405 protein-coding genes, 13 pseudogenes and 3 riboswitches (2 of these 421 only partly in view) are annotated in these 461,373 nt (G+C 62.3%); of the genes and pseudogenes, 192 read left to right on the top strand and 226 right to left on the bottom strand.

Going from position 1 to position 461,373, the window contains the following annotated elements; translation table 11 throughout:
- The 9 genes from F8N82_RS10880 to F8N82_RS10840 form a co-directional block, all read right to left on the bottom strand.
- Positions 1–397, bottom strand: partial view of an aldehyde dehydrogenase gene (locus F8N82_RS10880; protein WP_038995285.1) — the beginning only. It extends 1,097 nt beyond the left edge of the window; 397 of the gene's 1,494 nt are visible here — the first part of the coding sequence; it begins with the start codon at positions 395–397; the stop codon falls past the left edge of the window.
- 16 nt (positions 398–413) lie between these two features.
- The gene (gene argE / locus F8N82_RS10875; RefSeq protein WP_038995283.1) at positions 414–1,577 is read right to left on the bottom strand and encodes an acetylornithine deacetylase; all 1,164 of its coding nucleotides are present in this window, start codon (positions 1,575–1,577) and stop codon (positions 414–416) included.
- Positions 1,570–2,244: a DUF1028 domain-containing protein gene (locus F8N82_RS10870; protein ID WP_038995282.1), complete on the bottom strand. Its 675-nt coding sequence runs from the start codon at positions 2,242–2,244 to the stop codon at positions 1,570–1,572. The genes argE and F8N82_RS10870 overlap by 8 nt, the downstream gene beginning before the upstream one ends.
- 10 nt (positions 2,245–2,254) lie before the next feature.
- Positions 2,255–2,665 carry a RidA family protein gene (locus F8N82_RS10865; protein ID WP_038995280.1) on the bottom strand — a complete coding sequence of 137 codons (411 nt, stop codon included), beginning with the start codon at positions 2,663–2,665 and terminating at the stop codon, positions 2,255–2,257.
- Positions 2,665–3,981: a flavin-containing monooxygenase gene (locus F8N82_RS10860; RefSeq protein WP_038995279.1), complete on the bottom strand. Its 1,317-nt coding sequence runs from the start codon at positions 3,979–3,981 to the stop codon at positions 2,665–2,667. The genes F8N82_RS10865 and F8N82_RS10860 overlap by 1 nt, the downstream gene beginning before the upstream one ends.
- A 176-nt stretch (positions 3,982–4,157) precedes the next feature.
- Entirely contained in the window at positions 4,158–5,345 is a 1,188-nt protein-coding gene (locus F8N82_RS10855) for an HlyD family efflux transporter periplasmic adaptor subunit (RefSeq protein WP_052251483.1), read from the bottom strand.
- Positions 5,335–7,494, bottom strand: coding sequence for a type I secretion system permease/ATPase (locus tag F8N82_RS10850; RefSeq protein WP_038995278.1), 2,160 nt, complete (start codon positions 7,492–7,494; stop codon positions 5,335–5,337). The genes F8N82_RS10855 and F8N82_RS10850 overlap by 11 nt, the downstream gene beginning before the upstream one ends.
- A complete protein-coding gene (locus F8N82_RS10845) occupies positions 7,484–8,758 on the bottom strand; it encodes a TolC family protein (RefSeq protein WP_038995277.1) in 1,275 nt (424 codons plus the stop codon). The genes F8N82_RS10850 and F8N82_RS10845 overlap by 11 nt, the downstream gene beginning before the upstream one ends.
- Positions 8,758–15,195, bottom strand: coding sequence for an Ig-like domain-containing protein (locus F8N82_RS10840; protein ID WP_095163043.1), 6,438 nt, complete (start codon positions 15,193–15,195; stop codon positions 8,758–8,760). Before F8N82_RS10840 ends, F8N82_RS10845 begins: the two co-directional genes overlap by 1 nt.
- Before the next feature lie 216 nt (positions 15,196–15,411).
- Between F8N82_RS10840 and F8N82_RS10835 the strand changes: the two genes are divergently transcribed.
- Positions 15,412–15,933: a GNAT family N-acetyltransferase gene (locus F8N82_RS10835; protein ID WP_052251482.1), complete on the top strand. Its 522-nt coding sequence runs from the start codon at positions 15,412–15,414 to the stop codon at positions 15,931–15,933.
- Here the strand turns inward: F8N82_RS10835 and F8N82_RS10830 are convergent.
- Entirely contained in the window at positions 15,918–16,889 is a 972-nt protein-coding gene (locus tag F8N82_RS10830; protein ID WP_038995273.1) for a DNA-binding protein, read from the bottom strand. The genes F8N82_RS10835 and F8N82_RS10830 overlap by 16 nt on opposite strands.
- A gap of 178 nt (positions 16,890–17,067) precedes the next feature.
- On the opposite strand from F8N82_RS10830, the gene F8N82_RS10825 reads away from it, so the two are divergent.
- On the top strand, positions 17,068–18,027 hold the full coding sequence (locus F8N82_RS10825; protein WP_038995272.1) for a site-specific integrase: 960 nt from the start codon (positions 17,068–17,070) through the stop codon (positions 18,025–18,027).
- A gap of 23 nt (positions 18,028–18,050) precedes the next feature.
- Here the strand turns inward: F8N82_RS10825 and F8N82_RS10820 are convergent, their stop codons facing one another.
- Positions 18,051–19,214, bottom strand: coding sequence for a glycerate kinase (locus tag F8N82_RS10820; protein WP_038995271.1), 1,164 nt, complete (start codon positions 19,212–19,214; stop codon positions 18,051–18,053).
- Between the two features lie 283 nt (positions 19,215–19,497).
- On the opposite strand from F8N82_RS10820, the gene F8N82_RS10815 reads away from it, so the two are divergent.
- Both F8N82_RS10815 and F8N82_RS10810 read left to right on the top strand, forming a co-directional pair.
- Complete coding sequence (locus F8N82_RS10815) at positions 19,498–20,136, top strand: DUF1120 domain-containing protein (protein WP_038995270.1); 639 nt, start codon at positions 19,498–19,500, stop codon at positions 20,134–20,136.
- A gap of 46 nt (positions 20,137–20,182) precedes the next feature.
- A complete protein-coding gene (locus F8N82_RS10810) occupies positions 20,183–20,830 on the top strand; it encodes a DUF1120 domain-containing protein (protein WP_038995269.1) in 648 nt (215 codons plus the stop codon).
- Here the strand turns inward: F8N82_RS10810 and F8N82_RS10805 are convergent, their stop codons facing one another.
- Positions 20,831–21,931: a sugar diacid recognition domain-containing protein gene (locus tag F8N82_RS10805; RefSeq protein WP_038995268.1), complete on the bottom strand. Its 1,101-nt coding sequence runs from the start codon at positions 21,929–21,931 to the stop codon at positions 20,831–20,833. It lies immediately after the preceding gene.
- Between the two features lie 161 nt (positions 21,932–22,092).
- On the opposite strand from F8N82_RS10805, the gene F8N82_RS10800 reads away from it, so the two are divergent.
- Together F8N82_RS10800 and F8N82_RS10795 are read left to right on the top strand one after the other, a co-directional pair.
- Entirely contained in the window at positions 22,093–23,427 is a 1,335-nt protein-coding gene (locus F8N82_RS10800) for an MFS transporter (RefSeq protein WP_038995267.1), read from the top strand.
- Between the two features lie 127 nt (positions 23,428–23,554).
- Positions 23,555–24,562 (top strand): aldo/keto reductase, encoded by a 1,008-nt coding sequence (locus F8N82_RS10795; RefSeq protein ID WP_038995266.1) that lies wholly within the window; start codon positions 23,555–23,557, stop codon positions 24,560–24,562.
- Here the strand turns inward: F8N82_RS10795 and nahK are convergent.
- The 3 genes and pseudogenes from nahK to F8N82_RS10780 form a co-directional block, all read right to left on the bottom strand.
- Complete coding sequence (gene nahK / locus F8N82_RS10790) at positions 24,540–27,119, bottom strand: hybrid sensor histidine kinase/response regulator NahK/ErcS' (RefSeq protein WP_052251480.1); 2,580 nt, start codon at positions 27,117–27,119, stop codon at positions 24,540–24,542. The two genes, F8N82_RS10795 and nahK, sit on opposite strands and share 23 nt — an antisense overlap.
- Positions 27,049–27,357, bottom strand: a pseudogene (locus F8N82_RS10785) (nitric oxide-sensing protein NosP); the annotation flags it as partial. The pseudogene F8N82_RS10785 and the gene nahK, both read right to left, overlap by 71 nt.
- A gap of 269 nt (positions 27,358–27,626) precedes the next feature.
- Positions 27,627–28,177, bottom strand: a pseudogene (locus F8N82_RS10780) (porin); the annotation flags it as partial.
- Between the two features lie 351 nt (positions 28,178–28,528).
- Between F8N82_RS10780 and F8N82_RS10775 the strand changes: the two are divergent.
- Entirely contained in the window at positions 28,529–29,599 is a 1,071-nt protein-coding gene (locus F8N82_RS10775; protein WP_038995263.1) for an enoyl-CoA hydratase/isomerase family protein, read from the top strand.
- A gap of 16 nt (positions 29,600–29,615) precedes the next feature.
- Entirely contained in the window at positions 29,616–30,767 is a 1,152-nt protein-coding gene (locus F8N82_RS10770) for an acyl-CoA dehydrogenase family protein (protein ID WP_038995261.1), read from the top strand.
- Here F8N82_RS10770 and F8N82_RS10765 read toward each other — a convergent pair.
- Both F8N82_RS10765 and pedF read right to left on the bottom strand, forming a co-directional pair.
- Positions 30,762–33,923, bottom strand: coding sequence for a hypothetical protein (locus F8N82_RS10765; RefSeq protein ID WP_038995259.1), 3,162 nt, complete (start codon positions 33,921–33,923; stop codon positions 30,762–30,764). The genes F8N82_RS10770 and F8N82_RS10765 overlap by 6 nt on opposite strands.
- A gap of 87 nt (positions 33,924–34,010) precedes the next feature.
- Complete coding sequence (gene pedF, locus F8N82_RS10760; protein WP_038995258.1) at positions 34,011–34,448, bottom strand: cytochrome c-550 PedF; 438 nt, start codon at positions 34,446–34,448, stop codon at positions 34,011–34,013.
- Positions 34,449–34,707: 259 nt separating this feature from the next.
- Between pedF and exaA the strand changes: the two genes are divergently transcribed.
- Together exaA and F8N82_RS10750 are read left to right on the top strand one after the other, a co-directional pair.
- Positions 34,708–36,579, top strand: coding sequence for a quinoprotein ethanol dehydrogenase (gene exaA / locus F8N82_RS10755; RefSeq protein ID WP_038999366.1), 1,872 nt, complete (start codon positions 34,708–34,710; stop codon positions 36,577–36,579).
- A 78-nt stretch (positions 36,580–36,657) separates the two neighbouring features.
- Positions 36,658–37,296 carry a pentapeptide repeat-containing protein gene (locus tag F8N82_RS10750; RefSeq protein ID WP_038995257.1) on the top strand — a complete coding sequence of 213 codons (639 nt, stop codon included), beginning with the start codon at positions 36,658–36,660 and terminating at the stop codon, positions 37,294–37,296.
- Here F8N82_RS10750 and F8N82_RS10745 read toward each other — a convergent pair.
- The gene (locus F8N82_RS10745) at positions 37,293–37,919 is read right to left on the bottom strand and encodes a response regulator transcription factor (RefSeq protein WP_038995256.1); all 627 of its coding nucleotides are present in this window, start codon (positions 37,917–37,919) and stop codon (positions 37,293–37,295) included. The two genes, F8N82_RS10750 and F8N82_RS10745, sit on opposite strands and share 4 nt — an antisense overlap.
- Positions 37,920–38,080: 161 nt before the next feature.
- On the opposite strand from F8N82_RS10745, the gene F8N82_RS10740 reads away from it, so the two are divergent.
- The 3 genes from F8N82_RS10740 (at position 38,081) to F8N82_RS10730 (ending at position 40,752) form a co-directional block, all read left to right on the top strand.
- Entirely contained in the window at positions 38,081–38,746 is a 666-nt protein-coding gene (locus F8N82_RS10740; RefSeq protein ID WP_038995255.1) for a response regulator transcription factor, read from the top strand.
- A 546-nt stretch (positions 38,747–39,292) separates the two neighbouring features.
- The gene (locus tag F8N82_RS10735) at positions 39,293–40,354 is read left to right on the top strand and encodes a 3-deoxy-7-phosphoheptulonate synthase (protein WP_095163046.1); all 1,062 of its coding nucleotides are present in this window, start codon (positions 39,293–39,295) and stop codon (positions 40,352–40,354) included.
- 116 nt (positions 40,355–40,470) lie between these two features.
- The gene (locus F8N82_RS10730) at positions 40,471–40,752 is read left to right on the top strand and encodes a peptidylprolyl isomerase (protein WP_010226518.1); all 282 of its coding nucleotides are present in this window, start codon (positions 40,471–40,473) and stop codon (positions 40,750–40,752) included.
- 42 nt (positions 40,753–40,794) lie between these two features.
- Here the strand turns inward: F8N82_RS10730 and F8N82_RS10725 are convergent, their stop codons facing one another.
- Together F8N82_RS10725 and F8N82_RS10720 are read right to left on the bottom strand one after the other, a co-directional pair.
- Positions 40,795–43,893: a DUF1566 domain-containing protein gene (locus tag F8N82_RS10725; protein WP_038995250.1), complete on the bottom strand. Its 3,099-nt coding sequence runs from the start codon at positions 43,891–43,893 to the stop codon at positions 40,795–40,797.
- Positions 43,890–45,782: a hypothetical protein gene (locus F8N82_RS10720; RefSeq protein WP_038995249.1), complete on the bottom strand. Its 1,893-nt coding sequence runs from the start codon at positions 45,780–45,782 to the stop codon at positions 43,890–43,892. The genes F8N82_RS10725 and F8N82_RS10720 overlap by 4 nt, the downstream gene beginning before the upstream one ends.
- Positions 45,783–45,940: 158 nt before the next feature.
- Here F8N82_RS10720 and F8N82_RS10715 point away from each other — a divergent pair, with 158 nt between their 5' ends.
- The 9 genes from F8N82_RS10715 to F8N82_RS10675 all read left to right on the top strand — a co-directional run bounded on the left by F8N82_RS10715 (position 45,941) and on the right by F8N82_RS10675 (position 56,509).
- Complete coding sequence (locus F8N82_RS10715; RefSeq protein ID WP_224793830.1) at positions 45,941–47,767, top strand: extracellular solute-binding protein; 1,827 nt, start codon at positions 45,941–45,943, stop codon at positions 47,765–47,767.
- Positions 47,764–48,822, top strand: coding sequence for a microcin C ABC transporter permease YejB (locus tag F8N82_RS10710; protein ID WP_038995248.1), 1,059 nt, complete (start codon positions 47,764–47,766; stop codon positions 48,820–48,822). Before F8N82_RS10715 ends, F8N82_RS10710 begins: the two co-directional genes overlap by 4 nt.
- Positions 48,822–49,844 (top strand): ABC transporter permease, encoded by a 1,023-nt coding sequence (locus tag F8N82_RS10705; RefSeq protein WP_038995247.1) that lies wholly within the window; start codon positions 48,822–48,824, stop codon positions 49,842–49,844. Before F8N82_RS10710 ends, F8N82_RS10705 begins: the two co-directional genes overlap by 1 nt.
- Before the next feature lie 30 nt (positions 49,845–49,874).
- The gene (locus F8N82_RS10700; protein WP_038995245.1) at positions 49,875–51,266 is read left to right on the top strand and encodes a sigma-54 interaction domain-containing protein; all 1,392 of its coding nucleotides are present in this window, start codon (positions 49,875–49,877) and stop codon (positions 51,264–51,266) included.
- A 234-nt stretch (positions 51,267–51,500) separates the two neighbouring features.
- The gene (locus F8N82_RS10695) at positions 51,501–52,892 is read left to right on the top strand and encodes a GntP family permease (protein WP_038995244.1); all 1,392 of its coding nucleotides are present in this window, start codon (positions 51,501–51,503) and stop codon (positions 52,890–52,892) included.
- 10 nt (positions 52,893–52,902) lie between these two features.
- Complete coding sequence (gene hbdH, locus F8N82_RS10690) at positions 52,903–53,673, top strand: 3-hydroxybutyrate dehydrogenase (RefSeq protein ID WP_038995243.1); 771 nt, start codon at positions 52,903–52,905, stop codon at positions 53,671–53,673.
- A gap of 57 nt (positions 53,674–53,730) precedes the next feature.
- Positions 53,731–54,210, top strand: coding sequence for a serine protease inhibitor ecotin (gene eco, locus F8N82_RS10685; protein ID WP_038995242.1), 480 nt, complete (start codon positions 53,731–53,733; stop codon positions 54,208–54,210).
- A 26-nt stretch (positions 54,211–54,236) separates the two neighbouring features.
- Positions 54,237–56,198, top strand: a complete 1,962-nt coding sequence (locus tag F8N82_RS10680; RefSeq protein WP_038995241.1) for an acetoacetate--CoA ligase — start codon at positions 54,237–54,239, stop codon at positions 56,196–56,198.
- Positions 56,199–56,233: 35 nt separating this feature from the next.
- Positions 56,234–56,509: a peptidylprolyl isomerase gene (locus F8N82_RS10675; RefSeq protein WP_007932676.1), complete on the top strand. Its 276-nt coding sequence runs from the start codon at positions 56,234–56,236 to the stop codon at positions 56,507–56,509.
- Here the strand turns inward: F8N82_RS10675 and F8N82_RS10670 are convergent.
- A complete protein-coding gene (locus F8N82_RS10670; RefSeq protein ID WP_038995238.1) occupies positions 56,506–56,766 on the bottom strand; it encodes a DUF1652 domain-containing protein in 261 nt (86 codons plus the stop codon). The genes F8N82_RS10675 and F8N82_RS10670 overlap by 4 nt on opposite strands.
- 275 nt (positions 56,767–57,041) lie before the next feature.
- Between F8N82_RS10670 and F8N82_RS10665 the strand changes: the two genes are divergently transcribed.
- The gene (locus F8N82_RS10665) at positions 57,042–59,387 is read left to right on the top strand and encodes an autotransporter outer membrane beta-barrel domain-containing protein (RefSeq protein ID WP_038995237.1); all 2,346 of its coding nucleotides are present in this window, start codon (positions 57,042–57,044) and stop codon (positions 59,385–59,387) included.
- Here the strand turns inward: F8N82_RS10665 and F8N82_RS10660 are convergent.
- A complete protein-coding gene (locus F8N82_RS10660) occupies positions 59,384–60,010 on the bottom strand; it encodes a LysE family translocator (RefSeq protein ID WP_038995236.1) in 627 nt (208 codons plus the stop codon). The two genes, F8N82_RS10665 and F8N82_RS10660, sit on opposite strands and share 4 nt — an antisense overlap.
- A gap of 305 nt (positions 60,011–60,315) precedes the next feature.
- On the opposite strand from F8N82_RS10660, the gene F8N82_RS10655 reads away from it, so the two are divergent.
- From F8N82_RS10655 to F8N82_RS10645, 3 genes are all read left to right on the top strand, one after another.
- Positions 60,316–61,047 (top strand): hypothetical protein, encoded by a 732-nt coding sequence (locus F8N82_RS10655; protein ID WP_038995235.1) that lies wholly within the window; start codon positions 60,316–60,318, stop codon positions 61,045–61,047.
- 116 nt (positions 61,048–61,163) lie between these two features.
- A complete protein-coding gene (locus tag F8N82_RS10650) occupies positions 61,164–61,982 on the top strand; it encodes an AraC family transcriptional regulator (protein WP_038995234.1) in 819 nt (272 codons plus the stop codon).
- A 79-nt stretch (positions 61,983–62,061) separates the two neighbouring features.
- The gene (locus F8N82_RS10645) at positions 62,062–62,688 is read left to right on the top strand and encodes a LysE family translocator (RefSeq protein WP_038995233.1); all 627 of its coding nucleotides are present in this window, start codon (positions 62,062–62,064) and stop codon (positions 62,686–62,688) included.
- Here F8N82_RS10645 and F8N82_RS10640 read toward each other — a convergent pair.
- Complete coding sequence (locus F8N82_RS10640) at positions 62,666–63,361, bottom strand: metallophosphoesterase (protein WP_038995232.1); 696 nt, start codon at positions 63,359–63,361, stop codon at positions 62,666–62,668. The two genes, F8N82_RS10645 and F8N82_RS10640, sit on opposite strands and share 23 nt — an antisense overlap.
- An 85-nt stretch (positions 63,362–63,446) precedes the next feature.
- Between F8N82_RS10640 and F8N82_RS10635 the strand changes: the two genes are divergently transcribed.
- The 3 genes from F8N82_RS10635 to F8N82_RS10625 all read left to right on the top strand — a co-directional run bounded on the left by F8N82_RS10635 (position 63,447) and on the right by F8N82_RS10625 (position 64,769).
- Positions 63,447–63,968 carry a DUF3016 domain-containing protein gene (locus tag F8N82_RS10635; protein ID WP_038995231.1) on the top strand — a complete coding sequence of 174 codons (522 nt, stop codon included), beginning with the start codon at positions 63,447–63,449 and terminating at the stop codon, positions 63,966–63,968.
- A gap of 62 nt (positions 63,969–64,030) precedes the next feature.
- Positions 64,031–64,381: a hypothetical protein gene (locus F8N82_RS10630; RefSeq protein WP_038995230.1), complete on the top strand. Its 351-nt coding sequence runs from the start codon at positions 64,031–64,033 to the stop codon at positions 64,379–64,381.
- A gap of 106 nt (positions 64,382–64,487) precedes the next feature.
- A complete protein-coding gene (locus tag F8N82_RS10625; RefSeq protein WP_038995229.1) occupies positions 64,488–64,769 on the top strand; it encodes a hypothetical protein in 282 nt (93 codons plus the stop codon).
- A 9-nt stretch (positions 64,770–64,778) separates the two neighbouring features.
- Here the strand turns inward: F8N82_RS10625 and F8N82_RS10620 are convergent, their stop codons facing one another.
- The 31 genes and pseudogenes from F8N82_RS10620 to F8N82_RS10470 form a co-directional block, all read right to left on the bottom strand.
- Positions 64,779–65,306, bottom strand: a complete 528-nt coding sequence (locus F8N82_RS10620) for a DUF2867 domain-containing protein (RefSeq protein WP_038995228.1) — start codon at positions 65,304–65,306, stop codon at positions 64,779–64,781.
- Positions 65,307–65,519: 213 nt separating this feature from the next.
- Positions 65,520–66,536 carry a fimbrial protein gene (locus F8N82_RS10615; protein ID WP_176470468.1) on the bottom strand — a complete coding sequence of 339 codons (1,017 nt, stop codon included), beginning with the start codon at positions 66,534–66,536 and terminating at the stop codon, positions 65,520–65,522.
- Positions 66,533–67,195 carry a fimbrial biogenesis chaperone gene (locus F8N82_RS10610; RefSeq protein ID WP_224793746.1) on the bottom strand — a complete coding sequence of 221 codons (663 nt, stop codon included), beginning with the start codon at positions 67,193–67,195 and terminating at the stop codon, positions 66,533–66,535. The genes F8N82_RS10615 and F8N82_RS10610 overlap by 4 nt, the downstream gene beginning before the upstream one ends.
- 148 nt (positions 67,196–67,343) lie before the next feature.
- Positions 67,344–68,483: an OmpA family protein gene (locus F8N82_RS10605; protein WP_038995224.1), complete on the bottom strand. Its 1,140-nt coding sequence runs from the start codon at positions 68,481–68,483 to the stop codon at positions 67,344–67,346.
- Positions 68,484–68,509: 26 nt separating this feature from the next.
- Positions 68,510–68,950: a type VI secretion system baseplate subunit TssE gene (gene tssE / locus F8N82_RS10600; RefSeq protein WP_038995223.1), complete on the bottom strand. Its 441-nt coding sequence runs from the start codon at positions 68,948–68,950 to the stop codon at positions 68,510–68,512.
- Between the two features lie 3 nt (positions 68,951–68,953).
- Positions 68,954–69,490 (bottom strand): type VI secretion system lipoprotein TssJ, encoded by a 537-nt coding sequence (gene tssJ / locus F8N82_RS10595; RefSeq protein ID WP_038995222.1) that lies wholly within the window; start codon positions 69,488–69,490, stop codon positions 68,954–68,956.
- Entirely contained in the window at positions 69,471–70,547 is a 1,077-nt protein-coding gene (gene tssG, locus F8N82_RS10590; RefSeq protein WP_038995221.1) for a type VI secretion system baseplate subunit TssG, read from the bottom strand. The genes tssJ and tssG overlap by 20 nt, the downstream gene beginning before the upstream one ends.
- Positions 70,511–72,280, bottom strand: coding sequence for a type VI secretion system baseplate subunit TssF (gene tssF / locus F8N82_RS10585; RefSeq protein ID WP_150776866.1), 1,770 nt, complete (start codon positions 72,278–72,280; stop codon positions 70,511–70,513). The genes tssG and tssF overlap by 37 nt, the downstream gene beginning before the upstream one ends.
- Before the next feature lie 23 nt (positions 72,281–72,303).
- Entirely contained in the window at positions 72,304–73,890 is a 1,587-nt protein-coding gene (gene tssA / locus F8N82_RS10580; RefSeq protein WP_038995219.1) for a type VI secretion system protein TssA, read from the bottom strand.
- Positions 73,887–77,138 (bottom strand): ImcF-related family protein, encoded by a 3,252-nt coding sequence (locus tag F8N82_RS10575; RefSeq protein WP_038995218.1) that lies wholly within the window; start codon positions 77,136–77,138, stop codon positions 73,887–73,889. The genes tssA and F8N82_RS10575 overlap by 4 nt, the downstream gene beginning before the upstream one ends.
- A 49-nt stretch (positions 77,139–77,187) precedes the next feature.
- Positions 77,188–78,321, bottom strand: a complete 1,134-nt coding sequence (locus tag F8N82_RS10570; protein WP_038995217.1) for a hypothetical protein — start codon at positions 78,319–78,321, stop codon at positions 77,188–77,190.
- Positions 78,318–78,575 carry a PAAR domain-containing protein gene (locus tag F8N82_RS10565; RefSeq protein ID WP_038995216.1) on the bottom strand — a complete coding sequence of 86 codons (258 nt, stop codon included), beginning with the start codon at positions 78,573–78,575 and terminating at the stop codon, positions 78,318–78,320. The genes F8N82_RS10570 and F8N82_RS10565 overlap by 4 nt, the downstream gene beginning before the upstream one ends.
- The gene (locus F8N82_RS10560; RefSeq protein WP_080764735.1) at positions 78,575–79,117 is read right to left on the bottom strand and encodes a DUF3304 domain-containing protein; all 543 of its coding nucleotides are present in this window, start codon (positions 79,115–79,117) and stop codon (positions 78,575–78,577) included. The genes F8N82_RS10565 and F8N82_RS10560 overlap by 1 nt, the downstream gene beginning before the upstream one ends.
- Positions 79,105–79,632: a DUF3304 domain-containing protein gene (locus F8N82_RS10555; RefSeq protein WP_038995215.1), complete on the bottom strand. Its 528-nt coding sequence runs from the start codon at positions 79,630–79,632 to the stop codon at positions 79,105–79,107. The genes F8N82_RS10560 and F8N82_RS10555 overlap by 13 nt, the downstream gene beginning before the upstream one ends.
- Complete coding sequence (locus F8N82_RS10550; protein WP_099050707.1) at positions 79,620–80,126, bottom strand: DUF3304 domain-containing protein; 507 nt, start codon at positions 80,124–80,126, stop codon at positions 79,620–79,622. The genes F8N82_RS10555 and F8N82_RS10550 overlap by 13 nt, the downstream gene beginning before the upstream one ends.
- Positions 80,127–80,134: 8 nt before the next feature.
- Positions 80,135–80,595: pseudogene (locus tag F8N82_RS10545) on the bottom strand (DUF3304 domain-containing protein).
- Positions 80,596–80,692: 97 nt separating this feature from the next.
- On the bottom strand, positions 80,693–83,020 hold the full coding sequence (locus F8N82_RS10540; RefSeq protein ID WP_150776865.1) for a T6SS phospholipase effector Tle1-like catalytic domain-containing protein: 2,328 nt from the start codon (positions 83,018–83,020) through the stop codon (positions 80,693–80,695).
- Complete coding sequence (locus F8N82_RS10535; RefSeq protein WP_224793748.1) at positions 83,008–83,469, bottom strand: DUF3304 domain-containing protein; 462 nt, start codon at positions 83,467–83,469, stop codon at positions 83,008–83,010. Before F8N82_RS10535 ends, F8N82_RS10540 begins: the two co-directional genes overlap by 13 nt.
- A gap of 97 nt (positions 83,470–83,566) precedes the next feature.
- Positions 83,567–85,882: a T6SS phospholipase effector Tle1-like catalytic domain-containing protein gene (locus F8N82_RS10530; protein WP_150776864.1), complete on the bottom strand. Its 2,316-nt coding sequence runs from the start codon at positions 85,880–85,882 to the stop codon at positions 83,567–83,569.
- Complete coding sequence (locus F8N82_RS10525; protein ID WP_150776863.1) at positions 85,870–86,382, bottom strand: DUF3304 domain-containing protein; 513 nt, start codon at positions 86,380–86,382, stop codon at positions 85,870–85,872. The genes F8N82_RS10530 and F8N82_RS10525 overlap by 13 nt, the downstream gene beginning before the upstream one ends.
- Entirely contained in the window at positions 86,382–87,185 is an 804-nt protein-coding gene (locus F8N82_RS10520; RefSeq protein ID WP_038995211.1) for a DUF4123 domain-containing protein, read from the bottom strand. Before F8N82_RS10520 ends, F8N82_RS10525 begins: the two co-directional genes overlap by 1 nt.
- On the bottom strand, positions 87,182–89,572 hold the full coding sequence (locus F8N82_RS10515) for a type VI secretion system Vgr family protein (protein WP_038995210.1): 2,391 nt from the start codon (positions 89,570–89,572) through the stop codon (positions 87,182–87,184). The genes F8N82_RS10520 and F8N82_RS10515 overlap by 4 nt, the downstream gene beginning before the upstream one ends.
- A gap of 2 nt (positions 89,573–89,574) precedes the next feature.
- A complete protein-coding gene (gene tssH / locus F8N82_RS10510; protein ID WP_038995209.1) occupies positions 89,575–92,238 on the bottom strand; it encodes a type VI secretion system ATPase TssH in 2,664 nt (887 codons plus the stop codon).
- Between the two features lie 151 nt (positions 92,239–92,389).
- A complete protein-coding gene (locus tag F8N82_RS10505; protein ID WP_038995208.1) occupies positions 92,390–92,881 on the bottom strand; it encodes an Hcp family type VI secretion system effector in 492 nt (163 codons plus the stop codon).
- A 15-nt stretch (positions 92,882–92,896) separates the two neighbouring features.
- Positions 92,897–94,612: an OmpA family protein gene (locus F8N82_RS10500; RefSeq protein ID WP_038995207.1), complete on the bottom strand. Its 1,716-nt coding sequence runs from the start codon at positions 94,610–94,612 to the stop codon at positions 92,897–92,899.
- Positions 94,613–94,619: 7 nt separating this feature from the next.
- Positions 94,620–95,303, bottom strand: coding sequence for a type VI secretion system protein TssL, short form (tssL, locus tag F8N82_RS10495; RefSeq protein ID WP_038995205.1), 684 nt, complete (start codon positions 95,301–95,303; stop codon positions 94,620–94,622).
- On the bottom strand, positions 95,300–96,655 hold the full coding sequence (tssK, locus tag F8N82_RS10490; RefSeq protein ID WP_038995204.1) for a type VI secretion system baseplate subunit TssK: 1,356 nt from the start codon (positions 96,653–96,655) through the stop codon (positions 95,300–95,302). Before tssK ends, tssL begins: the two co-directional genes overlap by 4 nt.
- Positions 96,656–96,679: 24 nt before the next feature.
- Complete coding sequence (tssC, locus tag F8N82_RS10485) at positions 96,680–98,218, bottom strand: type VI secretion system contractile sheath large subunit (RefSeq protein ID WP_038995202.1); 1,539 nt, start codon at positions 98,216–98,218, stop codon at positions 96,680–96,682.
- 35 nt (positions 98,219–98,253) lie between these two features.
- Entirely contained in the window at positions 98,254–98,757 is a 504-nt protein-coding gene (gene tssB, locus F8N82_RS10480) for a type VI secretion system contractile sheath small subunit (RefSeq protein ID WP_038995201.1), read from the bottom strand.
- Positions 98,758–99,511: 754 nt separating this feature from the next.
- Entirely contained in the window at positions 99,512–99,754 is a 243-nt protein-coding gene (locus F8N82_RS10475; RefSeq protein WP_150776862.1) for a hypothetical protein, read from the bottom strand.
- A 195-nt stretch (positions 99,755–99,949) separates the two neighbouring features.
- Positions 99,950–100,396, bottom strand: a complete 447-nt coding sequence (locus F8N82_RS10470) for a hypothetical protein (protein ID WP_038995198.1) — start codon at positions 100,394–100,396, stop codon at positions 99,950–99,952.
- A gap of 147 nt (positions 100,397–100,543) precedes the next feature.
- Here F8N82_RS10470 and F8N82_RS10465 point away from each other — a divergent pair.
- The 3 genes and pseudogenes from F8N82_RS10465 to F8N82_RS10455 form a co-directional block, all read left to right on the top strand.
- Positions 100,544–101,017 (top strand): annotated as a pseudogene (locus F8N82_RS10465) (DNA cytosine methyltransferase); the annotation flags it as partial.
- A gap of 1,014 nt (positions 101,018–102,031) precedes the next feature.
- On the top strand, positions 102,032–102,217 hold the full coding sequence (locus F8N82_RS10460) for a hypothetical protein (protein WP_141231078.1): 186 nt from the start codon (positions 102,032–102,034) through the stop codon (positions 102,215–102,217).
- 1,004 nt (positions 102,218–103,221) lie between these two features.
- Positions 103,222–103,746, top strand: coding sequence for an eCIS core domain-containing protein (locus F8N82_RS10455; RefSeq protein WP_338918702.1), 525 nt, complete (start codon positions 103,222–103,224; stop codon positions 103,744–103,746).
- 308 nt (positions 103,747–104,054) lie between these two features.
- Here the strand turns inward: F8N82_RS10455 and catA are convergent, their stop codons facing one another.
- Entirely contained in the window at positions 104,055–104,714 is a 660-nt protein-coding gene (gene catA, locus F8N82_RS10450) for a type A chloramphenicol O-acetyltransferase (protein ID WP_038999356.1), read from the bottom strand.
- A gap of 536 nt (positions 104,715–105,250) precedes the next feature.
- On the opposite strand from catA, the pseudogene F8N82_RS10445 reads away from it, so the two are divergent.
- Positions 105,251–106,013 (top strand): annotated as a pseudogene (locus F8N82_RS10445) (tyrosine-type recombinase/integrase); the annotation flags it as partial.
- 186 nt (positions 106,014–106,199) lie between these two features.
- On the opposite strand, the gene F8N82_RS10440 reads toward F8N82_RS10445, so the two are convergent.
- Positions 106,200–106,493 carry a hypothetical protein gene (locus tag F8N82_RS10440; RefSeq protein ID WP_150776860.1) on the bottom strand — a complete coding sequence of 98 codons (294 nt, stop codon included), beginning with the start codon at positions 106,491–106,493 and terminating at the stop codon, positions 106,200–106,202.
- 221 nt (positions 106,494–106,714) lie between these two features.
- On the opposite strand from F8N82_RS10440, the gene F8N82_RS10435 reads away from it, so the two are divergent.
- Positions 106,715–107,290: a hypothetical protein gene (locus F8N82_RS10435; protein ID WP_150776859.1), complete on the top strand. Its 576-nt coding sequence runs from the start codon at positions 106,715–106,717 to the stop codon at positions 107,288–107,290.
- A gap of 58 nt (positions 107,291–107,348) precedes the next feature.
- Here the strand turns inward: F8N82_RS10435 and F8N82_RS10430 are convergent, their stop codons facing one another.
- Together F8N82_RS10430 and F8N82_RS10425 are read right to left on the bottom strand one after the other, a co-directional pair.
- Complete coding sequence (locus F8N82_RS10430) at positions 107,349–107,558, bottom strand: hypothetical protein (RefSeq protein ID WP_150776858.1); 210 nt, start codon at positions 107,556–107,558, stop codon at positions 107,349–107,351.
- A 154-nt stretch (positions 107,559–107,712) separates the two neighbouring features.
- Complete coding sequence (locus tag F8N82_RS10425) at positions 107,713–108,150, bottom strand: bleomycin resistance protein (RefSeq protein WP_150776857.1); 438 nt, start codon at positions 108,148–108,150, stop codon at positions 107,713–107,715.
- Between the two features lie 361 nt (positions 108,151–108,511).
- Here F8N82_RS10425 and F8N82_RS10420 point away from each other — a divergent pair, with 361 nt between their 5' ends.
- From F8N82_RS10420 to F8N82_RS10400, 5 genes are all read left to right on the top strand, one after another.
- Complete coding sequence (locus F8N82_RS10420) at positions 108,512–108,688, top strand: DUF3606 domain-containing protein (RefSeq protein ID WP_150776856.1); 177 nt, start codon at positions 108,512–108,514, stop codon at positions 108,686–108,688.
- A 155-nt stretch (positions 108,689–108,843) separates the two neighbouring features.
- Positions 108,844–109,149 (top strand): hypothetical protein, encoded by a 306-nt coding sequence (locus tag F8N82_RS10415; protein ID WP_150776855.1) that lies wholly within the window; start codon positions 108,844–108,846, stop codon positions 109,147–109,149.
- Between the two features lie 56 nt (positions 109,150–109,205).
- The gene (locus F8N82_RS10410; protein WP_338918700.1) at positions 109,206–109,484 is read left to right on the top strand and encodes a hypothetical protein; all 279 of its coding nucleotides are present in this window, start codon (positions 109,206–109,208) and stop codon (positions 109,482–109,484) included.
- Positions 109,485–109,536: 52 nt separating this feature from the next.
- Positions 109,537–110,247, top strand: a complete 711-nt coding sequence (locus F8N82_RS10405; protein WP_338918699.1) for a molecular chaperone — start codon at positions 109,537–109,539, stop codon at positions 110,245–110,247.
- Positions 110,244–111,266: a fimbrial protein gene (locus F8N82_RS10400; RefSeq protein ID WP_224793743.1), complete on the top strand. Its 1,023-nt coding sequence runs from the start codon at positions 110,244–110,246 to the stop codon at positions 111,264–111,266. The genes F8N82_RS10405 and F8N82_RS10400 overlap by 4 nt, the downstream gene beginning before the upstream one ends.
- A gap of 18 nt (positions 111,267–111,284) precedes the next feature.
- Here the strand turns inward: F8N82_RS10400 and F8N82_RS10395 are convergent, their stop codons facing one another.
- Together F8N82_RS10395 and F8N82_RS10390 are read right to left on the bottom strand one after the other, a co-directional pair.
- Entirely contained in the window at positions 111,285–111,494 is a 210-nt protein-coding gene (locus tag F8N82_RS10395) for a hypothetical protein (RefSeq protein WP_150776853.1), read from the bottom strand.
- 13 nt (positions 111,495–111,507) lie between these two features.
- Positions 111,508–111,600, bottom strand: a pseudogene (locus F8N82_RS10390) (DUF2514 family protein); the annotation flags it as partial.
- A 244-nt stretch (positions 111,601–111,844) separates the two neighbouring features.
- Between F8N82_RS10390 and F8N82_RS10385 the strand changes: the two are divergent.
- Positions 111,845–112,579 (top strand): hypothetical protein, encoded by a 735-nt coding sequence (locus tag F8N82_RS10385; protein WP_150776852.1) that lies wholly within the window; start codon positions 111,845–111,847, stop codon positions 112,577–112,579.
- 47 nt (positions 112,580–112,626) lie between these two features.
- Here F8N82_RS10385 and F8N82_RS10380 read toward each other — a convergent pair whose 3' ends face one another.
- The 5 genes and pseudogenes from F8N82_RS10380 to F8N82_RS10355 form a co-directional block, all read right to left on the bottom strand.
- Positions 112,627–113,142, bottom strand: coding sequence for a DUF4142 domain-containing protein (locus F8N82_RS10380; protein WP_150776851.1), 516 nt, complete (start codon positions 113,140–113,142; stop codon positions 112,627–112,629).
- A gap of 446 nt (positions 113,143–113,588) precedes the next feature.
- Positions 113,589–114,053, bottom strand: coding sequence for a hypothetical protein (locus F8N82_RS10370; protein ID WP_150776850.1), 465 nt, complete (start codon positions 114,051–114,053; stop codon positions 113,589–113,591).
- Between the two features lie 165 nt (positions 114,054–114,218).
- Positions 114,219–114,368 (bottom strand): annotated as a pseudogene (locus tag F8N82_RS10365) (lysis protein); the annotation flags it as partial.
- A gap of 4 nt (positions 114,369–114,372) precedes the next feature.
- Positions 114,373–114,582 carry a hypothetical protein gene (locus F8N82_RS10360; protein WP_150776849.1) on the bottom strand — a complete coding sequence of 70 codons (210 nt, stop codon included), beginning with the start codon at positions 114,580–114,582 and terminating at the stop codon, positions 114,373–114,375.
- A 186-nt stretch (positions 114,583–114,768) separates the two neighbouring features.
- Positions 114,769–115,122, bottom strand: coding sequence for a CC0125/CC1285 family lipoprotein (locus F8N82_RS10355; RefSeq protein ID WP_150776848.1), 354 nt, complete (start codon positions 115,120–115,122; stop codon positions 114,769–114,771).
- A 256-nt stretch (positions 115,123–115,378) separates the two neighbouring features.
- On the opposite strand from F8N82_RS10355, the pseudogene F8N82_RS10350 reads away from it, so the two are divergent.
- A pseudogene (locus F8N82_RS10350) lies at positions 115,379–115,797 on the top strand (IS5 family transposase); the annotation flags it as partial.
- A gap of 402 nt (positions 115,798–116,199) precedes the next feature.
- Positions 116,200–117,132, top strand: coding sequence for a hypothetical protein (locus F8N82_RS10345; protein WP_150776847.1), 933 nt, complete (start codon positions 116,200–116,202; stop codon positions 117,130–117,132).
- Between the two features lie 395 nt (positions 117,133–117,527).
- On the opposite strand, the gene F8N82_RS10340 is transcribed toward F8N82_RS10345, so the two are convergent.
- From F8N82_RS10340 to F8N82_RS10300, 9 genes are all read right to left on the bottom strand, one after another.
- Complete coding sequence (locus tag F8N82_RS10340; protein ID WP_191626724.1) at positions 117,528–118,376, bottom strand: tail fiber protein; 849 nt, start codon at positions 118,374–118,376, stop codon at positions 117,528–117,530.
- Positions 118,377–118,562: 186 nt separating this feature from the next.
- Positions 118,563–119,072 carry a DUF2514 family protein gene (locus tag F8N82_RS10335; protein WP_150776845.1) on the bottom strand — a complete coding sequence of 170 codons (510 nt, stop codon included), beginning with the start codon at positions 119,070–119,072 and terminating at the stop codon, positions 118,563–118,565.
- Positions 119,069–119,500 (bottom strand): lysozyme, encoded by a 432-nt coding sequence (locus F8N82_RS10330; protein WP_150776844.1) that lies wholly within the window; start codon positions 119,498–119,500, stop codon positions 119,069–119,071. The genes F8N82_RS10335 and F8N82_RS10330 overlap by 4 nt, the downstream gene beginning before the upstream one ends.
- A gap of 61 nt (positions 119,501–119,561) precedes the next feature.
- Positions 119,562–120,818 (bottom strand): hypothetical protein, encoded by a 1,257-nt coding sequence (locus F8N82_RS10325; RefSeq protein WP_150776843.1) that lies wholly within the window; start codon positions 120,816–120,818, stop codon positions 119,562–119,564.
- Positions 120,819–120,836: 18 nt separating this feature from the next.
- Positions 120,837–121,901, bottom strand: a complete 1,065-nt coding sequence (locus F8N82_RS10320) for a hypothetical protein (protein WP_150776842.1) — start codon at positions 121,899–121,901, stop codon at positions 120,837–120,839.
- Entirely contained in the window at positions 121,901–125,803 is a 3,903-nt protein-coding gene (locus F8N82_RS10315; RefSeq protein WP_150776841.1) for a phage tail protein, read from the bottom strand. The genes F8N82_RS10320 and F8N82_RS10315 overlap by 1 nt, the downstream gene beginning before the upstream one ends.
- A 54-nt stretch (positions 125,804–125,857) precedes the next feature.
- The gene (locus F8N82_RS10310) at positions 125,858–126,442 is read right to left on the bottom strand and encodes a tail assembly protein (RefSeq protein WP_150776840.1); all 585 of its coding nucleotides are present in this window, start codon (positions 126,440–126,442) and stop codon (positions 125,858–125,860) included.
- Complete coding sequence (locus F8N82_RS10305; protein ID WP_150776839.1) at positions 126,439–127,221, bottom strand: C40 family peptidase; 783 nt, start codon at positions 127,219–127,221, stop codon at positions 126,439–126,441. Before F8N82_RS10305 ends, F8N82_RS10310 begins: the two co-directional genes overlap by 4 nt.
- A gap of 3 nt (positions 127,222–127,224) precedes the next feature.
- Entirely contained in the window at positions 127,225–127,926 is a 702-nt protein-coding gene (locus F8N82_RS10300) for a phage minor tail protein L (protein WP_150776838.1), read from the bottom strand.
- A gap of 196 nt (positions 127,927–128,122) precedes the next feature.
- Between F8N82_RS10300 and F8N82_RS10295 the strand changes: the two genes are divergently transcribed.
- A complete protein-coding gene (locus tag F8N82_RS10295; protein ID WP_150776837.1) occupies positions 128,123–128,353 on the top strand; it encodes a hypothetical protein in 231 nt (76 codons plus the stop codon).
- Positions 128,354–128,508: 155 nt separating this feature from the next.
- Here F8N82_RS10295 and F8N82_RS10290 read toward each other — a convergent pair whose 3' ends face one another.
- The 31 genes from F8N82_RS10290 to dnaB all read right to left on the bottom strand — a co-directional run bounded on the left by F8N82_RS10290 (position 128,509) and on the right by dnaB (position 149,193).
- Entirely contained in the window at positions 128,509–128,856 is a 348-nt protein-coding gene (locus tag F8N82_RS10290) for a phage tail protein (protein WP_150776836.1), read from the bottom strand.
- The gene (locus F8N82_RS10285) at positions 128,853–132,533 is read right to left on the bottom strand and encodes a tape measure protein (RefSeq protein ID WP_150776835.1); all 3,681 of its coding nucleotides are present in this window, start codon (positions 132,531–132,533) and stop codon (positions 128,853–128,855) included. Before F8N82_RS10285 ends, F8N82_RS10290 begins: the two co-directional genes overlap by 4 nt.
- A gap of 58 nt (positions 132,534–132,591) precedes the next feature.
- Entirely contained in the window at positions 132,592–132,954 is a 363-nt protein-coding gene (locus F8N82_RS10280; RefSeq protein WP_150776834.1) for a hypothetical protein, read from the bottom strand.
- Positions 132,955–133,004: 50 nt separating this feature from the next.
- A complete protein-coding gene (locus F8N82_RS10275) occupies positions 133,005–133,274 on the bottom strand; it encodes a phage tail assembly protein T (protein WP_150776833.1) in 270 nt (89 codons plus the stop codon).
- Positions 133,244–133,627 carry a phage tail assembly chaperone family protein, TAC gene (locus F8N82_RS10270; protein ID WP_150776832.1) on the bottom strand — a complete coding sequence of 128 codons (384 nt, stop codon included), beginning with the start codon at positions 133,625–133,627 and terminating at the stop codon, positions 133,244–133,246. Before F8N82_RS10270 ends, F8N82_RS10275 begins: the two co-directional genes overlap by 31 nt.
- On the bottom strand, positions 133,624–134,124 hold the full coding sequence (locus tag F8N82_RS10265) for a phage tail tube protein (RefSeq protein WP_150776831.1): 501 nt from the start codon (positions 134,122–134,124) through the stop codon (positions 133,624–133,626). The genes F8N82_RS10270 and F8N82_RS10265 overlap by 4 nt, the downstream gene beginning before the upstream one ends.
- 61 nt (positions 134,125–134,185) lie before the next feature.
- Positions 134,186–134,554, bottom strand: a complete 369-nt coding sequence (locus F8N82_RS10260) for a DUF3168 domain-containing protein (protein WP_150776830.1) — start codon at positions 134,552–134,554, stop codon at positions 134,186–134,188.
- Positions 134,554–135,027: an HK97-gp10 family putative phage morphogenesis protein gene (locus F8N82_RS10255; RefSeq protein ID WP_150776829.1), complete on the bottom strand. Its 474-nt coding sequence runs from the start codon at positions 135,025–135,027 to the stop codon at positions 134,554–134,556. The genes F8N82_RS10260 and F8N82_RS10255 overlap by 1 nt, the downstream gene beginning before the upstream one ends.
- Positions 135,020–135,358, bottom strand: coding sequence for a phage head closure protein (locus F8N82_RS10250; RefSeq protein WP_150776828.1), 339 nt, complete (start codon positions 135,356–135,358; stop codon positions 135,020–135,022). The genes F8N82_RS10255 and F8N82_RS10250 overlap by 8 nt, the downstream gene beginning before the upstream one ends.
- A complete protein-coding gene (locus F8N82_RS10245) occupies positions 135,355–135,696 on the bottom strand; it encodes a head-tail connector protein (RefSeq protein ID WP_150776827.1) in 342 nt (113 codons plus the stop codon). Before F8N82_RS10245 ends, F8N82_RS10250 begins: the two co-directional genes overlap by 4 nt.
- Positions 135,697–135,699: 3 nt before the next feature.
- Positions 135,700–136,185, bottom strand: coding sequence for a hypothetical protein (locus F8N82_RS10240; protein ID WP_191626723.1), 486 nt, complete (start codon positions 136,183–136,185; stop codon positions 135,700–135,702).
- Positions 136,186–136,233: 48 nt separating this feature from the next.
- Entirely contained in the window at positions 136,234–137,421 is a 1,188-nt protein-coding gene (locus tag F8N82_RS10235) for a phage major capsid protein (RefSeq protein WP_150776826.1), read from the bottom strand.
- The gene (locus F8N82_RS10230; protein WP_150776825.1) at positions 137,411–138,280 is read right to left on the bottom strand and encodes a head maturation protease, ClpP-related; all 870 of its coding nucleotides are present in this window, start codon (positions 138,278–138,280) and stop codon (positions 137,411–137,413) included. The genes F8N82_RS10235 and F8N82_RS10230 overlap by 11 nt, the downstream gene beginning before the upstream one ends.
- A 3-nt stretch (positions 138,281–138,283) precedes the next feature.
- Entirely contained in the window at positions 138,284–139,594 is a 1,311-nt protein-coding gene (locus F8N82_RS10225; protein ID WP_150776824.1) for a phage portal protein, read from the bottom strand.
- Positions 139,595–139,744: 150 nt separating this feature from the next.
- Positions 139,745–141,445 carry a terminase large subunit gene (locus F8N82_RS10220; protein WP_150776823.1) on the bottom strand — a complete coding sequence of 567 codons (1,701 nt, stop codon included), beginning with the start codon at positions 141,443–141,445 and terminating at the stop codon, positions 139,745–139,747.
- Positions 141,442–141,915, bottom strand: a complete 474-nt coding sequence (locus F8N82_RS10215) for a terminase small subunit (RefSeq protein WP_150776822.1) — start codon at positions 141,913–141,915, stop codon at positions 141,442–141,444. The genes F8N82_RS10220 and F8N82_RS10215 overlap by 4 nt, the downstream gene beginning before the upstream one ends.
- A gap of 149 nt (positions 141,916–142,064) precedes the next feature.
- The gene (locus F8N82_RS10210) at positions 142,065–142,403 is read right to left on the bottom strand and encodes an HNH endonuclease (protein ID WP_150776821.1); all 339 of its coding nucleotides are present in this window, start codon (positions 142,401–142,403) and stop codon (positions 142,065–142,067) included.
- Positions 142,403–142,591 carry a hypothetical protein gene (locus tag F8N82_RS10205; RefSeq protein WP_150776820.1) on the bottom strand — a complete coding sequence of 63 codons (189 nt, stop codon included), beginning with the start codon at positions 142,589–142,591 and terminating at the stop codon, positions 142,403–142,405. The genes F8N82_RS10210 and F8N82_RS10205 overlap by 1 nt, the downstream gene beginning before the upstream one ends.
- Entirely contained in the window at positions 142,588–142,881 is a 294-nt protein-coding gene (locus F8N82_RS10200; protein WP_191626722.1) for a hypothetical protein, read from the bottom strand. Before F8N82_RS10200 ends, F8N82_RS10205 begins: the two co-directional genes overlap by 4 nt.
- A gap of 60 nt (positions 142,882–142,941) precedes the next feature.
- Positions 142,942–143,139 carry a hypothetical protein gene (locus tag F8N82_RS10195; RefSeq protein ID WP_150776819.1) on the bottom strand — a complete coding sequence of 66 codons (198 nt, stop codon included), beginning with the start codon at positions 143,137–143,139 and terminating at the stop codon, positions 142,942–142,944.
- Between the two features lie 4 nt (positions 143,140–143,143).
- Complete coding sequence (locus F8N82_RS10190) at positions 143,144–143,467, bottom strand: phage holin, lambda family (RefSeq protein ID WP_150776818.1); 324 nt, start codon at positions 143,465–143,467, stop codon at positions 143,144–143,146.
- A 101-nt stretch (positions 143,468–143,568) separates the two neighbouring features.
- The gene (locus F8N82_RS10185) at positions 143,569–143,967 is read right to left on the bottom strand and encodes a hypothetical protein (RefSeq protein WP_150776817.1); all 399 of its coding nucleotides are present in this window, start codon (positions 143,965–143,967) and stop codon (positions 143,569–143,571) included.
- Complete coding sequence (locus F8N82_RS10180; protein WP_150776816.1) at positions 143,964–144,164, bottom strand: hypothetical protein; 201 nt, start codon at positions 144,162–144,164, stop codon at positions 143,964–143,966. Before F8N82_RS10180 ends, F8N82_RS10185 begins: the two co-directional genes overlap by 4 nt.
- A gap of 168 nt (positions 144,165–144,332) precedes the next feature.
- On the bottom strand, positions 144,333–145,019 hold the full coding sequence (locus tag F8N82_RS10175; protein ID WP_150776815.1) for a hypothetical protein: 687 nt from the start codon (positions 145,017–145,019) through the stop codon (positions 144,333–144,335).
- A gap of 10 nt (positions 145,020–145,029) precedes the next feature.
- Entirely contained in the window at positions 145,030–145,347 is a 318-nt protein-coding gene (locus F8N82_RS10170) for a hypothetical protein (protein WP_150776814.1), read from the bottom strand.
- Complete coding sequence (locus F8N82_RS10165; RefSeq protein WP_150776813.1) at positions 145,344–146,645, bottom strand: tyrosine-type recombinase/integrase; 1,302 nt, start codon at positions 146,643–146,645, stop codon at positions 145,344–145,346. Before F8N82_RS10165 ends, F8N82_RS10170 begins: the two co-directional genes overlap by 4 nt.
- Complete coding sequence (locus F8N82_RS10160) at positions 146,642–147,073, bottom strand: VRR-NUC domain-containing protein (protein ID WP_425328533.1); 432 nt, start codon at positions 147,071–147,073, stop codon at positions 146,642–146,644. Before F8N82_RS10160 ends, F8N82_RS10165 begins: the two co-directional genes overlap by 4 nt.
- Complete coding sequence (locus F8N82_RS10155) at positions 147,070–147,315, bottom strand: hypothetical protein (RefSeq protein ID WP_224793741.1); 246 nt, start codon at positions 147,313–147,315, stop codon at positions 147,070–147,072. The genes F8N82_RS10160 and F8N82_RS10155 overlap by 4 nt, the downstream gene beginning before the upstream one ends.
- Positions 147,315–147,614, bottom strand: coding sequence for a DUF1364 domain-containing protein (locus F8N82_RS10150; protein WP_150776811.1), 300 nt, complete (start codon positions 147,612–147,614; stop codon positions 147,315–147,317). Before F8N82_RS10150 ends, F8N82_RS10155 begins: the two co-directional genes overlap by 1 nt.
- Positions 147,611–147,814, bottom strand: coding sequence for a hypothetical protein (locus F8N82_RS10145; RefSeq protein WP_150776810.1), 204 nt, complete (start codon positions 147,812–147,814; stop codon positions 147,611–147,613). The genes F8N82_RS10150 and F8N82_RS10145 overlap by 4 nt, the downstream gene beginning before the upstream one ends.
- Positions 147,814–149,193, bottom strand: coding sequence for a replicative DNA helicase (gene dnaB, locus F8N82_RS10140; protein ID WP_150776809.1), 1,380 nt, complete (start codon positions 149,191–149,193; stop codon positions 147,814–147,816). Before dnaB ends, F8N82_RS10145 begins: the two co-directional genes overlap by 1 nt.
- Here dnaB and F8N82_RS10135 point away from each other — a divergent pair.
- Positions 149,192–149,512, top strand: a complete 321-nt coding sequence (locus F8N82_RS10135) for a hypothetical protein (protein WP_338918694.1) — start codon at positions 149,192–149,194, stop codon at positions 149,510–149,512. The genes dnaB and F8N82_RS10135 overlap by 2 nt on opposite strands.
- Positions 149,513–149,549: 37 nt before the next feature.
- Here the strand turns inward: F8N82_RS10135 and F8N82_RS10130 are convergent, their stop codons facing one another.
- On the bottom strand, positions 149,550–149,861 hold the full coding sequence (locus tag F8N82_RS10130) for a helix-turn-helix domain-containing protein (RefSeq protein WP_338918976.1): 312 nt from the start codon (positions 149,859–149,861) through the stop codon (positions 149,550–149,552).
- Between the two features lie 277 nt (positions 149,862–150,138).
- Entirely contained in the window at positions 150,139–150,372 is a 234-nt protein-coding gene (locus F8N82_RS10125) for a transcriptional regulator (RefSeq protein ID WP_150776808.1), read from the bottom strand.
- Positions 150,373–150,402: 30 nt separating this feature from the next.
- Here F8N82_RS10125 and F8N82_RS10120 point away from each other — a divergent pair, with 30 nt between their 5' ends.
- The 8 genes from F8N82_RS10120 (at position 150,403) to F8N82_RS10085 (ending at position 155,365) form a co-directional block, all read left to right on the top strand.
- Complete coding sequence (locus F8N82_RS10120) at positions 150,403–151,134, top strand: LexA family protein (protein WP_150776807.1); 732 nt, start codon at positions 150,403–150,405, stop codon at positions 151,132–151,134.
- Between the two features lie 124 nt (positions 151,135–151,258).
- Positions 151,259–151,510: a DUF1654 domain-containing protein gene (locus F8N82_RS10115; protein ID WP_150776806.1), complete on the top strand. Its 252-nt coding sequence runs from the start codon at positions 151,259–151,261 to the stop codon at positions 151,508–151,510.
- A gap of 353 nt (positions 151,511–151,863) precedes the next feature.
- Positions 151,864–152,181 (top strand): hypothetical protein, encoded by a 318-nt coding sequence (locus tag F8N82_RS10110; RefSeq protein ID WP_150776805.1) that lies wholly within the window; start codon positions 151,864–151,866, stop codon positions 152,179–152,181.
- A 158-nt stretch (positions 152,182–152,339) separates the two neighbouring features.
- Positions 152,340–153,191: a ParB/RepB/Spo0J family partition protein gene (locus F8N82_RS10105; RefSeq protein WP_150776804.1), complete on the top strand. Its 852-nt coding sequence runs from the start codon at positions 152,340–152,342 to the stop codon at positions 153,189–153,191.
- 6 nt (positions 153,192–153,197) lie between these two features.
- Positions 153,198–153,581, top strand: coding sequence for a response regulator transcription factor (locus F8N82_RS10100; protein WP_150776803.1), 384 nt, complete (start codon positions 153,198–153,200; stop codon positions 153,579–153,581).
- A gap of 20 nt (positions 153,582–153,601) precedes the next feature.
- The gene (locus tag F8N82_RS10095; RefSeq protein WP_150776802.1) at positions 153,602–153,871 is read left to right on the top strand and encodes a hypothetical protein; all 270 of its coding nucleotides are present in this window, start codon (positions 153,602–153,604) and stop codon (positions 153,869–153,871) included.
- Positions 153,868–154,395, top strand: a complete 528-nt coding sequence (locus F8N82_RS10090) for a hypothetical protein (RefSeq protein ID WP_150776801.1) — start codon at positions 153,868–153,870, stop codon at positions 154,393–154,395. The genes F8N82_RS10095 and F8N82_RS10090 overlap by 4 nt, the downstream gene beginning before the upstream one ends.
- A gap of 559 nt (positions 154,396–154,954) precedes the next feature.
- Positions 154,955–155,365 (top strand): hypothetical protein, encoded by a 411-nt coding sequence (locus F8N82_RS10085; protein WP_150776799.1) that lies wholly within the window; start codon positions 154,955–154,957, stop codon positions 155,363–155,365.
- A 31-nt stretch (positions 155,366–155,396) separates the two neighbouring features.
- Here F8N82_RS10085 and F8N82_RS10080 read toward each other — a convergent pair whose 3' ends face one another.
- Entirely contained in the window at positions 155,397–155,831 is a 435-nt protein-coding gene (locus F8N82_RS10080; RefSeq protein WP_224793739.1) for a DUF3224 domain-containing protein, read from the bottom strand.
- Between the two features lie 87 nt (positions 155,832–155,918).
- Here F8N82_RS10080 and F8N82_RS10075 point away from each other — a divergent pair, with 87 nt between their 5' ends.
- The gene (locus F8N82_RS10075; RefSeq protein ID WP_150776798.1) at positions 155,919–156,557 is read left to right on the top strand and encodes a hypothetical protein; all 639 of its coding nucleotides are present in this window, start codon (positions 155,919–155,921) and stop codon (positions 156,555–156,557) included.
- 25 nt (positions 156,558–156,582) lie between these two features.
- Here F8N82_RS10075 and F8N82_RS10070 read toward each other — a convergent pair whose 3' ends face one another.
- The 3 genes from F8N82_RS10070 to F8N82_RS10060 form a co-directional block, all read right to left on the bottom strand.
- Positions 156,583–156,879, bottom strand: coding sequence for a hypothetical protein (locus tag F8N82_RS10070; RefSeq protein ID WP_150776797.1), 297 nt, complete (start codon positions 156,877–156,879; stop codon positions 156,583–156,585).
- A 125-nt stretch (positions 156,880–157,004) separates the two neighbouring features.
- Positions 157,005–157,229, bottom strand: coding sequence for an entry exclusion lipoprotein TrbK (gene trbK, locus F8N82_RS10065; RefSeq protein ID WP_038995136.1), 225 nt, complete (start codon positions 157,227–157,229; stop codon positions 157,005–157,007).
- A gap of 106 nt (positions 157,230–157,335) precedes the next feature.
- Positions 157,336–157,605 (bottom strand): hypothetical protein, encoded by a 270-nt coding sequence (locus tag F8N82_RS10060; RefSeq protein WP_038995135.1) that lies wholly within the window; start codon positions 157,603–157,605, stop codon positions 157,336–157,338.
- Positions 157,606–157,731: 126 nt separating this feature from the next.
- Between F8N82_RS10060 and F8N82_RS10055 the strand changes: the two genes are divergently transcribed.
- From F8N82_RS10055 to F8N82_RS10045, 3 genes are all read left to right on the top strand, one after another.
- Positions 157,732–158,370, top strand: a complete 639-nt coding sequence (locus tag F8N82_RS10055; protein ID WP_150776796.1) for a hypothetical protein — start codon at positions 157,732–157,734, stop codon at positions 158,368–158,370.
- Positions 158,371–158,781: 411 nt separating this feature from the next.
- Positions 158,782–159,075 (top strand): hypothetical protein, encoded by a 294-nt coding sequence (locus F8N82_RS10050; protein WP_224793738.1) that lies wholly within the window; start codon positions 158,782–158,784, stop codon positions 159,073–159,075.
- Positions 159,076–159,090: 15 nt separating this feature from the next.
- Positions 159,091–160,014, top strand: coding sequence for a DNA cytosine methyltransferase (locus F8N82_RS10045; RefSeq protein ID WP_338918692.1), 924 nt, complete (start codon positions 159,091–159,093; stop codon positions 160,012–160,014).
- 5 nt (positions 160,015–160,019) lie between these two features.
- Here the strand turns inward: F8N82_RS10045 and F8N82_RS10040 are convergent, their stop codons facing one another.
- Complete coding sequence (locus tag F8N82_RS10040; RefSeq protein WP_150776795.1) at positions 160,020–160,406, bottom strand: hypothetical protein; 387 nt, start codon at positions 160,404–160,406, stop codon at positions 160,020–160,022.
- A 52-nt stretch (positions 160,407–160,458) separates the two neighbouring features.
- Here F8N82_RS10040 and F8N82_RS10035 point away from each other — a divergent pair, with 52 nt between their 5' ends.
- The 9 genes from F8N82_RS10035 (at position 160,459) to F8N82_RS09995 (ending at position 167,816) form a co-directional block, all read left to right on the top strand.
- Positions 160,459–161,433: a hypothetical protein gene (locus tag F8N82_RS10035; RefSeq protein ID WP_150776794.1), complete on the top strand. Its 975-nt coding sequence runs from the start codon at positions 160,459–160,461 to the stop codon at positions 161,431–161,433.
- A gap of 86 nt (positions 161,434–161,519) precedes the next feature.
- Complete coding sequence (locus tag F8N82_RS10030; protein WP_150776793.1) at positions 161,520–161,846, top strand: hypothetical protein; 327 nt, start codon at positions 161,520–161,522, stop codon at positions 161,844–161,846.
- A complete protein-coding gene (locus F8N82_RS10025; RefSeq protein WP_150776792.1) occupies positions 161,843–162,166 on the top strand; it encodes a hypothetical protein in 324 nt (107 codons plus the stop codon). The genes F8N82_RS10030 and F8N82_RS10025 overlap by 4 nt, the downstream gene beginning before the upstream one ends.
- Positions 162,163–162,513: a DUF4884 domain-containing protein gene (locus F8N82_RS10020; protein WP_150776791.1), complete on the top strand. Its 351-nt coding sequence runs from the start codon at positions 162,163–162,165 to the stop codon at positions 162,511–162,513. Before F8N82_RS10025 ends, F8N82_RS10020 begins: the two co-directional genes overlap by 4 nt.
- A complete protein-coding gene (locus F8N82_RS10015; RefSeq protein WP_150776790.1) occupies positions 162,510–162,884 on the top strand; it encodes an ASCH domain-containing protein in 375 nt (124 codons plus the stop codon). The genes F8N82_RS10020 and F8N82_RS10015 overlap by 4 nt, the downstream gene beginning before the upstream one ends.
- Positions 162,885–162,942: 58 nt before the next feature.
- Positions 162,943–163,176, top strand: coding sequence for a hypothetical protein (locus F8N82_RS10010; RefSeq protein ID WP_150776789.1), 234 nt, complete (start codon positions 162,943–162,945; stop codon positions 163,174–163,176).
- Between the two features lie 471 nt (positions 163,177–163,647).
- Positions 163,648–164,823: a tyrosine-type recombinase/integrase gene (locus F8N82_RS10005; RefSeq protein WP_150776788.1), complete on the top strand. Its 1,176-nt coding sequence runs from the start codon at positions 163,648–163,650 to the stop codon at positions 164,821–164,823.
- 71 nt (positions 164,824–164,894) lie between these two features.
- A complete protein-coding gene (locus F8N82_RS10000; RefSeq protein ID WP_038995126.1) occupies positions 164,895–166,481 on the top strand; it encodes an ABC-F family ATPase in 1,587 nt (528 codons plus the stop codon).
- A gap of 144 nt (positions 166,482–166,625) precedes the next feature.
- Positions 166,626–167,816 (top strand): MFS transporter, encoded by a 1,191-nt coding sequence (locus F8N82_RS09995; RefSeq protein WP_038995124.1) that lies wholly within the window; start codon positions 166,626–166,628, stop codon positions 167,814–167,816.
- On the opposite strand, the gene F8N82_RS09990 is transcribed toward F8N82_RS09995, so the two are convergent.
- Both F8N82_RS09990 and F8N82_RS09985 read right to left on the bottom strand, forming a co-directional pair.
- On the bottom strand, positions 167,810–168,841 hold the full coding sequence (locus F8N82_RS09990; protein WP_038995122.1) for an alpha/beta hydrolase family protein: 1,032 nt from the start codon (positions 168,839–168,841) through the stop codon (positions 167,810–167,812). The genes F8N82_RS09995 and F8N82_RS09990 overlap by 7 nt on opposite strands.
- Before the next feature lie 131 nt (positions 168,842–168,972).
- Entirely contained in the window at positions 168,973–169,584 is a 612-nt protein-coding gene (locus F8N82_RS09985) for an FMN-dependent NADH-azoreductase (RefSeq protein WP_038995121.1), read from the bottom strand.
- Positions 169,585–169,712: 128 nt separating this feature from the next.
- Here F8N82_RS09985 and F8N82_RS09980 point away from each other — a divergent pair, with 128 nt between their 5' ends.
- Complete coding sequence (locus F8N82_RS09980) at positions 169,713–170,621, top strand: LysR substrate-binding domain-containing protein (protein WP_038999343.1); 909 nt, start codon at positions 169,713–169,715, stop codon at positions 170,619–170,621.
- Complete coding sequence (locus F8N82_RS09975) at positions 170,614–170,973, top strand: MmcQ/YjbR family DNA-binding protein (protein ID WP_038995120.1); 360 nt, start codon at positions 170,614–170,616, stop codon at positions 170,971–170,973. Before F8N82_RS09980 ends, F8N82_RS09975 begins: the two co-directional genes overlap by 8 nt.
- Here the strand turns inward: F8N82_RS09975 and F8N82_RS09970 are convergent.
- Complete coding sequence (locus tag F8N82_RS09970; protein ID WP_038995119.1) at positions 170,966–171,412, bottom strand: DUF1294 domain-containing protein; 447 nt, start codon at positions 171,410–171,412, stop codon at positions 170,966–170,968. The genes F8N82_RS09975 and F8N82_RS09970 overlap by 8 nt on opposite strands.
- 1 nt (position 171,413) lies before the next feature.
- Positions 171,414–172,244, bottom strand: a complete 831-nt coding sequence (locus tag F8N82_RS09965) for an undecaprenyl-diphosphate phosphatase (RefSeq protein ID WP_038995118.1) — start codon at positions 172,242–172,244, stop codon at positions 171,414–171,416.
- Between F8N82_RS09965 and F8N82_RS27580 the strand changes: the two are divergent.
- From F8N82_RS27580 to F8N82_RS09955, 3 genes and pseudogenes are all read left to right on the top strand, one after another.
- A pseudogene (locus tag F8N82_RS27580) lies at positions 172,213–173,322 on the top strand (cache domain-containing protein); the annotation flags it as partial. The gene F8N82_RS09965 and the pseudogene F8N82_RS27580 sit on opposite strands and share 32 nt — an antisense overlap.
- A gap of 123 nt (positions 173,323–173,445) precedes the next feature.
- The gene (locus F8N82_RS27575; protein WP_414602491.1) at positions 173,446–174,180 is read left to right on the top strand and encodes a methyl-accepting chemotaxis protein; all 735 of its coding nucleotides are present in this window, start codon (positions 173,446–173,448) and stop codon (positions 174,178–174,180) included.
- An 84-nt stretch (positions 174,181–174,264) separates the two neighbouring features.
- Entirely contained in the window at positions 174,265–174,366 is a 102-nt protein-coding gene (locus tag F8N82_RS09955; RefSeq protein WP_080764846.1) for a DUF2599 domain-containing protein, read from the top strand.
- A 114-nt stretch (positions 174,367–174,480) separates the two neighbouring features.
- On the opposite strand, the gene F8N82_RS09950 is transcribed toward F8N82_RS09955, so the two are convergent.
- Complete coding sequence (locus F8N82_RS09950) at positions 174,481–175,719, bottom strand: DUF2599 domain-containing protein (RefSeq protein ID WP_038995115.1); 1,239 nt, start codon at positions 175,717–175,719, stop codon at positions 174,481–174,483.
- A gap of 223 nt (positions 175,720–175,942) precedes the next feature.
- Here F8N82_RS09950 and pnuC point away from each other — a divergent pair, with 223 nt between their 5' ends.
- From pnuC to F8N82_RS09910, 8 genes are all read left to right on the top strand, one after another.
- On the top strand, positions 175,943–176,509 hold the full coding sequence (pnuC, locus tag F8N82_RS09945; RefSeq protein WP_038995114.1) for a nicotinamide riboside transporter PnuC: 567 nt from the start codon (positions 175,943–175,945) through the stop codon (positions 176,507–176,509).
- Positions 176,506–177,030 (top strand): AAA family ATPase, encoded by a 525-nt coding sequence (locus tag F8N82_RS09940; RefSeq protein ID WP_038995113.1) that lies wholly within the window; start codon positions 176,506–176,508, stop codon positions 177,028–177,030. The genes pnuC and F8N82_RS09940 overlap by 4 nt, the downstream gene beginning before the upstream one ends.
- Before the next feature lie 325 nt (positions 177,031–177,355).
- Entirely contained in the window at positions 177,356–177,793 is a 438-nt protein-coding gene (locus F8N82_RS09935; RefSeq protein WP_038995112.1) for a hypothetical protein, read from the top strand.
- Between the two features lies 1 nt (position 177,794).
- On the top strand, positions 177,795–178,367 hold the full coding sequence (locus F8N82_RS09930; protein ID WP_038995111.1) for a hypothetical protein: 573 nt from the start codon (positions 177,795–177,797) through the stop codon (positions 178,365–178,367).
- Positions 178,368–178,419: 52 nt separating this feature from the next.
- Positions 178,420–179,973: a heme utilization protein gene (locus tag F8N82_RS09925; RefSeq protein WP_095163078.1), complete on the top strand. Its 1,554-nt coding sequence runs from the start codon at positions 178,420–178,422 to the stop codon at positions 179,971–179,973.
- Positions 179,974–180,037: 64 nt separating this feature from the next.
- Entirely contained in the window at positions 180,038–180,718 is a 681-nt protein-coding gene (locus F8N82_RS09920; RefSeq protein WP_038995109.1) for a C39 family peptidase, read from the top strand.
- Positions 180,719–180,751: 33 nt separating this feature from the next.
- Positions 180,752–181,498 (top strand): hypothetical protein, encoded by a 747-nt coding sequence (locus F8N82_RS09915; protein ID WP_038995108.1) that lies wholly within the window; start codon positions 180,752–180,754, stop codon positions 181,496–181,498.
- 46 nt (positions 181,499–181,544) lie between these two features.
- Positions 181,545–182,825, top strand: a complete 1,281-nt coding sequence (locus F8N82_RS09910) for a hypothetical protein (RefSeq protein WP_038995107.1) — start codon at positions 181,545–181,547, stop codon at positions 182,823–182,825.
- A 41-nt stretch (positions 182,826–182,866) separates the two neighbouring features.
- On the opposite strand, the gene F8N82_RS09905 is transcribed toward F8N82_RS09910, so the two are convergent.
- Positions 182,867–184,192, bottom strand: a complete 1,326-nt coding sequence (locus tag F8N82_RS09905) for a sigma-54 dependent transcriptional regulator (protein WP_038995106.1) — start codon at positions 184,190–184,192, stop codon at positions 182,867–182,869.
- Between the two features lie 321 nt (positions 184,193–184,513).
- Between F8N82_RS09905 and F8N82_RS09900 the strand changes: the two genes are divergently transcribed.
- The gene (locus F8N82_RS09900) at positions 184,514–184,780 is read left to right on the top strand and encodes a hypothetical protein (protein ID WP_038995105.1); all 267 of its coding nucleotides are present in this window, start codon (positions 184,514–184,516) and stop codon (positions 184,778–184,780) included.
- A 110-nt stretch (positions 184,781–184,890) separates the two neighbouring features.
- Here the strand turns inward: F8N82_RS09900 and F8N82_RS09895 are convergent, their stop codons facing one another.
- The 4 genes from F8N82_RS09895 to cobW form a co-directional block, all read right to left on the bottom strand.
- Positions 184,891–185,460 (bottom strand): vWA domain-containing protein, encoded by a 570-nt coding sequence (locus tag F8N82_RS09895; RefSeq protein WP_038995103.1) that lies wholly within the window; start codon positions 185,458–185,460, stop codon positions 184,891–184,893.
- A 95-nt stretch (positions 185,461–185,555) separates the two neighbouring features.
- Complete coding sequence (locus tag F8N82_RS09890) at positions 185,556–186,557, bottom strand: ATP-binding protein (RefSeq protein ID WP_038995102.1); 1,002 nt, start codon at positions 186,555–186,557, stop codon at positions 185,556–185,558.
- A gap of 1 nt (position 186,558) precedes the next feature.
- Positions 186,559–190,317 (bottom strand): cobaltochelatase subunit CobN, encoded by a 3,759-nt coding sequence (cobN, locus tag F8N82_RS09885; RefSeq protein ID WP_038995101.1) that lies wholly within the window; start codon positions 190,315–190,317, stop codon positions 186,559–186,561.
- Between the two features lie 3 nt (positions 190,318–190,320).
- Entirely contained in the window at positions 190,321–191,388 is a 1,068-nt protein-coding gene (gene cobW, locus F8N82_RS09880) for a cobalamin biosynthesis protein CobW (protein ID WP_038999342.1), read from the bottom strand.
- Positions 191,389–191,484: 96 nt separating this feature from the next.
- A riboswitch (cobalamin riboswitch) is annotated at positions 191,485–191,682 on the bottom strand.
- Between the two features lie 59 nt (positions 191,683–191,741).
- A riboswitch (cobalamin riboswitch) is annotated at positions 191,742–191,969 on the top strand.
- A 98-nt stretch (positions 191,970–192,067) separates the two neighbouring features.
- Between cobW and F8N82_RS09875 the strand changes: the two genes are divergently transcribed.
- From F8N82_RS09875 to F8N82_RS09855, 5 genes are read left to right on the top strand one after another with little or no spacing between them, the layout of a single operon-like run.
- The gene (locus F8N82_RS09875) at positions 192,068–192,253 is read left to right on the top strand and encodes a CbtB domain-containing protein (protein WP_038995100.1); all 186 of its coding nucleotides are present in this window, start codon (positions 192,068–192,070) and stop codon (positions 192,251–192,253) included.
- 11 nt (positions 192,254–192,264) lie between these two features.
- Positions 192,265–192,957: a CbtA family protein gene (locus tag F8N82_RS09870; RefSeq protein ID WP_038995099.1), complete on the top strand. Its 693-nt coding sequence runs from the start codon at positions 192,265–192,267 to the stop codon at positions 192,955–192,957.
- A 3-nt stretch (positions 192,958–192,960) separates the two neighbouring features.
- Complete coding sequence (locus tag F8N82_RS09865) at positions 192,961–193,362, top strand: cobalamin biosynthesis protein (protein WP_038995098.1); 402 nt, start codon at positions 192,961–192,963, stop codon at positions 193,360–193,362.
- A gap of 28 nt (positions 193,363–193,390) precedes the next feature.
- Complete coding sequence (gene cobM / locus F8N82_RS09860; RefSeq protein ID WP_038995097.1) at positions 193,391–194,137, top strand: precorrin-4 C(11)-methyltransferase; 747 nt, start codon at positions 193,391–193,393, stop codon at positions 194,135–194,137.
- 43 nt (positions 194,138–194,180) lie between these two features.
- A complete protein-coding gene (locus F8N82_RS09855) occupies positions 194,181–194,426 on the top strand; it encodes a DUF1272 domain-containing protein (RefSeq protein WP_038995096.1) in 246 nt (81 codons plus the stop codon).
- 5 nt (positions 194,427–194,431) lie between these two features.
- On the opposite strand, the gene F8N82_RS09850 is transcribed toward F8N82_RS09855, so the two are convergent.
- The 20 genes from F8N82_RS09850 to F8N82_RS09755 form a co-directional block, all read right to left on the bottom strand.
- A complete protein-coding gene (locus F8N82_RS09850; RefSeq protein WP_038995095.1) occupies positions 194,432–195,277 on the bottom strand; it encodes a CsgG/HfaB family protein in 846 nt (281 codons plus the stop codon).
- Positions 195,278–195,306: 29 nt separating this feature from the next.
- Complete coding sequence (locus F8N82_RS09845) at positions 195,307–195,726, bottom strand: curli assembly protein CsgF (protein WP_038995094.1); 420 nt, start codon at positions 195,724–195,726, stop codon at positions 195,307–195,309.
- The gene (csgE, locus tag F8N82_RS09840) at positions 195,723–196,115 is read right to left on the bottom strand and encodes a curli production assembly/transport protein CsgE (protein WP_038995092.1); all 393 of its coding nucleotides are present in this window, start codon (positions 196,113–196,115) and stop codon (positions 195,723–195,725) included. The genes F8N82_RS09845 and csgE overlap by 4 nt, the downstream gene beginning before the upstream one ends.
- A complete protein-coding gene (locus F8N82_RS09835) occupies positions 196,112–196,642 on the bottom strand; it encodes a type II secretion system protein (RefSeq protein WP_038995091.1) in 531 nt (176 codons plus the stop codon). The genes csgE and F8N82_RS09835 overlap by 4 nt, the downstream gene beginning before the upstream one ends.
- Positions 196,617–196,991 carry a type II secretion system protein gene (locus F8N82_RS09830; protein WP_038995090.1) on the bottom strand — a complete coding sequence of 125 codons (375 nt, stop codon included), beginning with the start codon at positions 196,989–196,991 and terminating at the stop codon, positions 196,617–196,619. Before F8N82_RS09830 ends, F8N82_RS09835 begins: the two co-directional genes overlap by 26 nt.
- Positions 196,992–196,996: 5 nt before the next feature.
- Positions 196,997–197,473 (bottom strand): prepilin-type N-terminal cleavage/methylation domain-containing protein, encoded by a 477-nt coding sequence (locus F8N82_RS09825; RefSeq protein WP_038995089.1) that lies wholly within the window; start codon positions 197,471–197,473, stop codon positions 196,997–196,999.
- Between the two features lie 3 nt (positions 197,474–197,476).
- Positions 197,477–199,306 carry a secretin N-terminal domain-containing protein gene (locus tag F8N82_RS09820; protein ID WP_038995088.1) on the bottom strand — a complete coding sequence of 610 codons (1,830 nt, stop codon included), beginning with the start codon at positions 199,304–199,306 and terminating at the stop codon, positions 197,477–197,479.
- Positions 199,303–199,803 (bottom strand): hypothetical protein, encoded by a 501-nt coding sequence (locus F8N82_RS09815; RefSeq protein ID WP_038995087.1) that lies wholly within the window; start codon positions 199,801–199,803, stop codon positions 199,303–199,305. The genes F8N82_RS09820 and F8N82_RS09815 overlap by 4 nt, the downstream gene beginning before the upstream one ends.
- Positions 199,803–200,351, bottom strand: a complete 549-nt coding sequence (gene pilO, locus F8N82_RS09810) for a type 4a pilus biogenesis protein PilO (protein WP_038995086.1) — start codon at positions 200,349–200,351, stop codon at positions 199,803–199,805. Before pilO ends, F8N82_RS09815 begins: the two co-directional genes overlap by 1 nt.
- The gene (locus tag F8N82_RS09805) at positions 200,338–200,880 is read right to left on the bottom strand and encodes a pilus assembly protein (RefSeq protein WP_038995085.1); all 543 of its coding nucleotides are present in this window, start codon (positions 200,878–200,880) and stop codon (positions 200,338–200,340) included. The genes pilO and F8N82_RS09805 overlap by 14 nt, the downstream gene beginning before the upstream one ends.
- 1 nt (position 200,881) lies before the next feature.
- Entirely contained in the window at positions 200,882–201,709 is an 828-nt protein-coding gene (locus F8N82_RS09800; protein WP_052251455.1) for a hypothetical protein, read from the bottom strand.
- Positions 201,660–203,360: a GspE/PulE family protein gene (locus tag F8N82_RS09795; protein ID WP_038995083.1), complete on the bottom strand. Its 1,701-nt coding sequence runs from the start codon at positions 203,358–203,360 to the stop codon at positions 201,660–201,662. Before F8N82_RS09795 ends, F8N82_RS09800 begins: the two co-directional genes overlap by 50 nt.
- 53 nt (positions 203,361–203,413) lie before the next feature.
- A complete protein-coding gene (locus tag F8N82_RS09790) occupies positions 203,414–203,950 on the bottom strand; it encodes a response regulator (protein ID WP_038995082.1) in 537 nt (178 codons plus the stop codon).
- A 229-nt stretch (positions 203,951–204,179) separates the two neighbouring features.
- Entirely contained in the window at positions 204,180–204,827 is a 648-nt protein-coding gene (locus F8N82_RS09785; RefSeq protein WP_038995081.1) for a SurA N-terminal domain-containing protein, read from the bottom strand.
- Positions 204,824–206,359, bottom strand: a complete 1,536-nt coding sequence (locus F8N82_RS09780; protein ID WP_080764732.1) for an ABC transporter substrate-binding protein — start codon at positions 206,357–206,359, stop codon at positions 204,824–204,826. Before F8N82_RS09780 ends, F8N82_RS09785 begins: the two co-directional genes overlap by 4 nt.
- Before the next feature lie 3 nt (positions 206,360–206,362).
- The gene (locus F8N82_RS09775; protein ID WP_038999340.1) at positions 206,363–206,986 is read right to left on the bottom strand and encodes an SCO family protein; all 624 of its coding nucleotides are present in this window, start codon (positions 206,984–206,986) and stop codon (positions 206,363–206,365) included.
- A 17-nt stretch (positions 206,987–207,003) separates the two neighbouring features.
- Positions 207,004–207,651: an SCO family protein gene (locus F8N82_RS09770; RefSeq protein ID WP_038995080.1), complete on the bottom strand. Its 648-nt coding sequence runs from the start codon at positions 207,649–207,651 to the stop codon at positions 207,004–207,006.
- Positions 207,648–209,627: a cytochrome D1 domain-containing protein gene (locus F8N82_RS09765; RefSeq protein WP_038995079.1), complete on the bottom strand. Its 1,980-nt coding sequence runs from the start codon at positions 209,625–209,627 to the stop codon at positions 207,648–207,650. The genes F8N82_RS09770 and F8N82_RS09765 overlap by 4 nt, the downstream gene beginning before the upstream one ends.
- A gap of 14 nt (positions 209,628–209,641) precedes the next feature.
- On the bottom strand, positions 209,642–215,518 hold the full coding sequence (mnxG, locus tag F8N82_RS09760) for a manganese-oxidizing multicopper oxidase MnxG (RefSeq protein ID WP_038995078.1): 5,877 nt from the start codon (positions 215,516–215,518) through the stop codon (positions 209,642–209,644).
- 133 nt (positions 215,519–215,651) lie between these two features.
- Entirely contained in the window at positions 215,652–216,242 is a 591-nt protein-coding gene (locus F8N82_RS09755; RefSeq protein WP_038995077.1) for a lytic transglycosylase domain-containing protein, read from the bottom strand.
- 177 nt (positions 216,243–216,419) lie between these two features.
- On the opposite strand from F8N82_RS09755, the gene gspG reads away from it, so the two are divergent.
- The 4 genes from gspG (at position 216,420) to F8N82_RS09735 (ending at position 219,605) form a co-directional block, all read left to right on the top strand.
- Complete coding sequence (gspG, locus tag F8N82_RS09750; RefSeq protein WP_038995076.1) at positions 216,420–216,842, top strand: type II secretion system major pseudopilin GspG; 423 nt, start codon at positions 216,420–216,422, stop codon at positions 216,840–216,842.
- Between the two features lie 15 nt (positions 216,843–216,857).
- Positions 216,858–218,045 (top strand): type II secretion system F family protein, encoded by a 1,188-nt coding sequence (locus tag F8N82_RS09745; protein ID WP_038995075.1) that lies wholly within the window; start codon positions 216,858–216,860, stop codon positions 218,043–218,045.
- A 38-nt stretch (positions 218,046–218,083) separates the two neighbouring features.
- A riboswitch (TPP riboswitch) is annotated at positions 218,084–218,198 on the top strand.
- A gap of 81 nt (positions 218,199–218,279) precedes the next feature.
- Complete coding sequence (locus F8N82_RS09740; RefSeq protein WP_038995074.1) at positions 218,280–218,927, top strand: TenA family protein; 648 nt, start codon at positions 218,280–218,282, stop codon at positions 218,925–218,927.
- 3 nt (positions 218,928–218,930) lie between these two features.
- The gene (locus F8N82_RS09735; protein ID WP_038995073.1) at positions 218,931–219,605 is read left to right on the top strand and encodes a TenA family protein; all 675 of its coding nucleotides are present in this window, start codon (positions 218,931–218,933) and stop codon (positions 219,603–219,605) included.
- Here F8N82_RS09735 and F8N82_RS09730 read toward each other — a convergent pair.
- Complete coding sequence (locus tag F8N82_RS09730) at positions 219,595–220,668, bottom strand: NAD(P)-dependent alcohol dehydrogenase (protein WP_038995072.1); 1,074 nt, start codon at positions 220,666–220,668, stop codon at positions 219,595–219,597. The genes F8N82_RS09735 and F8N82_RS09730 overlap by 11 nt on opposite strands.
- Before the next feature lie 165 nt (positions 220,669–220,833).
- Here F8N82_RS09730 and F8N82_RS09725 point away from each other — a divergent pair, with 165 nt between their 5' ends.
- A complete protein-coding gene (locus F8N82_RS09725) occupies positions 220,834–221,511 on the top strand; it encodes a DUF3313 family protein (RefSeq protein WP_038995071.1) in 678 nt (225 codons plus the stop codon).
- Here the strand turns inward: F8N82_RS09725 and F8N82_RS09720 are convergent.
- A complete protein-coding gene (locus F8N82_RS09720) occupies positions 221,508–221,915 on the bottom strand; it encodes an OsmC family protein (RefSeq protein WP_038995070.1) in 408 nt (135 codons plus the stop codon). The genes F8N82_RS09725 and F8N82_RS09720 overlap by 4 nt on opposite strands.
- Before the next feature lie 174 nt (positions 221,916–222,089).
- Here F8N82_RS09720 and F8N82_RS09715 point away from each other — a divergent pair, with 174 nt between their 5' ends.
- Positions 222,090–223,748 carry an alkaline phosphatase D family protein gene (locus F8N82_RS09715; RefSeq protein WP_038995069.1) on the top strand — a complete coding sequence of 553 codons (1,659 nt, stop codon included), beginning with the start codon at positions 222,090–222,092 and terminating at the stop codon, positions 223,746–223,748.
- A gap of 20 nt (positions 223,749–223,768) precedes the next feature.
- Here the strand turns inward: F8N82_RS09715 and F8N82_RS09710 are convergent, their stop codons facing one another.
- Both F8N82_RS09710 and F8N82_RS09705 read right to left on the bottom strand, forming a co-directional pair.
- Positions 223,769–225,067 (bottom strand): serine/threonine transporter, encoded by a 1,299-nt coding sequence (locus F8N82_RS09710; RefSeq protein WP_038995068.1) that lies wholly within the window; start codon positions 225,065–225,067, stop codon positions 223,769–223,771.
- Between the two features lie 68 nt (positions 225,068–225,135).
- Entirely contained in the window at positions 225,136–226,512 is a 1,377-nt protein-coding gene (locus tag F8N82_RS09705; RefSeq protein ID WP_038995067.1) for an L-serine ammonia-lyase, read from the bottom strand.
- Positions 226,513–226,658: 146 nt separating this feature from the next.
- Here F8N82_RS09705 and F8N82_RS09700 point away from each other — a divergent pair, with 146 nt between their 5' ends.
- Positions 226,659–227,594, top strand: a complete 936-nt coding sequence (locus tag F8N82_RS09700; protein ID WP_038995066.1) for a LysR substrate-binding domain-containing protein — start codon at positions 226,659–226,661, stop codon at positions 227,592–227,594.
- A gap of 49 nt (positions 227,595–227,643) precedes the next feature.
- Here the strand turns inward: F8N82_RS09700 and F8N82_RS09695 are convergent, their stop codons facing one another.
- Both F8N82_RS09695 and F8N82_RS09690 read right to left on the bottom strand, forming a co-directional pair.
- Positions 227,644–232,809 carry a dermonecrotic toxin domain-containing protein gene (locus tag F8N82_RS09695; protein ID WP_038995065.1) on the bottom strand — a complete coding sequence of 1,722 codons (5,166 nt, stop codon included), beginning with the start codon at positions 232,807–232,809 and terminating at the stop codon, positions 227,644–227,646.
- An 82-nt stretch (positions 232,810–232,891) separates the two neighbouring features.
- Positions 232,892–234,601, bottom strand: coding sequence for a sulfatase-like hydrolase/transferase (locus tag F8N82_RS09690; protein ID WP_038995064.1), 1,710 nt, complete (start codon positions 234,599–234,601; stop codon positions 232,892–232,894).
- 402 nt (positions 234,602–235,003) lie between these two features.
- Between F8N82_RS09690 and F8N82_RS09685 the strand changes: the two genes are divergently transcribed.
- The 19 genes from F8N82_RS09685 (at position 235,004) to F8N82_RS09595 (ending at position 262,483) form a co-directional block, all read left to right on the top strand.
- Positions 235,004–236,356 carry a UDP-glucose dehydrogenase family protein gene (locus F8N82_RS09685; protein ID WP_038995063.1) on the top strand — a complete coding sequence of 451 codons (1,353 nt, stop codon included), beginning with the start codon at positions 235,004–235,006 and terminating at the stop codon, positions 236,354–236,356.
- Complete coding sequence (locus tag F8N82_RS09680; protein WP_038995062.1) at positions 236,353–237,423, top strand: NAD-dependent epimerase; 1,071 nt, start codon at positions 236,353–236,355, stop codon at positions 237,421–237,423. Before F8N82_RS09685 ends, F8N82_RS09680 begins: the two co-directional genes overlap by 4 nt.
- Positions 237,420–238,166 carry a sugar transferase gene (locus F8N82_RS09675; RefSeq protein ID WP_038995061.1) on the top strand — a complete coding sequence of 249 codons (747 nt, stop codon included), beginning with the start codon at positions 237,420–237,422 and terminating at the stop codon, positions 238,164–238,166. The genes F8N82_RS09680 and F8N82_RS09675 overlap by 4 nt, the downstream gene beginning before the upstream one ends.
- Complete coding sequence (locus F8N82_RS09670; protein WP_038995059.1) at positions 238,167–238,814, top strand: CpsD/CapB family tyrosine-protein kinase; 648 nt, start codon at positions 238,167–238,169, stop codon at positions 238,812–238,814.
- Positions 238,815–238,836: 22 nt separating this feature from the next.
- Positions 238,837–239,859, top strand: a complete 1,023-nt coding sequence (locus F8N82_RS09665; RefSeq protein ID WP_038995058.1) for a polysaccharide biosynthesis/export family protein — start codon at positions 238,837–238,839, stop codon at positions 239,857–239,859.
- Between the two features lie 20 nt (positions 239,860–239,879).
- A complete protein-coding gene (locus F8N82_RS09660; RefSeq protein WP_038995056.1) occupies positions 239,880–241,469 on the top strand; it encodes a GumC family protein in 1,590 nt (529 codons plus the stop codon).
- Positions 241,466–242,554 carry a glycosyltransferase family 4 protein gene (locus F8N82_RS09655; RefSeq protein WP_038995055.1) on the top strand — a complete coding sequence of 363 codons (1,089 nt, stop codon included), beginning with the start codon at positions 241,466–241,468 and terminating at the stop codon, positions 242,552–242,554. Before F8N82_RS09660 ends, F8N82_RS09655 begins: the two co-directional genes overlap by 4 nt.
- A complete protein-coding gene (locus F8N82_RS09650; protein WP_038995054.1) occupies positions 242,551–243,921 on the top strand; it encodes an O-antigen ligase family protein in 1,371 nt (456 codons plus the stop codon). The genes F8N82_RS09655 and F8N82_RS09650 overlap by 4 nt, the downstream gene beginning before the upstream one ends.
- Positions 243,918–244,883 carry a glycosyltransferase family 2 protein gene (locus F8N82_RS09645; protein WP_038995053.1) on the top strand — a complete coding sequence of 322 codons (966 nt, stop codon included), beginning with the start codon at positions 243,918–243,920 and terminating at the stop codon, positions 244,881–244,883. The genes F8N82_RS09650 and F8N82_RS09645 overlap by 4 nt, the downstream gene beginning before the upstream one ends.
- Positions 244,876–246,012 (top strand): glycosyltransferase family 2 protein, encoded by a 1,137-nt coding sequence (locus tag F8N82_RS09640; RefSeq protein WP_038995052.1) that lies wholly within the window; start codon positions 244,876–244,878, stop codon positions 246,010–246,012. Before F8N82_RS09645 ends, F8N82_RS09640 begins: the two co-directional genes overlap by 8 nt.
- A gap of 9 nt (positions 246,013–246,021) precedes the next feature.
- Positions 246,022–247,032, top strand: a complete 1,011-nt coding sequence (locus F8N82_RS09635) for a polysaccharide deacetylase family protein (RefSeq protein ID WP_038995051.1) — start codon at positions 246,022–246,024, stop codon at positions 247,030–247,032.
- Positions 247,029–248,333, top strand: a complete 1,305-nt coding sequence (locus F8N82_RS09630; protein ID WP_038995050.1) for an oligosaccharide flippase family protein — start codon at positions 247,029–247,031, stop codon at positions 248,331–248,333. The genes F8N82_RS09635 and F8N82_RS09630 overlap by 4 nt, the downstream gene beginning before the upstream one ends.
- Positions 248,330–250,249, top strand: coding sequence for a hypothetical protein (locus tag F8N82_RS09625; protein WP_038995047.1), 1,920 nt, complete (start codon positions 248,330–248,332; stop codon positions 250,247–250,249). The genes F8N82_RS09630 and F8N82_RS09625 overlap by 4 nt, the downstream gene beginning before the upstream one ends.
- Before the next feature lie 34 nt (positions 250,250–250,283).
- Positions 250,284–250,973, top strand: a complete 690-nt coding sequence (locus F8N82_RS09620; RefSeq protein ID WP_038995046.1) for a GNAT family N-acetyltransferase — start codon at positions 250,284–250,286, stop codon at positions 250,971–250,973.
- 4 nt (positions 250,974–250,977) lie between these two features.
- The gene (locus F8N82_RS09615) at positions 250,978–252,150 is read left to right on the top strand and encodes a GNAT family N-acetyltransferase (RefSeq protein ID WP_038995045.1); all 1,173 of its coding nucleotides are present in this window, start codon (positions 250,978–250,980) and stop codon (positions 252,148–252,150) included.
- Positions 252,122–252,916, top strand: coding sequence for a ChbG/HpnK family deacetylase (locus tag F8N82_RS09610; protein ID WP_038995044.1), 795 nt, complete (start codon positions 252,122–252,124; stop codon positions 252,914–252,916). Before F8N82_RS09615 ends, F8N82_RS09610 begins: the two co-directional genes overlap by 29 nt.
- 122 nt (positions 252,917–253,038) lie before the next feature.
- A protein-coding gene (locus F8N82_RS09605; protein WP_139138795.1) for an IS3 family transposase occupies positions 253,039–254,201 on the top strand; the annotation gives its coding sequence in 2 pieces (ribosomal slippage) (positions 253,039–253,294 and positions 253,294–254,201; 1,164 coding nt in all).
- Positions 254,202–254,298: 97 nt separating this feature from the next.
- Positions 254,299–258,021: a dermonecrotic toxin domain-containing protein gene (locus F8N82_RS09600; RefSeq protein WP_038995043.1), complete on the top strand. Its 3,723-nt coding sequence runs from the start codon at positions 254,299–254,301 to the stop codon at positions 258,019–258,021.
- 115 nt (positions 258,022–258,136) lie between these two features.
- Positions 258,137–262,483 carry a dermonecrotic toxin domain-containing protein gene (locus tag F8N82_RS09595; RefSeq protein WP_038995042.1) on the top strand — a complete coding sequence of 1,449 codons (4,347 nt, stop codon included), beginning with the start codon at positions 258,137–258,139 and terminating at the stop codon, positions 262,481–262,483.
- On the opposite strand, the gene F8N82_RS09590 is transcribed toward F8N82_RS09595, so the two are convergent.
- On the bottom strand, positions 262,470–264,713 hold the full coding sequence (locus F8N82_RS09590) for a putative bifunctional diguanylate cyclase/phosphodiesterase (RefSeq protein ID WP_038995041.1): 2,244 nt from the start codon (positions 264,711–264,713) through the stop codon (positions 262,470–262,472). The genes F8N82_RS09595 and F8N82_RS09590 overlap by 14 nt on opposite strands.
- A gap of 139 nt (positions 264,714–264,852) precedes the next feature.
- Here F8N82_RS09590 and F8N82_RS09585 point away from each other — a divergent pair, with 139 nt between their 5' ends.
- The 4 genes from F8N82_RS09585 (at position 264,853) to F8N82_RS09570 (ending at position 268,713) form a co-directional block, all read left to right on the top strand.
- Positions 264,853–266,472 carry an NADP-dependent glyceraldehyde-3-phosphate dehydrogenase gene (locus F8N82_RS09585; protein ID WP_038995040.1) on the top strand — a complete coding sequence of 540 codons (1,620 nt, stop codon included), beginning with the start codon at positions 264,853–264,855 and terminating at the stop codon, positions 266,470–266,472.
- A gap of 109 nt (positions 266,473–266,581) precedes the next feature.
- Positions 266,582–267,049: a VOC family protein gene (locus F8N82_RS09580; protein ID WP_038995038.1), complete on the top strand. Its 468-nt coding sequence runs from the start codon at positions 266,582–266,584 to the stop codon at positions 267,047–267,049.
- Positions 267,050–267,136: 87 nt separating this feature from the next.
- Positions 267,137–268,330: a hypothetical protein gene (locus F8N82_RS09575; RefSeq protein WP_038995037.1), complete on the top strand. Its 1,194-nt coding sequence runs from the start codon at positions 267,137–267,139 to the stop codon at positions 268,328–268,330.
- An 80-nt stretch (positions 268,331–268,410) separates the two neighbouring features.
- A complete protein-coding gene (locus F8N82_RS09570) occupies positions 268,411–268,713 on the top strand; it encodes a hypothetical protein (RefSeq protein WP_038995036.1) in 303 nt (100 codons plus the stop codon).
- A gap of 104 nt (positions 268,714–268,817) precedes the next feature.
- On the opposite strand, the gene F8N82_RS09565 is transcribed toward F8N82_RS09570, so the two are convergent.
- The 3 genes from F8N82_RS09565 to F8N82_RS09555 all read right to left on the bottom strand — a co-directional run bounded on the left by F8N82_RS09565 (position 268,818) and on the right by F8N82_RS09555 (position 273,315).
- Positions 268,818–270,245 carry a sigma-54-dependent transcriptional regulator gene (locus tag F8N82_RS09565; RefSeq protein WP_150776892.1) on the bottom strand — a complete coding sequence of 476 codons (1,428 nt, stop codon included), beginning with the start codon at positions 270,243–270,245 and terminating at the stop codon, positions 268,818–268,820.
- A complete protein-coding gene (locus tag F8N82_RS09560) occupies positions 270,220–271,704 on the bottom strand; it encodes a sensor histidine kinase (protein ID WP_371857305.1) in 1,485 nt (494 codons plus the stop codon). Before F8N82_RS09560 ends, F8N82_RS09565 begins: the two co-directional genes overlap by 26 nt.
- A 132-nt stretch (positions 271,705–271,836) precedes the next feature.
- Positions 271,837–273,315 carry a sensor histidine kinase gene (locus F8N82_RS09555; RefSeq protein WP_038995033.1) on the bottom strand — a complete coding sequence of 493 codons (1,479 nt, stop codon included), beginning with the start codon at positions 273,313–273,315 and terminating at the stop codon, positions 271,837–271,839.
- A 237-nt stretch (positions 273,316–273,552) separates the two neighbouring features.
- Here F8N82_RS09555 and F8N82_RS09550 point away from each other — a divergent pair, with 237 nt between their 5' ends.
- The 10 genes from F8N82_RS09550 (at position 273,553) to F8N82_RS09505 (ending at position 290,336) form a co-directional block, all read left to right on the top strand.
- The gene (locus F8N82_RS09550; RefSeq protein WP_038995032.1) at positions 273,553–274,899 is read left to right on the top strand and encodes a hypothetical protein; all 1,347 of its coding nucleotides are present in this window, start codon (positions 273,553–273,555) and stop codon (positions 274,897–274,899) included.
- A gap of 35 nt (positions 274,900–274,934) precedes the next feature.
- Positions 274,935–277,160: an Ig-like domain-containing protein gene (locus F8N82_RS09545; RefSeq protein WP_038995031.1), complete on the top strand. Its 2,226-nt coding sequence runs from the start codon at positions 274,935–274,937 to the stop codon at positions 277,158–277,160.
- Positions 277,161–277,176: 16 nt separating this feature from the next.
- Complete coding sequence (locus tag F8N82_RS09540) at positions 277,177–277,647, top strand: curlin (RefSeq protein WP_038995030.1); 471 nt, start codon at positions 277,177–277,179, stop codon at positions 277,645–277,647.
- Positions 277,648–277,663: 16 nt separating this feature from the next.
- Positions 277,664–279,109 carry a curlin gene (locus F8N82_RS09535; RefSeq protein ID WP_038995029.1) on the top strand — a complete coding sequence of 482 codons (1,446 nt, stop codon included), beginning with the start codon at positions 277,664–277,666 and terminating at the stop codon, positions 279,107–279,109.
- Between the two features lie 143 nt (positions 279,110–279,252).
- Complete coding sequence (locus F8N82_RS09530) at positions 279,253–279,765, top strand: sigma-70 family RNA polymerase sigma factor (RefSeq protein WP_038995028.1); 513 nt, start codon at positions 279,253–279,255, stop codon at positions 279,763–279,765.
- Positions 279,762–280,706, top strand: a complete 945-nt coding sequence (locus F8N82_RS09525; RefSeq protein ID WP_038995027.1) for a FecR domain-containing protein — start codon at positions 279,762–279,764, stop codon at positions 280,704–280,706. Before F8N82_RS09530 ends, F8N82_RS09525 begins: the two co-directional genes overlap by 4 nt.
- A 115-nt stretch (positions 280,707–280,821) precedes the next feature.
- Positions 280,822–283,746, top strand: coding sequence for a TonB-dependent receptor (locus tag F8N82_RS09520; protein WP_038995026.1), 2,925 nt, complete (start codon positions 280,822–280,824; stop codon positions 283,744–283,746).
- A 183-nt stretch (positions 283,747–283,929) separates the two neighbouring features.
- Positions 283,930–286,176 carry a TonB-dependent siderophore receptor gene (locus tag F8N82_RS09515; RefSeq protein ID WP_038995024.1) on the top strand — a complete coding sequence of 749 codons (2,247 nt, stop codon included), beginning with the start codon at positions 283,930–283,932 and terminating at the stop codon, positions 286,174–286,176.
- Between the two features lie 226 nt (positions 286,177–286,402).
- Complete coding sequence (locus F8N82_RS09510; RefSeq protein WP_095163273.1) at positions 286,403–287,017, top strand: response regulator; 615 nt, start codon at positions 286,403–286,405, stop codon at positions 287,015–287,017.
- Positions 287,018–287,024: 7 nt separating this feature from the next.
- Complete coding sequence (locus tag F8N82_RS09505) at positions 287,025–290,336, top strand: transporter substrate-binding domain-containing protein (RefSeq protein WP_150776893.1); 3,312 nt, start codon at positions 287,025–287,027, stop codon at positions 290,334–290,336.
- On the opposite strand, the pseudogene F8N82_RS27570 reads toward F8N82_RS09505, so the two are convergent.
- The 3 genes and pseudogenes from F8N82_RS27570 to F8N82_RS09495 form a co-directional block, all read right to left on the bottom strand.
- Positions 290,311–290,742, bottom strand: a pseudogene (locus F8N82_RS27570) (methyl-accepting chemotaxis protein); the annotation flags it as partial. The gene F8N82_RS09505 and the pseudogene F8N82_RS27570 overlap by 26 nt on opposite strands.
- A gap of 105 nt (positions 290,743–290,847) precedes the next feature.
- A pseudogene (locus F8N82_RS27565) lies at positions 290,848–291,564 on the bottom strand (PAS domain-containing protein); the annotation flags it as partial.
- A 165-nt stretch (positions 291,565–291,729) separates the two neighbouring features.
- Positions 291,730–292,749 carry a LacI family DNA-binding transcriptional regulator gene (locus F8N82_RS09495; RefSeq protein WP_038995018.1) on the bottom strand — a complete coding sequence of 340 codons (1,020 nt, stop codon included), beginning with the start codon at positions 292,747–292,749 and terminating at the stop codon, positions 291,730–291,732.
- Positions 292,750–292,955: 206 nt separating this feature from the next.
- On the opposite strand from F8N82_RS09495, the gene F8N82_RS09490 reads away from it, so the two are divergent.
- Both F8N82_RS09490 and F8N82_RS09485 read left to right on the top strand, forming a co-directional pair.
- Entirely contained in the window at positions 292,956–293,495 is a 540-nt protein-coding gene (locus tag F8N82_RS09490; RefSeq protein ID WP_038995016.1) for a gluconokinase, read from the top strand.
- 99 nt (positions 293,496–293,594) lie between these two features.
- Positions 293,595–294,947: a GntP family permease gene (locus F8N82_RS09485; RefSeq protein WP_038995015.1), complete on the top strand. Its 1,353-nt coding sequence runs from the start codon at positions 293,595–293,597 to the stop codon at positions 294,945–294,947.
- Positions 294,948–295,009: 62 nt separating this feature from the next.
- Here the strand turns inward: F8N82_RS09485 and yiaY are convergent, their stop codons facing one another.
- The 3 genes from yiaY to F8N82_RS09470 form a co-directional block, all read right to left on the bottom strand.
- Positions 295,010–296,158, bottom strand: coding sequence for an L-threonine dehydrogenase (yiaY, locus tag F8N82_RS09480; RefSeq protein WP_038995014.1), 1,149 nt, complete (start codon positions 296,156–296,158; stop codon positions 295,010–295,012).
- A 71-nt stretch (positions 296,159–296,229) separates the two neighbouring features.
- On the bottom strand, positions 296,230–297,792 hold the full coding sequence (gene ilvA / locus F8N82_RS09475; protein WP_052251451.1) for a threonine ammonia-lyase, biosynthetic: 1,563 nt from the start codon (positions 297,790–297,792) through the stop codon (positions 296,230–296,232).
- A gap of 179 nt (positions 297,793–297,971) precedes the next feature.
- The gene (locus F8N82_RS09470) at positions 297,972–298,400 is read right to left on the bottom strand and encodes a PACE efflux transporter (RefSeq protein WP_038995013.1); all 429 of its coding nucleotides are present in this window, start codon (positions 298,398–298,400) and stop codon (positions 297,972–297,974) included.
- A gap of 98 nt (positions 298,401–298,498) precedes the next feature.
- Between F8N82_RS09470 and F8N82_RS09465 the strand changes: the two genes are divergently transcribed.
- From F8N82_RS09465 to F8N82_RS09455, 3 genes and pseudogenes are all read left to right on the top strand, one after another.
- Positions 298,499–299,383, top strand: a complete 885-nt coding sequence (locus F8N82_RS09465; protein WP_191626726.1) for a LysR substrate-binding domain-containing protein — start codon at positions 298,499–298,501, stop codon at positions 299,381–299,383.
- A gap of 306 nt (positions 299,384–299,689) precedes the next feature.
- Positions 299,690–301,360, top strand: a pseudogene (locus tag F8N82_RS09460) (NfrA family protein); the annotation flags it as partial.
- Complete coding sequence (locus F8N82_RS09455; RefSeq protein ID WP_080764729.1) at positions 301,360–302,082, top strand: DUF4434 domain-containing protein; 723 nt, start codon at positions 301,360–301,362, stop codon at positions 302,080–302,082. The pseudogene F8N82_RS09460 and the gene F8N82_RS09455, both read left to right, overlap by 1 nt.
- An 18-nt stretch (positions 302,083–302,100) precedes the next feature.
- Here the strand turns inward: F8N82_RS09455 and paaX are convergent, their stop codons facing one another.
- Positions 302,101–303,024: a phenylacetic acid degradation operon negative regulatory protein PaaX gene (gene paaX, locus F8N82_RS09450; protein WP_038995012.1), complete on the bottom strand. Its 924-nt coding sequence runs from the start codon at positions 303,022–303,024 to the stop codon at positions 302,101–302,103.
- Between the two features lie 76 nt (positions 303,025–303,100).
- Positions 303,101–303,697, bottom strand: a complete 597-nt coding sequence (locus tag F8N82_RS09445) for a phenylacetic acid degradation protein PaaY (protein WP_038995011.1) — start codon at positions 303,695–303,697, stop codon at positions 303,101–303,103.
- Between the two features lie 280 nt (positions 303,698–303,977).
- Between F8N82_RS09445 and paaF the strand changes: the two genes are divergently transcribed.
- The 15 genes and pseudogenes from paaF to paaZ all read left to right on the top strand — a co-directional run bounded on the left by paaF (position 303,978) and on the right by paaZ (position 319,513).
- The gene (gene paaF, locus F8N82_RS09440) at positions 303,978–304,748 is read left to right on the top strand and encodes a 2,3-dehydroadipyl-CoA hydratase PaaF (protein ID WP_038999326.1); all 771 of its coding nucleotides are present in this window, start codon (positions 303,978–303,980) and stop codon (positions 304,746–304,748) included.
- Between the two features lie 36 nt (positions 304,749–304,784).
- Positions 304,785–305,576, top strand: coding sequence for a 2-(1,2-epoxy-1,2-dihydrophenyl)acetyl-CoA isomerase PaaG (paaG, locus tag F8N82_RS09435; RefSeq protein ID WP_038995010.1), 792 nt, complete (start codon positions 304,785–304,787; stop codon positions 305,574–305,576).
- 2 nt (positions 305,577–305,578) lie between these two features.
- A complete protein-coding gene (gene paaH, locus F8N82_RS09430) occupies positions 305,579–307,096 on the top strand; it encodes a 3-hydroxyacyl-CoA dehydrogenase PaaH (RefSeq protein ID WP_038995009.1) in 1,518 nt (505 codons plus the stop codon).
- Complete coding sequence (gene paaI, locus F8N82_RS09425; RefSeq protein WP_038995008.1) at positions 307,089–307,529, top strand: hydroxyphenylacetyl-CoA thioesterase PaaI; 441 nt, start codon at positions 307,089–307,091, stop codon at positions 307,527–307,529. The genes paaH and paaI overlap by 8 nt, the downstream gene beginning before the upstream one ends.
- The gene (gene pcaF / locus F8N82_RS09420) at positions 307,526–308,737 is read left to right on the top strand and encodes a 3-oxoadipyl-CoA thiolase (RefSeq protein ID WP_038995007.1); all 1,212 of its coding nucleotides are present in this window, start codon (positions 307,526–307,528) and stop codon (positions 308,735–308,737) included. Before paaI ends, pcaF begins: the two co-directional genes overlap by 4 nt.
- Before the next feature lie 68 nt (positions 308,738–308,805).
- A complete protein-coding gene (gene paaK / locus F8N82_RS09415; protein WP_038995006.1) occupies positions 308,806–310,116 on the top strand; it encodes a phenylacetate--CoA ligase PaaK in 1,311 nt (436 codons plus the stop codon).
- Between the two features lie 399 nt (positions 310,117–310,515).
- Complete coding sequence (gene paaA, locus F8N82_RS09410; protein ID WP_038995005.1) at positions 310,516–311,505, top strand: 1,2-phenylacetyl-CoA epoxidase subunit PaaA; 990 nt, start codon at positions 310,516–310,518, stop codon at positions 311,503–311,505.
- Between the two features lie 14 nt (positions 311,506–311,519).
- Positions 311,520–311,801, top strand: coding sequence for a 1,2-phenylacetyl-CoA epoxidase subunit PaaB (gene paaB / locus F8N82_RS09405; RefSeq protein ID WP_010225256.1), 282 nt, complete (start codon positions 311,520–311,522; stop codon positions 311,799–311,801).
- Position 311,802: 1 nt separating this feature from the next.
- Positions 311,803–312,558: a 1,2-phenylacetyl-CoA epoxidase subunit PaaC gene (gene paaC, locus F8N82_RS09400; RefSeq protein ID WP_038995003.1), complete on the top strand. Its 756-nt coding sequence runs from the start codon at positions 311,803–311,805 to the stop codon at positions 312,556–312,558.
- Positions 312,545–313,078 carry a 1,2-phenylacetyl-CoA epoxidase subunit PaaD gene (gene paaD / locus F8N82_RS09395; protein ID WP_038995002.1) on the top strand — a complete coding sequence of 178 codons (534 nt, stop codon included), beginning with the start codon at positions 312,545–312,547 and terminating at the stop codon, positions 313,076–313,078. The genes paaC and paaD overlap by 14 nt, the downstream gene beginning before the upstream one ends.
- 32 nt (positions 313,079–313,110) lie before the next feature.
- Positions 313,111–314,187, top strand: a complete 1,077-nt coding sequence (gene paaE / locus F8N82_RS09390) for a 1,2-phenylacetyl-CoA epoxidase subunit PaaE (protein ID WP_038995001.1) — start codon at positions 313,111–313,113, stop codon at positions 314,185–314,187.
- A 78-nt stretch (positions 314,188–314,265) separates the two neighbouring features.
- Complete coding sequence (locus F8N82_RS09385; RefSeq protein WP_038995000.1) at positions 314,266–314,574, top strand: DUF485 domain-containing protein; 309 nt, start codon at positions 314,266–314,268, stop codon at positions 314,572–314,574.
- Positions 314,571–316,133: pseudogene (locus tag F8N82_RS09380) on the top strand (cation acetate symporter); the annotation flags it as partial. The gene F8N82_RS09385 and the pseudogene F8N82_RS09380, both read left to right, overlap by 4 nt.
- A gap of 36 nt (positions 316,134–316,169) precedes the next feature.
- A complete protein-coding gene (locus F8N82_RS09375; protein ID WP_038994998.1) occupies positions 316,170–317,411 on the top strand; it encodes an OprD family porin in 1,242 nt (413 codons plus the stop codon).
- 47 nt (positions 317,412–317,458) lie between these two features.
- Entirely contained in the window at positions 317,459–319,513 is a 2,055-nt protein-coding gene (paaZ, locus tag F8N82_RS09370; protein WP_038994997.1) for a phenylacetic acid degradation bifunctional protein PaaZ, read from the top strand.
- A gap of 10 nt (positions 319,514–319,523) precedes the next feature.
- Here paaZ and F8N82_RS09365 read toward each other — a convergent pair whose 3' ends face one another.
- Positions 319,524–320,822, bottom strand: a complete 1,299-nt coding sequence (locus F8N82_RS09365; protein ID WP_038994996.1) for an ATP-binding protein — start codon at positions 320,820–320,822, stop codon at positions 319,524–319,526.
- 6 nt (positions 320,823–320,828) lie between these two features.
- A complete protein-coding gene (locus F8N82_RS09360) occupies positions 320,829–321,530 on the bottom strand; it encodes a response regulator transcription factor (protein ID WP_038994994.1) in 702 nt (233 codons plus the stop codon).
- 155 nt (positions 321,531–321,685) lie between these two features.
- On the opposite strand from F8N82_RS09360, the gene F8N82_RS09355 reads away from it, so the two are divergent.
- The 7 genes from F8N82_RS09355 to F8N82_RS09325 all read left to right on the top strand — a co-directional run bounded on the left by F8N82_RS09355 (position 321,686) and on the right by F8N82_RS09325 (position 331,393).
- Positions 321,686–322,864 carry an efflux RND transporter periplasmic adaptor subunit gene (locus F8N82_RS09355; RefSeq protein ID WP_038994991.1) on the top strand — a complete coding sequence of 393 codons (1,179 nt, stop codon included), beginning with the start codon at positions 321,686–321,688 and terminating at the stop codon, positions 322,862–322,864.
- Between the two features lie 11 nt (positions 322,865–322,875).
- Positions 322,876–326,004 carry an efflux RND transporter permease subunit gene (locus tag F8N82_RS09350; protein WP_038994989.1) on the top strand — a complete coding sequence of 1,043 codons (3,129 nt, stop codon included), beginning with the start codon at positions 322,876–322,878 and terminating at the stop codon, positions 326,002–326,004.
- 61 nt (positions 326,005–326,065) lie between these two features.
- Positions 326,066–326,641 carry a molybdenum cofactor guanylyltransferase MobA gene (gene mobA, locus F8N82_RS09345; protein WP_038994987.1) on the top strand — a complete coding sequence of 192 codons (576 nt, stop codon included), beginning with the start codon at positions 326,066–326,068 and terminating at the stop codon, positions 326,639–326,641.
- Positions 326,642–326,896: 255 nt separating this feature from the next.
- Entirely contained in the window at positions 326,897–327,715 is an 819-nt protein-coding gene (locus tag F8N82_RS09340) for an alpha/beta hydrolase family protein (protein WP_038999324.1), read from the top strand.
- A 42-nt stretch (positions 327,716–327,757) separates the two neighbouring features.
- Entirely contained in the window at positions 327,758–328,552 is a 795-nt protein-coding gene (locus F8N82_RS09335) for an acyl-CoA thioesterase (RefSeq protein WP_038994986.1), read from the top strand.
- Positions 328,553–328,608: 56 nt separating this feature from the next.
- The gene (locus F8N82_RS09330; RefSeq protein WP_157771855.1) at positions 328,609–329,757 is read left to right on the top strand and encodes a fatty acid desaturase family protein; all 1,149 of its coding nucleotides are present in this window, start codon (positions 328,609–328,611) and stop codon (positions 329,755–329,757) included.
- A 34-nt stretch (positions 329,758–329,791) separates the two neighbouring features.
- Positions 329,792–331,393: a hypothetical protein gene (locus tag F8N82_RS09325; protein WP_038994983.1), complete on the top strand. Its 1,602-nt coding sequence runs from the start codon at positions 329,792–329,794 to the stop codon at positions 331,391–331,393.
- Positions 331,394–331,493: 100 nt separating this feature from the next.
- On the opposite strand, the gene F8N82_RS09320 is transcribed toward F8N82_RS09325, so the two are convergent.
- From F8N82_RS09320 to F8N82_RS09295, 6 genes are read right to left on the bottom strand one after another with little or no spacing between them, the layout of a single operon-like run.
- Positions 331,494–331,922, bottom strand: coding sequence for a MarR family winged helix-turn-helix transcriptional regulator (locus F8N82_RS09320; protein WP_038994982.1), 429 nt, complete (start codon positions 331,920–331,922; stop codon positions 331,494–331,496).
- Positions 331,915–332,991 (bottom strand): uroporphyrinogen decarboxylase, encoded by a 1,077-nt coding sequence (gene hemE / locus F8N82_RS09315; protein WP_038994981.1) that lies wholly within the window; start codon positions 332,989–332,991, stop codon positions 331,915–331,917. Before hemE ends, F8N82_RS09320 begins: the two co-directional genes overlap by 8 nt.
- 44 nt (positions 332,992–333,035) lie before the next feature.
- Positions 333,036–333,719 (bottom strand): ribulose-phosphate 3-epimerase, encoded by a 684-nt coding sequence (rpe, locus tag F8N82_RS09310; RefSeq protein ID WP_038994980.1) that lies wholly within the window; start codon positions 333,717–333,719, stop codon positions 333,036–333,038.
- Positions 333,720–333,731: 12 nt separating this feature from the next.
- On the bottom strand, positions 333,732–334,658 hold the full coding sequence (locus F8N82_RS09305) for an alpha/beta fold hydrolase (protein WP_038994979.1): 927 nt from the start codon (positions 334,656–334,658) through the stop codon (positions 333,732–333,734).
- Between the two features lie 45 nt (positions 334,659–334,703).
- On the bottom strand, positions 334,704–336,281 hold the full coding sequence (locus tag F8N82_RS09300) for a class I adenylate-forming enzyme family protein (protein WP_052251449.1): 1,578 nt from the start codon (positions 336,279–336,281) through the stop codon (positions 334,704–334,706).
- The gene (locus F8N82_RS09295; protein WP_038994978.1) at positions 336,268–337,866 is read right to left on the bottom strand and encodes a phosphopantetheine-binding protein; all 1,599 of its coding nucleotides are present in this window, start codon (positions 337,864–337,866) and stop codon (positions 336,268–336,270) included. The genes F8N82_RS09300 and F8N82_RS09295 overlap by 14 nt, the downstream gene beginning before the upstream one ends.
- Before the next feature lie 452 nt (positions 337,867–338,318).
- Between F8N82_RS09295 and ccoN the strand changes: the two genes are divergently transcribed.
- Together ccoN and F8N82_RS09285 are read left to right on the top strand one after the other, a co-directional pair.
- Positions 338,319–339,746 (top strand): cytochrome-c oxidase, cbb3-type subunit I, encoded by a 1,428-nt coding sequence (ccoN, locus tag F8N82_RS09290; RefSeq protein ID WP_038994977.1) that lies wholly within the window; start codon positions 338,319–338,321, stop codon positions 339,744–339,746.
- Between the two features lie 11 nt (positions 339,747–339,757).
- Positions 339,758–339,970, top strand: coding sequence for a hypothetical protein (locus tag F8N82_RS09285; protein ID WP_038994976.1), 213 nt, complete (start codon positions 339,758–339,760; stop codon positions 339,968–339,970).
- A gap of 104 nt (positions 339,971–340,074) precedes the next feature.
- On the opposite strand, the gene F8N82_RS09280 is transcribed toward F8N82_RS09285, so the two are convergent.
- Positions 340,075–342,585, bottom strand: a complete 2,511-nt coding sequence (locus F8N82_RS09280; RefSeq protein ID WP_038994975.1) for a UvrD-helicase domain-containing protein — start codon at positions 342,583–342,585, stop codon at positions 340,075–340,077.
- Positions 342,586–342,774: 189 nt separating this feature from the next.
- On the opposite strand from F8N82_RS09280, the gene F8N82_RS09275 reads away from it, so the two are divergent.
- Entirely contained in the window at positions 342,775–343,473 is a 699-nt protein-coding gene (locus tag F8N82_RS09275) for a pirin family protein (protein WP_038994974.1), read from the top strand.
- 106 nt (positions 343,474–343,579) lie between these two features.
- Here the strand turns inward: F8N82_RS09275 and pgm are convergent, their stop codons facing one another.
- From pgm to F8N82_RS09260, 3 genes are all read right to left on the bottom strand, one after another.
- Complete coding sequence (gene pgm / locus F8N82_RS09270; protein WP_038994973.1) at positions 343,580–345,217, bottom strand: phosphoglucomutase (alpha-D-glucose-1,6-bisphosphate-dependent); 1,638 nt, start codon at positions 345,215–345,217, stop codon at positions 343,580–343,582.
- A gap of 95 nt (positions 345,218–345,312) precedes the next feature.
- The gene (locus F8N82_RS09265; protein WP_038999321.1) at positions 345,313–347,574 is read right to left on the bottom strand and encodes an ATP-dependent DNA helicase; all 2,262 of its coding nucleotides are present in this window, start codon (positions 347,572–347,574) and stop codon (positions 345,313–345,315) included.
- On the bottom strand, positions 347,571–349,214 hold the full coding sequence (locus F8N82_RS09260) for a VRR-NUC domain-containing protein (RefSeq protein ID WP_038994972.1): 1,644 nt from the start codon (positions 349,212–349,214) through the stop codon (positions 347,571–347,573). The genes F8N82_RS09265 and F8N82_RS09260 overlap by 4 nt, the downstream gene beginning before the upstream one ends.
- A 121-nt stretch (positions 349,215–349,335) precedes the next feature.
- Here F8N82_RS09260 and F8N82_RS09255 point away from each other — a divergent pair, with 121 nt between their 5' ends.
- Positions 349,336–350,220: a ChaN family lipoprotein gene (locus F8N82_RS09255; RefSeq protein WP_038994971.1), complete on the top strand. Its 885-nt coding sequence runs from the start codon at positions 349,336–349,338 to the stop codon at positions 350,218–350,220.
- An 11-nt stretch (positions 350,221–350,231) separates the two neighbouring features.
- Here the strand turns inward: F8N82_RS09255 and F8N82_RS09250 are convergent, their stop codons facing one another.
- From F8N82_RS09250 to F8N82_RS09240, 3 genes are all read right to left on the bottom strand, one after another.
- A complete protein-coding gene (locus tag F8N82_RS09250; protein WP_038994969.1) occupies positions 350,232–351,635 on the bottom strand; it encodes a PLP-dependent aminotransferase family protein in 1,404 nt (467 codons plus the stop codon).
- Entirely contained in the window at positions 351,635–353,128 is a 1,494-nt protein-coding gene (locus F8N82_RS09245) for a hypothetical protein (RefSeq protein WP_052251446.1), read from the bottom strand. Before F8N82_RS09245 ends, F8N82_RS09250 begins: the two co-directional genes overlap by 1 nt.
- A gap of 494 nt (positions 353,129–353,622) precedes the next feature.
- The gene (locus F8N82_RS09240; RefSeq protein ID WP_038994968.1) at positions 353,623–354,648 is read right to left on the bottom strand and encodes a zinc-dependent alcohol dehydrogenase family protein; all 1,026 of its coding nucleotides are present in this window, start codon (positions 354,646–354,648) and stop codon (positions 353,623–353,625) included.
- A gap of 199 nt (positions 354,649–354,847) precedes the next feature.
- Between F8N82_RS09240 and F8N82_RS09235 the strand changes: the two genes are divergently transcribed.
- Both F8N82_RS09235 and F8N82_RS09230 read left to right on the top strand, forming a co-directional pair.
- A complete protein-coding gene (locus F8N82_RS09235; protein ID WP_038994967.1) occupies positions 354,848–355,762 on the top strand; it encodes a LysR family transcriptional regulator in 915 nt (304 codons plus the stop codon).
- A 255-nt stretch (positions 355,763–356,017) separates the two neighbouring features.
- Positions 356,018–357,244: an MFS transporter gene (locus F8N82_RS09230; protein WP_038994966.1), complete on the top strand. Its 1,227-nt coding sequence runs from the start codon at positions 356,018–356,020 to the stop codon at positions 357,242–357,244.
- Between the two features lie 46 nt (positions 357,245–357,290).
- On the opposite strand, the gene F8N82_RS09225 is transcribed toward F8N82_RS09230, so the two are convergent.
- The 6 genes from F8N82_RS09225 to F8N82_RS09200 form a co-directional block, all read right to left on the bottom strand.
- Complete coding sequence (locus F8N82_RS09225) at positions 357,291–358,898, bottom strand: gamma-glutamyltransferase family protein (protein WP_224793766.1); 1,608 nt, start codon at positions 358,896–358,898, stop codon at positions 357,291–357,293.
- Positions 358,882–360,117, bottom strand: a complete 1,236-nt coding sequence (locus tag F8N82_RS09220) for an amidase (protein WP_052251444.1) — start codon at positions 360,115–360,117, stop codon at positions 358,882–358,884. Before F8N82_RS09220 ends, F8N82_RS09225 begins: the two co-directional genes overlap by 17 nt.
- Positions 360,114–361,577 carry an oxalurate catabolism protein HpxZ gene (gene hpxZ, locus F8N82_RS09215; protein ID WP_200889119.1) on the bottom strand — a complete coding sequence of 488 codons (1,464 nt, stop codon included), beginning with the start codon at positions 361,575–361,577 and terminating at the stop codon, positions 360,114–360,116. Before hpxZ ends, F8N82_RS09220 begins: the two co-directional genes overlap by 4 nt.
- Before the next feature lie 120 nt (positions 361,578–361,697).
- Entirely contained in the window at positions 361,698–362,963 is a 1,266-nt protein-coding gene (locus F8N82_RS09210) for an amidohydrolase/deacetylase family metallohydrolase (RefSeq protein ID WP_038994964.1), read from the bottom strand.
- Positions 362,964–363,262: 299 nt separating this feature from the next.
- The gene (locus tag F8N82_RS09205; protein WP_038994963.1) at positions 363,263–364,228 is read right to left on the bottom strand and encodes a PDR/VanB family oxidoreductase; all 966 of its coding nucleotides are present in this window, start codon (positions 364,226–364,228) and stop codon (positions 363,263–363,265) included.
- Entirely contained in the window at positions 364,215–365,255 is a 1,041-nt protein-coding gene (locus tag F8N82_RS09200; protein ID WP_038994962.1) for an aromatic ring-hydroxylating oxygenase subunit alpha, read from the bottom strand. Before F8N82_RS09200 ends, F8N82_RS09205 begins: the two co-directional genes overlap by 14 nt.
- Positions 365,256–365,692: 437 nt before the next feature.
- Here F8N82_RS09200 and F8N82_RS09195 point away from each other — a divergent pair, with 437 nt between their 5' ends.
- Complete coding sequence (locus F8N82_RS09195; RefSeq protein WP_038994961.1) at positions 365,693–366,211, top strand: MarR family winged helix-turn-helix transcriptional regulator; 519 nt, start codon at positions 365,693–365,695, stop codon at positions 366,209–366,211.
- A 51-nt stretch (positions 366,212–366,262) separates the two neighbouring features.
- Here the strand turns inward: F8N82_RS09195 and F8N82_RS09190 are convergent, their stop codons facing one another.
- The 7 genes from F8N82_RS09190 to F8N82_RS09160 all read right to left on the bottom strand — a co-directional run bounded on the left by F8N82_RS09190 (position 366,263) and on the right by F8N82_RS09160 (position 373,877).
- Complete coding sequence (locus F8N82_RS09190) at positions 366,263–367,075, bottom strand: amino acid ABC transporter ATP-binding protein (RefSeq protein WP_052251441.1); 813 nt, start codon at positions 367,073–367,075, stop codon at positions 366,263–366,265.
- Positions 367,072–367,731 (bottom strand): amino acid ABC transporter permease, encoded by a 660-nt coding sequence (locus tag F8N82_RS09185; protein WP_038994960.1) that lies wholly within the window; start codon positions 367,729–367,731, stop codon positions 367,072–367,074. The genes F8N82_RS09190 and F8N82_RS09185 overlap by 4 nt, the downstream gene beginning before the upstream one ends.
- On the bottom strand, positions 367,724–368,365 hold the full coding sequence (locus tag F8N82_RS09180) for an amino acid ABC transporter permease (protein ID WP_038994959.1): 642 nt from the start codon (positions 368,363–368,365) through the stop codon (positions 367,724–367,726). Before F8N82_RS09180 ends, F8N82_RS09185 begins: the two co-directional genes overlap by 8 nt.
- Before the next feature lie 9 nt (positions 368,366–368,374).
- Entirely contained in the window at positions 368,375–369,232 is an 858-nt protein-coding gene (locus tag F8N82_RS09175; RefSeq protein WP_038994958.1) for a transporter substrate-binding domain-containing protein, read from the bottom strand.
- Between the two features lie 538 nt (positions 369,233–369,770).
- On the bottom strand, positions 369,771–371,111 hold the full coding sequence (locus F8N82_RS09170; RefSeq protein WP_038994956.1) for an MFS transporter: 1,341 nt from the start codon (positions 371,109–371,111) through the stop codon (positions 369,771–369,773).
- 43 nt (positions 371,112–371,154) lie between these two features.
- A complete protein-coding gene (locus tag F8N82_RS09165; RefSeq protein WP_038994955.1) occupies positions 371,155–372,696 on the bottom strand; it encodes a class I adenylate-forming enzyme family protein in 1,542 nt (513 codons plus the stop codon).
- Positions 372,697–372,698: 2 nt separating this feature from the next.
- Complete coding sequence (locus F8N82_RS09160) at positions 372,699–373,877, bottom strand: acetyl-CoA acetyltransferase (protein ID WP_095163305.1); 1,179 nt, start codon at positions 373,875–373,877, stop codon at positions 372,699–372,701.
- A gap of 137 nt (positions 373,878–374,014) precedes the next feature.
- Here F8N82_RS09160 and F8N82_RS09155 point away from each other — a divergent pair, with 137 nt between their 5' ends.
- The 3 genes from F8N82_RS09155 to F8N82_RS09145 all read left to right on the top strand — a co-directional run bounded on the left by F8N82_RS09155 (position 374,015) and on the right by F8N82_RS09145 (position 376,627).
- Complete coding sequence (locus tag F8N82_RS09155; RefSeq protein WP_038994953.1) at positions 374,015–374,587, top strand: LuxR C-terminal-related transcriptional regulator; 573 nt, start codon at positions 374,015–374,017, stop codon at positions 374,585–374,587.
- A gap of 54 nt (positions 374,588–374,641) precedes the next feature.
- Positions 374,642–375,565: a hypothetical protein gene (locus F8N82_RS09150; RefSeq protein ID WP_038994952.1), complete on the top strand. Its 924-nt coding sequence runs from the start codon at positions 374,642–374,644 to the stop codon at positions 375,563–375,565.
- A gap of 264 nt (positions 375,566–375,829) precedes the next feature.
- Positions 375,830–376,627 carry an aminoglycoside adenylyltransferase family protein gene (locus tag F8N82_RS09145; protein ID WP_038994950.1) on the top strand — a complete coding sequence of 266 codons (798 nt, stop codon included), beginning with the start codon at positions 375,830–375,832 and terminating at the stop codon, positions 376,625–376,627.
- A gap of 74 nt (positions 376,628–376,701) precedes the next feature.
- On the opposite strand, the gene F8N82_RS09140 is transcribed toward F8N82_RS09145, so the two are convergent.
- Positions 376,702–377,253, bottom strand: a complete 552-nt coding sequence (locus tag F8N82_RS09140) for a YdeI/OmpD-associated family protein (protein ID WP_095163308.1) — start codon at positions 377,251–377,253, stop codon at positions 376,702–376,704.
- 142 nt (positions 377,254–377,395) lie between these two features.
- Complete coding sequence (locus F8N82_RS09135; protein ID WP_038994949.1) at positions 377,396–378,109, bottom strand: tellurite resistance TerB family protein; 714 nt, start codon at positions 378,107–378,109, stop codon at positions 377,396–377,398.
- Between the two features lie 164 nt (positions 378,110–378,273).
- Here F8N82_RS09135 and F8N82_RS09130 point away from each other — a divergent pair, with 164 nt between their 5' ends.
- From F8N82_RS09130 to F8N82_RS09110, 5 genes are all read left to right on the top strand, one after another.
- A complete protein-coding gene (locus F8N82_RS09130) occupies positions 378,274–378,894 on the top strand; it encodes a hypothetical protein (RefSeq protein ID WP_038994948.1) in 621 nt (206 codons plus the stop codon).
- Positions 378,895–379,055: 161 nt separating this feature from the next.
- Complete coding sequence (locus tag F8N82_RS09125; RefSeq protein WP_038994947.1) at positions 379,056–379,331, top strand: hypothetical protein; 276 nt, start codon at positions 379,056–379,058, stop codon at positions 379,329–379,331.
- A gap of 200 nt (positions 379,332–379,531) precedes the next feature.
- Complete coding sequence (locus F8N82_RS09120; RefSeq protein ID WP_038994946.1) at positions 379,532–381,574, top strand: TonB-dependent receptor plug domain-containing protein; 2,043 nt, start codon at positions 379,532–379,534, stop codon at positions 381,572–381,574.
- Complete coding sequence (locus F8N82_RS09115; RefSeq protein WP_052251440.1) at positions 381,561–382,862, top strand: ABC transporter substrate-binding protein; 1,302 nt, start codon at positions 381,561–381,563, stop codon at positions 382,860–382,862. Before F8N82_RS09120 ends, F8N82_RS09115 begins: the two co-directional genes overlap by 14 nt.
- Complete coding sequence (locus F8N82_RS09110; protein WP_038994945.1) at positions 382,859–384,181, top strand: di-heme oxidoredictase family protein; 1,323 nt, start codon at positions 382,859–382,861, stop codon at positions 384,179–384,181. The genes F8N82_RS09115 and F8N82_RS09110 overlap by 4 nt, the downstream gene beginning before the upstream one ends.
- Positions 384,182–384,211: 30 nt before the next feature.
- Here the strand turns inward: F8N82_RS09110 and F8N82_RS09105 are convergent, their stop codons facing one another.
- The 3 genes from F8N82_RS09105 to F8N82_RS09095 all read right to left on the bottom strand — a co-directional run bounded on the left by F8N82_RS09105 (position 384,212) and on the right by F8N82_RS09095 (position 386,179).
- Positions 384,212–385,294, bottom strand: a complete 1,083-nt coding sequence (locus tag F8N82_RS09105) for a hypothetical protein (RefSeq protein ID WP_038994944.1) — start codon at positions 385,292–385,294, stop codon at positions 384,212–384,214.
- Between the two features lie 120 nt (positions 385,295–385,414).
- Positions 385,415–385,852, bottom strand: coding sequence for a hypothetical protein (locus F8N82_RS09100; RefSeq protein WP_038994943.1), 438 nt, complete (start codon positions 385,850–385,852; stop codon positions 385,415–385,417).
- A complete protein-coding gene (locus tag F8N82_RS09095; RefSeq protein WP_157771854.1) occupies positions 385,853–386,179 on the bottom strand; it encodes a P-loop NTPase fold protein in 327 nt (108 codons plus the stop codon).
- A 181-nt stretch (positions 386,180–386,360) separates the two neighbouring features.
- Here F8N82_RS09095 and mexE point away from each other — a divergent pair, with 181 nt between their 5' ends.
- From mexE to F8N82_RS09055, 8 genes are all read left to right on the top strand, one after another.
- On the top strand, positions 386,361–387,602 hold the full coding sequence (mexE, locus tag F8N82_RS09090; protein ID WP_150776895.1) for a multidrug efflux RND transporter periplasmic adaptor subunit MexE: 1,242 nt from the start codon (positions 386,361–386,363) through the stop codon (positions 387,600–387,602).
- 12 nt (positions 387,603–387,614) lie between these two features.
- Positions 387,615–390,794: an efflux RND transporter permease subunit gene (locus F8N82_RS09085; protein ID WP_038994940.1), complete on the top strand. Its 3,180-nt coding sequence runs from the start codon at positions 387,615–387,617 to the stop codon at positions 390,792–390,794.
- Complete coding sequence (locus F8N82_RS09080; RefSeq protein WP_038994938.1) at positions 390,791–392,218, top strand: efflux transporter outer membrane subunit; 1,428 nt, start codon at positions 390,791–390,793, stop codon at positions 392,216–392,218. Before F8N82_RS09085 ends, F8N82_RS09080 begins: the two co-directional genes overlap by 4 nt.
- A gap of 487 nt (positions 392,219–392,705) precedes the next feature.
- Positions 392,706–393,761 (top strand): tetratricopeptide repeat protein, encoded by a 1,056-nt coding sequence (locus F8N82_RS09075; protein WP_038994935.1) that lies wholly within the window; start codon positions 392,706–392,708, stop codon positions 393,759–393,761.
- 121 nt (positions 393,762–393,882) lie between these two features.
- Entirely contained in the window at positions 393,883–395,517 is a 1,635-nt protein-coding gene (locus F8N82_RS09070) for a response regulator (protein ID WP_038994934.1), read from the top strand.
- Positions 395,518–395,522: 5 nt separating this feature from the next.
- Positions 395,523–396,296, top strand: a complete 774-nt coding sequence (locus F8N82_RS09065; protein WP_080764845.1) for an endonuclease/exonuclease/phosphatase family protein — start codon at positions 395,523–395,525, stop codon at positions 396,294–396,296.
- A complete protein-coding gene (gene clsB, locus F8N82_RS09060; RefSeq protein ID WP_150776896.1) occupies positions 396,293–397,504 on the top strand; it encodes a cardiolipin synthase ClsB in 1,212 nt (403 codons plus the stop codon). The genes F8N82_RS09065 and clsB overlap by 4 nt, the downstream gene beginning before the upstream one ends.
- Positions 397,501–398,460 (top strand): lysylphosphatidylglycerol synthase domain-containing protein, encoded by a 960-nt coding sequence (locus tag F8N82_RS09055; RefSeq protein WP_038994931.1) that lies wholly within the window; start codon positions 397,501–397,503, stop codon positions 398,458–398,460. Before clsB ends, F8N82_RS09055 begins: the two co-directional genes overlap by 4 nt.
- Here F8N82_RS09055 and F8N82_RS09050 read toward each other — a convergent pair.
- Positions 398,421–400,460 (bottom strand): hybrid sensor histidine kinase/response regulator, encoded by a 2,040-nt coding sequence (locus F8N82_RS09050; RefSeq protein ID WP_038994930.1) that lies wholly within the window; start codon positions 400,458–400,460, stop codon positions 398,421–398,423. The genes F8N82_RS09055 and F8N82_RS09050 overlap by 40 nt on opposite strands.
- A gap of 53 nt (positions 400,461–400,513) precedes the next feature.
- A complete protein-coding gene (locus F8N82_RS09045; protein WP_038999307.1) occupies positions 400,514–400,951 on the bottom strand; it encodes a nucleoside deaminase in 438 nt (145 codons plus the stop codon).
- A 176-nt stretch (positions 400,952–401,127) separates the two neighbouring features.
- Between F8N82_RS09045 and F8N82_RS09040 the strand changes: the two genes are divergently transcribed.
- Together F8N82_RS09040 and F8N82_RS09035 are read left to right on the top strand one after the other, a co-directional pair.
- Positions 401,128–401,823 (top strand): type 1 glutamine amidotransferase domain-containing protein, encoded by a 696-nt coding sequence (locus F8N82_RS09040; RefSeq protein WP_038994929.1) that lies wholly within the window; start codon positions 401,128–401,130, stop codon positions 401,821–401,823.
- A 137-nt stretch (positions 401,824–401,960) separates the two neighbouring features.
- A complete protein-coding gene (locus F8N82_RS09035) occupies positions 401,961–402,761 on the top strand; it encodes a CSS-motif domain-containing protein (protein ID WP_150776897.1) in 801 nt (266 codons plus the stop codon).
- 60 nt (positions 402,762–402,821) lie between these two features.
- Here the strand turns inward: F8N82_RS09035 and hppD are convergent, their stop codons facing one another.
- Entirely contained in the window at positions 402,822–403,898 is a 1,077-nt protein-coding gene (hppD, locus tag F8N82_RS09030) for a 4-hydroxyphenylpyruvate dioxygenase (RefSeq protein WP_038994927.1), read from the bottom strand.
- Positions 403,899–404,222: 324 nt separating this feature from the next.
- On the opposite strand from hppD, the gene F8N82_RS09025 reads away from it, so the two are divergent.
- Both F8N82_RS09025 and rarD read left to right on the top strand, forming a co-directional pair.
- Entirely contained in the window at positions 404,223–405,794 is a 1,572-nt protein-coding gene (locus F8N82_RS09025; RefSeq protein WP_038994926.1) for an EAL domain-containing protein, read from the top strand.
- 60 nt (positions 405,795–405,854) lie between these two features.
- Positions 405,855–406,742 carry an EamA family transporter RarD gene (rarD, locus tag F8N82_RS09020; RefSeq protein ID WP_038994925.1) on the top strand — a complete coding sequence of 296 codons (888 nt, stop codon included), beginning with the start codon at positions 405,855–405,857 and terminating at the stop codon, positions 406,740–406,742.
- Here rarD and F8N82_RS09015 read toward each other — a convergent pair.
- The 10 genes from F8N82_RS09015 to F8N82_RS08970 form a co-directional block, all read right to left on the bottom strand.
- Entirely contained in the window at positions 406,705–408,276 is a 1,572-nt protein-coding gene (locus F8N82_RS09015; RefSeq protein ID WP_038994924.1) for a TerC family protein, read from the bottom strand. The two genes, rarD and F8N82_RS09015, sit on opposite strands and share 38 nt — an antisense overlap.
- Positions 408,277–408,490: 214 nt before the next feature.
- On the bottom strand, positions 408,491–409,690 hold the full coding sequence (gene chrA / locus F8N82_RS09010; RefSeq protein ID WP_038994923.1) for a chromate efflux transporter: 1,200 nt from the start codon (positions 409,688–409,690) through the stop codon (positions 408,491–408,493).
- A 90-nt stretch (positions 409,691–409,780) separates the two neighbouring features.
- On the bottom strand, positions 409,781–410,515 hold the full coding sequence (locus F8N82_RS09005) for a TorF family putative porin (RefSeq protein ID WP_038994922.1): 735 nt from the start codon (positions 410,513–410,515) through the stop codon (positions 409,781–409,783).
- A gap of 41 nt (positions 410,516–410,556) precedes the next feature.
- Entirely contained in the window at positions 410,557–412,299 is a 1,743-nt protein-coding gene (locus F8N82_RS09000) for an amidohydrolase (protein ID WP_038994921.1), read from the bottom strand.
- An 82-nt stretch (positions 412,300–412,381) separates the two neighbouring features.
- Positions 412,382–413,371, bottom strand: a complete 990-nt coding sequence (locus F8N82_RS08995; protein WP_038994919.1) for a helix-turn-helix transcriptional regulator — start codon at positions 413,369–413,371, stop codon at positions 412,382–412,384.
- A 128-nt stretch (positions 413,372–413,499) separates the two neighbouring features.
- A complete protein-coding gene (locus tag F8N82_RS08990; RefSeq protein WP_038994918.1) occupies positions 413,500–415,986 on the bottom strand; it encodes a TonB-dependent siderophore receptor in 2,487 nt (828 codons plus the stop codon).
- Positions 415,987–416,100: 114 nt separating this feature from the next.
- Positions 416,101–417,051, bottom strand: coding sequence for a FecR domain-containing protein (locus tag F8N82_RS08985; RefSeq protein ID WP_052251438.1), 951 nt, complete (start codon positions 417,049–417,051; stop codon positions 416,101–416,103).
- Between the two features lie 3 nt (positions 417,052–417,054).
- Complete coding sequence (locus F8N82_RS08980) at positions 417,055–417,564, bottom strand: sigma-70 family RNA polymerase sigma factor (RefSeq protein WP_038994917.1); 510 nt, start codon at positions 417,562–417,564, stop codon at positions 417,055–417,057.
- A gap of 36 nt (positions 417,565–417,600) precedes the next feature.
- The gene (locus tag F8N82_RS08975; protein WP_038994915.1) at positions 417,601–418,791 is read right to left on the bottom strand and encodes an MFS transporter; all 1,191 of its coding nucleotides are present in this window, start codon (positions 418,789–418,791) and stop codon (positions 417,601–417,603) included.
- Between the two features lie 91 nt (positions 418,792–418,882).
- Entirely contained in the window at positions 418,883–420,787 is a 1,905-nt protein-coding gene (locus F8N82_RS08970; protein WP_038994914.1) for a M14 family metallopeptidase, read from the bottom strand.
- Positions 420,788–420,860: 73 nt separating this feature from the next.
- Here F8N82_RS08970 and F8N82_RS08965 point away from each other — a divergent pair, with 73 nt between their 5' ends.
- On the top strand, positions 420,861–421,190 hold the full coding sequence (locus F8N82_RS08965) for a cupin domain-containing protein (RefSeq protein WP_038994913.1): 330 nt from the start codon (positions 420,861–420,863) through the stop codon (positions 421,188–421,190).
- A 23-nt stretch (positions 421,191–421,213) separates the two neighbouring features.
- Here the strand turns inward: F8N82_RS08965 and F8N82_RS08960 are convergent, their stop codons facing one another.
- A complete protein-coding gene (locus tag F8N82_RS08960) occupies positions 421,214–421,699 on the bottom strand; it encodes a DUF2199 domain-containing protein (RefSeq protein WP_038994912.1) in 486 nt (161 codons plus the stop codon).
- A 188-nt stretch (positions 421,700–421,887) separates the two neighbouring features.
- Between F8N82_RS08960 and mddA the strand changes: the two genes are divergently transcribed.
- Entirely contained in the window at positions 421,888–422,637 is a 750-nt protein-coding gene (mddA, locus tag F8N82_RS08955; RefSeq protein WP_052251437.1) for a methanethiol S-methyltransferase, read from the top strand.
- Between the two features lie 112 nt (positions 422,638–422,749).
- Here the strand turns inward: mddA and ureG are convergent, their stop codons facing one another.
- The 8 genes from ureG to F8N82_RS08915 are packed head-to-tail and all read right to left on the bottom strand — an operon-like array spanning position 422,750 to position 428,284.
- Complete coding sequence (ureG, locus tag F8N82_RS08950) at positions 422,750–423,370, bottom strand: urease accessory protein UreG (protein ID WP_038994911.1); 621 nt, start codon at positions 423,368–423,370, stop codon at positions 422,750–422,752.
- A 10-nt stretch (positions 423,371–423,380) separates the two neighbouring features.
- Positions 423,381–424,055 (bottom strand): urease accessory protein UreF, encoded by a 675-nt coding sequence (locus tag F8N82_RS08945; RefSeq protein WP_038994910.1) that lies wholly within the window; start codon positions 424,053–424,055, stop codon positions 423,381–423,383.
- Positions 424,055–424,600, bottom strand: coding sequence for a HupE/UreJ family protein (locus F8N82_RS08940; protein ID WP_038994909.1), 546 nt, complete (start codon positions 424,598–424,600; stop codon positions 424,055–424,057). Before F8N82_RS08940 ends, F8N82_RS08945 begins: the two co-directional genes overlap by 1 nt.
- Before the next feature lie 22 nt (positions 424,601–424,622).
- On the bottom strand, positions 424,623–425,102 hold the full coding sequence (ureE, locus tag F8N82_RS08935; RefSeq protein ID WP_038994908.1) for an urease accessory protein UreE: 480 nt from the start codon (positions 425,100–425,102) through the stop codon (positions 424,623–424,625).
- Between the two features lie 9 nt (positions 425,103–425,111).
- A complete protein-coding gene (ureC, locus tag F8N82_RS08930) occupies positions 425,112–426,815 on the bottom strand; it encodes an urease subunit alpha (RefSeq protein WP_038994907.1) in 1,704 nt (567 codons plus the stop codon).
- Positions 426,812–427,129 carry an urease subunit beta gene (locus F8N82_RS08925; protein WP_038994906.1) on the bottom strand — a complete coding sequence of 106 codons (318 nt, stop codon included), beginning with the start codon at positions 427,127–427,129 and terminating at the stop codon, positions 426,812–426,814. Before F8N82_RS08925 ends, ureC begins: the two co-directional genes overlap by 4 nt.
- A 9-nt stretch (positions 427,130–427,138) precedes the next feature.
- A complete protein-coding gene (locus tag F8N82_RS08920) occupies positions 427,139–427,441 on the bottom strand; it encodes an urease subunit gamma (protein ID WP_038994905.1) in 303 nt (100 codons plus the stop codon).
- A gap of 9 nt (positions 427,442–427,450) precedes the next feature.
- A complete protein-coding gene (locus F8N82_RS08915; protein WP_038994904.1) occupies positions 427,451–428,284 on the bottom strand; it encodes an urease accessory protein UreD in 834 nt (277 codons plus the stop codon).
- A gap of 378 nt (positions 428,285–428,662) precedes the next feature.
- Here F8N82_RS08915 and F8N82_RS08910 point away from each other — a divergent pair, with 378 nt between their 5' ends.
- The 3 genes from F8N82_RS08910 to F8N82_RS08900 all read left to right on the top strand — a co-directional run bounded on the left by F8N82_RS08910 (position 428,663) and on the right by F8N82_RS08900 (position 431,259).
- Positions 428,663–429,637: a quinone oxidoreductase family protein gene (locus F8N82_RS08910; RefSeq protein WP_038994903.1), complete on the top strand. Its 975-nt coding sequence runs from the start codon at positions 428,663–428,665 to the stop codon at positions 429,635–429,637.
- An 18-nt stretch (positions 429,638–429,655) separates the two neighbouring features.
- Entirely contained in the window at positions 429,656–430,576 is a 921-nt protein-coding gene (locus tag F8N82_RS08905; RefSeq protein ID WP_038994902.1) for a LysR family transcriptional regulator, read from the top strand.
- A 155-nt stretch (positions 430,577–430,731) separates the two neighbouring features.
- Positions 430,732–431,259: a hypothetical protein gene (locus F8N82_RS08900; protein WP_038994901.1), complete on the top strand. Its 528-nt coding sequence runs from the start codon at positions 430,732–430,734 to the stop codon at positions 431,257–431,259.
- Between the two features lie 62 nt (positions 431,260–431,321).
- On the opposite strand, the gene F8N82_RS08895 is transcribed toward F8N82_RS08900, so the two are convergent.
- From F8N82_RS08895 to F8N82_RS08865, 7 genes are read right to left on the bottom strand one after another with little or no spacing between them, the layout of a single operon-like run.
- Entirely contained in the window at positions 431,322–433,133 is a 1,812-nt protein-coding gene (locus tag F8N82_RS08895) for an ABC transporter ATP-binding protein (protein ID WP_052251436.1), read from the bottom strand.
- Complete coding sequence (locus tag F8N82_RS08890) at positions 433,130–433,948, bottom strand: ABC transporter permease (RefSeq protein WP_038994900.1); 819 nt, start codon at positions 433,946–433,948, stop codon at positions 433,130–433,132. The genes F8N82_RS08895 and F8N82_RS08890 overlap by 4 nt, the downstream gene beginning before the upstream one ends.
- A 12-nt stretch (positions 433,949–433,960) precedes the next feature.
- Positions 433,961–435,022, bottom strand: a complete 1,062-nt coding sequence (locus F8N82_RS08885) for an ABC transporter permease (protein ID WP_038994899.1) — start codon at positions 435,020–435,022, stop codon at positions 433,961–433,963.
- A complete protein-coding gene (locus tag F8N82_RS08880; protein ID WP_038994898.1) occupies positions 435,015–436,586 on the bottom strand; it encodes an ABC transporter substrate-binding protein in 1,572 nt (523 codons plus the stop codon). Before F8N82_RS08880 ends, F8N82_RS08885 begins: the two co-directional genes overlap by 8 nt.
- 10 nt (positions 436,587–436,596) lie before the next feature.
- A complete protein-coding gene (locus F8N82_RS08875) occupies positions 436,597–437,772 on the bottom strand; it encodes an LLM class flavin-dependent oxidoreductase (protein WP_038994897.1) in 1,176 nt (391 codons plus the stop codon).
- A gap of 9 nt (positions 437,773–437,781) precedes the next feature.
- A complete protein-coding gene (locus F8N82_RS08870; RefSeq protein ID WP_038994896.1) occupies positions 437,782–438,516 on the bottom strand; it encodes a class II aldolase/adducin family protein in 735 nt (244 codons plus the stop codon).
- A 12-nt stretch (positions 438,517–438,528) separates the two neighbouring features.
- Positions 438,529–439,587 (bottom strand): ABC transporter substrate-binding protein, encoded by a 1,059-nt coding sequence (locus tag F8N82_RS08865; protein ID WP_038994894.1) that lies wholly within the window; start codon positions 439,585–439,587, stop codon positions 438,529–438,531.
- 310 nt (positions 439,588–439,897) lie between these two features.
- Between F8N82_RS08865 and F8N82_RS08860 the strand changes: the two genes are divergently transcribed.
- From F8N82_RS08860 to F8N82_RS08830, 7 genes are all read left to right on the top strand, one after another.
- On the top strand, positions 439,898–441,115 hold the full coding sequence (locus F8N82_RS08860; RefSeq protein WP_095162913.1) for an acyl-CoA dehydrogenase family protein: 1,218 nt from the start codon (positions 439,898–439,900) through the stop codon (positions 441,113–441,115).
- A 30-nt stretch (positions 441,116–441,145) separates the two neighbouring features.
- The gene (locus F8N82_RS08855) at positions 441,146–442,915 is read left to right on the top strand and encodes an ABC transporter ATP-binding protein (protein WP_038994893.1); all 1,770 of its coding nucleotides are present in this window, start codon (positions 441,146–441,148) and stop codon (positions 442,913–442,915) included.
- Positions 442,908–444,746: an ABC transporter ATP-binding protein gene (locus F8N82_RS08850; protein ID WP_038994892.1), complete on the top strand. Its 1,839-nt coding sequence runs from the start codon at positions 442,908–442,910 to the stop codon at positions 444,744–444,746. Before F8N82_RS08855 ends, F8N82_RS08850 begins: the two co-directional genes overlap by 8 nt.
- A 206-nt stretch (positions 444,747–444,952) precedes the next feature.
- Complete coding sequence (locus F8N82_RS08845; RefSeq protein ID WP_038994891.1) at positions 444,953–446,107, top strand: LLM class flavin-dependent oxidoreductase; 1,155 nt, start codon at positions 444,953–444,955, stop codon at positions 446,105–446,107.
- A 12-nt stretch (positions 446,108–446,119) separates the two neighbouring features.
- On the top strand, positions 446,120–447,178 hold the full coding sequence (locus F8N82_RS08840) for an ABC transporter substrate-binding protein (protein WP_038994889.1): 1,059 nt from the start codon (positions 446,120–446,122) through the stop codon (positions 447,176–447,178).
- Between the two features lie 190 nt (positions 447,179–447,368).
- On the top strand, positions 447,369–449,612 hold the full coding sequence (locus F8N82_RS08835; RefSeq protein WP_038994888.1) for a TonB-dependent receptor: 2,244 nt from the start codon (positions 447,369–447,371) through the stop codon (positions 449,610–449,612).
- Positions 449,613–449,649: 37 nt separating this feature from the next.
- A complete protein-coding gene (locus F8N82_RS08830) occupies positions 449,650–452,109 on the top strand; it encodes a TonB-dependent receptor plug domain-containing protein (protein WP_038994887.1) in 2,460 nt (819 codons plus the stop codon).
- A 69-nt stretch (positions 452,110–452,178) separates the two neighbouring features.
- Here the strand turns inward: F8N82_RS08830 and nfuA are convergent, their stop codons facing one another.
- The 3 genes from nfuA to F8N82_RS08815 all read right to left on the bottom strand — a co-directional run bounded on the left by nfuA (position 452,179) and on the right by F8N82_RS08815 (position 456,268).
- Complete coding sequence (gene nfuA, locus F8N82_RS08825) at positions 452,179–452,763, bottom strand: Fe-S biogenesis protein NfuA (protein WP_038994886.1); 585 nt, start codon at positions 452,761–452,763, stop codon at positions 452,179–452,181.
- A 69-nt stretch (positions 452,764–452,832) separates the two neighbouring features.
- Positions 452,833–453,855, bottom strand: coding sequence for an acyltransferase family protein (locus F8N82_RS08820; protein ID WP_038994885.1), 1,023 nt, complete (start codon positions 453,853–453,855; stop codon positions 452,833–452,835).
- Positions 453,856–453,967: 112 nt separating this feature from the next.
- Positions 453,968–456,268: a fatty acid cis/trans isomerase gene (locus F8N82_RS08815; protein WP_038994884.1), complete on the bottom strand. Its 2,301-nt coding sequence runs from the start codon at positions 456,266–456,268 to the stop codon at positions 453,968–453,970.
- A 156-nt stretch (positions 456,269–456,424) separates the two neighbouring features.
- Here F8N82_RS08815 and metH point away from each other — a divergent pair, with 156 nt between their 5' ends.
- A complete protein-coding gene (metH, locus tag F8N82_RS08810) occupies positions 456,425–460,132 on the top strand; it encodes a methionine synthase (RefSeq protein ID WP_038994883.1) in 3,708 nt (1,235 codons plus the stop codon).
- Positions 460,133–460,226: 94 nt separating this feature from the next.
- Positions 460,227–460,445: a DUF2970 domain-containing protein gene (locus F8N82_RS08805; protein ID WP_010223692.1), complete on the top strand. Its 219-nt coding sequence runs from the start codon at positions 460,227–460,229 to the stop codon at positions 460,443–460,445.
- A 261-nt stretch (positions 460,446–460,706) separates the two neighbouring features.
- On the opposite strand, the gene F8N82_RS08800 is transcribed toward F8N82_RS08805, so the two are convergent.
- On the bottom strand, positions 460,707–461,373 hold the 3' portion of the coding sequence (locus F8N82_RS08800) for an ABC transporter substrate-binding protein (protein ID WP_038994882.1). 416 nt of this gene lie beyond the right edge of the window; only the last 667 of its 1,083 coding nucleotides appear in the window; the start codon falls outside the window, past its right edge; the stop codon is at positions 460,707–460,709.

Raw genomic sequence — 461,373 nt, 5'->3', positions numbered from 1 at the left:
GGCTTTCGCCGTACCAGGCGAACACATGGGCCGCGCCCGGTACGTCGATGTTCCAGGCATCCATCACCGGCTTGCCCATGCTCAGCGAGTCGAGCAAGGCTAGTTCGGCGCGGTGTTCTCGCATCAGTTGGGCAAGGCGCAGCAACACCGCTTTACGCTCGCCGGGCGCCATTTTTGCCCAGGGGCCTTGTTCGAAGGCGTGGCGGGCGCTGCGTACCGCCTGGTCCACCTCGGCCTGGCCGCACGCGGCAACCTCGGCCAGCGGCTTGCCGGTGGCCGGGTTGATTACCGCGAATCGCGCACCGCTGGCGGCCTGACAGGCCTCGCCTTCGATAAACGCGCTGTCGATCAGGCGCTGCTGTTGCGCCAGGGTGCTCCACTGGTTGAAATCGTTCACCGCAGACTCCTTGTTGTTATCGGTTGTTGGAGAGGTACTCGGCCAGGCGATCCATCAGACGGTCACAGGCCGCCATCTGCTCGACGCTGACAAATTCATCCGGCTTGTGGCCCTGGTCCATGCTGCCCGGCCCGCACACCACCGCCGGGATCCCGGCCTGGTCGAACAGGCCGCCTTCGGTGCCAAAGGCCACGGTGCTGAAGGCGTCGCTGCCGCACAGCTGCGCGACCAGTTGCGCCGCTGCGCTTTCAGGCGCAGTGGCCAGGCCCGGATAGGCGGAAATCGCTTCGAAGCGAATCGCCGTGTCGGCCTTGACTGCTTGCATGGCCGGCAACAGCGTTTGCTCCGCGTAGCTTTGCAGCTCGTCCACCACCGTTTGCGGCGCGAAGGCCGGCAAAGCGCGCACTTCGAAGTCAAAACGGCAATCGGCCGGGACGATGTTCAGCGCCGTGCCGCCGTGGACCACCCCGACTTGCACGGTGGAAAACGCCGGGTCAAAACGCGCATCGTGATGCTCCGGCGCTGCCAGGCGCTGGCCGATTTCGCCCAGGCGGCCGATCAACCGCGCCGCCTGTTCGATGGCATTGACGCCATAAGGCGCATAGGCCGAATGACACGGCGCGCCGTGGACATGGCAACGCATGGCCAGCTTGCCCTTGTGGCCGAGCACCGGCTTGAGCTCGGTGGGTTCGCCAATCAGGCACAAGGCCGGTTGCGGGATGCGCTGGGGCAGCACTTCCAGCAGGCTGCGCACGCCCAGGCAACCGACCTCCTCGTCATAAGAGAACGCCAGGTGCACCGGCTTGCGCAGGGGGCTTGCGAGGAACACCGGCACCGCCGCCAGCACCGAGGCCAGGTAGCCTTTCATGTCGGCGGCGCCACGGCCGTACAATTTGCCGTCGCGCTCGGTGAGGCTGAACGGCTCCAGCGTCCACGGCTGACCGTCGACCGGCACCACGTCGGTATGACCCGACAGCACCACGCCGCCGGCCACCGCCGGGCCGATGCTGGCCAGCAGGTTGGCCTTGGTCCGCTCGCGGTTGTAGATCAGCTCGCAGCTCACGCCCAGGTCGTGCAGGTAGTCGCGGACGAACAAGATCAGGGCCAGGTTCGAGTCGCGGCTGACCGTGGCAAAGCCAATCAGCCTGGCCAGCAGTGCACGGCTGCGCAGCTCACTCATCGCCCGGCACTCCATAGCTCGGCGCCAGGGTCGGGTTGAGAGCGCGGGTCAGGTAATCCTGCAACTGGGGTTCATAGGCGTTCCACAGTTTGCCCAGTTCGCCAATGGGGTTCTCGTCGGCCCAGTCCACGCGCAGGTCAACGATCGGCCAGACCAGCTCGCCGACCACCGACAGCGCCGCCGAGTGCACCGCCCCGGCTTCGCCACCGGCGTCCTGACCCGCCTGCAGGGCGCTCAGCAAGCGCGCGGCCAGGCAGCCTTCGCTCTTCTCGAAGGCCTCGACCATGCGCTCGATCACCGCGCTGTTGGCCAGCAGGTTACCGGCGGCCACGCATTGCTCACCGGCCACGGCGTTGTTGATGCCCAGCGCATGGTTGCCGCTGAACAGCGCGGTACGGCCCTGGGCATCGACCACCGCCACCTGGCGATACTGGCTGTAGCCGTTGCGGGTCAAGGCGCGGTCCAGCGCCTGGTGCGGCGCCAGGCCTTCGTCCAGGCCGTCGAGGATCTGCGGGCCGAGGGTCGGCAAGGTGATGTTCTGGCTCGACACCGCTCCCACACCGGTGCGCAACCACGGGCAGCGGGCGCCGACGGCGATGCTCGAGGAACTGATGGCAATGCCCAGCTGGCCGGTTTCGGCGCAGCGCCCAACGATGGAGAAGGTCATGGCAGGCTCCTTATTCGGGGATGACCGCGATCACGTCGATTTCCATCAGCCACTGCGGCTGGCCGAGGGCGCTGACCACCAGGCCCGTGGAGATCGGGAACACGCCCTTGAGCCACTTGCCGACTTCCTGGTACACCGGCTCGCGGTAGCGCGGGTCGATCAGGTAGGTGGTGGTCTTGACGATGTGGCTGAGGTCGCTGCCGGCCTCCCCCAGCAGTTGCTTGACGTTGCGCATGGCCTGCTCGGCTTGCGCCCGCGGATCACCCAGGCCAACCAGTTGGCCATTGAAATCGGTGCCCACCTGGCCGCGTACATACACGGTGTTGCCGGCACGCACGGCCTGGCACAGGTCGTTGTCCAGGGTCTGGTTCGGGTAGGTGTCTTTGGTGTTGAACATGCGAATACGGGTATGAGTAGGCATCAACGGGCTCCCATGAGGCTGACTGGCTGGCTGGACGCTTGCTGTTCGGCTTGGCGCTGCGAAGCGTCGCGATAGTTGAAGTAGGTACGCTGTTTAACGATGTGATCGGCAATGTGCTTGGCGTCGTGCCACACGCCCCAGATAAACGCCGAGCCGCGCCGCGACAGCCATGGCAGGCCGACGAAGTAGACCCCCGGCTCGCTGGACACGCCGCGCTGGTGCTTGGGCTTGCCGTTGTCTTTGAAGGCATCGACCTGCAGCCAGCTGTAGTCCACCGAATAGCCGGTGGCCCAGATGATGGTGCTGACCCCGGCCTTGGCCAGGTCGAGTTCCAGCAGCGGCTGGGTCAGGCACAGCGGGTCGGGCAGGATCTCCCGCGCTTGCGGCTCTTGCGGCAGGTCCAGGCCATTGCGGGCAATGTAGGCGTCGGCGGCATCGAGCAGCGCCAGGTAGTTTTCGTCGCCGCGGGCGATGTTCTCGGCCAGGTTGGCTTCAAAGCTGACCACGCCGTTGTCAAAGCCCTTGGTCAGGCCGACCAGGGTCATGCCCTGCTGGGCCAGCCGGCGAAAATCGACGGTGTGGCCGCCGCGCGCGCCGCTGACGGCGATGGTCACGTGTTCCTTGCCTGGCTGCATGGTCTCGGCATCCCACTCGCCGAGCACGCCCAGCCACCAGCAAAAATCACGGTTGCGATAGGCCCGTGGTGGCCGGTCGTGGGCGCCGACCGAGAGGTACACCTGCTTGCCGGCACGCTGCAGCTCATCGGCGATCTGCACGCCCGACGAGCCGGCGCCGACCACCAGCACCGCGCCTTCAGGCAACTGCTGCGGGTTGCGGTAGGCGGCCGAGTGTATCTGCAGCACGTTCGAGGCCTGCGGGGCAATCGGCGGGATCACCGGGCGTTGGAACGGGCCCGTGGCGACCACCACCTGCTGGGCCTCGATCACCCCGTCGCTGGTGTGCACGGTGAAGCCTGGGCGATCGCTGTTGCGCACGACCTGGGTGACGTCGACGCCGGTGCGGATCGGTGCGTTGAATTTTCGCGCGTAGGCTTCGAAGTAGTCGGCAACCTGCTCCTTGGCGGCGAAGGCGTCCGCGTCCAGGCCCTCGAATTCCAGGCCCGGGAAGCGGTCGTGCCAGGCCGGGCCGTTGGCGACCAGCGAATCCCAGCGGCCGGTGCGCCAGGCTTCGGCGATACGGTTGCGCTCCAGCACCAGGTGCGGCACGCCCAGGCGGCTCAGGTGTTCACTCATGGCGACGCCGGCTTGCCCGGCGCCCACTACAAGCGTATCGATTTTGGTTTTATGGGTTGTCATGTCTGCGCCCTACTGAGTTGTCCCACGCGGGTGGCCGTGGGAGGGTGTAGGTCGCATTCTGGGAGCGCGCGGGGAAACGCGAAATTATGATTTTTGTAGTTGCTAGAGAGTAAAAAACTGGGGGCTGCTTTGCAGCCCGTCGCCGGCAAGGCCGGCGATCGAGCGTGAAGCGGTCGCTAGTACAACCGTGCCTTGACCAGCGGCCGGATCAGGTAGTTGAGCACCGTGCGCTTGCCACTGAGGATATCCACCTCGGCCACCATGCCGGGAATGATCGGCAGCACTTCGTCGCCCTTCTTCAGCTGGCTGCCATCGGTCTTGATCAACACCTGGTAATAGGACTCCTTGCCGCGCGGGGTGTCTTCTTCGATGGTGTCGGCGCTGATCTGCTCCAGGGTGCCCTTGAGGTCACCATAAATGGAGAAGTCGTAGGCGGTGATCTTGACCTTGGCCGGCATGCCCGGCACCAGAAAGGCCACATCCCGCGGCTTGATCCTCGCCTCCACCAGCAAGCGTTCCTCCACCGGGATCACTTCCATGATTGCCTCGCCAGGCTGGATCACCCCGCCGCGGGTATTGATCAGCACGGTGTTGACCCGCCCGCGCACCGGCGAAAGGATTTCGGTGCGGCGCAACTGGTCCTGGCGCTGCTGGATGATCGGCTCCAGGGTGCTGAGTTCGGCCTTGCGCTGCGAACGTTCGGTATAGGCGTCCTGGAAGTAGGTGTTTTTCAGCTCTGTGAGCTTGCCGTTGAGGGTGGCGATGTCCTGGCTGAGTTTCAGCGCTTCCATCTGGCTCACGGCACGCTTGGCCACCAACGGCCGCACCAGGTCGAGCTGGCTCTGGGCCAGGCGAATCTGCGCCTGGATCGAGCGGGTGTTCTCCAGCAGCTTGCCGCGGCGCGACTTGAACAGCTCGCGCTCGGAACGGGCCAACGGGCTGTCGGGGTCAACCCCAGGGCCGAACTCGATGCGCTCCTTGCCCAATACTTCGGCATCCAGGCGGGCAATCGCCGCGCGCAAGCCGTCGGCCTGGTTGGTCGATTCCTGGACGTTGGTCAGAAAACGCGTTTCGTCCAGGCGCACCAGGGGCTGGCCGACCTCCACCAGATCACCTTCCTTGACCAGCAGGCGGTCAAGGATGCCGCCTTCCAGGCTCTGGATCTTCTGGATACGGCTGTACGGCACCACCCGGCCATCGCCACGGGTCACCTCATCGATTTCGGCCCAGGCCGCCCAGGCGATGGCGATCAGGATACAGGCCAGCAGCAACCACAACAGCGGCCGATACACCGGATGGGTGACCGCCAGCAGCGGATCGGCCAGCTCGCGGCGCAGTTTCGCCGCCTTGCGCTCAGCATCCATGTGCACCTCCTGCGGCCTGTGGGGCCTGTACCTGACTGCCCTGCACCACCTGATCGAGCGGGCCGTCCATGATCACCCGACCCTGGCGCAGGACCACCGCGCGCTCGACCAGGGCGAGCATGCTTTTCTTGTGGGTGGTGATGATCAGCGTGCGTTTGCCCAACCATTGCTGCAGGTAGTCGATTACCTGCTTTTCGCTGGTCTGGTCGAAGGCCGCGGTGGGTTCGTCGAGCAGCAATATCGGCGGGTCCTGCAGCAGCACCCGGGCCAGGCCCACGGCCTGACGCTGGCCGCCCGACAAGCTGGCGTTGCCCTGCAGCGGCATGTCCAGCCCCAGCGGATGGCCGCGCACGAAAGCCCCCAGGCCAACACCGTCGAGGGTTTCCAGCAGTTCGTCATCGCTCAGGGCGGCGCTTTCCAGGTTGAGATTGTCGCGCAGGCTGCCCTGGAACAGCGCCACTTCCTGGGGCAGGTAGCCAATACCGCGCTGGCGGTCGGCCGGGTCGATCTGGCTGAGGCTGACATCATCAAGCAGCAACCGCCCGGCCTGGGCATCGAGCAGGCCGCTGAGCAGGCGCAGCAGGGTCGACTTGCCGGCGCCGTTGCCACCGAGCAGTGCCACCCGCTCGCCGGCCTGGATGCTCAACGCTTGTATGTCCACCACCGGCGGGCTGTCAGCGTGGCTCAAACGCACGCCTTCGAGGCGGTAGTGCCCGTGCAGGTGCGGTTTGTGCACGAAGCGCTTGCCCTTGGGCCGTTCCTGTTCGGCGGCCATCAACTGGTCGAGGCCTTCCATGGCCACCTTGGTGTGCTGCCAGCGGCCGAGGATGCCAGCGGCCTGGGACAGCGGCGCGATGGCCCGTGAGGCGAGGATCGAACAGGCCACCAGGGCACCTACGGTCATGGCCCCTTCGCTGATGCGGTAGACACCGAACACCACCACACCGACGTAGCACAATTGCTGGACGATGCTTGAGGCGTAGCTCAGGGTCGAGGCCAGGGCGTGAGTCTTCATCGCCGTGCTCGACAGCTCGCCGGTCAGGGTTTCCCATTGCTGCAGGCAACGGCCTTCGGCGCGGGTAGCCTTGACCGTTTCCAGGTGTTCGAAGGCTTCCAGCAGTACACCGTTCTTCATCGCCCCTTCGCGCAGGTTCTGCCGCGAGAGGTTACCGAGCAGGCGCTGGGTCAGCAGCCCTGGCAGCACCATCAGCACACAGGCAACCACCGGAACCCAGACCACCTGGCCACCGATCAGGGCGATGATCAGCAGGAAGATCATCACGAACGGCAGGTCACTGATCAACGCGGCGCTGGAAGAGGTAAAGAACTCGCGCACCGACTCGAACTCGCGCACCTGGGTGCTGAAGGCGCCCATGGACGCAGGCTTGGCGGCGATCCTTGTGCTCAACACCCGCGAAAACAACAGGCTCGAGAGCTGCAGGTCGAGGCGTTTGCCCAGTACATTGAGCAGGTGCCCGCGCATGATCCGCAGCACGCCATCGAGGACAATCGCCAGGGCAACGCCGCTGGCCAGAATCCACAAGGTGTCGAAGGCGGCGTTGGGCACCACGCGGTCATACACCTGCATGGCAAACAGCGCCGAGGCTATCGCCAGGACGTTGGCCACCAGCGCCGCTGCGGCAACCTCGGCATAAGAGCGCCAGAGTTTTTTCAACGGCCCGAAGAACCAGTGCTCGGGCACTGCCCGGGCATAGTCCCCTACCCGCTCATCGGCCCTGAAGCGGCACTTGGCGAACACCGCCGTGCCGCTGTACAGCGCCGCCAGTTCGCTCTGCGATAAACGCTCGACACCGCCATCGCTCTGCGGCACCAGCACCTGGGCGTGCTCAGCGTCGAGCTTGACCAGCACCAGGCTGCGCCCGTCGTTGAGCAACAGCAGGGCCGGCAGCAGATAGTTGTCCATCTGCGCCAAGGGCAATTGATCGACCCGGGCAGTGATGTCGGCACGGCGCAAGGCCCGCGCCACCAAGCGCAACGGCAACCGGCCGTGCTCCAGCGCCAGGCCGTCAACCAGTTCGGCGTCGCCTAGCGGCCGGCCCATTTGCCGGCACAACAACAGCAAGCCCTCACGCAACGGGTCGTGGTTGAGTACCACGACGTTATCGGCACTCTTGTTGTCAGCTTCCATTCAAGCGATTCTCCACCAGTGGGCCCAACAAGCCGACCTGTGCGGCCGCCCGGTACTCGATGCGTTTGCGTTCGATGTGCAGGTTGATCAGTTGCCGCTCGGCCTCGAAGCGTTCGCGCTGCACATTGAGCAAGTCGATCACGTCGCGCCGGCCGACCTCGAACTGCTCGCGGTACAGCTCACTGACCTGCGCCGATTCAGTCACCTGCTGCTGCAGCGATTTCGCCCGCCAACCCAAGGTTTCGCTGTTGTCGAACAGGGTTTGCAACTGCCGGCGGATATCGCGCTGCATGGCGTCGGCGGTAAAACGCGCCGACTCCAGGCGTTGCTGAGCGGCGGTCGGGCGGCGGAAGTTGGACAGGCCCTGGAAGGTGTCCATGCGCAAGCGCAGGGCCACCACCGAGTCGCTTTCCGGGTGTCCGCCGACTTCCCGGCGCAGCGCCGAGGCTTCGATGTTAAGTTGCGGTAGCAACGACGCTTTGGCCTCGCGGACCTGGGCTTCGGCGACATTGGCATCTTCCAGGGCCTTGCGCTGCAAGGGCGCGTCGTGAATCACCCGGGTCAGGTCGCTGGACGCCAGGTAGCGCTTGAGCGACATCGGCTCGGGATCGCTCAAGGCATCGGGCTCCTGGCCGACCAGGATCGCGTACTGGTTGCGGGCGTCCTGCAAGTTGCCCTTCTCCAGCGCCAGTTGCTCCTGGGCCCGCGCGAGTTCGAGGTTGGCGCGGTCCAGTTCGCTGCGGTCGGCATAGCCATCGCCGCCACGGTCCTCGGTCATCTGGCGGATACCGCCGAGGCGCTGCAGGTGCTCGCGCACCGCCTCGACCCGGCGTTCGGCCGCCAGGACATCCAGGTAGGTCTCGACGATATCCAGCGCAGCATCGTCACGGGCTACCAGCACCGCCTCCGACAGCTTGCGCTGGGTAGCGCTGGCACTGTCGACCTTGCTGTTGACCCGGCCCCAGTCATAAAGCATCTGCGACGCGGTCAGGTCATAGACCACCTCGCCAAAATCGAACTCCTGCGGCCCGCCAGACATCGACACCGAGGGGTAATAGCCACCTTTGGCAATCTCCACTTCAGTACCGGCGCGGTCGGCTTCGGCCATCGCCGAACGCACCTCGGGGTGGATCGCCAGCCCTGCCCGGACCGCTTGGTCCAGGGGCATGGCTGGCGTAACCAGCGGCAGGCCCAGCGCCAGCAGCCAAAGGGCCACTTGCGCCTGCCGCCGTCCCTTGCGCGCGTACTGCATGCGCGCTGCCATCAGACTACAACCTGAACCGTATTGTCCTCGACAAGCAAGATGTTGGCGCCAAAGGTGTAGACGTCGTAGTTGATGCCGTTGATCGCCTGCGTGGTCCCCGTGTTCACTGCCCCGACCACATTCAGGGTGTCGTTGCTTTCACCGGTGATCTGCAAGGTGTTGTTGGCATCGGTGATGACCCCGACCTCGGCGGCGGTCAGTGTCAACACGCTGCCGGAGTCGCCTTTGCCCAGGTCGATGCGCTCGATGTTGCTCAGCGTGCCGACCCCCACCGCGTTGTAGTCCAGGTCGATGCCGTTGGCCAGCAGCAAGGTGTCGAAGCCTGCGCCGCCGTCGATACTGACAAAGTTGGTCGCGGTGATCTGCAGGGTGTCGTTGCCGTCACCCGCCACCACCTGATCCCCGGTGCCGACGTTGAAGATCAGGTCGCTGCCCGCCCCGCCATTGATGTGCTCGGAACTGCCGTTGGCGCCCGACATCACGTCATCGCCGGCGGTGCCGTTGACATCGATCTGGCCGATGTTCAGCGACAAGCCGTTGGGCACCAGGGTAATGCCATAGGCCGCACTGTCGTTGCCCTGACTGTCGGTAGACACAATGTTGAAGGAGATCTGCGAACCCAGGTTGAGGATGTCGGTGATGTTCAACCCCAACTGGGTAAGGACGGTCGGGCTCAGCAGGTTAAGGCTGAACTGCCCGGTGGTAGGGTCTGCCGCAATCGGTAGCAGTTCGACGTTCAGCGCCGGGGTAATCACCCGGATGACCAGGCTGGAATTGGCCTCGGTGGTACCGCTCAAGCCAAAGCGCGGGTTCAACGGGTTGAGGCTGACATCGACGCCGAAGGAGCCGATGGTCACCGGTTGCGCGATGCTGCCACCGATACCGATGCTCGCCACGTTGCTCGGGTTGCCGGCCGGGTCATGGCCGACCACCGAGACCTGAGCATTGAGCAACTGGTCCCAACTGAAATCGATGTCCAGGTCGGTGAGCAGGTTCAGCGAGGCCAGCCCGCTGTTATCGGCGGTCACCGTAACGTTGGCGCTCACCCCGCCGACGTTTAAGGTCACGGTCAGCTCGGTGCCGGATTCGGCAGCGATGGTCAGCAGGTTGCCTACCAGCGACAGCACCGGGGTGGCCGGTGGCACGGTGTCGATGGTGAACGGCACCGGCGTCGCGGCGGTACCGCCGTTGATGTCGGCGGTGATGGTCGAGGCGCCTTGCGGAAACGGCCCCTGGGCACCCGGTGGCGTCAGCGTCAGAATCACGTTGCCGGTGGAAATATCGCCTGCGTTGAGAGTATGGCTGACCTCGGCCTCGTAGCCGTTCTGCCCGGCGAACTTAACGGTGACCACTTGCCCGACCTGCATGGTCGGCCGCACTGCGACATTGACCTGGATGCCGTTGGCGATTTCGGCGGCGTTGATCCAGGTGTCGGCCGCTTCCGGCACGCTCAGGGTCGGGGGCGCAAGGTCCGGGGCGTTGACCGTGCCAGGCCCGCTGACGTTGCCTGCGGCGTCAACTGCGACCGCAGACACCGGCTCGCCGGTGATCAGCGGTGGCGCGAACGGCAGGCTGAAGTTGCCGCTGCCGTCGACGTTGACCGTGATCGGGTTGGCGGTGTCGCCGTTGACCACGATACGCACCTGGCTGTTCGCCTCGGCGGTGCCGGTGAGCAAGGCGCCGTCGGCGCTGATGCTCAGCACCGGTGCGCCCGGTGCGACGCTGTCGACCGTGGTGCTGGCAGGCCCGCTGTCATTGCCAGCGGCGTCCTCGGCCACGGCATTGATCACGCTACCGTTGGGCAGCGGGCTACTTGGGGTGAAGCTCCAGTTGCCGCTGCCATCGGCGGTGGTTTCGCCAATCGGGTTGCCGCTGCCATCGGTGAGAATGACCTTGGCGCCAATTTCAGCGGTACCGGAAATCACTGCGCCGTTGCTGGCATTGATCACCGGTGTGGCCGGCGCTACCGAGTCGACCGTGGTGCTGGCCGGGCCACTGCTGTTGCCGGCCGCGTCCTGGGCCACGGCGTTGACCACGGTGCCATTGGGCAATGGCGCGCCTGGGGTGAAGCTCCAGTTGCCGCTGCCATCGGCAGTCACCTGACCAATCGGGTTGCCGCCGCCATCGGTAAGGACGACCTTGACTCCCGCTTCGGCAGTCCCTTGGATGACCGCGCCGTTGCTCGCGGCGATCACCGGGGTCGCCGGCGCCAGCGCATCGACGGTGGTGCTGACCGGCCCGCTGTTGTTACCCGCCGCGTCCTGGGCCACGGCGTTGACCACGGTACCGTTGGGCAGTGGCGCGCCTGGGGTGAAGCTCCAGTTGCCACTGCCGTCGGCAGTCACCTGGCCAATCGGGTTACCGCTGCCATCGGTCAGAATCACTTTGGCGCCGGCTTCGGCGGTGCCGCTGACGATTGCCCCGTTGCTGGCATTGATCACCGGCGTGGCAGGTGCCACTGCGTCGACCGTCGTGCTGACCGGCCCGCTGCTATTGCCGGCTGCGTCCTGGGCCACGGCATTGATCACCGTGCCATTGGGCAGCGGGCTGCCCGGGGTGAAGCTCCAGTTACCGCTGCCATCGGCAGTGGTCTGGCCAATCGGGTTACCGCTGCCATCGGTGAGAGTGACCTTGGCGCCGATTTCAGCGGTCCCGGTGATGAGCACACCATTGCTGGCATTGATCACCGGTGTGGCCGGTGCTACCGCGTCGACCGTGGTGCTGGCCGGGCCACTGCTGTTGCCGGCCGCGTCCTGGGCCACGGCATTGATCACGGTACCGTTGGGCAATGGCGCGCCAGGGGTAAAGCTCCAGTTACCGCTGCCGTCGGCAGTTACCTGGCCAATCGGGTTGCCGCCGCCATCGGTGAGCAAAATGGTCGCCCCGGCTTCGGCGGTACCGCTGATCTGGGCGCCATTGCTGGGCTCGATCACCGGTGCGGCAGGTGCGACGCCATCAATGATGGTCACCGCTACAGCGCTGTCAACACCGCCTGGGTTGCGCGCCACGACGTTGACCACGGTGCCGTCAGGCAACGGCACGCCTGGGGTGAAACTCCAGATGCCGCTGCCGTCGGCAGTTACCTGGCCAATCGGGTTGCCACTGCCATCGGTGATGATAATGGTGTTGCCGGCATCGGCCGTGCCGCTGATGACCGAGCCGTTGCTGGGATCGATCTGCGGGATCGACGGCAACGAGGTGTCCACGGTGGTGGTGCCGGGTGTTCCGGTATTACCGGCCGCATCCGTGGCCGTGACATTGACCACCGTGGTGTTGGGCAACTGCGCGCCTGGGGTGAAGCTCCAGTTGCCGCTGCCGTCGGCGGTGGTTTGGCCGATGGGGCTGCCGCTGCCGTCGGTCAAGGTAACGGTGCTGTTGGCCTCGGCGGTGCCGTTGAGGATATTGCCGTTGCTCGGGTTGACCACCGGCGCTGCCGGCGGCACGGCATCTACCGTGGTGGTACCCGGGCCGCTGACGTTGCCTGCCGGGTCCTGGGCCACGGCATTGATAACCACGCCGTTGGCCAATGGCGTACCTGGGGTGAACGACCAGTTACCGCTGCCATCGGCGGTGGTCTGGCCGATCGGACTACCGCTGCCATCGGTGATGATGACCCTGGCCCCTGCCTCGGCGGTCCCGCTGATGGTGTTGCCATTGCTCGGATTGAGCACGGGTGCGGCCGGAGCAACGCTGTCCACGGTAGTGGCGGCTTGAGCGCTGGTGTTGCCGGTCGGGTCGGTGGCCGTGGCCACCACGACCGTGCCATTGGCCAGCGGGCTGCCCGGGGTGAAGCTCCAGTTGCCACTGCCATCGGCGGTCACCTGGCCAATCGGGTTGCCACTGCTGTCAGTCAGGGTCACGGTGGCACCGGCTTCAGCGGTACCACTGATGACGCTGCCATTACTCGGATTGAGCACCGGTGCCGCAGGCGCCGAGCTGTCGACAGTCACGCTGGCAGGTGCGCTGTTGTTGCCGGCGGCATCCTGGGCGACCACGTTGACTACTGTGTCATCGGCCAGCGCCGAAGCCGGGGTGTAGCTCCAGTTGCCGCTGCCATCGGCGGTCACCTGGCCAATCGGGTTGCCGCTGCCGTCGGTGAGGATCACCTTGCTGTTGGCTTCGGCGGTGCCGCTCAGGCTGTTACCGTTGCTCGGGTTGACGGTCGGTGCAGCCGGGGCGATAGCATCCACTACCGTCGAGGCAGGCCCACTGGTATTCCCGGCCGGGTCGGTGGCCACGGCGTTGACGACGGCGCCATTGGCCAACGGGCTGGCGGGGGTGATCGACCAGTTGCCGCTGCCATCGGCAGTCACCTGGCCAATCGGGTTACCGCTGCCGTCGGTCAGGGTCACGGTGGCACCGGCTTCGGCGCTGCCGCTGAGGGTAGCGCCATTGCTCGGATTGAGCACGGGTGCGGCCGGAGCGACGCTGTCCACGGTAGTGGCGGCTTGAGCGCTGGTGTTGCCGGTCGGGTCGGTGGCCGTGGCCACCACGACCGTGCCATTGGCCAGCGGGCTGCCCGGGGTGAAGCTCCAGTTGCCACTGCCATCGGCGGTCACCTGGCCAATCGGGTTGCCACTGCTGTCAGTCAGGGTCACGGTGGCACCGGCTTCAGTGGTACCACTGATGACGCTGCCATTACTCGGGTTGAGCACCGGTGCCGCAGGCGCCGAGCTGTCGACAGTCACGCTGGCAGGTGCGCTGTTGTTGCCGGCGGCATCCTGGGCGACCACGTTGACAACGGTGCCATCGGCAATCGGCGTGCCTGGGGTGTAGCTCCAGTTGCCGCTGCCATCGGCGGTGGTTTGGCCAATAGGGTTGCCATTACCGTCGCTGATGATCACCTTGCTTCCCGGCTCGGCGGTACCACTGAGGTCGCCGCCATTGCTCGGGTTGACAGTGGGCGCGGCGGGGGTCACGCCGTCGACGGTGATGCTGCCCGGCCCGCTAATGTTACCGGCAGCGTCCTTGGCCACGGCATTGACCACCGTGCCATCGGGCAGCGCTGTGGCCGGGGTAAAACTCCAGTTGCCGTTGCTGTCGGCCGTAGTCTGGCCGATCGGATTACCGCTGCCGTCAGTCAGGGTGATGGTTGCTCCGGCTTCGGCGCTGCCGCTGATTTCACTGCCGTTGCTCAGGTTGATCAGCGGCGCTGCGGGTGCTACGGCATCGACCGTGATCGAGGCCGGTGGGCTGCTGAGGCCATTGGCATCCTGGGCCACCACATTGACCACGGTGCCATCGGCCAGCGCCGTGACCGGGGTAAAGCTCCAGTTGCCATTGGCGTCGGCGGTCGCCTGGCCGATCGGGTTGCCGTTGCCGTCGCTGATGATCAGGCTAACGCCAGGCTCGGCAGTTCCCGACAGTTCGCTGCCGTTGCTGGCATTGACTTGAGGTGTATCCGGGTAGTCGGGGGACTGGACACTGACACCGGGGCTGCTGTTGCCGGCCGGGTCGGTGAGCACTACGGTGACGGTCTGGCCATCGGTCAACGGTGGGTCGAGCGGTACCTGGAAACTGCCGTCGGGGCCGATGATCACCGTCACGTCAGGATGACCATCGCCATCGGTGTCGATGGCCGCGCTCGAACCCGGTTCGCCCTTGCCGCTGACACTGCTGCCATCGGCTGAGACCTGAAGATCGCTGGCCGGTGCAGGTGCAGTGGTATCGGGGGCGTTGGTCTGGATCGGTGGGCTGCTGTTGCCCGACGGGTCGGTGACCACCACAGTCACCGTTTCACCATTGGTCAGCGGCGGGTTCAACGGCACCTGGAAATTGCCATCGGCGCCGACCAGCACTGTCGCATCCGCTTTGCCGTCACCGTTGGTGTCGACCCCGACGGTGGCGCCTGGCTCGGCTTTACCGCTCACCGAGCTGCCGTCGGTGGCCACCTGCAGCCCGCTCGCCGCAGCCGGCGCGGTGGTATCCGGTGGTGGTGCTTCTCCCCCACCGCCGCCACCGCCTCCGCCACCACCGCTGTTGGAAATCGCCACGCCCGCACCGATCACCGCCGCCCCCGCCAGCAGCATTGCGCCAAGGCCCAGGCCTGCGAAGGTGCCACCGGAGCCTGCTCCGGCAGCCGTCAGCGAGTCAAAGCCCGACGCCGCTTCTTGCCCGACGTAGGTCGCTGCCAGCACACCATCAGCCGCCACGGGGGGCAGGCTCACCGCCACCAGCCTGCCGTCATGGACCAGGAACAGCTCACTGGGTGGCTGCCCTTGGGCATAGAAATTGGCAATACGGATGCTCTCGCCGTTCTTAAGCTGTATCACCAGGTCTGCATCGCTTTTCGAATAGCTGGCGACCGCCTCCGGATCGAGATTGAGGGCGACTTCACTGCTTTCGGAGAGTTTCAGGATGCCATTGGTAGGAATTTCTGTGACAGCGGCAGACGAGACGTTTTGATTGAGGGGAGAAACCTGCGCCTGGATCGACATGCTAGACAGTCCTTTTGCCCATAGATGACCGGAGGGGTCACACTGCTGTCTGAACAAATAGCAGCTCTGGGAAAAAAAACGATTCTGGCTTTAGGCTTAATACCTAAGCGCACTTAAACGTTTATGGCGTTAGTCCAAAAGGCTTGCCGCGCTGCGGCTGTTGCGAAAAAAACGGCGATTGACGACACTGCGACGCCACCTTCAATAGCTATCGCCATGTCCCTGACCCTGCGCCTCGCCCGCGTCGAAGACGCATTGTTACTACCTGCCGTCGAGCGTTCTGCCGCCCAGGCCTTTGCCCAACAACCAGGTTTTGAATGGATTGCCCAGGGGCCGGTGATGAGCTGCGAAGAGCACCGCAGGTTCATCGACCAGGGCCATGAGTGGGTGCTGGCCGATGCCCAGGAGCAACCGCAGGGTTTCCTCTGCGCGGAGCCTGCAGGCCGTGACCTGTTCATTCATGAGCTGTCGGTTGCCCAGGCTGTGCAAGGCCAGGGCCATGGCCGCAGGTTGATCGCCGCAGCCGGCCAGTGGGCCCGCGACAACGGCTTTCAGGCCCTGACCCTGACCACCTTTGCCACGGTCCCGTGGAACGCGCCTTTCTATGCCCGCCTGGGCTTTGAGGCACTCACTGAACAGCAGCTCAGCCAGGCCTTGCAGCAACAACTGAGCCGTGAGCAGCTGCAGGGACTGACCGGCCGCTGCGCCATGCGCCTTGAGCTTCAAGCGTTGTCCTGAGTCTGCTCGCGGGCACGCTCGGCCTGGCGCAATTGGGCTTCCTGCTTGCCGATCAGTTGCAACTGTCGGCGCAGCTCGGATACCCGTTCGGCCAGGCTCAAGGCCAGGTCCTTGTTCTGTTTCTCCAGCTCATCGCGTGAACCACTGAGCTGCGCAAGTTTCACCTCCAGGCCGTGGATTTGTGCCTGCTGACGATCGCCCAGGGTCTTGAAGCCGCGCTGGGCCTCCTTGAGGGTACGGATCTGTACCAGCAAGCCCTCGTTGTCGCGGTTCAGGCGGGTCAGCTCGTCCTGCTTGACGATCAGGGTCTGTTGCAACTGGCGCACCTCTACCTGCAGCAACTGCACCTGCGCCTCGTGGCGCCGCTGATCCTGGTCGCGCTGCTCGCGGCTGGCATTGCGGTAGTGCTCCAGGGCATCCCGGGCATGCTGGTGCTTGTCTTCCAGCGAGCGGATCTGCTCGTCCTTGTCGGCCAGGCGCAGGTTCAACTCACCCACCGCCTGGTTGAGGGTGGCGTTGCGCGTCTGTTCGCTTTGCAGGGTGCTGCGGGCAGTATTCAAGGCTTCTGACTCGCTGGCCAACGCCGCAGCCTGGATCTCATGCTGCTGTTGCAGTGCAGCCAGCGCCTGCTGGCTGATCTGGACTTGCGCCAACAGGGTCTGGCGCTCCTGCTCGAAAGTGCTGCGAGCCTGCTCGATGCGCGTCTCGCCCTCCTCTCGCAACTGTTCAGCCAGTTGCTCAACCAATGTCGCCAGCGCATCACTTAGGTTTGGCGCCGCGGCGGGTACAGCTGGCTGCAGGCTTTCCAGCTCTTTCAGGTAGCGGTGAATCGTGGTTTTCGAGCCTGTATTGCCCAGTTCGATACGTACTGCATCGATGCTCGGATGCTCGCCACGGGCCAGCAGCGCCTGGCGCGCCTTGTGCACTAATGCCTTGTTGATACCGCCACGGGCCATGTGAGCTCCTACTATTTCGTACTGTGATACGTACCATGTATTTACATGCTATCTCATTGGTTCAATTTACGCTTGAACAACCTATTAATCAGATAAAATAATCACGGCTTATCGCATGTTAAAGGCTAGAATGGCGGGTAAAAGTGCCCAGAGCGGTACGTCTGCCAGGAATGAGGCAATGAATACGATCGAGCGCTACCTGCAGGCAGCGGTACGCGACAACACGCGGCGCAGCTATCAGGCCGCGGTGGAGCACTTCGAAGTGAGCTGGGGAGGTTTTTTGCCAGCCACCGCCGACAGCATCGCTCGCTATCTGGCCGATCATGCGCAAAGCCATTCGATCAGTACCCTCAAGCAGCGCCTGGCAGCGCTGGGGCAATGGCATGTCAGCCAGGGCTTCCCCGACCCGACCAAGGCGCCGATAGTGCGCCAGTTGCTCAAGGGCATTCGCACCCTGCATCCGGCAGAGCCCAGGCAGGCCGCGCCGCTGCTCATCCAGCATCTGCAAACGGCGGTTGCGGTGCTCGAAGCGCAAGCAACCCAGGCCCGTGCCCGCCACGAGCTGCCTGCGCTACTGCGCGCCAGTCGCGACAAAGCCTTGCTGTTGATCGGTTTCTGGCGAGGGTTTCGCGGGGATGAACTGGCCCGCCTGCAGGTCGAACATATCCAGGCCCAGGCAGGCGTCGGCATGTCGATCTATCTGCCGCGCAGCAAGGGTGACCGCCAGGCGCTGGGTGTGCGTCACCGCGCCCCGGCGCTCAAAGTACTGTGCCCGGTGCAGGCCTACCTGCAATGGATAGAAGTGGCCGGCATCGCCCATGGGCCGGTGTTTCGCAAGCTCGACCGCTGGGGCAACCTGGGTGAACAGGCGCTCAACAGCAACAGCCTGATCGGCCTGCTGCGGCGCATCCTTGAGCATGCGGGTGTACCGGCAGCGTTATATACCGGTCACTCGCTGCGTCGCGGCTTTGCTACCTGGGCAACCCGCAATGGCTGGGAGCTCAAGGCTTTGATGAGTCATGTCGGCTGGAAAGATGCCAAATCGGCGCTGCGCTATATCGATGCTTCGGCGTCGTTTGGCGAGCTGGCGCTGCTCGAAGGTGGCAGCAGCGCTGGGCTACTGACGGATCAGGCTTGACACAAATAGTGAAGGTGCTGGCCTCATCGCGGGGCAAGCCCGCTCCCACAGGTCTGGCGGGCGCAACTCCATAGGCGGGCAATGTCGCGGGCGCGCGCCTGGAGCAAGGCTGGCGCATTGGCACAGGCCGCCTCCAGGGTCATCGGGCCGCCGGTCAAGGCAAACGCTGCGTCGATGCCATGGGCATACAGCTGTTCATAGCCCTCGCCAAGAGTGCCGGCGATCACCACCACCGGCACGGCATGCCGGCGGGCAATCCGGGCCACGCCGAACGGTGTTTTGCCGCGCAGCGTCTGGGCATCAAAGCGGCCTTCGCCGGTAATCACCAGGTCTGCAGCCTGCACTGCCGCCTCAAGCCCGGCCAGTTCGGCCACCACTTCGATCCCCGGGCGAAAGGTCGCCTGCATGAACGCCTTGGCAGCAAAACCCATCCCGCCGGCCGCGCCACAACCGGGAATCTCACGCACATCTGTGCCCAACAGTTGCGCACAGTGATCAGCAAAGTGCCCCAGGGCCTGGTCCAGAGCCTGGACTTCCTCGGGGCTGGCGCCTTTTTGCGGGCCGAAGATGGCCGAAGCGCCATTGCTGCCACACAGGGGGTTATCGACATCGGCGGCGACTTCCAACTGCACCTCGTTCAGACGCGGATCCAGCGCGCCGGCATCGATGCGGGCAAGCTTTGCCAGCGCCAAACCGCCTTCGGCCAGCGGCTGGTCGTATTCATCGAACAACTTCAGGCCCAGCGCTCGCAACATGCCGCTGCCGGCGTCATTGGTCGCACTGCCGCCAATGGCCAGGATGATTCGCCGCGCTCCGGCATCCAGCGCCGCACTGATCAGTTGCCCGGTACCGAGGGTACTGCTGCGGCAGGCATCGCGCTGTTCCAAGGTGAGCAATTGCAGGCCACTGGCAGTGGCCATTTCGATAATCGCCGTGTGGCTGTCGGCCAACCAGCCCCAGCCCGCCTCGACCGGCTCGCCCAACGGTCCGCGCACCTGCAGGCTACGCAGCTCACCGGCACAGGCCGCCACGATGGCCTCCATAGTGCCCTCACCGCCGTCGGCCATCGGGCACTTGACCAGATGCGCCTGCGGCCACACTTGGGCAATACCCGCAGCGATCGCATCGGCCACACCTTCGGCGCTGAGGCTGTCCTTGAACGAGTCGGGGGCGATGACGATTTTCATGAGGAATTCTCCAGATTCAATTGTTCTGCATGCTGACACTTGCCCCTCCTAGGGGCGTCAGTCAAATGCACAAGAACGTGGGTACTTTTGTTTGTCACTTGGCCAACCACAGCCCCCTTTACACGGGGGCCAATCAAAAATGCTATGCACAATTTGTAATGCTTTACATTATAAATGATCGCTTAATTGTGCATAATGCTTGCCGTCCGTGAACGCAATCCCGTCAGGTCAGCGCAACCTGCAGCGGTTCCGGCAATTAAAAAACATAACCAGGACCTTACCCATGAAAAAGACTCATTTCTGGCTCGCATGCACATTGCTGAGCCTCACCAGCGTTCAAAGCCAGGCCAGTACTGCTGAGCTGACCGTAGAAGGCACCATTGTTCCCAATGCCTGCTTACCCACTCTCGACGGCGGTGGTCGCGTGGATTATGGCGTGCTGGCGGTGGGAGATCTCAGGGAAAACCAGGACTACTACATACTCCCTGAAAAGCAAATCAACTTCGCGATCACCTGTAACAGCCCCACCCTGTTTGCCGTAAAAACCACAGACAACCGCTATGACAGCAGCTTGACCGAGTCAACGAGATTTGGACTGGGCCAGCACGAGGGTCAAAGCATTGGCAATTACGGCGTAGGATCAGCCACCAGCAGAACCCAACTTGATGGCCAGCCCGCTCAGGGCACAACTTCAACCGATAACGGACAAAACTGGAACGGGCCAAGGCAAATCTTCTGGCTAGGCAATACGAGCGTGGAGCCGGGGTATCTATTGGCGTACACCCATACCACTGCTGCACCACCACCTGCCACAAGCCTGAACTCGAACCTGCTGGTCTATTCGTTTATAGACAAGCGTTTGAACATCAACAGTGATGTGCGCATCGACGGTAGCGCGACTCTCGAAATCGTTTATCTCTGACGTTAGCCGGCACCGACCGCGCCTGCTCTGCAAGGAACCGATGGCCATGAAATTAGCGTTGACCCGGGTCTGCATGTTACTGGGACTGACCAGTGTCGGTGCCATTGCCAGCACCACTGAGGTGAGCCTGACCGGAACCCTCAGCCCCTCTGCCTGTACACCCTCATTGAGCGCCAATGGCAATATTGACTATGGCTTGCTGGTAATAGACGACCTCGAAAGCCAGGGCCCCGACTATTACAAACTGCCAGAAAAGGACATCGCCTTTACAATCAATTGCGCCAGCCCTACGGTGTTCGCAGTGAAGCCGAGCGACAACCGTTTTCCCAGCAGTTCGTCCGAGCTCAGTTTTCACTTTGGCCTCGGGCTACACAACGAGGCGCCCATTGGCTACTACACGATGCGGTTTTCGGCCTCGACCATCGAACTGGATGGCCGCGAAGGTTACCCGGCCTCCTCCCGTGATTTCGGACAAAGCTGGAGCGGTGCCACAGGCGGCTATTTTGGCGACACCAACAAAGACTCCGGTTTACGCCATGCCTATACTCATTTCCCGACCAGCGACCCGGCGCCAAAACCGGCCACACGTGTAAGCGTCAAACTGTTTGTCAGCGGTTTCCTCTCCAGGCAGCTGCCTATCAACGGTGCAGTGCACCTCGATGGCAGCACGACATTGGAGATTGTTTACCTCTGATCAGGCATCAGCCGGCAACAACTGCAAGCCCAGGTACAGGCTGAGCATCCCTTCCATGCGCAATGGGTCGACCTCACTCAGCTCGGCGATGCGCTCCAGCCGGTAGCGTAAGCTGTTGCGGTGGATGCCCAGGGCATCGGCGCAGGCCTGGCTCTGGCCGTCGTGGGCGCACCAGGCACGCAAGGTGGCCAGCAACTGGCCGCTGTTGTCCTTGGCACGGATGCGCTGCAAGGGTTCGAGCAATTCGTCCAGGGCGTCGTCGTTGCGGTGGCGCCAGAGCAGCGCCGGAAGCCGTAAACGTGCCAGCGTGAGCAGTCGCTCATCGGGCAGTACCTCACGGCCGTAGGCCAGCAAGTCACGCACGCGCCGGTAACCCCGGCGCAATTGCTCAAGGCTCTGCGCCGCCGAGCCGCTGGCCAGGCGCTGGACATGCCAACCGTGACGTTGCAGCCTGTCGAGCAGGCGCGACTCGTCCAGGGCTGCGCCCGCGGGCCGGCACCAGAGCAATGACTGGCGCGCCGGGCTCACGCACCAGCTGTCCGGGTAGCGGCTCATCAGCCAGCTGGCCAAAGTTTGCGCATCATGCCCGGCTTCCAGTTCGAACAGGCAGGGAACCCGCGCCAGTTGCGGTTTCAAACCCAGTTGCCGGGCTTCGTCGACCAATCGTGGCGAATCCCCGGTACCGCCCAGCAACAAGGCCAGCAAGTCGTCGCAACGCTGCTTGCGCCATTGCTGCTCGACCTGCAAATGGCGCTGCGCCAGGAGCATTTCGGCGGTCATGCGCACCAGTTCTGCGTAGGTGCGCAACTGCTGCGGGTCGCCGGTCAGGCCCAATACGCCAATCAACCGCCCGTCGAGCAGCAGCGGCAGGTTCACTCCGGGTTGCACACCCTTGAGGCACTTGGCCGCGTCGACATCCAGCTCGACGATACGCCCATTGGCCAATACCAGTTGCGCACCTTCATGGCGAGTATTGATACGCTGCGGTTCGCCACTGCCAAGAATCAGGCCCTGGCTGTCCATGACATTGACGTTGCAAGGCAGAATGGCCATCGCCCGGTCGACGATATCCTGTGCCAGGTCATGGTCCAGTTCGAACATAAGGCTAATCCTTGTTGTCGCAATGATTGGTCGGCGGCACAGCGCGCCGCCGATAAGGCTGTGCAAAAGCACAAAGACAGCCGTGGCCGGCTCACCGAGACTCACTGCTGCAGCCGCCAAGACGCAGGCTGCGCGACAAACATAACAACAGAGAGCAAACCATGTCTAACAGCCCTGCCCCTGACCAAGGCCAAGACGTCACCCGCAACGCGCTGTACCGGCGCATTACCCTGCGGCTGATTCCCTTCATCTTCATCTGCTACCTGTTCAACTACCTGGACCGGGTCAACGTCGGCTTCGCCAAGCTGCAGATGCTCGATGCGCTGAAGTTCAGCGAAACCATCTACGGCCTCGGTGCCGGGATATTCTTTATCGGTTACGTGCTGTGCGGCCTGCCCAGCAACCTGGCGCTCAACCGCTTCGGCCCGCGGCGCTGGATCGCGCTGATGATGATCGCCTGGGGCACGTTGTCGACCTGCTTGCTGTTCGTCACCACGCCCATGGAGTTCTATGTGCTGCGCCTGTTTACCGGCGCGGCCGAAGCGGGCTTCTTCCCCGGCATCGTGCTGTACCTCTCGCGCTGGTTCCCGGCTACCCGCCGCGGGCGGATCATGGCCCTGTTCATGTCGGCGATCCCGGTCTCGGGTCTGCTCGGCGGGCCGTTCTCCGGCTGGATCCTCAACCACTTCGCCGCCGGCCAGCACGGCCTGGCCGGCTGGCAGTGGATGTTCCTGATCCAGGGCCTGCCTACCGTGGTACTGGGCGTGCTGGCGATCTTCCTGCTCAGTGACGGCTATGCCACGGCCAAGTGGCTGAGCCCGGGCGAGCGCGACATGATCAAGCACGACCTGGCGGTCGATGCGGCCAGCAGACCGGCAACCACCAGCGACAGCGTGCTGTCGGTGTTCGCCAACCCGCTGATCTGGACCTTCGGCTTCGTCTACTTCTGCATCCAGAGCGGCGTCTACGCGATCAACTTCTGGCTGCCGTCGATCATCAAAAACCTGGGTTTCAGCGATGCCCTGGTGATCGGTTGGCTCAGTGCGATCCCATATCTGCTGGCCGGTGTGTTCATGCTCCTGGTCGGGCGCTCGGCGGACCTGCGCAACGAACGGCGCTGGCACCTGGTGGTACCGATGCTGATGGGCGCCCTGGGCTTGCTGATCGCGGTGAACTTCGCCCACAGCCCGGTCATCGCCATTCTCGGCCTGAGCATCGCCACCATGGGCGCCCTCACCGGCCTGCCGATGTTCTGGCCGATGCCTACCGCGCTGCTCAGCGCTGGCACTGCAGTGGCGGGCCTGGCGATCATCAACTCGGTCGGGCAGATGGCCGGGTTCCTGAGCCCTTACCTGGTCGGTTTCATCAAGGACCAGACAGGTTCGACCGATGCGGCGCTGTATTCGCTGGCAGGGTTGATCGTGTTTGGTAGTTTGGTGACGCTGCGGGTTTCGCGGGTGCGGGCTGCTGGGGCGGTGGCTGAACCGGTGAACTGAGGCAACCCCATCGCGGGGCAAGCCCGCTCCTACAATATGTGGGAGCGGGCTTGCCCCGCGATGCTTTAAATCGGAGGTGGAACTGTGTAAAACAGATCGAATTCCAACCGCGAAGGGACTTTCGATCATGATCTACCGTCCTCTGGGCCAAAGCGGCCTGCAGGTGTCTGCACTGACCCTGGGCAGCATGATGTTCGGCGAGCCGACCAGCGCCGAAGACTCGCTGCGCATCATCGACAAGGCCTGGGACCAAGGCATCAATTTCATCGACACTGCCGACGTCTACAACGCCGGGCGCAGTGAAGAAATCGTCGGCGAGGCCATCGCCCGCAACCGCCACGACTGGATCCTCGCCTCCAAGGTCGGCTTCGGCCCCGCCGATGGCCTGCCCAACCGCAGCGGCCTGAGCCGCAAGCACATCTTCAATGCCATCGACGCCAGCCTGACCCGCCTGGGCAGCGACTACCTGGACATCTATTACCTGCACCGCGAAGACCACAACACCCCGCTGGAGGTTACCGTCAGCGCCATTGGCGACCTGCTGCGCCAGGGCAAGATTCGCCACTGGGGGGTGTCCAACTTCCGCGGCTGGCGCATTGCCGAAATCTGCAACCTGGCCGAGCGCCTGGGGGTGGCCAAGCCTGTGGTCAGCCAGCCGCTGTACAACATCGTCAACCGCCAGGCCGAACCCGAGCAATTTACCGCTGCCGCCTACCATGGCCTGGGTATCGTGCCGTTCAGCCCGCTGGCCCGAGGCGTGCTCAGCGGCAAGTACGCACCCAATGCCAGCCCCGACGCCAACAGCCGCGCCGGGCGTCAGGACAAGCGCATCCTGGAAACCGAATGGCGCCCCGAATCGCTGCAAATCGCCCAGAAAATCCACGCCTATACCCAAGCCAAGGGCGTGGGCATGGTCGAGTTCGCGATTGCCTGGGTGCTCAACAACAAGCTGATCAGTTCGGCGATTGTCGGCCCGCGCACCGAAGCCCAGTGGGACACCTACAGTGGCGCACTGGCGGTGAAGATCACGGCTGAAGACGAAGCCTTCATCGATTCGCTGGTCACTCCCGGCCACGCCTCGACCCACGGCTACAACGACAGCGCGCACTTCGTCAGCGGGCGCCTGGCGCGCTGAGTTCACTGCCCAGCAGGTGGCTGATGGCCGCCTTTAGCTTCATCGGCCGCACCGGTTTGTGCATCAGGGTGTGGCCGCACTCACGGACCTGCTGCTTGAGCTCGTTGCTGTAGTTGGCGGTGATCATCAGCGTCGCCAGCGGTGTACGCCGCTGGGCGTTGATCGCCGCCACGGCATCGACGCCATTGCGGCCGTTGTCCAGGTGATAGTCGGCGATCAGCAGGTCAGCCGGGGCGTGGTTGATCGCCACCTGACGCGCCAGGTCCTGCTCGCTCAACGCCGTCACCACCTCGCAGCCCCATTGTTCGAGCAAGGTGCGCATACCCGCGCAGATCGCCGCGTCGTTATCCAGCACCCAGATCCGCGCGCCGTCCAGGCGTTCACGCAGCGGCTCGCTCAGGTCAGGCTCAGCCACCCGCTTCGGCGTGTGCCGGCTACGCGGCACTTCGATGGCAAACACCGAACCCTTGCCCGGTACTGAGCGCAACTGCAGACGATGGCCGAGAATCCCGGCAATTTTGTCGACGATAGCCAGGCCAAGACCCAGCCCGCGGTCCTGATCTGGGCGTTGCACATCGCCGCGTTTGAACGCCTGGAACACCTCCTCGCGGCGCTCCTCGGCAATGCCGATGCCGGTGTCCCAGACTTCAATCCACAGCGCCTTGCCACGCCGCCTGCAGCCAAGCAGCACGCGGCCACGGGGGGTATAGCGGATGGCATTGCTGAGCAGGTTGCGCAGGATCCGCGCCAGTAACTGGATATCGCTGTGTACGCTCACGCCGCACGGTACATAGGCCAGGCACAGGCCTTCACTGGCAGCGGCATGGGCATATTCGGCAGCGAGATTGTCGAGCAGGTCACTGACGGCGAAGGTGGCCAAGTCGGCCTTGATCACCCCGGCATCGAGCTTGGAGATGTCCACCAAGGTGCCAAGCAGGCTCTCGACGTCATCCAGCGAGTTGCTGACATTGCGTACCAGCGCCGGGTTGGCGCTGCTCTGTTCGAGCAAGGCACTGGTAAACAGCCGCGCCGCATTCAAGGGTTGCAGCAGGTCATGGCTGACGGCTGCGAGGAACTTGGTCTTCGACAGGTTGGCCTGCTCGGCGTCCTGCTTGGCCTTGTTCAGTTCGGCGGTGCGTTCGCGCACCCGCACTTCGAGGTTCTGGTAGGCCTGATGCAGGGCCTCGGCGGTGCGCCGCCGTTCGGTGATGTCGCGGATCAGCACGAAGATCCCCACTACTTCGCCATTGGCCAGGCGGTTGGGCACGTAGGAGCGCAGCATGTAGCGCTGCTGGCCGTTGACGTGGGTTTCGGCGCACTCGAAGGTCACGCTCTCGCCGGCCAGCGCCCGCTCGATGTAGCCCTCCAGGCGCTGGTAATGCTCGGGGCTGTGCACCTCGCGCAGGTTCTGCCCGAGCATCACCCCCGGCGGCCAGCAGTACCACTGCTCGTAGACCTTGTTGGTGAACTCGTAGACCAGTTCGGCGTTGAGGTAGGCAATCAGCGCCGGCACATGGTCGGTGATCAGGCGGATCCAGCGCTCGCTTTCGCTCAGGGCTTCGGCGTGCTGGTAGCGCTCGGTGATGTCGGTGAAGGTATTGACGAAGCCGCCAGTGGGCAACGGGTGGGTGCGGATTTCGAGCATGCGCCCGTCGTACAGGCGCTGTTCCAGCTCATGCACGCAGCGGCCGTTGCCGTCGCGGCTGGCCGGGGTCAGCAAGGCCAGTTCGCTGTCGGCGATCACCTCGGTAAAGCTGCGGTGTGCTGCTATCGGCGCCAGGCCGCTGAGTTCGAGAAAGCGCCGGTTCCACAGTTCCAATACGCCATCGGCATTGACCATGGCCACACCCTGGGACAGGTTGTCGACCGCTCGTTGCAGCAGGTACGACCTCTGCGCCACCGCCTGCTCGCGGCGCCGGGTTTCGCTGTGCTTGACCTCGGTGATATCGGTAAACAGCATCACCCGCCCGCCATCCTGGGTCGGCCGTTCACTGACTTGCAACCAACGCCCGTCTTGCAGACGATACAACAGGTGCTCGTCGCTGGCCCCGCGCTGTTCTTCACTGAACAGGCCGCTGCTGTGCATCAGGCGCTTGACCTCGGCCAGGCGCATGCCGCTGATGATACGGATGCGGCTCCCGGCCCAGAACGCTTTGAAGCGGCTGTTGAACAGAACGATGCGCAAGTCCGGGTCAAACAGCACAAAGGCGTCAGAGATGCTCTCGATGGCGTCGACCAGGTGCTGGTGGGCGGTTTCGGCACGCAAGCGCGCATCGCTGAGCAAATGGTTGCTGGCCTTGAGCTCGACCAGGGTCTGGTTCAGGGCATCGGTACGTTCGCGCACCTGTTCGGCCAGCACCACCGAATGCTGGAACGCCGCATAGGAGTCGTCCGGCCGCGCCGCCCCCGATTCCAGGCGTTCGATCAGCGCGGCATTGATGCGCAGCAGCTTGTGGTTGGCCCGTTGCAGCTCGGCCAGGCGCTGGTCACTGTTCAAGTTGGCCACGGGGCCGGCCGATGGCGACGCCGGTGAAGGTCTGGTTGATGTGCATGCCATTGAACTGTTCCCCGTAGGAGTTGAAACCCAGCACGCGCTGGCTGCGCAGAAAGCTGCCGACCTCGGCCAGGCTGTCGCGGCTTTCCAGCTCCAGGCGGCGCAGGAAGCAATCGCAACCGATGGTCAGCAACAGGGGGCCAAGGCGCTGTTGCAGGGCCTGGCCCAAGGCTGGCAGGTCGTACTCGGCGGAGCAGAAGAACAGCACAAAGCCCAGGTGCGGGTGCAGCAGCTGGCTGGCGAGCTCCAGGGCGGCAAGCTCGGCGGCGCTGGCGCGCGACACGGCACTGATCACGCCCTCGGCCGGGAACTGCTGCATGGGTGCCTCCTCGGTGGCATGGATGGATGCAGGCAGTTTAGGGAGGCTCGGCAGCGGGCCGAATGCTACTTGGGTACTGGGTGTGGGTGGCATTGGTTGTAGAGCGGGTGGCCTCATCGCGGGTCAAGCCCGCACAGGCGAGTTTGACCCACGATGCCGTTACCAGGTCAGCACCGCGCCCACGGCAAAGAAGTGCCGTTGAGCCAGCTGTAGATCTGCGCCCCGCCGAGGTCGAACTGGTAGGTGATCTCGCTCTCGGTGCGCGGGTTTTCCTGGTAGGCCTTGCCCACCGCGCTGTCGTCGTTGGTATCGACCGGGTCCATGATCCCGACGGCAATGCGCAGGCCTTCCATCACCGGCGTGCGGTAGGTGATCTGCGAGGTCGGGAACGGGTACGGGTAGCCGCTGCCGATGTTACCGAACGAGACCCCGCCACCATCGACCAGGCCCAGGGTGTCACTGACCTGGCCGTAGCCTGCGAGCAGCTCGTCGAGGAGGATGAAGCCCAGGTAGTTGGGCAGAAACCCCATCTTCACCCGCGACTGGCGGCGGTCGTACTGCTCGCCCGCCCGATCGACATCGCTGTTGACGTAGAAGGCGTTGATGTAGCCGTCGGTGGAAAGGTGGTCTGCTCCTTGTCGTAGAGCATGATTTCGGCACCGGCCAGAGGGCTCAGGCCCAAGGCCGCGAGGCTGGTCAGCAAAGGCAGGAAACGGCGATTGGCATTGTTATTGTTGTGCATGGCGCTCTGCGCAAACGGGGTGACGGATGTCGGAGGCGATTATCGAAACGCGCGCCAGGCAGCCATACGCGGCCTTGGAATGGGCTCAATAGTGCTTTGGCGCCGCAGGCCCAACGCCCCGCAGACGGCGTTAATCCCCATCACTAATCCCTTGCCCGTCGGTGCCACAAGGCTAAAGTGGCAAGACCCGGTGCGTTAGGCGCGCCTACCCATGCAAAAATGCAGACTCAGCCTGCAGATTTACGGATTGTATTGGGCAAATTTGCACTGTTACGATCCTTCGATCCTCTAGCGCCTATCCAGACCGTGTTAAAACACGTGGAAAATCAATAACAAAGCAGGGAGACAGCGATGACCGCGCACGCTCAAGCGCCAACTGATGCCCAGGTACTGGCACAGGTTCGCAACCATATCGGTCACTTGACCCTCAACCGCCCCGCCGGCCTTAACGCCCTGACCCTGGACATGGTCCGCAGCCTGCAGCGCCAGCTCGACGCCTGGGCCAGCGACACGCAGGTGCACGCCGTGGTGCTGCGCGGTGAAGGCCCGAAAGGCTTCTGCGCCGGTGGCGACATCCGTTCGCTGTACGACAGCTACAAGGCCGGTGACAGCCTGCACCGGGATTTCTTCGTCGAGGAATACGCCCTCGACCTGTGCATCCACCATTACCCCAAGCCGGTCCTCGCCCTGATGGACGGTTTCACCCTCGGCGGCGGCATGGGCCTGGCCCAGGGTGCCGACCTGCGGGTGGTCACCGAGCGCAGCCGCCTGGCCATGCCGGAAACCGCCATCGGTTACTTTCCCGATGTGGGCGGCAGCTATTTCCTTTCGCGCATTCCCGGCGAGCTGGGCACCTACCTGGGCGTCAGCGGCGTGCAGGTGCAGGCGGCCGATGCGCTGTATTGCGGCCTGGCCGACTGGTACCTGGACAGCAGCGAGCTCGCCAATCTCGATGAACGCCTCAATGCCTTGAGCTTTGGTAAACAGCCGCTCAAGGACCTGCAAGGCGTGCTGGCCAAGCTCGGCACCCAGGTGCTCGAAGACGCGCCGCTGGCGCGGTTGCGCCCGGCCATCGATCACTTCTTCGCCCTGCCCGACGTTGGCAGTATCGTGGAGCAACTGCGGGCCGTGACCGTGGCCGACAGCCACGAATGGGCGGTGAAAACCGCCGACCTGCTGGACAGCCGTTCGCCGCTCGGCATGGCCGTAACCCTGGAGATGCTGCGTCGGGGTCGCCACCTGAGTCTTGAAGACTGCTTCAAGATGGAGCTGCACCTGGACCGCCAATGGTTCGAGCATGGCGACCTGATCGAAGGCGTGCGCGCGCTGATCATCGACAAGGACAAGCAGCCACGCTGGAACCCCGCCACCCTCGCCGGCCTCAGCCGCCAGCGCGTGGATCAATTCTTCGAAGGCCTCTGAGGCCTGGAGTACGCAGATGCAAGACCTGGAACTGACTGAAGAACAGATCATGATCCGCGACATGGCCCGGGACTTCGCCCGCGGCGAGATCGCCCCCCATGCCCAGGCCTGGGAAAAGGCCGGCTGGATCGACGACGGCGTCGTGAAAAAGATGGGCGAGCTGGGCCTGCTGGGCATGGTCGTGCCCGAGCAATGGGGCGGCAGCTACACCGACTACGTCGCCTACGCCCTGGCGGTCGAAGAGATCGCCGCTGGCGACGGTGCTACCGGCGCACTGATGAGCATCCACAACTCGGTGGGCTGCGGCCCCCTGCTGGCCTATGGCAGCGCCGAGCAACAACAGACCTGGCTCGAACGCCTGGCCAGCGGGCAAGTGATTGGCTGCTTCTGCCTGACCGAACCCCAGGCCGGCTCCGAGGCCCACAACCTGCGCACCCGCGCCGAACTGCAGGGCGATCACTGGGTGATCAATGGCGCCAAGCAGTTCGTCAGCAATGCCCGGCGCGCCGGGCTTGCCATCGTCTTCGCGGTGACCGACCCGGAGCTGGGCAAAAAAGGCATCTCGGCCTTCCTGGTACCCACCGACAACGACGGCTTCGTGGTCGATCGCAGCGAACACAAGATGGGCATCCGTGCCTCCGACACCTGCGCGGTCACCCTGAACAACTGCCGTATCCCGGCGGCCAACATGCTCGGTGAGCGCGGCAAGGGCCTGGCCATTGCCCTGTCCAACCTCGAAGGCGGGCGCATCGGCATCGCCGCCCAGGCTTTGGGCATCGCCCGCGCAGCGTTCGAGGCGGCGCTGCTGTACTCACGCGAGCGCATCCAGTTCGGCAAGCCGATCAACGAGCACCAGAGCATTGCCAACCTGCTGGCCGACATGCAGGTGCAGATCAACGCCGCACGGCTGTTGATTCTCCACGCCGCCCGCCTGCGCAGCGCCGGCAAGCCGTGCCTGAGCGAGGCCTCACAGGCCAAACTGTTCGCCTCGGAAATGGCCGAGCGGGTGTGTTCCAAGGCCATTCAGGTGCATGGCGGTTATGGGTATCTGGAAGACTATCCAGTCGAGCGGTATTACCGCGATGCGCGGATCACCCAGATCTACGAAGGCTCGAGCGAGATCCAGCGCATGTTGATTGCGCGGGAGCTCAAGCACTATCCGCTATAAGTCCGGCGCCGGGCCCCACGCTTCGCCCTGACGATACTCACGCGAAGCGTCACAGGCCTGGCAGGCGACGCTAGCCCGCCGATAACCACTCACATAAAGCACGTAGCCGTGGGCTATGGGGAAGATCCGGCCAACGCCGATGGACAGGCTGTAGGCGTAATCTGGATGCGGTGGGGTACCGAGAAACACCATCGCACTGCCCGACCAGTCACCCTCCTCGTCCCGCAGCCAGCCGTTGGCGCGCAGGTCTCCCCATTCGCTCCACAGTTGCCCCAAGCCGCGCTCGCCTTCGCGATGGATCACCTCGCCAATGGTGGGTAATTGCAGGCCCTCGCGCAGGCAATAGTCTTGGGCCGAGGTAAAGGTGAACAGCTGTTTCGGCGGTTTCTCGAACCACTTCAGCGGCGCTTCCAGGCGGTAGCTGGAGTCACGCCCATCGTCACCATAGGCTGTGATGAACAACGGTTGCCGCAATTGCCCAAGCAAGGTCACCTCACCGCTATCATCCACCTTGGCCAGCTCAGGTTGGTTGACTTCGAAGCGCAACGGCGGCAACAGCCCGATCGGCCTGCGCCGAAAGCGCGCACCGGTAAAGCCGGTGACGGGCGAGAAACGCCCGGTAGTCCAGCCGTTGACCTCGAACGGCTGCCAGCCCAGGGGGTTGATGACCAATTCCAGTGCGTCGAAAGTCAGGGCGTTGGCTTCCAGTGCCGAACCGTCGAAGCAGACCTTCAGTTCCAAAGTGAACTGGCTGCTGGTGATCAGTTGCAAAAGCAGCTCACGCGGGATCTCAAGGTTCAAGCCGTTGACAAGCTGCTCGGGCTCTTCCAGCGCGCCCTCGAACAGAATAGGCCTGACCGACCCGCCTTCACTGATGCCGTGCAACTGCAACCTGGCCCACTGGCCCAGGGCGATAAAGGGCCAAGGTGCGACGACGAAGTGCGCGTCGCCATCAAAATCGGCCAGATCAAGAGCGCCGTCGACCGCTTCCACCACGTGCGTATCAGGCAGTTCGTCGAGCGTTTCGATGTACAGCTCATAGGGGGTTGAGAAACGCGGGGGCTGCCCGTCGAGGGTAACGGTATAACGAATCACTACCAGGCTTTGCAGCGGGCGAATACTGGCGCCAACCACCGCCGCAGGCACCTCGAAGTCAACGATGCCTGAGGCGTTACCCGGCTTGGGCAACGAGACCCACCCGTCACTGCTGTGTTCGTCCTGCCATTCGAGGACGATTTGCTGGTCTTGCGACATGCCGTCGTATTCCACCCGCACCTGCAGGCCATCCACGGCATCCAGGGGGGCGAGTACAGCCTCCGGCGCTGCAGGCACCTGCACAGGCGGCAAGTCGATATCCAGTTCGCCCACTGTCAGGGTCAGAGGATGGGAAGAGCGTCCGGGCCGCGCAGCACTGCTGACGATGTAATTCACCTGAATCTGCTGGCCCTGGCTGGCCAGGACAATATCGCGAGACACGCGAAACTCCGTCGGCAGTTCTGCGTCTTCAACCTGGCGGCGCTCACTGGCAAAGCCCTCGTCATCGACGCCATGCCAGAAGTAGGTGATCCAGCTGCCCGGCTGCACATCTTCGCCTGGCGGGATCTCCAGTGTTGCACCCTCTTCGTCCAGGTCACCGGGTGCCAGCATGCCGTCCTGCGCCTCGAGTACCTCGGGGGCGTCGAGTAAAGGCAAGGCATCACCGATCTGCAGGAACAATGAAGGCGACCGCTCGGCATCGACCAGGTAGTAGAGCTCGGCTCGCTGGCCCCACAACTGCGTCACATGGCGCTGGGGGATGGTGTGCTCGATATAGCTGCGGCCTTCTTCGAGGTCTTCTTCGTTCAGGGTCAGCAGCTGTTCATGAAACACCCGTCCGTTGTCAAAACGCTTGCCTGACCAGATCACCCGGACCTCCTGGCCGACCCGTATCCAGGGGTAGAGCGGTATCTGCACAGTGGCGGGTGAATCGGGCACCAGGTAATTGTCTTCACTGGCTTGCTCTACCCGGGGCAGCGCCAGTGCTGTTCTGTCGTCGGTAAAGACAACCGGTACCTGGGGTGAGGCCAGGTGCGGCTGGTCTTCTCGCAGGCGATGATAGGAGACCGCCGCCATCCCGCGACCCAGCGTGCTGGCCAGCGCATTGGGCACGTTGAATATCACCGGCCCCGGGACTTGTGTCACTGGCTCTACATGCTGCAGCGGCACCGGCTCGCCATTGAAGGCAAAGCCGTCGAAAAACAGCGCCAGCGAATCACCTATGCGAAAGTGGTAGTCGTAGGTATAGACCTCCACCTGCAGATCGCGGCCGCTCAGGTCGCTAACCACCGACCGGCAACCGGTACCGCCGCCCCCTTCCCCCCTGATCGTGACACAGACCGCTGGCAGCGGGTCAGGGTTGATCGCCACGCGGATATTCACTCGCGGTGACCAGGGGCTGCGCTGCTCACCTTCGGAGCTGTTGAGCAGCTCATCAATGACACGGTAGTGCACCAGCAAGTGATTGGTGGGGGCAATTGGAGCGCGATCGCCATCGCCTGCTGCGCGAATCACATCGCCGGGCACCTGGATGGTCAAGGCGTTACCCACCTCATCGCGACGGATCAGATAGCTGAAGCGCTGGCCGCCCCACTCCACCTCGACCCGATCACGCACACGCATGCCCGGGTAGGCAGCGATGCTCAGTTCTACCCGATTGACGTTGGAGCTCGTGACCTCGGTGACATTCAACTGCGGTGCGGCCAGTTGCGAATACTCACCAGGCGCAGGCTGGCCCGGCCGGCCCAGCTTGACCAGCACCCGTATCGGCGCCGACTGTTGCCAGCCGCTGCCGGGTTGCCAGAGCGCATAGCGCACACTGACCTGGCCGTCGCCCAGTGCGTTGGCAGGAACTGAAAGGTGCACGGTGTGGCCGACTTCAACGTCACCGAGCACCCGCAATGTCAGGGGCTGCTCGCCCCAGTACAGGCGTAAACGATCGCCTGCCTGCTGGTTGGGCCAAGGCTCGATGGCGACCGCCAGCGCGCCGCTGGTGTCGAGCATTGCCAGGTTGACTCCCGCCTCGCCGGCCACCTCGTTGCCGTCGTCATCCTCGACAAGCACGACAAGGTCCTCACCCACGGGCAGGCGTACCACAGGTAGTTCCAGCAGCGAAGTCATAGGTATTCCTCCTGATCGGAAGGCCTATTCAACGCTGGAATGCAACGTTGCGAAACTGACAAAAATGCTAGGTCAGCCACCGACGCCCTATTCTTCGACGTGCACGCTGTCGAGGTAACTGCGCACCGCCCAGAGCGCCTCCTGGCTCAGGTAATCCGCCATTTTCGGCATGTACACCCGGCCGTCGCGTACCGCACCATTGCGCACCCGCTCGACAAACCACTCATCACCGGCGGCACCTTCATCGAGCAGGCGCAGGTCCGGGGCAATGCCGCCGGATTTGGCTTCAAGACCATGGCAGGCGGCGCAGTTCTGGTTATAGGCCGAGGCGCCAATGGACACCGCCTCGTCGTGGTCCTTGCTGTTGCGATAAGGGTTTTCTGCGCGCCACTGATCACCGAGTTTTTCCAGGTTGCCGGTATTGACCGCGGTTGGCGTCACGTTGCCATGGGCTATGGCCCCGGCGCTGCTCATCAGCCCGGCACTCACGATCAGGCTCAACCAGGCGTTTTTTGCTGTTCTCATTGTTCTGCCCTCGACTGCTGTTTGCACGCATCAACCTCTCGGCTGAAAGGTTGTGCCGGCATCTTAGGAATGCTCAGGCGAGGGCCCCATGCTGCTTTGGTGGCCGCGCGCTCCTCCCTTGGTAGTAGCGCTTGTGGGGCAGTGCCAAATCATGCCCGGTTTGGGAAGTTTTCCCGGTGAGGCCGGGAGATTTTCCGTATCGATCCAGGCCTTGGCGTTCCAGGCTATGCAGGCCAAAACCTTCATTGGAACTGCAACCATGACAATAAGATCGTTACCCGCCGCGCTTTCTCCGCTGTCTGGCGCCGTGCACACCGTCCTCTTGCTGGGCGGCCTGGCCCTGGCCCCGCATGCCCTGGCCAAACCGGTCAGTTGGGAAGACATCGCCGACGACCACAAGAGCACCGGCAACGTGCTGCAGTACGGCATGGGCACCAATGCCCAGCGCTGGAGCCCGCTGGCCCAGGTCAACGACCAGAACGTGTTCAAGCTGACCCCGGCCTGGTCGTACTCCTTTGGCGATGAGAAGCAGCGCGGCCAGGAGTCCCAGGCCATCGTCAACGACGGGGTGATCTACGTCACCGGCTCCTACTCGCGGGTATTTGCCCTGGACGCCAAGACCGGCAAGCGCCTCTGGACTTACAACCATCGCCTGCCGGACAACATTCGCCCCTGCTGCGACGTGGTCAACCGCGGCGCCGCCATCTATGGCGACAAGATCTACTTCGGCACCCTCGATGCCCAGGTCATTGCCCTGAACAAGGACACCGGCAAGGTGGTGTGGAAGAAGAAATTCGGCGACCACAGCGCCGGCTACACCATGACCGGTGCCCCGACCCTGATCAAGGACCAGAAGAGCGGCAAGGTGCTGCTGATTCACGGCAGCTCCGGGGACGAGTTCGGCGTGGTCGGCCAACTGTATGCGCGCGACCCGGAAACGGGTGACGAGGTCTGGATGCGGCCCTTCGTCGAAGGCCATATGGGCCGTCTCAACGGCAAGGACAGCACCCCCACCGGCGACGTAAAGGCGCCGTCCTGGCCGAATGACCCGAACACTGAAACCGGCAAGGTCGAAGCCTGGAGCCATGGCGGCGGCGCGCCGTGGCAGAGCGCAAGCTTCGACCCGCAAACCAACACCATCATCGTTGGCGCCGGTAACCCGGGGCCATGGAACACCTGGGCGCGGACCTCCAAAGACGGCAACCCGCACGACTACGACAGCCTCTACACCTCGGGCCAGGTCGGCGTCGACCCGTCCACCGGCGAGGTGAAGTGGTTCTACCAGCACACGCCCAATGACGCCTGGGATTTCTCCGGCAACAACGAGCTGGTGCTGTTCGACTACAAGGACAAGGACGGCAAGCAGTACAAGGCTACCGCCCATGCCGACCGCAACGGTTTCTTCTACGTGGTCGACCGTACCAACGGCAAGTTGCAGAACGCCTTCCCGTTCGCCGACAACATCACCTGGGCCAGCCATATCGACCTCAAGACCGGCCGCCCGGTGGAAAACCCCGGCCAGCGTCCGGCCAAGCCGGAGCCTGGGCAGACCAAGGGCAAACCGGTGGAAGTCTCGCCGCCGTTCCTGGGCGGCAAGAACTGGAACCCGATGGCCTACAGCCAGGACACCGGCCTGTTCTACGTACCGTCGAACCAGTGGAAAGAGGAATACTGGACCGAGGAGGTCAACTACAAGAAAGGCTCGGCCTACCTGGGCATGGGTTTTCGTATCAAGCGCATGTACGAGGACCACGTCGGCTCACTGCGGGCCATGGACCCGACCACCGGCAAAATGGTCTGGGAACACAAGGAGCGCTTGCCGCTGTGGGCCGGGGTGCTGGCGACCAAGGGAAACCTGGTATTCACCGGTACCGGTGATGGCTACTTCAAGGCCTTCAACGCCAAGACCGGCGAGGAGCTGTGGAAATTCCAGACCGGCAGCGGCATCGTCTCGCCGCCGATCACCTGGGAGCAGGACGGTGAGCAGTACATCGGCGTGACCGTCGGCTACGGCGGCGCGGTGCCGCTGTGGGGTGGCGACATGGCCGAGCTGACCAAGCCAGTGGCCCAGGGTGGCTCGTTCTGGGTGTTCAAGATCCCGGCCTGGGACACCAAGACAGCCCTGCGCTAAGCCCATCGCAATGCAAGCCCGCTCCGTGTTGGAGCGGGCTTGCCCCGCGATAGCTATCCCACAGCCAAGGAGATCCCCATGAAATACCTCCCGCTCTTGCTCACCCTCGCCTGCACCCCCGCTCTGGCCGATGACGACGCCCCGCTTAGGGTCAACGGCTGCACCATCGCCCCCGAAAGCCAGTGCCCCAACGCTAACCTGCGCAACGCCGACCTGAGCAACCAGGACCTGCGCAAGATGAACCTGGCCGGCGCCGACCTGCGCGGGGCGAACTTGCGTCACGCGCGCCTGGACCTGGCCAACCTGGAAAAGGCCCAACTGCAAGGCGCCAACCTCACCCGCGCGAGCCTGCAGCAAAGCAACCTGCGCCTGGCCGACCTGCGCGATGCCAAGCTGGTCGCCGTACAGGCCTGGGGCCTGTTCGCCCAGGGCGCCAACTTCGAAAACGCTGACTTAAGCGCCGCCTACCTGGAATTCGCCCGCCTCTCCGGGGCCAAGCTGCACAACAGCACACTGCAGGCCGCCGACCTGGAAATGACCTGGTTGAGCAAGGCCGACCTCAAGGGCGCCAACCTGGCCGATGCCAACCTGCAGGAGGCCAAGTTCGGCGAAAGCAACCTGGAGCAGGCCGACCTGCGCGGCAGCCGCCAGCACTACGCCAACTTTCAAGACAGCAATATGCAAGGCTGCCAAGGCTGCCCAACAACCTGGGACTAGGCCGCCACACGCAGCAGGCCCGCCTCGATCGCCAGGCGCACCATCTGCGTCTGGGAGGCGACCTGCAACTTGCTTTTGAGCAGGGTCAGGTAGTTGGACACGGTCTTGGCGCTGATGCACAGCTGCTCGGCAATCAGCCGCGGTGGCGTGCCCTTGGCCAGCATCAGGAAGATTTCGGTTTCGCGCTGAGTCAGGCCTTGAATGCGGGTAGTGCTTGCCTGACAGGCAAGGTCGGTAGCCAATGCCTGTTCAATGTAGGCATGCCCGGACAGCACCCGGCGCACCGCCTCAAGCAGCACGGCCGGGCCTGCAGCCTTGGACAGAAAGCCACAGGCCCCGGCCGCCATGGCCTGGCGCACCAGGCCAAGGTCGGTGTGCTCGCTGAAAAACAGCACGCGCAGTTGCGGCAGGCGCTGGCGCAGGCGTCGGGTGGTTTCCACGCCGCTGATACCGGGCAAGTCAAAATCCATGATCACCAGCCCCGGCAACTGCTCGCCAACCTTGTGCAGGGCCTCTTCACCGCTGCCGGCCTCGATGATCGCCATGCCCGCCAGGCCCTGTTGCAACGCAGCGGCCAGGCCCAGGCGCAGCATCGGGTGATCGTCGACCAGTAATATGGCCATCTTAGTGCTCCTGCAGGTTTGCCCCATGCTAGAACGCACGCCTGGGCGCCCGACTACTACTTTGGTACTGTTTCAGTTGTCGATGGTCGCATTTCCAAAGCGCTGCACCTGGCCTGTAATGAAGGGGTGCAGCGACAACCACAACAATAAGGTGCAAAGCCATGTACAAGATTCTGATCGCCGACGACCACCCGTTGTTTCGCGAGGCCATCCACAATGTCATCAGCGACGGTTTTCCCGGCAGCGAGGTAATGGAAACCGCCGACCTCGACAGCGCCCTGGCGATCACCGGCGATCACGATGACCTCGACCTGATCCTGCTCGACCTGAACATGCCCGGCATGCACGGCCTCGGTGGCCTGATCAACCTGCGCAACGAGGCGCCGACCATTCCGGTGGTGATCGTCTCGGCCGAACAGGACAAGCAGGTGGTACTGCAAGCCATTACCTACGGCGCCGTGGGCTTTATCACCAAGTCCTCGCCACGCTCGCAGATGACCGAGGCCATCGAGCAGATCCTCAACGGCAATGTTTACCTGCCGCCGGACATCATCCGTACGCAAAAAAGCAGCAGCCGGCGCAGCCAGGGCGAGCACCAGGGCTTTGCCCCGGAACTGCTGCAAGCCCTGACCCGCAAGCAATTGCTGGTGCTCGAACGCATGACCAAGGGTGAGTCGAACAAGCAGATCGCCTACAACCTCGACATCGCCGAAACCACGGTCAAGGCCCACGTCTCGGCGATTCTGCGCAAGCTCAACGTGCACAACCGCGTGCAGGCGATCCTCAGTGCCGGCGACATCGACTTCACCGCCTACCTGCGGCGATAGTCACGATCCATCACAATCATGCAAATTAGCCATTGAAACCTTGGCAAGGCCTGAAGTAAGCTCGGGTGCATCAACTGGAGAGTCACATGTCGCACACCACCCTCACTCACGCTCGCAACACCGGTCGCCTATCGCGCCCTGTGGCGGCGGTCGAGTGCGCGACGGCTTCCCCGGCGAGCTTTTATTTTGGGTATTGGTTTAGCCACAGGCGCCGCTGATACCCACACCGGCGCCCACACTCAAGGGGCCGCCGAACACGAGAATACTCAACCCCCGGTCGGCCCCCCGACCGGGGGTTTTGCGTTTCAGGCCCCCGGTAATTCGCGAATGACATTGAGGAACAGAACATGAACTACGCCACCTACCGTTACCAAAGCTTCAGCTTCTGGCGATTTAGCCAATCCCGTTCGGGCCAGCCTGCCGCCTCCGATCGGTCACTTGTTGGTGGCACACAAACACATGACGCCAATCCGGCCAACTGTCGAACACCTCGATAGGGCCGACAGCGCGGGCCAGACCCCGCCATCCGCCCAGGGAACCCCGAACATGCAATCGTCCAACCTCGCTCTGCCACTGTCCGAACCCACTGCTGCCAATAGTGCCGTCAGCCAACGCCTGCCGAGCCCGCTGTTGCTCAAGCAGCAAATGCCGCTCACTCCTGCCCTCACTGCCCAGGTCGCAGCCCACCGCCAGGCCGTACGCGCCATTCTTGATGGCGAAGACCAACGCCTGCTGGTGATCGTCGGTCCCTGCTCGCTGCACGATCCCCGCTCGGCCCGCGAATACGCCCAGCGTCTGGCGCGCCTGGCCATCGACGTCAGCGACCAGATGCTCCTGGTGATGCGCGCCTACGTCGAAAAGCCGCGCACCACCGTCGGCTGGAAAGGCCTGGCCTACGATCCGCACCTGGATGGCAGCGACGACATGCATGGCGGTATCGCCTTGTCGCGCGGGTTGATGCTGGCCATGCTCGAACGCGGCTTGCCGGTCGCCACTGAGCTGTTGCAACCGATGGCTGCCGGTTACTTCGATGACCTGCTGAGCTGGGCGGCGATTGGTGCGCGCACCACCGAATCGCAGATTCACCGCGAGATGGTCAGTGGCCTGGGCCTGCCGGTCGGCTTCAAGAACGGCACCGACGGCGGCGTCGGCATCGCCTGCGACGCGATCCGCAGCGCCGCCCACAGCCATCGGCATTTCGGCATGGACGTGCAAGGCTACCCGGCGATTGTCGAAACCCTGGGCAATGCCGACACCCACCTGGTGCTGCGTGGCGGCAACAAGGGCCCGAACTACGACCCTCAGAGCATTGCCCTGGCCCGCCAGGGCCTGGCCAAGGCCGGCGTTGCACCGCGGATCATGGTCGATTGCAGCCATGCCAACAGCGGCAAGGACCCGCTGCGCCAGCCGGCGGTGTTCAACGAGGTGCTGGAGCAACGCCTGCAGGGCGACACTTCGCTGGTCGGCATGATGCTCGAGAGCCACCTGTTCGACGGCTGCCAGGCGCTGGGCACGCAGCCGCTCAAATACGGTGTGTCGATTACCGATGGCTGCCTGGGCTGGGATTCGACCGAACGCTTGCTGCGTGAGGCGGCTGAGCGGTTGTAAGCCTTATCGCGGGGCAAGTCGAGGCGTCGCACCGCCGCTCCCACTTGCCCCGCGATAACTATCAGCCGACCTTCATTTGCGTTAGGCTTGGGGTTTTACCCCAAGGAGCCACTCCCATGGCCAAAGCCACTGCCCGTCACATCCTGGTTGCCACCGAAGACAAGTGCAACGAACTCAAAGCCCAGATCGAAGCCGGTGCCGATTTCGCCGAAATCGCCAAAGCCAACTCCACCTGCCCATCGAGCCGCCAGGGCGGCGACCTGGGCTCGTTCGGCCCGGGCCAGATGGTCAAGGAGTTCGACACCGTGGTGTTCAGCGCACCGGTCAACACCGTGCAAGGCCCGGTGAAGACCCAGTTCGGTTATCACCTGCTGGAAGTGACCAGCCGTCAGGACTGAGCCAACTGGCGAAAGCCGGTCCGAAATGGGCCGGCCTTCCAGTTACCTTACATATGCAGCGACATTAGCAGTCTGCTTGGAGGATACCGAACTCTGACCTGTTCTATTGTCAAAGATCCACGCTTGGGTCGAGTTAACTGCTTCACTCGTCCAGCAACTGGACTGCCAAAACGTACCTACAAGCCCGCTCCGTCCACAACGCTCCCACAATCGGGAATACTCCGCACGTGTTGGCAGGCGCCAGCCTTCTTCAGCCGCTATTTCTATTGCACGACTCCAACTCATGTTAGCTCCGTGGGTTGTAATCCTCACGCCTCCCGAACACGTTACGACGTAACTCAACTGCGCTCCAGTTCTATCACGAATGGTAATAGATGATTCACCTCTGTCTCTCATATAGACCACACCATCACTGACGAAGGGGACATATGCAATCGAGGGAGTTGAACTGGAGTAAGAGTAGGCTGGCATTCCCCCTGTGGCGCGTCTGATGAGTTGAGCCTGCGGCGGTACATTCACAGGAACTTCACCGCTAAGAAAGTAGAAGTCCGCTGGTGCCTGAATCCGGGCAACAGAGCTGTCAACTGTGAAGGCATTTCTGAGTTCCAGTTCAAGCATTGGAAACATCACTGCACGACGCTCATCAGTATCTCTGTCAAATGAAACTTTCAATTCCACTGTAAATTTACTGCCATGCTTCAGTTGCTGCAGGACATCTCGCGGTATAGACCGTGTCAACGCTTGAGTTTCGGTCAGCACATGCGCGGTCCAAAGTCTAAAACTCTCGGATGTATTGTTCGTTTTAGTACCATGAACTGTTAACCATACGCGTTGGCCTTCTTTTATAAAATCCCAAGACTCCGCTCGAAAATTAGGGTTTCCTGAAATCAGCGGAAGATTAAGCACCCCATTTCCAGCCTGTGGCAACGTGGGGCTCGAAAGCCCTGTCAAAGTCCGAATGATCAACGACAATACGGGCGACTCTGCCAGCTCCTGTCCGCTACGTTCTACGCTGTAACTGACCTGCACCGTGGTATCCGCCGGCCCGATGTTCGCCCCCACCAACGCCGCCTCGATATCAATCAGCAACGTACCACTGGCGTCACCCGCAAATGGTCCCAACTCAACCGAACCAGCAATCGCCGTGCCGCGCCAGTGCAATATGATCTGGTCGCTTTCGGCCATGCCGGCATAGCTGACCTCGACAGTCGCGCCCTCTACGGCATCGAGCGGATCCAGGGTAGCGTCGGGGGCCTCAAGCACCTTGGGCGCGCCCAGCTCTAGTGCCAGTACCCCGACCCGGAAGGAAAACACCCGCGACACCTGCCCCGGATGCCCGTCACGCTCAACGCTGTAGCTCACCTCGACACTGCCATTGAGGTTGGCCTCAACGAACACTTTCGGCACATCGAACACCAACGGCTCGCTCAGGCTGGTGATCTCGCTCTGATCGCTGGTGCTGCCATCGGCCTCACTGCCGCGCCACAGATAAGTCACCCGGTCGCCGAGCGCGATGCCTTCGTACAGAGGAATCTTCAGGCTCGCCCCCTGGGGGCCGACGGCCGCCGGGTCCAGTACACCTTCTGCCACCTCCTGTACTGTCGGCGCCTGCAGGGTGGCCTGCAGCTCGCCGATGACCAACCCGAGGGTCTCGGACCGCCGCCCATTGACCAGGTAGTAGACCTCGGCACGCCGGCCATCGAGGGCGGCGATGTACTCGCCAGGTAGACCGCGCAAAATCTCGCCCCGCTCGATCTGCCCGCTGGTGACGTTGCGCGTGTTATCGAAGTACACCTCGCCGCCATCGGCGCGGGTGCCACTGAAGACCACGGTCAGCACATCGCCAATGTTGATACCCGGGTAGGCCGCGACCCGGATCGTCGCCTCGGCAAGCGTCGGGTCGAGATGCCCGCCTTGTGCTTCAAGCACTGTCGGCGCGCGCAAGCCGACGCCGGCGCCTTCGCCTTCAATGCGCCGGGTGGTGCGTTGCGAGCTGTGCAGCGGCGGCGTGGTTTCGCCGGCCTTGACCTGGTAATAGAGCACTACCCGGCCTCCACCGCCGAGCACTTGCGCCTGGCCATTGGGCACCATAAAGGTGACCGCGCCGGGCACCCGCTCGACCTGGCGCTGCTGGCGGTGCTGAACCCGTTCACCCTCGACGGTGAAACCGTTCCAGAACAGCTCGACCCAGTTGCCTTCGGCGAAATGATGCGGATCGGTGAACACCTCAACGGTGACGTCGTCCAGGTCGAGCTCGTTGAGGTCAATGACTTCGTCCACGTACTCGTCACGGATCTTCACGTACGGTGGGTACAGCTGCGCATCACTGGCATAGACCTCGACCGTGGTCGAGGCTGACCATGGCCGCTCATCGGCATCGCGCGAACGGTTGAGTACCTCGTCGGTGACTTTCCAGGCCATCTTGATCTCGCCATCGCCAGCAGCGAGGATCAACGCTTCGTCGACCTTCAAGGTCAGGTCCCGGCCCACTTCCTGCGCTGCAAGCACATGCACCAGGGGCTCCCCGCCCCAGTCCAATTCGATGCGGTCGCGCACGCGCATGTGCTCGTAGGCGGCAATCGATACCTCGACGCCGGCGGCGGCTTCGATTGGCCCAATGCCGTTGTCGATCAGCTCATCCGCCAACCCCGCCGGCACCAGGCCCTGGTGCCCTGGCTCTTCAGCGTCATTGTCACGGCCGCCCGGACGGGTGCGTTTGACCAGCACGCGAATGGCCGCGGACTCGGACGAGTTGCCGTCCAGGTGCCAGACCGTATACGACACCTCGGCCTGACCGTCCTGCAGGCGCCGCAGCGGCACCCGCAGGTACAGGATGCCTTCCGGCGCATCGAGCTCGGCGGGCGAGAGGAAATGGCTTACCGCCAGGCTACCGCCCCAGTCCACATCGATCTCTTCGAAGGCTTGCGCACCGGCCCACAGCGCGATCCCCACGACCAGGCCGCGAGGGTCGTCGCTCAGGGCCAGGTTGACCCCGGCATCGCCAGGTACCCACTCGCCGTTGTCATCCTCGACCAGCACGTCGATCAGGTCACCCAGCGGAATCCGCAGGCGCGCCAGGTTGCGCGGCGACAGGCTCTGACGTTGTGCGCGCAGGGCAAACGGGGCTTCGGCGCGGGTCATGGTTGCACCTCATCACCACGGGATACCGATTGCTTGCGGGTCGCTGCACGTGGTCCGACTGAAAACGCCAGCGGCTCGGAGACACCGAGCTCACCGTTTGCCGGGGTAACCTGGTAAATGAGGCTCACCGTACCGCCGCTGCCCGCTTGGACCACATCGCGTGGCACGTCGAACTTCAAGGGCCGGGTCAGGCTGCTGATCGCACTGGTATCCGCCGCACTGCCGCCAGGCTCTGTGCTGCGCCAAAAAAACATCACCGGGTCCCCCACGCTGAACCGCGAGTCAGGCGCAATCACCAGGGTCGCGCCTTGACCGCCCAGCTCGGCGGGGTCCAGCAAGCCGTCGCGCAACTGTTCGACCTGCGCGGCGGCGTAAGCGTCTTGCAAAGCTTCAACCTGCAGTTCCATGGTCGGGCCCTCTTTGCCTTCGATCAATAGAGAAACGCGCAGCCGCTGGTGTGCCAGCATTTTTAGCAGCGCCGCCGGGAGTGAAAAGCTCAGCGTGCCGCGCCGCAACTCGCGCCTGCTCAGCTGATGGCTGCGGATCAGCACCACCCGCTGCTGGTTAGCCAAAATTGCACTGCACACCAGCGTCAACCTCAGGCCCAACGGGCATCCCCGGAGCAGGTCAATTTCGACCTCAAGCTCGCCGGCGTCAGCGGCAACATTGCCATTGACCGCCGCGGGTACCCGCGGCGCGTGCCATGCGCACAGCGGCACACCAAGCACCGACAAGGTCCGACGCCGCGAGCCGCGGGCATTCGGGTCATCCGGCACTGCGCTCACTTCGTAGCTGACACGCGCAGTGCCGCCAGCCAGTTCGAGCAGCTTGTCATTGGCAATCCTGAACCGTTCGGTACCCGGCACCCGGCTCAACTCACGGCTCTCTTCGATATCCACCACGCGCCCGTCTTCGGTGGTGCCGCGCCAAAGCATGCGCAGCCATTGCCCAGGGGCGAAATCCGCCGGGTAGGTCGCCACTTCCACCCAGGCATCGCCTGCGCCGACGGCCAGCAATTCGATCTGCTCGACATACTGGTCGTTGACCAGCACATAGGCCGCCGGTAGCGAGGAATTGCTGGCATACACTTCAAAAGCCTGGCTAGGCGCCGACCAGGGCAGCAGGTCAGCGTCCTGGGAGTCGTTGCGCACCTCGTCACTGACCCGATAGTCCAGGCGCAGGCTGTCGCTGTCGCCAGCATCGAGAATCTGTTGTTCATTGACCGTGAGCACGACACGCTTGTCGGCGGCCTGCGCCTGGGTGACAGTATGCAAAACCTGCTGATTGCCCCAGCGCAGTTCGATCCGGTCGCGCACGCGCAGGTTTTCGTAGCCGTCGATAGTCACGGGCACGCCCGCCGCGGCCGCAGCACCGTCCACCCCGTGCTCGATCAGCGCTGGCGGCAAGCTGGCCACAGGCAGCCCCTGATGCCCCGGCTGGCTGGCGTCGCGGTCCTTGCCGCCGGGACGGTTGAGTTTGAGCAGGATGCGGGCCGGCTCGGAGTCCTCGACATCATTGGCGCTCAAGTGCACCCGATAGAACACGGCGATACTGGCTGCGCCTTGCCCGGGCAGATGTTCAGCAGGCACCTGCAGGAATAGCGTGCTACCGACAACCGTTACACAGTCGCAGGCAACCTGCTCGCCGGCCCAGTACAGATCGACCCGCTGCCCGGCCTGCTGACCGAGCCACGGCTCGACGGCCACCACCACCCCGGCCAATGACTCGCTTTGCGCCAGGTTGATCCCGGCGTCGCCTGGAACCTCCTGCCCCGACTCGTCAGTGACAATCACCGGTATACGCTCACCAAGGGGAAAGCGCGGGCGGCTTAGCCAGCGTGGCTGGTTTGGCCCGGATAGCAGGGGGTCGAAGGGTTCTGCAAGGGTCATGACCGGTGTCCTTCTACAAGGGAGAGGGACACCCAGTTAATAGCAGTCGCAGCACGGGCGATACTGACAAAAATACCAGGTGGCGCCGAACTGCTAAGCTCAAGACACCCTCCAGACTCCCACAGGCAGGCAGGCGTTTGCGTATCGGTCACGGCATCGTGCTGGCATTTCTCCTGAGCATCGGCTGGCCGCACCCGGCGCTGTCAGCTGCCAGCCACGCCCTGACGGTTTATGGCGAAGCGCCGCGCTACGCTGCCGGCTTCCAGCACTTCGCCTACAGCAACCCAAACGCCCCCAAGGGCGGCCTGTTGCGCCGCTCGGCCATCGAGATCGGCCAGTTCGACCACATCATTCCCTATATCGACAAGGGTGTCGGTGTTACCGAGGTCGATGGCTGGCTGTATTCGCCGCTGGCGGTGCGCTCGCAGGATGAGCCCTATACGGTGTATGGGCTGGTCGCGCAGAAACTTGAACGCGATCCCGAAGGGTTGTGGCTGCGCTTCTATCTTGACCCGCGAGCGCGCTTCGCCGATGGCCAGCCGATCCGCGCCGAAGATGTGCGCTACACCTTCGAGCTGTTCATGCGCGCCGGCAATCTCAAATACCGCACCCAGTTCGCCGATGTCAGCGAGGTCAGGGTCGAGAACCCTCGGCAGATCATCTTTCACTTCAAAAGCAACCAGAACCGCACCCTGCCCCTGGACCTGGCAACCTTGCCAGTGCTGCCCGAGCACTGGTGGCAAGACCGCGACTTCGCCAATGGCGCAGGCTTCGAGGCACCGTTGGGCAGTGGCCCGTACAAGGTCGGGCGGATTGACAACGGCCGCAGCATCACCTTCGAGCGCGACAAAAACTGGTGGGGCCGAGAGCTGCCGGTCAATCGCGGCCGCTACAATTTCGACCAGCTGCGCATCGAGTACTTCGGCGACACCGAGGTGGCGCGTCAGGTGCTGCGCGGCGGCGGCTTCGACTACAACCGCGAATTTTCCGCCACCGCCTATACCCTCGGCTACGCCAGCCCCGCCCTCGACGATGGCCGCCTGCAGCGCGCGCACTTGGCCAAGGACGCGCCGCAGACCGCTCAGGGTTTTGTCTTCAACCTGCAGCGCCCGGTGTTCAAGGACCGTCGGGTGCGCCAGGCGCTGGCCCTGTTGTGGGATTTCGAGTGGAGCAACCGGCAGATGATGCGCAACCTGTACATTCGCCAGCAGAGCTTTTTTGCCAACAGTGACCTGGCTGCGCGCAGCTTGCCCGATACACAGGAGCTGCAGCTGCTCGAACCGTTGCGCGGGCAGGTGCCCGACGAGGTCTTCAGCCAGGTGTTTGACGCACCGCGCACCGATGGTTCGGGGCTGATCCGCGACAAACAACTGCAAGCCCTGGCACTGCTCGAGGCGGCAGGCTGGAAACCCCAGGGCGACCAACTGGTCAACGCCCAGGGCGAGCCACTGACCTTCACCTTCCTCAATGGCCAGGCCGGCTTCGAACGCCTGCTGCTGCCATGGAAGCGCAACCTGGCACAGATCGGCATCACCCTGGAAATCCGCCGCATCGACGCCTCGCAGTACGTCAACCGGTTGATGGCCCGCGACTATGATCTGATCGTCACCGGCTACCCGGTGTCGCCGTCGCCAGGGCTTGAGCTGTACAATTATTTTGGTTCGGCGGCGGCCAGCGACCCCGGTTCGAACAACTACATGGTGCTGCGCGACCCGGCCGTGGATCGCCTGCTCGACGGCCTGGTCAAGGCCGAGACCAAAGCCGCAATGCTCCGTTACGCCCATGCTCTGGACCGGGTGCTGAGCTGGAACTACTACTGGATCCCCAACTACTACCCGCCAGGCAGCTCGACGGTGTGGTGGAACCGCTTCGGCCTGCCCAAGGTACAGCCGAGCAACGACGAAGGCCTGGACAGCTGGTGGCAAGTCAGCCCGACGCCACTGACCAACGCGCAGATGGCCGAGCGCCTGGGGAACCGGCCATGATTGGCTATATCCTGCGCCGCCTGCTGCTGATCATCCCGACCTTGCTGATCATCCTGCTGGTCAATTTCGTGATCATCCAGGCCGCCCCGGGCGGGCCAGTGGAGCAAGCGGTGGCGCGCCTGCAGGGCATCGGCGGCGGTGCCCCCGGGGCCAGTGTCGAAACCCTGCACGCCAGCTCGCGCGCCAGCCGTGGCCTGGACCCCAAGCTGCTGGAAGACATCAAGCGTCAGTACGGCTTCGACAAATCGGCGCCCGAACGCCTGTGGCTGATGCTCACTCAATACGCCCGGCTGGACTTTGGTTCGAGCTTTTTTCGCGGCGCCAAGGTTACCGACCTGATCCTGGAGAAAATGCCGGTGACCTTGTCGCTGGGCTTCTGGGCTACGTTGATCACCTACCTGGTGTCGATCCCTTTGGGGATTCGCAAGGCAGTGCGCCACGGCACGGCGTTCGATGCCTGGAGCAGCAGCCTGATCGTCATTGGCTATGCCCTGCCCTCGTTCCTGTTTGCCCTGCTGCTGATCGTGCTGTTTGCCGGCGGCACCTCGCTGAACTGGTTTCCGGTGCGCGGGCTGGTTTCGGAAGACTTCGACCAGCTCAGCCTGCTGGGCAAGATCGCCGACTACTTCTGGCACCTGGTGTTGCCGGTGGGCGCACTGGTCATTGGCGGCTTTGCCACCCTGACCCTGCTGACCAAGAATGCCTTTCTCAACGAGATCACCCGCCAGTACGTGATCACCGCCCGGGCCAAGGGCCTGAGCGAGCAGCGGGTGCTGTACGGGCATGTGTTTCGCAATGCCATCCTGCTGGTGGTGGCCGGCATTCCCCAGGCGCTGATCAGCGTATTTTTCGCCGGCTCCCTGCTGATCGAAGTGATCTTCTCCCTCGATGGCCTGGGACGCATGAGCTACGAGGCGGCAGTGTCGCGGGATTATCCGGTGGTGTTCGGCTCGCTGTTCATCTTTACCCTGTTCGGCTTGCTGGTACGGCTGATCGGTGACCTGTGCTACACCCTGGTCGACCCGCGCATCGACTTTGCCACGAGGGCGCACTGATGTTCAGCCTGTCGCCGGTATCGCGCAGGCGCCTGCAGCGCTTTCGGCGCAATCGTCGCGGGTGGATTTCGTTGTGGCTGTTTGGCCTGTTGTTGCTGGTGAGCCTGGGCGCCGAGCTGGTGGCCAACGACAAGCCGTTGTTGCTGGGCTATCAGGGCCAGCTGTATTTCCCGGCCTTCAAACGCTACAGCGAACAGCAATTTGGCGGCCAGTTGCCATTTCAGCCGGATTATCGCAGCCAGTACGTACGCCAACTGATCGAGGGCCAGAACGGTTGGATGCTGTTTGCCCCGGTGCCCTTTGGTGCCGATACGCCGAACTACGATCTGCTGGTGCCCGCCCCCAGCCCGCCGTCAGCGGCAAACTGGCTGGGCACCGACGATCAGGCCCGTGATGTACTGGCGCGGGTGCTGTATGGCACCCGGGTGTCGATTCTATTTGCCCTGGCCCTCACGCTGATCAGCACGGTGATCGGTATAACGGCGGGCGCCCTGCAGGGCTATCACGGCGGTTGGGTCGACCTGATTGGCCAGCGTCTGCTGGAAGTCTGGTCGGGCTTGCCGGTGCTGTACCTGCTGATCATCCTCAGCGGTTTTGTCGAGCCGAATTTCTGGTGGCTGCTGGGGATCATGGCGCTGTTTTCATGGCTGGCGCTGGTGGACGTGGTGCGCGCCGAGTTTCTTCGTGGGCGCAACCTCGAGTACGTGCTGGCCGCCCGCGCCCTGGGCCTGCCGGACCGCTGGGTGATCCTGCGGCACATCCTGCCCAACGCGATGAACGCCACCCTCACCTATCTGCCGTTCATCCTGACCGGCGCCATCACCACCCTCACTGCCCTGGATTTTCTCGGTTTCGGCATGCCGGCCGGCAGTGCATCGCTGGGCGAGCTGGTGACCCAGGGCAAGCAGCATTTACAGGCGCCGTGGCTGGGCTTTACCGCCTTCTTTGCCCTGGCGTTGATCCTCTCGCTGCTGGTGTTCATTGGCGATGCCTTGCGCGAAGCCTTCGATCCACGGGCATAATCGCAGCCTTTACCCCCGGCGGAGCGGCCCATGCAGGACAGTGACAGCCTCAAGGATTATCAGCAGGTGCGCCTGCTGGCGATTCGTTCGCTGTTCGAGATCATCGAGCAGTCCAGCGAGGGTACGATCATCGTCGACCGTGATGCGCGCATCGTCTGGATGAACGAGCGCTATGCCCGGCGCTTTGGCCTTGAAGACGCCAGCAGCGCTATCGGCCAACCGTGCGAGAGCGTCATTCCCGGCAGCCTGATGCGCGAGGTGGTGAGCAATGGCCGTCCCATTTTGCTGGACATGCTCGACACCCCCAAGGAGCCGCTGGTGGTCATGCGCCTGCCGGTGCACGACGCTGCCGGCAAGCTGATTGGCGCCATCGGTTTCGCCCTGTTCGATGAGCTGCGCAGCCTTTCGCCGCTGCTCAAGCGCTACGCCAGCATGCAGCAGGAGCTGGCCTCGACCCGCTCGTTGTTGCGCGCCCGCCAGGCCAAGTACAGCTTTGCCCAGTTCATCGGCACCAGCGTCGCCAGCCTTGAGGTCAAGCGCCGCGCCCGGCGTGGCGCCAGCAGTGACTCACCGGTGTTGCTGCTGGGTGAAACCGGCACCGGCAAAGAGTTGCTGGCCCATGCCATCCATGCCGCCTCGCCGCGGGCACACAAGGCGTTTGTCAGCATCAACAGTGCGGCAATCCCGGAAACCCTGCTCGAAGCCGAATTCTTCGGTACCGCCCCAGGTGCCTTTACCGGCGCCGAGCGCAAGGGCCGCCCGGGTAAATTGCAGATTGCCGAGGGCGGTACGCTGTTCCTCGATGAGATCGGTGACATGCCGTTGCCACTGCAGAGCAAACTGCTGAGGGTACTGCAGGAGAAGGAATACGAGCCGGTCGGCTCCAACCAGATGATCCAGAGCGATGTGCGGATCATTGCCGCGACCTCCACTGACCTGCAGGCGGCCATGGCCCGTGGCGAGTTTCGCGCCGATCTGTTTTACCGCTTGAACGTGCTGCCGATTCAGGTACCACCGTTGCGCGAACGCCTGGAGGATTTGCCGGCACTGAGCGAGGCGATTCTGGAAGAGTTGGGGAGCCAGCACGAGCTGGACAATGACGCCCAGGCGCTGCTCGCCCGGCATGCCTGGCCGGGCAACATCCGCGAGCTGCGCAATGTGCTGGAACGGGTAACCTTGCTGGCCGATCAGCCGCGCCTGGGGCTGCGCGATGTTCAGGCGGCGCTGGGCGACCTGGCGCCACTGCAGGTCCAGGCTGCACCACTGAGTTATCGACAGGCGTGTGCCGATTTTGAGCGGCAGTTGCTGGAAAACACCCTGGTGCGGTGTGCCGGAAATGTGCCGCAGGCGGCGCAGCAGTTGGGGTTGGGGCGCTCGACGCTGTACAAGAAGTTGGTGGCGCTGGGTATCAAGTCTCAATAAAGAGACCGGGGTTTCCTTTTTGAGATAGTCCTCGCGGGGCAAGCTCGCTCCCACCGGGATGGCGGCGTCCCTGTAGGAGCGGGCTTGCCCCGCGAAAGCACCAGTCTCAATATAGAGACATGCACACTATCAAAATAAAATAAACACAACAAAATCAAATATTTACCTAATTGGCACGATTCCCGCTATCTCCTTCCCACCCACAAAAACAAGATGTACCCAAGGAGACACTCGATGAGTGTAATCATCGCCCTGGCAGCCCTGACGCTGCTGATGCTGGCTGCCTACCGTGGTTATAGCGTTATCCTCTTCGCCCCCATTGCCGCCCTTGGCGCGGTGCTGCTGACCGACCCCTCCGCCGTCGCCCCGGCCTTTACCGGGGTATTCATGGAAAAAATGGTCGGCTTCATCAAGCTGTACTTCCCGGTGTTTCTGCTCGGCGCCGTGTTCGGCAAATTGATTGAACTGTCGGGCTTTTCACGCTCGATCGTCGCCGCCGCCATTCGCCTGCTCGGCACACGCCAGGCCATGCTGGTGATCGTGCTGGTCTGCGCCCTGCTCACTTATGGCGGCGTGTCGCTGTTCGTGGTGGTGTTTGCGGTGTATCCGTTTGCCGCCGAGATGTTCCGCCAGAGCAACATCCCCAAGCGCCTGATCCCAGCGACCATCGCCCTGGGCGCGTTCTCGTTCACCATGGATGCGCTGCCCGGCACCCCGCAGATCCAGAACATCATCCCCAGCACCTTCTTCAACACCACCGCCTGGGCCGCGCCTTGGCTGGGCCTGATCGGCACCCTGTTCGTGTTCTGCACCGGCATGCTCTACCTGCAACGCCAGCGCAACAAGGCCCAGCGCGCGGGTGAAGGTTACGGCTCAGCATTGCGCAACGAGCCGGAAACCGCCGCCGACCTCAAGTTGCCCAACCCGCTGCTGGCGCTGTCGCCATTGCTGCTGGTGGGGGTGATGAACTTGCTGTTTACCCACTGGATTCCGGCCTGGTACGGCAAGAGCCACACCTTGAGCCTGCCGGGTATGAGCACGCCGGTGCAGACCGATATTGCCAAGCTCACGGCAATCTGGGCGGTAGAAGCGGCCTTGCTGCTGGGCATCCTGCTGGTGCTGGTGGCAGGCTTCGGCGCGATCAAGAGCCGCCTGGCCGAGGGCAGCAAAAGCGCGGTCAGCGGCGCTTTGCTGGCAGCGATGAACACCGCCTCCGAGTATGGCTTTGGTGCCGTGATCGCCTCGCTGCCGGGCTTTCTGGTACTGGCCGATGCCTTGCGCGCGATCCCCAACCCGCTGGTCAACGAAGCGATTACCGTGACCCTGCTGGCGGGTATCACCGGCTCCGCTTCCGGCGGCATGAGCATTGCTCTGGCAGCGATGTCGGACAGCTTCATTGCCGCCGCCAACGCGGCGAACATTCCCCTTGAAGTGCTGCACCGGGTTGCTGCCATGGCCAGCGGCGGCATGGACACCCTGCCGCACAACGGCGCGGTGATCACCCTGCTGGCAGTCACCGGCCTGACCCACCGTGAGGCCTACAAGGACATTTTTGGCATTACCCTGATCAAGACCCTGGCGGTGTTCGTGGTGATTGCTACGTTCTATGCCACCGGTATCGTCTAAGGAGCACCCCATGAGTCTCAACGGCAAGACAGCAGTAGTCACCGGCTCTACCAGCGGCATCGGCCTGGGCATTGCCCAGGTATTGGCCAAGGCCGGCGCCAACCTGATCCTCAATGGCTTCGGCGATGCCAGCGCGGCCATTGCCGAAGTCGCCCGCCACGGTACCCGGGTCGGCCATCACCCGGCGGACCTCAGTGACGTGGCGCAGATCGAAGACCTGTTTGCCTACGCGATGCGCGAGTTCGGCGGCGTCGATATTCTCGTCAACAATGCCGGCATCCAGCATGTGGCGGCAGTCGAAGAGTTCCCCGTGGAGCGCTGGGACTCGATCATCGCCGTCAATCTCTCGGCGGTGTTTCATGGCACCCGCCTGGTGCTGGCGGGCATGCGTGCGCGCAACTGGGGGCGGATCGTCAACATCGCCTCCGTGCACGGCCAGGTCGGCTCTACCGGCAAGGCCGCCTACGTTGCCGCCAAGCACGGGGTGGTGGGCCTGACCAAGGTGGTCGGGCTGGAAACCGCCACCAGCAATGTCACCTGCAACGCCATCTGCCCGGGCTGGGTGCTGACGCCACTGGTGCAGAAACAGATCGATGACCGTGCCGCCAACGGGGCCGATCCGCAGCAGGCCCAACACGATCTGCTGGCCGAGAAGCAGCCATCTTTGGCCTTTGTCACTCCCGAACACCTGGGTGAGCTGGTATTGTTCCTCTGTAGCGAGGCTGGCAGTCAGGTTCGTGGCGCTGCCTGGAACATCGATGGCGGCTGGCTGGCCCAGTGACGGGCAGCCTTGGACCCTGGCTGCGGCATCGTGTTTTTTTATCTGCAAGGAGGCCTTATGCGCCCACTCTCCCTCACTGCGTTGTTCACCCTGACCCTGGCAGTCGGTACTTCGGTACAGGCCGCCAGCCTCAAGGATGTGGCGCCCTACCCCGAGGCCGAAAAAGGCTTTACCCGCCAGGTGATCCACCTGCCAAAACAGGCTGACGAGTCGGCCTACAAGCTCGAAGTGCTGGCTGGCAAACAGCTGGAAGTCGACTGCAACCGCCAGCACCTGGGCGGCAGCCTGGAAGAACAAACCCTGCAAGGCTGGGGCTACAGCTATTACCGCCTGGAAAAAGTCTCGGGCCCGGCCTCGACCCTGATGGCCTGCCCGGACGGCAAGAAAAAACAGGCCTTCGTGCCGGTGGTCGGCGACGGCTTCATGCTGCGCTACAACAGCAAGCTACCGGTGGTGGTGTATGTGCCGGAAGGCGTTGAAGTGCGCTACCGCGTCTGGTCGGCATCGAACAAAGTGAAAAAAGCTACAGTGGAATAAAGCGCTCCTACAGTCCGGAGGAAGGCATGAACGAAGTGCTCTGGCGCCCAAGCGAGGCGCGTATTCAGGCAAGTCGCATGGATGCCTTTCGCCGGCAGGTCAATCAGCAGTTTGGCCTTGCGTTAAGCGACTACCCCGATTTGCATCGCTGGAGCATCGACCAGCGTGCAGCGTTCTGGCAAACCCTTGCCGAGTATTTCCAGGTTCGCTGGCAGCAGCCGGCCACCCAGGTGCTCGACGAAGGCCCGCAAATGCCCGATGCGCGCTGGTTCCCGGGCGCCACCCTGAACTTTGCCGAGCACTTGCTGCGCCGCCGTGATGCTCATCCGGCATTGATCGTGGTACGCGAAGACGGCGAGCGGCGGGTCATCAGCCATGCCGAGTTGGCCACACAGGTAGCCGGCCTGCAACGCAGCTTCAAAGCCGCCGGCATCGGCGCTGGCGACCGGGTTGCCGCCTGCATGCCCAACACCTGGCAAACCCTGGTGGCCATGCTCGCCTGCACCAGCCTCGGGGCCATCTGGTCGTGCTCGTCGCCCGAGTTCGGCACCCACGGCATCATCGACCGCTTCGGCCAGATCGAGCCAAAGCTGCTGATGGTTTGTGCCGGCTACCAGTACGCCGGCAACGCGATCGATCAGGTCGACAAGATCAACCAGGTACTGGCGCAACTGCCAACGCTGCAACAATTGCTGGTGGTGCCCTACACCCGCGCGCACACCGGCACCGACGAATTCAACTGCCAGGCCCACGTCAGCCTGTGGGACGACTTCTACCAACCCGGCGGCGAACCACAGTTCACCGCGCTGGCGTTCAATCACCCGTTGTACATCCTCTATTCCAGCGGAACCACCGGTGTGCCCAAGTGCATCGTCCACAGCGCCGGAGGCGTGTTGCTGCAGCACCTCAAGGAGCACGGCCTGCACAACGATCTGGGCGACGATGACGTGCTGTTCTACTACACCACCTGCGGCTGGATGATGTGGAACTGGCTGGCCAGCGGCCTTGCCGTGGGCGCGACCCTGGTGCTGTACGACGGCTCGCCGTTTCATCCGGGCCCTGAACGCCTGCTCGAGCTGATCGACCGCGAGCGCATCACGGCATTCGGCACCAGCGCCAAGTACCTGGCAGCCCTTGAGCAGGCCGGCCTGCAGCCACGCCTGAGTCATCGCCTGGATTCACTCAAGCTGCTGCTGTCGACCGGATCGCCGTTGTCGCCGCAAAGCTACGACTACGTCTACCGCGAATTCAAGCGCGACCTGTGCCTGGCGTCGATGTCAGGCGGTACCGATATCGTCTCCTGCTTCGTCATAGGCAACCCGCTGTTGCCGGTACGTCGCGGGCAGATCCAGTGCAAGAGCCTGGGTATGGCGGTCGAGGTCTGGGATGACGACGGTCATGCGCTGATCGGCGAGAAAGGCGAGCTGGTCTGCACCCGCAACTTTCCAGCGATCCCTTTGGGCTTCTGGAATGACCCGCAAGGCGAGCGCTTTCATGCTGCTTACTTCAGCCAGTTCCCCGGGGTCTGGGCCCAGGGTGACTACGCCGAAGAGCTGGCCGATGGCGGCATGCTGATCCATGGCCGCTCGGACGCAGTGCTCAACCCCGGCGGGGTGCGCATCGGCACCGCGGAAATCTATCGCCAGGTCGAGAAAATCCCCGAGGTCATCGAAAGCGTCGCCATCGGCCAGCGTTGGCACAACGATGTGCGGGTGGTGCTGTTCGTGCGCCTGCGTGAGGGCCTGCAGCTGGATGCCGCCTTGCAGGCGCGTATTCGCCAGGTGATCCGCAGCAACACCACGCCACGGCATGTGCCGGCGATCATCGCTGCTGTCACCGACATCCCGCGCACTATCAGCGGCAAGATCGTTGAGCTGGCGATCCGCAACGTAGTGCACGGGGAGCCGGTGAAGAACACCGACGCCCTGGCCAACCCCGAGGCCCTCGAGCAATTTCGCGACCGCCAAGAGTTGCGCGATCAGGCATAATGCGCGGTTTTTACCCGTTGCGAAGGTAGGTTGAGATGAAAGCACAGGCCCGGCATATTCTGGTCAAGACCGCTGAAGAGGCCGAACAGCTCAAGCAACGCATCGCCAAGGGCGAGGCGTTCGATGTGCTGGCCAAGAAGTATTCGACTTGCCCGTCCGGCAAGCGCGGTGGCGACCTGGGCGAAGTGCGCCCGGGGCAGATGGTCGGCGCCATCGACCAGGTGATTTTCAAGAAACCGCTGCGCACTGTGCACGGCCCGATCAAGAGCAAGTTCGGCTATCACCTGGTACAGGTGTTCTACCGCGATTAAAGGCTGTCGCGCCGCCGCTGCGCGCGTTGATTACGCAGGTTGTCAAGGTCGTTGCGCAGGCCGACGATCAAGTTGGAAATCGCCCGGCTGCTGGTCAGTTGCTCGGCACTGATGCCGGTGACCAGCAGGTCGACCCGCTCACAGCTGCGGTCGAACACCCGTACGGTCAGCGAACGATCGGCGGCCAGGGTGCACTGGCAGCGGGTGGGTAGAAAACTGCTTTCTATGATGTTGCGCAACTCCAGGGTCGAGAGCATCGGTACATCTCCTTGGCAGGTGGCGGACAGCGGTTCCGTGCTGCCCGGTTCAGCCCCAAGACTAGGCCATATTTCCCAATTGAATCAGACCCTTTCACTATAAGGACTTCACTGTTTTTGCCGCCCGAAGGCAGTAGCGGCTATTCGCCACCTAGCATTTTTGTCAGTTGTCGATATTTCTGATTGCTCTATACATCAAGGCACAACCCATCCAGCACGCACAGGGAAGCTGGATCTGCAGTGGTTAGACCCTGTTTGGAAATGGAGCCTGCCTGATGCGAACCTCGCTTATCGCGGTACTCAGCGCCCTGCCTTTCACCGCCATTGCCCAGAACCTAGTGGTTGGGCCCGGCGATACCCTCGGTGCCGTCGTCCAGACGCCGTTGATCGATGACTTCCTGATGACCGGCGGGACCCTGCAGTCCCTGGCCCAGGGCGATGCCCGCGATACGTTCAATATGTCGGCGGGGCAGATCATCGGTGCCTTTGAAGACGGTGACGTGGCGTTCTTTTCAGGTGGCAGCATCGGCCGGGTCGACATGAAGCTCGACAACAACATCTTCAGCATGTCCGGTGGCACTATCGTCGGCAACCTGGTCACCGGTTTTGGCAACGACCAGATATTTCTCAATGCCGGTAAAATCGGCGGCAACATCAGCACCAGCGGCGGCACGGATGTGTTCGTGATTACCGGTGGCGAGTTGCTAGGCGACCTGCGCGCCAGCTTCGGCAACGACTCGCTCAAATGGCAGGGCGGGGATATTCGCGGTACCGTCGACATGGGCGGTGACGATGACGTAGCCGTGCTCAAGGACCTTGGCAGCGCGGTACTGAACATCACCGTCAATGGCGGTGCCGGCATCGACCGCCTGACTTTCGATAACAGCCAGCCGGTAGGTGGCGAGCGCTACATCAACTGGGAAACCGTCAGCCTGATCAACGCCAGCCTGTTCAAGCTGGACAACACCCTGACCCTGGGTGATGCCAGCGTCGTTACGGCGCCCACCAGCCTGAGCATCGACAGCAGCAGCTCGCTGGTCTCGCGCTCCGGCACGATCAGCCCGTTCACCGCCGGCCAGCCGCTGACCGTCAACAACAGCGGGCTTATCGACCTGAGCAGCGGTGGCGACGCCCAAGGACGCCTGACCATCAACGGCAACTATGTCGGCAACGGCGGCACCCTCAAGCTCAACAGCGTGTTGGCCGGCGACGGCGCGGCATCCGATCGCCTGGTCGTCAGCCGAGGGACGATTTCTGGCACCACCAACCTGCAGATCAGCAACTTCGGCGGCGCGGGTGCCGTGACCAGCCAGAATGGCATCCAGGTGGTTGAGGCGGCCAACGGAGCCACCAGCAGCAACAGTGCCTTCGTCCAGACCCAGACCCTTTCGGCCGGCGCGTTTGACTACCGTTTGTTCAAAGGCGGAGTGACCGCCGATAGTGTCAATAGCTGGTACCTGCGCTCCACCGTAGTAGCGCCCACCCCGCTGCCGCAGCCAGAACCAGGGAACCCGGACCCGGGTACGCCTGTTGATCCTGGCACCCCGGTGGATCCAGGTACGCCTGTTGATCCTGGAACCCCGGTGGTCGTGGTCCCCCTCCCCACTCCGGCGCCGGCCCCAGGTTTGCCTGATTTGCCGCCACCCACGCCGGGCGTGAGCATCCCGCTTTACCGTCCAGAAGTCGCCGTGTATGCAGCAGCGCCACGGGCGGCAGCGCTGCTGGCGCGTTCGGCCCTGGGCACCTTTCATCAACGTCAGGGTGACCAGACGCTGTTGAGCGAGAGCGGCGCGGTTTCAGCCAGCTGGGGCCAAGCGTATGGCAACCGTTTTCACCAGAGCTGGTCGGGTACCGTCGCCCCCAGCCTGGATGGCAGCCTGTATGGCTTCAAGGTTGGCCAGGACCTGTACGCCTGGCAAAACGACAATGGCTATCGCCAGCATGTCGGCCTGTATGTCGGCCACAGCCGCTTGAACGGCGATGTCAAAGGCTTTGCCCTGGGCATCGAGGACAGTGCCGTGGGTGACCTGAAGCTCGACAGTGACAGCGTCGGCGCCTACTGGACCCTGATCGGTCCGCAGCGCTGGTACCTCGATGCCGTGGTGCAGTATTCGGACCTGGACGGCCGGGCCAAATCCGATCGGGGCGACAAGCTCGATCTGGATGGGAATGCCTGGACAGCGTCGCTGGAAGCGGGCTACCCGATTGCCCTGACGCCTGAATGGAGCCTGGAGCCCCAGGCCCAGATCATCGCCCAGAAGGTCTCGCTGGACAGCGCCAACGACCAGGTCGCCCATGTCAGCTACGACGCCCAGACTGAACTGACCGGTCGCCTGGGTGTACGCCTGGAGGGCAGCTTCAAGTCTGCCGGCATGCCGTTGCAGCCTTACCTGCAAGCCAACATCTGGCACGGCGATGGCGGCCGCGACACGCTGACCTTCGATGACATCGACCAGATCAAGACCGACTACCGCTACACGTCGCTGGAGGTCGGCACCGGCCTGGTTGCGCAAATCAACCAGAGCGTCAGCGTGCACTTCGGCATCGACTACAGCACCAACATCGACGCCCACCAACAGGAACGGGTCGGCGCCAACCTCGGCGTGCGCCTGAGCTACTAAGCCCGCCGCGCTGCCAGCAAGCCGACACCGGCGCAACTGAGCAGCGTGGCACTGACCCTGTTGAACACCCGCCGTGGGCCGGGCTGGCTGAACCAGCGCTGCAGGTAGGCGCCCAGCCAGCCATAAATGGCAATCGCCAGCCACTCCAGCAGCAGGAACATGCCACCCAGCCAGGCGAACTGCTCGGCAACCGGCACCGGGCTACCGACGCTGATGAATTGCGGCAGGAAGGCGGTGAAGATCAGAATCGCCTTGGGGTTGCCCGCAGCCACCCAAAACTCCTGGCGCGCCAGACGCAGGGCGCCACGGCTGCGCTCGCTGACCACCGCCGCCTCGCCCACCGGCGCCCGCCACAACTGCCAGGCGATATAGAACAGGTAGGCGGCGCCCAGCACCTTGACCGCCAGGAACAGGTACTCGCTGGTGTGCAGCACCACCGCCAGGCCCATGGCTGCCAGCACGATCATCCCGGCAAAGGCCAGCAACCGGCCAATCCCTGCCACACAGGCAATACGCAGGCCGTAACGGCTGGCATTGTTCAGTGACAACAGGTTATTCGGGCCGGGTGCCATGTTCAGGGCAAAGCAGGCCGGGATGAACAGCGCGAGGGTGGACAAGTCCATGGTGGCTCTCCGGTGACAGGAGCCACAAGGTTCCAGCGCACACCGTGTCGGGGTCAAGGTACAGCTGAGCGAAAAAACTGTGTTCCTGGCTATACAGATTGATCCTTTTGCAACAACAACTTGGCGCTGGGCTAAAGCGAATCGCTTGAACGAGCCCCGCGACTGATAGCAAAACAATATCAGTTTCTGCCCCGGGCTTGGCTATACCTCCCTCTGGCACATGAGTGCCCAGGTGCACGGAGACTGCACACAGGAAAGCAGCGCACCGCCACCTGCCCTGTCAACGCTCGGAAAAGGACATTTCCATGGAAAGCATCGGTGTACTCGCCACCCAGACCAACTGGAACGGCGGCCAACGTCTCACCCTCACTTCCGGCGACACCGCCACCTGCACAACCCTGAGCCCGGGACAGCTGTACGGTATCTTTATGTACAACTCGGCACAAAACCAAACCAGCGCCACGGTCAATGTGAACTGGAGCAATAGCCAGCCGCCCTGCCCGATCACCGTACCTGGCACCACGGCCAATGCGGGCCTTGCGGCAGTGGGTTTTGTCTCGGGTACCGATACCCAGACAGTCTCGGTGTCGATATCCCCCAACAGTGGCAATGCCCAGGTGGATGTCTGGCTCGGCAGCGTGAGCATGCCCACCAACACTGCAGGCCTGAACAACCAGCCGTTGCAGGCCAATGGCGATCAGTACCCGTTCAGCAAGTACAGTCGCTACTATGCGGTGCCGCCGTCAAAATGGATGAGCCTGACGATCGCCAGCAAGATCACCCAGTTCGTGTCCTGTCAGTTCCGCGAGGCCAAGGCGATCGTGTACGTGGTCAATGAAACCTCCAACGGCCTGCTGCCCAACCAGATCACCACGATCGGGCCAACCGCCAAAGAGCCCGGGGTGGTGACCATCCAGACCTCGAACATCCAGAGCATCACCTCCAACCTGCAAGGCGACGCAAGCCAATGGGTATGGATGGACGCCGACAGCCCGCAGGATTCGCAATCGGCGAGCATTGCCCTGCAATCCTTGTAACCGCGGCTGAGCCTGCGCAGACGCCCCTCCCGGCAACGTGGGGGGCGTTTTTTAGCCGGTGAATTACTCGCGGCAGCTTGATAAGCTCAAGGCTTGGCCCCTTGAGACTGACGTGCATGCACCGGGCACCTGCAAAAAACCATACCCTGTTCTGGCGTGATCCGGCCCTGCCCTATGTCGAAAGCCGACGTGCCTGCGACAGCCGTGCCTGCTACAAGGCGCACAGCCATCCGACGTTCTCGATTGGTGCGGTCGATCTGGGTTGCAGCGTGTTCACCGGCGCAGGCAAAGCGCAAACGCGCCTGTTCCCGGGCACCCTGGTGTTCGTCCCGGCGCACTGCGTGCACGCCTGCAACCCCGAACCCGGGCTGAGCTGGAGTTACCAGATGCTCCACCTGGATGCCGCCTGGTTGCAGGCCTTGCGCATGGAGTCCGCCTTGGCACCGCAGGTCCAGGGAAAACCGGCGCGAATCACCCGCAACCCTTCTACCTATGAGCGCTTCACCCGGCTCAATGAGCTGTTGTTCTCTCAAGCCACCCCTCAGGAGAAAGAGGCCGCGTTGATCGAGTTCATCGGCGATCATGACGAGCAGCGCACAGCCCCCTTGGCAAAAACGCCAACGTACCTCGACTGCAGTCTCGAAGACTTGCTCCAGCGGCTTGCGCAGGAAGACGCCGACAGCCTGCCGCTCGGTGAGCTGGCGAGCAGCGCCGGCATGGGCCGCTACCAGCTGATCCGCGCGTTCCGCGCCGCGACCGGCCTTACCCCCCACGCCTGGCAGTTGAACCTGCGCGTCAACCGCGCGCGCCAGTGGCTGCGCAAGGGCCAGGACATGGCCGATATCGCCTACCGCCTGGGCTTCGCCGACCAGAGCCACTTCCAGCGAGTGTTCAAGGCCCATACCGGGGTGACGCCTGGCTTGTACCGCGGCTGAGCGTGCAATTTTATTCAATACAACTGCGGCACCCGCTACGGACAATCAGCAGCCCTCTCGCTGAAGAAGTCCGAAATCGATGGAACAGTTCCTGATCATCGCCGCAGCGCATTTTCTCGCGTTGCTGTCACCCGGCCCTGATTTTTTCCTGGTCGCACGCACCTCGATGAGCGCCGGCTGGCTCAAAGCGACCGGCGCCTGCCTGGGCATCGCCCTGGCCAACGGCGTGTTCATTGTGGCCGCCTTCAGCGGCGTCTCGGCGCTGCAGCCAGACAGCGCGTTGTTCGTCGCCCTGCAACTGGCCGGCTGCGCCTACCTGTTGTACATCGGCGTGCTGTTCATTCGTCATGCCGGCGGTAGTTCACTGACTCAGGCAAGCGCTCACCACGCTGCGCTAAACAGTCCCTGGTTCAAGAGCCTGGTCATGGGTTTTTTGTCGGCAATCCTCAATCCGAAAAACGCCCTGTTCTATGTCAGCCTGGCAAGCATGGTTAGTGGCAGCCAGACCAGCGCCGGCTGGAAACTGCTGTACGCTGGGTGGATGTTCAGCGCGGTGCTGCTCTGGGATTTGCTGGTAGCCGCGGCCATCGGCAACCTGCGTGTGCGCAGGCGCTTTGCCCGCCTGCTGCCTTGGCTTGAGCGGGTATCGGGGGCGGTGCTGATACTCTTGGCACTCGGGGTGATCATTCACCTGGGCTGGCGTTGAGTACCGTGAGGCTGGCAAGGTCGAGCAGGCTGAACTGGCCGCTGGCCCAGCCGCCAGTGTCGATATGCCAGATGTTGCCTAGCACCCGTACCTCGCGCTGCGGGGTATGCCCGACGACCAACGCCCGCAGCCCCTCGACCGGTGTGTCATCGCCGGCATACAGGCGTTTGCGCGACCATTGGCAGACCTCCTGGACCTCGCTCGGTGGCGTGCCCGCCAGCAACTCACGCAACTGCGACCAGTGGCGGAACGGGCAATCGGCATGCAGCAGGGCAATCAGCCCGTCTGCGGTTTCAACCTCCAGCGCCAGCGGCATGCGCCGAAAGCGTTCGGCAAAGCGCGCCTGTTCATCGGCGTCCAGGGCCAGGAACCAGCCGCCGCCGGCGGCGCGGTACTGGCTGTAGTCGAGCGTACCGCCGTCAACGTGGGTGACCGCCAGGGCTTCATGATTGCCTTGCACCGCGTGAAACCACGGCCGCGCCAGCCATTCCAGGGCCTGCGGGCACTCCGGACCGCGGTCGACCAGGTCGCCGACGCTGAACAGGCGGTCCACCGCGGGATCGAAACCGATGGCCGTCAGCCGTTCCTGCAGGCGTGAAAAATGCCCGTGGATGTCGCCCACGGCAATATCGCGCCCGCGCGTGTTGGCTGTAAATCGCTCGATCCTGCGCACTACCGACTCCTCTGTTTTCAATCTGCACAGGCGTACAATGAAGCCTGTGCAGTGAACTGCGCAAGGCTGCACCTGGAGGTGAATCATGCGCCCTGCCCTGACCCTGGCCACCTTGAGCCTGCTGGCCTTCAACAGCCTGGCGCAACCTGCGGCCACGTCCAACGTCGAAGTCACCTTCGACAAACCCGAACACTTTCGCGATGCCAGCCTCGACAGCAACGGCTACCAACGCGGCGCCGATGCCTATGTCATGAAGGAGCTGAGCGCCTACCTGGTCAAGCTTGGCCAGCGTTACCTGCCGCCCGGCCAGAGCCTGCGCATCGATATCCGCGACATCGACCTGGCTGGCCAGTACGAGCCGTGGCGCGCCAATGCCTATTCGGTGCGGATCATGCGCGACGTCACCTGGCCCAGTATCGACCTGCACTATGTCCTGTCGCAACAGGGCCAGGCATTGAGCCAGGCCGATGCGCACCTGAGTGACAAGTTCTACCTGCAACGCCCGGGGCGGCGTGCCGACACAGACCGCCTGTATGCCGAAAAGGCCATGCTCCAGGAATGGTTCCGCAAGCAGTTCAGCGTGCAGCATCAGACCTCGGGCTTTTAGCCATCAGCTGGTATGCTGGCGATTTTCCAGCCGTCGGATGACGGCAGCAAGCAAGGACGCTTATGCGCAAACGATCTCGCCCCTGGAGTAGCGACGACCTGGGGGGCCTGGCCTTGGGCATCGCTGCTGTGCTTGGCGCAGTGTGGCTGACCCTGTCGAGCTGGATGGACCTGGAGCGAGGCTCGACGCGCATCCCCCGCGGCGGCCGGACCGGGTCCGGATACATCACCTACTACGCCGACCTGCAGCCGCAGGCATTCCACGACACCCTGGTGTTAAACCTGTGGTTTGCCGGCGCATTGCTGGTCGTCGGCCTGGTGTTGTTCTGGGTGGTGTCTAAAATGCGCCGGCACCTGCGATACGGGGGCATCGGCCAAAGACGACGCGACCGCGTTCATCGGCCCGGACGGTGATAGTCGCAGTGTCGACTTTGAGCGGACAGTAACGCCGAACCTGCCCGTGCCCAAGCGGTCCAAACCTTAGAGCCTGTTGTTGTCAACAGTGCCAAGGAGGATACCCATGGTCACCCACTACAAGACCGCCGGCCACCTTGCTTGCGGTCACCACGGCAAGAACCTGACCGCGACCACCGAACTCAATCGGGTCAAATGCCGCAGCTGCCGCAACACCGATGCGTTCAAGACGGCCCGCAAGGACCAGCGCAATGCCGCGCGCCGCGCGCGCAGAGCCAGCACTCAACACGCTTCCAGCGATTGGCGCAGCGCCTGGATCGAGCGCCTGAGCGCCCTGCCCGGCCGCCAGCGTTTGCCACGCGGGTTCGCTGGGCAAGGCTTCGTCTGAGGCAAGTCCCTACCTGGCGCGGATCAAGCGTTTGAGGGCGATGGGCGCGATAAACCGGTGAAACGGCGCCACCGGCAGCATGTACAACCGGCCGAGGCGATTGTGGGTGTGCACCACGGTGGACACCACAATCTCGCGGCGGTTGTCGGCGCCCAGGGGTAGGCGCAGTAATGAAATGTAGACGTCCAGGTGCTTGTCACGGTCGACCAGCAGCACTTCATCCGGGCTATTGCTGATCAGGGTGAAAATCCCGACTCGCTCATTGACCTGGTAAGACGCCTCGTCGCGCTGCAGGTCAATTCTCGACAAACGCCCCAGGTCTTTCAGCCCCAACAACTGCACGATGCGATTGCGCAGCACCATCAGGTTGTCGATCCATCGCGGCATGCTGCTCATCAGCTGCAGAAAATGGCCCAGCGCCGTACGCTCGGCGTTGGCCACCTGCGCCCGGTGAGCGTCAACGAAATCCGCACCGGCCAGTTGCAGGTGGATCCGCGCATTGCCTGGTACCGCACAGCCTGTGATGAGCTTGGTCATCTGCGGGTTTCCTTATGGGCAGGGACGAAAACCGCCCGTCTCGCAATAAAAGCCCGGCTGCATTGCAGGTCGCTGACGATCAGTTCTGGCACCAGCGCGTTCATCTTGAACATCGGGATTTCCCTAAAAGGTAAAGACTGACCTGGCCGCGGTGCTTGTTGCTGAGCACGCGGGCCTCCCTGGCAAGCGGCGAGTCTACAACAGCGCTGCCGCTTACTTGTAGAAAATATCCAGGGTCGCGCCGGCATTGAACTCGCCAAAGGTCGGCGTCGCGGTCATCCATTTCAGGCGTGCCAGGAAGTTATGCGTATTGGTGGTCGAGGTGGTCTTGGGGGTCAGCACGAACTCTTTCTTGAAGAACAAGGCACGCTGGTCGTCTTCGTTGATCAGGCTGATGCCCACCGATTTGTTGTCGGTCGGAATGAGGGTGTCCTGCGCCGCGTTCAACGTCGCGGTCAACGGCTCCAGGTAACCGCCCAGGCCGTAGGCGGCATTGCAGGTGCGCTGTTCGGTGATGGTGAACGGCACCTCCTTGATCGTTGCGCCGACCTTGGCGCCTGAGGTACGGATCGCACCGAAATTGATAACACTCGGCTGGATGGTGATCGACGACTCGCAAGGCAGGTAGCGAAATTTGTTCAAGCCGTTGACGGTGACGTTGTAGCTCTCGCCGGGCCGCACACCGCCAACCCCGTCAAACTGGAACGCCCGGTAGTTGGCAAGTGAAGTGATCGGCCCTTCCTTGTTATCGCCTGCTGGCGACTTCTTGACGAAGAACAACGAGTAGGTCATGGCTTTGCTTTCTTTTTGCCAGCCGCAAGTATCACCTGTTGGACAGCCGGCCACAGTCCAACCGATGTCCAGCTTTCCACCAGTTAGGGAAGAGTACAAATAGTCTTTACCTTGGTAAGTGACGCCGATTTCGATGTCCTTGCCAAGATCGACCCTGTTCGGGTTCATGTAAAAGTAAATTTTTTCACTAGGGCTGCCCTGAAAGTCCACCCAACACTCGACGCTGATGCTTTGCGTGGGTTGTCGCCAAAGAATTGTGCCGGCAGGCAACGAGTTGGGAATGGCGGTGGTATCGGTAATGGTGGTCGTGTCATTGATGAGCGCCGAACCGGTCTTCTGGCATTTCAGCGCATAGCTATCAGGAATGCTCAAAAAAAACAAAACGCCAATAAAAAGTAACTGTCTGCTAAACATGGCAACGCCTTCCGGAATAATCACAACTGCAGCTCGCTTCGACGCGCATGGGCCAGCCCGGCGTCGCTGATAAAGGCGTACGCCACCTGGCTGACGGGCCGGTCGCAGTCGCTCACAGGCAATGGATAGGTTGAAAACGGCGCAATCATCAGATGATCAATGACCTTGCCGCAGGCGGCGCCTGAATGATCAAGCAAACCGACCTCGGTCAGGGTGAGGTAATACGGCGAATCGTTGCGCGCTTCATAGCTGTCGCCTGCAATTGCAGACCAGCGCAGTTGCTCCACAGCCTCCTTGACCGAGCCGGGTATTTGCGGCCGGTAGAACAACTTGAGGTTGTGCTGCAAGGCAATCGCCATGGCGTTGCTGTCGGCGGTTTTTTTCGGAATCTGCAGCACTTTGAGCAACAGCAACGACTCCCGGTCATCAGGCAGGCCAAGCCCCTGGTAGAGGATGTCGGTCGATGCCTTGCTGTTGGCGGGAATGAGCAGCAGTGGCTTGGAAACAGCCATCGGCAGCTCCCGGGTGTCCTGCTGGTCACCCCAACCGAGCTTGACCTGCACCAGCGCCGGCTCATCGGCCTGGTTGACGATAATCACCGGCAGTTGCTTCTGGTTGCCCTCGAAGATGAACCGGGTGAAGCCGTCGAAGGTAATCGACGCCCATGCTGAAGCGCTGGCCATCAAGACCAGAAGGATGCCGATTGAAGTGATGAACCTGCGAAGTGCTGCACAAGCGCTGAGATCGAATTTCATCCGCCGATAATGGCGTGGCCCAGGCCCGGCATGTATCAGACGATTCTTAAAGGATTAAGGTGCATAACGCTTTTTGCTACCCTCGCCCCCCCGCCGTAGATTGCCCGCAAGCCCCGACTTCCGGCACCAAGCGGATATCGACCCGTCGATTGGCTGCCCGGCCGGACTCAGTGTCATTGCGGGTAACCGGTTGACTGGCGGCGAAGCCCTGGACAGCAAAACAGCTGTCGGGGATATCGCCCATCCGCTGCATCCAGTCACGTACTGCTGAGGCCCGAGCCTGCGACAGTTCAAGGTTTTTCGCTACATCGCCGGTGGCATCGGCGTGCCCTGCAATGACAATCAACCAGCCCGGATGGACCTTGATTCCGAGCAGCGCGTTGACCAACACTTTGGTCGAGCCGGATTTGAGTTCAGCGCTGCCGGCGTCGAACAAGCTCAGGCTATCCAGCTGAACGGGCTCAGGCATGACGCGTTTATTGGCCTCAACAGCTTGCCAGTGCTTCCAGCCAAACCAACCGGCCAAGGCGATCACAGCAGTGATCACGAGTAATCCAAGCGTAATTCTACCTCGCCTGATTCGCCGCTCTGCGGCCAACGCGAAAGGGTTCTGCGCAGGCGGCATGACCACAACGGGCATCACCAAGGCGGGTTCAGGCACTCTTGTGAGCTGCGGCACCATCATGCTTGGAGAACTGCTGCGCTGCATACGTTGCATCAAATTGCCGACCTGCTCCAGCAACGCCTGAAACGTCGGTACGGGGACCTGCACCTGGCAATTCAGTTGCTGGTTCAAGCGTCTCAATTCAACTTCCAGGTAGGCTAATGCGGATACGCTTGAAACGCCCCACTCAACGGTCCTTAACAGTGGCTGCAGTTGAGAGAACAACCACCCCAGGATGTCGAGGCGAACGGGTGGCGAAGTCGGCCATAAACGCGGCCATTCACCGACGAGCGCAGTGATCAGCGCAACACCCTCGGCCATGCCAGCCGGACCGTGACGATGACTGCGTGCCAGAGCAAAGGAGGCGGCGGTTTGCAGTTCAGCACCGTTCTGCTCGAACAACCGCAGGCACAGCGCCTCGACTTTGACCCAATCCACGTCCGGGCAGGCCGGGTGGTTCAGTTTGACCAGTTCATCGTGCAGTACCTTGAACCCGTCGAAGCCGTGCGGGTCACCGCCCAGGCGGACACGCATTTCAAACAACGCCGTCATCCAGCCTCCCTTCCTTCATCGAATGTTCACGACTTCGACAGATAGCTCTGCCGCTTGAGGTGCCGCACCAGCACCTTTCCTTCAGGCGCCAGCGTAGTACCGAAGCTCACCCGCCTACCGCCTTTGAGCTGTACGTCCAAGGTGTACTCAAGGTGGCCAGGACGCGACTGCGGTAGCAATACGACGTCGACCGCTGCCAGGCGCGGCTCGAACTTGAGCAAGGTGTTGACCATGGTGCTCATCAGCCCATGTGCAGAGCCGGGCAACCCCTGCAGGATCATCCCCATGTCTGGCAGGCCGTAGTCCGGTAAGTGAGCAAGCGTCCCCGCTCGGCTATTGAGAATACGTTGCAGGTTATCCAGCACCGACAGGGTCTGTTGATCCTCTTCACCGACTTGATTCAGTTCCAACTCACCCTCAAAGTTCTGCAGCAGCAGTTCATAGAGCGAAGGATTCGACTCGGACACACTTCACTCCTTGACCAACGGTCGTAAGCTCAGACGGTTGTCACCCAGTTCGATTACTCGCGGCTTATCGGGATCAAGCTCGTTTCGGCTCAAGGTCAGGCGCCAGGTGTTGAGGTGGGTATCGGGGGAACGGAACAGCGCTACCACCGTCACGAACTGCGCGCCCTGGTCCATCGGCATGCTCAGTTGCGCGCCCTCGCCGGGTTTCACCACCAGAGTGCGCTCATTCAGCAGGTCGGCACTGAGCACGCTGTCACCTTGGCTGAGCAGGCTATCGTAGGTAGCCTTCTCGACAGCCCGGTCGCCACGCAGTTGGTAGACCCGCACCAGGGTCGGCACTGAAAGCCCACTCATGTCGGTCTTGTCCGTGTTCAGCGCTACCCGACCACTGAAGTCAAGGTGCAGGGTTTTCACCTGCGTGTAGAAAATCGCCTTGGCGGTGGCAGTGGTGCTATCGGCCACGGTTTGGCTCAAGCCACAACCGCCCAGCCATGCACTGACCGCTGCCAACGTCATGAAATTAGAAGCGGTACGCCACATGCTGTGTTTCCCTGTGTTGAGGATTGATCTGCAGACCTTGATAGCGGCCCAGGTTGATAGTGATGATGTCCTGCTCCGCCACCCCCAGCACTGCGGTCATACCCAGCTTCGAAGAGGTAACGCCCAGCACAGGTGCTGGCAGATGGCGTACAGGTAGCGACAGTTGCAGCTTCGCCGTGCAGCGCCAGCCCAGGTATACCCGCAGCAGCACCAGCAAATCGCTGTGTAGCTGGCCGCCCGGCAACCAACCGCTGACCTCTTGCGGGTCTTGGGTCAACAACGCCAGGTGCAATTGGCTATTGGCATCCCAGCCGACACTTCCCAACGGAGTGCTCTGAGACAGACTCACTGGATGATCGCTGGACAAGCTGGCCGACTGCGTCAGGGCAACTTTTTGCGGCCAGTGCGCAGTCACCTGTGCAGTTGTGTTGGGCGCCAGCAGTTTGACCAGCGCAACAATCCCCTCGGCATTGCGGGTAGGCAAGCGCATTACACTGAGCAGTGCCAAGAAACGCGACATGGGGGTGGCGATACGCTCGGCGGTGCCGGGAATCCCAAGTCCGATCAGGCCCAATAAGCACTGCGACGTCGCGTCAGTCCCCCCAGCTTCGAACGTGGCGGGGTAGGAGTACTTACGCCAGATGCGGTAGAACTGGGTAAATACCCGGTGATTGAAGATATCGAGAAACGCCGCTAGCGCTTCGTGCCCTTCCCGGCGCTGGGCAATGTCATCCAGGTAGGCGGTTGGCAACGGCGAATCGACACCGTAGAGCCCAAGCAGGCGCGTGCGCACCGTGGCTGGCCGGTGCGCGAAGGCTTCATCGGTCTCGATCGCCTTCAGTTCGCTAGCCGGAAAGCCCATGCCGGGGTCGGGTCGAAAACGCACCGCGTCGTCCGCCGGATGCGCAGAACTGCCCAAGGGCGGCCGGTCCGGCAACGCTTGTTCCAGCAACTGGCAGAAGCGATACAGGTTGGCCTCGGCCACCTGCTGTTTCAGCGTCTGCAGCAACTCATCGGCCTTCAACCGGGAATTCGCTGGCTGTGATTCTCGTTCCATCGCAGGCACTTCCCGGTCGGTTGCAGGATCAATGTAAGCTGGTTACACAGGTGAATATCGGCGTACAGGGCAAAGAAGCGGTTGAGCATTTCACCAAACAGGCTGATGTCACCCTCCCCCGAGAAGCCATTGGCGTCCAAGGTGACCTCGATGCCCACCCCTCGCAGCAGAAAGCCTTTTTCGAAACGCTGAATCAGGTGGTGGTTGACATCGACAATTGCCTCCAGGCGACGTCGGTTCATCTCGCTGGCGGTCCAGTCATATAGCGCCAAGGTGCCGCGCAACACTTCAGCACTGTCGAGCATGGGCAGGAAATTGGAGCCCAGATGACTGAGCACGCGCCAGTGGAAGCGATCACGGTTTGGCGGGTAACAGGGCAAGGTCGGCGCAGACAAGTTACGCACCCGCATGCCGGTTTGGGTGGACTGCACCACAGTATCGAGCAATGTGCCTTGCAGCGCCTTGCGAGGCAGCTGACCGTTGGTGCCCGTCAAGCGTAGTGACAGGCTTTCACGCACCTGCAGCGTGTCTTTATCAAAACCCTCACCGCCGAGGATCAGCCAGGTATCGTGCAGGCCATTGGCGCCGCGTTTCAGGCGAGTATGAAAGTACCGTTCCGGTGCCTCGTCCCGTAGCATCCCGCCTTTGTGGCGAAAGCTGGTGAAGGGGACATAGTCCTGGCGCTCAGCATTTTTCGAAGCGGTGACCCGGTCCACTGAATAGATTTCGGTATGGCCGTCCTGCAGCCGCATGGGGCGCAGCAAGTAGTCACTCTGCAAGGGCTGCAGGGTCAACGGATCAGCTTCCAGCGCGAACAGGTTGATGACCGGCACGGCATGCAAGCGGATATGCTCGGCGCTGGGTGAAAACGCATGCGGCCACGGCTCGCTCAAGACCACGTCCAGTTCAAACCAGGGCGTACCCGCAGCAAGGTCCAACTGTTCCAGGCCACACAGGGTCACGAACATGAACTTCTCGCGAAAGGTGAAATACTCCAAAAGCAGCTGATAACCACTGAAAGCGCTATCGCCTTTGGGCCATAGGAGGTCGTCGTCGGCAAACCCCTTGGGCTTGAAATGACCATCAAGCGCCCGACGCTCCGGCTGCCCTGGCAAGCGCACATACATGGCCTGGCTGTTCAGCGTCAGAGCTTGATGCAGTGCGCTCGCTAACGCGGCATCGGCATTGAGGTACAACGGCAATCGACTGAGATCTATCTGGCCCCAATCCGTCAACCCGCCGCAGGCAAAGCGCAGTCGCAACAGCGAGCGTCCGTCCGGCTCGTGCCCCAGGCGCAGGGACTCCAGCACGAGTGGATGGAGTGTCAACGCCTGAGTGGTGGTGTAGCGACAACGGGTGCGCTGCGGGCCGATGGGCTGCGACAACACCTCAAACCCCTTGGCGATCACCTCGCTGCGCTTCATTTGCTCCAATTCGGGCACCAGTTCGATCACCGACAGCGAGGGAATGGTGCGCAGGTAGTGTGGCCACAGCAGGCTGACCAGCCCTTCGGTCAGCTCCGGCAAGTCATCGTCGAGCTTTTCGCGCAGCCGCCCCATGAGAAAGGCAAACCCTTCGAACAAGCGCTCCACATAAGGGTCGTCCGCCCCAGGCTTGTCCAGGTTCAACTGCGCCGCCCGGTCCGGAAAGGCGTCGGCGAACTCCTTGCCGGCCTCACGCAGGTAGCGCATCTCGGCGTCGAAGTAACGTAGCGTCAGATTGTCCGTGCTCAAAAAAGAATCCCGCTCAATAAAATTTAGCCGCAAAGTACTGCGGCGCGTACCGGATCCATGGCCACCAGCGCCGCCAGCAGCGTCTCCATTCGCTCGGCCAGGGCCGGCTTGTCGGCATCATTGCGCTGTGCTTTCGAGCGCAGCAGCTTAAGCAGGCGCGCCTTGACCTCGAAGCTCAGCTCAGGCTCCCACTCGGTCAACGCCTGGCGCTGGGCGCGGGCATCTAGTTCGCCTAACAGATGAATAGCCAGCTCACTCTTGCTGTACTGCTCGGCCACTCGCGCCATCAGCAGCCGCAGTAGCCAGCGTTGCCGCCCGGTCGCCACGTCGGGGCGGGCCGCCAGCCATGCCAGTGCCTGCTCTACCCCGTCGCTGTCGGCCTGTGCCAGCGCCTCGCTCTCCAGAGAAAGAATCTGGGTGTCTGCACTACCGGATACGCCTACGGGAGCAGGCAACCACTGCTGGGAGCGGGTGCCACTGACCTGCTGACTGATCCACTCGCAGGTGGTCTCATCAGCGAAGGCTGAACCATCGCTCCAGCGCAGCGTCTCAAGCCCTGGCAATCGTTCGAGGAACATGCCCAGGTCGCGTTTGACGATGCCTACCCAGCCACTGTGCGGAGTCGAAAGCTTGCTCAGTGCCTGGTACAGGTACCATTGCAGGTCCAACCAGAAATGGTTCACACCTTCGGCGTACACCCGTTCGACCTGGTCAAGCAATTCATGCCAGCTCTGTTGCAGATACAAGCGCTTGAGCTGTGCCCGGTATTCACCACGAGGCGGCGCGAGACGGGTAATGCCGCCGACATCTTGCGGGGGTACTTGATGCACCGTGTCCCAGCGCAAGCTCTTCATTAAGCGGTGGGCTGCCAGCCAGCCCTTGGGCTGCTCGCGCAGATAACCCGCCAGCCCGCGGCCGTTTTCCAACAGGTCGCGCCCCGATTTGATCGACGTGAGGTTCGCCCCAGCGCTGTGCGTGGTCGCTGCGTGAATTGCGCTGTTCTGCGGCACCAGTGCATCTACGCCACCGGACTGGGTCAAGCGCGCGGACAAAGCGCTATGCAATGCCCCAAGGTTTGGACGCAGGTCTTGCGGCCAGGCGCTGAGCCCGTCTTCCAACCAGGCAAGGGCGGCGACCGTCCGCTGAGCCTCCGCTTTCACCACCTGTGGGTACAGGGAGAGGCTGTCCAGCACCTTGCTGCTGGCCAGCCACTCCAAAGCCATCTTGCGGCTGTTGGGTCGCACGGGCAGGACTTCGGCGGCGTAACGCTGCACCAAGGCCGCCAGCAAACTCAGACCGTCAGCCAACCCAGCCTCTCCCTCCTTGTGCAAGCGCGCCCACAGGTAATACGTGGCTACACGCAGGTCCTTGCACGTTTGGGTCAGCAGCTTGTGCGCCAGTTGCACCACACGGTCCACGTCGGCGCCGGAAAGTTTATTGACCTCTTCACGCATGCGCTGGAAGTCATCGTCATAGACTGGATCCACGCCCACCGGAGAAACGGCATCGATGGGTTGTATCCAGGTCTCCCAAAGCAGCCCGTGTTCGCGCGCCAGGGTCAAGGGCTCATGCTCGGCCAAGCAACTGTCGATCAAGTTCTGCAGGCTCATTCGGCGCTCCCGGCCTGTGCATAGCTCGGCTGGCTATCACCCTCGGCGAGAAAGATTTGCTTGGGCAAGGTGAAGTCACGCAACGTGAGCATAGCCAACGGCCCTGCCCCCAGTTCAGTGCGCAGGTTCCAGGTCAACCCCAAGCCATCGGGCGCTTCAAGCACCAGGCGAAAACGGCTGTCACCATCGTCCAATGGCGTTACCTGGGCTTCTTCGAGCAAACGGATCAAGCCCCACGTGCCCTGATAGTCACCCAACAGTCGCTCGCCGGTATGGACGCTGGTCCAGCTCAGGCGGGTGCCTGGGTAGTCGCTGTGCCCCGGCCAGCGAAAGCGTTGCCAGCTTTCCCGCTGGTTGAAGTACTGATGCCGTTCGCCATTGAGGATGAAGGTGGTTTGCACCACATCGCGTACCGGTTTGCCCTGCAGTTCAAAGCTCAAGCCCATGCCGCCATCGGTGTACAGCACATCGGCCAGATGGCTGAGCTGGTTGATCGCCGTCAGAAACTGCGGGTTGAAGCGCAAACCCTGGCTGTGCCGAGGGTCGGCGACCCAACGACTACCCTCCTTGCGCAGCAGCCCCGCCAGTTGCTGCTGCAGGAACTGCTCGATACGTCCGGATTCGGCACGGATCATCTGCCCCAACATCGGCAGCGATGCATCGCTGGCTGTCGCAACAAAGGGATAGCGCCCGGCAAACGCGCCATGCCATTCATTGACGATCGCCCGTTGCCATTGACTGTTCAGCGCTGCTGCCGAAGGTTGCAGCACGCGCTGCCAGGCCTGGTCCAACGGCTGCACAAACAGCGTCTGTGCGATCCCACCCCACTGCGCGCCCAAGCTGGCGGCAATCAAGCTGCCAAAGGACCGGGTATCAGTCAGGTCGACCTGCTTACCCTGGAACACTGTCTGCGCCAGGGCCTGCGTCATCGCCTGGGGGTCGGGCGCACTGCTGATTTGCTGCAGTTTCAGACGCACACCCGTCACCCGGGTGAGAAATGCCTGCAGGCTCAAGCTGCTGTTGCCACCCTGGCCTTCCGGGCCTTTGCCGAGCACGGCCAGCAACGGCCCGAAGGTGGCATCCAACGGCCCGCTCGGCCCCTGGGGCAACGGGTCGATCACCGCAACCTTGTCCTGGGCCACCAGGGTCTGGGCGGACTTGATCAATGAATCAGTCAAGGCCACGCCGCGGACCCCCGCCTGCCCCTGGTAAGCCAAGGTGTTCATCAAGGCAATCAAGGGCGACTGGCGCACGTCACTCATCAGCGTCAACTGCTCGATCACCTCAGCCAGACTGTCGGACTGCTGCCAGCGCAGGCTGTTGAGAAAATCCATCCAGGCGCGGCTGTAATCCTCAAAGTAACGGGCGGTCAAACGCTCCTTCAGCTCTTCAGGGCGCAGCTCGGCGGCAATATCCGTTGGGTTGTCACTGAGTACCCAGTCGATTTCTTCGCGGCGTGCCTTGGCGGCGTCATCAATGGCCGCACGGACCTGCCCTTCCCAGGCCTGACGGGTGAACACGCCAGGCACGCTGGCGCCAGTGGTGAACAACGCGGTGGCATCGGTGTCGCCGACCATCTGCTGCAGGTTCATGGCCGGGTAGTGATTGGCTGCACTCTCCAGTGCCTGCCGGTACAGGCTGGCTTCGGCATTGCGCTGGCCAAGCTGGCCCAGCAACACTTGACGAACCTGGGCCACCAGCCTCGGGTGGGGCTCGATGGCCCAGCCTGGGTTGACTGACAGCTGTTGCCCGTAGAACTGCCACAAGGTCGGCTCAGCCTTGCCCAAGGTCTCAACCAGGAACGCCGCATCGGCTTTATCCGGACGTGCCAGCATCAGGTAAGCCTTGAGCTGATCATAGGCGTCGCGGGCACGTCGGACACGCTCTGGGCTGTCTGGCGCCAGCTTGACCAGCGCGGCGAGCTGGCTTTGCAACTGCGCCACCGCTGGGTCGCGCAACAATGCATGGTTGGCCTGCACATAATGCGGCCACAGGGCATCACGCAGGGCCTGGCTCTGGTCCAGGCCGAAGCCTTGATACCAGGGCGCGCCCTGATCGGCACGGTAATCCAGGCGTGCCAGTTCGCGCACCAGCTCGCTCAAAGCCTGCAAGGGCTGTTCGGTACCGGGTGACAGTTGCAGGGACGTCAGGGAAGCCTGCACGTGCGCAACCTGGGCGCGATTGCTGACGAAGGACAGCAGCAGCCCAGCCCCCCACAATGCGGCCAAGGTCAGGGCGACGGCATAGCCGACGCGAGGAGCGCTCCAACCCAGGCGCTGCGAGTTAGCGGCCTTGTCACCCAGCACGCCAAGCCAGGCCGGGTCAGGGTGCCAATGATGGCCCGAGTCGACCACGTTCTTTTGTTGCACCGCCAAGCTGAACCACAAGCCGCGCAGGAAGACCCCACGGGTACCCAGTATGTCGGAAAGCGCAGTGCGCCATCGAGCAGTGCCTTCGGCCTGAAGGTCGCGCGACAAGCGCAGGAGAAAATCATGGCCGAGATTTTTTTGGATGTGTGCAAGCCCCTGCTCGCGCAGCGGCGGCTGCAGGCGTTGCAGATGCTCATCCAGTTGCGCAGCCGTGAGTTGACGCGGCAACAGGCAACCTACAGGTTGCGCGCTGCGTGGGTGTTGCGACCATTGGCTGCTGCAGACCTGCCACAGATGCAGTGGCAGTTGCCAGCGCAGGTCTCTGGCTAGATTCTGCAGGCGGCAGACACCTATGCTTACTGAAGCAGTGTCATTACTTTGGTCGTTACTGAGTGCCCAGACGATGCCGTCTAGGCCGCGCCCGAGGGTTAGCGCCTGCCATTGTGCGAGCAGGTTTTGCTCCTGTTCAGACAACAGACTACCGCCGTGCAGCAGCACCGTGCTTTGACCTACCAACCATTTCTGTGCAACCAGGCCTGGAGCGATGACACCGACCTGGTCGGGCTCGCCGACGATTAACAGCAGACGAACCTTGCGGCGCCAGAAAGGGCCGTAAGCCCCCCGCAGGTAGTTCGCTGCTTCAGAGTCGGTTTTGGGGGGCGCGGCCTTGGTATCGGACTTGAACGGCCACCTGTAAGCGTGGCTCACAAGCCTGCCAATTGTGCGCTGCATGACTTGCCATGCGAGTACAGCCATAGCGACCAGCAGTACCCAGCACACTAGGCCCTTGAGCAACATATCCTGCAATGTCGCTCGACTGCCGGGGAGGCCCTCCCACAGCCACCAGGCCACTCCACCGGTGACGACAATCACAGCCATCAACGCCGCCAGTAGAAGCGCCGTGCGCCAGGAAGACAGCGTTTGCGCTTCAACGTTTCGAGTCATCGGGCTCTACAATTCCAAGGGTCAAGGTATGATGAGGATCGCCAGCCAGCCAGGCACAAGGCGCGCCATGCTGCTCGGTGTACCAGGCAGCCAGGGTCTGTACCACCATCCCCTGCAGGTTCCCCAGAGCTCCAAAATTAGCGTCTTGCCTGTTCTGCGTGATGTTCCAGTCGATCAACGATGCGTCGAGCTCTGCGGGCTGGGTGAACGACACACAAACGGGTGTGGGAGCCTCCAGCTCGCTCTGGGTTAACGCGCGCTCAGCCACCACGGTGAGGTCCTCGGACCCGGCCGCGAACCATTCGCCCCGGGAAAACCGTACCCCACCTTGCGAGCCAAGCAACCAGAGCACCGCAGCCTCCCCGGCGGGCAGTCGATGGTCTCGTGCAGCCGGCGAAGAATGACAACCGGCGCAGAGGACACGGGCATCAGCCGGTGAGCGCTGCAGCAGGTCGATGACTACGTCCAGGCTGCGAATACCCCGCCAAGGCTCAGGTTGCTCAGGCAAAAGGACCTCAGGGCATTGCTGGGCCATTTGCGCGGCAAAAGCTCGCCAGGCCGACAGCGAGCCCTGCCAGTAACAACACAAAGGCTGCACGCTGGAACGCTCTGTGCGTTGTAACTGCCACTGCAGCGCAAGCAATATCGCCAATTCCTGCTCACGTGCCTCGACCTCGCGACCGAATGCCTGCTGCAGACGAATCGTTGTGCCCTCAGCCGTCTCCATAACAGCGGGTGGTCGGTGGTCGGGGCTGAACAAAACGCGCGCCTGCTCGGGCTTGCTACAGGCAGCACTTACCAACACCGACTCGACCAGCGCAATTTTCAGGCGATGATGCCGCCACCAGAGTTGACGCTGTTGCTCTGTTGCCTCGGCATAGCACTGCGCGTTGTGGCGATTGAGGCGGTAGCCCAACACCCGCACCATCAAGGCCACCGCCCACACAAGCAGCACCGCGACCACACTGGCCAGGGCCAGGCGTGGCTCGATGAGTGAGCGCACAAGCGCACTGCTCGCCCCCACCAGGGCCACCAGCGCTACGCCTGCGGCCAGCCAGCGTGAGTACAATGGTGGCTGCGCCAGGGGATAAGGTTTGAATTGCGCAGCCCTGTTCATGACGCCGCCAAGGTATCGGGCATGGAACTGACCAAGGTGCAACCACAGCTGCAGCGGTGACCGTGCAACGCCACCGGCCTGCCGTCGAACTCGACCAGGTCGCTGCCTTCGGCGATTTCGGTCAGGCCATGGAGGTTGCAGCGCACGGCATCCCCCTGGCATGCGATGGGCTGGTCGTCACACAGATAGCGCCCTTCCAGCACCTTACCGCCCGCTTCGCGCAGACTGTCACCTTGACGAATGAATGCGTACATTACTCTCCCTCCTGCCGTTCGGCATGATTCACTGGACATGACTGGGGCTGCGGCAACTGCAGCGGGGTCTTGATCGGGTATTCGGGGCTGCCGTAGGCGTAGCAGGAGGTGCTGACCTGGATGTCGTCGCAGGGCAGGAAATGCACGGTGATGCCACAGACTTTCTGGCCGGTGTAGTCGGGAACAAGGGCGAGTTTGCTGTGTTTGCTTTTTTGCGCATCAATCTTTTTGACCCAGGCTAAGTATTTAGGTCTGTCGGCAAACCCAGGAAAGTCATCGGAATAAGCCACGCCTGTTTCCCAATTCACCCTCACTGTCATCCCTGGCTGCCACCGCTCAGGGGCGATGTAGCAACACCCTCCCCCACCACCTTGATATGGACCAATGATGTCGATGGCCGATCGACCATTGACACTAAAGCGGTTGATGGCCCAGTGGGTATGGTTGATACCGTCAATGGTGCTGGCGTAGGCCCCCTCGGCAATCAAGGTGCCAGAAAGGCCGACAAAGGCTGCAAGCATTGCGCGATTCACTGCGGACATGACTGTGGCTCCGGCAACTGCAGAGGGGTCTTGATCGGGTACTCGGGGCTGCCGTAGGCGTAACAGGAAGTAGTGACCTGGATGTCGTCGCAGGGCAGGAAGTGCACGGTGATGCCACAGACTTTTTCGCCGGCGTAGTCGGGGACGTGGACGACTTTGCTGTGCTTGCGTTTTTGCGCTTCAACTTTGTCGAGCCAAGCATCGTACTTGCCTTCATCAGTAAAGCCGGGACACTCATCTGCGAGCTCACTCAGTCCACTCGCCCCGGTTTCCCAATCAACTCTCACCGTCATTCCCGGCTGCCACCGCTCCGGCGCGATGTAACAACATCCGCCACCGCCACCTTGGTAAGCACCAATGATGTCGATGGCCGATCGTCCATCGACACTGAAGCGGTTGATGGCCCAGTGGGTATGGTTGATACCCTCGATAGTGCTCGCGCTGGCAACCGATGCAAACACGATTGCGCTAAGCCCAGAAAGAGCGATTAGCCTTGTGCGATTCACTGCGGACATGACTGTGGCTCCGGCAACTGTAGCGGAGTCTTGATCGGGTACTCGGGGCTGCCGTAGGCGTAACAGGAGGTGCTGACCTGGATGTCGTCGCAGGGCAGGAAATGCACGGTGATGCCACAGACCTTTTCGCTGGTGTAGTCGGGGACGGGGACGAGTTTGCTGTGTTTACGTTTTTGGGCCTCAACTTTGTCCACCCAACTCAAGTACTTGGGCCAATCACCAAAACCAGGAAACTCATCTGCAAGATCACTCAGTCCACTGGCGCCCGTTTCCCAATCAACCTTCACCGTCATCCCCGTCTGCCAACGCTCCGGCGCTATGTAGCAACACCCTCCACCACCACCTTGATACGGACCAATGATGTCGATGGCTGATCGACCATCGACACTGAAGCGGTTGATGGCCCAGTGGGTATGGTTGATTCCGTCGATGGTGCTCGCGCTGGCATCCGATGCAATCACGATTGCGCTAAGCCCAGAAAGAGCGATCAGCATTGTGCGATTCACTGCGGACATGACTGTGGCTCCGGCAGGTAAAGTGGGGTCTTGATCGGGTATTCGGGGCTGCCGTAGGCGTAGCAGGAGGTGCTGACCTGGATGTCGTCGCAGGGCAGGAAATGCACGGTGATGCCGCAGACTTTTTCGCCGGTGTAGTCGGGGACGGGGACGACTTTGCTGTGCTTGCGTTTTTGTGCTCGTATCTCGTCTCTCCAAGCTAAATACTTAGGCCGATCAGCAAAGCCTGGAAAGCCCTTTGAGCTACCGACGCCCGTTTCCCAATCAACCCTCACCGTAATCCCCGGATGCCACCGCTCCGGAGCAATGAAGCAACACCCCCCCCACCACCTTGATACGGACCAATGATGTCAATCGCTGAACGTCCATCCACGCTGAAGCGGTTGATAGCCCAGTGGGTATGGTTGATGCCGTCGATGGTGCTCGCGCCGGCAGCCGGAATGAACATGGCCACGGCCAGGTTGCCGAGGACCACTTTCAGGGCACCGCTGCGAGTCGACATGCACTTTGGGGCGATTTCCTTTGCCAGGCGGCGAAAGCAACGATCACGCCAACTCATCGTTCACCTCGCTCACCTTGGCGTAATGGCCTTCCCAGACCGCAGCAATGTCTCGCTGGACCTGGGCGCGATTCCGGGCATCGACTTGCAAGGTCTGAGCGATGCCGTCAAGCGCTTTCGCCCCGTCCGGCAGTAGCGCCAGGTCCCTCCTGTTGACCTCGCCGAAGAACACCATGCGCTCGTTGAAGTAGCTGCCCCAGGGTTCACGGCCCGCCGCCACGCCCACCTTCAAATAGGTGTTGTTGAGCATGGCGTGGAGAAACCAGGCCCGGGAGTCGTGTACCTGATCGTCAAACAGTGCCCGGAGCAAGCCTTCAGGCATCTGGCGATTGCGGTGCTCGTCCACATTGCCGCGAGCACCTTCAGTCCTGTGATTGTGCTGGCCTTGGGGCGGTGGAAAGAGCTGGCTGACTTTCGCCCGCCCAGCCGCCTTCAACCGCATTCGTTCGGCAATCGTCTGGGCGCTGTTCAGGTAGGTAATCAGCGCGATGGGGTTCACTTGCTTGGCGATGCGCAAGAACGTCAGGTAGGGGTCGCTATCAAGGTCGCGGTAGATCTTGCCGAACTCTGCAGCAGCTTCGCGCAATTGGGTTTGCGCCTTGTCCGGATCGAAATCCGGGACGCCGGGCTCCAGCGGTAACTTCGGCGCACCGTTACGCTCGCGGGCCTTTTGCGCCTTGCGGCGGGCATTGACCTGGTTTTGCTTGTACTCACGCTCCGCTTCGGCGCACTTGCGGGCGTCTTCCGTGCCGTGCTTGTCGCTCGCAGCATGGTAGAAAGTGGTGCTCTTGAGGCTGTCGAAGGCGTAGCGGTCAATACGCCAGGCCGTGATCCAGGCCAGTTGCATACGTAATGCTTCTTCCAGAGGAACACTAGACGGCGACACCTGGTAGCGTTCGACCTGATCCAAGGGAAGCGGTTGTGGCGCGGTGGCTAAGTTGAGGGTGACTTGTCGCCAAGCATTAAAGCGATTGACCAAGACTGGTGAAACGTCAAACTCATCCGCAACTTCCGGCTCCATCGCCCGCCAACGCTGACTGCGTACAGTGATTGGCAAAGAATCCTCCGGTACCTTCAATGGGGCACCATGAGCAAAGGCATCGACATAAAGATCGTGCAGAGCTAATTGCGACAACAGTAATCCGTCACCTTCAGTGTTCCCCTCACTCGAAGCCTTTCCCTGATCCCCCGGCGGATACCCACCCCCCTGGTCCGAATGCACACCGGGATAGATCACTTCAACGCTGTTGTGCGGATAGGCGCCATCCTCGCGACGGATGGATTCCGACGGAAAGCTCAGCCGCTGTTCATGACTGGCGACGATGTGCAGGCAACGTTTGAGCAGATTCCCGCGCGGCAACTCCTGGCTACCATCGCCCCAGCCCATATGTCCGGTCACCCCGGGCGAGATATCGGCAAGGCCCACCGACACCACGGTATCGAGCAGCCCCAGGTACTCCACGCTGACTGGCAGCTTGAGGTCATGCACCTTCAGCGTCGGCACTGCCTCGGAACGCGACAACAGCAGGTTCAGCCAGTTGACAAAGGCCCGTGCCGCCGCCGCGCCGCGGGAAAAGCCATACACGTACAGCTTGATGCCCAGCAGCTTGGGCTGGCCCGGCTGGGGCTGGCCCAGGGCGATGCGCAAGGGGCGCTCCAGGGCCTTGAGCTGTTTGCGAAACTCGCGGGCACGGTTGGCCCGGCCCATGATCCACTCCGTACCGCGCCAGGTGCCCATGGCCTCGACCGCCGCCTGCAACCCCGCATTGTCCAGCCGTGGCTGGCCCAGCGTACGCCGCAGGGCATCGACGATCATCAGCAGGCCCCAGTTGATGCGCTCTTCGCCACGGCGCGCAAACGCCAGGCCATCACTGCTGTAGTCCAGGTCGTTCACTTCCGGAAACGGCGTGCCCACACCGGGCATGTAGTACTTGAAGTACTGGCCGTTACCGGTGCCAGCGGCGTCGGTCAAGCTGCGCGCCTTGCTGCCGCGATGGCTGGTGCCGCCCGCGTGACCGTCGCCGATGCTCGCGCGAAACAGCCGGGCGATATTGGTCGGGTGGGCAACCTCGGACTCGTACAAGTCGTTGTTGAGGTTGTTGCCCGTGCCGTCGAAGAACAGGCTGATGTGCAAAGTCTTGCAGCACGGCGGCGACTGGCGAAACCCCGCCGCCAGGCACAGCGCATCATGGTAGCCGCGCTCCTGCTCGCATTGGCGCAGGAGGTTGTCCTGGATCTGCTCGACACGCTGAGGCAGGCGACCCTGCAGCGGAAATTGCGGGGGATAGCACACGGGGTGCTTTACTGGGGACATGACTGTGGCTCCGGCAACTGCAGCGGGATCTTGATCGGGTATTTGGGGCTGCCGTAGGCGTAGCAGGAGGTGCTGACCTGGATGTCGTCGCAGGGCAGGAAATGCACGGTGATGCCGCAGACTTTCTGGCCGGTGTAGTCGGGGACGGGGACGAGCTTGCTGTGCTTGCGCGTTTGCTCATCAATTTTCTCAACCCAGGCTAAATATTTAGGCCAATCAGCAAATCCAGGAAACCCTTTCGAGCTTCCAGCTCCAGCTTCCCAATCAACCCTAACCGTCATCCCCGGCTGCCACCGCTCAGGAGCAATGTAGCAACACCCCCCACCCCCGCCTTGATACGGACCAATGATGTCGATCGCCGAACGCCCATCGACACTGAAGCGATTGATGGCCCAGTGGGTATGGTTGATGCCATCGATGGTGCTGGCGTCAGCAGCCGGAATGAACATGGCGACGGCCAAATTGCCGAGTAACACTTTCAGGACACCGCGGCGAGTCAGCATGCACGTTGAGGCGATTGCCTTTACCAGGAGGCTAAGACAGCGTTCAAGCCAACTCATCGCTCACCTCATTCACCTTGGCGTAATGGCCTTCCCAGACTGCGGCAATGTCTCGCTGGACATGGGCCCGCTGCCGGGCATCGACCTGCAAGGTCTGAGCGATACCATCAAGCGCTTTCGCCCCGGCCGGCAGTAGTGCCAGGTCTCTTCTGTTGGCCTCGCCGAAGAACACCATGCGCTCGTTGAAGTAGCTGCCCCAGGGTTCACGGCCCGCCGCCACGCCCACCTTCAAATAGGTGTTGTTGAGCACGGCGTGGAGAAACCAGGCCCGGGAGTCGTGTACCTGATCGTCAAACAGTGCCCGGAGCAAGCCTTCAGGCATCTGGCGATTGCGGTGCTCGTCCACATTGCCACGCATAAGTTCAGTGCTGTGATTGCGCTGGCCGTGAGGGGGTGGAAAGAGCCGGCTGACGTGGGCGCGCCCCGCCGCCTTCAAGCGCGCACGCTCGGCATTGGTCTGGGCGCTGTTCAGGTAGGTGATCAGCGCGATGGGGTTCACTTTCTTGGCGATGCGCAAGAAAGTCAGGTAGGGGTCGCTATCAAGGTCGCGGTAGATCTTGCCGAACTCTGCAGCGGCTTCGCGCAACTGGGTTTGCGCCTTGTCCGGATCGAAATCCGGGACGCCGGGCTCCAGTGGCAGCTTCGGTGCGCCATTACGTTCGCGGGCCTTTTGCGCCTTGCGGCGGGCATTGACTTGATTCTGTTTGTGCTCTCGTTCGGCTTCGGCGCGCTTGCGGGCGTCTTCCGTGCCGTGCTTGTCGCTCGCAGCATGGTAGAAACTGGTGCCCTTGAGGCTGTCGAAGGCATAACGGTCAATGCGCCAGGCCGTGATCCAGGCCAGTTGCGCACGTAAGGCTTCCTCCAGTGGAACAGTAGACAGCGACACTTGGTAGCGTTCGACCTGTTCAGCTGGAAGTGGCTGTGATGTGGGGGCCAGATTGAGAGTAACTTGCCGCCAGGCATTGAAACGCTCAACTAGCACTGGAGATATACCAAATGCTTGCGCTACTTCAGGCTCCATTGCCCTCCAGAGTTCATTACGTAGACCGATAGGTACCACGTCCTCCAGAACCTTTAGCGGTGCACCATTGGCGAAAGCATCAGCATACAAGTCATGAAGAGCTATCTGTGAAAGCAGTAAACGATCATCCCTAGCAATCGCCTTCCCCTGATCCCCCGGCGGATACCCGCCTCCCTGGTCCGAATGCACCCCGGGATAGATCACTTCAACGCTGTTTACCGGATAAGCACCGTCCTCGCGGCGAATAGATTCCGACGGGAAACTCAGCCGCTGTTCATGACTGGCGACGATATGCAGACAACGTTTGAGCAGATTCCCGCGCGGCAACTCCTGGCTACCATCGCCCCAGCCCATGTGTCCGGTCACCCCGGGCGAAATATCGGCAAGGCCCACCGACACCACGGTATCGAGCAGCCCCAGGTACTCCACACTGACTGGCAGTTTGAGGTCATGCACCTTCAGTGTCGGCACTGCCTCGGCGCGCGACAACAGCAGGTTCAGCCAGTTGACAAAGGCCCGTGCCGCCGCCGCGCCGCGAGAAAAGCCATACACGTACAGCTTGACGCCCAGCAGCTTGGGCTGGCCCGGCTGGGGCTGGCCCAGGGCGATGCGCAAGGGGCGCTCCAGGGCCTTGAGCTGTTTGCGAAACTCGCGGGCACGGTTGGCCCGGCCCATGATCCACTCCGTACCGCGCCAGGTGCCCATGGCCTCGACCGCCGCCTGCAACGCCGCATTGTCCAGCCGTGGTTGGCCCAGCGTGCGGCGCAAGGCATCGACGATCATCAGCAGGCCCCAGTTGATGCGCTCTTCGCCACGGCGCGCAAACGCCAGGCCATCACTGCTGTAGTCCAGGTCGTTCACTTCCGGAAACGGCGTGCCCACACCGGGCATGTAGTACTTGAAGTACTGGCCGTTACCGGTGCCGGCGGCATCGGTCAAGCTGCGCGCCTGGCTGCCGCGATGGCTGGTGCCGCCCGCGTGACCGTCGCCGATGCTTGCGCGAAACAGCCGGGCGATATTGGTCGGGTGGGCAACCTCGGACTCGTACAGGTCGTTGTTGAGGTTGTTGCCCGTGCCGTCGAAGAACAGGCTGATGTGCAAGGTCTTGCAGCATGGCGGCGACTGGCGAAAACCAGCGGCCAGGCACAGCGCATCATGGTAGCCCCGCGCCTGCTCGCATTGGCGCAGGAGGTTGTCCTGGACCTGTTCGACACGTTGAGGCAGACGCCCCTGCAGCGGAAATTGCGGGGGATAGCACACAGGTTGTTTTACTTGGGACATGACTGTGGCTCCGGCAACTGCAGCGGGGTCTTGATCGGGTACTCGGGGCTGCCGTAGGCATAGCAGGAGGTGCTGACCTGAATGTCGTCGCAAGGCAGGAAGTGCACGGTGATGCCGCAGACTTTTTGACCGGTGTAGTCGGGGACGAAGATGCGTTTGCTGTGCTTGCGTTTTTGAGCATTGATTTTGTCTAACCAAACATCGTACTTGGCCTCATCAGCAAACCCAGGAAATCCTTTCGAGCTTCCAACTCCAGTTTCCCAATCAATTTTCACCGTCATCCCCGGCATCCAACGTTCAGGAGCGATGTAACAACACCCCCCCCCACCACCTTGATACGGACCAATGATGTCAATCGCCGAACGTCCATCGACACTAAAGCGGTTGATGGCCCAGTGGGTATGGTTGATACCGTCGATGGTGCTGGCGTGGACCGTCTGTGCAAGCAGGAGGCTGGCGACGATAGCCGAGAGACAACTGGCTTGTGAGCGCTTGAACATTACTGTCTTCCTGTCGATGCTGGATGGGCCATTCCGGCTTGGCGCAGTTGGTCAAGGGCGTAGGCTTCACGCTGGTCGGCAAGCAGCACCCCAGCTTTGCTTGCCTCGAGCATTGCCCGGTAACAGGCCCGAAAACGTTGCTCCATCCCCCACTCGCGGGAAAATGCGGTGCTTAGCCGGGCCATTGCCGTAGTGGCGTCACTGGCACAACCCAGGGTGTCGATCTGGCTGTCACTCAGTTCGATAGTACGGTGCGTGTCCGGGCCAGCGGGCAAATCGGCCGCCCCCAGCAGATAGCGGGGCGAACCGTCGCGATCCAGCCAGCTCCAGAACAATGCAGGGCGCAACAACGGCTGCTGTTGCGCAGGTTGCAGGACATGACTGAACAACAACGGAAACAGGCGCGGATCGTAGTAGCGCAGCAACCCCAGGACGCCTCCGTTGCGGGCTTCCAGACAGCGACTCAAGTGCTCGGCCAGTACCGCAAAGGGCCAGGCCGACGCCAGGACCAGCAGCTGTGAATGACCGTCTGTCGCGTGCATCAGACCGAGAAGCCATTGCCGCTGCAGCGGCTGCGCCAGGTCAACCCGTACCAACAGCGGGGCCAGGTCTGCAGCGCCCTCCTCCGGCAGCCCGGTGAACAGCGAGTACCAGGCCAAAGGTGGCTCGACGCTGAGTACACTGGGAAGCAATGGCGCTTCGCTGCCGGCCTGGTCGATGATCAGGTGCAGGTGGCGGGTGCCGGCCTGCTCACAGGCGATTTGCAGCAAGCTGAGCCAAGTGGCTAGATGCTCGGCAATCATGCTTGCGCCTCCCTGAGCACGAAGCCCTGGGCGGCTGCTTGCGCCCTCTTCAAGCACTCTATGCACACAGCCCCTGGCAGTTCAGGGAGCGGAAACTCGCCCCCACCCGGCGGGTTGAACCTATGCTTACCCTTGAAGCTGATGACGCCGGGGCTGTGAAGGTGGATTTCACCCTGCGCCGTAATACGGATGTAGGCACCGCCACAGCCAAGCGTGATACCGTTCTTGGCAGTAAGCTGCAGATGCCCCTGGGTAGATTGCACGGTGATGTCCTGCAAAGCCGTCAAGTCCAACACATCACCGTGAGACTCAATCTCCAAAGGCCCCTTGCCCGACACCAGGCGCATACCTTCCTGTTTGGCCAGCAGTGAGATGCTTTGACTGGCATTTGCCGAGAGTCGTCTGGCAGCAGCGAGGTTTATCTCGTCCTTGCTTTGCAGGTGCAGGGCCTTTCCACTTTCAAGCAAAATGCTGGCTGGGGTGACCGCACTAATGCCATTGGGTGCGCTGAGCACGATAGCGGGTGCAGTCAGGCCCTTTGCATCGGCTTCAAGTTGCTGCAACCCATCCGTGGAAGGCTGGCGGCTGTGGTGAGCCTGGGTAATTTCCTGCCAATCGGCCATTTGTTGCCTGGCCTCCTGAATCAAGCCAGATGCTGGCTCCATAGCCAGCACATCACCTGCGGCCTTGGTCTGCTCGTCAGCACTAATGAACAACCCTCTGCCGCCTCGAACTGCGCCCCAGCCATCTGTGCGCAGCTCAAAGCCCTCGCCACGTCTTTTTTTGTCGGAGTCGACTATGTGCCCCAGATTGAGCTGGCTCTTCCCACTATGCTCAGTACTGAGTTTGATGTGCTCCTGCCCACGCGTGTCGTCCATGCGCAGTTTGTTGTTGGCCGGGGTGCGCAGTACGTTGCGCTTGTAGTTGCGCAGGGTAACGTGGTCAGGGTGCTGGCTGTCGTGCAGGGCGTGAGCAATGTAGGGGCGATCCGGGTCGCCGTGCTCGAACGCCACGGCCACTTCAGTGCCACAAATCAGCGGTAGATGCAGGCCATGGGTATCGCCGGCGTAAGGCCGTGCCAGGCGTAGCCATAGGCTTTCTTCACCGAGCTTCCAACTGTCGCGATCGAACAGGAAGTTCACCCGATAGCGCCCTTCCAGGTCGATGTGGCCGTACGGGTCGTTCTCCTGCGGGCTGGTGACGCGGGCCGGCACGGTTCCGGGGATCTGTGGCTTAGACAGTAACTGCGGCCGAAAGCAGACCGTTTCTGAATAGGGCATGGCCTGGAAGCTGGCTTCAAAGCTTCGGTCCCGCGCAGCGTGGGTGGTTAGTTGAGTGATGACCGTACCTGCAGCAAAGGCCTGCGGCGCACCACCGGAAATCTTCAACACCTGCCCAGGCGCCAGCACCGGGCTGCTGCTGATACCACTGAGCTGCGTCTGGCCGTTCAGGTAGCGCTCGTGATTCAGGCGCGCATAGAAGTAGCCACTTTCGCTTTGCAGGTCTTCATCCTGGGCCAGCGACTCGCCGAGGGCGGTGTAAGGCTCGGCGTAGTGATAACCCTCGCCGTAGGTGGTGGTTGCGCCACGGCTGTGGTCGACCTCGCCGTCCAGGGGAACGTTGGCGTCACGGTGGTGATAGGTGCGAATACTGACCTGCTGCTCCACCACCTGGTGGCTGGTTTGCAGCTTCCACACGCCATCCTGCCCGCTGCTGCTCAGGCCGGACTGGGGGCGATAGGGCAGCTCGACATCGAACTGGTAGTGGCGCTGGTCGTCGTGAAACTCGACGACGTCGATGTGCAGGCGCTCATCGCTGGTAAAGCGATACCAAATCCCCACTTCGGCCAGCAAGCGGGCGATGAACGCCAGGTCACTTTCACCGTACTGCATGACTTGTTCACGCTTGGGGTAGTCACGCACGAGTGTGAACAGAAAGTCCTGCCCTTCAAAGTTGTGGCGACTGCGCAGGATGCCCTCAACGATTTCCGGTACCGACTGATGCTGGTAGATGCGGTACTGCTTGCCGCGATCCAGTAACGCCAACCGCGGTTGCAAGGTAATTTCGTAGCAGGCTTCGTCATTGGAGCCCGACAAGCGCTTGAACCCGGTAACCACCCCATGCAGGGTGCGCAGCGGTTTGACCTCGGGCAGTGTCAGGCCCAGAAAAGCCTTTTGCGGCGGCGCCTGCAGGCTGAAGCTAGCGTCCTGGCCGAGCATCTGTTCAACAGCGATGTCCTGCTCGCTGGAGGTGAACTCCACGCTGTAGCTGAAGGGCTGGCTTAAGTGCTCTTCGCCATGAAAGGCCAATACATCGAGCCCTGCCTCGACACCCCGAACCTCAAGTTTGTGGCGACTGTGGTCGAAAAAGGTGCGTAGTTCGACCATGCTCAAACCTCCCAGGTCACAGGCCGGGCCCGGTTTGGTATATCGGTAAAGTCCAGGGTGATGTCATCCGTGTCGCTGTAGCCCAAGGTCACACCGTGGGTGTGTTGACGGGTCGCCTGACGCTGCAACAGTTGCTGGCTGAGCACCGGCAGGATCTGCTGGTTGAGCAGGCTGTCGATGTTGCGTGCACCGGTATCCGGCAGCAGGCAGGCGGCAACCAGGACATCATTGAGCCGGGGGTCAACTTGACAGGTCAGCCCGTAGTGACGTTGCAGGCGGTTACCGACCTGAGCCAGCTTGATCGCAACGATGCGTTTGAGTGCGTCAGCGTCCAGGGGGCGGTAGACCAGGGTTTGAAAGCGGGCCAGCAAGGCCGGCTGGAAATGCTCGCGCAAGATCGGTCGCAGCAATTCCTGCAACACACTGTCTGGGGCATCGGCTTGCTCCTGCAGGCAGGCCTGCAACAGGTCGTTGCCGAGGTTGGAGGTCATGAGGATGACGGTGTTGCGAAAGTCGATCTCGCGCCCTTCGCCATCGCGCATGAAGCCACGATCAAAAACCTGGTAGAAAAGGCTGAGTACATCGCGATGAGCCTTCTCTACCTCATCGAGCAAGACCACACTGTAGGGACGTTGGCGCACCGCTTCGGTGAGCACGCCACCCTGACCGTAACCGACGTAACCCGCAGGCGAGCCTTTGAGTTGGCTGACGGTATGGGGTTCCTGATATTCGCAGAGGTTGAGGGTGATCAACGACTTTTCACCACCGAACAGGCTGTCGGCCAGGGCCAGGGCGGTTTCGGTTTTGCCGACGCCACTGCTGCCCACCAGCAGGAACACCCCCAACGGCGCCTTGTCGTCGGTCAAGCCGGCCCGGGCAGCGCGCAACCGCTGGGCCATGGCCTGCAACGCGTGGTCCTGGCCGATCACGCGCCCTGCCAATTGCTGCTCCAATGCCAACAAGCTGGCATGTTCATCTTTGAGCAAGCTACCCAGGGGCACCCCGGTCCAATCGGCAATCACCTCGGCCACACTGCGGGCGTCAACGTCAAGGGAGACAAGCGGTTGGTTACCTTGCGCAGCGCTCAGCTGTTGCTGCAGTCGCGCACTCTGCTCTGCTTGGCTCGGTACCGCCTGGCGCGCATCGAGCAATTGCCTTGTCAGGTCAAGCTCGTGCCGATACTGGCTCTCCAGTTTGATCTGCTGAGCACTGAGCTCGACAAGGTGCGTAGCTATTTTCGTCATCCGCTCATCTGCGCAGCCACCGCCGAGTTGCGCATCTTCCTCCAGCGCCTGGCGCTCCAGCAGCAACGCGCCTTGGCGGGCCTTAAGGCGGACCAGTGCCTGGGGCTCGCAATCCAGGCTCATGCGTACCCGGGCACTGGCAGTGTCGAGCAGGTCGACAGCCTTGTCTGGCAAACGCCTGCCGGTCAGGTAGCGACGTGACAGGCTCACCGCTGCTTGTACTGCGGCATCCTGAATGTGCACGCCATGGTGGCTGGCGTAACGGGCCTTGAGGCCACGCAGCATGAGGCAGGCATTGGCATCGTCCGGCTCATCGACCTTGACCATCTGGAAACGCCTTTCCAAGGCTGCGTCGCGCTCGAAATACTGTTTGTATTCGCTCCAGGTCGTGGCCGCAATGGTGCGCAGCTCACCACGGGCCAGGGCCGGCTTGAGCAGATTCGCCGCATCAGCGCCGCCCGCCTGGTTACCAGCGCCGATGAGGGTATGGGCTTCATCGATAAACAGCAGTACCGGCGTTGCCGACTGTTGCACCGCATCAATGACGTTCTTCAGGCGCTGCTCGAACTCACCTTTGACTCCCGCCCCCGCCTGCAGTAACCCAAGGTCCAGGGTACGCACGCACACCGGTTTGAGGCTGTCCGGGACCTTGCCTTGAGCGATGCGCAAGGCCAAGCCTTCGACCAGCGCGGTTTTGCCCACCCCAGGGTCACCGACCAAGATGGGGTTGTTCTTGCGCCGCCGGCTGAGGATGTCGATGACCTGGCGGATTTCGTCGTCACGGCCAAATACGGGATCGATCTGCCCTGCTCCGGCGTTGGCGGTGACGTCCTGGGTAAATTGATCGAGCACGTTTCGTAAGGCATCCTCTTTACCACTCGGAGTAGTCGGCGCATCTAGCCCAGGGAGCGCCTTGGCCAACACCAAGGCCATGTCCTGTTGAGCCTGTGGACGCTCCTCGGATTCTTGATCAAGCACCGCAATCAGTTGCTGCAACTGGGTCTGGTTGAGGCTGAACAGCGGCCAGGCCGCTTCACACTCGATCAGGCTGGGGGTCTCCAGTAAAGCGCTGAGCAGATGCGTGGAGCGCAGACATTCGCTGTCGTCATTCAGCGACGCGTGAAGCCAGGCATTGGTCATCAACTGCTGCAGCTTGGCGCTGAGCTGAGGCTTGCTGTGCACACTGCGCGGCAGCGTGTCGAGATGCTTGAGCAAGCCATTCCAGAGCGTTTCCACATCCCATTCGTAACGACGTGCGATCAGGATCAAATCGCCCTGGCCTTGCCCCAGCAATTTGAGCAACCAATGCTCGACCGTGATCTGCCCGTGGGCGCGGGTTTGGCACAGTGACGCCGCCGCCGTCAGCGCCTGTGCACAGTAAGGGTTGAGGCGACGAAGCAAACGCGTGGCGTTCTGTGCCATAAGGGCGTCCTTGTTGTGGATTTTTCACGGAGTCATCGGTGCAGCGAACACTGGCGCAAGTCACGATGTGTTTGGCTGAACGTCCGCGAACGGACGTTCAACCCAGCACACCGCAAACCGCTGGCATCAATCACCTGCCAGCGTCAGCGCATCAAGCACTCTGGCGCTCGTTCCAAGCGTCAGAATGGATGATGTTGCCGTCCTTGTAGGTCCAGGTGACCTTCTCGTAGCGCAACTCAACCTGCTCCAGGTGGTTGTGCTTTTCCTTGGACGAGTCCTTGATGTCATGCATTTTTGGCGCGACTTTCACCACCTTGACGTTCTCCAGCTTGGTCACGAAATACTCGACTTCCTGGCCTGCATCGTCGATGCGGTACCACTTGAACTCAGCGCTTTTGAGGGTCTGGCCCGTGGTTACTGCCTTGTACAGATAGGGGCTGGAGGCATCGATTTCCTTGCTGAACAGAAACGGGGTGTGCACCCGCGTACCCGTTAACTTGCCGGTGTTGTTGTCGGTGGGGATGTACAGGCTGTGGTCCTGGGCAATCACTTCGATACTGCCTACGCGGTTCTGCACATCCACAGAGCCTTTGATTTGCGCGCCGCCGTCATCTTGCAGCCACAGGTAAACGGGAATAGCCATGTGAAGCTCCTTTTCTCAGAAGTTGAATGCCGCAGATTGCGACAGGGGTTGCAGGCCTGACTCGGCAGTGGACGGCACGCAGGCCTCCGCTTCCGGCACCAGACGGATTTCGACGCGACGGTTGGCAGAGCGCCCATGCTCGGTGTCATTGCTGGCGATTGGTTGGCTGGCACCAAATCCTTGCACCGCAAAGCAACTGCCGGGGATGTCGCCCATGCGCAGCATCCAGTCGTGTACGGCGGCGGCGCGGGCACGGGACAGCTGCAGGTTGTGTTCTGCACTACCCGTAGCATCGGTATGCCCGGCAATAACGATCAACCAGCCTGGCTGCGCCTTGATATCGACCAACGCATTGATCAGGACTTTGGTCGAGTCCGGTTTTAGTTGAGCGCTGCCTGTGCTGAACAAGGAGAGGCTGTCAAGACGAACAGGTGTCGCTGATCCGACGGGTACAGGCGCGAGCATTGGTTGTCGGTGACTAGCGATGGTTACCAGCAAGGGCACGCGCACGCGTTCCCCGCGATACAGCCCGAATCCGAGTGACCATGGCGCCCCATGCCGGTAGTAGCGGTCCAGCCGCAACGCATCCTGACGAAGTACCGCCAGCGCCTCCTCCCGCAAGGGAAACTCCGCGCGCTCTGAATGGGCTGGAATGGCCAGATAGCGACGCAAGTCATCGCTGACCTGGCGGATCAGCAACGTGTTTTGCCAGGCCGAACTCGCTAAGCCGGTCACCCCCGCGAGCACGAGCAGCCACAGGCCAATGATGCGTGTGCGGTGTCCTTGGGCACGCGATACAGACGTGGGCAGCAAGTGCAAGAAGGTGTCGGGAAACGGCAACGTCGCTCCCGATGAAACGGCTTCTGTAGCCGTCAGAGCGACCTTGTCCTTCAACCACTGCTGCCACAGATTGCCCTCTGCACGGCAAGCCAACGCAGGAACAAACGAAACGGCGCAGACTGCTGGACCGGCAAGCTGCGAAGCAACGAGGTTAGGCATGACTGTTTCGTTCAGCCAGGCCACAACGCTGTTCAGTTGAACGCTGGCCTGCAGTCGTGCCGCGTAGGCTGTGGAATCAGTGGCCTGCCGCTGCCAATCGACCACGCTGGTGCACTCGCCTGTCTCCCGCACTTTCGCGCGGGCCTTGCCGGCCTCCCAACTGAACCAAAGCCCCGTATTCTGCGAGGCTTGCAGATAACTCACCATCAGCAGTGGCAGCGCTATGCTGCGCTTGCGAACCATGGCCACTTGATAGGCAAAGCTGCGAACCCGGTTAGCCAGTACCGTGCTGTCCGTGTGTTCACCGGGGTTGATCACCAACATGACGCTAAGCTGCCCGTCCCACCCCGGACGACTACCCCTGATACTGGCGATGATCGACGGTAGCTGTTGCGAGGTTGGCACTCGCACATAACACCCCTGCTCCGTTACACGCAGGGCGAGCTGTTCGACGGGAACGGAACCAAACAGGTCAAGCAGACCATCGCCACAGACCATGATCACCGGCTGGTGGTAACTCGCAGATGGCAAGGATGCGCTATCAGCCAGAGTCAACAACTCGCCCTGGCGCATCGCGCGTTGCTTCGCCCGCTTCCAGGCCAGCGTGACAACAACCAGCACCACCACGATAGCGAACAGACGCGCTCCGAAAGCAAACGGCACGATGGCGAGCAATGCCAATGCTAGCGAACCTACCCACAACCAGAGCCCTTGAGCCTGTTTATGCGTCATAAGTGCCTCACCCCTGACCAGGCAAGAGCGTTGCAATGGTATCGTCGAGCATGTGGTCCAGCCCCCACCAGACACCGACAAGCACCATGGCCGCCGCCGCAACGTGGAGCAACGGTGACTGCAACCCGGCCAGGAGCCAGCTACGCTGGCCGCCCACAGCTTGTGTGATTAGCGACGGGTTGACCTCAAGAGGCGGCACCCGCGCATTGAGCGCCGCTAACAGTTGCTCGCGCTCAGGATCGCTAACATCGCGATAGCGCCCCCGAAAGCCCAGCATCAGCACGCGTTGGAATGCCGTCAGCACGCTCAGGTCGGCTGCGGGTTCGCGAAGCACTTCGCGCATATCTTCGTACAGGAATTCACCGGCCTGATGACGGCTGAAAAACTTCGCCTGCAAGGGCGCACTGGCCCAAGTGGCATGAGCATCGTCTTTGGCGCAGCTGAGTACGGTTTCATCCAACAAGGCGCATTGGGCATGGCTGATGTAGTCAATACTGCGCTGATCCATGGCGGCTGTTTTCAGACACTGGCGCACGTGCTCGATCTGTGCCACGCAAAGCTGCCCCAACTCAACGCTATTCGGGACGGAGCCCCCCTGGCGAAACTCGACCACCAACAGGTAGCTGTCCTGCAATAGCGCATCGATGTCCACCACCGATGGCTTTGTTGTATTCGATTCGTTCACGTTCATGCGCGCAGCACCGCAAACAGTTCAAGCTTGACGTCGACCAGGGTGCTGGGAACGTAGAACGCACAAACACCTTCGGCCAACATGGCTTTGCCTTTGGCATGGGTAAGATCCAGGGCGAAGTACTGGTTCTCCAGGCGCAACGGAATGGCTGCGGGCACATGGCTAAGCGATTGCAAGGGAACACCGTCAAGGGCGGCGTTAACCAGATGATCGACATCATCCGGTGCTCCGACCTTGCACAAGCGAGGGAACTGTCCCTGCAGTTGGGCAGCCGGAAGTCGACAACGCACCGACAGGTAAAAGTCGGCGCCGTCAGGTTCGCGCAGTCGTGCGTCATTGAGCGTAACTTGCCAACGATTTGCGCCGCGCTCTTCCAGCGCCAAGGCAATGACGCGCGACGGTAAGCTGGCCTCCAGCAACGTGGAAAGGGTGCACATCAACGGCGCGAACACAAATTCCAGTTGCTCGTGGCGATAGGCAGGAATCTGCTCCATGTCATGGTCGAGCGAGAACGTCAGCAGGCTGCCGGCCAATTTGACCAGTTCCTGATAGACCTGTTCCGGGTGGCGCATGGGATGAAGTTTGAGGTCAGCCAGCACCGGCTGGTAGGTGTTCAAGGCGTTGAGCAACCAGAACAACGAGACATCCGCAACGGCGAAGTCGGCCATACGCTGGTTGCTTTCCCTGCGCATGCCCATCAAGCGCTGTCGCTTGGCCGACAGCTGGGTTAGCAAATTGTCCAGTTGCGCCACCAAGCCCGGATGCGCTGCGAAGCTGAGCAATGGCGGTACGTAGGCAGGATCCAGACTCCAGATACCCTGGCCATCGCGTATCAGGCGAGCGACCGGACACGTCAGGTAATCGGCATTCTCATCCTGCTCCAAGCGCAGCGTCAGAGAGTGCTCCAGCACACCGATCGATTGCACCTCATCGGCGTACACATCCTGCACGTCACGCCACGCCTGACGATAGCGCGCCGGTCGATCAACCCTCCCCCCTTCGAACAGACAGTTGCCGCCATTGGCCTGTTCCAGCGGTAACGCCAGCAGCACCGTAGCACTTGAGCTGTCATCGGACAGCAACCGAGCCAAGTCCAAAGCCGCAGGAAGACGATCCACCCGATCAGTGTCGATCAGGGTACCGTCCGGCATACACAATCGCAGTTTAGTCGCCTTGAGCTTGCCAAGACTCAAGGCATCCAGGTCGAATGACACCGCCTGTACACCCCAAGGGTGCACCAGTGACAGGTGGGCAAGGCAGTGGTTGGTCCAGGCCTCCCAGCGAGCCTGTTGCTGAAACTGCTGCGCAGACAACAAGGCACCCGTGGCCCATAGAGGACGGTCGATCTTCATGACAGCACTTCCCTACGGACTGACTCAGGCTTTGGCCTTGGGCATCTGCGAAACCAACGACAGGTTGACGTCCATACCTTCCACCTGAAAGTGCGGCACGGCGTACAACTTCACACGGAAGAAACCCGGATTGTCTTCGATGTCTTCCACGATCACCCTGGCATCGCGCAGAGGATGCGAAGCCTGAAGATCGTCCCCCGGATCGGTCATTTCGGTGACCAGCCCGCCTACCCACTTGTTCAGTTCCAGTTCCAACAAGCGCCGGTCTTTGGTCGTGCCGATGTTTTCGCGCTGGATCAGCTTGAGGTAATGGGCAATACGCGACAGCAGGAAGATATACGGCAAGCGCGCATTGATTCGGCTGTTAGCAGTCGCGTCGGCGGTGTCATACAGCGCAGGCTTCTGGGCAGAGTTGGCCGAGAAGAAGCAGGCGTAATCACGATTCTTGTAGTACGACAGAGGAATGAAACCGAGGTTGGCGAATTCGAACTCACGCGTCTCGGGAATCATCACCTCCGAGGGGATCTTCACCTGGTTGCCGGTACCCAAATCGTACAGATGGATCGGCAGGTCAGTGACTGCACCGCCGGATTGCGGGCCACGAATTTGCACACACCAGCCGTTGGCAATGAAGCTGCGGACCATATTCGCAGCAAAAGCGAATGCAGCACTGATCCACAGGTATTTTTCATGATCTGGGCCCTTGACGTTTTCACCGTAGTTGAAGGTGAGTACGGGCGTGGTATCTGGCCCATAGGGCAGCCGCCCTAACACGCGCGGCATCAACAAACCCGTATACCGGGCATCATCGCTCTCGGTGAAACTGTGCCATTTTATGTACTCGGCACGGTCCAAGTAGTTGCCAATATCTTTGATGGCGGCAACTTCTTCCATCGTTTTCTTGCCAAAAAATGCGGGCCCAACGGAACCAATGAATGGCATATGTGCTGCCGCCGCAACCTTCGAAACATTGCGCAGCAAAGCGATATCCTGTGGGCTGCAATCGAACTCATAATTCGAAATGGCCGCAGCAATTGGCTCACCTCCAGGGGTGTCATACTCCTGGGTGTAGGTATGCAGATAGAAGCCACTCTGGGCAATTTCTGGCGCATCCTCGAAGTCCTGCACCAGATGCTCTTTACTGACATCCAGCAATTCGATTCGAACATTCTGGCGAAAATCGGTTTGATCGATCAGCGATTTCACGCCACGCCAAGTCGACTCCACACGCTGGAAGTCGGGATGGTGCATTACTGCATCGAGCTGACGACTGATTTGTGCATCCAGCGAAGCAATATGCTCATCCAACAGCGTTCTATCCAGACGCTCGACTTTTCGCGCTGACTGCTTGAGCAAGTTCAAAAACACACTCACTGAGGCAGTGACCCGCTCATCAGCGGATACCTCGGACAATGCTTCCGGATGCTGAAACGCGTCAATGTCACCCAGTTGCGCGATGGGACTCAAGTTGATCTTATCGAACAGGGCGGAGTAAACGCCATGGCTGTTTTCAGACAACACCGCAGCGCCGCGCGATTGCGCAGAAGATTGCTCTACAGACATAATTGAAACTTCCTGTAAACCGGAACGAAGTGGAGTTAGCGATCGACTTGGGGCGCCAGAGCAGACAATTCAGCCCTGAGCTCATCACTCAACGCGTCATCCTTGAGGATGCGCTCCAACTCATGGCGAAAGGTCGCGTTGTCCAACAGATTCGATTTGAGGTCGCGCAGCAGGTTGCGCATTGCCAGCAAGGCACGCAGCTGTGGTATTTGCCGAGCCACCTGCTCTGGCTCAAAGTCTTTCAGACTCTGAAATCTCAGATCGACAGCAGTGTCGCTGCCGTCATTGAGCAGCGCATTGTCAACCGTCAGCTTCAGGCTTGGCGTGAATTCAGCCAGTACGCTATCGAAATTATGCTTGTTGATGTTGACCTTGGATCGCTCAGGCAACGAGCGCTGCTCTTTGCCATTACTGTAGTCACCCATCACCATCAACTTGAGCGGAAGCTCAACCTTTTTCTGGGCACCGCCAGTGTGCAAATCGAGCTTTATGTTGACCCGTGCCTTAGGTACTTCGTTCTGAAAACTACTTGATGCCATATTCCCTCCAGCGACCTGCTGCGATCAGCAAATACCGCTATCAAAACGAAATTTTGACGGGAACTCACACTTTTGCCCGACTAGCGCGATGAGCCACCAGCCATACAGCAGATAAAATTCCCTTTCTATCGATGGCCAGAGATCTTAACCCTGGTCGACTTCCCTACCACAATGAATCATTCCAAACATCCTTTCCACCCCCCAATGTTCATTTCGGATGCTTTTGATTGAATTTCGGAAATATCCTACACCGAAAAACACACACACTTAGTAACACTGCATGCATTCGAAACCAACCAGGCCTGACATTGCCCGCCTTATCGATAAACATCGAAAACACGCGTTCACCTACACTGCGCCCAACCAATAAAGCAATTGGAACGTAGGTAAAGTCTGATCAAAAATAAGGAAAGTTATACATGTATTAAGTAGACTCAACAGGCACTTTGCAGGCCACTCGCGCAAGCTCAACGGCCCGCTGTTACCGGCAACGTTGGCCGTCAGAGCGTTTCGCCGAATGTCGCGGCAGATCAGCATGCATTCCTACGCGGGACTCCTTTACAACACGCCCTCTGAAACTCCGACCAAGGTTTAGCAAACCTTGATCCAGCGCTCCGCTCTCGACGTTGAGCCAGTTCCCAAACTAATGCTGCGATCTCGAAGGCGACCTCGGGCGCCGAGATAACCAAACTGAACACCAGGTGGGAGCTGTCCGATACCCTAGTAGAAAACACCGAACTGAAAGTGTGCCGTATTACCTGACAGAAAACGGATGGCCCTGATCGCGCTGTGCGGCTGCTGCGGTCTTGGCGGACCCGGCCAGGCGCTCTTCTGTTGCCAGCAAAGCTTGAGCGCGGGTGTTGATGGCGGCCTGCCGGCTGGCGTTATCCGACAGCACGGCATTCGCCTGGCTGGTAACTTCGGCGGTTTGAGCGGTTGCACGATTCAGCAACTGAACGTACTCACTCGCCTCTAGAGAAGCTTGAGCCATCAACAATAGGCGGGGCTGCTGCTTATCAGCAATTTCGGCGGCACGGCGGCTGGCCTGGGCACGAGGTCGCTTGCGGCCTCGACAGCATCACTGGAGTCGATCCTCAGGCCAAGGGAGGCAATCGTTGTCCTGATCTGCTCCAGGCAGGCAACAAAAAGCCCGCACTAGGCGGGCTTAGATATAGTCCGGGAACTACATGAGTTAAGAGGGCTGAAATCTCGTACCGCAGGAATGGCACATCCACGTACGGCGCCACTCTTCCAGCTTGTCATACTGAGCGACGTTGAACTTCCAGTGACGCACAAACCCAATCACACCAATGGCGATGAATGTCACGCCAATGAAGAACTTGCCCCAATCAACGCCCCAATACGAGTTCATCAGCTTGAGGCCGTCGTACAGGATAATAGCGCCAACACCCGTGAGGACTACAGGTCCCAGCAAGCGCTTACCTGGTGGAGGGCCGACGCTAGCGGCCAAATCGGTCTGATGCCGGCCGGTGGTCTCGACAGTTACGCTCGGTCCGATTCCGGATTGCGCTTGGTGGGTTGCTTGAATGCGCGAGGTCCCAGCGGCATGGATGACGGACAAGAGCTGGACTTGCTGACCCTGGCATTGCGGGCAGCAGATGGCGTTGTTGCTCACCACGATTTCATTCCTTTGAGGGGCGGGAAACATGCATTCTAAGACAAGGTCAACCTGTTCTGCACCTGTGCATGCCCAGTAACTCCCCTTGGCTGCTTGCCAGGCCGTGGACGGCGCCGTCAGCTTTTACGTTGCCCAACCGCTCACGCGGTGCCGCAGTACAGGGTACGCCTGTTCATGGTAATGACGCGAAGCAAGGCACCGCTGATGCTGCAACTGCCGCAGGAACGACATGTGGCAGCGGCCAGCTTTCTGGACTTCGACGCCGGGCGTTGGTCGCCGATCGAAAAGCCAGGCCGGGCGCAGGCCACGCTTGATCGCGTGCGCAACGGTCGCGCGCGGTTCGGCGACCGGTTCATCAAGCCGTACTACGGCAAGGGCTCAGGCACTACCAGCCGAAACATCAACCGGCCGATCGGCACCCTCACTACCCCAGACTGCTGGGCCTTAGTCGACGGCAACCGCATGCGGATGCTCAGCGCTGATGAGGCCTTGGCCGCAATGTCGTTTTCGGCCGATACCCTGCGCCCGGACAGCCACCGGCTGACCATGCATATGGCTGGCAATGCGGTTCCGCCGCTGGCAGGCAAGAGAGTGATTAAGGCGCTGTTGAAAGCTGCTTAAGGACGAGAGACGGTCACGTGACGTAGAAGATGAATATTGATATCAACCTTCGTTATCCAAGGCGGCTGCTTATTCACAGCTCGCATCGCCAGATAGGTCCTCGTTCTTTCCTTGTCGAGTCGCCACTCTCCTCTCAGGATCTGTTGGACTAAGAACCTCGGAACTCCGTAGTAGCCACACGCAAGACAATCCACTTCGACAAATACAGCAGCTGTAGATAGTGCCCTCGCCCTCTCACCGCAGATTAAGCATTCCATGCTTCACCCGTTGCTTGTACGAAAAACCCTCAATTCTAGTCGCTTCTCAGCGAGGTATCCCCATGCCCACAGCAATCGATCTGTTCGCCGGCCTCGGCGGACGGAGCACAGGCGTCCAGGTTCTCTGAGCAGCCAACCATCAGCGAGTGATCGAAGCGCTTCTGCGAGCTGCCTAGGATTACTGGTCGATATCGAGCCGTATCGAGTACAGGCAGTTGTTGGCGCCATCCGGAATCACCAACGCCTCGCCGACTCGATAGATTGGCCCAACGAGCTCACCGCTCATTGCGTACAGACCGTTATCGATAATTTGAAAGCGCTGTACTCCCAGGTCATTAAGCACAGTGCCGTCAGGCTGTATCGGGCCAACCGCGGATGCAACAGGCCAATGACCTGCATAGAGCGTGTACCTGTGCGTCTTGAATCCCTCAAACATCACAATTGATCCATGGCCAAAACATCAACTGTAACTGATACGAGTAGGTATCCCCATGCCCACAGAAAACCGATCCAGCAACACCGAACAGATGGTCAGCGTGCCGCGCGATGAAGTTGAGCACCTGGTGAAGCTGCTGCGTTACCAAACCCACCCCGGCCCGTCGCCTCATGCTGAGTTCTGGCAGGGCCTGCTTGATGCACCAGCCGCCCAGCATCAGGGCGAGCCGGTGCTGCGACTGATGTTCTGGCCGAGCGCCAGCGCCCGATCGAAGTTGAAGGCTGGTCGCATGAACACGATGACGAACATGACGGCTACCAGATGTCCGACGCAGCAGCCTGCTACGCGCTCTGGGCCGGCGGAATCAACCCCGGAAATTGGCATGGGTTCTGGCCCTGGTCCGCCGAGTGGAAGCAGCAGAGCGACCCGCGCCGAATGCTGGTAAAAGCCGGCGCCTTGATTCTGGCCGAGATCGAACGCCTGGACCGCCTCAAAGCCTCTGAATGACCAAGGAGTACATTTGTACTCCACCCAAATTTAACCCCTCTCCCCTCTATTGAACAGCCGCGATATGGCGGCAAGGACGAAGTCATGCCCAGGAAAGAGCACCTCATCGTCGACTCAGGACAATGAGCGCTGGTCACTCTCGGCATACCGTCAGCGCCATCCAGCTTCTTCGTATACGGCAAGCACAGGAAGCGATCCTCAAAAGGCGAGTAGCTTTCCACCATGATGACGCCACTGGAATCTGAATCATGTTGGCTGACAACGATGTGATCAGGTCCGTTCCACGGCGTCGCTGTCTCGGTTCCCGGAGCGAACAAAGAGCGAAGATAGGCCTCATCCTCGCCAGAGAAGCGTTGAGGCGTACGCTGGTAGAGCACTGCCCCGCCCTTGGTTACGTTCTCAATTGCTTTTGCGCCACGGACCAAGATGGCCTTTTCTAGGCTGAGCTTATCCTCGGCAGTGAGGCGATACGCTGCCGGTTCGTACTCGTGACTGATGGTGTCATCGGGGCCGTAGAGGTACGGCTGAATAGCATCTAGGAGGTTCACATCAAGAGCATCCCTGTTCAGATTCGGGAAACTCTACCATTCGAACGGGTACTTCCGGAATGACACCACCGCCACCGCCCCAATCAGAATTCGCATGTGATCCCTCCCTTGAAATGGTGGGACTTTAGCGGTTTCTGAGTTGAAACGGCATAGGGGGCACAGAGTCTCCCCTGAAAACCAACAACGCAGAAAAGCAAACCAACAATTACTTTTCCCTATAACTTATATAACCAAAGAGATTCACCCCTGCACTTACAGTACCTATACCAACAAAAACCTGAGCTATCATAAGTCTGTAAGCATCCAATCGGTTTTCATCGGAAATTAATCATCAAGCATTCGGGCAGTCGAAAAACAGATTGGAACAGCATCCTACTCCCGAGGCCCTTGCCATGAACAAAGTCAGCATACTAACTGCATCCATATTAACGTACGCTTATTTGGCTGCACCGACCTATGCAGGGGGTGCTGGGGGATGCGATCAACTTAGTTGCCCCTGGAACCGGCACTTCACTAGACGATGCCCATAGGCAATTAAAAGAAAACATAGAGCCTTACAAGCAGCTTGAGGAAGGTGCTTCCAATACTGTTCGGGAGTCTCTTGTGCAGGCGTCTGCGCCGATACTCCAAGAAATGATCTCTCGCTCTAGAGATGATGCCATCAGCGCCGGTGTCGAACCAATCCCTCTAAACATCAGAAAAAATCTACACGGATTTATTCCTGATAGCATTCTCAATATGGCGAAATTCAGGGTGCAGGGCGGTGGAGATCTATCTCTACAGGTGAACTCCATTCGTTATGGCGACGCACAAGCGATAACACTGGACTACGTAATCGTTTTCAAAGATACGAACGGCGCATTGTACAACCCTTCTCTCTGGGCACACGAGTTTACTCACGTCATACAGTATCAAGATTGGGGATTGGCAGAGCCTTCGGCTCCCTCATACCCCGTAATGGCGGGAAATTTCAGCCAGTAAGCATGCCTATACCAGCCCCCACTGGGCTCCCCCCAGGAACGCTAATGAAACCATGTGGATGTTGGGGACCTAACCCAACAATGGTTGCGCCAGAGCCGATGTGCTCTAACGGAAGAGTACAACTTAATATCTGCAATGGGTTGTGCGCCCCCAACCAAGCATCTTACGCCTACCGTTGTATGTCGCAGAAGGTTCTGAGGAACCGCTCAGAGTGAAAATCACCAATGGAAATAGCCAAGTGCAAACTTGCAAAAAGCCCAGCGCGGGGCTGGGCTTGTTCGGCGTGCATGACTAAGCAATGTCCTAAGTCAGATCCCGCTGAGCGCGTTGCACGACTGCTGAATCTCATTGATTACTCTACCCACATGAAAGCCGTCACACACTGCATGATGCACTTGCACTGCTAACGGCATGAAAACGCTTTCACCTTGTGAGTAGTACTTACCAATCGTAAACATTGGCGCAAAGAAATTACTCGCATCAGCCACATTGAAGTTAAAGCTAGTGAAGCTCACCCATGGATTCGCCGAGACGTAAAAAACGTTTTCAGCGTATTCCTCCCTAGGAAAATAGGAAAGATCGCGCCCATACTTCTCCCGATCACTTGAGTACCCTTGCAGAAAGGCGCCCAGATCGTCTTCATAGCAGGTCCATAGCGATGAGAAGGTCTCTGTACTCTCATGGAAGATGGTGTAACTCGGATGAACCACATCCCATAAAACCAGTTCACCATCCTTCATTGCCATTCGAAATTCAGGGAACTTGTTCACTAGCTTGGCGATAACATGGATCATCACCGGATAGAACTTCAGCCCTTCAGCTTTTGTGTAAGCTAGCAACTCTGTGACGTCCAGCTGCGCAGTTTGACTAAACGTACACGAACCCACCGTACTTAATATTTCGAAATGCTCTTTTCGGGCCCAAGTCGCAACATCAAATTTCGAGTACCCAAGGGTATTGTTTACCATTTGACACAACCCAAACTTCTAAAAGGTAAACCATAACATTCCTGGATTTAGCATGCCATTCGAGGACCGTCCCATCCTGGCCGCCCATCCAGCGTGGATGGAAAGCCAGTACCGAGCCTGCTCGGCACCGTAGTAGCTTTGTGCCTCCAACGAACTGCCCCAGTCCGTTGCCTGCAAGCCCATGGACTGGGGCATTGATGACCTAGGAGGGTCAAGAGGAGCGAGCAACGCGTAATAACCCCATTCGAACTCGGCGTATGCGCCGCACTTCAGGCCATAGGCACATCCCTCGCCGTTCTGGACCCCTCGCTGCGTAGCAAGATCGAAGACACAGCGAAGACTCTGATTGCCGCCATGCCAGCCGATAGATCCATTATCGCGGATCGGTCCGCGCACCATCTGCCTCTCGAATCCTTGATTCAAGGGCTTTTCCCAGAGCGGAATATGAAATCTGACGTGTAATCCACGACATCAGTTTCCCGGCGTCATCATGACCCGGGAAGCGCTCCTTGTCTGAACTCATAGCTTTCTCCTGCGGCCTAAAGCGCAACGCCCTGGTGAAGCTGTCAACGATTCTGCGCTCAGCGGTGATCGACGGATTGATCAGCAGAAACCCTGCCGAGGCTCTGCAACTGCCCAAGCGCACCAAGAAAGAGATCGACCCGTTCACTTGAGAGGAGGCGAACCAGATCACCACCAGGCTCTGCGAGCACCCGCACTGGCCAAGCCAGATCTACGCGGCGTTCTTCGAGTTCGTGTTCTTCAGCGGCGTACGCCTGTCGGAGGGCCTGGCGCTGCGCTGGGATGCTGTCGACTTGGAGAAGAAGGTTGCCCATGTGAAGCGCACTGTAGCGCTGGGCGAGGTAGTCGAGCGCACCAAAACCGGCAAAGATCGGTTCGTGCTACTCAACGAGAGGGCCTTGCATGCGCTCGAGTTCGCCAGGGAGTACGCCGAGCGACGCAGGAAAGGGGCGGGTCACGGCGTCACCGTTCATTTTCCCGCCATCGAAGAACGCAGAGTACGTCCGGCAGACCTCTGATCTGCATCATCAGTGGCGGCCGGTGCTTAAAGAACTGGGGATTCGTTACCGCCCGCCATACAACTGTCGTCACACCTATGCGACAATATGCTTAATGTCTGGCCTCAACCCCGCATTTATCTCCCAACAGCTCGGCCACAGCGTGCAAATGCTGCTGTCGACGTATGCGCGTTGGATTAACTCAAGCTCCGACTGGAGCGAGCTGGAAAAGCTGCAAATTGGTATCAAATCGGTATCAACCGCAATGCCAGCGACGTAAGCTATTGATAGGTAAACCCTTTGATCTCCACCGCTAACATCACCATGCGATGATTTTAGCGTTTTTAGGCGGTCTCAAGTGCAATGTTTCCGGGGGTTTCAGCCTCTCAACCACGCACCAAAACGCATACATTGGCCCAAGAATTGGCCCAAGATCATACCCTCCTCCGGCGTTCTGCCGACCTCACTACTCCACCCTGCACCACCATGACTGCGCGTAGAAGGCGCCGTCCACCTCCTCGATCCCGGTCAGGTTCATTCCGACCTGGGCCATGCCGGTGATCTTCACGTCGAGCAGCCGCGGGAAAACGTCAGGGCTTGGCCCTGAACTGAAGATCCAGGCGCTGATTGTCGAGCGCCCCAGGCTGTCGCTGTGACATTCACTGATCTGGATGTCGCCGGCCAGCGGCTGCATCTTCCGCAGCTGATCGGCCGGGATGGCAACGCCCAGCTTTCGCCGGCGCAGGATCAGAAAGCGCATGCTGAATCAAACTGTATAAATAAACAGTATTATACAAATCTGGCCAGCACCTAACAATTACCGCCCGGCGGCACAAATGAATCGGCTACGGCCGTCTATCGGTTTTTCTAAAAAAGTCGATAACTCCGTCGAAATTTCAGCTGAATCGTTTTAAATCGGTAGCATTTTCCCTGTGGCCTGGTGCTAGAATCGCGACCTATTCCAGGCAGGAGAAGAGCGCCATGAGGGCTAAAGTCGTAGCAACCATCTTCGCATTAATCGGCGCTTCGGGAGCAATGGCGAACGGTGGTCTGCAGCCTCGAAACTGGGTGCTCGAGCCTGAAAACTTCTTGGGCATTCAGCTGAATGGGGAACCCCTCCACGACCTCCCTGAGTGTGGGGCGGAGTCTCTGGGCCTTTGCTTTGAACGCACCTCCAAACCGAACCAGTACAAGATTCTGGGTGGGCAGCATCCTTGCTTGAAAGGGAATTACGCTGTTGAGGCCACGTTTGTAGGTTCAAAGCTGGAAAAGCTAAACGTCTTGGGCAGTGCTGAGGGCCTGAACCAGTTAAGCGATTTGCTGGTGGCAAAGTACGGGGAGCCGAGCAGCCGAGAGCTGATCCGACTCGAGACAAAAACCGGTTACTCGTTCGTTAGCGAAGTGATGAACTGGTCGGGCAATGCTTTCTCGATGACTCTGCGGCGTACTGACAACGACACCAGCGCATATTCGCTGACCCTCACCAACTTAAAGCTGTCTCCTCCGGCCTTGTCCAAAGCGGCTCCAGAGGCAGTCGGAGAGGCCGCAGAGCTATAAGACGTTCCACCTGTAAAGCCTCACTCCCCCCGCTTACATTGAGGCGAGTTTAAGAAATTCAGTGACGTGTCGCGCCCTCGCCTCCAAGAGACCGTAGCTGGTACTCGGTGACAGCCTGGTACAGCGACTCAGCCTCCAGCCGCAGGCGTTCGACTTCCTTTGCTGGTTGACCGGCATCCTGGGCTGCATGGTAGCGGCGTAGCGCATCGATGGCCTCCTGAATCAGCGGCTCACCCGCCTCGATAACTCCCGTCAGGGTCTTCTTCACGCTGCTGCCCAGGTTATTTGACCAGAGCAGTATAGGTCAACGGCCATTCGGGCTCCGCTACGGATCAATCAGATCAGCGACGACCACCAGTGTCACCTTCCGGCCAGAAGCGGTCGTTGAAATGCTCAGAGTCGCGCTATGCAACATCACTTGTTCAGTCTATCGCTTGATGCTCGACTGCTCTGAAACCTAAGCTCTGAGTGAACCGCAACAGATAACCATCTGGATCAAGCACCAAAAAATTAAGTTCTCCGTGCAGGCGCTCTTTATCTCGGTACCAGCACTCTTCAATGGGTCTGCGCAATTCAATACCAGCGTCTTCGATGGCCCTAGCCAAAGCTTTGGTATCAGAGCACTGAATCGAAAGATTCATCCCTCGGCCATAGGGTGATAATAGAGGGCCAACACGCCATGGAGACTCTTCCAAGTCATCCTGCTCCAGCATCAATTGGCTCCCTTGAAAGGACAGGAAAGTGAATCTGTCTTCAGGCCTTTCGTATTCAATTTGGAAGCCCAGAATCAGGCAGTAAAAATCTAAGCTTCGTTTTAAGTCAGAGACAATCATCTCTGGAACTAACGTGTTCATCTTCATAAATGGGCTCCTTGTCGTTGATAACACCCCTCAAGCAAGGGGATGGCTGTCCATCTCTGCTCCGCACTGTTTGTACCACGATATCTACTTTTGGTCGCAATTCCGCGACCGACCGTTTTGGGTCGATAGCAGCCGTTTTCTGATCGTCGCGATCGATCTGCTGACGCGGCCAGACAGGCCAATCGCCGTGAGGTTGGTCCTTAGCAGAGGTTTTCAAGACCGATACGAAGACTCAAGCCCGCTGCACCTTTGCCCCGGATTTCAGTTCCCTGGAACCCAATGTGGCGCAGTGGTGATAACGCTGGCATCAACTATATTGATATCGCCTGGATTGGCCAGGAGCCACAAAAAGGACGTAGATATGGCTGATGATTTAAGCAAGCGCGGCCCTCAAGACCGCAACCGCGTGAATACCTCTGAGGCATGGGAGCTGTCGTTTTGGTCTACCAAATTTGGGGTGACGAAGGACCAGCTGATTGCAGCTGTTAAAGCTGTTGGCCCCATGGCAGATGACGTGCGGAAAAAGCTCGGCAAGTAATACCCGGGGCCTTGGCGGATAACCAGGCCCCTCCCTCCTCCGGCGTCCTGCCGACCGATCACAATCCCCTCTCCCCTGCAGCTCGTCACCCTGAGCTGGCCAGAATTACCCTGCCTCGACTACTGCATATCCAAACAGTATCGGTAGACCGCACCGTGATCATCGAAGACGACAGCTTCGCGCTGGGCATGCCCACGCCTGTTCAAATGTTGCGCCAGCATGCGCGCCTGGTCGAAGCCGAGTGCGAACAGTTGCGGCACGAGCTCGACAGCGCCCGGGAGAACATCGAGAAGCTGGTAGCTATCCATCAGGCCCAGGCCGCCGAGATCACCAAGCTGAACGCCAGGATCGAGCGCATGACCTGGGAGCTGTCCGATGCCCTGGTAGAAAATACCGAACTGAAGAATCGGCAGATGGGAGGATGCTCGCCTACCTGGGGAGGAATACCGCCCAAGGCCTAGAGCTTTTGGCAAAAATGAGAATCGTCTGATTTCGAATTCGAGGGGGCGTAGGTAGCTTGACCTATCCTTTTGAACTAGTACGAATTAGCAATGAACATACACAATTCGGAATTAACGCAAGCAAGCAAGCAAGCAAGCAAGCAAGCAAGCAAGCAAGCAAGCAAGCAAGCAAGCAAGCAAGCAAGCAAGCAAGCAAGCAAGCAAGCAAGCAAGCAATTATAAGCGAAAAACAAGCATTATCACAAGTGTTATTTTTGCGCTTTCTGGATGCGCGCTTACTTCGCAACCTGCATTTAACGACGACGCGTTACTCGCGCAATACATCGCCGCCTTAAAAGCTGAACACCCAAACTACTATTGGGAGTTCATCGAGAGGCCAGATAAATAATGGCCGCGAAACCTCCATCACTCTTCTCTCTATTTAAAATCATCCTGCTGTGGTTCGCAATCAGTACCACAGCCGAAGCCATGATAAAAATCGAGGGGACGCGGCTTATCTATTCTGGCCAACATCGCGAAGCCAACATCCGCGTGACCAACTTATCGCCGAAAACCGTTGCACTTCAAGCCTGGATCAGTGCAGGCGAAGAAAACAAGAGCGATGTACCCTTTGCGCTGACCCAACCCCTGATCAAACTGAGTCAACAGCAAACCGAGATACTGCGAATATTGTACATTGGTAAAGGGCTACCGAACGATAGAGAATCGTTGTTTTGGCTAAATGTTATGGAAATCCCTCTTAAAGCCGATAGACAAAATAGCATTCAAATGGCAGTCCGCCAAAAGCTGAAGCTATTTTTTCGGCCACCGGGCCTGCAAGGAACGTCTTCCGCATGCGTCGCCGGACTAAGTTGGAAATTGAAGAATGACGACTCGATCGAAGTAACCAACACGTGCGCCTTCCATGTATCGCTGGTGGATGTAAAGATTGAAGGCCGCGATCGCAGCACCCCACTAAGCGACTACATCTTTTTAAAACCAGAAGAAACACAGCACTTCAAGAGTACTAAGCCCTTCATATCTAGCGATACGAAAATACTGTTCGTTGAAATCAATGACATTGGATTACGCGCCGAACACAAGGCAAACATCCAATGAGCACATCCATCAGCTACTCACGAACCCTTAAAATGCTACCGTTAAAAACACTTGCTATGACTTTACTTCTTGCCGCCTCAGCCTGCCCTGCTACAAGCTTCGCGCTTTCCTGTAAAGAAGCTGATACAAATTCAGCCGTATCCAAAGACTCGTTAGGCACTGCCCTGGCTGTTCCCGCAGACGCTCCGGACGGGACTATAATCTGGGAGTCGTCGTTACACACAGTCAAGGTAGTCTGTGCAGACGACTACCAACAGGGTAACCAGAAAATCTACTTCTATTTGAACCCTGGAGATGTCAATATTGGAAACGGAATACGCATCGGCATCAAATATGATAAAAAAACTATAACCTCAAGCTCTGGGAAGATCAGCACGGGATATTCTTCTCACCATGGCTGCAAATGGGCCAACTGCACGGGATGGGACAAAGCTGAGTTCTCCATTACCTTCAGCGTGTTCATTGAGAAATACGGCCCCACGCCGACTTCCGGGCAAGCCAACTCACTACCAGATTACAGAGTATTCCAACTAGATGGCGGCTACGTATTAAACCCAAAACCCAACAGCAACCTCAATTACGTCATAACAGGTGTCAATAACATCCGTTTCATCCCCTGCTCACCAGATTTGAAAATAACCCCAAGCACAGTCAATTTTCGCAGGGCACTATCCAGTACCGCAAGTATAGGAAACATTGCCAGCAGCGCCAATTTTAGACTTGGGCTATCAAGCTCCTGCGATACGCCCTACACAGTCAATGCGCGATTCGCCTCCACTCCTGGTGGTGGAACCATTATTAACAACCTGTTGGTACCAGATAATAATAGCTCAGTGGGAATCTCTCTCAGCCGAGCGGCAACCAATGAGAAGGTCCCATTTGACAAATGGTTCAAATTGGCAGACCTAACGGGTCGTGACTTAAACAGCACTGATTTCAAGGCAGACTTAATCTGGCGCGAACCCCCTAAAGCCGGTTCCTTTGATGCTTCTGTCATCGTAGATTTATTTTATAAATAACTAGCAAATTCTATGTATTCAATGAAGCGTTGCGCCTTCGCCTCCAAGCGATCGCAGCTGGTATTCCGTCACAGCTTGGTACAGCGATTCGGCCTCCAGGCGCAGGCGCTCGACTTCTTTTTCCGGCTGATCGGCGTCCTGGACTGCGTGGTAGCGACGCTGCGCATCTATGGCCTGCCGAATCAGCGGCTCGCCAGCCTCGACAACACCTTCCAGGGTCTTCTTCACTCTACCGCTCCACCTATTTGATTAGCGCAGTATAGGACGCCTCGCACGCGAGCCCTGCTATTCGAGCTCGGTCATAAGCTTTCGCCAGCTCTTCCGCTTGAGCATCAGTCCATGATCGGGTTGTTCTGAGCGTCCAGCATGCCAGACCAGTACTTCACAATGAAGTGGCTCAGCAGCTTGGCGTGTGATTCGCATCGAAGCATATGCCTCGCCCCACCTGAATGCGCTCCAGCATTGGTGGTGTTCCGACCGGGTGATGTTAGTATTCGGCGCTGCCACGCCGCACTGCGTAAACAGGAGCAGCATTCATACCTTGTAGGTATGCTGATTTTTGATAAGGATTATTTCTCATGCGCTTTCAACGTTCGGGCATCGCCGCCCTTCTCACCACGTTAACCTGCACGGCTGTCCTGGCCGCAGATGACATTTCGGGCGTCGCCCTTGGATCCTCATTGGCTGCCGCCAAAGAGGCCATTGCAGAGGCAAACCCAAACTTCAAGTTTTCTCCATTAATGCTGCGTAACGGCAAGGAAGCCGGCGTTACAGCGGTTACAGCAGACCGACTGAAAGGAACCGGCACCACCAATTCGGGGGGGCCTTCTGACGAGTTTGCAGCGCTCCAGAATGAGTCTGGGAAAGTGTGGTTCATAGCTCGTGTTCAACGCTTCGAAGACGGGTCCCGCATCAAGACAGAGGCGCTTAAGGCTGCCCTGACTGAAAAGTTCGGTAAGCCGTCCAGCATTACGCAGATGATGATGCTCGGCCTTGACTGGCAGTACGACCGCGACGGGAAACAGTACTTCGGGCCCACCTCAGCGGGTCCATGCAAGGACGTGAGTTTCGACAGTAGCGATATTCCCGGCGTATCGGTTCCCGCGCCGCAATCGTTTAGCCCAACATGTGGGAAATTCATCCTAGTTGGCGCCTCAGAACAATCAGACGGAATGGTGCCTCACTACACCGTGTCCATCATTGACGCCAAATCGATGTTTGACGAGCTGACTGCGCGTGATGCTAAAGCCGAAGCCGATCGAAGCAAGAAACTGTCTGATGAGCAAGCGAAGAACGTAAAACCTAAAATCTGACAGAATGGGAAAGGCCGTTGGTAAAACAACGGCCTTTGATCTTCAGGTCAAGGCTTGGCTTCATCACCACCGTGCGCGGCGGCCAGAGCCCTGGCTTTTTCCAAATGAACCTGCAGGGTAGGCAAAGTCTGGGTGGCGAAGGCTTTGAGCTCGGCGTCCTTACCGTCTTTGGCGTAATCCTGGAACAGCTCGATGGTCGCTTCGTGAGCCTTGACCTGGTTATTGGCATAGGCCTGGTCGAAGGACTTCGCGCCGCGCAGTTCGAGAATCATGGCCTTAGCCTTGTCAACCAGATCCGCATCAGTGGAAACCTTGATGTCCTTGCTGGTGGCCAGCGCCTGCAGCTTCTCATTGGCCGCACGGTGATCCTTGACCATCATGTCGGCGAATGCCTTGACGTCACTGCTTGTGCCCTTCTCCTGGGCTAGTTTGCCCGCTTCGACCTCAGCAACGCCCTTGGCCGAGGCATCTTCGACGAAATCATCGGCATCCTGGGTGGCATGGACAGCACCAGCAAGGCTGAAGGCCAGTGCAAAGGCCCCGGTGCGCAAAATAGTATTCATCATGAAAATCCTCATCTGGGAGTGGTTCCTAGTGTTTTTGCTACCGCTACCTGTTCTGAGCACCGGAGACTAATAGAGGTTCCGGTTTTTCCATTTGAATCTATTTGCGCAGTCCACACCCATTATCCAAGCCCCAAGATTCATTCACTCACAAGCAACCCTCCACAGCTGATCCAGACTTGAGGTGAAGCTACGGCTGTTCATCTCCCGGTGCATCCCCCAGTCAGGGTTCGCCGGAACGCTAGCAGCGTGCCCTGCCCCATCGCTCACTGATCTGGCCAAGCACCGCCATCCCCCAGAGACATTTGAGTGGTACCGTGTTGGAGTTGCTGTGGGCAACACGCGAAACCAAGGTGTCCACCTGCTAGACTCAACAAGATGATTCCAGATAAAACTAGAACCACCCCCAAACACTTGAACATGTCCAGGGGCAGAGCGAAAGATTATTATTTAAACGTAACAACAATAGGGGAAGGCTCACCAGGCATACCAGGAGTGCCAGATGTTGAACAGCCTCCATTATTGCAAGTGATAGTCGCGGACAACCCAAGAGAAGGGACAACTTTCGTATACCACGTGCCACCGTCCTTCATATGCCTAAAAGTCAAATTGCCAAGCCTGATGCCTTTATCGTCTTCTACAGCCCAGCTGATTTCCTTTGGCCCATTCGTGCAAAGGCTAAAAATGTTATCTGAGTCCGTCATTCCGAATGAAACATCTCCCTGAGGCGGAACGGTATAGGCACTACCGTTCTTCGGACCGTACATACACTGGCTGCCGATTTGCCTCACGTACTTTGTCTGATTACTCGCATTCTTGAAGTGCACCGTATAGTCTTGCTTCGCCATAACTTGCGAAGAAGCGAGCATGACAAATGAAACAAGCGCAGCACTTGATAATAGGTTTTTCATGAAAACTCCATGTTTTTGAATCTTCCATTAGTAAGAACAAGCCTCATGCGCACCGTGACGGTCGAATGCGAAAAGCCACTATAGACAGTAAGGTTTCTCTGATCAAGCAAGCACAGGGCGTTTGTCCTGTACTGAAATGGCCCTACGTTAAAATCCGGTGGTTTATTAACGCTTTAGAGCCAGGATATAGTCCTGGCATGCAGTCAGTGCGATCAGTCCTTGGTCGCCGTCACCGGTGATTCTGATAACTCGTTGAGCAGCCGCTGGGGCAAGTTCGCCTCGCGTGACTCCATGAACCACGCCGTCGATACCGGACTATTTAATGAAGGGAGCGCGCAGGCCCGCCAAGCGACCGCAGCTGGTACTCGGTGACTGCTTGGTACAGAGACTCGGCTTCCTGCCGCAGGCGTTCGACTTCCTTTGCTGGTTGACCGGCATCCTGGGCTGCATGGTAGCGCCGCTGCGCGTCGATGGCCTGCTGAATCAGTGGCTCGCCGGCCTCCACAACTCCTGTGAGGGTCTTCTTCACGCTGCGGCTCCGGTTATTTGGTCAGTGCAGTATAGGCCAATGGCAATTCAGGCTTCGCTATGGATCAACCAGATCAGCGACGACCGCCAGAGTCACCTTCCGGCCAAAAGGAGCCCATCAGATGTGTCCAGGAAATCAGGGAAGATTCATGCGCGCGCTGCCATGAATGGACAGCGATAATGCCGCTTATTCGACGCAAACAACAGACGCTTCCGCGCTAGGGAATTTATGCTGTGTTATAAAGAGCTGTCCGTTCAGAGCTGCGTAATTTGTTTTCTCTTTTAAAAAAGGGCGAATTTCCGTTTCTGCTTTAAGTGGACTGCATAACTCGCTCGCCCGCCTCTTGACAAAACCAACAACTTGTTCTTGTTTATTGTAACCGTTACCTTCAAAAGTCACTGTATAGGTATTGGCACCTGTTTTTACGTCGCTGTATCCCCCTTCGTACATTGTCGAGCCTTTAGGAGCATATGGAATACCGGAACAAGCCGAAATAATTACGCAAGAAGCGATTAGTAAGAATTTAGATTTTTTTATCATGTATAAACCTGAAAGATTGGCTATGGAACGATTTTAGTCTTGCTCAAGAGGAACGCGATATGGATAGCGACAGGCCTCGCATTCCCATAAAATTCAGAGCAGCATTCAGAATGCTACTATTTAGCCATCAGCGTGTCCAATGTCCGATTCTGCGCTGAAAAACAGACCTTGCCGAACGGCTGCTTCGGCTCGAAGGTGGTCATTCATGGCCGACTGAATTCGACCCATAGCAGCCGTTGGCGAGGAGCGGAAGCCTCTAGGCCGCAGTCGCGGCGGCCTGACAACCAGCTCTGTTACGCCGACCGGACACCGTTGCGCTCCCTTCTCTCTGGCGGTCAAGCCAGTGACATAAGCTACGCCCAGCCTCTGCTAGACGAAGTTAGCATTCCCTCAAGCCAACGTGGTCGTCCGCGTAAACGCTGTATATGGCTGCTTGCCGACAAGGGCTACGACGCCGAAGCGCTACGCCGCTACTGCGATCAATATCGAATGCAGCCCGTCATCCCGCTGCGATCAATGAAGCGCAAACCCAAGCCTGGCGTACCCAGGCTGTTTGATCGGCCCAAGTACCGGCAGCGCAACATCATTGAGCGCATGTTTGGCTGGCTGAAAGAGAACCGCAGGATCGTGACACGCTTCGACAAGCTTGCGAAAAGCTATGCCGCCATGTCCTGACTGGCTTGTTACATGCAGTGTTTGCGACATCTCTTTTCGTACAAAGCCTAGGTCCGGGGGCTTTTCGCCATAGCGTGAAACGTCTTGAAACGAAGGCCAGGGAGGGCCAGAACAGCCGCCCCCCCCTAGAAATAGATGCAGTTGAATGACGCCTATATCAATGCCTATTCATTCGCCAGTGAAATTTACAAAACACCTATCTCGAAAGTTCTAACTACTAAGTATTCAACCACGAAACTACCCACAGCGTCGCGACACCCGCATCTTTAGGATTATTCCAAATCAATATATCGAGTTGTTTACATTCCTCCTGTGTACGCTAGTCTTCCCCTTGCCCTGCCACGGTCTGTAGTTGCAGGCGTATCAGTGCATTTCTCCACTCTTACATCAAGGAAGACGATAATGGGACGAAGCAGAAGCCTGGAAAAAATGCTGGCCGAAGAGAAACGCAACAAAGAGCGTCTTGACGAAATATCCAGAGAGCTGGACAGCCAACTGAAAGACGCTGACCAGGCCTTGCGCCAGCAAGCAAAAAGCTTTTATCAGAACGATGGTAGAAACTGGAAGTACAACGAATATCTCTCCGGCCAACAATCTGACTTCCAGCTGGAGGACAGCTGGTCGCTGGACAACCTCTCCTCGATCATCGACAAGATTTCCTCCGCGGTCGTCGGCACCGTCACCGGCAATATTACCAACGTGCCCGAGGGGACGAGCGTTGCTGCTGACGCCGAGAAGATCAACAAGACCGGCGACCTGACAACCGACACTCGCCTGCTGGTAGCCACCAACTGCTTCAACCTGCTCTCGGGCATCGTCAACTCGTTCGGCAGCATTAGCAAGGTTCAGGTGCATACAGGCTCCAGCACCATTCCGATTGGCCAGGGGCTGCGTATTTTCGCCACCGTCGCCACAAACGTGAGCCAGCAGCGTTCGTTCTTCAACAACAAGATCCTCTGCACTTACCGATATGCCTATTTCGTCCCCTATTCGCTCGACGAGTTCCACCAGCAGGCTGAACGCACACTCGTCGCTCAGTACGAACGAACACTCAATACACTGAACAAGGCGTCACAACAGAATGACGACAAGTTTGCCAATGGCACCATCGACCTTGACCAATATCTGGAGACGGCAGACAAACTGGAAGCCCGGACCCTGGAAGTCATTCGAAAAATTGAACAATTGAAAAAGCAGGATGGGGATCTCAAGGGGATCGCAGAGCTGCACATGCGGCAAACCGCCTTCCTCGTCGGACGCAAGATTGAGCTGGCACGGACCAAGAATCTGGCGACCCGTTTCGACAAGTTGCTTTCGACACTGAAGTCCGCATAATCTGACTCAATCGAGGTAAAGGCCAGCCTCATCCAGGGCCTGGTCAGGCAACACGAAAACAGCCAAGGAAGCGCAGTTACGGGTTGTGAATGAGCATTCCGAGGCTGTTTTCAACACAGCATCACCAAGTATCAAGGCTTTTCGTACAGAGCCTAGTCACGTCAAATGCAAACGGCTGGTCAGCATCGATGGAAGTCACCGGTCAGTGCAGGGCAATTTCCCACTCTGTCTCACGTAGTCCAAGTAGGCACATGCTGGACGTTCCTTGACTGTTCCGCCATACACCTTCATCAGCTCTAACGAGCATGTCAGCCAGCACGAAGGCCAGAGTGCATAAAAGCGGCGTAGGGGGAGTACGCCGCCAAAGAATATGCACTTGTTTCGAAGGGAGAAACTTAATGCTTGATCAATGCAAGTAGCGCGATGTTGCGAGGGCGGGAGACGCCTGAGTAACCGCGATCCCCGGCGAGACCCGGCAATGCATAGTTGACAGTCGCATCAACCCCACCGACTGTAACGGTCGGATAGTCGGTGGTAGAGAAAGGATCTACGCCCATCGCTGCTTGCGAGGCTGGGCCAGTGTTTTGGGTTGTCGATGCACTCCAGATGCCATTGGCCTTACTTTCGGTAGTGTCGTACGGGTACAGAGTGCCCTTTTGGGACGATCCGAATGCACGCCCGGCATCGATCCCTCTACCATCATCAAAGCCGCGGACAAACTCACCACGTAGGTCAGGCAGCGCGAAAGTAGACGTGCCATCCCCTTCCCCATAAGTTGTGCCGATTGCCGCGAAGAGCGCCGAGTAAGTGCTGCGCGATATCACTGTACCATCTGCTTTGAGCCAACCCGCAGGAACGGAATTGGCAGCCGAAAATTTCACATCACCCGGCGCAGCTCCCGACGCGATGGAGATCTGACCCAAGGTTACCGCGTGCTGGCTACGTGTCGCATTGGCGACCTGCTGTGCACCGCCGTCACAACTGATCAACACCCAGCACAAAGCGCCGCCGTTGAGCAAAGGGCCAATATGCGAGACCAGCGTGACATTGCCGTCAGCAACAATCTCGTCACCCTGCAGCAACTGCCCACCCAAGCCATAAATCGGGGCCGCTACGAGCCCATCAGGGGCGTAGGTAGCATCGGCCGGGTTGGTCATCGTGGCGCGAAAATACTGAACTACGCCGTTGGTGGTGGGTAGCGCTGCAAAGGGCACGGAGTTTGAAGCGGTGTAAGTAGTTGTCATCTGACTTTCCTTGTGAGTTGACACGAAACAATTCAAAAGTGGCTGCATCGGTCGGGCCTTGGTCGGACGGCCTGCAACCTCAAAATACTGTATATTTATACAGCAACCAGAACAAGCTAAATCCATCCTAAAATCTTCATCACTCGCTTCTTTGATGGTTTGCTCAGCCCACTGAGCCCTCAGCGATTACCGTTCGCCAAGCGATAAGTAGGCCTGCTCGCACATCACTCCTCTCCCCCGGCTTTGATCAGCAACTGCTGCCAGATCGCCCGCTCTTTCATCAGCGCGCTCGAACACGTCGGCAAACACCATGGCGACGCGGGCAGCTGTCTGGCTTGTGGCGGCAGTGCAGGAATGGTTGCGTGCCTGGGCTGCGAGACGGCGGGCAAGGTCCTCTGCTGTGTCCCGCAGGCTGCCATTAGCAGCGCGAGCGGCAGCAGCATCTGCAAGCGCCTCGTCGATGATCTTCTGTCCATCTTGAATCACCTTATTCATTGATTGTTGCCGGGCCTGTTCTTTTTCGCGCTCGGCAGCTTCGGCCAGCGCCCATGCGTGCTGATCGCCTGCATCACGGACAGCCCAGCGCGCCTGCCACTCGGCATCCATGGTCGAACGGCCGTGCTCGTAGGCGCCCCAGAACGCCGAGGCCACCAGCGCCAGCGATACCGCGGCGCCGACCGTGCGCGAGCTGATCATGCCGCCTCCAGGAACAACGTCCGTTCGGCCTCACGGCGGCGAACCAGGCCGGGCAGAACCTTGCCGCCAGCCTTGTTCCAGCGCGGGAACTGCTCGGCAGCACCGGCGTAGTCGCCACGGTTCAGCAGGCGCAACAGCGTCGACGACTCGAGGTTGGCCGCTCCCAGGTTGTAGGTGAAGCTGATCAAGGCGTCTCGCTGATTAGAGGTCAGCGGCACCTTAACCAGGCGCTCTACCTCCGCCTCAAAGCGCTGCACGTCGTTGGCCAGCATCCGCTCGGCCTGGTCCTTGGTGATAGACATTCCAGCCTTGATGCCGCGTGTGGTGCCGTAGCCGATGGTCCAGACGCCTACAGCGTCCTGGTAGGACTGCAGGCGTAGGCCTTCGAACGATTTGATGAGGCCAAGGCCCCGTTGCGTCGTACGCATTCACTTTTCTCCAGGCAAAAATAAACCCGCTCTAAGGCGGGTGCTGGTGCTGCTTGTGGTTTCAGGCTTCGGCCTGAGCCTCTGCCGGCTGCGTGGCCGGCATATCCAGGCGAACGTCGATCCAGCTTTCTGCTGGAACATCCATCAGGGCACCTGCCACCTGCTCCAGCTCGCCGTCATCGTTCAGGGCGTACTTGATCTTGCGCAGCTCCACGATGACGCGACCGTCCTCGTTGGTGGTGCCGGTGGCAATGCCGAGCTGCCGGCCGCCGTTGCGGTCAGTAGGACTGCCAACTTGCCAGCCGGAGGCAGCAAGGCCGAGTGAACCGGTAACCTGGTAGCGGCCAGTGCCCAGACGCGTGACCTCGATCCCGTTGGCCTCCTCGTTGTAGGCGCCCCACTCGCCCGAGGCCTTGAAGCTGTCCAGCAGATCAGCCCGGGAAGAACCCGCCACGTCAGCGATGCGCGCGATCGGCGAGGCCCGCTTGATGAAGCCCGACGCATCGACGGTGGTGTTGGCCGAGGTCCAGAGGTTGGCCCAAGTCGTGAAGCCTGAGGATGCGTTGTAGGTCCTGTACGCCAGTTGGCTCGCACCGATACTCATCGCCAAGCAGCCGAAGCTGCCGTCGGCATGGGAGGTGACCAAGGCCGTCCCGAAAGAACCGATAGGACTGGGGTTGGTGGGAAGCGCATAGTAGAACAGCCCCCCACAGGTAAGGGCGTCCATGTTTTGGATGATCGGGGCTGCGTTGGCTGCGCCATAGCTACCGATACCTGCATAGCCGGCAGTAACTACACGGCCAACCGCCCCATCAGTTTTCGACGCCACCACAGCTGCCGTGGCGGCAGTGCCCAGACCAAGCCCAGTACGTGCCGCTGCCGCCGTTTTCCCACCGGTGCCGCCCTGTGCCACGCTCAATGCAGTAGTCAGCCCGCTGAGCGCTGTGATGTCACTGTTCGCCCCGCGCGCTGCGGCGCCGATATTGGCAAGCAGGGTCGGGGCATCCGTGGCGCCACCGAACAGCGCCAGCGTGCCGCCGAACTGCTCGATGGTTTGCCGCAGGCGGTCGGCCGACTCTTTCACGTAGCCCTGCATGGGTGCCAGGCCATAGGTGCCGCCGGCTACGGTCGGACCCTGATACGCAGGAAGAATGCTCAGCACCGTGGCGCTGGCAATGTTGGTGACTTCATACCAGCGACCATCGGGCCCCTGGAGCGCATCGCCAACACGGCTGTTGGCCGAGAAGGCGGTGCCGGTGCCGGTTACTGTGTTTTGACCAGCCGTGATTGCGACTGTGCCGGATCTGTACCAAGGCATAGAGATGCTCCGAGATAATTAAAGTGGGAGTTGTGGCCGTGACGCGAATGCTGTTCTACCGTTTGGCGTGACAGCATCTACCCCGCCTGCGTTTGATGTATGCATCTTCAGGACCGTCCGGTCATTTGGAAGGAACCCCCCGAAGTTTGTTTTGATGGGCTGGGAACCCTGGACAATGTTTGTACAAGAGAACAACGCGTTCGCAAGTACGTAATCACCCTGCTGGCCTGTCCAAGGCATCCTGAATGAAGAAATATAGTTACCCGGCAATTCTATAGGTTGCCCGTCGTTATAGAATGACGTTGCTGTCGGTTGACTGTTCAAAGTCGCAATATTGGCTGTCGATGAAAACAGCCTCGCCCCGTCAGCGGCGTGCACCGTTGCGCCATACATACCAGCCACACTTGTATCGGACTGGTATGTAGCGCAATACCACTTCATCTGCATGTAATCAGAAACTGATAACCCATGATACATGTAGTAGTTTCCATACTGAACTACCCCCCAGCCTGTCCAATTGCCTGGTGATCCTTCCACATAGAAACCTCCAACCATCATGTAATTGGCAGCATTCAGAAAAACCAAAGGTCGCTCATAGGTGGTGATTGGCGTCGGAAACTTGTAGAAGAAGCTCGGGATGATTTGCGCCTGCATTCCTGGCTGCCAGTACATTCCGAACTGAAACTCCCCACTGTATCTAACCCCAAGCACCCTATTGACCGAATCAATCTGGGTCTTGACATTGTTATTAAAAGTTCTTACCCCGTAATTACCATTATTGGCAAAAGGCTCGCTTCCTTGCGATAGGATCATCAACTGCCACTGAGTCACGCCGGCCGCGCGCAGCTGAAGCTTCCCTGGCGTCCACCAAGCTTGAGGTGTCCACGTGTTTTCCTTGAGGTCCATTAGCGCATCGACCACAACGAAAGACTCAGCGGTAATTTCAGGAACATCTAACGTCTGGTTGTATTGCCCATTGCCGGTGATGGTCATCATCTTCAGCGACCGGATGGAGGTGATCGAAGTATCCAGGGTCACCCTGCCGGATGCATCCTTGGTGCGCATTCCATACTGAACCGCCATCAGGTCAGCCTCCCGCCTGCGAAGCGCTCTTGACCCGCTGCGTCGTACACGTACAGGCCGCCGTTATTGAGCAGGGTTGAGCCGTCAGCATCCTGCCCGCGCAGTACAAACGTGCCAGCAGCGAAGTTGATTTCCAGCAGCGGGTCACCCTTGCTATTGACCGCAGCTGAACGGATCGACATCCCTGCGATGATCTCCTTGATGAACGCTGTATTGATGATCGCCTGGCTGATGAACACCTGGCCGTTCTGTACAACAAACGGCGTGATCAGCTGGCCGGTGACCTCGTCGACAATCGCAAAGCGCTGGGCAAAGGCCAGGATCTCCGAGGTGGTCCCATTGCTGCCCAGGGCCAGGCCAGCCATCACCGTCTTGCCGCCAACCACCGTCTGGGCCTTGATCGTCGTTTGCGCGGACACGCGGCCATTGAGGTCGACCACCGTCTGGCTGACCTGCTGGACCGACGCAGATGTGTCGTTGAGCGAGGCCTCCAGCGTTTCTGACTTCATCGCCAGGGCGCGATCGGCATTGGCCAGGGTTCTGGTCTCCGAAGAGAACTTCGCCCTGGCGTTCCAGGCATCCAGTGCTCCCAGCAGATCACCTTCCCCATCATCGTCACGCCCGGCGGTGTACACCGATTCGACCGAGGTCCGCATAGACGCGACGGTTTCGTCGGTTGTGGACTGGGCTTCGGACACCTGCTGTATGCGCGAGGCGTTGCCGTCAACCTCGGTCTTCAGCTGGTCAAGGCGCGACGAGGTGGCCTGCTCATTGGTGGCCACCACCTGCTCGAGCGTGCTGAGCCCCGCCTTGTTGTCCCCGACCTGGGCATCGAGCGTCGTCAGACGTTCGGCCATGGCGAAGTCCTTGGCCGCCTGAACGCGCGTCTGCTGGGCTGCCGCTGCCTTGGAGTTGAAGCTGTCCAGGGCATCGGCAAGATCGCCTTCGCCGTCGTCGTCCCTGTATCCGGCCTGCAGCGCCTGCATCTGGCTGGCCGTGGCCGTCACCTTGCCGTCGATCTCACTGATATCGGTGGTGTTCTGCTCGACCTGTGCCGCCAGGGCATTGGCCGTCTGCAGGATGGTGCCGATATCCGCCCAGTACAGCGGGTCAGGTGGCGCGGCGCCGACTGGCACTGCACCCTTGGCCTGGTACAGGTGCTGGCCGTCGCGGACGATGTCGCCGGCGGCGTAGGGCTTGGCTGGGTCGTAGGCCAGGGCGTCAGTGATCTGGTCGAGGCGGTCATAGATCTCATCCTTGGCCTGCTCCAGGCGGTCGTTTACCGACCCTGGGCCATCGCCCGAGATTTTCTCGATCTCCTTGCGCAACTCTGGGTACAGAGCGCCGCTGCCGATCTGCTCGCGGAAGTACTCCTCGTACAGGCTCTGGTCAGCACTGGAATGGCCATTGATGCCAACGGCTTCAGGGAACCACGGGCCGACGTTGCCGGTGCGGTCGATCAGCCGCGCCCAGAAGAAGAACGACACGCCAGCAGCCAGGCCGTGCATTTCGTGCTCGGCCTGCGGGTAAGCGAAGTCGCCCAGCTTGATCGCGTCGCCCCGCGAGGTGGTCTTGCTGTAGCAGATCTCCGTCCGCTGGGTGTCCTCGGCGCCAGCAGGGAAGCCCCAGGCCAGCTTGATGCCGTAGACCAGCGGGGTGGCCTCCAGCTTGGTGACCGCCGGCGGCGGGGTCGTCTTGCCTGCGACATCGGTAAGCACCGAGTTGGTCGGCATTGATGCGACATCCATCGCACTGACGGCGCGCACGCGGGCCAGGTACTGACCGGCATACACGCCGCGCACGTCAGCCGACAGTTCGCCGGTACGCGGCAACTTGATCCAATCCCGGGCGCCCCAGCGCCATTCCACGTCATAGGCCACCGCCCCGGGCGCTGCGTCCCAACCGATGACCATGGTGGTAACGGCCATGCCCTGCTCTACGGAGCTGTGACTGGTGATCAGCACGCGCGCCGGTGCGTCCTGCACGCCAGGCGGCAGCACGCTGATTGGACGATCATCGATCACGGTACCGTAGTCGATGGCGTCGAATTTGCTCGGCTCGTGCTGGATCAGCTCCAACTGGAACTGGTGCCACTCCGGCCGCGTGACGTTACGCACGTAGAACTGCATCAGCTTCAGGTCGTCATAGTCCAGCGCCCAGCCGCATTCTGCCTCGGGCACCTCGCTGTAGTCGGCCATCACTGTGACCTGCCGGCCAGACACCGAACGGACTTGGCGGGCCTCGGCCTTGCCACTGGGGAGGTTGACCTGCAGCCGCGCTCCGGTGGGCACCTCAACATCGCGATCCAGAGTAATGACCCGGTCAGCAACGGCAGCAATGCGCCCGCCATTGGCACGGCCCGCCAGCATAGAATCTGCAACCGAGATCACCTTGCCCGGCTTTGGAATGTAGCCATCAAGGCCGACGCGCATGGTTGCACCGCGAACCTGCAGTTGCTCGGTCAGCAGCGCCCATTGGCCGGCACGCTGGGCCTGGCCGCGAGACGTACAACCCACGGCTTCGACGGAGGTTTCGCGCACACCATAGTCGGCCATGGCGTCCTCATCGAACACGGGCTCCTTGTCGGTATCGAAGCCCTGAGCGGGATCGTCGAATGAGACCATCGCGAGGCTGTGCCGATCGCGCCATTTGCTGCCGGTGTACTTGATGGCGCCATCACCCAGGATCTGGGCGCCGGTGTAGGTGTAGGCTGAATCCTGCGGCATGTCGGCGTTGACGACGATCTGGCTACCATCCCAGAAGGCCAGGCCGTGGAAGATAGCGGCAAGATCCTGCAGCACCGCCCAGGCCTCGGCCTGCTTCTGCAGGTACAGGTTGCAGGTGAAGCGCGGCTCCTGGCCGCCCTTGCCGTCCGGCACCATCTGGTCGCAGTACTGGGCAATGCGGTACAGGGACCAGCGGTTGATCATGCTGGCATCGACGCGCTCGCCAAGGCCGTAGTACGGATGCAGGGCCAGGTCGTAGAAGATCCATGCCGGGTTATTGGTGTAGGCCTCCTTGAAGGTGCCATCCCAAACCCCGTTGCTGGTACCGGGGCCTGCCGTGGCATAGGTCCTGGTCGCCGGGTCATAGTTCATCGGCACGCGGATGATGCGGCCACGCATCAGCACCGCCACCTTGGCGATATCGCCACCGAACTGCTGGGCGTCGTACTCGAGGCAGCCGACCGCCGTCAGAGGGTACTCCTGATCGCTGTCGACTACTTCGGCAATGGCCTCCACCACCATGCCATCCTGTACCAGAGAGCTGTTGGCTTCAGGCGTCAGTCGCCGGGCGCGAATGGACCAGCGGCTACCGGCCGGCAACTCGATGCGGTGGGAGCGCTCGTACTTGGTGATGTTCTTGCGGTCGACTTCGGAGGTAAGCACCTGCAGGTAGGGGCCGCCATCGGTCGAGACATCCACGGCGTACTCGATGCGCACGCCATTGATGTTGCCGCTGGCATCTTGCGACTGCAGTTGCGGCCAGCTGAAGCGCAGGCGCACGGCATCGATCATGGAGTTGGTGATCGAGTGCAGCCACGGGGTGTTGCTCCTCAACTCCTGGCCGACATCGATCTCGTTGCTCGACTCGCTGATACCCGCCAGGCGCTCTTGGTCCAGCTCGCCCGCGCGAAACTGCCACTTAACGCCGGGGTAGTTGAGGGTGCCATCCTCGGCCATGATCGGCGTGCCGGCGAGCTTGACCGAGCGTAGCCCGTGCACTGGGCCGACGATGGGGCCCCAGCTCCACAGGTAGACAATCCGCGCCGTGGAGATAGACGGCACGCTGTTCGAGGCGATGCTGGGTTGTTTCTGTTTCTTCTGCCCGCCCTTGCTGCCGACAACCCGTCGGCGGCTGCTCGCTGCCCGCCGCGGCTTGCGCTTCACTGCTGCGCCCATGCGCCCCTCCAGAAACGAAAAAACCCGCCGAAGCGGGTCAGGAATTGCCAGTCGTCAGAGCTGGTCTTGCGTGTAGATGCCGCCCGACTCGACGGCGCCGCCAATCTCGCGTTCGCCATACAGCACCGGGTACGGGTTGCCCTGAGCGATGGTGGTCACCGCCGAGCCAAAGCCATATGACGGATTGTTTCCGTCCTCGTTGCGGTCGAGACTGCCTGTCTTGGCTGTCGGGGACAGCATCTGCACTACGCCACCCAGGGCCAGGGCGCCGCCACCCGCGATCAAGGCCATGCCAGGCCCAGCCGACAACCCGCCGTTGAACATGCCAGCCACCACCAGCACCGCACCCAGCACGACCTGGAACAGGCCGGCCTGCTTGCTGCCCTGAATGATCGGCGCGATGCGGATAACGCCGTTGTCGTCGCCCACCAGGTCGAGCTCCTGGTTGTCCAGGTTGCGCGTGCCCGAGAACACCGTGAACACCAGACCCCGCTCCTCGCCGGTGGTGATGAACTTCTCGAAGCCCGGCACCATCGCGCACAGCGCCCCGATCGCGTCACGCACGCTGTGCACATCGAGGATGTACTCACGGCCGAAGTTCTTGCGCAGCACCCCGTAAAGCTTGATGGTCCGTTTCATGGGCGATAGTCCTTGTGGCGCAGCACCAGACGGCAGCGGTTGGCCATCGACCAACCGTAGATGTCGCGGGAGGAAGAGCGGCCGGCCATGTGGTGGTAGATGAATGGGCCGCTGCCGCCCAGTGTCGGCGCGTCCTCGCTGACCAGCGCCGGCTCGTCGCCCAGGTAGATGGCTGCATGGTTCGGGTGGTAGCACGGCCTGCCCGGGGACGGGACCATGAACACCAGCATGTCGCCGCGCTTGGGCGTGTCGACCTGGTAGAAGCCGGCGCTAGTAAAATTGTCCTCGTAGAGGCTTGCCCCGTCCGGGTCTTCCCACCACAGATCCTGGCGCTCGAAGTTCGGCAGCTGCAGGCCAGCCTCACGGGCGTACCAATCGCGGCAGGCGCCCCAGCAATCGAGCAGGCCATGGGCGAACTCGCGGCCCAGCAGCGGAGCCTGGTAACCCGAGGGCTTGAACCATTCCATATCGCCGCCTGGCCAGCCCACGATGCCCCAGGGCACCTCGTGCAACTCGCAACTGACACGGTCGGCCATGCTAGGCGTCGGTGCGGCGTCCGGGTGGCTGTGGATGATCGCCAGCAGTTCGCCGCGGTCCTCGGCCTGGGCCAGATCCTCGTGGTGCAAGGTGAAGTGGTCGCGCGGCGTCCTGGCCAGGTTCCGGCACGGCACGTATTCGCGGCCCTGGTCGGTTTTGATCAGTACGCCGCAGGCCTCGGCCGGGTGTTCGCGCTCGGCATGCTCGCGGATCGCGGCCTGCAGCTGTTGGTTGATGCGCATGGGTTACCTCGAACTGGCAATGAGACTGGCGCCCATGGAGCCGCCAAAGCGCCGGGTATTGCCCCGGGCCTTGCAGCTTTTCCGGCGGCCGCCGCAACGATCGAGCGCCGGATTATCGGTGGGCTCGTCCTTCTTGGTGAACATGGCCGACCCGGTATAGGCGCAGGCCTCCTGCCGGTACTGCCCACGGCAGGCCCAGCGGCAGAGCTTGGTGATCTGCTGGCTGGGCAGCATCTGGCCGCCCAGGTCCAGCGGGCTGGAGAGCTGAAACGTCACCTGCTCGCGGTCTTCGTCGGTCTTCTGCTCGATGTACCAGAGGTTTTCCCGGGCCTGGTTCGAGGCGTCAGGGTTGCCATCGGGGAAGTTGGCGGCGTCCAGGAAGTGCCGAAAGGTCTCGATCACTTTCACCTTCGCACCGGCCAGGTCCTTCAGGTGCAGGCACAGCGCGGTCACCGCGCCGCGCACACCATCGATCTCGTTGGCCAGCTGTAGCGTTGGGCTGGCCGGCCTGCCATCGCCGCGGATGTCGAAGCCCTCTGCGTCGAGCTGTTGCGGCGAGTAGAGGTTGCCCTGCCAGATGATGTCGCCTTCCTGGGCATGGCCGTGGAAGCGCATCAGGTTGCCGCCCAGGCGCGTAGCGTCCACCTCGAACAGCCGGATCTGGTTGCCCGGCTCAAGCTTTTGGATGTCGGTGTTGAAGTTCATGGGGCCTCAGAAAGAAGAAACCCCGCTATAGGCGGGGCTCATAAAGTGACTGGGCAGACATCCAGCGTGGATGAAAAGCCAGTAACGGGGCTGGAATTTGTAGTAGTAGCGTTGTGCCTCGCCATGGCCGGGCAATACAGCCTCCAGGGGCGAAATTGCTAAGTGACGCGCCTTTCTATTTAAACGGAATTTACGAATGAACAATGAGCAGCAGTTGGTACAGGCAATCAACAACCACACCGAGGAGATTGCTACTTTGCAATGCCTGGTGATCGGACTTCTGAAGCACATCCAAGAAAACCAGGGGTATGACTCAGCTCATGAGGCAATCACCCATGCACTTGCAGAATCATCAAAAATGCAGCCGCCCGGCCGGATTGGTGGGAACAGCCAAAAGATCAGGGATCTTGCCAAAATCCTAGGCTGACGGTGGTTTGTCTGCCCTGCCGCATGCGGGGCAGACCCCGTCCGTTGGCCTCTCCGTCTTTTTGATCTGGTACTCCAAACTAGGCATAGATACAAACGGACGATCAACCGGTACAGGCTTCGATGCAGCTTCATTTTTCATGTTGAACCTCTGAATCAGTAAGGGGTGAATACCTGCTTCATCTTGAAGCTGAGCGTGAACAGGCCGGCGCCTTTCGGGTCGAGTTTGTAACCGTTGACCTTGTATCTCCCCTGGGTACCGCCGGGCGGAATCCAGAGGAATGACCGGTAGCCCTCATGGCGATCAAGGAAGTCACGGACCTGCCGTAACTCATCGCCTGGTTCAAGGCCGCCGGTCATCTGGTGATCCCAGTCTTCGGACTTGGTGTTGATACCCGTGCCGCCCGACTGGGTGTAGCCATCACCGAAGTCGTTCTCCCAGGTACGCTGCTTGATCTCGCCCGAGGCACCCACTCGGGTGCAAAAGCTAAATACCTCGGTCATGTTCTCCTCCACAGGATCCCGCCCTGCTGGGTCGCGCGGTAAAGCGCATCCTCGATCTTCTGGTCCAGAGCTGCGCCGACCGAATCACCGATACGCTTCGAATCGTCCGCCGACGTTCCGGGCGGAACCTGGACAACTACATCGACCTTGATGGGCGGTAACCCGGTGTTCATACCCCTGCCCGCATCGCCCGCATTACGCAGATACTGGGTCAGGTCGCGGTTCTGATTGGGGTTGAGCACGCGCTCGCCGCCATCGAGCAGCCAGGTGCCCTCACGCGGGATGCTGTCAATGCCGCTGTGAGCCATACCCATCAGCGCGGTTGATGCAACTCCGGCCACCATTGGTGCAGTAGCCATTGCCGCAGTTGCAGCAGCAGCCGGCGCAGCAGCAGGGCCAATCATCGGGATTGCGGCAGTCGAGGCGTATGCCGCCAGCTGAGCCTGGAACGAAGCTGCCTGCGCATGCGCCACCAGAGCCAAGCCAGCAGAGGACTGTGTAGCTTTGCCGACCATCAGCTGCACGGCCTGGTACACCAGCCACTGGGCAGCCATGTCCGTCAGTGCGCCGACAGTTGCCTTGGCGAACCCGGTAACCATGTCCATCAGTGCATCCCCGGCATCCTTCGACCCGGTAGCTACGTCGGACATGAACGAACTGAGCTCGCTCCTGGCGCTACCCAGCACTGAGGCTGTTGCATCAGCAGCCTGCACCGAGTAGTCCTGGGCGTAATCAACGAAGTTCTGCCAGGCATCGCTGACACCATCCATCCAGTTGGATTGGGCCTCGTCCAGCCGGCTGTAGTAGTCCACCTGCAAGGACAACCGAGTAGCCAGCGCATCGCTCAATAGAGCGGTTTCTTTCTTGTAGTTCGCTTCAGCGTCCGGGTCGCCGGCAATCTCTGCCTCTTTGTACTCCTTGTACATCTCGCGGCGCTGCTTGTTGAAATCCTGCTCGATGCTGAGCATTTCCCGGAAGCGCTCACGGTACTTCTCGCCCCGACCCGCACCTGCAAGCTCCTGATCGAAGCCATCCTTCGCAGTACGGTTTTCTTCCTTGAGGTTGAAGTCCAAAGCAGCTAAGCGCTTGGCGTCCTGGTCAGCCTTGAGCAGTGTCTTCTTGGCGTCGAGCTCGGCCGCATACCCTTCCAGCGATTTTTTCTGCAGCGAATTCAGATTTTCATACTTGCCGCTCGCAACCTCGAAGGCCAGCTTTTCGACTTCGGTTGCATTTTTGCGCTTATCGGTCGAGGTGTTCATCAGCTCGATCTGGCGCTGATAATTTTCCTCAGCGTCCGCGAACGTCTTCTTGAGCGACTTCATTTCTGAGGCGTGCTCTCGGGTCGACTTGGTCGCCGCCTTGTTAGCCTCATCCTGAGCCTTTGAAGCATGTGCCGCGGACAGGATCGCAATCCGGTCAGCTTCGGACAGATCCTTGTGCTCAGAAATGAAACGATTGGCCTCCTTGACCGCATCGTTGTTGTCTTGAAGCTTTACGAGCTTTTGTTGAATCGTCTGCAGGTACTTCTGGCCGGCTGCGGTGAGGCTGGATGTAGCGGTTGCTGCGGCAGAAGTGGCCACCGAGCTTTTCTCTTGCGCGGCGCTAAGCTGGGCAAGGCGCGCTGTAGCTTCCTTTGCTGCCTGGTCCTGGTTCGACCACCCTTCAGCAGACTTTTTCAGGTCGTTGAGGAGTGTCGGCGAAACGCCAGGGATTTTCCCTGCCTTCTCAAGAACAGGAATCATGGAGCCGCCGTTTTTTGCGACCTCCTGGAGTTGATCGCTCAGGTCTTTGTAATCCTTGGCGCGCTGAATTGTCTGCGCATTGCTAGAGCCTGCAATGCGAGAAGGTAGTGAAAGCGAATCCGAGCCAAGCACGCCCTTTTTCAAAGTAGCCTGAAGGGAGTCGAGCTCTTCTTTTGCAGCTTTCACTGCCTCCGCCTGAGCCTCTCCCCAGCGCACCAGGGCACCAGCTCTTTGCTCTTCGGTCATCGCCTTGAAGCGCGCGATTACGTCGTCCATTGGGCCGCGAAGTTGCTCAAGCCCCTCTTTCGCTTTATCGCTACTGCTTCTGAAGTCGACAAACGAAAGCGCTACAGCCCCAGAAATAAACAGCAACCCCACAGGACCGCCCATCAAAGCCAATAACCCGCGGCCAGCATTCGCCAGAGCACCAAAAGCGCGGCCGGCAACGGTGGCCGATGCAGCGGCGGAATCAGCGGCCCTGGAGGTGGCTGCTAGAGCGTTCGCAACCGCGGTGGTTTCCCCGTAGGCAGTAACAGCTGCCGTCCGCATCGCATAGGCCTGCCGAATTTGCGCGGAGGCCGCCGTCGTGGTTGCGGCCAGGGCTCGCTCGGCCTTCTCAACGCTTTTTAGCATGGCAACTTCAGCTTGCCGCAGTTCTGCCAGCCGGGTGAGGGACTTTGTACGCCCCACATCGGTGATCTGTGCAGCTAGGCGCTGCTGCTCAAGCTGTCGCTCAGCAACCAGTGCAGATTGTGTCGCTTTGAGGTTGGCAAGTTCGGAGATTTGACGCGCCCGATCCGATGCAACCTTGCCTTCTGCCGCCTTGATTTCCAGCGCGGCACGCTCCATGAGCGCCTTGGCATCGATTTGCTTCGCCTGCGCGGCCCATAGATCCTTCTTGGCAGTGTCCGCTGCAGCAGCAAGGGCTGCTTTACTTGCAGAGGCCGAATACAGAGCCGCCCCCGCCTGCTGGGCGTACCCACCAGCCACTCGGCCAAGCGCAACAAACAGCCCCGTGGTCAATACTTGGGATAGGGTATTCGACTCCTTCGTTATCGAGCTCATGACCGCCGGAAGGCTATTGTCGATCGCTTTCGAGAGGCCAACAAACTCCGCTGAGACCCTGGAACTTGCCCCGGTAGCCTGGTCAAGTTCGCCAATGAAATGCGTGAGCGAGTTGCTGATCTTGGTGAAGCTGTTCCCAATTGTGGTTGCGGTCTTGGCGAACAGTGCATCAACCGCGCCCGACTGGCTTTGCAAGGCCTTGACCACCGCCTGAGCGGTGAGCTCGCCAGCAGCACCCATCGCTCGCAATTCGCCAACGGTTTTCCCCATGCCGGCCGCAATGGCCTGGGAAAGCGCCGGAGCCTGCTCCATCACGGAGTTAAGTTCTTCGCCGCGAAGTACGCCCGACGCAAATGCTTGGCCGAGCTGGATGAGGGCTGCGTTTGCGCTCTCCGCCGATGACCCGGAGATAGCCAGCGTCTTGCTGATGGTCCCGACGATTCCGGCAACACCCTCACCGGACAACTTCAACGCGTCCTGGTTGGTGGCGATGCGCTGATATAGCTCGGCAGTGGCCGCCAAGGGCTGGGCAGAATCTTGAGCAATGCCGAAAACCGCTTTCTGCGCAGCTGCCAACTCGGTGGAGTTGTCTGTCACCAACTTTAGTCGGTTCGTGAGCGTACTATATGCCTCCGTTGCGCTGTGCACGGCAGTCACACTGAAAGCTGCAGCGAGCGGGCCTGCAATACGCGAAGCGACTGCGGACAGCGAAAGGAACTGCCCTTGAAGAGCGTTTATGCGCGATGCAGCAGCGTCAGCGGCCGCCCCGGTGCTTGCTACAGATCTCGACGCTCTATTCATTCCCTCTTGAAAGCCGCCAATTCTAGCTATCAAATCGAGAGTCAGTGTGCCAAGGGAGCGCGATGCCATTTACTTTCCTCCTGGCATAAAAAAAGCCCGCTACAGCGGGCTCTCACTAGCTAACTAATCACCGAAAAATCATTCTTTTCATATCGGATCGTCTATCGGAAATGCACTTATCAAAATACTTTTCCGCACCTTCATCTAGCGGCCCGCCATAGGAATACGCTGCATCAATAACGTCCTTATTTGCTTCTAGCAGCGCCGCATCAATCGCCGTATTTATTTGAGCAAGACTTGCCCCGTCACTTTTTGCCTGTAAAACCTTCCCAAAAAGCCTACTTCTATTATGACAAGACCCTGCAGCAGAGAAGGTAGCCTCAACAACTTGCATCAAGCCATCTTTATCAAGTTCGTCGGCATTACAGCTTAAGTGGAATCCAGATAGCACTAACGCGCCGAGTGACAATTTCAATGCACGATTACCCATAAAACCCTCCATATAGATTTGTAGCAATCTACCATCTGAGGGAAGGGCTTTCACGACCACTCGCTCATCGCTTGTTCCAGGGATACCCCCGGCCGCTCCGCATGCGGCATGAAATCGATCAGCTCAGCCTTGCCACCCGCGCCACGGTTAATCTGCTGCGCGATGATGGCCGCCGCCAGTTCTTGCCGGCGCATCGGGTTCAGCGATCCATGCTTGTCCCGATACGCGACCCAGGCCAAAACTTCCGCATAGGAAAGTGTGGCCTTGGCCTCTGCGATCGAAGTGCCGCCTATGCCGTTAAGGACGAGCTCGTGCCAGATCTCTTCGGCCGGGGTGATTTCTTTGCTGGGGGGTTGTTCACTTCGTTGACGGCTTTGAGCAACAGGATGCCCAGGTCTGGGTCGAGGTTCACCGCGTCCTCGAAGGGCAGCTCTTCACCACCATCCGTACCAAGCATGATGCTGGCCGACAGGTAGCGGGCGTTCTTGAAGCGCTCTGCCTCGCCACCGGCGTGCATGAGCTCCATAGCGCCGAAAGCATGGCGGCGAACATGCACGGTGAACTTGTCGGTGACTTCCTTGCCGGTCTCGTCGACATGCTTCCACTCGACCTTTTTCGCGACCAGGGCATCAGCAACGACGCCGCCTTTCTTCTTCAGTTGTTCCAGGTTCATGGGGTGCTTCCCTTGACGATCCAGTTGAGCTTGCCGGAGCGCTGAATGGTCGCTGCGGTGCTGACGGAGGCGTTGCTTGCGAAGTCGAACGGGAAGTCCGCGACATAACCGGCGAACAGGCACCAAGTGCGGGTATTTGGCAGCTCGAAATCATCACCCTCGGTGTTCACGGTCGGCTTAATGTCCTTGCCATCGGACCAGCCGAGCGCCCAAAGAACGTCCTCGTCGCTGTCGTCCTGCGAGAGCTGGAACATCCGCACATGACTGGCGTTGCGAGGATCAGCGAGGATGGTGGCAGTGGCCTGGCCCGGCGAGCGAAGGCCTTTTTTGAATTTACGGTCGGTGTCGGACAGGCAGGTGTCGTCGATCTGATCCGCGGGCGATCCGCCCGGGTTGAAGTTGGTCAGGCATTCGACCTCCATCACGGTCCTGGGACCCGATCCGTTAGCGGGCGGCAGCAGAGCGTAGAGCTGCGAGCCTTGAGAGAACATAGACATGGCTTTTCTCCAGATATCAATAGAAAAGCCCGCACTAGGCGGGCTTCAGGGCAGACGGTGATCAGCGCTCTACATGCCAATCAACATCGAAACTTCGGTGTCGGTCTTTCGTTTTCGGGTCGCGGTCTGTAGCGCCCCAGCGGACAACGTAGGCGTGCGGCTCAATGGCGGCGCACAGGGCCTTGGTGACAGCAGCGACTGCGCCACCGGTGGCCGCGTAAACGTCCACCTGCAGCGTGAAGCCGTCGGCATCGGGGCGGCCGGCCAGGTAGTTCTCCGGACTGCCGGTAATCAGCCCCCAAACCGCGTAGGGCTTGAGCGTGCCCTCCTCCGCTTCACCGAACGAGAACAGCCGGCAGTCGACTCCGGCGCCCAACAGCGCGGTGACACCGGGATCTGCTGAGCAGACGGCGAAAATTGGCGGTTCCATCAGGCCTCCCTCAATGCAGCGTCAATCTCCTGGGCGAAGACACTGACGAATCGATCGGTAACGGCGCCCAGGTTCTGCGAGAAGGATGGGCGCATAAAAGGCGCCGGCGGGGTGTACTGGGTGCCGAACTCGATGTACCGCCAGTGGCGGGTGTCACCGCCAGGGCTCCCGCTCGCATCCTTGCTGTGCTGGTTCGCCCCTGCCCCGCCGCGAATACCGACCTTCATCACCACCCCGCCCTCGCGCCGGCTTTGCTTGCCCGATTCCTGGGTGACAATGTTCTTCCAGATCTTTTCAGCGGTTTCGGGGTCGTCGATGGCCTTGGCCCTGGACTTCGCATCATCGCGGACGATGTTCATCGCCTGGCGGGCAGCCTTGCGTAACCCCTTGCGGCGCAGTTTCGGCGCGAGGCCAAGCATTTTCTGGGTCACCGTGGCCAGTCCCTGCAGGCTTGCACTGATTTCGTCAGCCATCCTTCACCCCCTTTGAAACGAGAATGGTCAGATACTCACGCCCTGACTTGGGGTCCTCCATCGGTGGACCTTCAATGCTGTAAACCTCGCCGCGATGAACAATACGCATCGTCGGCAAGACGCCAGCGCGATAACGGATGACAAACCGTGATGTCACTTCTGACTGGCCTGCCTTCGCTGCAAGCACATCGCGAGTAGAGAGGTCGGTTTTGCTTGCCCACACTGTCGCGAAGGTCTGCCAAGTGGGCTCGCCATACTCGCCCGTGGCAGTATCGCGAACAGACACCTTCTGTTGGATTTCCACACGATGCCGCAAAGGTCCTGCCCTCATACCCCCCACCCCACGCGATACGGTGTCAATAACGCTCGTGAGCCGTTCGAAAGTACCGAGGTAGCCGTGCCGACAATCTCGTCCTCACGATTCGCGTAGAGATGCCCGAGAATCAGAAGACACGCGGCAATAACCGAAGCGTTGATGACGATCGGCGATTCACCAGCCTCGCCCGCGCGCACTGCCGCATTCAGCGCGTCCGTATCAGCATAGAAGCGACGATTCAGATAACGCATCGCCTGATCTTCAGCGGCATCAAGCAGCAGCTCCAGGTACTGGTCATCGTCATCCGGATCGCGCAGGTGCTGACGGGCGATTGGTATGCTGATAACCGACATCACCTATTCCTCCAGCGGCTCAAATGATGCCAACTTACTTTGCACAAGGTCCTCGGCGTGCCGGCGCGGAACTGTGTAAGCCGGGCCACCGCGGCGTCGCAGCTCGCCCTCATCCATGTAGGACCGCAGCGGGTAAATTTGAACGACCGATGGGTTAGGGCTTCCCGAAAGCTGCGCATCGCCAATGGCAACATCGGGCCCAGGCTGGGCATCTTGTAGATCAGCACTGCGTGCATCGGTAGCTTGGGCCAGCGCAGTCTCATCGGTGGAGTTACCTGCGCCTGGCTCAGCATCAATGGCTGCGTCGACAAGGTTGGACGTATTGTCAACGTCAGGGGCTTCCGGCGGCCCTCCCTCTCCCGTGCCGGCAGGCGAGCCTGCTTCGGCGGCATTGATGACCGCTTGCGACTGTTCCGGCACTGGCTCTTGGGCTACCTCTGATTCATTCACAGACTCGGTGGAAGATGGCGTGGTCTTGGTACGTGCCATAGCTGTACTCCAGTCGGGCGCCATTACTGGCGCCGCATAGCGGAAGGATTAGGGCGTGACGGTGGCCAGAGGACCGGTGACGAATGCTTCGTCACGGTAGATGGCGAAAGCCAAACGCTCCTCGGCACGGATCGTCGCCATGTTGTTCTCGAAGTCCTTGTCGTTCTCAGTCGAGATCAGCACTTCGATCTCCATGCGATCGAAGATCTGCGCGCCGAGCTTGAACGCGCCAACGAGGAAGTCGTTTTGCGTCATGGCCTGGGTGGACACCACCGGACGGTTCCACAGGCGTGCGTTGGTGCCGTCCTGCGGCTGACCGATGATGTAGCGCCCCTCGCCATCCTTGGTCAGCTCAATCGCTGCCCAGTCGATGGGGTTCAGCACGATGCCGTCCGAAGGGAACTCGGCCAGTTCGGCTTGCAGCAGCGCCAACCGCAACCTGTCGATTCGCTGTTCACCCACCACCGCTACCCCGGATGGAGCAGCGTACAGCTGGGCAACGGTCATCAAGCCTTGCAGGTTGGCCCCTGTGCCGTTGCCGTAGAGCAGCTGGGCTTCTTCCGCCATGGTCAGGCCGTAACGCGCGCGACCATCGATGTAGCTTTGCAACGCCTTCGCGTCATCGAGCATCTGGCGGCTCGCCTTGAACAGGTGAGCGATGGTGCGCACGTTCGCGGTAGCCAGAGCGAACGTGAGGTCGGAGTACGGCTTGGCGGTGTTCTCCGCTACAGGCTTGGCGTTGTTGGTGAAGCCGGTTTCGCGAACGTACTCAATGGAGTTCGATTCGGTGGTACCCGGCGCCACCAGGTCGCGGATCGTGAGTCGACGCTGAGGCGGCGCAAGGACGCCTGGCAAACGCTGCGGAGCCACCAGATCACCGCCAGTGGCGGTGGTGATCGCAGCACGAGGCACCGAGACACGGCGCGAGCCACGGAAGGACGAGTTCATTGCCTGCATTTCTTCGCTTTCGATCACAAGAGCGCCAACTGACTTCTGCGGCTCTTCTTGATGGTTGCGATCCCGGCTTGCATTGACGAGCTTCTGCTCCGCCTCGCCCAGGCGTGCGCTGATTTCGCCCTGCTTGGTCAGCAGTTCATCCACCTTGGCGCGGGTTTCGGTGTTCATCTCACCCGAGGCCTTGATCTGCTTCTCGACCGCCTCGGCCTGGGTTTTAATCTGGTCACCAATGCCCTTGAGGCTGGCGTTGAGTTCCTTGACTTGGGATTCAAAGTCCATGGTCGGTTCCTTTCAAAGCGTTGAGGAGGTTGGTTGCCGCGCTCAGAGAGGCGGTGAGGTCTGGAGCGACAGCGCGCGGCTTATCGGGCGGGATAGCGCTTGACGTATCCCCGCCGGCAGCGCGAGGCATGCCGGACTTGAAACTGGCGAACAACTCGCGACGTTCGGAGCGAGGCATGCCAGCTTTGGCCAGCGCCACATCCATGGCCTTGAGCGCACTGGATTGGGTCGATTCTTCGGTTTCGCGCTCGGTGATCTCGGCTGACGACAGCACGCTGGTGGCTAAGCCCAGCTCCACTGCTCGCTTGCCGCGGATGTAGGTTTCATCGTCCATCAGCTCAGCCATGTCCTCGGTGGCCTGCCCACTGGTTTCGGCATAGAGATCGGCCATCGCGGCATCGAACTCTTGCATGTCGTCGGCTACATCGCGCAGGTAGTGGCGATTACCCGCGAGGAACGTCCAGCAGTTGTGGATCATGAGGAACGCGCTGCTGGCTACCTGTCGATCGCTGCCTGCCAGGTAGATAACTGAGGCAGCGCTGGCTGCCATGCCCAGCACTTTGGTCGTGACCTTCTGGCTGTGTTGCTTGAGGCGGTTGTAGATGGCGATGCCTTCAAACATGTCGCCGCCGGGTGAGTTGATATAGACGGTAACGTCGCGCTCACCAATAGCGCGCAGCGCCGCGTCGATACGCTTAAGCGTCACGCCCTCGCCATACCAGTCTTCACCGATCACGCCGTACACGGTTATGGTCTCAGCGGTGTTCTCGACAGCCGCCTGAATTGCGGGATTCCATTTATCGAGCGCGCGCGGGCTCATCTCGCTGCGAAGGCCGCGAGACTGGATTTTCAATTTCATGGGTTACTCCTGGGCGGTGCTGCCTGACACGTTCAGCCAGTTTTTCAGGGCAGTCCGAGCGGCTTGCCCATCATCTTGTTTGCCCAACTGATCCAGCGGAACCAAGTTGGATTGCACGGTAAGCACATCACCGCCGGGCATGCTCGGTAGGTTCTCTTTGCGCCGCCCTTCGTTGCGCGTCATGAAGCCGTTTTGCCCCATGGTGCTGAGGTAAGCGGCACGACCAGTGCTGTCCGCACGCAGGAAAGCTTCGAGGGAGAATTCCGCGTAGTAGGTGATCCGGTCCACCGCAGTCATGCAGCGCTTGTTGACGCACTGCTCGATCGGGGCCGTGTAGGACATGATGCAGTAGGTCAGGAAAGCGATCTGCTGTTGCTCCAGCCCAGTCCCCCAGTTGCTGCCTTTATCGGTCTTCATCACCATCCAGGGCGGCACCCCAAACCACCGGCAGATTTCCTCGATGCTATGCCCCCGCGATTCCAACAGCTGGGCATCGATCGGATTGATGCCGATCATTTCCGGTTTGACCCCGGCCTCGAGCACGGGGCTGCGGCCAGCATTGAGCGCTCCCGAGATAGTTTTCACATACTCACGGAACTCAGTGCGCTGCTCCGGACGTAATGTCTTGTCTACCGAGAATGCCACCGTGGGCATCATCCCGTTCTTGAAAGTGCTGTTCGCAGCATCGTCAGCGGACATCGCGGCACCAAACACATCCGCGCCGTACCGTATGGCGGACAGGCCGACTCTGCCATCGAGCGTGAACGCCGGGATGTGCAGCATGTCCTCGCGCAGGATCTGCCGACGAGGGCCTTTGCGGGGCCTGAAGTAGTATTCGATTCGCCCGTCATTATCGACATCCAGATCGACGCGGGAGGGCATCAGGAAGTCGATTGCAATAACCCGCCCGGCGGAGCGATGGATCTCGCAGTAAGCGTTCCCCCACAGCAACATCGACGCCACCACCGACTGCCAGAAATGAAAGGCCGTCATGTCCTCGTTAGGACTGGAGTGCACCACGTCATACAGCGGGAAGTCCCGAGCTCCTTCGCGACTACCATCTGGCTTGCGCCGATAGATGCTGAGCGGCAATCCAGCAACCGAGGTCGAAATGATGCGAACGCACGCCCAAACCGTGGACAGACGCATGGCATTGTCGACCGTCACAGATTTTCCGCTGCTCGATTGGGCGCCGAGGAAGCTGCTCCAGAAGCCACCATCGGAAAGACGAATGGACTTCCCGAACCAGCCCCCTAGATTTGCAGATGGCCGCGATGCCGCCTGGCCGAGCGCTTGAGATAACGTTCTACTCACTGCGCAACCCTCTACGAATGAACGCCGCAATACAAAACATGCTCAGCGCTCCGGTCAACAAAGCCCATCCAGGACCCGCCAGCATCCAGACGCCGGCACACGCCATGCAGAAACCTGCCAGTGCAGCGATGATGAAAAAATGGAGTGCGCTCATGCGATCAAAGGGTCCCGAATACCGGCCATAAAGTTATCCATCCCACCACAGCCCTCAGGGTTGAGGGCCATCAGCGACACGGCGTCAAACGTCGACATAAGCGGATCGATTTTCGCTGAGCCGCTGGCCTGTTTGGTGATGGTGATTGCGTTGCCTTGAGGTACTACTCGGGCGTTACCAACACACCAGTTCATCAAGGCGGAGCCGCAGTGAACCAGCTCGCCGCCGGCCACCTTGCGCTCTGTCGTCTTGATGGCACCGTTGAGCTTCCAGCCCTGAGCGATGGCGACAATCTGTTCCATGACGATACCACGGTCCTCCGTAGTCAGTTCGCCAACGATGTCACCGATCCCCGCAGCGTCCACGCCAATGGCCAACTTCTGGGGCAGTAGGCCGCGATCGCGGATGTCACAGATGATGTCGGCAACCTGTTGAACATCGTCACCTGGTCGATCCACTACCGTCAGATCCCCGGCTCGTTCAAAGTCCACCAGCACGCTGGCAATGTCTTTGCGACGCTCGAACACAATCTTGTGTGCCCAGGCATGCGACCAGTGGAGCCATCTACGCGTGAGGGCCTCACGTCCAATCACCGTGAGGCCCAACAAGTCATCAAGCCCCCCGCCATCGATTCCAACAGTGGCCACTTCGGAACGCTCAAGTAAGGACTCAAGCGTCATGCCCTTCTCGGCGGCGGCCTCCCAGTGATCGGAGCCCGCCCAACGGTCTGAGCGGAGATCCAGGCCAATCTCGACGTTAAGGTGTTTTGCTAGGAAACCCCGTACAGCACTCTCACCTTCCGCCTCGGCTTCCTGGTACTTCTGCTCGATCACCTGCTGGTCGACTGAAAGCCCCCAGTTGGGATTAGTCACATGCGCGTTGGCGAGGTCGCGATGCTCGTTCCGCTCGATCATCTCTTTCGGGAACTCGTAGATCACCGGCAGGAAGCGTCGATCTTCGATTTCGCCGTTTCGAACTTTGCGCGCGTAATCCAGCTTGGCTTTGAACACGCCCGCCGGCGGCTCATCAGACTGCGTTGTACAGTAGAAAACAAAGCCCTCAGGGCGCGACGCCAGACCGCCAGTGGCCTCAACCAGCATCTTCGCCGACTTGGCCTGCTTACCGAATTCCCATAGTTCGTCAATAAACACACCAGTGGCTTTCTTGCCGGTGACGGTGGCCGAGTCAGCTGCGACGACCTTCAGGTTCGCCTTGTTCAGGTTGTCGGTGACGATTCGGCTGTATTCCTGCACGTGGAACCTGGCCTGCAGATCCTCGTCGGCGTCGATCATGTCCCTGATCGGCTTGAATGCGTTGTCTGCCGCTTCCTTTGTTGGCGCGAGGATCAAGAACTCGCCCGAGGGCCGCGTGTTCAGGATCAGTGCAGTCAGCATGATGCCTGCGGCGATCGTGCTCTTGCCGTTCTTCTTGCTGACCATCAGGAAATAGTTGGTGATCAGCCTGCGTCCGGCTTCCGCGTCGTATGCGCCGAAGAGTGCAGCCACTACATCAAGCACCCAGTTACGGCAGGTCTCTCCCATTAACGGACTGCCGTCGGCATCGACCATTCGAAGGTTCCCAAACACGTCCAGTGCGTCTTCCGCCTGTTCGGGGAAGATCGGCTCCAGCGGCACAAGTGCCTGGCCACGAACGATCCTTTCTTCCCAGTCTGGGCAGGCGGTAGTCCACGCTCTCATTTGACTGCCTTCAGGTGACGTTCACGCAGCCCGAAGCGGCTGCCGCTGGCTCCGACCTTCGCTGCGTCGTCGAGCTTCTGTTCTTTCTTACCCATGCCGGATTTCTTCCCGTGGAAGTACGGGAGCGCCGACTGGGCAGCGTTACGTCTGTCGAAGATCTTCGCCGTGGGTTCGTTCATCAGCGCCAACAACCAAACGAGAGGGTCGTCGGTGTTTGGCAGCTCAGCCAGGTCACCGGATTCGTCATCCAGAGGGCTGGGCTCAGGTGCATCGCTCGATGCTTCCGGTTTAACATTTCGGACGGTCTTTAACTTTTCCAGAGCGGCGACAACGTCAGGGTCTTTGGCGAGTCTCGACCCGGCTGCCGATGCGCTGCCGGCCGCGTAACCTGCGGCCTCCGCCGCTTCTCGGTTCGAGGCACCAGCGGCCTTGGACTCGACAAAACGGCGCTTTTTATTTGTTAACGCCATTAACAAAAACCTCTGAAACGGGAAAAAAATTCACGCGTGCGGGAGGGGGTGGTCTAGAAGCGAAAAGCTCTGAACTTTCGACCCACCCTCCCCCTTAATATCGGGGAATTGACGTGCCTCAACCTAATGCGGCACGCCACTGACGTGCGTCAGCCAATCAGGCCTGACGCCTCCTCGGCGGCCTTCACCACGTCATGGCAGGGACGGCACAGGGTCTGCCAGTTGCTCCGATCCCAGAACAGCTTCATGTCGCCTCTGTGCGGGATGATGTGGTCGACGACTGAGCCTTCAGTTACACGCCCTTCGCGCTGGCAGTACACGCACAGCGGGTGAGCTTCAAGCCAGCCGACTCGCGCCTTCTGCCACTTGTACCCATACCCACGTTGCGCGGCCGTGCCCTTGGTTGATCGCCACGAGTCAGAGTTCACCGAGGCAAGCCGGGACGGCTGGGCCTGCATGGGAGGCTTGAGGGAGGTGAGCCTGGCCATCAGCGACCGCCATGAACGGGCGCGCCGCTCAGGTAGGTCATCGGTATTTCATCAACATCCACGTCCTGCTCATCGGCCAGAGCCTGGATCAGTACCACCTGGTTCTTTGCGATCTGCTGCAGCAGTTCGGTCTGCTTCACCTGTTCGGCCAGCATCCGCCCCAGCAGCGACACCTGTCGCATACTCATGGCGCCACCCGAGCGTGCTCGCGGGCAGTGCTCTTGAGGTCGGAGATACCCACCTCAACGAACCGTGCGTTGGCGCAGATAGTCGGGATCTCGCGCGGCAGGACAGTGATAACTGCATGCCACACACCGTCCTCGACCGAAGCCTTGAGCTCCACACTCGTCACGCCATTCAGCTCGCTACCATCACTCAGCAGAACCTTGGTCCCCATTACGGGGTGGGGATTGTCCGGATGGCTCTTTACTGCCGGTACGATCGTCGCCACCGACAATGATTTGCTTGGCTCGCTCATATGCCACCTTTGTCCATTTGTTGATCCATTCGCGCCGGGCGGCGCATCCGCTGCAGGCCATCACTCAGTCCTACGCATGTTGAGCTGCTGCGCGATATCGGCAGCTCGCTCACGCACCTCCAGCACCTGGCCGTCGAACGTGTGGACGATGGCGCAGATGCCGTGCCACTGCGAGCTGGTGCCGGCCTCCTGCACGCGGGCAATGGCGGTTGGAGCCAGATAGTGCTGGCGGCGGTTGACGTCAGTCAGCGTGATCATGGGGTCACCCTTGCGCTTTGCGAGACAGGAACAGGTCGGAGTAGCCGCGCAGCTTCTCCACACCCATGAAGCCGACAGCACCGCCGGCGAAGGTGGCCATGCCCTGCGGTAGGCCCATCCATTCGAGCAGTGGCACCAGGGCCAGGGTGATGAGTCCGCACAAGGCGCCCTCCAAGAACATCTGCCGGCGTGTTCCGCCGCCGTACACAACGCGCAGCGCGGCGATTACAACGGACAGGCCAGCAGCGTAGAGCTGTGGCTGGTGGGCGATCACCCAGGCAATCACTGCGGCCCACAGGCCGGGGTCCTTCTCAGGCATGTTTGGCATCTCGATTCCTCCCGCACTGGGGAGTAGAAACTAAAAAGGCCCGCCAGAATGGCGAGCCTTTAGGGGATGGATAGTCGAATTGAGTGCGAACAATGCGTCACTTATCGATTATGAGGTGCATGCTTCCTGATGCTTCCAAATGGCGCAATCGAAGACTTATCTTCAGTGGTTCCCGATTCTCGAAGTACTCCCATGCGCTTAATAAGCAAGCCTCTAAAGCGAAGGTTTGGCGTTCTCACAACCATATACTTTCCGGAATCATCCCTGGAAATCGTTTCTTCAACGTCAGCATTCACACGGCGCAACAGCTCGGCGGCCTTGTCCGCATCAAGTATCGAATTGATATCTGCAGCAGCAGCCGCTTTGATGGCTGCTTCAGCTGCATCGCTGGCCTGATCATTGGTGGCAACCAGCTTTGCCGGCTTTCGCCCACGGTAAACCGCCACTGCGATCAGCAGAACAATCCCTACGGACCAGAGGGTCAGAATAAGTAGAGTCACAGTTCCTCCTCAAGCATAGCGACCACATAGGATGCAACGACTACGAAGAAGCTTATAGAGCACATGGTAGCACCTGCGCGCACCGTATCCGCATCCAATGCCGTCCCGAGGATCAAGGTTGTCGCACCAGTCACCAAAAATCCGGTTCCAATGCACAGCAGCAGGTTGGTGATCCACCGGATGGTTTTGTTGTTCATCATCATCCTTGCGAAAGGCATTGCGCCGCATGAGCCAACGTTACACTGATGCTAAATAACAAAGCCCAGCTCAAGGGCTGGGCTTTTGCAGCATCACTCCTCATCAACGCGCAGGAATGACAGGATGGGGATAATGTCGCTCAGTCGCTCACTGATGTCAACAGGTAATCACGCTGCGTCTTTCATCAGTAGCCCTTCAGCCTCCAGAATCACACGCACTTCAGCCAAGGCATCGTCCACCATGCCATCAAGCTTCTCGTTGATCTGAGCTCTCCAGCGACGGCGCGTCGGCTCGGGCGTGGCGTCCAGGTCCCAGGTGTTCATGTCATAGAAGCTGTCGGCCAGGATGATCACATCCTCTTCCAGCGCTTCGATCCGCCGCCTTTCAGCCTGGCCTGCAGCGACTGCGGCATTCACCGTCGCCTCCCCGCGCCATGGTGATGCATCGAGCGGCACCTCGACCGACACTGAGCGCGGCGCCTTCCGGCGAGCCCCCTTCAGCTTCGGGATAGCCCAAGCCGTCACTGCCTTATAGATGAACAGCTGCGGCGCCGGGCTGGCAATGAGCGGCCTCACCGCCGTGATCGCCTGAACCTTCTTCACCTTGCTGGTGCTGTACTTCGCCACAAGGGCATCCCAGTGGCGATCTTTCAGCAGGTGATGTAGGCGCGCCGACAGCCAGTAATCCACCTGGGTACGCTCCAGCCCATGCGACTGGCCACCCAGCGAGGCCAGGCAGCCACCCTCCTCTTCAGCCGCCTTGTACAGCTTCTGCCAGGCCTGCCCTTTTGCAGCCCCCTTTTCCCCCGCAGCCAATGCTGCAACCACTGCTCCCGATACGCTTCCGTAGACCATGTCCTTCCCCTCAATCCAATGTTCTGTTCGAACCACCGGCACCGCGGCGGTTGTTGTCCTGGTAAATCGCCTCCGGCCCAGTGGCCCGAGGCTGTTTCAATTCTTCGATCTGTCGCTGTGCGGCCTGCAGGCGCAGGCTCAATTGCGTGACTAGGTCTTCCGTTGGCAACGCTTCCCCCGTCGCGGCGACCACCCAACCTGAGGCGTTGCACTGCACGCAGGCCAGGTCATGGAACACACCCTTGATCAGCGCCTTGCCACGGCAGGCCGGGCACTGATCCAGCTCCACCGCCTGCTTGCGAAAGGCCGGTCCGTGGCTCTTGATCATGCTTTTGAAACCTCGCTATTAACAATTTTCGGAATTGCCTTGCAGGCCACGCCGTTCATGGGCTGCACAGGGTTTTGCGAATCTTCATATTGGGCGCCTGTCAGGTTGTGAACCGCGTTGAATCCGCGCTCATCTAACCAGGCGTGCCACTTCTCCAGCGCGGCCAGACGCTGCTCCCGGGCCTGGGTGTTGATGTAGGTCGAGGCGATCTTGCCCAGCGAGTGGTTCAGCAGCATCTCGCCGATGTGGCCGTCGATGCCCAGGTCGGTCCAGGCAGTGCGGGCGACCTTGCGCAGGTCATGGCTGGTCCACTCACCCTGACCCAGGCGAGTGAACACGGCACTGGCTTGGCCCTCGCTCAGTGCCCGGCCGCGCCGCGACGGGAACAGGTAGATGCCCTCGTAGCCCTGGGCGGTCTGGGCAGTGCGGTATCGACTCAGCATGGCCTTGGTCTGGGCGGTCAGCGGCAACCGGTGCTCGGTGCGGGTCTTGGTGTGCTCGGCCGGAATGAACCACTCGTTGTCGGCCATAGAGATATCGGACCAGCGGGCCAGACGGGTCTCACCCACCCGGGTGCCGTGGCACAGCATCATCAGTGCAAGCATGGCCTCGCCGGGTTCGCTGTCGAACAGGCCGGCCAGCATGGGCACCAGTTCGACCAGATGCACGCCGCGCAGCCGGGCCGGCTTGGGCATGATCCGGGCCTTGGTGAAGTCAACGAACTTCAGTGCGGCCATGGGGTTGGTATCGATCAGCCCCAGCTTATGGGCTTGACGGAACGCGACCACCAGCAGGCCGAACAGTTGGCGCACGTAGGACAGCGAAAGCACTTCCTGCGCGGGCCACATCAGCAGCTTGTCCAGCTCAGGTGCCGACACGGCCCGAATCGGCAGATCGGCCAGGCGTGGTTTCAGGTGGCACGCAATGGCCGACTTGGCGCCGGTCTTGCGCTTGGCCGATAACGAGCGGTCGCGGCTCATGCGGTCGCTGTACCAGTCGAGCAACTGGCCAACGGTGGACAGGCCGCCCAAGGCAACGGCGGCGTCTGGATCACGTAGCAGGCGCTGACGCAGGGCAGGCAGCTCGGCCAGCACCGCGGCGGCGCCCAGCTCAGGATAACGGGCGATCTGGCTCCAGGCCTTGCCCTTCACCAGGTACCACGACCCGCGCTGCCGGTCCTGGCCGAATCGCAGGTACAGGCCGGGGTGACGCGGGTCGCGCAGGTCATGCACGGCGGGGTCGGCGGCCTGCCGGCGGATCTCGGCGTCGGTGAACTTCACAGCGCGGGTCTTGCTCATGCCGCCGCCCTCGTCTGCGGCTGCAGCAGGTAGGCGCGGATCGCTTCCATCGCGTCGATGGCGCCACGGCAGACGATGGCCAGATAGCCCTGTTCGAGCAGCGCCTGGATGCAGGCGTCCTGGCTCGGCGACACGGCGGCGTCGTATGGCGGCTTCGCCTTGAATTCGATGTATAGCCCGAAGTACCCGCCGCGCGCCATCGGCAGCACCAAGTCAGGGATACCGGCCTTCACACCTTGGGCCTTGAGTTTGGCGGCGACCGCCTTCACCCGGTGCCCACCGTTCGGGACGTGATAGATCAGCTTGGCGGCGGCCGGGTAGCGTAACGCTATTTCGCGCATCAGCGAGGCCTGCTCCAGGCCTTCGCGGTCAACGGGCTTCGCGCGCGGCGCCCTGGCCCGTACTGGTTTCATGATCGCCTGTTTCACCGATCCCCCTCCCCTAGCTGGGCCTGGATTTTCGCGATGCCTTCGGGGGACATGAACACCCGGCCACCGAACATAATCATCGTGTCGCAGGGGATCTCCTTGGCGCGCGCGCGGAATCGAAGGGCCGGAGCATTCTTCCAATGGCACCATTTGCGCTCAGTTTTCCAGCGAATGGTTTTCGTCTTTGGCAGGTGCTCGCTGACGTAGACCGGGATTCCGCTGAATGTCATGGCTGGGGTCATCACGCGGCCACCTTCCCTTCGCTCACCAAGATGTCGAGTGTCCGCACCACGCCTTCGAGGTGCATGAACCGCAACTCGTCGCGGCTGAACATCGTTTTGCTGCGACCGTCGCAGGCGTCGTGGCAGGCGCTGCAGGCGTGGGCGCCCTGCAGGTCGTTCGGTTTCATGCCGACGCCACAGGTGCCGGCCATGCGGTAATGGGCCAGCACGGTAGTGTTGGGGTCGCCGTTGCAGACGCCCGGAATGCGCACCTGGCATTCCCGGCCACGCGCTGCTTTGGTCAACTTGCTCTGCTTCATGCTCGGTCGTCCTTGTTGAGGTCGATGACGGTGAAAGTGGCGGGCCACATCTGCAGGCCATGCAAGGTCGCCGACTGTTCGTCGCGATACAGACCCACAGGCGGATGTGGCTCGGAGGTGAGGTCGAGCAGATGGCCACAGGCGTACAGGGCCCAGTGGTACTCGGTGAGGTTGGGGGTCAGCATCTTGGGGTCGGCCATCAGAACCGGTCCTTGTTGGCGTAGCGGCGAGATAGAGGGGTTACCTTCTCCTGCTGCGCCTTCGGCGCCGGAGCCCAGCCGGCGGCCAAGTTCTCAAAACGGTTGTACTGGCCGAGGAAGGCGGTACGGACGGTACCCATTTCGATATCGCGGCCCTTGCCGATGATGATCTCGGCAATGCCTTTGGCCTCGGTGTTTTCGTGGTAAACCTCGTCGCGATAGACGAACAGGATCACGTCCGCGTCCTGCTCGATGGCGCCTGACTCCCGCAGGTCAGAGGCTACCGGGCGCTTGTTCGGGCGCTCCTCGCATTTGCGCGAGAGCTGGCTGAGCAGCACCACCGGAATGCCGAGCTCTTTCGCCAGCAGTTTGCAGCCGCGACTGATGCTGCTGACCTCCTCGGTGCGGTTGCCGCCGTCACCTTCGGCCAACTGCAGGTAGTCGATCATCAGCAGGTCCAGGCCGTACCGCATCTTGTGCCGGCGCGCCATGGATCGGATGCGGCCAATCGAAGATCCGGCCTTGTCGGCGATGTACAGCGGCGCGAACTGAATGGCCTTCGTCGCGACAGCAAGTTCAGTGCCGTGGTCCTGGCATGCAGTGCCGTTCTTGACCAGGGTCAGCGGGATACGGCCTTCGGATGCGACCAGGCGATCAATGAGCTGGCCCTTGTTCATCTCCAGGCTGATGGTCAGGGACGACTTGTTCTGGCGAATCGAGGCCTCGCCGATAAACCCCATGGCAAGCGTCGTCTTGCCCATGCCTGGGCGCCCAGCGACGATGTAGAGGTGGTCAGGCTGCAGGCCGCCAATCTTGTCGTCCAGCTCCTTCAAGCCGGTAGAGATGCCGATCAGCGTTTCGCCGCGCGCGTACCGGTCGTGTCGTTCCTGCCACACGTCGAGCTGGTCGATCACGACATCGCCGGCCTTGACGATATCGTCATCACCAGCACCGCAATCGATCGACATCGCGGCAGCCTGGACTGCAGCAATCTTCGCCTGGACATCCTCAGTGCCCTGGGCAATGTCCATGGCCTGCTCGCCCAGGCTGTACAGGGCGCGCTCAATCGCTCTTTCCCGCACGATGCCCGCGTAGGTCTTGGCACTGGCCACGCTCGGCGTGTTGTCAACGATCTCAGCGCAGTACGCCAGGGCTCGGTCACCATTCGGCAGGTTACCGATCTGCTCGCCTACGGTCAGGAAGTCCACGGCCTTGCCGGTGGCTCTGACAGCCATGATCCCGCGAAACACTTCGGCGTTCTCAGCGAAGTAAAACGACTCAGGGGAAAGGTCGTCGCTCAAGGTATCGATCAGCTCAGGGCGAATCATCATCGCGCCCAGGAGGCCGTGTTCAGCCTCGATGCTGTACGGATCACGCATGGTAATTTCCCTCTACCACTTTGACGAAATTGGTCGGTGCTACGAGCCAGTCGAAGTTGCACCGGAACGGTTTGTTGTCGCGGCCCCCTACCCGACCCATCAGCCAATCGCTGGCCTGGACCATGCCGAAGAAGTCGCGCCAGAAATCGAGATCCTGGTGGACAGGGCTCTCAGCCCACCGAGCCTGGATCTTCGACTTGCGGTCTTTGTTGACCAGGACAACCCGAGGCAACTCGGGCAACAGCTCGTTGAACAGTTCGACGATCTGGTCGACCGGGGCCTGATTCGAGGCTTCGCGGGTGCTCGCGGATACTCCTGACGGTTCCTTGATGGTTCCCTTACGGTTCTGGGGGCATTTAATGCCGGGGTGTGGGGCATCTGTTGCCGGGGTGGGGGCATTTCTTGCCGGGGTGCCTCGGCATCTGTTGCCGGGGGCATTTGCTGCCGGGGTCGTAGCTGTAAGGACTGACGGTGTACCAGGTCGAACGCCCGGCCCGCATGTGTGCTGTCAGGACTTTCGCCTCTTCCAACCAGCGCAATGCATTTCGCACAGCCCGCTCCGAAAGGCAGGTCCGTTCTGCAATCCTGGCTACCGAAGGCCAGCACGCGCCGTCGTCGTTCGCGTTGTCTGCCAGGGAAATCAGCACGGACTTCTGAGCAGGGCTCATCCCCTGTAAAGGCCAGCAAGCGCTCATCAAAATGGTGCTCACACAACACCTCTCGACTGGATCACCTGACGTGACAGATTTGGCGCACTGCCGAAAACTGACGCGCATGGCCCGGTATTGCTTGCATCGATCGCTATGTGCATACTCGACCTCACGTTGTTTGTCGAAGAAGCCGGTCTAGCCACCGGCTTTTTTTCGTCTGCGATATGGCTACTGGATGAATCAACAGCTAAACCAGATCACTACTGGCGTATTGCCAAGTCGTCGATAATTGCTGTCACCGGGAGGCGGTGGGTTCTTCTTCCGGATAAAGGTCTGGGCGCAGCTGGTGGCGCGTTACTTGGCCATCAACTGCCTTCTCAAATGGGATAACGAGGTCCGCCGGAACGCGCTTATTGCGATGCACGCATTGCCAGATTCGGGGCTGGCTCGTATTGCAGCGACGGGCTAGCTCTGCCTGGCCTCCGGCCAGACGGACCACCGTCTCTACGGGTCTTTCTTTCGCTGGCATGTGTGTTTGCCTCAATGGATCGTAGACACGATGATAACTCAAGTTATTAATGAGGCAAACACATGTTATTTGAAGGGCGATAACGCGTGTTTTACCCTTAGCGTTATGAATGAAGACAGCGGAACACTGAAAGACCGTATCTACGCGCGGCGTGTAGCGCTTGGCCTGAGCCAGCAACAACTGGCTGAGAGAGCCGGCGTGAGTCAGGTGACGATCCAGCACCTGGAGAGCGGACGAAACGCAACCTCCAAGAGATTGGTGGAAATTGCTCGCGCATTGAATGTCTCAGCCGAGTGGCTGGACTCGGGCAAGTCGACCACTGTAGAGCCATCAAACGTGGCCCCCACAGTTCAACCGAATATGTCCTACCGATACCCAGTTATCAGTTGGGTGGCTGCCGGAGCCTGGGCGGAGGCCGTCGAGCCATTTCCACCCGGATTCTCCGATCGCTATGAGATCTCCGATTACAACTCGAAGGGCGTGGCGTTTTGGCTTGAGGTTCGAGGCGACTCGATGACCGCGCCAACAGGAACTAGCATACCGGAAGGAATGATGATCCTCGTTGATACCGAGGCCGAGGTGACGTCAGGCAAGCTCGTGATCGCCAAGCTGGCGAACAGCGGCGAGGCCACCTTCAAGAAGCTTGTCGAGGATGGCGGCAGGCGCTACCTAAAGCCGCTAAACCCGGAATACAAAATGGTTGAGTGCGGAGAAGACTGCCGAATTATCGGGGTAGCAGTTCGAGTAATGGGCAAGCTGTAACCGCCCTTCATCCAAGAGCCCGGCCCTGCGCCGGGCTTTTTCATTTCACCTGGCCTGGTCAATCTTGCCGAAGATCCATACCTCAAATACTGTATATTCATACAGTTTTCAAAGAGGTACCTACATGAACCAAGGCATTCCCGACACACAAATCTCCCCCTCATCCTACGAACTTCTCGGTCGCCGAGTGCGGCGCCTGGTTGTCTCGCCTCATGTGCAAAAGCTCCAAGCCGTAACCGTGACCCCTGCTCCAGGTGAGCTAGAGGAAGACTGGGAGCGGCTCCTAGATGAATTAGGCAACACCGACGGAATTCGGATTGATCGCCTCGAGAGCGGCGCCTACCGCATTGGGTGGCGCGAATACCTCGACTACTAAGCAAAGCCCGCCTCCGAGCGGGCTTTCTTTTGCAAGAAAAAATAACCTAGGTTATTGACACATTGAAAACTCACGTTATCATTCGAAGCCATAACTCACGTTATACACATGCCGGATCACCACCGGCCAGCAACAAAGGCAGCGATGGACAGGCCTCAACAGTCCAGAGGGTTGGCAACTGACCCGGGCGTGCAGCGTAAAGCGCCAAGAACAGTTATCCGGCGGACCAGGGTCGCGGTCGGAGACAACAATTTGAAGATTGCCAAAGACCGACGCCAGCAGCGGGTCGCGGCAGATTTCACTGGCTGGCCTTGGCGACAGGGCCAGACGGGAAATCAAACGGAGCACCTCCCATGAACAAAGAAGAAATCTACGACAGCCAAGTCAGCCCACTGATGCAGCAGGTGATTCAGATCGCGAGGGATAACGGTATCGCCATGATCGCAAGCTTCGCCATTGGCCATGAAGACGGCGGCCCCAACGGCGAGGATGCCACCAGCCTAACCGTGACCACCCACTTGCCTGATGGCGACGATAAGTTCGATGCACGCTTCAGCAGGTCGGCGAACACCATCCGCAGCGGTTTCTCTCTCCCCGGCAGTACAGGCTCAGTCATGCACATGACTACAACCAAGCCTGACGGTAGCAAGATCCTGACCGCGGTTATCTGATCAACCAGCGCCACGTCAGCCTGACGCAAACTGCCCGATCACCTGGTCTTCCCTAGCACCAGGCTGCATCGGTAGAGCTCTTCCTGGTCCTATTCAAGGGTTCAGGGCGACAGTGCAGGAAGAGCTCTACCAATGCAGCCCGACGGAAATTAATTGCGATGGCAAAGTCATTCAAACAAATGATCAAGGACGGCGAGGTTCGTCGAGCCGATGCGATGAAGGTCAAGCTTGAAGACCTCCATGAAGAACCCGGTTTCAACCTTCGTACTGAAGGTGCGGCCCTCGAAACCAGTATTGAGTTGCTTGCCGAGTTCATTGCTGAGGGCGGCCAGATACCGCCCCTTGAGGTGCGCCCGCGGGCTAATGGCGGAGTCTGGGTTGTTGACGGTCATCGTCGTCGCCGAGCGCTCCTAAAGCTCGATGCAGCAGGACGCTTGCCAAGGACACCGAACAAGGACAACCCTGATGTTCTCGAAGCCTGGGTATCCGTTATTGCCTTCGAAGGCAGCGATGCCGATCGGGTTGCACGGATTATCTCCAGTCAAGAAAACGAGAAGCTCTCCCCTCTTGAATTGGCTGAAGGCTACAAGCGGCTCAGGGCGTTCGGCTGGACCAGCGATCAAATTGCGAAGAAGGTCGGCAAGACGCGTCAGCACGTTGAGCAGGTCATCACAGTTGGCAATGCGAATACCGACGTGCAGAACTTGATTGCAGCAGGTCAGGTCTCGGCAACCACTGCAGTTCACGCAGTTCGCCAACACGGCGACGCTGCTGGGCAGGTGTTGAGCTCGGCGCTTGAGAAAGCCCAAGCCAACGGCAAGAAGAAGGTAACCGCAGGAACCATCAAAGGGCCTTCTATTCCGAAGCCCCGTCTCGAAGCCGTACACATCGCCTCAAGCAATTTGATTGCAGCGCTCGGGCAAATTGACGAGCGCGCCGAAACCATTCCGCTGTCCACCGACCTGGTAATCAAATTGCGTGCAGCCCTGGACGGCGCTCAGCTCAGGTAACTCATCATGGAAACGATCACCAGCGGCTCATGGAAGGGCTTCCTTGGGCGCGGCCTGGCTCCGCGTGAATTGGAATGCCTGCTAGCGGTGGCCCAGGGTATGACCGCAAAAGAGATCGCCCGCCTGATCGACATTGCACCTGGCACCGTCGTAAAGCGGTTGAGTGCGGCCATGTTCAAGCTGGGCGTGCAGCGCCGCACCGCCTTGGTCGCCGAGGCCATGAAGCGCCAGATCATCAGCCCGATGTGCATCCTGCTGGTTGGGTTGATGGCTATGCACGTTGTCACGGGTGACACCGACCCGATGCGCCGCGACCGCCGTGTGCCTGAGCGGCGCATTGCCCAGGTCCGAATCATCCGCAAGGCCGAATCCTTAGACCTGCACGCTTGATCCCAACAGAGGAAGACACCATGCAATCTGCCATGCAAGAGCGTGTAAGCGGCCTTGCCGACCTGCGCGCCCGCACCACCCTCTCCACTGCTGAGTTCTTCGCAAAGATCGGGCGCCCGGCTCCGGTGCAGAGCATCCGCTACCAGGTCGTCACAAAGGCCAAGGCCTACCACATCGTGGAACTGGCCACCGGTAAGACCAAGGGTTTCTGCTTCAGCTATCGGGCAGCAGTGAACTTCGCTCAGGCTCTGGAGGCAGCTGCGACACGCAAGCTGGTCGGGAGGCAATGATCGGCGACCCTATCCCCAATCACCGCCAGCAGGTGCTGGATCAGCTCAGCGCCAGCATTGACCAGTTCTTTGCAGGTGGTGGGCAGCCAACCGAATTGCCCGCCTTCGAATACCGCCCTCGCCGTCCACACCACGGCAGCCATAACGCCGAAGGAGACTCAACAGCCCGGGCTGCCGCCACGCAGAAGCGCCAACGGGTGGAGCGCGCTCGGGAGGCGGCGAAGACCATGACCCTCGACGAAGCCTATCGCTCCCTCGGCATCAGTCGCACGGAGCTGCACCGTCTGGCCAAGGAAGCCGGGATCTTCTTCCAGAGCTGCGACAAAGAGCGCCAGCGCCGCGAAGTTGCCCGCCAGGCCAAGGCCGAAGAGAAAGCCAAGCTGGTCGAGCTGATCAGGGCGAACAGCGGCATTGGCCTGAGCCGGAACTTCGTCGCCAAGAAGCTCGGTATCAGCAACCACTACCTGGTGCGCCTGGCCGAGGAAAACGGAATCGACTTTCCGCGCTGGAGCGACAGACCTTGAAGCGCATGAACCGCGTCCGGCACGGCCGGCGCCAGCAATGGATCAATCGCCCTCCCAGCGGCTTGTTGGCGCATGATCACCCTTAAGGCTTCTCGTCCTTCACCGAAATACCCGAAGCTGCGGCGGTTAGACGGTTCAAAGAGCGGACCGAACCTGAAAGCGCCTGGGAAAGCGAATCACCAAATTGTTCAAGACCCTTACTCGCAAGCATATCTATCAGGGCCGCCAGCTCGTCCAGCTCCATTTCAATGCGATAGTCATACTCGCCGCTCGAAGGCCGGTGCCTACACCGTCGATGCTGTATGAGCACTACGGGGCCAGGACCAGTGATAGAGGTTCCGGGTGATTGAATTGGCACTGAAAGGCTTAGTGCTGGTGAAGATGGCTTTTTTTGACCTAATAGAGTCCAGCCCTCTTTGTGATTGGCGCCTTGACGATGGATTTCCATTGTTACCCCGCTAAGCGGCCCCATGCCGATCCCTCGTAATACCCCATCCCAAACCAAATTGCCACCATGCCGCATCCGGCCACGGAGGGCGGCGCATGCATGGAGAAAGCCATGAGCAACTACAACTGCGACTACGTTCGCCGCCACTACGACGTACCAGCCGAGATCGGGCGCCGTGTAATCGCGAACGGCGAGCCCGGCGTGATCATCGCCGACCGCTGCCATTACATCGGCGTCATCCTCGACAGCGACCCGAAGAAGCGTATCCGCAACTACCACCCAACCTGGGAAATGCAGTACGGCGAAATGTCCGAGAAGCTGCCGCTCAAGCAGTGGGAAGTGCTCACCAACGGCATGTACGACTGGGATGACGTGAAGTACATGCTTGGCGACGCGCGCCATTACGTTCGGCGCGTATGGGCGGCCACTCGCAGCCAGGCCAAGTATCGGGCCTACCAAGAGCTAGACGAGTGCTTCGAAGACGCCGCGGCAATGCTGACCTTCAAAGTCCGCACTGCCTGACCTTTCTGCGCTGCCAGCCAGCCAACGAAAATCAGATTTGATGATCCGGTAACGCGTAGTCAAATTTGTATGAGTGCTGCCCATCGGTGATCGTGATGACCATGCTACCAGTTAGCCCGGAAAGCTCGTCAGTACCGGAATCAGGTACGACGGTGATGGACTGAACGGGTGTCCCACGATTCATAGTCGAACTGTGTTGAAGTACGAAGCTACCGCTGCGACCGTGCAAGGTTCCATGCACAGTTTCCATAGCAACGTAGCCGGCAGAACCTTGAACACTGCTGCGGAAGGACAGCATCTCACCTTGACTGGTGGCTTCAAGCTCACCATGAAATCGCTTGTCTAGAGACATTCGGCCAAGGCCAGTTCCTTTAGCGGTGCTGCTTAAGAGCTCCGGATTGAGTGTGATTTCAAACGGCCCGTTGGCTGTGTGATTCATTTCAAGTTCCTTTTGATCCAGCCCCATGCCGGTCCCCCGTAATACCCCATCCCAACCCTAATTGCCACCATGCCGCATCCAGCCATGGAGGGCGGCGCATGCATGGAGAAAGCCATGAGCCAGTTCTACTTGCAGGACAGCCGCAGCCATGTCGGCGACGGCATGATGTTCTGGGCGAAGGAGGGCCGCGGCTACGTGACCAACCTGGACCAGGCCGAGCTGTTCACCTTTGAGGAGGCATGCCGCCACCGCGATACTGATATCCCCTGGCCGAAGGAGTACATCGACGCCAGGGCGCACTACGGCGTCGACTGCCAGCTGATGGATGACGATCGGCGCGTCGCTGGGCTCCAAGCCGGCACCAATGTCTACGTGCACGTGCCAGGCGACTGGAACGGGAACGATGTCTACTGGGTTAGCGAGCAACGCGGAAAGGTGACCGAGAACCTGCAGCAGGCTCTCAGCATGGATCTGGAAAACGCCCAGTTCACGTATGCCAATCACGCCGGCCAGGGCACGCGAGTTTTCTGGCCAGCAGCCTACATCGAGGAGATTCGCCGGCGCCTGGTTCATCGCCAGAACGTCGACCACAAGCTTGCCCTACGCGTGGCAGGCATAAAGATGCCCAGGCCGCCCAAGGTCGCCAAGCGCCGCGAGCCGATGCTCAATTGCCAGGGTTGCGGACGCTTCATCAGCTGGGATGGCCGGTTCCTGAATGACTGCCGCAACTGCGGCGCGAACAACTGCCCCTGACCCTCCGGCGCTGCCCGCCAGCACCTCAGGAGCCTTCGCTTTTCACCTGGCAAATCCCATTGGCCCGGTTTTTCCCGGTATATGAGACATCAGGCGAGCCATCAGGGTTGATCGACAGCGAGATGGTCACATCGCTGCCCTTGGCTTCGAAGTAGTTCTCGTTGAACTTCTTCAGCTTGCCTTCCTTGCCATTGATGTAGATCGGGCCACCCTTGTCGGCGTGCACCTCGATGTTTCCTGGGCATGTGGCGTTCACCAGCGGAATACCAGCTTGGGCCGCGCCCGACACCGCCAGCAAAGCACCTATCAGTAGTCGCTTCATCTCACGCTCCTTAGTGGATTGACCTATAGGGAAGCAATAACCCATTTCGGCGCTGCCCGCCAGCGCCTTCCCCGCAAACGAAAACGCCGCCCTGATAGGCGGCGTTGAATGACCAAGCGCATGGGTTACCAGGTCTTCGGCTCTGACTTCTTGTACGAGCCACCGGTCATGCACTTCTCAACCAGGTCTTCGCGAGCCTTGTTGTCTGGCAGCGTTTTCAGGTAGTCAGGCTGGCAGTGTTCGGTAGTCGGCTCGTAGGCGGCGGTGTCGACGGCGTCTTCTTTGCAGCCAGCCGAAATGGCTGCAGAGGCTGCTACGAGGGAAATAAAGAGGAGGGATTTCAGAGACATGAGCTCATTCCGTTGAAGTGGCCGGGATTTATAGCAAACCTCGGCCCGCGTCGCAAAGACCACTCAGCGCTGCCCGCCAGCGCCACAGGTCAGTTAAACTCCTCAATTACTTCCGCTCGTACTTGAACTTGCCAAACTCGATTTTGGTACCGGGCTGAGTGAGTCGGTAAATTCCATAGCCCACGGTCGCGGCCGCAGCGACAGACGCTGTGATCTTCGGGTTGGCAACAGCCACTCCAATCACGGCAGAGCCCGCTGCTGCAATTGCTTCTTTGTTCTGAATCGCCAGAGTTATCAGCGTGGCGGTACCGGCGCCTGCCGCTACAACGTCGGCGTCGATCGTTCGGCCTGACTTGTGATCTATGGTATCCGTCATCTGCTTTTCTCCTGGGCATTAGATTGCCAGCACATAAAACACTAGTCGGTGGCTGCTGACTAGCGGCCCCACTCTCTTTTTTGAATACGCCACCCTGGCGAGGGCGGCGCCTGCCTGGAGATAACCATGAGCAAAAATCCAAACGCAGAACCTGCGCCCCGCAAGGTGCTGGCCTACTCCGTGGAAACCGACGATCCCGAAGAATCCACGATCCAATTCGCCACGTCGAACGCGGCGGCCCGGCGCCAGGGCGCGGATGAGATAGGCACGGACATCGGGGCGGTGTCATGCCGCCGTGCTCAGTGGGCCGACCAGTACGCCGATCAGCGGTTCATTCCGGCTAAGGCCTACATCGATGCAGGCTGGTGGTTCGACTGCAACCACTGCGGCATCAGATGCGACAGCGATGCTAGTTATTGGGACGAAGAGACAGATTCCGACATCCCGCTGGACTTGGTATTCGACGGCCGCGTCGTCTACTGCTCTGCGGGTTGCAAGGCAGGGCACGAAGCCGAAGTCACCGCTCGCAATGCCAAGTTTGAAGCATTCAAGGAGCGGGTCGTAGCTGTCCGCCCTGGCGTCACTTTCACCGAATTCACCGGCGGATACCCGTGGTGCGGCAACAGGGCGAAATTCATGTTCCCCGGCGCGCAATACGGAGGCTCGGTAAGCGAAGCCGAGGATGACACCGATCTGAAGTGGTATGTAGCACAGGGGGATAAAGCCGCCTGGGACCACTTCATAGCCGAACAGTCGGCCGCCTGACCCTCCCGCGCTGCCCGCCAGCGACTCAGCCGTTGCCGTGATCGTTGCCACCTCTGCCGTCAATCAACTGAACCTCGAACTGCGCCCCAGGGATTAGTGGCGATGAAGCTACCCAGCGGATTGCATGCCGGGCGCCGCATTTCGGGCAAATCACCTCGATCTGATCCTTCGTGTCGTCCAGATCAAACCGAAGCTCTGCATCACACTTTTTGCACTTGGCCATCTGAGAGCCCTCACGCAGGTATCTACTCAGCATAGCGCCTCCCCACTTCAACGAATCACGCCACCCCGGCAAGGCCGGTGGCTGCCTGGAGATAACCATGAGCACATTCGCAGTCTTCGGCATGACCGCCGACGTAGCGCTGGCTAAGGCCAGGAAGACCGTCAAGACCACCAAGCCAAGCGGTAAAGGTGGCTGCCCCCCTGGAGCTGACCCAGGCTGAGTGGAATCTGGCCGTCGAGCAGCAGGCGGCCAAGATCATGGCCGGCGAGAAGGTGAAGCAGCTGAGCCAGATGTTCGACGCACCGCAGTACGCGCAGCAGTTCATGGAGCTTGCGAGGAAGACCGGCAAGTGCCGCGATCTGCGTATCAGGGCCAAGTGCGAGATCACCGATGCCAAAGGCAAACCGGTGATCAACCCCAAAACCAAAATGCCAAGAATCGGGTGGACCGACTACGCCCACGACATCGCCAAAGTCGCCTGACCCAAGGAATCATCAATGACAAAAGCAATCGACCTGTTCTCCGGTTTCGGCGGATGGAGTACTGGCGCGCGGAAAGCGGGTGTTAAAGTGGTTTGGGCTGCCAATCATTGGCCTGAGGCCGTGAAGTGGCACGCCGCCAATCACCCTCATGCTGAGCACGTTTGCCAGGACCTGCACCAGGCCCGATGGGAGCAAGTGCCAGCACACGACTTGCTGCTGGCCTCCCCATGCTGCCAGGGGCACTCGAAGGCTCGGGGCAAGAAGTCCGGCAATCCGCAGCACGACTCATCCCGCTCGACAGCCTGGGCCGTCGTGTCAGCACTGGAGTTCCACCAGCCCGAGGCAGGACTGATCGAGAACGTTCAAGAGTTTATGGACTGGGCTCTCTACCCGGCTTGGCTCGCTGCGGTGCAGGCGCTGGGCTACCAGGTCGCACCGCATGTCGTGGACTGTGCCGACCTTGGCGTGCCGCAGCACCGCGTGCGGCTGTTCCTGGTCCTGACCCGCAGCAAAGCACCGCTGATGCTCGAGCTGCACCGGCACCAGCATGTACCAGCCGCCAGCTTCCTCGACTTCGACGCCGGACGCTGGTCGCAGATCGAGAAGCCAGGCAGGGCCCAGGCCACGCTCGACCGGGTTCGCAATGGCCGGGCCCGCTTCGGTGAGCGATTCATCATGCCTTACTACGGCAAAGGCTCTGGCACCACCGGGCGCGACATCAACCGGCCGATCGGCACCATCACCACCCTGGACCGCTGGGCCTTGGTCGATGGCGACCAGATGCGAATGCTCAGCGCCGACGAGGCCCTGGCCGCAATGTCTTTCCCGGCCGACACCCTGCGCCCGGATAACCATCGGCTGACCATGCACATGGCCGGCAACGCCGTGCCGCCGCTGGCTGGACAGCGAGTGATCGAAGCCCTGATGAAAGCCGCCTGAGCCCTTCACATCGCCAGCAGGTTGTTGATGATCACGTCCCCATACCCCCACACAATCGTGCCGACAACAATGAGCACGAAGGACGTTTTATTGGCCACATCCAGACGCGCCTTGAACTGATCCAGGACTGCGCATCCATCATCGTCACCCCAAGTACCCGGGACATGCAGCCTGGCCACGAGAACCTTGATAAGGGCTGCGGCGAACATTGAGAACACGGTTGTGATGGCGCCGCTGCGCTGGAACCAAACGCCCAGTGGCTCACCGATTGGACGGGCAGCCTCGAGGAAAGACAGGACAGGCACCGCTACAGCGATCAGCAGCAAAGCTGTCACCCCGGTGTAGTCGAGCCATGCCTGCTTTCGGAATGTTGCTTGTCGCTGAAGATCCATTTTCCCTCTCCCATCAACCATCAGCAGAGCATAGCTTTGCAGAGGTATCCCCATGCCCACAGAAAACCGATCCAGCAACACCGAACAGATGGTCAGCGTGCCGCGTGCCGATGTTGTCGAGATGGTAAAAGGTGCAAGGTCTATGGGGTGGAGCTTGGCTGAAAAGTTGAGCGCCCTTCTCGCCCAGCCAGCCGCCCAGCACCAGGGCGAGCCGGTGGGTTGGACCTACGAAGATGGGAAGGAATACACCGCCTGCCCAGATCATGCGCACGACCTCAGGGCGGAAGGCATCGAGCTGACTCCCGTCTACCGCCACCCCCCAGTGCAAAGCCGGGGCGAGCCGGTGGCGTATCAGCGGCGGTGCAAGACGGTTAATGAGGGATCGCAATGGAGGCATTGGGTTGACTGCACGGAGGAGGATTACAGAAAGACTATCGAAAATCCCGGGCCCAATCCGCGCGGGATTATTCGTGAAGCAAGGAAACTGTATACCCACGCCGATGTTGGCGAGGTTGAGCGGCTGCACAATGGCCACGTAAAGTCGCTGGAAGCACTGAACCAGCAAACCGAAAAGCAGCGCGATCACTGGATGGCTGAATGCGACACCCTGCGCGCCCAAGTTATTGAAGCGAATTGCGAGATTGAAAAGCTCCGCGCCAAATTGGCCGAGCTGGATGTGCTGCTTCGTGAAGCGATAGGCGATGCTGACGCGCGAAATTTCTTCGGGCAAGCCACCCTGGATCGGATTACCGAAATCCTATCCGCCAGCGCAGAGCCGAGCGCGCCGGTTGAGCGCGGCCCATGGCAGCCGATCACAGCGCCAGGCCAGATCCAGGAAGGCGACTGGCTCAGCTTCACGGTAGCCGGCGGTTTCATCTGCGCGCAGGCCCGGCTGATCATCAACCCAGGTACGCCGCGCGAAGAGATCATCTACAACCGGAAGAAGAACCACTACTTCGTGACCTCGATGGCCATCGACGGTAGCAGCACCCACAAGGGCGTGCTCGTGGCAAAGGCTCAAGCTTGACCAAGGGAGTACATTTGTACTCCACCCCAGCTTTAACCCCTCTCCCCTCTATTGAACAGCCGCGATATGGCGGCCAAGGAATCGTCATGCCTGAAGAAATCAAGCTGATCCAGCCGGCGCCGGTCGTGCGCGACGAAAATGGGATGTTCCAGCATCCGGACCTTCCCGACTTCGACGAGGGTGATGGCGACAAGTGCAAGGCCTGGATTGCCGAGCAGGGCCTGCAGGTCTGCATGGTCAGCCTGGAATATGCTGACGAGGCGATCGCTAACCGGTACTTCGAAAGTCATGACCCGGATTGCAGCTACTGGGAGCCTGAACGGCCCAGTGGTGGTGACTGGTTCTGCCTGGCGATCCACGACACCGATGACGGCCCTGTGTGCTGGTGGGCGCGGCGTGAGGTGGCGTCATGAACAGGCGGAAAACACACTTCACCTTCGGCGGATCAGGTGCGCCACAAGATGACGGAGACGAGTACGTTTTCTGCGGCACCAGTCTGATCGAAGGCGACTTCACCACAAAGGAAGGCATGGTGACCTGCAAGCGCTGCATCAAGGCGCTGGCTGCGCACCATGAGGCGCACCAGATGGACATGGAGAAGCGCAAGGCCGAACTCTACGACGAGGTATGGACGCTCGCCAAAACCCTTGGCTGGATGAACGTGACGGACGCCCTGCGCTATGCCGGGCCGGCAGGTGACTATTACAAGCAGCTGCGCGAGGTGCAGCCATGACCCGCCTCGCCCTCTGCCTCCTGCTGCTGGCCACCCTGGCCGGCTGCCGGGAGCCTGACAAGCCCGCCGCCACCGTCGTCGCCGGTACATACAAGGTCGACAAGCTTTTCACTGTCGACGGCTGCACCGTCTACCGCTTTCTCGACAGCGGAAGCAACAAGTACTTCACGAACTGCTCGGGCACTACGGCCTGGAGCGAGGACTGCGGCAAGGGCTGCGACCCTCAAAAGGGGGTGCCTGGGGGCGCTCACCGCACCGAGCGCCAGCTCTCCCGGCACGAAACCCAACCCGAACCTACACCCGCACTGGCGCCTGGGCGCTGGATTGATGAGAGGTATGAGCTGTGAAAGCACTTTCAATTAAGCAGCCATGGGCCTGGCTGATCATCCACGGTGGTAAGGACATCGAGAACCGAACCTGGCACACGAAGCTGCGCGGGCGGTTTCTGGTACATGCGTCTAAGGGCATGACCAGCAACGAGTTCACCCAGGCTCTGCTGTTCTGTTCGGAGCGCGGCCTGCCAATGCCCGATCGTGACGACATGATGCGCGGTGGAATCATCGGCTCAGTTGAGCTTGTGGATTCAGTCGATCACAGCAAATCACCTTGGTACACGGGAGACAAGGCATTCGCGCTGCACGACCCCAAGCCTCTCCCCTTCATCCCGCTAAAGGGCCGGCTGGGGTTCTTCGACGTGCCGAAGGAGCTGATGCCATGATCCTACCCATCGCCGCCCCGCTCTACATGGCCTGGATGATCTGGAAGGGGCCGAGGCCATGAGCCGGTTCATTGCCGTGATTCACGGCTGGCACGTCCACAGCAAAGGCTTCAACGTGCACCAGCTATCAGCGACCAGCCACGATGAAGCCCAGAAGGAAGCCTGCTGGCTCAACCAGCAGCGGGATGCCCCCTTCGACCGCTGCGCTTATGTAGTGGTCGAAATCGACGACCGCGAACACCTTCCCCGGCGCCTGACCTGGCGCGAACGCCTCACCGGCAAGATTCAGTAACCCCTCCCCCTACAACAACTCAAGCCTGCCGGTAGGTGGGCGAGGATGAGCTATGTCCGATGTCAACGTGAAGTGCTGCCGATGCCGGAACCAGCACAAGGAGAGCGAGCGCATCTCCGTGGCAAGTAAGTGGCTCGAAGGAGCCAGTACGATGGTGTGCCCACGCTGCCGATGCACCAGCTATTACCGGCTCGACGACAAGCTGCCGAGCTAACCCCTCCCCACCTCTGCCGCCATGCGCGGCGTGGAGACAATCATGCAAACCATTAGGAAAAAGCCCGGTGATGAACTCGCCGAACAGGAACAGGCCGTTGCCCAGGGAATGGACAAGGTTACAGAAGAGAAGATGGCCGAATTGCTGGGGATCACGCTGCGGGCGCTCCAGACCAGGCGCCAGCGGGGAAAGATCCCTGAAGGCATCTGGAACCGAAACGGCCGCAGCATCATTTACAGCAGATGGAGATATGAGGAATGGCTCGAAAGCCTGTGGGTTTGCCCCCTGGAGTTGAAATCAGAGGGGACGCGCTCCGGATCCGTTTCACTTGGAACGGTGAGCGCCGCGGGGAAACACTTGCCCATCCCCCGACAGCGCAAGGGATCAAGGCGGCCAGCCGTCTACGTGATCAAGTAGTCAACCTCATCAAACACGGCCTGCTGGATGACGAGAAGTACGCCGACCTGTTCCCTGGGTCGGACCTCGCGCTCTCGGCGCAAGCCACGATACCGAGCTTTGGTGAGTACGCTCAGCTCTGGCTGGACAGCCGGCACATCGTTGGCGGCACACGCAACAACTATAAGAGCAGCTTCAACCTCTATTGGATGCCGTACCTAGGCCTGCGCCGGATCGACATGATCACCCCGACCATGCTGCGCGGGATCATTGCCAGCATAGAATGGTCCTCTACCGGCGTGAAGCGCAATGCAATCATCAAGCTCGCCAGCGTGTTCAAGACAGCGGTGCTGGACGGGCTGATCGCGAAAAACCCGACCTCATCGCTCGACAAGCCCAAAGCAGTGAAGAAGGTGGTTGACCCCTACACCAGGGATGAGGCCGAACGGATTATTGCCCACCTATACAGGACGCTGCACAAGTACTCGCAGATCTATGCGCCCTTCTTCGAGTTCGCTTTCTTCACCGGGCTGCGGCCGGGTGAGGCTATGGCCCTGCAATGGGATGACATCGACCTGGAGGCAAGAACCGCGAACATTCGGCGCATTATCGTCGATGGCCAGCCGGAAGACAGGACCAAGACCAAGCACCACCGGGTGATCCTGCTCAATGAACGCGCACTCCACGCCTTGCGCCAGGCCCGGCGCCTGGCCGATCTGCGCCGAATCGCCTCGAAGTCCGCGACTCCCACCAGCCCATTTGTGTTCCAGCCAGGTAAAGGCGGGATGTGGATCAGAGAGCCAAGTGTTACAATCAAGCACTTCAAGCTCGCGCTCAAGGCGCTGGGCATCCGTGAACGTCGGCAGTACGACACACGCCACACCTACGCAACCATGTGCCTAATGGCTGGGATGAACCCCGCGTTCATCGCGAACCAGCTCGGCCATAGCGTCGAGATGTTGCTCTCTACTTACGCAAAATGGATCAGCTCCTCCTCGGATTGGAGGGAGCTGGAGAAGCTGCCGGCTAGAGTCTGATTGGCCCAAAATTGGCCCAATTCAGGCGACGGCACCTAAACACACCTCTGGAACCCCCGCAGGATAAGCACTTGATTTCTACCGCTAACATCACCATGCAGTTCGGCGCCAAGCCCTTGTTCGAGAACGTCTCGGTCAAGTTCAACAACGGCAACCGCTACGGCCTGATCGGCGCCAACGGCTGCGGCAAGTCGACCTTCATGAAAATCCTCGGCAACGATCTGGAGCCGTCCGCCGGCCAGGTCATGCTCGAGCCGAACGTACGCCTGGGTAAACTGCGCCAGGATCAGTTCGCCTACGAAGAATTCACCGTGATCGACACCGTGATCATGGGCCACGAAGAGCTGTGGAAGGTCAAGGCCGAGCGCGATCGCATCTACTCGCTGCCGGAAATGACCGAAGAAGACGGCATGGCGGTTGCCGAGCTGGAAACCGAGTTCGCCGAAATGGACGGCTACACCGCCGAATCCCGCGCCGGTGAGCTGCTGCTGGGCCTGGGTATCCCGCTGGAACAGCATTTCGGCCCGATGACCGAAGTCGCGCCAGGCTGGAAACTGCGCGTTCTGCTGGCCCAGGCGCTGTTCTCGGACCCGGAAGTGTTGCTGCTCGACGAGCCAACCAACCACCTGGACATCAACACCATCCGCTGGCTGGAAAACATTCTCACGGCGCGTAACAGCACCATGATCATCATTTCCCACGACCGCCACTTCCTCAACAGCGTCTGCACCCACATGGCCGACCTGGACTACGGTGAGCTGCGCCTGTTCCCGGGCAACTACGACGAGTACATGACCGCCGCGACCCAATCGCGCGAGCAACTGCTGTCGGACAACGCCAAGAAGAAAGCCCAGATCGCCGAGCTGCAGACCTTCGTCAGCCGCTTCTCGGCCAACGCCTCGAAAGCCAAGCAGGCCACTTCGCGCGCCAAGCAGATCGACAAGATCCAGCTGGCCGAGGTCAAGCCATCGAGCCGGGTCAGCCCGTTCATCCGCTTCGAGCAGACCAAAAAGCTGCACCGCCAGGCCGTGACCATCGAGAAGATGTCCAAGGGCTTCGACGGCAAGACCCTGTTCGAGAACTTCAGCTTCACCGTCGAAGCTGGCGAGCGCGTAGCGATCATCGGCCCCAACGGTATCGGCAAGACCACCCTGCTGCGCACCCTGGTCGGTGAGCTGACCCCGGATGCCGGTGCGGTGAAATGGACCGAAAGCGCCGAGCTTGGCTACTACGCCCAGGACCACGCCCACGACTTCGAAGAAGACCTGAGCCTGTTCGACTGGATGGGCCAGTGGACCCAGGGCGAGCAAGTGATCCGTGGCACCCTGGGGCGCATGCTGTTCTCCAACGACGAGATCCTCAAGTCGGTCAAGGTGATCTCCGGTGGTGAGCAAGGCCGCATGCTGTTTGGCAAGCTGATCCTGCAAAAGCCCAACGTACTGGTGATGGACGAACCGACCAACCACCTGGACATGGAATCGATCGAGGCGCTCAACCTGGCGCTGGAGAACTACCCGGGCACGCTGCTGTTCGTCAGCCACGACCGTGAATTTGTGTCGTCGCTGGCCACCCGCATCATCGAGCTGAGCCCGAGCGGTGTGGTGGACTTCAGCGGTACCTACGATGACTACCTGCGTAGCCAGGGTGTGGTGATCTGATCTATCGCTGATCGCGGGGCAAGCCCGCTCCTACAACAGGAGCGGGCTTGCCAGCGATGCTGAAAAATCCGTTAGCCTGCTTCCTTTTCTCTTCGCACCCGGCGATCATGGGCCCTCTCCCACCGCCCGCCAGCGAACGAGCTCATGTCCGCGCAACAACCCGCTCCCGTCGACACTGGGTCAATCACCCGGCACATTCTCTCGATTGTCTTTTATACCTTTATCGCCTTCCTCTGCATCGGCCTGCCGATCGCGGTGCTGCCCAGCTATGTGCATGATCAACTGGGCTTTAGTGCCGTCATTGCCGGCATCACCATCGGCCTGCAATACCTGGCCACCCTGCTCAGCCGCCCTCTTGCCGGGCGCGCGGCCGACAGCCTGGGCACCAAGCGGGCAATCATCTACGGGCTGATCGGCATCGCCGCCAGTGGCGTGCTGACCTTTGCTTCGGCGTTGACTATAAATGTGCCGCTGCTGAGCCTGCTGGCGCTGTTGGGCGGTCGCGTGCTGCTGGGCATCGCCCAGGGGCTGATCGGCGTGGGCACCTTGAGCTGGGGTATCGGTGCGGTGGGCGCCGAGCAGACCGCGCGGGTGATTTCCTGGAACGGCATTGCCTCCTACGGCGCCATTGCCATCGGCGCGCCGCTGGGGGTGATGCTGGTCGACCAGGTCAATTTCGCTACCCTGGGCCTGGCCTTGAGTGCGCTGGCGGGGCTGGCGTTGCTGGTGATTCGCAATAAGCCGTCGACGCCGGTGGTGCGCGGCGAACGCCTGCCGTTCTGGGCCGCATTCGGCCGGGTCGCACCGTGCGGGGTCAGCTTGACGCTGGCGTCGATCGGCTACGGCACCTTGACCACCTTCGTCACCTTGTTCTACTTGGAACAGGGCTGGAGCGGCGCGGCCTGGTGCCTCAGCGCTTTTGGCGTGTGTTTCATCCTGTCCCGGTTGCTGTTCGTCAACGCGGTCAACCGCTTTGGCGGTTATCCGGTAGCCATGGCCTGCATGGCCACCGAAGCCCTGGGCCTGGCCTTGCTGTGGCTGGCGCCCAGCCCGGTGCTGGCCTTGATTGGCGCAGGGTTTGCCGGTTTCGGCCTGTCGCTGGTGTATCCGGCGCTCGGGGTGGAGGCAATCAAACAGGTGCCCAGCTCCAGCCGCGGTGCGGGCCTGGGCGCCTATGCGGTGTTCTTCGACCTGGCCCTGGCGATTGCCGGGCCGTTGATGGGCGCGGTGGCCCTGCACCTGGGCTATGCCTGGATTTTCTGCGTGGCGGCCTTGCTCGCGCTGCTGGGGGTTGGCTTGACCTTGCTGCTGTCGCGACGCGCCAGCGTTTACTGATCGGCCATATGCAGCCCGCCCTGGTGGCGGTCGCCCAGGGTATGGGTGAAAAACCGTGCGGCCTCGGCCTGCAGCGACAGGTGAATATCCTCACGATCGACGCCGTCCGGGTCGTTGCACAAGGCGGCCATCCTCTGCCGCTGTTCATCGTCGCACGGCGCCATGAAGACGAAATGCCCGGCGCCGGCCAGCAACGTGTAGTTGGGGGTGACCGGCAGCTTGCGCGCCAGCGCCTGGGCGTTCTTGTCGATGGCCAGCAACTGGTCCTTGTCGCCGCTGTAAATCAACGCCGCAACCTTGACCTCGGCCAGGGCGTGACGGCCGAACATCAGGCTCAACGGCGCCATCAGCAACAGCGCCTTGACTCGCGGATCGGGCGCGGCACGCAGGTCAGCGCGGTCGGCGATCAGCACCCCCTTGGTCTTGCAGGCATCGGCATCCAGCGGATGCTCCTGGCAATAACGCTGCAAGCGCGCAAGGTCCGGTTTTGCGCCTGAGAGGATCAAGGCGGTCTCGCCACCGGCCGAATAGCCGATCACGCCCACCTGCGGGCCATTGATGTACGGCGCGAGAAAGCCATCATCAAAGCTGGCAGTGATCGCCGCACTGATCTGCAAGGGCCGCCCATACAGGTTACTCAAAGTCCCCAGGCGGCTATGGTCATGGGCATTGTCGCCTGGGTGGGTCACAGCAACGACGATAAAGCCACGACGGGCCAAGGCCGTGGCCAGGTCATGCAAGGCCAGGGGCGTGCCGGTGTTGCCGTGGGACAGCATCAATAGCGGATAACGGCCCATGACCATCGGCGCGCCTTCCCAGGCCTGGACCCGATAACCGTCAATGCGGCTGCTGCGCTCGGGGGCGCTGGAGGGATAGAACGCCAGGGCCTGCACCGGTTGTGCATCCAGCGGGTCGGCGAAGTTCAGCCGGTGCACGCCGACACTCCAGTGCGCAGCCGGCTCGGCCTGCACCGTCAGCGGGCTGCCAAGCAGGACAAGCAGGAGTAACGCGCCAAGTCGCCGCATCGTTTTGCACCTAAAGCAACGCTATCGCTTAATGCTGATAGTGCGCAGCATAGAACGGGGCAGCTTGGCGCAGATGAAACCTCAATGAAAAAACCGACTGCAGGCAGTCGGTTTGCTGAGTACACCGAGATTCAGGCAGCAGCGAACAGGTCGGTGCTGATCTGCACTTGCGCAGCGTTCAGAGCCTTGACCCGGTGCTCATCGCCGTAAGCCAGGCCATGGGCGCGAACAATTTCCAGGTCGGTGATGCCGATGAAGCCGAGGAACACCTTGAGAAAATCTTCGTGGCCGACGCCAGTAGGCTGGCCAGCATGCAGGCCACCAGCGGTCGAAACCAGGATCACCTTCTTGTCGCCACACAGGCCTTCAGGGCCGGCTTCGGTGTAGCGGAAGGTCTTGCCGGCCACCGCGACGCGGTCAATCCAGGCCTTGAGCTGGGTCGGTACGGTGAAGTTGTACATCGGCGCGGCCAGCACCACGGCATCGGCGTCGAGGAACTCCTGCAGGGTATCGGCGCTGAGCGTGGCTTCGTGCTGTTGTGCGGCATCGCGCAGTTCTTCCGGGGTGCCGGCGGCCACCAGGGTCGCAGCCGAGAAGTGGCTGATGGCGTCGCCGGCCAGGTCACGGTAGGTCACTTGCAGCGACGGGTCGGCGGCTTTCCAGGCTTCAACCACGCTGCGGCTCAACTGACGGGAGGCGGAATTGTCGCCCAGGATGCTCGAATCGATATGCAACAGTTTCATGGGACTCTCCTGAATGAAGACCGCGAGTGGGCGATCACGATGGGGAGAATCCTACTTGGGTAGCGAATAGCTGATAAGTCAGCAAAAATGCGTTAGTTTGTCCTACTGGCAGGACAATGGTGATTCGCATGCAAGACCTCAACGATCTGTTCTACTTTACCCGGGTGGTTGAAGCCGGCGGTTTTGCCGCTGCCGGGCGTTTGCTCGGGATTCCCAAATCACGCCTGTCGCGGCGCATTGCCGAGCTTGAAGAACGCCTGGGCACGCGCCTGCTGCAACGCACCACGCGCCAGCTGAAACTGACGGCCGTGGGCGAACGCTACCTGCGTCACTGCCAGGCCATGCTGCTGGAGGCCGAGATGGCCGACGAAGCGGTGGCCAGCATGACCAGCGAACCCCGCGGGCGTTTGCGGGTGTCGTGCCCGGTAGGCCTGGCCCATGAGTTCTTGCCTGATGTGATCAGCCGCTTTCTGCAGCAGTACCCGCAGGTGCAACTGGACATGATCCTGCTCAACCGCCGCGTCGACCTGATCACCGAAGGCGTCGATGTCGCTCTGCGTGTGCGCGACCTGGGCGATGAAGACCCGGCGCTGGTCACCCGCCGACTGCGCCAGGCACAGATGTTCCTGGTGGCCTCACCGCAATTTGCTGCCACCCAAGCACTCAATCACCCGCAAGACCTGGCCGGCCTGCCGGTACTCGGCGCGGTGGATGCCGACCGCCTGGTGCATCTGCGCCTGCTCGATGCCCAGGGCCACAAACACGAACTGGCCCTGGAGGCGCGCCTGGCCATTGACGACTTTGTCGTGCGCAAGGCCGCTGCCGTCGCGGGCCTGGGCTTCACCGCCCTGCCGATCATGCACTGCGAGGCAGAACTTGAGCGTGGCGAGCTGGTGCGTCTGCTGCCAGACTGGTCGCTGCCCGGCGGTTATCTGCAGGCGGTCTACCCCCATCGGCGCGGGCTGCTGCCAGCGGTGCGAGTGTGGATCGATCATCTGGTGGCGGAATTTGCCCAATGTGGAGAGCGTTATGTCTGAAGGGAAAATCAGCGAAGCCCAGGTTGCAGGCTTCTGCCTGAGCCTGCCGGGTGCGCGGGAAGACTACAAGTGGGGTGGGATACGGGTGTTCTCGGTGGCCGGCAACAAGATGTTCGCGGTACTAGACCTGGCCGGTGCCGGTTTGTCGTTCAAGGTCGATAGCGAACTGTTTCTCGGCTATGTCGACCGCCCCGGCGTGCGCCCGGCGCCGTACCTGGCGCGCGCGCACTGGATCAGCATGGCGCCGCCCTACCCCATGGGCCGCGCCGAACTGACCGAGCTGCTGCAACGCTCCCATCAACTGGTGGTCAGGCGCTTGCCCAAGCGCCTGCAGCCGGGCTTGCTTATCTGAGCACTGGCGCCAGAGCGGCGCCGAGCCAACGGCCGCCGAGCAGCAGGTGGTCGATCCAGAACAGTTGATGCACGCCGACGATGGCCCAGAAGCTCAGCTGGAACGACAGCTTGCGGGTCTTGTGCCGGAACAGCTGCTGGGCCAGCAAGGCACCCGGCCAGCCGCCACACAGTTCACTGGCGTGCAGGACCTTCTCCGGCGTACGCCAGCCCTGGTTGCGCGCCTGTTGCTTGTCACGCCAGTACAGCCCGAAGCTCACCAGGCTGGCCAGCGGGTAGGCCAGCGCCGGCAGCCACGACTGCCCGCTCAGCAGCATCTGCAAAGCGCCGCCCACGGGCAACAGGCACAGGCCGGCGAACACCAGCAGTTTGCTCCAGGGGTTCTGGATAGCGCCGCTGGCGGGGCCTGCGCGGCGCTGTGGGTTCTGACTACGGCTCATCTCAACCGTGCGCCGTGGTCCAGTCGACCCAGCCGAACAGCCAGGTGCCGAGGATGATCAGGCCGAACACGATGCGGTACCAGGCAAAGGCCGCATAGCTGTGATTGGCGATGAACTTGAGCAAACCGCGTACCGCAATCATGGCGAAGATGAACGAGACCACGAAGCCGATGGCGAACACCGGGAAGTCGTCAGGCTGGAACAGCTCGCGGTACTTGTAGCCCGAATACACCGCCGCACCGACCATGGTCGGCATGGCCAGGAAGAACGAGAATTCGGTGGCCGCTTTACGCGAAAGGCCGAACAGCAGGCCGCCAATGATGGTCGAGCCGGAGCGCGAGGTCCCCGGGATCATCGCCAGGCACTGGGCGCAGCCGATCTTCAGCGCGTCGCTCCAGCGCATGTCGTCGACCTGGTCAACGCGGATCACGTGTTGGCGGCGTTCGGCCCAGAGCATGATCACACCACCGACCACCAGGGCGGCAGCCACGGTGATGGGGTTGAACAGGTATTCGTGGATCAGGTCGGCAAACAGCACCCCCAGTACCACCGCCGGCATGAAGGCAATCAGCAGGTTGACGGTGAAGCGCTGGGCTTCACGCTGACGCGGCAGCCCCACCACCACGTCGAAGATCTTGCGGCGAAATTCCCAGACCACCGCCAGGATCGCACCCAACTGGATGATGATGTTGAAGGCCATGGCCCGCTCACCACCGAAGTTGATCAGGTCTGCCACAACGATCTGGTGGCCGGTACTGGAAATTGGCAAGAACTCCGTCAAGCCTTCGACAATACCTAGAATGACAGCCTGCAGGCCGGTCCAAAGATCCATGCTTCCCCCGTGGGGCAATGCCTGCGGCATGCCCCTTTATAGTCTTTTAGTTGCCAATGGCTGTTCAGCGCCTGGCCGTTTTACAGCGACAGTTGGTCGCAAAGCCAGCAGAAAAGTTCACGCGGCCTTCAGGTTTATCCCGTCGAGGCCGAAATCCTATCAGACCTCTCGGATAAACGCTGCTGGGACGATGCAACAGACCTTAATCAATCAAGCACTTAGTCCTTGGTCGAGTAGGTCGCGGGGGGCAAAGCATGCTTGGATGTCGGCGACAATAAAAAGAACTTGGGGTAAGCATTCCATGAAGACTCTTCGCAGTATGTCGATCAGCCGGCGCTTGTGGCTGATCCTGGTGGTAGCAGTGGTGATGCTGGTAACCCTCGGCTTGCTGATGCTGCGCCAGATCCACGGCGACCTGTATCAGGCCAAGGCCGAAAAAACCCGTCACGTGGTCGAAACCGCAGCCGGCATCCTGGCCTATTACCAGGGGCTGGAAGCGGCCGGCACCCTCAGCCGTGATGCGGCCCAGCAACAGGCCCTGAGCGCGGTGCGCGGCCTGCGGTACGACCAGAACGACTATTTCTGGATCAACGACCTGGGGCCGAAGATGATCATGCATCCGACCAACCCCAAGCTCGACGGCCAGGACCTTTCGGCGATCCGCGACCCGGACGGCTTTGCCCTGTTCAACGAAATGGCCGCCCTGGCCAAGGCCAAGGGCGCCGGCAGCATCGACTACCGCTGGCCCAAGCCCGGCGCCAGCGAGCCGGTGAAAAAGACCTCCTACGTACAGCTGTTCAAGCCCTGGGGCTGGGTGATCGGTTCGGGCGTGTATATCGATGACATGCAGGACGAGTTCCTGCGCCAGTTGCGCGACGCCTCGATCCTCGGCCTGGGCATCGCCCTGGTCATGACCCTGCTGGTGGTGCTGATCGCCCGCAGCATCGCCCGGCCGCTGCAGGAAGCGGTCGATGCCATGGCCACCATCGCCAGTGGCGAGAGCGACCTGACCCGGCGCCTGGATACCCACGGCAGCGATGAAGTCACCCAGTTGGGCACCCACTTCAACAGTTTTACCGGCAAATTGCAGGGCGTGGTCAGCCAGTTGCAGGGCGCGGTGCATGATTTGGCGCAATCGGCCAGCGACGTCGGCAACAATGCTGGCCAGGCTCAGCAGCGCAGCGAACAGCAATCGCAACAAATGGAGCAGGTTGCCACGGCAATCAACGAAGTGACCTACGCAGTGCAGGACGTGGCCAAGAATGCCGAACAGGCGTCCAGCGAAATGCACGACGCGCAGTTGCGTGCCGAGCAAGGCCAGCAAAGCATCCATGGCAGCCTGCAGCGCATCGACCAGCTGTCGGCAACCATTGACGAAGCCGTACAGGTGATCCGCGCCCTGGCCGGCCAAAGTACGCGCATCGGCAGCGTGCTGGAGGTGATCCGCTCGATTGCCGAACAGACCAACCTGCTGGCCCTCAACGCCGCAATCGAAGCGGCCCGTGCCGGTGAACAGGGCCGCGGCTTTGCCGTGGTGGCCGACGAGGTGCGCCTGCTGGCCCAGCGCACCCAGCAGTCTACCGCTGAAATCCAGAGCATGATCGAGCACCTGCAAGGCCAGTCGGAAGCGGCGGTCAAGGCCATCGACGCCAGCAGCGAGGCCTCCCGCCAGACCGTCGAACAGGCCAGCGAAGCCGGGGTCAGCCTGGATGCCATCAGCCAGGCGCTGCACAACCTGACGGCGCTCAACGCCTCGATCGCCAGCGCTACCCTGCAACAGTCCCATGTGGTCGAGGAGATCAACCGCAACGTCACCGAAACCGCTGACCTGTCGCAGCAAACCGCCTTGGCGGCCCAACATTCGAGTAACTCCGGCAAGGCACTCAACCAGCTCAGTACCCAGCTTGAGCAGTTGCTGCGCCAGTTCCGGGTGTAGCCACGCATCTGCTCTTTCTGTCAGCAGGCCCCCTGGCGAAATTGCATCTAAGGTAAAGCCTGGGTCGCCAAAGAGGTTCATTGCCTGCAGAACAACTACCGGGCCAAGCCGGAGTGGAACCTTGAACCCTATCGCCCCGCGGTCGGCAAGGAGCAAACCCGGACGCAAGGGTGCAATCCGGTCTAGGCAACCCTTGATTGAGCGACTGCGTCTGCAAAAAAGCCTGTCGATCCTCCTGAGAGGGTCGGCAGGCCGCAATTTTCAAGCGGGCAACACTGGGCTTACATCAATAAGCCTGGCTCAGTAGGGGTTGCACTGCATGGCCACCGCTTTTTGCTGATCAACATAGGGACGCGCTGGTTCCAGGTTCCATTCGGGCTTGTTGCGCACAGGCCGGCCATCGAAGACTGCTGCCAGATGGCAAACCAATTGCCGGCGGATTGAGCCGCCATTGATGCTGTATTGGCGCCACTGATCGTCGTTTTTATGTTTGTTGTACAGCTCGGCAAACATTCTGTCGGTTTCGTCATCTGTAATCTTGCGACCACAGTCAGTGGGCACCACCTGCAGCGACCAGGTATCTGGCCCAAGCACCGGATCAGGACGTTTGACCCAGGTGCTGGACTGGATGTACTTGTCACAGAACAGCTTGGTGGGCGGTAACGGCGCAGCGGCGCACGAGAAAGTCGCCTTGCCATTTGGGGTTTTCGGAAAATCGATCTTGATGATGTTGCGCTGCTTGCCGGTCTTGTTGAGATAGTCCTGCTGGTTGAGCTGGGCATCTTTCAAGCCGCGCTGATCACTGTAGAAAAAAGCCAGAATCGGCAGTTCGTCATCTTTCGGGTTGCCCAGGCGAAACTCCGTCTGGGTCTGAAACTCGCGGGTATTGATGACCCGACGGGCGCCCATGAAGTTCTCAAACGCCTGCACCCGCTCCTTGCTGCTCATCGGGTTGCGCATGTTGAAGCCACACTGCAACTGATCCTGCTTGCGGTCGTTATTGAACTTGGTGAAATGCGCGACCCAGGCATTGGCACTGTCGATCGGTGGTTTCATCGCCTGGCATACGGCTTCGGTCTGGCCGGTATTATTGTTGTTGCCGCAGCCTCGGTCATCGCGAAAGTCAGTCCAGGCGTCATTGGGAAAGGCGCAGTAGACGTGTACCGGCGTCTCGGGTTTACGCACCAGGTCAACCGGCGTAATGAGGTAGCCGTTCTGCGTACTCATGCCCGGGTCCTCATAGCTGATACCGTCTGCACGCATCCACGAAGCGGCAAAGGTGCCCAACTCTTTGGCCTTGGGGCTGGGGTTCCACACATCCCATTTTTGCCCTTTGGCAGGGTCGGCGCGGTGGGTGCCCCTGACCAACAATCCCGAACAGTCCGATGCCGGATCTTCCCCGCAACTGGAGACTGTCTTGTTGTACAGCGACTCGACCTGTTTAAGCGTCTCGGCACACGACTCGGCATGGGCCGACATTGCTTGCGCAAGCAGCGCAAACCCGAGTAGTGGCATGACCTGGTTCAAACGTCTTTGCATGGCGTGCATCTCCCTGATTAGCCAAGCGCACAGCGAATGGGCGTGTAACTGTCTGAAGAAGCTTCAGCTGAGCCGGGCTGCTGCCAGCACCAATCTGCCATGCACGGCATCCTGCCGAAACTGATAAAAATACTAGTTTAAAATGAGCGCGGCACCGACGGATGGCAGAACGGGTGCCAACAGGTACAATCGCGCCTTTGCGCAAACTTACCAAGGAACGCCGATGTCCGGCCTCGAACTGTTCGCCGCCGTGCTCGGCGTTATCGCCGTGTGGCTCACGACCAAGCAAAACCCCTGGTGCTGGCCCATCGGCCTGGTGATGGTGCTGCTCTACACCTGGGTTTTCTATGACGTGAAGCTGTATTCGGACATGCTCTTGCAATTGGTCTATGCCGTGCTGCAGCTCTATGGCTGGTGGCAATGGACCCGCCCGGACAGCATGCGCGAGGCGCGCCAGGTCAGCCTGTTGACGCCGCAATCGGTTGCGTTTGGCCTGGGCATAGGCTTGCTCGGCAGCCTGGCTTTGGGCGCAGCCATGGCCACCTGGACCGACGCCGCCCACCCTTGGCTGGACGCCGCGCTGACCGGTTTCAGCCTGGTGGCGCAATTGTGGATGGCGCAAAAGCGTCTGCAGTGCTGGCCGCTGTGGGTTGTCCTTGATGTGATATTCGTTGGCCTGTTCCTGTACAAGGCCATGTACCTGACGGCCGCGCTCTACGCCCTGTTCACCCTGATCGCAGTGCAAGGCTGGCGCGATTGGCGACGCGATCCAGCGTTGGCGTACGCATGAAGGTAGTCGTCCTCACAGGCCCTGAATCCAGCGGCAAGAGCTGGCTCAGCCACGAAATCCAGGCGCACTTCGGTGGCGAACAGGTGGGCGAATACGTCCGTCACTTCATTGACGAACAGGCGCGCGACACCTGCTACGCCGACATCCCGACCATTGCCCGCGGGCAATTGGCCTGGGAGGACGCAGCCCGCGCCCGGCAACCACAGCTGCTGATTCTCGACACCCATCTGCTGAGCAACATGCTCTGGAGCCGTACGCTGTTCGGCGACTGCCCAGCGTGGCTGCAAGAGGCCCTGCTGGCCCGTCATTACGACCTGCATTTGCTGCTCAGCCCCGAGTCCGTTGCCTGGCACGACGATGGGCAACGCTGCCAGCCGCAGTTGTCTGAGCGCCAGGCGTTTTTCCAGGCCACCCGTGACTGGCTGGCACAGCACCGGCAGCCCTATCAGGTAGTGCAAGGTGACTGGGAGCAGCGCAGGTGCGCCGCATTTGCAGCGGTAGCGCGCTTGCTCAAGGCGTGAATGGCCGCCCAATGCGGCCAGATGTCCATTCCTGAAACACTGCTCACGGCGCAAACCCGCGATCTAAAGCAGGCCCGGCGCGTGTTCGCAAAAGTGTTAAACCCCTGAAACAGGCGAGCGCCAGGCCCGTTGATGAGCGCGGGGCGGCCCACTGGATCCAGGTTTGAACGACGGCTGTGTCTCTACGGCGTTACACGAATTTTTCACAATTGCGGTCAAAAAACTCAAACCGTTGTTTTTCCATAACAAATAAAAACCGGCACACCTTCTGCTCTCTTCCTCGCAACGCTGAACAAGCCTGCGCACCGAAGAAGGAATTGCCATCGTGGGAAAGATTGATAAAGGCATGTATCGCCTCCTGTTGCTCGGCTGGGTACTGGCACCGAGCGTCAGCCTGCCGGTTCAGGCCGAAAACGGGATCATCGTCATCACCCGCGATGTACAACCGCGCAACGCAATGCGCCCCCCCCTGGTTCCCGACCCCTACCCGGTCACCGTCAATACCAACCCGTCCGCACATGTCATCAAACAAACCAACGAGTTGAGCGATGGTGACTTTGCCAGCATCAGCAGCGGTGCAGGCATTACCCCCCTGATCACGCAACAGACCAACAACCTGGGCGGCAACTTGGGCAATCAGACCCAACTGCCCAACCTGGCCGGCGGACGTTCCGGGGGCTCGGGCAATGGCATCTCCAACATGGTCAACTCAAACATCCAGAAAGGCCTTGCCCCCCTGCAGATCTTGACCGGAGGCCAGTGAGATGAGGCACACGCTGCTGATTCTGGCCACGTTTTGCAGTGCACCGGCCTTCGCCCAACCCCCAGTGATCAATAACGCCAACATCGACAGCTCCGGCAAGCAATACCAGGGCAACCTCACGGTCAACCAGGCTGCCGGCGATCAACAGCAGCAGGCTAACGCCCGGGCCATCGCGGTTGGACATGGCGCCAGCGCAACCACACAGATTCGTCAACGCTTGCGCACCCATGTCGACCCGGCGATGGATGCCCAGTCCGGCATCCAGGGCGATGCCTTCAGCCACGGCAACGGTGCGCTGGGGGTCAACCAGAGCGCGGGCGCCAGTAACCAGCAAGCCAACGCACTGCGCATCAGCATCGGCGCTCAGCCGCAAAGTATCGACGACAGCGTCCTCCTGCAACAGAACGTGGCGCTGCTCAACAACTCCGATCCAACCGACTCTGCACCTGGCTATCGCCAGGTCACTACAAGTGACCAGGCTTTCACCGGTAGCCGTGGGGTGATTCAGTTGAATCAGAGTGCCGGGGTGGGAAATCGAACGGCCAACACCCTGAGCATACGGGTCGCGGACTGACCCAAACAGGTAGGAACAACACTTAACCTAAAATAAAGTACGGAGAATCACCATGAAACCCTCGATGGCACTAAAGCCTCTGGTTTTCGCAATTGCTGCGGTCATGGCTGTTGCTGTACAAGCTGGGCAGAACGATCGGCGTGGCAATGATCACCATAATAATGGTCATCATAACAACGGCCAGCACACCCCTCCTCCAACCAAGATCCCTGTCTATGCGACTGCCAATGCCTATGATAGCCAGCGCAGCACCGGCAACCGCATCCACAACGAAGGGACCGAGAACTCAGCCGAGATGACTGAGTCCGCCGAAGGCGCGAGCGGCAACGTCGGTGTCAACGTGGCGGCCGGTAACGGCAACCAACAAGACAACGCCGCGGCCATCGCCAACGCTCAATCCGAATCGAGCGTCGACAACACCTTTGTCTTCGGCACTGCCGAAGCTACCGCCCGCGTCACGCAATACAGCAACAACAACAAGGTCAACAACTGGTCGACGCAAAACTCTGCGGTCATGAGCGGATCAGCCAGTGGTGCCAACGGCAACGTGGGTATCAACATTGCTGGTGGCGACCTTAACCAACAGAAAAACACCATGGCCATTGCCAATACCAATGCGCCACTCGGTAACGCAAGAGCCACCGCCTCTGCCAATCAAAACGGCCCTGGCCTGACGGTCAACAACTACGCCGATCGGGAAACCCGTCTGGATACGCTGACCTTTACCAAAACCATCAGCGGTTCGTCTTCTCGCGAGGGCACCTTCGACGCCAGTGTTGATAAGAGCGCTTCGTCGAGCTCCAGTGCCAGCGGTTCGCGCAGCTCTGAGGCCAGCGGTTCGAAGAGCTGGAGTGCCAGCGGTTCCAACAGCATGACCGCCAGCGGTTCCAACAGCTCGAGTGCCAGCGGCTCCAACAGCTCGAGTGCCAGCGGTTCGGGCAGCTCGAGTGCCAGTGGTTCCAACAGCTCGAATGCCAGTGGTTCCAACAGCCGCGATACCAGCGCAACCAGCAGTGCTTCGCTGGACGTCGCGCTGAACGCCGCCGCCGAGGCTGCCCGGTCCGTTACCACGGATGATGGCCGTCGCGAACGCACCCGCAGCCAAGAAGCCAGTGCATCGCTTGATGTAACGCTTAATGCATCGATCGATGCATCGCGCGAAACTTCGTTCGACTCTTCGTTCGACAGATCGCGCGACGCGTCGTGGGATAGATCGCGCGACTATGCGTACGACAAATCGCGTGATTCTTCTTACGATAAATCCCGTGACTCTTCCTACGATAAATCCCGTGACTCTTCTTACGATAAGTCGCGTGACTCTTCGTACGATAAATCGTCGTCCTCCTCGTTCGAGAAAGCCTACGAAAAAGCTTCTGAGTCTTCGAGCTCTATCTCGAAAAGCTACAGCGAAGCCGACTCGTTTGAGCTGAGCAACAGTGTTTCCTTCCAAGTGCTGACTCCAATTGGCTGGGCAAACCCTGTGACCAACACTGCAACCCTGAACGGTTCGGTTAATGGTGGCAGTGGCAACCTGGGCGTCAACGTAGCTGCTGGTGTGGGCAACCAACAAAGCAACTCGCTGGCCATCTCCAACACCTCGATGTAATTGCCGTGGCCTGGAGGCCCCCTTCGGGGGGCCTTTTTTCACTACCAGCAGGGGGGTGTCGAACATGCGCATTATCGTCTTGGCGTTTTTTCTTTGCCTGGCCAGTCTGAGTGAAGCTGCACAAATGCCACTTTCCGTGTTGCCGGGTGGTGCGGTGATATTCAAGCCCATCCAGAGCGTACGCGAGCGCAAATTCGCCGACCTGGTACAACAGAAAACCGACTTCAGTTGCGGCGCCGCGGCCCTGGCGACCATATTGCGCCAGGCCTATTGGCTGGACGTGGATGAAGAACAGATTATCGAAGGCATGCTGGCCCACGCCGATCAGGACCTGGTCCGTACCCAGGGCTTCTCCATGCTCGATATGAAGCGTTACGTGGAAAGCCTGGGCATGCGTGCCCGTGGCTACCGGGTGGCCGTCGAGACCTTGCACACCATCCGCATTCCGGTGGTGGTGCTGATGGACATCCGTGGCTACAAGCATTTCGTGGTCATGCAAAAAGTCGCCAACGGCTGGGTATACATCGGTGACCCGGTGCTTGGCCATAAGCGCTTCAAGGTCGACGACTTTGTCAAAGGCTGGAACGGCATCATCTTCGCCGTCATCGGCCAGGGTTACGACAAGACCAATGCCCTGCTCGACCCACCTCTGCCGCTGACCGCCAAGAACCGCATCAACAACTTCACCCCGGTGCAAGACGCCGAGCTGATGGATTTCGGATTCATCCAAAGCGACTTCTTCTAATGACAAGGGAGCACGAGGCTCCGGGAGCATCCAATGAAGACCCCAATCTGGCTAGCGGCCGTTTGCCTGGCCGCCAGCCTGCCGACCCAGGCACAGACGCTCAAGCCCATTGAACTGAAGGATCAGGAACTGGCGAACTTGCGAGGCCGCTATGTCATGCCGGGGCGAATCATCAGTTTCGGCATTGTCATGACCAGCACCTGGCAAAATGCCAACGGTGAAGTGATCGGCGCAACGTCGTCGATGCACATTCAACAATCGACGATCAAACCGCAGTTCTATGTGTCGATGATCGACGAAAAAGGTTATGGCTCGGCACGCTCGCAAAGCGCCGGTACCGGTACCATCACGGGCGGCAGCGGCCTCAACAGCACCGAGGGCGTCACGCAAGTCGTGCGGGCTGCCGGGGACAACAATACGGCCTACAACAACGTTGATATCAACGTCACCAAGGCTAACCAGGCGCCAGCAACGCAGCAGCAGGGCCAGGCACTGGCCGCAGGCTCGACCCTGGTCGGCGCCAACGGCGCGGGCTCGCTGAGCGTTTCCTCGAGCGGTACTGGCGTGCAAATGAATATCGTCGCCAACAACAACCAGGGCAGCACCGCACAACGCTTGGCCCAGGGTGGGCTGATGCAGAACACCACCTTGCTCGGCGGCGGCAACCGGGTCAGCAACCTCACGTCCCTCAATGTCGTGCTACGTGACAACGCAGCGACCACAGGGTCGGTCAACGGCAATCTGGATCAGCTCAAAGGTCTTCGCACTCTCGGATTCTGATCTACGCTCAGTCTCATCATATGTAGTCAGAAGGGACGGCCAGCCCATGCATCGATCGTTAACGTTCAGAGCTATCGTTTGTTTGAGTAGCCTGACTCCGGCCACAATGCTTTACGCAGCCGCCGACCCTCAGGTAGAAGCATTAAAACAAGAACTCATGGAGTTGAAACAGCGTTACGAAGTACAGCAGCAAGCGCTGATGGTCCTCGAACAACGCGTTCGCCAAGTCGAAGAAACACCTGCGACACCTGCTCCCAAACGCCTGACCAAATCCCCGGCAGAGACGGTCAAGGGTGGCCAGACGGTGGCCGCAGGCGCGCCGGGAACCACAGGCAGCTCATACGGCCAGTCACTCAAGGAAGATTCGGAGCCCGCGCAAAGCGTTTCCAACCTGTATGACGAGGCCAGCGGATTCTTCGGTGGCGGCAAGTTCAGCGTCGAAACCGGCCTGACCTACACCCATTACGATACCCGCGCGTTGGTGCTCAACGGTTTCCTGGCCCTGGACTCGATTTTCCTCGGTAACATCAACCTCGACCGCATCAAGGCGGATAACTGGACCCTGGACCTGACTGCCCGCTACAACCTGGATCAACGTTGGCAGTTCGACATCAACGTCCCGGTGGTCTACCGCCAATCCACGTATTCCTCTGGCGGCGCGGGTGGCGCCGGCCCGGTGTCATCCGACGCTACCGTCAGACGCGATCCCACAATCGGCGATGTCAACGTCGGCATAGCCTACAAGTTCCTGGACGAATCGGAAAACTGGCCCGACGCAGTCGCCACCTTGCGGATCAAGGCCCCCACCGGTGAGGAGCCCTATGGCATCAAACTGGTCAACGACCCCACCAACGACAATCTGTCGGTACCTGAAAGCCTGCCGACCGGCAACGGGGTCTGGGCCATCACACCGGGTATCTCGCTGGTCAAGACCTTCGACCCTGCCGTGCTGTTCGGCAGCCTGTCCTATACCTACAACATGCAGGACTCGTTCAGCGACATCAGCCCCACCATCAACACCAAGGTCCCGGGTGACGTGAAACTCGGCGACTCCTGGCAGATCGGCGCCGGTATTGCCTTTGCCTTGAACGAGAAGATGAGTATGTCGTTTTCGTTCTCCGACCAATTTGCCAGCAAAAGCAAGATCAAGCCTGATGGCGGCGACTGGCAGTCGGTTCCCAGCAGCGACTACAACTCGGCAAACTTCAACATCGGCATGACCCTGGCAGCCACCGATAACCTGACCATCGTCCCCAACCTCTCCATTGGCCTGACCGACGACTCGCCGGACTTCTCCTTCAGCCTGAAATTCCCTTACTACTTCTAAGCAAAAAGCCCGCTTCGGCGGGCTTGTGGTATCTGCCAGGCTTAGCGGATCTGGTGCTTGTGCAGCAGCCGGTAGAAGGTCGGCCGGGAAACCCCGAGCACCTTGGCGGCAATGCTCAGGTTATCGCTGTGGCGATTGAGCACATCGTACAAGGCCTGGCGCTCGGCCCGATGTTTGTAGTCTTCCAGGGTGCCCATGCTCGGTTCGAGATTCTGCTGGCTGTGCAACCCCAGGTCCTGCGCCTCGATCTGCCGGCCTTCGGCCAGTACCAGGCCCCGCCTCACCCGGTTGGCCAGTTCACGCACATTGCCCGGCCAGTCATGCTTGCCCATGGCCGCCAGGGCTTCCTCGCTGAACGAACGTGGCCGGCGGCCGGTTTCCAGGCTGTAGAAGTGCGAAAAATGGCTGGCCAGCATCGACAGGTCGCCATGCCGGTCGCGCAGCGGCGCGGTCACGACCTGCAACACATTGAGGCGGTAGTACAGGTCTTCGCGAAAGCGGCCGCTATCAATGGCTTTTTCCAGGTCCACGTGGGTTGCCGCCAATACCCGCACATCCACGGCAATCGGCTGGCTGCCGCCGACCCGCTCGATATGCTTTTCCTGCAAAAACCGCAGTAGGTTAGCTTGCAGCTCCAGTGGCAGGTCGCCGATTTCGTCGAGAAACAGGGTGCCACCGTTGGCCGCTTCGATACGGCCGATCTTGCGTTGATGTGCGCCAGTAAAGGCGCCTTTCTCATGGCCGAACAACTCGGACTGGATCAGGTGTTCGGGGATGGCACCACAGTTGATCGGCACGAAGGGCTTGTCGCGGCGCTGGGACTGGCGGTGCAAGGTCCGCGCGACCAGCTCCTTGCCCGTGCCGCTTTCACCGCGGATCAGCACCGGCGACTCGGTGGGCGCCAGCTTGCTCAACAGCCTGCGCAGTTCGCGGATCGGTCGGCTATCGCCCAGCAACTCATGCTCGGGCTCGTCGACATGCACATTGCCCTTGCCACGCAGGCGCGCCATGCCAAAGGCGCGGCCGAGGGTGACCTGCACCCGCGAGACGTCAAACGGCAACGTATGAAAGTCAAAAAACCACTCACAGACGAAATCGCCGACATTTTGCGTGCGCAGCTCTTCAGGGCTGAGCACGGCAATCCATTCGGTATTACTGCGGCTGATCAGGTCCTTGACCGCATCCGGGTGCTGCAGGTGCGAGGCCTGCAAGCGCAGCAGACCGACGTCGCAGGGATGCTCAAGGGCCGAGGTCAAGGTACAGCTATGCACGTCCCAGCCAACACTGCGCAAGCCTGGCAGCAAACGATGACAGTCATCGCAGGGATCGACGATCAGCAGGCGGCGGTTGGATGCAGGCTCTAGCATGACATTCCTTGGCGCCAATAATTGGAATTTTAAGTAGAAACAGTGTGTTGGCAGGCCCGTTTTAACAGTAGCAACGAAGTGTCAATCGCCCACTACCGTCTGTCTGCAAACTATCGTTAGTTGCCTAAGGGTTGGGAATTTTTCTGCCTTTTCAACGTCTGAAGCGGCGACACTTGGTCGCGTTGTGTCAGGACGGTTAAATAATTTTCAATAGCGATGTGACTCACCCCGGTGCTGCGTGCATCAGTACAAGTAACTCATTGCTGCGCAAACAAGCGCGCAGGTTTATTCCATGTTTGGGCCCACAGAGAGACCGAACCCATGAACGCCCCGCTGCGTGTCAACGAAGCACTGCTGATTGCCGACCACGCCTTCGAACCTTTCCAGTGTGTTGCCTGGGATGTACCCAACGGCACCGGCGAGTTGAGCCTTGCAGTCATCGACCGTACCAGCACCCGCATTGGCGCCAAGCAAGTGCCAAGCAGCACCTACTCGGACCCAGCGCAACTGGCTCATTTGATTGAAGAAGTACGCGCCGAGTTGAGCGAAAAAGGTTATGCCCTGCAGCCTTGGTCGATGCCAAAGTAAGCCGGTAATTGCCTGCCAGAGGCGCCGCCGAGTGTGCGCCTTTGGCAACTTTACTTTTACCTGGCGGGCAAACTGCGACACGTCGCCGCAGTAAATTTAATATTCCAAAGTTACTTGCCGAGTATCGCCAGTGTCTCCAGATGCTGATAATCGGCGTGCAGTTGTTGCGCAAGTAACTGCGCCCTGCCCAGCTTGATTGGCGAACTTTCGATATCCACCAACAGCGCCTGGCAAGGTAACGGCTGCAGTGCTTCCCAGGCCTTGAGCCGACCATCAGTCACAATCAGGCAACGCTGCAGTTCGGTCGGATAGCGTCGCTGGCGCGCCTGCAGCCAGTCCCGAGCCTGCTCCAGTGCCGCCAGCAATGGCGTACCGCCCCCCGCCCCCAATGCCTCCAGCCATGGCTGCAAGCTGACCGACGCCTTGAGCCCGTGACGCTGCCAACGCGGCGCATTGCCGCTGGCGGTGAGCAGGGTCAAGCGCGCGCGGTTGCGATAAGCCTGATCGAAAAACCCGGCAAGCATGCCCTTGGCCCGGCTCAGGGCCTGATGCCGGCGGGTGGACGCCGACGCATCGACAATCACCAGCCACAGTTCATGGGCACTGGCCGTGCGTTGTTGCCAGCACAGGTCATTGCGCTGACGCGGGCGCCCCTTGAGCAAGGTCGCAGGCCAGGCCACCGCACCGGATGCAGCCTGTTTACCCCGGCCACGCGGGCCTGTGGCAAGTGCTCCAGGTCGGGGTTTGGCATCCGCGCTGGTGGGCCGACGGATGCTCAGGGCTTTTTTGCCCAGTTCGGTACCTCACGACGGGCACCGCTCGGGGTGGCTTGTGGCGCCATTTCGCCCCATTGGCCCTGGCCTTGCTGGCCGGACGATGGCTGCGCCGCTGCGCCGGTATCAGGCGCTTGCGGCTGTGGCGCCGGGGCTTCGCGGCGCCGATGGCGCAAGGCGAACTCGGCCACGGCATCGATATCCTCGGCCTCGATCGCCAGCGCGCCGCGCCAGGCCGCATGGGCCCGGGCGGCGCGCAGCCAGACCAGGTCGGCGCGCAGGCCATCGACACCTGCAGCAAAGCAGCGCTCGGTAATCTGCGCGAGGGCCTGATCATCCAGGGCAATCTGTTGCAGGCGTTCACGGGCGCCATGGCAGCGTTCACGCAGAGCAGCCTGGGCCGGTGCCCATTGCGCGCAGAACGCTTCGGGATCGCTGTCGAAATCCAGGCGCCGGCGAATGATCTGGCCACGGGCTTGTGGCAACGGCTGGCCTTCGAGCACCACGTTCAAGCCAAAGCGATCGAGCAGCTGCGGGCGCAACTCGCCCTCCTCCGGGTTCATGGTGCCAATCAGCACGAAACGGGCGCTGTGGCGGTGGGAGATACCGTCACGCTCGACCCGGTTGGTGCCACTGGCGGCCACGTCCAGCAACAGGTCGACCAGATGATCCGCCAAAAGATTGACTTCATCCACATACAGCACGCCGCCATCGGCCTTGGCCAGCACCCCGGGCGAAAACTGCGCCTTGCCCTGGCCCAGCGCCGCATCCAGGTCGAGGGTACCGACCAGGCGTTCTTCACTGGCGCCCAGCGGCAAGGTCACGAATGGCCCCTCACCGAGCAAATCGGCCAGGCCGCGGGCCAGGGTGCTCTTGGCCATGCCGCGCGGACCTTCGATCAGCACGCCGCCGATCTTAGGGTCAATGGCCGTCAGGCACAGCGCCAGTTTCAGCTCATCGGCGCCGACCACGGCGGCCAGGGGGAAGTGTGCAGGTTCGCTCATCTCAATTCTCTTCTTCGCCGTCCAGCAGTTGTTCTTCCAGGGCTTCACGGTAGTCACCGGGGTCTTGCCACAGCCCGCGTTGCTGGGCTTCGAGCAGGCGTTCGGTGATATCGCGCAAGGCTTCGCGATTGTGCTGACGGATAAAGTCGCGGGTCGCGCCGTCGAGCACATAGGCATCGGCCAGCGACTGATAATGGTGGTCGTCGATCAGGTGCGTGGTGGCATCGAAGGCGAACAGGTTGTCGACGGTGGCGGCCAGCTCGAAGGCACCTTTATAGCCATGACGCTTGACCCCATCGATCCACTTGGGGTTCAGCGCCCGGGCGCGGATCACCCGGTTCAGCTCCTCTTTAAGGGTGCGGATGCGCGGCCGGTCGGGCTGGCTATGATCGCCGTGGTAGCTGGCAACGCTGTTGCCGCCCAGGCTTTCCACAGCGGCGAGCATACCGCCCTGGAACTGGTAGTAGTCGTTGGAATCGAGCAGGTCGTGCTCATGGTTGTCCTGGTTCTGCAGCACCGCCTGCACCTGGCTCAGGCGCCGGGCAAAGTGAGCGCGCGCCGGCGTGCCGTCATCGCCAGTGCCATAGGCATAGCCACCGTGGTTCAAGTAAACCTCGGCCAGGTCCTGACGGTCATTCCACAGGCGCCCATCGATAGCATTCTGCACCCCAGCACCATAGGCGCCCGGCTTGGCCCCGAACACCCGCCAGCCGGCCTGACGGCCCGCCTGTTCGGCATCCAGGCCCTGGGCCAGCAGTTCTGCGCGCTCGTTGCGTACCTTGGCCGCCAGAGGGTTGAGGTCGTCCGGCTCATCCAGCGCCGCCACTGCTTGCACCGCAGCATCGAACAGCTTGATCAGGTTGCCGAAGGCGTCGCGGAAGAACCCCGAGACCCGCAAAGTGACATCCACCCGCGGCCGGTCGAGCAGGCTCAAGGGCAGGATTTCGAAGTCGTCGACCCGCTGGCTGCCGCTGGCCCACACCGGCCGTACACCGAGCAGGGCCATGGCCTGGGCGATGTCATCGCCACCAGTGCGCATGGTCGCCGTGCCCCACACCGACAGGCCCAATTGGCGCAAGTGATCACCGTGGTCCTGCAGGTGCCGCTCAAGGATCAGGTTGGCCGAGGCAAAGCCGATGCGCCAGGCAGTGGTGGTCGGCAAGTTGCGCACATCGACGGTATAGAAGTTGCGCCCGGTCGGCAGCACATCCAGCCGTCCGCGGCTTGGTGCGCCACTGGGGCCGGCGGGGACGAATCGGCCATCGAGGGCGGCGAGCAGGCCGTGCATTTCTGCCGGACCGCAGCCGTCCAACTGCGGTGCGACCTGCTGCTGCAGCGCCTCGAGAATGGCCTGCACTTGCGCCCATTCAGGGCCGCCGGCAAGCTGCACAGCGCCGACGAGTGTCTGCTCGATCAGCTGACCGGCATACAGTTCCAGGCGCTCGCGGGTATCGCCGGCCGTACGCCATGCATCGTCCAATGTAGCCAACTGCGCAGGCCGAGGGCCCTGCCAGGCTTGGCCAAGGTCGCAATCGAGCGGATCGAAGCCCAACTCCAGCGCCTTGGCCAGGGCGCGCAACAAACTGCCGTTGGCCCCGCGCCCATCGCCGCGCTCGACCCGCAACAGAGCCAGCAGGGTGTCGATGCGCAGGCGCCCGGCAGGCGACTCGCCGAACACGTGCAAACCATCGCGGATCTGCGACTCCTTGAGGTCGCACAGGTAGGTATCCAGGCGCGGCAGCCACACTGCCGCATCGTCCAGTGCACCTTCGATCTGCAGTTCGCGGTCGATATGGTTGTCGCGTACCAGCGCCAGGATGTCGCGCTGCAGCTCCCGGGCCCGACGCGGATCGAGCAGCTGCGCCTCGTAGTACTCGTCGGCCAGCAACTCCAGGTGACGCAACGGCCCGTAGGTTTCGGCGCGGGTCAGCGGTGGCATCAGGTGGTCGATGATCACCGCCTGGGTGCGGCGCTTGGCCTGGGCGCCCTCGCCCGGGTCGTTGACGATAAACGGGTAGATGTTCGGCAGCGGGCCGAGCAAGGCGTCCGGCCAGCAGTTCGCGGACAAGCCGACGCCCTTGCCCGGCAGCCATTCGAGGTTGCCGTGCTTGCCGACATGGATCAGCGCATCGGCGGCAAAGCCGTGACGCAGCCAGAAGTAGAACGCCAGGTAAGCGTGCGGCGGCACCAGGTCGGGGTCGTGGTAGACCGCGCTCTGGTCCAGCTGGTAGCCACGGGCCGGCTGGATACCGACGAACGTCAGGCCGTAGCGCAGGCCGGCGATCATCATGCGCCCGCCACGGAACATCGGGTCCTGGCTCGGCTCGCCCCAGCGTTCGCGCACGGCGACCTGGTTGGCCTCGGGCAAGGCGGCAAACGCCGCCAGGTAATCCTCCAGGGCCATGCTCTGCATGCACGGGCGCAGGTCGAGGCTGTCCAGGTCGTTGCTGACACCACCGAGCAAAGCCTGGATCAGCGCCGTGCCGCTGTCGGGCAAGGGTGCCAGAGGATAACCCTGGGCCTGCAAAGCCCGCAGGATGTTCAGCGCCGCGGCCGGGGTGTCGAGGCCCACGCCATTGCCAATGCGGCCATCGCGGGTCGGATAGTTGGCCAGAATCAGCGCCACGCGCTTTTGCCCATTGGGTATTTGCCCAAGGGCGCACCAGCGCCGCGCCAGCTCAGCGACAAAGTCCATGCGCTCGGGCTGGGCCCGATAGCAGACCACATCGGACTGGCTGCGCTCGCTGCGCCAGGCCAGGTCCTTGAAGCTGATCGGCCGGGTAATGATGCGCCCGTCCAGCTCCGGCAAGGCGATGTGCATGGCCAGGTCGCGGGCACCCAGGCCCTGCTCGCTGGCCTGCCAGGCTGGTTCGTTGTCCTGGGCGCAGATCGCCTGCAACACCGGGATGTCGCGGCGGAACGGGCGCAAGTGCGGCTGTTCGGGGCTGGACTGGGCAAAGCCTGTGGTGTTGATGATCAGTGCGGCGTCAACCTGCTCCAGCCAGTTTTCGACCTGTTGCAGGCAAGCGGCCTCCTTGAGGCTGGCCACGGCAATCGGCAAGGGGTTGAGCCCGGCCAGTTGCATACGTTCGCAGAAGGTATCGATAAAGGCGGTGTTGGCCGCCTGCAGGTGCGAGCGGTAGAACAGGATCGGCACCACCGGCTGCTCGACCTGCCACTGGCCGAACCAATCCTCCAGCGCCGCAGCCGCCTTGCGCGGGTGATACACCGACGTGCGCGGCAGTTGCTGCGGTTCGCTCCAGGAGTAGTCGCGATTCAGGTACTGGCTGGCCAGGCAGTTGAACAGGTTCAGGGCATTGGCCTTGCCGCCCTGGCGTAGAAAGTGCCAGAGCCGCTCGGCCTGGTCGGCCGGCACCGTGCTCAAGCTGGTCAGTTCCGGGTCCGGACGGTCGTCGCCCGGCACGAGGATCAGTTGCACGCCACGGGCGGCCAGTTCCAGCAGTTGCTCTACACCATAGCGCCAGTAACCGACGCCGCCGTGCAGCGACACCAGGATAACCTTGGCATGGCGCAATACCTGGTCGACATAGAGGTCGACCGAGGCATGGTTCTGTACCTGCATCGGGTTGGCCAGACGCAGGCTGGGGAAATCCTCGGGCAGCTGCTGGGTGGTTTCGGCCAGCAGCGCCAGGTGCGAGTCACCGCTGCAGAGGATTACCAGCTCGGCCGGGGTCTGGCCGAGGTCGGCAATGCTGTCGTCCGGTACAAAACCACCGGGCTGGGTCCGCAGCAGGTGCATGGGTCAAGCGCCCAGGGCGGCGCGCAGGCTCGCCTCCAGTTGTGCCGCGTCCAGTTCCTGGCCGATCAGCACCAAGCGCGTGGTGCGCGGTTCTTCGCTGCGCCAGGCGCGGTCGAAGTGCTTGTCGAAACGGCTACCCACGCCCTGGATCAGCAAGCGCATCGGCTTGCCCGGGATCGCCGCGAAGCCTTTGACCCGCAGGATGCCGTGCTGCACCACCAGTTGGGTCAACGCATCGAGCAACAGGCTTTCGTCGGCTTGCGGCAGTTCGATGGAGATCGAGTCGAAGGCGTCGTGGTCATGGTCGTCGTGATCGTCACCGTCGTGGTGCGAATCATGGTGGGTACGGCGGCCATCGATGTGCGCCTCGGACTCGGCGCCCAGGCCCAGCAGCACTTCCAGTGGCAGGCGGCCGCTGCTGGCTTCGATCACCTTGACCGCCGCTGGCAGCTCTTCTTCAACTTCGGCGCGCACCTTGGCCAGGTCCTCGGCAGCGATCAGGTCGGCCTTGTTCAGTACCACCAGGTCGGCGCTGGCCAACTGATCGGCGAACAGCTCGTGCAGCGGCGATTCGTGGTCCAGGTTGGGGTCAAGCTTGCGCTGGGCATCGACCTGGTCCGGGTAGGCGGCAAAGGTGCCGGCGGCGACAGCCGGGCTGTCGACCACGGTGATTACCGCATCAACGGTGCAGGCGTTGCGGATTTCTGGCCACTGGAAGGCTTGCACCAAGGGCTTGGGCAGGGCCAGGCCACTGGTTTCGATGAGGATATGGTCCAGGTCGCCGCGCCGGGCCACCAGTTCGCGCATCACCGGGAAGAACTCTTCCTGCACGGTGCAGCACAGGCAGCCGTTGGCCAGCTCATAGACGCGGCCGTTGGCCTCTTCTTCAGTGCAACCGATGCTGCACTGCTTGAGGATTTCGCCGTCGATGCCCAGCTCGCCAAACTCGTTGACGATCACCGCGATGCGTCGCCCCTGGGCGTTGTCGAGCATATGCCGCAGCAGCGTGGTCTTGCCCGAGCCGAGGAAGCCGGTAACGATGGTGACGGGGAGTTTGGCCAGTGTTTTCATGTCGATGCCCTTGGCAGGATGGCGGGCATGCGGGACGAGCGCCAAAGGTGTTGCGCACCTGGCTTGTTCGCCACCGGATCACCCCGCCCGGTTGAATGTCGGAAACTGTTCGAGGCAGGTCTCCTGGCTTGCATTGCACCGGCGCCAGGCCAGTCGAACGACGCCTTCCCGCACGCGGTGCAGTGGCTGTGTCGAACCCTTCAATGCTTACAGTTGCGGGGGCAGCCGCGGCTTGAACCGCGTTCCCGTCTTAGCTTCGGCCAGCGCCGAAGAACCTCGAAGCGGCTAGGCTACGCAGTGCCCGGTGAGCGGTCAACTGCTGTCACGATTGACGCCTGCCCGCGCCCGTGATTTGCTAACGCCATTCGTTTGGGTGCCCCTTGAGGGTGAAACTGGGAAACCGGTGCGTCATACGCTTCTTTATAAGGTGTACGACAAGTCCGGTGCTGCCCCCGCAACGGTAAGTGAGAAAAGCGTCAGAACCACTGTGCCCGCTGTCTGGCATGGGAAGGTGACGCCTGTGGTGTGGCCGGCGGCCAACCCTCACCAGCCCGGAGACCGGCCCGACGCTTGACTGAACAAACCCGCGGTGGGCGGGCGCTGTTACAACCCCTGGGCGAACCTCGTGCAGGGGTTTGCCGCGCTTGCCTGTTGCCGACAACACCAAGAGGAAAGCGCCATGCGTACCAGTACCGCCATTAACGAAGCCGTTACCCCTTCAAGCCTTAGCCAGCGCCTGCTGGTTGCTGTCGGTGCCTCGCTGCTGGGCCTGTGCCTGGTGTACTTCGCCGGTTTCTCGCACATCGAAGCGGTGCACAACGCTGCCCACGATACCCGCCACAGCGCCGCCTTTCCTTGCCACTGAGTGCTGCCCCGATGATCAAGCGTATTGCCAGTACCGCAGGCTTTACCGGCCTGCTGGCCGCCCTGCTGCTGACCCTGCTGCAAAGCTTCTGGGTCGCGCCGCTGATTCTCCAGGCGGAAACCTATGAAAGCGCCGCGCCTGCGGTCGAAGCGCCCCATGAACATGCCGCCGGTACCGCCGAGCATCACCACGACAGCGAAGCCTGGTCGCCGGAAGATGGCTGGCAGCGCGTGCTGTCGACCACTGGCGGCAACCTGGTGGTGGCGGTCGGTTTCGCCCTGATCCTCGCCGCGCTCTATACCCTGCGCGCACCGAAGACCGTGATCAGTGGCGCACTCTGGGGCCTGGGCGGCTTTGCCGTGTTCTGCCTGGCGCCGACCCTGGGCTTGGCGCCGGAGCTGCCGGGTACTGCCGCCGCCGACCTGGCCCAGCGCCAAGTCTGGTGGGTCGGCACCGCTGCCGCTACCGCCGTGGGCCTGGCCTTGATCGTATTCGCCCACAACTGGCTGCTGAAGATAGTCGGCGCAGTACTGCTGGTAGTGCCCCATGTGATTGGCGCGCCGCAGCCTGAAGTCCACCAGATGCTCGCCCCAGAAGCCCTGGAGGCCGAGTTCAAGGTCGCTTCGCTGCTGACCAACGCCGCGTTCTGGCTGGCCCTGGGCCTGATCAGCGCCTGGCTGTACCGCCGTTCAAGCCAGGCCTGAGCGATGCAGGTGTACCTCGGCCTGGGTTGCCGTCGCGGCTGCCCGGCCGATGCCTTGAGCGACCTGCTCACACGCACCCTGCTCGCCCATGACCTGCCGCCCGGCGCGGTCATGGGCCTTGCCAGCATCGACCTCAAGCACGACGAACCCGGCTTGCATGAATTGGCCCGACGCCTCAGCGTGCCGCTGCTGTTTTTCAGTGCCGCGCAGCTTGGCGCCTTCGAAGCACGCTTGACCCATCGCTCTGCCGTGGCTTACCAGCACAGCGGCTGCTTTGGCGTGGCCGAGAGCGCCGCCCTGGCCCTGGCCGAGCAGTTGTGCGGCCCAGCCCGCGTGCTGGTCCCCCGCACCCTGCAGGCCGACGCCAGCCTGGCATTGGCCTGCGCCGCCGCTTTTCACCGATAATCTGCACTTTCCCTATAAGGACCCTCCCATGACCGTCTATTTCATCGGCGCCGGCCCCGGCGATCCGGAGCTGATCACCGTCAAGGGCCAGCGCCTGGTCCATCGCTGCCCGGTGATCATCTACGCCGGCTCACTGGTCCCGGCCGCAGTGCTGGAAGGTCATTGCGCCGAGACCGTCATTAACAGCGCCGAACTGCACCTGGCGCAGATCATCGAGGCGATCACGACCGCTCACGCCAACGGCCAGGACGTGGCCCGGGTGCACAGTGGCGACCCGAGCCTGTACGGCGCCATCGGCGAGCAGATCCGCTACCTGCGCGAGCTGGGTATTCCCTACGAGATCGTCCCCGGCGTTACCGCAGCAGCGGCCAGTGCCGCCCTGCTCGGCTGCGAGCTGACCCTGCCGGACATCGCCCAGAGCGTGATCCTCACCCGTTACGCCGACAAGTCACCGATGCCGGCCGGCGAGCAACTGGCCGATCTTGCCCGCCACCAGACCACCCTGGCGGTGCACCTGGGGGTCAAGCACCTGGCCAAGATCGTCGAAGAACTGCGCCCGCACTATGGCGCTGACTGCCCGATCGCCGTGGTGCACCGGGCGACCTGGCCGGATCAGGACTGGGTGCTGGGCACCCTGGAGACGATTGTCGAGCTGGCAGCGGCCAAGGATTTTCGTCGTACCGCGCTGATTCTGGTAGGCCGGGTGCTGGGTAACGATACGTTCAGCGAATCGGCGCTGTACCGCGCAGGCCATGCCCACCTGTATCGGCCCTGAGCGTATACACTGTCGATTCCGATCCGCCTGCGAGGACCTGACCATGCTCGAACTGCGCCCGAACTGTGAATGCTGCGGCACTGACCTGCCCGGTGATAGCCCGGATGCGTTGATCTGCTCGTTCGAATGTACCTTTTGCCGTGACTGCAACGCGCGTCAGCTCAAGGGCCAGTGCCCCAATTGCGGCGGTGAACTGGTCAAGCGACCGGCCCGCTCAGCGGCCAAGCTGGTCAACAACCCGGCCTCGACCCAGCGGATCGTCAAGGAACAGGGCTGCCCCACCCACTGACACACTCACTCAGGGCTCTGATACTGGCTCAGGTATTTATCCAGCACCGCCTTGTCCCCGGCGCCATCTCCTGCCACCTGCCACAGGCGCCGTTCAATGCCCTGGGCCAGCAAGTGCCCCACCGCTGCTTCGATCGCCGACAATACGCACAGCTGCGCCGGCTCGTTGGTGGTGTAGCCGACCTCGGCTTCCAGCAGCTTCTTGAACTCAATGAACTTGAACACCCCGGCGCTGCGCCCGACCGAGTAGATGGTCTTGCTGGTCATGACGTTGGCCAGCACCTGGCCGCTGCGCACGTCCACCGCCCGCAGGTTGACCGAAACCTGGTCGACCCGGTACTCGCGCGACAGGTCGATGCCCAGGTAGCGCGCGCCCTCGCCGCCGCTGCGCACGTTGGTGTCGTAGGCGATGATGCCGCCTTCGAGCATCAGGTTGGCGGCCTGCAGCGGCGGCAGTTCACCCTGGATGTTCAGCGGGGTGTCAGGTTTTTTCTGCGAGGCGCGGATGATCTTGCGTTCGGTCAGCAGGTTCTGCAGCCCTTCGCGCTCAAGCACCACGAACCAGCCACTGGCCGACAGCGCATCCATCAGCATGCTCGCCGCGCCCTGGGTGACGCTGGTGGAAAACGAGCTGGCCGGGGTCGGCTTGTATTGCCCGGTCTGGTCGCGAAAACCATACACCACCGCCATCAGCCGGCCTTTGGGCCGCGGCATGTTGAGCAGGTCGTAGTAGGTCGAGGCGCGCGGCGTCAGGGTCGGGCTCTCGCTGTCCTGTTCAGCCGACATCGGCTCGCGCAGGCTGCAGCCTTGCAAGGCGGCCAGGATCAGCAGTGTGCTCAGAAATTGTTTCATGGCTGTTTCTCCCCGTTGTCCTGTGCCCTTCAAGGGTTCAGGCCGTTGACCTGAATTTCCGAGATTTCCCCGGTAACCCGGTCGGTCACCTGAATGCTCAGGGCCCCTGAGTCGTCGATGACGTTGATGATGAAGGCGTCGGTCTGCAGGCTGCCGGTATTGCCGTTGTTGATGTTGGTCAGCAGTTGCGAGAGCAGGCGCGACTCCAGCTGGCTGGTGAAGCGCTCCAGCGTCGAGGTGCTGGCAAAGGCCGAGGCGCGGTCCTTGATGGCCGGGTCTTCATGATCGTTCTGCGCCTGGGCATTGTTGAGCAGCCAGGTGCCGTTCAGCGGGTTTCCGCCAAACGCCGGGTTGACCGGGGTGTAGACCAGTTCCGTGGCGCTGGCCGCACTGGCGAGGGCCGCCAGCAGTACCAGGGAGGCCAGGCTGCAGGTTTTGTTGTTGTTCATAGCTCGTCCCTCTCCAGATCAGTGGTGTCCTGCAGCAGCATCTGCAGCTTGCGCTGGATGATCTGCGCCTTGACCAGGTCCGCTGCCTCGTAGGCGGCGTCCTTCAGCTCAGTTGTGTTGGGTGGCAGAAAGCGCCGGTACAGCACGCGTTGTTCGTACTCGACCGTCACCAGGCTGCCCCAACGCGGGTCGGGTCGTTCGCGTACCACCAGGTTGAAGTCCAGGCGACTGGTGGCACGCAGCCGCTCGGCGAAGCTGTAATAGAAGTCGTGGCCGATGTGCGAGATGGTGTTGTCGACGATAAAGCCCATCATCTCGTCCTCGGCGCCGCCCCGGGCGGTGCCCGCCAGCAACACCAGGGCCAGGGCCAATGCACTGAGGCGGTTCATTGTCCGGCTCCCTGGGCCAGGCCCTTGCGCGCCCCGGCAGCGGTCTGGGCGAAGGCCTTTTCGGCGACGAACTGCCAGTCGCTGTAGTGCTCCAGGCCCTCGAACTCCGACCACTGCGCGGCAAAGCCGGTGCGCTTTAACGGCATCGCCTCGCAGCGGCTGTAGACGCCAGTGATGCGCCCGTCGATCGAGCGCAGCAGGCCCCAGTCGTCGCTGCCGGTAATCGGGTCCGGGTACAGCTTGCGCAGGTGACGTTTCGGGTTGGGATAGCGGGCATCTTCGAGCAGTTCATCAAGGCTCTGCGGATACTGGGCCAGGCCCGGCGAGCTACGAAAGTAGCTGCGCAGGGCCTGGGCATACTGGCCGCCGACCCACAGCAGCTCGCGTTCGCGCTCGCGCTGGGCGACGGTCGACCACAGCGTGCCGGTGGCCGCCAGGGCCATGCCGGTGACGGCGATCAGCAGAAGCACGCCCAAGTAGGTGAAGCCTGCCTGTCCGGAATTACCACTCGGCATAAAGGCTGCCATCACGCGCCCTCCCGGTTGAACCGCTCTTGATGTCGGCGACGGCACCGGCGACGCCTTCAGGCGGCGCCACCACCTGCCAGAGGTCGCGGCGCTCGGTGATCGGGTCCAGCGGGGCGCCGCGCAGGTAACGCTGCTCCACCAATTGCTCAAGCGACTCGGGGTAGCGGCCGGTGTCGCCATAAAAGTGGTCCAGCGCCTCGCGCATCACCGCCAGGCTCTGGCGCAGGGTGGCCTCGCGCGAGGTCTCGAGGCTGTTGAAGTAGCGCGGCATGGCGATGGTCATCAGGGTGGCGATGATCGCCATCACCACCAGCAACTCGATCAAGGTAAAGCCCTGGCTGCGTTTCATACTGCTCACCATTGCCCGTAGGCGATGCCGTTAAGGCCCTTGCCACGGGCCCGGGAATACACATCGAAAACATCCTCGCCGTCGCGCGGGTTCTGCGCCGAACTGTCGTAGGCACGCAGGCCCCAACCGCCCTGCTCTGCGTCCTTGCGCGCCGCCAGCAGCGGGTCCTGGGGAATGCGCCGCAGGAAGTAGAACCTGGCGCCCTTGGCACTGCGCACATCGCGCACGCCATCGACCAGGACCTGCAGGTTCGGCGGATAGCCGCTGGCATCGAGGGACTTCTCGATATAGCCGGCGTCGAAGGCGCGCTTGTAGGCGTCGATGGCATCGCGCAACTGGTACAGCGCCGTGCGCAACTCCTGCTCCTTGCTGCGCCGCACCAGGGTTTCAGTCAGCGGTGCGGCAATCGAGGCCAGCAGTCCAAGCAGCGCCAGGGTCAGCATCACTTCAATCAGGCTGAAACCTGCCATCGGCCGTTTCATGATTCAGGGCCTCGCCGCAGTAGGCACCGCAGCAATGGGCTGTTCGTCCTCCGCCTCGACGCTGCGGTTAAGGTTGATATTGCGGATCTGCATGCTGGTTTCGGTGCCGGTGGCAAACTCCATGTCCGACGGGCTCTGGTACGGCAGGTTGCGAATGATCCGCGGGGTGATCGACAGCACCAGCTCCGACTGGCTGTTGTCGTTGCGGTTGCTGCCAAACAGCCGGCCCAGGCCGGGAATGTCACCAAGGCCGGGGATCTTGTTGCCGCTGGCGCCCGAGTCGTTGCGCACCAGGCCCGCCAGCACCTGGGTTTCGCCGTCGTGCAGGCGCAGGCTGGTCTGGGCGTTGCGGGTGTCGACCTGAACCGGAATGGTGCCCTGGCGTGTCGGTTCCAGCGGCTTGGCGTTGCTGACTTCCAGGGCCACCTTGATGGCCACTTCGTTGTTCAGGTGCACCACCGGGGTGACTTCAAGCTTGAGGCCGACATCCAGGTAGGTAACGCTTTCAGTGATCACCGGGCCCTGGGTCGAGGGCACCGAGGTGGCGCTGATGATCGGCACCCGCTGGCCGATGTGGATGCGCGCCTGCTCACGGTTGCTGACGCGGATCACCGGGCTGGCCAGGGTGTTGATGTCGTTGTCCTGAGCGTTGATCTTGGCTTGTGGCGCCGGGGCGATGCTGATGCGCGAGGAGTTGATGCCGCGTAGCTGGTCGAGGGTACCCACCGGGTTGCCGTCGGCATTGAGCAGGCCGAAGGTGTTGGGCCACTGCAGGCCGAGCTCCAGAATGCGCGAACGGGCCACCTCCATCACCTCCACCTCCAGCACCACTTCCGGGTTGGACTGATCCTGGGACTGCAAGAGTTTTTCGGCCATGCGCACGGCATCGGCGGTGTCGCGCATGGTCAGGGTGTTGAGGCGCTCGTCGACGAACACGTCGCGGGTCTTGAGCATGGTCTTGACCATGTTCAACGCGGTGTTGGAGTCGATGCTGGTCAGGTAGAAGGTGCGCATCACCAGCTCCTGATAGTCCTTGGTCTTCTGCGGTGAGTCCGGATAGATCAGCAGGGTGTTGTCGTTCACCACCTTCTGGTGCAACTGGTTCTGCTCCAGCAGCAGGGCCACGGCATCTTCGATGCGCACGTCGCGCACGAAAATGGTCGCCTTCATGTCCGGGCGCAGGTCCTTGTCGAAGATGAAGTTCAGCCCCGCCACCTGCGACAGCACCTCGAAGATGGTCTTCAGGTTGGCGTCGCGAAACTCCAGGGTCACCGGCCGTTCGAGCTTGGTGCGCAGTTGCGGGTTGGGCTGTGCGGTGCGGCTTTGCACCAGCTCGATGTCCTTGCGCAGGGCCAGGCCGCCTTCGTTCTGCGGGTCGAGCAGGAGCACTTCACGCATGTGCCGCTCGGCGCCGAACAGGTCGCCGGCACGCAGCGCCGCCTGGCCCAGGGCGATGCGCTCGCTGAGGTTGCGCATCTGCTCGATCTGGCGCACCGCGTCCAGGGCGCGGCGGTTGTTCGGTTCCAGGGTCAGCACGCGGCCGTAGCCGCTGCGCGCACCGCCGAAGTCGTGGCGGCTGCGGTCGCTGTCGGCCTGGGTCAGCAGCGCTTCCACCGCCTGGCGCCGGCCCTGGATCAAGGCGATGTTCAGTTCGGTGTCCCGCGGGTGCTCCTTGAGTGCTGCTTCGAGCTGGGCGATCCCGGCCTCGTACTGCCCTTCACCGATCAGGGCCTGGGCGTCCTTGCGCACGCCCGAGGTGCCGCAACCGGCCAGGGCGACACACAGGGCAAGCATCAGGTACGGCACTTTGTTGCTGAGCCTTGGCGAATTCATGGTGCGCTCCCTACAGACAAGGTCTGGGACAGGTGCAATGGCAGGTAGACCAGGCTCAGCTCCGTGGTGGAGATCTGCTCGATCCGGTAGGTGTCATCGATCACGTCGCCGCGGCGCACGACGTAGAGTTTTTCGCCGCTTTGCAGGAACACCTGCTGATCGTCGCGATCATCCAGGCGGCCGACGAACTGGAACGGCAACGCCGGCGCGACCGGCGCCAGGGCTACCGGGGCAATGAGCACGGGCTGCTCGGTCACGGTGGTGACTTGCACCGCAGGCTTCCAGCTCTTGCTCGGGAACAAGTCGCGGGGCTGCAGGGCGGCGGCTCTGGCGGCCTTTTGCGCCACCGCAGGGAGGTGTGCAGAAGCCTTGCTGGCGACCGCCACAGCGGCCTCGCCGTCTTGCGCCGCCTCGTCGAAGAAGTACCCCGGGCCCCAGGCCAGCACTGCGGCGGTGCCGAGAAAAGCCAGCCAGGCCAGGCTGCGTTGAGTGTTCATCATGACCTCGACAGATAAAGGGTCATACGGATGCGCCCGGTCAGCTCGCGGTCGCCGATCTTCTTGCGTTGCAGGTCGATGTCTTCCAGCACCAGCGCCGGCAGCTGGCCGAGCAAGGCATGCACGTAGCGGCGGATCTGCGGGTAGCTGCCGCGCACCGGCAGGAGGATCTGGTAACGCGCAAGCTGAGTCTTGGGATCGACCCCCAGGGCGTACTCGCCGCGGGCCAGGGTGATCTGCTGGGCCTTGGCCAAGGCGTAGATGCGGTCGATGGCCACGGTGGCCTGGGGCTGGGCCGGCAGTTGTTTGTGGAAGTCTTCCAGCTCGTGCTGTGGCACCTGGGGCAGTTTCAGCGTGCCCTGCTTGAACTGTGCGACCTGCGCCTGGGCCTGGTCGCGTTGCTGCTCGAGATGTTGCAGCTGTTGCCATTGCGCCAACAGTGCGGTTGCGCCGTACAGCAGTGCCAGGGCCAACAGCCCGGCACCGGCCAGGCCCACCACGCCGAACTGGCGGGCGCGTTCATGCAGGATCAGGCTAGGGATGCGCATTACCGTTCTCCCAGGTGGCCGACAGATTGAACTGCACCGGATGCTCGGCCTGCGTGGCGATGATTTCGTGGTTGAGCAGCGACACATCGCGCAGCTCGTCACTGGCTTCCAGGCGTTTGTGGAAAGCCAGCATGGCTTCCAGATCGCGGGCCTCAGCGCTGATACGCAGCTGGCCCTTGCGGGCGTCGGGGGTCAGGGTGAGCAAGGCGACGTCATCCTGCGGCAGTGCTTCGAGCATGCCGAACAGGCGCTCCCACGGCCGTTGCAGCTGCTGCGAAACGCTGCGCATCTGCGCCAGTTTCTCGGCCTGCTCGCGGCTTTGCGCGGCATTGAGCGGCTGCCCGGCCTGAGGCCGTTTACCCAGCTGCCGGTCGAGCTGTTCGAGTTGCTGTTCAAGCTCGGCTTGTTGTTGATCGAGGCCATGCTGCAGCAACACGGCGCCGAGCAGCAGGCTGACTCCGCCAGCCAGCAGCGCCCAGGCGGGCAGACCGGTGCGGGCGGGCTGCAAATCCAGCATCAGACGGCGCATTTCAGGCCACCGCCCGTGACATGCTGCACAGCACGTCGCGTACCGCAAACGCAGTGGGTGCCAGCTCGCACAATTGCACGCCGGGCAGCGCCGGTGGCGGCTCCAGGCGACCGGGCGCATGCAGGTACACCGGCAACTGCCCCTCGCCCGGGTGCAGCTCGGCCTGGCGGGCAATCAATGCCTGCAGGGCCTGGTCACTGTCCGCACAGCCTTGGGCGCTGACCTGTTGCCAGGCGCCGTTCTGTGCCAGCAGGCAGACGCTGCGCTGCGGCTCGGCCAGCACAAAGAGAAAGTCGCCCTGCCCCAGTTGATCGGCAAAGTGGTTATAGGCCGCCATCAGGTAAGGCCGCGCCGAGCGCAGGCGCATCCCCAGGCTGCGGCACAGGGCATCGAGCTGATCGAGCAAGGCGTGTGGCGTGGCGCAGGCGATGCGCGGGCAACCGGCCGCTTCCGGCGAGACGACGATGCGCCAGCCTTCCAGGCTCTGCCCGTAATGCGCCTCGAAGCAGGCCCGGGCATAGTGCTGCAGCTCGTCCGGGCGGCTGATGGCGGCGCTCCAGGGCACCAGGCAGAAGCGGCTGTACTGGGCCGAAAGCAGCACCTGCAGCTGCGCGCCTTGGCACGGCTGTTCAGCCAGCAGGTGTTGCAGCGACTCCAGGGCCACCGCCCAGGCCTGACTGCGCTCGGCGATAAAGTCCAGGCTGCCGAGCCACTGTTGATGGGTTCCCTGGCGTTGGCTCAAACCCACACCCTGGGCGCCGAGCACGGCGATAAAGCGATCAGGCGATAAAAGTGACACGATTGATCTCCTCCAGTGTGGTCCGGCCATCGCGCACCAGCTCCAGCGCCGAACTGCGCAGCAGGCGCAGGCCGCGTTGGCAGGCCAGGGTCTTGATTTGCGCCAGGGGCTTGCGCTCGACGATCATCTGGCGCAGGTCGTCATCCAGGTGCAGCAGCTCGGCAATCGCCGTGCGCCCGCGGTAGCCGCTGCCCCGGCACTGGCCGCAACCACTGCCGTGAACGAAGCGGTAATGATCAACCTGGCCAGGCTCCAGGCCCGAGGCGACGAGCTCTTCCTCGCTGGGTTGCCGGGCGGCGGCGCAGTGCGGGCAGACCAGGCGGATCAGGCGCTGGGCCAGCACCGCGTTGAGTGCCGAGACGAAGCTGTAGGGGTCGACCTGCATCTGGCTGAAGCGGCCGATGACATCGAAGACGTTGTTGGCGTGGATGGTGGTGAACACCAGGTGCCCGGTCAGCGCCGACTGCACGGCAATCTGCGCGGTGTCCGGGTCGCGGATCTCGCCGACCATGATCTTGTCCGGGTCGTGGCGCAGGATCGAGCGCAGGCCACGGGCAAAGGTCAGGCCTTTCTTCTCGTTGACCGGAATCTGCAGCACCCCCGGCAACTGGTACTCAACCGGGTCTTCGATGGTGATGATCTTGTCCACGCCGTGGTTGATCTCGCTGATCATGGCGTAGAGGGTGGTGGTCTTGCCGCTGCCGGTGGGGCCGGTCACCAGGATCATCCCATAGGGTTCGCTGGCCAGGCGGCGCAGGCTGCGCAGGGTCTGTTCTTCAAAGCCCAGGGCCTGCAGTTGCACGCCGCTGACGCGGTCGGCCAGGTCCTGTTTGTCGAGCACCCGCAGCACCGCGTCTTCACCGAAGATGCTCGGCATGATCGACACGCGAAAGTCGATCTGGCGGGCGCTGATGCCGATCTTGAAGCGCCCGTCCTGAGGTACGCGTTTCTCGCCGATATCAAGCTCGGCCATGACTTTGATCCGCGAGATCACCTGGTCGGCGAACTCACTGCCGCTGACCTTGCTGATGCTGTTGAGCACACCATCGATGCGGTACTTGATCACCAGGCCACTGCCGGTCACACCCAGGTGGATGTCGCTGGCGTGCATCTTCAGGGCGTCGTAGAGGGTCGAGTTGACCAGCTTGACCACCCGGCTCTGGTCTTCGCTGATGCTGGCCAGCGACAGGCTCTGCAGGCTGTCGAGTTCGTTGACCGTTTCGTTGTCGGTGTCCAGCGAATCGACAGCGTGAAAGCTCTCTTCGTGACGGGCCAGAAAGCCCTTGAGCTCGGCGGCTTGCACCAGGTACAGCGGCGCGCCTTGCAGGCAGTCGTCGATCCAGGTCAGGCGGGCGTCGTCGAAGGGGTCGGCGAACACCCCGAGGGTCAGGCCGGCATGTTGCAGCAGGATGAATTCGCGCTTCAGGCACTGGGCCAGGCTGACCCGCTCGAACACCGGCGTGGCGGCGAACAGTGCCTGGCCGTCGAGTACCGGGTAATGCAGGGTGGCGCCCAGGCACTGGACGAAATCGGCAGGTTCAAGGCTGCTGAGTGCTTGCAGGGTATCGAGCAGGCGTTCGCCACTGAGTTCGGCACTGGCCCTGGCCTGGGCCAGCAACGCGCGGCCAAGGGGCGCCAGGGTGCTGGCAACAACGGGCGCAACGAGCGACAACGGTTCCATGGCTTGCTCTCCGGCGCGGGGCGCGAAGAGCCTGGTTCAGCCCTGCTCGCGCGTTACTCCCCGGTGAGCAGTTGGTCGTCGTCGGGCCCCGGCGGCCGTGCACCATTACGTCGGCGATCGGCCAGGACCCAGCTACCGTCGAACAACTGCAGGGGGAAACTCTCACTCCTGCTCTGGCGTCGTTCGACGAACCCGGTGTCCTTGTCGGCTGCGCGCCGGTTTTCTCGCTTGATGCCCATCAGGTCGAGGACTGCGCGGGCCAGTTCCGCCAGGGGAAAAGGCTTGAACAGGATATGGCTGACACCCAGTTGGCTGGCCCGCTCACGGACCTCGGCGGTCGGGTGGGCGGTGATCAGCACGAAATGACAGGCCGTACCTTGTTGACGCACAGTCTCCAGAACCTGAAACCCCTCCATATCGGGCAAGCGATAATCCAGCACTACCACTTCGGGCCGGGTGCGTTCGGCTGCGCCGATGGCACTGGCTCCGTCGTGGGCAACATGGACGTCCAGGCCTTGCAGAACCAGGTAATCCTGGATATTGCCGGCAAGGGTCTGTTCGTCATCGACTACCAATACTCTGTTCACCAAGGTCCACTCCCTGAAGCAGCGCTGGCCCGGTTTCCCGGCCCGGCAGAAGTGCGGCCTTGTAGAGGCTTACGCATGCTTCGTGCCAGGCGTGATACGGCGCAAATCACTGTGCTATGTCGTTGATTCTGTAAGCATAGACGCAAACGGGTGCTAGCCCCTTCCCCAATCCCGGGGGTAGATGGCGCTTTGCCCCTATCGCTGCCCCCCAACATTGGGGGCGCCATTGCGCTCAGTCGATACGCTGCAGTTGACCGCTGTCACGCAAGCGTTGCAACAACGCCTGACGCGCCTGCGCCTGCCATTGATCGATAAGAAGGGTTTTGGCCAATGCAAGTCCCTGCTCGCGTTGGACCGGGTCGTCCGGGCTTTGGTTCTGCGTACTGGCCAAGGTTTTCGCATTGGCTTCATAGAACGCCAGCACCTGGAACTGGCTCGGCTCGGCCACGCGGCTGGCGGCAAGGAACACCTGTTGCGCGGCCATTTCCTGGCGGGTGTAGGCGGCAAAGCTCTGGAGGTCGAAGCCGGCGTCGGCCAGACGTCGCTCGAACATTTCATTGCTGGCGAAGGCCTGACGCAGGTGGCCAATACGCGCCTGGACCTCGGTATCACTGACCGTCACGCCCTGGCGCTGGGCTTCCTGCCACAGCAGTTCGCGGTCGATCAGGTCGTTCAGGGCCTGTTCGCGCAAGCGTTTGTACACGCTGGGATTGCGGATGCTGGTCAACGCCCTGCCCCGGTCTTCCAGGTATTCGGCAAAATAGCGTTCCAGGCGCATCTGGCTGATCTCCACGCCATTGACCCGGGCCGCGGGCGGCCCGTCTGCGGCGTGCAGCGACAGAGCCAACAGGCACAGCAGCAACGGCATCAGGCGGTTCATGGCGACCTCGTTTCAAGGACACTCTGGTAAGCGGCGACCGGATAGAACACCGGGCCGGGCATTTCAACGGTGACCACATGCGCCCCGTTAAGGCCTTGACGTCGCCCCGGGCCAAAGCCCAGGGCCGGGGTCAGGCCGGTCTGCACGTCGTGCAGGCCTTCCAGAGCCTGGGTCAGTTTCTCGCGGCTGGCGTCACGCCCGGCGCGCTTGAGCGCTTCTTCAAGCAATTGCATGGCGCACCAGGTACTGACCTGCAGCAAGCCCTGGCGGCCATCCAGGCCCTGGCGCTGACGCAGGGCGGTAAGTGCCTCGCGGCCCTGGGCGGTCCAGTCGCCGGGAATGAACGGATAGGCCAGAAACACCCGCCGCGACCAGTCCTGCGGCACCAGCAGCAATTCACTGGCGACCTGGCTTGACGCCGCGAACAGGTAAGGCGTGCGCCCGGCTTGTTGCAGGGTTTCGGTCAGGCGGCTGAAACCCGAAGCCTTGCCCAGGTAAAACAGCCCCTGCGCCGTCGGTGCCTGCTGCTCGAACGGCGCGGCGCTGACCTTGCTCCAGCCGCGCTCAAGCAAGGCCTGACGCAGGTTGGCGGCCAGGGTGGCAAAGCTTGGGTCGGCATAGACGATGCTGACCTCGATCTGCTGCAACGACAGGCTGCCCTGGGCGTAGTCGGCCAGGCTCAGCAGTTGCTCGCGCAAACCGGGCAACGGGTCGAACACCTGGCGGCTGCCGGCCAGTTGCGGCGCGGCGCCGATCAAGGGCAGGCGCGCCTGCTCAAGGCGCGCAGTCAGGTTGGCATCCAGGGCCGGCACCATCGGTGCGATCAGGGCGAATACCCGCTGCTGATCGATCAACTGCTCCAGCGCCTGCTCGGCACTGGTCTGATCGGGGCCCGGATCAAGGCTGATCAACTGCAAGGCACGGCCATGAATGCCACCCTGGCGGTTGATCTGCGCGATGCGGTCATTCAACACCGCCGCCACCACCCGCGCCGGCGCCGCCAGGGCGCCTTTGGTGGGCAGCAAGGTGCCCAGGCGCAGGGTCTGTTCCTCCAGCCCCGGATCGCGGTCCTCGGCCAGGCGCTTCAGGTAGGCACTGAGGTTGCGCTGGTCGCCCATGCTCAGGACGAAGCGCGGCATCGCCGGGTTCAGGCGGTTGCCGGCCGGATCGCGGCCCTCCTGGATGGCCCGCGCCAGGCTGGCCTCGGAGTAGGCCGGATAACTGCGGCCATTGGCCTGGCGGGCGCCCTGCCCGCCTGCCAGGCGTTGCCAGTTCAGCGACGGCGGCCGTAGCCCGCCCTCGGCCCGGCCCAGGCCATCGTTGCCGTGGCAACTGGCACAGGGCACGACACTGGCCGGCACCAGCATGTCGGCGGCGCCGACCCGTGCCGCCACCTGGGCATCACCGCTCGCCAGGCCCTCGCGGTACAAGTGCTTGCCGGCCTGTTCCTCGGGGTTGAGTTCAAGGGTGCTGGCCAGCGGGCTGACCAGCAGCACGCTCAACAGCAGGCCGATGCGCAGGCGCGCGGACATGACTCAGCGCCCCGCCAGAGGTTGCGCCAACAATCGCAGGCGCTGGGCAATGGCTGGTGCCGGCGCGTCCGGGCGGATCTTGCTCCAGCGTTTGTTGGCCACGTCGCCGGCAATCAACTGGGTCGAATGCTGCTCAGGGCTGGGAATCAGGTGGCCCAGGCGCGCCAGCACCAAGTCCATCTGCGCTTTATCGCCGGTGAGGAACAGCCAGTTGGCGCTGTCCACGCCCTGTTTCTCGGCAAAGGCCTTGAGCACCGCCGGGGTGTCGTTCTGTGGGTCGCTGCTCAAGGAAATGAACGTGACCTTGCTGGCCGCCTCCTCGCCGAGGGCTTCGCGCACTTCGCGCAATTTGCGGGTGATCAGCGGGCAGGCGTCGTTACAGTGGGTAAAGATCACATTGAGCAGCACCACCCGGTCTTTCAGGACATCTTCATAGAAGCGCAGGTTGCGACCGTTCTGGTCTTGCATCACGGTGTCGGTGAAGTAGCTGCGGGCATCGCGGGTGCCACCCTCGGGCACGACCGGGGTGGCGCTGGACGGCGGCGCAGCATGGTCTTCATGGGCCAGGGCCACGGAGCTGAGGATCCACAGGCACAGCACCAGGGCCAGCCAGTCAGTGCTGCGCATGCCACGGCTGACGGCGCTCATGGTTGTACCTCCTGGGCAATGGCGGTGTGCTTGGCGTGCACCCGGCGGGCGCTGAGGCGATCGATCTCGCTGATCAGCAGTTGCGGGTCGGTAAAGCCGTAGTAACGGGTCCAGTGGCCGCTGTGGCCGTCACCGACGAGGATCAGCGGCGGGTGCTGGCCAAGGTCGGCGCTGAAGTTGCCCAGGCCCTTGAGGGTTTCGTTGATTGCATACGCAGTGCCGGTCAGCCAGCTCCAGCCCGGACCGTTCTGGAAGGCCTGGGCGTAGCCGAGCAGGCGTTGGGGATCATCGCGCTGCGGATCGACGCTGATCGACACCAGTTGCACTTCGGTGCCGACCCGGCCGCCCAACTGCTTCTGCACCTTGGCCATGATCGACGAGACCACCGGGCACACGGTGGTGCAACTGGTGTAGATAAAGCCCATGACCACCAGATGATCGGCCACCAGGTCCTTTTCCAGGCGCACCGGCATGCCGTTCTGGTCGAGCAGCGAGACATCGGCAAAGCGCACCGAGGCCTTCTCCTGATGGGCGGCGGGCGCACCCTGGGCACTGTGGTCGACACCATTATGGGCCTGGGCGATGCCGCAACTGGCGGCAAGCAGGCAGAGGCTGAACAGTCTGCAGCGATCGAGCAGTTTCATTGCACACTCCTTGGTCCGGCATCGGATGCTTGCTGTGCGCCAGCGGGCACTACCCGCAGGCTGGTGTAGTTGTTCTCGGCAAAGCGCTTGCCCAGCGAAGGCGCCTGCACATGCAGGTACCAGGCACCCGCTTCGAGTGGTTCCAGGGGCGCCTCGTAGATGCCCTCACCCACTTCCCTGACCGCACTGGTGCGGGCCCGCGAGGTGGGCGCGAGGAAGTAGCGCAGGCTCAGGTCCTTGATCCCGGTGCGCGGCGTGCCGTTGCCCTCGGTGATGCGAAAGCGTGCGACCAGCGTCTGGCCCTGAACCAGTGCCGAGCGCTCGATGAGGAACTCGACCTGCGGCGTCTGCCGGTGCGGCGCGCTGCCGGAGGCCGCCACTTCGGTGCTGAAGCAATGGATGATCTGCGGCTGGTTGAGCAAAAAGGCGACGTCGAATGTGCCAGCGGCCGGCAGCTTGACGGTCGAGCTGTACACCCCCGGCGTCACCTCGCGCAGGCTGCGGTCGATGACCAGCGCGGCGCGGGCGTTGTGGCCGCGGTTGGCGTAACCGGACATCGGCGCGTTCATGCCTTCGGCGTAGAAATAGGTGGTGTTGTCCACCGGGTTGACCACGAACACCGAGTTCTCGTCACGGGCCACCGTCAGGCCCTGGGCCAGCGGCAGGTCGCCGGCCAGACGCGGCGCCGCAGGTCCCGCTTCAAAGCCCTGGACAATCGGCTGGCGGCCTTCACCGAGGCTACTGAGGTTGATCATGCTGACCTTGGGCGAGGCCAGGCCACGGATATAGGCATAGGCCTGGGTGAAGGTCAGTTGGTAGGGTTCGGCGGCCACCGACAGGCTATGGATCAGCCGGTCGCTACTGGCATCGATGACCATGGCCCGGCTTTCCAGGGTGTTGAGGACGATGCCGAAGCGCCCGTCATTGCTGAAGCGCATCGGCCCCAGGCCCTGCTTGCCTTCAATCAGATGGCGCTGGGTATGGCTACGGGCATCGATGACGCTGATACTGCCGTCGCGCCCATCGGCCACATACACCGCCTGGGACAGCGGTGAATAGGCCACCGACAAGGGGTGCGAGCCGACCTTGAGGGTTTTCACCAGGCGCATTTCACTGGCGTCGATCACGCTCAGGGTGCCGCTGTCGCGGTTGCTGACAAAGGCGTAGCGCGAATCGGCGCTGAAGGCGATTTCATGGTGGCCGGCGCCGGTGGCGAAGAACTTCAGGGTCTTGCGGCTGGGCACGTCGATCACCGTCACCCCGCTGCTCTGGGCGTCGCTGGCGTTGTTGCCGACCCACAACAGGCGCTGGTCAGGCTGCATCGCCAGGCGCAGCGGCTGCTTGCCGGCCGGCAGGTTGGCAATGCGCTGGAAGGTCTCGGTGTCGATCAGCGCCACTTCACCGCGCTGCGGGATCGACACGTAGACCTGCTTGTCATCCTTGCTCGCCACCCAGTCCATCGGCGTGCCCGGCAGCTCGATGCGCGCCAGGGTGCTGGTGACGCCGCCCACCGACACCGACGGGTCGATCACGGTGAGGCTGGCGTCCTTGTTCAGCACCAGCAGGAAGTAGCTGTTCAGGTCCAGCAATGGCCGCGCGCCGATGCTGCTTTTGAGAAACAGCGCCACCCGCGCCTTGCAGCTGTTGCTGCGGTCCTTGGCGGCATCGCCGGTCAGCGCCGGGTCCAGCCAGGCGCCAGGGGACACCCCTGACAATGGCTGGCCGCTGTTCTGGTCGGTGATCGTGAAGCGCACATTGGCGAAGCTGCCTTCGGTCAGGGTCCCACCACTTCCCAGCGGCCGCGCCTCGAACGCGACGGTGACACCGTCGCGGCTGAGGGTATGCAGGCCCTGCGGGTCACGCTCGGCCAGCTCGCTGCGCGGGTCGCACCACAGGCTTTGGTAACTCACCCCCAGGCCCATCAGCGTCAGGCCCGCCAGCAGGCCCAGGTACAGCGGTCGATTCTTCTTGTTCATGACCTTCCCCTCACTCACTGTGCTGGCGGCGTGGCCGGTGGTGTTTCGTTGGTCACCCGCAAGATCCCCCACAAGCCAGACACGTTGCCGTAGGCGGCGTAGTCGCGGAACAGGTAGTCACCCGGCACCGCGTTGCTGCCCCCGGCGCTGGGCAGCATGAAGCTGAAGTGCGCCGCCGGCAGCACGCTCTCCTGGGCGCCGATGTACATGGCCTGCGGGTTGTAGCCAAAGCGCACCGAACCGATACCCGGCTGGTACATCGGGTAACCACCCGTGTCGGACTTCTCCGCCTGGTAGTTGTGCAGCGGCCACAGGTGGCCATCGAGCTGGTAGGTGATGCCACGGCTGCCTCCGGTGGGCATCAGCACATGGTTGCGCAGCGGCTGGCCAGGCTTGGCCCAGAGCACCGGGGTTTGTGGATCGCCACCGACCAGGGCGTTGCTGTAAGCCATGTGGGCGTTGGGCACATCGGCCCAGCCATTGCCATCGGCATGGCCGAACGGCGCATCCGGGGCCAGGCCGAAGCGCAACCACAGCGGCTCGGTCTTGTAGTTGATGGCCATGTTCGAGTTGTCCTTCGGATCACCCGGCACGCCGTTGCCTTCAGTGGCAATGCCTTCCACCGGCCGGCCATCGGCCCAGCGCATGTTCAGCGAGCGCTGCCACAACGTGGCGAAGTCGCGGTAGGCCGTTTGCCCCGGCACCTGCACCGTGGCCGAGGCCCGGCTTGCGCTGTCTTCGGTCCAGGTGGCACCCAGCGGCAGGATGCTCATGGCACCGATCAGGCCTTTCTGCCCCTGCTTGATGACATCGGCCGGGGTGATGTTCAGGCCGCCGAACTCGATGGACGTGGTGTTGATGTTGTCCACCGCGCGGCCCATCTGCAGCACCGGCTTGCCTTCACGCTCCAGGTGGCCGGCGTAGTACTGGTAGACCTTGTTCGGGTAGGCGCCGCTGTTGCCAGCGCGTGGCGGTACGGTCTGCACCGGGTTCTGGCCGACGTTGGCGCCGTCCGACTTGGTGATGTCGTAAGCCAGCAGTTGGGTATGCAGGCCGACATGGCTGGAAGGCCGCATCAGGTTGTTGTTGAAGGCAGTGGAGCCCTCGCTGCCGTTGCGGTCGCGCTTGACCACGTTCTGCATCACGGCGGTGCTGGGCAGGTCCGGCATGACCAGCGGCAGGCGGTTCTCCAGGGTCACCTTCAGGCACTCACCGGCAGCGGCGCGCAGCACCAGCGGCTCGATCGGTACACCGGGCTTGAGCTTGCCGGTGCTCGGGTCGAGGTCCGCCTTGCGCACATAGAGGATCGCGGTCGGGTCGTGCAGTGGCCCGCTGTGGCCGCCGATGGTGAAGGTCTCGCCATCTTCGGGGTCGGTTACCGTCACTTGCGCGATGCTGGTGCGCCGGCTGTTGTACACCAGGGTGCCGCCGTTGGCCTTGAGCGGGCCGCCGACATGCTGGCCGACCCCGGCCGGGTCGTTGATGCTGACGCCCAACGCGTTGCCGAGGATGTCGTTGGCCAGGGCAGCGACGATTTCATAGCTGCGCTGCACCGTTGGCCGGGTGCCGATGCCGTTGCTGTTGGCGGTAAAACGCGGGCAGATGCCGTCAAACGCCACAGTATTGCGCGCCGCCATCGGCAAGCTGTTGTTGGGCAGGGCAAACAGGTCGTTGCGGCTGTTGGTGTAGTTGCGCATCACCCCCCAGATGCCGTTCCAGTAGCCTTCGTGGGCGGCGTCCAGCGAGTACAGGTAGTCGCCATTGGGCGCGGACGAACTGGAGATCATCGACACCGGCGCCATGAAGCCCAGTTGCTCGGAAATGCCCACCATCTGCGAGGCCTTCCAGCCGGAGTTCGAGCTGTTGCCGAAGCCCGAGCCGTTCTGCAGCCATTTGACGCCGTGCAGGGTCACGTTGTGTTCCTCTTCATGGCCGCCGGCATGCATGCGCAGGCGTACGTTGTCACCGGAGTACGTGCGCAGCATCGGGGTGAACGGATCACCCGGCTCTGCGCCGGCCACGTTGATGTGCGGCGGGAACACTGTGGTGCCACCGGTCGGGCCGACTGCCGAGGTAATCGCGGCAGGCGACAGGTTCATCGCCGGGATGGCGCGGTCGGTACGGCTTTGCATGGCGTAGGCCAGGTCACCGCCCAGGCCGTCGGCCTGCATGCCGCGCTTGCCGTCCGGCGCTACCTTGTTCGGGTCGTAGACGCGCAGGGCCAGTGGCTCGTTGCGGTAGTTGACGACGAACATCCCCGGGTCATCCACCGAGATCGCCTGTGGGCACGGCCGGCTCGGGCAGCCCGGATTGAGCCCGCCGCGCGACTCGACCACCGATTCGAGCAGGTTCGAGGCCTTCTGCCGTACCGGCGGGTTGATGGCGTAGCGGAAGCTGTCGGCACTGGCCGGATAGGCCTGGGCATTGGGGATGCCGTCCGGGCCGGCACCGACGTAGACGCCCGCCTCATAGGCATGCTGGAAGTCGCTGTATTCGAGGAAGAACTCACGGTAGCTGTCGTTGCGCCCGTCGCCATCGAGGTCGCCGGTTTTCACCACCGCCTGCCACGAGGTCGGCCCGCCGTCTTCGCGCAGGGCGCTGTTGTACAGCAGTTCGCCGGTTTCGGCGTGGTACCAGGTGGAGCCAGCCGGTTCCGCCAAGACGGTTGCATACAGGCCCAGTTGCTGGTGGGTCGATGGGCCGAGGTGATCGTGGGTAAAGATGGTGCCCAGGCCACGGTCGACGTTGTGCACGTTGACCACCGGGTCGACGAACCAGCGCTGCATGGCCGTGCGCGCGCCCAGCCAGTCGGCACGCCCGTAGCGGCCGAAGAACGGATGCGCCTTGGCCACCGGGCACTCGGCCGTGCTTTCACGCGGGTCGCCGCTGTGGCACTGGTTGAACTCGCGAATGGCATGGATGCGCTCGACCACGGTGCCAGGGGAAAGAATGCCGTCCTCGTAGTTCCAGCCGTTGGCCGAGCCGTCGGCGGCAGTCAGGTCCCATTTCGGCAGGTGGATATGCTGGCCGATGACGTCGGTCGGCGTGCGCACCTGGTAGTCGTCCATCTCGTAGTACGAGGGGATCAGGTTGGTGTGCTGGTACATCACGCAGTCGAAGGTGTTCATGCGCATCACCAGCGGCTCCGGTGGGCGCTGCTTGTTGATCACCGACCAGGCGTCTTCCCAGAGGCTGATGATCCGCGCTTGCGGGAAGTGATAGCCGACTTTGTTGTACACCGCATCGAACTGGATGTTGGCGCCCTTGTAGATGCGCGGGCGGTCGGCGGTGAAGGTCGAGCTACCGGTGAAGCTCATGCCGTCCAGGCGTTCGCCGCTGTTGAACTCACCGGCGCCGGAGAACTGGGTCAGACGCTTGGCGCGGTCGTCCATGCACGGCTCGTAGTAGGGCGCACCGGCAGTGGGCGCAGCGCCGTTGGTGCGAAAGTTGCGCGCCACGGTCTGCATGCCGGGCAACACGGCATAGCTTGGGTGTTCCAGCTTGGAATGGAAGCTCATCGCCGCCTGTTCGACGTCGGTGCCCTCCTCGGGCAGAAACACCGCCTTGGCCTTGGTGATCGCCTTGGTAAAGTCCAGCGCGGTGGTGGTCACCACCGCTTCGCCACCGGCAGACAGGCCATCCAGGGCATGCCGTGGCAGGCCGCCGTCCCAGCCGCCGACCTGGGCTGGGTCAAGGTTGGCCCACAGGGCGTTGCCGGAGTTTTTCAGCTGTTGCGCCTTGACCGGGTCAAGCATGTCCAGCGGTGGGGTTGGCGGACGCTGGCCGACGGTGTTTTCCATGCCGCCGATCCAGAACGGGAAGCCCGGGTTTTTCAGGCTGCCGTCGGCGTTGCGGTTGGCTTCGCTGCGATCGACCAGGGCCAGGGAGCCGACAGCGCGCGGCGCGGCGTCGTGATGGCCGGAATCGTCATCGCCCTCTTCGTGCTCTTCGTCATCGTTCTCTGCAACCAGGGTTTGCGCCAGCTTCGGTATCACCGCGACCTTGCCCGGCATCGGCGCCATGGCCTTGCCTGGCAGCGGCACTACGGCAGGGATAGGCGTACCGGCGACGATTTCGCCGTCTGGCAAAGCGCGGGCGCCGGCGGCCGGTTTGCCGCTGCGCAGGGCGAACGGCTGGCTGTGATAGCCGTTTTCGCTCTGCCCGGAGACCTCCAGGCGGGTGCCCTCTTCGAATACATCGTGGACCCGCCACATGCTCCACATGCCCTGGGCAAAGTGCGGGTAGAAGTGACAGTGGTAGATCGCGTCGCCCGCGACGCGGTTGCGGTTGCCCGAGCCGCCGTTGGCGATTTCGTAGGTGTAGCCGACGCCTGGGCCGATGCCCTGGGCGTCGACATAGTCGGAGTTGTCGTCGTTGGGATTGAACAGCCACTGGTGACCGTGCAGGTGGAAGATGTGCTGCTCATGGCCGTTGTGGGTGTTGCGAAACTTGACCATGTCGCCGATGTAGCTGTGGTTGACGTTTGCCGGTTCCGCCGGATACAGGGCCATGCTCGCCTTGACCCCGACCTGCTCGGCGCTTGGGGTCTGGCCTGGGCGCAGGTTCTCAAGACCGACGTTGGCCGGTACGTCCACCAGCATCGCCACGTCGCCGACGGTGTGCGAACTCAGAAAGAACTCTTCATAGGCGCACGACAGGCAGTCATGCATCGGCCCCACGCCCAGGCGGTTGGCCACAACCTCCGCGCCCATGCCGCCGGAGCCGTAGTTGATCATGAACGAGTCGCGGGTCGGTTCCAGCACATGGCCCATCACCGGGTCGGCCCAGTAACCGGGGAAGGCCTGGGTCGAGGCGGCTTCATCGGTAAACTGCGCGGCGAAATCGCGAAACGGCTCCAGGCGGTTGGGGATCGCCGGGTTGCGCTTGCCGATGCTTTCCAGCGGGTAGGTCGAGGCCGGGAAGCTGCCATCGGCATTGGGGCCCATGACAATGGCGTCGGACTCACTGGAGATGATCTCGTTGCCATCGGTCATGGCAATGATCGGCGCACCGGCCTTGCCCTCGCGGATCCAGGGCTCCTGCTGCGGGTAACGGGCCTGGTAGTCGACGATCGGCTGGCCGGTGGGGGTGCGACCGCTGCTGCTCAGGCGCATTTCTTCTTCGGTCAGGGTATTGCGCAAGGTGCGCCCACCTTTGGGTACCACCACCACCTGGCCGAACAGGCCATTGGCAACGTTGCCGGCAGCGCCTTCACCGCCGAAGGTGGCGCCCTGGCTGGTGGCGGCAAACGCGCCTTCGCGTTCGGCATACAGGGTGTAGGAGCGGCTGGCGCCGGGGGCGATCAGGAAGTTGCCATTGCGCCCGGTGTTGGCGGCAATGTCGGCGATGCTGTTGACCGCCTGCATGCCGTTGACCTGAAAGCCGACATGGCGGTCGCTGACCTGCTCGTCGGCGACAAAGTGCTCACCGCCCTGCTCGTTGCCTTCGGCCGCTTCGTTCTCTTCAGTTTCGTTTTCCTCGCCTTCGACCTCGTTCTCTTCTTCGTGATCGATGCCGTGCTTGTTCGGGTTGGCCTGATAGGCCAGCAAGTTCTGCAGGTTGACGGTCAGGCAGTCGCCCGCCGCCACCCGCAGCACAATCGGCCGCGGACGTTTGTCCGGGCGCAGGCTGACCTTGCCCGGCACCGCAGCGCCGCCACTGGCCAGCGACACCTGGTGCTCGTCGACCACATCGCGGCGCAGGGCGAACATCATGCCGTTGGCATTCTGCGCACCCAGGCGGTTGAACATCAGTGGCTGATCGAGCGCCACCACGTTGGCCACCAGATTGCGCTCGCAGCGCACGGCGGCTTGGCTGAGCGGCTGCCAGGCAAGGCTGGCGGCGGCAAGCAGCAGTGAAGTCAGGACTGAGCCTTTGATCGGAGTCATCATGGCGTGCCTCGGTGGTGCTGGGGAACTCTGGAGAGGCTGGAGCAAGGCCCATGCCAGATTTATTATTGTTATTTATCAGATACTTATAATGATTAATGAATCTTGATTGGGGGTGATTCCCCGGTATTCCCCACTAATCGGGGGCTAACCCCTGCAGCCGCCGGTACTGGCGCAGCACCTTGGGCACATAGCGTTGGGTTTCAGCGAACGGCGGCACTACCCGGCCCCGGCGCAGCACCGCGTCAGGCCCGGCGTTGTAGGCGGCCACGGCCAGGGTGATGTCGTTGTCGAACAGGGTCAGCATGCGCTTGAGGTAGCGCGCCCCGCCCTGCACGTTAGCGGCCGGGTCGAGGACATTTTTCACGCCCATTTCCTTGGCCGTATCAGGCATCAGTTGCATCAGGCCCGCCGCGCCACTGGTGGATCGGGCATTGGGGTCGTAGCGCGATTCGGCCTGGATCACCGCATGCAGCAAGGCTGCCGGCAGGTCATGGGCTTTGGCGGCAGCCGCCACCACTTCGGCGTAGGGCATACCGGTGATCAACTGCGGGCCGCTGCTGGCCAGGCTCATGGTCTCGCTAATGACCCGCTGGTACGTTCGCCCCGGCCGGTGGACGTTGCTCAATACATAGCTGCCATCGGCCTTGACCGAGATGTACACATCGGCCTGAGCCGGATTGCTTGTGGCCAGCCAGGCCAGGATTCCCGCAGTGAGCCAGCGCATCGTGCCACCCTCCCCGTTGCGTCCCCCAGAAAGTGGGGCATATGCCCCGATTGCCAGGGCTTTAGCCTCCTGACGCAAGCACTGTGCCGCCTTGCCAGGCCCGTATGGCAAAGGCCCGGCGCAGACGCGCACGGCATTTGCATAAGCCCTCGCAGCGCACCTGTGGAGGGCCTGGCAATGAACGACAACCATCGCGCGCAACGTGGCTTTACCCTGCTCGAACTGTTGGTGGTCCTGGTGGTACTGGGGCTGCTGGCCGGTATCGTTGCACCCAAGTACTTCAGTCAGTTGGGGCGCTCGGAGGCCAAGGTGGCCCGGGCGCAAATCGAAGGCCTGGGCAAGGCCCTGGACCTGTACCGGCTGGAGGTGGGGCATTACCCCAATTCCGAGCAGGGCTTGCAGGCCCTGGTGGTGTCGCCCAGCGACGAGGTGCGCTGGTCGGGGCCGTACCTGCAGAAAAAGGTCCCGCAAGACCCCTGGGGGCGTAACTACATCTACCGCCAGCCCGGTGAAAACGGCGAGTACGACCTGCTGTCGATGGGCAAGGACGGCCAGCCCGGCGGCGATGGCGAAAACGCCGAGATCACCAGTTGGCAATAATCGGGGGGGTTGCGCATGCGCTACGAACTCAAAGCATTGGGCAAGGCTGGCGTGGTCTTGGTCCAGGTCGACGCCGAGGATGCCGGCCAGGCCCGCGAGCAGGTTGAGCAACAGGGCTTGCGGGTGGTCAGCGTGCGCAGCTGCCAGCGCCTGGCCGGCTTGCGCTGGCGGCGTGGCGAGGTGTTCAACCTGGTGCTGTTCAGCCAGGAGCTGACCACCCTGCTCAACGCCGGCCTGCCGCTGATCGACGCCCTCGAAAGCCTGGCCGAGAAAGAAACCGCGCCCCAGGCGCGCAAGACCCTCGGCCAGCTGGTACGCCTGTTGTATGAGGGCAAGTCGTTCTCCCAGGCGCTGGGGCAGTTGCCCAGCGTGTTCCCGCCGCTGTACGTGGCCCTGGTGCAATCGAGCGAAAAGACCGGCGCCCTGGGCGATGCCCTCGGCCGCTATGTCGCCTACCGACAGCGCATGGATGAAGTGCGACAGAAGATCATCAGTGCCTCGATCTACCCGTTGCTGCTGTTGCTGGTCGGTGGCGGCGTGGTGCTGTTTCTGCTCGGGTACGTGGTGCCGCGTTTCAGCCTGGTCTTCGAAGGCCTGGGCACTGAATTGCCGTGGATGTCACGCTGGCTGATGCAGGCCGGGATGTTCCTGCACGCCAACCAGATGGCCATGGGCAGCGGCTTTGTGCTGCTGATGGTGCTGCTGTTTGCCTTGCGCCGCGAGCCACGGGTACGCCGCTGGCTGAACCGTCAGCTGGAGCGCCTGCCGGCCCTGCACAAACGCCTGGTGATGTACGAACTGGCGCGCTTCTACCGCTCGCTGGGGATCCTCCTGCAAGGCGGCATTCCGATCCTCACCGCCATGGCCATGGCCCGCGGCCTGCTCGGCGCGGCCGGTGCGCAGCGCCTGGAACAGGCCGGTGAACGGGTCAAGGAAGGCCTGTCGCTGTCGGCGGCGCTGGAAGCCGGGCACCTGGTGACGCCCGTATCATTGCGCCTGCTGCGCGCCGGCGAACAGTCGGGCAACCTCGGGCAGATGATGGAGCGCAGCGCCGACTTCTACGACGAGGAAATCAGCCGCTGGATCGAATGGTTCGTGCGCCTGTTCGAGCCGCTGCTGATGACCTTCATCGGCCTGCTGATCGGCCTGATCGTGATCCTCATGTACATGCCGATCTTCGAGCTGGCCTCAAGCATCCATTAGCCCGGCGCGTGACAATCAGCGGCCCTTGCTGTATAGATTCGGCCACCAAGGGGAGCCCGGCAACGGGCTGAGAAACCGCTGGCATCTGCAGCGCGGTGACCCTTCGAACCTGATCCGGATCATGCCGGCGAAGGGATGGGTATTGTGCACCTGCCTTTTTGCCGGCCTCACTGCGGGGCCGACCATGCCTGACATTACCGGCCCCGCTGTCGTCACGATAAAAAGGACAACAGCATGACCGCGCGCTTCACCGACAGCCTTCGCCAGCAAAGCGAGCCGAGCTGGACCCAGTGCATCGAACACCGCTTCGTCAATGAACTGCTCGACGGCAGCCTGGCCGACCCGGTGCTGGTCAACTACCTGATCCAGGATCACCGCTTCATCGATGCCTTCCTGACCCTGCTCGGTGCCGCCATCGCCACGGCCGATACCTTCGAGGCGCGTATTCGCCTGGGGCGCTTCACCGGGGTGATTGCCGGTGAAGAGAACACCTACTTCCTGCGCGCCTTCGAAGCCCTGGGCGTGAGCGAGGCGCAGCGCCTTGAAGCGCCGGACTCGGTACCGACTGCCGGTTTCAAGGCGATCATGCGCGAGGCCGCCGCCACCCGCTCCTACGCCGCCGCCCTGGCGGTGCTCAATGTCGCCGAAGGCCTGTACCTGGACTGGGCCCTGCGGGCCAACAAGCAGCTGCCGCCACGCTTCGAGCATGCCGAGTGGATCACCCTGCACGACAACCCGGCCTTCGAGGATTTCGTTGCGTTTTTGCGTGCCGAACTGGACCGGGTCGGGCCCGAGCACCGGCAGATCAGCAGTGACTTCTTCCTGCGCACCGTAGCGCTGGAACAGGCGTTTTTCGACGCCGCCTACGACATCAAGGGGTAAGCCATGGATATCTTCGAACGCCTGAAACAGGCCGCCAGCGCCGATTGGCACAGCTATGTGGAGCACGATTTCGTTCGCCAGATGGGCGCCGGCACCCTGGCGCAACCAGCGTTTCGCAAGTACCTGGTACAGGACTACCTGTTCCTCATCCAGTTTGCCCGCTCCTGGGCCCTGGCCGCCTACAAGAGCCGCACCCTCGCCGACATCCGCGCCGCCCAGGCCGGGCTAGCCGCAATCCTCGACGAAACCGAACTGCACGTGCGCCTGTGCGAGCGCTGGGGGCTGTCGCCCGAGGCCCTGGCAGAGACGCCAGAGCACCAGGCCACCGTGGCCTATACCCGCTTCGTGCTGGACTGCGGCGCTGCCGGTGACCTCCTGGACCTGCACGTGGCCCTGGCACCGTGCGTGATCGGTTATGCCGAGATCGGCCGCAACCTGACGCCGGACGGGGTTCAAGCGCTGGGCGAACATCCTTATCGCGAATGGATCGGCGAATACGCCGGCGCCGGTTACCAGGGCGTGGCCACCGCAGCGCGCGCACACCTGGATGACCTGGCCGCAAGGACCATGACCGAGCGCCGTTTCGAGGAGCTGGTCAAGGTCTTTGCCCAGGCCTCGCGGCTGGAGGCGGACTTCTGGCAGATGGGCCTGGATGCCGCAGGCGCGATCAAGGGGTAATCGCCACCTTCATCACCCCGTCACGCTGGTGGGCAAACAGTTCATACGCCGCTTCGATATCGTCGAGCTTGAAGTGATGCGTCACCAGCGGCTGCAAATCCACCTGGCCGCTGCCCACCACTTCCATCAGGCGGCGCATGCGCTCCTTGCCGCCTGGGCACAGGGTACTGACGATGCGGTAGTCCCCCAGCCCTGCGGCAAAGGCGTCCAGCGGCAAGCGCAAATCACTGGAGTACACGCCCAGGCTCGACAAGGTGCCGCCCGGGCGCAGCACCCGCAAAGCCGACTCGAAGGTCGATTGCGTGCCCAGCGCCTCGATGGCCACGTCAACCCCACGGCCATCGGTAAGCTTGAGGATCTGCTGGACCACGTCGCCGTGCTTGAAGTCGACCACATGGGTCGCACCCAGTTTATGCGCCACCTCGATGCGTGCGGCGACAGTGTCGACACCAATGATGGTGGTCGCACCCTTGAGCCGCGCCCCGGCGACCGCGCACAGGCCAATCGGCCCCAGGGCAAAGACCACTACGCTATCGCCGATCTGCACCTCGCCCCGCTCGGCCCCCGAGAAACCGGTGGACATGATGTCCGGGCACATCAGCACTTGCTCATCGCTCAAGTGATCGGGAATGGCGCAGAGGTTGGCGGTGGCATCCGGTACCCGCAAGTACTCGGCCTGACTGCCATCGATACTGTTGCCAAACTTCCAGCCGCCCGCCGCACGAAAGCCGTGACGGGTATCCGGGCCGTCCTGGGCGCCGCAGCCACACAGGCAGGCAAAGCTGTGGCCGCTGGGGGTGATGGCACCGGCGATCACCCGCTGGCCTTCGACAAAACCCTGCACCTGGGACCCGAGTTTTTCGATCACCCCGACCGGCTCGTGGCCGATGGTCAAACCCTTGGCCACCGGGTACTCCCCGCGCAGGATATGCACGTCGGTACCGCACAGTGTGGTGGTCGTGATGCGGATCAGCGCATCCAGCGGGCCAATTTCAGGGATCGGCTTTTCATCCAGCACGATGCGGTTCTTTTCAACGAAAATCGCGGCTTTCATCTTGGCCATGGTGGTGTCCTCGACGGGGCGGTATTGATTGCTCACCCTGCGCCTGAATGGCCAGGGCCCGTTTGATGGAGGTCAATGAACTGGCGGCCAGGCCAAGAGCTGCTAGCGTTGTTCTGGCGAATCTTCTCCTGCCCCGTGCGGTCATTGCCAAGGAAACGAAAGTCGATGAAGCCTACCTTGCGCTCCACCCTGCTCTGCTCCGCCCTCGTCGTTCTGGCCGGTTGCTCCAGCAACCAGGTCGACCCCAGCCAATATTCGGGATTTCTCAAGGACTATAGCCGCCTCAAGCCCGCCGAAAGCATTTCCGGCCAGCCGGTAATGCGCTGGATCGATCCGCAGGTCAAGGCCGCGCGCTTCACCCAGGTGTTTATCGAACCCAGCCAGTTCTATCCCAAGCCCCAGCCCACTGCGGTGATTTCGGCCCAGACCCTGGGGCAGATCACCCAGTACTACAACACCGCGCTCAAGCGTGAACTGGGTGCCGAGCTGCCATTGGCCCAGGGCCCAGGCCCGGGTGTACTGGTGGTGCGCCCGGCAATCACCGCGGTATCGACCAAGACCGAAGGCCTCAAGCCTTACGAAGTGATCCCGATCGCCCTGGTGGCCGCTGCCGTCAACACCGCCGCCGGCGGCCGCGACCAGGAAGTGGACATCGCCACCGAAGCCGCCTTCCTCGACGGCGGCAACAACAAAGTGCTGGCCCAGGTGGTGCGCAAAGGGACTGGCGAAGCCCTGGAAAACGACGCCTCGAAGCTGGCCCTGGAGAACGTCAAGCCGGTGCTGGACGCCTGGGCCAGCGACCTGCGCAAAAGCTTTGCCAAGCTCAAGAGCGAGTCGCGCTAGTCGCTCAAACTGCTGTCGATGACAATGCTGCCACTCAGCAGCTTGTGCACCGGACAGGCATTGGCCACGCCCAGCAGGCGTTCACGCTGGGCCGCATCGAGATCACCATGCAGTTCGATTACACGCGTGATCTCGGTGCGCACTTGCGGCGTCTTCACTTCACTGACAATGTCCAGCGCCACGTGCACGTGGCGCAACGGCCAGTCCTTGCGCTTGGCATACATCGACAAGGTGATGGCGGTGCAGGCGCCAAGGGCCGACAGCAGCAGTTGATGCGGGTTGGGGCCGGTGTCGTGGCCGCCCAGTTCGCGGCCTTCATCGGCTAGCCACTGCTGGGCACCGGCAGACAGGCTCACCTGATACGGGACATCGCCAAGGTCGGCGTAAACGGTTGATGCGCTCATGGGCTTCCTTATCGGGGATTGAAACACCCGACTACCCTAGCGCCCGATACTGATCGTCGCCAGTCACGCCAATGAACTTCAGCGTCCTGCCGGCAGAACGGTCGAGGCTGGCAGCCTGGCGCCGATGCGCTTTACTTGCCGGGACAACAACACGACCTGATAGGGAAATCGACCATGTCCCAGCTCCTGGACCCCACCTCCAATGAAAGCAAGTACGCCAAGCTTGCCAGCGCCGCGATCATCGGTGCGATCACGCCAACCAGCGTGCGCCTGTGGTTTCGCGTGTACCTGCCCGGCGAGTGGGTGCTGGTGGTCACTACGACGCCCTTGAGTGGTGACCTGCAGCGCCTGGATGAGCTGCCGGTGGCTGATTTTTTGAAACAGCAGAAGATCAAGCCGGTGTTCATCCAGGCGCAAAAATTCAGCTTCGACAGCGACCTCACCGGCGTCTTTGCGGTCAGTGGTCTGAAGGCGCAGAGCACCTACTACTACGCCCTGATCAGCAGCGAAACCGACCGCGACATCATCCGCCGGCGCACCGAGATCGGTGGCGACAGCCCGAAAAGCTTCATCACCCCGGCCGCCAACCCCGACACCCTGAGCTTCGGTTTCTACAGCTGCCACGACCCGATCAGCGCCGATGGCAGTGCCGGCGCCTGGCCGTTACTGCACCAGCAACTGATCGACCAGCGCGCGCAGTTCGTCATCGGCGGCGGCGACCAGATGTACGTCGACACCAACAAGAAGAACGGCTTCCTCGATATCTGGGAATGGCTCAAGGAAAACAAGCAGGCCCTGCTGGCCCACTACAAGAAAGGCAACGGCTACGACAAGCCCGGCATCGAGCAGTACCTGCTGAACATCTACCGCTGGTACTACCGGGTGTACTGGAACATCCCCACCCTGCGCGAGGTCTACGAGCAGTTCCCCCAGTACATGATCTGGGACGACCACGAGATCATGGACGGCTGGGGCTCGCTGACCAACAAGGAGCGGCAAAAACGCATCTCGCTGTTGTTCGAAAGCACCAGCAACGGCGCCACCAACCAGATGCTCGTCGACCTGATGTGGCGCGCAGCCTGCCGCGCCTATTACGAGTATGAACACAGCCATAACCCGGTCACCTCGATCAACCTCGACAAGCCTGACGACTGCCACTGGGACTACGCCTTCGAGCAAGGCGGCTCGGCTTTCTATGTGCTGGACATGCGCGGCCACCACGATGTCGAAGCCAAGGATGCGCACAAGATTCTCGGCAGTGCGCAGATGCAGCGTTTCAAGGACTGGCTCAACAGTGCCGTGGTGCAGAACGCCAAGGCGGTGTTCATCGTCTCGCCGGTGCCGGTCGTACACTGGAAAAACGTGGTCACCAACGGCGCCGATTTCGGCTCGCTCAAGGATGACTGCATGGATGAGTGGGATCACAAGAGCAACCTGGCCGAACGCAAGGTGCTGCTCGACCAGCTCTATGCGGCGCTGGGCAAGAGCGCCAAGCCGGTGGTGTTTCTCAGCGGCGACGTGCACTGCGCGGCAGTGTTTCGCCTGTTGCACAAGCAGTACCCGGCGGCCAAGGTGTTCCAGGTCACCTCCAGCGCCATCTCGCGCATACCGGCGCCGGGCATGTTGAAGATGGCCATCAGCGGCGGCGGCGAGATGCCCGGCATTGCCAACATGATCTGCGAGCGCTGGTACGCCATGGCGGGCTCGAAGAACTTCGCCATGCTGAGTGTGCGCCCGTCACTGGACGGCAAGCAGACCGAAGTGCTGGTGGAACTGCACTGGCCCAGTGGCGAGGATGGCGAGCTGACCAAGCGCCGGGTGTTGCTCAAGTAACCCGGCGCCTGGAACCCGGATCAGGCGAAGAACGAGAACAGAATCGCCGACAGGGTAATCAAGCCGATCAGCACCACGAACACGTTGGAGACCTTGCCCGAGTATTTGCGCAGCGACGGCACCTTGTGGATGGCGTACATCGGCATCAGGAACAGCAGGCAGGCGATGATCGGCCCGCCAAGGTTCTCGATCATGCCGAGGATGCTCGGGTTCAGGGTCGCCACGGCCCAGCAGGTGATGACCATGAATAGCGCGGTCATCTGCTCCAGGCGCTTGCTCGACACCTGCTTGCCACGGCTGCGCAGGGTTTTCACGATCATGCCCTGGAAGCCTTCGCTGGCACCGATGTAGTGGCCCAGGAACGACTTGGTGATTGCTACCAGTGCGATCAGCGGCGCGACGAAGGCGATCACCGGGGTCTGGAAGTGGTTGGCCAGGTACGACAGGATCGAGATGTTCTGTTGCTTGGCGGCGGCCAGATCTGCCGGCGACAGCGCCAATACACAGCTGAAGCAGAAGAACATCACCGTCAGCACCATCATCACATGGGCGCTGGCGAGGATCTTGCCGCTCTTGGCGTCGGCCTGCTCGCCATAGCGGTGCTTCTGGTCAACGGCAAAGGCGGAGATGATCGGCGAGTGGTTGAACGAGAACACCATCACCGGGATAGCCAGCCACAGGGTCTTGAAGAACAGCTCAAGGGGCATGCCTTCGCTGGCTTGGGCGAAGAATGCGCCGTTCCAGTTGGGGATCAGGCTCAGGGCCAGCAGCAACAGCGCGGCAACGAAGGGATAGACCAGCAGGCTCATGACCTTGACGATGATGCCCTGGCCGCTGCGCACGATGATCATCAGGCCGCAGATCAGCAACAAGGCCAGCAGCGCCCGCGGTGGCGGGGTCATGTGCAACTGGTGTTCCATGAAGTTGCCCAGGGTGTTGGTCAGGGCGACGCTGTACACCAGCAGGATCGGGAAGATGGCGAAAAAGTACAGCAGGGTGATCAGCTTGCCGGCACCGACGCCGAAGTGCTCTTCGACCACTTCGGTGATGTCTTCACTGGCGCCGCGCTTGCCCGAAAGCACGAAGCGGGTCAGGCCGCGGTGGGCGTAGAAGGTCATCGGGAAGGCAAGTACGGCCAGTACCAGCAGCGGCCAGAAGCCCCCTACCCCGGCGTTGATCGGCAGGAACAGGGTACCGGCGCCGATGGCAGTGCCATACAGGCCCAGAACCCAGGTGGTGTCGTGACGGCTCCAGGCGCGGCTTTGCGCAGGCGCAGCCGATTCCACACGAACGGTCGTGGTGCTATTTACATCAGTCATCGATATTGCCTTGTAGTTGTTTTTGTTGCTTATGAATAACTTTGGAACAGGGGTATAGCTATCGCGGGTCAACACTCGACGAAGGCGACCGCCAGGCCGCCGCGCGATGTCTCCTTGTAGTTGGCATGCATGTCGGCGCCGGTGTCGCGCATGGTGCGGATCACCCGGTCAAGGGAAATGAAGTGCTCGCCATCGCCACGCAAGGCCATCTGCACGGCATTGATGGCCTTGACCGCGGCAATTGCGTTGCGCTCGATACACGGCACCTGAACCAGGCCGCCAACCGGGTCGCAGGTCAGGCCGAGGTTGTGTTCCAGGGCGATTTCGGCGGCGTTCTCCAGCTGCATCGGCGTCGCCCCGAGCACTTCGGCAAGCCCGGCCGCAGCCATGGAACAGGCCGAACCGACCTCGCCCTGGCAGCCGACTTCGGCTCCGGAGATCGAGGCGTTCTTCTTGCACAGGATGCCTACGGCGGCAGCGCTGAGGAGGAAGTCGACGACGTCGTTGTCGCAGGCGTCGGGGTTGAACTTCATGTAGTAATGCAGCACCGCCGGGATGATCCCCGCCGCGCCATTGGTCGGCGCGGTGACCATGCGCCCGCCGGCGGCGTTTTCTTCGTTGACCGCCAGGGCGAACAGGTTGACCCACTCCATGGCGCTCAGGGTCGAGCCGATGACGTTGGGTTTGCCCAGCTCCTGCAGGCTGCGGTGCAGCTTGGCGGCGCGGCGCTTGACCTTGAGCCCGCCCGGCAAGATGCCCTCGTTGCGCAGGCCGTTGTCGACGCACTCACGCATCGCCGCCCACAGTTTGAGCAAGCCGCGGCGCACCTCGGCTTCCTCGCGCCAGGCCAATTCGTTGGCCATCATCAGCTGGCTGACCCGCAAGTTATGCTGCTTGCACAGCGCCAGCAGTTGCGCGGCGCTGTCGAAGTCATAAGGCAGTTGCACCTGCTCGGCGCTGTTGCCCGCCTCACCTACCTGCGAGGCCTCGACGATAAAACCGCCACCGACCGAATAATAGGTGTGCTGCAGCAACGCACCGGTCGCACTGCTGGCTTCCAGGGTCATGGCGTTGGGGTGATACGGCAGGCTTTCATCGAGCAGCAGCAGGTCGTGGGCGCAGTCGAACGGGATCGCCTGCGTGCCATCGAGCATCAGCACCTGGCTTTGCTGCAGTTGTGTGATCAGCGGCTCGATGCTCTGCGGGTCGATCTGGTCGGGCCACTCGCCCATCAGCCCGAGCAGGCAGGCACGGTCCGTGGCATGGCCGACGCCAGTGGCGGACAACGAGCCATACAGACGAACCTCCACCCGGCTCACCTGCGCCAACAAGCCTTGCTCGCGCAGGGCCTGGGCAAAGGTAGCAGCCGCCCGCATCGGGCCTACGGTATGAGAGCTGGAGGGGCCGATGCCAATCTTGAAAAGGTCGAAAACACTGATAGCCATGCTAATGCCTGACCGAGGCAACAATCCATGTTACGCAACGGCACTGTTAAAAAATTGAAGGATGTCGCGAATTTGCGCGATACTGCCCGGTCACCGTGGCATTGACCAACGAAACTTTCTAAGCAAGACTTTAGTAGAACTAAACGATGAAGCGGCAAATGAATGGCCAGATGTATGTCTGGCTGCATGTGTTTTCCTGCGCGGCGCGGCACCTGTCGTTCACCCGCTGCGCCGAGGAACTGCACATCACCCCAGGCGCGGTCAGCCAGCAGATCCGCCAACTCGAAGAGCGCCTGGGCTTTCGCCTGTTCCTGCGCCGCGCCCGTGGCGTGGAGCTCAGCGCCGAGGGCCAGCGCCTGGCACAAACCGTGGGCGAAGCCTATGGCAGCATCGATGCCGAGCTGCGCCGTCTGGACGCCGGCGAGATCCGTGGCACCCTGCGCCTGCGCTCGATCCCATCGTTTCTGGCCAAGTGGCTGACCCCGCGCCTGCCGCGCCTGCAGCAACGCTACCCGGACATCCAGCTGCGCCTGGTCGCCGAAGACAGCAGCCAGGCCCTGCACGAGGGCGACTTCGACCTGGCCATCGACCTCAACGATGGCAGCTACCCCGGCATGCACTCGACACCGCTGCTCGACGAGCAGATCTTCCCGGTCTGCGCCCCTTCGCTGCTGCGCGGCCGGCCACCGCTGCATGGGCCGGCGGATCTGGCGCATTATCCGTTGCTGCACGACATCACCGCCTGGCGCGGCAGTTCGGAATACGCCGAGTGGGAGTTCTACCTGGAGGGAATCGGCGCCCACGGCCTGGATGTACGCCGCGGGCACACCTTCAACCGCAACCACCTGACCATCGAGGCGGCGATTGCCGGCATCGGCGTGGCGATTGCCCGGCGCACGCTGCTCAATGACGAGCTGGAACGTGGCACCCTGATCGTGCCGTTCGGCCTGCCGATCGCCAATCACAAGCGTTATGTGCTGCTGTACCCGCCAGGTGGCCTGGCCCACCCCGGTGCCCGCGCGGTGCATGACTGGCTGGTAGAAGAAGCCGAAGGCTTTCGCGCCTTGCATGCCAGCAGCTGAAAGCCAGTGAAGTTGGCGACCGCGGCGGTCGCCAACCTCCGTCAGCCGGTCAGTCCAGTGCCGCCGTCAGGCTTGCCAGCAAAGCCCGCTCGGCAGCCGCCTTGCCTCGGTTCACGGCATCGTAGAAAACCTTGTGCTGTTGGCCCGTGAGTTTTTTCTTCAGGAGCTTCCCGGCAGGGTCCTTGGCCAACGGCGTAATCCCGGCGGACAGAAACGGCTCCTCCTGGGCCTGGCCTGCCAGGTAAGTGACAACACTGTCATCGAGCTTGGTCACCGCCTCGTCACTGCTCTCGACGCAATAATCGGCATAGGCCAGCCCTTCGTACCAGTCTTCGCTAAGTTGCGAGAACTGACCCTGTTCACGCTCCTTGAGAAAGCGTATCCAGTTGGGTTGTTCAACGAGCCATTGCTGGCGCCGGGCGGCACTCTCGGCCTGGTGCACCTCGCGCTCCACGCGGCCGACCAGGCGCTCACTGACATAGGCCAGATGCTGGTACAACATGCCATCGGAGGGCTCAGGAAAGTCCAGCCGTTGCGCCAGTGCCCGGCGCAGCGCCAGGCGGATCTCGATGTCGTCAACATCGTGCTCCAGATCCGCATCGCTGATGTCATCCAGCGGATCCAGCGCCGGGCGCAGCAACGGCTCTTCATCACCCCGCGCATCCTGGCGCCGCAGGCGCGCAGCAGTGATGCGGTCGGCGATCCGTTCAACCTCATGACGCCGGTACAGCCGTTTGTACAAGCCGGCAAGCTCGGCCACCGCGCCCTGCTCATGCACCGCCCGCGAAGCCAGGCCATAACTCATCACTTCGACTTCCAACGCACTGAACACATCGGCGCCGGCATCGCCGCAGGTTTCCGGGAAGCCTTCGGCGATCGCCTCCAGGTTGCTACGCAGCCCGCTGTCCTCGGCGGCACGCTCAAGCAGACGCCAGACCCGCTGGCCCAGGTGCACCTGGTCGATCTGCGCCGCCTGCGAGCGCTCCAGGGTATTCAAGGCAATGCGCAGCGCACGGTTCTGCTCATTGGCGAACAGGTCTTCCCACAGCTCCTGACGCCCCTGATCGGCACCTGCCAGCCATAGGTTGGTTTGCGCCGGCCCATGGAATACATGAGCAAGGCCCAGGGCGTGCAGGCGCAGTATGCCTTGAGCTTCAAGCGGGTTGTTGGCCAAGCGCAGCGTCAGCCCGACACCCGGCCCGCCGCGGCGCAGGTCAAGGCCGAAGCGGGTGCTGGCCAACGACGGAATCTGCGTAATGCCATTGTCGGCCAGGTTGATCGTACGTAGTTGGTACTGTTGCTGATTCATCAGCGTAGTCAGGCTGTCAGGCCATTCGGTGAGCTGACAGAACTCCAGGTTCACGTCCTTGAGCCAGGGCATGAAGCTGAAATCCGGCGCACGCATCAGCGGGTTCCAGCTCAAGTCGAGCGTTTTCAAGTAGATAAAGTCAGCGAACGCTGCAGCACCGGCTTCATCCAGGGTGAGGTGATTGGCGCTGAGCTTCAAGGTACTCAGCTGGAGCCGGGACAGGCGCCGCAACTGTTGCGCATCGAGTACCAGGTCATTGGCCCGAAGGTCCAGATACACCAACGAGCGCACGCCCGCCAAGGCCTCCAGGGCGGCATCAGGCAATGCATTCAAGCGGTTTTGTGGCATGCTCAAAATCCGCAGTTGACGCAAATTCTTCAGCGGCTCGAAAAGGGCCTGCGAAGGCACCAACCGATTGTGCCCCAATGCCAGCTCCTGCAACTCGGTGCAGTGGGCAAGCCCCTCGGGGATCGCCTCAAGTTGGTTACCCCCGACCCCTACCGCCTTCAACCGGGGGAAGCAGCGCAGCAGTTGCGGCGGGATTGCCCCCTCGTGCACCGAGCGCAGGTCAAGCTCGGTGATGTGCTTGAACTCCACGTCCAGTGCCGGCAAGTCGGTCAGGTCCATGTCCTTGAGGTTGAGCACATGGCTGTCTGTGCCCCCGGCACGCTGCCAAGCCTTTTTCAACCGCATGGCCACCACGCGCCGTGAGGCGCTGCGCGAGGCCGGCCTGGCCCAATAGTCGAGTTTGACTTTCAGCTGGCTGAACTCTTTTTCCAGGGCCTCGATGCTTTGCGCCAGGTCCCTGCCCGTCTGGCGCAGCTCGCTGACCAGTTGGGCAATCTGTCTCTGATTCAAGCCCGGGTAAAGTCGCCCCAGGCGTCCGAAGGCTTCCCCCCGCAGGGTACCGACGGCGCCACCCAAAGGGTAACCGTTACGCCCATCGGCCAGACGCAACGGCGAACGGTGCCAGGGCTTGCGCGGCTGCTGGCCGAGCAGGCGCGACACCCGCTGGCGGTCGCCAAGGGCCAGTTGCTGGATGTGCTCCTGCAGGGTCTGGTCATCGAACACATCGATACCCAGGCTGCGGCGTTCGGCATCCGGCAAGGCCTTGAGCAACGCAGCAAAATAGTCCGCACCGGCATACAACTCGTTACCTGTCGCATCATAGCCACGATAGCGTCCGGCCGTGCTCACCACGGTCTTGAGCTCGCCATTGGCAGGACCGGCGCTGGCGAGCAGGCGACCACTGAGGGCGTTCTCGCGCAACTCCACACGTACATTACCGCTCCACCCCGGCAGCGACTCCAGCAACCCCAGTGCCAGGCGCTCACTGTCCGGGTTACCCATGCTGCGCCAGTGCGTGCCTTCAATGGCGCGACTCAGGCGCAGCTGCTGCTGGTAGGCACGTACTTCTTCTGCCAGGCGCAGGGGCACGCGCCCGTCGGCGCGTTCAAGCTCGGCGAGCTCCGTAGCGCTGGCCTCGCTTACGATCTCTTCGGCCAGCCGTGGCGGCAATGACGGGTTGCTCGCGAGCAAGCGCCGGCCCCCGCTCGACGGCTCACCGGCTTCGCTGGCCTGCAAGCTGTCGAGGATGTCGTGGCGACGCGATTGCGCCTGCTCGGCCAAGGTATCGCGCACCCGCTGCAAACGATCGCTGCTGGCCACCCCATCGCCGAGCCAGGCGGTGATTTCGCCTTCATCGAGCTGCGCCAGCACACGCTGTGGCAGTTGACCCTGGCGCACGTCACTGGCCAGTAGCTTGAGCACCCGCCCCTGTGGCCAGCGCTCCAGACCGTAGGTCGTCGACGCCCCCCACAGCTCCGGCCCGGCGAACACTTGCAGCACCCGGTTGGCCGGCCAGCGCGGCAGTTGCACGATCAACGCAACCGGGTACGTCATCCCCGGCTGCAGCGGGGTTGCGCCACGGATGTCTGCGCACATCCGGGTGATATCCCGCTCAAGCTGCATCCGCCGCAAGGTATCGGCCAGCAAGGCCGGCACCGGTTCGTGATGCACATACATATGACGCAGTACCTGCTCGTCGCACGCGCTGATGCTGGCGGCGCGTTCGAGCATGGCATCGTCCAGGCCCTCGGCCAGCACGCCGATGCGCCGCAGCAATTGGCGTCGCGGCCAGTTCAGCGGTTGCTCGCCTTCGAAGGTCCAGGTGCCCTGGCCATTGTGTTCAAGCAGTGGTTGGTGGGCCTGCGCATCCTCGGGATGCACCAGCCGCCATCGTTGCTGCTGGGTATCGAAACGCTGCTGGTACCAACGCTCGTCCAGGCGCAGGTAATGCTGCCCCTCATGCAAGTACTGGCCCAGCTGGTTGGCCTGGGTGGTGGCTGGGATCTCGACCTTGCTGGCGTAGCCGCTCAGGTCGGGCTTCCACAAGCGCCTCTGGCCGTTGGCCAGTTCCACGCGGCTCAGGCTGTCGACAAAGGCCGAAGGATGCAGGGCCACGCCCGCCGCCCCCAGCCCGACCACCAGCCCCAGGTTCAGGCCCAGCGATTCCAGGTGTGCCAGTGCTTGCGCGGTTTCCCTTGCCTCCCAGGCTTGAACACCGTCGAACAGATCACCCATCATCTGTGCCCCGGCCACCGCCAGCATCACCTCGTTCAAGCCAGGTATCACGAAGGCTGCCGCGTTGAGTACATTGACCGCGATACCCAGCCAGCTGTCCAGCCGCTGCAGCCGTGCGGCGTAGTTTTCATCACCTGTCGGCACCGCCAACACCCGGGCATTGGCCTTCAGCCGACGGACCTGCAGGTCCTGCAGGGTATCCCACAGCGCCCCCGTGAGCACCCGCTCGACCACGTCCAGACGCGGTTGCGCAAGCGGCTGGCGAACCTCGGTGTTGCCCTGGTAGCGCACTTCGAACAAGGTGTTTTGCAGACGCTGGATAAACTCGGCCTTGAGCGCCTGCGGCACTTTGGCGGCGATGGCGCGACTGTATCCGGGCGACTGCAGGCTGATGGCCAGATCCTTGGCAAAGTCGCTGGTCGAGTTGTATTGCTTGAGCGGATACAAGGGCGCACCGGCGATCCAGGCAACACAGCGCTCGGTCCGGTTGCTGCTGTCAGGGTCGGGACCGATCAGCAGCACATCACTCAGTTCACACCCCAGGATGGCGATGCGTCGGCACACCACTGGCTTGTCGTCGAGCATGGCGCGCCCCTGAGTGGCGAGGGTCTGCAGCATCTGCCAGACCGGTTCGCTGATTTCACTCTTCATCCGCGCACGCTGCAGTAACACCTGAAAATCAGTACGGTTCGCAGCGGCCATCTGCTCGCCCAAGAGGGCCTTGCCAACTGCACTGTCGTACACCTGCTGCAGGTGCTCCTGGTAGCGCTGGCCAAGGTCGAGCGTGCGGCACAGGCTAGCAAAGTCTTCACCCTTGAGCTCAAGCTTGGCTGTTTCGTCTCCCTCACGCGTCAGGAAACTGAAGTGAAAATCTTCATTGGCCTCGAAGTTCTGCAGTGCAGCCTCCAGCAGGCTGGTTTCGCGCCCAGGCCCCTTGATCACCTGCCGCGAGCCGATGGTTTCGCTAGCCCAGCGGTGCAGCCGGGCGTTGCGCACATCCAGTTGCAGGCCGTGCTGTTCGTGCAGCGCCTGGGTCAACAGCGGCGCGGCAAAATCGGTGATGCTTTTGAGTGTCGACAGACTCTGGGCCAGAGCCCAGCGCGCGCGCTGCTGTGCGCTCACGGCGCTGAGCAACGCGCTCTGCGCGGCCTGGCTGGCGTCATTGAACCAGGGCTTTGCTTGAGCGCTGGAGTCGACATGGATGGCGCGCTGGCTGTGCAGCAACGCATGCAAGTTGTTGCGATCAAGGTGGCGCAGCCTGGGTTTCAAGGCAGCATGCAGGCGATTTTGATGGAAAGACGTAACGTCTTGGGAATCGGTCATGGCCGGGTTACCTGATGTTAGAGGGTCCATCAGGTAACCCGAACAGCGCTGCGCCTTGGCGATAGATAGTTACTGCCTGTGCTCAGTCCGCCTGGCCTATGGGCATCGCTGCCGCGGCCGGGCCGGCATCCGGGGTCACTACCTGGCTCAGGTCGATATGCTTGAACACCGGCTTCGCCCCCAGGCGGGCATTGAAACGGGTGTTGAAACTGAAGTCGTCTTCGGTGGGCACGGCCAGCGAGCGCCCATACACGGCGGCGCTGGCGAGCGGATCGTAGCCCAGCAACTGCAGCAAGGTCGGGAAAATGTTGTAGTGGCTGGAGCGGTCCTTGTTGGCGCTCAGGTGCGCCTGCCAGTCGAGGGTTTGCAGGCCCTGGCCCTGGATCACCACCAGCGGCACCAGGCCCTCCTCCTCTACCGGGTCACTGTCGCAATGGGTATTGAGGCCCGGGTTGCCGCGCTCGTGCAGGTCCTGGCCATGGTCGGAGGTGTAGATCAGCACGGCCTGGCTCAGGTCGGCCTGGGCGAACAGGCGTTGGAAAAACTCGCCGACGTTCCACATCAGGCTGTTCTTGTACGAATTGCGATACAGCACCCAATCCTGCGGCTGGCCAGAAAAGCCATCGCGCTGGCCGGTATCGGTGATGTCGGCGTACTTGCCACGGGGCAAGGCCGGGCGGTAGTGCATGAAGTCGTCGGGGTATTTGTCGTGCACCGGAAAATGCACGCCGACCTTGTTCATCACGATCAACTGCGGTTTGCCGTCGCCAAGCAGTTCGATCAACTTGGCCACGGCGGCCATGTCGCGATCGCGCACCGGGGTGCTGTCGAACTGAATGAACTGGTCGATATCGCGTTTCTCGGCATCGTTCATCAGGTTCTGCAGGTTGCCACCGGTGCGCTGGGCATCGATGTACACGGTACCCAGGCCTGCCGCCTTGGCGTACTGCCAGATTGACGGCAAGGTCGAGTTGATGCGCAGGTAGTCGTCGCGGGTACCGCCATAACGCAAGGTTACGTTGGTGTCGGCACTGCAGTTGGCGATCGAGGCGGCATAACCGTAGTTGAAAATGCGTGCCCCGGGCTGGGCCTGGTTGAGCTGGCTGCGCACGCCTTGGGCGGTGTTCAGGTCCAGGTAGTTGCCCGACACGCTTTCGTCGATGATCAGCACGATATCCCGGGCCATGGCCGGGCCGCTGCGGGCCAGGGTCACCGGCTCCCGGGGGCCGACGCTGTCGTGCAGCGCTTCGTAGAGCATCAGGTTGGAATAAGCCAGCGGCGTGAACATGATCGGCAGGCCGCGGGCGCCCTCGCCGGCACGCACGAACAGGATTGCGGTGAGCAGACCGATGCCCAGCAGCGGCGCGGCCCAAGGCAGCACCCGCGGGCCGGGCATGGTATGCCGAGGGCGCAGTCCCAGGCCCAGCAGCAACAGCACCGAGCGGGCCGCTACTTGCAGGATCACACGCTGGTACTGCTCGATGGCATCGCCAATAAAGCCACCGGAATAAACCATCGAGATAAAACCGCTGTAAGTCAGGTAGTCAGCGGTGATGCGCGTATAGGCATCGAAAAACACTGCGCTGGCGGTAAACACCAGGGCCAGCCCCCAGCGCAACCCGCCCTGGCGAATGTTGGCGGCGCAGAACAAGGCCAGCACCAGCAGGCAAAACACGCCGACGAACAACACCAGCGCCGGGTTCAGGCCAATCGCCTGCACGCGCTCAAAATAATAGGGGTAGTTGCTCAACAGGTAGAGCGCGAGCAGCAGCTCCTTGAAATATCTGTGCATCTCTCCCTCGCCAGAAACCGTGCAAGCGACCCGGACACTCACACGTTAGCAGTGCCCTGACAAAGCGCAAACCGGAACAACGTCAATTTTCTGACTAAACTTGGCGACGCCAATTCTGACAATTCAAAAACGCGAAAGCGTTGCATTCGTGAAGCAGCCACATCCGCAAACGCCTTGTTTATCGCGGGCTTCGACCGTTCATCGTTTTGCGATGCGGCAATTGGCCAGTGCTTACGCAAGCTAACCCTCGGATTTAGAAAGGCTTGATAGCAAAAAGCGGAAATCGTAGCGAGTGTAAATGCGACGAAACATGCCATTTGATTGACACAACTTCCCACGGGTGGGCTATACCGAAATCACACCACTGTTTCATCCTCATTACTCCATACGAGGCACGCCGACATGGACGTGAGCGTATTTGGCACCGGCTATGTCGGTCTTGTGCAAGCTGCGGCCCTCGCAGACGTAGGACACCGGGTTCTGTGCGTCGATGTTGATACCCACAAGATCAGTCAACTGCGTCAGGGCGTACCGCCGATCAGCGAACCCGGTCTTTCGAGCATGCTCGAAGAGAACATCAAGGAAGGCCGCCTGCTGTTCAGCACCCAGGCCAGTGACGCGGTCAGTCACGCCGAACTGATCTTCATCGCCGTCGGCACGCCCCCGGATGAAGACGGCTCGGCCGACCTCTCCCATGTCCTGGGGGTGACCCGGCAGATCGCCGAGTTGATGGAGGCCGATCGCACCCTGATCATCAAGTCCACCGTTCCGGTCGGCACCGCCGACAAGGTCGCGGCCCTGGCGTGCGACGAACTGCAGCGGATGGGCAAAGGCGCGCTCAAGGTGCGGGTGGTGTCCAACCCCGAGTTCCTCAAAGAAGGCAGCGCCCTGGCCGACTGCATGCGCCCGGACCGGATCATCGTCGGCACCTTGGATGCCCAGGCCCACGACCAGCTCGCCGAGCTCTACGCGCCCTTCTGCCGTAACCATGAAAAGCTCATGTTCATGGACAACCGCAGCGCCGAGCTGACCAAGTACGCAGCCAACGCCATGCTCGCCACGCGCATCAGTTTCATGAACGAACTGGCCAACCTCACCGAGCACCTGGGCGCCGACATTGAAGCGGTACGCAAGGGCATCGGCTCCGATCCGCGCATCGGCTACCACTTCATCTACCCAGGGTGTGGCTTTGGCGGCTCGTGCTTTCCCAAGGACCTGCGCGCCCTGCTGCACACCGCTGAACGCAGCGGCATGCCGCTGCGCTTGCTGCAAAGTGTCAGCGAGGTCAACGACAGCCAGCGCCAGATTCTCTTCGCCAAGCTCCAGCAGCGCTTCCCCGGCAGCCTGGCCGGCAAGTCGATTGCCGTCTGGGGCCTGGCCTTCAAGCCCAACACCGACGACATGCGCGAGGCGCCGAGCCGCTACCTGATGGAAGCACTATGGGCCGAAGGCGCCACCGTCTGTGCCTTCGACCCCGAGGCGATGTCCGAATGCCGGCGCATCTACGGCTACCGCAAGGACCTGCAGCTGTGCGCCACCCGCGACGACACCCTGGAAGACGCCGACGCCCTGGTGATCTGTACCGAGTGGAAGAACTTTCGCGTGGTCGACTTCGCCTTGCTGGCCAAGAAGCTGCGCAGCCGCCTGATCATCGACGGGCGCAACCTGTACAACCCCGATCAGGTCGCAAGCTTCGGCCTGAGCTACAGCGGTATCGGCCTGCGTCAGGTCCAGCCCGAGGTACCGGCGCCATGAAGATCCTGGTCACCGGCGCCGCCGGTTTTATCGGCGCTCACTGCAGCCTGCGCTTGTTGCGCGACGGTCATCAGGTGATCGGCCTGGACAACTTCGACGATTACTATGACCCGGCGCTCAAAGAAGCGCGGGTACGTTGGGTCGAAGCCCAAGCGGGCGCGTTCACCCTGCACCGCCTGGACCTCAACGATGGCGCCGGCATGGCCGAACTGTTCGCCAGCGAGCAACCCGAGGTGGTGATTCACCTGGCCGCGCAAGCCGGGGTGCGCTACTCGCTGGAAAACCCAAGGGCCTACATCGACAGCAACCTCAGCGGCTTTTTGAACATTCTCGAAGGCTGCCGTCGCCATCCGGTGCAGCACCTGCTGTATGCCTCGTCGAGCTCGGTATACGGCGCCAACCAGCACACCCCGTATCGGGTCCAGGATGCCGTCGACCATCCGCTGTCGCTGTATGCCGCAACCAAGAAAGCCAACGAGGCCATGGCCCACAGCTACAGCCACCTGTTCGGCATCCCGGCCAGCGGCCTGCGCTTTTTTACCGTGTACGGCCCCTGGGGCCGCCCGGACATGTCACCGATCCAGTTTGCCCGGGCGATTGCCGAAGGCCGGCCGATCCAGCTGTTCAACTACGGCCAGCACCAGCGCGACTTCACCTACATCGACGACATCGTCGAGAGCCTGGTGCGGCTGATTCCGCTGGCGCCACAGGCCAACCCGGGCTGGAACCGCGAACACCCGGACCCGGCCAGCAGCCACGCGCCCTGGCGGCTGTTCAACATCGGCGGCCAGCGCCCGGTGGAACTCACCGACTACGTGGCGCTGCTGGAAAAACACTTGCAGCGCAAAGCCGCCATCGAACTGCTGCCGTTGCAACCGGGCGATGTACTGGCCACCTGTGCCGATACCAGCACCCTGGAGCAGGTTACCGGCTTCACCCCCCTGGTTTCACTGGATGAAGGGCTCGGGCGTTTTATTGCCTGGTTTCATCAGTACTACCCGCAACTTGACCGGGACGCGGTGCGGGTCAACGGGCAAGCGCCCGCGCATCAACGGAGAACGGTATGACAGGACAACCTAAAAGTGCGCAACTGCAGGCACTGTATCAAGACAAGCGCATGGACCCCGCGCATCGCCAGCGCATCGACGCAGCGATTCATATGCAAGGCCGTGGCTGGCTGACCGGCCGCCCTGGCGGGCGTCCCTGGACCCTGTCGCGCACCAACCGGGTGGTCGCCTGTTTTGGCGCCTTGTGCATCCTGGCGGTGATTTCGCCACTGCTGCTGGGCATCGCCGCCGTGGTCAAGTTCAGCAGCCCGGGCCCGGTGTTCTTCGTGCAGAAGCGCACCGGTTACCGCGGCCGCACTTTCGGCATGTACAAGTTCCGCACCATGGTCGCCAACGCCGAAGCCCTGAAGGATTCGGTGCGCCACCTGAACAAACACGGCGCCGATGCCATCGATTTCAAGATCGACAAGGACCCGCGCGTCACCCCGATCGGCCAGTGGCTGCGGCGCAGCAGCCTGGACGAGTTGCCCAACCTGTTCAACGTGGTGCGCGGTGACATGCGCCTGGTCGGCCCGCGCCCCACGTCGTTCAACGCCTATCGCTACAAAGACAACCACCTCGCGCGCCTGAGCATCTACCCCGGCATGACTGGCCTCTGGCAGATCTCCGGACGCAGCGACATAGACTTCGACCAGCGAGTCGAACTGGACCTGAGCTACATCAACGAACAGAGCTTGATGCTGGATCTTAAGATCCTCCTCAAAACTCCCTTCAAAGTCTTCAGCGGCCACGGAGCAAGTTGAATGGACGGTTCTACTTCAAGAAGTCTGACGATCGCCACCCCGAGCGAAACCAACCTGACCTCGACGGTGCTCGACGAGGACCAGCGCATCCTGTTGCTGACGGCTGCCAATACCGGCAGCGGCACCAGCACCAGCGCCCTGGCCTTCGCCAGCCAGTTGGCGTTGATGAGCGGCGGCCCGGTCTTGCTGGTCGACAGCAGCCCCAGCGGCAACAACCTCAGCCAGCAGTTGAACCTGCACAAGTTGCGCGGCTTCAACGACCTGATGTTCGACCAGGATACCCCGCCGCTGATGCAGGACTGCATCGTGCGCCTGTCCGACCAGCCGTTCGACGTGCTGCCGGCCGGCACCTACAAGCGTGGCAAGGAGCGCCTGAACCCCGATCTGCTGCGGGTACTGCTCAAGCACATGGGCGAGCACTACCGCTTTGTGGTGGTCGACGGCGAGGCGGTGTACGCCAGCGCCGACAGCCTGATTATCGGCACCCTGGTCGATGGCGTGATCCTGGTGGTATGCGCCGAGGAAACCCGCTGGGAAGTGGCCCAGGCTGCCGCCCAGCGCCTGACCCAGGCCGGCGCCAGGCTGATCGGCAGCGTGTTCAACCGGCGCAAGTACTACATGCCCAAGTGGCTGTACAACAACCTTTAGGCCAGTGGACCAGGAGCCTCACATGAAATACACAACGCTTGCGCTGTGCCTGCTGACCCTGGCCGGCTGCGCCAATCAGGACACCCGGCAGATGCCGGTACAGATCATGACCGCCGCCCCTGGCAACGCCCAGGACGCCGAACTGCCGCGCAGCGAACAAGTGCTGCGCCCACAGGACGTGCTCGATGTGATCTTCCACATCAGCACCAGCGGCTCGGCCTCCTACCGCATCCAGTCTGGCGACACCGTCGGCCTGGCTTTCCCGGCGGCCAGCTCGCTCAACGGCAACCAGTTGGTGCTGCCTGACGGTACCATCGAACTGCCGCGGGCCAACACCTCGGTGAACGTTGCCGGGCAAACCCCGGATGAAGCCCGGCGCACCATCCAGCAGGCGTACCGCAACAAGCGCCTGTTCCAGCCGGGGCGTGACAACGTCACCGTGCAGGTGATCAGCCCGCTGACCAACGAGCAGAACCTCAAGAGCGCCCTCAACCACCCGGCCACCGGCATGAGCCGCGAGATCACGGTGGGCAGCGACGGCCAGGCGAGCTTCCCGGAAATCGGTTCGGTACCGCTGCAGGGCATGACCGTCACCCAGCTGCAAACCTACCTGAACAAACGCTACGCCGACCTGCCGGGGCGGATGACCGTGGACGTGATGCTCAAATCCACCGCCGTCAACGAGATCTACGTGTTGGGTGAAGTCGGCCAGCCCGGCGCCTACCCGATCCGCCGCCCGGTGTCGGTGCTCGAAGCCCTGACCCTGGCCCGTGGCCCGAACATCAAGGCGCGGCTCGACTCGGTGGTGATCATGCGCCGCAACGGCAACCAGGTGCAGGCCGTGCCCTACAACGTCGACAAGGCCCTGGATGCCAGCGCCGCGCAAGTGGCCTACCTGCAACCGGACGACATGCTGTATGTGCCCAAGACCAAGCTTGCCAGCGCGGGCGACCTGGCCCGGCAACTGGCTGACGTGGTGCTGTTCCAGGGCGTGGGCTTCAGCTTCGGTTATCGCGTTGACAACAAAGACAGCGACAACAACTAATCCCAGGCGGGTATCCGAGCATGAACACAAAAGAAAACTACCTGCATGAATTCTTCAGGATCTTCTTCGCCAACCGCCAGTTGGTGAAACGCGTGTTCCTGGTTTTCGCAGTGATCGCCTTGCTGTTGCCGCTGGTGCTCAAACAGAGCTTCGACATCACCGCCGAGGTGATCGTGCAGTCGAAAAAACTCTCCCAGAGCGATACCAACACCACCCTGGCCCAGGAGACCGACAAGTTCATCCCGCCCTCGCTGGCCGACATGGAAACCGAGAGCAATATTCTGCGTTCGCCCACCCTGATTCGCGAAACCATCAGCCAGTTGCGCGACGAGGGCAAGTACGAAGTACCGCCCAGCTTCATGCAACGGGTGGTGTTCGGGCCGATCCGCAACGCGGTCATCAACCCGCTGCGCGAGTACGTGGTCAACCCGGTGCGCACGATGTTCGGCCTGGAAGTCGACCCGGTGCGCGACACCCAGCTCGACACCCTGACCGACGACGCCATCAAGGACCTGAAGGTCGAAACCCTGCCCGGCTCCAACGTGGTCTCGGTGACCTACAGCTTCCCTGATCCGAAACTGGGCACGCTGTTCGTCAGCCGCCTGCTCGACAACTACCTGCGCAATCGCCAGAACCTGCAGTCCAACGAGCTGCCCGAACAGTTCTACGAGCAGAAAAAGCTGCAGTACCAGGTGCGCATGGATGACCTTGAAGGCAAGCGCCTGGGGATGCTCGAAAGCATCGGCTCCTCAGACCCCAAGGAAGAGATCACCTTCCGCCTGAATGCCATCAACACCGAAGAACAGGCGCTGAACCAGTACCGCGACCGCCTGCTGCAAAGCCAGCAGTGGCTGGACTACCTGAAAACCAGCCTGGCCGCCGCTGGCAACGCCAACATGCGCGATTTTGCCTTCCCCTACACCTTCACCACCACGGTCGACAACGTGGCCTTCGAAGACCGCGAGATCAAGCAGCTCGGTGAACAGCTGACCACCCTGGTGCTGACTTACGTCAGCGACCTGGCAGTGTTCCAGCCCGGCAGCGAGCAGATGCTGCTGCAGCGCGAGCAAATCGCCAAGACTCGCCAGCAGTTCCTCAAGATCGTCGCCAACCGCATCAAGGAGCGCGAGAAAGACCTGGCCGTGGTGCAGAACGTGATCGCCCAGAAGACCGCGCGTATCGCCGACTTCAAAGGCCGCGTGCACCAGTTGCAAGAAACCCAGAGCAAGGCACGCCAACTCGACACCGAGATCGACGCCCTGCACAAGGCCTACTTCACCTACACCCAGCGCTACGAAGAATCGCGCGGCGCCGACCTGCTGGCAGGCCTGTCCAACGCGCGAATCCTCAGCGCACCGTACGAGCCTGCCGAGGCGGCGTTTCCCAAGCCGCTGCTGATCGTACCGTTCGGCATGCTCACCGGCCTGCTGCTGGCCATTGCCCTGGTGTATGTCAAAGAGTTCTTTGACCGTCGCTTCAAGCACCCGGCGCAAATCAGCCATCAACTGGACCTGCCAGTACTGCTGGTGATCAACGACCAGACCCCGGAAACCCCCAACCCCTACAAGGGCTGGTCGCTGCCGCGGCTGGTGCACTGGGTGCGCAATTGAACGCAGCCCTGACCCCGCAGCGGCCGATCCTGCACCTGCTCAGCAGTGGCGGTTTCTACGGCGCCGAGCGAATGCTGCTGGACCACTGCCAGGCTACCCCGGGACAGCACCAGGTGCTGTTCCTCGGGGCCCCGGAGCAACTGGTGGCGCGTTTTCGCGCCGCCGGCGTGGCCTGCCAGACTTGCAATGGGGTGGGCGAGCTGCTCAGCGAACTGCGCCTGCGCCACGACCAGCAGCCGCTACTCAACAGTCACAACTTCAAGGGCCTGGTGTACGGCTGGCTGGGCGCGCGGTTGTGGCGCCTGCCGATGGTCGCCACCCAGCACGGCTTTACCCCCAGCAGCCGCAAGCAGCGTTTTTACACTTGGGTCAACCTGCAGCTGTGCCGCACCGCCACCGTCGAACGGGTGATCTGCGTGGCCGAAAGCATCAAGCGCATCCACCGCCAGGCCGGGGTTGCCGAGCACAAGCTGCAGGTGATCCCCAACGGCTTGCCGGAAGCCGACGCCCTGCCCGCACGCCACGACGGCGGTGGCCGCTGGCTGGCCGGTTATGTCGGGCGCTTGAGCTGTGAAAAAGGCCCGGACCTGTTCCTCGATACCCTGATCCCGCTATGCCAGCGTCATCCGCAGCTCGATGCGGTGATGCTCGGCGAAGGCCCTGAGCGTGACGCCCTGCAAGCACGCATCGACGCCGCCGGCTTGAGCCAGCGCATCCGCCTGCCGGGGTTTCAGGCCGACATGCGCCAGTGGATGGCGCGCCTGGACGCCCTGGTGATCAGCTCACGCACCGAGGGCACGCCGATGATCCTGCTCGAAGCCATGCAAGATGGTGTGCCGGTGGTGGCCTTTGGCGTTGGCGGTATCCCGGATGTGATCGAACACGGGCGCAGCGGCCTGCTGGCCCGGCCCCTGGCGGTGCAAGAGCTGGCCGCCCAGCTTGAGGCGCTGATGCTCGACCCGGCCCAGGCCGGCGAACTGATCGCCCAGGCGCGGCGTACCCAACGCGAACATTATCACCTGCCGACGCTGGCGCAACGCTGGGCCCGGGTCTACCTGGGCACGGCCACGGAGACCTGCGCATGATCATTCCCCTGTCATTGATCGGCCTGCTGGCGATTGCCTGCCTGGCCCTGCTCGCCAGCCCCTACCCGTTCCTCGCGCCTGGCGCGGTGATCGGCCTGGCCGGTTTACTGGCGCTGTACAAACGCCCGGCCTGGGGGCTGCTGGCGATCATCACCCTGGTGCCGCTGGAAGGCCTGTTCAAGGACAGCGACCTGACCGCCACCAAACTGATCGGCGCGGCCCTGGCCCTGGTGCTGGTGCTGCAACTGGCAGTCAAGCAACTGCCTGGCGAGCGCCTGCGTAGCAGCATGTGGCGCCTGCTGCTGGGTTTTCTGGCGCTGTACCTGCTGAGTTTTTGGGCCAGCGACAGCAGCGAGATGTCCCTGGGGCATTTGCGTGAACTGGCGGTCGGCCTGCTGCTGTTCGGCATCACCCTGCTGGTCGGCCGCGACCTCAACCTGCCGATGCTGTACCGGCTGGTGACCCTGAGCGTCGGCCTGACCTGCATCATGGCCATGGTCTCGGCCAAGTACCAGGACGAAGGCCGCGCCGCAGGTCTGCTGGAAGACCCCAATGTATTCGCCATGCTCATCGCCATTGCCGTACCGATGGCCCTGTGGCTGGTGTTCAACAGCCCCCAGCGGCTGCAGAAGCTGTTCTGGATTGCCTGCTGCATCCTGCTGCTGGCGGGCATGACCAAGACCAACTCACGCTCAGGCCTGGTGGTGCTGTTGATCAGCCTGGGGATTGTCCTGGTGCACTACCGCACCCAGGTCGCCCACCTGCGCCCACGGCACCTGGGCTTTGCCATGCTGGGCCTTGCGATCCTGCTGCCGACCATGGTGGCGCTGATGCCGGAAAGCTATGTGGCGCGCATCCAGTCGCTGGCGCTGCTCAAGTCCGGGGTCAACGCCTTCAAGGATGACTCCCTGGGCCGGCGCTCGTCGTACATCGTGGTCGGCAGCAAGATGATCCGCGAGCACCCGGTGCTCGGCACCGGCCCCGGCACCTTCCCTTTGCACTACGCCACCACCGGCTACGCCAAGGCGTTCTCGGCCAACCGCAAGGTCGGCGATCTGTACCGCCGGGCGCACAACACCTACCTGGAAATCTTCAGCGAAGTCGGCATACCGGCGGGCATCCTGTTCGTCAGCATGGTGCTGCTGGCCCTGTACAACGTCTGGTACGCCCGGCGACTGTGGCTGCAGCAAGGTGACCATTACCAGGCTGACCTGCTCACACACCTGTGCATGAGCATGCTCGCCATCAGTTTGTTCCTGATGTTCTTGAGTGCGCCCAACCACAAATACCTGTGGATCATGCTGGCGCTGTCCAGCGTGCTGCGCCTCAAAGCCGAGCAGGCACGCCTGGCGCAGGAGAAGGCATGAAGGTCAGTGTCGTGGTACCGATGTTCAACGAAGCCCGGCACATTGCCCGCACCCTGCAGTCGGCCCTGAAAGCCGCCGCCGATGCCGGCCTGGAGTGCGAGCTGATCGTCGTCGACAACGGCTCCAGCGACGACGGCCCGCAGATCGCCCGCAGCCTCGGCGCCCAGGTGCTGAACCTGCCGGGGCTGACTATCGGCGCCCTGCGCAACCGTGGGGTGCAGGCCAGCAGCGGCGAATGGCTGGCGTTTCTCGATGCCGATATCGAAGTACCGGAGCACTGGCTGAGCCTGCTGCTGGAGCTGCATGCCGAAGGCCGTGGCGACGTGTTTGCCCTGGACTGCGACACCCCGCGCCAGGCGCCCTGGTTCGCCCGCGCCTGGCAACGGCGCACCTTGCGCGCAGGCTTGCCGGCGCTGCACCCGATGCAGTGGCTGCCGACCCCCAACCTGCTGATGCAACGGCACTGGTTCGACAAAGTCGGCGGCTTTAGCGAAACCCTGCGCACCGGTGAAGACAAGGATTTTACCTGGCACCTGAACAAGGCCGGCGCGCGTCTGCTGGCCTTGCGCGACCCGGTGGTGTTGCACTGGGGCTATGAAGGCAGCTTGAGCGAATGGTTGGGCAAGGAGCTGTGGCGCCAGGGCAGCAACCTGCAACTGCTGCGCAGCAATGGCCCAAGCCTGCGTCTGCTGCGCTTTCCGCTGCTGTCACTGGGGGTCTGGGTACTCGATGCCTTGGCCTTGTCGGCCTTGCTCGGCGGCTTCCCGCACCTGGCGCTGTTGCTGCTGCTGCTCACCACCCTGCCGGCGCTGGCACTGAGCCTGCGCCAGAGCCTGAAACACCGTGACCTGTTGTTCGCCCTGCAGCTCTGGGGCCTGCACTGGGTCCGCCTGCACCTGGCCGGCGCGGCCTTCGTGCTCAGCCTGTTCAACTGGAACGCAAGGAGGCCCGCCCGTGGCTGAGTTCATCTTTTGGTTATGCCTGTTGCTGCCGTTCTATGCCTGGCTTGGCTACCCCTTGCTGCTGACCCTGGTGGGGCCGTTGTTCCCCCGTCACGCACCCGCGCCGCTGGCGCCGCAACGGGTCAGCGTGGTGGTGGCCGCGCACAACGAAGAACGCAATATCGACAACAAGCTGCGCAACCTGCTGGCTCAGGATTACCAGGCCCAAAGCCTGCAGATCGTCGTCGCCAGCGATGGCTCGAGCGACCGCACCGTGGCCCTGGCGCGCAGCTTCGACGACCCGCGCATCAAGGTCCTCGACCTGCCGCGCATGGGCAAGAACAGCGTACTCAACGTCGCCGTCACCCAGTGCACGGGCGATATCGTGGTGTTCACCGACGCCGATGTGCACTGGATCGACGGCACCCTGGCGGTGCTGCTGGCGCCGTTTGCCGACCCGCAGGTCGGTGGCACCGTGGGCAAGATGATCATCCCGGTGGCCGGCAAGGGCCTGAGCCTGGGCGAAAGCCTGTACCGCCATTACGAAGCCTGGCTGCGCCGGGTGGAGAGCCGCACCGGCTGCACGGTGTCGGCCGATGGTGCCCTGCAGGCGCTGCGCCGCGAGCTGTACCAGCCAATCCCGGCGCGGGTCAACGATGACTTCTACATCAACACCTGCGCACCGGTGGCCGGCAAGCGCGTGGTGTATGTCGACCAGGCCCAGGTGCTCGACCAGGGCGTCGACGAAGCCGAGCGTCAGTTCAGCCGCCGCCAGCGCGTCACCGTTGGCGGACTGATCAGCCTGGCCGAACGCCGCGAACTGCTCAACCCGCTGCGCCACGGCCTGTACGCCGTCGCCTTGATCAGCCACAAACTGATCCGCCGCCTGGCACCGGTACTGCTGGTGCCGCTGCTGCTGGCCAACCTGTGGTTGCTCGACGGCCACGGTTTTTATCGCCTGACCCTGGCCGCGCAACTGATCGGCTATGCCATTGCCATCGCCGGTCTGCTGGATGTGCGTCAGCGCCTGCCCAAACCGTTTCGCCTGGCGGCCTTTGTGCTGGTGACCCTGGCCGGCATGAGTGTCGGCCTGTGGCAGTTTTTGCGCGGGCACAGCTACAACCAATGGACCCCCGACCAGACTCGATGAGCACCTGACATGCCGATAAAAACCAGTATAAAGCGTGCCAGCGGTTGGCTGTACCTCAACTCCCCCAAGGGCCGCAGCCAGTTGCGCGGCGCCGGGGTGATCCTCATGCTGCACCGGGTGCTGGCCGACGACAATAGCGCCGCCCTGCCGCACCGCAACGAACTGTGCGTCGGCCCCCAGGCCTTCGAGCGCCTGCTGCGCTGGCTGCACCGCCACTTTGAGTGCGTGCACCTGATGGACCTGCTCAACGCCCACCAACACCCACGCAGCGGCAACCGGCCCAAGGTCGCCCTGACCTTCGACGACGGCTGGCGCGACAACGCCCTCAACGCCTTCCCGCTGCTGCAGCAGTACCAGGTGCCGGCGAGCATCTTTTTGTCTACCGACTACATCGGCAGCCGCCAGCGTTTCTGGTGGGAAAGCCTCGGCGAAACCCTGTGGGGCAGCCATGGCGAAATCGCCCGCCGGGCACTGATCGAGCAACTGCGCAAAATCGGCCGGCCGCTGCCGGCGGCCTACTTCATGAGCGACCGCCCGCACTCACGCAGCCAGGCCCTGGGCAAGTACCTGCAAAGCCTGAAAACCCTGAGCCCCATGGCCCTGCACCACCTCACCGACGCCTGCCCGGCCGAATCCCTGCCCCAGGCCCTGGACTGGAACCAGGTGCGCCACCTGGAAAACTCCGGGCTGATCAGCTTTGGCCCCCACGGCGCCAGCCACGCACTGCTGCCGGGCCTGGACGACCAGCGCCTGGAAGAAGAACTGAGCCGCAGCCACTACGCCCTGCAACAAGGCTGCAAGCAGCCGCTGCCGGTGTACTGCTACCCCAATGGCGACCACGACGCCCGAGTGCGCGAGCGCCTCGCCGCGCACCGCTACCCCTTCGCCCTGAGCACCCGTGCCGGGATCTGCCAGGGCCATGACGACCCCCTGGCCCTGCCGCGCATCAGCGTCAGCCAGCGCAGCGCCAGCCGCCCGTCGCTGCTGGCCTGGCGCATCAGCCGCGGAGGCCGCCCATGAGCCGCAGCCACTATGTTCGCCACCTGCTGCTGAGCATGGGCACACGCCTGGCGATGATTGCCCTGCGGCTGATGCGCAACGTATTGCTCGCGCGCATCCTCGGCCCCAGCGAGCGCGGCCTGTTCGCCCTGCTCAGTACCCTGCCCGACCTGATCAGCGCCGCCACCAGCGGCGGCCTCAACACGGCGGTCGGCTACCAGGCGGCCAAGCAACGCAATATGGGCCTGCTGCTCAGCCAGGTGCTGATCTACGGCTGCCTGGTGGCCGGCGCCCTGACCCTGATCTGCGTGGCCCTGGCCCGGGAATTCGGCACTGAACTTGAAGTGACCACCCAGCTCGGCCTGCTGGCCTGGCTGTTGCTGCTGGCCGTGCCGCTGACCGTGCTCAAAAGCGGCCTGCTGACCCTGCACAACGCCACCGGCGGCGTCGGCGCCTTCAACGCCCTGCGCCTGACCGAATCGCTGGTGCCGCTGCTGCTGTTTGTCGGGATGTTCTGGATGTGGCAGAACGCGGCGCTGGAAGCGGCGCTGATCAGTTGGCTGCTGGGCCTGAGCCTGGTGGTGGTGCTAGGCCTGTACTGGCTTGGCCGCCAGCACTCGATCCGCTTGTGCTGGGACCGCAGCGGCCAGCGCGAGCTGCTCTCCTTCAGCGCCAAGAGCCACCCGGACCTGTTGTTCCAGCAGGTGATATTGCGCTCCGACTACCTGTTCATCAGCGCCATGCTCGGCAGTGCTGCGCTGGGCCATTACGCCATGGCCAGCGCCGCCGCCGAACTGCTGCTGATCGTTCCCGAAGCGGTCACCACGCCGCTGATGAAGCGCCTGCTGCAGCAGGACGCCGGCATGGACAAACTCACCCCGCTGGCCCTGCGCCTGACCGCCACGGTGATGCTCTGCGCCTGCCTGAGCATGGCGCTGATCGGCGAATGGCTGATCGTTACCCTGTTCGGCGCCGAATACCAACCGGCGTATCCGGCGCTGCTGGCCTTGCTGCCGGGGCTGTTCGGCCTGTGCTACGCGAGCATCCTGCGCCTGGACCTGCTGGGCAAGAACCGCCCCGGCACGGTGTCGCTGATGATGGGTGTGGGCGCGGCCTTGAATCTGGTGCTCAACGTGCTGCTGATACCCACCTACGGCATTGTCGGCGCCGCCATGGCCTCCTCCATCGCCTACCTGGCAGTGACTCTGGCGATGCTGCTGCTGTACTGCAAACTCAGCGCCGTGCCGTTCTGGCAAACCCTGCTGGTACTGCCCAGCGACCTGGCGCCGCTACGGCAGATGCTGCAACGGCGGCCGGCATGAAGCGCACCGCCCTGGTGGTCACCAGCGTGCTGTTGAGCGCCACGCTGCAGGCTGCGCCATTGCGTTGGGGCGACCTGCGCGATGGCAGCCTGTACCTGCAACCGAGCAAGGCCGACACCTTGAGCGTCAGTTGGCAACCGGCCTGGCAGGCCGAGGCCAACCCCGAACATATCTACCTGCTCGATGGCCAGGGCCGCCTGCAGGCCGAACGGCCGATCAAGGCCAGCGAAACCCGTGGCCGGGTGCAATGGCCGCTGGCGCCGAGCAACAGCTATTACCAGTTGGAGATCCCCGGCTACAGCTTTCGCCGTTACCGCATCGAGCACGCCGACAGCACCCGCGCCCTGTTCGCCCCGGCCAAGGTGCACTTCAGTGCCGAAGTCGGGCCCAATGTCGAGCTGTACTTCCGTGTGCCCTCAGGCGTTAAAGCCACCCTGGCCGGCAAGTACCACGGCGGCGTGCGCGGCCTGCAGGTGCAACGTTTGAGTGACGGCCAGCAACTGAGCCTGACGCTCAAGCCCTACCCCGCCTACTGGCAGTTCGATCGCTTGCCGCTGCCGGTTTCCAGCAAAGCGCAGACCTTCCGCCTGCAATTGCAAGGCCGCGGCAAGGTGGCGTTCTGGCTCGACGGCAGCGCCAACCTGTTTGCCCAGCAGGCCGGACAACTGGGGCCGCTGCACAACGCCGACGGCCAGGTCGCGCTGACCCTGGGCCACAAGGTGCTGGGCCGCACCCCGGACCTGGGCGTCAACCTGCCCTATGTGCTGCCGCCGCCGTCCAGTTACGCCGTGCTTGATGCCCTGCGCCCGCAAGCGGCCGGCTTCTACAGCTTTGCCGACCTGCTAGCGCGCAAGCCCGGTTACGAGAACGAATTCCGCCGCTTCTACCAGCAACGCTACGCCATCAAACAGGACATCACCTTGCTGGCCGGCACCGGCCGCGAATCGGTTCTGGCCGCCGACCGCACCAGCAACGACGGCCTCGACGACTGGCTCGCGACTACCCGCAGCCTGGGCGGCAGCACCCTGCACTACCTGGCCTTCGCCGATGAACCGAACCTCAACTACAGCGACTACCCAACCTTTAGCCGCTACTTTCAGACCATGGCCGAGCGCGTACAACGCAGCCCCGGTGCCCGTGAAGCCGGGGTGCGCATCGCCATGCCGGCCAGCTCGCGGCTGGTCAACGGCCCCCTGCACGGCAGCAGCGAAAAGCGCATCGGCCTGGACTGGGCGCGGCGCCTGCTCAAGGACCACGGCCAGCAGATCGACGCTCTGGCCTGGCACGAATGGATGGTCCGTGACCTGCTGGCCACCCGCAGCTACCGCGATTCGGTGCGTCAGGCCGCCGAGCTGGTCGGGCTGGACGCCCAGGGCCGGCCGAACAAGGCCCTGCTGCTCGACCAGACCAACCTCTCCAGCGGCTCGAGCCTGAGCCCCTACGACCAGGAAACCCACTTCACCGCCCTGTGGTGGACCTCGGTAGTGATCAACGCCTCCCAGGACGGCCTGCTCGACATGCTCAACTGGTTCCACGTCGCCGATGAGCCCGAGTGGCCCAAGGGCATGGTGCGGGTGTTGGGCGAAAACCGCTTTGAACTCAAGCCCGTAGGCCTGGCCCAGCAGTTCATCCAGCAGCACTGGCTGGACCAGGTGCTGGCCCTGGACAACGACGCCTTCGAAGTCGACGCCCTGGCCATGGCCCGCGGCAAACAGCGCAGCCTGTTGGGAGTGAACAAAGGCGAGCGCCTGCAGCAGGTGAGCCTGGCCACCGAGCAAGCATGCCCCGAAGGTGCCCTGAGTTTCTTCGGCCCCGACAACCAGCCACGCAGCGCTCGCTTTACCTGCGAACGCGGCCGTATTCAGTTTCAACTGCCGGGGCAAACCCTGTTCGCCCTGACCTGGAGCGCGTCATGAGCGCGCACCTCACCTGCCCGAAACAGGAGGCACCATGAGTGCTTTGAGCAAAATCCAGGAACGTATCAAGCGCAAAGGACTGCGCAATACCCTCAACGCCGGGGTCAAGCGTTACCTGTTCTACCACTGGGAACTGCTGTGGATGGAACGCGACCTGGTAAGCCCCGTGCCGCCGCACAGACTCAAACCCTACCCGGCGTTGCGGGTCGAAACCATCACCGTGCATAACGTGCGGGCCTTTGCCAAACACTTTGGCGACCGCATCGAAACCATGCGCGAACTGGCCGCCGAAGGCCACACCGGGCTGATGTTCCTCGATGACGCCGGCGACACCGTGGCGTTTATCTGGGGCAGCCTGCGCCACTACCACGACCGCCACTACTACGGCTGCTGGTTCCCGGTGGAGCCTGGGCAGTTCTTCGAATTTGGTGGCGAACTCACACGCAAGTACTGGGGTACGCAACTGTCGGTAGACCTGCAGCTGGAACTTTGGAAGGCCATGGCCGCCCAGGGTTGCGACACCGTGGTGGACGTGTGCGAGAGCCACAACATCCCGGCGCTGAAACTTCACCTGCGCATGGGCTATAAAGAACAAGGGCGGGTGATGAATGTGTACTGCCTGTTCGGGCGCTGGAAGTTCTACCGCGAGACGCGCTACAGCGAATCGCGCCTGGAGGCCCTGCGCAAACCTGAAGCCAGCCCGGCCCCGGCCACGGTGACCTGAGCCTATGAGCCTTGACCTGCAGTGGTACCCGTCATTGGCGGCGGCGCAGTTCCCCGCCGCCGAGTACGAGCAACTGCGCCAGCACCTGGCCGACAGCACGCCGTTCAACCACCTGGGCTGGCTGCGTGCCGCCGAGGCGGCGCTGGCGGCCGGGCAACAATTGCAGGTACTGGTCGGCCGCGATCAGGGCCGGCTGTGCCTGTGCCTGCCGCTGATTCGCGGCAACGAGCGCTTTGGCCCGCTGACAGTGCAAGTGGTGCGCCACCTGGGCTATCCGCTCAGTGACCGCATCGCCCTGCTGTGTGATGTGCCCGCCAAGGCGGCCGGGCAGGTGTTGCGGGCGATCCGCACGCACTTGCCCCACGCCCTGCTGCAACTCGATGAAGTCCCTGCAGGCTCCAGCGTTCACAAGCTACTGCAGCGTTGGGCGCGGCGCAGCTCCACCTATGAGCAACGCCTGAACTGCCGGGTGCCGGTGCACCGCATCGTCCCTGAAGACCGTCAGGAAATCAGCGGCGACCCACGCTACAAACTGCGCCGCGCGCGCAAACGCATTGCCGCCTGCGGCGCCCAGGTACGCCGGGTGATTCCCGATGTCGGCAACATCAGCGAACTGCTCGACGCCATCAGCGCCGTCGAGGACGTCAGCTGGAAAGGCGACGACGACGTCGGCATCTTCTCTGGCCGAAAGCGCCGCCAATGGATGTACCAGGCCTTCACCGCGCTGGCGGCCCAGGGTTTGGTGCGCATGGTCCTGCTGGAGCTCGACGGGCGCTGCATCAGCTACCGCCTGGGCGTGTTCGAGCGCGGGAGGGTGTACGACTACAACCTCGCCTTCGTCCCCGCCTACGCGGGCCTGGGCAGTGGCCGCGTGCTGCTCGAGGAGTGGGTTCACTGGGGCCTGGACGACGGCTGGGAATGGGTCGATGCCTCGCGGGTGAGCCTGAACAACTCCAGCCACCAGTTGCACGAACGCATGAGCGGCGCCCTTGAGCACCAGCGTCAAAGCTTCTACAGCTGGCGCCCCAGCGGCCTGGCCCTGGGCTTGGCTTTGCGCCTGTGGCAACGCTTCAAACCACAGCTTCAACGCCTGCGCCACCGACCCTCGGCCCCGGCGGCCGAGCCCGTTTCGCCACAGGAGAACCCGGATGCCCTCACAGGTCATAGTCAACGCTGACGACTTCGGCCTCAGCGCCCACACCAACGCGGTCATCCTGCATGCTTTCCAGGCCGGGTTGATCAGCTCGGCCACGGCCATGGCCAACATGCCCGCCTTCGCCGCCGCCTGCGCCCTGGCCCAGCAACCGGCGCTCAAGGGCTGCATCGGCCTGCACTTCAACCTCACCTATGGCCGGCCGTTGAGCCAGGCCATTCGCCAGCAGCCACGCTTCTGCGCGCCCAACGGCGAATTCGACCTGCGCCTCAAGCAACGCACCCTGCGCCTGAGCCGCGCCGAGCGCGACGCCGTTGAGCAGGAACTGCAGGCGCAGTGGCAACACTGCCTGAACCAGGGCCTGATGCCCAGCCACCTGGACTCGCACCAGCATGTGCACAACATCTGGCCCATTGGCGTAATCGTCGCCAGGTTTGCAGCGCGTGAGGGCGTGGCGGTGAGGTTGGCGCGCAACCTTGGGCATAACATCGGGCCGCTGAAACGGGTGTACAAGACGTTGCTTAATAGGCGCTTGAAGCAGTTGGCGGGGGCGACGGCGGATTATGTGTGTACGCCTGCCGATTTACGCGCGGGGTTGGCGCCGGCGGATGGGTTGCTGGAGGTGGTGGCGCACCCGAGTGCGTTGGGGGGGTATGATTTTGGGGATGCGTATTTGGGGAGTGGGGAGTCGTTGAAGGCGTTGGTGGAGTTAAGCTTGGCGGGGGTGCCTAGGGTGGGGTATGGGGCGGTTGGGCAGGGGCGTCAGACTCTAGATGCGCCGATCTCTTGATTACCAACTATTTCACGGGCTCCTGCTCATGTGAACTCTCGCTCATGCAGCCACTTTGTGTAGTGGTCTAATGATTCCGGACACCCATTTAGGCGAGAATGCTCGCCACAGAGAGGTGTCTGATGACCAAGCAACGCCGTACCTTTACGCCCGAGTTCAAGCGAGAAGCCGCCAGCCTGGTGCTCGATCAGGGCTACAGCCATATCGAAGCAGCTCGCTCACTAGGGTTGGTTGAGTCTGCCCTGCGCCGCTGGGTCAACCAGCTCCAGCAAGAACGAGGCGGTGTCACTCCGACCAGTAAGGCGCTCACGCCCGAGCAGCAAAAAATCCAGGAGCTGGAAGCTCGGATCAATCGGCTGGAACGGGAAAAATCTATATTAAAAAAGGCCACCGCGCTCTTGATGGCCGAGGAACACGAGCGTTCGCGTTAATCGATCAACTCCGTTCTGAGGAGCCTGTTGATCTGTTGTGCTCGGTATTTGAAGTCACCCGATCTTGCTACTACGCACACTGTCGAAAACGTCGAACTCCCGACGTTGAGCGGCTGGTTTTACGCAGCCGTGTAAACGAATTGTTCACCCAAAGCCGCAGTGCCGCAGGCAGTCGAAGCATCATGTTCATGATGCGCGAGGACGGCATAGAAATCGGGCGTTTCAAGGTGCGCAAGCTGATGAGCGAAATGAAGTTGATCAGCAAGCAACCCGGCTCACATGCCTACAAAAAGGCGACGGTCGAGCGGCCGGATATTCCGAACGTGCTGGATCGAGCGTTCAGCGTATCGGCACCCAATGAGGTCTGGTGTGGTGACATCACGTATGTCTGGGCTCAAGGTCGCTGGCACTATTTGGCGGCTGTGATTGATCTGTTCGCCCGCCGCGTGGTGGGCTGGGCGTTTTCATCGAAGCCCGATGCCGACTTGGTGATCAAGGCCTTGGACATGGCCTATGAACAGCGTGGTCGGCCACAGAGTGTGCTGTTTCACAGCGATCAAGGCAGCCAATACGGCAGCCGAAGCTTCCGCCAGCGACTGTGGCGTTATCGCTTCACACAGAGCATGAGTCGGCGCGGAAACTGCCACGACAATGCGCCGATGGAAAGGTTGTTTCGCAGTCTGAAAACAGAATGGGTGCCAACCGTAGGCTACATGAGTGCTTCGCTGGCACAGCAGGATATTGGTCGGTTTTTGATGCAGCGCTACAACTGGCAACGGCCACATCAATTTAACCGCGGGCTGGCGCCCGCTGTGGCCGAGGAGAAACTTAACGCAGTGTCCGGGATTAGTTGACCACTACACTGGTCACCAGCCCGCCTAGCAATATTTACCACCCTACCCGCCCACATCCGGCCTTTCCTGTGCCCTCACCCATCACAGGAAACCGCCAATGAGCCTCCTCGACTCTCCTAACCCGCACCACGCCTTTGTCGAACAACAACTGCCGCGCTGGGCGCAGCACCTCAGCCAGGAAGACTGGCAACGCCTGCGCCAAAGCCTGCAGTTGCCCATCGCGCTGGCTGGTGTCGACCCCGACCTGTTTACCGCCTCGGCGCAGGGCGCGGCGATTCTGGCCAGCCAGGCGGCCTTGCGCCAGGCCCAGCGGGCGCTGGCCATCGCCTTGAAAGACTTCAAGGGTGTCATGGCCTTTGCCGAGCCGTTGCTACAGTCACGCTTGCAACAGGTACACAACCTCAGCCTCGATGTGCGCCAGGCGCAGTTGCTGGAGTATAGGTCGCTGCAGGTACCCTGGGCCTGGGATCTGCAAACCCGCCGCAAACCCATCAGCCTGTTGCAGGCGGCGTTGCACAATTTTCTTCCCGACCAGGCGTTCGATCAGCCCAGTGCCCTGCTGCGCAGATTGACGCCCGGGCAGGCTCCATCGCCCACGCAGCTGCTGCCATTGACGCCAGCCGACTTCGCCACGCTGTGCCGCACGCTGGACCTGGGCCACGCCTACCAGACGCATTTGAACGCGCAGTTCACCCCGGCCACCAGGCGCTTGTGGATCGCCGCGACACAGGCACGGCTGCGCGCCGACGTAGAGCTGGCGCGCTGGCTCTTGCGAATCGATGCGCCGCTGCAGGGGCGCTTGCTGGCCCTGGCGGACGGCCCCGACCCGTTATTGCCGGCCCGCCAGGTGACGCTGTTCGGCATTGCCCTGCACGACGTGCTGCTGTTCGGCCAGCCCGGACACCGGGTAACCGCCTGGATACCAGGTGACAGCCGGTTGCCTCTGTATGAATACGATAGCCTGCACAGCCTTGCCAGGCAGCTCAAAACGCGCTTGTGCCAGGCCGGGTTCCGGCGGTTTTTCCTCGGCTTTGTGCCCCACGACCAACAGGCCCATGTGCTGCACCTGTTGCAATACCACCTGGCCGACGGTGACAACGACGTCAACCGCGATTGGACCTTGCAGGACGGCGCCCAGTTGCACCTGGACACCCTGGCAATCGACGGCGAGCCGTTCACCTGGCTCTGGCAACAGTACACCGCGCGCGCGCGCCAGCAAGCGCTGCAACTGGCGGTGCCGACAGCCGATATCGATGCCCAGCGCCAGCAGCAACTGCGCGATACCTGGAACAACGCCGCGCTGACGTTTCTCAATGCGGCTGCGTTTTTTGTCCCGGGGTTGGGCGAAGCGATGATGGCAGTGGTGGCCTGGCAGCTACTCGATGAGGTGATCGAAGGCGCCCAGGCCTGGCAGCAAGGCGATGTCGATACCGCCCTGGCTCACCTGGAGTCGGTGGCGCTGAATGTCGGCGTGATCGTCGGCCTGGGAGTGGCCGGCAAGGTGCTGCCCAAACTGTTCAACAGCACGGTGATGGAGAGGCTGGTGCCAGTGCGCCGCGCCGATGGCAACACCCGCCTGTGGCGCCCGCAGCTGGATGCCTATCGCTCGCCCCATGGGCTGGGCGAAGACACCGCGGCCAATGCCCTCGGGCAATATGTCGAGGGCGCCAGGCATTACCTCAAGCTTGATGGCGCGGTGTTCGAACAGCGCTTCGACCCGACCGAGGGGCAATGGCGGCTGGTCCATCCCGCAGACGCCAGCGCCTATCAGCCGGTGCTTGAACACAACGGCCAGGGCAGTTGGCGCCTGGCCCATGAGCAGCCACTGACCTGGAGCACACCGCGGCTGTTGCGGCGCCTCGGGCCGATGACCGAGGGCCTGGACGATGCCGAGCTGGAACAGGCACGGTTGATCAGCGCCACCTCGGCTGGCGAATTGCGGCGCATGCAGGTGCACAACGAGCCAACGCCACCGCTGCTGGGCGATACCCTGGAGCGCTTGCAGGCCTGGCGTCAGGTGCGGGGCACAGGCCGGGGTATCGAGGCGTTTGACACGGTCTATGATGCGCCGATGGCCGCCGATGAACGGGTCAACCTGCTGCTGCGCCGTTTTCCACGCCTGACCCGGCCACTGGCGCGGCGCCTGATCGATAGCCAGGCACCCGCCTGGCAAGTGCAGCAAGCGCCGCCGGCGCGGTTGCTTCAGCAGGCGGCCCAGGTCAACCAGGATCTGCCGCTGGTGCGCGCCTTTGAAGGCCTGCACTTGCCGCAACTGGCCAACAGCGACAGCCAGCGGTTGATATTTGCCTGCCTTGAACGCTTGCCGGGCTGGTCGCCGGCGCTGCGTATGGAGCTGCGCGGGGGTAGTAGCGAAGGGCCACTGCTGGCCCGTGCCGGCACGCCCCAGGCCGCACAACGGTTGTCACTGGTGCGCAGGGCCGACGGCTACCGCAGCACTGACGCCGAGCATTCGACTGACCTGGTACAGGCAATCCACGATGCCCTGCCTGCTGCCCAGCGCATGGCCATGTACCCGGGCGGTGAGTCCGGGCAGCTCAACGCCAAGCTCCTGGCCCTGGCCAGCGAACAGCGCAGCGAGGTCCCGCGCTGGCTGTGGTCTGCACGCACCACCGGTTGGCCTGAGCAAGGGCGTTTGCGCGGCGGTTTTGAACGTTTGCGCGACTATCCCCAGGGGGAAGTGCGAGCTGCCCTCAACCTTCGCTATCGGCGCCTGTTTCCCGCTAGCAGCGATGATGAAACGCAAGTGCAGTTTACCCGCTGGCATGACAATTTACTCAACCCCGACACCCAGGTACAGGCCTTGGAACAGCAGTACGACACGCTGCAACGCGACCTGCAGCTATGGGCTGGTAATCACCCTTCAAGGCGTGACGCTATCGAGATCTTCACCCGCAGTTGGCAACGGGTTTCAATTCGCCGGCTAGATGACGACACCTGGATCCATACCCTTGAGCTGGACCTGCTCGATCTGCAGGACCAGGACCTGGCCAGCCTGCAATTGCCCGGTGGCTTTGAGCATGTGCAAGAGCTGTCACTGGAAGACAACCACCATCTGACCCAGCTGCCACCGTCCTGGCTGCAACAGCTACCGCAACTGCAGCGCCTTTCTCTGCGTGGCAACCGATTCAATCACATTCCCCAGGTGCCCTATCCCGAGCGTTTGTTGTCGCTGGACCTTGAGGAAAACCGCATAACCTGGGATGCCCAGCAACAGCAGCGCCTCAACCAACACACCCAGTTGCACGCCCTGAGCCTGGCTGACAATCCGCTGATCGAAGCCCCTGACGTGAGCACGCTTACCGAACTCGTAGGCCTGGACATGTCGAATACCAGCCTGACACGGCTGCCGGTGGGCCTTCAGATAATGCAAGAGCCCTTTTTGCTCGACCTCTCCAGCAACCAGTTCACTCACCTGCCCGAGGAACTGATGTTGCCCTTCGATAGCGCCCAGGCTATGTGCCTGGAAAGCGAATACCTGAGCCAGGAGGTACTGGACCAGATCGACGCCTACTACCAGCGTGAAGGCGTGGATTTGCTGGTTGCCCACAGTGACTACGACGAACTGCTGCAGGGGCTGACGGCCTGGCACTTGCAGATATGGGAACAACTACCGCTGACGTATCGGCGTGACTTGCGCAGCCTGTACGACACCACTCTGTTTGACACACACCCGGACATTTTCCGAGAGCGTTTCGCTCAACAACTGGGCCGGCTGGGCACCGACAATATGTTTCGCATGGTGGCCTTAGGCCGCCCTGCGAGTGATTTGCTGACCCTGCAGGTGAGGGTCATCGGCTAACGTTCGGGCTTGACCGGCCTGCACTACGGCACGGGCCGGTCATTAACACTTATGTACCACCTTGCACCGGGCCTGGGCGGATCAGCTATGGGTTTCAACCCACAGGTACTGACCGATGCCCAGCCAAACCAGCGACAACCCCCACGACCATTTTCTTACCCAACAATTGCCACTTTGGGCCTTGCACCTGACGCCCGGGCACTGGCAAGACCTGCGCCATAGCCTGCGACCGGTCGCTATCGAGCAACAGGACCTGCCCCTGCAGAACGCCCAGGCACGCTTGAAATACCTGCGCAACGATCTGCACCACCTGTTAAAAGACCTCAAAGGCCTTGTCGCCTTCAGCCAGCCGCTACTCAAGGCGCATCTGCATCAGGTAGTGCACACCGACCTGGACGTTGAGCGCACTACGCTCCACCGGGTGACACTGCGCTACAACGGGCCGGTGACCAACCGCTCTGTCGAAGAGCTACCCCACAGCCTGCTGCAAGCGGCGCTGCAGAACTTCAGCAGCGTCTCGTTCGATGCCCCCAGCGCCTTGCGCGATGCAGACAACAAGCGCCTGTCAATCCCGCCCCAACGCTTTGCCCAAGCGTGCCGGACGCTGGATCTGGGCCAACGCTATCAACAGCATCTGCGCGATATTTTCGAAACCGGTACCACCGCGCAACAGATCGAGCAACGCGCGGTTGAACTCAACCGTCAGCAACTGCGCGTCGACCTTCAACTGGCGCAACTGCACCAGCGTATCAGTGCTGCCGGAACCCGTTGGGTAAGCAACCTGTTTGCCCCGCAAGCGCCGACCCGCGCGGGGGGATTCCCCCTGCACCGCTGGAGTTTGAAAATGTTCGGCGTGCCCCTGCACGATATTGTTGTACTGGCCCCTTCCGACGCCAGCACTGAAAGCACACTGAACACCGGAAAAACGCAGGTCCCCGGGGTGCTGCTGCGGCCCTGGAGACCCGCCTGGCAGAAAATATTCAGCCAGGCACCGCCGACCCTGGCACTCGTCTATAGCGGCCCGCTGGTGGCCTGGCTACCGGGGGCGCGGGACGGGGCACTGTGCGAATTCACCTCGGCCCAGGCCTTGCAAAACCACCTCAGGCAACGCTTGTGCAACGCCGAGTTCCGGCGCTTTTTCGCACGCTTCGTACCGCTGCAACAACGCACGCATTTTTTCGCCGTGCTCAAACGCAACCTCGCACCGCAAGCGGCGGCTGACGCTGATTGGCCGGTTGCAGCCGGCAGCAGCCTGTACCTGCTGCGCCAACTGATCGCTACCGAGCTGTTCAGTCACCTGCAAACGGCCCATGTCCAGCGCCTGAAAAATGAAGCGCGCTTTCTCGCGGTACCCACCGCCGATGCTGACGAAAATGCCCGCACCGCGATGCTTGAAGCGGTTTGGGACAATGGCTTGAACTTTCTCAATGTGGCGGCGTTTTTCGTACCGGGTCTGGGCCAGGTGATGATGGCGGTATTCGCCGTACAGCTGCTTGAAAGCGCCTACGAAGGTTTTGACGCCTGGTCTCACGGCGATATCGATACGGCGCTGGCCCAGCTGCAATCGATCGGCGTCAACCTCGCGTTGAGCGCAGGCCTGGCGGCCGGCGGACATCTGATCAGCGCGGGCAACAGAGTGATTGACCGGCGCTTGATGGATTCGCTGGTCCAGGTGCAACGTGGCGATGGCAGCCAGCGCCTGTGGAGCCCCGACATCACTGCCTACCGCAGCCACGTTGAGTTGCCCGAGCGCCTTGAGAGTAACGCTCAGGGCCAGTATCTGCATGACAACAAACACTATGTGCGCATGGCCGGTAATCTGTTCGAACATCGGTTGGACGCGCACTCCGGTCAATGGCGGATCATCGCCCCCAGTAAGCCACACGCCTATCAACCGCCGCTGCTGCATAACAACGAGGGCGCCTGGCGGCACGTGCACGAACAGCCGTTGCAGTGGTCACGAGCGACCTTGCTGCGCCGTCTTGGCCAGCCGGTCGAGGCCTTCAGCGATGAGCAATTGAGCCAGGCCGCATGGATCAGCGGTACCACTGAAGACAGCCTGCGCCGCCTTCACCTGGAGCAGCAAGCGGCGCCTGCCTTGCTGCTCGACAGCCTGCGCCGCTTGCACGCGGCCAAGCTCGGCAACGAGGCGCTGCAGCGCCAGCCACAAGCATCGTTCCCACAACTGTTCAGCGAGCATTATCAGGGCCCACCCGCGGGCGTGCGGCCTGAGCAATTGACCCTGGCACGGGCGCTGGAAGGGCTGTATGAGCCCAGGCTGGCCAACGACGACTGCGAGCGCCTGGTGTTTGCCTGCCTCAAACGCCTGCACGACTGGCCAACCGACTTTCGCCTGGAGTTGCGCGCAGGTCACCTGCACGGCCCGCGCATCGCCTACTTCGGCCCATCGACGGCGGCCGAGCGGGCACTCATCGTCAAGGTCGCAGCAACCTACCAGGCCTTCCGTGGCGGCGCCCCCCTCGCGCCGGCGACCCCTAACCGCTACCAGGCGATACTCAGTGCCATCCCCAGGGCTGAGCGCGAGCAGATGCGGCTTGAGCAGGATGACGGCACGCTGCTGGGCCACAACGTGCGGCGCCTGAGTGAAAACAACCAGAACAGCCTTAACCAGTGGCTGTGGTCGTACAGCCCTGACTGGAACGAAGCGATCGGGCTTTCAGGCGGCGCCCCGCTGCCACCGCGTATTGCTCCGACGCACGCGTCGTCGATAGGGGTGACTCGTTACCGCGCGCTCTATCCCGAATCCAGCGATAGCCAGGCACAGGCGGCCCTGCAAGCCTGGCGTGCCGCAGGCACCTCGCCCTTCGTGGTTCTCCTGCGCCTGGAACAGCAGTTCCTCCAGCTGCGCCTGAGCCTGCAGATCTGGGCACGCAATCTCAGTCAGCGGCTGGAGGTCACCACCCGCCTGCTCAACGTGTGGCGGCGTAGGGGCGCGCTGCAGTCAGCCGCTGGGCAATCGGTTTTCGTCCTCGACTTCGACGACCTGGCCCTGGCGCAAATCGACCTGGAAAGTTTTCCCGTTCTGCAGGGCAATCCGTTCGAGCATGTGCAGGAGCTGAGCATCGACAATAATCCGCTGAGTCATCTACCCAGCCAGTTCATGCGGTACTTGCCGCAGTTGCGCAGCCTGTCTGCACGCGACTGCGAGTTGACCCGAGTGCCCAGCGGCTTGAGCAACCAGTTGCGCTCGCTGGACCTGACGCTGAATGAAATTGATTGGTCTGCCGACGATCAGAACGCCTTGGCGGCCTACCCCCGCCTGCAACACCTGCACCTGGACGGCAATGCCCTGGCCCAGGCCCCGGATGTCAGTGGCCTGCCCGATTTACGCAGGGTGACGTTGAGTAGTTGCACGCTGGAAGAGCTGCCGCCGGGCATCGACAGCCTGCGGGCACCGGTGCTCATTGACCTGTCGGGCAACCGCTTGGCCCGGCTACCGCTCGACTTTGACCCGCCGCGGGCTGTTGGCCATGCGCTGCAGCTGGAGAACAATCCCCTGGATCTCGCTACGCGGCGACACATCCGCCGGTATTTCGCCGATCATCGTGTCGACATGCAGGTGTCACAAAGTGCCTATGCCGAACTGCTGAACCAGGCCAGTGACTCGCAACTGCAACTGTGGGAGCGCCTGCAGACGCCCGCGCGCTTGACGTTCGTACGCGGCTTGCGCGATCTCTACAGCAGTACCCCCTACCTGGCTGCGCCAGATACCACACGGCGCATGCTCTGGCAGGTGCTGGAGGTGATCGAGGCTCAACCGCACAGCAATGAGGTGCTCAGCGAACACAGTGGCGGCACGCGAATCCTGCTGTTGGCCGACCAGGTACAAACGCTGCTGGCGACCCAGACGCCAGGTTTGCAGGCACGCAGCACCCGGGTGTTGCACACGGCACTCCAGCGCATGTACCGCCAGGTCTTGCATGCGCAAGTCGATAACCAGATCCCAGCACTGGCGCAGCAGCAGCCACTGCGTCGCTTGCGTTGCCAGGTGCTCTACCACTGGACATTGCGCCAGTTGGCCTTTGATCCGCAAATGGTCATGACCGACACCCCGTTGCCTGGTGATCGCCTCAGGCTCAACGCCATCGAGTCCGACCTGCAAAACCTGCCCCCCGACTGGCCCGAGCAGCTGCATGAGCGGATGGTGGCGCTCAACCCTGATAGCGACAGTGGCCTGCAGGCGCTGTTTGAGCGCGATGAGCAACATGACTTTGTCAATCAAGACTGGGTTACCCAACTGCAAAGCCATTTTGCGGAACAGTTTGCCGACCTGGATGACGAGCTCAGCCAGCGATTGCAGGCGGTTGGGGAGGAAATCACCGATCCTGACGCGCTTGGGCGGGAGCAACAAGCGGTGCGCCGCCGTCACCAACACGAGGTCGAGCGGGTGATGCGTGAACTGACCCGCCTGTTCTACCGCGACAGCCTCAACGAAGAGTGACCGCCAGCAGGCGGGTGCGTGACTCGCCCAGCCAACGCTCGAACTGATCGGCCGGCATCGGCCGGCCGATCACATAGCCCTGGCCCTGATCGCAACCGGCATTGCGCAAGAACTCGTACTGCTCACGGGTTTCGATGCCCTCGGCGGTGATCTTGAAGCCCAGGGCATGGCCCAGGTCAATGATCGCCCGGGTAATCGCCACACCGTCATCGTCCTGAGGCAAGTCCTTGATAAAGGCGCGGTCGATCTTCAGGTGATCGATCGGCAGCATCTTCAGGTAAGCCAGCGACGAGTAGCCGGTGCCGAAGTCATCCACCGCCGTGGCAATGCCCATCTGCTGCAACTGCGCCAGTATCGCGCAGGCGTGCTGCTGGCTTTCCATCAGCAGGCTTTCGGTGATTTCCACTTCCAGCAGGTTCGGTGGCAGGTCGAAGCGCTTGAGCGCCCGGGTCAGGCTGGCGACATAATCGCTGCGCTCGATCTGCAGGGCGGCGACGTTGATCGCCACTGGCCCGGGCAGGCACTCGGCGGCGCGCCAAGCGGCGATCTGCGCGCAGGCAAGGTCAAGGACCTTTTCCCCCAGGGGGATGATCAGCCCGGTCTGCTCGGCCAGGGGGATGAAGTCTGCCGGTGATACCAGCCCGTGTTCCGGATCGCGCCAGCGCAGCAAGGCTTCGGCGCCTTCGACGCGGCCACTGAACAGGTCGACCTTGGGCTGGTACCAGAGCTCGAATTCGTTGTTGTGCAAGGCCCGGCGCAGGTTGCGCTCCAGGCACAGGCGCTGCTGCAGGCGCAGGGTCATGTCCGGGTGGTAGAGGCGCCAGGCATTGCGCCCGCTCTCTTTGGCCGCGTACATCGCCGTGTCGGCGTGGCGCAGCAGGCGGTCGCTGCCCTGGCCGTGCTCCGGGCACCAGGCCAGGCCGATACTGCCGGTGACCAGCGCGGCATTACCCTTCAGATCAAAGGGGTGCTGCAGGGCTTGCAGGAGCCTCTGCACCCGCTCAAGGCTGTCACTGTCCGGGCCTTTGAGCATGAAGGCAAACTCGTCGCCGCCCAGGCGGCAGACGCAATCCGGGTCTTCGATGATCTGCACAAAGCGCGCGGTGGCCTGCTGCAACAGCAGGTCGCCCATGGCGTGGCCAAGGCTGTCGTTGACCTGCTTGAAGCCGTCGATGTCGAGCACCAGCACGGCAAGGCGTTCACCCTTGCTGATGACGTCCAGCAACTGCTGATGAAACAGCAGACGGTTAGGCAAGCCGGTAATTGCGTCGTAATGGGCCAAGCGTTCGAGCTGCGCCTGGGATTGCTTGAGTTCCAGGTTACGCAGGTTGATCAGGCGGTTGCTGCGGTTGAGTTGGGCGACGAAGATGCTGAACAACCCCGTGCAGGTCAGGGCGAACAGGAACAACGGCGAGGCGAACAAGCTCATGGACGGCCAGCCGCCCAAGGGGCTTGCGGCCAGTTGCCAGAGCCCGCCCGGCACGTCGACATTGACGGTTACCGCGTGCTCTTCAAACAGTTTCGGGTCGCCCCAGATCATGCTCCCGACCGAACCCTGACCATTGGCGCCACGCAGCGCCAGTTCAAAACCCGGGTCCAGGTCGAGGCCGGCGGTACTGAGCAAGCGGTCGATGTCGGCGACAATCGACACATTGCCCCAGTACAGTTTCACGCCTTTGCGGCCCTTGAGGAACACCGGCCGCCGGTAGATCAGCCCGCGCCCGCCCTGGTACAGCTGCACCGGCCCTGCCAGCACCGGGCTATAGTGATCGCGGGCACGTTGGAGCATCGGGTACTGGTCGGGCAGGTGGCGGTAATCGACACCGACGATGCTCTGGTTGCCGTGGATCGGGTAGACGTCGGCAATCACATCGCCGGGTGCCAGGGAAATATGGCGGATGTGTGGCACCGAGGCGATGGCCTGGCGGGCCATGTCATGAAAGTGCTCGGGGCTGATCTCGCCATCGGCGCTGAGCAACTGGGCGATACCCTCGGTTTCGCCGAAGGCCGAACGCAGTTGCGCCTCCAGCGCCGTGCGCACGCCCGACAAGCGTGCGCTGGCATTGGCCACCAGTTCGCTCTCCTGGCGCTGTACGTCCAGTTGGCCCAGTACCACCGACAGGCCGATACCGATCAGGGCAAAGCCTACCGGCAGCAGGCGGTTGAGGGTGGTGCGCAGGTTCTTCGGCAGGGGCAGATTGTCATCAAGGGCCAGGGTTCTTGTGCTCATAGGTCCGTTATTCACATCGGATTAATGTTTTATCGGCGTGCTTGGCGCAATGTTGAGGGCGACTGGCTTTTTTTAGCGCCTTGGCGTTATGCTCTGACTGAAACGTTTCAGCCATTACACAAAAAGAGGTGCTGCGCCCATGAACCGTCTGCTCGATTCGCTGTTTCCCACCGCCAACGAGATCCCCGAGGCGTATCGCCTGGGTGAACCGCTGGTGCAACGCGAGTACCTGGTCAACGGCCAGTTGCAGCGCTGGGACGGGCCGCTGGCCACGGTGCGCAGCCCGGTGTGGCTCAAGCAAGGCAATGAAGAGCACCAGGTGACGCTGGGCAGCACCCCGCTGCTCGACGCCGACACCGCCCTCACCGCCCTGGACGCCGCCGTGCACGCCTACGACAAGGGCCGCGGCGCCTGGCCAACCATGCGCGTGGCCGAGCGCATCCAGCATGTCGAAACCTTCCTGGGCAAGATGCGCGAACAGCGCGAGGCGGTGGTCAAGCTGCTGATGTGGGAAATCGGCAAGAACCTCAAGGACTCCGAGAAGGAATTCGACCGCACCTGCGACTACATCGTCGACACCATCGGCGCACTCAAGGCGCTCGACCGGCGCTCCAGCCGCTTCGAGCTGGAACAGGACACCCTCGGCCAGATCCGTCGCGCGCCGCTGGGCGTTGCCCTGTGCATGGGCCCTTACAACTATCCGCTGAACGAAACCTTCACCACCCTGATCCCGGCGCTGATCATGGGCAACACCGTGGTGTTCAAGCCGGCCAAGTTCGGCGTGCTGCTGATTCGGCCGTTGCTCGAAGCGTTTCGCGACAGCTTCCCGGCCGGGGTGATCAACGTCATCTATGGCCGTGGCCGCGAGACCGTCAGCGCGCTGATGGCCAGCGGCAAGATCGACGTGTTCGCCTTCATCGGCACCAACAAGGCCGCCAGCGACCTGAAAAAGCTCCACCCGCGCCCGCACCGCCTGCGCGCCGCCCTGGGCCTGGATGCCAAGAACCCGGGGATCGTGCTGCCGGAGGTTGATCTGGACAACGCCGTCAACGAGTCGGTGACCGGCGCCCTGTCGTTCAATGGCCAGCGCTGCACGGCGCTGAAGATCCTCTTCGTGCATGAGGATGTGGTCGACAGCTTTCTCGACAAGTTCCAGCGCAAGCTGGCCGCGCTCAAGCCGGGCATGCCTTGGGAGCCCGGCGTGGCCCTGACGCCGCTGCCGGAAGCGGGCAAGATCGATTACCTCAACGGTCTGGTGGCCGATGCAGTCGACAAAGGCGCCCGGGTCATCAACGAAGGCGGTGGCGCCAGCCGTGGCTCGTTCTTCTACCCCGCCCTGCTGTACCCGGTGAATGCGCAGATGCGCGTGTACCAGGAGGAGCAGTTCGGCCCGGTGGTGCCGGTGGTGCCCTATCGCGACCTGCAGACGGTGATCGACTACGTGCTTGATTCCGACTTCGGTCAGCAGTTGAGCATCTTCGGCACCAACCCGGCCGAGGTCGGTCGCCTGGTCGATACCTTCGCCAACCAGGTCGGCCGTATCAACCTCAATGCCCAGTGCCAGCGCGGCCCGGACACCTACCCGTTCAACGGGCGCAAAAATTCCGCCGAGGGCACCCTGTCGGTCCACGATGCCCTGCGGGTGTTCTCGATTCGCACCCTGGTGGCAACCAAGTTCCAGGAGAGCAACAAGCAGCTGATCAGCGACATCATCCGTAACCGCGAGTCGAGCTTCCTGACCACTGATTACATTTTCTGACAACCTTCTGTCCAGTGCCGCGAATTTTGATTTGCCGAATGGGCGAAACTGTATAAACATACAGGTTCGCGCCATTCACCCTGCGGCGCTTTAAAGGAGGATCAATAAAATGGCAGTCAAACCAATCCCCGAAGGACAACACAGCATTACCCCCTACCTGGGCATCAAGGATGCCGCCAAGGCCATCGACTTCTACAAAAAGGCCTTCGGCGCGGTCGAGATGTTCCGCCTTGACGGCCCTGACGGGCGCGTCGGCCACGCCGAGCTCAAGATCGGCGACTCCTCGATCATGCTTGCCGACCCCTGCGACCAGGCGGGTGGGTTGACCAGCAGCCAGTCGCTGGGGGGCGCCGCCATCGGCCTGCACCTGTATGTCGAGGATGTCGATGCGCGCTATGCCCAGGCAATCGAGGCCGGGGCTACCCAGGTCAGCGCCGTGCAAGACCAGTTCTACGGCGACCGCAGCGGCACCCTGAAAGACCCGTTCGGCAACCTCTGGTTCGTCTCCACTCATAAGGAAGACCTCAGCGTGGAAGAGATCCGCGCCCGCGCCGCCAAGCTGTTTGGCGGCCAGTAAGCAGCGCCTGGCTCGGCTGGCGGGCATATTCGCCAGCCGGGCTTTGCATTAAGGTGGCAGGCACAGGAAGGCTGGCCAGGATTGTCCATGCGAATCATCGAAAAAAACGCCGCGCTGGTGCGCACCCTCACCCCTGCTGAAGACGAGCTGCTGCGTGGTTTTGTCCAGGGCGGCCTGGAAGGCCCACGCCTGCTGCAGGCCAATCAGTTGCTGATGAAAGTCCGCGCCGCCGGCCATTGGCTGGCCTGCGATTGCCAGCCCAGGGCGATGCCGGTGCTCAACGTCAACCTCAACGGGAACACCGGCACGCTGTTCCTCAAGAACAACCCCGGCACCGCCGAGCACGCGCCAGACTGTGCGTTTATCAAGGATGAGCGTGAAAGTGGCAGCCGCGACAGCGACAACGACTCGCCACCAGCGGCGTGGCTCGCGCCCGATGCACCGTTGCGCCTGATCGGCGATTTCAAGCGTGCCAATGAAGGCGCGGGGGAGTCCGCAGGCACTGGCGACAAGCGCGAACAGCACCGTTTGCTGTCACTGCTGCTGACCCTGATCGAGGCCAGTGGCCTGAACGTCTACGCCACTCACCTGAAAAAGGACCTCACCGGGCAGTTTGCCGAACTGCGCGGCGTCGCCAACCGCTATCCGCTGATCGAGCGGGTGCCGGCCAGCAACTACCTGGAAACCCGCCTGGACATGAAGCACATGATGATGCTCAAGGCGCGTTTGCGTGAGTCCACAGCGTTTGGCAACCACCGTCGGCATGGTTTGCTGCTCGATTGCGTCAGCCAGATCAAGGCGCGCAAGGTGTTCAACGAGCGCAGTGAAGACGGCTTCGACTTCCAGGGCCACCACCTGCTCTGGGGCGGCAGCAAGACCCCGGGGCCGTTGCTGGCCCTGGCGATCTACTCGCCGGCCAGTGCCGGCAGTCACTTTTATGAGCTGATTCATGTCGCCAGCGTACCGGTGCTGTCCCGCGGGCAGTTGTTTCCGGTGTACCGCGATGAAGAGCGCGAACCGTTGAAGATGCTCATCTCGCTGATCGACTGGATGGCCAGCAAAGGCGTCAAGGTGCTCTTGCGCCGGCCGGTGCTCGGTGGTCAGGGCACGGATGCACTGGTACTGAGCTCCGATCAGGACCGGGTGCTGTCGGTATCGCTGACCGACCAGCCGTTGGGGCCGGAACCTGAGGGCGAGACGTTCAAGCGCTATGCCGACTTCAAGAGCCTGGATACCTTCCGCAAGTATGTTGCCGGGTTCTTCATGCGCGGGCGCGAGTAGCGCCGTTGGTCGAGTGCGTCGCACCTTCGAGGGGTGGCTGGGCCTAACGGCTGACACCTGCCCAGAAAAGGAGTTTGACCATGACCCGTAGCGCCCTCACCGCTCTGCTGTTCGCCGCGCTAGTTGGCACCCAGGCCGTAGCTGCCGGCACCGGCCCGACCAATCCCAACCCGGATACCACCCCGACTACACCATTGCCGGGCGTCAACACCGGCATCAACCCCACCGATACACCGCTGCCCAGCGGTACCGATCCGCGCACCCAGGGCAATGATGCCGGGCGCCAGGGTGGTAGTGAGAGCGATGGCAGCCGGCGCGAGCCGAAGGATGGCACCGGGTCGGAAAAAGGGGGAGACAGTGAAGGCGGTGCTGGCAACTACTAGGCCGCTGTGATTGAGCGCGAAGTGATCCAGGCATGGCCCCGCGATCGAGCGCGCAGCGGTCGCAATCCAGACAACACGCCGCCAAGCCAGCCCCCACAGGACCTCTACCACTGGCGCTTGTCAGGCCGGGTCAGGCCGAGCTTTTCGATCCGGTAGCGCAACATGTCGCGGCTCAAGCCCAGCAACCGCGCCGATTTGGTGACGTTCCAGTCAGTACGGTCGAGCATCTTGCGCACCATGTCCCGCTCCACTTCCGGCAGGCTCGCCGAGGCCAGGGCGTCGCCATTAACGTAAGCCTCATGCAGCGCAGGCGCCGGCATTTCCAGGGGCTCATCGACCAGGCTCATGCACACATTGAGCTGGTGCGGGGCGATCACGTCCTGGGGCGCCAGCAATACCGTCTGCTCAAGCATGTTACGCAATTCGCGCACGTTGCCCGGCCAGCTGTAATTGAGCATCAACTCTTCGGCCTCATCGCTCAAACGCAGGTTCGGCTTGCCATAGCGTTTGCCATGCTGGGCAAGAAAATGCCGGGCCAGCAGCAGGATGTCTTCACCACGGGCATACAGCCTGGGCACCTTGATCGAGATGATACGCAGGCGGAAAAACAGGTCCCGGCGAAACTTGCCCTGCTGGACCATCTGCTCAAGGTTGCAGTTGGTCGCGCTGATGATGCGCAGGTCGACCTTGCGCTCTTTCACCGCGCCAATACGGCGAATGGTGCGGTCTTCCAGGAGTTTGAGCAGCTTGGCCTGCAACAGCAGGTCCATTTCGCCGATCTCGTCGAGGAACAAGGTGCCGCCGTCCGCGGCTTCAACCAGGCCAACCCGGCGGTCCTTGGCGTCGGTAAAGGCGCCCTTCTCATGGCCGAACAGTTCAGCTTCCAGCAGATTGGCCGGGATAGACGCGCAGTTGAATTCGATAAACGGCCCCTTGCTGCGCACCCCGTCAAAATGCAGGGCGCGGGCCACCAGCTCCTTACCCGTACCGGTCTCGCCTTCGACCAGCACCGGCGGCAGGTCGCCACTGGACATGCGCTGCTCGGCATCGAGCAACTGGCGGATGGTGTGCTTGAGGCCGAGCATGGCCGGTGATTCGCCGATCAGCGCCTGGCCGCCGGATTTTTGCGCCTCGCGCTCCTGATAGAACGACAGGGTGCGCTCCATGCGCTCGGTGGCCAGGGCTTTCTCCAGCATCAGCTTGAGCTCGGCCAGCACCACCGGCTTGGTCAGGTAATGGAAGGCGCCCTCCTTCATCGCCAGCACGGCGTCTTCGACGTTACCGTAGCCGGTCATCATGATCACCTTGAGCTCCGGCGCGCGCAGGGCCAAGGCCTTGAGCAACTCGTGGCCGTTCATGCCCGGCAGCGAGTTGTCGGTCAGCACCGCATCGGGCTGGCAGCGCGAAAGCTGTTCCAGCGCCTCTTCAGCGCTGTGGCAGACGGTTACCTCAAAGTCTTTGCGCTCAAGATACGTCTGGATGTTCTCGGCGAGGATTTCATCATCCTCAACTACCAGGATGCTCTGCCCCATGGTCCCCTCCCGCTGCAATATTGAAAATCAGGCAGACACGGGTTCCTTCCTCTTCGCGGCTGGTCAGGCTCACCGAGCCGCCAAACCGTTCCATGATCCGCTTGACCAGTACCAGGCCGACACCCAGGCCGCCCTGTTTGGTCGTGAAAAACGGCTTGAAGACCATGCGTTCCTGCTGCTGGCTCATGCCCTTGCCGGTGTCGCTCAGGGTCAGTTGCAGTTGCCGACGGTCCTCCAGCGGCTGTACTGCGACATCCAGGCGCCCGCCCGTGGGCATGGCCTCAAGGGCATTGGCGAACAGGCTGTTGAGGATCTGCGTCAGCAGCACCGGTTGACTGACCACCCAGGCCCGCGCCGGTGTGTCGATCTGCACCTGGACCTTGTTGCGATCCAGCTGCTGGGCGAAAGCATGGCGGGTGTCGTCGATGGCTGCCACCAGCTCCACCGCTTCGGCATCGTCATTCATCGGCCGCAACGACACCAGCAAATCACGCACCCAGCGCGACATACGGTCAACCTGGCTGATGATGTCGCCAATGTTCTTCTGCGCCGCAACGCTGGCGATGTCCTGGGCCAGTTCCGCGCTGGAACGGATGTTGGCCAGCGGGTTGCGCAGGCTATGGGCCACCGCCGAGGACATCTCGCCCAGGGCGGCAAAGGTCTCGCTGGCCACCAATTGGATTTGCTGGGTGCGTAGCATGCGCGCGGCACGGCGCACGATCCAGAACAGGCCGAAGTAGATCAGCGCGCCGCCGAGGATGGTCGAGGTCCAGATGAGCACGTAGCCGCGCTGGATCCGCCGCACCAGGTCATGGGGCTCCTTGTAGATTTCGACCATCGACAACACCTGGGTGCCGGAGGCGTCGAACATCGGCAGGTAGTTCTCGATGAACAGGTACTCGGGCTCACGCTGGAATTTCTGCTCTTCGCGTTCTTCATCGGCCTGGTGGTAGCTGGCCGACACCGGCACCTTCGACCCGAACGACTCGTCCAGGTCCACGTCCCCCTCGATCTTCTTCCCGATCAATTCCGGGTTGGTCGACCAGACGATGGTCCGGTCCAGGGCGTAGACATTGGTCAACAGCGTATCGGGCAGGCTATCGACATGGTCGAGGAACTCGGTGCGGGTCGCGGCCGCCACTGTCGCGCTGACCTGGCTGTGCTGACTGTCCTGGCGCGGGTCGAGCAGTTCGGCCATGGTCGTGCCCGGAGGAATGCGCGAATGGCGCACTTCGGCCTGGGCCATGGCCTGGATGAACTGGGCGGTGAGCATGGCGTCGCGCTCGACGCTGTCATTGACGACAAACCGCGTCGACACATAGCCAAGGCCCGCGGCCACCGAGGCGATGATCAACAGGCTGACCACGGAGAACCAGCGCAGCAGGTTGAACTGACGCGCCGGTTGGTGTTGTGCAGCCGGGGAATCCTGGCCCTCATCGGCCAACTGACGGTTGAGCATCTGCATCGGATGGTTTCCTTCCGGGATGCTTTTTTTCTTCACAGGTATAGCTCAGGCCATCCGTGGCGCCTGACATCAATACTAATGAGCGAAGTTGCAGTGATAGTATTTCGCCATACCTGAACGCCAGTATCAGCGCCGTTCACGGGCTGCGGCTGCCCTGGCCAGCCGGAAACTCAGTTGCACGCAAGTGCCCTTGCCTTCACGGCTGCTCAGGCGCACCGTGCCGCCAAAACACTCCATGATCCGTCTGACCAGCACCAGGCCAACCCCAAGGCCGCCTTGCTTGGTGGTGTAGAACGGTTTGAAGGCCATGCGCTGCTGTTGGTCGCTCATGCCCTTGCCGGTATCGCACAGGCGCAGGATCAAGCTTTTGCGGTTGTGCCGTACCGGCTCGATGCGCAACGTGCCGCCCTCGGGCATGGCTTCCAGGCCATTGGCGATCAGGCTGTTGAAGATCTGCCCAAGCAGTACCGGTTGGCTGAACACCTGCACCGCCGGCACGCTATCGACCTGCACCTTGACCCCTTGACGGCGTAGTTGTGGTTCGAATGCCTGCAGGCTGTCCTGCAGTATTCGCAGCAACTCCACAGGCTCGGCCGCATCATTGAGGGGCCGCAGTGATTGCAGCAACTGGCGCACCCAATGCGACATGCGGTCGACCTGGCTGATGATATCGCCGATGTTCTTCTGCGCCGGGCCTTCTTCGATTTCCTGGGCCAGCTCGGCGCTGGAGCGGATGCTGGCCAAGGGGTTGCGCAGGCTGTGGGCGACAGCCGAAGACATCTCGCCCAGGGCGACAAAAGTTTCATTGCTGATCAGCTGCTTTTGCTGGATGGCCAACTGCCGGGCGGCGCGGTGCATGATCCAGAACAGGCCGAGGTAGACCACCCCGGCGCCCAGGGCAATCGCCAACCAGATCAGCAGTAGGCCACGCTCGATACGCACGATCAGGTCGTGGGGCTCTTTGTAGATCTCGACCATGGCCGTGACATTTTCACCGTCGGCGTCGAACAGCGGGATGTAGTTCTCGATGAACAGCTGCTCGGGCGGGGTGATGAATTTCTGTTCGCTGCGGGCCTGATCGACATCGTGATAGCTGGCCGACACCCGCCGCTTGTAAAGAAACGCCTGGTCGAGGTCATCGTCGGACTCGATCATCTTGCCCACCAGGGCCGGGTTGGTCGACCAGATCACCATGCGGTCAGGCGCATAGATATTGGCCAGGAGCATGTCTGGCAAATGCGCAATATGGTCAAGAAACTCACCCCGCGCAGCACGCCTGGCTTCGGGGCTGACGTCGGCAAGCGCCTGGTCCTGGCGTGGGTCGAGCAGATCGCCCATGGTCCGCACATTGGGGATGGCCACACTGCGCACTTCAGCCGAGGCAATCGCCTGGATGAACTGGGCGGTGAGCAAGGCGTCGCGTTCGACGCTTTCGTTGATGACGAAGCGGCTGGAAATCAGCCCCAGGCCCACTGCTACCGAAAGAATGATCGCCAGGCTGACGAAGGCATACCAGCGCAGCAGGTCGAACGGCTTGCGCGCGGCTGCCGGTGCCGTGGCGGCAACGGCTAATGCAGGCGAATCGAGGCGTGGCTGGCTGCTCATCACTGACTCCCGAATGAACGCTCCTTAGGTTATAGCCCAGCGCGGGGAATTCCCCAGCAGGCTGCCCCCACTTGACCCCAACCCTGGGGCCCAAGCCCCGCGCCGAAGTTGCCGCCTACCTCGCGTTTTTACCCGGCAGCCCTTGCCAGCAGTGGCTCGCGCAGTGTTGGTACGGATGTTGCCGATGCCTGTGCAGACGACCCAAGTCCATGGGCCCGATTGCAAGAGGGAAGACTCATGCACCGTCCAACGCCCCACCCACTGGCTCTGCTGATCCTGGCGAGCATTATCCAGGCACCGGCTCAGGCCGCCCTGTTCGAAGTAGATCCCGGCCCTTACCTGCCAGCCACCGGTGGCTTCGCCGCCTGGTACCAGGACACCCATGGCCGGGTCCTTGATCTGTGCCTGAGCAAAGCGGTCAGCTCGCGGGTGCCTGGCGCCCCCGGCGCACCGTCGTACATGTGTACGCTGCTGCCGGCACCGGGGGTGTTCGACGACACCCAGCCGATCAGCTTCCCGAGCAACTACCCGGACGAAACGTTCTGGTTCACCGCCGATGCGGCGATCGTCGATGCCGCCCGTGGCATCGACCTGAGCTACGGCACCGCCATCGAGGCAGCCTTCGCCGCCGAAGAAGTGGTCGACGGTGACCAGGTCAGCTTCGCCCGGGTGCGCATCCGCGTCGATGTGCCCAGCGCCGGCACCTACATCGTCACCCACCCCTACGGCGTTGAAGTCTTCGATGTACCGGCAGCCGGGCGGCGGGCGATCAACATGACCCGCGACATCGGCATCGGCTCGCCGAAAACCTACATGGGTGCCCTCAAGGGTGATGTCGGCCCGTTCCTGCGTGGTGCGGGCGGCCCCTACACCGAAACCAACCCGGCCACCGGCGCCAGCGAACGCTTTATCGGCGACCCGAACCTTGAGGAAGCGGTCACCGGCAGCCCGTTCAACACCAACTTCGTGCGTATCGAAGGGCCCAACGGCCTGGACCTGCGCACCGAGTTGTTCTCGGTCTCGGGCAAGCTCTCGACCGTGGTCCGCCCGACCCCGGTGATCGCCCAACGCAGCACCTACTCGCGCCACAGCGAGAACGGCGACCTGCGCGCCCAGCAAGACGTGTTCGTGCAGGCCCCGCCGCCACCGGCGACGGCCACCCTGATCAGCCAGACGCCCAACCTCAACCTCACCGAGGCCAACACCACCGGCGCCTGGTACGCCCAGTCGGTGCTCAACCCATCGCTGCCGCTGAACCTGCAGGTAACCGCCGACAACCAACTGGCGATCCCCAGCAGCACCCCCACCACCCGGACCCTGCCGCTGACCGACCTGGTGGTGATCGAGCGCGCCGAGTACAGCCTGGCCTCCGGGCAATTGACCCTGGTCGCCAGCACCAGCGACGAAACCAGCCCACCGGTGCTCAGCGCCAGCACCGGCAACGGCGCCACGATCGGCACCCTGAGCGGCAATGGCGCAATCAAGACCCTCAGCACCGGCCTGTCGCCGATTCCGCCAGCCAAGGTCACGGTGACCAGCGCCAACGGCGGTAGCGACAGCGAAGAAGTGGTGCTCGTGCCATGAACACTCTTACGCCACGTCCCGTAGCAGGAGGCAGCATGAACAACTGGCCACGCCTGGCGCTCTGCGCAGCCGGGCTTTCCCTCTCGCTGGCCGGCACTGCCTGGGCCGGCCTCAAGGCGGTCGATTCCGGCCCCTACACCCTGGCCACCGGGCGTTACCCGATGTGGTACCAGGACCACGGCGACCTGTCGCTGGAGCTGTGCCAGTCCAGGGCAGCCAGTTCGCGGGTAGCGGCCTCGGTGCCACCGAACTACATGTGCACCCTGTTGCCCGAACCCGGCGTCTACGACGACACCCTGCCCCTGGTGTTCCCCGACAACTGGCCACCGGAGATGTTCTGGTTCCTGGCCGAAACCGAAATCCCCGAGGTGGGCAACAGCGGCTATGAGCTGGAGGTGTATGTCGCCGGCATCGAAGCGGCTTTTGCCAGCGAGAACCCGGTGGACGGCGACCAGCAGAGTTTTGCCCGCATCCGTATCCGCGCTTCGGTGCCACGTACCGGCACTTATGTGATCACCCACCCGTACGGCGTCGAAACGGTCAGCGTGACCACTGCCGGGCGCCGCGCCATCAACATCACCCGCGACATCGGCATCGGCGCCCCGGGCGATTTCAGCGGCGTGCTCAATGGCGCGGTCGGGCCGTTCCTGCGCGGTGTCGGTGGCCCCTACACCGAGATCAACCCGGATACCGGCGCCAGCGAAACCTACATCGGCGACCCGAACCTCACCGAAGCGGTGACCGGCAGCCCCAACAACACCAACTTCGTGCGCATCCAGGGCCCGGCCGGGACCATCCAGACCAACCTGTTCACCGTCTCCGGCAAAGTTCTCGACCCGCGCAAGCAAACCCCGGCCGAGTTGCAGCGGGCCAGCTACCGACGCACCGCGGCCGGCACCCGCATCGAAGTGTTCGCCAAGGCGCCGAACAACGCCACGCTGTGCATGCGCGACACCCTGGCGCTGGTACCGGGCACCCCGCCCTCGCCTTGCCAGTTCAACCTGCTGGCCGACAACAATGGCCTGTTCTTCGCCCACCACCTGAGCAGCGCCGCACCGCCTGCGCTGATCGTCGTGACCGCCACCGACCCGACCGGCGCCACCCGCCCCACGGCGCTGTCGAGCAAGCTCAGCGATGTGGTCAAGGTCACTGCCGCCCGCTATGACTGGGCCAACAAGCGCCTGCGCATCGAGGCCAGTTCCAGCGATGAAGTGCAGGTGCCCGACCTGGTGGCCCAGGGCTACGGACGGCTGTCGAAGTCCGGCACGCTGCAAGCCCTGACGGTCAATGACCTGGCCCAGCCACCTGCGATCATCACGGTGAAATCCGCCGCCGGCGGCAGCGACAGCGAACCAGTGGTAGTGGTTGGCAATGCCCCGGTCGACGCCGCCAACCAGGCACCGGTGGCGCAAGCCGATGCCGGCAGCACCCGCGTCGGCGTGCCGCTGAGCCTGAACCTGCTGACCAACGACAGCGACCCGGACGAGGACGTGCCACTGAGCATCAGCGACCTCACCCAGCCAGCCAACGGCCAGGGCGCGGTCGTGCTCAACGGCACCACGGCCGTCACCTACACCCCGCCGGCCGTGGTCAATGCGCCGCTGGTGGTCACCTTCACCTACCGTGCCCAGGACAGCAAAGGGCTGAAATCGCCAGTCACCAACGTCATCGTCAACGTCGCCGCCAACCAGCCGCCAACCGCGGTCAACGACACCGCCAGCACCCTCGGCGTGGCCTTGCCGATCAACGTGCTGGCCAACGACAGCGATCTGGACGGCAACGTGCCACTGGCAGTCGCCAGCGTCACCCAGCCGGCGCTGGGCCGCGGTACGGTCAGCACCGACGGTAACCAGGTCACCTACACCCCACCGGCCGTGATCCTGGCAGCCTTCAACACCACCTTTACCTACATCGCCCGGGACAGCGCAGGCGCCCTGTCGGCCCCGGCCACGGTCACGGTACAGGTGTCGCCACGGCCGCCGGCAGAGAACTTCACCGTCACCGCCGCAACCGTCACGGCACGCGCCGGCGGTCGCTTTACCTGGGACATCTCCGGTACGACCTCCGCAGTGCTGCTCAACGCCGTTACCGTGCAGGTCACCACCCCAACCGGCCTGGTCACCCTGGGCACCACCCCAGTACCACTGACCGGACGCTGGCGGCTGTCGGTGAGCAATACCGTTGCCCCAAGCGCACCGGCAACGGCAACCGTCACCACCAGCCTGGGTACCGTGCGCACCGTGCCGGTCACCGTGCAGTAACCGAAGGAGAACGACCATGGCGCGCCTGACCACCTTGCTGCTTTGCCTGACCCTGAGCGGTCAGGCCGCCCTGGCCGACGACCTGATGGATAACGCTGACCTGGCCATGGGCAGCGATCTTGGCGAGATGTCGATGCAACCCCTGGCGCCGTCGAGCGGCCAGCAGGCGCTGATCGAGCAGAACGGCCAGAACAACCGCGCGGCCATCGGCCAGGACGGCCAGGCCCTGCTCGGGCGCATTGTCCAGCAAGGCGGCGCGCAGGAGGCGTTCATCCTGCAACAAGGCAACGACCTGATGGCTTCGATCAGCCAGCAGGGCTATGGCAACAGCGCCTCGATCAGCCAGAGCGGCAGCAACAACCGCGCGCAGATCGAGCAATACGGCAACAGCAACAGCGCCAGCATCGAACAGGCCGGCAGCGGGCTTTCAAGCTCGGTGATCCAGGCCGGCAACGGTCAGCGCGTGCAGGTCAACCAATACCGTTAAACCTGGAGGCACCACCATGTTCAAGCTCGCTCCCTTAAGCGCCGCCATTGTCCTGGCCGTGGCCGGCCAGGCCATGGCTGACGACAGCCAGTCGACCCAGAACCAGTTCGGTACCGAGAACATCGCCGAGGTCAAGCAGATCGCCGCGCCGCAAAGTACCACCACGCAGAACCAACTGGGCCTGGGCAACAACCACGCCGCCAAGCAGGAAGGCGGCAACAGCCAGATCCAGCAAAGCGGCGCCGGCGACTACAACGCCGGCTACGCCGAACAGTTGTTCGAGTTCGCCAGCCAGATCAACCAGCAGAACGCCGGGGCCCTGAACAACACCCACGCCAGCCAGTCGCTGGGCGTGGAAAACACCGCCCAGCAGAACCAGGAAGGCAGCGCCAACTTCTCGTTCGTCTATCAGGACAGCCAGGCCGGCAGCCAGGGCATCACCCTGCAGTTCGGCGACAACAACAGCGCCTTCGTCGAACAGTTGTACAGTGGTGGCGGCAACAACGCCCTGAGCATCCAGGCCGGTAGCGGCAACTACAGCGCCGCCGAGCACCTGAACTACAACAACGGCCAGATCGGCATCTACCAGGCCGGCGATGACAACTGGGCCTATGGCGACCAGCGCGAAGGCCAGGACGGCAGCATCACTATCAACCAGGCCGGCAGCGCCAACTCCAGCGAAGTCTGGCAGGACACCCAGCTCGCCAGCCAGGCCACGGTCAGCCAGAACGGGCAGACCAACGAAAGCGTGGTCGATCAGAGTTTCGGTGAGGGTAACCTTGCCAGCATCATCCAGGTCGGCAGCCTCAATGCCAGCTATGCCGACCAGTACGAATCGCTGCAGTCGACCACCTCGCTGTTCCAGCACGGCCAGGGCAACCTCGCCTACACCTACCAGGAAGGCGACAGCCATGTACTGACGGTGACCTCCACCGGCACTGGCAACAAGATCCTTGCCAGCAACTGGAAAGGCGACAAGCTCGGTGGCCAGTTCGGCAGTGCCCAGCGCGCCGAGGTCAACCAGAACGGCACGGGCAACAGCGCCAACCTGACCCAGGATGGCAGCGCCCAGCTCGCGCGCCTGAACCAGAACGGCAGCGGCAACAGCGCCGAACTGACCCAGGTCGACAACAACAACGAGCTGTACTTCGAACAGAACGGCAGCGACAACCTGCTGATCGCCGACCAGCGCGGTACCGCCAACTACGCCGCCGGCGTGAGCAGCGGCGCGGGCAACAGCGTCAAGGTCGAGCAGTCAGGCAGCGGCAACCAAAGCTACACCTGGCAACTGTATGGCGACAACAACCAGGCGACCATCAAACAAACCGACGGCGTCAACGTCGCCTACGTGACCCAGGGCGGCTTGGCCAACCAGGCGATGGTTGACCAGAGCGGCGCGAGCATGACCGCGACCATCCAGCAGTTTGGTGCGGGTAACCAGGCGACAGTGTTGCAGCAGTAAAGCATCGCGGGCTTGACCCGCGATAAGGCCACCTCTTTCTCCCCCCTTGACCGTGACTCACCGCCAGGCTGGTCACGGTTCTTTTTTTAGCCTTATAATGCGAACAATTCGCAACTGCATCTTTCATGTTTCAGGATCTTCGGGTGCCCCCTACCTCCCCCGCCCCTCAGCAACAGCTCCATGGCCTTTATCGCGATCACCACGGCTGGTTGCAGGCCTGGCTGCGCAAGCGCCTGGGCGATCGCGAGCGCGCCGCCGACATTGCCCACGACACCTTCCTGCGCCTGCTGGTCAGCGGCCGCCTGCCCGGTCACAACGAGGGCCGCAGCTACCTGGTGCAACTGGCGCGCAACCTGGTGATCGACCAGTGGCGCCGGCAACGTATCGAGCAGGCTTACCTGGCCAGCATCGCCCACCTGGACGAACCGCAGACGCCCTCGCTGGAAACCCGCGCGATGATCCTGCAGACCCTGCAACAGATCGACCAGATGCTCGACAGCATGCCGGCCAAGGTGCGCAGCGCCTTTCTGCTGTCGCGCTTCGAGGGCCTGGGCTACGCCGACATCGCCGAGCGCCTCGGGGTGACCGTAAGCTCCGTGCAGAAGTACATGATCCGCGCCATCCAGGCCTGCTATCAGGTGCTCTACAGCGAATGAGCCAGGCAAGCGATGCACCGATCGACGCGGCGATTGTCGAGCAAGCCAGCCACTGGCTGATGCTGCACTGGGACGGCCCGCTGGATGCACAACAACGCCTGGCCTTTGCCACCTGGCAAGCGGCAGATACCGAGCACCAACGCGCCTGGCAACGCCTGCAAACCCTGCAGCAGACCCTCGCTGCGGTGCCCGCGCAAACCGCCCGCAGCGTGCTCGAAGAACGCCAGAGCCGACGCAGCCTGCTCAGGCAGCTGTGCGTCCTGCTGCTGGTGGGCGGCAGTGGCTACCTGGGCCAGCGCCACCTGCCCTGGCGCGAGGCGATGGCCGATCAGCGCACCGCCCCCGGCGAAGTGCGCCGCCTGCAACTGGCCGATGGCAGCCAGTTGCTGCTCAACAGCCGCAGCAGCGTCAACATCCAGTTCAACGCGCACGAGCGGCGCATCCGCCTGCTTGAGGGCGAACTGCTGCTGAGCAGCGCCAAGGACCCAAGGCCGCTCAAGGTCGAGACTGCAGCCGGTGAAGTGCAGGCCCTGGGCACCCGCTTTGCCGTGCGCGAGCTGGCGGGTGGCAGCCGCATCGAGCTGTTCGAAGGCGCCTTGATGATTCGCCCCAAGGCTGGCAATCAGCAGTTGCTCAAGGCGGGCCACGGCCTGTGGTTCAACCGGCAGGGCTGCGGCCCGCAGCATGCGGCCGACAGCAACAGCATCGCCTGGGAGCACGGTCGGCTGATTGCCGAGCGCCAGCCGCTGGGGCGCTTTCTCGATGAACTGAGCCGGCATCGGCGCGGTGTCATTCGCTGTGAACCGGCAATCGCCGGCCTGCCGATTACCGGTGTTTTCGCTCTCACCGACAGCGACCGCACCCTCGCTGCCCTGCAAGACAGCCTGCCGATTCAGGTGCACTACCTGAGCCGCTACTGGGTGACCGTCAAGGCGCGCTGACCTCCTGAAATCCTCTTTTCGCAAAATAAATTGCGCAGGCCTTTGCAGGTTTTCGGCGCTCGTTCGGGTTAGTCATCAAAGCTAACCAATACGCATTCTCAAAGGAGCCTTCGGGATGCCGAACCTGCCGCCCCCCTGCCCGTCCCCCCTGAGCACGGCGATCCGCACCGGATTGTTCGGCGCTCTGCTCAGCGCCGCCTGCTGCAGCCTGGCCATGCCTGCCCAGGCCGAACCTGTCCGCCAGGAACAACGCCTGTACCAGATTCCCGCCGGCAACCTCGACCAGGCCCTGACCCAGTTTGCCGCCAGCGCCGGTCTGCTGCTGTCGGTGGATGCCCGCCTGACCGCAGGCAAGCCGTCGCTGGGCCTGCAGGGCCATTACTCGCCTGCCCAGGCCCTGAGCAAACTGCTGGCCGGCAGCGGCCTGAGCGCGTACTTCAGCGACGACGGCCGGGTGCTGATCGAAAGGGCCGCGCAGGCCAGCGATGCCCTGGAACTCGGCGCCACCCGGGTCAAGGGCCAGGCAGACGATGACGGGCTCAAGGACTACGGCGTACCGCGTTCGGTGGAAACCCGTAACCTGGAACAACTGGAGCGTTTTCGCGGCCGCTCCAATGCCGACATGCTCGCTGGCATCGCCGGTGTACAGACCTCCGACGGGCGCAACGGTGGCGGTATCGAAGTGAACATACGCGGCATCCAGGGCCAGGGCCGGGTGCCGGTCAAGGTCGACGGTAGCCAGCAGTCACTGGACGTTTACCGAGGTTACGCCGGCACCGCCCAGCGCGCCTACATCGACCCGGACCTGATCAGCAGCGTCACCGTCAACAAGGGCCCGAGCCTGGACGCTGGGGCGTCGGGTGCCATCGGCGGCTCGGTGGAGATGCAGACCCTGACCGTCGACGACATCCTCAAGCCCGGCGAGACCACTGGCTGGCGCCTGCGTGGCTCGCTGGCAGACAACAGCAGCGCCGACGTTCCCAGCGACTACCGGGTGCGCCCACGCACGGATCGCAACGACCTGCTGCACGCGCATGACTGGTCGCGCAGCCTGGCCTTCGCCCACAAGGATGAAGCCTTCGACGTGGTCGCCGCCTACGCCGAGCGGCGCAACAACAACTACTTCGCCGGCAAGCACGGCTACTCGCGCTACGACACCTCGGTAATCAGCGGCGGCGCCCTGGTCGATGCCAACACCGTGGCGCGCAACTACTGGCCCGGCGAAGAGGTGCTCAACTCCAGTACCCACAACAAATCCTTCATGCTCAAGGGTACCCTGTACCGCGACAACGGCCTGGAACTGGGCCTGGGCTACCGCTACATGGATTCAAGCTTCGGCGAAATCATGCCCTCGCAGATCGGCCGAACCGGGCCGTCGATGACCTGGCCACTGGGCGACTTCAAGAAGGACATCGACCGCTACGACGAAGCATTCTGGATGCGCGCCAACCCCGAGTACTACCAGCAGTGCTCGGCCATCGATGCCCCGGTGCCCGATGGCGACAACCGGTGGGACAGCACCGGCTGTTTTGTGCGCGAGACCCTCGACCCGGTCTACGACTACACCGACGCCAACCAGATGATCCAGTTCAAGCCCGGCAACATGAAACTGCACACCCTCACCAGCGAGTTCAAATGGCGGCCCGAGGAAGACAGCCTGGCGCGCTACATCGACCTCAACGGCCATGTCTGGGCAACCTTCGGGCGCAGCATCATGTACAACAACGTCGGCTTTACCGCGCCGCAACGGGGCCAGGGTTACCAGGATGAGCAAAGCGAGCGCTACCGCCAATCGCTCAAGTCCGACCTGAGCAACCTCAAGGTCGGTACAGACATCAGCAACACCAGCCGCTTCAATACCGCCAGCGGCGACTACGCCCTGACCTATGGCGCCGCGTACCTGTATGAAACCATCGACCCGACCCGCAAGCCGTGGCAGGACGACCTGGAAAACAACCGCATCGAACGCAACGGCTACCGTCACGAATACAGCCTCAGCACTGCACTGGAATACAAACCGATCCCGCAGCTGACTTTCACCGCCGGTGGCCGCTACAGCGGTTACCGCATCTACGACCGCAACCGTCAGGCGCTGTACGCCGCGCCGGCCGGAGCCGGGCCGGACGAGCCGTGGTGGAACGCGGAGTTTGCCGGTTTTGCCGACAACGCCGAACTGTCCGGTCACGGCTTCGCCCCGGCCTACAGCGTCAGCTATGCCTTCACCCCCAGCGTCTTAGCCTATGCCCTGTACAACCAGGGCATGCGCATGCCCTCGCTGTTCGAGACCACCCTGGGCAGCTGGTCGGCAGAACCCAACTACGCCCTGCGTGCGGAGCGGATGAAAACCTTCGAAGTGGGTGCTTCGCTCAAGGGTGCCAACCTGCTGCTGGACAACGACCAGGCCGGGATCAAGCTGGCGTACTTTCACAACACCATCGACGACATGGTCACCCGCAACTACCGCTACAACCCCAAGGGCCGCCCCGGTTTCAATGGCGAGCTGAAGATCCGCAACGTCGACAGCTTCACCACCCAGGGCGTCGAGTTGCAAACCCACTACGACAGCGCCTGGTGGTTCGCCGACGCGTCGTATGTCTACAACATCAAGGCCGAAACCTGCGACCGCGCCTTTGCCCAGGCCCTGCGCGACGGCGGCAAGAGTGAGACGCCGGACTGCACCACCGGCGGCTTCCAGGGTTCCTACACCAATACCCAGAACCCGCCGCGCTACAGCGTCAACCTGGTGCTGGGGGCCAAGGCCTTCGAGCAGAAACTGGCCAGCGGCATCCGCATGCGCTACACCAGCGGGCCGATGTACGTGCTGGATAGAAGCTGGCACGTGGGCACCACCACGCCACAGCAGCACTACCTGCAAGCGCGCATCTACGACTTCTTCGCCGACTACCAGGTCAGCGACGAACTCAAGGTCAGTTTCAATGTTTACAACTTCACCGACCAGTACTACCTGGACCCGATGTCGCAAAGCATGATGCCGGCGCCAGGCCGTACCTCAAGCCTGGCAGCATCCCTACAGTTCTAAAGGCCTTTGGCCAGTAATCTGGCGCACGCGGTGTAGCAGGGTTTTACCGCCCTGCTTCGTTAATATTTTATTTTTCTTCTGAAGGGTTTACACGCGAATGGTAATTCTTATCATTCTCGACTCCCGAGCGGCCCTGGCCCTTCCGTCCAGCCCGTTCACCCTTTGCTTCAGGAGAAATCTGACATGGTGTCGCGCTTCAACCTCAGCCGCATAAGCATTGCCTTGCTGGCTGCCCTGGGTTCCTCGGCTATTGCCGCGGCCCCGCTGGAGCAACCAGCGGACGAAGTTCAGGTGCAGCCCAGCGACCTGCCAGTGGACGGCAGCCGGCAGGCAATCCAGCTGGAAAACACTCGGGTGCTGGGTACCGCCGAAGAAGAGCTCAAGCAGGCTCCCGGGGTGTCGATCATCACCGCTGAAGACATCAAGAAGCGCCCACCGGTCAACGACCTTTCCGACATCATCCGCCGCGAGCCCGGGGTCAACCTCACCGGCAACAGCAGCAGCGGCGCCCGCGGCAACAACCGCCAGATCGACCTGCGCGGCATGGGCCCGGAAAACACCCTGATCCTCATCGACGGCAAGCCGTCCACCTCGCGCAACGCCGTGCGCTACGGCTGGAGCGGCGACCGTGACACCCGTGGCGAAACCAACTGGGTCCCGGCCGAGGAAGTCGAACGCATCGAGATCCTTCGCGGCCCGGCGGCAGCCCGTTACGGTTCCGGCGCCATGGGCGGTGTGGTCAATATCATCACCAAGCGCCCGACCCAGGACCTGCGCGGCTCGATGACCCTGTACACCATGCTCCCCGAGGACGACTCCGAAGGCACCGGCAAACGGGTCAACTTCAGCTTGAGCGGGCCGCTCACCGACAGCCTGATCTTTCGCGTGTACGGCAACCTGAACAAGACCGACGCCGACGACATGAAGATCAACTCGGCGCACCAGGCCTACGCCGAATCCTTGATGGCCGGTCGCGAAGGTGTACGCAACAAGGACATCAACGGCCTACTGAGCTGGAAAATCGACCCGGCCAACACCGTCGACCTTGAGTCGAGCTACAGCCGCCAGGGCAATATCTTCGCCGGCGACACCATGCTCAACGCCGGCGGCGAATTCGTCGAAAGCCAGGTGGGCAAGGAAACCAACGTCATGCAGCGCTCAAGCTTTGCCGTGACCCACCGCGGCGACTACGACTGGGGTACCTCCACTGCGTCGCTGTCCTACGACCTGACCCGCAACGGCCGCCTCAATGAAGGCCTGGCCGGCTGGGGTGAAGGCGCGCCATCGGGCAGTGCCGGGCGTTTCGAGTCGCGCCTGCGCAACACCCGTGCCACTGGCGAGGTCAACCTGCCGCTGAGCATGGGCCTGGAGCAAGTGCTGACCCTGGGTGGCGAGTACCTGTATGAATCGCTCAACGACCCGGGCTCGCTGCGCCCGCAAAGTTACGACCCGGGCGCCGAACTGCCGGGCTTCGACCGCACCCAGACCAAATCCACTGCGCGCAGCTTTGCCCTGTATGCCGAGGACAACATCGAAGTGGGCGAAAACACCATCGTCACCCCGGGCCTGCGCTACGACCATCATGAAGACTTCGGCAGTAACTGGAGCCCGAGCCTGAACGCCTCGCACCAGATCACCGAAGCGCTGAGCATCAAGGGCGGTATCGCCCGCGCCTACAAGACCCCGAACCTGTACCAGGCCAACCCCAACTACCTGCTGTACAGCCGGGGTACAGGCTGCAACTCCAGCGAAGTCAACAATGGCGGCTGCTACCTGCTGGGCAATGCCAACCTCGACCCGGAAACCAGCGTCAACAAGGAGCTGGGCCTGGCCTACGACAAGGGCACCTGGCGCACCAGTGCCACCTACTTTCGCAACGACTACAAGAACAAGATCGAGGCTGGCAACCAGACCTTGTTCCGCCTGCCCGACGGCCGCCGCATCCTGCGCTGGGAAAACACCGGCAAGGCCGTGGTGCAAGGGGTCGAGGGCAACCTGTTCGTCGAGCTCACCCCGGCGCTGGACTGGAATACCAACTTCACCTACATGATCGAGTCCAAGGACAAGAAAACCGGCGAGCCGCTGAGCATCATCCCCGAGTACACGGTCAACTCGACCCTGGACTGGAATGTCACCGACAAGCTCTCGTTCCAGCTCAACGGCACCTACTACGGCAAGCAGGAAGCGCCGACCTACAACGCCCGGGCCAATGAAAGCCTGGACAAGAAGGTACAGAAGGACGTCGACCCCTATGGCATTGTCGGCATCAGCGGTGGCTACGAGTTCACCAAGAACCTGAGCATGCGCGTGGGCGTGAACAACCTGTTCGACAAGCGCCTGTACCGCGAGGGCAACTCGGATGAAGCCGGGGCCCTGACCTACAACGAAGCAGGCCGGGCGTACTTCGCCTCGTTTACGACGTCGTTCTGATGGAGTGGGAGTGGGAGCGGATTTATCCGCTCCCACTCCCTGCAGATCTTTACTTGGGTGAGTAGGAATTTTCGACAATCCACACCACAATTTTCAACGCTTCTATACTTCCCATACTTTTGCAACCTGATTCGACGTATCGTTGGCGACTCGCCGGCTCCGGCCCGATTCGCCTTCCTGAATGATTCAGGAAACGGCTTACCCTCTTCGTCAAGGAGTTGTGCCAATGCCAACGGTACTGATCGTCGATGATCACCCCACGATTCGCCTTGCGGTGCGCATGCTGCTCGAGCGCGAGCGCTACGAGGTGCTGGGTGAAACCGGTGACGGCGTCGCGGCCGTACAGCTGGCCCGCGAGTTGCGCCCCGATGTGGTCATCCTCGATATCGGTCTGCCCGGCCTCGATGGCCTGAGCGTGATCAAACGCCTGCACCTGCTGGAAAACACTCCGAAAATCATGGTCCTCACCGGCCAACCGGCCGGTTTGTTCGCCCGTCGCTGCCTGGATGCCGGCAGTTCGGCCTTCGTGCACAAGGACGAAGACCTGGAGGCGTTGATTTTCGCCTTGAAAGCCATGGTCAAGGGCTATTCGACCTTCCCCGACATGTCGGCCAATCGCGGCCCGCTGGGCAATGAGGAACAACGCCTGGCCGCCCTTTCCCACCGGGAGATGGAAGTGCTGCGCATGCTTGCGGCCGGCCTGTCCAATAATGATATCGGCACGCGCATGCTGCTAAGCCCCAAGACCATCAGTACCTACAAAAGCCGGATCATGGAGAAGTTACAGGTAGGATCATTCGTCGACCTCATGGGTCTGGCTAATCGCAACCATGTGATGTGAGCCGCCAATGACCCTCCCCCCCGTTCTGCTGGCCCTGGTGCTGAGCTGCCTGTCAGCGTTGGCGGCCAACAACGCCATGGCCGTTGAACCTGGCGAGCCCCGGGAGTTGCTGGCGCGTTCACGCGTTGGCGGCGAAGGCGTCGCCCTGACGGCGGATGACAGGCGCTGGCTGAAAGACAAAGCCGTGCTGCGCCTGGGCACTTCAAGCCCGGATTACCCGCCGTTCGATATTAATGTCAGCCAGCGCGAGTATGAAGGGCTGACCGCTGACTACGCTGGCCTGATCAGCGAACTGTTGAACATCCCCGTTGAAGTTCGACGCTACAGCAGCCGTAAAGCAGCGATCACCGCCCTGCACGCCGGGGCCATCGACCTGCTCGGCAGCTCCAACGGCTTTGAAGCCGCCGACGCCCAACTGGTCCTGAGCCAGCCCTATGCCGATGATCTGCCGGTCATCGTCACGTCCCAGGGCAAGACCCGCACCGTCGACGATGATCTGGATGGGCTGCGCCTGGCAATGGTCGACCATTACCTGCCGGATGCAGAGGTCCAGCACCTGTTCCCCAAGGCCCACCTGCAACTGTACTCCTCGACCATGGCCGGCTTGTCGGCCGTCTCGCTGGCCCAGGCCGACGCCTTTCTGGGCGATGCCATCAGCAGTGATTACCTGATTGGCAAGAGCTTCCAGGAAAGCGTGCAGATCTCGCACTTCGTCCAACACGAGCGCGAGACCTTCGCCTTCGCGCTGGCCCGAGGCAATGACCGGTTGTTGCGCCTGCTCAACCAGTCGCTGGCCGTCACCAGTGAAACCGAGCGACTGAACATTCTGCGCCGCTGGAGCAGCGGCAGCACCAGCATGCTGCTCGATCGCGGCGCCTTGACCCTGAGCGAAGAGGAGCGCCGCTGGATCAAACAGCACCCGGTCATCCGGGTGCTGGTCAACAAATACTTCGCGCCTTTGAACTTCTACGACCACCAGCAACAGGTTCGTGGCATAACCGTCGATGTGCTGGAGCAGATCAGCCTGCGCACAGGACTCAAGTTCGAGTTCATCGAAGCGGATGCCGGGGCCGCTGCGATCGCGTTGCTGCAGCAAGGTAAAGCCGACCTGGCCGGGGCGCTGGTCTACAGCCCCGAACGCGCCAAGCTGGTCAATTTCACCCGGCCCTACCTGGTCAACCGCTGGGTGCTGGTCAGCCGAATCGACAGCGACGACGGGCAACAGCCGGAGCAACTGGATGGCAAACGCCTGGCGTTGATCCGCGATTCACCCTTGAAGGCTGAGTTGCTGGAACGTTACCCCGCGCTGACCCTGGTCGAGGTCGACGATCCCCTGGCGTTGATGGAGGCATTGACGCAAAAGCAGGCCGACCTGGTGCTGAGCTCGCACATCAATGCCGCCTACTTCATCAGCCGCCTGTTCAAGGACCGGTTGCGTATCGTCTCACTGTTTGGCGACCAGCCAATTACGGCCTCGTTTGCCACGCCACTGCAGGCGACAGAGTTGCACGCCATCATCGACAAGGCACTGCTGAGCATCCCGCCGGATGAGCTGGCGCAACTGACCAACCGCTGGCGTACCAACGCGCTGATCAGCGATAACCCCTGGTACAACTACCGTTCGCTGATCTTGCAGATCCTCATCGTTGCCAGCCTGCTGATCGCCGCCGTGGTGTTCTGGAACCGCTACCTGCGCAACCTGATCCGCCAGCGCAGTGACGCCCAACAAGCGCTGCAGCATGAGCTGGGGTTCAGCAGGCGCCTGCTCGAAGAGCTGCGCCTGGCCAAGGACCAGGCCGACGATGCCAGCCGCGCCAAAAGCACCTTCCTGGCGACCATGAGCCATGAGATCCGCACGCCGATGAACGCCGTGATCGGCCTGCTTGAACTTGCCGTCCGGGACGCCGAACAGGGCCGCGCCGACCGCGCTTCGTTGCAGGTGGCGTTCGACTCGGCCAACGGCCTGCTGGCGCTGATCGGCGACATTCTCGACATCGCCCGCATCGAGTCCGGGCACATGCAACTGAACGCCGAAGCCACCAACCTGACCACCCTGGCCGCCGCCACAGTGCGGGTGTTCGAGGGCAATGCGCGGCTCAAGGGCCTGGCCTTGCAGACCGACCTGCAAGCCATCGGCGAGTGCGTCATGGTCGACCCGTTGCGGCTCAAGCAAGTGCTCTCGAACCTGCTCGGCAATGCGCTGAAGTTCACCGAGCAAGGCCAGGTCAGCGTGACCCTGCGCTATGGCCCGCAGCAGCCCGGGCAACTGCGACGGGTACTGTTGAGCGTGGAAGACAGCGGTATCGGCATCAGCGCGCACGACCAGGCGCGGTTGTTCCAACACTTCGCCCAGGTCGGCGAGCAACCGGCGCGCCAGGGCGCCGGCCTGGGCCTGGTGATCAGCCGCACCTTGTGCGAACTGATGGGCGGCCGCCTGAGCCTGACCAGCAGCGTGGGCCGCGGCACCCGGGTCGATATCGAATTGCAGTTACCGTTGGCCTCGCTGCCGCACGCCCCCCAGCCGGTTATCGAGCAACCTCCAGCCACCACCGCGTTGCACATTCTGGTGGTGGATGACTATCCGGCCAACCTGATGCTGCTTGAGCGCCAGTTGAATGTGCTCGGACACCAGGTCAGCCAGGCCGGCGACGGCCAGGCGGCACTGGTGCTGTGGCTGCAAGGTCATTTCGATGTGGTCATCACCGATTGCCACATGCCCGGCATGGACGGCCACCAGCTGGCGCGGCGTCTGCGCAACGAGGAACAACAGCAACAGCGCCAGCCCTGCCTGATCCTCGGCCTCACCGCCAATGCCCAAGTCGAGGAGCGCGAACGCTGCCTGGCCAGCGGCATGAACGATTGCCTGTTCAAGCCGATCGGCCTCAATGAATTGCGCCGGCATCTGATCGGTATTGCCAGCCCGGCATCACCGCCCGTACCAACCCCTGAGCCAGAGGCGCATGCCAGCGGCTTCGATGTCGACAACCTCAAGCACCTGACCCTGGGCGATCCGCAACTGGTTGAACGCCTGCTACGCGAACTTGCGCAAAGCAACGGTGACGACCTCAAGGCCCTGCGCGCCCTGGGCCCGGCCCCTGCGCGCGATGCCTTGCGGGCCTTGGCCCATCGCATCAAGGGCGGGGCCAAGATGCTCAAGGCCCGTGGCGTGGTGCAACGCTGCGAAGCACTTGAGCAAGCCTGCGTCGGCGATGCCGGCAGCGAGCAGCTGCAGGCACTGGCCAAAGCCCTGGAACTGAGCCTGCAGGCCCTCGACGGGCAGCTCAACCAGCGGGTCAGTGCAACTGCAAGGTCGAGTTGATCTGGCTGATCGCATCGACCACGTGCTGCGAGCCCTGCTGGATCTCCAGGATCACTTCGCCGGCTTCATTGGCCAGTTCCACGCCAAGGCCGGTGCGGCTCAGGCTCGACTGCATGCTGGCCACGGCGGTCAACGACAGGTCATGGTTCTGCCGTACCACCTCGACAATCTCAAGGGTGGCCTTGCTGGTGCGCGCCGCCAGGTTGCGCACCTCATCGGCGACTACCGCAAAGCCGCGCCCGTGCTCGCCGGCCCGGGCCGCTTCGATGGCGGCATTGAGCGCCAGCAGGTTGGTCTGGTCGGCGATGCTGCGGATGGTCTGAACGATCTGCCCGATCAGCTCCGACTGTTTGCTCACCGCATCGATGCTGCGCGCGGCGGCATTGAGGTCCTGGGAAATTTCCTCGATCACCTGCACGGTTTGCTGCACCACCTGCGAGCCTTTGCGGGCGCAGGCGTCGTTCTGTACCGAGGTGGCGTGGGCCGATTCAGCGGCGGTCTGCTGGGTGCTGACCTGCTGAGTGATGTCGCTGGCGAACTTGACCACTTTGTACAGGCGCCCGCTGGTGTCGAAGATCGGGTTGTAGGATGCCTCCAGATAGACCATCTGCCCCAGCTTGTTGACCCGTTCGAAACGGTGGGAATGGTACTCGCCACGGTTGAGCGAGGCCCAAAAAGCCTTGTAGGCCGCAGACTCGCTCTCGCTCTTGTGGCAGAACAGGCTGTGATGCTTGCCCACTACCTCGTCGAGGCGGTAGTGCATGGTGTTGAGGAAGTTCTGGTTGGCTTCGATGACCTTGCCATCGGGGGTGAACTCGATCATGGCCATAGAGCGGCTGATGGCATTGATCAGGCTTTCGGTCTCGTGCTCGTGCTGCACCCGCTGGGTGATATCGGCAGCGACCTTGATCACGCTGGTGACCTGCTGCTGGGCACCGAACACCGGCATGTAGCTGGCCTCGAGCCAGACTTCGCGACCCTGCTTGTCGACCCGGGCAAAGGTGCCGCTGCGCGGTTCACCACGGCCCAGATCACGCCAGAGCTGGCGGTAGTCCTCGCTTTTGCTGAAGGCTTGTGCGCAGAACATGCGGTGGTGTTTGCCGCGAATCTCTTCGACGCCGTAGCCCATGGCCGTGCAGAAGTTTTCGTTGGCGTCGAGGATGATGCCGTCGGGGCTGAACTCGATCATCGCCATCGAGCGGCTGATGGCGGCCAACCTGGCAGTCATTTGGCCCAGGGCCTGGGTGCAACGCTCGATTTCAGCCAGATCGGACTTACGATGCAAATCAAACATTTTGCAACACTCCATGCTCGGGATTTGCTGAGCATAGATGGCGATTGGCGCCGTGCAAGCACTCTGATATCACTGCGTAACGCCCGCCGACTGGCGGTTTCAGCTGCTTTCGCGAACCATCAGCTCAAAGCCCAGATCCTGGCATTGCTGCTGTCCGCGCTTGCCGTCAAGCAAGCCCAATAGCGCCTGCGCGGCGCACCGGCCGATCGCCGCACGCGGGGTGCGGATCGAGGTCAGGCGCGGGACCATGTGCGCCGAGGCAGGCAAATCGTTGAAACCGACCATGGCCACCTGCTGCGGTACCTTGATGCCCTGGCGCAAGGCTTCGAGTATCGCCCCCTGGGCCAGGTCGTCGTTGCAGAAGAAGATGCCATCGACATCGGGGTGGCGGCCCAGCAACTGGGCAAACAGCTCGCCGCCCAGGCCGATCGACGATGGCTGCGGCGCCAGCAGTTCCGGCGCCTGGGCATCCAGGCCGACTTCGGCCAGGGCCTGGCGAAAGCCTTCGGCGCGCTGCATCACCCGCGGGTCGAGCTGCGCGGCGATAAAGCCCGGGCGTTTGCAGCCGCGCTCCAGCAGATGCCGGGCGGCCGCCCTGCCCGCCTCCTGCTGGGAGAAGCCCACCGACATGGCCTGGGCTTCACCCCCCAGCTCCATCATGTGCACACACGGCACGCCACTGGCCGCCAGCAGCTGCTTGGCCGCGTCGCTGCGATCAAACCCGGTGAGCAGGATGCCGCGCGGCTGGTAAGCCAGGTAGTTGCGGATCAGGTTCTCTTCTTCGGCGATATCGTAGTGATAGTTACCGATCAGCACCTCAAGGCCACGGGGGCGCATGACCTCGTGGATGGCTTCGAGGGTATCGATGAACAGGTGGTTGGACAGCGACGGAATCAACACCACGATCGACTGACTTTGCTTTGACGCCAGCGCCCGCGCTGCCGGGTTGGCCACATAGCCTAGGCTCGCGGCGGCCACCTGGACTTTTTCCACCAGCTGCGGGGCAACCGTGCTGATCCCGCGCAATGCCCGGGAAGCGGTAATCGGGGAAACCCCGGAAAGCCTGGCCACTTCAGCCAGAGTGGGACGACCGGTAGTACGAGAGCCGATGCGGGTCATGAGGGATTTTATTTTCGACTTGCAAAGAATGGGGAACGGGCACTAAGGTAGCGCTGTCTCAGACCACAGGCAATGCAAAACTGCATGAGGCCCGGAATGAGCATCCAGACTGCTTTTACAAGATCAATAACATCTGGGTGGGAAGCGCCCGAGACGTTAGCCGTCTCGCTTCAAGATAGCGCTATCTTGCCCCGCAGGAGGTACCGATGAACCCACCCCTATCCGCGATTGTGGTCATGGGCGTCGCTGGCTGTGGCAAGAGCTACGTCGGTGCTGCCATTGCAGGCTTGAGCGGCGGTCGCCTGATCGAAGGCGACGACTTCCACCCCGCTGCCAATATCCAGAAAATGAGTGCCGGCATCCCCCTGGACGACGACGACCGTGCCGGTTGGCTGATTCGCCTGGGCGAGGAACTGCAAGCGTGCCTGAAGGCCGGCGAACGGCCCATCCTCACCTGCTCCGCCCTGAAAAAGCGCTACCGCGATGCCCTGCGCCACGCCGTACCGGACCTGGGCTTCGTGTTTCTCGATCTCACCCCCGAAGAAGCCAGCCGCCGCGTGCTCGCCCGGCCTGGCCACTTCATGCCCGCCAGCCTGATCGACAGCCAGTTCGCCGCCCTTGAACGCCCCAATGGCGAGCCGCTGACCCTGCCCCTGGACGCCACCCTGGCGGTAGACAAACTCGCCATCGAGGTAGACCAGTGGCTAAAGCCCTGCGGTGAACCGCTGCTGGCGCGAACGGCCTGACCCTGGCTGTTTTGTCGGCTCACCCAAGATAGCGCTGTCTCGACCCGTAAACGCTGTAATAGTTCCGCCCACAAAAATGACAATACGAGGCACTGAACCATGTTTGGTTTGGCAACTGATACCTACCTGCTGCTCGATGCGGTGGTCACCATCATCGGCCTGGTGCTGCTGATCACCCACTTCAAAGTCCACCCTTTTGTCGCCCTGACCCTGGCGGCCGGTTTTCTCGGCCTGACCTCGGGCATGCCGGTAGCCAAGGTGATGAAATCGTTCCAGGACGGTTTTGGCGGCGTACTCGGATTTGTCGGCATCGTCCTGGCCCTGGGCACCATGCTCGGCAAGCTGATGGCCGACTCCGGCGGCGCCGACCAGATCGCCCAGACGCTAATCCGCGCCTTCGGCAAGCAGAAGGTGCATTGGGCAATGATGTTTGCCGCTTTCCTGGTCGGCATTCCGCTGTTCTTCGAAATCGGCTTCGTCTTGCTGATTCCATTGGTGTTCATCGTCGCCCGGCGTTCCGGGGTGTCGCTGATCAAGATCGGCATTCCGCTGCTGGCCGGCTTGTCGGTGGTCCATGGCCTGGTGCCGCCGCACCCGGGGCCGCTGCTGGCGATCGGCATCTTCAATGCCGACATCGGCAAGACCATCTTCTACGGGCTGATCGTGGCCCTGCCGACAGCAATCATCGCAGGTCCCCTTTACGGCAACTTCATCTCCAAGTACATCCCGGGTAATCCGAACAAGGAGCTGATGGACCAGATCGCCCGCGAGTCCGACCAGCAGAACCTGCCCAGCTTCAGCATCACCCTGATCACCGTGCTGCTGCCGGTGTTCCTGATGCTGCTGAAAACCTTCGCCGACGTGGTACTGCCGGCCGAGCATATCGTGCGCCAGTGGATGGACCTGATCGGCCACCCGATCAGCGCCCTGCTCGCGGCGTTGCTCCTGGCGTTCTACACCTTTGGCGCGGCGCGCGGGTTTTCCCGCCAGCAGATCATGAAGCTGCTCGACCAGAGCCTGGCGCCCACGGCGGCCATCATCCTCATCGTCGGTGCCGGCGGCGGCTTCAAGCAGATGCTGGTGGATACCGGCGTGGGTAATGTGATCGGGCAGATGGCGGTGCAGGCCGAGATCTCGCCGATCATGCTGGCCTGGCTGGTGGCGGCGGTGATTCGTATCGCGACGGGTTCGGCGACGGTGGCGACCATCACCGGCGCCGGGATCGTCGCGCCGGTGATCGGCATGATGCCGGGGGTCAACCGCGAACTGCTGGTGCTGGCGACTGGCGCGGGTTCGTTGATTCTGTCGCACGTCAACGATGCCGGCTTCTGGCTGGTGAAACAGTACTTCAACATGACCGTGGCCGAAACCTTCAAGACCTGGAGCATGATGGAGACCATCCTGTCGGTGGTCGGGATCATCTTTATCATGCTGTTGTCGTTGGTGGTTTGAGGGCCTCATCGCGGGGCAAGCCCGCTCCTACAGTGTAGGAGGGGGCTTGCCCCGCGATGCGGTCAAAAGGCTGCTTTAAAGATCGCCTCGATTTCCGCCTGACTGGCCACCCGCGGGTTGGTCAGCCCGCAGGCATCCTTCAGGGCATTGCTGGCCAGGGTTGGAATATCCGCCTCCTTGGCTCCCAGCACCGCCAACCCCGCCGGGATATCAATGGCCCGCGACAGGTTCTCGATCGCGGCCAGCGCCGCATCACTGCCCTGCTCGGCGCTCAGGCCAGCAACCTCCACACCCATGGCCTTGGCTACATCGCGCAGGCGTGCGGCACTGACGCTGGCGTTGAAACGCTGCACATGCGCCAGCAGCACCGCGTTGCACACACCATGGGGCAAGTCATAGAAACCGCCCAACTGGTGGGCCATGGCATGCACGTACCCCAGCGAGGCATTGTTGAAGGCCATGCCGGCGAGGAACTGGGCGTAAGCCATGTTCTCCCGGGCCTTGAGGTCGCTGCCGTCGGCCACGGCCTGGCGCAGGTTGTCGCTGATCAGCTCGATGGCCTTGATCGCGCAGGCGTCGGTGATCGGCGTGGCGGCAGTGGAAACGTAGGCTTCGATGGCGTGGGTCAGGGCGTCCATGCCGGTGGCCGCGGTCAGGCCCTTGGGCATGCCGACCATCAGCGCCGGGTCGTTGACCGACAGCAACGGCGTGACGTTGCGATCGACGATGGCCATTTTCACGTGGCGCGCTTCGTCGGTGATGATGCAGAAGCGGGTCATTTCGCTGGCGGTGCCGGCGGTGGTGTTGATGGCAATCAACGGCAACTGCGGCTTGGCCGACTGGTCCACCCCTTCATAATCACGGATGTGCCCGCCGTTGGTGGCGCACAGGGCAATGCCCTTGGCGCAGTCATGGGGCGAGCCGCCGCCCAGGGAGATCACGCAGTCGCAACGCTCGCGCTGCAACAGCGCCAGGCCCTGCTCGACATTGGCGATGCTCGGGTTGGGTTTGGCGCCATCGAAGATCGCCGAGTCGATATCGCGCATCGCCAGCATTTCGGCAATGCGCTCGGCAATCCCGGCCTTGGCCAGGCCTGCGTCAGTGACGATCAAGGCCTTGCGCAGGCCGTACCCGGCAATGGCAGCCATCGCTTCTTCGAGGCAATCGATGCCCATGATGTTGACGGCGGGGATGAAAAACGTGCTGCTCATGGCGAGATCCTCATGCAATGTTCCTTTGCCTTGAGGATCCGCCTGTCTGCCCTGCCCCGTGTTGATCTGAGTCAGCCGAGGAACAGCCGGTAGGCCGGGTTGTCGCTTTCGTCCCAGTAGCGGTAGCCCATGGCGTCCAGCGCTGCCGGCAGGCCTGGCTGCTCGTCCTGCGGCACTTCCAGGGCGGCAAACACCCGCGCCTCGGCAGCGCCGTGGTTGCGGTAGTGGAACAGGCTGATGTTCCAGCGCTTGCCCAGGCGTTCGAGAAAGCCCAGCAAAGCCCCTGGGCGCTCGGGGAACTCGAAACGCAGTACGCGCTCGTCCGCTCCCGGCCCGGCATGCCCGCCGACGGTATGGCGCACGTGCGCCTTGGCCAGTTCGTTGTCAGTCAGGTCGAGCACCGTATAGCCCTGCTCGCGCAGGCTGGCCAGGAGCTTGTCGCGCGGGTCGGTCTGCGGGTGGGTCTGCACGCCAACGAACAACCGCGCCTCCTTGCCCGGGTAGTAGCGATAGTTGAACTCGGTGATCTGGCGCTTGCCCAGAGCCTGGCAAAAGGCGCGGAAACTGCCCGGCTGCTCGGGGATGGTCACGGCGATGATCGCTTCGCGCTGCTCGCCAAGTTCGGCGCGCTCGGCGACATGGCGCAGGCGGTCAAAGTTGACGTTGGCACCGGAGTCAATGGCCACTAGGGTCTGGCCCTGCACGCCTTCGCGGGCCACGTACCTCTTGATCCCGGCCACGGCCAGGGCGCCGGAGGGCTCGGTGATCGAGCGGGTGTCGTCGTAGATGTCCTTGATCGCCGCGCACAGCTCATCACTGCTGACGGTGATCACCTCGTCGACATAGTGGCGACACAGCTCAAAGCAATGGGCGCCGATCTGCGCCACTGCCACGCCTTCGGCAAAGCTGCCGACCTGGGCCAGTATCACCCGCTCGCCGGCGGCCATGGCCGCTTGCAGGCAATTCGAATCCTGCGGTTCGACGCCGATGACCTTGACCTCGGGGCGCAGGTATTTGACATAGGCGGCGATGCCGGCGATCAAGCCGCCGCCACCGACCGGGACGAAGATCGCATCCAGCTCTGCGGGTTGCTGGCGCAGGATCTCCATGGCCACCGTGCCCTGGCCGGCGATCACGTCCGGGTCGTCGAACGGCGGCACGAAGGTCGCGCCTTCGCTGTCGGCCAGTTTCAGGGCATGGGCCAGGGCGTGGGGGAAGCTTTCGCCGTGCAGCACCACCTGGCCACCGCGCGAACGCACGCCCTCGACCTTGAGTTCCGGGGTGGTGGTCGGCATCACGATGGTGGCGCGCATGCCCAGCTCGCGGGCGGCCAGGGCGACCCCCTGGGCATGGTTGCCAGCGGACGCTGTGATCACCCCGTGCTGGCGCTGGGCCGGGCTCAGGCGACTGAGACGGGTATAGGCACCGCGGATCTTGAAGGAAAAGGTCGGTTGCAGGTCTTCACGCTTGAGCAGCACCTGGTTGCCGAGGCTGCGCGACAACGCCGGCGCCGCTTGCAGGGGCGTTTCGATCGCCAGGTCGTACACCGGCGCTGCAAGAATGCGGCGCACGTAGTCAGACAGCAGGTTCAGCGGCGCGGACGGTGTGCGGGGGCTAACGGCAAGGCTGGTCATCGGTGACTCCTGGTTTTTTTAAAGTGCCCAGGAGAGAGAGAAAGAACCCGCCTCCAGGGCGGGTTCGGTGCAAGTGCCAGCTAGCCCGCCAAAACGATAATGGCGGTAATAATGCTGTGCTGAGGCGACTGCAGGAATGTGTTCATACCCGCGAAGCTAGCGCAGCCGCCCAGGCAAAGTCAAGCAGGCTCACGCGCAGAATCGGGCACATCGAATACCCGGTCGAACGCCCACTGGAATACCAAGGCATAGACGAAGAAGAACACGAACAGTGCCAGGTTGGTCACCAGCGCCGCCCACAGGCTGATCTGCAGCCAGCCGGCAACCACCGGCAAGAGGATCAGCACCAGCCCGCCTTCAAAACCCAGGGCGTGCAGAAAACGCCGCCCCAGGGTGCGCTGGCGCTGGGCCTGACGGGCTTCCCAGTACTCGAATGCCCAGTTGTAGAACATGTTCCAGGCCAGGGCCACCGCCGAGAGAATCAGCGACAGCGCGGTGGAATGGGCCATGCCGGCATCGAAGGCCCAGGACAGGACCGGCGCGACGCACAGTACGGCGATGGTTTCGTAGAGAATGGCCTGGACGATCTTGCGTGCCTTGCCTTGCATGTCTGGCTCCCTGAACGTCAATGAAGCCCCACCCTAGCCGCGTTGAGGCGGCGCTTCAATTGAGCTAAATTGAGCCTCCCTCAATTGGCTTGAGCACCGTGTTCGCCAAACTGCCCCTGACTGCCCTGCGCACCTTCGAATCGGCGGCCCGTCTGGGCGGCTTCAAGGCTGCCAGCGAGGAACTGGCGGTCACCCCGGCGGCGGTTTCGCACCAGATCAAACGCCTGGAGTCGCACCTGGGGCTGCTGCTGTTTGAACGCAGCACGCAGGGGGTCAGGCTCAGCGACGCCGGTGAGCAACTGTACCTGCAGGTGCACCAGGGCCTGGCCAACCTGCAACGCAGTGTCGATGCGTTGCAACCGCCCTGCGATCGCCAGCAACTGACCCTGACCACCACCGCAGCCTTTGCCAGCGCGTGGCTGATTCCGCGACTGGGTGATTTCCATTGCCGCTACGCTGACATTCAGGTACGGGTACTGACCGGCAGCGACGTGGTCGACCTGCAGCGCGACCACCGTTTCGACCTGGCCTTGCGGGCCGAATTCACTCCCGACCCGGCGTTGCAGCGGTTGCCGTTGCTGGCCGAGCATTTCTCGGTGTACACCCCGCCCGGCTGGCAGGAACCGCCTGCCAATCTGCCCCTGGCGTTGCTTGAGGTGCCGTGGACTTCGGTCAGTGGCGTGGTCATCGACTGGGCCCGCTGGTGTGCATTGGCCGGGTGTGAAGACTGGTTGCTGCGGGCGCGTTTTCATCACTATGACGATGAACACCATGCCCTGCAGGCGGCCGCTGCCGGCTATGGACTGGTGCTGGCCAGCAACGTGCTGGTCGCCGACAGCGTGCGCCAGGGCTTGCTGCAACCGTGGCGCGAAGACGTGCGCTTGCCGGCGGCGCAGTACAGCGCGGTGTGGTTGCCGGGCCGTGAGCGCGAGCCTGCAGTGCGCACGTTTCTCGATTGGCTGGAACATCAGCTCAGGCGTTGAGAAATCCCTGGCAAGCCAGCTTCCACAGGGCCGGGCTAGACAGATCCACTGTATTTGCGCCGAACTGAATTAAATCCATTCAATCTCGCGCACAAATTGATTACCCTGCTGCGCCCCTCGGCTTGCAACACCCCTATCCCAGCCCCTTGGCAGAAGGAGGAGACCCGGCTCATGCTCGCGGCTCTCGACATGCATCAGGACGATGCCGCGCTACCTAAGCGGGTCAGTCATCACGCTATCAACCAGCACCTGCGCAGGCCGATACAACTGGCCAGTGTCTTGCTGTGCTTTTACGCCGCGCCCAGCCTCGCTGACAGCCGCGAGTGCGAGCGCCTGCGCCAGGCAGCGCCGGCCAACCCCAGCGTCAGCCAGTTACGCGCCCTGGGCCGCTGCGCCATGCCCCAGCGCCCGGGTGAGGCGGTGATCTATTACCAGGCCGCCGAAGCACGTGGCGATACTGGCAGCCGCCTGCCGCTGGCCGACGCCCTGGAAGCGTCGGGCGACTCTATTGCCGCCCTGGCGATCTGGAAAACCCTGGCTGACAACGAGTGGACCGCCAACGCTCGACTGACTGCCGCACGCAGTGCGCTGAATGCCGACAACGCTTACCTGGCATACACCTATTGGAAGCAGGCCGCGCCGGTAACGGCCGATGACTGGGCGCTAGGCGCCGCCATCGCCCAGCGTGAGTTCCAGGTTGACCAAGCCATGGACTACCACCGCGAAGCCCTCAAGCTGCAACCTCGCGCCGATCGTTATTACGCCGCGGCGGTAACCGCTGCGCAGAATCGCCACCTGCAGCAGAGCACCGCCTGGCTGGCCGAAGCCGTACGCCTGGCGCCGGAGCAGCCACGCTACGGCGCCGACTACGGCATGCGCCTGGCACGCTCGGAGGAAGAAGCGACCCGCGCCCGCTCGATCCCTTACCTTGAACGCGCCACCCAGGCCTTCCCTGAGGACTATCGCCTCGGCGAAACCCTGGCCTGGCGTTACGACGAAGTGGCCAACAGCGCCGCCGCGCGCAAGGAGCTGCGCCGGGCACTGGATGTCGAGCAGGCGCTGGTCGACGGTGACGACGTGTTCGGCAGCCTGCAAGCGCGCACGTACCAGCAGCGCCAGGTCCACGAACGCTTGTCACGGCGCGACAGCATCACCCTGTCCAGTACCTGGGCACCTGCCGGGATGCCGAGCAACAACACCTTGCGCGATAACCGCGCGGACGGCCGTGGCGCCTCGCAGAACGTACAACTGGCGATGTGGGACCACGCCCTGGGCGACGAACCGAGTCGCAACGCCCGCACCTTCTCGGTCTATGCCCGGGCGCTGTTCGGCGCCAGTGGTCGCAACGACTACGCGCAGACCATGGGCACCGGTGTCGGCCTGCGCTACAAGCCGTTCAGCAGCAGTGACCTCAACCTGTACACGGAGCTTTATCATCAGCGCCGGATCGACGACGCCCACTACGGTGGCTTGAGCCTCGGCCAACTGATCAGCCCGAGCAAGGGCGGCGACAACTATGCCGACCTGCGCGGTCACGCCGAATCGAGCAACGACCTGCTGCTGCGCGCCACCAACTCGCTCCTCGACCAGGGCAAATGGCGCAGCGACTGGCGGGCTGAAGAAGATGAGTGGGACGAGCGCTTCCTGTACCTGGACGCTGCCTGGTGGACCCGCGCCGGTGACCACCAATGGCTGTCGCGCTACCAGCGCGGGCACACCTGGAAGCTGTCCGGCAGTGTCCCACAGACGCTGATGCCCTACGGTTTTCTCGAGTTCTCAAACCAGCAGCCCGACAACCAATGGCGTCAGGACCTGCGCACCGGGCTGGGTCTGCGTTGGCAATGGTGGTTCGACGACGACCGCTACAACGCCTACCGCGGTTCGCTGAAAGTACGCGCCGAATACCAGCAGTCGCTGGGCGGCAATCTTTATGAACACGCCAACGGCGTGTTGCTGGGTGCGGAGTTGACCATCTGATGCGCCGCTTGATCGCTGTACTGCTGTTCGTCCTGAGCCTGTCGGCAACAGCTGACCAACACTTGTTCTACCAACCGCTGGAGCGCGACGCGCAGGTAAGCCAGGCACAATGGCGCACGCTGTGGAAAGCCAGCGTCGCCCAAGGAGGCAAGACCCTGATCGTGCAGTGGAGCGCCTATGGCGACAGTGACTTCGGTGGCGCCCAGGGATGGCTGGCCAACAGCCTGCGCCTGGCCCACGAACAAGGCCTGCAACTGGTGCTGGGGCTGTACATGGACGCGGCCTACTCCCAGCGTATCGACGAACTGGACGGCATCGGCCTGATGGCTTACTGGCAAACCCAGCTGGACAATTCCCTGGCCCAGCAACGCAAGGTGCGCGAGCAGTGGCAACTGCCCGTATCAGGCTGGTACCTGCCGATGACGCTGGACGACGGGCACTTTCACAGTGCCGACCGCCGCCAGGCGCTTTACACCCAGTTGCAAGCCTTCAACCGCCGCCTCGATGCGCCGCTGCATATCAGTGCCTTCAGTACCGGGCGCCTGAGCCCGGCAGTCAACGCCCGCTGGCTCGAGCAACTGGCCAGCCTCAAGCTGCAGGTCTGGTGGCAGGATGGCGCCGGCAGCACACGCCTGGCACCGCTGGTACGCCAGGGTTACCTGGACGCGCTGCCCGACAGCATCGGTATCGTCCCGGCAGGATCGCCCCTTGTCCCACGATAAGGCCATGGCCCGGGCCGCTCAGGCCAGCCCGCCAAAGCGCTTGTAGAAGTTTTCCCCCACGTCCGGCAACGGTCCATCGGCGGTTTCCATGGCGCTGGCCAGCCATTGCTCGGCCGGGGCAACGATCAGCCGGTACAGGTTGCGGCACAGTTGCCGGGCAGCGCGGCCTTCCCAGTCCCCCGGCAGCAGCTCGTCGGGCAGTTGCGGGTCACGCAGCAACAGCTTGCGGTACTCATGAATCAGCAGGATCCGGGCCAGGAAGCAGTCCTGCGGATCGAGCGTGGCGTGCTCGCGCAGGCTCTGCCAGAGCGGCCGGAACAGCTGGATGAACTCGCTGTAATGGGCTGCCAGCTCCTCGAGGTTCCAGCTTTCGCGCACTTGCATGCGCAGGGCCCGCGAGGCCAGAACATCCTGGGTGGTGGTCTCGAACAAAATGGTGTCTTCCTGCACGCCAAGCTCCAGCAAGGTGGCATTGACGTCGCCGCGGTCAAAGCGCGGCGAGGCCAGCACCGTTGGCGCAATCGCAGCAAACCCCTGCCATTCGAGCTCCTCACGCACCTGCTTGCGCTTGTCGGCGGCCAGTTGAGTCAGCATCGCCAGGCACCATGAGCCGTCCCAGGCCGGCAGGTTGGCGCTGTACACACGCTTGAAAGCCTTGTCGAAACGCCGCCGGCCAGTACCGGTCAGGCTGTAGTAACTGCGCCGTCCAACTTTCTCTGCGGTCAGCCAGTTCTCTTTGGTCAGGCGAAAGATCGAGGTGCGGATCAGCCGCTCGTTGATGCCCATGGGTTCGAGCAACTGAATCAGGCTGCCCAGCCATACGGTGCCGCCATGGGGCTCGATGGCATCGCCATACAAGGTGATGATCAGTGAACTGGCCCGTATGGGTGTCTGCTGCTGAAAACGGTGGATCAGCTGATTGAGCGGTGTCAGGGACGACATAAACGGTCCATCGAAAAAGTTGAAATATACCCCGCCGCCCAGTTCAAGACTACGCCGGCCCTGTTACCCGAAAGGTTCAGGTGCTGCTGGCGGCCTTGGGACGATGCGCGCTGTGGCTGATGCGTGGCCGGTCGGCTTCGGCAGCCGGCAACGGCGCGCACTCCACCAGGCTGCGACAGCGCAGGCCGAGGAGTTGATACTCACGGGTGCCGGCTTGCTTCCAGGCCACTTCCTCATCGCTCAAGCGCCGGCTGACCCGGGCCGGGGAGCCGATCACCAGCGATTGTTCGGCGCAGGTGAAGCGGGCCTTGACCAGGGCGCCGGCCGAGACGATCGAACGCGCGCCGATGCGTGCGTGGTCGAGCACCACGGCATTGATGCCGATCAGCGCATCGGCCCCCACCCGACAGCCATGCAACACCGCGCCATGACCAACATGGCCGTCACGCTCGACCACCGTATCACTGTCGGGGAAACCATGCATGACGCAGGTGTCCTGCAGATTGGCGCCCTCTTCCAGCACGATGCGCCCGAAATCACCGCGCAAACTGGCCAATGGGCCAATGTAGCAACGGGGGCCGACGATCACGTCGCCGATCAGCACGGCACTTGGATGCACATAGGCACTGGGGTCGACCACCGGGGTGAGGCCATCAAGGCTATAGCAAGGCATGGTGAGGATCCTCGGAATATTTAACCGCATTACCTAATATCTAATATCACTTCTCGTATCGCTTTAACAGGTTACCTCAAGGGACAGACCGCCCTTAAAATCCAACATACTCCTGAATCAACCCATAGAAATGGTACAGCCACAGAACAGTCAGGACACGTTTTATTATTTTAATATTGTTTTTCTGTATCGCTTCATGCTTATACTTCAGCAAAACGGCCCACGCCCGTCCAACAAAAATACCGGCCTTGACGCCCGCCTGCCCTGCGAGACCCTTGCCATGCCGCATACCCTTGCCGTGCACACCGATCAGGCCGTTTGCCTGATCACCCTGCAACGCCCTCAAGCGCTCAACGCACTGAACACTGAACTGCTGGCCGAGCTCGCCGAGCAGCTGCGGCGCTGCACCAGCGACGACAGCATTGGCGCCGTGGTCCTGACTGGCAGCCGCAAGGCCTTCGCCGCCGGCGCCGACCTTAACGAAATGGCCAGTCGCGACCTGGTCGGCATGCTCAACGATCCGCGCCAGGCGCACTGGCAAAGCATCAGTCAGTTCGCCAAACCGCTGATTGCGGCCGTCAATGGCTACGCCCTGGGCGCTGGCTGCGAACTGGCGATGCACGCCGACATCCTGATTGCCGGCGAAGACGCCCAGTTCGGCCAGCCGGAAATCAACCTCGGGATCATGCCCGGGGCTGGCGGCACCCAGCGCCTGCTGCGGGCGGTTGGCAAGTCGCTGGCCATGCAGATGGTCCTCAGCGGCGAACCGATCAGCGCCAGACGCGCCCTGGAAGCTGGCCTGGTCAGCGAGATCACCCCACCGGAGCTGACGGTCGAGCGCGCCCTGCAGCTTGCCCAGCGCATTGCCAGCAAAGCACCGCTGGCGCTGCGCCTGGCCAAGGAAGCGCTGCTCAAGGCTCAGGACCTGGACCTGGCCAGCGGCCTGCGTTTTGAACGCCATGCTTTCACCCTGCTGGCCGGCACTGCCGACCGCAACGAGGGCATACGCGCCTTCCAGGAAAAACGCCGCGCCCACTTCGGCGGCCAATAAGCCCCTTCGATCCACCTGCAACCAAAGGCAGACACCATGAGTTTCGAGCACATCCTGTTTTCCATCGACGCTGGCATCGCCCTGCTCAGCCTCAATCGCCCCGAGCAACTGAACAGCTTCAACAGCCAGATGCATGAAGAAGTCCAGCAGGCGCTGCGCCAGGTGCGCGGCAATGCAGACGTGCGGGTACTGCTGCTGACCGCCGAGGGCCGCGGCTTTTGTGCAGGCCAGGACCTGGCCGATCGCAATGTCGCCCCCGGCACCGAGGTACCGGACCTGGGCGAATCCATCGAGCGCTACTACAACCCGCTGGTGCGCACCCTGCGCGAGCTGCCGATCCCGGTAATCTGCGCGGTCAACGGCGTCGCCGCCGGCGCTGGCGCGAACATACCGCTGGCCTGCGACCTGGTGCTGGCGGCACGCTCGGCCAACTTTATCCAGGCGTTCTGCAAGATCGGCCTGATCCCGGATTCGGGCGGCACCTACGCGTTGCCACGGCTGGTCGGCATGGCCCGGGCCAAAGCCCTGGCGATGCTCGGCGAGCGCCTGAGCGCCGAACAGGCCGAGCAATGGGGGCTGATCTATCGCTGCGTCGACGACGCCGAGCTGCGCGACGAAGCGATGAAGCTGGCCCGTCACCTGGCCACCCAGCCCACTTACGGCCTGGGGCTGATCAAGCGCGGCCTGCATGCCAGCCTGGACAACAGTTTCGACCAGCAACTGACCCTGGAGCGCGACCTGCAGCGTCTGGCCGGGCGCAGCGAAGACTACCGCGAAGGCGTCAGCGCCTTCATGGCCAAGCGTACCGCCCAATTCAAAGGGCGTTGAGCATGACCGCCCTCAGCAACAACGTCATGGTCGCGGTGATCGGTGCCGGGGCCATGGGCGCCGGTATCGCCCAGGTGGCGGCCCAGGCCGGGCACCGGGTGCAGTTGTACGACAGCCGCCCCGGCGCCGCCGCCCAGGCCATTGCGAACATCGACCAGCAACTGGGCAAACGCGTAGCCAATGGCAAGCTCGCCGCCGACGCCCGGGCCGAATGCCTGGCTCGCCTGCAACCTGCGGCGAACCTCGACGAGCTGGCCGATGCCGGCCTGGTGATCGAGGCCATCGTCGAGAACCTTGAGGTCAAACGTGAGCTGCTAGGCCAATTGCAAGCGCTGTGCCGCAGCGACTGCATCCTGGCCAGCAACACCTCTTCACTCTCGATCACGCAACTGGCTGCCGGCCTTGCACACCCGCAGCGGCTGGTGGGCATGCATTTTTTCAACCCGGCGCCGGCCATGGCCCTGGTCGAAGTGGTCAGCGGCCTGGCCACTGCCAGCGAAATCGCCGAATGCATCAAAGACACCGCCCGGGCCTGGGGCAAGCAGCCGGTGCTGGCGCGCTCCACCCCGGGTTTTATCGTCAACCGGGTCGCGCGGCCGTTCTACGCCGAAAGCCTGCGCCTGCTGCAGGAGAATGTCAGCGATTGCGCCAGCCTCGATGCCTTGCTGCGCGAGGCTGGCGGCTTTGCCATGGGCGCCTTCGAGCTGACCGACCTGATCGGCCATGATGTCAATTACGCCGTGACCTGCTCGGTATTCGACGCCTACTACCAGGACCGGCGCTTTACCCCGTCGCTGGTACAAAAGGCACTGGTCGACGCCGGCTACCTGGGGCGCAAGAGCGGCCGGGGCTTCTATGATTATCACGCCGATGCGACACACCCACAGCCGTTGAACCTGCAAAGCCAGGTGGCGCCCGACACCCTGTTCGTCGAAGGTGATCCTGGCTTGCTCGCGCCCCTGCTTGAACGCCTGGCCACCGCAGGCCTGGCGCTCAGCCAGCGCCCCGGCAACGGCCTGCTGCGCATCGGCCAGGCCACCCTGGCACTGAGCGATGGCCGCCTGGCCAGCCAGCGCGCCCGGGATGAGGGCCTGGACAACCTGATCCTGCTCGATCTGGCGCTCGATTACGCCAGCGCCAAACGCCTGGCTATCAGTTGGGCGGCCGGCACCGCGCCCGCTGCCATCGACCAGGTGGTGGCCCTGCTCAATGCCGCCGGCATAGCGCTAACCGCGCTGCGCGACAGCCCGGCCCTGTGCGTGCTGCGCACCGTGGTGTGCCTGGCCAACGAAGGCGCCGACGCGCTGCTACAGGGGGTGGCCTCGGCCGCAGACATCGACCTGGCGATGTGCGCCGGGGTCAATTACCCCTGCGGCCCACTGGCCTGGGCCGATGCCCTGGGCATCGATTTCACGGTGCAGGTGCTCAGCCACCTGCAAACCGCCTACGGCGAAGAACGCTACCGCCCCTCCCTGCACTTGCGTCGGCTGTTGGCCGAAGGAGCCTGCTTTCATGAATGAACGATTGGACCTTGCCAGCCGTTGCGCCCAGGCGCTCTTCGAACGCGACCCGGCCAGCCAGGGCATGGGCATGCGCCTGCTGGCCGCCGGCCCCGGCAGCGCCCGGGTTGGCATGAGCGTGCGCCAGGACATGCTCCAGGGCCATGGCACCTGCCACGGTGGTTACCTGTTTGCCTTGGCCGATTCGGCCTTTGCCTTTGCCTGCAATAGCCACAACGAGGCCACCGTCGCCCTGGGCTGCAGCATCGACTACGTCGCCCCGGCGCAGCTGGGCGACACCCTCACCGCCACCTGCAGCGAGCTGAGCCGCAGCGGACGTACCGGCAACTATGCCGTACGCATCGAAAACCAGCAGGGCCAGCTGATCGCCCTGTTTCACGGCAAGTCCTACAAAGTCCGCGGCACGGTGTTGCCCGAGGAGCCCCTGGCATGACCGACGCCCTGATCATTGACGCCTTGCGCACCCCCATCGGCCGCTACGCTGGCGCCTTGAGCAGCCTGCGCGCCGACGACCTCGGCGCCCTGCCCCTGCGCGCCCTGTGCCAGCGCCACCCGCAGGTCGACTGGACGGCCGTCGACGATGTGATCTACGGCTGCGCCAACCAGGCCGGTGAAGACAACCGCAACGTCGCGCGCATGTCGGCGCTGCTGGCGGGCCTTCCGCCCAGCGTGCCCGGCACCACGGTCAACCGCCTGTGCGGTTCCGGGCTGGACGCAATCGGCAGCGGCGCCCGCGCCATCCGCTGTGGCGAAGCCGGGCTGCTGCTGGTGGGCGGGGTCGAATCGATGTCGCGAGCGCCGCTGGTGATGGCCAAGGCCGAACAGGCGTTTTCGCGCCAGGCCGAACTGTACGACACTACCCTTGGCTGGCGCTTCGTCAACCCGCTGATGCAACAGCAGTACGGTATCGATTCGATGCCGGAAACGGCCGAGAACGTCGCCGCGCAGTTCAATATTTCCCGGGCCGATCAGGACGCCTTTGCCCTGCGCAGCCAGCAGCGTGCCGCGGCGGCCCAGGCCAACGGCCGCCTGGCCAGGGAAATCGTGGCGGTGACCATCGCCCAGCGCAAAGGGCCGGCGACCGTCATCGACCGTGATGAACACCCGCGCGCCGAGACAACCCTGGCGCAGCTGCAAAAGCTGCCTACGCCCTTTCGTGCCAATGGCACGGTAACCGCCGGTAATGCATCAGGGGTCAATGACGGCGCCTGCGCCCTGCTGCTGGCCAGCCGCGCACAGGCCGAGCGCTTTGGCCTCAAAGCCCGCGGGCGAGTGCTGGCGATGGCCACGGCCGGGGTCGAGCCCCGGATCATGGGCATCGGCCCGGTGCCGGCGACACGCAAGGTACTGGCACTGGCCGGGCTGACCGTCGCCGACATGGACGTTATCGAGCTTAACGAAGCCTTCGCTGCACAGGGCCTGGCGGTGCTGCGCGAACTGGGGCTAGCCGACGACGACCCGCGGGTCAACCCCAACGGCGGCGCCATTGCCCTGGGGCATCCGCTGGGCATGAGCGGCGCGCGCCTGGTGACCACGGCCCTGCATGAACTGGAACAACGCCAGGCGCGTTATGCCATGTGCACCATGTGCATCGGCGTCGGCCAGGGCATTGCCTTGATTATCGAGCGCCTGGAGGGCTGAAGTCGTATCCTAGAACCACACTCAAGCCGCGTGCGACGGCAATCAACAACAACAATTAGAGTGAAGCCATGAACATGCACATCGCCACCCCCGCCGTGCTCGATCCACTGGAAACCGCCAGCATCGATCAATTGCGCCAGCATCAGTTGCAGCGCTTGCGCTGGAGCCTGCGCCATGCCTACCAGAACGTGCCCATGTACCGGCAGCGTTTTGATGAACTGGGCGTGCACCCTGATGACATCCGCTCGCTCGACGACCTGGCGCGCTTTCCCTTTACCTACAAGGCCGACCTGCGCGACAACTACCCCTATGGCCTGTTTGCCGTACCGCTGCACGATGTGGTGCGCCTGCATGCCTCAAGCGGCACCACCGGCAAACCGACCGTGGTCGGCTATACCCAGAACGACATCGACACCTGGGCCAATGTCGTCGCCCGCTCGATCCGCGCCGCCGGCGGGCGGCGTGGCGACAAGGTCCATGTGGCCTATGGCTACGGCCTGTTCACCGGCGGCCTGGGTGCCCACTATGGCGCCGAACGCCTCGGCTGCACGGTGATCCCGATGTCCGGCGGGCAGACTGAAAAGCAGGTGCAACTGATCCGTGATTTTCAGCCCGACATCATCATGGTCACCCCCTCGTACATGCTCAACCTGGCCGACGAGATCGAGCGCCAGGGCATCGACCCGCATTCGCTGGCCCTGCGCCTGGGGATTTTCGGCGCCGAACCCTGGACCCCGGAACTGCGCCGCGCCCTGGAGGCGCGCCTGGGCATCGACGCCCTGGACATTTACGGGCTCTCGGAAATCATGGGCCCCGGGGTGGCCATGGAGTGTGCTGAAAGCAAGGACGGCCCGACTGTCTGGGAAGACCACTTCTACCCCGAGATCATCGACCCGGTCACGGGCGCCGTGCTGCCCGACGGCGAGCTGGGCGAACTGGTGTTCACCTCGCTGAGCAAGGAAGCGCTGCCGATGATCCGTTACCGCACCCGTGACCTGACCCGCCTGCTGCCCGGCACGGCGCGACCGATGCGGCGTATCGACAAGATCACCGGGCGTAGCGATGACATGCTGATCGTTCGCGGGGTGAACGTGTTCCCGACCCAGATCGAGGAACAGGTGCTAAAAATAAGACAGTTTTCTGAAATCTATGAAATTCATCTGTATCGCAATGGAAATCTCGACAGCGTCGACGTTCATGTCGAACTCAAATGCGAACACCAACACCTGGACCCGAGGTGCCAGCAGGACCTGTGCAGCGAGCTGAGCCGGCATATCAAGACCCATATCGGCATCAGCTCGCGCGTGGTTCTGCAGCCCGCCTATTCGATCAAGCGCTCGGAAGGCAAGGCCTGTCACGTCTTCGACAAGCGTACCTAGGATCAATACCTGCCGCGCCGCACCCGCCGGGGCTTCTTTTAGGTTCTTCAGGCCATCCCTGGGCCATGGGCCCTGGGATGGATGTTGAGGCTGCCAGCTTATCCATTCGTTGTGGCGTGGCTGCCGACCCCTTCCGCCCTTACGGCGGCCTACTTTTCTCTTGGGAGGAAGTAGGCAAAACCGCTTGCTCCTGTATACGGCCCTACGCTGCGCTTCGGGTCCCTTCGCTACGGCACCCCGCAAGAGCGCCACAGCGAATGGATAAGCGCTCCGTTACGCCCGAACAAAGCGATACACAAATCAGTTCTGATACACATTTTTGTGTTTGATATTTTGCCCTGTATCACATATAACTGTCTCCAGCCTCAAAGCCCCCTTCATAAAAGGCTGGAGAACCCCATGTACGCACAACTGGTAGAAACCGGCGTCAAGCGCCTCAAGAGCCTGGATGAGATGTCCGCGCAAGAGCGCGCGTTCCAGCAGCGCATCGATGACGAAATCAAGATCGAAGCCAAGAACTGGATGCCCGACGCCTACCGCCAGACCCTGATCCGGCAGATCTCGCAACACGCGCACTCGGAAATTGTCGGCATGCTGCCGGAAGGCAACTGGGTGACCCGCGCCCCGACCCTCAAGCGCAAACTGCAACTGATGGCCAAGATCCAGGACGAAGCCGGCCACGGCCTGTACCTGTACAGCGCCATGGAAACCCTGGGCGCCGACCGCGACAGCGAAATCGCCAAGCTGCACAGCGGCAAGGCCAAGTACTCAAGCATCTTCAACTACCCGACCCTGAGCTGGGCTGACATGGGCGTAGTGGGCTGGCTGGTCGATGGCGCGGCCATCGTCAACCAGGTGGTGCTGCAGCGCACCAGCTACGGCCCCTATTCACGGGCGATGATCCGCATCTGCAAGGAAGAGAGCTTCCACCAGCGCCAGGGCTACGAAATGCTCCTGACCATGATGCGCCATGGCACCCAGGCCCAGAAGGACATGGTCCAGGACGCCATCAACCGCCTCTGGTGGCCATCGCTGATGATGTTCGGCCCCAGCGACGAGCATTCGCCCAACAGCGCCCAGTCCATGGCCTGGAAGATCAAGCGCCAGAGCAACGACGAACTGCGCCAGCGCTTCATCGACCAGACCATCCCGCAGCTCGAACTGCTCGGCTGCAGCGTCCCGGATCCGGCCCTGAAGTGGAACGCCGAGCGCGGTCATTACGACTTCGGCCAGATCCAGTGGGACGAGTTCTACGAAGTGCTCAAGGGCAACGGCCCGTGCAACCAGGAGCGCGTCGCCACCCGGCGCCAGGCCATCGAGGATGGCGCCTGGGTCCGCGCCGCCGCAGTTGCCCATGCGCGTAAAAAACACAACAAGATCGCTGCCTGACCGGAGAGCCCGTCATGTCCGAATGGACCCTGTTTGAAGTATTCGTGCGCAGCAAGCACGGCCTGAACCACAAGCATGTCGGTAGCGTCCACGCCGCCGACGCCACCATGGCGATCGAGAACGCTCGTGAGCTGTACACCCGCCGCAACGAAGGCGTCAGCCTGTGGGTAGTGCCCTCGGCGCTGATCATTGCCTCCTCGCCCGACGAGAAGGAGCCGCTGTTCGACCCGTCGCAAGACAAGGTCTACCGCCACGCCAGCTTCTATGAGCTGCCGGCCGAAGTGGGGCATATGTAACATGACCCAGGACCTGATCCCCTACCTGTTGCGCCTGGGCGACAGTGCCATGATCCAGGGCCAGCGCCTGTGCGAATGGTGTGGCCACGCGCCGGCGCTGGAAGAAGAACTGGCGCTGATGAACGTCGGCCTCGACCTGGTCGGCCAGGCCCGCAACTGGCTCGACTACGCGGCGGAACTTGCCGACGACGGCCGTGACGCCGATCACCTGGTGTTTCGTCGCGATCAGCGCGACTACCGCAACCTGTTGCTGGTCGAGCAGCCCAATGGCGACTTCGCCGTGACCATGCTCAAGCAGTTTCTCTACGACGCCTGGCATTTGCAGGTGCTCGAACAACTGAGCCAGTCGCTTGACCCGCGCATCCAGGGCATTGCCGCCAAGGCGTTGAAAGAGGTCACCTACCACCTGCGCCGCTCCGGCGAGTGGCTCGAACGCCTGGGCGATGGCACTGAAGAAAGCCACCGGCGCATGCTCGCAGCCATCCCTCAGGTGTGGCGCTTCACCGTTGAGCTGGTCAATAGCGACGCACTCGAACAACGCCTGTTCGCCGCCGGCATCATCGGCGACCCGCAGGCCATCGCCAGCGCCTGGCTGGGTCAGGTCGCCGCGACTTTCGAGCGCGCCACCCTGCCCTTGCCGGCACCCGCCAGCCACTTCTACCTCGACAGCCGCCGCGGCCTGCACAGCGAACACCTGGGCCTGTTGCTGGCTGAAATGCAGTTCCTGCCACGAGCCTACCCCGATGCAACCTGGTGAACTGATTGCCAGCGACCGCGGCGCCCGCGCGCCGCGTGGCGACGACCTGCGCCAGGGTTGGGCGGTGCTGGCCGAGGTCATGGACCCGGAAGTCCCGGTGGTCAGCGTGGTCGACCTGGGGATTGTCCGCGACCTGAGCTGGGAGGCCGGCCACCTGCAGGTGGTGGTCACCCCGACCTACTCCGGCTGCCCGGCCACCGAGGTGATCGAGCAGGACATCACCCAGGCCCTGGAGGATGCAGGCTTTGTCGCGCCACGGCTCAAGCGCCAGTTGAGCCCGGCCTGGACCACCGACTGGATTACCGCAGCCGGCCGGCAACGCCTGCAGGCCTACGGCATCGCCGCACCCCAGGGCAGCGCCAGTAAACGCAGCCTGCTCGGTGACAGCCCGCTGATCAGTTGCCCGCAATGCGGCAGCAGCCACACCGAATTGCTCAGCCAGTTCGGCTCCACCGCCTGCAAGGCGCTGTATCGCTGCTGCGACTGCCGTGAACCTTTCGACTATTTCAAATGCATCTGAGCGCACCTCGCTGCGCCTGATGGAGAACCACCATGAGCCAGTTCCATAGCCTTACCGTCAAGCAAGTGCGCAATGAAACCCGCGATGCGGTGTCGATCCTGTTCGACGTCCCGGATGACCTGCGCGAACAGTTTCACTTTGTCCAGGGCCAGTACCTGGTCATGCGCACCCACCTGGACAACGAAGAAGTACGCCGCTCCTATTCCATCTGCACCGGGGTCAACGATGGTGAGTTGCGGGTGGCGGTCAAACGCGTCGCCGGTGGGCGCTTCTCGGCTTTTGCCAACGAGGTGCTGGCGGCGGGCGACGTCCTCGAGGTCATGCCCCCGGCCGGCACCTTCAATGTCCAGCTCGATCCCACGCGCCAGGGCAACTACCTGGCCGTGGCGGCCGGCAGCGGCATCACGCCGATCCTGTCGATCATCAAGACCACCCTGGAGCACGAACCGCACAGCCGCTTCACCCTGCTCTACGGCAACCGTGCCAGCACCTCGGCACTGTTTCGCGAGCAGCTCGAAGACCTGAAGAACCGTTACCTGCAACGTCTGAACCTGATCTTCGTGTTCAGCCGCGAGCAACAGGACATCGACCTGTACAACGGCCGTATCGATGCCGACAAATGCAACCTGCTGTTCAGCCGCTGGCTGGATGCACCACGCCTGGATGCCGCATTCATCTGCGGGCCGCAGAGCATGACCGAAATGGTCCGCGACAGCCTCAAGGCCAATGGCCTGGCAGCTGAACGCATTCATTTCGAGTTGTTCGCTGCCGCTGGCAATGAGCAACGCCGCCAGCAGCGTGAAGCGGCCCGGGTCGAGAACCCGCAGAGCAGCCAGATCACCGTGATCAGCGACGGCCGTGCGCTGGCCTTCGACCTGCCGCGCAACACCCTGAGCGTGCTGGACGCCGGCAATGCCATCGGCGCCGAGCTGCCCTACTCGTGCAAGGCCGGAGTGTGCTCGACCTGCAAGTGCAAGGTCATCGAAGGCGAAGTGGAAATGGACAGCAACCACGCCCTAGAAGACTACGAAGTGGCCGCCGGCTATGTACTGTCGTGCCAGAGCTATCCGCTCAGCGCCAAGGTGGTGCTGGACTTTGACCAACTGTAAGGCCAAGGAGCCGCAAACGACGCTAGCCGCTGTACCCCGCGTGTCCTGACAACAACCAACAATAAAAAGAGAACGCTCATGACCCCCAACGACATCGAAAGCATCACCCGACACCCCGACTTCCAGCAGTTGGTCAGACGCAAGCGCCGCCTCAATGGCGTCCTGACCCTGGCCATGCTGGTTATCTATTATGGTTTCGTTTTGCTGGTGGCCTTCTCCCCCGAGACCCTGGGCCAGTCATTGAGCGGTGGGGTGACCACGGTCGGCATGCTGGTCGGGGTACTGATCGTGCTGGCCTCGTTTGCCCTGACCGGGATCTACGTGCACCGCGCCAACAATGTGCTCGACCCCTTGAACGACAAGGTCAAGCGGGAGTGTGCACAATGAACTGGACCGCGATCGCGATGTTCCTGCTGTTTGTCCTGTTCACCCTGGGCATTACCCGCTGGGCGGCGCTGCGTACCCGCTCGGCGAGCGACTTCTATACCGCCGGTGGTGGCTTGACCGGCTTTCAGAATGGCCTGGCCATTGCCGGCGACATGATCAGCGCGGCCTCCTTTCTCGGCATCTCGGCGATGATGTTCCTCAACGGCTACGATGGCCTGCTGTATGCCCTGGGGGTACTGGCCGGCTGGCCGATCATCCTGTTCCTGATTGCCGAGCGCCTGCGCAACCTGGGTAAATACACCTTTGCCGACGTGGTCTCCTACCGCCTGGCACAGACCCCGGTGCGCCTGACCTCGGCCTTCGGCACCCTGACCGTGGCGCTGATGTACCTGGTGGCGCAGATGGTCGGTGCCGGCAAACTGATCGAACTGCTGTTCGGTATCAGCTACTTCAATGCGGTGCTGCTGGTCGGGGTGCTGATGGTTTTCTACGTGACCTTCGGCGGCATGCTGGCGACCACCTGGGTACAGATCATCAAGGCCGTGTTGCTGCTCTCGGGCACCAGCTTCATGGCCTTCATGGTGCTCAAGCACTTTGGCTTCAGCACCGAGGCGATGTTCGCTGGTGCGGCGGCAGTGCACGCCAAAGGCACGGCGATCATGGCCCCCGGTGGCTTGCTGTCCAACCCGATAGATGCCATTTCCCTGGGTCTTGGGATGATGTTTGGCACAGCGGGGCTGCCACATATCCTCATGCGTTTCTTTACCGTCAGTGACGCCAAGGAAGCGCGCAAGAGCGTGTTCTATGCCACCGGTTTCATTGGCTACTTCTACCTGTTGCTGATCGTGGTCGGCTTTGGCGCCATCGTCATGGTCGGTACCGAGCCCGCCTACCGCGATGCCAGCGGCGCAATCATCGGCGGCGGTAACATGATCGCGGTGCACCTGGCCCAGGCGGTAGGTGGCAACCTGTTCCTCGGTTTCATTTCGGCGGTGGCCTTCGCCACGATCCTGGCCGTGGTCGCCGGCCTGGCGCTGTCTGGCGCCTCGGCGGTGTCCCATGACCTGTATGCCTGCGTGATCCGCAAGGGCCAGGCCACCGAGAAGCAAGAGATGCGTGTCTCACGCCTGGCTACCTTGGGCATTGGCGTGCTGGCGATCATTCTCGGGCTGATGTTCGAGTCGCAGAACATCGCCTTCCTCTCCGGCCTGGTGCTGGCCATCGCCGCCTCGGTCAACTTCCCGGTGCTGTTCCTGTCGATGTTCTGGAAAGGCCTGACCACCCGCGGAGCGGTGGTTGGCAGCATGAGCGGGCTGATCTCGGCGATCGTCCTGCTGGTGCTCAGCCCGGCGGTGTGGGTCAACGTCCTGCATCACCAGCAGGCGCTGTTCCCGTACAGCAACCCGGCGTTGTTCTCCATGAGCCTGGCCTTCTTCGGCGCCTGGCTGTTCTCGGTCACCGATACCTCGACACGGGCCGCCGAGGAGCGGAGCCGTTATCTTGCGCAGTTCATTCGTTCCATGACCGGGATCGGCGCAGCAGGCGCCAGCAAGCACTGACACCAACAACAAAAACGATTGTCGGGTATAAAAATAATGAACCACATTCGCCTCAAGCCAGCCTCGCTGCTGGCCAGCCTTGCCCTGCCCATGGTCGCCGCACCGGCCATGGCGGATTTTTTCGCTGACAGTCATGCCAGGCTGGAGCTGCGCAACCATTACCTGAACCGCGATTTTCGTCAGGACAACGCGCCCCAGGCCAAGGCCGAGGAATGGGGCCAGGGCTTCACGGCAAAACTGGAGTCGGGCTTTACCGACGGCCCCGTGGGTTTTGGCGTCGACGCCATGGGCCAACTGGGGATCAAGCTCGACTCCAGCCGCGACCGCCGTGGCACGGGCCTGTTGCCCTACGGGCGCAACAGCCTGGAACCGGCCGACGACTACAGCGAACTGGGCCTGACCGCCAAGCTGCGCGCCTCGAAAAGCGTATTGCGCCTGGGCACCCTGCAGCCGTTGTTGCCGGTGGTGGTATACAACGACACCCGCTTGCTGGCCTCGACCTTTCAGGGCGGCCTGCTCACCAGCCAGGAAATCGACGGTCTGACCGTCAACGCCGGGCGCCTGACCAAGGCCAACCTGCGCGACTCTTCCAGCCGTGACGATATCGGCTATGGCGCGGCCAGCAGCGACGGCTTCGACTTTGCTGGCGGCAGCTATGCTTTCAACCCGCAACTGAGCCTGAGCTACTACTACGGCAAGCTTGAGCAAATCTACCGCCAGCAGTTCGTCGGCCTGGTGCATACCTTGCCATTGGCCGAGGGCCTGAGCCTGCGCAGCGACCTGCGCTACTTCGACAGCCGCGGCGATGGCGCCGAGCGTGGCGGACAGATCGACAACCGCAACTTCAACGCCAGCTTCGCCCTCGGTGTGCGCGCGCACAAGTTCACCGCCAACCTGCAACAGATGTCGGGCGACAGTGCCTTTCCGTTTCTCAACGGTGGCGACCCCTACACCGTCAACCTGGTCACCTACAACACTTACACCCGCGCCGGGCTGGACTCCTGGCAACTGCGCTACGACTACGACTTCGCCGCCCTTGGCATCCCGGGCCTGAGCTTCATGACCCGCTATACCGACGGCCGTCACGCCAAGGCCGGAACCATCGACAACGGCCGTGAGCGTGAGCGCGACACCGATATCACCTACGTGATCCAGAGCGGCCCGCTGAAAAACGTCAGCCTGCGCTGGCGCAATGTCATGTTTCGCTCGGGCAACGGCCTGACCACGGCGCTGGACGAAAACCGCCTGATCATCGGCTACACCCTGGCGCTGTGGTAAGCGCCAGGTCCATTGGCAATCGATTACCTGAAACCGGAGGACATCCGATGTCTGCTGCCCCTACCTTGCAAAGCTTCATTGCCGGCCGATGGATCGGCCAGCACGGCGCCACGCCGCTGCGCAGTGCCCTGGACGGCCATATCATCGGTTACAGCCACGCGGAGCGCCCGGACTTTGCCGAGGCCATCGAGCATGCCCGCGTTCAGGGCCTGCAGGCCCTCATGGCCATGGACTTCCAACAACGTGCCGCCCGGCTCAAGGCCCTGGCCCTGTACCTGAGCGAGCGCAAGGAGCAGCTCTACGCCCTCTCCCACCACAGCGGTGCGACCCGGGCCGACAGCTGGATCGACATTGAAGGCGGCAACGCCACGCTGTTCGCCTATGCCGGCATCGGCGCACGGGAGCTGCCATCGGGCAATGTGTTTCACGAAGGCCCGGCCATCCCCTTGAGCAAACAGGGCTCGTTTGTCGGCAGCCATATTCTGGTGCCGCGGGCGGGCGTCGCGGTGCATATCAATGCCTTCAACTTTCCGATCTGGGGCATGTTGGAGAAGTTCGCCCCGACCTTCCTGGCCGGCATGCCGTGCATCATCAAGCCGGCCACCGCCACCAGCTACCTGACCGAAGCCGTGGTACGGCTGATGGAGCAGTCTGGACTGCTGCCAAGCGGCAGCCTGCAACTGGTGATCGGCCGCACTGGCGACCTGCTCGATCGCCTGCAAGGCCAGGATGTCGTGACCTTTACCGGCTCCGCCGACACTGCGGCAACACTGCGCGTCACGCCTAACCTGATCCGTCACTCGGTGCCGTTTACCGCCGAGGCCGACTCGCTCAACTGTTCGATTCTCGGCCCGGACGTCAAACCGGGCGATCCGGCTTTCGAGCTGTACATCAAGGAAGTGGTTCGCGAAATGACCACCAAGGCGGGGCAAAAGTGCACGGCGATTCGCCGCGCCATCGTCCCGGCAAGCCATATCGACGCCGTGGCCAGTGCCCTGCGTGAGCGCCTGAGCAAGGTGATGGTGGGTGATCCATCGGTAGAGGGCGTGCGCATGGGCGCCCTGGCCTCCCATGACCAGCAGCGCGACGTCGGCGAGCGCTTGCACAGCCTCCTGCAAAGTTGCGACCAGCTGTTCGGCGCCAGCGATGGCTTCGCCCCGCGTGGCGAAGGGGTCAGCGAAGGCGCGTTCTTCGCCCCGACCCTGCTCCAGTCCCGCGACCCACACGCCGAAGGTGGCGCCCATGACATCGAGGCCTTCGGTCCGGTCAGCACTTTGATGGCCTACCACGACCTCGATGAAGCCCTGGCCCTGGCGGCCCGGGGCAAAGGCAGCCTGGTCGCGAGTTTGGTGACCTGCGACCGCCAGGTGGCGGCCAGGGTCATTCCGGCCGCTGCCGCCTGGCATGGCCGCTTGCTGATCCTCGACCCGGAGGCGGCGGTAGAATCCACCGGCCACGGCTCGCCGTTGCCGCAACTCAAGCACGGCGGCCCGGGCCGTGCCGGTGGCGGCGAAGAGCTCGGCGGCCTGCGCGCGGTCAAGCATTACCTGCAGCGGGCGGCAATCCAGGGCTCGCCGAGCATGCTCATGGCGGTCACGGGTGAATATGTGCGCGGCGCTGAGGTGATCGAAAGCGAAGTGCATCCGTTTCGCCGCTACTTTCAGGACCTGCGCATCGGCGAATCGCTGCTGACCCACCGGCGGACCGTCACCGAAGCCGACCTGGTGAACTTCGGCTGCCTGTCGGGCGACCATTTCTACATGCACTTCGACGACATTGCCGCCAAAGATTCGCAATTCGGCAAGCGCATCGCCCACGGCTACTTCGTGCTCTCGGCCGCAGCCGGCTTGTTTGTCAGTGCCGCCCCTGGCCCGGTGCTGGCCAACTACGGCCTGGACACCCTGCGCTTCATCAACCCGGTGGGCATTGGCGACACCATCCAGGCCCGGCTGACCTGCAAGCGCAAGATCGACCAGGGCAAAAGCAGCCCACAAGGCATCCCGCAAGGGGTGGTGGCCTGGGATGTGGAGGTGACCAACCAGTTGGCTGAGGTGGTGGCCAGTTATGACATTCTGACCTTGGTGGTCAAACGTCAGGACTGAGCGCTTGGCGTCAGCCCCGTGGCAACCTGATCTTGAACTGCGCCCCACCGAGCGCCGATTGCCCGACGGTCAGCGTGCCACCCTGGCCTTCGATGGCCCGGCGGCTGATCGCCAGGCCCAGGCCGAAGCCACCGGTGGTGCGGTCGCGGCTGCGGTCCAGGCGGTAGAACGGCTGGAAGATCAGCTCACGCTGATCAGGGGGGATGCCGATGCCATCGTCCTCCACAGTCAGCAGGCAATGGCCCTGCGGGTCCAGGCTCAGGCGCAGGAGAAGTTGCCCGTCGCAGTAGCGCATGGCGTTGCGCACCAGGTTCTGCAATGCCCGGGCAGTCAGACGCGGGTCGAGGATAAAGCGCGGCAGGTTGTCGTCAGCGCGCACCTGCCATTCGATACCACGGCCATCGAGCTCCTCGGCAAAGCTGCCGAGGATGCTGTCGACCAGTTCCAGCAACGAGACCTCGACCCGCTCGCGGGCCTGGTCGGCGTTCTGCAGGCGGCTGTAGGACAACAGTTCGAGCACCAGTTCATCCAGCTCACGAACATGCCCGACCAGTTCCAGCAGGCGCTTGCGGCAGTTGGGCGGCACCTCGTCGAACAACAGCACCAGGCCGAAATCCAGGCGGGTCAGCGGCGTGCGCAGTTCATGGGACACGGCATTGAGCAGTTCGCGCTGCTGGGTCAGCAGGCGTTCGACGTCCTGGGCCATGGTGTCGAAGACCTGGGCCAGTTCGCCGATGTTCGAGCGCGGCGGAATATGCGTGCGCTGCGACAACTCGCCCTGGCCCAGGCGTCGGGCGGTTTCCTTGAGGCGTTCAAGGTCGCGCCAGTGCGGCCACACCCAAAACAGCAGGCAGCCGAGCAAGGCGGCACCGATCAGCACGGTCACCCCCCAGGACAGCAGGCTGATGTCCAGTGGGTCGGGCGGGTTGCGCAGCTCCACCAGCCAGGTGTCGTCCAGCGGCGCCAGGGCGGTATCGTAATAGCCCCAGTCGCCCAGGCGCACCACGTTTTCGCCAGCCTTGAGACGATCACGCTCCTCATAGGACAGGCCGATCTGGTCCTGGCGCCGCAACTCGATCTGCAGCGGGGCGAACTCGGCGTCCAGCTCGCGGGCCTTGGCCGGCCATTCGCTGGCTGGCAACTGGGTGAACTGCTTGACGATCAAGCGTTGCACGCCGCGCGACTGGTCAAGGTTGTAGGCGATGAAGCGCTGGTGAAAGGCACCGACGATGGCATCCGGGATCAGGAAGATCGCCCCGGCATAGGCAACGATGGTGATCAGGTACAGGCGAATGAGGATCTTCAGCATGAGCCGCTAGAACTCCCACTCGACCCGGCTGAACAGATAGCCCTTGCCCCACACGGTCTTGATCTTGCGCGCTTCGCCAGCGCTGTCGTCGAACTTGCGCCGCAGCTTGGAGATCGCCACGTCCACCGAGCGGTCGGTACCGTTGAACTCGATACCGCGCAGTTGCTGGAGGATGCGGTCGCGGCTGAGGACCACGCCGGCATTGCGCGCCAGCACCACCAGCAGGTTGAACTCGCCGCTGGACAACTCCACCGGCTGTTCGCGCCAGAACACGTTGCGCTCGGCCAGGTCGATGCGCAGGCCGCCGACCACGATCAGGTCGCTCTCAAGGCGCGGCTCGTTGATGCAACTGCGGCGCAGCAAGGTGCGTACTCGGGCCAGCAGTACCCGTGGCTCGCAGGGCTTGGTCACGTAGTCGTCGGCGCCCATCTCCAGGCCCAGCACCTGGTCATGGCTGTCGTCGCGGGCGGTCAGCATCAAGATCGGCAGGGCCTGGGACTCGGCGCGCAGCAGGCGGCAAACCTGCAGGCCATCGAGGCCGGGGAGCATCAGGTCGAGGATCACCAGGTCCGGTTTGTTGCGCCGGGCCTCGGCCAGCACGTGGTCGCCACGGGCAATCACGCTGACACAGAAGTCGTTGCGCTGCAGGTAGCTGGCGATCAGTTCGGACAGTGCGCAATCGTCTTCGACCAGGAGGATATTCGGCATGGGTACTTTGACAGGCTGGGAAAGTCAGGCAGGATATAAGACCTCGTGCCCAAGCTGGGTAAAGCTTCACACTTTTTCACACATGGCCTACACAGCTTAACTGTTGCGCTTCGGCCAGCGCCTTAGCATTGGCGGGTCATTTTCGGAAGATCCGCATGTCCAGTACAAGCCCCGCCCGTTTGCGCGCCCTGGTGCCGCTGTTGTTCATCACTGTAGCCCTGAGCGCCTGCGACGACAAATCGCCCGCCGAAGAAAAGGCCCCGCCGAGCGCGGTCAAGGTCGAGACCGTGCGTGTGCAGCCGCTGGCAATCACCACCGAACTCAATGGCCGCATCCTCGCTCCACGCACCGCCGAGGTCCGCGCGCGCGTGGCCGGCGTGGTACTCAAGCGCGTGTACCGTGAAGGCAGCGACGTCAAACAGGGCGATGTGCTGTTTCGCATCGATCCAGCGCCGTTCCAGGCCGATTACGACAGCGCCCGCGCAAGCCTGGCGCGCGCCGAAGCCACGCTGTTCCAGGCACGTTTGCAGGACCAGCGCTATCGCGAGCTGATCGGCATCAATGCCATCAGCCGCCAGGAACATGACAATGCCCGCGCCGCCTTCCTGCAGGCCGACGCCGACGTCGCCGCGGCCAAGGCCGCGCTTGAGCGGGCCAAGCTCAACCTCGGCTATGCCACCGTCACCGCGCCGATCTCCGGGCGCATCGGCCGCGCCCTGGTGACCGAAGGCGCCTTGGTGGGGCAGAACGAAACCACGCCACTGGCGACCATCCAGCAACTGAACCCGATCCACGCCGACGTCACCCAGTCGACCCGCGAACTCAATGCCCTGCGCCGCGCCCTGCGTGCCGGCGAGTTGCAGCAAGTGGGCCAGGACCAGGCCAGCGCTACCCTGATCCAGGACGACGGCACGCCCTACCCGCTGCCGGGCAAGCTGCTGTTCTCGGACATCAGCGTCGACCCGAGCACCGGCCAGATCACCCTGCGCAGCGAGTTCCCCAACCCGGATCTGGACCTGCTGCCGGGCAGCTTCATCCGCGTGCGCCTGGAGCAAGCTGTCAATCAGCAAGGCATCAGCGTGCCGCAACGGGCCATCCTGCGTGACAGCGCCGGCCTGCCGAAGGTGCTGCTGGTGGATGGCGAACAGCGCATCAGCGAACGCTCGGTGGTATTGGGCAGCGTGCAGAACGACCGCTGGATCGTCAGCGAAGGCCTGACCCCCGGTGACCGGGTGGTGATCGAAGGTCTGCAGCACGTCAACCCCGGCGACCAGGTACAGGTCGACAACGCGGGCAAGGACGCCCTCCCCATCGTTCAGTCCAACGGCCAGTGAGGGCCTGATTCATGCCGCAGTTTTTCATTGATCGCCCGGTCTTCGCCTGGGTGGTCGCCTTGTTCATCCTGCTTGCCGGTGCCCTGGCCATCCCGCAACTGCCGGTGGCCCAGTATCCCGATGTGGCACCGCCGCAGGTGGAAATCTATGCCGTGTACCCGGGCGCCTCGGCGCAGACCATCGACGACAGCGTGGTCAGCCTGATCGAGCAAGAGCTCAACGGTGCCGACAACCTGCTCTACTTCAGCTCGCAAAGCAGCCTGGGCAGCGCCACCATCACCGCCACCTTCGAGCCGGGCACCAACCCGGACATGGCCCAGGTCGATGTGCAGAACCGCCTGAAAGTGGTCGAGTCGCGCCTGCCGCGCCCGGTCACCCAGCAAGGCCTGCAGGTAGAGAAAGTCTCCACCGGCTTCCTGCTGATGGTGACCCTGACCGCTATGGACGGCAGCCTCGACGAAGTCACCCTGAGCGACTTTCTCGCCCGTAACGTGATGAACGAGATCCGCCGCCTCAAGGGTGTCGGCAAGGCGCAGTTGTATGGTTCGGAACGGGCCATGCGTATCTGGATCGACCCGGCCAAGCTGATCGGCTTCAACCTCACGCCCGATGACGTCAACAACGCCATCGCCGCGCAGAACGCCCAGGTGGCGCCGGGCAGCATTGGCGACCTGCCGGGTACCGGCACCCAGGAAATCACCGCCAACGTGGTGATCAAGGGCCAGCTCAGTACGGTGCAGGAGTTCAAGGACATCGTCCTGCGCGCCAACCCCGATGGCTCGACCGTGACCCTGGGCGATGTCGCCCGGGTCGAGATCGGCAGCCAGGAGTACCAGTACGGCACCCGCCTCAACGGCAAGCCCACCAGCGCCTTCAGCGTGCAGCTGTCGCCCGGTGCCAACGCCATGGAAACCGCGACCCTGGTGCAAGCCAAGCTCAGCGAGCTGTCGCGCTTCCTGCCACCGGGGGCCAAGTTCGACATCCCCTACGACACCTCGCCGTTCGTCAAGGTGTCGATCCAGCAGGTGATCACCACCCTGCTCGAAGCCATGGCCCTGGTGTTCGCGGTGATGTTCCTGTTCCTGCAGAACATCCGCTATACCCTGATCCCGACCCTGGTGGTGCCGGTGGCGCTGATGGGCACCTTTGCGGTGATGCTCTCGCTGGGCTTCTCGGTCAACGTGCTGACCCTGTTCGGCATGGTGTTGGCCATCGGTATCCTGGTGGACGACGCCATTGTCGTGGTGGAGAACGTCGAGCGGATCATGAGCGAAGAAGGCCTGGCGCCGCGCGAAGCGACGAAAAAGGCCATGAGCCAGATCAGCGGCGCGATTGTCGGCATCACCTTGGTGCTGGTGGCGGTGTTCCTGCCGATGGCCTTCATGAAAGGCTCGGTGGGGGTGATCTACCAGCAGTTCTCGGTGTCGATGGCGGTGTCGATCCTGTTCTCGGCGTTCCTCGCCCTGAGCCTGACCCCGGCCCTGTGCGCGACCCTGCTCAAGCCGATCGCCAAGGGCTCGCACCACGAGAAAACCGGTTTCTTCGGCTGGTTCAACCGCCGTTTCGAGAGCATGACCAATGGCTACCAGCGCTGGGTGATCCAGGCCATCAAGCGCAGCGGCCGCTATTTGCTGGTCTACGTGGTGCTGGTGGCCGGGCTGGTGTACGGCTTCAGCCAGCTGCCCTCCTCGTTCCTGCCCACCGAAGACCAGGGCTACACCATTACCGACATCCAGTTGCCGCCGGGAGCCAGCCGCGCCCGTACCGAGCAGGTGGCGGCGCAGATCGAGGCGCATAACGCCACAGAACCTGGCGTGGGCAACAGCACCCTGATTCTGGGCTTCAGTTTCTCCGGCAACGGCCAGAACGCGGCCCTGGCGTTCACCACGCTCAAGGACTGGTCCGAGCGCGGCAGCGATGACAGCGCGCAGTCGATCGCCGACCGCGCCAACGCCGCGTTCAGTCAGCTCAAGGACGCCATTGCCTATTCGGTGCTGCCACCGCCGGTGGATGGCCTGGGGACCTCCAGCGGTTTCGAGTTCCGCCTGCAGGACCGTGGTGGCCTCGGCCATGCCGGGCTGATGGCGGCGCGCGACCAACTGCTGGCGGCCGCCGAAAAAAGCCCGGTGCTGGTCAACGTGCGCGAAAGTGCCCTGGCCGAAAGCCCGCAGGTACAGCTGGAGGTCGACCGCAAGCAGGCCAATGCCCTGGGCGTGTCGTTTGCCGATATCGGCAACGTGCTCAACACCGCGGTGGGTTCCAACTACGTTAACGACTTCCCCAACCAGGGGCGCATGCAGCGCGTGGTGGTGCAGGCCGAAGGCGACCAGCGCAGCCAGGTCGACGACCTGCTGAAGATCCACGTACGTAACAGCAAAGGCAAGATGGTGCCGCTGTCGGCCTTCGTCCAGGCCAAGTGGATCACCGGCCCCGTGCAACTGACCCGCTACAACGGTTACCCGGCGATTGCCGTATCAGGCGAGCCGGCCCCGGGCCACAGCTCCGGCGAGGCGATGAACGAGATTCAGCGCCTGGTCGATCAGTTGCCTATGGGCATGGGCCTGGAGTGGACCGGTCTGTCGCTGCAGGAGCGCCTGTCCGGCGCCCAGGCACCGATCCTCATGGGCCTGTCGCTGCTGGTGGTGTTCCTGTGCCTGGCGGCGCTGTACGAGAGCTGGTCGATTCCGACCTCGGTACTGCTGGTGGTACCGCTGGGCGTTCTGGGCGCGGTGATTGCGGTGAGCCTGCGCGGCATGCCCAACGACGTGTTCTTCAAGGTCGGCCTGATCACCCTGATCGGCCTGTCGGCGAAGAACGCCATCCTCATCATCGAGTTCGCCAAGAGCCTGGTCGATGAAGGCCACGACCTGGTCGATGCCACCGTACAGGCCGCGCGCCTGCGCTTGCGGCCTATCGTCATGACCTCGCTGGCGTTCATCCTCGGCGTGGTGCCCCTGGCGATTGCCAGCGGTGCCAGCTCGGCCAGCCAGCAGGCAATCGGTACCGGGGTGATCGGCGGCATGCTCAGCGCCACCCTGGCGGTGGTGTTCGTGCCGGTGTTCTTTGTCGTGGTGATGCGCCTGACCGCCAAACGTCGGGCCAAAGCCCAGACGCCTGCGCCAGTAGCCAGCGACAGCTGATCTGGACAGACCGCGGCGTGCATGGGAAGGTGATCGGCTGATATTGCCAGGAACCTCGACCATGCCCGCCGCCCCTCCTCCCTGCTCCATACTCATTCTTGCCGGTGGCCGTGGCCAGCGCATGGGCGGCCAGGACAAAGGCCTGCTCGACTGGCAGGGCCAACCGCTGATCGCCCACATCCACGCCGTGGTGCGACCGCTGAGCGACGACCTGATCATCTCCTGCAACCGCAACCAGGACCGCTACCGGCCCTATGCCGACCAATTGGTGGGTGATGCCGAAGCGGACTTTCCCGGGCCGCTGGCCGGGGTTCTGGCGGGGCTGGCGGTGGCGCGGCACGACTGGATGCTGGTGCTGGCCTGTGACGCGCCGTTGATCGACCAGGCGCTGATCCTCGAGTTGATGACCCTCGCCAATGACCAGCAGCAACCGGCGATGATTCGCCAGGGCGGCTACTGGCAGCCGATGTTCAGCCTGATTCCCTGTTCATTGCGCAATGACTTCCAGCAGGCCTGGGATGCGGGCGACCGAGGTGTGCAGCGCACCTTGCGCCGGCACCCGGTGCGGGCGCTGGAGTGCGCCGAGGGCGACCCGCGCTTGAGCAATTTCAACACCCCGGAGTTTCTGCGCAGTTGATCGGGCGCTCTCGCGGGGCAAGAGGCCGGCCACTTGAGCCGGCTTTTTTGTGCCTTGCGCACCGCCCATCGCCACTCACGCAATGAGATCAATTCGCACAACGCTACCGTTGGTGACGTATCTGCCCTATGTGGCGGTTTTCACATCTCGAAAGTCAGTTATGACTATGGTTTCGCCAGCGAACTCAAGTGTTAATGTACCGAACAGATGGAGCTGTTAATAATCCACGGATTTGCACATCAAAAGGACTTGCGCGTGAAAAATACACTTTACAAGTATTTTAAAAAGCCATTCTTCGGACGCTTTTCAAAACCTTGGCGTTGGCCTGAATCTGTTGATCAAACTCAATGGACGCGATTGAATATCGCGAGTCAATCCGGTGCAAACATCGCTGCTTTGTTGGCGCCCGCCCACACCCCATCTGCCAAAGGCGCCATAGTAATGGTCCACCCCATGGGCACTATCGCCAAGGGTTTCTGGATGAAATATGGGCACGCTGAAATGTTACGTGAGGCTGGCTATCATGTGATGGTGTTCGACTTGAACGGCTTTGGCGAAAGCACGTCCACTACAATGGACTTTCCGCTGGATGTGCTCGCCGCAGGACAAGCGCTGGAAAAACACTATCCTGACTTGCCCATTGCGGTGTTTGGATCATCCATGGGCGCGGCAATGTCAGTGTGCGCCATGGCACAGCCATCGCATCCCTTCAAAGCAGCGATTCTCGAGTCCGCGTTCCCGACACTCTTGCACTTCTGGTCGCGCTACCCGATCCCCAAACTTGGCATACAACTGTCCAAACTGATATATCCCGCTGGCGAACTGAGACTACGCCCCACAAAAGCGGCGCAACACCTGGTCGGCAACCCCACAGCCCTGCTGATCTACAGCGATGCTGATGAGTTCACCCCAGTCAAAGATGGCAAGCTGTTGTGGGAAGCGCTGGATAAAAAAACCAAAACGTTCTTTTGGCAAGCCCCCAATGGCGCGCACACTCACGCGTTTGCAGCAAACCCTGATGAATACAAAAAAAGAGTAGTCGACTTCCTCGACACCTATTTGCCCCGCCATTAACTCGAAAACTTCTCAACCCCTCATTTTTCGGGAAATACCACCATGAGCTTTTTTCACGCCATTAATGCCGCGTGCTCTAGCCATTCGCCTGTCGTAAATATTCCAGAGCAGTGGGGACAAGGCAGGGCAACGTTCGGCGGCTTGGTTGTAGCAGCACTGTATTCAAAAATCGCTCCTGAAATCACTAAACATCGAGAAATCAGGTCACTGCTGGCTTCCTTTGTCGCCCCCGTGGCGCCGGGCGAGTTGCACGTGGCTGTCGAAGTATTGCGCGAAGGCAAGGGCGCCATGCAATTGCAAGTAACGGGTTCGCAAAACAATCAGGTATGCACCACCGTGCTGGCGAGCTTCGGTTTTGATCGTGAATCCACAGTGGACATAAAGGGCAATCCGCCTCCGACCTTCAAGGGTCCCGACGAGGTTCAAGAGTTCCCCTTCATTCGCGGCCTGACGCCTGACTTCACCCAGTTTTTTGATTACCGGTATACCTTGGGTGGTTTGCCGTTCATGGGCAAAGGGCAACGCGACATGGGCGGTTGGATAAAATTACGTGAAGAAAAGCAGGAACCTATCTCAGTAGCCGCCCTATTAGCCCTTTTAGATGCCTGGCCGCCGGCGGTGTTCAGTTTGTTCAAAAAACCGGTATCCGGAAGTTCTTTGACCTGGGCCATCAGCTTTGTCAACACACCCGTTGATTGTGGTCCCAACGATTGGTGGCAATATCAAGCCGACATCCAGACCTCGGCAAATGGCTACAGCCATATCGACGCCAGGCTATGGGATAAAAACAAGAACCTGACGGTAATCAGCAGGCAAACCGTCAGCATTTTTGAATAAAAGCATCACCCAGAACAGACATCCTTTTACAATACCTCAAGCAATGGATGCGACAGATGGTAGCTCACGTTTTTAAAAAGGTAAAAATCAAGTCCACGCCATTTTCCAAAGACGTCAGAGAACTTCAGAAAAAATGGAATACCTACCAACCCTCAAAAGCTGAAATACAAAAGATGTTTCAGCAGGACATCCTGATTCTAGCGGCGTTGTATATCGCCGCTCTTGTCACCGGCCTGTATGCAAAAGAAAATGACTTTGCCGCGCTGTCAACCCTGCCGGCCATATCCATACTCATTGCCTACTCGGCCTTTCTGATCAGGCTTGCGTTCAAGGCGCATAACTTCGACCACGCCAGAGCCGACAACGCTCTGCTGTTCTTCAAGGGCGTGGACTTTCTGGTAGGGGCGTCCAGCTTCATTTGGCAAAGCCAGCATTTTGCGACGCACCACCGCTACCCCAACACCTTTTACAACGGCGATAACCTTGACTCGTCCAACCGAAAAGTGTTTCTCACCGAGCGCTCCTACGACCAGCGACCTCAGGCAAAACAAGCAGGGAAAATCGCCTCCCTCATCTCGCTGGTGCTGGCCACGCTCTTCTATAAGCAGTTAATGTTTTTCGTGTTTGCCGTGGCGTTTTTCAAAGGCAACTACATGCCGCATTCGCCACAAAAGGACAAAAGCACTAAAGACTACGTGTTCTACATAACATCAAAACTCTTCCTGATCGGCATATATTACGTTATCCCCTATGCACTGTTCGGCCTTTACGGAATACTCGGTTATTTCATCGTTTCGGCAATCTGGAGCGCGGTGTTCTTCCTGTCGTTTGAAAGCAACCACCACGGCATGCTGTCGAAAGCCATCTACATCAACACCGAGCAGGACATAGAAATCGACTTCGCCAAGCTGCAACTGTACGTCACCTTGAACGTTGGCACCGACAATACATTCTACTCCTGGTTGATTTACAACTTTAACTACCACATCGAGCATCACCTGTTCCCGTCGGTCGATGTCGAGAACTACCCGAAGCTGTCAGAAGAACTCAAGCGCCTGATCAATGAAAAATACCCTGCGCTCACGTATCAGGAACTGACCTGCACCGAGGCCTTTTGCAGCGTGATCAAACAATACCTGACCAAGCCCAGCTCCCGTAGTGTATTGATTAACGACGAAAACCTGCACAACAATATTTTGGTATAACGCGTCATCACTACGCTTTCCAGGAGTTGCAACAATGCTAGAGAAGATTCTGTTTGCATTCTACGTTACGACATCGCCGATACTCTTCCTGATCAGATTCACAAAAAACAAGACGCTCGCCATCGTCTACCGGGTCATGGTCAAAATCAAGCTGGTGCCGGTGTTGTTGATCCTGTACTCGACCAACGTGATGCTGAGTTATATCGCCTGGAAAATCACTGAAATCAAAATGATTTTCCCGCGGCTATTCGGCCATAAAAACTACAACAAAGACTATGTGGAGATGCACAATAAAAAAATTCTCGGGACCGACTATCACCTGGCTTACATATCGGACCGACTGCCCGCCGAGCTTGTTTACAAGTGGCGAAAGGACAAGGTTTACCACAACTACATCTCCAGCATCATCCGGGCCAACCTGGACTATGTAAACGTCGTCCTCGATGAGTTTCAGGCGCCCACGCCGATCAGCGATGACGAGTTGAAGAATTTCATTTTTTCGTCGCAAGCGTCCCACTACCTACAGCAGCAGGACGGCTACCTGACATTTGACATGTCCTCGTTTCATAACGAACAGGTACTGCCCAACATCAGTTTCGATGTAAGACGCTTCTGGATCTCAGACAACCTGAACGTCGACACCATGGAAATTGAAATGTTTGACGGTGCCCGCATCAAGCAGGGTTCGCGCGACTGGGATCTGGCCAAGATTTACTTCCTGTCCAATACCATGGTCTTCTTTATCATGGGCGCGCACTTGCATCATCATCTGTTTTTCGCAGAGATGGGGGCCGTGTCATTATTCAATCGACTTAAAAAAGGCAGTAACCTCTATAAGCTACTGAGCCCGCACACGGCTTACACGCTGATGCTTAACGACCAATTCAAAAACAGCCCGCTTTCCCTGCGGGAAACACCGGGGATTTTCGACAAATTCCTGTACTCGTGCATTGGCTACTATTCGCCTGACACTTTTTATAAAGTCGGGTATGAAAACGCTTTGAACATGTACGGGAAAAGAGACACCCTTGACGAATCCTTGACCAAGCAGCACCGGATTCGTTTCGACGTGCCGTTCAACCGGTATGTCACGGGTTCCACAACGCTCAACCAACAACTGAACGCCCACTACAACACCGTCAGGGAATTTGTTTCAGCCATCTATGATGATCTTCTGCTCGATGAGGGAATCCATGATGTAAACACCTGGGTGTCCGACGTCTGCCACTACGTGGAAATCCCCGTAGAAAAGGACGCGTCGTTTAACATTGACGTCATCGCAACGTATATCTGGTACGTTTCATTCGTTCACTCCATGGAGCATTACCAGTTCTATAAACTGATGAAGCACTACTGCTTATTGACACGCACGTCCTTCGCCAAAGCCGCAGCGACTCGCCAGGCGGGTGGAGAGGTCTTCAGCCAGTACGATTTGTGGAAATCAAAACACATCGTCTTGACGTTCGGAAAAAACCACCTGAACAAAGGCATTTGTGAGTCATATGCTGACATTGACTACCATTTCAACAGTGACCTTCTGAGAGCCCAGCAGGACAAGTTCAAACTGAAAGTACAAACTGAACTCGTCGATTTCAAGGTCCCTGCAGAAGCCATTGCTTTGTCCATTCGCTACTAGGGCGTGTAGGCGTCACTCAGGCAGGCCTGAAATACCCTCTACTTTGCGTCGCTTGAGCCCACTCCCATCGCTGGGAGCGGGCTTGCCCGACGACGCGAGACTAGCGCAACCGCGCCCTGATCCGGTGACACACATCCAGCACCTGCTCCACCTCACCCTCGCCCAGGTCGATCTTGCACGCCATGTTGCTAAACACCTGGGCCGCTTCTGCCTTGAGTTCACGGCCTTTGTCGGTCAGCAGCAGGTTACGCCGGCGGCGGTCATTGGGGTCCAGGTAAACCGTGATGAAACCGTTGTCGGCCAGGCGCTTGACGATGGGCGTCAGGGTGCCAAGGTCGAACAGGGTCAGCTCGCTCAGGGCACTGATCGAGACATCGTCCTGGCCCCATAAGCCGGCCATTACCAGCAGTTGCGGGTAGGTCACGCCGCGTTTCTTCAGCGGTTCGGCGTAGTCGCGCACCATGGCGTTGGCCGTCGAGTACAGTGAAAAGCACAGCATCCGGTCGAAATCGAAGGTTGGGTCAAGCATAGGCACCTCCGCGCACGCGACTCAATTCATGCACCGCATCGACCAGGGTTGCCACCGCCTCTGGCGAGGTCGCCGGCGAGATCCCCTGGCCGAGGTTGAACACATGGCCAAAGCCCGCCGCCGCCGGCCCGAAAGCCTGCAGGGTGCGCTGCACTTCACGGCGGATGCAGGCGTCATCGCCGAGCAACACGCCTGGGTCGAGGTTACCCTGCAAGGCCACGCTGCTGCCCACCAATTGTCGGGCCATGCCCAGGTCGCAGGTCCAGTCCAGGCTCAGGGCATCGGCACCGCTGTCGGCGACCTCTGCCAGCCAGGGGCTGGCGCCTTTGCTATAGAGGATCGACGGCACCCGCTGACCGTGGTGAGTCTTGTGCAGGCGCGCCAACACCTCGCGCATGTAGAACAGCGAAAAGCGCTGGTAGGCGCCGTCTGCCAGCGCGCCGCCCCAGGTATCAAAAATCATCACTGCCTGGGCGCCGGACTCGATCTGCGCATTGAGGCTGGCCGCCACCGCTTGGCTGGTGACCTGAAGAATGCGCTGGAGCAGCTCCGGGCGCCGATAGAGCATCTTCTTGATCAGCTGGCAATCACCCGGAGGGCCGCCTTCGACCATGTAGCAAGCCAGGGTCCAGGGGCTGCCGGCAAGGCCGATCAACGCCACCTTGGGGTCCAGCGCACGGCGGCTCTGGGCGACGGTCTGGTATAGGTATTCCAGCGCTTCGGGCTCAGGCACGCGCAGGCGCTTGATGGCCTGCTCGTCACGCAGTGGGTGGCGAAAGCGCGGGCCTTCGCCGTGGCCGAAATACAGGCCCAGGCCCATGGCATCGGGCACGCAGAGGATGTCGGAGAACACCATCGCCGCATCCAGGTTGAAACGGCGCAAAGGTTGCAAGGTGGCTTCGCTGGCGTAATCCGGGGTTTTCGCCAGGCTCAGCAACGATCCGGCGCGAGCCCGCAGCTCACGGTACTCAGGCAGATAGCGCCCGGCCTGGCGCATCAGCCAGACCGGTGTGTGCACTGTCGGCTGACGCAGCAAGGCCTTGATTAGGGTTGTAGTGTGCAAGGACAGGTAACTCGTACTGGATTCGCGAGAATCGTTGGAAAGACCGCCTATCAGTGGCGGTTGGGCACAGCTTGGGCAATCTCGCGGCGCAAGGCCTCGATGGTAGCGCGGTAATCGCTCTGGGCGAAAATCGCCGTGCCAGCAACGAACATATCGGCCCCGGCGCCAGCCACCTGGCCGATGGTTTCAAGGTTGACGCCGCCATCCACCTCCAGACGGATCGCCCGGCCACTGTCATCGATCAGCTTGCGCGCTGCGGCAATCTTGGGCAATACCGAGGGGATGAACTTCTGCCCGCCAAAGCCCGGGTTGACCGACATCAACAGGATCAGGTCGAGCTTGTCGAGCACGTATTGCGCGGCATCGAGGGTGCTGGCCGGGTTGAACACCAGGCCCGCCTTGCACCCCAGGTCCTTGATCAGTTGCAGCGAGCGGTCCAGGTGCAGGGTGGCCTCGGGGTGGATCGAGATGTAGTCGGCGCCGGCCTCGGCGAAAGCCTGGATCATCGAATCCACCGGGGTGACCATCAGGTGCACATCGATCGGCGCGGTGATCCCGTGGCTGCGCAGGGCCTTGCAGAACTGCGGGCCCATGGTCAGGTTGGGCACATAGTGGTTATCCATCACATCGATATGGATGACATCGGCACCGGCGGCCAGTACCTGCTCGGCTTCAGCGCCGAGGCGGGCAAAATCGGCCGCCAGAATCGAGGGTGCAATCCAGAACTCTTTCACAGGTGTACTCCATTACTCATTGACTAATCGTTGCCGCGGCCCTGATTCACGCTGAAGCAGCGCGGCGTTGATCTGCCCGATCAAGGCCGTGCTCGGTTCCTCCAGGTGAAAATGGTGGCCGCCATCATGCCAGTGCACCTGGGTGGCCCAGGGCAAGGCGTTTTTTCTTTTCTCGAACTGAGCGCCGGCAAACAGCCCCTGGCGCCCAAGCAGCAGGTGCAGCGGGCAACTGATCTGGCGCAGGAAGTCGCAAGCCTGGCGCTCGGTCAGTTGCATGGCTTCCGGCAGCACCAGACGCGGGTCATGGCGCCAGCGGTAACCGTCGCCAACGCTGAGCAGGTCGCGCATGGCCAGCAGCCGCGCGCCCTCGGCGCAGAGGCTGGCGTCAATGCTGTTGCGCCGCTCGTGGATGGCCGCTTCAAGGCTGTCGAACTGTGCCGATTGCGCCGCCGAAAAGCCATGCAAGCGGGTACGCAAAGCCAGGCGCAACAAACGCTGGGATTTTTTCAGGTGCTCGACGGTGTCTTCTTCGGCGATGGTAAAGGGTGCGCCCATGCCGTCGATGAACACCATGCTGTCGATCGACTTGTTCATCGCCGCCAGAATCGACGCGACACCGGTACCCATGGAATGGCCCAACACGCAAAAGCGCTTCCAGCCCAAGCTCTCGACCAGCGCGTTCATGTCATCGGCGTGTTCCCACAGGTAATAGCCGCTGTCACCCCGGCGGTGCTCGGAGCGCCCGTGGCCGGCCAGGTCCGGGGCCACCACGAAGCACTCCTTGAGCAACGGGGCGATGCGCTCGAAGGATGCCGCGTTGTCCAGCCAACCATGGATGGCAAGCACCGGGTGGCCGCGCTCATTGCCCCAGATACGCAAGGCGAAATGGTTGCCGTTGACGTCCAGCGATTGATCGCGACCTCTGTTACCCAGACTCATATCCGCACATCCTGTATGACTGAATCACCCATTAAAAAGCGCCACTCAACCGGCCACGGCCAGTTGTGCATTGCGCGCCGTCTGTTGCAGTTGCTGCAGGTCGAACTTGCCGTTGGCGGTGCGTGGCAGATTGCCCTCGATACTGATCGACAGCGGCACCTTGTGGGATTCAAGGCCGTGCCGGCAGCGTTCGAGCAACTGCTCGACACTCAGGCTCACACCTTGGCCCAAGGTGACGAACGCCCACAGCCCCTCGCCGACCGAAGCATGTTCGATACCGACCACCGCCGCGGCTTCGACGCCGTCGATGGCATAGAGGAAGCTCTCGACCTCGCTGGGGCTGACTTTCATACCGCGCGATTTGATCACGTGGTCCATGCGCCCCTGGAAGTACAGGTAACCGTCCTGGTCGAGGCTGCAGTAGTCACCGGTGTACAGCACGCTTTCCCCCGGGTAGGGGCCGGGCTTGAGTTTCTGCGCCGTGGCCTGGGGGTTGCGCCAGTAACCGGCCATCACCGTGGCGCCGCGAATCACCAATTGACCGACCTGATGCGGCTGATCGATCCGCCGGCCTTCGTCATCCACCAGCCACAGCTCAGTGTTGGGAATGGCGATACCGACACTGCCCGGCTTGTCGTCTATATCCTCCGGCGGCAAGTAGGTGCAGCGCTTGCACTCGGTCAGGCCGTACATGGAAAAGATCTGCGCCTGGGGGAACAGGCTTTTCATCTGGGCGATGTGGGTCGGTTTGAGGGCCGCACCGGTGTTGGTCACCATGCGCACCTGAGCAAAGGTCGCCTCGCGCTTGTGCGCATATTCGTGCAGGAGCATGAGCATGGTCGGCACGAACGGAATGACCGTGACCTGGTATTGGCGAATCTTCTTGATCAGGAAGATCGGCCAGGTGAATTCCTTTTCCAGTACCAGCGTGGCGCCGGCGCTAAGGGCCATGATCATCTGGTACAGGCCGTAGTCAAACGACAGCGGCAGCGAGCACAGCACGTTGTCGTTGGCCTGGTAACCCAGGTAGGTATGCAGTGAATTGAGCGCCGCCAGCATATTGCGGTGGGTGAGCATCACGCCCTTGGGCGCGCCGGTGGAGCCGGAGGTATAGATGATCGCCGCCAGGTCCAGGTCGAGGTTGCCGCACGGCAAAGGTACGCCGGCGCCCTGCCCCAGCAGGCTTTCCAGGGTGTGGGTGTCGGACGAATCGGCTTCGCCGTCGAGCAGCACGATGGCCTTGAGGTAACCCAGCTCGGCGGTACCGGCCGGAAGGCTGGCGAATTTCTCCGAGGTGGTGATCAGCACCGAGGCCTCGGCATCGCGGATGATGTAGTCGAGGCTGTCGGCCGGGGCTTCCAGGCCGACGTTGACCATCACCCCGCCGGCACGCAGTACGCCCCAGAACGCGCAGACGGTCTCGACCCGGTTGCCCAGGCACACCACCACCCGTTCCTGGCGCTGCAGGCCATTGACCTGCAGGCCCGCAGCCAGGCGACCGCTGGCTTCATCGAGCTGGGCATAGGTATAGGTTTCATCGGCATAAATGATCGCCGCTTTGTCCGGATGCAGACCGTTGGGCCGGTCCAGCACCTGCTGCAAAAGGACGTCAGACGCCTTCATGCTGCACCTCGAAACGCGCCCGGCGCACGGCCGCAGGTTGCCGGTGGGCGTCGATGTAGCCAGCCAGGGTCGCTACGGTATTGAAGTGGCCCGGGGCGATGGTGTCGGGGTTGACGAAGAAACCTTCGATGTCGTCTTCGAGATTGACCAGCAGTTCCATGGACGTCAGCGAGTCCAGGCCCAGGTCGTCGCGCAGGTGCGAATCGGCGCTGATCACGGTGTTTTCCGGCAGTTTGAGCACCACCCGCAGAATTTCGCTGAGCTGGCGCTGGGTCGCAGCCTGGGCAATGGGCGTCGGCTCGCTGCTGACCGGTGCGGCGTCGAGCATGTCCGCCAGCGGCACGTCGGCGTGGCTGTCGCGGATATCCAAGGCCGTTTGCCGGGCACGGGCGAGGAACAACTGACCGTTGCTGACAATCACTTCGGCCGGGTGGCCATGGCTGTGAAACAGGGTTGGCGAAGCGGACGGGCCATAAGCGCCGGAGGCCGTGACGGCGAGGATATCGCCCTCGTGCAGGGTTTCGATCTGCAGGTCGCGGGCCAGCAAGTCGTCGGGGCTACAGAGCGGCCCGGAGATATGGTACTCGCCCAGCGGTGCGCCGGTGCTGCCGGTGGCATGGACGATGCGGAAGTTGCGCTTGAGCACCTGGCCACTGCCGGCAGCGGCGCCGTGGCAGTTGGTGCCGCCATCGGTAACGGCAAAGGTCTTGCCGTGGTTTTCCTTGATGTTGTCGACCGTTACCAGCAACGCACCACACTTGCCGGCGATAAAGCGCCCGGACTCGACGATGATGCGGGTCTGAGGAAACTGCTGGTTGAACGCTTCGAACAGCGGCGCCAACAGCAGCTTGAGCTGGCGGGTGTCGAGCTCGTTCTCGTTCTCGTAGTACTTGATACCCAGGCCGCCACCGACATCGACCATGGTCATGTCCAGGTTGTAGCGCCGGGTCAGGCTGCGGAACAGGCCGAGGATGTACTTGGCGTTGTCGTACACCGACTGGGCGTCGAGGATCTTGGTGCCGTTGTAGACATGGATGCCCTTGATCTGCAGATTCGGCAGCGCGGCATAGTCGCCAAAATTGGCCACTGCGGTGTCTTCTTCGATACCGAAGTGGGTCGGCCGCCCGCCCATCTTCCACGGCGAGCCGGAGGCGGAGAAATTCGGGTTGATGCGGATCGCCACCGGCGCCACGCAGTTCAGCTCGCCAGCCAGGGCCGAGAGCTTGCGCAACTCGGTCTCGGACTCGACGACGATGGCAAACACCCCGACCTCCAGGGCGCGCCGATGTTCTTCGGGCTTTTTGTAAGGACCGAGGAAAATGATGTCCTGGGGATCGACCCCGGCCTTGAGGGCAATTTCCAGCTCGCCCAGCGAGCAGACTTCGGTGTTGCCGCCGTAGGAGCGGATCAGTTTCACCAGGGACAGGTTCGGGTTGACCTTCAACGCATAGAAGATATCCACGCAGTCCGGCAATGCATCGCGCAACTCGTTGAAACTGTTGCGTAGCACGGCTTCATCGTAGAGGTAGGTCGGTGTCCCGAACGTCGCTTTTGCCTGTAGGACCAGTTCCTTGGAAAGCTTCATCTGTTGCTCCCTTCGTTCTTATAGTGTGCCACCGCTGCGCGCGTACCCCGTCCCGGCTTGAGAGCACCGTCACGGGGGGCGTATAGCGGGATGGCGTCAAGGTTGGTTGCGCACCACTGCCGGGTTCGTGCTATCGCCCGGCATAAAACTTTGCGCGCAAAGTTTGTGAAATTCTGCGGCCGCATTTACGGTGATGTCAAGATAATTCCACGGGGTTTTGTGTGCGACACAGCGACACGCTTTTGCCGGCACGATCAATGCAGAACAGAGGTAATTCACCACACCTTGCCCATAACAGGTGCTGTATCAGCCAATGAATACGGGGGTTTAATCTGATCCGGTGTTAACGCCTGTTTCTGAGTCTGTTTTGTATGCCGTCAGCTTCCTAGAGTCTGCGCCTGTGCCCCTGCCCCACGGCAGGGCGAGCCATACAGGAACTGTGGAAACTAGCCATGAGCACACATCAACAGGCGCAGGCCTATAACTACAAGGTGGTCCGGCAATTCGTCATCATGACGGTGGTCTGGGGTATCGTCGGCATGGCCATGGGCGTGTGGATCGCCTCGCAATTGGTCTGGCCCGAGCTTAACCTCGACCTGCCGTGGACCTCGTTCGGCCGCCTGCGCCCCTTGCACACCAGCCTGGTGATCTTCGGCTTCGCCGGTAGTGCGCAATTTGCCGCCAGCTATTACGCCGTGCAGCGCACCTGCCAGGTGCGGCTGTTCAGCGACAAGCTCGCCGCTTTCACCTTCTGGGGCTGGCAGGCGACCATCGTGATCATGCTGGTCAGCCTGCCCCTGGGCCTGACCACCACCAAGGAGTACGCCGAGATCGAATTCACCGGCGCGGTGTGGATGGCCATCGTCTGGGTGGCCTACGGCATCGTCTTCTTCGCCACCCTGATGCGCCGCAAGGCCAAGCATATCTACGTCGGCAACTGGTTTTTCGGCGCATTCATCGTGGTGATTGCCATGCTGCATGTGGTCAACCACCTGTCGATTCCGGTGAGCTGGTTCAAGTCGTATCCGGTGTATGCCGGAGCCACCGACGCCATGGTCCAGTGGTGGTACGGCCACAACGCCGTGGGCTTCTTCCTGACCACAGGTTTCCTCGGCATGATGTATTACTTCGTGCCCAAGCAGGTTGGCCGGCCGGTGTACTCCTATCGCCTGTCGATCGTGCACTTCTGGGCACTGATCACCCTGTACATCTGGGCCGGCCCCCACCACCTGCACTACACCGCACTGCCCGACTGGGCGCAGTCGCTGGGCATGGCCATGTCGCTGATCCTCCTGGCGCCAAGCTGGGGCGGCATGATCAACGGCATGATGACCCTCTCCGGCGCCTGGCATAAGCTGCGCAGCGACCCGATCCTGCGCTTTCTGGTGCTGTCGCTGGCGTTCTATGGCATGTCGACCTTCGAAGGCCCGATGATGGCGATCAAGACCGTCAACGCCCTCTCCCACTACACCGACTGGACCATCGGCCACGTACATGCGGGTGCCCTGGGCTGGGTGGCGATGATCACCTTCGGCTCGCTGTACCACATGATCCCGAAAGTGTTTGGCCGCGAGCAGATGTACAGCGTCGGCATGATCAACCTGCATTTCTGGCTGGCGACCATCGGCACCGTGCTGTACATCGCCTCGATGTGGGTCAACGGCATTGCCCAGGGCCTGATGTGGCGCGCCACCAACGACGACGGCACCCTCACCTACTCGTTCGTCGAGGCGCTGGTGGCGAGCCATCCGGGCTTTATCGTGCGTTTTGTCGGTGGCGTGTGCTTCCTGAGCGGCATGTTGCTGATGGCCTACAACACCTGGCGCACCGTGCGCGTGGCCGATGAAAAACTGGCGCTGAACAACGCCAGCCTGGCCTAGGAGGCACGGACATGGATGACTGGCTGTATGCGCTGTACTGCCTGAGCGGCGTACTGTTCTTCTATCTGGTCACCAGCGCCTGCCTGCAGCGCCACAGCGGCGAAGTGGACGATCAGGCCAGCCTGATCCCCTTCGCCGACGACCCGGCGGTTGCCCGGCGGGTCGAAGCGGCCACCGGCAAGCCGGTGCCGGCAGTAGCGCCGGATGCGGCACTGAAGGCCTGATCAATTCAACCGTGTGGGAGCGGACTTGACCCGCGATGCAGGCAACAGCATCGCGGGTCAAGTCGGATCGCCGCACCGCCCACAGGTGGCACGGCTCAATCAGTTCAGCTACCGACCATTTCCCGCCCATCCTCGAAGAACGCCTTGCGCCCATCCACCTGGCTCGATGCCCGTGGCAGGTTGGCAGCCTCTGTCGTCGGTTTCTCGACATACCAATAGCAATGCTTCGCCGCCCGGGTAATGGCGACGTAGGCCAGGCGCAGCACCTCATCCTTCTGCGCATTGTCGAATGCCTGGGCATCGCCGCTGCGGCCCAGACCTGCCTGGCGATACACCTGGTTCTTGTACGGCGAGTGCGTCAGGTGCTGACAGTCGCCAAGCATGAACACCGCATCAGCCTGCAAACCCTTGGCGCTGTGATAGGTCAACTGGCGCAAGCGGCGCTGTGCTACCGGCAACCCGGCCTCGTGGTTGACCAGTGACTGCAAATGCTCGGCAACCGCCGCCTTATCGCTGCTCTTGCGGTACAGCAGCATCACCGACTCGCCGTTGCGGTAGTGCTCCAGCAACGTCTCGGCAAGGCTCGCCTCGTCACGTTCGAGCACCTTGACCGGCAGCGGCGTTTCGGCCGCTGGGCCACAGGCCCTGGCCTTCTTGCCGCTGATGGCCGGCGCCGTTTTCACGATGTGCTCGGCCGCATCGATGATGTGCTGGTGGCTGCGGTAGTTGTCGGCCAGCATCACCCGCGTACTGCTCGGCGCCACAAACTCCTTGGCGAACTCCATGAAGTACTTGGGCGAACTGCCGCGCCAGCCGTAGATCGACTGCCAGTCGTCGCCCACGCACAGCAACGACGAATGCTGCGCCACCCGCCCGACCTGCATGGACGGGCCGCGGCGGCGAATCTCGCGCAGGCAGGCACGCAACCAGGAGACGATCTGCGGCGAGACGTCCTGGAACTCGTCGATCATCAGATGCGCCAGCGGACGCAGCAACGGGTCGGGCAGCAGTTGCAGGTTTTCCGGGTTGTTTTCGCCGAACAGGGCGAACATGCGGTTGTAGCTCATGATCGGTGGCGACTGGGCCAGCAGGTGCGCTTCCAGGGCTTTCCAGTACAGGGCCAGGGCTTGGAAGAACAGCGCGTCGTTGTCGCCAGCCGGAAAGCTCATGCCCCCCACGGCCTTGTTGACCTCAAGCCCGAGGTTCTCGATAAAGCCCGCAGCGCCGACAAACGCATCGAGCAACGGAGCGGCGGCGAGCTCACCCTTGACCTTGTAATCAAAGCCGGGCCCTGCCACGGCATCACCGGCCAGGGACGAAGTCAGGCGCTTGGCTGCGGCATAGTTTTCCAGCCAAATCACAGGCTTATCGCAGAAAGCTTGAAACAGGGTGCGCTTGATGACCCACTCCGCCCACACCGGTAACTTGGCCCCGGGGCGCTTGTACTGCTGGTTTTCCTTGGGGTCGAAACCGAGCACCACGTAAGCGTCCAGCTCAGCGATATGGCCATGGAAGTGGAAGCGGCTGCCGTTGATCTCGACTGTTTCGCGGCTCGGCTCGATGCCTTTGATCGGCCAGGCACCGGCGGCAAACCACAGGTCTTCAATCGTGTCGCACAGCTCTTCGTCGCGGCTGGCAGACAGCTGGGTTACCGCCACGCGCTTTTGCACGTCAGGGTGATCGCGGTCCAGCGCCTTGAGTTGCAGCGCTTCGCGACGCAGGCCGGCAATCAGCTCGGCAAAGCGCGGGCTGCTGCCCAGCAGGTCGCGGTAACAGAGGTTGAGCTGCTGGCGCTGGGCATCGTTGATGCGCAGGTCGAACGGGTTGCTGTCGGCGCTGGCTTCGCTGCCTCCGGGCATTTCGCTGCCCAGGGTCTCGAATGCGCGCACCTGGCTGAAGCCCGGCAGGCTGCGCACCAGCGGCAGGATGCGCGAGTGAAAAGTGCGCACCAGCTCACGGGCCTGCACCTGGTTGAGATCAAGCTGCCACAGGGCAAACACCTGCAGCAGGCGGTTGATGAAGTCCTTGCGCGACTCGCGGGTGAAGGTCACCACGGTCATGGCGTCCAGCTCATAACCCAGGTAATGGCGCAGCAGCAGGATGCGCAGCACCAGCGAAGTGGATTTGCCGGCGCCGGCACCGGCAATCACGCAGGTGGACGGCGTGTCGCTGAAGATCATCTTCCACTGCGCCGCGCTGGGCTGGGCATGGGCCGCCAGGCGCTGGGCGACGTCAGCCTTGAAGCGCTTTTTCAGCTCGGCCGTTAGCGGCAGGCGCCAGTCATCGAACAGGGCATCGTCGAGCCCCGGCACCCCGTGGCCGTCGGGGCGGGTATCGCGGATCACCAGGACCTGGCGCCCGGCCTCGTAGCCGTCGATCCGCCCTTCTTCGTAGCCTTCGCGCAGGCCGTCAGCATGACCGGTACGTTGACCATTGGCATGGCCCTGGAACCAGGAGTCGCGATGCTGCGCCTGCAAGCGGCTCAGACCGCGCCCGAGCAGGCGCGCAGCGAGGCGACGCAGCCACGGCAACTGCGCAGGCGCAATCAACTCCAGGGGTAGCTTGGGACGCTCTTCAGACACACCGACTCCAACAGAATAAAAACCAGCGGCCATGTTCGCTCCATCGGGCAAAAATCACCAGCCGATTGCTTGCAGATCAGTCAATTAGGCGATGAAGCGTATAAATTACCGCAGCTAAACATATCGATTGATGTGATGGTAATCAGCCGAAATTTACGCTTATTTTCGATCATTGTTTGATGGATCATTTGTCCCATCCACTCCCTTTCGAGGACAACCATCATGCTGCAACTGCGCCCGTTCAAGAGCCTTGGCCATGCCAACCATGGTTGGCTCGACGCCCATCACCACTTCTCGTTCGCCGAATACCACGACCCGGCGCGCATGCACTGGGGCAACCTGCGGGTCTGGAACGACGACCTGATCGCCGCCGGCAGTGGCTTCCCACCGCACCCGCACCGCGACATGGAAATCATCACCTATGTGCGTGAAGGTGCCATCAGCCACCAGGACAATCTGGGCAATAAAGGCCGAACTGAAGCAGGTGACGTGCAGGTGATGAGTGCCGGGACCGGCATCACCCACAGCGAGTACAACCTGGAGAAGGTCGATACGCGCATTTTCCAGATCTGGATCATCCCGGAGCGTGTCGGCCAGGCGCCATCGTGGGGTACCCGACCGTTCCCCAAAGGCGAGCGCGGCGAAGGCTTCGTGACCTTGGCCAGTGGCCGTGAGGGTGATGAGGACGCCCTGCAGATCCGTGCTGATGCACGTTTGCTGGCCGCGACGTTACAGGCCGGGGAAACCGCCGAGTATCGCTTCGACGCCGGGCGTCGTGGCTACCTGGTACCGGCCAAAGGGCTGATTGAAGTCAACGGCGTGCATGCCGAGGCCCGTGACGGGCTGGCGATCGAGGATGAGCAGGTGCTCAGAGTGAGGGCGGTGCAGGACAGCGAGATTGTGCTGGTTGATGTCGCCTAGGGCCGCTATGCGGCCCATCGCCGGCAAGGCCGGCTCCCACAGTGTACACAGTACTTGTGGGAGCGGCGGTGCGGCGATCCGACTTGACCCGCGATGCGGTTAGCGATCAGGCGATTGCCGCATCCACCAGCTCCTGGGCTTCAGCCACCAGGCGCTGCAGGTGCGCTTCATCGATGAAGCTTTCGGCGTAGATCTTGTAGATATCCTCGGTACCCGACGGCCGCGCCGCGAACCAGCCATTGGCGGTCATTACCTTGAGACCGCCAATGGCCTGGTTGTTACCCGGCGCATGGCTGAGGATCTGCTCGATCGGCTCGCCGGCGAGCGTCGTCGACTTGACCTGCTCAGGCGCCAGCTTGCTCAGCAGGGCCTTTTGTTGCGGGTTGGCCTTGGCCTCGACGCGGGTGGCGAATGGCTCGCCCAACGCAGCGGTCAGTTCAGCATAGGCCTGGCTCGGGTCGCGGCCGGTGCGGGCGGTGATTTCCGCCGCCAGCAAGGCCGGAATCAGGCCGTCCTTGTCGGTGGTCCAGACGCTGCCGTCTTTTCGCAAGAACGATGCACCGGCGCTCTCTTCACCGCCAAAACCCAGGGAGCCGTCGAACAAGCCATCGGCAAAGAACTTGAAGCCCACCGGTACTTCATACAGGCGACGCCCCAGACGCGCAGTGACGCGATCAATCAGGCCGCTGCTGACCACGGTCTTGCCCACGGCAGCATCCGCACGCCACTGCGGCCGGTGCTGGAACAGGTAATCGATAGCCACCGCCAGGTAGTTGTTCGGTGCCAGCAGGCCATTCTGGGTGACGATGCCGTGGCGGTCATGGTCCGGGTCACAGGCAAAGGCCACGTCAAAGCGCTCGCGCAGGCCGATCAGGCCCTGCATGGCGTACGGCGAGGATGGGTCCATGCGGATCTGCCCGTCCCAGTCGACCGACATGAAGCGGAAGGTCGGGTCAACCTCGGTGTTGACCACTTCCAGGTTCAGCTTGTAGTGCTCGGCAATTGCCGACCAGTAGCGCACGCCGGCCCCGCCCAACGGGTCGACGCCCAGGCGCAGGTTGGCGCTGCGGATCACATCGAAGTCGATGACGTTTTCCAGATCGGCAACGTAGCTGGCGAGATAATCGTGGCGATGGGTGGTGCTGGCCGCGAGCGCCTGCTCGTGGGCCATGCGTTTCACCCCTTGCAGATTCGCCGCCAGCAGTTCATTGGCCTTGGCCTCGATCCACTGGGTGACATCGCTGTCGGCCGGGCCGCCATTGGGCGGGTTGTACTTGAAGCCACCACTTTGCGGCGGGTTGTGCGACGGGGTGATGACGATGCCGTCGGCAAGCCCGTTGCTGCGCCCGCGGTTGTAGCAGATGATGGCGTGGGATACGGCCGGAGTCGGGGTGTACTCGTCGTCCTTGGACAGCATCACCTCAACGCCGTTGGCCGCCAGCACCTGCAGGGCACTGGCCGCCGCCGGCGTCGACAGCGCGTGGGTATCGGCGCCGATGAACAGCGGGCCGTCAATGCCCTTGGCCTGGCGGTACAGGCAGATGGCCTGGGTGATGGCCAGCACGTGGTTCTCGTTGAAGCTCAGGTCCAGAGAGCTGCCGCGGTGCCCGGAAGTGCCGAAGGCGACACGCTGGGTGGCGATGCTGGCGTCGGGCTGGCCGGTGTAATAGGCGGTCAACAGTTGGGGGATATCCACCAGCACGGAGGCTGGGGCCGGTTTGCCCGCCAAAGGACTGAGCTTCATGCATAACCTCAAGAAAAGATGTTCGGGATGATCAAGACACGCAGTTTACTGGCACTTTGACCAGCAAGCGACTGCCGCTATCCCCAAGGTCGCGATTATTTCTGCTCGGGCGCCCACCAGCTTGGAAACATGCGTTGTACACGGGCTTCGGCGAAGCGGTCATCGATCAGCAGCACTGTGCCTCGGTCGTCCGTGCCGCGGATCACCCGCCCTGCCGCCTGGATGACCTTCTGCACCCCGGGATACAGGTAGGTGTAGTCGAACCCGGCGCTGAACAGCCGGGCCATGCGCTGCTTGATCTGCTCGTTGACCGGATTGACCTGGGGCAGCCCGAGGGTAGCGACGAAGGCACCGATCAGGCGCGTCCCCGGCAGATCGACGCCTTCGGCAAAGGCCCCACCCAGCACGGCGAAGCCTACGCCCTGGCCATCGGGCGCAAAACGTTCAAGAAAACCCTGGCGCTGCTGCTCATCCATGCCCGGTGCCTGGCTCCACTGGCTGATGGCCGGATAGCGTGCCGCCAACAAGGCCGAGACCTGCTGCAGGTACTCAAAGCTGCTGAAAAACGCCAGGTAGTTGCCCGGCGCACGAGCATATTGCCCCGCGATCAGCTCGACGATCGGGGCCAGGGAGGCTTCCCGGTGCTGATAGCGGGTCGAGACGCTGCTGATCACCTGCACCTGCAATTGCTCGGCGCCAAAGGGAGAAGCAACCTCAAGCCAGGCGCAATCGGCCGGCATGCCGAGCAGGTCGGCGTAATAGTGGCGCGGGCTTAGGGTCGCGGAGAACAGCGTGGCGCTGCGCGCTGCCGCCAGCCGTGGGCCGATCAGCGCCGCCGGCACCACATTGCGTAGGCACAGGGTCGACAAGGCACGTTTGCCCGGGCCCGGGCGCTTGCTGATATCAAACAGGAAGTGTTCATCGAACAGCTCGCTGACCCGAATGAACTGCAACGCCTGGAAAAAAAACTGCAACAGCGCCGGATCAATACCCGTCGGCGTCTGGTTGAGTTGCTCCTGGATCCGCCCGACGCACTGTTGCAAGGCCTTGAGCAAGGCGTCTGGCAAGCCGTCAACCACCCGGTAAGGCGCCACCTGCTCCTTGTGCAGGGCATTCCACTGGCGGTTGAGGCGGTCCAGGGCGCTGCTCAGGCCTGCGGGCTTGAGTTTGCGCAGGGCCAGCAACTGGCCCTGGTCGAGGCTGGCGCTGTACATCTGCCGGGCCCGCTCGACCAGGTTGTGTGCCTCGTCCACCAGCAGCGCCAGGCGCCATTGGTTGACCTGGGCCAGACCGAACAGCAAGGCGCTCTGGTCAAAGTAATAGTTGTAGTCGGCCACCAGCACATCGACCCAACGGGCCATCTCCTGGCCCAGGTAATAGGGGCAGACCTGATGGGCCAGGGCCACCTCGCGCAGTGCCGCCTTGTCCAGCACCGCGACGCTTTGCGCGGCCTGACGCGCCGCTGGCAGGCGGTCGTAAAAGCCCTTGGCCAAGGGGCAGGCGTCGCCATGGCAGGCCGTACCCGGGTATTCACAAGACTTGTCGCGGGCCACCAGCTCCAGGCTGCGCAGCGCCGGTTGGGTACCGCTGGCCATCACCTGCTGCAGCGCCTCCAGGCCCAGGGCGCGGCCGGGGGTCTTGGCGGTGAGGAAGAGGATCTTGTCCAGTTGCTGCGGGACCATGGCCTTGAGCAGCGGGAACAGGGTGCCGAGAGTTTTGCCGATACCGGTGGTGGCCTGGGCCATCAGGCAGCGACCAGTGCTGACCGCCTTGTAGACTGTTTCGGCCAGTTCGCGCTGGCCATGGCGAAACTGCCCATGGGGAAATGCCAGGGCCTGCAAGCCTTGATTGCGCAAAGCCTGGCGCTGCATCTGCTGCTCGGCCCAGTGCAGGAAGATCGCGCACTGGGCATTGAAAAACTGCTCAAGCGCCTGGGCACTGTGCTGTTCTTCGATCAGCGTCTGTTCATCGCTGTCGACATTCAGGTACACCAGCGCCAGGCACAGCCCTGGCAACTGGCGCTGCTGGCACAGCAACCAACCGTAGACCCGGGCCTGGGCCCAGTGCAGTTGGCGGTGGTTGTCGGGCTGGCGCGCCAGGTCGCCACGGTAGGTCTTGATTTCTTCGAGGCGATTGAGCCGCGAGTCGTAGCCGTCGGCGCGGCCGCGCACCTGCAAGGTGGCGTACTGGCCTTCGAGGCTGACTTCGGCCTCGTAGCCCTCGCCCCGCCCGGCCACTACCCGCCGGTGACCGCTGATGCCCTCTTCGGCAGTGGGCGACGGGGTGAAACGCAGGTCGAGGTCGCCAACCTTGGCACTGAACTCACACAACGCCCGCACTGCCACGCGGTAGCTCATGGCGCCCATTGCACGTGGCAGACTTCTACCGGCAGGCCGTGCCCGGCGCAGAACTCGATCCAGCGCAACTGGCTGTCCTGCAGGCGATCGCCCGGGCCCTTGACCTCGATCATGCGGTAGCGCTGTTGTTCGGGCCAGAACTGGATCAGGTCGGGCATGCCCGAACGATTACCCTGGATATCTTCGAGCAGGCGCTCGAAGCAGCTTTTCAGGTGCGCGGCGGGCAGGCACGCCAGGGCTTGTTCAAGCAACTCTTCGCTGAGCACCTGCCAGTAGACGAAAGGCGATTGCAGCCCCTGCCTGCTGCTGAAATGGCGGCGGATGGTCTGCCGGTAGCTGCCGTCGTCCAGTTGCCCCAGGCAGCGCGCGAACAGCTCGCTGCGCCGGCCATGAAACTCGGCGTCATGCAGATCCAGCGGCGCACTCTGGAATGGGTGGAAGAACGCCCCCGGCAACGGCGCGAATATCGCCTCCCAGCACAGCAGGCCGAACAGGCTGTTGAACAGGGTGTTCTCGACATAATGCACCTGCCCGCCACCCTGCCCCAGGTGCAGTTGCACGGCCTGCTCCACCCCCAGGGCCGCCAGCTCGGCCGGCAACTGCAACTCGACCAGGCTCACCTGCGGCTTGGCCCGGCGAGGCTGCGGCGGCCCGCCCAGTTTGCGCTGCAAGCGCGGCAACATCCGCGCCAAGGCCTGGACTTCAAGGCCATTGGCCGGTTGCCGAGCAATGTGTGAAGCCAGCTCGAGCGCCGCCGACCACTGTTCGCTACGCTCCAGCACCCGCACATGACGGATGCGCGCCTGCGGATGCTGGCTACGCGGGTAGATGCGCAAAGCCAGCGGCCAGTCGCCAAGACGCTCACTGTGCTGGCCGAGCTGATACAGCAGCCTTGAACGCCGACGCAGCAGCCAGGGGTTGTCGCTGTCCAGACACTCAATGTGCTCGACCACCTGTTCCAGCGCCACGCCCTGCTCCAGCAGCTCGGCGCACTGGTGCAAGGCCAGCGCCACCTCGATATCGCTACGCTTGCGCAAGGCCCGCGAATCGTCACTGAAGGCTACTTGCTCGTAGCGCAGCAGGCCAAGGTCGGCCAGCACGAACTCCGACCAGTCCTGGTACAGGTTGCCGAAAAACAGCAGGCGCAGGCGGTCACACAAGGCCTGCAGGCGCAATTCGATGATCGGCTCGCCGAAGCCCGGCAACCATTGCTGCAACGGCCGCGGTTGCAGCTCAAGCGCCTGCAACTGGGCCAGTAGTTCACCCTTGGCCGCCCGCGGCCGCTCGAGCCGGTCGGCAAAGCCCTTGGCCAGTTCGTCCTTGCGCAACAGGTGAAACAGCTGCTCAAGGCTCAACGGGCTGTCATCGACTACCCAGCCCAGTGCCAGCAGTGGCGCCAAGGCCGCCTGGGTCGAGCCGATTTCGGCGTACTCGAGCTTGCTCGGGCGAAACAGCAGGCCCTTGCGCATCACCATGCGCACCAGCAAGGCCCGAGTGGCTTGGGGCTGCTGCCGGAACTGGCCGATGAAGGCCTGCTCCTGGGCGTCGAGCAGGTCGGCATAACGCAGCTCGATCCAGTCGAGCACTTGCTGGAAGTTGTGCAGGTAATAGAACGGGTCGTCGACGGAATGGGCGATCACGGGACAATACAGGCTGGCGGCTGGAGCACTGGTTATACATACAGACCCCTCTGTCTGGCAACCTGCACGCGACCAACGTAGGCTCTTGCAAGCGACTACTCCGTGACGACAAGGAAATCCGATGCGCGTACTGCTGCTGTGCATGATCGGCCTGCTGACGGCCTGCCAATCCCATCAGGTGCTGCCACCACCGGCCCCGATAGCTCCCCTGGGGCGCGACCACGCCGACCTTGGCGTGATCCGCGAACTGGCCAGCGGCCGCACCCTTTCCCCGCAGCAACTGCTCGAGCGGCTGGCAACTGCACCACGGGTACTGGTGGGCGAGCAACACGACAACCCTGACCATCATGTCCTGCAACTGTGGCTGCTGCGCGAACTGGCAGCCCGGCGCACGCAAGGCAGCCTGCTGATGGAGATGCTCAACCCCGACCAGCAAACCCGGGTCGATGCCGCCCAGGCCGCGTCACGCGCAGCTCAGCCAACGGCCGACCTGATTGACGCGCTGGCCTGGCAAACCGGCTGGAGCTGGGGGCTGTACGGGCCGCTGGTGACCTATGCCCTGCGCCAGCCCTACCCCCTGCTGGCCGCCAACCTCGACCGCGCGCAGCTCAGACAGATCTACACCCAGCGCCCTGTGCTCGAAGGCCGCGCCTCCACCACCGCACAGGTGCAAGACAGCCTGCTCGATGACATTCGCACGTCCCACTGCGGCTTGCTGCCCGAGTCGCAGATGCCGGCCATGCTGGCGGTGCAGCAACAACGCGACCGGCGTATGGCCGAACGCCTGCTGGCCGCGCCCGGCCCGGCGCTGTTGCTGGCCGGTGCATTCCATGTACGCAAGGACCTGGGCGTACCGCTGCACCTGGCCGACCTGGGGCAGCCTGACGGCAACCTGGTGCTGATTCTGGCCGAGGTCGGCAAGACCGTCAGCGCGCAAAGCGCGGATTTTGTCTGGTACACCGCCGCGCAACCCGAACAGGATTATTGCGCGACACTGCGCCGCTGACGCCCGCGACATCAGCGCGCCTTTTGGCTGCGCCGCAGCTCGTCACTGAGGACGTTCAGGCCGTACTGCAGGTCGCCTTGCGGCCCCACTGGCCAGCCCAGGCGCAGATGCTGGCGAAAGTCGCCGCGCAGGCTGAACAGTTCGCCCGGGGCAATGACCAGGCCTTGCTGCAGCAAGCGATGGAACAGCGGCCGGGTGTCCACCGGCGCGCGCACCCGCGCCCAGATACAGGCGCCGCCCGCCGGCATCTGGAACTCCAGTTGGCTCCCCAGGTACAGCTGCATCAGCTGGTACAGGTGACTCAGGCGCTCGTGCAAACGCACGCGCAGTTGCTGCAGGTGCAGGTCGATACGCCCCTTGCTGTACAAACGGGCTACCGCCTGTTGGCGCAAAGGCGGCAAGCGAAAACCGCGCAACAGAAACTGCCGGTGCAAGGCTCCCTGCCAGTGCCGTGACAGCAAGTAGGCGTAAGGCGCCTCGGCGCCGACACTGCGCTCCAGCGAAGAAAACACCAGCAACCGCTGCGGGTCGACCAGCTCACGCAAATAGCCTGAAGCCGCAGGCTGGAAGCACAACTCGGCCTCCAGGTCGTTCTCCAATAGCCACACCCCGTGCAAATCGAGCAGTTGTGCCAGGGCTTTGCGGTCGGCCTCCGGCATCAGGCTGCCCTGCGGGACGCTCAAGCGTGATGACAGCATGGCCAGGCGCACGGGCTCTTCACGCAGCAGCCGGGCGGCATGCTCCAGGTCCAGCCCACCTTGAGGGTCCAAAGGCAGTTCAATCACCCGGATCCGCGCCGCCTGAAACACCCGCAACAAGCGCCAGGAACAAGGTGTGGTCACCAGTACCGCACTGTTGTGCAGCTCAAGGGCCGCCAGTGTGGTCTCCAGCAATGAGCGTACATCCAGCGCCAGGTAGACGTCCTCGGCACTCCAGTACAGCTGCGCCGAGCGGGTATAGCGCGCCGCCAGGGCCGTGCGCAGTTCCAGATCACCCCAAGGCTGAGGCGCACCGGCAAGACGCGGATACTGGCGCAACAATTGGCGCTCGATACCCAGCAGCGTTGCCTCCAGCGATTGCAGGGCTTGCGCCTGACCGCCGCTGAGCACCAGCATTTGCGGCGAGCTGACATGCTCCTGCAGGTCCTGTAGCAAATCACCGCCACTGCGCGGCTGACCGACCACTGCCGGCACCTTGGCGAAGTAGCCGGACTTGGGCACCGGCTGTACCCGGCCCTCGTGCTCGAGCAATGAATAGGCGTACTGCACCGTGGAAATCGACACGTCGAGGCGTTGGGCAAGGTCACGCAGCGAAGGCAGCTTGTTGTGACTGCCCGGGGCCATCTGGGCAATCAGTTCGACCAGGTAACGGTAAACCGCCCGATAGGCAAACTCGCCATGCTGCGCAGCTTTCATCAATGGCCGCCAGGCTGCTCGGCCTCAAGCCAGGACCCTGCCGTCGGCGCCAGGCGCAGGTGTTGCAGGTCCGCGCCGCGGCCTTGAATTCGTGCCAACAGCGAACGCGGCCGGGCACAGCGCTGCGGCTCACGCTGATAGAGCATCTGCAGCAGTGGCAAGCTCAGGCCACTGATATCGACCATCCATTGCACCACCGGTTCAGGCGCGGGCAACTGCTGCAACGCCTTGTGCAGATAAGGCAACGCCACCAGCATGCCGGGGTGGCAGCGACGCAGAAACACCTCGAGCCGCAGGCCACGGGAGACGAATGGTGCAAACAGCTGGCAGACCAGTTGCGCCTCGCTCAGGCCATAGGCCTGCAAGGCAAACTCACTGGCCTGGGCCCGGCGTTGCTGCAGCTGCTCAGCGTTCTGCCAGCGCCCCAGTACACGTAACTGCACAGGACGCGGCAGGCCGTTGCGCTGCATCAGCAACTTGGCCTGGCGCAGGTAGGCATCGACACCTTCGCGGTAGTCGCTGTCTTCGATGAACTGCGCATGCAGCCCGCTCAGGTGCGCCAGCAACAACGGGTTGGCCGTGCCTGAACGCTCACAGGCGAAGTACTGCTCATCAAAGCGACAGCCCAGAAAGCGGTTCAAGCGCTCGTCATAAGGCACTTCGGGGTCGTGAACCAGATCATCGATGGTGATGAAACGCATCGCCGGCACACACACGTCGCCGATTGCTGGCGAGGTGATGGTTGCTGTCTGGCCGTACAGCTGCTCCAGGTAGCGGCGCCGCAGTTCGCTCAGGCCCTCACACAGCGAGGCGGCGCAACTGTGGATGGGCCTGATGCTCAGCAGGTCTTCCTCGCGCAGCGCCCTGCGGCTCCAGGCCAGGTAGCGCCTGCGCTCAGGCAACGGCCGGGCGCTGATGATGGCATCCACACCGCCACGCCAGCCAAGGGCCTGACGGCACAGCTCGGCCAGGCGCAAGTACCCATGGCTGCCAAAACCTGCACGGGGCACCCCTGCCAGCAAGTGACCGAACAACAGCAGTTCGTGACGTTCGGCCTGCCGCTGACTGGTGGACGGCGTGTAGCGGCTGTCAAAAGGCAGCAACTGCTGATCGACCAGCATCAACAGTTCAACCCGGGGATCATCATGCAGGAACAACGCCGCAAAGCCCTGCTCGATGTTGCTCAAGGCGGTGGTGCTCATGCCTGGCTGACGAACCACCGCCACGCGCAACTGAAAAGTGCCAGGCGCACGCGCAGCAATGCTCAACTGCGCCGCCCGCAGGCAGGCCAGTGCATGGCTGGCGTTCTGGCTGCCATCCTGGGTGAACATCAACCTGAATCCGCCAATGCGCTCGATGCCACCCGCTGCGACGATCAAGCGCTGTATCAGCAGTTGCAACGACGCCCGCTGGGCTTGTGACAAGTGTTCCAGCAAGCGCTGCAACACTTGTTGATAAATATATTGCATGGCCTGTTCGTGAATGCTGCTCATAACACGTACCCGCTAATCAGAATATGGAGACCTGAAAGAAAAATATCCCAGCAAAGAACTTTCAATCAGTAAAGGAGGACAAACATAATTCATCCTAAGAAACTTCCTACAACATCCTACGGAAAATAACTTCGGACACTTTTGCTCTTCAAGGTTCCCCCTCCCCCAGACTGGCGGTGCAACACCTGTAACTCTTGGCTTACGGCCCATCTTGTCTCACTCCATGAGACGACAGTTGACGAACTATTATCGGGCGTTACCGAGCGAATAAAAGATACAGATCAGGGTAAAAAAACAATTCAGATTCGGCCACCCTAAAGTCAAAAGTCAGACAACACCGGAGCATTTTTCCTCTTGTTTCAACATATCAAGAATACCCTCGCCACATCGGGAAAAGTTCCCCCGGAAACCTCCGAATCAAACCTGGAAATTTCCCACAAAAAAGCCCGAGTCACGACTCGGGCTTCGGCGTTGCTTGCGTCTCGTTGCCAGTATTACCCCGGCAACGACAGGTCCAGTACCAGCCGGCCGCCGCACGGGCATTCGTCCATGTAGCGATGGGCCTCGACCACGTTCTCGAATGGATAGGTCTTGATGATCAACGGCGTCAGCAGCTTGTCGGCAGTGAACTGGTTGATATCACGCAGGGCGCGCTGCAGCGCCACCTGGTCCTGGCTGATGCCCAGCTCCGGCTTGCCGGTGAAGTTACCGATGCAATGAACAAAGAACTGGATGTTCTTCTGAAACGCCGCGCAGGCTGGGAACGGCGTCTGGTTGCCGCCTTGCAGGCCATAGAGCACCAGGCTGCCACGCGGCGCCAGGGCATCACCGAGCAGGGCCATCTGCGGGCCGCCCAGGCCGTCGAGGACCATGTCGACACCACGGTTGTCGGTGTACTTGTTGATCTGCATGAGCAGGTCCTGCTCTTCGGTGACGATCACCTTGTCGGCGCCGAGCTTGATCAGGTAATCGCGCTGGTCGGCCTCTTTGGTCGCGGCAAACACCTTCAGGCCCAGGGCCTTGCCCAACTGCACGAATGCCGGGCCTGCGCAGTGGCTGGCATCGGTGATCAGCGCCGTTTGCCCGGCCTTGGCGCGGGCCAGGTCGACGAAGGCGAAATAAGCCATCAGCAGCGGCGTGTAATGCACGCTGGCCTCGACCGGCGAGAGAATTTCCGGGTAGCGGGTCAGGGCATTGCGCGGCATGACGATGACTTCACCGTACACCGGGTGCTCATTGGCACTGCTGGCCGGGAAGCTGGCGACCTTGTCGCCAACCGCCAGGTCGTCGACCCCTTCACCCACCGCCGTGACCACACCCGCCATCTCGTGTCCGATACCGGCAGGCAGACGCGCCTGGGACGGTGCCAGGTTCTGCCGCCAGAGCACGTCGTACCAGCTGATGCCGATCGCTTCGACGCGAATCTGCACCTCGCCGGCGGCCGGCTGCGCCGGGGCCTGCTCTTCGATCTTGAGCACCTCGGCCGGGCCGAACTTGTGGAAACGGATCATGCGGGACATCGCAAACCTCGCCAATTGAACCTCTAATGCCCTGAACTCTATCCGGGCTTTGATGGTTAGACCATCAGTGGCCATTAATAGTCAACATGCTTGTCATTGATTGATGGTAGTAAAGCATCCATCAAATTATGCGGTGCAGGGTAGCAGCCTTTACCCGTAAGATTCACCCCTGCCCCAACCGCCTTGTGAAGCCGAGCCGATGAACCGTAACGACTTGCGTCGCGTCGACCTGAACCTGCTGATCGTCTTCGAGACCCTGATGCACGAGCGTAGCGTGACCCGTGCGGCAGAGAAACTGTTCCTCGGCCAGCCGGCCATCAGCGCCGCCCTGTCGCGCCTGCGCAACCTGTTCGACGACCCGTTGTTCGTGCGGACCGGGCGCAGCATGGAGCCGTCGGCGCGGGCGATGGAAATCTTTGCCCTGCTGTCGCCTGCGCTGGACTCGATCTCCACCGCGGTCAGCCGCGCTGCGGATTTTGACCCCGCCACCAGTACCTCGGTGTTTCGCATTGGCCTGTCGGACGACGCCGAATTCGCCCTGCTGCCGCAACTGCTCAAACGTGTGCGCGCCGAAGCCCCGGGCATCGTTCTGGTGGTGCGCCGGGTCAACTACCTGCTGATGCCGGCGCTGCTGGCCAGTGGCGAGATCTCGGTAGGCGTGAGCTGGACCAACGACCTGCCGGCCAACGCCAAGCGCAAGGTGCTGCGGCGCAGCAAACCCAAGGTGCTGCGGGCCGACAGCATGCCGGGGAGCCTGAGCCTCGACGACTTCTGCGCCCGCCCCCACGCGCTGGTGTCGTTTGCCGGCGACCTGGGCGGTTTCATGGACGAGATCCTGGAAAAGGTCGGGCGCAAGCGTCATGTAGTCCTGGCCGTACCGCAGTTCAACGGCCTGGGCAGCCTGCTGACCGGCACCGACATCATCGCCACCGTCCCCGACTACACCGCCGAAGTCCTCACCGCCGCCGGCGGCCTGCGCGCCGAGGATCCGCCGCTGGAGGTGCAGACCTTCGAACTGCACATGGCCTGGCGCGGGTCGCAGGATAATGACCCGGGGGAGCGGTGGTTGAGGTCGCGGATTCAGATGTTTTTTGGGGACCCGGAGAGTCTTTGAAGGCAACTGAAAATCTGCGCAAGCCGTTCAATTCCCTCTTAGCGTGAATTAGCGCAAGGGGTCGCTTTACCTATGTCAGGTAGAACGAACCCTGCCTGAACAATGCCCTCATCAGACGCTCATCAATCGCGCTGATGATTACTATCGAGTGGCCCACCTGTTTGGTTGCCAGAACCGACTCCTATAATCGCCTCCAAATTTTTCCCCCGCTTCCCTCGCCTGCCTCAGGCGACATTCCCCTTGGAACCCCGCACCATGCCAAGCGTTAGCCAAGGCCATCACGGCCTTCCCGAACATAATCAACAGAGCGTCAAACAGCAGTGGCTGGCGATTCTCTCGGTGGCCGTGGGTGCCTTCGCCTTGGTTACCAGTGAGTTTCTCCCGGTGGGCGTGCTCAACGATGTCGCCAGCGACCTGGGCATCAGTGCAGGCCAGGCCGGCCTGATGGTTACCCTGCCCGGCATAATGGCCGCCCTCGCCGCGCCCCTGCTGTCCGTGGGCATTGGCGCACTGGACCGTCGCTATCTGCTGATCGGCCTGACGCTGATCATGATCATCGCCAACGCAGTCGTGGCCTACGCTAGCGACTTCAGCCTGTTGCTGTTCGGCCGCGTGCTGCTGGGCGTCAGTATTGGCGGTTTCTGGGCGACTGCCATTGCCCTCAGCGGCCGCCTGGCGCCCAAGGGCGTGGGCGTAGCCCAGGCCACCTCGATCATCATGGTCGGTGTGACCCTGGCCACCGTGCTGGGCGTGCCCGTAGGCACCTGGCTCAGTGGCTTGATGGGCTGGCGCATGACCTTCCTGGTCACCGCGCTGGTGGGTGTACCGGTGCTCCTGGCGCAGATCTTCCTGCTACCGCGGCTCAACCCCGACAAGGCCATTCGCATCCGTGACCTGCCGGCCCTGTTTATCAATCCCCAAGCTCGGGTTGGATTGATCGCGGTATTGCTGATTGGCCTGGCGCACTTTGCCGCGTACACCTACGTCGCCCCCTTCTTCAAACAGAGTGCCGGGTTCGATGGGCCGACCATTGGTTCACTGTTGCTGCTGTATGGCGTAGCCGGAGTGGCGGGGAATATTTTCGCCGGTTTCGCCGCCAACCGAAGCGTGCGTCACACCCTGATGCTGGTCGCACTGATGATCGCCATCAGCACCGCCCTGTTCCCCTACTTCGCCACCGGCATGACCGGCGCAGCGATGCTGATCGCGCTCTGGGGCTTCGCCTTCGGCGCCTTCCCCGCCTGCGCCAGCATTTGGATGTTTGTGGTAGCGCCCAAGGATGTCGAACGCGGCATGCCACTGTTCGTCGCCCTGTTCCAGGTGATCATTGCCTTGGGCTCGTTCTTCGGCGGGCAGATCGTCGACCAGATGGGCAGCTCGGTGCTATTGAGTTTGGCCACGGCCCTGGTGGGCTGCGGTTTTGTCACGGTGCTGGTGCTGGGGCGTGACGTCAGCAATCGCCTGGCGGCCCAACCCTGCTAACCCAACAGCGGCAGGCGAGAGTACCGCATGCCGCTATCGAGGGCGACTACCAGCCGGCCACGCCGCCGTCGCTGCGCGGGTCAGTCCCCCCTTCGAGCATACCGTTGGCGTGCCGCACAATCGCTCCAGCGTGCCCCATGGTTTCGTCATAATCAGCCAATATCTCCACTTCATGACCAAAGCTTGCGAGCGTCTGCTGGCACTGCGCTGAAAATCGCGATTCCAGCTTAAGGTTCTCGGTCGACCTGCCCCAGGTGCGGCCCAGCAACCATCGCGGTGCATCAATCGCCGCCTGCGGGTTCATCCCGAACCGCACAATCCGGCTGAAAACCGCGCTCTGCGATTGCGGCTGCCCGTCCCCGCCCATGTTGCCGTACACCAGGGTCCGGCCGTCGTTGAGGTGCGCCATAGCCGGGTTCAGGGTATGAAACGGCTTGCGACCTGGTGTCAGCGGGTTGCGAGCCTGAGGGTCGAGCGAAAAGCTGCAACCCCGGTTTTGCCAGTTCACGCCTGATGCCGAGAGCACAATGCCACTCCCAAACTCATGGTACAGGCTCTGGATAAAACTCACGGCCACGCCCTGGTTGTCGACCACGCCCATCCAGACGGTATCGGCGGGCCCCACACCACCTCCCCAGGGGGCAGCTACCTTGGCATTATGGGCCGTGAGCAACTGATCCAGGTGCTCGGCGGCCAACAACGTCTGGGGATCGATGCTCATGTATTGCGGGTCGGTGATTTCTTTGTCACGGATTGCAAAGGCCCGTTTTGTCGACTCTACGCAGGCATGCACAAACGGCGCCCCGCATGGGTCCATGTCATCGTCGAGCAAGCGGTCCAGCTGCCCCAAAATCAACAACGACACCAGGCCTTGGGTGGGTGGCGGAAAGTTGTAGACCTTGCCCCGTGAATGCGACAGCACCAGCGGCGTGCGCCACGTCGCCCGGTGACGCTGCAGGTCTGCGAGCCGTAGTGGGCTACCCGCGGCCTCCAGGTCGAAGGCGATGCAACGGGCAAGTTCGCCCCTGTAGAAGTCTTCGATACCCGCTTTGGCGAGATGTTCGAGCGTAGCGGCCAGTCGTGGCTGCAAAAAACGCTGGTCGATCTGGGGCGCCTGCCCGTCGATCAGAAACGTATCGGCAAAGCCACTCACGCCGTGCAGCTCATCGAGTTTGGCAACCGTGCATTGATGCTGGCTGCGGGTAACCGGTATGCCGCTACGCGCATAGTCGATGGCATCGCCGAGCAAGCGACTCATGGGCAACCGGCCGCCCAGTTGTTGGCGTTGCCAGACATCCGCTGCCTGCCATCCCGACAACGTGCCGGCGACGGTATTGGTCGCCGCCCCCCCACGAAAGGGAATGCTCGTCAGACCTTGCGCCCTGTAGCCCTGGAGCGTGGCACCGAGGGCGCTGGCGCCACACGCATCCAGCGCGACAGGCTCCTGGCCAGGCCGTGAAATCAACCAGAAGCCATCACCACCGATGCTGTTCATGTGGGGGTATACCACCGCAATGGTCGCAGCGGCGGCAATCATCGCCTCGACAGCGTTTCCACCTTCGCGCATGACGGCCAAAGCAGACTGTGCTGCCAGCGAATGTGGCGCAACGGCCATCGCACGGCTACCGCGTTGTGGATTAGGAATGTGAGGCATAGGAAATATCCGGATGAGCAGCAATGCTCTTGTGATAAAGGGAAAGCGCGTTGGCCAGTACGTGTTCGTCGGCAAAGCGTGGGCCTATCAGCGAGAGCCCGATTGGCGCTTGGTCGACCGCGCGCCATGGCAGCACCACCTGCGGCAGGCCGCACAAGCCGGCGATGCACAGCAACCGCTGCGACCGTGTCCGGGTGTTCTGAACGGTGGCCGGGGCGTCGCCAAGCAGGGGCGCGACGCCTGGCACAGGGGGCAGTAGCAGCATGTGTTTATTGCCCAACAGACCGCCCATCTGCTCGATAGCGGCGGCGCGAACCAATGAAGCAGCAGCCACCATCGGCCCACTGATTTGCCCCGCCTCGTTGAAACGCTGGGCGACATCGGTACCGAATGCAGGCTCGTTGGCCCGCAACCAGTGCCTGTGCTGTTGCCAGACCTCTGCACCTTGAACGACTCGCAAAGCGTGCGCCCAATCCTCCAGCGCCAATGTACCGCGGGGCAGCTCGAGCAAAGGCCGATCAAGGCGATGCAAGCATTGTTCGAACATTGCGCGCACGGCGGGATCAAGTTGATCGCAGATATCGGCGCTGACTATCAGGGTGACGTCAGCGGCCGCCGTGGCCCTTGCGCAGTTGCCAAGGGCCATGAACCCGCGCTCGAGCAATTCGCCCCGGTCGGCAAACCAGCCCACCGTATCCAGGCTATGGGCCAGGGTAAAACAGCCATCCGTGGCAATGCGCCCATGGCTGGGGCGCATCCCCCAAATACCGCAATAGCTGGCCGGCAGGCGCACCGAACCACCACAATCAGTGCCCAAGGCAAGTTGTGCATGACCTGCCGCGACCGCGACGGCAGAGCCAGACGAGGATCCGCCAGGCAATCTGTGCGGGGCGCGTGGGTTGACCGGGGTGCCGTAGTGAACATTGATACCCGCCAAGCTGTAAGTCAGCTCGTCGGTCACCGTTTTGCCCACCCATTCACACCCTCCATCGAGCAATTGCGCAACCGCTGTGGCATGGCGACGGGCCTCAGGTTGCGCGCTGGCCCAAGTCGGGTTGCCGGCCGAACACACGAGGCCGGCAATGTCGAACACATCCTTGACGGCCAGGCGTACGCCGGCCAGTGGCGCCGGGTCTGCACCTTCGCCAGTCGCGAGTTGAGCGGCGAAGCCATTGGCCACGAACGCCCCGTGCAGACCGGGCTGCAAGAGTGGATTCATACGTCCCCCCAACTGACATGGGCGCAAACCACCCGCCAATGCCCGGCCATACGTATCCATGTCTGCGTCTGGCGTCCCTTGCGCGGGTTGGCGTCGCGACTGAACGTCATGTGGGTCACACCAAAGTCCTCGCCGAAGGTAGTCAGCGAGCGCTCGTTGATTGTGCGCTCAAGTCCTTTGGCGGGTCGCTCCAGACGAAACGCCTGGATCTGCTGCGCACCATAAAGTTCCTCGGTTGCCCCATACCTCACGGTGTGAGGGCTTTGCCAGAACAGTTCATCCAGCACGTTCAGGTCATTGCCGACCAGCGCAGCCTCATAGCGTTCGAATGCCTGATTCAGCGCTGCCCAGGCCTGAGGTTGGTTCACCGTTAGTCCGTTACCTGGCTCATGCCCGTACTGCGCAGGGGTAGTGAGGCAGATGCCACGCCCCAGCAGTCCCTGCTCGCCCAACGCATCAAGCATGGCAATCGCCACGTACGGAGCGCTCGAGTCGCAGTCGACAGCGACAGCATCAATCCCACTGCCCAGGCCGAACTGGCCAAACAGTGGATGCATGCCTATGCGCCAGGGCGGGGCCGCTTGCCAATGTCCTGGCAGCCAGGCCCTGACATCGCCGGCAACTGCCACGGCATGGCCCCAGGCTTGTGCGCCAAACCCCGCGGCCTCGATAACGCCACTATCACCCAACATCGGGCTGGCCACTGCGGGCACCAGCTGAGGGCCCTGGGGAGTGTGCGCTGCACTGACAAGCCAGCGCTCGGGATCACCGGCAAGGCGTATGCCCGTGTCCTGACCATTGCCGGACAAACCGATCACCAAACTGGCCGCTGGGTCCTGGCCGCCTCCGGCCGCCGCGCCGAGCATCAAATGACAGGCGGCCATCCATAAGGTCAGGAAAAACAGCGGCGTCTGCTCCAGCATCTGCAGCACATCGCCCGCATCTTCCAGGTCCGGCAGCAGTTTGCGCACAAGCGCGCAGGTCGCTCCGGTGGTTCTGGCATGCAAATCATCACCGGCCTGCAGCCCGGCTTGCGCGAGTTCGAAAAGGTCGATATCGCGCCCCTTCAACACTGCCTGCAATACCTCATAAAGCCGGCCATCGCGCCAGCTCAAGCGCTGGAGTATGGCCAAATCCCGGCTACCGAAGCGCAGCTGCTGGCCCCCGCCACTCCCAAGCAATGACCAACAACGCAGGTCGCGGTTGTTGCCATCACAGATCTCGACTAGCGCAGTACCGGGCGAAATCACCGCCGCCAGGGGGGTCACCACATCAAAGTCCTGGGCAGGCAACAACTGCACGCGACCCTCCGCAATCATCGCTTGCGCCTGTTCGCCAGTCTGCGCCCAGCCCTCGTACAAGCAGCACAGGATCGCCGACGAAAGCACTGGGGCGCTGGGCTGGCGTGGGTCCCGGAAGGCCGGCCCCGCATGCAGCAGCGTCAGCGCTGGCAGCGCCACGGCGCAGGCCGCCTTGCTCACACCGCACCAAATCGGGCGTACCTGATACAAGCGGTTCAGCGCTCGCTCATTGGCAGCCTTGCGCTCGCGGCTGTCAGCCGCTTGGAGACGGGCCATCGGTCAAGCGACCTCAGGCACGGGCAGGATAGCCGCCGTGGCGTCGAAGCGCTGGCCAGCGCGCAGACAGAAGACCGGTTGCAGCATGCGCTCGGCAATCACTTCAGTGCGCTCGTTATCGCGCAGCAGCCACTTGCCGCAAGTGTCGCAGAGTACGGTGATATCCGCTTCCCGACCAACGCCTAGAGTGCCCAGTTCATCGCTCATGCCTAGCAGGCGCGCTGCGTGGGTGGTCACCATGGGCACCACTTGCTCCAGCCGCAGACCAAGCGCCATCATGCTCACCATTGCCGATACCAAGCTAAAGCGCGAGGTGCCGTTGAAGAGGTGTTCTTCGTCAGGATGCTCATCCGGAGTACCAGCCGGTGGTGGTACTTCGGTGTTGTAGCCATGCATGTCCGAACCCAGGGTGTCGGGAATGATACCCGCCGCAAGCACCCTGGCCGCCATCTTGTAGCTGAAGTGGGAACCGTGACCCACATCGACTCTGAGCCCGCGCTGCATTGCGTCGGCGACCAGCCCGTGAACTTCACCACTCTGCGCGACGAACCCGCCGGGGTGGCGGCTGAACGGGTGGGCGAGCACATCGCCGGCCTTCAACAGCCCCAATACCTGCGGGAAAATATCATCAGGGTCGACTTCTCGCCCGCCCTCCTCCGGCATCGGCCACAACTGGCCAAAGTGGATATATACCGGCAGTTCGGTCTGCTCGCCGATCTGCGCGGCTTTTTTCATCACGTCCGCCCCCCAGCGCGCAAAGCCTCCCAGCTCGGCGTGGGCCTTGATGCCCTTGACGATATCCCTATTGGCCAGCGCCGCCTTCACCGTAGCAGCAACGTCGGCGCATTCCGGACGATACAGCTCGGCATAGAAATGCCCTTCCAGGCCACCGACCAGATACGCCGACAGAAACGAAAGCACACGGCTGTGCGAAGACTCAACAATGAATTTTCGAAAACCAGGCAACGTCATGCAGCTAGCACCACCTTGGTCGACCAGAGTGGTGACGCCGGAGTGGACACCGCACATGTCCGCGTTCAGGCCGAAGCGACCCGAAACGTACTGGTAGACATGACTGTGCGTATCTATCAGCCCAGGCAATACCAACTTACCGCTGCAGTCGATCAATTCGGCCCCTGCTGCCGCATCGGTAAAGCGCAACTGGCCGACAGCGGCAATGCGCGAGCCTTCGACCAGGACGTCGTTGACGGCATCAATGTTGTTGGCTGGATCAATGACGCGCCCGCCGTGTAAAAGGATCTTTTTCATAGTGGTCTTCAGCATGTAGATGATTGTAAATAGACAAAGGCATATTGCATGCCATCTACAAACTACAGACCCTTTAAAACAATCTATCTTATTGTTTTAACTCTATATTTAAGTACATATACGTATGTGGTATGCCATCTATATATGACTCGCCCAGTAATCCATGGCCTTGACGACCGCCCTGAATGAAAGCGTCGTGCCTCATTAAGGGGTATACCCCGTAAATTCTTATGCCTGGATAAAAAGAAACGGGCCACCCGAAAGTGGCCCGCATTGACGTGGCGTGATAACCCGAACGCTTAAATATCCAGCACCAGCCGATTCGACGCGCTGCTGGAGCAGCAGATAATCATGGTGCCACGCCGCTCATGCTCTTCGGCCGACAGCACACTGTCACAGTGTCTTGGCGTTCCGCCGACGACCCTGACCTCACAAGCACCGCATATCCCCTGCTCGCACGAGTACATCACATCCTCCCCAGCATTCAGCAACGCCTGCAGGATCGTTTCACCGGCAGGCACCTCGACTTCACGCCCTGAGCGTGCCAACACAACCGTAAAGGTATCCGTCGAGATCGCCGGTGCAGGAGCTGCATGAAATCGTTCGACATGGACACGCTGACGCCCATGCGCAAAGGGCAAGGCATCGAGTTCAGCGATCATGCGCTGGGGCCCGCAGCAATAAATGTCCGTCGCCTGGGTAACCCCGTCGACTAGCCGGTCCAGTCTTTGCGCAGGCGCGCCCGGCACCTTGGAATAATGCAGGGTCACATCGCTGCTATGCTCCAACGCCTTGGCGAACAACGCATGCTGAGGTGAACGGCACCAGTAATGCAGATGCACCTGACGCCCGTTGCCTCGTAATTGTTCAAGCATCGAGTAGATCGGAGTGATGCCTATGCCGCCGGCGAGCAGTAGCACCGGGCCGTCCCCTGCTTGCACGGCAAACAGGTTGCGCGGCACGCTCACGTCCAACAGTTGCCCGATCCGGGCACCGTCGTGCAGCCAGCGCGAACCGCCACGGCTCAGTTCGTCGCGCTTGACCGCAATCACGTATTCGCGCTCATTGCACAGAGGCGTCAAAAGCGAGTACTGACGTACCAGGCCTGTCGGCAGGAACAGGTCAAGGTGCGAGCCGGCAGCCACCGCCGGCAGTACTTCACCCTCTACCGGTTGCAGTTCGAACAGCACAATATCCTCTGCCCCGTAACGCATACCGGTCAGTCGCATGGATAGGCGCGGCGGCACAACCTCAGAGAGTGCCATAGTTGACACCCATTTTGTGCAGCCAGGCACGGTACTTCATCCCCAGCAAATCAGTGCGGTGATGCAGTTCCTGGCGCAGGTCGGTCGGTATGCGCTCAGGGCGCTGGGTGTCGACAATCGCGGCATCCTGGGCATACACCAGATCCTGCCGGCGACGCACGTCCGCATCCGACGGCTGTGGTTCAAAGTTCATGGCGCAGCAGATGCGCACGATGCTTTCGGTCTCGCTGACCTGCTGCATGGTGAAGAAGGTACAGAACCGATCGGCCTCGTTGCCCAGGTGGGCGCGTTCCGGATCGGAGATCACCAGGCGCTTCTTGAAGTAGGCGACGCCCGGGCGCAGCAACTTATAGGCGTAGTAGGCGATAACCGGCACTTCGCGCGGGTCGCCGTAGGGTTGAGTGACTCGGATCTCCGACGATGCAAGGACGCCGTCCTCCTCCCAGACCTCGTAAGCGCCGATGGGATCGGGGTTGTCCATAAGACCATTGACCCCGGCGTGTACGAATGGGAAGTGGGTCGGGTCGATGAAGTTTTCCAGCGCACGATAGCCCGACTTGAACACGTACGGGCCGCACACCACCTTCTTGTAGCTGGCATCTTCCCACTCAGGGAATGTGGGGGTGTCATAAGCGGGCTCGCCGATGCACGTCCACAGCAAGCCATAGACCTCCTTCACATGGTGAGGGATGGCCTTGGCCTTCTTCATCGGCGTTTCCCCAGGGGAGGCCGGCATTAGCGTGCACTGGGCTGTACTGTCGTAGTTCCAACCATGGTAGGGGCAGACCACCTTGTCACTGACGATAAAACCTTTGGACAGCCGAGCACCACGGTGAATGCACAGGTCTTCCCAGACATAAGCCTGGCCTTTGGAATCGCGCCAGATCACCAGATCGCGGCCGAACAAGGTCGCCGGCGTCAGTTTGCCCTCCACGACTTCCTCGCTGCTGGCCACAACATGCCAATCGTTCAACAGCGCTGGTGCCAGGGGCTGGTCCAACTGGTTCAGGTGATCTCTGCAATTCATGGGTCTTATTCCTCTTGCATCATGTTGGCTCGAACACGAGCTCAATCGTCTCCATCAAGCCAAAGCAAGTGGCATGCCACACTTATTTAAAAAATATATTTCATCCTGTTTTATTGGCTATAGTCGGCATGACTGGCACCGACCAGGGTGACGATAGGGTCTTTTTCGTGAATGCAACAGACGCCTTTGTGCGCATCCCTAGCCTCGAGCAACATTCTGATGCATAAACCCGTGGCATGCCCCTCAACGGGGCGAGGTACGTGCTAAATTGATGGCCATCGCACGGGAACAGCCAAACCGCCATTCAGGTACGTTTTGTGCACCGAACTCGCACCCGTTGCAATAGCTGGCACCGTGGGTGCCATGCAGGGCAACTGTTATTATCGATGCGGTATTTCTCCCCACTGCCCTATCTTCAAAAAAGTGACAGCACTGCCATGAACCAAACACAACTCGATGCAATTCAGGTCGAACTTCAAGAAGCAATCCAGCGCTCGGCATTGCTGGGGCGACCTGGATTCTTGATCCGTCGTCTCCACCAGATTCACTGCGGCTTGTTTCTTGATGAAACCCGGGAGTACAACATCACGCCGGTTCAATACAGCCTGATGACCGCGCTGGGCACGCACGGCGAGATGGACCAGAACACACTGGCCCAGGAGATTGGCCTGGAGCGTACCAGTGTCGCCGAGGTCATCCCCCGACTCGAGGCACGCGAACTGCTTCAGCGGCGACAAAGCACCCGAGATCGCCGGGTCAAGTTGGTTAAGCTCAGCAGAAAGGGGCTTTACCTGCTGAAGAAGATGGATGTCAGTGTGCAAAGAGCACACGAGCGGACAATAGAAGGCATCCCCCCAGAGCATCGCGAGCAGTTTCTATTGCATCTGATCAAACTGGTCGAGGCCAACAACGACTTGGGCAGCGCGCCGTTTCGCCTGGACAGAGAGCCCCAGTGACTGCCTGGCATGGACCGGAGTTGAGCCCAGCCCTGCAGGCAGCCCGCAGGCTCACCTGCCTGCTTGAATGAAGCGCGCCAAAAACTGCTGCGCTCGTGCAGTACTCGGGGAGGAGAAAAACGTGGCAGGTGTCGCCGTCTCGACAATGTTGCCGCCATCCATGAATACGATGCGACTGGCTACTTGACGGGCAAACTCCATTTCATGGGTGACGATGACCATCGTTGCGCCATCGGCGACCAGCCCGCGCATGACGTCAAGCACCTCCCCGACCAGCATCGGGTCCAAGGCGCTGGTGGGTTCGTCGAATAACAGGATATCCGGCTTCATCGCCAATGCCCGGGCAATGCCCACACGCTGCTTCTGGCCGCCGGACAAGCGGGCCGGGAACATGTCGGCCTTGGCAGACAGCCCCACCCGGTCGAGTAATGCAATGGCCTCCAGGCGAACCTCGTCACGGTTACGCTTGAGCACGTGCACCGGGGCTTCCATGATATTTTCCAGCACAGTGAGGTGTGGCCACAGCGCAAAGTGCTGGAAAACCATACCGACGCGCGAGCGCAACCGGGCCAGTTCCGAATCACGCATCTTGACCCCACCCTTGTGCACCCCCAGGCGCTGGCCGTTAAGCAGAACCGTCCCCGCCCCCGGCTCTTCCAGCCAGTTGCTGCAGCGCAGCAACGTCGACTTGCCACAGCCGGAAGGCCCCAGCAGGCATACCACCTCACCGCGGCCAACCTCCAGCGAGACGTCACGCAGCACCTGGTTCTCGCCAAACCACTTGGATATCCCCTGCAGTTGCAGCACTTTGGCCGGTTCGCGGGTGGCGGGGTAAACCACGAGGTTTTCGTTGGCAACATTCATGAGCGACGCTCCTGGGCGTAACGGGTCAATAAACCGGTGACAACTTCAATGCATAGGCACAGCAACCAATATAAAAAGACTGCAGTAGCAAAGGCGGCAAAGGGAATGAAGTGAGTGGATTGAATAGCGTTCATTACGCTGGTCAACTCCAATACAGCGATAACGGTGAGGAACGCGCTGTCCTTGACGATCTGGATCAATTGGTTGCCCATCAAGGGGATCGCACGCATCAGCACCGGCGGCATGATAATCCGGCGCACCAGGGCATAGCCGTGGTAACCGAACGCACGAGCCGCTTCGATGTTTTCCCGCGGCAGGTCCTTCCAGACCCCTTGCAATAGCAAAGCCATGTAAGCCGAGTTGTAGACAACAAGGGCCAGCAAGCCGGTGGTCCAGTTCGACATGCGCAGACCCAGGGACGGCAACCCGAAGTACAACAGGTAGACGAACAACAGGAAGGGTATACAGCGCATGACTTCACAGTAGGCGCCGACCATGCGTGACACCCCCTTGCGCGGTGACATCAGCAAAGGTGTCAGCCCGACCCCTACCAGCAGGGAGCCGCACGCGGCGACCGCTACAAGAATCAGGGTGTTGAGGAAGCCGGCCCCGATAGCAGGCAGTTGCCCCAAGACAATCAGCAGGTCATTACCCATGCGTATGCCTCCTGTCCTGCTCCAGGCGGCGCTGCAAGAGAATCAACAGATAGACCAGCGCGCTGTAGATCACCAGAGCAAAAATGAACGGCGGCAGTGGCTCGTAGGTCCTGGAACCGACCCGTTGGGCCGCACGCGTGATCTCGACGATGCCAATCACCGCAATTGCCGGGCTGGACTTGACCAACATGGTCATTTCATTGACCAGCCCTGGAAGGCTGGAGCGAAACACCTGGGGCAGGACGATGCGCATCAGGCGCAACCGCCGAGGCATGCCGAACGCCAACGCCGCATCGAACTGCTGCCGCTCGAATGACAGCAAGGCGCTACGCCAGATCTCGCAGTTGAATGCTGCCGTCGACAGGGTCAGCGCGAGGATACCCGCCGCAACCGGGTCCAGCGATATGCCTAGCTGTGGCATGGCAAAGAAGATCAACAGGATCAGCGTCACCGCCGGGCACGCTCGGATGACGCTGACATAGACAACTACCAGGCGCTGGGCACCGGGCACATTACCCAAGCGCACCAGTGCCAGCGCCAGCCCCAATGGCACACCCAGGGCGATACTGGCCAGGGAGACACTGAGCGTCGCCAGTGCCCCCTGCAGAATGCTCCAATAATCGTATGCATTCATAGTGATTAATCAGTTGACCGAAACAGGCATGGCTTCATGACTTTCGCCCAGCCACTTCTTCTGCAGCCGGTACATATCGCCGCTCGCGCGTAGCTTCAGCAGTGCACCATCAATCAGCTTGAGCACATCACTGTTACCCTTGCTCACGGCCCAGGCCAGGTAGGTGGGCTGGCCGATAGGGTGCCCCATGACGAAGACGTCGCCTCGCTCCTTGATCAAGGGAAGGAGTGTCAGGTCGGTATTGGCCACAGCATCCAGGCGCCCGATGGCCAGATCCTGGTAAGCCTCCGGGTAACCGTGGTATTCGACAATTTCCTTTAAGCCCTTGCCCTTGCTGGCTTTGAGGGCCGCATCGAATGCGCGCAAGTCGGTAAGCATCGCGCTGCCGGTTTCGGCACCCACGACCTTCCCCACCAACTCGTCTGCGGTATGGATAGCGCTGCCCTTCTTGGTAGCGTAATAGGTGGTGGTTTGGGCCGTCGGGGAAGTGAAGTCGAATGTAGCCTTACGGGCATCGGTCACCATCACGGCAGATACCGCCATGTCGTATTTGCCGGTGGTCACGCCTGGCAGAATGCCGGACCACGGCATTATCTGTTGCCGCAACTTGATCCCAGCGATCTTTTCGACCAACACCAACAGTTCATTGTCATACCCGGTCGGTTTTCCCTGCTCCATGAACTCAAACGGACGATAGTCATCCTCGGTTGCAACCGTGATGTAGCCACGCGTCTTGATGTCTTCGAGGCTGGCTGCGTGGCTCATCGCGGTATTGGCCAACGCACACGTCAGCGCGATGATCCAGGCGCGGAATCGATTGTGACGGCGCTTATTGTCTTTGTTGACGTTCATAAGATTCATCGGCATGGGCGTAGTCCTTCAAGAGTGGAAGCTTCAAAAATGAGAAGCTGCACTGACTCAAAGCAAGTGGCATGCCACATATATAGATCGGCCTGGTCTTCGCTAAATGTCGGGGTTTCGCCAAGGCTGTGGCAGGTCGACTGCAGCTATCCGCGAGCCAGTATCGACCCATTGCGATTTACCCATTCACGCCCACAGGGACATCGCGCCCCAAAACAGGTGGCATACCACCTACAAGGGATATTTTGGTGCATTGCCAGCCTAGGTGGCGGGCTGGCCGGGCGTTTACGCAAGTTATACTTTGCGGATCGAATGCGCACGCGATAGCGCTTGAATGGGCCTTGGCGCCATCGTGATCATCTACGGCCTTTGCGCCGCATGGATGTACCTGGTCAACGTCCCCGCGAAAGCTTCATGGTGCACGTCTTCGATGACCTCGCGCAGATTCCTGGTTGAGGCCCCACTGCGCAATGAAAAGGCCGCCTTGCTTAAGCAAGGCGGCCCTGGTGACAGGACGTTTGTTCAGCGACGTCGCCTGGCAAACTCAAGACCGCGGATCAACCAAGCGCAGCCCAGCCGCACTCCCCTCCTTGCGAACCTCATGCCCACCCGCAACAAAATCCTCCTTGCGCAACACCACCAGCGCCAGCAGCGACGCAACTCCGGTGCCCACATAGAAGTACCAGGGTGCAGTGATGTCGCCGGTGACCTTGATCAGCCAGGTGGAAATCAGCGGCGCGCTGCCGCCGAACACCGCCACCGGGATGTTGTAGGCCACGGCGATGCCGGTGGAGCGGATGCGCGTCGGTAGCAGCTCGCTCATCAGCGCGTAGGTCGAGGACGCGTAGAGTCCGAACAGGATCGCCACGGCCATCAGTGGCCAGAACAAGGTGGCCGGGGTGGCGCCAGGCGCCGCCTTGAAGAACCAGTACATGGCCAGGGTCGCCAGGGTGCCGATCACCATCAGGAACGGCTTGCGCCCGTAACGATCGGTGAAGGCGCCGCCAAAGGGCATGACCACTGCCGCCGAGAGGCTGGCGACGAACACGTAGAGCAAGGTGGTGCCGCTGTCGAACTTGAGGGTGTTGGACATGTAGGTCGAGGCGAAGGTCAGCACCAGGTAGAAGATCGAGCTGTGCAAAGTGATAATGAAAAACACCAGGGCAATCGAGCGCTTCCACTGCCAGACCTCGCGCAGCGGCGCCTTGGAGGTCTGCCCGGCCTCGACCAGGGCGAGGAACTCCGGGCTGTCCTCAAGCTTCAGGCGGATGTACATCGAGATGAAGCCCAGGGGCCCGGCGATCAGGAACGGGATGCGCCAGCCCCACTCCTGCATCAGCTCGGCGCCCAGGGCCCAGGTCATGCCGTTGGCCACGGCGCCGCCCAGCAGCAGGCCGAGCACGGCGGTGACCATCAGCCAGCAGGTGGCGAAACCCCGGCGCCCGGGGCCGGCGTATTCGGAGATGAAGCTGGTGATGGTGCCGATCTCGCCGCCGGCGGAGAAACCCTGCACACAGCGGATCAGCACCAGGATCACCGGCGCGGCAATGCCAATGCTGGCGTAAGTCGGCAGCAGGCCCAGCAGGAAGGTGGAGCCGGCCATCATCACCAGCACAGTGATCAGGGTTTTGCGCCGGCCGATCTTGTCGGCCAGCGGGCCGAAGAACAGGCCGCCCAGGGGCCGGATGAAGAAGCTCAGGGCAAAAGCCGCGAAGCTTGCCAGCAGGCTGCTGGTGGGATCGTCAGAGACGAAGAAGGCCTTGCCGATGTACAAGGCCAGAAAACCGTAGACGCCATAGTCGTACCACTCGATCAAGTGGCCGGAAGTGGCGCCAATAAAGGCCCGGCGCCGCTGGCGCTGGGGGTTGGCAGATGACACGCCCATAGTGGGGACTCCTGTCGTAGTGCTATCCATGAAATGCCGCGCTTCAGAGGTTGCTCAGAAGCTCCGAGGGGTCCTGCAACCACTGGCGCAAGCGGGTCTTGAGAATCTTGCCATAGCTGTTCTTCGGCAGCTCGGGGCAAAACAAGTATTTTTTCGGCTTTTTAAACGAGGCCATGCGCGCCAGAAACCACTGGTTGAGCGCCTGTGCATCGAGGCGCTCAGGCGAGCGCAGCACCACAAAGGCCACTACCGATTCGCCCCATTCAGCGTCGGCCTCACCCACCACGCACACTTCGAACACCTCGGGGTGCTGCATCAGCACTTCCTCGACTTCGCGTGGGTAGATGTTGCTGCCACCAGAGATGATCACATCCTTGCTGCGGTCGGTAAGGGTCAGGTAGCCCTGCTCGTTGAAAAAGCCGATGTCGCCGGTAAGCAGCCAACCGTCCACCAGGGCCTCGCGGCTGGCCTGCGGGTTGTTCCAGTACCCCTGCATCACCGCTGCCCCGCGCACGGCGATCTGCCCAGGTTCGCCAGAGGTCAGGGGCTGGCCTGCCGTGTCCAGCACCCGTACTTCACTGCAGGCGTGGGCACGCCCTACCGAGGCGGCGATGAGCGGCCAGTCGGCCTGCTCGCGGTCGGCGATGGTCTCCCGCGACAACGCGCTGATGCTCATCGGGCATTCGCCCTGGCCGTAGATCTGCACCAGGCGCGGGCCGAAGGTGTCCAGGGCTTGATTGAGGTCGGCCAGGTACATCGGCGCCCCACCGTAGACGATGGTCTTGATCCCTGCGCCGTCGTAGCCCTGCTGCCGGGCCTGGTCGACCATGCGCTTGACCATGGTCGGCGCGGCAAACAGGCTGACCTGGCCCAGTTCCTGCGCCAGCTCGAACAGCTCCGTCGCCTGGAAACCGCGGGACGCCGGCACCACGTGGCGGGCGCCACAACGCACATGGATGAAGTTGTACAGGCCGGCACCGTGCGACATCGGCGCGGCATACACCACCGCGTCTTGAGCGGCCACCGGATCGACGTCCAGCGGATAGCACAAGGACATGGCGATCAGGTTGCCATGGGAGAGCATCACGCCCTTGGAGCGCCCGGTGGTGCCGGAGGTGTAGAACAGCCAGGCCAGGTCCGTGTCCTGCCGCGGGTGCGGCTCCAGCAGCTCATCGCCCGGCAGCGGTTGTTGATGGGCCAGCGCGGGTGCCGCCAGTTCGCGGCAGCCGGCCGGCAAGCAGGTGCTGTCGAACACCTGGCCGTCATCGGTATAGACCAGCCGGGCCCCGGCGTTGTCTACGATCCAGGCGGCTTCCAGTGGGTGCAGCTTGCTGTTGATCGGCACCGCCACCGCCCCGCTCCACCAGATGGCATACAGCAGTTCAAGATAGCCGCAGCTGTTTTTCATCAGCAGCGCCACCCGTTCGCCGGGCACAATGCCGTACTCGTGGCGCAGTTGCAGGGCGCAGGCTCGGGCCTGTGCGGCGAACGCCTGGTAGTCGGCGACCTCGCGCACCCCCTCAAACAGGGCCGCCCGCCGCGGCCAGCGCTGGGCTGCATCGCGCAGCCAATGGGCGATGTTCATGCTCAGGCCTTGACCGCTTGCAGGACGCTGGCGTAGTTGGCCACGGCCATGCCGCCCATGTTGAACAGCAAGCCGAACTCGGCACCGGGCACACCCAGGCCGATGGGTTGGCCGACCAGCTGGGCGAAGCCCAGGGCATGCATCGAAACCCCGGTGGCGCCCACCGGATGCCCCTTGGCCTTGAGCCCGCCGGACAGGTTCACCGGCAGGCGCCCGCCCTGGCGCACGATGCCTTCGTCCAGGGCCCGGTGCCCCTCGCCCCTGGGCGCCAGGCCCATGGCTTCGTAGATCAGCAGTTCGGCGATGGTGAAGCAGTCATGGACCTCGGCGAAACTCAGGTCGCCCAGGGTCACGCCGGCCTCGCGCAGGGCACCCTGGATGGCCCGTTGCGGTCCCTCGAAGGCCAGCACGTCGCGGCGCGACAAGGGCAGGAAGTCGTTGACCTGGGTCATGGCACGGATCGCCACCTGGCGGCGCATCGAACGGGCCCGCTGCGGTGAAGCAAGGATGATCGCCGCCGCGCCGTCACTGATCAGCGAGCAGTCGGTCAGGCGCAGCGGCGGTGCGATCAGCGGGTTGCCCGTAGACACATTGTTGCAGTGCTCGAAGTCCATCAGCCGGTGCATCTGCGCCAGCGGGTTGGCCATGGCATTGGCGTGGTTCTTCACCGCGATCGCAGCCATCGAGGCCATGGGGCTGTGGTAGCGCTCGGCGTACTGCTGGGCGACCTGGCCAAACAGCTGGGCAAAGCTCAGGCCGGCCTCCTGCATGGCGTTCTGGTAGCCGGCACCGGCCAGGGCGCGGGTGACTTCGACGGTGCTGTTGCCAGTCATTTTCTCGGCACCGACCACCAGTACCAGTTCGGCGGCGCCGCTGCGGATCGCGTTGATCCCGGCCTGTATCGCCGCCGATCCCGAGGCGCAGGCGTTCTCGCAGCGCGTGGCGGGCTTGAAGCGCAGTTGCGGGTCGGCCTGGAGCATCAGCGAGGCCGGGAAGCCATCGGCCACCAGACCGGAGTTGAAATGCCCGAGAAACAGCGCATCGATTTCTGCGGCGTCGATCTCGGCGTCCGCCAGGGCCTCGCGGGTGACCTGGACGATCAGGTCCTCAAGGTTCAGGCCGTCCAGGCGACCAAAAGGGCTGTGGGCGGCAGCGACGATGGATACGGAGTCGTGAGTCATGGTGATTTTCTTCTGTCCTTGAAGCGCGTATTCCATACAATGATTCAGCGCCCGAATCCCACGCTAGTTGGGGCAACTACTTACGTCAGTAAGTAGTGCCCTGGGGGCGCGCCGACCAACCCGAGGCAGGATGCCCGATGAGCGTACACACCCAGCAATTTCAGGACCTCGAGCGCCTGGCCTTCCAGGTTTCCCCGGCTCCGCAGATGATCACCGGACACCGGCGGATGCTCGACTGCAACCAGGCGTTCGTCCGCCTGTTCGGCTACCAGCGCGAGCAACTGCAGGGCAACCTGACCCTGCTGCTATACCCCTCCCACGCCGACTACCAGAGCATCGGCGAACGCAGCGAACACTGGCTGCGCAACGGCCCCGGCGCCTTTTACTCCGACGAGCGCTTCATGCAGCATCGTAATGGCGAGGTGTTCTGGGCCCGCGCCCACGGGTTTTCGCTGACAGTCGACGATCCGTTCAAGCTGATGGTCTGGCATTTCGAGCGCCTGGACCGCCAACCGGCGCCGACCATCCAGCTGACCCCTCGTGAACGGGAGATCTCGCTGCATATCGTCAACGGCCTGACCTGCAAGGAAGTGGCGCGCAAGCTGGGCATCTCCCACCGCACCGTGGAAGTCCACCGCGCCCGGCTGATGAAGAAGCTGCAGGCCAAGAACAGCGCGGAGCTGGTGTCGAAGATTATCTTCATCAGTTGAGCGCTAGCGCAGGTCAGATAAAATCACGTTTTTTTCGACCAAGAGCTTTTTTGCATGGATGCCCGTTTCTCGCTTTTATTAGCCCTCCCGCTTGCCCTCGCCGCCTGCAGCACCCCGCCCAAGCCGCAACCACTGGCCAAGCCGCAACCACCGGCCCAGCACCCTGGCCTTGAAGTGTTCGAACGAGTGATCAACGAACCGGCGGCGCCCGATTCGATCATCCGTCAAGGCGACCAGATCACCTACATGATCGCGCCCTCCGCAAGCAACCCCTGGGTCGCCCGCTTTGACGCCTCCTGCAGCCAACCCAGCGCCAGCATGTTCTATCCAACCAACCAGGGGATGCAGGCGTTTTCTGACAACGACGAATCCAGCAGCCTTGCGCAACCACAGTTGCAGGTGCTGCAGCGCAGCGAACAACTCAAAAATGCCTGCGCCTATCGCGCCGTGCCTGACTGGCGAGCGCTAGACACCGCGCCAGGTCAAGACTGGCTGGTGTTGGACCGCAACAGCGCGATTCACGACGATGGCGTACTCAAGATCTGGACGAGCATTCAGCTTGCTCACTATCAAGCCGCCGCAGGCTACAGCCAGGTTGCACAACTGCATGAACGCCTGGCCATCGACTGCAAGCAGCGCACGTTCAAGCCGTTGAGCGACTTCAAGGTGGACGACAACGGCCGGGTGTACAAGGGCAAGATCAATCTGAACACCCCAATGGCACCGCTGGCACAGGCCGATCGCGGACAACAACGCCTGATCGAAGCGGCCTGCCAGCCCGCTGCCAGCTGGGCCCAGATGGCTACGCCCCCTATGCGCACGCCACTGCCGCCACAGCTGGATACGCCCAAGGCAGCGCCAGCCGTGCTGGCGGCGATCGATGCCCTGCAACTGCCGCAACCGCGCTTGACGCTAGAGGCTTTGCACTATCGATACGACGCCTTGGTGCTCAACGGCATCTGCCAGCCAGTCAGATAAACCCCGCCTTGCAAGGCATGGCCAAGCCGCTGAGCTGTTCCAAGCACAAAACGGCTACTTCTGAATGGACCGAGAGCTACCACTACCTCGAAGACTACGGGGTGTTTGTGCAGGCGGCGCAGAACAGCCCGTTGGGGCGCTGGACATGGCGAGTGAAGTCGGTTCGCTAGGGCAGTTGTCGGTCAAAAGCGCCTACCAGTGCCTGTGTTAGAGTGCGGACTATTCCATTTAGGGAGTCCTCACTCCCATGCCTGGAGCTCACCCATGACCGCCACGCCTCCCGCGCAAATCACGCCTCAACTTGCAGAGGTCTGCGTTGTTCTTGAGCGCCATCTGGGCGATAACCTCCGGGCGATTCACCTGTACGGCTCGGCATTAGAGGGTGGCTTGAAGCCGCTAAGCGATATCGACCTCATGGCCACCATTGATGTACCGCTATGCGAAACCTCTCGGCATGCGTTGATGCAAGCGCTTCTGGTGCATTCGGCTTGGCCCGGTAGCAGCGCTGTACTCAGAGCACTGGAGCTTACAGTGGTCGCCCTCAGCGAACTCAGGCCTTGGCGCTACCCCCCGAAGCGCGAAATGCAGTTTGGGGAATGGCTGCGCAACGACATAGAGGCCGGCCGCTTTGCATCGGCCATGGTCGACCCCGACCTCGCTATCCTGATGACCAAGTTACGGCTTCACAGCATGCCCTTGCACGGCCCCGAAGCCGTGTGCCTTTTCGAGGCCGTGCCAGCGGCCGACTTCGTATCGGCATTGACCGACACCATCGCTCAGTGGAAAGCGCAGTCAGACTGGAATGGAGACGAGAAAAACGTCCTATTGGCTTTGGCGCGCATCTGGTTCAGTGCAGCCACCGGCAAAATTGCCACGAAAGATGCAGCCGCTGCCTGGGTCAGCGAACGTCTACCGCCTGAACACGCCGCCCTCATGATGATCGCGGCCGACGCTTACCTCAGCGGTCAGGAAGACGGACTGGCAATGCTCCCGGACCGAGTCGAGGCAACTATCCGGTTCTGCAAAAGGGAAATTGAGGGCGAACTTTCGAAGTCTGCCTAGGTTGACGTTGCGCCAAGCGCGAGGCCGCTTCGGGTCGATAGTTGCCAGGCGTATTCAACGGAATGTTCCATTTACTAATTTTCTGCCTCGGGCGCACAGAAGGCCTTACTGTAGTAGCCGGACGGGTCGAAACAGCAAACCTGCTTCTTGCCGGATGCAAGCATATCGCAGGCACTGCCAATTCGTTTTGCGCGCGTCTTCAGTTGCTTGGCTGAAGTAATCCAGTGTATCCAGTCTACTCGTGCGATGGTCGTCGTATTATTCCAGGCTATACGAGCCTCAGGAGTGGCTACCAGTGCCTCCTGAAAATCTGCCGGGATGTCAGGCTCGGGTTCACTCTTCACTGGGGTCAGCTCTAGTGTAACGATATCCCCAACGGCCGCACCTGCGGCTTCGAGTAACTCTGTACTTACCTGCAACCAATGGCTCAGCTGACCATCCGGTTCAAGGGTTGCCTGAAAATGGTGCCCATTGATTGAGCCTTCAACTGTCGTCCTTCCTCGCCTCGGAAGCTGTTCACTCGCGTCTCTTGGCAGTACTACGAACGCCCACGACGTCTCATTACCAGGCTTTGCCGGACGAAGAAGCTTTGCTTCGAATCGGGATTTCACATCGATTGTTGTCATTGCAACGTTCTTCGTGAGACGGTGGGAGCGGGCTTGTTCCGCGATAGGGTCATGGCAGCATGACAGACAATTTTCATGGTCAGAATCGCGGGGCAAGCCCGCTCCTACCTGATTGATGAAGAGCGCAGGCATCTCAGCCCGGTCAGGCGACGCCCTTGGCCTGCTGCTCCAGGTGCACCTGCAATGCCGGATCGATCTGCAGTGCGCCGGCCAGTTCGTCAAGGTAGGCCCGTTCTGCGTCCTGCTGGTCATCCACCAGCATCACGCTGGCCAGGTACATTTCCGCAGCCATGGCCGGGTCCTGGGCCGACTGCGCCACCTCGCCAGCATCAAGTGGCTTGCTGACTTCCTCATCCAGCCATTGCTGCAGTTGCGGGTCGCTGGTGTGACGTTTGATTTCATCGTAAATCAACGTTTCTTCTTGCTTGTCGATGCGACCGTCAGCCTTGGCTGCCGCAATCAGCGCGCGCAAGATTGCATGACTGTGACCCTCGGCCTCGAGGCCGGACAATTGATCGACAGTACGCAGCGCCTGTTGCGGGGCTGCCGCCTGGCTGCGCTGCCAGCTTTGATAGGCCTGGAACGCCATCATGCCCAACGACGCCAGGGCCGCGTAATTGGCGCCACCAGCGGAGCGCCCCTGGCTAGATCCACCAGCGCTGCCACCCAACAAGCCGCCCAGTAAACCACCCAGGCCATTACCAGCACCCGTTGCACTGCCGCCACCCAACAGACCGCCCAGCAAGCCGCCCAAACCGCCCAGGCCGTCTTGCGCTGACCTGCCGCTGCTGCCTTGTTGCGCTTGCGAGCCCTGCCCGGCCCGAAGTAGCTGTTCGAGTAGATCACTGGTGTTCATAGCACCGCCCTCGGTCAGTAGTCGTTGTCCAGACAAGCAACGATAGCCCCCTCAAGGCGATCTGCCATGACCGTCTAGCCGACGGGGAACCCAGGGCTTACCGAGCAGGCAGGTTTATGTGAGCATATCCACCCTGCCCTGCCCCATGCCCCACGAGAGGCTGTATGTCGATTTTCAACAAAACAATCCTGACGTTGACCCTGGCCGTCGTCGGCCTGTTGGGTCTGTCGAATCTGCATGCCGCCAGCAAGACCACCACCCAGCCGAAACCTGAAGTAAAGGTCGCGGTACTCGGCGGCAAGTTCAGCTTCAACCTGCCGGCCGGCTTCATCGCCAGCCCCCTGAGCGCCGATGAACAGAGCAGCGAAGGCGCCGGCGCCATGGGTACCCTGTATGCCAATGCGCAGGAAAAGCGCGTGGTCATGGTGATCGAAAAACCGCTCCCCGAAGCGTCTCGCCCCGGCGACAACGACGATGCCTTCCTCGACGGCGCCGTCAGTGGTTTCGTCAACCGCCAGAGCGCCGGGCTGCCGGACTTTCGACAAACCGGCGAATCGCGCCTTAACCGCAACGGCCTAGGAGTGCGACAAATCGACAGTACGGCGACACTTGGCGGCGGCAAAACTTTGAACAGCACCTTTATCGCAGGCTCCGGCGATCGCATGGCCGTCATCCAGGTCATTTCCCGCAGCGACCAAGCCAGCGCTCATGCTGCGCTGGTCAAGCGAATCGCGGGCGAATCCTCGATGCCGGTTTCGCAATCTCGCAAAAATCACGGTAAATAGCATGCAAGCGCCCTAAGGCTTGCAAGGCTTTGGCGGCGCCCGCAGCCTCAAGCAGCCAAGCCCAGGATCATAGCCCCCGGCATCGCGCTAAGAACCTATAATTGCGTACACCGGGGCCAACCCGGGCACAGCTCCCTTCGGCGATCCGGACAGCCTCTGACATGAACAGCACCACCTTCACCACCTGCCTGCTCGCCCTCTGCCTGGCACTGACGGCCGGCTGCTCAAGCAAACCCAAAGCCCGCTACGTGGCGGCCAACGCCGGTTCCAACTGCCACGCCAAGGCCGTGCCCACGGCCGGTGAAGGTGGCCTGGCCTGGGGCGCGACCCTGCAGATCGCCCGGCAAAAATCCATGAACAACTGCATCCGCTACGCCGGCCGCTCCGGTGGCCTGCCCAAGACCTGCAAAGTAGTACTGGCCGAGTGCAAGCGCTAGTCGTCCTGTAAGTCATTCGCTATATATATTTATATATAGCGTTGTCAATTTCCGCGCCTGGCTCTAGTATCTGCGCCGTTCTGCCGTTGCGCGTGCCCGCTTGATTGATTCGACCTGATGGTCCCGGGGAGGGAGCTGTCGGTCGTTTTGCGTCACTCGCTATATAGAAAAATATATAACGATACCGACAAAGGAGCGTCATGACCCCGTTCGTCCCCCGTACCCTGCTGCTCGCCCTGGCCGCCATCAGCGCTCCGGCCGCCCTGGCAGAATCGAAAAAAACCTTCAGCCTCGGTGAAATCCAGATTTCCGCCCCCCAGGATGACGCGCTGGCCACCGGCAGCAGCGTCGTCGAGCTCGAAGACATGCGCCTGCATGACCGCGAGACCGTCGACCGCGCCCTGGCCCTGGCGCCCGGGGTCAACCTCGCCTACATGGGCGGGCGCGCCGAGCAAGTGGTGTACGTGCGTGGCTTCGACCGTCTGCAGGTGCCAGTGTATATCGACGGCATCCCCACCTACGTGCCCTATGACGGCAATATCGACCTGGGACGCTTCACCACCTACGACCTGTCGCGCATCGAAGTGGCCAAGGGCTTCGCCTCGCTGCTGTATGGCCCCAACACCCTCGGCGGGGCGATCAACCTGATCACCCGACGGCCCACCGAGGCCTTCGAGGGTGAAGTGGGCGGCGGCCTGGAGCTGACCGATCACGGCAACGTCAACGCCTACCGCAGCTATGCCAACCTCGGCGCCAACCAGGGCACGTGGTGGATGCAGGGCGGCGTGTCCTATGTCGACTACGACTACACGATGCTGCCGGACGACTTCGAGCCGACCAACAATCAGCAAGGCAAGGGCCGCCGCGAAAACAGCAACAAGCGCGATGGCAAGTTCAACTTCAAGCTTGGCTTTACCCCCAACGACACCGACGAATACGTGCTCGGCTATGTCCAGCAGGAAGGCCGCAAGGGCCAGCCGCCCTACGCCGGCGACCTGCCTGCCACCGGCCAGCGCAAGCGCTGGTGGGAATGGCCGAAATGGGACAAGACCAGCCTGTTCCTCGCAACCAATACCCGCTTCGGCGCGCACGGTCTGAAAACCCGGGTGTATCGCGACACCTTCAAGAACTCGCTGGAAAGCTTCGTCTACAACAACGGGATTCATGGCGCCATGCAGCCTGGTTTTCCGAGCAAGTACGATGATGAGTCCACCGGCTTCTCGGTCGAAGGCGACCTGGCCCTGAGCGAGGGCAACCGTCTGGGTATCGCCTACCACTTCAAGGAAGACCTGCACCGCGCCCGCGATGGCAGCGACCCACAAACCCACTTTCGCGACCAGACCCAGTCCGTCGCCCTGGAAGACACCCTGCGCCTGAACGACATCTTCAGCGTGGTCGGCGGCGTGTCGTACAACTACCGCAAGAGCCTTGAGGCTGAAAACTTCGGCACCAGCGCCGCCTCGCCCAGGGTCAAGACCCTGTATGACGAGCCCACCGGCAGCGACGATGCGCTCAACAGCCAGCTGGGCCTGTTCATCAACACCGGACCGTTGCTGAACATCGACCACAACGGGCAGGTGCGCCTGACCGTAGCGCGCAAGAGCCGCTTCGCGACCATCAAGGACCGCTACTCGACCCGCTTTGGCACGGTGATCCCCAGTCCCGACCTGAAATCCGAACGCGCCACCCATTACGAGCTGGGTTACAGCGGCGCGATCAACCGCCGATGGACCCTCGACACGGCGCTGTTTGTCAGCAACATCGAAGACTCCATCCAGCAGGTCACGGTGGCCCCAGTGGCCGGTTGCGCGGCGCCGTGCGGCCAGTACCAGAACATCGCCAAGGCCCGTAACCAGGGCGTCGAACTGGGCCTGCGCGGTGACCTGGGCGACTGGGAACTGAGCACCAGCTACACCTACCTCGACCGCGAAAACCGCAGCAATCCCGCGCTGCACCCGATCGATACGCCGCGCCACAACCTGTTCGCCTCGGCCAGCCTGAACCTTGATGCCTGGCGCCACACCGCCAACGTTGAAGCGGCCTCGCGGCGCTACAACCTGTCCGATGGCAGCCAGATGAGCGCCGGCTACGCGGTGTACAACCTCAAGAGCGGCTACCGCTTCAGCAACGACGTGCGTATCGAGGCGGGCATCCGCAACCTGTTCGATCGCCTTTATGAATACAGCGAGGGGTACCCGGAAATTGGCCGCAGCTACTTCGTACAGTTCAATGTGCCGCTCTAAGGTCTGGCTGCTGGCCCTGCTGCTGGGCGCGGCGAGTGTCCAGGCGGCAGCGCCGCAGCCGGTGGTGGTGTTGACCAGCTACCCCGAGGAGATGATGACGCGCTTCGAAGAGGCCTTCGAGCACGCCAACCCTGGCTACCGCTTGCAGATCCTCTGGCGCCAGGGCTTCGATGCCCTGCCCTATTTGCGCCAGGCCGATCAGGGCGGCGTTGATGTCTACTGGGCACCGTCACCGGGCAACTTCAAACGCTTGGCCCAGGACGCCGACTGGCAGCCGCTGGGCGTCGACCTGCAAGGCTTGCCGCCGCGCATTGGCGGCATCGCCCTGCGCGATCGTGCGGCTCGCTACCAGGCCACCGAGCTTGCCGGTTACGGCTTTGCCATCAATCCGGGCGAGTTGGCCAAGCTCGGCATGGGTGCCCCGAAGGACTGGCCGGAGCTGCTCGATGCCCGCCTACGCGGGCGCATCGCCCTGCCGGATCCTGCGCGGGTAGGCTTTGCCCCGGTGCTGCTGGACATCGTCCTGCAGGCCTACGGCTGGGACAAGGGCTGGGCACTGTGGAGCGAGCTCGCCGGGCAATCGCGGCTGGTCGCTCGTGGCGGTACCCTGGTCAGTGACGAGGTGGCCAGCGGGCGCTCGGCGGTTGGCGTGTCGATCGACTTCTTCGTGGCCTCGGCGGTCAGCAATGGCGAATCAGTCGAGTTCATCTACCCGGCCCATGGCGGGCTCAACCCGGCACATATCGCCATCACCCGCCAGGCCCGGCAGGTCGAGGGCGCGCGGGCCTTTGTGCGTTTTGTGCTGTCAGCCGAGGGTCAAGCCCTGCTGGCCGATCCGGATATTCGCAAACTGCCGGTGCGCCCCGCTGTGTACGCCGATCTGCCGGCGGGCTATCACGACCCCTTTGCCGCGGCACGCCAGGGCGCCTATGCCTACACGGACGACAGTTCGCCTGAACGCCTGGCGCTGATCACCTCATTGTTCGAGCAATGGCTTGGCCAACCCCATGAACGCCTCAGCGCGTTGTGGGCGCGGGTGCATGCCGGTGAAGCCCAGGCCCGTGACCTGACAGCCGTACGTGCATTGCTCAGCGTACCGCCCATCGACGAGGAGCAAGCCACGTCGGCCCCGTTGCTGGCGCTGTTTGCCCAACGTCAGGACCAGGGCATGCTGCGCCAGCCGGTCAGCGACAAGGACGCGCTGGGCCGTGAGGAAATCGCCTGGCAGTTCCACAGCGCCCGGCAACAGGCGCAAGCCGAGCGCCTGCTTGCGGCCATGGGCCTGTGAAGCGCTACGGCTGCTGGCTGCTGCTGGGCATGCTGCTGAGTCAGTCGGCCAGCGCCGCCGTCACCCGTGAAGCCTTCGCCCAGCCGCTGCCGGGCCTGGAAGACCCGCCGCAACTGGAGCGCTTCTTTCACGGCCGCAGCCTGTTCCGCCAGGCTTGGGTGGTCGCCCCCTCGCGGGACGAAGCGGTCGATGGCCTGGGGCCGCTGTACAACCGCATCAGCTGCATTGCCTGCCACCCGAAAAATGGCCGTGGCCAGGCTCCGGCAAACGAACACGAACCGCTGCGCACGCTGTTGGTGCGCTTGTCGCTGCCCGGACGCGATGCCCATGGTGGGCCCCTGCCGCATCCGGCCTATGGCGATCAGCTTAATGAGCTGGGCATTCCCGGCGTGGCCGGCGAAGGCCGTGCGCATATTCGCTGGGAGGAACAGTTTGTGACCCTGGCCGATGGCGAGCGGGTCAGCCTGCGCTCGCCACGTCTGAGTTTCAGCGAACTGGCCTACGGCCCATTAACTAACGTGCGCACCTCGCTGCGGGTCGGCTCACCGGTGTTCGGCCTGGGCCTGCTTGAAGCCATCGACCCCAGCACCCTGCAAGCCCTTGCTGACGCGCCCAAGCCCAATGGGGTGAAGGGGCGCGTCAACCAGGTGTGGAGTGTCGAGCGCCAGCGCCTTGAGGCCGGGCGCTTTGGCCTCAAGTCAAATCAGCCGGACCTGCGTCAGCAGATTGCCAGCGCCATGCATGGTGACCTGGGGATTACTTCGCCGCTGTATCCCGAACAAAACTGCACCGCGCTACAAACGGCCTGTCGCCAGGCAGTCAGTGGCGGTGAACCGGAGCTTGATGCCCTGCAACTGGGCGACCTGCATTTTTATCTGGCGCACCTGGTGCCACCACCGCGCCGCGATCAGCACAAGCCCGAGGTGCAGCGTGGCGAGCAGCTGTTCAACGAGGCCGGATGCGCCCAGTGCCACCGCCCTCGCCTGAGTACTGGCCAGCATTCGCTCTACCCGCTGTTGTCTGCGCGGCAGATCGAGCCCTACAGCGACCTGTTGTTGCATGACATGGGCGCAGGCCTTGCGGATGGGCGTGACGACTACCTGGCCAACGGCCGCGAGTGGCGCACCCCGCCGCTGTGGGGCCTGGGGCTGCTCGAGCGGATCAACCCCGGCGCCGGCTACCTGCATGATGGCCGGGCGCGTACGCTTGAGGAGGCAGTCTTGTGGCATGGCGGTGAAGCGGCGGTGGCGCGGGAGCGATTTGCAGGCTATTCGCGGCAGGAACGCCAGGTGTTACTGGAGTTCCTGCGCTCACTGTAGATTGGTGCAGAGCCCTTGAGAGCCCTCACCTCACCTGGAGAAAATTACGCCGGCCTCGGCCCCGACACAGGTGTTCATAACGTTGGGCATCAACACACTGATGGAAAGAAAATTTCTCAGGCTCATCGGTTCAGGGTCAAGGAACCGATACTGCACAGCGCTCGTACCTTGCACCCGGCGTGCAACAACGCCACAGTTGCCGTTCGTGAACGCCGTGCGGTTGTTAACCAGTGACGGCGATTTTTGGTAGCTACTGATGATTTCCTTCATTTTTCTACGGGCGCTAAACACCTCGGAAAGCACGTCAAGCATACCGATCAGCGTTACGCAGCCACAGGCCTTTACAATAAAATCTGCGTACGACACACACTGCCACTCAACACACTGCTCTACAGCAACGGTATTCACTAGTTCATATATCACCATTGCCACAAACAGCGATGCCAGGGCAGCAGCAATTGACAATGCAGCAGATCGCGTGCCGCGCATATGCTGTCGTAACTGCCTGACCAAGTCGTCATCCATTCCGTGTTTGCTGGCCAGGAACCAGCTTTTCAATACCACCTCGAACCCAGGGCCGCCACCTTGAATGTCACTGACCGCCTTTTGGACTTTCCCCAGCACAAACGACCGGTGTTTTTTAAAGTCACAACTTAGGTGAAAACTCATGACGCGCTTGACTGGCTTGCCGTCCTGAAGCGCTGTCGCATCGACACCCAGCGACACCCCGCCGCCCAAGGGCAGGGCAAACCCCTGCCCGCGCATGAACATCACCATCAATAACACAATAACCGTCGAGCCCAACAAAACGGCTGGGTGCGCGGACAGGTTTTTATGAAACTCGCTGCCCTCTCCAGAACAGAAAATAACAGTCGCATTTAAAAAACTAAAAATCGACAACAGTATGATGACAAAGAAAACGCCCCGCCGGTTGACCCAATAAAGCGCTTGGAAGCTATTTTCAGTGAGTGGGACCTTGTTCGCCTTGACCCGATGAGTCACCCACAAAAAACCAATGATTGCGGCGATACACATAAAACCGGCGTACTGCAGCACAATCGCGACATAGCCCAATTCAAGAACCCCACCAACACCTGCCAACAACACATCCATCAACACGCCTGCCCTTTAAATTCCCACATTCTGCCCGCCACGCGGGTCAGCCTCGATTATTGCTGCTGATAGTGTTCGCCCCTGCTCGTCCGCGTACGCGCATCCCATTGCGATAACCATTCAGGCACTGGGATGAGCGCGGCGTCGAGGTAAGAGGACAGGTATCTGTGGTTTTCCATTAGCTTGCCAGGGTCTTGGTAATCTTACGCGGTCTTCAGCAAGGCAGCCCACGCCGATTGCAAAACAGGCAAAACTGTTGATCAGCGAGCCCCCGTTTTCAATGCGGTCGAGGTCGTCGATAAATACCAGCACCTGGACCGAATGCAGCTCAGCCTGCAAAGCACGTAAATCTTCGGCTCCTGGTTTTAGCCGTTTGGGTAGCCAGGCGAGCAACGTGTGCACGCGCCCTACTGCGGCAGTCGTCACTTGTGCATCAGGCAGAAGCTTCCCCCCCGCGTCGACTACGACCTTCACCACATCGGCCATGCTGCCCAGCTTCGCCGCAGCGTCCTTGGCCCATCGGGCCAGACTGGGTACTTTGATCTGCTGTTTGCCCAATTAGCCGAGCAATGCCCGGAAAAAGCTTTCTATCCCACCTTGCTCGGTTGCGCTCCAGGCTGAAAACCGCACAACCACCCACTGTCGATCTGCCTGACAACGTTGGCGATTCTCTGCCTCGGCCTGGCGCTCAATGAAATTCAGCACGCTGGTCTTGCCACTGCCCCACCTGCCGCACAAGGCAATTCGCGTCGACCATGCGGGTGTTGCACTGGCGGCGCGCAGTACCGATCGGGCGATGCTCCAGCGATCGAGCAAATCGTCTTCGCGCTGTTGCGCAGCTCTGTCGTGGCCTTCGACTGCAACTTTTACTTCACGCGCTGGCATTTCTACTCCGGTGGTGTCCCTGCATGGCCTGTAGCCATCAATCGACCGCAGCATACCCCGAAACGTTACCTTCACACCCTCATATCATTCCCAATGATAATAACCTTCGCCCCATTCGATTCGTTGTTAATAGTTACAGATCGCAGAATCCGCCCACTATCAATAAATTGGCGGACTCCCCATGGAACAGTCACTCAAACCTTTGCGTTACCCCCTTGCTCTATTGGCTGTATTGGTGATGAGTGCCTGCGGTCGCACCCCGGAAGCCGTACAGGCACCCGCAGCGACCAAGGTCAGCGTGGCCAAGGTTCTGGAACAGCCGATCAACGAATGGGACGAGTTCACCGGCCGCCTGGAGGCGCCGGAAACCGTCGAGGTGCGCCCACGCGTCTCCGGGCAGATCGACCAGGTGGCCTTCACCGAAGGCGCCCAGGTGAAAAAAGGCGATCTGCTGTTCCAGATCGACCCACGTCCGTTCCAGGCTGAGGTCCGCCGCCTCGAAGCCCAGCTGCAACAAGCCCGCGCCACCGCAATCCGCAGCGAAAACGAAGCCCAGCGTGGCGAGCGACTGCGCAGCAGCAACGCAATTTCCGCCGAGCTTGCCGAGTCGCGCACCAGCGCCGCCGCCGAAGCCCGTGGCGGCGTCGCCGCAATCCAGGCGCAACTGGACCTGGCGCGACTGAACCTGAGCTTCACCCGCGTCACCGCACCGATCAGCGGCCGGGTCAGCCGCGCCCAGTTCACCGCCGGCAACATCGTCACGGCCGATGTGACGCCGCTGACCAGCGTGGTCTCCACCGACAAGGTCTATGCCTACTTCGACGCCGACGAGCGCGTGTACCTCAAGTACACCCAGCTGGCGCGCGACGGCCAGCGCGGCCAGAGCACCCCGGTGTACCTGGGCCTGTCCAACGAAAGCGGCAACCCGCACCTGGGCCAGATGAACTTCGTCGACAACCAGGTCAACCCCAAGACCGGCACCATCCGTGGTCGCGCGGTATTCGACAACAGCGACGGCCAGTTCACCCCGGGCCTGTATGCACGCCTCAAATTGGTCGGCAGCGCCACTTACTCGGCGGTGCTGATCAACGACGAAGCCGTGGGTACCGACCTTGGCAAGAAGTTCGTGCTGGTCATGGACAAGGACAACAAGGCCGCGTACCGCGCCGTGGAACTGGGGCCCAAACTCGAAGGCTTGCGCATCGTGCGCAACGGCCTGAGCAAGGATGACCGCATCGTCGTCAAGGGCCTGCAGCGGGTGCGCCCAGGCTCGCCGGTCGACCCGCAGGACACGCCGATGGCCAGTGAAGCGACCATCGCCGCCCTCGCCCAACAACGTCAGGCACTCGAAGCCAGTATCCAGGGCAAAGCAGTGGCCAGCCCCAGCGTAAAACTCGCCAGTGCCTCGGCACCGCGCGGTTAAGGGATCAGTCCGATGAATTTTTCCAAGTTTTTCATTACCCGGCCGATCTTCGCCGCGGTGCTATCGCTGCTGATCCTGATCGCCGGCAGCATCTCGCTGTTCCAGCTGCCGATCAGCGAATACCCGGAAGTGGTACCGCCCACCGTGGTGGTGCGCGCCAACTTCCCCGGCGCCAACCCGAAAGTGATCGGCGAAACCGTCGCCGCGCCGCTTGAACAGGCGATTACCGGGGTGGAGAACATGCTCTACATGTCCTCCCAGTCCACTGCCGACGGCAAGATCACCCTGACCATCACCTTCGCCCTGGGCACCGACCTGGACAACGCCCAGGTGCAGGTGCAGAACCGCGTGACCCGGACCCAGCCCAAACTGCCCGAGGAAGTGACGCGCATCGGCATCACCGTCGACAAGGCCTCGCCCGACCTGACCATGGTCGTGCACCTGACCTCGCCGGACAACCGCTACGACATGCTCTACCTGTCCAACTACGCCATCCTTAACATCAAGGACGAACTGGCGCGCCTGGGCGGTGTCGGTGACGTACAGCTGTTCGGCATGGGCGACTACTCGCTGCGGGTCTGGCTCGACCCGAACAAAACCGCCTCGCGCAACCTGACCGCCAGCGACGTGGTCGCCGCCATTCGCGAGCAGAACCGTCAGGTGGCGGCCGGTCAACTCGGTGCACCGCCAGCACCCGGGGCCACCAGCTTTCAGCTGTCGGTCAACACCCAGGGCCGCCTGGTCAATGAAGAAGAGTTCGAGAACATCATCATTCGCTCCGGCGCCGATGGTGAAATCACTCGCCTGAAGGACATCGCCCGGGTTGAGCTCGGCTCCAGCCAGTACGCCCTGCGCTCGCTGCTGAACAACCAGCCGGCCGTGGCCATCCCGATCTTCCAGCGCCCAGGCTCGAACGCCATCGAGATCTCCAACGAGGTCCGCGGCAAAATGGCCGAACTGAAGAAGGACTTCCCTGAGGGCATGGACTACAGCATCGTCTATGACCCGACGGTGTTCGTCCGTGGCTCTATCGAAGCGGTCGTCCACACCCTGTTCGAAGCACTGATCCTGGTGGTACTGGTCGTTATTGTGTTCCTGCAGACCTGGCGCGCCTCGATCATCCCGCTGGTGGCGGTACCGGTGTCCTTGATCGGTACCTTTGCGGTGATGCACCTGTTCGGCTTCTCGCTCAATGCCCTGTCGCTGTTCGGCCTGGTACTGGCCATCGGTATCGTGGTGGACGACGCCATCGTTGTGGTGGAGAACGTCGAGCGTAATATCGGCCTGGGTCTCAAGCCGCTGGAAGCTACGCAAAAGGCCATGGGTGAAGTGACCGGGCCGATCATCGCTACGGCGCTGGTGCTGTGCGCGGTGTTCGTGCCGGCCGCGTTCATTTCCGGCCTCACCGGCCAGTTCTACAAGCAGTTCGCCCTGACCATTGCCATCTCCACGGTGATCTCGGCGTTCAACTCCCTGACCCTGTCGCCGGCCCTGGCCGCGGTATTGCTCAAGGAACACCACGCCCCCAAGGACCGCTTCTCGAAAGTGCTTGAGCGCCTGTTCGGCGGCTGGCTGTTCGGCCCGTTCAACCGCTTCTTCGACCGTGCCAGCCATGGCTATGTCGGCGCCGTCGGCCGGGTTATTCGCAGCAGCGGCATCGCCGTGTTCGTCTATGGCGGCCTGATCATCATGACCTGGCTGGGCTTTTCGTCGACGCCTACAGGCTTCGTGCCAGCGCAAGACAAGCAGTACCTGGTCGCCTTCGCGCAACTGCCAGATGCCGCCAGCCTCGACCGCACGGAAGCGGTGATCAAGAAGATGAGCGAGATCGCCCTCAAGCAACCTGGCGTGGCCGACTCGGTGGCCTTCCCGGGCCTGTCGATCAACGGTTTCACCAATAGCCCGAACAGCGGCATCGTGTTCACCCCGCTCAAGCCGTTCGATGAGCGCAAGGACCCGAGCCAGTCGGCCGCAGCGATTGCCGCCGCGCTGAACGCGCAGTTCGCCGATATCGAAGACGCCTACATCGCAATCTTCCCGCCGCCGCCGGTACAGGGGCTGGGCACCATCGGTGGTTTCCGCCTGCAGATCGAAGACCGTGGCAACCTGGGTTATGAAGCGCTGTACAAGGAAACCCAGAACATCATCGCCAAGAGCCACAACGTGCCGGAGCTGGCCGGGCTGTTCACCAGCTACCAGGTCAACGTGCCGCAGGTCGATGCTGCCATCGACCGCGAGAAGGCCAAGACCCACGGTGTAGCCATCAGCGATATCTTCGACACCCTGCAGATCTACCTGGGTTCGTTGTACGCCAACGACTTCAACCGTTTTGGCCGCACCTACCAGGTCAACGTCCAGGCCGAGCAGCAGTTCCGCCTCGAAGCCGAGCAGATCGGCCAGCTCAAGGTGCGCAACAACCAGGGCGAGATGATCCCGCTGGCGACCTTCATCAAGGTCAGCGACACCTCGGGGCCGGACCGCGTCATGCACTACAACGGCTTCATCACCGCCGAGATCAACGGTGCCGCAGCACCTGGCTACAGCTCCGGGCAAGCGGAAAAGGCCATCGAGAAACTGCTCAAGGACGAACTGCCCAACGGCATGACCTTCGAATGGACCGAGCTTACCTACCAGCAGATTCTGGCCGGTAACACCGCGCTGTTCGTCTTCCCGCTCTGCGTACTGCTGGCCTTCCTGGTGCTGGCCGCCCAGTACGAAAGCTGGAGCCTGCCGCTGGCGGTGATCCTGATCGTACCGATGACCCTGCTGTCGGCGATCACCGGGGTGATTCTGTCCGGTGGCGACAACAACATCTTCACCCAGATCGGCTTGATCGTACTGGTGGGGTTGGCGTGCAAGAACGCCATCCTGATCGTCGAGTTCGCCAAGGACCAACAGGCCGAAGGCCTCGACCCGCTGGCCGCGGTACTGGAAGCCTGCCGCCTGCGTCTGCGGCCGATCCTGATGACCTCGATCGCCTTCATCATGGGTGTCGTACCGCTGGTGTTCTCCTCCGGCGCCGGTGCCGAAATGCGTCATGCCATGGGTGTGGCGGTGTTCTCCGGGATGATCGGGGTGACCTTCTTCGGTCTGCTGCTGACGCCGGTGTTCTTTGTCCTGATCCGCCGTTACGTGGAACGCAGCGAGGCCCGCAAAGCGGCGCGTGCGCTGAAGCTGGAGACTCATGCATGAACCGCAGTCTGAAACTCTTTATGCCCAGCCTGCTGGTCCTGGCCCTTGCCGCCTGTGCGGTGGGCCCGGACTACAAGAGCCCGGACACTGCGGCGGCGCAACTGAGCGCGGCCAACGAGCCAACCGCCAAGGCCGCGTTCGACCGCAGCCGTTTTGAGAGCATCTGGTGGAAGCAGTTCGACGACCCGGTGCTGAACAAACTGGTCAGCCAGTCGCTGGACGGCAACCGTGAACTGCGCGTGGCCTTCGCCCGCCTGAAAGCGGCGCGGGCAATTCGCGACGATGTCAGCAACGACGCCCTGCCCACCGTGACCAGCCGTGCCAGCGCCGACCTGGGCAAAGGCCAGATCCCCGGCCAGACCGAGAACCGGGTCAACAGCGAACGCTATGACCTGGGCCTGGACATGGCCTGGGAGCTGGACCTGTTCGGCCGCATCCAGCGCCAACTGCAAGCCAGCGAAGCCGAGCAAGACGCCGCCCAGGCTGACCTGCAACAGCTGCAGGTCAGCCTGATCGCCGAACTGGTCGATGCCTATGGCCAACTGCGCGGTGCGCAGTTGCGCGAGAAGATCGCCCTGGCCAACCTCAAGACCCAGCAGGATTCGCGTGGCATCACCGAAACCCTGCGTGATGCCGGGGTCGGCAACGACCTTGACGTGGTGCGCGCCGATGCCCGCCTGGCGGCGGTCGAGGCCAGCGTGCCGCAACTGCAGGCCGAACAGGTACGGGCGCGCAACCGCATCGCCACCCTGCTCGGCCAGCGCCCGGACGCCCTGGCGATCGACCTGTCACCGGCGCAACTGCCGGCCATCGCCAAGGCCTTGCCGGTGGGTGACCCTGGCGAGCTGCTCAAGCGCCGCCCGGACATCCGTAGCGCCGAACGCCAACTGGCGGCCGCCACGGCCAATATCGGCGTGGCCACGGCCGACCTGTTCCCACGGGTCAGCCTCAGCGGCTTCCTCGGTTTTACTGCCGGGCGCGGCTCTCAACTGGGCTCCTCGGCCGCCAAGGCCTGGGCCCTGGGCCCGAGCATCACCTGGGCAGCCTTTGACCTGGGCAGCGTGCGTGCCCGCCTGCGCGGCGCCAACGCCGATGCCGAGGGCGCGCTGGCCAACTATGAGCAACAGGTCTTGCTGGCCCTGGAAGAGTCGGAAAACGCCTTCAGCGACTACAGCAAACGCCAGCAGCGCCTATTGGCCCTGCTGCGCCAGAGCGAAGCCAGCCGCAAGGCGGCGGACCTGGCCTCGATTCGCTACCGCGAAGGCACGGTCGATTACCTGGTGCTGCTCGATGCCGAGCGCGAACGCCTGAGCGCCGAAGATGCCCAGGCCCAGGGCGAGGTCGACCTGTACCGTGGCATCGTCGCCATCTACAAGGCCCTCGGTGGCGGCTGGCAGGCCGAGAGCGTCGCGGCAGCGAACTGATTCAACGGCTCCTTTGGTTGGTTTCTGACCGGCCCTTTGCCCCGCTTGCGTCTGCTTGCGGGGCTTTTTTTTGGGTTCTTCACGGGTTGCCGGGGGCTATGATCCTTGGGTTGGGTTGGGTTGGGTTGGGTTGGGTTGGGTTGTTGAAGCTACGGCTGTGGGCTTATCCATTCGATGTGGCGCCGCTACCGGCCCCTTCCGCCCTTACGGCGGAAGGGGCCGGTAGCGGCGCCACATCGAATGGATAAGCTCGCGCCCCCAACCCAGGATTCCGTGAAGAGCCTATTTTATGGCCAGATATTGTCCGGGGCTGCTTTGCAGCCCATCGCTGGCAACGCCAGCTTCCAAAAGTCCGGCGTGCACAGGCCTACTGTGTGCCGGCGTTGCCGGCGATAAAGGCACGCATAACCACGCTTTACATTTGACGCCACCCACCCCCGTGACCCAAGCTCAACCCTTTGCAGCCGCGACACGCTTCGGATTCACCATGTCCAAACAGCGCCAGTACACGTTCATCAGCCTGACCCTGCTCATCATCCTCGGCCTGGGTGGCTATTTCTGGCGTGACGACAGCCCGGCCCCCACCCCGGCCCTCAAGCACAGCTACACCAAGGCGCTGACCATGGCCCATGACGGCCAGCCGGGCGCAGCGCGGGTGCTCTACCAACAGCTGGGGCGCAGCGACCTGTCGCCGATCCGCCGCGCCAGCCTGTACGCCGAACTGCCCAACTATCCCTCGCCACTGGCCCTGAAACTGGCAAGCCGCGACCTGCAGCATGAAGAGCCGCTGGTGCGCCGCGCCGCCATCGCCAGCATCCAGGCGATGCTGCCCGGCGCCCAGCGCAGCCTGGTACTGGGCCCCTTGCTCGACGATGAAGAGCAAAGCGTGCGCTTTGCCGTGGTCGATGCCCTGCTGGGGCTCAGCGCCGACGATATCGGCCTGTACTTCGGCCCGCTGCAGGAAGTGCTCGAACAATATCAGCAGGTGCTGGCGCAACGCGACGACGATGCCAGCGCGCAATTGCACCTGGCCCAGCTGTACCTGCACGAAAACAGCTACCAGCACGCCGGGCAAGCACTGCAACGCACCCTGCAACTGGCGCCAGACAATCTCGAAGCGCTGGCCGCACAGGTCCAGTTGCTGGAACGCCAGAACCAGACCGACACCTCGCGCCAGGTACTGGCCAAGGCCTTGCAACAACGCCCCGACTCGGCCTTCCTGCAACACGAGCTGGGCCGCTGGCTGCTGCGCCACGGCCAGGACGAATACGCCCTGCTGGCCTTCGCCCGGGCCCTGGAGCTTGCGCCGGACAACAACGACTACCGCTACACCCTGGCCACCAGCCTGCACCAGCTGGAACAGGTCGATGCCGCGCAAAAGCAACTGGAAACCATCCTCACCCGGCAACCGGCCAACCGCAAGGCGCGGGTGCTGCTGATCGAGTACTGGAAAGAAACCGGCCAGTTGCAGAATGTGCAGGTGCTGCTGGCCCAACTGGAGCAGCAGAACCCGGACGATCCGCTGGTACAGCAAGGCTTGTAGGCCTGAAAACGACCGTCTGAGAACCCGGTTGAACCCCTCAACAACGACTGTGGTCCAGAGATAGTGCGAGGACAGCAGGCACCGGCGGTGCTTGCTTGAGCGTTATCAAAGGAGACCACCCGTGGGCAACGCGTTAGCCAATGCCGAGCGAGCGCTGATTCTGGCGCCGGACCAGTTGAGCCAACTGGCCCAGCACCTGCTCATCCAGGCCGGCATCCAGGCGCTGGAAACAGCCACCATGGAGGACCTGGCTCTTGCCCTGGAACAGGGCGTGGGCCTTGCGATCATCGCCGACACCTGCCTGGACGGCGGCACACGCTCGCCCTTGCATCGCTACCTTGGCCAGCAACCAAACTGGTCGGACCTGCCGGTGGTGCTGCTGACCGGGCCGCCGATAAAAGGCCAGAGCCCGCCACACAGCCGACACGCCGCCCTTGGCAACCTGTTCCTGCTGCAATATCCGTTCGAGCCCGACACACTTCTCGCCCTCACCCACGCCTCGTTGCGCGCACGACGCCGACAGTACCAGGCACGCAACCAGGGCCAGGAACTGCAACGCCAGACGCAACAGGTCGAAGCGCATTTGCGCCAGTTGCGCGAAGAAGAACACTATTTGCGCCAGGCGCAGAAAATGGAAGCCATCGGTCAACTGGCCGGCGGTGTGGCCCACGACTTCAACAACTTGCTGACCGGTATCGGCGGCAGCCTGGAAATGATCGGCAAACGCTTGCAGCAAGGCCGCACCGACACCCTGCCGGCCCTGCTCAGCCTCAGCCAGGAGGCGGTCAAGCGCGCCGCCAGCATGACCCACCGTCTGCTGGCCTTCTCCAGCCGGCAGTCACTCGATGCCCACCCGGTGCAGCTTGTTAGCCTGTTGACGGCAGAGCACCTCAAGCCGGTGCTCGACCCGCAGATCAAACTGCAACTGAAGATCGAACCGCAACTGTGGACCGTGGAAGCGGACCCGGTGCAACTGCAGGAAGCCCTCGGTAACTTGCTCAGCAACGCCCACGATGCCATGCCCAACGGCGGGCGCCTGACCATCAGCGCCAGCAACCAGCGCCTGGACGGTAGCCTGTTTGGTGGCCACTCACTGGCCGCTGGCGACTATGTGCTGATCAGTTTCAATGACAATGGCTGTGGCATGGCGCAGAGCACTCTGGACCGCGCCTTCGATCCGTTCTTCACCACCAAGCCGATTGGCCAGGGCACGGGCCTGGGGCTATCGATGGTGTACGGCTTCAGCAAGCAGTCCCAGGGCCATGTGACGCTGCAGAGCCGTACAGGCCACGGCACCCGGGTCGATGTCTACCTGCCACGTCACGTTGCACCACGGCCGGAGCCTGAGGCCGAAGCGGCGCAACCGCAAACCTGCAGCGATAGCCACAACGTGCTGATCGTCGAGGATGATCCGGCCGTGCGCCTGCTGGTACACCAGGCGCTGAATGAACAGGGCTACCAGTGTAAAGTCGCTGAAGATGCCAATATCGCCCTGGCCATCCTGCAGGCCGGGGAGCCGGTCGATCTGCTGGTCAGCGATGTCGGGCTCCCGGGCATGAACGGTCGTCAGTTGGCAGAAATAGGCCGGCAACTGCGCCCCCAGCTCAAGGTGCTGTTCATTACCGGCTACGCCGAAACCGCCGTGGCCCGCAGTGGCTTTCTCGACCCCGGCATGCAGATGATCTGCAAACCTTTCGAATTCGCCCAGTTGACCGCCAAGGTCGCGCAGATCCTGGGCAAGGGCGGCCGATCATGAGCCAGATGCAATCCTGCCCCCCCCTCGCGGCGGCGCCGGCAGTGCATCGGTTGCGGGTGCTGACCGTCAACGTGCACAAGGGCTTCAGCCCGCTGAACCGTCATTACGTGTTACCGGAACTGCGTGAAGCGGTGCGCAGCGAAAACGCCGACCTGGTGTTCCTTCAGGAAGTGCTCGGCAGCCACCGTCAACACGGCCTGCGCCATCGTAACTGGTCGGATGTGCCGCAATACGAGTTTCTTGCCGACAGCCTCTGGCCGGTGTTCGCCTATGGCCGCAACGCCGTGTACCCGGAAGGTGAACACGGCAATGCCCTGCTGTCCAAATACCCGATCCTGCGCCACGACAACCTCGATGTCAGCGTCCACGGCACCGAGCAGCGCGGCTTGCTGCATTCGGTACTGGCGCTGCCGGCCGATAACGAGCTACATGCCGTCTGCGTGCACCTGGGCCTGGACGAGCGCCAGCGCCAACAGCAATTGCGCCTGCTCTGCGAGTTGCTGCACAGCCTGCCCGCCGCTGCGCCGGTGATCGTCGCCGGTGATTTCAACGATTGGCGCCGGCGCGCCGACGGCGTGTTGGCCGAGTGCGGCCTGGAAGAAGTGTTCAGCCAGGCTCACGGCCGCCCGGCGCGCAGCTTTCCGGCGCGCTGGCCGTTGCTGTGCCTGGACCGCATCTACCTGCGCAATGCCCGCGCCCATGCGCCCAAGGTCATGGCCCGCAAGCCCTGGACCCACCTTTGCGATCACCTGCCCTTGGCAGTGGAGGTGCTCCTGTGAACAGCCATTGGCGACCCGACAACCAGGTGCAACTGCTGATCAATGGCGAGGATTACTTCGCCAGTGCCTTCGCCGCCATCGAACAGGCACGCGCCGAGATCCTCCTGGAAACCTTCATCATCTATGAAGACAAGGTCGGCAAGCAGTTGCAGCAACTGTTGATCGCTGCCGCCGGGCGCGGGGTGAAAGTCGAGATGCTGGTTGACGGCTATGGCACCGCTGACCTGAGCCTCGACTACCTGCGTGAGCTCAGCGATGCCGGTGTGCATCTGCAAGCCTTCGACCCGAGCCCGAAGCGCCTGGGCATGCGCACCAACCTGTTTCGCCGCCTGCACCGCAAGATTCTGGTGGTCGATGGCGAAGTCGGTTTTGTCGGCGGCATTAATTATTGCGCCGACCACCTGGCCGATTTCGGTCCGATGGCCAAGCAGGACTATGCAGTGCAGGTGCGCGGGCCGATCGTCGCCGATCTGCAGCGGGCCACGCTGAAACTGCTGGCACAACAAAGCGCGCTGAAACCGGGCAGCCGGCGCTGGTGGCAACGCCGGGTGCCGATTGCCCCAGACAGTCAACAGGCGAGCATGACCCTGTGTATCCGCGACAACCAGGATCACCCCAACGACATCGAGCAGCACTACCTGCGGGCAGTGAACGCCGCCCGCGAACGCATCACCATCGCCAACGCTTATTTCTTCCCCGGTTACCGGCTGCTGCGGGCGATTCGCAACGCCGCACGCCGTGGCGTCAAGGTCACCCTGGTGTTGCAAGGCATGCCCGACATGCCCTGGGTGCGGCTTTGCTCGCGCTTGCTGTACAACTACTTGATCAGCGACGGCGTGCGTATTTTCGAGTACTGCGAACGGCCGCTGCACGGCAAGGTGGCGTTGGTGGACCGGCAGTGGTCGACGGTCGGTTCAAGCAACCTCGACCCCTTGAGCCTGGCCTTGAACCTTGAGGCCAACCTGATCATCCGTGATCAGACCTTCAACAGCCGCCTGCATGAACATCTGCAGGACCTCACCGCCCACCGCTGCAAACCGGTCAGCCTGCAGCGAGTACTGCGCGGCTACTGGTGGCGAGCGCCGCTGATCTTCCTGACGTTTCACTTCATCCGTCATTTCCCGGCCGTGATCGGCTGGCTGCCGGCCCATGTACCACGGCTCAAACCGCTGTACGACGCCAGCGAACTACCCGGCAAGTCGACATGAACACGCACAAGAAGCTCTGGCGCCGCGCCCGGCAGGCGCTGACCGTGGCGTTTTTCATCCTGGTGCCGGCGCTGCTGTTCACCGTGCTGAAAAACCTCGACTGGCAGGAGGTGCGCCAGGCCCTGGCCTCGTACCGCTGGAGCACCCTGGGAGTCGCTGCCGGGGTGACCCTGTGCAGCTTTGCCCTGTTCAGCAGCTTCGACCTGCTCGGGCGCCACTACACCGGGCATCACTTGCCGGCGCGCCGGGTGCTGCCCCTGGCGTTCGTGTGCTATGCCTTCAACCTCAACTTGAGCGCCTGGGTCGGTGGCATTGCCCTGCGCTACCGGTTGTATAGCCGCCTGGGTCTGAAGGTCTCGACCATTACCCGGATACTCAGCCTGGGACTGTTGACCAACTGGGTAGGCTATTTCGTGGTGGCCGGCAGTTTGTTTGCCTGCGGGTTGCCGAAGTTGCCGGCTGGCATGGAGATCGGCAATACCGGCCTGCGCCTGATCGGTGCCACGTTGCTGCTGGTGGCCGTGGCCTACCTGCTGGCCTGTGCCTTCGCCACGCGTCGCACCTGGCGCTTTGGCAAGCACACTATCACCCTGCCGGGCATCCGCCTGGCGGCGCTGCAAACACTGATGGGGGCCTGCAACTGGGCGCTGATGGCGCTGGTGGTGTTCATCCTGTTGCCCAAAGGGGCAGCCTACCCAACGGTGCTGGCAGTGCTGATGATCAGCAGTATTGCCGGGGTCATTACCCATATTCCGGCCGGGCTGGGCGTACTGGAGACAGTGTTTCTGACCCTTTTGCAGGGCACCTACGGCAAGGGCACGTTGCTGGCGGCGCTGATTGGCTACCGGGCCATCTACTTCCTGCTGCCGCTGCTGATTGCCACGCTGACGTACCTGTTGCTCGAGCGTCTGGCCAGTCAGCGCAGCGCCGGGGAAAGGTCGCAAAGCACCGGTTGAACCGGTTCAAGCATCTCGTACACCTGCTGGACCAGGTCTTCCAGGGCAAAGGGCTTGGTCATCAGGGCCATGCCAGGCTCCAGGACTTCCTGATCGGTCACTTCCTGTTCGGCGAAACCGGTGATGAACAGCACCTTCTGCTGCGGCTGCAACATGCGCATGGCGTTGGCCACCTGTTGGCCGCTGAAGCCACCTGGTAGACCGATATCAGTGATCAGCAGGTCAACCGTGTCCAGCTGTCGATACTGCTGCAACGCCCCATTGGCATCGGCTGCCTCGAACACCTCGAAGCCCTCCTCCTCCAGCGCCTCCTTGATCAGCAAGCGCAAGGTACTCTCATCGTCGACCAGCAGAATGCGTTCGCCATTGGCGCGAGCGTATGTCTTGCGCGCCGAGGCGCTGGCCACCGGCTCCGGCATTTCGCCCACGTAGCGTGGCAGGAGTATCTTCACCCGGGTGCCCTGCCCGGGGCTCGAGTCGATCCATACCCGACCACCCGACTGGCGGACAAAGCCGTAGACCATCGACAGGCCAAGCCCGGTGCCCTGGCCCACCGGCTTGGTGGTAAAGAAGGGGTCAAAGGCGCGCGCCACAATGTCGGCGTTCATCCCATGGCCGTTGTCCTGCACCTGCAACGCAAAGTAATCGCCCGGGCCCAGGCCGTCTTCGCCTTCCAAGGGCAACTCATGGCGTTCGTTGCTGGTGGTGATGCGCAGGCAGCCACCGGCGCCCATGGCATCGCGGGCATTGATGCACAGGTTGATCAGAGCGTTTTCCAGTTGGTTGGCATCGATCAGTACCCACCAGGGCGCGGGTTCGACCTGGACCTGCAAATCGATGTGGGTGCCCACGGTCTGCAGGATCAGGTGCTCGATATCCAGCACCAGTTGGTTGATACAGGCCGGCTTGGGGTCCAGTGCCTGACGCCGGGAAAAGGCCAGCAGGCGATGGGTCAGGGTCGCTGCGCGCTTGGTCGCGCCACGAGCGGCGTCGAGGTAGACGTGCAGGTTGTCCAGGTGCCCCTGGGCAATCCGTCGCTCCAGCAGCTCGAGGCTGCCACTGATGCCGGTCAGCAGGTTATTGAAATCATGGGCCATGCCGCCGGAAAGCTGGCCGATCGCTTCCATCTTCTGGCTTTGGCGCAACAACGCTTCAGCATGTTGCAACGCTTCTTCGCGTTCGCGCTCCTGGGTGATGTCACTGCCAACGGCGGTAAAACCAAGCGCGGAGGGCACCGCCGCCCAGTTGAACCACCGGTAGTGCCCGTCCTTGTGACGCAAACGGCTGACGGTGTTTTCGGTATTCTGGCCGGCGCGCAGACGCTCGATCACCGAGGCGACCTCCTGATGGTCGTCGGCATGCAACAAGTCGATGACCGAGATCTCCAGCACCTCATCTTCACTCCAGCCCAGAACCTGGCTCCAGGCCGGATTGATGGCACTGATGCGCAAGTCCGGCAGGACAATCACCATGATATCGCTGGATAACGCCCAGAACTGGTTGCGGTCGGCGGTACGCTCCTGTACTTGACGTTCAAAGGTGTTGGCCAGATGGCGCCACTGCTGCGCCGACTCGACGCTGGCGGTGGTCTCGATCACCGTATCGAGAAAACCGGCCACCGCGCCGCGCTCGTCACGGATGGGGCTGTAACAGAAGGTGAAATAGGCCTGCTCCAGGCTGCCATTGCGATTGATCATCAACGGGAAGTTCTCGATGAAGATCGCTTCGCCCGACAGGGTACGGAATACCAGGGCGCCGATATTGTCCCAGACCTCGCTCCAGACCTCGTCGAAACCACGCCCCAGCGCCTCGGGCTTGGACCCGAGAATGGGTTTGAAGGCATCGTTGTAGATAGTTACCAGCTGCGGCCCCCAGACCAGGCAACCGGGGAATCTGGACGCCAGCAGCATGTCCACGGCAATGCGCAGTGACGCCGGCCACAGGTGCAAGGGACCCAGGGCAGTTCTGGACCAGTCGTGGTTGCGCACCTTTACACTCATTGATCCTGACATGGGCAAGCTCGGCTGGGGGCTGGGGGTCTGAACAATCGGACCTAGACGCCGATATCTTCGTTCCAGAGTTCAGGGCACTCCTTGATAAAATCGCTCATCAACTTGACGCAGTTATCATTGTGCAGCACCTGCACGTCGACACCGCGGGCCTTGAGCAAGGCCTCTTCGCCCATGAAGGTCTGGTTTTCGCCAACAATGACGCGCTTGATGCCATACAGCAGGATCGCCCCGCTGCACATCGGGCACGGTGACAAGGTGGTGTACAGGGTCGCCTGGGCATAGACGCTGGCCGGCAGGCGACCGGCGTTTTCCAGGGCGTCCATTTCGCCGTGCAGGATCGCACTGCTCTGTTGCACGCGGCGGTTGTGGCCACGGCCGATGATCCGGTTGTCATGGACCAGCACCGAACCGATGGGAATGCCGCCCTCTTGGCGGCCTTTGCTCGCCTCTTCGATGGCCGCTTGCATAAACGCATCCACGTCTTGGGTCATAGTGCTCATCCGTTGGTCGACTCCCTGTGGCAATGCTGACTTTCCTCGCAGGCTAGCATAACGCCAGCGGGGAATGGCATCCATGCCAGTCGCTACTATGCTGAACAGGTTTCTCCTCTGCGACCCGGGCAGTCCGGGTCCGTTCCAGTATAGGGAGCGTTGCGATGAGCAAGAAAATACTGGTGGTGCTGACCAATACGGCCAAATACCCGACGCTTAAACGCGCCACCGGACTGTGGCTGGGCGAGGCAGTGCACTTTGTCGAAAAGGTTGAAAAGGCTGGGTTCAAGGTCGACTACCTGAGCCCGACCGGCGGTTACGTGCCGATTGACCCGCACAGCCTGCAGATGGCGGCGGATATCGACTGGGAGTGGTACCAGAACAAGACGTTCATGAACCGCCTGGGCAAAACCCTGAGCCCCGGAGAGGTCAAGGCCCAGGACTACTGCGCCATTTACTATGCCGGTGGGCATGGCGTGATCTGGGACTTCCCTGACAACAGCGAGCTGCAGGACCTGGCCCGGCGCATCTTCGAGGCTGGCGGTGTAGTGGCGTCGGTGTGCCATGGCGCGGTCGGCCTGCTCAATATCAAGCTCAGTGACAACACCCTGCTGGTCAAGGATCGCGAGGTAACCGGTTTTTCCGACACGGAAGAGAAACTGGTGGAACTGGACAAAGTGGTTCCGTACCTGACCGAAACCGAGCTCAAGGCCCGTGGCGGGTTGTACCTCAAGGCCGAAGAGCCCTGGCAGGCCTTCGCTATTGCCGACCAGAAGGAAGGACGCCTGATTACCGGCCAGAACCCCGCATCAGGGAGCGCGGTGGCTGAACTGGTCGTGGCCGCGCTGAAAAAACACTGAGGCGCTTACCCGGATTGCCGATTGGTACTTCACCCCGGGTAAACGCGGCCTACAGCCGCCGCTGATCGCACTCTTTATGCTGACGAGTATCGCCCGGCCAGGACGGTCGGGTTCCTGTTCAGCATAGAGGTGCAATCATGGCTCCACCCCGCATTGCCGGCCGCAGCCTGCTCGAGTTTCTGATAACCCTGCTGATCGGCCTGGCGCCCGTAGCATGTGGGCTGCTGGTGCTGGCAGTGCAGGTCGAACGCAAACAGGAAGAAACCGCCGAGGTGTCCGCCATTGAGGCCATTTATGCCATCGACCGAGTCATTGATGCCATGCACAGCAGCAGCATTGCCGTGCTCGGGCTGGCCGGACAACGCTGCGAGAAAGTCCTGCCGACCTTGCGCCAGGAAGCCTTGAAGCAACCCAGCGTGCGTTCGCTGGTGCTGGTCAAGGAAAACCGAGGCTATTGCAGTACCCTGCTTGGCACCTTCGATACGCCAATCGACCCGGGCAGCTACTTCAACCAGCGTCTGCGCCTGGACATGCACAACGAAATCACTCCGAACACGCCGGTACTGCACTATCGCCTGCAGGATTATCCTATGGGCGTTGTTGCCATCAGCGATGCGCGCACCCTGCAATCGGAGCTGCAAGGCTTCAAGAATGGCATCGTCCTGGCCCTGCAGTTCGGCAGCGAATTCGTCTGGGCAAGCGGCAGCGGCGCCGCCGCTCAGGTGCCAAATCATGAAGAAGACAACCAACGCATGGTCTCGGATAAATACGGCTACACCGTGCATGCCGGTTACCCCGATGGCCACACCCGCAAGATCCTGATCCAGGCCATGTCCTCCACCGCGCCCTCATTGCTGCTGGTCGGCATCCTCACCGCTGCGGTGGCTTACTGGGGCTTGTTCAGGCAACGCCGCAAACCTTCCTTGCCGACGTTCTGATCGCCCATGAAAAAGGCCATTGAGCAAACGCTCAATGGCCTTTTTCAGTTACTGCCAGGATCAATCGGTGCTCAGCACACCGCGACGAACCTGGTCACGCTCGATCGACTCGAACAAGGCCTTGAAGTTACCTTCACCGAAGCCATCGTCACCCTTGCGCTGGATGAATTCGAAGAACACCGGGCCCATCAGGGTTTCCGAGAAAATCTGCAGGAGCAGGCGCTTGTCACCGGCCTCGGAAGAGCCGTCGAGCAGGATGCCACGACTCTGCAGCTCGCCAACCGGCTCACCGTGACCTGGCAGACGACCTTCGAGCATTTCGTAGTAGGTGTCTGGCGGCGCGGTCATGAAGCGCATACCGAGTTTCTTCAGGGCGTCCCAGCTCTCGAGCAGGTTGTCGCAGAGGAAGGCCACGTGCTGGATGCCTTCGCCGTTGAACTGCATCAGGAACTCTTCGATCTGCCCGGCGCCCTTGGACGATTCTTCGTTCAGCGGGATACGGATCATGCCATCGGGCGCGGTCATGGCCTTGGAGGTCAGGCCGGTGTATTCGCCCTTGATGTCGAAGTAACGGATCTCGCGGAAGTTGAACAGCTTCTCGTAGAAGCCGGCCCAGTAGGCCATGCGTCCGCGGTAAACGTTGTGGGTCAGGTGATCGATGATCTTCAGGCCCGCACCGACCGGATGACGATCGACACCTTCGATGAAGTTGAAGTCGATGTCATAGATCGAGCTGCCTTCCTCGAAACGGTCGATCAGGTACAGCGGCGCGCCGCCAATGCCCTTGATCGCCGGCAGACGCAGCTCCATCGGGCCGGTTTCGATTTCCACCGGCTGGGCGCCCAGTTCCAGAGCGCGGGCATAGGCTTCGTGGGCGTTACGCACACGGAAGGCCATGCCGCAGACCGATGGACCATGCTCGGCGGCGAAGTACGACGCGACGCTTTTCGGTTCGTTGTTCAGGATCAGGTTGATACCGCCCTGGCGGTACAGGTGCACGTCTTTGGAGCGGTGGGAAGCCACCTTGGTGAAACCCATGATCTGGAAGATCGGTTCCAGGGCGCCCGGGGTCGGCGATGCGAACTCGATGAATTCAAAGCCCATCAGGCCCATCGGGTTTTCAAAGATATCAGCCATGCTCGTTTCCTCATCATCAAAGCGGGTAAATAACGGTTGTTAATTGCTATAGATGTCGAGCAGGCGTGGTGGCGCGCAAGAGATGCCCCTCACACTTCTGGCGAGGTAGTCACCATAAATCAGCTTGAACCCATGACACTTCATATGGACCCATTCTCGGCGGGTTGATTCCCCGAAGGTGGAGAACCTTATTATTGTATGCGTAACGTGATTCTACAGTGCGTAAACCAATTTGTCCGCACTTTAGTTGACGCCCGAGCGTTGACGAACGGCTATCCTAGGCACACAGCCGTTTTCATTCCCCGCCCTTACAGGTTAGCCGCCATGCCGCTCACGGTAAAACGCCCCGGACGCTGGACCTTGCGCGCCCTGCTGCCGTGGGCGGTTGGCGCCGTACCGGTGCTCTGCGGCCTGGCGATCATGCACCTGCAGGCCGAGCGCGAGCTTGACGCCCGCAGCCAGGCCACGGCGCAGCAGGTGGTGGCCCAGGTGGAACTGATCCTCGACAACATCTCCGGCGCGGCCAAGTCGCTGCTGCCGCTGGCCGGGCTGCCGTGCATGGAGGAAAAACTGGCCTTGCGCGATCAGGTCACCCGCCGCTCCTTCGTGCGCTCCACCAACCTGGTGTACCGCAACGAGCTGTATTGCAGCTCGTTGTTCGGCCCATACAGCGAACCGGTCAACGCCAGCGACTATGTCGACGGCAAACTCTGGCTGATGAACGGCAACTCAGTGACCCCGGGCCATCCGTTGCTGGTGTATCGGGCCCATGAGGGCGAGCGTGGCGCCATCAGCACCGTCGATGGCGACCACCTGCTCACCGCCCTGCGCCTGATCGGCCCGCACACCCAGTTGCGGCTACAGGTCGGCCGTTACTGGATGGGCAAGGACGGTCTGGTGCACGAAGGGATCGCCCCCTGCGCCGCAGTGGCGCCGGTGCGGCTCTCCTCCAGCCACTACCCGTTCTCGATTTACAGCGGCTATGAAGCGGGCAAGGTCGGCCAGGTGATGCGCGACGAGTACCCTGCCCTGTTCGGCTTGCTGGTGTTTCTCGGGGTGATTGCCGGCGCCGTGTGCCGCTGGATGCTGCGCCGCGCCAGCTCGTCGCGGGCCGAGTTGCAGCGGGCCATGGAGGCCAACGAATTTTTGCCATACTTCCAGCCGGTGGTGCGCAAGGGCGATTATCGCTGGGCCGGCGCCGAAGTATTGATGCGCTGGCAGCACCCGCGCGAAGGCCTGGTGCGCCCCGATCTGTTCATCCCCTACGCCGAGCACAGCGGCCAGATCGTGCCGATGACGCGCATCCTCATGCGCCGCACCGCCGAGTTGCTGGCGCCACATGCGCCATTGATGGAGGATGGCTTTCATGTCGGCATCAACATCACCGCCGATCATTGCCAGGACCTGGCCCTGTACGACGATTGCCGGGACTTTCTCGCTGCCTTCCCGCCCGGGCGCGTCCTGCTGACCCTGGAGCTGACCGAACGCAAGCTGATCGCCCCCAGCGAGGTCACCCAGACGTTGTTCGCCAAACTCCACGAACTGGGGGTGATGATCGCCATCGACGACTTTGGCACCGGACAGTCCAGCCTCAGCTATTTGCGCCAGTTCAAGGTCGATTACCTGAAGATCGACCAGAGTTTCGTCGCCCTGATCGGTGTCGACGCCCTGTCGCTGCACATTCTCGACAGCATCATCGAACTGTCGGCCAAGCTTGAGCTGGGCATCGTCGCCGAAGGTGTGGAAAACCAAACCCAGCGGGATTACCTGGCGCGCCACAACGTCGACTTCCAGCAGGGTTACCTGTTTGCCCGGCCCATGCCGATCGAGGGCTTTGTCGCGGCCCTCGCAGCCCAGGCCGAAGCCGCACCGCAGGTGGCGGAGGTTGCCGGTTAGGCCTGTGCCCTGAGATCATCGCGGGTTCCCCGCTCTGTCAACATTCCCACCGAGGCATTTGTGTCAAAAGGCATTGTTACATCGGTCACGGCGTCGTTCCTGTTCGCCGTGATGTACTACTACACCTCGCTGCTCACCCCGCTCGATGGCGAGGAGGTGTTCGGCTGGCGCATGCTCCTGACCCTGCCCTGCGTCACCCTGTTCATGCTGTTTACCCGTGACTGGCCGCTGGTCACTGGCCTGCTCGCGCGGGTGCGGCGCAAGCCTTTGCTGGTGCTCGGCCTGCTGGGGACATCATCGTTGATGGGCGTGCAGCTCTGGCTGTTCCTCTGGGCGCCATTGCACGGGCGCAGCCTGGAAGTGTCGCTGGGCTATTTTCTCTTGCCGCTGACCATGGTCCTGACCGGTCGGCTGGTCTATGGCGAACGCCTGTCGCGGCTGCAGAAAGTGGCGGTGGCCTGCGCGATCACCGGTGTCGGCCATGAGCTTTACCAGCACGGCAGCTTTGCCTGGGAAACCCTGCTGGTGGCCGGGGGCTATCCGTTGTACTTCGTACTGCGGCGCAAATGCGCTACCGACCATCTGGGCGGCTTGTGGGCCGACATGTGCCTGTTGCTGCCCGCAGCGCTGTACTTCGTCATTCAAGGGCCGCTGTCAGCCCAGGACCTGGCCGAACATCCGGGGCTGTACGGCCTGATTCCGCTGCTTGGGGTGATCAGCGCCCTGGCGCTGATCTGTTATGTGCTGGCCAGCCGCCTGCTGGCCTTCAGCCTGTTCGGCCTGCTCAGCTATGTCGAACCTGTGTTGCTGGTGGCCGTGGCCCTGCTCCTGGGCGAGACCATTGGCCCCGACCAGTGGCTGACCTACCTGCCGATCTGGCTGGCGGTGCTGGTGTTGATCGCAGAAGGCGTCAGGCACCTGCTGCGTCAACGGCGGCGTTCGGTGTAAGGCGCACTTCCCGCACGCGGCGCTCTTCCACCGCGACCACGGTCATCTTCCAGTGGTCCCACACCAGGCTGTCGCCGACCATCGGCAAACGATCAAGTAGGCTCATGACCAGGCCGGCGAGGGTCTGGTAGTCCTCGGTGGGCTTGGCGGCAAAACCGGTGCGCGCGTGAATCTGGCTAAGGTTCAGGGCGCCGCTGACGACAAAGCCCTGCTCGTCTTCGACGATGCCCGGCCCTTCCACTTCACTGGCATCGGGCAATTCACCGGCGATGGATTCAAGGATGTCGGTCATGGTCAGCACCCCGGTGAAATCACCGAACTCGTTGACCACGAAGGCAATGTGCGTCGACTGGCTGCGCATCTGCTCCAGGGCATTGAGGATGCTGAAACTCTCCAGCAGGTTCAATGGCGCCCGGGCCAGGCTTTCCAGGTCCGGCTGATTGCCAGCCAGCAACTCCTTGAGCAGCTCCTTCTTGTGCACGAAGCCCAAGGGTTCTTCGATGCGCCCCTCACGAATCAACGGCAGGCGCGAGTAGGACGAATGCATCAGAGCAGTACGAATCGCCTCGGCCGGCTGTGCCAGGTCGATGGCATCGACCTTGGCGCGAACCGTCATCACGGTCTTGATCGGCCGCTCTGCAAGGTTCAGCACGCCGCTGATCATCACCCGCTCACGGCGGTCGAACAGCACCTGTTCTTCGCCACCCTCGACCAGGTCGGCAATCTCCTCGCCGACGTCATCAGCCTCCACCCTGCGCCCACCCAGCAGGCGTAGTACCGCGTGGGCAGTGCGCTCACGCAGCGGCCGGTGTTGTTGCAAGCTGCGCTTGCGGCGGGCCCGGGCCAACTGGTTGAACAGCTCGATGAGGATCGAGAACCCGATAGCGGCATACAGATAGCCTTTTGGAATATGAAAGCCCAGGCCCTCGGCGGTCAGGCTGAAGCCGATCATCATCAAGAAGCCCAGGCACAGCATGATCACTGTCGGGTGATTGTTGACGAAGCGGGTCAACGGTTTGCTGGCAACGATCATGATGCCGATGGAGAAGATCACCGCGATCATCATGATCGACAGCTCCTCGACCATGCCCACGGCGGTGATTACCGCGTCCAGGGAGAACACCGCGTCAAGCACCACGATCTGCGCGACAATCGGCCAGAACGCGGCGTGACGCAGGCTGCCGTTGTTCTGGGCAACATGCCCTTCAAGGCGCTCATGCAGCTCCATGGTGGCCTTGAACAACAGGAACACACCACCGAAGAGCATGATCAGGTCACGGCCCGAGAAGCTCTTGTCGAACACCTCGAACAGCGGCGCGGTAAGGGTCACCATCCACGAGATACTGGCCAGCAGGCCCAGGCGCATGATCAACGCCAGCGACAAGCCGATCACCCGCGCACGGTCGCGCTGATGGGGCGGCAGTTTGTCGGCAAGGATGGCGATGAACACCAGGTTATCGATACCCAGTACCAGTTCCAGCACAATCAGCGTGGCAAGGCCCAGCCAGGCCGTGGGGTCGGCTAGCCATTCCATGGGCGATCACTCATGTGCGAGAACGGACGGGAGACGTCACAAGGACGGGAGAATGGCCGGGACGGCCGGGTACTGGGGGGCTCCGAAAACGAAGTCATATCAACCTGAAATCAATTGGGGATGTGATCCTACAATTGCAGCAGGCTTTTCTCACAGCGTGAAACTATTTCAAATTCTGTAAGCGTTGAGCGGCGCCGGGTGCCCAAGCCGCAATTCAATAGCGCAGGCTCAACAGCTGCCCGCCCAGACCACAGCCGATCACCACCAACCACGGCGGCAGCTTGCAGAACATCAGCGCCACCAGGGCCAGCAGCGCCAGGGCAACGTCCAGGGGCTGGAGGATGGCGCTGGTCCACACCGGCTGATACAGCGCCGCCAGCAGCAGCCCCACCACCGCCGCATTGATGCCCAGCATCGCCGCCTGCATGCGCTGGTTGCTGCGCAGGCGCTCCCAGAACGGCAGCGCAGCGAACACCAGCAGAAACGACGGGGTAAAGATTGCCAGCAGGCACAGCACCGCCCCCAGCCAAGCGGACTGCGGGCCGTGCATCGAGGCGCCAAGAAAGGCGGCGAAGGTAAACAACGGGCCTGGCACTGCCTGGGTGGCGCCATAGCCCGCCAGAAACGTTTCGTTGCTGACCCAACCGTTGGGGACCACTTCGGCCTGCAGCAATGGCAGCATTACGTGGCCGCCACCGAACACCAGAGAGCCGGTGCGATAGAAGGCATCGATCATGCTCAGGGTCGGGCTGGCCGAAAGTTCGGCCAGCAGCGGCAAAGCCATTAACAGGGCAAAGAACACCAGCAACCAGAGGCAGCCTGCGCGCTGGCTGACGGTAATCGGCAAGGGATCGTGTTCGGCGCTTTTGTCCGGTTTGAACAGCACCAGGCCAGCGATGCCCGCTGCGCCGATTACCGCTACCTGCGCCCAGGCTGCGGGCATCAGCAGCACCAGGCAAGTGGCAACGGCCATCAGTAACATCCGTGGCACATCCGGGCACAGGTTGCGAGCCATGCCCCAGACCGCCTGGGCGACGATCGCCACCGCCACCACTTTCAGGCCATGAAGGATGCCGGCGGGAACAGCCTCGGCGTACCCGGCGAGCCCCAGGCCAAGCAGAATCAGGGCCAATGCCGAAGGCAGGGTAAACCCCGCCCAGGCCGCCAGCGCCCCGGCATACCCTGCGCGCGACAACCCCAGGGCGATGCCGACCTGGCTGCTGGCCGGCCCCGGGAGGAACTGGCAAAGCGCCACAAGATCGGCATAGTTGCGCTCGCTCAGCCAGCGGCGACGCCTGACGAACTCGTCGCGAAAGTAGCCCAGATGGGCGATGGGGCCGCCGAAGGAGGTCAGCCCCAAGCGCAGGAAAATCAGGAAAACCCGCCATGGCGTGTGATCGTTGGGGTGGGGCATGGGAGGCTCGATTCAGCGGACTATGCCCATCTTGCCAGCGATGACGCCGGTGCAGCCAGCACATCAGTGGTTGCCCGCGATGAGGCCGGTTCAGAACGCCTTGCTGGCACTCACCACCACGGTCGCCGAGCACAGGTCATCATAGCCATACCAACCCGTGCATTCGCTCTTCGACAGGTCGGTGTCGATGTAGCTCAGCCCCCAGGTGACGCCGACGAACTCGCGACTGAGCTTGGCCTCCCACTCATAGTACGTATTGCGCTCATCGCCACTGGCCGACCAGAACGCCGGGTCTTTGACATCGTTGCGCCCTGCCCGCAACTCCAGGCCCACTTCGCCTGGCAAGGCGAAGCTGTAGGCAACATAGCTGTACAAGGTGTCCTGGTCCTTGCCAAAGGCATTCGGCGCATCGCTTGAGTAGTAGGCGCCCAACTTGAGCCCATAGAGGTCGACAATGGCGTAGACCTCGCTCATGTTGAACTGGCCTTCCTTGGGGTAGCTGTACTTGAGGTAGCCAAGGTCGAGGCTGATGGCATCGGTGGCCTGCCAGTACCAGCCGGCGAAGTACTCGAGCTCCTGACGGGTTTTGTAGTCGAAGCCGAAATCCACTGTCGAGGTCCAGGCGCCCAGGTACAGGCCAGTGCTGTGCAGCAGCGTCGCACCGGCCTGCAGAGCCGGGTCGCCGAGGCTTTGCGAGATACCGCGGGAGCGGTAGTCGCTGGTGGCGGCAAGGCTCATGTCGAGGCTGAAATCATCGTTGAGTGTCATTGCCTGGGCCGTCAGCGGCGCCAGGCAGGCGAAAGCAATGAGCAAGCGTGTGTTCATACCAGACCCTTGTTGTTATGAGTGTGCGGGTAACGGCGCGGTCAGGACTCGCTGGCGTACACCTGCTTGCCGGCGAAGTAGGTCTTGAGCACCTTGGTGTCGAACAGCTCCTGGGCGCTGACCTTGAACACATCACGATCAAGCACGATCAGGTCGGCCTGCTTGCCGGGCGCCAGCGAGCCGATCTGCCGCTCCAGGCGCAGGGCTTTGGCGGCGTTGAGGGTGTAGGCCTGGAACATTAGCTGGCGATCGACGCTTTCTTCGGCGTTGAGCACACCCAGCGGGCCCTTGCGGGTCATGGCCTGGGCAATGGCATTCCACGGATTGGGGCTGGACACCGGCCAGTCGCTGGCACCGGCGATCACCGCACCGGCCTGCTGCAACGAGTGCGCCGGGTATTGGTAGGCGTAGGCCTGAGCGCTGACGTAGGGTTTGACCAGCTCGACGGTGTAGTTCTCGGCGGTCGCCCACAGCAGTTGCATGGAGGCAATCACCCCCAGTTGCTGGAAGCGTGCAAAGTCCTTGGGGTCGACCATCTGCAGGTGGCTGATGCTGTGAGCCAGCGGCTTGCCCTGCAGCGTGCGCGCATAGGCCACGCCGTTGAGCGATTCGCGCACCGCCCGGTCGCCGACCGCGTGCATGTGCACGATCCAGTTGCGCTGCTCGGCCGCAGCCACCAGCTCGCCGAAGTGCTCCGGCTCGATCAGCAGTTGGCCGTTCTTGTGGCTGTTGCTGTACGGGGTGATGACCGCCGCCGTCTGCCCGGGATATTCCAGCACGCCATCGACGAACACCTTGATGCCCGGGAAACTCAGGTTGGGCACGCCCTCGAACTGCTTCATGACCCGGGCCAGCACCTCAAGGTCCGCCGGCCGGCTCTTGGGGTTGGTGATCATCAACGCAGCGACATGGGCATTGAGCTCGCCCCGCTCGGCCAGTGCCCGGTACAACGGTAACACGCCAACGGTCTTCGCCGTGGCCTTGAAATCGAACAGCGAATCGCCACTGCCGGCATTGGCTGCGGCATCCATCCAGGCGGTAACGCCGTACTGGTTGTTGACCCTGACCGCCTCGCGCGCGGCCTTGAGCATCACCTCCTGGCTGGCGGCGGGGATCTGGCTGCGTACCTGGTCCCAACGCGCTTCGGCAAAGTAGCCGTTGGGGCTGAAGTCGGCCTCATGCCCGACATAGCTGCGGTCTTGCTCAGACAGGCCTTTGACCAGCGCAGCATCGATCTGCAAACGCTTGAGCATGGCCTGGTTGGCCCAGCCGGTATGGCCGTCGATGCCACTGAGCACCAACGGCTGGCTGGCCCAGCGGCCCTGGTTGAACAACTGGCCAAGTTCGCGGCTGTTGTCCCAGTAGGCCGAACTCACCCCGGCAATGCTGATCACATCGCCCGCCTTGCCACGGCCCTGTTCAACCTCGGCGAGGATCCACTGCTCAAGCTCGGGCAGCGGCTTGACCTCATCCGCCAAATTGGCGCCGAGGCTGTCGAAGGCCGCTACCACCGGGTGGCTGTGGCTGTCGATCATGCCGGGCATCAGTACCTTGCCGGCCAGGTCGATGCGTTGCGTGTGGGCATCGGCCAGGGCCTGGATCTGCGCGTCGCTGCCCACTTGCAGGACCTTGCCATCCTTGACCGCAACCGCCTGCACCAGGCCCTGGCCGGGTTCGCCGGTAAACACCTTGCCGTTGAACAGCACCAGGTCCGCAGCAGCCAAGGCCGGCAGCGAAGCACAGGCCAGCGCAGTGACCAATAGCGTGGGAATCAATCGTTGCATTGCAGCGCTCTCTTGTTGTTATAGGGACGGGATTCACCCTATAGAGCGCAGCGCGGCAATGGACCTCTGCAAATGAGGAGGGTCAGGCAGTTTTTTCCGCCACCGGCATCGACAAGCGCAAGGCCACACCCAGCTCCACCTTGCTCTTGACCCCCAGTTGCACGTAGCAATTGCGCAGGTAGGTGCGCACGGTCGCCGGGCTCAAGGACAGCATCCGGGCGATTTCCTTGTACGAGTGCCCCGCGGCAAACAGCATGGCTGCGGTGCGCTCGCGGGGGGCCAACAACACTCCCGGTGGTGGCGCTTCCAGCGACAGGATCACATGCTCACCGTTGCCGCTGAGGGTCAGGCTGCTACGACCCAGGCGCATCACACAGGGTGCCCTGGCCAGTTGCGCGCTGACTTCGGGCGGCAGCAGCGAGCCGCTCCAGCCCGGCAATGCTTGCTCGATCGCCGTGCACACACGCGCGCCCACATACAGCAGGCTGCCATCGAGGCGAGCGATGGCAAAATCGCTGGCGGCGTTGCCGGTACCCAGGCGGATCATGTCCTGCACCTGAAAGCGCCACAGTTGCAGCAGGTGCTCGCAGAAGGCCGCGAACAACCCATCCTCACTTTCGCAAAACGCAGTGTCGTGTTCACCGCGGTACAGGCAGACGTAGAAATTCAGGCCGCTTTGCGGCAGCTCGAAGGTGATACACATCAGGTGGTAGAGGTCGTAACGGCGAGCAAAGACATTGACCGCCTCGTTGGGGTCGGTGAATTCACTGTCGCGCACCACCTGCCCGGGCCGGGCCAAGGTAGCGTGGGCGAAGCAGTCGATATCGGCGACCTCGCTCCATTCACGGGCAAAAGCTGGCGGCAGGTCGATGCGCCCGTGCATCCAGCTTTGCGGCGCTGCGTTGGCGCCCGCGCCAGACATCTCGCCCCACCAGGCCGAGGCAAACGGCACGATCGAGCGAAACGCCTGCAGGCCTTCGGCGATGAAATGCGAGCCGCCACGCTCGCGGGCAAGGCTGGCCAGTTGCAGGACACAACGATTGAATGCATTGAACCGGGTACTGCTGAGCATTGGCCAACCCCGTTTACTGCCGATCTGTGGCGCCGACAGTGCCACAGCGGGCGCGATAGCGTCCAGCTCGGCCCAGGGCCGCTAAGCGGCCCATCGCCGGCAAGGCCGGCTCCTACAGGGGCTACAGATCAGCAGTCGTAAGTCATCTCCAGGGACGCCACCCGCTCCTGCCCGTAGTAGCAACCAAAGGAGTAGTTGCAGTCCGAGACATACTCGCGGTCAAACAGGTTCTGTACGTTCAGGCTGGTCTGCAGCCCGCGCAGGCTCGGGTCGAGCTTGCCCAGGTCGTAGCGCAGGGTGGTGTCGTAGACCACGAACGATGGCACGTCGAAGGAGTTGGCCGAATCCCCCGGTTTGCGCCCGGTATAGCGCGCGCCGGCGCCGACGGTCAGGCCATTGAGCGCCGCCTGGCTGAAGTGGTAATCGGCCCACAGGGTGGCCGACACCGGCGCTTGCGCCTCGGAACGGTTGCCCTCATCGCCATAGTTGCTCTTGGTGTAGAACGAGTCGATGTAGGTGGCCGCCGCCAGCACGTCGAGGTTGTCGAGGCTGGTCTTGAGTTCCAGCTCAATACCGCGCGAGCGCACTTCGCCGTCCTGGCTTTCGTACTCGGGGTAGAGCTTGTCGCCGGTCTTGACGTTCTTCTGGGTCAGCTCGAACACCGAGGCGGTGATCAGGGTCTTGTCCAACGGCTGGTACTTGACGCCGATTTCATACTGCTCGCCCTCGGTCGGCTCGAAGGCCTTGGCGCCCCGCTGCGGTGCGCTGGTACCGAGGGTCGGCAGGAACGACTGCGAGTAGCTGACATAGGGCGCCAGGCCAAACTCGGTGAGATAGGTCAGCCCTACCCGGCCGGTGAACTTCTGATCGTTCTGTTCGGTGATGGTCCGCGCCAGCAGGTCCTTGTTCTCAACCTTGGCCCAGTCCTGGCGGCCGCCGAGGGTGAGGATCCACTGGTCAAGCTTGATCTGGTCCTGCACATACAGGCCGGTCTGGCCGATGGTGTTATCCCACTTGGTGGTCAGCTCCGGCACCACATCGTCGGTGGGGTAGTTGCTCGGGTTGTACAGATCGACCGGGGCCACGCCATAGGCGTTGTAGCCAGTGTACTTGCGGTTGAAGCGGCGATAGTCCAGGCCTACCAGGGTGGTGTGCTGCAGGCGGCCGGTGTCGAACTTGAACTCCAGGTTGTTATCGATGGTGTAGGCGGTGTTGTGCTGACGCCAGTCGAGCTTGGTGCGGGTGGCATGGGTCTGGTCGATCACACCGGTGTCGGCATCGCTGACGAAGCCACGCAGATAGAAGCCCTTGTAGCGGTCGCGGATGTCGATATAGCGCGCGGTCTGGCGGTACTTGAGGTCGTCGCTGAAGGCGTGGGTGAAGTCATAGCCCAGCACATACTGGTCGCGCCGGTAGTCGTTGTAATGGGAGTCGCCCAGAAACGCGTCGCGGTCGATGCGCTGGCCATTGGGGCCGCGATCGAGCGAGCCGACTTTCGGCAGGGCCTGGTAATCGGCCAGGCCGTCATCGCGCTGCATCTGGGCATACAGGGTCAGCGCGGTGTCTTCGTTCGGCGCCCAGGTCAGGCTCGGCGCCAGCAGCATGCGCTGGCTGTTGGTGTGGTCGAGCTGGTCGTTGCCCTTTTTCGCTACGCCCACCAGGCGGTAGCTGAGGGTGCCGGCCTCATCCATCGGGCCACTGACGTCAATGGCGCCGTTGACCCGGCTGTAGCTGCCCAGGCCAAACTTGACCTGGTTGCGCTGCTCGCGGGTCGGCCGCTTGGAGACCATGTTGACGATACCGCCCGGCTGGTTCTGGCCGTACAGCACCGACGCCGGGCCCTTGAGCACTTCGATGCGCTCCAGGGTGTAGGGGTCGATCTGCGGCGCGCCACCCAGGCTGCCGGCGTACGGCAGGTAGGCGCCGTCCAGGTACAGCGGGGTTGGCGCGAAGCCGCGGCTGGTGATCTCGTCGGCAATGTTATTGCGGTCGGTGAAGCCGTTGACGCCCAAGCCCGGGGTGTAGCGCAGGGCCTGGGTCAGGTTGCGCGCACCCTGGGTTTCTACCTGGGCGGCGGTGACCACGTTGACGGCCTGGGGGATTTCCAGGATCGGCGTGTCGGTCTTGGTACCGGTGGCACTGCGGGTGGCGACATAGCCGTCGACCGGTCCATAGGCTGACTCGACGGCCTTGCCGTTGATGCTGGTGGCGTCCAGTTGCACGCTGGCGTCATCGCCCGCACCTGGCAGCAGCGAGTAGCTGCCGCTGTCCTGGCGCACCCGTTGCAGGTTGCTGCCGGCCAGCAGTTGGCGCAAGCCGGCCTCGACGCTGTAACGGCCATGCAACCCTGGCGATTGCCGGCCACGGGTATCGGCCGGCTGGAACGACACGGTCACCCCGGCGCTGGCGGCAAAGCGGGTCAGCGCCGACTCAAGGGAACCTGCGGGAATATCGAACTGGCTTTCAACGCGGGTGTTGGCCCAGGCCGGTGCAGCAACCAACAAAGTGGCGCCGGCCCCTGCCAGGGCCGAGCCGAACAGCGCGACCTGGACGGCACGGCGCAAAGGGGTGAGTACGCGGAGGTTGCGGGTGGAGTCTGGATTACAAGGGGACATGCAGTTTCCTTTCGCCCGTTGGCAGTGGTGGTGGCGTCTGAGGCGCCTCTACCTACAAGTCGAATGAGAATCTGAATCAACACCCCCCTTGTGAAAATATTTTTCCGCAGCGGTTCAGGCCGGTTCCACCCTGACCCAGTAGCGGCTGAACTGGCGAATGCGCACCGGCAAGGTGCTGCTCAGGTTGGTGAGGATATGGTCGCTGTTGCCCAGCTGGAAAGCCCCGGAAATCCGCAGGCCTGCAACCGCCTGGGCACAGCCCAGGTGCCCGGGCCGGTAGCGCTGCAGTTCGTTGATGAAGTCGTCCAGGCGCCAGTCGTGCACCACCAGCAAGTCACGCAGCCAGGCATCGGCATCGGGGTTGGCCGCTTGCAACGGGCTGATCGTGACGCGATCAAAGCTCAGTTGCTGGCCGGCGTCGACCCGCACGGGCGGGTACAGATCACGGCCGCAGCGTACTTCCACGGCATGCTCCTGCACGCTCACCTGGGTGCGTTCGGCGTCGCGACGGACGATAAAGCGCGTGCCCAGCGCACGAATGCTGCCTTCATCGGTATGCACGATGAAGGGCCGGGCCTGGGTATCTTTTGCCGTCTCGATGAGGATCTCGCCGCTGTGCAGACGCAGTTCGCGCAGCGAGTCGCTGTAGCGGATATCCACCGCCGTGGCGGTGTTCAGGTGCAACAGGCTGCCATCCTGCAGACGCACGCGCCGTCGCTCGCCGGTGCCGGTGCGCTGGTCGGCCATCAAGCTCGGCAACGGCGTGGTGTGCCAGGCCAGGGTCCCTGCCCCGCCTGCGGCCAGCAGCAACGACAGCACCTTGAGCACTTCGCGGCGCTTGGCCTGGGTACTGGCCAGCATCGGCCGGGCGACACCCGAACTGACCTGGGCAAAGGTGCCCTGCACCCGCTGCAAGCGCTCCCAGGCCTGGCGGTGGCGCGGATCACCCGCCAGCCATTGCTGATGGGCAAGCCGCGTCGCCGGGTCTGGCACTTCGCAGCGCAGTTCGACAAACCAGTGGGCAGCCGCTTCGAGGGTGGCGCGATCCAGGCGCTGGGCGTTCACCGCTCAGTCCTCGGCCAGCAGCATGCAATGGGTCAGTGCGCGCACGGCGTGTTTCTTTACCGTGTTCACCGCCAGGTTCTGGCGTCGGGCGATTTCCACGTAGCTCAGCCCATCGAGCTGGGCCATCAGGAAAATTTCGCGGGTTCTGCTGCCCAGACCGTCGAGCATGGCATCGATTTCCATCAGGGTCTCAATGACCAGGGCACGGGTTTGCGGCGAGATGTCCAGCAGTTCGGGGCGTGCGGCGAGGGTTTCGAGGTAGGCCTGCTCCAGTGCGCGGCGGCGGAACAAGTCGATCATCAGGCTGCGCGCCACGGTGCTCAGGTAGGCCCGTGGCTCACGCAGTTCGGGCGCCTTGCGCAGGGTCAGGACGCGGATGAAGGTGTCCTGGGCCAGGTCCGCGGCATGCTCGCGGCAGCCCAGGCGCTTGCGCAGCCAGCCGCACAGCCACGGGTGATGCTCCTCATACAGCGAATGCACGGCGAGTTGCAGCGAAGGGTCAGCGCTGGACATGGAGGCGGCCTGGGCAAAGTTATCTGGTAATGAATCTCATTCATTATAGGTAGATCCAAATTTGCCAGGCAAGCCGGATTGCAGTTGCCGTTCTATCCACCAGGACAGCGGCAGGGTCAGCAACAGGATTGCCGCAAGGCTGATCACTGCCGCGCGGATGCCGGATGCATCGCCAACACCGCCAAACACCACCGGCGCCAGGGCGCCACCGCCAATAGTGCCGGTGTAGAACAGGGCGAAGGCCTGATCGCGTCTGCCCGCCCCCGCCAGCTCCGGCACCACGCCGTACAACACCGACGAGGTGCCGTTGAGCACCAGGCCCAGCAGCGGTAATAACACGAGCATCGGCGTCAGCGGCAAAAACAGCATCAGCACGATCAGCAGCGCCGTCAGCAACTCGGTGCACCACACGGTTTTCATCATGCCGATACGCGCGCCGAGGTAGCCGCACAGCAGCTTGCCGAAGGCGCCGCCGACGAACAGCAGCATCAACGCCAGACCGATACCGGCAGAGCCTGCACCCTTGCCCTGCAGCAAGAACGGCAGAAACGTCAGAAACCCCATGCGCACTGCGCTGTCGAGGGTGCCGGTCAGCAGCAACGCCGCCAGGCCGCTGCTGGAGTCGATGCCACCGGCAGTGACGGATTTTTGCCGGCGCGCCGTCTTTGATGTGTGCGGCTCAATCAGCCACCAGAGCACAGCGGCAGCAGCCAGGCCCAGAATGCCCAACACGGTGACGCTGGTTTGCCAGCTGGTTACCACCAGCAGCAAACCGACCCCGGCGGGCACCAGCATCTTGCCGATATCACCGGCGAAATTGTAGTGCGCCAGCGCCTCCTTGACCCCGCCGCCCGCCTCGTAGCTGTCGGTGACCAACGACGATGCCAGGGGGTGCTGGGTGCTGGCGCCCAGGCCGCCCAGCAGTAACGCGAACAACAGCATGCCCAGACCATCCGCCTGCCCGGCCACCAGATAGGCCAGCCCGGCCAGGGCGGTGCCGCCGACTAGCAGTCGCTCCCGGCCCCAGCGTTTTGCCGCGCGGCTGGCGAGCAATTGCAGGCCGGCCATCATCCCGGCATAGGCACCACGCAGCAGCCCGACCTGGGCGAAGCTCAGGGCAAACTGCGCCTGCCACAGTGGCAGCAATACATAGATGACATCGGTGAGGCCATCGTGCACAGCGTGGGCCATGCTGGCGGCAAACAGAGATCGGCGGCGGGTGTTCATGCAATAAAGGCTCAGGCGGGAAGACCAGCGCCTTTATAGATCACCGTTTTTGCTCAGCACCAATACCGATTTCAGACCGATTGATACCCGGTCAGTACACCGCGCCCACCGGGTAAACGAACGCGTTGACGTCATAGAACGGCGTGCGTTGATAGAACCAGTGCAGGCGTGCGCCGGGGCTGGCGGCAAAGGCCTTGTCGCTCTTGAGCTTCTTGTCGAACTCGGCCTTGAGCTCAGGGCTCTCGGCGAGCATCTTGCGCGCCATCGGCTCCATTACGTACTCCTCCGGCTCTTCAGCCGCCACCAGGGTCGCGTTGAAAAAGCCCCAGGCCCAGAACGAGTCGGGGCTCTCGGGGTACAGCAAGTTGACCGCCAGCACCCCCAACGGCTGGTCGGTATCGATCAGCACCGAGCCGGCCGGGAAGGTCTGCAAGCGCTCCAGCGGTTTGGCCACGCCGTTGACCAGCAAGCGCCCTTCGTAACCCGGGATCTGGTTGCGTTGCGTGCGATCGGGCTCGAAGCCGCCGGCCACTTTCACCTCGTCCATGCGATACAGCGTGACGGCAATCGGCGTCGGCTTGTCGAGGGTGGTCATGTGGATGCCATGGGCCTTGAGCCGGGCAATCACCTCGCGCCATTGCCCCGGCACCACGTACTGCCGGGGCCGTTTGACCACCAGGTCGGGCTCGGTGTTGCCGGTCACTGGCACCGTGAGCTTTTTCGGCGTGTTGCTCCAGACGATAGTCTTGGCGCCGGTGATGGGCGATTGCTCATAGCGGTAGTCGCCGACGGTAAATGCGGTGCTCATGGCCTTGCCTGGCTTCCAGGTCAGGGTCACCTGCTCCTGGGCTTCGAGGCGCTCGCGGTCCTGGCGGATGGCTTCGTTGAGCGACACCGCCTGATCGCCGATCACCTGGAACATGCTCTTGAGCATCACGTAGTTGCCCAGCACCTGGGTCTGGTACGGGTGCAAGGCGTGTTGCTCGATCAGTATCGACGGCACGTTGCGGATGTCGCCGTACTGGTTGGAAAAACGCGCATAGTCGCTGCGGTACGGGTAGTAACCCTGGCTCGGGTCCTGGTTGCTGTTGAGGCTGATGCACTCATGCACCACATGGCCATCGGCTTGCAGCGCCTGGTACACCGGCGCGCGCATGACGTTGTCCATCCAGGCGCTGCTGGCCGGCGACCAGCCGTTGCCGTTGTGGCAGTAGGAGCTGTCGTAGGGGTACATGGCACCGTCGGTGGAGTGGGTGTCGGCAAAAAAGCTCAGTTGGTAGGTGTTGAACACCCAGGCGACATTGCGGATCTCGGCGCTGTCGAGCTTGGTGAAGTCGCGGTTGAGGTTGTAGTTCAGGCCGTTGACCCGCCAGCCGGTTTCATCCGGGCCATTCTGGTTGATCCGCCCGTAGGCGCTGCGGCGCAGGTCACCGTCGACATTGACGGTGGGAATGAACAGGATATTGACCTTCTCCAGCAACGCCGCCAGCGGTTTGTCGCCGGTTGTCATGTCGCGCAACAACATGAACATTGCATCCTTGCCATTGGCTTCGCCAGGATGGATCTGTGCCTCGACCAGAATCGTCGGCTTGCCCGACTCGTTGAGCCCGGCCGGCGACTTGTCGACCTCAAGGGAGGCAATGGCCATCAGCATCGGGTGGCCTTCGGCGCTTTTCTCCGGCAGGTCGTTGAGCACGATGCTGCCCCCGGAGGCGGCGGCCAGGCGGGTCATGTAGGCGCGGGTTTCGTCGTAGTTGCTGGTCTGACGGAATTCGCTGGCCTCAGCCTGGGTGATCAGCGGGTTGTCCGGCTTGGCAAGGTAGCGGGTGCTGGCCAGGGTCTGGGCGAACATCGGCGGCAGGATGCGCTGCTTGGCCGCCGGCGAGTAGGCGCTATCGTCGATGTAGGACGGCGCGCTGGGCAATGCCGCCAGCGCAGGCAGGGCAGCGCCCAGCAACATCGCGACAACGAGGGGCTGCAAAAGCGGGTGTTTCATGATCAATCCCTGTCATGAGTGGCAGGTGCCCACCTTAAACCACAAAGTGTAACCAGACGAGAGCCAGACCATCATGCTCGACAACCTGTTTGATCCCCTTCCCGCTCCGGCCGTGCAAGAACACTTCCAGGCCCTGCTGGCCCGCCCGGGGCTGCGCATCGAGCGCATCGTCTCCCACGGCCAGGCCAGCCCGCCGGGGTTCTGGTACAACCAGGCGCAGGGCGAATGGGTGGTGTTGCTGGCCGGGTCTGCCGGCTTGCGGCTGGAGCATGAACCTGCCGAGCGGGTGCTGCGCCCGGGGGATTTTATCGACATCCCGGCGCACTGCCGGCATCGGGTCGAGTGGACCGACAGCAGCCAGGCCACGGTGTGGCTGGGGGTGCACTATGGACCTGATATCTAGGGCCACGCAAAAACCTGAGCCCTTCAGGCAAATACCACGCTGTACTCATGCGCGCGGTGCAGGGAAATCCCGTTGGCCTGTTCCATCGCCAACGGGTGGCTGCTGGCGGTCAGGGTCACGCTGGGGCGCGACGTCGGCCCGCTCAATTGCAGCAGGCCTTCAAGCCCGACGGTTTCTGGCAGGTTGGCAATGCTGTTGGCCAGGCGTACGGCAAACGGCGGCTCGGCGGCCTGCTGCTCATCGCTCCAGAGCTCGCAAACCCGCTCGAAATCCCTCGGCTGCAGCTCGACCCAGATACCGATGCAGTAGCTATCGTCCAGTTGCGCCACGGCCAGCGGCAACAGCGCGCGCAAGAAAAACCGCTCGCCGGCGATCACACACCAGTCGTTGCTTTCCCTGACCTTGCTCTCACGCTCCTCGGCGCTAAGTGCGAACAACGCATCCGGACGCCGGAATGCCAGTTCACCCAGGTCATCGGCGTGGTCCTTGCCGCACTGACTGCACATCATCAAAGTTGCCTCCTGCATGGATTCGAGTCGTTGGGGGTGGCGACTCTAGCAGGCTCGCCGCGCAAAGTTGAGCAGCGGCTGATTGCCCCACTTGGCTTGGCGGCAGTTTTACTGGTCTAGGGTTAAGGGTTCAGCCATTGCCAGCCACCTGAGCAGGACGTTCAGGTGCTGACTGAAAGGAGCCCCTCATGGACGAGACATCCCTGCTGCGCAAATGCCTCGGTTTGCTCTATAGCCTGGTCTGTTACCTGTTTTCCATGCTGGTGCTGGTGTACTTCGTGGGCTTTATCGGCCCCCCGCAGGTTCTCAAGGACATCAACTCAGGGCCGTCGACCGCGTGGTACTTCGCGGTGGCGATCGACGTGCTGCTGATCAGCCTGTTCGCCCTGCAGCACAGCGGCATGGCGCGCAAGGGCTTCAAGCGGTTCTGGTTGCAGTGGGTACCGGCGCCAATCGAAAGGGCCACCTACGTGCTGTTCAGCAGCCTGGCGCTGAGCCTGATGTTCCTGCTCTGGCAGCCCATCCCGCTAACCTTGTGGGATGTCCAGGCCCAACCTGCCCAGGGGCTGATCAACGGCCTTTACTGGCTGGGCTGGATCATCGTCCTGCTGGCCACCTTCCTCCTCAGTCACTTCGAACTGTTCGGCCTCAAGCAGGCCCTGGACCCTTTTCGCCCGCACCGCGCAGAAGCCTTCGCCTTCAAGACACCCTGGCTGTACCAGCTGGTGCGCCACCCGCTGTACCTGGGGTTTGTCATGACCTTCTGGGCGACGCCGCACATGACCGTCGGGCATCTGCTGTTTGCCACGGTCAGCACCTTGTACATCCTGATCGGCACGCTGCTGGAGGAGAAGGATTTGCACCAGCTGTTTGGCGAGCAGTATCGGCAGTATCAGCGGCGGGTGGGGATGTTGTTGCCGTTCTGGGGGCGTAAATAAAGTTCGAAACCGCAGGGACAGAATCGCTGGCAAGCCAGCTCCCCCAATGTCCGCGCAATCCTGTGGGAGCGGCGCTGCGACGCCTCGACTTGACCCGCGATGCTTTTGAAGATCACCGCACCTTGAGCATCCCCCGCTCGACAATGAAATCGATCACCCGCTGCAAGCCCTGCCCGGTCTTGAGGTTGGTGAAGGTCCAGGGCCGTTCCGGGCGCATGCGCTGGGTGTCCTTTTCCATCACCTGCAGCGAAGCACCGACGTAAGGCGCCAGGTCGATCTTGTTGATCACCAGAAAATCCGACTTGGTAATGCCCGGCCCGCCCTTGCGCGGAATTTTCTCGCCCTCGGCAACGTCGATCACGTAGACGGTGAGGTCGGCCAGTTCCGGGCTGAACGTGGCGCTGAGGTTGTCGCCGCCGCTCTCGACGAAAATCACTTCGAGGTTGCCGAACGTGCGCGCCAGTTCTTCCACCGCTGCCAGGTTCATCGAGGCATCTTCGCGGATCGCGGTATGCGGGCAACCGCCGGTTTCCACCCCGACGATGCGCTCGGGGGCCAGGGCGCCAGCTTCGGTGAGGATGCGCTGGTCTTCCTTGGTGTAGATGTCGTTGGTCACCACGGCGATTTCATAATGGTCGCGCATGGCCTTGCACAGCGCTTCGAGCAGCGCGGTCTTGCCGGAGCCGACCGGGCCGCCGACACCAACGCGCAGGGGTTGCTGATAGCTTTGCATGGGGGTTTCCTCAGGATCGGAACAATCGGGTGTATTGGGTTTCGTGGCGCGCCGAAGCGATCGCCAGCAACGGCAGGCCGCCGCCGAGCTGGTCATCGTCAAGGGCCAGGGCAGTTGCCAGGACAGCGGGCAAGGCTACGCTCAAGTCACGCAGCAGGGTCTGCGCCGCTTGCTGGCCGAACGGCACCAGCTTGACCCCGGCCATCACCGCGCCTTCAAGCCAGGCATAGCCGTGCGCGAGGGCCAGATCAGCCAGCGGGATACCCCAGTGCACCGCCAGCCAGGCCATGCCACCGAGCTGGCTGAGCTCAAGCGAGGCGCGCCATTCGGGCGCCTGGCCCAGTTGCCAGCCGTCGAGCAACCGGGTCAGGGCCATGCCGCGCTGGCGTTCTTCCAGGCGCAGTTCGGCGGTTTCGCGGTTGGCCAGCAAAAACCGGCTCCAGCGCGCAAACGCCTCGGCGTCATCCTCCAGGCAGGCCTGGTACAGCCGCGCCAGCAACGGCCAGTCGAGGCGGCACAGGGTGTCGTCGATCTGCTGGCGTTGCCAGGCGCGAAAGCCTTCGGCGCCCTGCACCCAGCCGGCCTCCACCGCCCACTCCAGCCCTTGCGAATAGGTGAAACCACCCACCGGCAGGCTCGGGCTGGCCAGTTGCAGCAAACGCAGCAGTTTCAGGTCGCGACTCATCAGCCCGCCAGCACCAGCGCGGCGCCGGCCAACAGGCCGCCACCGAAGGCTTTCTGCAAGCCCTGGTGCCGACGCACCAGGCAACCGACGGCAAAGCCTGCCAGCAACAGCAGGCCACTGACGGTGACGAAACCTGCACTGAATACCCAGAACGCGCCCGGGCTGGCTTCAACGCCGTGGGCCCAACCGTGGAACAGCGCAAACAGCGGCATGGCCAGGGCCAGCAACAGCTGGCGGCTGGGCAACAGCAGCGCGGCGGCGGCCACCAGCAGCGAGCCGATGATCATCTGTTCCATGCCGATCACCCCGCCGAACAGGTGGCCCAGCAGCGCGCCGCCGAACATCGCGCCCAAGGTCAGCAATGGCAGCACCAGGGTACGCCCGGTCAGGGCCGCGAGCACACCGGTGCCAAGCAGCATGAGCAAGTGATCGAGGCCGGTCAGCGGGTGCAGCAAACCGTCCTGCAGCGGGTTGGCGTCATGGCCGGGGTGGGCCAAGGCCGGAAGCGCAACCAGCAGCAGTGTGAGGGTAATGAGCTTTTTCATCGGGCAATCTCCTTATCAAAAATCAGTGCTGAGCGACGCGCACGAACAGGTGGTCGCTGTGGCTGTGGCTGTGAGGTGCACTCTGGTAGGCACCGGCTTCAGGCTCGAACGGCGCCTGCTCGACCGTCACCTCCAGGCCCAGGCCGCGGACCATCTCGTCGAGCACATGGTCGTGCTGATAACGCACCAGGCCGGCCTCGATCTGCAGCGGTACATGGCGGTTGCCCAGGTGATAGGCGGCGCGGGTCAGCAACAGCGGATCGGCGCAGCGCACGCTGGACACCTGCTCGGCCGCCGCCAGCACGCGAATCACCTCGCCGCCCTGCTCCTCGCCAAGCAGTTCGCCACCGCGCAGCAGCTGGCCGCGTTCAAGCATCAGGCCGGCCTCGCGGCCATCGTCGAGGGTGACGCGCACGCGGCTCTTGATCCGCGTGTCGACGGTGAGGGTGACGGTGCCGCTTACCGTGGCGGCGTCGCTCAGGCGACGGGTCAACAGGATCATGCTCGCTCCTTAAAACAGAAAATATCGCTGGGCCATCGGCAGCACCGTGGCCGGTTCGCACACCAGCAGCTCGCCGTCGGCACGCACCTCGTAGGTTTGCGAATCGACCTCGATCATCGGCAACAGGCCGTTATGGACCATGTCGCCCTTGCGCACCGTACGACAGCCCCGGGCCTCGCCGATCAGGCTGTGCAGCCCCAGTTGGAGGTGCACGCCACGGTCGATCGCCGCCCGGGACAGAAAAGTCATGCGCGTGGCAGTGCGCGCGGCACCGAGGGCGCCGAACATCGGCCGGTAGTGCACCGGTTGCGGGGTCGGAATCGAGCCGTTGATATCGCCCATCGGCGCCATGGCGATCATCCCGCCCTTGATCACCAGCGCCGGCTTGACCCCGAAGAACGCCGGGGCCCAGAGCACCAGGTCAGCCAGCTTGCCGGCCTCCACCGAACCCACTTCATGGGCGATGCCATGGGTCAGCGCCGGGTTGATGGTGTATTTGGCGATGTAGCGCTTGACCCGGAAGTTGTCGTTGCGCGCGGTATCCGGCGCCAACGGGCCCCGGCGCAGTTTCATCTGGTGGGCCACCTGCCAGGTGCGCAGCACCACCTCGCCGACCCGGCCCATGGCCTGGGAGTCGGACGAGGTCATGGAGAACGCGCCCAGGTCGTGGAGGATGTCTTCGGCGGCGATGGTTTCGCGGCGGATACGCGACTCGGCAAACGCCACGTCCTCGGCAATGCTCGGGTCCAGGTGATGGCAGACCATGAGCATGTCCAGGTGCTCGTCGACGGTGTTCTGGGTGTAGGGTAAGGTCGGGTTGGTCGAGGACGGCAGCACGTTGGCAAAGGCCGCCGCGCGGATGATGTCCGGCGCATGGCCACCGCCGGCGCCTTCGGTGTGAAAGGTATGGATAGTGCGATCGCCGATGGCCGCCAGGGTGTCCTCGATGCAGCCGGACTCATTGAGGGTGTCGGTATGGATCGCCACCTGCACATCATGTTCTTCGGCCACGCTCAGGCAGCAGTCGATGGCCGCCGGGGTCGAACCCCAGTCTTCATGCAGCTTCAGGCCCACCGCGCCGGCTTCGATCTGCTCGCGCAGGGCTTCGGGCCGCGAGGCATTGCCCTTGCCCAGCAGGCCGATATTGATCGGCAACTGGTCGGCGGCCTGGAGCATGCGCGCCAGGTACCAGGGCCCGGAGGTGCAGGTAGTGGCGTTAGTGCCGGTAGCAGGCCCCGTGCCGCCGCCAATGAAGGTGGTGATGCCCGAAGTCAGCGCTTCTTCCACCTGCTGCGGGCAGATGAAGTGGATGTGCGAATCGATGCCGCCGGCGGTGACGATCTTGCCTTCGGCGGCGATCACTTCGGTGCCCGGCCCCACCGGCAGGGTCACCCCAGGTTGCACATCGGGGTTGCCGGCCTTGCCGACACCGACGATGCGCCCGTCCTTGATGCCGATATCGGCCTTGACGATGCCCCAGTGGTCGATGATCAGCGCGTTGGTCAGCACCAGGTCCAACGCCTGTGCGGCGAGCATCTGGCCCTGGCCCATGCCGTCGCGGATCACCTTGCCGCCGCCGAACTTGACCTCCTCGCCATAGACCGTGAAGTCCTTCTCGACCTCGACCCACAGCTCGGTGTCGGCCAGGCGCACGCGGTCGCCCACCGTCGGGCCGAACATGTCGGCATAGGCCCTGCGCGAAATCCGGCTCATGCCTGCGTCCCCAGCTTGCCCATGACCTTGCCCTGGAAGCCGTAGACCTCGCGCTTGCCGCGATACGGCACCAGGTTGACGGTACGTGCCTGGCCCGGCTCGAAGCGCACGGCGGTGCCAGCGGCGATATCCAGGCGAAAGCCCAGGGTTGGTTCGCGCTCGAACACCAGGGTGTTGTTCACTTCATAAAAGTGATAGTGCGAGCCGACCTGCACCGGCCGGTCGCCGTGGTTGGCGACGGTGACGCTGATCACCGCGAGGCCGGCATTGAGTTCGATGTCGCCGTCGGCAACCTGCATTTCTCCGGGAATCATCCTGCGCTCCTAGACGATCGGGTCATGGACGGTGACCAGCTTGGTGCCGTCGGGAAAGGTCGCTTCGACCTGCACATCGGGGATCATCTCGCTGACCCCGGCCATCACCTGATCACGGCGCAGCACCTCGCGGCCCAGGTTCATCAGCTCGGCCACCGTGCGCCCGTCCCGTGCGCCTTCCATCACCGTGGCGCTGATCAAGGCCACCGCTTCCGGGTAGTTGAGCTTCAGGCCACGGGCCAGGCGCCGCTCGGCCAACAGCGCGGCGGTGAACAGCAGCAGTTTGTCTTTCTCTCGCGGGGTCAGCTCCATGGTCTTCTCTCAAGTGGCCCAAATACGCGGCGGGCATGGCGCCAGGCCGACCACGGCGGGTCGCAAGGCGTGCCAGAGCCGCTGCAGGGTGAGTTGCAGGCGTTGGTTGTCGTGGTCGAGCAGGCGCACCACCAGCAGTTGGCCGAGCAAGGTTGCGCCAGCGGGAGCGCCAAGGTCTTCAAGCAGGGCGCGGCTCTGGTCAAGCAGTTCGCGGCTGGCCGGGTAGGCACAAAAGGTCGCTTGCAGGGGGAAGCCGGCGAGTTTCTCCAACTGCCCGCCGTCGATGCGCAGGCGCTCGTGCAGGCCCGGGTCATCGGCGACTTCGATGTGCAGGCGGCTGTCGAGCGCGCCGTGGCTGAACGTCTCGCCCATCACCGGGCGGCCCAGGCACAGGGTTTCCCAGGCCAGCAGACGGGCGCCGGGCGCGAGGGTAAAACGGTTTTCCAGGCGCACCCTGGCGCCGGCAAAGCAGATACTGCCCTGGGGCAACCATTCGAGAGTGCTGTGTTCGGCCAGGTAAAAATGCTGCTTGAGGATCGAGGTCGGGCCGCCACTGCGGTAGAACTTGGTCGCCCCGGGCATGGTCAGCAGCGCATGGCTGCCCGGCTCCAGGTGCACATCGAGCAGCAGCTTGTCGCCACCGACCACGCCACCTGGCGGGTGCAGCACATAGACGTGGCACGGCGCACCCTCGGGGTAGAACGGCCGCTGCACCAAAAGAGGACCGAAATGGCGCCGCGCACCAATACAGGTCCTGGTCTCGCCCCGGACGAAACGCAACCTCAGCTCGGCGCGCCAGCCGGCATCAGCGGTGACCAGGTCGGGGGTTTCGGGGAGCGACATGCCTCAGGTTCCAGTAAACGTTGCACCTACTCGGCGACAGACGCATTTGCAAGAAACAACCTACGCGCTCAAGCGAATGCAGCGACGTGCAGGTTTGACCAATCGATCAGCAATCGATGGGTGAGGCAAAGCACATAGCGGGCCAAGATGGCGCGCTGGAGGGGTTTGTTTAAACAGCCGGCATGCACCGGTTTAGCGCTGCGCAGTTGCCACCTGTTTAAACCTGGGCATCAGAGCATGCCTACAAGGGCGGAACCTGAAACGCTCCCACTATTAGTGCAGTACTTGCAGCAATCATCTGCACCCGGCCTTATTGCTGCGAAAATATCCACTGCCTATCCTCGGTCACATCCCAACCGTGCTCCAGGAACCCAAACCATGGTCATGCAAGTCCGCCTTCAGCAAACCGGTGCCCCAGCCGTTCTGCACCTTGAACAGACCACCGCGCAAGCACCCGGCCCCGGCGAGGTCTGGCTCGAGCAGGCGGCCATCGGCGTCAACCCGCTGGATGTCAGCCAGCGCAAGGGCGAAGTGCGCATCGCCCTGCCGTCGGGCCTTGGCCTGGAAGGCGCCGGGACCGTGGCGGCGGTAGGGCGCGGGGTCAGCGACGTCGCCGTCGGTGACCGCGTCGGCTATGCCACCGGGCCGTTGGGGGCCTACGCCAGCGCGCGGCTGTACCCCGCCGAGCGGCTGGTCAAACTGCCGGACACTCTCGGCCTGGACGAAGCCGCCGCCGTGCTGTTCAAGGGCATCACTGCCCAGTACCTGCTCACCAGCACCTACCCGGTCGGCCCCGGCACGCGGCTGATGATCTACGGCGCGGCCGGTGCCTTGGGGCAGTTGCTGGTGCCGTGGGCCAAACACCTGGGCGCGTTCGTCATTGGCGTGGTCTCGAAACCGGACAGCGTCGCCCGCGCCCGCGCCGCCGGTTGCGACGAGGTGCTGGTGTTCGACGCCGCGACCCTGGCCGCGCAGGTGCTGGACCTGACCCAGGGCCGCAAGCTCGACGTGGTCTACGACCCGATTGGCCGGCTGTCGTTCGAGGCTTCGCTGGACAGCCTGCGCCCGCGCGGTTTGCTGGTGTCCTGCGGCATGGCTTCGGGTGCGCCGCCGGCCATCGAACTGAGCACGCTGAACGCCAAGGGCTCGTTGTTCATCACTCGGCCGTCGCTGGCCGCGCACACGGCAACCGCTGCCGAGTACCAGCAGCGTGCCCAGAAGGTGCTGGCAACGCTGACGGCAGGTATCATTCGCCCGCAGATCTGGCAGCGCTATGCCTTGGCCGACGCCGCCATGGCTCATGAAGACCTGCAACAAGGACGCTCGCAGGGCGCGATCATCCTCACGCCCTGACCTACCGAGGTAACCGCGATGGACCCGTTCGACAGTCGCCAGGCCGATGAATTTGCCACCCTCCTGGCGTTGTTCGAGCAAGGCTCGTTTGCCGCTGCCGGGCGCCTGCTGCAGCGCCACCCGTCGGTACTGTCCAAGCGCCTGGGCGCCCTGGAACAGCGCCTGGGAATTCGCCTGGTCGAGCGCACCACCCGCCAGTTGCGTTTCACCGACGAGGGTGCACGGCTGGTGGAGCGCCTGCGCCAGGCCGCCAGCCTGATCAGCGAAGCCGAACGCGAAGCGGCCCAGGGCGCGACCCAGGTTCGCGGGCGGCTGCGCATCGCCCTGCCCTCGTCCATGGGCCGGCTGTGGCTGAGCCCGATGCTCGCCGAGTTTGCCCTGGCGTATCCCGAGGTGTCGCTTGAGACCGAATACGCCGAACGCTTTGTCGATATCGTCGCCGAAGGCTTCGATGCCGCGATCCGCATTGGCGAGCTGGCCGACAGCCGCCTGGTGGCGCGCAAGCTCTGCGAGCACCGGCGCATCCTCTGTGCGGCGCCAGCCTACCTGCAACAGCACGGCCAGCCGCAGACCCCGGCCGACCTCGCCGGCCATAACTGCCTGGGTTTTACCGGCCTGCGCTCCTGGCCCGAATGGCGCCTGGCCGGCGTTGGCCCGCAGCAGGCAGTGAAAGTGCGCGGCTCGTTGGTCAGTAACGACAACGAAGCGCTACTGACCGCCGCCCGCGCCGGAGTCGGCATTCTCGCCGGCGGCGACTGGCTGATGCAGCACGACCTGGACAGCGGCCGCCTGCTGCGGGTGCTGCCCGACTGGCAACTGGATGCCGACGCCGGCATCTATTTCGTGCGCCCCGGCGCCCGCTACAACAGCGCAGCGACCCTCGCGCTCAAGCAATGGATTGAGGCGCGTTTCGATCATGGAGCGCCTTGGAGAGCATAAATAACAATGTTTATCTCCACTGGTTTATAAAAACGAGCAGCTTATAACGAAACAATTTCAATAACTGTTATTTTTGCTAGTTTTCGCAGACCTACGAACGCGCCACTATGGCTCGACATCAACATCTTGATGTCATCAAGCAAGGAGCGATAAAAATGTCCAATTCATTTATTGCAAAGCTCCACGGAAAAGTTGACGGCGACCGAAATAGCCGCGTACCCGTTACGTTGACCCGATTCGATTTGTTCGACGAGGCGCGGGACACATTCGAGGCGAGTTACAAGCAGGTTGATCAGGATTGGCTCACGCTTAACACCAGAGATACGGAATCCGTCGAGTTAATTTTTGAACATCAAACCAACAACAATAAATATAAAATAAAAGTAAACAGTGGCGCTTACAAAGACAGGACGATGAGCATCAGTAAAACGGGTTACGTAGGTGCCTGGACTGCACCGGAAGGCAATTACGTTTATTTTGAATTAGAGTTAAATGGAGAACGCGTCCTCGGCGACGCACTTGAAGAGACAACCGACAATATTCGAATCCTGAACAACAACGGCAACCCATTACAGATGTACAAAGGCAAACATTATGAATACCCAGACCAATGGGATTACATCACAGACTGCGATGGCCGGGCGAAGGTTGAATTCTATCTCACGATAGTCAAGCGACTGTAAACATGTTCAAAACTTACAGCATGGGCTGCTCACGTGTTGGCGCCTGAGCAACCCATGACTTCTTACAGCCTCGGCGTATGAAAAACTAAATTTTTAGTATAAGTGTTCGTGGGACGCTCCAGCACTGCTTCAACAATACCCTGCTCGACAATCCGCCCCTCCTTGATCACCACCACCCGATCGGCAATCGCCCGCACCACCCCCAAGTCGTGGGTGACGAACACCAGGGTCATGCCCTCGCCTTGCAGTTGCTTGAGCAGCGTCAGGATCGCCGCCTGCACCGAAACGTCCAATGCCGAAGTCACTTCATCGCAGATCAGCACGCTCGGTTCGCACACCAGTGCGCGGGCAATCGCCACTCGCTGGCGCTCGCCACCCGACAGCTGATGGGGATACTTGTCGGCTACCGAGACGGGCAAAGCCACCCGCAGCAGCGCCGCCTCGATACGCGCCCGGCACGCCTGGCCCTTGAGCTTGAAGAAGTGCTCCAGCGGTGCCTGCAGGCATTGGCCAACGGTCTGCCGGGGGTTCAAGGCGCGGTACGGGTTCTGAAAAATGTACTGGATGCGATGACGGCTTGCGCTGGGACGCAGCCGGGCCAGCAGGCTCAACGGCCGGGCCTCGAAGCTCAGCTCGCCGCTGGCGTTGTCGCCCAGCCCGGCCAGGGTACGGGCCAGGCTGGTCTTGCCCGAGCCGGACTCGCCGACCACCGCCAGGCACTCGCCTGCCTGCACTTCCAGGGCCAGGTCGAACAGCACCTGGCGGTCGTAGGTCAGGTTCAGATTGCTGATGGCCAGTAACGGCGCCTGATCGGCCCGCCTGGCCCGTACCGGCAGCGCCGCTACGGACGGCTGGGTCTGCAGCTGCGGGTGCAGGCAGGCGACTTGCTGCTGCGTCTCAAGCGTTTGCAAGCCTGGCTCAGCCTGCTCACAGGCGGCCGTACGCCGCGGGCAGCGCGGTGCGAAAGCGCAGCCATGCGCACGCTGGCCCGGCGCCGGGGCATGGCCGGGAATCGCCTGCAGCGGATGCGGACGGGCAACATCCGGGATCGCCGCCAGCAAGCCCAGGGTGTAGGGATGGCTGGGACGGGCGAACAGCCGTTCGCGGCTGGCAACTTCAACGATACGCCCGGCGTACATGACCATCACCCGGTCGACCAGGTCCTTGATCACCGCCAGGTCGTGGGACACGTACACCGCCGCCACGCCCTGCTCTTTGCACAGCCGGCGCAGGGTTTTCAGGATGTGCGCCTGGGTGCTGACGTCCAGGGCCGTGGTCGGCTCGTCAAGGACGATCAGCCGTGGGCGCAGGACGAACGCCAGGGCGAGCATCACCCGCTGCTGCTGGCCGCCGGAAAGCTGATGAGGGAAGCGCCGTAGAAACTCGGCATCGCCAGGCAGGCCGACGTCGATCAAGGTCTGTTGCAGGCGCTGTTGCTGCGCCGCTTTTGCCAGCTGCGGCTCGTGGGCGTGCAGGGTTTCCAGTAGCAACGGGCCGATGCGCCGGGCCGGGTTCAGCGCTTGCGCGGGGTCCTGGGCGACATAGCCGATCAGCCCGCCGCGAGCCTGGCGCAGGGCTTCGCCGTGCAGTTCGAGCAGGCTGGCGTCGGCAACCTGCACCCGCCCGGCGGCAATGTGCGCACCCCGGCGGGCATGGGCCAGTAAGGCGGTGGCCAGGGTGGTCTTGCCTGAGCCGGACTCACCCACCAGGCCGAGGATTTCACCGGGGGCCAGGGTGAAGTTGATGTGGTCGATGATGTCGGCGTCGGGGGTGAGTTCTACCCGCAGGTTTTGCACCAGCAGGGCTGGCTTTTCGCGGGGCAAGCCCGCTCCCACAGGGGTCGGTGCATGCAGAGCCAGGGCATAGGAATTCATCGGCATTCTCCCGCGCTGTGCCGGGCAATGCCTTCGGCGAAGATATTGGTGCCGTAGGCGAACACCCCGATCAGCAGCGCCGGGGCCAAAACCGCCCAGGGCTGGACCAGCAGGCCAGCCTGGTTTTCGTTGATCATCAGGCCCCAGTCGGCAGCCGGTGGCGCCACGCCGTAGCCCAGGTAACTCAAGCCCGAAAGCATGCCGATGCCCCAGGTGAGCATGTTGCCAAAGTGCACCAGCAACGGCGTGAGCACGTTGGGCAGGATCTCGCGCAAGAGGATCCGTGTGCGCGAAAAGCCCATCATCTGCGCCGCCTCGACGAACTCCTGACTGGCCACCGCCACCGCACTGCCACGGGCCAGGCGGATCACCCCCGGGGTGAAAGCGATGGCCACGGTCAGCACGATCAGCCACGGCGCCCGGCCGAGCATCGAGACGATCAACAGCACCAGGATCAGGTCGGGAAACGCCAGCCAGACATCCGCAAGCCAAGTGATCGCCTGGTCCAGCCGTTGACGCGACAGGCCAGCCAGCAAGCCCAGCACGGTGCCGACCATCAAGGCAATCGCCGCGGCTGCCAGCGACATCCACAACATCGACAAGCCGCCATTGAGCAAGCGCGATAGCACGTCATGGCCGAGAAAATCATGGCCCAGCGGCGCCTCCGCTGCCGGTGCAGCGTAGACCCCGCCGACCATGTCGGTGGGCGCATGGGGCGCAAGCAAAGGGCCGAACAGGGCCAGGAGGACGACGGCCAGGGTCACCAGGGCGCCGCGGCGAATCTGTGGCTCACGCCACCAGCGTGGATTGAACATGGGCTATTCCTCTCAAGGGGCTTTGGCCGCCGGGCGCCGCCACCAGCTCTGGATGCCACGGCGGTTGCGCTGGATCAGGGTGGCGCGGCGGGCGGTGCGCAGTTTTGGGGTGAGCAGGACAGTGAGCAGGTCAGCTATCAGGTTGATCAGCACCACCCCGAGGGTGATCACCAGCACCACGCCCTGTACCAGCGGCAGGTCGCGCATCTGGATCGCGCTGTTGAGTTGGGTGCCGATGCCTGGGTAGCTGAAGATCACCTCGGCCAGCAACGCCCCGCCGATCAGGGTCCGCAGGGTCAGGGCCACACCCTGGATCGCCGGCACCAGGGCATTGGGCAAGGTGTGGCGCCAGACGATGCGCCATTCGGCGATGCCGCGCAGGCGCGCCGCGCTGACGTAGTCCGAGTCCAATGCTTCAATCATCGAGGCGCGGACCATGCGCGCCAGGTACGGCAGCGACGACAGGCTCAGGGCGAAGATCGGCAGCAACAGGTATTCAAGCTGCTGCCACAGGGCCTTGTCCGGATCGAGGATCGACACTGCCGGCAGCAGGTTGACCTGGGGCATGGAGAACAACAGCACCAGGCCGATGGCCAGCAAAAAACCCGGGGTGGCCTTGAGAAAAATCAGCGCCGACAGGCCAAATCGGTCCAGGCGGCTGTCGCGGCGCAGGGCCAGGCTGACGCCGATGCTCAAGGCCAGCGGCACCACCAGCACCAGCACCCCGGCCAGCAACGCCAGGGTATTGCCGAAACGGCTGAAAATGATCGAGGCCACCGGCTGGTTGGAATCCAGCGAGATACCCAGGTCACCGCGCAGCACCTGGCCGAGCCAGCTCAAATACTGCACCAGGATTGGCCGGTTCAGGCCCAGTTGCTCGCGCAGGGTCAGCACGCTTTCCAGCGGCGCCTCGGGGCCGAGGATGACCCGCGCCGGGTCCGACGGCAGCGCCTGGGTGGCGATGAACACCACCAGGCTGATGACCCAGGCGGTGAGCAGGCCATAGCCCAGGCGGCCGATGAACCAGGGCAGCCAGGCAGGGAGTCGGGAGGTTCGTGCGCACGGTTCAGGCATGGTTCAACCACAAGCTGTCAAAGCGCCAGGAGGCGAAAGTCGTCTGTTCGCCGTGCAGGCCGCCGACCTTGCTGGAGGCGGCGTCGAGCACGTCGGTAAAGCCCCAGATCAGCAAGCCGCCGCGCTGGTGCTGGATGGTCTGGGCCTCGTGTACCAGTTGCTTGCGCCGTTCCAGATCCGGCTGGCCGAGGGCCTGGGTGAACAGTTCGCAGAAACGCTCGTCGCGAAAATTGCTGCGGTTGTAGATCGCCAGCGGTGCATCGTTGTGCAGGCCGGTGGCAAGAAAACCACGGGCGGGCGTGGAGCCTGGCGACATCAGCCACTGCTCTTTCTGCGGGCCGTTGAACACTGAGCTGTCCACCGGAGTGACCTTGACCTCGACCCCGGCCTTCTTCGCCTGCTGGGCGAACACCAGGGCGGCGTTGACTTCGTTGGCGGTAGTCGTCAGCTCGACCCGCAGGTCGGTTGCGCCAGCCTGGCGCAGCAGCGAGCGCGCCTGGTCGAGGTCGTAGCCGCGCTGGGCGATGGCGTGGTTGTAGGTCGGGTCTTGCGGCGAATACAGGTCGTTGGCGATGCGTCCGAAACCATTGAGGCCACGGCCGATCAGCTCCTGCCGGTCGGCCAGCAGGCGGAAGGCCTGGCGCACCCGCTCGTCCTGGAATGGCGCCTTGGCGGTGTTGAGGTTGAAACCGCTGAACGAGGTGGTCGGCGACACCACCAGTTGCAGCCGTGGGTCGGCCTTGATCAAGGCGCTGTGCTCGGCCTGCACGCCGCTGGCTACATCGATCTGCCCGGCGCGCAGGGCCGCGACCCGCGACACCTGGTCTTTGAATTCGATGATCTCCAGCTCGTCGGCATAGGGCTGGTTGGGTTTGAAGTAGTTCTCGAAGCGGGTGAACAGCGCACGCTGGCCCGGCACGAAGCTTTTCAGCCGGTAAGGCCCCGCCCCCACTGGGTTGCTCACCGGGTCGTAATCAGTCGGCACGATGCCGCCGAAGGCGATCAGGGTTTCATCCAGGGGGAAGAAACTACGGCCCTGCTTGAAGCGGATTTCGATGGTGCGCTCGTCGAGCTTGCGCAGGGCCTGGCGGTCGATCGCGCCGACCAGCCCGGCAAACGGCGAAGCCAGCTTCGGATCGGTCAGGCGCAGGATCGAGAACAGCATGTCGTCGGCGCTGATGCTCTTGCCGTGGTGGAACTCCAGGCCCGGCTTGATGCGGATGGTCCAGGCGCTGGCATCGGCGTTGGGCTCGGCGAACTCGGCCAGACCCAGGCGCGTGCTGACGTCGTCGTTCCATTCCCAGAACTTGCTGTACAACGCCCAGCCGCGAATGATCCCGCCGCCAGATGGCTTGTGCGCATCGAGGTTGCCGGCCTGGTCGCCATCGATGATGCCGACCCGCAGGCGCCCGCCGCGTACCGGCTGGGTTGGCCGGGTGATGGCAGCAACCGCGGCCGGCTCCCCGCCGCCGCAACCTGTGAGCAGGCTGGAGCCGAGCAACAGGCCGCCACCGACGGCCAGGCTGTTGCCGAGAAACACCCGGCGGGAAAATTCGTTTGGCATGGGCAACTCCTTAAGCCGGTTCGGCAACCGTGCGCGCACTCAGGCGCGGAATGTCGAAACCGTGGTCAAGGTCCAGCAAGGGGAACAGCAGGTCGGCAACCCGGTGGGCTTCATCGATCAGCGGAAAGCCCGAGAGGATGAACGCCGAAGTGCCCTGGGCCTCGTACTCGCGAATCCGTTCGGCCACCTGCTCGGCACTGCCGACCAGGTAGGTGCCGGCCGCAGGGCCGAGGATGTTGAAACCGAACAGGCTCGGGCCGGTCCAGACGTTGGGGTAGATCTCAAGCTCCCGCGCCGCGGGCAGGCGGCCGTCGCGGATGCTCTGCACATTGCGCTGGATCTGCGGGTTGTCGCTGCTGAAGGTCTCCAGGGTCTGCCCTGGCGGCAACTGGCGTTCAATCGCCGCACGGGCGGTGGCCAGTGAGGTCTGTTGCAGCAGCTTCTCGGCGTGGGCCCAGGCCTCTTCTTCGGTTTCGCGCACGATGATCTGCAGGCGCGTGCCGAAGGTCAGCTCGCGCCCGATCTTCGCCGCCTCAGCCGCCACCCGGCGGAACTTGTCGCCCAGCTTTGGCGGGGTGTCGGCAAAACTCAGGTACACGTCGAGCAGTTGCACCGAATGGGCAACCCCTGGGCCGGACGTGCCGGCGCCCCACAGCGGCACGCTGGCGCGCTTTGGCGGATGCCAGCCGCCCAGCGGGTGACGCGCCGCCGCAGCCGGGCGTGGCGCGAGCTTGACGTACTGGCCGTCAAAGCCTGCGGTTTCACCGGCATAGATGCTCTGGAACGCGCGCCAGTATTCCAGGCTGAACTGGTAGCGCTCATCGTGCGGATAATGCACGCCCAGGGTCGCCAGGCCGGCATCGCTACCGTTGACCACGTTGAACAGCAGGCGGCCGTTGGAGAACGCATCGAAGGTCAGCGCCCACTTGGCCAGCACTGCTGGCGACAGTTCGCCCGGATGCTGGGCCACCAGAAAGCGCAGGCGCTCGGTGGCGTCGATCAGCGCGGCGGCCACCGCCAGGCTTTCGTTGGGGCTCGACCCCAGCAGCGAGCCGTAGTAACCGAGGCGGTCGCTGGCCACCGCCAGTTGCTTGAGGTGGGCGAAATCGGTTTTCCAGCGCCCCTGGGCTTCCCACGGATAGGGGCCATCGGGGCTGGTCAGGTACCAGAGAATCTTGACTGCCATGGTCTTTCCTCAGGCGCGAATGCGGTCGGTGGCGGGAATCAGGCCCAGCTCGTTGGCCTTGTCGATCAGCTTGCTCATCTGCCATTGCTGGGTGAGCACGCCCGGGCCAAAAGGCCGCGAGCCGCCAATGGCTTCGGCCAGCAGTTGCAGTTGCGCGCCCTCCTCCAGCAGCACGATGAACTCGGCAGTGGCGCGCAGGCCCTGCTGGCCCCAGACCGTGGCGCCACCGTTGGCTTCAAGGATGGCCGGGGTGAACGGGTTCTCGGCCAGGCGTTCGAGGATGAAATCGACCTCGTCCTGGCGGCGGTCGATGTAGGTCGGCAGCTCGCGGGCCAGCTGGAAGCGCTGCACCGGCACGTAGTTGAACGGCAAGGTGCGCTGGGTCTGCGCCCAGGCGCCGAGGTACGGCGAGTGCACGTGGGACACCGTAGTGATCTGCGGCTGCTCGCGCAACAGCTTGGCGTAGCGGCCCAGGCCGCCCTTGCCCTGGCCATGCACCAGGTTGCCGGCCAGGTCGCTGACCGTGGCCTGCAGCGGTTTGCGGTAATCCCACGGTCCCGGGTAGTTGACCGACACCAGCAGCTCGCGGCCCGGTACCCGCTCGATAAAGCCGACGGTGCCGTTGGCGGTGATGGTGTTGGTTTCGCGGAACACAGTGAAGGCCTGATCGGCCTCGTTGATCACCTGCTCGATGAAGGTTTTCAGCTCGGCGTCGATCAAGTGGTCGGTGGTCAGTACGGTCATGGCAATGCTCCTTTAAGCGCGGGCGCGGCGTTCGGCCAGCAGTTGCTGGGCGGCTTGCAGTGGACGCGGGTCGACCCAGTCGGCCAGGGCAAAATCGGCTTCGAGAAAGCCGTGCAGGTTGAGGAAGGTTTTCTGGATATCGAGGTAGGCCAGGCGCTCGGCCGAAAGGTCCGGGGCCAGGGTGGTATGGAAGTCGCCGCGGTAGGCTTCATCGACGCCTTGAGCGCCGGCGCGGGTTTCGTCCTGCAGAATGCGCAACAGGCCGTCGCGGTTGTCACGGGCCCAGTCGGCGGCGCGCAGGGTCTGGGCGAGAAAGCGCACCACCAGCTCGAAGTGCTCGTCGAGCAGGCTCTGGTGCACGGTAATTGGCCGTGGCGTGCCGTTGTTGATGCGATTGCGTGGGTCGGCGATCTGGTCCAGGTCGATACCCACCACCAGGCCCAGGCGCCGGGCCGCATCGGCGGCGGCGGCGCCCTTGACATAGACCGCATCGACCTCGCCGCGCACCAGGTAATCCAGGCCCGACCACAGCCGCTGCAAACCCTGCTGCGGGGTCGGCGCGTCGTCCTGGGATTGCAGCGCCACTTCCACCAGCTGGACATCATCGAAGCTCAGGCCGGCCAGGCTCAGGGCGCCCTTGTAGCCGTGCAGGCTCATGGCCCGGGCGATGCTGCCGGGACGGTTGGCGCCCCAGGCCGGCAACGCCAGGCGCTTGCCTTTGAGATCGGCGGCGCTGCAGATGCCTGAGTCGGGGCGGACCAGGATGGTCTGCCATTCCTCGATCCAGGTCAGGCCGATCAGCCGGCTCGGTGCACCGGCGGCGCGGGCCGCCAGAGCCGGAACATTGCCGCCCTCGCGAAACAGCCCGGGCAGTTGGTGATCGTAGTGGTGATGGCCCAGTTGCCGGGCGTGCTGCAGGGTTTCTACCGGTAGGCCGTCGGCGGCGAACTCTTCGGTGAGCCAGCCCAAGGTGTAGGCGATGCCGGACGCGGTTGGCACGGGGCAGCGGGTGAACCAGAGTTGCTCAAGCTTCGTGGCGCTAGGCAGCGGCAAGGTGGCGGCGATTGTCATGGGCATGCTCCATCAAGCGGATCGAATCGGCCAGGTGGCCTTTGCCTGAGCTATTGCAGCGCCCGTGCCAACTCGGCAAATCCCTGATTTCATTGGGCTTTGCGTGTTTTCGTGAAGGTTGACTGCTGATCTGCCAGCAGTACGGGTGCAGCCCTGCTGCTGCCACAGCAACAATCGGCAGCCGATTGCTGCTCCAGCAACACAGGCTGTTGGCAAAAGCGCCGTAAGCCTTGCCGCACGGGGCTTCGCCGCCACTGGCACAGAACCTGCTCAAGGCCCTGGGTACCTGTTTATTCAAGGAAGCCCTATCGTGAGTACCCTGCCCCGTCGCCTGCACAGCCCCGCCCAGGCCATCGCCGCCGCCCATGACATTGCCGAGGAAATCGCCGCCCTCGCCGCCGACCCGTTGCTCAACCGCGAACTGCCCCGGCGCCAGGCGCAGTTGCTGTCCGACAGTGGTATCACCGCCATTGGCGTACCGGTAGCGCTCGGCGGCCTGGGCGCGGCGGTGGAAACCATCGTCGAAACCGTACGGATCATCTCCCGCGCCGACGGCGGCGTCGGCCAGTTGCTGCAGATTCACAACGTGATGCTGCGCGGCGTGCTCAGCGGCTACCCGGACGAGGTGCGCGATCGGGTAATTGCCGATGTGCTGGCCGGCAAGCGCTTGGGCAATGCCCTGGCCGAGGTCGGCGGCAAGAACAAGTTCGCCCTCAAGACCCGGGTCGAACGCCGTGCCGATGGCAAGCTGATCCTCAACGGCAGCAAGTTCTACTCCACAGGCGCTTACCTGGCCGAGTGGATCTCGCTGACCGCCGCCAGCGATGACGGCGGCGCCGGTGTGCTGCTGCACCGCGATACTCCCGGGCTGACCCTGGTCGATGACTGGGACGCCTTTGGCCAGAACAATTCGGTCAGTGGCACGGTGATCTTCGACAACATCGAACTGGACGAGCGTTACGTGCTGCGCCGCCAGGGCCCGATGAAGCGCACCGGCCTGACCTTCCCGCAGATCCTCCACGCCGCCATCGACACCGGCATCGCCGCCGGCGCTCTGCAGGCCGGCATCGACTACCTCAACCAGCACGCCCGGCCATGGGTCGAGAGCGAGGTGGAACGGGCCAGTGAAGAGCCGCATATCATCCGCCAGATCGGCGAGTACGCGGTGGCCCTGCGTGCCGCCGAATCGCTGCTGCGCGATGCCGCGCGGACCTTCGACACCCACGAGCAGGACCCGGACAACAAAGCCCTGCAAGACGAGCTGATCCTCTCGGTGGCCACCGCCCGCGCCCATTCCGATGGCGCTGCGCTGAAGATCTCCAGCGACCTCTTCTCGCTGCTCGGCGCCAGCTCGTCGTTAAGCAAGTGGAACCTCGACCGCTTCTGGCGCAACGCCCGGGTGCACACCACCCACGACCCGATCCGCTGGCGCTTGCACCACGTCGGCAACTACTACCTCAACGGCATCGACCCAGGCGAATACACCGCCATCCTCAATGCCAAGCAAAAGGCCGGCGCCAGCCGCTGAGCGCACCCTTCCATCTGCCGCGAGTCCTTCATGAGCCCTCGACACCCGCTGCTGCGCAGCCTGGCGATCTACCGCGAAATGCCCTGGCGTTTCGCCCTGGTCGCCGGGCTGTTCGTTTCCATCAACCTCGGCCTGGTCTGGCAGCAATGGCTGATCGGCCACGCCCTCAACGACGTCAGCGCCGGCACGGCGGTGCAGCGCCTGGCCGATGGCAGCCTCGACGGCCAGCGCGCCTGGGGCTGGTTCTGGCTGATCCTCGGCGTCGCCCTGGGCCGGGCGTTGCTGCAGTACGCGGCGGCCATCGGCTCGCTGATTCTTGGCCAGGCGCTGCTGACACGCCTGCGCGAACGCCTGCTGGAGCAGGTGCTGCGCCTGCACCTGGGCTATCACTGGCAGCACGGCATGGGCGAGATGGTCACCCGCACCACCCGCGATGCCGACAAGGTTCGCGATGCGCTGGTGAGCTTCTGGCGGCAGTTGGTCGAAACGCCGCTGGTGATACTGGCCACCGTCGGCCTGCTGGCCTGGTACCACCCGTTGCTGGCACTCGGGCCGCTGCTGCTGACGGTGCTCGGGGTGTGGATTTTCGTGTTGCAAACCGAGCGCCTGGTCAGCCTCGACCGCGCGGTCGGCGCCGCCTACGACCGGGTCAACCAGGACCTGGCCGAAGGCATTGGCGCGGTGCGGGTGATCAAGTCGTTCGGCCTGCAGGCCCAGCGCATCGACGGCTTCGAGCGCCAGGTCCAGCAGTTCAGCACCCTGGCGCGCCAGGCCCTGGCCTATGCCAGTTCGCGGATTCCGCTGCCGCAGGCGGTGGTCGCGCTGGGGCACGTGTGGATACTGGTGATCGGTGCACAGTTGGCCGCAGAAGGCCGGATCGGCATTGGCGAACTGGTGACCTCGCTGCTGATCGCCACCACCCTGGTGTTTCGCATCGAAGGCATTGGCCGGGTGATGCAGACCTTCGCCGATGCCCGCGCCTCGGCCGGGCGCATCTGGCAGTTGCTGGATGCCCCGGCGCTGATTGTCGGCGGCAGTCAGCGCTTGCCCGAGGGGCCCTTGGCGCTGAAGTTCGACAACGTCAGCGTCGCCGCCCCCGGTGGCGGCCAGGCGATCCTGCGCCACTGCACCTTCGAGCTGGCAGCGGGTGAAACCGTCGCCCTGGTCGGTGCCACCGGCACCGGCAAGAGCCTGCTGGCGAGCCTGTTGCCGCGCCTGAGCGATGTTGCCGAAGGCCGGCTGCTGCTGGGCAACGCGCAATCCGGCTGGCAGGACATTCGCCAGCTGGACCTGAGCGACCTGCGCCGGCGCGTGCACGTAGTGCCCCAAGAGAGCTTTCTGTTCGCCGACAGCCTGGCCGCCAACCTGCGCCTGAGCGCACCCGGCGCCAGCGACGAACAACTGCTTCAGGCCCTGCACCAGGCCGGCGCCGACGACATCCTCGAACGCCTGCCCGCGGGCCTCGCCAGCCCGCTTGGCGATCGCGGCGTGACCCTCTCCGGTGGCCAGCGCCAGCGCTTGTGCCTGGCTCGGGCCTTGCTCGCCGCGCCCGCCATCCTCTGCCTGGACGACGCCACCAGCGCCCTGGATGCGCTGAGCGAAGGCCAGGTGCTGGACAACCTGCGCCAGCAACCGGCTGCCACCACCCTGCTGCTGATCGCCAGCAAGGTCTCCACGGTGCAACGCGCCGACCGTGTGCTGCTGCTCGACAACGGCGCCATCGCCGACAGCGGCACCCACGCACAACTGCTGCAACGCAACCCGACCTACCGTGACCTGCTGGGGATCGACCATGGCTAAGCCACTGCCGGGCAACGCCCTGAGCGATATCGAAATCGAAGAGCTGCTGGCGAAAAAAGCCCTCGACCGCAGCATGTTCCAGCGCCTGCTGCCGTTGTTGCGGCCGGTGCGCAGGCAGATTGCCTGGGTCATTGGCCTGGAGCTGGTGCTGGTGTTCACCGTGTTCTTGCGCCCCTGGTTCGTTCGTGAACTGCTCGACCGCGGCCTGATCCACGACGGCAACCGCTGGCTGCTCGACCAGCCACTGGTGCTGTGGCTGGGGTTGGGCCTGGCGGCCAGTTGGCTGGGGCGCTTTCTGCTCGCCGGGGTGTCGCAGTACATTGCCGGCAGTGCGGCAATTCAGGTACTCAACCAGTTGCGGGTACGGGTGTTTGCCCACGTCCAGGCCTTGAGTGTCGGCTACTTCGACCGCACCCGCGCCGGGCGCATCATTTCTCGCGCCGACCGCGACGTCGATGCCCTCGAGCCGCTGCTGATCCAGGGCCCGCCCGAGCTGCTCGGCGCCCTGCTGCGCTGCAGCCTGGCGGCAGTGATGCTGTGGCTGATCGAGCCGCTGTTCTTTTTCAGCCTGATCGGTAGCGTACCGCTGCTGCTGACGGCGACCTGGGCCTTCAAGCGCATCGCCCAGCGCAACTGGGCCCAGGTCGCCGAACAGCGCAGCCGCTTCACCGCGCACCTGGTCGAGAGCGTCAGCGGTGTTCGCCTGCTGCAGCAAACCGGTCAGCAGCCACCGAACCTGGCCCGTTACAAACAACTGCTGCACGGCTTCAACCACGCGCTGATCATCGGCAGCCTGCGTTCGGGCTGGTTCGCGCCCTTTACCGCGCTGCTCACCGCAGCCGGCATGGCAGTGCTGGTGCTGGTCGGCGGCTACAGCCTGGCCGAGGGCACGGTCACGGTCGGCCAGGTCGGCGAAAGCCTGTTCTACGTGATGCTGTTCCTCGGCCCGCTGCAAGAGCTGACTGACTTGTTCGAGCGCTATGCCACCGGTTCCGCCTCGGCCCAGCGGATCTTCCTGCTGCTCGACACGGCGCCGCAGATCCTCGACCCGGTGGCGCCGATAGACTTGCCCCGGGCCCGTGGCGAGGTGCACTTCCAACAGGTGCGTTTTGCCTACCTGCCACAACCCACCCGCCCGGTGATTGACGGCCTCGACCTGCGCATCGATGCCGGTGAAGTGCTGGCCATTGTCGGCCCGTCCGGGCATGGCAAAAGCACCCTGGTGCAGTTGCTCACGCGCTTTTATGAAGTGGATCACGGCGCCGTGACCCTGGATGGTGTCGATATCCGCCAGCTCAGCCAGCAGCAACTGCGCCGGCATGTCGGTGTGGTGCTGCAGGACAACGTGCTGTTCAACGGCAGCATCCTCGACAACCTGCGCCTGGCCGCACCGGATGCCGATGATCAGACCTTGATTGCCGCAGTGCGCGAGCTGGGTGCCGACGAGGTGCTGGAGCGCCTGCCACATCGCTACCAGACCCAGGTCGGGCCGTTGGGCAGTCACCTGAGCCAGGGCCAGCGCCAATTGGTGTGCCTGGTGCGCGCGCACCTGGCAGACCCTGCGGTGCTGGTGCTGGACGAGGCCACCTCGGCGGTCGACGTGCACACTGAGCGGCGCATCCAGCACGCGCTGCGGCGGCTGTGCCAGGGGCGTACGGCGATCATCATCGCCCACCGCCTGGCGACCATCCGCGATGCGGAGCGGATCGTGCTGATTCGCGAGGGCAAGCTGGTGGAACAAGGGCCGCATCAGCAGTTGCTGGAAAGGGGTGGCGAATATGCAGCGTTGTACCGGCGCTATCAGCACGGTGCTGAATTGCAAGCTAGTTGAGGGCCTTTTCGCGGGGCAAGCCCGCTCCCACAGGGGCAGTCCAACCTGTGGGCTTGACCCGCGATGTTTGTGCTGCAATCGCCGCAGCCACTGCTGACCGGTTGCTGCCCTGGCAACACCCCTGCCCTCAACCCCCAGTGATTACGGGCCCGCGCGGCGTGGCATGGGCGTTGCACCACTGTCCTTACATTCACCGAGGAACAGCCATGAGCACCGAATTCTTCTGGCGTCTGCCCCTGGGCACCGACGGCCCGCAACTGAGCACCGACAAGCACAACCGCGGCAGCTTCAGCCGCACACCCGGGCATATCGCCCCTGGCCTGCTGCAGGACGGCAGCGCCGACGGCTTCACCTACATCGACTACATCGCCCAGGTGGCCAAGGCCGCCGAACTTGCAGGCTTTGAAGGCGCGCTGCTGCCTACCGGCCCCGAACCATGGATCGCCGCTGCAGCCCTGGCCCGGGAAACCCGCCGGTTGCGTTTTCTGATTGCCTTCCAGGCCACCTGGACCCTGCCCGCCTATGCCGCCCAGCAGGCAGCGATCCTCCAGCACCTGAGCCACGGGCGCCTGGACTGGAATATCATCACCGGCGGCAACCCGGTCAGCCAACGCGCCCAAGGTGATTTTCTCGACCACGACCAGCGCTACAAACGTACCGGCGAGTTCCTCGACATCATCCAGGGGCTGTGGAGCAACGAGCGCTTCTCTTACGACGGCGACATCTATCGTCTGGAGAACGGCGCGCTGGCGCCGCACCTGGGCAACGAGCGCAAGCCGGGGGTGTATTTCTCCGGGTTCTCCGACCCCGCGCTGGAAGTCGCCGCCCGCCACGCCGATGTCTACCTCAACTGGGCGGAGCCGGTGGAGCAGCTCAAGCCGCACATCGAGCGCGTGCGCGAGCTGGCCGACAAGCAAGGCCGCACGGTGCGTTTCGGCCTGCGTGTCGATCTGTTCGCCCGTGAAACCGAGGAAGCTGCCTGGCGCGACCTGCGCCGTCAGTTTGACAAGCTCGACGGCAAGCCCAGCGCCGTCTCCAAGGCCTTCACCAGCGCCAGCGACTCGGTCGGCGGTGCGCGGCAAACCGCCTATCACCAGAATATCCAGCGCTTCGACGACCTGATCATCGGCGCCAACCTCTGGGCCGGTTTTGCCAAGGCCAAGCCGGGGCCAACCGTGGGCTTGGTGGGCAGCCACGAGAACATCGCCGAACGCCTGGCCGAGTACCGCGACGCGGGTTTCTCGACCTTCATCCTGGCCGGCAATCCGCACCTGGAAGAAGCCCTGCGCATCGGCCAGGAGGTGCTGCCGCTGGTGCGCCAGGCCCCGCTCGCCAGCCTGCCGCTGACCGCCAGCGCCTGACCGGAGCCTGACATGAGCACACCCCTCGATACCCTCTGGTACACCCACAGCCCAGTGCCCACCGGCCTTGGCATCGCCGTGCAAAGCGGGCGCCTGGCCGAAGCCTTCCAGCCGCTGGGCACCTCGATCCAGTCGCTGCGCGAATCCAGCGAGCGCGAAGTACGCGAAGCCCATTACGACCATCACCTGCGCAACTCGGTGCGCCACGGCGGCAACATCCCGGCGATCTGGGCCTATGCCAGCGGCGTGCAGACCCGCGTGCTGGGCCTGAGCTGGGCCGATGAGGTGCAGTTGATCCTGACCACCGAAGACAGTGGCGTGCGCACCGTGCGCGACCTGAAGAACCGCCGTTTCGGCCTGCCGAAATGGGCCAACGTGCAGATCGACTTCACCCGCGCCCAGGCCCTGCGCGGGCTTGAGAACGCGCTGAAGCTCGAAGGCCTGAACGTGGCTGACGTCGAGCTGGTCGACTACCCCTATGGCGGCACCCACAGCGATGAGCAGGTTACCCATGTGCATGGCGCGGCGGTGACCCTCGGCGTGAACCGGGTCAGCCGCCGTAACAACGAACTGATCGGCCTGCTGCGCGGCGATATCGACGCAATCTTCTTGAAAGGCGCCGCGGCCCTGCAACTGGCCCACGAGTTCGGCTTGCGGGTGGTGATCGACACCGGTTCCCACCCTGACCCGCTGATTCGCTCGAACAACGGCACCCCGCGAACCCTGACCGTGGACATCAACCTGCTGGAGCAGCACTTCGGCGCCTGCAAGCGCATCGTTGATGTGCTGCTGCGCACCGAGCAGTGGGCCTGGGCCAATGCCGATGAAACCCGGCGTTACCTGGCCCGTGAGCTGAACACCAGTGAGTACTGGGTGGCTGCGGCCTACGGCGAGGATGCCCACCGGCGCTTGCGCACTACCCTCGATAGCCGTTCGATCGAGGCGTTGCAGGACTTCACTGACTTTTTGCATCGCTGGAACTTTATTGAGCGGCGTTTCGATGTGCGTGACTGGATTGATTTCAGTGTGCTGGAGGCGGTGATCGGCTCGACGTCGCGCGTGGCGACCTGATCGCAGGGCCTGTGGGAGCGGGGTTGCCCCGCGATTGCTGCCCCAGCAGCAGGCATTCCACACCGCCCTGCTGAATAGCTAACAATCGCTCAGAAAATATCAACTAAAATCCTTTAGTTTCAACAAGTTAAAAACATGGCACAAACCCTGCTCTATCCCCTTCAACTGCACATCCGGGGAGACCAGCAGCATGCACACACTTAACCCAATCGCCAAAGGCATCGGCCTGAGCATCCTACTGGCCAGCCAGTCGGAACTGCTCAGGGCCGAAGACAACAACAGCACCGCCCCGGCCCTGAAGACCGTCACGGTCACCGCCCAGCACCGCGAAGAAACCCTGCAGGAAGTCCCGGTGGCGGTCACCGCGGTGCAAGGCACCAGCATCACCGCCGACGGCGTGCGCGCCATGGGCGATATCACCACCTTCATCCCCAACGCGTCGGCGAAGAACCCCGACGGCGACGGCCGCCCGCGCTGGTACATTCGCGGCCTGGGCACTGGCGACACTGGCGCGGCCACCGTCTACCCGGTGGGCATCTACGCCGACGACGTCTACCTCAACGCGCCGGTGGCCGGCGGTGGCCCGCTGTTCGACCTGGAACGCATCGAGATCCTGCGCGGCCCGCAAGGCACCCTGTATGGCAAGAACACCACCGCAGGTGCGGTGAACATCATCTCCAAGAAGCCGGGCTTCGATACCGACGGCTTCGGCACCCTCGGCTTTGGCAGCAAGAACGAGCGCATCTTGAGTGGCGCCATCGGCGGTGCCCTGGTCGATGAGCGCCTGGCGGCGCGGGTGTCGCTGTACTCCGAAGAACGCGATGGCTTCACCCACAACCTGACCAACGACCAGACCTACGGCGACGTCAACAAGAAGGCCGTGCGCGTGCAGTTCCTGGCCAAGCTCAACCCCGACCTGGAAGCCCTGTGGAAGATCCACGGCCGTCAGTTCAAGGGCGATGGCAGCAGCGGCTCGCTGCCCTTGGGCCGCTATTACAACGTCGGTTACCAGCGCCCGGAAGGCCGGCGCATCGAGCTCAACGTCAATGAAGATGCCAAGCTCGACCACAACGGCACCTCGCTGACCCTGAACTGGGACATCGGCGACTACAAGCTGACCTCGATCACCGCCTACGACTACATCCGCAACCAGCAGCTCAGTGACGCCGACTACACCCCCTATGAAGTCAATGGCGCTGCCGACAGCGACAACCGTTACGACCAGTACTCCCAGGAGTTTCGCCTGGCCTCGCCGCAGCAGGAAACCCTGCGCTGGATGCTCGGCGCCCACTACTTCCACGAAACCCTCGACAGCAGCGCCCTGCGCACCGTCACCCCGGGGCCGACACCCAATGGCACTGGGTCCAACCAAACCGGCGGCGTGGTGGATTTTCGTGACCTGAGCTACACCCACAAAACCGACAGCTACGCGCTGTTCGGCAACCTCGCCTACGACCTCACCGACAACTTCACGGTGACCGGCGGCCTGCGCTGGACCACCGAGAAAAAAGACATCGACCTGGACCTGGTGCAACTGACCCGCGCCACCGCCAACGGCCCGCTGATCCCGCTGACCGCCAACGGCAGCAACGGCTCCCAGGAAGAGGCCAAGCGCTGGGATGCCTGGACCTACGACCTGACCCCCGAGTACCGCATCAACGACAACCTGCGGGTGTTCTTGCGCTATGCCCATGGCTTTCGCTCTGGTGGCTTCAACACCGGGCTGTCGACCAGCCTCGCGCAGCTGACCACGGTCGATCCGGAAGAGCTGGATGCCTACGAACTGGGCCTGAAATCCGAGTGGTTCGAGCATCGCCTGACGGTCAACGCCAACCTGTTCTACTACGACTACCAGGACATCCAGGTCAACCTGCTGACCGTCAACAACGGCATCCTCACCACGGCCCTGACCAACGGTGCCAAGGGCAAGGTCAAAGGCGCCGAGCTTGAACTCGAAGGCCAGCCGACCGACTACCTGCACCTGCGCGCGGCACTGTCGTTCCTCGACACTGAATACACCGACTTCAAGAACACCAACCCCACCACTGGTGCGGTGACCGCCGACTACAGCGGCAACAGCTTCGTGCGCTCGCCGCGTTACGTGGTGTCGCTGGGTGGCGACTACACCATCCCGCTGGAAGTCGGCGGCAAGCTGGTGGCCGGCGCCGATGTCAGCTTGCGCGACCGCGAGTACTTTTTGGCCGACCGCCAGAGCAGCGCCGACCAGCCGCTCAACCAGGCGCACTACACCCTGGCCAACACCCGCCTGACCTGGTTCAGCCCGGATGAAAAGCTCAGCGTCACCGGTTTCGTCAACAACCTTACCGACCGCCGCTACCAGGTCCACGGTCGCCCCAACGGCACCACCGGCCAGTACGTGATCACCTATGGCGACCCGCGCACCGTGGGCCTGAGTGTCACCAGCCGGTTCTGATCGCTGCACCCTTTTTGCCTTACAGGAGTCCGTTCCCATGTTCCGACCTACCCCCAAGGCCGGCGCGATTGCGCTGGTCATCGGCGGCTTCGGCGTGCCCGGCGTTTACGCCCAGGCGCCGGGCGCCAGCGACAGCAAGCTCGACACCGTGGTGGTGGTCGGCACCCGCCGCAGTGATGTCACCGCCCTGCAAAGCGCCGCCCCGGTGGATGTGCTCAGCGCCGAGCAGTTGCAGGAAACCGGCGCTCAGGATCTATCCGGTGCGCTCACCGCGTTGTCGCCGTCGTTCAGTTTCCCGCAGTCGCCACAAGGTGCCTTTGCCGGCTCCATCGCCCAGGGCGCTTCGTTGCGCGGCCTGGCCTCCGACCAGGTGCTGGTACTGGTCAACGGCAAGCGCCGTCATAGCAGCCCCAACGTCACCCGCCAGGGCCTGGCCAACGGCCGCGGCGCGGCGGCGGTGGACTTGAGCCTGATCCCGCTGAGCGCGATCTTGCGGGTGGAAATCCTGCGTGACGGCGCTGCCGCCCAATACGGCTCGGACGCCATCGCCGGGGTGATCAACATCGTGCTCAAGGAGAACGACGCCGGTGGCAACATCGGCTATCGCTTTGGCGGCTACGCAAAGGGCGACGGCCTGCAGCGCAAACTCAGCGGCTGGAAGGGCCTGGCCCTGCCCAACGATGGTTTTCTCAACCTGAGTTTCGATGCCGGCAGCCAGGACCCGGCCAGCGATACCCGCCCGGACAACCGGATTTTTTACCCAGGCTCCTCCAGCATCAACAGCGAGCGCGAACAGAACAACCGCTACCGCACCTGGAACTGGGGCTCGGGCAATGTCTCGGACCAGTACAACCTGGTGGCCAACAGCGAGATCGGCATCGGCGATGGCCTCACCGCCTACGGCTTTGCCACCTACGCGCACAAGAACACCGACGCCGAAGGCTTCTTCGACCCGCCCACCACCCTGCGCAACAACTACGCTAGCGTGGCCCTGCAGCGCTACCCGGACGGGCGCCTGCCGATCACCCGCTACAACCTGCAAGACTATGCCCTGACCGGTGGCGTGCGTTATGAAGACGAGCAACTGGGCAAGTTCGACCTGGCTGCCAACTACGGCAACGACACGCTCAAATCCACTGACCGCAATGCCATCAACCCCAGTTGGGGCAATGCCAGCCCAGAGAAAATCTACACCGGCGAGCGCGAGAACGAGCAGACCAACCTGACCCTGGACTGGGTCCGCGATTTTCCCACCGACCTGCTGGCCAAGCCGCTGACCCTGTCGGCGGGCCTGGCCTGGCGCAAGGAGAACTACAGCCTCAGTGCCGGCGAAGCGGCCGGCTGGCAGAACGGGCCGTTGTTCAACACCCTCGATCCACTGAGTGGCCGGCGCATTCCCGGCTACTACTCGGGCATCACCCAGGTCGATGCCGCGTCGCTTGAGCGCAAGGTGTTCGGCGCTTATGTCGATGTCGAAGGGCAGATCAGCGACAAGTTCCAGGCCGGGGTGGCGCTGCGTTCCGAGCATTATTCGGACTTTGGCGACACCACCAACGGCAAGCTGTCGCTGCGCTACGACTTCACCCCACAAATTGCCGCACGCGGCAGCGTCAGCTCCGGCTACCGCGCGCCGTCGCTGGTGCAGAGCGGCCTGTCATCGTTCAGCGTGCAGGTGGTCGAGCAGCCTTCGGGCAGTGGCAACTGGGTCGAAGTGCAGCAGCGCACCTTGCGTGCCGACAGCCCGGAGGCGGCCTTGCTCGGTGGCCGCGCGTTGAAACCCGAGGAGTCCACCAACCTCTCCCTGGGCCTGGTCTGGCGCCCGCTGGCCAATGCTTCGCTGACCCTGGATGCCTACCGCATCGATATCGACAACCGCATCACCCTCTCCGACCAGTTGCCTGGCAACGTGGTCGGGCCGATCTTTGCCGGCACGCCCTACGCCAATATCCAGAGCGCGGCGTTCTACACCAACATCGCCGACACCCGCACCGATGGCATTGAGCTTGCTGGCCAGTACCAGTGGGATTTGCAGCAGTTTGGCCGGCTCAACCTCAACGCAGGCTTTGCCAAGACCCGCACGCGGATCACCGAGCTGCGCGATGTCGGCGGCATCAGTGGCGAGCAGATCGTCGGCCGCGCCACCCAGGGCCTGATCGAGCACGGCACGCCGGAAGACAAGCTGACCTTGAGCGCCAACTGGCTGTACGAGAACTGGGGCGTGACCCTGACCCAACGCCGCTATGGCCAGTGGCAGAGCCTGAACAGCAGCAACCCGAACCTGGACCAGACCTTCAGCCCGCAGTGGATCACCGACCTGGACCTGAGCTACAGCTTCGACCAGGGGCTGAAAGTGTCGGTGGGCGCGATCAACCTGTTCGACAGCCATCCGGACAAGCTCGAAGGGCCGCAGTTGTATGGGGTGCCGAAGTATTCGATCACCTCGCCGGAGGGGGCGCAGGGGGCGTTTTACTATGCGAGTGTCAGTTATGACTTTTGAAGTCTGAAAGCCATCGCGGGTCAAGCCCGCTCCCACAGTGTGGGAGCGGGCTTGACCCGCGATAGCTACTCAATAGTAGGCGTTTTCTTTCTGACTGTGGTCAGTCACATCACGCACACCCTTGAGCTCGGGAATACGCTCGAGCAAGGTCCGCTCGATGCCTTCCTTGAGGGTCACGTCGGCCTGGCCGCAGCCCTGGCAACCACCACCGAACTGCAACACGGCGATGCCGTCCTCGACCACTTCGATCAGGCTGACCTGGCCGCCGTGGCTGGCCAGCCCCGGGTTGATCTCGGTTTGCAGGTAGTAGTTGATGCGCTCGTTGACCGGGCTGTCTTCGTTGACCATCGGCACCTTGGCGTTTGGCGCCTTGATGGTCAGCTGGCCGCCCATGCGGTCGGTGGCGTAGTCGACCACGGCGTCCTCGAGGAACGGAATGCTGACCGCGTCAAGGTAGGCGGTGAAGGTCTTCAGACCTACCGCTTGGTCTTCCGGCTTCTCTTCGCCCGGCTTGCAGTAGGCAATGCAAGTTTCAGCGTAGGTGGTGCCCGGTTGGGTAATGAAAATGCGAATGCCAATACCCGGGGTGTTCTGCTTTTCCAGCAGATCGGCCAGGTAATCATGCGCGGCGTCGGTAATAGTTATGGCGCTCATGGAAGTTCCTCACAGACTTGTCGGCAGTTTACGCCAACCTGGCCGCCGAACAAAGTCCTAGCAATTCTGTCAGGAAAGCGTTACCGCCACCGGCGTACTGCGGCGCACCTCGAACCAATCGCTCATGCGCCGGTACAGGCGCTTTTCCAGCAGCAGGTAACTGGCCAAGGACAAGCCGGCAATCAGCGGCACGCACAGGGCGAACACTGTATACGGGCTGAGGTTCAGGCGCTCGCTGGCAAACCAGCCGGCATACAGCACCAGCACGTGAATCAGGTACACCGAGTACGAGCAATCCCCCAGTGCCTTGAGCACGCGATTGCCCTTGAAGTACGGCTCAAGCGAGATACAGGCAAAGACAATCAGCGCACTCGGCAGGCCCCAGTGCAGCAGGCGCAGCGAGGCATCCAGGTGATAGATCGCCAGCCCCGCCGCGGCCAGGATCGCCAGCGGCAGCCACAGCCCGTGGGCAATCCAGCCGCGGCGGTAGAGCACGCCAATACCGATGCCGAGCAAAAACTCGTAGACGATGTTGTTGCGGTAGAAGTGATTGAGCAACCCGGCGCGGGTCAACACCTCGCTGACCAGCAACAAGGCCGCGGCCAGCAGTAACAAGCGGTGTTGCTGGCGGACCACGAACACCAGCGAGAACAGCAGGTAGAAGTACATCTCGTAGTTCAGGGTCCAGCCGACATTGAGGGTCGGGTACTGGCCGTAACCGCCGGGGTTCTCTGCCGGAATGAACAGCAACGACAACAGAAAATGCTCAAGGTCGATGGCCTGGTGCGGCATCCACTGGCTGGCTGAAGCCAGCAGCAAGGCCATCAATGCGGTGTAGAACCAGTAGGCCGGCACGATACGCAGCGCCCGGTTGAGCAGAAAGCGCCGGGCCGGCATGGCCTTGTCGCGGGTCGACAGGTAGATCACCAAGCCGCTGATCACAAAAAACACGTCCACACCCACTGCCCCGCGGTCAGTCAGGAACTGTCCGATCGGGCCACTGGCATGGAAGTCGAAGAAAATCTGCATGAAGTGATGGCAGACCACCACCCAGGCGGCAAGCGCCCTTAAAGCCTGAAGCGAATACAGCATCCGGTTACCTGCGTCTTAAGTCCCACTCAAGCCCCGGCCGGAACCGGGGCCGCATGAGAGCTCGGACCGCAGGTTGCCGGGAAAGGTCAGACGACCTTCCCGGCGGTCATGTTTACAGGTTTTCGTAGCGGTTCATGTCGAGCACACCCGACTCCAGCGCATCGGTCTCCTTGATGTAGCTGTTGAGGTCATGGAAGTACTGCCAGAACTGCGGATGGCTGCGGCGCACGCCCCAGCGCATGACAATGCGCTCGAACCTGGCGGTGTCATCACGCGCCGCTTCCAGGTCCTCGACGAACTCCGGTACATCAGTAGCCGGGACGTTGAACATGAAGTTCGGGTAGCTGCTGAGCACGCCCGGCACCAGGGTCAGGGTGTCCAGGCCCGGTTGGTAGCGGTAGGCCTCGCCGAGCATGAAGGCGACGTTGCTGTGCGCGCGGTTGCGCAGCAGGCTGTAGACCTGGCGCTGACCGCCCTGCCCTTCGATGCGCAGCATGGTCGCTTCGGGCAACTGGTTGATCACCTTCAGGCCCGCAGCCGGGCGCGATACCAGGCGGCTCAGCGACTGCTCGACATCACGGAACTCCTCGCTCATTTGCGGCCGCGAGCAATAGGCGCCCTGGCAGCGGTTGATCGGGTCGGGCGCGGCGTTGAGGCTGCCGGTGCGCTGGATCAGCTTGAGGCCGAAATCACGCTTGGGGTCGCGCTTGTCGAGTTTCAGCGAGCTCGGGGTGTCGGTGTCGATGTCCTCGTAGTCCATCCACATCTTCACCTTGCCGCTGTTCTGGTACCAGTCGCCGAGGATCGCGCCACGGGCATCGGCCGGCATCAGGCGCAGGAAGTTGACCTCGGCGCCGTTGCGGATCAGGTCGAAGTACAGCCGCGTCTGCGCCTGGTGCGAGACGTTGCCATAGACGTCGAAGTTGACCGCCAACTGGTAGTAGGTGCGCTCGAACAACGGGTAGTCGAACAACCACAGGGTTTTCGGCACATCACCGATCAGGCCCTTGCTCACCGAGGCGCTGTCGAAGTGGCGGAAGATGGTCAACAGCGCGTTGTCGTTGCCGGCCCAGAGGGTCGACCAGCTCGGCGGCGGCACTTCGGCATAGGCATCGCGGCGCAGCTTTTCATACTCGTTGCGCTTGTCGCGGTAGGCATGCCAGAGGGTCAGGATGCTGCCGACGTCGTCGATCTGCCCGGGCATGGCCAGCAACGGCGTGGCCTTGCCGCGGTACTCGGCATCGGTCAGGTAACGGTCGTGGGCCGGTTCCTGGAACAGCGTCCAGAAGTTGTCGCGGATCACGTCGGTGGCGATCTGGCCACGGCACACCGGGCCACGGATGAAGGTGCGCACGAAGTACTCGGCGTTATCGAGCATGAACTGGTACCGGGCCACCGCCGGGATCGCTTCGAAGGTTTCGAACGGGTTGGCGCGGTGGCGCGGGCCATAGCCGGGCAGCGCGTTGGCGTGCCAGTCGCCGCTGTAGAACAGTTGCTTGACGCGCTTGAGCTTGTGCGGGCCCATCGGGTAGGTGATGTGGGTTTTATGCACGATCACGCCCTGCACCGGCATCAGCCGGTAGTAGAAGTCGGTGCCCGGCGGGTCGTTGGGCCGGCGCGTGGCGATCAGGTCGATCGGCTGGCCACTGGGTGTGCGCGAACGCACCCACTGGAAGAAGTGCCCCTGCTCGCCGCCGACAAAATGAATGTGGGCGAGGAACAGGTGTTCGTAAAGCCAGCGGCCGACCAGCGCTTCGGTCGAGCCCGGGCGGTTGAGCAGCGCTTCCCAGTCGGCGATCTGCGCAGCCTCCTTGGCGCTCGGCTGAATCGGGTCGTGCTCGACCGGCGCACCGGCGGCCAGCCAGCGTTGCAGGGTCTGGTACTGGGCATCGGTGAGGCCGGTGACCGCCAGCGGCATGCCCTCTTTCGGGTGCGCGCCGGCATAGGCGTCGAACTCGCCGGGCAGCGGGCACATGTTGTTGCGGTTCAGGCCCAGGACGATCTCCTCGGGCAACTTGGCGTTGGGCGTCAGCGGGGTCTTGTGGCCCAGTTCGAGCATCCGCGCCATCAGCGCGGCCTGGCTGCCCTGGTTGTCGAGTACCGAGTAGAAGCCCTTGCGCTGCCAGGCTTGAGTGCTGCTGGCGTCATAGAACAACCGCGTCGGCGCTACCGCCGTGCTGCGCTCGCCCTGGTACACCGGCACTTTCGAGGCGCCCCGCGAGGCGCCCTCGGCACTGCCCAGGTTGAGCTGGCAGGCCGCGTCGTTGCAAGCGTGGCAGGCCACGCATTTCTCGGTGAAGATCGGTTGGATGTCCCGGGTATACGAAATAGCCGAGCTCTGTTGAGGGGCTTGCCCCAACGCCACGCCGCTGATGAACAGAGCGAAAGCGCCGGCAAGTAAGCGATGCACCATGTGCCGAATGTCCTGGGTATTGATAGCTTCACGATTCTACCGGTGCTGGCGGCGTGCCAACATGAATGAAATTCATGTCAATCTTCAACACGTCTAAAAACCGCGCAGCTTTGTTATTATTCCGCAACTTTTGTTTTTGCCCGACCAGGTAGTCCTATGTCTGACCGCAGCGCTCGTTTCCAAGCACTTCAGCAAGCACTCAAAGAGCGCATCCTGATTCTCGATGGCGGCATGGGTACTATGATCCAAAGCTACCGCCTCGAGGAACACGACTATCGTGGCACGCGCTTCGCCGATTGGCCAAGCGATGTCAAAGGCAACAACGACCTGTTGCTGCTGTCGCGTCCCGACGTCATCGCCGCCATCGAGAAGGCCTACCTGGACGCCGGCGCCGACATTCTCGAAACCAACACCTTCAACGCCACGCAGATTTCCCAGGCCGACTACGGCATGGAGTCGCTGGCCTATGAGCTTAACCTCGAAGGCGCGCGCATCGCCCGCCAGGTGGCCGACGCCAAAACCCTGGAAACCCCGGACAAACCGCGTTTCGTCGCCGGCGTGCTCGGTCCGACCAGCCGCACCTGCTCGATTTCTCCCGACGTCAACGACCCGGGCTATCGCAACGTCACCTTCGACCTGCTGGTAGAAAACTACCTTGAGGCGACCCGGGGCCTGATCGAAGGCGGCGCCGACCTGATCCTGATCGAGACCATCTTCGACACCCTCAACGCCAAGGCGGCAATCTTCGCCGTGCAGCAGGTGTTCGAGGAAGACAGCGTCGAATTGCCGATCATGATCTCCGGGACCATCACCGACGCCTCCGGTCGTACCCTTTCGGGGCAGACCACCGAAGCGTTCTGGAACTCGGTGCGCCATGCCAACCCGATCTCGGTGGGCCTGAACTGCGCCCTCGGCGCCAAGGACCTGCGCCCGTACCTCGAAGAGCTGTCGAGCAAAGCCGGCACCCATGTCTCGGCGCACCCCAACGCCGGCCTGCCGAACGCCTTCGGTGAATACGACGAAACCCCGGCCGAGATGGCCGTGGTGGTCGAAGAATTCGCCGCCAGCGGCTTCTTGAACATCATCGGTGGCTGCTGCGGCACCACGCCGGGGCATATCCAGGCGATTGCCGAGGCGGTAGCCAAGTACCCGCCACGGGCCATTCCGGACATCCCCAAGGCCTGCCGGCTGTCGGGCCTGGAGCCGTTCACCATCGACCGCAACTCGTTGTTCGTCAACGTCGGTGAGCGCACCAACATCACCGGTTCCGCCAAGTTCGCCCGGCTGATCCGCGAAGAGAACTACACCCAAGCGCTGGAAGTCGCCCTGCAGCAGGTCGAGGCCGGCGCCCAGGTGATCGACATCAACATGGACGAAGGGATGCTCGATTCCCAGGCGGCCATGGTCAAGTTCCTCAACCTGATCGCCGGTGAGCCGGACATCTCCCGCGTACCGATCATGATCGACTCCTCCAAGTGGGAAGTGATTGAAGCGGGTCTCAAATGCATCCAGGGCAAGGGCATCGTCAACTCGATCTCGATGAAGGAAGGCGTCGAAGCCTTCAAGCATCACGCCAAGCTGTGCAAGCGCTACGGCGCCGCCGTGGTAGTGATGGCCTTCGACGAGGTCGGCCAGGCCGACACCGCCGCGCGCAAACGCGAGATCTGCCAGCGCAGCTACGACATCCTGGTCAATGAAGTGGGCTTCCCGCCAGAAGACATCATCTTCGACCCGAACATCTTCGCCGTCGCCACCGGCATCGAAGAGCACAACAACTACGCCGTCGACTTCATCGAAGCCTGCGCCTACATCCGCGATCACCTGCCCTACGCCCTGACCTCGGGCGGGGTGTCCAACGTGTCGTTCTCGTTCCGTGGCAACAACCCGGTGCGCGAGGCGATCCACTCGGTGTTCCTCTACCACGCGATCCAGAATGGCCTGACCATGGGTATCGTCAACGCCGGCCAGCTGGAGATCTACGACGAGATCCCACCTGCGCTGCGCGAGCGGGTCGAAGACGTGGTGCTCAACCGCACCCCGCACGGCACCGACGCCCTGCTGGCGATCGCCGACGACTACAAGGGCGGCGGCGCGGTCAAGGAGGTCGAGAACGAAGAGTGGCGCTCGCTGCCGGTTGGCAAGCGCCTGGAACACGCGCTGGTCAAGGGCATTACCGCCTTTATCGTCGAAGACACCGAAGAGTGCCGCCAGCAGTGCGCGCGCCCCATCGAGGTGATTGAAGGCCCGCTGATGAGCGGCATGAACGTAGTCGGCGACCTGTTCGGCGCCGGCAAGATGTTCCTGCCCCAGGTGGTCAAATCCGCCCGGGTGATGAAGCAGGCGGTAGCCCACCTGATTCCCTTCATCGAACTGGAAAAAGGCGACAAGCCCCAAGCCAAGGGCAAGATCCTCATGGCCACGGTCAAGGGCGACGTGCACGACATTGGCAAGAACATCGTCGGCGTGGTGCTCGGATGCAACGGCTATGACATCGTCGACCTGGGCGTCATGGTCCCGGCCGAGAAGATCCTGCAGACCGCCCGCGAGCAGAAGTGCGACATCATCGGCCTGTCCGGCTTGATCACGCCGTCGCTGGACGAGATGGTCCATGTTGCCCGCGAGATGCAGCGCCAGGACTTCCACCTGCCGCTGATGATCGGCGGTGCCACCACCTCCAAGGCCCACACGGCGGTGAAGATCGAGCCCAAGTACAGCAACGACGCGGTGATCTACGTTACCGACGCCTCGCGTGCGGTGGGTGTCGCCACCCAGTTGCTGTCCAAGGAACTCAAGCCCGGCTTCGTCGAGAAGACCCGCCTGGATTACATCGAAGTCCGTGAACGCACCGCCAACCGCAGCGCCCGTACCGAACGCCTGAGCTACGAGCAGTCGATTGCCGCCAAGCCCAAGTACGACTGGGCCGGTTACCAGCCGGCGGTGCCTAGCTTCACCGGCGTGAAAGTGCTGGAAAACATCGACCTCAAGGTGCTGGCCGAATACATCGACTGGACGCCGTTCTTCATCTCCTGGGACCTGGCCGGCAAATACCCGCGCATCCTCACCGACGAAGTGGTCGGCGAAGCCGCTACCGCGCTGTTCAAGGATGCCCAGGAGATGCTCGCCAAGCTGATCGACGAGAAGCTGATCAGCGCCCGCGCGGTGTTCGGTTTCTGGCCGGCCAACCAGGTCAACCATGACGACATCGAAGTCTACAGCGCCGACGGCCAACCTCTGGCGCAACTGCACCACCTGCGTCAGCAGACCATCAAGCCGGACAACAAGCCCAACTTCTCCCTGGCCGACTTCGTCGCACCCAAGCTAACCGGCATCACCGATTACGTCGGTGGCTTCATCACCACCGCCGGCATCGGCGCCGAGGAAGTGGCCAAGGCCTATCAGGACAAGGGCGACGACTACAACTCGATCATGGTCAAGGCTCTCGCCGACCGTCTGGCCGAGGCCTGCGCCGAATGGCTGCACGAACAGGTGCGTAAAGACTATTGGGGTTACGCCAAGGACGAGCACCTGGATAACGAGGCGCTGATCAAGGAGCAGTACTCGGGTATCCGCCCTGCCCCGGGCTACCCGGCCTGCCCGGACCACACCGAGAAGGAAACCCTGTTCCGCCTGCTCGATGGCACCGCCATCGGCGAAACCGGCCCCAGCGGCGTGTTCCTCACCGAACACTTCGCCATGTTCCCGGCGGCGGCGGTCAGCGGCTGGTACTTCGCCCATCCGCAGGCGCAGTACTTTGCCGTGGGCAAGGTCGACAAGGACCAGGTGCAGAGCTACACCGCACGTAAAGGCCAGGACTTGAGCGTGAGCGAGCGCTGGTTGGCGCCTAACCTCGGATATGACAACTGAGTGATCGCGGGGCAAGCCTGCTCCTACAGTGGGGGCGGGCTTGCCCCGCGATGCGGTCTACACTCATGGGGATGCCTTTTATAAGGAGCCCCTCATGGACGAACCCGCCCAAGGCAAACCCCCGACCTTCTGGCAGATGCTGCAAAGCATCCTGGCAGCGGCCTTCGGGGTGCAGAGCGGCAAGAACCGCGCCCGCGACTTCAACCACGGCAAGGCCAGCCACTTCATCGCGCTGGGCACCGTGTTCACCTTGCTGTTCATTCTGGTTTTGATCGGGCTGGTGCAGTTGGCCATGCACCTTACCGCCCGCTGAAATGCAGCCCGCCCGCAGATGCCCATTCTGCGGGCGGTTCACTGTTACCCATCGGGTGATGTCACTGGTGGCTGACCCAATACACTGCAGTCACCACCACCAGGATGATCAGACAGAGTATCGCCCAGGCATCGACACTGCTGTCAGGCTTACCCGCTTTGGTCGAATTTCCCATTGCATTGCCTCTTGTTGGGGTTATGGGAATGCATGTCACCCGTAGCAGTTAAGTCCAGCAATGCCCTTTGCTCAAGCAGGGGCTTTTCAGTAGTCGACGGGCGCCTTGAGAAACGGATAACGGAAATCAGGAGTGTGCCCCTGGGCGCTGAAACGGTTGAAATCCAGGCCATAGTCGGCCTGCTCCTGCAGCTTCAACCAACGCTGCGCCCGCAGCGGATCGATCAGTTGCAGCACCGGCACCTCGTATTCGCGACGGCCATCACGGTTGATTGGCAGTTTCAGCGCATCATCGTGCAGTAACACCATGGCCCAGCCGCCAAGGGAAAAGTGCCCGCCCATGAGCACGCTCAGGCGCCCGTCGATACGCGCCTGCAACGCCGCCGGCGAGCTGTTGACGGCACTGAACAGCAGGTCCTTGCCTGGCACCCGGCCGGCCTCGACTGCCGCCTGTATGGCGCCAAAGGCCATTTCGTCGTTGGCCGACCACACCAGCTCGATTTGCGGGTAGCGCTGTAACAGCTGCCTGGCCTGCTCGTAGGCGCGCTCCCGGCCCCAACCGCCATACACCACCTGGCGCAGGCGCACCTCGGGGTGCTCGGCCAGGGCGCGGCGCATGCCCTGCTCGCGCAGCTGCGAGGCCGGAGTGGTCTTGAGCCCGGAGAACGCCAGCAACTCCAGCGGCCGGGTCAGCCCGGGCCGGGCACGCAGGGCGATCAGGTCCTTGAGCATCTGGTAACCGGCCTGCTCGTCA

Origin of the sequence: Pseudomonas fluorescens (assembly GCF_902497775.2) — a bacterium.
Taxonomy (GTDB): Bacteria; Pseudomonadota; Gammaproteobacteria; order Pseudomonadales; family Pseudomonadaceae; genus Aquipseudomonas; species Aquipseudomonas putida_F.
Note: the sequence above shows the minus strand (reverse complement) of the source record. Positions and strands in the feature narration are given on the sequence as shown.

Bases quoted from the DNA above. Each gene is read 5' to 3' on its own strand.
- F8N82_RS09825 (WP_038995089.1), bottom strand. From the start codon at position 197,473: ATGAAACGGCCGATGGCAGGTTTCAGCCTGATTGAAGTGATGCTGACC.
- F8N82_RS09595 (WP_038995042.1), top strand. From the start codon at position 258,137: ATGCCCAGCCAAACCAGCGACAACCCCCACGACCATTTTCTTACCCAA.
- F8N82_RS10870 (WP_038995282.1), bottom strand. From the start codon at position 2,244: ATGACCTTCTCCATCGTTGGGCGCTGCGCCGAAACCGGCCAGCTGGGC.
- F8N82_RS10195 (WP_150776819.1), bottom strand. From the start codon at position 143,139: ATGATCACGCTGACTGACGTCAACCGCCGCCAGCACTATCTGGCTCCA.
- F8N82_RS09200 (WP_038994962.1), bottom strand. From the start codon at position 365,255: ATGAATTGCAGAGATCACCTGAACCAGTTGGACCAGCCCCTGGCACCA.
- mnxG (WP_038995078.1), bottom strand. From the start codon at position 215,518: ATGATGACTCCGATCAAAGGCTCAGTCCTGACTTCACTGCTGCTTGCC.
- hppD (WP_038994927.1), bottom strand. From the start codon at position 403,898: ATGGCTGATATCTTTGAAAACCCGATGGGCCTGATGGGCTTTGAATTC.
- F8N82_RS10695 (WP_038995244.1), top strand. From the start codon at position 51,501: ATGAGTGTAATCATCGCCCTGGCAGCCCTGACGCTGCTGATGCTGGCT.
- F8N82_RS10095 (WP_150776802.1), top strand. From the start codon at position 153,602: ATGCAATCTGCCATGCAAGAGCGTGTAAGCGGCCTTGCCGACCTGCGC.
- F8N82_RS09325 (WP_038994983.1), top strand. From the start codon at position 329,792: ATGCTAGAGAAGATTCTGTTTGCATTCTACGTTACGACATCGCCGATA.
- F8N82_RS10325 (WP_150776843.1), bottom strand. From the start codon at position 120,818: ATGCCTTGGTACAGATCCGGCACAGTCGCAATCACGGCTGGTCAAAAC.
- F8N82_RS10175 (WP_150776815.1), bottom strand. From the start codon at position 145,019: ATGGTCTACGGAAGCGTATCGGGAGCAGTGGTTGCAGCATTGGCTGCG.
- F8N82_RS10385 (WP_150776852.1), top strand. From the start codon at position 111,845: ATGCGCTTTCAACGTTCGGGCATCGCCGCCCTTCTCACCACGTTAACC.
- F8N82_RS10135 (WP_338918694.1), top strand. From the start codon at position 149,192: ATGGTAATTTCCCTCTACCACTTTGACGAAATTGGTCGGTGCTACGAG.
- F8N82_RS09970 (WP_038995119.1), bottom strand. From the start codon at position 171,412: ATGAGCCGTAGTCAGAACCCACAGCGCCGCGCAGGCCCCGCCAGCGGC.
- F8N82_RS09095 (WP_157771854.1), bottom strand. From the start codon at position 386,179: ATGCCAGCGCGTGAAGTAAAAGTTGCAGTCGAAGGCCACGACAGAGCT.
- F8N82_RS10505 (WP_038995208.1), bottom strand. From the start codon at position 92,881: ATGGCTATTCCCGTTTACCTGTGGCTGCAAGATGACGGCGGCGCGCAA.
- F8N82_RS09135 (WP_038994949.1), bottom strand. From the start codon at position 378,109: ATGAACACCAGTGATCTACTCGAACAGCTACTTCGGGCCGGGCAGGGC.
- F8N82_RS10070 (WP_150776797.1), bottom strand. From the start codon at position 156,879: ATGAAGCGACTACTGATAGGTGCTTTGCTGGCGGTGTCGGGCGCGGCC.
- F8N82_RS10555 (WP_038995215.1), bottom strand. From the start codon at position 79,632: ATGTCCGCAGTGAATCGCACAAGGCTAATCGCTCTTTCTGGGCTTAGC.
- F8N82_RS10020 (WP_150776791.1), top strand. From the start codon at position 162,163: ATGACCCGCCTCGCCCTCTGCCTCCTGCTGCTGGCCACCCTGGCCGGC.
- paaE (WP_038995001.1), top strand. From the start codon at position 313,111: ATGAGCCAGTTCCATAGCCTTACCGTCAAGCAAGTGCGCAATGAAACC.
- F8N82_RS08910 (WP_038994903.1), top strand. From the start codon at position 428,663: ATGGTCATGCAAGTCCGCCTTCAGCAAACCGGTGCCCCAGCCGTTCTG.
- mobA (WP_038994987.1), top strand. From the start codon at position 326,066: ATGCCCGCCGCCCCTCCTCCCTGCTCCATACTCATTCTTGCCGGTGGC.
- F8N82_RS10165 (WP_150776813.1), bottom strand. From the start codon at position 146,645: ATGAGCAAGACCCGCGCTGTGAAGTTCACCGACGCCGAGATCCGCCGG.
- F8N82_RS10710 (WP_038995248.1), top strand. From the start codon at position 47,764: ATGATTGGCTATATCCTGCGCCGCCTGCTGCTGATCATCCCGACCTTG.
- F8N82_RS09350 (WP_038994989.1), top strand. From the start codon at position 322,876: ATGCCGCAGTTTTTCATTGATCGCCCGGTCTTCGCCTGGGTGGTCGCC.
- F8N82_RS08815 (WP_038994884.1), bottom strand. From the start codon at position 456,268: ATGGTGCATCGCTTACTTGCCGGCGCTTTCGCTCTGTTCATCAGCGGC.
- F8N82_RS09660 (WP_038995056.1), top strand. From the start codon at position 239,880: ATGAACACAAAAGAAAACTACCTGCATGAATTCTTCAGGATCTTCTTC.
- F8N82_RS10725 (WP_038995250.1), bottom strand. From the start codon at position 43,893: ATGACCCGCGCCGAAGCCCCGTTTGCCCTGCGCGCACAACGTCAGAGC.
- F8N82_RS09355 (WP_038994991.1), top strand. From the start codon at position 321,686: ATGTCCAGTACAAGCCCCGCCCGTTTGCGCGCCCTGGTGCCGCTGTTG.
- cobW (WP_038999342.1), bottom strand. From the start codon at position 191,388: ATGAAAACACTGGCCAAACTCCCCGTCACCATCGTTACCGGCTTCCTC.
- yiaY (WP_038995014.1), bottom strand. From the start codon at position 296,158: ATGAGCAGCACGTTTTTCATCCCCGCCGTCAACATCATGGGCATCGAT.
- F8N82_RS10455 (WP_338918702.1), top strand. From the start codon at position 103,222: ATGCAGGGGGTGCTGGGGGATGCGATCAACTTAGTTGCCCCTGGAACC.
- F8N82_RS09695 (WP_038995065.1), bottom strand. From the start codon at position 232,809: ATGACCGATTCCCAAGACGTTACGTCTTTCCATCAAAATCGCCTGCAT.
- F8N82_RS09615 (WP_038995045.1), top strand. From the start codon at position 250,978: ATGAGCCTTGACCTGCAGTGGTACCCGTCATTGGCGGCGGCGCAGTTC.
- F8N82_RS10800 (WP_038995267.1), top strand. From the start codon at position 22,093: ATGTCTAACAGCCCTGCCCCTGACCAAGGCCAAGACGTCACCCGCAAC.
- F8N82_RS09105 (WP_038994944.1), bottom strand. From the start codon at position 385,294: ATGGATGTGTTGTTGGCAGGTGTTGGTGGGGTTCTTGAATTGGGCTAT.
- F8N82_RS10515 (WP_038995210.1), bottom strand. From the start codon at position 89,572: ATGGTCGAACTACGCACCTTTTTCGACCACAGTCGCCACAAACTTGAG.
- F8N82_RS09230 (WP_038994966.1), top strand. From the start codon at position 356,018: ATGCCAAGCGTTAGCCAAGGCCATCACGGCCTTCCCGAACATAATCAA.
- F8N82_RS10830 (WP_038995273.1), bottom strand. From the start codon at position 16,889: ATGGCCCGTGGCGGTATCAACAAGGCATTAGTGCACAAGGCGCGCCAG.
- F8N82_RS09890 (WP_038995102.1), bottom strand. From the start codon at position 186,557: ATGAGCGAACCTGCACACTTCCCCCTGGCCGCCGTGGTCGGCGCCGAT.
- F8N82_RS09700 (WP_038995066.1), top strand. From the start codon at position 226,659: ATGAAGCGGCAAATGAATGGCCAGATGTATGTCTGGCTGCATGTGTTT.
- F8N82_RS10440 (WP_150776860.1), bottom strand. From the start codon at position 106,493: ATGCGCTTTCTGATCCTGCGCCGGCGAAAGCTGGGCGTTGCCATCCCG.
- F8N82_RS10815 (WP_038995270.1), top strand. From the start codon at position 19,498: ATGAAAAAGACTCATTTCTGGCTCGCATGCACATTGCTGAGCCTCACC.
- F8N82_RS09570 (WP_038995036.1), top strand. From the start codon at position 268,411: ATGACCCGTAGCGCCCTCACCGCTCTGCTGTTCGCCGCGCTAGTTGGC.
- F8N82_RS10115 (WP_150776806.1), top strand. From the start codon at position 151,259: ATGAACCAAGGCATTCCCGACACACAAATCTCCCCCTCATCCTACGAA.
- F8N82_RS10315 (WP_150776841.1), bottom strand. From the start codon at position 125,803: ATGGGCGCAGCAGTGAAGCGCAAGCCGCGGCGGGCAGCGAGCAGCCGC.
- F8N82_RS10290 (WP_150776836.1), bottom strand. From the start codon at position 128,856: ATGACCGAGGTATTTAGCTTTTGCACCCGAGTGGGTGCCTCGGGCGAG.
- F8N82_RS08905 (WP_038994902.1), top strand. From the start codon at position 429,656: ATGGACCCGTTCGACAGTCGCCAGGCCGATGAATTTGCCACCCTCCTG.
- metH (WP_038994883.1), top strand. From the start codon at position 456,425: ATGTCTGACCGCAGCGCTCGTTTCCAAGCACTTCAGCAAGCACTCAAA.
- exaA (WP_038999366.1), top strand. From the start codon at position 34,708: ATGACAATAAGATCGTTACCCGCCGCGCTTTCTCCGCTGTCTGGCGCC.
- paaG (WP_038995010.1), top strand. From the start codon at position 304,785: ATGAGTTTCGAGCACATCCTGTTTTCCATCGACGCTGGCATCGCCCTG.
- F8N82_RS10520 (WP_038995211.1), bottom strand. From the start codon at position 87,185: ATGATTGCCGAGCATCTAGCCACTTGGCTCAGCTTGCTGCAAATCGCC.
- F8N82_RS10850 (WP_038995278.1), bottom strand. From the start codon at position 7,494: ATGGAAGCTGACAACAAGAGTGCCGATAACGTCGTGGTACTCAACCAC.
- F8N82_RS10260 (WP_150776830.1), bottom strand. From the start codon at position 134,554: ATGGAACCGCCAATTTTCGCCGTCTGCTCAGCAGATCCCGGTGTCACC.
- F8N82_RS09120 (WP_038994946.1), top strand. From the start codon at position 379,532: ATGACCCCGTTCGTCCCCCGTACCCTGCTGCTCGCCCTGGCCGCCATC.
- F8N82_RS10835 (WP_052251482.1), top strand. From the start codon at position 15,412: ATGTCCCTGACCCTGCGCCTCGCCCGCGTCGAAGACGCATTGTTACTA.
- F8N82_RS08895 (WP_052251436.1), bottom strand. From the start codon at position 433,133: ATGAATTCCTATGCCCTGGCTCTGCATGCACCGACCCCTGTGGGAGCG.
- F8N82_RS09855 (WP_038995096.1), top strand. From the start codon at position 194,181: ATGCTCGAACTGCGCCCGAACTGTGAATGCTGCGGCACTGACCTGCCC.
- F8N82_RS09320 (WP_038994982.1), bottom strand. From the start codon at position 331,922: ATGCTTGACCCAACCTTCGATTTCGACCGGATGCTGTGCTTTTCACTG.
- F8N82_RS09490 (WP_038995016.1), top strand. From the start codon at position 292,956: ATGAACCCACCCCTATCCGCGATTGTGGTCATGGGCGTCGCTGGCTGT.
- F8N82_RS10805 (WP_038995268.1), bottom strand. From the start codon at position 21,931: ATGTTCGAACTGGACCATGACCTGGCACAGGATATCGTCGACCGGGCG.
- F8N82_RS09285 (WP_038994976.1), top strand. From the start codon at position 339,758: ATGGATGACTGGCTGTATGCGCTGTACTGCCTGAGCGGCGTACTGTTC.
- F8N82_RS08890 (WP_038994900.1), bottom strand. From the start codon at position 433,948: ATGTTCAATCCACGCTGGTGGCGTGAGCCACAGATTCGCCGCGGCGCC.
- F8N82_RS09195 (WP_038994961.1), top strand. From the start codon at position 365,693: ATGAACCAAACACAACTCGATGCAATTCAGGTCGAACTTCAAGAAGCA.
- F8N82_RS09205 (WP_038994963.1), bottom strand. From the start codon at position 364,228: ATGGCACTCTCTGAGGTTGTGCCGCCGCGCCTATCCATGCGACTGACC.
- F8N82_RS10425 (WP_150776857.1), bottom strand. From the start codon at position 108,150: ATGAAGATGAACACGTTAGTTCCAGAGATGATTGTCTCTGACTTAAAA.
- mexE (WP_150776895.1), top strand. From the start codon at position 386,361: ATGGAACAGTCACTCAAACCTTTGCGTTACCCCCTTGCTCTATTGGCT.
- F8N82_RS10320 (WP_150776842.1), bottom strand. From the start codon at position 121,901: ATGGCGGTTCAGTATGGAATGCGCACCAAGGATGCATCCGGCAGGGTG.
- F8N82_RS10310 (WP_150776840.1), bottom strand. From the start codon at position 126,442: ATGAAACGGACCATCAAGCTTTACGGGGTGCTGCGCAAGAACTTCGGC.
- F8N82_RS10540 (WP_150776865.1), bottom strand. From the start codon at position 83,020: ATGTCCCCAGTAAAGCACCCCGTGTGCTATCCCCCGCAATTTCCGCTG.
- F8N82_RS10090 (WP_150776801.1), top strand. From the start codon at position 153,868: ATGATCGGCGACCCTATCCCCAATCACCGCCAGCAGGTGCTGGATCAG.
- F8N82_RS09985 (WP_038995121.1), bottom strand. From the start codon at position 169,584: ATGAAACTGTTGCATATCGATTCGAGCATCCTGGGCGACAATTCCGCC.
- F8N82_RS09050 (WP_038994930.1), bottom strand. From the start codon at position 400,460: ATGAGTGTAAAGGTGCGCAACCACGACTGGTCCAGAACTGCCCTGGGT.
- F8N82_RS08960 (WP_038994912.1), bottom strand. From the start codon at position 421,699: ATGATGTGCAGTCAGTGCGGCAAGGACCACGCCGATGACCTGGGTGAA.
- F8N82_RS10110 (WP_150776805.1), top strand. From the start codon at position 151,864: ATGAACAAAGAAGAAATCTACGACAGCCAAGTCAGCCCACTGATGCAG.
- F8N82_RS10570 (WP_038995217.1), bottom strand. From the start codon at position 78,321: ATGAACAGGGCTGCGCAATTCAAACCTTATCCCCTGGCGCAGCCACCA.
- F8N82_RS10035 (WP_150776794.1), top strand. From the start codon at position 160,459: ATGCCCACAGAAAACCGATCCAGCAACACCGAACAGATGGTCAGCGTG.
- F8N82_RS09040 (WP_038994929.1), top strand. From the start codon at position 401,128: ATGAGCAAGAAAATACTGGTGGTGCTGACCAATACGGCCAAATACCCG.
- paaX (WP_038995012.1), bottom strand. From the start codon at position 303,024: ATGTCGTCCCTGACACCGCTCAATCAGCTGATCCACCGTTTTCAGCAG.
- F8N82_RS10235 (WP_150776826.1), bottom strand. From the start codon at position 137,421: ATGGACTTTGAATCCCAAGTCAAGGAACTCAACGCCAGCCTCAAGGGC.
- F8N82_RS10355 (WP_150776848.1), bottom strand. From the start codon at position 115,122: ATGATAAAAAAATCTAAATTCTTACTAATCGCTTCTTGCGTAATTATT.
- F8N82_RS09375 (WP_038994998.1), top strand. From the start codon at position 316,170: ATGAACCACATTCGCCTCAAGCCAGCCTCGCTGCTGGCCAGCCTTGCC.
- F8N82_RS10125 (WP_150776808.1), bottom strand. From the start codon at position 150,372: ATGCCAGCGAAAGAAAGACCCGTAGAGACGGTGGTCCGTCTGGCCGGA.
- F8N82_RS09145 (WP_038994950.1), top strand. From the start codon at position 375,830: ATGACCGCCACGCCTCCCGCGCAAATCACGCCTCAACTTGCAGAGGTC.
- paaF (WP_038999326.1), top strand. From the start codon at position 303,978: ATGCCGCATACCCTTGCCGTGCACACCGATCAGGCCGTTTGCCTGATC.
- F8N82_RS10145 (WP_150776810.1), bottom strand. From the start codon at position 147,814: ATGGCCGACCCCAAGATGCTGACCCCCAACCTCACCGAGTACCACTGG.
- F8N82_RS09365 (WP_038994996.1), bottom strand. From the start codon at position 320,822: ATGCTGAAGATCCTCATTCGCCTGTACCTGATCACCATCGTTGCCTAT.
- F8N82_RS10630 (WP_038995230.1), top strand. From the start codon at position 64,031: ATGCGCAAACGATCTCGCCCCTGGAGTAGCGACGACCTGGGGGGCCTG.
- paaB (WP_010225256.1), top strand. From the start codon at position 311,520: ATGTCCGAATGGACCCTGTTTGAAGTATTCGTGCGCAGCAAGCACGGC.
- csgE (WP_038995092.1), bottom strand. From the start codon at position 196,115: ATGAACCGCCTCAGTGCATTGGCCCTGGCCCTGGTGTTGCTGGCGGGC.
- F8N82_RS09545 (WP_038995031.1), top strand. From the start codon at position 274,935: ATGAACAACTGGCCACGCCTGGCGCTCTGCGCAGCCGGGCTTTCCCTC.
- hbdH (WP_038995243.1), top strand. From the start codon at position 52,903: ATGAGTCTCAACGGCAAGACAGCAGTAGTCACCGGCTCTACCAGCGGC.
- F8N82_RS10305 (WP_150776839.1), bottom strand. From the start codon at position 127,221: ATGCGCATCAACCAACAGCTGCAGGCCGCGATCCGCGAGCATGCCGAG.
- F8N82_RS09160 (WP_095163305.1), bottom strand. From the start codon at position 373,877: ATGACTCACGACTCCGTATCCATCGTCGCTGCCGCCCACAGCCCTTTT.
- F8N82_RS09665 (WP_038995058.1), top strand. From the start codon at position 238,837: ATGAAATACACAACGCTTGCGCTGTGCCTGCTGACCCTGGCCGGCTGC.
- F8N82_RS09645 (WP_038995053.1), top strand. From the start codon at position 243,918: ATGAAGGTCAGTGTCGTGGTACCGATGTTCAACGAAGCCCGGCACATT.
- F8N82_RS08990 (WP_038994918.1), bottom strand. From the start codon at position 415,986: ATGTCCCCTTGTAATCCAGACTCCACCCGCAACCTCCGCGTACTCACC.
- tssK (WP_038995204.1), bottom strand. From the start codon at position 96,655: ATGAAGATCGACCGTCCTCTATGGGCCACGGGTGCCTTGTTGTCTGCG.
- F8N82_RS10700 (WP_038995245.1), top strand. From the start codon at position 49,875: ATGCAGGACAGTGACAGCCTCAAGGATTATCAGCAGGTGCGCCTGCTG.
- F8N82_RS09720 (WP_038995070.1), bottom strand. From the start codon at position 221,915: ATGAGCGCATCAACCGTTTACGCCGACCTTGGCGATGTCCCGTATCAG.
- F8N82_RS10845 (WP_038995277.1), bottom strand. From the start codon at position 8,758: ATGGCAGCGCGCATGCAGTACGCGCGCAAGGGACGGCGGCAGGCGCAA.
- ureE (WP_038994908.1), bottom strand. From the start codon at position 425,102: ATGATCCTGTTGACCCGTCGCCTGAGCGACGCCGCCACGGTAAGCGGC.
- F8N82_RS09000 (WP_038994921.1), bottom strand. From the start codon at position 412,299: ATGCAACGATTGATTCCCACGCTATTGGTCACTGCGCTGGCCTGTGCT.
- F8N82_RS10655 (WP_038995235.1), top strand. From the start codon at position 60,316: ATGGAAAGCATCGGTGTACTCGCCACCCAGACCAACTGGAACGGCGGC.
- F8N82_RS08900 (WP_038994901.1), top strand. From the start codon at position 430,732: ATGTCCAATTCATTTATTGCAAAGCTCCACGGAAAAGTTGACGGCGAC.
- F8N82_RS10270 (WP_150776832.1), bottom strand. From the start codon at position 133,627: ATGAACCTGGAACAACTGAAGAAGAAAGGCGGCGTCGTTGCTGATGCC.
- F8N82_RS10535 (WP_224793748.1), bottom strand. From the start codon at position 83,469: ATGTTCATTCCGGCTGCTGACGCCAGCACCATCGATGGCATCAACCAT.
- F8N82_RS10330 (WP_150776844.1), bottom strand. From the start codon at position 119,500: ATGCGTACGACGCAACGGGGCCTTGGCCTCATCAAATCGTTCGAAGGC.
- F8N82_RS08885 (WP_038994899.1), bottom strand. From the start codon at position 435,022: ATGCCTGAACCGTGCGCACGAACCTCCCGACTCCCTGCCTGGCTGCCC.
- F8N82_RS10820 (WP_038995271.1), bottom strand. From the start codon at position 19,214: ATGAAAATCGTCATCGCCCCCGACTCGTTCAAGGACAGCCTCAGCGCC.
- F8N82_RS09265 (WP_038999321.1), bottom strand. From the start codon at position 347,574: ATGAGCTACCGCGTGGCAGTGCGGGCGTTGTGTGAGTTCAGTGCCAAG.
- F8N82_RS09905 (WP_038995106.1), bottom strand. From the start codon at position 184,192: ATGCTAGAGCCTGCATCCAACCGCCGCCTGCTGATCGTCGATCCCTGC.
- F8N82_RS09485 (WP_038995015.1), top strand. From the start codon at position 293,595: ATGTTTGGTTTGGCAACTGATACCTACCTGCTGCTCGATGCGGTGGTC.
- F8N82_RS09525 (WP_038995027.1), top strand. From the start codon at position 279,762: ATGAGCCAGGCAAGCGATGCACCGATCGACGCGGCGATTGTCGAGCAA.
- F8N82_RS10300 (WP_150776838.1), bottom strand. From the start codon at position 127,926: ATGAACTTCAACACCGACATCCAAAAGCTTGAGCCGGGCAACCAGATC.
- F8N82_RS09780 (WP_080764732.1), bottom strand. From the start codon at position 206,359: ATGTCCGCGCGCCTGCGCATCGGCCTGCTGTTGAGCGTGCTGCTGGTC.
- F8N82_RS08940 (WP_038994909.1), bottom strand. From the start codon at position 424,600: ATGAAAAAGCTCATTACCCTCACACTGCTGCTGGTTGCGCTTCCGGCC.
- F8N82_RS09900 (WP_038995105.1), top strand. From the start codon at position 184,514: ATGAACGCCCCGCTGCGTGTCAACGAAGCACTGCTGATTGCCGACCAC.
- F8N82_RS10250 (WP_150776828.1), bottom strand. From the start codon at position 135,358: ATGAGGGCAGGACCTTTGCGGCATCGTGTGGAAATCCAACAGAAGGTG.
- F8N82_RS09995 (WP_038995124.1), top strand. From the start codon at position 166,626: ATGTCCGCGCAACAACCCGCTCCCGTCGACACTGGGTCAATCACCCGG.
- F8N82_RS09635 (WP_038995051.1), top strand. From the start codon at position 246,022: ATGCCGATAAAAACCAGTATAAAGCGTGCCAGCGGTTGGCTGTACCTC.
- F8N82_RS10625 (WP_038995229.1), top strand. From the start codon at position 64,488: ATGGTCACCCACTACAAGACCGCCGGCCACCTTGCTTGCGGTCACCAC.
- F8N82_RS09075 (WP_038994935.1), top strand. From the start codon at position 392,706: ATGTCCAAACAGCGCCAGTACACGTTCATCAGCCTGACCCTGCTCATC.
- F8N82_RS09920 (WP_038995109.1), top strand. From the start codon at position 180,038: ATGCGCATTATCGTCTTGGCGTTTTTTCTTTGCCTGGCCAGTCTGAGT.
- F8N82_RS09670 (WP_038995059.1), top strand. From the start codon at position 238,167: ATGGACGGTTCTACTTCAAGAAGTCTGACGATCGCCACCCCGAGCGAA.
- argE (WP_038995283.1), bottom strand. From the start codon at position 1,577: ATGAGTGAGCTGCGCAGCCGTGCACTGCTGGCCAGGCTGATTGGCTTT.
- F8N82_RS10100 (WP_150776803.1), top strand. From the start codon at position 153,198: ATGGAAACGATCACCAGCGGCTCATGGAAGGGCTTCCTTGGGCGCGGC.
- F8N82_RS10240 (WP_191626723.1), bottom strand. From the start codon at position 136,185: ATGGCACGTACCAAGACCACGCCATCTTCCACCGAGTCTGTGAATGAA.
- F8N82_RS10005 (WP_150776788.1), top strand. From the start codon at position 163,648: ATGGCTCGAAAGCCTGTGGGTTTGCCCCCTGGAGTTGAAATCAGAGGG.
- F8N82_RS08850 (WP_038994892.1), top strand. From the start codon at position 442,908: ATGGCTAAGCCACTGCCGGGCAACGCCCTGAGCGATATCGAAATCGAA.
- F8N82_RS08875 (WP_038994897.1), bottom strand. From the start codon at position 437,772: ATGGCAGTCAAGATTCTCTGGTACCTGACCAGCCCCGATGGCCCCTAT.
- F8N82_RS09815 (WP_038995087.1), bottom strand. From the start codon at position 199,803: ATGAACACTCAACGCAGCCTGGCCTGGCTGGCTTTTCTCGGCACCGCC.
- F8N82_RS09535 (WP_038995029.1), top strand. From the start codon at position 277,664: ATGTTCAAGCTCGCTCCCTTAAGCGCCGCCATTGTCCTGGCCGTGGCC.
- F8N82_RS08865 (WP_038994894.1), bottom strand. From the start codon at position 439,587: ATGACAATCGCCGCCACCTTGCCGCTGCCTAGCGCCACGAAGCTTGAG.
- F8N82_RS09625 (WP_038995047.1), top strand. From the start codon at position 248,330: ATGAAGCGCACCGCCCTGGTGGTCACCAGCGTGCTGTTGAGCGCCACG.
- F8N82_RS10650 (WP_038995234.1), top strand. From the start codon at position 61,164: ATGCACCGGGCACCTGCAAAAAACCATACCCTGTTCTGGCGTGATCCG.
- F8N82_RS09610 (WP_038995044.1), top strand. From the start codon at position 252,122: ATGCCCTCACAGGTCATAGTCAACGCTGACGACTTCGGCCTCAGCGCC.
- F8N82_RS09520 (WP_038995026.1), top strand. From the start codon at position 280,822: ATGCCGAACCTGCCGCCCCCCTGCCCGTCCCCCCTGAGCACGGCGATC.
- F8N82_RS10530 (WP_150776864.1), bottom strand. From the start codon at position 85,882: ATGTCCCAAGTAAAACAACCTGTGTGCTATCCCCCGCAATTTCCGCTG.
- dnaB (WP_150776809.1), bottom strand. From the start codon at position 149,193: ATGCGTGATCCGTACAGCATCGAGGCTGAACACGGCCTCCTGGGCGCG.
- F8N82_RS10680 (WP_038995241.1), top strand. From the start codon at position 54,237: ATGAACGAAGTGCTCTGGCGCCCAAGCGAGGCGCGTATTCAGGCAAGT.
- F8N82_RS09575 (WP_038995037.1), top strand. From the start codon at position 267,137: ATGCGAATCATCGAAAAAAACGCCGCGCTGGTGCGCACCCTCACCCCT.
- F8N82_RS09870 (WP_038995099.1), top strand. From the start codon at position 192,265: ATGATCAAGCGTATTGCCAGTACCGCAGGCTTTACCGGCCTGCTGGCC.
- F8N82_RS09170 (WP_038994956.1), bottom strand. From the start codon at position 371,111: ATGGGCGTGTCATCTGCCAACCCCCAGCGCCAGCGGCGCCGGGCCTTT.
- cobN (WP_038995101.1), bottom strand. From the start codon at position 190,317: ATGCACCTGCTGCGGACCCAGCCCGGTGGTTTTGTACCGGACGACAGC.
- F8N82_RS09150 (WP_038994952.1), top strand. From the start codon at position 374,642: ATGGATGCCCGTTTCTCGCTTTTATTAGCCCTCCCGCTTGCCCTCGCC.
- F8N82_RS10735 (WP_095163046.1), top strand. From the start codon at position 39,293: ATGCAATCGTCCAACCTCGCTCTGCCACTGTCCGAACCCACTGCTGCC.
- F8N82_RS10180 (WP_150776816.1), bottom strand. From the start codon at position 144,164: ATGAACAACAAAACCATCCGGTGGATCACCAACCTGCTGCTGTGCATT.
- F8N82_RS09140 (WP_095163308.1), bottom strand. From the start codon at position 377,253: ATGACAACAATCGATGTGAAATCCCGATTCGAAGCAAAGCTTCTTCGT.
- pilO (WP_038995086.1), bottom strand. From the start codon at position 200,351: ATGCGCATCCCTAGCCTGATCCTGCATGAACGCGCCCGCCAGTTCGGC.
- F8N82_RS09280 (WP_038994975.1), bottom strand. From the start codon at position 342,585: ATGGCCGCTGGTTTTTATTCTGTTGGAGTCGGTGTGTCTGAAGAGCGT.
- F8N82_RS10740 (WP_038995255.1), top strand. From the start codon at position 38,081: ATGTACAAGATTCTGATCGCCGACGACCACCCGTTGTTTCGCGAGGCC.
- F8N82_RS10730 (WP_010226518.1), top strand. From the start codon at position 40,471: ATGGCCAAAGCCACTGCCCGTCACATCCTGGTTGCCACCGAAGACAAG.
- nahK (WP_052251480.1), bottom strand. From the start codon at position 27,119: ATGGCATGCACATCAACCAGACCTTCACCGGCGTCGCCATCGGCCGGC.
- paaD (WP_038995002.1), top strand. From the start codon at position 312,545: ATGCAACCTGGTGAACTGATTGCCAGCGACCGCGGCGCCCGCGCGCCG.
- F8N82_RS08870 (WP_038994896.1), bottom strand. From the start codon at position 438,516: ATGACCGTACTGACCACCGACCACTTGATCGACGCCGAGCTGAAAACC.
- F8N82_RS10200 (WP_191626722.1), bottom strand. From the start codon at position 142,881: ATGAGCGAGCCAAGCAAATCATTGTCGGTGGCGACGATCGTACCGGCA.
- F8N82_RS10660 (WP_038995236.1), bottom strand. From the start codon at position 60,010: ATGGACTTGTCCACCCTCGCGCTGTTCATCCCGGCCTGCTTTGCCCTG.
- F8N82_RS08845 (WP_038994891.1), top strand. From the start codon at position 444,953: ATGAGCACCGAATTCTTCTGGCGTCTGCCCCTGGGCACCGACGGCCCG.
- F8N82_RS10220 (WP_150776823.1), bottom strand. From the start codon at position 141,445: ATGAGAGCGTGGACTACCGCCTGCCCAGACTGGGAAGAAAGGATCGTT.
- F8N82_RS09455 (WP_080764729.1), top strand. From the start codon at position 301,360: ATGCGCCGCTTGATCGCTGTACTGCTGTTCGTCCTGAGCCTGTCGGCA.
- F8N82_RS10635 (WP_038995231.1), top strand. From the start codon at position 63,447: ATGCGCCCTGCCCTGACCCTGGCCACCTTGAGCCTGCTGGCCTTCAAC.
- F8N82_RS10500 (WP_038995207.1), bottom strand. From the start codon at position 94,612: ATGACGCATAAACAGGCTCAAGGGCTCTGGTTGTGGGTAGGTTCGCTA.
- F8N82_RS09235 (WP_038994967.1), top strand. From the start codon at position 354,848: ATGAACCGTAACGACTTGCGTCGCGTCGACCTGAACCTGCTGATCGTC.
- F8N82_RS10120 (WP_150776807.1), top strand. From the start codon at position 150,403: ATGATAACTCAAGTTATTAATGAGGCAAACACATGTTATTTGAAGGGC.
- F8N82_RS09360 (WP_038994994.1), bottom strand. From the start codon at position 321,530: ATGCCGAATATCCTCCTGGTCGAAGACGATTGCGCACTGTCCGAACTG.
- F8N82_RS10060 (WP_038995135.1), bottom strand. From the start codon at position 157,605: ATGACGGATACCATAGATCACAAGTCAGGCCGAACGATCGACGCCGAC.
- F8N82_RS10765 (WP_038995259.1), bottom strand. From the start codon at position 33,923: ATGACTTCGCTGCTGGAACTACCTGTGGTACGCCTGCCCGTGGGTGAG.
- F8N82_RS10750 (WP_038995257.1), top strand. From the start codon at position 36,658: ATGAAATACCTCCCGCTCTTGCTCACCCTCGCCTGCACCCCCGCTCTG.
- F8N82_RS09925 (WP_095163078.1), top strand. From the start codon at position 178,420: ATGAAACCCTCGATGGCACTAAAGCCTCTGGTTTTCGCAATTGCTGCG.
- F8N82_RS09725 (WP_038995071.1), top strand. From the start codon at position 220,834: ATGAAGCCTACCTTGCGCTCCACCCTGCTCTGCTCCGCCCTCGTCGTT.
- trbK (WP_038995136.1), bottom strand. From the start codon at position 157,229: ATGTCTCTGAAATCCCTCCTCTTTATTTCCCTCGTAGCAGCCTCTGCA.
- F8N82_RS09255 (WP_038994971.1), top strand. From the start codon at position 349,336: ATGCGCGTACTGCTGCTGTGCATGATCGGCCTGCTGACGGCCTGCCAA.
- chrA (WP_038994923.1), bottom strand. From the start codon at position 409,690: ATGCCCCACCCCAACGATCACACGCCATGGCGGGTTTTCCTGATTTTC.
- F8N82_RS10865 (WP_038995280.1), bottom strand. From the start codon at position 2,665: ATGCCTACTCATACCCGTATTCGCATGTTCAACACCAAAGACACCTAC.
- F8N82_RS09300 (WP_052251449.1), bottom strand. From the start codon at position 336,281: ATGAAGGCGTCTGACGTCCTTTTGCAGCAGGTGCTGGACCGGCCCAAC.
- F8N82_RS10610 (WP_224793746.1), bottom strand. From the start codon at position 67,195: ATGGCCAGCGCTTCAGCATGGGCGTCGATTACCTTCGACGGCTTCACC.
- F8N82_RS09565 (WP_150776892.1), bottom strand. From the start codon at position 270,245: ATGGGGCAGAGCATCCTGGTAGTTGAGGATGATGAAATCCTCGCCGAG.
- F8N82_RS09250 (WP_038994969.1), bottom strand. From the start codon at position 351,635: ATGAAAGCTGCGCAGCATGGCGAGTTTGCCTATCGGGCGGTTTACCGT.
- F8N82_RS08915 (WP_038994904.1), bottom strand. From the start codon at position 428,284: ATGTCGCTCCCCGAAACCCCCGACCTGGTCACCGCTGATGCCGGCTGG.
- F8N82_RS09240 (WP_038994968.1), bottom strand. From the start codon at position 354,648: ATGTCCCGCATGATCCGTTTCCACAAGTTCGGCCCGGCCGAGGTGCTC.
- F8N82_RS10720 (WP_038995249.1), bottom strand. From the start codon at position 45,782: ATGACCCTTGCAGAACCCTTCGACCCCCTGCTATCCGGGCCAAACCAG.
- F8N82_RS10675 (WP_007932676.1), top strand. From the start codon at position 56,234: ATGAAAGCACAGGCCCGGCATATTCTGGTCAAGACCGCTGAAGAGGCC.
- F8N82_RS09125 (WP_038994947.1), top strand. From the start codon at position 379,056: ATGAACAGCACCACCTTCACCACCTGCCTGCTCGCCCTCTGCCTGGCA.
- F8N82_RS10565 (WP_038995216.1), bottom strand. From the start codon at position 78,575: ATGTACGCATTCATTCGTCAAGGTGACAGTCTGCGCGAAGCGGGCGGT.
- F8N82_RS10170 (WP_150776814.1), bottom strand. From the start codon at position 145,347: ATGATCAAGAGCCACGGACCGGCCTTTCGCAAGCAGGCGGTGGAGCTG.
- F8N82_RS10860 (WP_038995279.1), bottom strand. From the start codon at position 3,981: ATGACAACCCATAAAACCAAAATCGATACGCTTGTAGTGGGCGCCGGG.
- F8N82_RS09115 (WP_052251440.1), top strand. From the start codon at position 381,561: ATGTGCCGCTCTAAGGTCTGGCTGCTGGCCCTGCTGCTGGGCGCGGCG.
- F8N82_RS10055 (WP_150776796.1), top strand. From the start codon at position 157,732: ATGAGCAAAAATCCAAACGCAGAACCTGCGCCCCGCAAGGTGCTGGCC.
- F8N82_RS10295 (WP_150776837.1), top strand. From the start codon at position 128,123: ATGAACAATGAGCAGCAGTTGGTACAGGCAATCAACAACCACACCGAG.
- F8N82_RS09155 (WP_038994953.1), top strand. From the start codon at position 374,015: ATGAGCGTACACACCCAGCAATTTCAGGACCTCGAGCGCCTGGCCTTC.
- F8N82_RS08925 (WP_038994906.1), bottom strand. From the start codon at position 427,129: ATGATTCCCGGAGAAATGCAGGTTGCCGACGGCGACATCGAACTCAAT.
- F8N82_RS10620 (WP_038995228.1), bottom strand. From the start codon at position 65,306: ATGACCAAGCTCATCACAGGCTGTGCGGTACCAGGCAATGCGCGGATC.
- F8N82_RS09025 (WP_038994926.1), top strand. From the start codon at position 404,223: ATGCCGCTCACGGTAAAACGCCCCGGACGCTGGACCTTGCGCGCCCTG.
- F8N82_RS09015 (WP_038994924.1), bottom strand. From the start codon at position 408,276: ATGGAATGGCTAGCCGACCCCACGGCCTGGCTGGGCCTTGCCACGCTG.
- F8N82_RS09795 (WP_038995083.1), bottom strand. From the start codon at position 203,360: ATGGAACCGTTGTCGCTCGTTGCGCCCGTTGTTGCCAGCACCCTGGCG.
- tssC (WP_038995202.1), bottom strand. From the start codon at position 98,218: ATGTCTGTAGAGCAATCTTCTGCGCAATCGCGCGGCGCTGCGGTGTTG.
- F8N82_RS09740 (WP_038995074.1), top strand. From the start codon at position 218,280: ATGACCGCGCGCTTCACCGACAGCCTTCGCCAGCAAAGCGAGCCGAGC.
- F8N82_RS09830 (WP_038995090.1), bottom strand. From the start codon at position 196,991: ATGAAACGCAGCCAGGGCTTTACCTTGATCGAGTTGCTGGTGGTGATG.
- gspG (WP_038995076.1), top strand. From the start codon at position 216,420: ATGAACGACAACCATCGCGCGCAACGTGGCTTTACCCTGCTCGAACTG.
- F8N82_RS09600 (WP_038995043.1), top strand. From the start codon at position 254,299: ATGAGCCTCCTCGACTCTCCTAACCCGCACCACGCCTTTGTCGAACAA.
- F8N82_RS08975 (WP_038994915.1), bottom strand. From the start codon at position 418,791: ATGAACACCCGCCGCCGATCTCTGTTTGCCGCCAGCATGGCCCACGCT.
- F8N82_RS10400 (WP_224793743.1), top strand. From the start codon at position 110,244: ATGAGCACATCCATCAGCTACTCACGAACCCTTAAAATGCTACCGTTA.
- mddA (WP_052251437.1), top strand. From the start codon at position 421,888: ATGGACGAGACATCCCTGCTGCGCAAATGCCTCGGTTTGCTCTATAGC.
- F8N82_RS09225 (WP_224793766.1), bottom strand. From the start codon at position 358,898: ATGCCTCACATTCCTAATCCACAACGCGGTAGCCGTGCGATGGCCGTT.
- F8N82_RS10150 (WP_150776811.1), bottom strand. From the start codon at position 147,614: ATGAAGCAGAGCAAGTTGACCAAAGCAGCGCGTGGCCGGGAATGCCAG.
- F8N82_RS10560 (WP_080764735.1), bottom strand. From the start codon at position 79,117: ATGTCCGCAGTGAATCGCGCAATGCTTGCAGCCTTTGTCGGCCTTTCT.
- F8N82_RS09005 (WP_038994922.1), bottom strand. From the start codon at position 410,515: ATGAACACACGCTTGCTCATTGCTTTCGCCTGCCTGGCGCCGCTGACG.
- F8N82_RS10155 (WP_224793741.1), bottom strand. From the start codon at position 147,315: ATGACCCCAGCCATGACATTCAGCGGAATCCCGGTCTACGTCAGCGAG.
- F8N82_RS08980 (WP_038994917.1), bottom strand. From the start codon at position 417,564: ATGTCCAGCGCTGACCCTTCGCTGCAACTCGCCGTGCATTCGCTGTAT.
- F8N82_RS08880 (WP_038994898.1), bottom strand. From the start codon at position 436,586: ATGCCAAACGAATTTTCCCGCCGGGTGTTTCTCGGCAACAGCCTGGCC.
- tssG (WP_038995221.1), bottom strand. From the start codon at position 70,547: ATGGAACGAGAATCACAGCCAGCGAATTCCCGGTTGAAGGCCGATGAG.
- F8N82_RS10085 (WP_150776799.1), top strand. From the start codon at position 154,955: ATGAGCAACTACAACTGCGACTACGTTCGCCGCCACTACGACGTACCA.
- F8N82_RS09865 (WP_038995098.1), top strand. From the start codon at position 192,961: ATGCAGGTGTACCTCGGCCTGGGTTGCCGTCGCGGCTGCCCGGCCGAT.
- F8N82_RS08835 (WP_038994888.1), top strand. From the start codon at position 447,369: ATGCACACACTTAACCCAATCGCCAAAGGCATCGGCCTGAGCATCCTA.
- F8N82_RS08840 (WP_038994889.1), top strand. From the start codon at position 446,120: ATGAGCACACCCCTCGATACCCTCTGGTACACCCACAGCCCAGTGCCC.
- F8N82_RS08820 (WP_038994885.1), bottom strand. From the start codon at position 453,855: ATGCTGTATTCGCTTCAGGCTTTAAGGGCGCTTGCCGCCTGGGTGGTG.
- F8N82_RS09975 (WP_038995120.1), top strand. From the start codon at position 170,614: ATGTCTGAAGGGAAAATCAGCGAAGCCCAGGTTGCAGGCTTCTGCCTG.
- F8N82_RS09845 (WP_038995094.1), bottom strand. From the start codon at position 195,726: ATGAACAACAACAAAACCTGCAGCCTGGCCTCCCTGGTACTGCTGGCG.
- F8N82_RS10840 (WP_095163043.1), bottom strand. From the start codon at position 15,195: ATGTCGATCCAGGCGCAGGTTTCTCCCCTCAATCAAAACGTCTCGTCT.
- F8N82_RS09950 (WP_038995115.1), bottom strand. From the start codon at position 175,719: ATGCAAAGACGTTTGAACCAGGTCATGCCACTACTCGGGTTTGCGCTG.
- F8N82_RS09550 (WP_038995032.1), top strand. From the start codon at position 273,553: ATGCACCGTCCAACGCCCCACCCACTGGCTCTGCTGATCCTGGCGAGC.
- F8N82_RS09765 (WP_038995079.1), bottom strand. From the start codon at position 209,627: ATGAACAAGAAGAATCGACCGCTGTACCTGGGCCTGCTGGCGGGCCTG.
- F8N82_RS10215 (WP_150776822.1), bottom strand. From the start codon at position 141,915: ATGGCGTTAACAAATAAAAAGCGCCGTTTTGTCGAGTCCAAGGCCGCT.
- F8N82_RS10605 (WP_038995224.1), bottom strand. From the start codon at position 68,483: ATGACGGCGTTGTTTGAAATGCGTGTCCGCCTGGGCGGTGACCCGCAC.
- F8N82_RS10255 (WP_150776829.1), bottom strand. From the start codon at position 135,027: ATGGCTGACGAAATCAGTGCAAGCCTGCAGGGACTGGCCACGGTGACC.
- F8N82_RS09775 (WP_038999340.1), bottom strand. From the start codon at position 206,986: ATGCGCAGCACTGACTGGCTGGCCCTGGTGCTGTGCCTGTGGATCCTC.
- F8N82_RS09080 (WP_038994938.1), top strand. From the start codon at position 390,791: ATGAACCGCAGTCTGAAACTCTTTATGCCCAGCCTGCTGGTCCTGGCC.
- F8N82_RS10525 (WP_150776863.1), bottom strand. From the start codon at position 86,382: ATGTTCAAGCGCTCACAAGCCAGTTGTCTCTCGGCTATCGTCGCCAGC.
- F8N82_RS09915 (WP_038995108.1), top strand. From the start codon at position 180,752: ATGAAGACCCCAATCTGGCTAGCGGCCGTTTGCCTGGCCGCCAGCCTG.
- paaI (WP_038995008.1), top strand. From the start codon at position 307,089: ATGAATGAACGATTGGACCTTGCCAGCCGTTGCGCCCAGGCGCTCTTC.
- F8N82_RS10795 (WP_038995266.1), top strand. From the start codon at position 23,555: ATGATCTACCGTCCTCTGGGCCAAAGCGGCCTGCAGGTGTCTGCACTG.
- F8N82_RS10745 (WP_038995256.1), bottom strand. From the start codon at position 37,919: ATGGCCATATTACTGGTCGACGATCACCCGATGCTGCGCCTGGGCCTG.
- F8N82_RS09770 (WP_038995080.1), bottom strand. From the start codon at position 207,651: ATGAAACTGCTCGATCGCTGCAGACTGTTCAGCCTCTGCCTGCTTGCC.
- F8N82_RS09800 (WP_052251455.1), bottom strand. From the start codon at position 201,709: ATGGCCGGACCACACTGGAGGAGATCAATCGTGTCACTTTTATCGCCT.
- F8N82_RS10340 (WP_191626724.1), bottom strand. From the start codon at position 118,376: ATGACAACTACTTACACCGCTTCAAACTCCGTGCCCTTTGCAGCGCTA.
- F8N82_RS08970 (WP_038994914.1), bottom strand. From the start codon at position 420,787: ATGAAACACCCGCTTTTGCAGCCCCTCGTTGTCGCGATGTTGCTGGGC.
- F8N82_RS10775 (WP_038995263.1), top strand. From the start codon at position 28,529: ATGACCGCGCACGCTCAAGCGCCAACTGATGCCCAGGTACTGGCACAG.
- F8N82_RS09685 (WP_038995063.1), top strand. From the start codon at position 235,004: ATGGACGTGAGCGTATTTGGCACCGGCTATGTCGGTCTTGTGCAAGCT.
- F8N82_RS09735 (WP_038995073.1), top strand. From the start codon at position 218,931: ATGGATATCTTCGAACGCCTGAAACAGGCCGCCAGCGCCGATTGGCAC.
- F8N82_RS09165 (WP_038994955.1), bottom strand. From the start codon at position 372,696: ATGAACATCGCCCATTGGCTGCGCGATGCAGCCCAGCGCTGGCCGCGG.
- F8N82_RS10210 (WP_150776821.1), bottom strand. From the start codon at position 142,403: ATGGCCAGGCTCACCTCCCTCAAGCCTCCCATGCAGGCCCAGCCGTCC.
- F8N82_RS09085 (WP_038994940.1), top strand. From the start codon at position 387,615: ATGAATTTTTCCAAGTTTTTCATTACCCGGCCGATCTTCGCCGCGGTG.
- F8N82_RS09875 (WP_038995100.1), top strand. From the start codon at position 192,068: ATGCGTACCAGTACCGCCATTAACGAAGCCGTTACCCCTTCAAGCCTT.
- F8N82_RS09210 (WP_038994964.1), bottom strand. From the start codon at position 362,963: ATGAAAAAGATCCTTTTACACGGCGGGCGCGTCATTGATCCAGCCAAC.
- F8N82_RS10285 (WP_150776835.1), bottom strand. From the start codon at position 132,533: ATGGCATCGCGCTCCCTTGGCACACTGACTCTCGATTTGATAGCTAGA.
- F8N82_RS09185 (WP_038994960.1), bottom strand. From the start codon at position 367,731: ATGGGTAATGACCTGCTGATTGTCTTGGGGCAACTGCCTGCTATCGGG.
- F8N82_RS09980 (WP_038999343.1), top strand. From the start codon at position 169,713: ATGCAAGACCTCAACGATCTGTTCTACTTTACCCGGGTGGTTGAAGCC.
- ilvA (WP_052251451.1), bottom strand. From the start codon at position 297,792: ATGACCAGCCTTGCCGTTAGCCCCCGCACACCGTCCGCGCCGCTGAAC.
- paaA (WP_038995005.1), top strand. From the start codon at position 310,516: ATGTACGCACAACTGGTAGAAACCGGCGTCAAGCGCCTCAAGAGCCTG.
- F8N82_RS08805 (WP_010223692.1), top strand. From the start codon at position 460,227: ATGGACGAACCCGCCCAAGGCAAACCCCCGACCTTCTGGCAGATGCTG.
- ureG (WP_038994911.1), bottom strand. From the start codon at position 423,370: ATGCAAAGCTATCAGCAACCCCTGCGCGTTGGTGTCGGCGGCCCGGTC.
- F8N82_RS09675 (WP_038995061.1), top strand. From the start codon at position 237,420: ATGACAGGACAACCTAAAAGTGCGCAACTGCAGGCACTGTATCAAGAC.
- paaC (WP_038995003.1), top strand. From the start codon at position 311,803: ATGACCCAGGACCTGATCCCCTACCTGTTGCGCCTGGGCGACAGTGCC.
- F8N82_RS08965 (WP_038994913.1), top strand. From the start codon at position 420,861: ATGCTCGACAACCTGTTTGATCCCCTTCCCGCTCCGGCCGTGCAAGAA.
- F8N82_RS09190 (WP_052251441.1), bottom strand. From the start codon at position 367,075: ATGAATGTTGCCAACGAAAACCTCGTGGTTTACCCCGCCACCCGCGAA.
- F8N82_RS09335 (WP_038994986.1), top strand. From the start codon at position 327,758: ATGAGCTTTTTTCACGCCATTAATGCCGCGTGCTCTAGCCATTCGCCT.
- tssH (WP_038995209.1), bottom strand. From the start codon at position 92,238: ATGGCACAGAACGCCACGCGTTTGCTTCGTCGCCTCAACCCTTACTGT.
- F8N82_RS09065 (WP_080764845.1), top strand. From the start codon at position 395,523: ATGCAATCCTGCCCCCCCCTCGCGGCGGCGCCGGCAGTGCATCGGTTG.
- tssJ (WP_038995222.1), bottom strand. From the start codon at position 69,490: ATGTGGCGTACCGCTTCTAATTTCATGACGTTGGCAGCGGTCAGTGCA.
- F8N82_RS09245 (WP_052251446.1), bottom strand. From the start codon at position 353,128: ATGAGCAGCATTCACGAACAGGCCATGCAATATATTTATCAACAAGTG.
- F8N82_RS08855 (WP_038994893.1), top strand. From the start codon at position 441,146: ATGAGCCCTCGACACCCGCTGCTGCGCAGCCTGGCGATCTACCGCGAA.
- F8N82_RS09930 (WP_038995111.1), top strand. From the start codon at position 177,795: ATGAGGCACACGCTGCTGATTCTGGCCACGTTTTGCAGTGCACCGGCC.
- F8N82_RS09850 (WP_038995095.1), bottom strand. From the start codon at position 195,277: ATGAAACAATTTCTGAGCACACTGCTGATCCTGGCCGCCTTGCAAGGC.
- ccoN (WP_038994977.1), top strand. From the start codon at position 338,319: ATGAGCACACATCAACAGGCGCAGGCCTATAACTACAAGGTGGTCCGG.
- F8N82_RS10670 (WP_038995238.1), bottom strand. From the start codon at position 56,766: ATGCTCTCGACCCTGGAGTTGCGCAACATCATAGAAAGCAGTTTTCTA.
- F8N82_RS09690 (WP_038995064.1), bottom strand. From the start codon at position 234,601: ATGCACAGATATTTCAAGGAGCTGCTGCTCGCGCTCTACCTGTTGAGC.
- F8N82_RS10040 (WP_150776795.1), bottom strand. From the start codon at position 160,406: ATGGATCTTCAGCGACAAGCAACATTCCGAAAGCAGGCATGGCTCGAC.
- F8N82_RS09560 (WP_371857305.1), bottom strand. From the start codon at position 271,704: ATGCTCAACCGTCAGTTGGCCGATGAGGGCCAGGATTCCCCGGCTGCA.
- F8N82_RS09515 (WP_038995024.1), top strand. From the start codon at position 283,930: ATGGTGTCGCGCTTCAACCTCAGCCGCATAAGCATTGCCTTGCTGGCT.
- F8N82_RS27575 (WP_414602491.1), top strand. From the start codon at position 173,446: ATGGAGCAGGTTGCCACGGCAATCAACGAAGTGACCTACGCAGTGCAG.
- F8N82_RS09785 (WP_038995081.1), bottom strand. From the start codon at position 204,827: ATGAACCGCCTGATGCCGTTGCTGCTGTGCCTGTTGGCTCTGTCGCTG.
- F8N82_RS10245 (WP_150776827.1), bottom strand. From the start codon at position 135,696: ATGTCGGTTATCAGCATACCAATCGCCCGTCAGCACCTGCGCGATCCG.
- F8N82_RS09910 (WP_038995107.1), top strand. From the start codon at position 181,545: ATGCATCGATCGTTAACGTTCAGAGCTATCGTTTGTTTGAGTAGCCTG.
- F8N82_RS10025 (WP_150776792.1), top strand. From the start codon at position 161,843: ATGAACAGGCGGAAAACACACTTCACCTTCGGCGGATCAGGTGCGCCA.
- F8N82_RS10460 (WP_141231078.1), top strand. From the start codon at position 102,032: ATGTCCGACGCAGCAGCCTGCTACGCGCTCTGGGCCGGCGGAATCAAC.
- F8N82_RS09620 (WP_038995046.1), top strand. From the start codon at position 250,284: ATGAGTGCTTTGAGCAAAATCCAGGAACGTATCAAGCGCAAAGGACTG.
- F8N82_RS08995 (WP_038994919.1), bottom strand. From the start codon at position 413,371: ATGCTCAGCAGTACCCGGTTCAATGCATTCAATCGTTGTGTCCTGCAA.
- F8N82_RS09940 (WP_038995113.1), top strand. From the start codon at position 176,506: ATGAAGGTAGTCGTCCTCACAGGCCCTGAATCCAGCGGCAAGAGCTGG.
- pnuC (WP_038995114.1), top strand. From the start codon at position 175,943: ATGTCCGGCCTCGAACTGTTCGCCGCCGTGCTCGGCGTTATCGCCGTG.
- F8N82_RS10810 (WP_038995269.1), top strand. From the start codon at position 20,183: ATGAAATTAGCGTTGACCCGGGTCTGCATGTTACTGGGACTGACCAGT.
- F8N82_RS10855 (WP_052251483.1), bottom strand. From the start codon at position 5,345: ATGGATGCTGAGCGCAAGGCGGCGAAACTGCGCCGCGAGCTGGCCGAT.
- F8N82_RS10435 (WP_150776859.1), top strand. From the start codon at position 106,715: ATGAGGGCTAAAGTCGTAGCAACCATCTTCGCATTAATCGGCGCTTCG.
- F8N82_RS10190 (WP_150776818.1), bottom strand. From the start codon at position 143,467: ATGCCAAACATGCCTGAGAAGGACCCCGGCCTGTGGGCCGCAGTGATT.
- F8N82_RS09755 (WP_038995077.1), bottom strand. From the start codon at position 216,242: ATGCGCTGGCTCACTGCGGGAATCCTGGCCTGGCTGGCCACAAGCAAT.
- F8N82_RS09510 (WP_095163273.1), top strand. From the start codon at position 286,403: ATGCCAACGGTACTGATCGTCGATGATCACCCCACGATTCGCCTTGCG.
- F8N82_RS09650 (WP_038995054.1), top strand. From the start codon at position 242,551: ATGATCATTCCCCTGTCATTGATCGGCCTGCTGGCGATTGCCTGCCTG.
- F8N82_RS09055 (WP_038994931.1), top strand. From the start codon at position 397,501: ATGAACACGCACAAGAAGCTCTGGCGCCGCGCCCGGCAGGCGCTGACC.
- F8N82_RS09220 (WP_052251444.1), bottom strand. From the start codon at position 360,117: ATGAATCCACTCTTGCAGCCCGGTCTGCACGGGGCGTTCGTGGCCAAT.
- F8N82_RS10265 (WP_150776831.1), bottom strand. From the start codon at position 134,124: ATGTCTATGTTCTCTCAAGGCTCGCAGCTCTACGCTCTGCTGCCGCCC.
- F8N82_RS09580 (WP_038995038.1), top strand. From the start codon at position 266,582: ATGGCAGTCAAACCAATCCCCGAAGGACAACACAGCATTACCCCCTAC.
- paaH (WP_038995009.1), top strand. From the start codon at position 305,579: ATGACCGCCCTCAGCAACAACGTCATGGTCGCGGTGATCGGTGCCGGG.
- F8N82_RS08945 (WP_038994910.1), bottom strand. From the start codon at position 424,055: ATGAGTCGCGACCTGAAACTGCTGCGTTTGCTGCAACTGGCCAGCCCG.
- F8N82_RS09705 (WP_038995067.1), bottom strand. From the start codon at position 226,512: ATGGCTATCAGTGTTTTCGACCTTTTCAAGATTGGCATCGGCCCCTCC.
- F8N82_RS10380 (WP_150776851.1), bottom strand. From the start codon at position 113,142: ATGAATACTATTTTGCGCACCGGGGCCTTTGCACTGGCCTTCAGCCTT.
- F8N82_RS09630 (WP_038995050.1), top strand. From the start codon at position 247,029: ATGAGCCGCAGCCACTATGTTCGCCACCTGCTGCTGAGCATGGGCACA.
- F8N82_RS08830 (WP_038994887.1), top strand. From the start codon at position 449,650: ATGTTCCGACCTACCCCCAAGGCCGGCGCGATTGCGCTGGTCATCGGC.
- F8N82_RS09680 (WP_038995062.1), top strand. From the start codon at position 236,353: ATGAAGATCCTGGTCACCGGCGCCGCCGGTTTTATCGGCGCTCACTGC.
- F8N82_RS10045 (WP_338918692.1), top strand. From the start codon at position 159,091: ATGACAAAAGCAATCGACCTGTTCTCCGGTTTCGGCGGATGGAGTACT.
- F8N82_RS10205 (WP_150776820.1), bottom strand. From the start codon at position 142,591: ATGAGTATGCGACAGGTGTCGCTGCTGGGGCGGATGCTGGCCGAACAG.
- F8N82_RS08920 (WP_038994905.1), bottom strand. From the start codon at position 427,441: ATGGAGCTGACCCCGCGAGAGAAAGACAAACTGCTGCTGTTCACCGCC.
- F8N82_RS09505 (WP_150776893.1), top strand. From the start codon at position 287,025: ATGACCCTCCCCCCCGTTCTGCTGGCCCTGGTGCTGAGCTGCCTGTCA.
- F8N82_RS09295 (WP_038994978.1), bottom strand. From the start codon at position 337,866: ATGAAGCTTTCCAAGGAACTGGTCCTACAGGCAAAAGCGACGTTCGGG.
- F8N82_RS09590 (WP_038995041.1), bottom strand. From the start codon at position 264,713: ATGAGCACAAGAACCCTGGCCCTTGATGACAATCTGCCCCTGCCGAAG.
- F8N82_RS09730 (WP_038995072.1), bottom strand. From the start codon at position 220,668: ATGGCCAAGATGAAAGCCGCGATTTTCGTTGAAAAGAACCGCATCGTG.
- F8N82_RS09585 (WP_038995040.1), top strand. From the start codon at position 264,853: ATGAACCGTCTGCTCGATTCGCTGTTTCCCACCGCCAACGAGATCCCC.
- tssB (WP_038995201.1), bottom strand. From the start codon at position 98,757: ATGGCATCAAGTAGTTTTCAGAACGAAGTACCTAAGGCACGGGTCAAC.
- pcaF (WP_038995007.1), top strand. From the start codon at position 307,526: ATGACCGACGCCCTGATCATTGACGCCTTGCGCACCCCCATCGGCCGC.
- paaK (WP_038995006.1), top strand. From the start codon at position 308,806: ATGAACATGCACATCGCCACCCCCGCCGTGCTCGATCCACTGGAAACC.
- F8N82_RS09965 (WP_038995118.1), bottom strand. From the start codon at position 172,244: ATGGATCTTTGGACCGGCCTGCAGGCTGTCATTCTAGGTATTGTCGAA.
- F8N82_RS10770 (WP_038995261.1), top strand. From the start codon at position 29,616: ATGCAAGACCTGGAACTGACTGAAGAACAGATCATGATCCGCGACATG.
- F8N82_RS09710 (WP_038995068.1), bottom strand. From the start codon at position 225,067: ATGACTGATGTAAATAGCACCACGACCGTTCGTGTGGAATCGGCTGCG.
- nfuA (WP_038994886.1), bottom strand. From the start codon at position 452,763: ATGAGCGCCATAACTATTACCGACGCCGCGCATGATTACCTGGCCGAT.
- F8N82_RS10280 (WP_150776834.1), bottom strand. From the start codon at position 132,954: ATGGGTAATCGTGCATTGAAATTGTCACTCGGCGCGTTAGTGCTATCT.
- F8N82_RS10345 (WP_150776847.1), top strand. From the start codon at position 116,200: ATGGGACGAAGCAGAAGCCTGGAAAAAATGCTGGCCGAAGAGAAACGC.
- F8N82_RS09180 (WP_038994959.1), bottom strand. From the start codon at position 368,365: ATGAATGCATACGATTATTGGAGCATTCTGCAGGGGGCACTGGCGACG.
- F8N82_RS09835 (WP_038995091.1), bottom strand. From the start codon at position 196,642: ATGGCAGCCTTTATGCCGAGTGGTAATTCCGGACAGGCAGGCTTCACC.
- F8N82_RS10230 (WP_150776825.1), bottom strand. From the start codon at position 138,280: ATGAAATTGAAAATCCAGTCTCGCGGCCTTCGCAGCGAGATGAGCCCG.
- F8N82_RS10130 (WP_338918976.1), bottom strand. From the start codon at position 149,861: ATGAGCCCTGCTCAGAAGTCCGTGCTGATTTCCCTGGCAGACAACGCG.
- F8N82_RS10550 (WP_099050707.1), bottom strand. From the start codon at position 80,126: ATGCTGATCGCTCTTTCTGGGCTTAGCGCAATCGTGATTGCATCGGAT.
- F8N82_RS10665 (WP_038995237.1), top strand. From the start codon at position 57,042: ATGCGAACCTCGCTTATCGCGGTACTCAGCGCCCTGCCTTTCACCGCC.
- pedF (WP_038995258.1), bottom strand. From the start codon at position 34,448: ATGAGAACAGCAAAAAACGCCTGGTTGAGCCTGATCGTGAGTGCCGGG.
- F8N82_RS09715 (WP_038995069.1), top strand. From the start codon at position 222,090: ATGTCCCAGCTCCTGGACCCCACCTCCAATGAAAGCAAGTACGCCAAG.
- F8N82_RS10705 (WP_038995247.1), top strand. From the start codon at position 48,822: ATGTTCAGCCTGTCGCCGGTATCGCGCAGGCGCCTGCAGCGCTTTCGG.
- F8N82_RS10335 (WP_150776845.1), bottom strand. From the start codon at position 119,072: ATGATCAGCTCGCGCACGGTCGGCGCCGCGGTATCGCTGGCGCTGGTG.
- F8N82_RS09275 (WP_038994974.1), top strand. From the start codon at position 342,775: ATGCTGCAACTGCGCCCGTTCAAGAGCCTTGGCCATGCCAACCATGGT.
- pgm (WP_038994973.1), bottom strand. From the start codon at position 345,217: ATGAAGCTCAGTCCTTTGGCGGGCAAACCGGCCCCAGCCTCCGTGCTG.
- F8N82_RS10370 (WP_150776850.1), bottom strand. From the start codon at position 114,053: ATGAAAAACCTATTATCAAGTGCTGCGCTTGTTTCATTTGTCATGCTC.
- catA (WP_038999356.1), bottom strand. From the start codon at position 104,714: ATGGTAAACAATACCCTTGGGTACTCGAAATTTGATGTTGCGACTTGG.
- F8N82_RS10075 (WP_150776798.1), top strand. From the start codon at position 155,919: ATGAGCCAGTTCTACTTGCAGGACAGCCGCAGCCATGTCGGCGACGGC.
- F8N82_RS09805 (WP_038995085.1), bottom strand. From the start codon at position 200,880: ATGCGCCGTCTGATGCTGGATTTGCAGCCCGCCCGCACCGGTCTGCCC.
- F8N82_RS10645 (WP_038995233.1), top strand. From the start codon at position 62,062: ATGGAACAGTTCCTGATCATCGCCGCAGCGCATTTTCTCGCGTTGCTG.
- F8N82_RS09385 (WP_038995000.1), top strand. From the start codon at position 314,266: ATGACCCCCAACGACATCGAAAGCATCACCCGACACCCCGACTTCCAG.
- tssL (WP_038995205.1), bottom strand. From the start codon at position 95,303: ATGAACGTGAACGAATCGAATACAACAAAGCCATCGGTGGTGGACATC.
- F8N82_RS10030 (WP_150776793.1), top strand. From the start codon at position 161,520: ATGCCTGAAGAAATCAAGCTGATCCAGCCGGCGCCGGTCGTGCGCGAC.
- F8N82_RS10105 (WP_150776804.1), top strand. From the start codon at position 152,340: ATGGCAAAGTCATTCAAACAAATGATCAAGGACGGCGAGGTTCGTCGA.
- F8N82_RS09330 (WP_157771855.1), top strand. From the start codon at position 328,609: ATGGTAGCTCACGTTTTTAAAAAGGTAAAAATCAAGTCCACGCCATTT.
- F8N82_RS10575 (WP_038995218.1), bottom strand. From the start codon at position 77,138: ATGGCTGTGATTGTCGTCACCGGTGGAGTGGCCTGGTGGCTGTGGGAG.
- F8N82_RS10825 (WP_038995272.1), top strand. From the start codon at position 17,068: ATGAATACGATCGAGCGCTACCTGCAGGCAGCGGTACGCGACAACACG.
- F8N82_RS09990 (WP_038995122.1), bottom strand. From the start codon at position 168,841: ATGCGGCGACTTGGCGCGTTACTCCTGCTTGTCCTGCTTGGCAGCCCG.
- cobM (WP_038995097.1), top strand. From the start codon at position 193,391: ATGACCGTCTATTTCATCGGCGCCGGCCCCGGCGATCCGGAGCTGATC.
- F8N82_RS10405 (WP_338918699.1), top strand. From the start codon at position 109,537: ATGGCCGCGAAACCTCCATCACTCTTCTCTCTATTTAAAATCATCCTG.
- F8N82_RS09035 (WP_150776897.1), top strand. From the start codon at position 401,961: ATGGCTCCACCCCGCATTGCCGGCCGCAGCCTGCTCGAGTTTCTGATA.
- F8N82_RS09745 (WP_038995075.1), top strand. From the start codon at position 216,858: ATGCGCTACGAACTCAAAGCATTGGGCAAGGCTGGCGTGGTCTTGGTC.
- F8N82_RS09175 (WP_038994958.1), bottom strand. From the start codon at position 369,232: ATGCCGATGAATCTTATGAACGTCAACAAAGACAATAAGCGCCGTCAC.
- F8N82_RS09495 (WP_038995018.1), bottom strand. From the start codon at position 292,749: ATGACCCGCATCGGCTCTCGTACTACCGGTCGTCCCACTCTGGCTGAA.
- F8N82_RS10080 (WP_224793739.1), bottom strand. From the start codon at position 155,831: ATGGGGCTGGATCAAAAGGAACTTGAAATGAATCACACAGCCAACGGG.
- paaZ (WP_038994997.1), top strand. From the start codon at position 317,459: ATGTCTGCTGCCCCTACCTTGCAAAGCTTCATTGCCGGCCGATGGATC.
- F8N82_RS09820 (WP_038995088.1), bottom strand. From the start codon at position 199,306: ATGAATTCGCCAAGGCTCAGCAACAAAGTGCCGTACCTGATGCTTGCC.
- F8N82_RS09540 (WP_038995030.1), top strand. From the start codon at position 277,177: ATGGCGCGCCTGACCACCTTGCTGCTTTGCCTGACCCTGAGCGGTCAG.
- ureC (WP_038994907.1), bottom strand. From the start codon at position 426,815: ATGAGCCGGATTTCGCGCAGGGCCTATGCCGACATGTTCGGCCCGACG.
- F8N82_RS09445 (WP_038995011.1), bottom strand. From the start codon at position 303,697: ATGCCTTGCTATAGCCTTGATGGCCTCACCCCGGTGGTCGACCCCAGT.
- eco (WP_038995242.1), top strand. From the start codon at position 53,731: ATGCGCCCACTCTCCCTCACTGCGTTGTTCACCCTGACCCTGGCAGTC.
- tssA (WP_038995219.1), bottom strand. From the start codon at position 73,890: ATGAGCCTGCAGAACTTGATCGACAGTTGCTTGGCCGAGCATGAGCCC.
- F8N82_RS09130 (WP_038994948.1), top strand. From the start codon at position 378,274: ATGTCGATTTTCAACAAAACAATCCTGACGTTGACCCTGGCCGTCGTC.
- F8N82_RS10420 (WP_150776856.1), top strand. From the start codon at position 108,512: ATGGCTGATGATTTAAGCAAGCGCGGCCCTCAAGACCGCAACCGCGTG.
- F8N82_RS10010 (WP_150776789.1), top strand. From the start codon at position 162,943: ATGAGCCGGTTCATTGCCGTGATTCACGGCTGGCACGTCCACAGCAAA.
- F8N82_RS09305 (WP_038994979.1), bottom strand. From the start codon at position 334,658: ATGAGTCTGGGTAACAGAGGTCGCGATCAATCGCTGGACGTCAACGGC.
- F8N82_RS09555 (WP_038995033.1), bottom strand. From the start codon at position 273,315: ATGAGCAGCCAGCCACGCCTCGATTCGCCTGCATTAGCCGTTGCCGCC.
- F8N82_RS09470 (WP_038995013.1), bottom strand. From the start codon at position 298,400: ATGCAAGGCAAGGCACGCAAGATCGTCCAGGCCATTCTCTACGAAACC.